At 36.9% G+C, this 461,373-nt stretch carries 427 protein-coding genes, 2 tRNA genes, 1 pseudogene and 1 riboswitch (1 of these 431 only partly in view); of the genes and pseudogenes, 213 read left to right on the top strand and 217 right to left on the bottom strand.

All coding sequences use genetic code 11. The features are described 5' to 3' along the window. Positions 1-417: 417 nt before the first annotated feature. Positions 418-750: a hypothetical protein gene (locus ABMA70_RS02635; RefSeq protein WP_103217424.1), complete on the bottom strand. Its 333-nt coding sequence runs from the start codon at positions 748-750 to the stop codon at positions 418-420. Positions 751-995: 245 nt separating this feature from the next. Here ABMA70_RS02635 and ABMA70_RS02640 point away from each other — a divergent pair, with 245 nt between their 5' ends. From ABMA70_RS02640 to ABMA70_RS02650, 3 genes are all read left to right on the top strand, one after another. After that, entirely contained in the window at positions 996-1,214 is a 219-nt protein-coding gene (locus ABMA70_RS02640) for a hypothetical protein (RefSeq protein ID WP_199177525.1), read from the top strand. A gap of 104 nt (positions 1,215-1,318) precedes the next feature. After that, complete coding sequence (locus tag ABMA70_RS02645; RefSeq protein ID WP_392991704.1) at positions 1,319-1,858, top strand: hypothetical protein; 540 nt, start codon at positions 1,319-1,321, stop codon at positions 1,856-1,858. A gap of 14 nt (positions 1,859-1,872) precedes the next feature. Beyond that, complete coding sequence (locus tag ABMA70_RS02650) at positions 1,873-2,550, top strand: Fic family protein (protein ID WP_103217427.1); 678 nt, start codon at positions 1,873-1,875, stop codon at positions 2,548-2,550. On the opposite strand, the gene mnmA is transcribed toward ABMA70_RS02650, so the two are convergent. Genes mnmA through ABMA70_RS02665 form a run of 3 tightly spaced genes read right to left on the bottom strand, consistent with a single transcriptional unit; the run spans position 2,539 to position 6,232 of the window. Continuing rightward, positions 2,539-3,684 carry a tRNA 2-thiouridine(34) synthase MnmA gene (gene mnmA / locus ABMA70_RS02655; protein WP_103217428.1) on the bottom strand — a complete coding sequence of 382 codons (1,146 nt, stop codon included), beginning with the start codon at positions 3,682-3,684 and terminating at the stop codon, positions 2,539-2,541. The two genes, ABMA70_RS02650 and mnmA, sit on opposite strands and share 12 nt — an antisense overlap. A gap of 25 nt (positions 3,685-3,709) precedes the next feature. Then, positions 3,710-4,858, bottom strand: coding sequence for a M28 family metallopeptidase (locus tag ABMA70_RS02660; protein ID WP_392991702.1), 1,149 nt, complete (start codon positions 4,856-4,858; stop codon positions 3,710-3,712). Further along, the gene (locus ABMA70_RS02665) at positions 4,859-6,232 is read right to left on the bottom strand and encodes a hypothetical protein (protein WP_392991701.1); all 1,374 of its coding nucleotides are present in this window, start codon (positions 6,230-6,232) and stop codon (positions 4,859-4,861) included. 161 nt (positions 6,233-6,393) lie between these two features. Here ABMA70_RS02665 and ABMA70_RS02670 point away from each other — a divergent pair, with 161 nt between their 5' ends. Next, positions 6,394-7,569 (top strand): DNA cytosine methyltransferase, encoded by a 1,176-nt coding sequence (locus tag ABMA70_RS02670; RefSeq protein WP_103217431.1) that lies wholly within the window; start codon positions 6,394-6,396, stop codon positions 7,567-7,569. Beyond that, positions 7,556-8,593, top strand: coding sequence for a Ppx/GppA phosphatase family protein (locus ABMA70_RS02675; protein ID WP_158246829.1), 1,038 nt, complete (start codon positions 7,556-7,558; stop codon positions 8,591-8,593). The genes ABMA70_RS02670 and ABMA70_RS02675 overlap by 14 nt, the downstream gene beginning before the upstream one ends. A gap of 2 nt (positions 8,594-8,595) precedes the next feature. Here the strand turns inward: ABMA70_RS02675 and ABMA70_RS02680 are convergent, their stop codons facing one another. The 3 genes from ABMA70_RS02680 to ABMA70_RS02690 all read right to left on the bottom strand — a co-directional run bounded on the left by ABMA70_RS02680 (position 8,596) and on the right by ABMA70_RS02690 (position 13,232). Further along, entirely contained in the window at positions 8,596-9,654 is a 1,059-nt protein-coding gene (locus ABMA70_RS02680; RefSeq protein ID WP_392991700.1) for a methyltransferase domain-containing protein, read from the bottom strand. Between the two features lie 96 nt (positions 9,655-9,750). Continuing rightward, positions 9,751-11,556 carry an ABC transporter ATP-binding protein gene (locus ABMA70_RS02685; protein WP_392991698.1) on the bottom strand — a complete coding sequence of 602 codons (1,806 nt, stop codon included), beginning with the start codon at positions 11,554-11,556 and terminating at the stop codon, positions 9,751-9,753. After that, entirely contained in the window at positions 11,556-13,232 is a 1,677-nt protein-coding gene (locus tag ABMA70_RS02690; RefSeq protein ID WP_392991696.1) for an ABC transporter ATP-binding protein, read from the bottom strand. The genes ABMA70_RS02685 and ABMA70_RS02690 overlap by 1 nt, the downstream gene beginning before the upstream one ends. Before the next feature lie 48 nt (positions 13,233-13,280). Here ABMA70_RS02690 and ABMA70_RS02695 point away from each other — a divergent pair, with 48 nt between their 5' ends. Beyond that, positions 13,281-13,709: a hypothetical protein gene (locus ABMA70_RS02695; RefSeq protein ID WP_103217436.1), complete on the top strand. Its 429-nt coding sequence runs from the start codon at positions 13,281-13,283 to the stop codon at positions 13,707-13,709. A 5-nt stretch (positions 13,710-13,714) separates the two neighbouring features. Here ABMA70_RS02695 and ABMA70_RS02700 read toward each other — a convergent pair whose 3' ends face one another. The 6 genes from ABMA70_RS02700 to ABMA70_RS02725 are packed head-to-tail and all read right to left on the bottom strand — an operon-like array spanning position 13,715 to position 19,472. Continuing rightward, a complete protein-coding gene (locus ABMA70_RS02700; RefSeq protein WP_392991694.1) occupies positions 13,715-14,869 on the bottom strand; it encodes a hypothetical protein in 1,155 nt (384 codons plus the stop codon). Positions 14,870-14,911: 42 nt separating this feature from the next. After that, positions 14,912-15,694, bottom strand: a complete 783-nt coding sequence (locus ABMA70_RS02705; protein ID WP_103217438.1) for an enoyl-ACP reductase — start codon at positions 15,692-15,694, stop codon at positions 14,912-14,914. Between the two features lie 9 nt (positions 15,695-15,703). Next, complete coding sequence (gene fabZ / locus ABMA70_RS02710; protein WP_392991693.1) at positions 15,704-16,114, bottom strand: 3-hydroxyacyl-ACP dehydratase FabZ; 411 nt, start codon at positions 16,112-16,114, stop codon at positions 15,704-15,706. Further along, positions 16,114-16,854 carry a 3-oxoacyl-ACP reductase FabG gene (gene fabG / locus ABMA70_RS02715; RefSeq protein WP_392991691.1) on the bottom strand — a complete coding sequence of 247 codons (741 nt, stop codon included), beginning with the start codon at positions 16,852-16,854 and terminating at the stop codon, positions 16,114-16,116. The genes fabZ and fabG overlap by 1 nt, the downstream gene beginning before the upstream one ends. A gap of 12 nt (positions 16,855-16,866) precedes the next feature. Then, the gene (locus ABMA70_RS02720) at positions 16,867-18,303 is read right to left on the bottom strand and encodes a phytoene desaturase family protein (RefSeq protein ID WP_392991689.1); all 1,437 of its coding nucleotides are present in this window, start codon (positions 18,301-18,303) and stop codon (positions 16,867-16,869) included. Positions 18,304-18,323: 20 nt separating this feature from the next. Beyond that, positions 18,324-19,472 carry a hypothetical protein gene (locus ABMA70_RS02725; protein WP_103217442.1) on the bottom strand — a complete coding sequence of 383 codons (1,149 nt, stop codon included), beginning with the start codon at positions 19,470-19,472 and terminating at the stop codon, positions 18,324-18,326. A 131-nt stretch (positions 19,473-19,603) separates the two neighbouring features. Between ABMA70_RS02725 and ABMA70_RS02730 the strand changes: the two genes are divergently transcribed. Then, a complete protein-coding gene (locus ABMA70_RS02730; protein WP_392991687.1) occupies positions 19,604-21,523 on the top strand; it encodes an ABC-F family ATP-binding cassette domain-containing protein in 1,920 nt (639 codons plus the stop codon). 185 nt (positions 21,524-21,708) lie between these two features. Continuing rightward, positions 21,709-28,533 (top strand): tandem-95 repeat protein, encoded by a 6,825-nt coding sequence (locus tag ABMA70_RS02735; protein WP_392991685.1) that lies wholly within the window; start codon positions 21,709-21,711, stop codon positions 28,531-28,533. On the opposite strand, the gene ABMA70_RS02740 is transcribed toward ABMA70_RS02735, so the two are convergent. Beyond that, positions 28,530-30,080, bottom strand: coding sequence for an NAD(P)/FAD-dependent oxidoreductase (locus ABMA70_RS02740; RefSeq protein WP_392991682.1), 1,551 nt, complete (start codon positions 30,078-30,080; stop codon positions 28,530-28,532). The genes ABMA70_RS02735 and ABMA70_RS02740 overlap by 4 nt on opposite strands. A 90-nt stretch (positions 30,081-30,170) precedes the next feature. On the opposite strand from ABMA70_RS02740, the gene ABMA70_RS02745 reads away from it, so the two are divergent. Further along, positions 30,171-31,412 (top strand): CinA family nicotinamide mononucleotide deamidase-related protein, encoded by a 1,242-nt coding sequence (locus ABMA70_RS02745; RefSeq protein ID WP_103217446.1) that lies wholly within the window; start codon positions 30,171-30,173, stop codon positions 31,410-31,412. Positions 31,413-31,428: 16 nt separating this feature from the next. On the opposite strand, the gene ABMA70_RS02750 is transcribed toward ABMA70_RS02745, so the two are convergent. From ABMA70_RS02750 to ABMA70_RS02765, 4 genes are all read right to left on the bottom strand, one after another. Further along, the gene (locus ABMA70_RS02750) at positions 31,429-32,043 is read right to left on the bottom strand and encodes a transposase (RefSeq protein ID WP_392991680.1); all 615 of its coding nucleotides are present in this window, start codon (positions 32,041-32,043) and stop codon (positions 31,429-31,431) included. 340 nt (positions 32,044-32,383) lie between these two features. Next, positions 32,384-32,848: a cyclic nucleotide-binding domain-containing protein gene (locus ABMA70_RS02755; RefSeq protein WP_103217448.1), complete on the bottom strand. Its 465-nt coding sequence runs from the start codon at positions 32,846-32,848 to the stop codon at positions 32,384-32,386. Positions 32,849-32,892: 44 nt separating this feature from the next. Then, positions 32,893-33,864 carry a hypothetical protein gene (locus ABMA70_RS02760; protein WP_103217449.1) on the bottom strand — a complete coding sequence of 324 codons (972 nt, stop codon included), beginning with the start codon at positions 33,862-33,864 and terminating at the stop codon, positions 32,893-32,895. 44 nt (positions 33,865-33,908) lie between these two features. Further along, positions 33,909-39,185, bottom strand: coding sequence for a hypothetical protein (locus ABMA70_RS02765; RefSeq protein WP_393022111.1), 5,277 nt, complete (start codon positions 39,183-39,185; stop codon positions 33,909-33,911). A gap of 368 nt (positions 39,186-39,553) precedes the next feature. On the opposite strand from ABMA70_RS02765, the gene ABMA70_RS02770 reads away from it, so the two are divergent. Then, a complete protein-coding gene (locus tag ABMA70_RS02770; RefSeq protein WP_392991678.1) occupies positions 39,554-44,440 on the top strand; it encodes a hypothetical protein in 4,887 nt (1,628 codons plus the stop codon). Here the strand turns inward: ABMA70_RS02770 and ABMA70_RS02775 are convergent. From ABMA70_RS02775 to ABMA70_RS02785, 3 genes are read right to left on the bottom strand one after another with little or no spacing between them, the layout of a single operon-like run. After that, entirely contained in the window at positions 44,427-45,443 is a 1,017-nt protein-coding gene (locus tag ABMA70_RS02775; protein ID WP_392991677.1) for a hypothetical protein, read from the bottom strand. The genes ABMA70_RS02770 and ABMA70_RS02775 overlap by 14 nt on opposite strands. Further along, the gene (locus ABMA70_RS02780) at positions 45,440-46,525 is read right to left on the bottom strand and encodes a hypothetical protein (RefSeq protein WP_103217453.1); all 1,086 of its coding nucleotides are present in this window, start codon (positions 46,523-46,525) and stop codon (positions 45,440-45,442) included. Before ABMA70_RS02780 ends, ABMA70_RS02775 begins: the two co-directional genes overlap by 4 nt. Before the next feature lie 23 nt (positions 46,526-46,548). After that, complete coding sequence (locus tag ABMA70_RS02785; protein WP_103217454.1) at positions 46,549-47,220, bottom strand: hypothetical protein; 672 nt, start codon at positions 47,218-47,220, stop codon at positions 46,549-46,551. A 334-nt stretch (positions 47,221-47,554) separates the two neighbouring features. Between ABMA70_RS02785 and ABMA70_RS02790 the strand changes: the two genes are divergently transcribed. After that, positions 47,555-49,333 (top strand): S41 family peptidase, encoded by a 1,779-nt coding sequence (locus tag ABMA70_RS02790; RefSeq protein WP_392991674.1) that lies wholly within the window; start codon positions 47,555-47,557, stop codon positions 49,331-49,333. 15 nt (positions 49,334-49,348) lie between these two features. Here ABMA70_RS02790 and ABMA70_RS02795 read toward each other — a convergent pair whose 3' ends face one another. Together ABMA70_RS02795 and ABMA70_RS02800 are read right to left on the bottom strand one after the other, a co-directional pair. Next, positions 49,349-50,176 carry an SAM-dependent methyltransferase gene (locus ABMA70_RS02795; RefSeq protein WP_103217456.1) on the bottom strand — a complete coding sequence of 276 codons (828 nt, stop codon included), beginning with the start codon at positions 50,174-50,176 and terminating at the stop codon, positions 49,349-49,351. 157 nt (positions 50,177-50,333) lie between these two features. Next, positions 50,334-52,412, bottom strand: coding sequence for a hypothetical protein (locus ABMA70_RS02800; protein ID WP_392991672.1), 2,079 nt, complete (start codon positions 52,410-52,412; stop codon positions 50,334-50,336). A gap of 353 nt (positions 52,413-52,765) precedes the next feature. Here ABMA70_RS02800 and ABMA70_RS02805 point away from each other — a divergent pair, with 353 nt between their 5' ends. Continuing rightward, a complete protein-coding gene (locus ABMA70_RS02805; protein WP_103217458.1) occupies positions 52,766-53,509 on the top strand; it encodes a glutathione peroxidase in 744 nt (247 codons plus the stop codon). Between the two features lie 36 nt (positions 53,510-53,545). On the opposite strand, the gene ABMA70_RS02810 is transcribed toward ABMA70_RS02805, so the two are convergent. Continuing rightward, positions 53,546-55,720, bottom strand: coding sequence for a glutamine synthetase III (locus ABMA70_RS02810; protein ID WP_392991670.1), 2,175 nt, complete (start codon positions 55,718-55,720; stop codon positions 53,546-53,548). A gap of 79 nt (positions 55,721-55,799) precedes the next feature. Further along, a complete protein-coding gene (locus ABMA70_RS02815) occupies positions 55,800-55,958 on the bottom strand; it encodes a hypothetical protein (protein WP_392991668.1) in 159 nt (52 codons plus the stop codon). Between the two features lie 51 nt (positions 55,959-56,009). On the opposite strand from ABMA70_RS02815, the gene ABMA70_RS02820 reads away from it, so the two are divergent. After that, complete coding sequence (locus ABMA70_RS02820) at positions 56,010-56,582, top strand: 4'-phosphopantetheinyl transferase family protein (RefSeq protein ID WP_392991666.1); 573 nt, start codon at positions 56,010-56,012, stop codon at positions 56,580-56,582. On the opposite strand, the gene ABMA70_RS02825 is transcribed toward ABMA70_RS02820, so the two are convergent. Continuing rightward, positions 56,579-58,321, bottom strand: a complete 1,743-nt coding sequence (locus tag ABMA70_RS02825; protein ID WP_392991664.1) for a M61 family metallopeptidase — start codon at positions 58,319-58,321, stop codon at positions 56,579-56,581. The genes ABMA70_RS02820 and ABMA70_RS02825 overlap by 4 nt on opposite strands. A 117-nt stretch (positions 58,322-58,438) precedes the next feature. Here ABMA70_RS02825 and ABMA70_RS02830 point away from each other — a divergent pair, with 117 nt between their 5' ends. Both ABMA70_RS02830 and ABMA70_RS02835 read left to right on the top strand, forming a co-directional pair. Next, positions 58,439-58,876: an iron-sulfur cluster assembly accessory protein gene (locus ABMA70_RS02830; RefSeq protein WP_103217462.1), complete on the top strand. Its 438-nt coding sequence runs from the start codon at positions 58,439-58,441 to the stop codon at positions 58,874-58,876. Positions 58,877-58,879: 3 nt separating this feature from the next. Beyond that, positions 58,880-59,680: a LysR family transcriptional regulator gene (locus tag ABMA70_RS02835; RefSeq protein ID WP_103217463.1), complete on the top strand. Its 801-nt coding sequence runs from the start codon at positions 58,880-58,882 to the stop codon at positions 59,678-59,680. Positions 59,681-59,709: 29 nt separating this feature from the next. Here ABMA70_RS02835 and ABMA70_RS02840 read toward each other — a convergent pair whose 3' ends face one another. Together ABMA70_RS02840 and ABMA70_RS02845 are read right to left on the bottom strand one after the other, a co-directional pair. After that, positions 59,710-60,207, bottom strand: coding sequence for a hypothetical protein (locus tag ABMA70_RS02840; protein ID WP_392991662.1), 498 nt, complete (start codon positions 60,205-60,207; stop codon positions 59,710-59,712). 128 nt (positions 60,208-60,335) lie between these two features. Continuing rightward, positions 60,336-62,063 carry a DUF6178 family protein gene (locus tag ABMA70_RS02845; RefSeq protein WP_392991660.1) on the bottom strand — a complete coding sequence of 576 codons (1,728 nt, stop codon included), beginning with the start codon at positions 62,061-62,063 and terminating at the stop codon, positions 60,336-60,338. A 228-nt stretch (positions 62,064-62,291) separates the two neighbouring features. Between ABMA70_RS02845 and ABMA70_RS02850 the strand changes: the two genes are divergently transcribed. The 9 genes from ABMA70_RS02850 to ABMA70_RS02890 are packed head-to-tail and all read left to right on the top strand — an operon-like array spanning position 62,292 to position 70,885. Then, the gene (locus ABMA70_RS02850) at positions 62,292-62,996 is read left to right on the top strand and encodes a Crp/Fnr family transcriptional regulator (RefSeq protein WP_103217466.1); all 705 of its coding nucleotides are present in this window, start codon (positions 62,292-62,294) and stop codon (positions 62,994-62,996) included. A 52-nt stretch (positions 62,997-63,048) separates the two neighbouring features. After that, positions 63,049-65,493 carry a heavy metal translocating P-type ATPase gene (locus ABMA70_RS02855; protein ID WP_392991658.1) on the top strand — a complete coding sequence of 815 codons (2,445 nt, stop codon included), beginning with the start codon at positions 63,049-63,051 and terminating at the stop codon, positions 65,491-65,493. Then, positions 65,493-65,669 carry a cbb3-type cytochrome oxidase assembly protein CcoS gene (ccoS, locus tag ABMA70_RS02860; protein WP_103217468.1) on the top strand — a complete coding sequence of 59 codons (177 nt, stop codon included), beginning with the start codon at positions 65,493-65,495 and terminating at the stop codon, positions 65,667-65,669. The genes ABMA70_RS02855 and ccoS overlap by 1 nt, the downstream gene beginning before the upstream one ends. 8 nt (positions 65,670-65,677) lie before the next feature. Then, positions 65,678-67,831 carry a cytochrome-c oxidase, cbb3-type subunit I gene (gene ccoN / locus ABMA70_RS02865; protein ID WP_103217575.1) on the top strand — a complete coding sequence of 718 codons (2,154 nt, stop codon included), beginning with the start codon at positions 65,678-65,680 and terminating at the stop codon, positions 67,829-67,831. A 2-nt stretch (positions 67,832-67,833) separates the two neighbouring features. After that, a complete protein-coding gene (locus ABMA70_RS02870; protein WP_021267131.1) occupies positions 67,834-68,034 on the top strand; it encodes a cbb3-type cytochrome c oxidase subunit 3 in 201 nt (66 codons plus the stop codon). Then, positions 68,027-68,638 carry a cbb3-type cytochrome c oxidase N-terminal domain-containing protein gene (locus ABMA70_RS02875; protein ID WP_158246832.1) on the top strand — a complete coding sequence of 204 codons (612 nt, stop codon included), beginning with the start codon at positions 68,027-68,029 and terminating at the stop codon, positions 68,636-68,638. Before ABMA70_RS02870 ends, ABMA70_RS02875 begins: the two co-directional genes overlap by 8 nt. Before the next feature lie 9 nt (positions 68,639-68,647). Beyond that, the gene (gene ccoG / locus ABMA70_RS02880) at positions 68,648-70,066 is read left to right on the top strand and encodes a cytochrome c oxidase accessory protein CcoG (protein ID WP_393022114.1); all 1,419 of its coding nucleotides are present in this window, start codon (positions 68,648-68,650) and stop codon (positions 70,064-70,066) included. Then, positions 70,050-70,763 carry a sulfite exporter TauE/SafE family protein gene (locus tag ABMA70_RS02885; protein WP_146037819.1) on the top strand — a complete coding sequence of 238 codons (714 nt, stop codon included), beginning with the start codon at positions 70,050-70,052 and terminating at the stop codon, positions 70,761-70,763. The genes ccoG and ABMA70_RS02885 overlap by 17 nt, the downstream gene beginning before the upstream one ends. Further along, the gene (locus tag ABMA70_RS02890) at positions 70,754-70,885 is read left to right on the top strand and encodes a hypothetical protein (RefSeq protein ID WP_255407611.1); all 132 of its coding nucleotides are present in this window, start codon (positions 70,754-70,756) and stop codon (positions 70,883-70,885) included. Before ABMA70_RS02885 ends, ABMA70_RS02890 begins: the two co-directional genes overlap by 10 nt. 22 nt (positions 70,886-70,907) lie before the next feature. On the opposite strand, the gene ABMA70_RS02895 is transcribed toward ABMA70_RS02890, so the two are convergent. Both ABMA70_RS02895 and ABMA70_RS02900 read right to left on the bottom strand, forming a co-directional pair. Then, a complete protein-coding gene (locus ABMA70_RS02895; RefSeq protein ID WP_392991654.1) occupies positions 70,908-78,527 on the bottom strand; it encodes a beta strand repeat-containing protein in 7,620 nt (2,539 codons plus the stop codon). Positions 78,528-78,755: 228 nt separating this feature from the next. Beyond that, positions 78,756-79,223 (bottom strand): hypothetical protein, encoded by a 468-nt coding sequence (locus ABMA70_RS02900; protein WP_103217473.1) that lies wholly within the window; start codon positions 79,221-79,223, stop codon positions 78,756-78,758. Positions 79,224-79,380: 157 nt separating this feature from the next. Here ABMA70_RS02900 and ABMA70_RS02905 point away from each other — a divergent pair, with 157 nt between their 5' ends. Further along, complete coding sequence (locus ABMA70_RS02905) at positions 79,381-80,706, top strand: cation:proton antiporter (RefSeq protein WP_392991652.1); 1,326 nt, start codon at positions 79,381-79,383, stop codon at positions 80,704-80,706. A gap of 37 nt (positions 80,707-80,743) precedes the next feature. Next, entirely contained in the window at positions 80,744-81,451 is a 708-nt protein-coding gene (locus ABMA70_RS02910) for a diacylglycerol/polyprenol kinase family protein (RefSeq protein WP_392991650.1), read from the top strand. Positions 81,452-81,482: 31 nt separating this feature from the next. On the opposite strand, the gene ABMA70_RS02915 is transcribed toward ABMA70_RS02910, so the two are convergent. Next, on the bottom strand, positions 81,483-81,770 hold the full coding sequence (locus ABMA70_RS02915) for a hypothetical protein (RefSeq protein ID WP_146037820.1): 288 nt from the start codon (positions 81,768-81,770) through the stop codon (positions 81,483-81,485). Between the two features lie 36 nt (positions 81,771-81,806). Here ABMA70_RS02915 and ABMA70_RS02920 point away from each other — a divergent pair, with 36 nt between their 5' ends. Then, positions 81,807-82,475: an acyl-CoA thioester hydrolase/BAAT C-terminal domain-containing protein gene (locus ABMA70_RS02920; protein ID WP_103217477.1), complete on the top strand. Its 669-nt coding sequence runs from the start codon at positions 81,807-81,809 to the stop codon at positions 82,473-82,475. On the opposite strand, the gene ABMA70_RS02925 is transcribed toward ABMA70_RS02920, so the two are convergent. Next, a complete protein-coding gene (locus ABMA70_RS02925; protein WP_392991647.1) occupies positions 82,461-83,522 on the bottom strand; it encodes a metal-dependent hydrolase in 1,062 nt (353 codons plus the stop codon). The two genes, ABMA70_RS02920 and ABMA70_RS02925, sit on opposite strands and share 15 nt — an antisense overlap. A 48-nt stretch (positions 83,523-83,570) precedes the next feature. Between ABMA70_RS02925 and ABMA70_RS02930 the strand changes: the two genes are divergently transcribed. The 3 genes from ABMA70_RS02930 to ABMA70_RS02940 all read left to right on the top strand — a co-directional run bounded on the left by ABMA70_RS02930 (position 83,571) and on the right by ABMA70_RS02940 (position 85,047). Then, entirely contained in the window at positions 83,571-84,308 is a 738-nt protein-coding gene (locus ABMA70_RS02930; protein ID WP_392991645.1) for an NAD-dependent deacylase, read from the top strand. Between the two features lie 88 nt (positions 84,309-84,396). Beyond that, a complete protein-coding gene (locus tag ABMA70_RS02935) occupies positions 84,397-84,753 on the top strand; it encodes a hypothetical protein (RefSeq protein ID WP_103217480.1) in 357 nt (118 codons plus the stop codon). 18 nt (positions 84,754-84,771) lie between these two features. Further along, positions 84,772-85,047 (top strand): hypothetical protein, encoded by a 276-nt coding sequence (locus ABMA70_RS02940; RefSeq protein ID WP_021266765.1) that lies wholly within the window; start codon positions 84,772-84,774, stop codon positions 85,045-85,047. A gap of 59 nt (positions 85,048-85,106) precedes the next feature. On the opposite strand, the gene ABMA70_RS02945 is transcribed toward ABMA70_RS02940, so the two are convergent. From ABMA70_RS02945 to ABMA70_RS02965, 5 genes are read right to left on the bottom strand one after another with little or no spacing between them, the layout of a single operon-like run. After that, positions 85,107-86,378, bottom strand: a complete 1,272-nt coding sequence (locus ABMA70_RS02945; protein ID WP_392991644.1) for an acetyl-CoA C-acetyltransferase — start codon at positions 86,376-86,378, stop codon at positions 85,107-85,109. 28 nt (positions 86,379-86,406) lie between these two features. Beyond that, positions 86,407-87,765 carry a hypothetical protein gene (locus ABMA70_RS02950; RefSeq protein WP_392991642.1) on the bottom strand — a complete coding sequence of 453 codons (1,359 nt, stop codon included), beginning with the start codon at positions 87,763-87,765 and terminating at the stop codon, positions 86,407-86,409. Then, the gene (locus tag ABMA70_RS02955) at positions 87,765-88,589 is read right to left on the bottom strand and encodes an ABC transporter permease subunit (protein WP_392991640.1); all 825 of its coding nucleotides are present in this window, start codon (positions 88,587-88,589) and stop codon (positions 87,765-87,767) included. Before ABMA70_RS02955 ends, ABMA70_RS02950 begins: the two co-directional genes overlap by 1 nt. Further along, positions 88,582-89,319 carry an ABC transporter ATP-binding protein gene (locus ABMA70_RS02960; protein ID WP_158246834.1) on the bottom strand — a complete coding sequence of 246 codons (738 nt, stop codon included), beginning with the start codon at positions 89,317-89,319 and terminating at the stop codon, positions 88,582-88,584. The genes ABMA70_RS02955 and ABMA70_RS02960 overlap by 8 nt, the downstream gene beginning before the upstream one ends. 10 nt (positions 89,320-89,329) lie before the next feature. Continuing rightward, positions 89,330-89,737 (bottom strand): acyl-CoA thioesterase, encoded by a 408-nt coding sequence (locus tag ABMA70_RS02965; RefSeq protein ID WP_393022116.1) that lies wholly within the window; start codon positions 89,735-89,737, stop codon positions 89,330-89,332. Positions 89,738-89,809: 72 nt separating this feature from the next. Between ABMA70_RS02965 and ABMA70_RS02970 the strand changes: the two genes are divergently transcribed. The 5 genes from ABMA70_RS02970 to ABMA70_RS02990 all read left to right on the top strand — a co-directional run bounded on the left by ABMA70_RS02970 (position 89,810) and on the right by ABMA70_RS02990 (position 94,442). Then, the gene (locus tag ABMA70_RS02970; RefSeq protein ID WP_103217487.1) at positions 89,810-90,565 is read left to right on the top strand and encodes a MotA/TolQ/ExbB proton channel family protein; all 756 of its coding nucleotides are present in this window, start codon (positions 89,810-89,812) and stop codon (positions 90,563-90,565) included. A gap of 11 nt (positions 90,566-90,576) precedes the next feature. Continuing rightward, positions 90,577-91,428 carry a vWA domain-containing protein gene (locus ABMA70_RS02975; RefSeq protein ID WP_103217488.1) on the top strand — a complete coding sequence of 284 codons (852 nt, stop codon included), beginning with the start codon at positions 90,577-90,579 and terminating at the stop codon, positions 91,426-91,428. Between the two features lie 127 nt (positions 91,429-91,555). After that, positions 91,556-92,773, top strand: a complete 1,218-nt coding sequence (locus ABMA70_RS02980; RefSeq protein ID WP_103217489.1) for a transglycosylase SLT domain-containing protein — start codon at positions 91,556-91,558, stop codon at positions 92,771-92,773. Then, positions 92,748-93,515 (top strand): PilZ domain-containing protein, encoded by a 768-nt coding sequence (locus ABMA70_RS02985; RefSeq protein ID WP_158246835.1) that lies wholly within the window; start codon positions 92,748-92,750, stop codon positions 93,513-93,515. The genes ABMA70_RS02980 and ABMA70_RS02985 overlap by 26 nt, the downstream gene beginning before the upstream one ends. A 186-nt stretch (positions 93,516-93,701) precedes the next feature. Continuing rightward, the gene (locus ABMA70_RS02990; protein ID WP_158246836.1) at positions 93,702-94,442 is read left to right on the top strand and encodes an endonuclease; all 741 of its coding nucleotides are present in this window, start codon (positions 93,702-93,704) and stop codon (positions 94,440-94,442) included. Positions 94,443-94,446: 4 nt separating this feature from the next. On the opposite strand, the gene ABMA70_RS02995 is transcribed toward ABMA70_RS02990, so the two are convergent. The 3 genes from ABMA70_RS02995 to ABMA70_RS03005 form a co-directional block, all read right to left on the bottom strand. Then, on the bottom strand, positions 94,447-95,277 hold the full coding sequence (locus ABMA70_RS02995; RefSeq protein WP_103217492.1) for a thioredoxin domain-containing protein: 831 nt from the start codon (positions 95,275-95,277) through the stop codon (positions 94,447-94,449). 138 nt (positions 95,278-95,415) lie between these two features. Next, the gene (locus ABMA70_RS03000) at positions 95,416-96,105 is read right to left on the bottom strand and encodes a response regulator transcription factor (protein WP_392991636.1); all 690 of its coding nucleotides are present in this window, start codon (positions 96,103-96,105) and stop codon (positions 95,416-95,418) included. 2 nt (positions 96,106-96,107) lie between these two features. After that, positions 96,108-97,676, bottom strand: a complete 1,569-nt coding sequence (locus ABMA70_RS03005) for a sensor histidine kinase KdpD (protein WP_103217494.1) — start codon at positions 97,674-97,676, stop codon at positions 96,108-96,110. A 120-nt stretch (positions 97,677-97,796) separates the two neighbouring features. Here ABMA70_RS03005 and ABMA70_RS03010 point away from each other — a divergent pair, with 120 nt between their 5' ends. Then, positions 97,797-98,567, top strand: a complete 771-nt coding sequence (locus ABMA70_RS03010; RefSeq protein ID WP_103217495.1) for a 3'-5' exonuclease — start codon at positions 97,797-97,799, stop codon at positions 98,565-98,567. A gap of 77 nt (positions 98,568-98,644) precedes the next feature. Further along, entirely contained in the window at positions 98,645-99,043 is a 399-nt protein-coding gene (locus ABMA70_RS03015) for a DUF309 domain-containing protein (protein WP_392991633.1), read from the top strand. Here ABMA70_RS03015 and ABMA70_RS03020 read toward each other — a convergent pair. Both ABMA70_RS03020 and ABMA70_RS03025 read right to left on the bottom strand, forming a co-directional pair. Next, positions 98,966-99,385, bottom strand: a complete 420-nt coding sequence (locus ABMA70_RS03020; protein ID WP_392991631.1) for a group II truncated hemoglobin — start codon at positions 99,383-99,385, stop codon at positions 98,966-98,968. The two genes, ABMA70_RS03015 and ABMA70_RS03020, sit on opposite strands and share 78 nt — an antisense overlap. Positions 99,386-99,434: 49 nt before the next feature. Then, a complete protein-coding gene (locus ABMA70_RS03025) occupies positions 99,435-100,700 on the bottom strand; it encodes a S8 family peptidase (protein WP_392991629.1) in 1,266 nt (421 codons plus the stop codon). 197 nt (positions 100,701-100,897) lie between these two features. Between ABMA70_RS03025 and ABMA70_RS03030 the strand changes: the two genes are divergently transcribed. From ABMA70_RS03030 to ABMA70_RS03045, 4 genes are all read left to right on the top strand, one after another. Beyond that, positions 100,898-101,605: a VC0807 family protein gene (locus tag ABMA70_RS03030; protein ID WP_392991627.1), complete on the top strand. Its 708-nt coding sequence runs from the start codon at positions 100,898-100,900 to the stop codon at positions 101,603-101,605. Between the two features lie 19 nt (positions 101,606-101,624). Then, a complete protein-coding gene (locus tag ABMA70_RS03035; protein WP_392991625.1) occupies positions 101,625-102,677 on the top strand; it encodes an aldo/keto reductase in 1,053 nt (350 codons plus the stop codon). An 89-nt stretch (positions 102,678-102,766) separates the two neighbouring features. Continuing rightward, a complete protein-coding gene (locus ABMA70_RS03040) occupies positions 102,767-103,375 on the top strand; it encodes a hypothetical protein (RefSeq protein WP_392991623.1) in 609 nt (202 codons plus the stop codon). A 95-nt stretch (positions 103,376-103,470) separates the two neighbouring features. Further along, positions 103,471-104,028, top strand: coding sequence for a hypothetical protein (locus ABMA70_RS03045; RefSeq protein WP_103217501.1), 558 nt, complete (start codon positions 103,471-103,473; stop codon positions 104,026-104,028). A gap of 149 nt (positions 104,029-104,177) precedes the next feature. Here ABMA70_RS03045 and ABMA70_RS03050 read toward each other — a convergent pair whose 3' ends face one another. From ABMA70_RS03050 to ABMA70_RS03085, 8 genes are all read right to left on the bottom strand, one after another. Beyond that, on the bottom strand, positions 104,178-104,396 hold the full coding sequence (locus ABMA70_RS03050; RefSeq protein ID WP_103217502.1) for a hypothetical protein: 219 nt from the start codon (positions 104,394-104,396) through the stop codon (positions 104,178-104,180). A 90-nt stretch (positions 104,397-104,486) separates the two neighbouring features. Next, a complete protein-coding gene (locus ABMA70_RS03055) occupies positions 104,487-104,792 on the bottom strand; it encodes a GIY-YIG nuclease family protein (RefSeq protein WP_103217503.1) in 306 nt (101 codons plus the stop codon). 81 nt (positions 104,793-104,873) lie between these two features. Further along, positions 104,874-105,326, bottom strand: a complete 453-nt coding sequence (locus ABMA70_RS03060; protein ID WP_392991621.1) for a hypothetical protein — start codon at positions 105,324-105,326, stop codon at positions 104,874-104,876. 120 nt (positions 105,327-105,446) lie between these two features. Further along, on the bottom strand, positions 105,447-106,061 hold the full coding sequence (locus ABMA70_RS03065; protein WP_392991619.1) for a hypothetical protein: 615 nt from the start codon (positions 106,059-106,061) through the stop codon (positions 105,447-105,449). A gap of 80 nt (positions 106,062-106,141) precedes the next feature. Further along, complete coding sequence (locus ABMA70_RS03070; protein ID WP_103217506.1) at positions 106,142-106,612, bottom strand: hypothetical protein; 471 nt, start codon at positions 106,610-106,612, stop codon at positions 106,142-106,144. Positions 106,613-107,051: 439 nt separating this feature from the next. Beyond that, positions 107,052-107,306, bottom strand: a complete 255-nt coding sequence (locus ABMA70_RS03075; protein ID WP_393022119.1) for a hypothetical protein — start codon at positions 107,304-107,306, stop codon at positions 107,052-107,054. A 2-nt stretch (positions 107,307-107,308) separates the two neighbouring features. Further along, positions 107,309-108,004 (bottom strand): RHS repeat-associated core domain-containing protein, encoded by a 696-nt coding sequence (locus ABMA70_RS03080; RefSeq protein ID WP_392992272.1) that lies wholly within the window; start codon positions 108,002-108,004, stop codon positions 107,309-107,311. Between the two features lie 207 nt (positions 108,005-108,211). Next, positions 108,212-109,231, bottom strand: a complete 1,020-nt coding sequence (locus ABMA70_RS03085) for a 3-oxoacyl-ACP synthase III family protein (RefSeq protein WP_392991615.1) — start codon at positions 109,229-109,231, stop codon at positions 108,212-108,214. 218 nt (positions 109,232-109,449) lie between these two features. Between ABMA70_RS03085 and ABMA70_RS03090 the strand changes: the two genes are divergently transcribed. Next, positions 109,450-110,346: an endonuclease I family protein gene (locus ABMA70_RS03090; RefSeq protein ID WP_103217508.1), complete on the top strand. Its 897-nt coding sequence runs from the start codon at positions 109,450-109,452 to the stop codon at positions 110,344-110,346. Next, on the top strand, positions 110,327-110,755 hold the full coding sequence (locus tag ABMA70_RS03095) for a hypothetical protein (RefSeq protein ID WP_103217509.1): 429 nt from the start codon (positions 110,327-110,329) through the stop codon (positions 110,753-110,755). Before ABMA70_RS03090 ends, ABMA70_RS03095 begins: the two co-directional genes overlap by 20 nt. Positions 110,756-110,901: 146 nt before the next feature. On the opposite strand, the gene ABMA70_RS03100 is transcribed toward ABMA70_RS03095, so the two are convergent. Beyond that, positions 110,902-111,063 (bottom strand): hypothetical protein, encoded by a 162-nt coding sequence (locus tag ABMA70_RS03100; protein ID WP_158246838.1) that lies wholly within the window; start codon positions 111,061-111,063, stop codon positions 110,902-110,904. Positions 111,064-111,259: 196 nt separating this feature from the next. On the opposite strand from ABMA70_RS03100, the gene ABMA70_RS03105 reads away from it, so the two are divergent. The 3 genes from ABMA70_RS03105 to ABMA70_RS03115 are packed head-to-tail and all read left to right on the top strand — an operon-like array spanning position 111,260 to position 113,032. Next, entirely contained in the window at positions 111,260-111,715 is a 456-nt protein-coding gene (locus ABMA70_RS03105) for a hypothetical protein (protein ID WP_103217510.1), read from the top strand. A gap of 3 nt (positions 111,716-111,718) precedes the next feature. Further along, entirely contained in the window at positions 111,719-112,306 is a 588-nt protein-coding gene (locus tag ABMA70_RS03110) for a tRNA-uridine aminocarboxypropyltransferase (RefSeq protein WP_392991612.1), read from the top strand. A gap of 15 nt (positions 112,307-112,321) precedes the next feature. Then, positions 112,322-113,032, top strand: a complete 711-nt coding sequence (locus ABMA70_RS03115) for an arginyltransferase (RefSeq protein ID WP_103217512.1) — start codon at positions 112,322-112,324, stop codon at positions 113,030-113,032. Here ABMA70_RS03115 and ABMA70_RS03120 read toward each other — a convergent pair. Both ABMA70_RS03120 and ABMA70_RS03125 read right to left on the bottom strand, forming a co-directional pair. Next, positions 113,029-113,643, bottom strand: coding sequence for an alpha-ketoglutarate-dependent dioxygenase AlkB family protein (locus tag ABMA70_RS03120; protein ID WP_392991610.1), 615 nt, complete (start codon positions 113,641-113,643; stop codon positions 113,029-113,031). The genes ABMA70_RS03115 and ABMA70_RS03120 overlap by 4 nt on opposite strands. A gap of 27 nt (positions 113,644-113,670) precedes the next feature. Then, complete coding sequence (locus ABMA70_RS03125) at positions 113,671-114,477, bottom strand: hypothetical protein (protein ID WP_392991608.1); 807 nt, start codon at positions 114,475-114,477, stop codon at positions 113,671-113,673. A gap of 288 nt (positions 114,478-114,765) precedes the next feature. Between ABMA70_RS03125 and ABMA70_RS03130 the strand changes: the two genes are divergently transcribed. Continuing rightward, positions 114,766-116,532, top strand: coding sequence for a hypothetical protein (locus tag ABMA70_RS03130; RefSeq protein ID WP_103217515.1), 1,767 nt, complete (start codon positions 114,766-114,768; stop codon positions 116,530-116,532). Positions 116,533-116,536: 4 nt separating this feature from the next. Here ABMA70_RS03130 and ABMA70_RS03135 read toward each other — a convergent pair whose 3' ends face one another. From ABMA70_RS03135 to trmFO, 4 genes are read right to left on the bottom strand one after another with little or no spacing between them, the layout of a single operon-like run. Then, positions 116,537-117,613, bottom strand: a complete 1,077-nt coding sequence (locus ABMA70_RS03135; RefSeq protein WP_392991606.1) for a hypothetical protein — start codon at positions 117,611-117,613, stop codon at positions 116,537-116,539. Positions 117,614-117,628: 15 nt separating this feature from the next. Then, positions 117,629-118,594, bottom strand: coding sequence for an NAD-dependent epimerase/dehydratase family protein (locus ABMA70_RS03140; protein WP_103217517.1), 966 nt, complete (start codon positions 118,592-118,594; stop codon positions 117,629-117,631). Positions 118,595-118,611: 17 nt separating this feature from the next. Beyond that, complete coding sequence (locus ABMA70_RS03145) at positions 118,612-119,538, bottom strand: DMT family transporter (RefSeq protein WP_103217518.1); 927 nt, start codon at positions 119,536-119,538, stop codon at positions 118,612-118,614. Continuing rightward, entirely contained in the window at positions 119,535-120,905 is a 1,371-nt protein-coding gene (gene trmFO / locus ABMA70_RS03150) for a methylenetetrahydrofolate--tRNA-(uracil(54)-C(5))-methyltransferase (FADH(2)-oxidizing) TrmFO (protein WP_199177528.1), read from the bottom strand. The genes ABMA70_RS03145 and trmFO overlap by 4 nt, the downstream gene beginning before the upstream one ends. Before the next feature lie 114 nt (positions 120,906-121,019). Between trmFO and ABMA70_RS03155 the strand changes: the two genes are divergently transcribed. The 4 genes from ABMA70_RS03155 to ABMA70_RS03170 all read left to right on the top strand — a co-directional run bounded on the left by ABMA70_RS03155 (position 121,020) and on the right by ABMA70_RS03170 (position 125,972). Then, entirely contained in the window at positions 121,020-122,774 is a 1,755-nt protein-coding gene (locus ABMA70_RS03155; RefSeq protein ID WP_392991603.1) for an NAD+ synthase, read from the top strand. Positions 122,775-122,797: 23 nt separating this feature from the next. Beyond that, a complete protein-coding gene (locus ABMA70_RS03160; protein ID WP_103217520.1) occupies positions 122,798-123,397 on the top strand; it encodes an outer membrane integrity protein in 600 nt (199 codons plus the stop codon). Positions 123,398-123,455: 58 nt separating this feature from the next. Continuing rightward, positions 123,456-123,725, top strand: a complete 270-nt coding sequence (locus ABMA70_RS03165; RefSeq protein WP_103217521.1) for a hypothetical protein — start codon at positions 123,456-123,458, stop codon at positions 123,723-123,725. A gap of 81 nt (positions 123,726-123,806) precedes the next feature. Beyond that, positions 123,807-125,972 (top strand): amino acid permease, encoded by a 2,166-nt coding sequence (locus tag ABMA70_RS03170; RefSeq protein ID WP_392991601.1) that lies wholly within the window; start codon positions 123,807-123,809, stop codon positions 125,970-125,972. On the opposite strand, the gene ABMA70_RS03175 is transcribed toward ABMA70_RS03170, so the two are convergent. From ABMA70_RS03175 to ABMA70_RS03190, 4 genes are all read right to left on the bottom strand, one after another. Beyond that, the gene (locus tag ABMA70_RS03175; protein WP_392991599.1) at positions 125,969-127,423 is read right to left on the bottom strand and encodes an ATP-binding protein; all 1,455 of its coding nucleotides are present in this window, start codon (positions 127,421-127,423) and stop codon (positions 125,969-125,971) included. The genes ABMA70_RS03170 and ABMA70_RS03175 overlap by 4 nt on opposite strands. A gap of 18 nt (positions 127,424-127,441) precedes the next feature. Beyond that, positions 127,442-128,707 carry a tyrosine--tRNA ligase gene (tyrS, locus tag ABMA70_RS03180; protein ID WP_392991597.1) on the bottom strand — a complete coding sequence of 422 codons (1,266 nt, stop codon included), beginning with the start codon at positions 128,705-128,707 and terminating at the stop codon, positions 127,442-127,444. Next, positions 128,707-130,143: a glutamate--tRNA ligase gene (gltX, locus tag ABMA70_RS03185; protein ID WP_392991595.1), complete on the bottom strand. Its 1,437-nt coding sequence runs from the start codon at positions 130,141-130,143 to the stop codon at positions 128,707-128,709. The genes tyrS and gltX overlap by 1 nt, the downstream gene beginning before the upstream one ends. Positions 130,144-130,261: 118 nt before the next feature. Further along, a complete protein-coding gene (locus tag ABMA70_RS03190) occupies positions 130,262-130,621 on the bottom strand; it encodes a hypothetical protein (protein WP_146037823.1) in 360 nt (119 codons plus the stop codon). 44 nt (positions 130,622-130,665) lie between these two features. Between ABMA70_RS03190 and ABMA70_RS03195 the strand changes: the two genes are divergently transcribed. After that, positions 130,666-130,944: a barstar family protein gene (locus ABMA70_RS03195; RefSeq protein WP_103217527.1), complete on the top strand. Its 279-nt coding sequence runs from the start codon at positions 130,666-130,668 to the stop codon at positions 130,942-130,944. Here ABMA70_RS03195 and ABMA70_RS03200 read toward each other — a convergent pair. The 3 genes from ABMA70_RS03200 to ABMA70_RS03210 form a co-directional block, all read right to left on the bottom strand. Next, on the bottom strand, positions 130,934-132,034 hold the full coding sequence (locus tag ABMA70_RS03200; RefSeq protein ID WP_392991592.1) for an esterase/lipase family protein: 1,101 nt from the start codon (positions 132,032-132,034) through the stop codon (positions 130,934-130,936). The genes ABMA70_RS03195 and ABMA70_RS03200 overlap by 11 nt on opposite strands. A 1-nt stretch (position 132,035) precedes the next feature. Beyond that, positions 132,036-133,151, bottom strand: a complete 1,116-nt coding sequence (locus ABMA70_RS03205; protein ID WP_392991591.1) for a hypothetical protein — start codon at positions 133,149-133,151, stop codon at positions 132,036-132,038. 165 nt (positions 133,152-133,316) lie between these two features. Then, positions 133,317-133,457 carry a hypothetical protein gene (locus ABMA70_RS03210; protein ID WP_158246840.1) on the bottom strand — a complete coding sequence of 47 codons (141 nt, stop codon included), beginning with the start codon at positions 133,455-133,457 and terminating at the stop codon, positions 133,317-133,319. Between the two features lie 161 nt (positions 133,458-133,618). Between ABMA70_RS03210 and fliL the strand changes: the two genes are divergently transcribed. Both fliL and ABMA70_RS03220 read left to right on the top strand, forming a co-directional pair. After that, positions 133,619-134,089, top strand: a complete 471-nt coding sequence (fliL, locus tag ABMA70_RS03215; protein WP_103217530.1) for a flagellar basal body-associated protein FliL — start codon at positions 133,619-133,621, stop codon at positions 134,087-134,089. 164 nt (positions 134,090-134,253) lie between these two features. Beyond that, positions 134,254-134,532: a hypothetical protein gene (locus ABMA70_RS03220; protein ID WP_103217531.1), complete on the top strand. Its 279-nt coding sequence runs from the start codon at positions 134,254-134,256 to the stop codon at positions 134,530-134,532. An 80-nt stretch (positions 134,533-134,612) separates the two neighbouring features. Here ABMA70_RS03220 and ABMA70_RS03225 read toward each other — a convergent pair whose 3' ends face one another. After that, positions 134,613-135,035 carry a hypothetical protein gene (locus ABMA70_RS03225; RefSeq protein WP_103217532.1) on the bottom strand — a complete coding sequence of 141 codons (423 nt, stop codon included), beginning with the start codon at positions 135,033-135,035 and terminating at the stop codon, positions 134,613-134,615. 157 nt (positions 135,036-135,192) lie between these two features. Here ABMA70_RS03225 and ABMA70_RS03230 point away from each other — a divergent pair, with 157 nt between their 5' ends. Then, positions 135,193-136,095, top strand: coding sequence for a LysR family transcriptional regulator (locus ABMA70_RS03230; RefSeq protein ID WP_103217533.1), 903 nt, complete (start codon positions 135,193-135,195; stop codon positions 136,093-136,095). A 53-nt stretch (positions 136,096-136,148) separates the two neighbouring features. Here ABMA70_RS03230 and ABMA70_RS03235 read toward each other — a convergent pair whose 3' ends face one another. The 6 genes from ABMA70_RS03235 to ABMA70_RS03260 form a co-directional block, all read right to left on the bottom strand. Beyond that, positions 136,149-136,325: a hypothetical protein gene (locus tag ABMA70_RS03235; protein WP_158246841.1), complete on the bottom strand. Its 177-nt coding sequence runs from the start codon at positions 136,323-136,325 to the stop codon at positions 136,149-136,151. A 110-nt stretch (positions 136,326-136,435) separates the two neighbouring features. Next, complete coding sequence (locus ABMA70_RS03240; protein ID WP_103217534.1) at positions 136,436-137,179, bottom strand: rhomboid family intramembrane serine protease; 744 nt, start codon at positions 137,177-137,179, stop codon at positions 136,436-136,438. 9 nt (positions 137,180-137,188) lie between these two features. Next, positions 137,189-137,599, bottom strand: coding sequence for a methylmalonyl-CoA epimerase (gene mce, locus ABMA70_RS03245; RefSeq protein WP_103217535.1), 411 nt, complete (start codon positions 137,597-137,599; stop codon positions 137,189-137,191). A gap of 87 nt (positions 137,600-137,686) precedes the next feature. After that, on the bottom strand, positions 137,687-139,567 hold the full coding sequence (locus ABMA70_RS03250; RefSeq protein ID WP_392991586.1) for a hypothetical protein: 1,881 nt from the start codon (positions 139,565-139,567) through the stop codon (positions 137,687-137,689). Positions 139,568-139,756: 189 nt separating this feature from the next. Further along, complete coding sequence (locus ABMA70_RS03255) at positions 139,757-140,425, bottom strand: hypothetical protein (protein WP_103217537.1); 669 nt, start codon at positions 140,423-140,425, stop codon at positions 139,757-139,759. A gap of 18 nt (positions 140,426-140,443) precedes the next feature. Next, on the bottom strand, positions 140,444-140,977 hold the full coding sequence (locus tag ABMA70_RS03260) for an asparaginase domain-containing protein (protein WP_392991584.1): 534 nt from the start codon (positions 140,975-140,977) through the stop codon (positions 140,444-140,446). A gap of 167 nt (positions 140,978-141,144) precedes the next feature. On the opposite strand from ABMA70_RS03260, the gene htpG reads away from it, so the two are divergent. From htpG to ABMA70_RS03275, 3 genes are all read left to right on the top strand, one after another. After that, positions 141,145-143,040 carry a molecular chaperone HtpG gene (gene htpG, locus ABMA70_RS03265; RefSeq protein ID WP_103217539.1) on the top strand — a complete coding sequence of 632 codons (1,896 nt, stop codon included), beginning with the start codon at positions 141,145-141,147 and terminating at the stop codon, positions 143,038-143,040. Positions 143,041-143,192: 152 nt separating this feature from the next. Next, positions 143,193-143,621, top strand: a complete 429-nt coding sequence (locus tag ABMA70_RS03270) for a hypothetical protein (protein WP_392991582.1) — start codon at positions 143,193-143,195, stop codon at positions 143,619-143,621. Between the two features lie 13 nt (positions 143,622-143,634). Beyond that, positions 143,635-144,027 carry a hypothetical protein gene (locus tag ABMA70_RS03275; RefSeq protein ID WP_392991580.1) on the top strand — a complete coding sequence of 131 codons (393 nt, stop codon included), beginning with the start codon at positions 143,635-143,637 and terminating at the stop codon, positions 144,025-144,027. Between the two features lie 70 nt (positions 144,028-144,097). Here ABMA70_RS03275 and ABMA70_RS03280 read toward each other — a convergent pair whose 3' ends face one another. The 5 genes from ABMA70_RS03280 to tatC form a co-directional block, all read right to left on the bottom strand. Then, entirely contained in the window at positions 144,098-144,601 is a 504-nt protein-coding gene (locus ABMA70_RS03280) for a TraR/DksA family transcriptional regulator (RefSeq protein ID WP_103217542.1), read from the bottom strand. A 245-nt stretch (positions 144,602-144,846) separates the two neighbouring features. Further along, on the bottom strand, positions 144,847-145,275 hold the full coding sequence (locus ABMA70_RS03285) for a FliG C-terminal domain-containing protein (RefSeq protein WP_392991578.1): 429 nt from the start codon (positions 145,273-145,275) through the stop codon (positions 144,847-144,849). Then, positions 145,259-146,245 carry an ADP-glyceromanno-heptose 6-epimerase gene (gene rfaD, locus ABMA70_RS03290; RefSeq protein ID WP_103217544.1) on the bottom strand — a complete coding sequence of 329 codons (987 nt, stop codon included), beginning with the start codon at positions 146,243-146,245 and terminating at the stop codon, positions 145,259-145,261. Before rfaD ends, ABMA70_RS03285 begins: the two co-directional genes overlap by 17 nt. Further along, complete coding sequence (locus ABMA70_RS03295; protein ID WP_392991576.1) at positions 146,242-146,754, bottom strand: DUF4149 domain-containing protein; 513 nt, start codon at positions 146,752-146,754, stop codon at positions 146,242-146,244. Before ABMA70_RS03295 ends, rfaD begins: the two co-directional genes overlap by 4 nt. A 16-nt stretch (positions 146,755-146,770) precedes the next feature. Beyond that, positions 146,771-147,502, bottom strand: coding sequence for a twin-arginine translocase subunit TatC (tatC, locus tag ABMA70_RS03300; RefSeq protein WP_233189707.1), 732 nt, complete (start codon positions 147,500-147,502; stop codon positions 146,771-146,773). Positions 147,503-147,584: 82 nt separating this feature from the next. Here tatC and ABMA70_RS03305 point away from each other — a divergent pair, with 82 nt between their 5' ends. After that, positions 147,585-148,184 carry a hypothetical protein gene (locus ABMA70_RS03305; protein WP_392991574.1) on the top strand — a complete coding sequence of 200 codons (600 nt, stop codon included), beginning with the start codon at positions 147,585-147,587 and terminating at the stop codon, positions 148,182-148,184. Here ABMA70_RS03305 and ABMA70_RS03310 read toward each other — a convergent pair. Next, entirely contained in the window at positions 148,177-148,875 is a 699-nt protein-coding gene (locus ABMA70_RS03310; RefSeq protein ID WP_392991572.1) for a (2Fe-2S)-binding protein, read from the bottom strand. The two genes, ABMA70_RS03305 and ABMA70_RS03310, sit on opposite strands and share 8 nt — an antisense overlap. A 2-nt stretch (positions 148,876-148,877) precedes the next feature. Beyond that, the gene (map, locus tag ABMA70_RS03315; protein ID WP_103217549.1) at positions 148,878-149,645 is read right to left on the bottom strand and encodes a type I methionyl aminopeptidase; all 768 of its coding nucleotides are present in this window, start codon (positions 149,643-149,645) and stop codon (positions 148,878-148,880) included. A gap of 162 nt (positions 149,646-149,807) precedes the next feature. On the opposite strand from map, the gene ABMA70_RS03320 reads away from it, so the two are divergent. The 4 genes from ABMA70_RS03320 to aat are packed head-to-tail and all read left to right on the top strand — an operon-like array spanning position 149,808 to position 154,227. Then, positions 149,808-151,436, top strand: a complete 1,629-nt coding sequence (locus ABMA70_RS03320; RefSeq protein ID WP_103217550.1) for a YiiX/YebB-like N1pC/P60 family cysteine hydrolase — start codon at positions 149,808-149,810, stop codon at positions 151,434-151,436. 32 nt (positions 151,437-151,468) lie between these two features. After that, entirely contained in the window at positions 151,469-152,422 is a 954-nt protein-coding gene (locus tag ABMA70_RS03325) for an NAD(P)-dependent oxidoreductase (protein WP_392991569.1), read from the top strand. 16 nt (positions 152,423-152,438) lie between these two features. Further along, positions 152,439-153,542, top strand: coding sequence for an arginase family protein (locus ABMA70_RS03330; RefSeq protein ID WP_392991567.1), 1,104 nt, complete (start codon positions 152,439-152,441; stop codon positions 153,540-153,542). Next, the gene (gene aat / locus ABMA70_RS03335) at positions 153,529-154,227 is read left to right on the top strand and encodes a leucyl/phenylalanyl-tRNA--protein transferase (protein ID WP_392991565.1); all 699 of its coding nucleotides are present in this window, start codon (positions 153,529-153,531) and stop codon (positions 154,225-154,227) included. Before ABMA70_RS03330 ends, aat begins: the two co-directional genes overlap by 14 nt. Positions 154,228-154,301: 74 nt before the next feature. On the opposite strand, the gene ABMA70_RS03340 is transcribed toward aat, so the two are convergent. Together ABMA70_RS03340 and ABMA70_RS03345 are read right to left on the bottom strand one after the other, a co-directional pair. Further along, the gene (locus ABMA70_RS03340) at positions 154,302-155,834 is read right to left on the bottom strand and encodes an NADH-quinone oxidoreductase subunit C (protein ID WP_103217554.1); all 1,533 of its coding nucleotides are present in this window, start codon (positions 155,832-155,834) and stop codon (positions 154,302-154,304) included. Positions 155,835-155,850: 16 nt separating this feature from the next. After that, positions 155,851-157,200 carry a hypothetical protein gene (locus ABMA70_RS03345; protein WP_103217555.1) on the bottom strand — a complete coding sequence of 450 codons (1,350 nt, stop codon included), beginning with the start codon at positions 157,198-157,200 and terminating at the stop codon, positions 155,851-155,853. Positions 157,201-157,232: 32 nt separating this feature from the next. Here ABMA70_RS03345 and ABMA70_RS03350 point away from each other — a divergent pair. After that, positions 157,233-157,319: transfer RNA gene (locus ABMA70_RS03350), tRNA-Leu, on the top strand. Between the two features lie 94 nt (positions 157,320-157,413). Here the strand turns inward: ABMA70_RS03350 and ABMA70_RS03355 are convergent. Continuing rightward, entirely contained in the window at positions 157,414-158,997 is a 1,584-nt protein-coding gene (locus ABMA70_RS03355) for a PilZ domain-containing protein (RefSeq protein WP_392991562.1), read from the bottom strand. Between the two features lie 166 nt (positions 158,998-159,163). Between ABMA70_RS03355 and ABMA70_RS03360 the strand changes: the two genes are divergently transcribed. Next, positions 159,164-160,078 carry a hypothetical protein gene (locus ABMA70_RS03360; RefSeq protein ID WP_392991560.1) on the top strand — a complete coding sequence of 305 codons (915 nt, stop codon included), beginning with the start codon at positions 159,164-159,166 and terminating at the stop codon, positions 160,076-160,078. Positions 160,079-160,098: 20 nt separating this feature from the next. Here the strand turns inward: ABMA70_RS03360 and lpdA are convergent, their stop codons facing one another. The 3 genes from lpdA to ABMA70_RS03375 are packed head-to-tail and all read right to left on the bottom strand — an operon-like array spanning position 160,099 to position 165,525. Beyond that, positions 160,099-161,502: a dihydrolipoyl dehydrogenase gene (gene lpdA, locus ABMA70_RS03365; RefSeq protein ID WP_392991558.1), complete on the bottom strand. Its 1,404-nt coding sequence runs from the start codon at positions 161,500-161,502 to the stop codon at positions 160,099-160,101. A 31-nt stretch (positions 161,503-161,533) separates the two neighbouring features. Continuing rightward, the gene (gene odhB / locus ABMA70_RS03370) at positions 161,534-162,766 is read right to left on the bottom strand and encodes a 2-oxoglutarate dehydrogenase complex dihydrolipoyllysine-residue succinyltransferase (RefSeq protein ID WP_103216933.1); all 1,233 of its coding nucleotides are present in this window, start codon (positions 162,764-162,766) and stop codon (positions 161,534-161,536) included. Positions 162,767-162,780: 14 nt separating this feature from the next. Then, positions 162,781-165,525, bottom strand: coding sequence for a 2-oxoglutarate dehydrogenase E1 component (locus ABMA70_RS03375; RefSeq protein WP_392991556.1), 2,745 nt, complete (start codon positions 165,523-165,525; stop codon positions 162,781-162,783). Positions 165,526-165,688: 163 nt separating this feature from the next. Here ABMA70_RS03375 and ABMA70_RS03380 point away from each other — a divergent pair, with 163 nt between their 5' ends. The 4 genes from ABMA70_RS03380 (at position 165,689) to ABMA70_RS03395 (ending at position 167,942) form a co-directional block, all read left to right on the top strand. Next, entirely contained in the window at positions 165,689-166,081 is a 393-nt protein-coding gene (locus ABMA70_RS03380; protein WP_103216932.1) for a nucleoside triphosphate pyrophosphohydrolase family protein, read from the top strand. After that, positions 166,081-167,100 (top strand): FAD:protein FMN transferase, encoded by a 1,020-nt coding sequence (locus tag ABMA70_RS03385; protein ID WP_392991554.1) that lies wholly within the window; start codon positions 166,081-166,083, stop codon positions 167,098-167,100. Before ABMA70_RS03380 ends, ABMA70_RS03385 begins: the two co-directional genes overlap by 1 nt. Before the next feature lie 32 nt (positions 167,101-167,132). Then, entirely contained in the window at positions 167,133-167,345 is a 213-nt protein-coding gene (gene nqrM / locus ABMA70_RS03390) for a (Na+)-NQR maturation NqrM (protein ID WP_103216930.1), read from the top strand. Positions 167,346-167,582: 237 nt separating this feature from the next. Continuing rightward, a complete protein-coding gene (locus ABMA70_RS03395; RefSeq protein ID WP_146037773.1) occupies positions 167,583-167,942 on the top strand; it encodes a hypothetical protein in 360 nt (119 codons plus the stop codon). A 25-nt stretch (positions 167,943-167,967) separates the two neighbouring features. On the opposite strand, the gene ABMA70_RS03400 is transcribed toward ABMA70_RS03395, so the two are convergent. Continuing rightward, positions 167,968-168,591 (bottom strand): class I SAM-dependent methyltransferase, encoded by a 624-nt coding sequence (locus ABMA70_RS03400; RefSeq protein ID WP_158246789.1) that lies wholly within the window; start codon positions 168,589-168,591, stop codon positions 167,968-167,970. A gap of 3 nt (positions 168,592-168,594) precedes the next feature. Then, positions 168,595-169,200, bottom strand: a complete 606-nt coding sequence (locus tag ABMA70_RS03405) for a YiiX/YebB-like N1pC/P60 family cysteine hydrolase (RefSeq protein ID WP_158246788.1) — start codon at positions 169,198-169,200, stop codon at positions 168,595-168,597. Between the two features lie 130 nt (positions 169,201-169,330). Between ABMA70_RS03405 and ABMA70_RS03410 the strand changes: the two genes are divergently transcribed. Next, positions 169,331-171,250: a hypothetical protein gene (locus tag ABMA70_RS03410; protein WP_103216926.1), complete on the top strand. Its 1,920-nt coding sequence runs from the start codon at positions 169,331-169,333 to the stop codon at positions 171,248-171,250. Positions 171,251-171,264: 14 nt separating this feature from the next. Then, complete coding sequence (locus tag ABMA70_RS03415; RefSeq protein WP_392991550.1) at positions 171,265-171,960, top strand: M15 family metallopeptidase; 696 nt, start codon at positions 171,265-171,267, stop codon at positions 171,958-171,960. On the opposite strand, the gene ABMA70_RS03420 is transcribed toward ABMA70_RS03415, so the two are convergent. Beyond that, positions 171,944-172,396: a thioesterase family protein gene (locus ABMA70_RS03420; RefSeq protein ID WP_103216924.1), complete on the bottom strand. Its 453-nt coding sequence runs from the start codon at positions 172,394-172,396 to the stop codon at positions 171,944-171,946. The genes ABMA70_RS03415 and ABMA70_RS03420 overlap by 17 nt on opposite strands. Positions 172,397-172,634: 238 nt before the next feature. Here ABMA70_RS03420 and ABMA70_RS03425 point away from each other — a divergent pair, with 238 nt between their 5' ends. The 3 genes from ABMA70_RS03425 (at position 172,635) to ABMA70_RS03435 (ending at position 176,955) form a co-directional block, all read left to right on the top strand. Continuing rightward, positions 172,635-174,722 carry a hypothetical protein gene (locus ABMA70_RS03425; RefSeq protein ID WP_392991548.1) on the top strand — a complete coding sequence of 696 codons (2,088 nt, stop codon included), beginning with the start codon at positions 172,635-172,637 and terminating at the stop codon, positions 174,720-174,722. A gap of 241 nt (positions 174,723-174,963) precedes the next feature. After that, entirely contained in the window at positions 174,964-176,163 is a 1,200-nt protein-coding gene (locus ABMA70_RS03430) for a tetratricopeptide repeat protein (RefSeq protein WP_392991546.1), read from the top strand. Between the two features lie 24 nt (positions 176,164-176,187). Then, positions 176,188-176,955 carry a Nif3-like dinuclear metal center hexameric protein gene (locus ABMA70_RS03435; RefSeq protein WP_103216921.1) on the top strand — a complete coding sequence of 256 codons (768 nt, stop codon included), beginning with the start codon at positions 176,188-176,190 and terminating at the stop codon, positions 176,953-176,955. Between the two features lie 121 nt (positions 176,956-177,076). Here the strand turns inward: ABMA70_RS03435 and ABMA70_RS03440 are convergent, their stop codons facing one another. From ABMA70_RS03440 to ABMA70_RS03450, 3 genes are read right to left on the bottom strand one after another with little or no spacing between them, the layout of a single operon-like run. After that, positions 177,077-177,568: a PaaI family thioesterase gene (locus ABMA70_RS03440; RefSeq protein ID WP_103216920.1), complete on the bottom strand. Its 492-nt coding sequence runs from the start codon at positions 177,566-177,568 to the stop codon at positions 177,077-177,079. Then, positions 177,568-178,374, bottom strand: coding sequence for a pyrroline-5-carboxylate reductase family protein (locus ABMA70_RS03445; RefSeq protein ID WP_392991544.1), 807 nt, complete (start codon positions 178,372-178,374; stop codon positions 177,568-177,570). The genes ABMA70_RS03440 and ABMA70_RS03445 overlap by 1 nt, the downstream gene beginning before the upstream one ends. Continuing rightward, positions 178,374-182,480, bottom strand: a complete 4,107-nt coding sequence (locus ABMA70_RS03450) for a proline dehydrogenase family protein (protein WP_392991542.1) — start codon at positions 182,478-182,480, stop codon at positions 178,374-178,376. The genes ABMA70_RS03445 and ABMA70_RS03450 overlap by 1 nt, the downstream gene beginning before the upstream one ends. Positions 182,481-182,660: 180 nt before the next feature. Here ABMA70_RS03450 and ABMA70_RS03455 point away from each other — a divergent pair, with 180 nt between their 5' ends. From ABMA70_RS03455 to ABMA70_RS03465, 3 genes are all read left to right on the top strand, one after another. Continuing rightward, entirely contained in the window at positions 182,661-183,020 is a 360-nt protein-coding gene (locus ABMA70_RS03455; RefSeq protein ID WP_103216917.1) for a response regulator, read from the top strand. Then, the gene (locus tag ABMA70_RS03460) at positions 183,021-184,148 is read left to right on the top strand and encodes a hypothetical protein (RefSeq protein ID WP_103216916.1); all 1,128 of its coding nucleotides are present in this window, start codon (positions 183,021-183,023) and stop codon (positions 184,146-184,148) included. 103 nt (positions 184,149-184,251) lie between these two features. Then, a complete protein-coding gene (locus ABMA70_RS03465) occupies positions 184,252-184,833 on the top strand; it encodes a hypothetical protein (RefSeq protein ID WP_103216915.1) in 582 nt (193 codons plus the stop codon). Between the two features lie 63 nt (positions 184,834-184,896). Here the strand turns inward: ABMA70_RS03465 and ABMA70_RS03470 are convergent, their stop codons facing one another. The 6 genes and pseudogenes from ABMA70_RS03470 to ABMA70_RS03495 all read right to left on the bottom strand — a co-directional run bounded on the left by ABMA70_RS03470 (position 184,897) and on the right by ABMA70_RS03495 (position 193,539). Further along, positions 184,897-187,035 carry a hypothetical protein gene (locus ABMA70_RS03470; RefSeq protein WP_392991539.1) on the bottom strand — a complete coding sequence of 713 codons (2,139 nt, stop codon included), beginning with the start codon at positions 187,033-187,035 and terminating at the stop codon, positions 184,897-184,899. A gap of 8 nt (positions 187,036-187,043) precedes the next feature. After that, the gene (locus ABMA70_RS03475; protein WP_103216912.1) at positions 187,044-187,757 is read right to left on the bottom strand and encodes a hypothetical protein; all 714 of its coding nucleotides are present in this window, start codon (positions 187,755-187,757) and stop codon (positions 187,044-187,046) included. A 249-nt stretch (positions 187,758-188,006) separates the two neighbouring features. Beyond that, positions 188,007-188,729 (bottom strand): hypothetical protein, encoded by a 723-nt coding sequence (locus tag ABMA70_RS03480; protein WP_392991537.1) that lies wholly within the window; start codon positions 188,727-188,729, stop codon positions 188,007-188,009. 99 nt (positions 188,730-188,828) lie between these two features. After that, entirely contained in the window at positions 188,829-190,760 is a 1,932-nt protein-coding gene (locus ABMA70_RS03485; protein ID WP_392991535.1) for an acetoacetate--CoA ligase, read from the bottom strand. A 31-nt stretch (positions 190,761-190,791) separates the two neighbouring features. Next, a pseudogene (locus tag ABMA70_RS03490) lies at positions 190,792-192,221 on the bottom strand (FumA C-terminus/TtdB family hydratase beta subunit). Between the two features lie 265 nt (positions 192,222-192,486). Then, on the bottom strand, positions 192,487-193,539 hold the full coding sequence (locus ABMA70_RS03495) for a C1 family peptidase (protein ID WP_103216910.1): 1,053 nt from the start codon (positions 193,537-193,539) through the stop codon (positions 192,487-192,489). Between the two features lie 172 nt (positions 193,540-193,711). Between ABMA70_RS03495 and ABMA70_RS03500 the strand changes: the two genes are divergently transcribed. Beyond that, positions 193,712-195,757 (top strand): ATP-dependent helicase, encoded by a 2,046-nt coding sequence (locus ABMA70_RS03500; RefSeq protein WP_103216909.1) that lies wholly within the window; start codon positions 193,712-193,714, stop codon positions 195,755-195,757. On the opposite strand, the gene ABMA70_RS03505 is transcribed toward ABMA70_RS03500, so the two are convergent. The 12 genes from ABMA70_RS03505 to ABMA70_RS03560 all read right to left on the bottom strand — a co-directional run bounded on the left by ABMA70_RS03505 (position 195,738) and on the right by ABMA70_RS03560 (position 214,270). Continuing rightward, positions 195,738-196,076 (bottom strand): hypothetical protein, encoded by a 339-nt coding sequence (locus ABMA70_RS03505; protein ID WP_392991531.1) that lies wholly within the window; start codon positions 196,074-196,076, stop codon positions 195,738-195,740. The two genes, ABMA70_RS03500 and ABMA70_RS03505, sit on opposite strands and share 20 nt — an antisense overlap. Then, positions 196,063-196,344 carry a hypothetical protein gene (locus ABMA70_RS03510; RefSeq protein ID WP_146037772.1) on the bottom strand — a complete coding sequence of 94 codons (282 nt, stop codon included), beginning with the start codon at positions 196,342-196,344 and terminating at the stop codon, positions 196,063-196,065. Before ABMA70_RS03510 ends, ABMA70_RS03505 begins: the two co-directional genes overlap by 14 nt. Before the next feature lie 85 nt (positions 196,345-196,429). Beyond that, positions 196,430-197,245: an enoyl-CoA hydratase-related protein gene (locus ABMA70_RS03515; protein WP_103216906.1), complete on the bottom strand. Its 816-nt coding sequence runs from the start codon at positions 197,243-197,245 to the stop codon at positions 196,430-196,432. Then, entirely contained in the window at positions 197,245-198,150 is a 906-nt protein-coding gene (locus ABMA70_RS03520; RefSeq protein ID WP_103216905.1) for a hydroxymethylglutaryl-CoA lyase, read from the bottom strand. Before ABMA70_RS03520 ends, ABMA70_RS03515 begins: the two co-directional genes overlap by 1 nt. Positions 198,151-198,162: 12 nt before the next feature. Next, the gene (locus ABMA70_RS03525) at positions 198,163-200,076 is read right to left on the bottom strand and encodes an acetyl/propionyl/methylcrotonyl-CoA carboxylase subunit alpha (protein ID WP_392991529.1); all 1,914 of its coding nucleotides are present in this window, start codon (positions 200,074-200,076) and stop codon (positions 198,163-198,165) included. Between the two features lie 7 nt (positions 200,077-200,083). Beyond that, positions 200,084-200,875, bottom strand: coding sequence for an enoyl-CoA hydratase-related protein (locus tag ABMA70_RS03530; protein ID WP_392991527.1), 792 nt, complete (start codon positions 200,873-200,875; stop codon positions 200,084-200,086). Positions 200,876-200,897: 22 nt separating this feature from the next. After that, complete coding sequence (locus tag ABMA70_RS03535; protein ID WP_392991525.1) at positions 200,898-202,517, bottom strand: carboxyl transferase domain-containing protein; 1,620 nt, start codon at positions 202,515-202,517, stop codon at positions 200,898-200,900. 113 nt (positions 202,518-202,630) lie between these two features. After that, positions 202,631-205,279, bottom strand: coding sequence for a hypothetical protein (locus ABMA70_RS03540; RefSeq protein WP_392991523.1), 2,649 nt, complete (start codon positions 205,277-205,279; stop codon positions 202,631-202,633). A gap of 338 nt (positions 205,280-205,617) precedes the next feature. Further along, on the bottom strand, positions 205,618-208,656 hold the full coding sequence (locus ABMA70_RS03545; protein WP_392991521.1) for a hypothetical protein: 3,039 nt from the start codon (positions 208,654-208,656) through the stop codon (positions 205,618-205,620). 256 nt (positions 208,657-208,912) lie between these two features. Then, positions 208,913-210,250, bottom strand: coding sequence for an NUDIX domain-containing protein (locus tag ABMA70_RS03550; protein ID WP_392991520.1), 1,338 nt, complete (start codon positions 210,248-210,250; stop codon positions 208,913-208,915). After that, positions 210,247-213,684 (bottom strand): thiamine pyrophosphate-dependent enzyme, encoded by a 3,438-nt coding sequence (locus ABMA70_RS03555; RefSeq protein ID WP_392991518.1) that lies wholly within the window; start codon positions 213,682-213,684, stop codon positions 210,247-210,249. The genes ABMA70_RS03550 and ABMA70_RS03555 overlap by 4 nt, the downstream gene beginning before the upstream one ends. 70 nt (positions 213,685-213,754) lie before the next feature. Further along, positions 213,755-214,270 (bottom strand): TonB family protein, encoded by a 516-nt coding sequence (locus ABMA70_RS03560; RefSeq protein ID WP_392991516.1) that lies wholly within the window; start codon positions 214,268-214,270, stop codon positions 213,755-213,757. A 93-nt stretch (positions 214,271-214,363) separates the two neighbouring features. Here ABMA70_RS03560 and hppD point away from each other — a divergent pair, with 93 nt between their 5' ends. Then, positions 214,364-215,437: a 4-hydroxyphenylpyruvate dioxygenase gene (hppD, locus tag ABMA70_RS03565; RefSeq protein ID WP_103216896.1), complete on the top strand. Its 1,074-nt coding sequence runs from the start codon at positions 214,364-214,366 to the stop codon at positions 215,435-215,437. Between the two features lie 7 nt (positions 215,438-215,444). On the opposite strand, the gene ABMA70_RS03570 is transcribed toward hppD, so the two are convergent. Next, entirely contained in the window at positions 215,445-215,804 is a 360-nt protein-coding gene (locus ABMA70_RS03570) for a hypothetical protein (RefSeq protein WP_103216895.1), read from the bottom strand. A gap of 273 nt (positions 215,805-216,077) precedes the next feature. Here ABMA70_RS03570 and ABMA70_RS03575 point away from each other — a divergent pair, with 273 nt between their 5' ends. Genes ABMA70_RS03575 through ABMA70_RS03610 form a run of 8 tightly spaced genes read left to right on the top strand, consistent with a single transcriptional unit; the run spans position 216,078 to position 223,025 of the window. Then, positions 216,078-216,392, top strand: coding sequence for an EthD family reductase (locus ABMA70_RS03575; RefSeq protein WP_392991513.1), 315 nt, complete (start codon positions 216,078-216,080; stop codon positions 216,390-216,392). A gap of 11 nt (positions 216,393-216,403) precedes the next feature. Next, the gene (locus ABMA70_RS03580) at positions 216,404-217,183 is read left to right on the top strand and encodes an enoyl-CoA hydratase-related protein (RefSeq protein ID WP_103216893.1); all 780 of its coding nucleotides are present in this window, start codon (positions 216,404-216,406) and stop codon (positions 217,181-217,183) included. Between the two features lies 1 nt (position 217,184). After that, on the top strand, positions 217,185-217,973 hold the full coding sequence (locus ABMA70_RS03585) for an enoyl-CoA hydratase/isomerase family protein (RefSeq protein WP_103216892.1): 789 nt from the start codon (positions 217,185-217,187) through the stop codon (positions 217,971-217,973). 12 nt (positions 217,974-217,985) lie between these two features. Then, positions 217,986-218,798, top strand: a complete 813-nt coding sequence (locus ABMA70_RS03590; protein WP_103216891.1) for a Phenylacetic acid catabolic protein — start codon at positions 217,986-217,988, stop codon at positions 218,796-218,798. Positions 218,799-218,802: 4 nt separating this feature from the next. Further along, positions 218,803-219,666, top strand: a complete 864-nt coding sequence (locus ABMA70_RS03595) for a 3-hydroxyacyl-CoA dehydrogenase NAD-binding domain-containing protein (RefSeq protein WP_103216890.1) — start codon at positions 218,803-218,805, stop codon at positions 219,664-219,666. Continuing rightward, positions 219,659-220,318 carry a 3-hydroxyacyl-CoA dehydrogenase family protein gene (locus tag ABMA70_RS03600; protein ID WP_158246785.1) on the top strand — a complete coding sequence of 220 codons (660 nt, stop codon included), beginning with the start codon at positions 219,659-219,661 and terminating at the stop codon, positions 220,316-220,318. The genes ABMA70_RS03595 and ABMA70_RS03600 overlap by 8 nt, the downstream gene beginning before the upstream one ends. After that, the gene (locus ABMA70_RS03605; RefSeq protein ID WP_392991511.1) at positions 220,315-221,526 is read left to right on the top strand and encodes a thiolase family protein; all 1,212 of its coding nucleotides are present in this window, start codon (positions 220,315-220,317) and stop codon (positions 221,524-221,526) included. Before ABMA70_RS03600 ends, ABMA70_RS03605 begins: the two co-directional genes overlap by 4 nt. Positions 221,527-221,534: 8 nt before the next feature. Then, a complete protein-coding gene (locus ABMA70_RS03610; protein ID WP_392991509.1) occupies positions 221,535-223,025 on the top strand; it encodes an aldehyde dehydrogenase family protein in 1,491 nt (496 codons plus the stop codon). 34 nt (positions 223,026-223,059) lie between these two features. Here the strand turns inward: ABMA70_RS03610 and ABMA70_RS03615 are convergent, their stop codons facing one another. Next, the gene (locus tag ABMA70_RS03615) at positions 223,060-224,244 is read right to left on the bottom strand and encodes a hypothetical protein (protein WP_392991507.1); all 1,185 of its coding nucleotides are present in this window, start codon (positions 224,242-224,244) and stop codon (positions 223,060-223,062) included. A 134-nt stretch (positions 224,245-224,378) separates the two neighbouring features. On the opposite strand from ABMA70_RS03615, the gene ABMA70_RS03620 reads away from it, so the two are divergent. Together ABMA70_RS03620 and ABMA70_RS03625 are read left to right on the top strand one after the other, a co-directional pair. Continuing rightward, the gene (locus ABMA70_RS03620; protein ID WP_103216885.1) at positions 224,379-224,786 is read left to right on the top strand and encodes a DUF523 domain-containing protein; all 408 of its coding nucleotides are present in this window, start codon (positions 224,379-224,381) and stop codon (positions 224,784-224,786) included. An 89-nt stretch (positions 224,787-224,875) separates the two neighbouring features. Next, a complete protein-coding gene (locus ABMA70_RS03625; protein WP_103216884.1) occupies positions 224,876-225,220 on the top strand; it encodes a hypothetical protein in 345 nt (114 codons plus the stop codon). Between the two features lie 237 nt (positions 225,221-225,457). Here ABMA70_RS03625 and ABMA70_RS03630 read toward each other — a convergent pair whose 3' ends face one another. Next, entirely contained in the window at positions 225,458-226,291 is an 834-nt protein-coding gene (locus ABMA70_RS03630) for a flagellin (RefSeq protein ID WP_103216883.1), read from the bottom strand. A 287-nt stretch (positions 226,292-226,578) separates the two neighbouring features. On the opposite strand from ABMA70_RS03630, the gene ABMA70_RS03635 reads away from it, so the two are divergent. Together ABMA70_RS03635 and ABMA70_RS03640 are read left to right on the top strand one after the other, a co-directional pair. Continuing rightward, positions 226,579-229,110 carry a cell envelope integrity protein TolA gene (locus ABMA70_RS03635; protein ID WP_392991504.1) on the top strand — a complete coding sequence of 844 codons (2,532 nt, stop codon included), beginning with the start codon at positions 226,579-226,581 and terminating at the stop codon, positions 229,108-229,110. Continuing rightward, complete coding sequence (locus tag ABMA70_RS03640; protein WP_392991502.1) at positions 229,107-230,120, top strand: HD domain-containing phosphohydrolase; 1,014 nt, start codon at positions 229,107-229,109, stop codon at positions 230,118-230,120. Before ABMA70_RS03635 ends, ABMA70_RS03640 begins: the two co-directional genes overlap by 4 nt. A 10-nt stretch (positions 230,121-230,130) precedes the next feature. Here ABMA70_RS03640 and ABMA70_RS03645 read toward each other — a convergent pair whose 3' ends face one another. Both ABMA70_RS03645 and ABMA70_RS03650 read right to left on the bottom strand, forming a co-directional pair. Continuing rightward, the gene (locus ABMA70_RS03645; protein WP_103216880.1) at positions 230,131-231,270 is read right to left on the bottom strand and encodes a metallophosphoesterase; all 1,140 of its coding nucleotides are present in this window, start codon (positions 231,268-231,270) and stop codon (positions 230,131-230,133) included. Next, positions 231,248-231,643 carry a hypothetical protein gene (locus ABMA70_RS03650; RefSeq protein ID WP_103216879.1) on the bottom strand — a complete coding sequence of 132 codons (396 nt, stop codon included), beginning with the start codon at positions 231,641-231,643 and terminating at the stop codon, positions 231,248-231,250. Before ABMA70_RS03650 ends, ABMA70_RS03645 begins: the two co-directional genes overlap by 23 nt. Positions 231,644-231,758: 115 nt before the next feature. Here ABMA70_RS03650 and ABMA70_RS03655 point away from each other — a divergent pair, with 115 nt between their 5' ends. Continuing rightward, complete coding sequence (locus tag ABMA70_RS03655) at positions 231,759-232,271, top strand: M48 family metalloprotease (protein WP_103216878.1); 513 nt, start codon at positions 231,759-231,761, stop codon at positions 232,269-232,271. Here the strand turns inward: ABMA70_RS03655 and uvrB are convergent. After that, on the bottom strand, positions 232,234-234,231 hold the full coding sequence (gene uvrB, locus ABMA70_RS03660; RefSeq protein WP_103216877.1) for an excinuclease ABC subunit UvrB: 1,998 nt from the start codon (positions 234,229-234,231) through the stop codon (positions 232,234-232,236). The two genes, ABMA70_RS03655 and uvrB, sit on opposite strands and share 38 nt — an antisense overlap. 134 nt (positions 234,232-234,365) lie before the next feature. Between uvrB and ABMA70_RS03665 the strand changes: the two genes are divergently transcribed. Both ABMA70_RS03665 and ABMA70_RS03670 read left to right on the top strand, forming a co-directional pair. Continuing rightward, positions 234,366-234,977: a TetR/AcrR family transcriptional regulator gene (locus ABMA70_RS03665; protein WP_392991499.1), complete on the top strand. Its 612-nt coding sequence runs from the start codon at positions 234,366-234,368 to the stop codon at positions 234,975-234,977. A 32-nt stretch (positions 234,978-235,009) separates the two neighbouring features. Beyond that, positions 235,010-236,488 (top strand): hypothetical protein, encoded by a 1,479-nt coding sequence (locus ABMA70_RS03670; protein WP_392991497.1) that lies wholly within the window; start codon positions 235,010-235,012, stop codon positions 236,486-236,488. A 96-nt stretch (positions 236,489-236,584) separates the two neighbouring features. On the opposite strand, the gene ABMA70_RS03675 is transcribed toward ABMA70_RS03670, so the two are convergent. The 8 genes from ABMA70_RS03675 to sucC all read right to left on the bottom strand — a co-directional run bounded on the left by ABMA70_RS03675 (position 236,585) and on the right by sucC (position 243,544). Continuing rightward, the gene (locus ABMA70_RS03675; protein WP_233189682.1) at positions 236,585-237,058 is read right to left on the bottom strand and encodes a CarD family transcriptional regulator; all 474 of its coding nucleotides are present in this window, start codon (positions 237,056-237,058) and stop codon (positions 236,585-236,587) included. A gap of 136 nt (positions 237,059-237,194) precedes the next feature. Further along, positions 237,195-238,568 (bottom strand): sensor histidine kinase, encoded by a 1,374-nt coding sequence (locus tag ABMA70_RS03680; protein ID WP_393022123.1) that lies wholly within the window; start codon positions 238,566-238,568, stop codon positions 237,195-237,197. After that, on the bottom strand, positions 238,561-239,040 hold the full coding sequence (locus ABMA70_RS03685; RefSeq protein ID WP_146037770.1) for a hypothetical protein: 480 nt from the start codon (positions 239,038-239,040) through the stop codon (positions 238,561-238,563). The genes ABMA70_RS03680 and ABMA70_RS03685 overlap by 8 nt, the downstream gene beginning before the upstream one ends. Before the next feature lie 60 nt (positions 239,041-239,100). Next, positions 239,101-240,474: a sensor histidine kinase gene (locus ABMA70_RS03690; protein ID WP_392991493.1), complete on the bottom strand. Its 1,374-nt coding sequence runs from the start codon at positions 240,472-240,474 to the stop codon at positions 239,101-239,103. Next, on the bottom strand, positions 240,449-240,928 hold the full coding sequence (locus tag ABMA70_RS03695; protein ID WP_392991491.1) for a hypothetical protein: 480 nt from the start codon (positions 240,926-240,928) through the stop codon (positions 240,449-240,451). Before ABMA70_RS03695 ends, ABMA70_RS03690 begins: the two co-directional genes overlap by 26 nt. A 97-nt stretch (positions 240,929-241,025) precedes the next feature. After that, on the bottom strand, positions 241,026-241,454 hold the full coding sequence (gene ndk / locus ABMA70_RS03700) for a nucleoside-diphosphate kinase (protein ID WP_103216869.1): 429 nt from the start codon (positions 241,452-241,454) through the stop codon (positions 241,026-241,028). Positions 241,455-241,496: 42 nt separating this feature from the next. Further along, positions 241,497-242,372, bottom strand: a complete 876-nt coding sequence (gene sucD, locus ABMA70_RS03705) for a succinate--CoA ligase subunit alpha (RefSeq protein WP_021266725.1) — start codon at positions 242,370-242,372, stop codon at positions 241,497-241,499. Beyond that, positions 242,372-243,544, bottom strand: a complete 1,173-nt coding sequence (sucC, locus tag ABMA70_RS03710) for an ADP-forming succinate--CoA ligase subunit beta (RefSeq protein ID WP_103216868.1) — start codon at positions 243,542-243,544, stop codon at positions 242,372-242,374. Before sucC ends, sucD begins: the two co-directional genes overlap by 1 nt. 205 nt (positions 243,545-243,749) lie before the next feature. Between sucC and ABMA70_RS03715 the strand changes: the two genes are divergently transcribed. Then, complete coding sequence (locus ABMA70_RS03715; protein ID WP_392991490.1) at positions 243,750-244,592, top strand: MBL fold metallo-hydrolase; 843 nt, start codon at positions 243,750-243,752, stop codon at positions 244,590-244,592. Here the strand turns inward: ABMA70_RS03715 and ABMA70_RS03720 are convergent. Then, the gene (locus ABMA70_RS03720; protein WP_392991488.1) at positions 244,584-245,927 is read right to left on the bottom strand and encodes a DUF4339 domain-containing protein; all 1,344 of its coding nucleotides are present in this window, start codon (positions 245,925-245,927) and stop codon (positions 244,584-244,586) included. The genes ABMA70_RS03715 and ABMA70_RS03720 overlap by 9 nt on opposite strands. A 23-nt stretch (positions 245,928-245,950) precedes the next feature. Here ABMA70_RS03720 and ABMA70_RS03725 point away from each other — a divergent pair, with 23 nt between their 5' ends. Beyond that, a complete protein-coding gene (locus ABMA70_RS03725; protein ID WP_103216865.1) occupies positions 245,951-246,826 on the top strand; it encodes an arginase family protein in 876 nt (291 codons plus the stop codon). On the opposite strand, the gene ABMA70_RS03730 is transcribed toward ABMA70_RS03725, so the two are convergent. The 4 genes from ABMA70_RS03730 to ABMA70_RS03745 all read right to left on the bottom strand — a co-directional run bounded on the left by ABMA70_RS03730 (position 246,818) and on the right by ABMA70_RS03745 (position 250,728). Then, positions 246,818-247,249: a hypothetical protein gene (locus ABMA70_RS03730; RefSeq protein ID WP_103216864.1), complete on the bottom strand. Its 432-nt coding sequence runs from the start codon at positions 247,247-247,249 to the stop codon at positions 246,818-246,820. The genes ABMA70_RS03725 and ABMA70_RS03730 overlap by 9 nt on opposite strands. Then, a complete protein-coding gene (locus ABMA70_RS03735; protein WP_103216863.1) occupies positions 247,249-248,526 on the bottom strand; it encodes a hypothetical protein in 1,278 nt (425 codons plus the stop codon). Before ABMA70_RS03735 ends, ABMA70_RS03730 begins: the two co-directional genes overlap by 1 nt. Before the next feature lie 109 nt (positions 248,527-248,635). Next, complete coding sequence (locus tag ABMA70_RS03740) at positions 248,636-249,949, bottom strand: cytochrome-c peroxidase (protein WP_392991485.1); 1,314 nt, start codon at positions 249,947-249,949, stop codon at positions 248,636-248,638. A 533-nt stretch (positions 249,950-250,482) separates the two neighbouring features. Beyond that, positions 250,483-250,728 carry a hypothetical protein gene (locus tag ABMA70_RS03745; protein WP_021266900.1) on the bottom strand — a complete coding sequence of 82 codons (246 nt, stop codon included), beginning with the start codon at positions 250,726-250,728 and terminating at the stop codon, positions 250,483-250,485. Between the two features lie 34 nt (positions 250,729-250,762). Here ABMA70_RS03745 and ABMA70_RS03750 point away from each other — a divergent pair, with 34 nt between their 5' ends. The 3 genes from ABMA70_RS03750 to ABMA70_RS03760 all read left to right on the top strand — a co-directional run bounded on the left by ABMA70_RS03750 (position 250,763) and on the right by ABMA70_RS03760 (position 253,209). Beyond that, the gene (locus tag ABMA70_RS03750) at positions 250,763-251,305 is read left to right on the top strand and encodes a YceI family protein (RefSeq protein WP_158246784.1); all 543 of its coding nucleotides are present in this window, start codon (positions 250,763-250,765) and stop codon (positions 251,303-251,305) included. Between the two features lie 133 nt (positions 251,306-251,438). Continuing rightward, positions 251,439-252,263, top strand: coding sequence for a hypothetical protein (locus ABMA70_RS03755; RefSeq protein WP_103216859.1), 825 nt, complete (start codon positions 251,439-251,441; stop codon positions 252,261-252,263). 475 nt (positions 252,264-252,738) lie between these two features. Further along, on the top strand, positions 252,739-253,209 hold the full coding sequence (locus ABMA70_RS03760) for a hypothetical protein (RefSeq protein ID WP_392991481.1): 471 nt from the start codon (positions 252,739-252,741) through the stop codon (positions 253,207-253,209). 367 nt (positions 253,210-253,576) lie between these two features. Here the strand turns inward: ABMA70_RS03760 and ffh are convergent, their stop codons facing one another. Next, positions 253,577-255,019 carry a signal recognition particle protein gene (ffh, locus tag ABMA70_RS03765; RefSeq protein WP_392991479.1) on the bottom strand — a complete coding sequence of 481 codons (1,443 nt, stop codon included), beginning with the start codon at positions 255,017-255,019 and terminating at the stop codon, positions 253,577-253,579. A gap of 11 nt (positions 255,020-255,030) precedes the next feature. Next, on the bottom strand, positions 255,031-255,699 hold the full coding sequence (locus ABMA70_RS03770) for an HAD family hydrolase (protein WP_103216856.1): 669 nt from the start codon (positions 255,697-255,699) through the stop codon (positions 255,031-255,033). A 64-nt stretch (positions 255,700-255,763) separates the two neighbouring features. Between ABMA70_RS03770 and ABMA70_RS03775 the strand changes: the two genes are divergently transcribed. The 9 genes from ABMA70_RS03775 to ABMA70_RS03815 all read left to right on the top strand — a co-directional run bounded on the left by ABMA70_RS03775 (position 255,764) and on the right by ABMA70_RS03815 (position 270,187). After that, the gene (locus ABMA70_RS03775) at positions 255,764-256,849 is read left to right on the top strand and encodes a tRNA dihydrouridine synthase (protein ID WP_392991477.1); all 1,086 of its coding nucleotides are present in this window, start codon (positions 255,764-255,766) and stop codon (positions 256,847-256,849) included. Positions 256,850-256,946: 97 nt separating this feature from the next. Further along, complete coding sequence (locus tag ABMA70_RS03780; protein ID WP_392991475.1) at positions 256,947-259,127, top strand: hypothetical protein; 2,181 nt, start codon at positions 256,947-256,949, stop codon at positions 259,125-259,127. A 191-nt stretch (positions 259,128-259,318) separates the two neighbouring features. Beyond that, positions 259,319-264,328, top strand: a complete 5,010-nt coding sequence (locus tag ABMA70_RS03785) for a hypothetical protein (RefSeq protein WP_392991473.1) — start codon at positions 259,319-259,321, stop codon at positions 264,326-264,328. A gap of 144 nt (positions 264,329-264,472) precedes the next feature. Then, positions 264,473-265,537 carry a hypothetical protein gene (locus tag ABMA70_RS03790; RefSeq protein ID WP_103216852.1) on the top strand — a complete coding sequence of 355 codons (1,065 nt, stop codon included), beginning with the start codon at positions 264,473-264,475 and terminating at the stop codon, positions 265,535-265,537. 85 nt (positions 265,538-265,622) lie between these two features. Then, complete coding sequence (locus ABMA70_RS03795) at positions 265,623-266,387, top strand: hypothetical protein (RefSeq protein WP_103216851.1); 765 nt, start codon at positions 265,623-265,625, stop codon at positions 266,385-266,387. Further along, positions 266,388-267,320: a hypothetical protein gene (locus tag ABMA70_RS03800; protein WP_392991471.1), complete on the top strand. Its 933-nt coding sequence runs from the start codon at positions 266,388-266,390 to the stop codon at positions 267,318-267,320. 67 nt (positions 267,321-267,387) lie between these two features. Beyond that, complete coding sequence (locus ABMA70_RS03805) at positions 267,388-268,671, top strand: S8 family serine peptidase (protein WP_392991469.1); 1,284 nt, start codon at positions 267,388-267,390, stop codon at positions 268,669-268,671. Between the two features lie 102 nt (positions 268,672-268,773). Further along, positions 268,774-269,538: a hypothetical protein gene (locus ABMA70_RS03810; protein ID WP_103216848.1), complete on the top strand. Its 765-nt coding sequence runs from the start codon at positions 268,774-268,776 to the stop codon at positions 269,536-269,538. Between the two features lie 67 nt (positions 269,539-269,605). Further along, complete coding sequence (locus ABMA70_RS03815) at positions 269,606-270,187, top strand: hypothetical protein (RefSeq protein WP_392991468.1); 582 nt, start codon at positions 269,606-269,608, stop codon at positions 270,185-270,187. Here the strand turns inward: ABMA70_RS03815 and ABMA70_RS03820 are convergent. Next, the gene (locus ABMA70_RS03820; protein ID WP_103216846.1) at positions 270,184-271,812 is read right to left on the bottom strand and encodes a PhoU domain-containing protein; all 1,629 of its coding nucleotides are present in this window, start codon (positions 271,810-271,812) and stop codon (positions 270,184-270,186) included. The two genes, ABMA70_RS03815 and ABMA70_RS03820, sit on opposite strands and share 4 nt — an antisense overlap. 29 nt (positions 271,813-271,841) lie before the next feature. Beyond that, the gene (locus ABMA70_RS03825; RefSeq protein WP_103216845.1) at positions 271,842-272,168 is read right to left on the bottom strand and encodes a hypothetical protein; all 327 of its coding nucleotides are present in this window, start codon (positions 272,166-272,168) and stop codon (positions 271,842-271,844) included. Positions 272,169-272,468: 300 nt separating this feature from the next. Between ABMA70_RS03825 and ABMA70_RS03830 the strand changes: the two genes are divergently transcribed. The 5 genes from ABMA70_RS03830 (at position 272,469) to ABMA70_RS03850 (ending at position 279,027) form a co-directional block, all read left to right on the top strand. Then, positions 272,469-273,365 (top strand): hypothetical protein, encoded by an 897-nt coding sequence (locus ABMA70_RS03830; protein WP_146037768.1) that lies wholly within the window; start codon positions 272,469-272,471, stop codon positions 273,363-273,365. A gap of 71 nt (positions 273,366-273,436) precedes the next feature. Continuing rightward, on the top strand, positions 273,437-275,083 hold the full coding sequence (locus ABMA70_RS03835; protein WP_392991466.1) for an ABC transporter transmembrane domain-containing protein: 1,647 nt from the start codon (positions 273,437-273,439) through the stop codon (positions 275,081-275,083). An 8-nt stretch (positions 275,084-275,091) separates the two neighbouring features. After that, positions 275,092-277,215: an ATP-binding cassette domain-containing protein gene (locus ABMA70_RS03840; protein ID WP_392991464.1), complete on the top strand. Its 2,124-nt coding sequence runs from the start codon at positions 275,092-275,094 to the stop codon at positions 277,213-277,215. A 22-nt stretch (positions 277,216-277,237) separates the two neighbouring features. Then, a complete protein-coding gene (locus ABMA70_RS03845; RefSeq protein WP_392991463.1) occupies positions 277,238-278,041 on the top strand; it encodes an HlyD family efflux transporter periplasmic adaptor subunit in 804 nt (267 codons plus the stop codon). A gap of 2 nt (positions 278,042-278,043) precedes the next feature. After that, positions 278,044-279,027, top strand: coding sequence for a hypothetical protein (locus ABMA70_RS03850; RefSeq protein ID WP_392991461.1), 984 nt, complete (start codon positions 278,044-278,046; stop codon positions 279,025-279,027). A 31-nt stretch (positions 279,028-279,058) separates the two neighbouring features. On the opposite strand, the gene ABMA70_RS03855 is transcribed toward ABMA70_RS03850, so the two are convergent. Beyond that, entirely contained in the window at positions 279,059-280,390 is a 1,332-nt protein-coding gene (locus tag ABMA70_RS03855) for a S8 family peptidase (protein ID WP_392991459.1), read from the bottom strand. Positions 280,391-280,613: 223 nt separating this feature from the next. Between ABMA70_RS03855 and hemC the strand changes: the two genes are divergently transcribed. The 6 genes from hemC (at position 280,614) to ABMA70_RS03885 (ending at position 287,416) form a co-directional block, all read left to right on the top strand. After that, positions 280,614-282,143, top strand: a complete 1,530-nt coding sequence (hemC, locus tag ABMA70_RS03860; protein ID WP_392991457.1) for a hydroxymethylbilane synthase — start codon at positions 280,614-280,616, stop codon at positions 282,141-282,143. 17 nt (positions 282,144-282,160) lie between these two features. Beyond that, entirely contained in the window at positions 282,161-283,432 is a 1,272-nt protein-coding gene (locus tag ABMA70_RS03865; RefSeq protein ID WP_233189681.1) for a glutamate-1-semialdehyde 2,1-aminomutase, read from the top strand. Then, positions 283,423-284,337, top strand: a complete 915-nt coding sequence (locus ABMA70_RS03870; RefSeq protein WP_103216837.1) for a sensor histidine kinase KdpD — start codon at positions 283,423-283,425, stop codon at positions 284,335-284,337. The genes ABMA70_RS03865 and ABMA70_RS03870 overlap by 10 nt, the downstream gene beginning before the upstream one ends. Further along, positions 284,330-285,028 carry a response regulator transcription factor gene (locus ABMA70_RS03875; protein ID WP_392991455.1) on the top strand — a complete coding sequence of 233 codons (699 nt, stop codon included), beginning with the start codon at positions 284,330-284,332 and terminating at the stop codon, positions 285,026-285,028. The genes ABMA70_RS03870 and ABMA70_RS03875 overlap by 8 nt, the downstream gene beginning before the upstream one ends. A gap of 2 nt (positions 285,029-285,030) precedes the next feature. Next, positions 285,031-286,068, top strand: a complete 1,038-nt coding sequence (locus ABMA70_RS03880) for a uroporphyrinogen decarboxylase family protein (RefSeq protein ID WP_103216835.1) — start codon at positions 285,031-285,033, stop codon at positions 286,066-286,068. Between the two features lie 148 nt (positions 286,069-286,216). After that, positions 286,217-287,416, top strand: coding sequence for a M20/M25/M40 family metallo-hydrolase (locus ABMA70_RS03885; protein WP_103216834.1), 1,200 nt, complete (start codon positions 286,217-286,219; stop codon positions 287,414-287,416). Positions 287,417-287,470: 54 nt separating this feature from the next. Here ABMA70_RS03885 and ABMA70_RS03890 read toward each other — a convergent pair whose 3' ends face one another. From ABMA70_RS03890 to ABMA70_RS03905, 4 genes are read right to left on the bottom strand one after another with little or no spacing between them, the layout of a single operon-like run. Continuing rightward, complete coding sequence (locus ABMA70_RS03890) at positions 287,471-288,247, bottom strand: exodeoxyribonuclease III (protein WP_392991453.1); 777 nt, start codon at positions 288,245-288,247, stop codon at positions 287,471-287,473. A gap of 2 nt (positions 288,248-288,249) precedes the next feature. Further along, positions 288,250-289,017 carry an enoyl-ACP reductase gene (locus ABMA70_RS03895; RefSeq protein ID WP_103216832.1) on the bottom strand — a complete coding sequence of 256 codons (768 nt, stop codon included), beginning with the start codon at positions 289,015-289,017 and terminating at the stop codon, positions 288,250-288,252. A 29-nt stretch (positions 289,018-289,046) separates the two neighbouring features. Beyond that, positions 289,047-289,724: a response regulator transcription factor gene (locus ABMA70_RS03900; RefSeq protein WP_392991451.1), complete on the bottom strand. Its 678-nt coding sequence runs from the start codon at positions 289,722-289,724 to the stop codon at positions 289,047-289,049. Then, positions 289,725-290,675, bottom strand: a complete 951-nt coding sequence (locus ABMA70_RS03905) for a sensor histidine kinase (RefSeq protein WP_392991450.1) — start codon at positions 290,673-290,675, stop codon at positions 289,725-289,727. 71 nt (positions 290,676-290,746) lie between these two features. On the opposite strand from ABMA70_RS03905, the gene deoC reads away from it, so the two are divergent. From deoC to ABMA70_RS03920, 3 genes are all read left to right on the top strand, one after another. Continuing rightward, complete coding sequence (gene deoC, locus ABMA70_RS03910; RefSeq protein WP_392991448.1) at positions 290,747-291,415, top strand: deoxyribose-phosphate aldolase; 669 nt, start codon at positions 290,747-290,749, stop codon at positions 291,413-291,415. A gap of 72 nt (positions 291,416-291,487) precedes the next feature. Then, on the top strand, positions 291,488-291,775 hold the full coding sequence (locus tag ABMA70_RS03915) for a hypothetical protein (protein ID WP_103216828.1): 288 nt from the start codon (positions 291,488-291,490) through the stop codon (positions 291,773-291,775). 91 nt (positions 291,776-291,866) lie between these two features. Next, positions 291,867-292,136, top strand: a complete 270-nt coding sequence (locus tag ABMA70_RS03920; protein WP_103216827.1) for a TIGR02530 family flagellar biosynthesis protein — start codon at positions 291,867-291,869, stop codon at positions 292,134-292,136. Here ABMA70_RS03920 and ABMA70_RS03925 read toward each other — a convergent pair. Next, positions 292,131-293,162, bottom strand: coding sequence for a CpaF family protein (locus ABMA70_RS03925; protein ID WP_103216826.1), 1,032 nt, complete (start codon positions 293,160-293,162; stop codon positions 292,131-292,133). The genes ABMA70_RS03920 and ABMA70_RS03925 overlap by 6 nt on opposite strands. A gap of 32 nt (positions 293,163-293,194) precedes the next feature. Beyond that, positions 293,195-293,872, bottom strand: a complete 678-nt coding sequence (locus tag ABMA70_RS03930; protein ID WP_103216825.1) for a hypothetical protein — start codon at positions 293,870-293,872, stop codon at positions 293,195-293,197. A 73-nt stretch (positions 293,873-293,945) separates the two neighbouring features. Here ABMA70_RS03930 and ABMA70_RS03935 point away from each other — a divergent pair, with 73 nt between their 5' ends. Genes ABMA70_RS03935 through ABMA70_RS03945 form a run of 3 tightly spaced genes read left to right on the top strand, consistent with a single transcriptional unit; the run spans position 293,946 to position 295,290 of the window. Further along, positions 293,946-294,443, top strand: a complete 498-nt coding sequence (locus ABMA70_RS03935) for a hypothetical protein (protein ID WP_103216824.1) — start codon at positions 293,946-293,948, stop codon at positions 294,441-294,443. Next, positions 294,433-294,777 (top strand): hypothetical protein, encoded by a 345-nt coding sequence (locus ABMA70_RS03940; protein WP_103216823.1) that lies wholly within the window; start codon positions 294,433-294,435, stop codon positions 294,775-294,777. The genes ABMA70_RS03935 and ABMA70_RS03940 overlap by 11 nt, the downstream gene beginning before the upstream one ends. 9 nt (positions 294,778-294,786) lie before the next feature. Then, a complete protein-coding gene (locus ABMA70_RS03945; protein WP_103216822.1) occupies positions 294,787-295,290 on the top strand; it encodes a YtfJ family protein in 504 nt (167 codons plus the stop codon). 18 nt (positions 295,291-295,308) lie between these two features. Here the strand turns inward: ABMA70_RS03945 and ABMA70_RS03950 are convergent, their stop codons facing one another. After that, positions 295,309-296,979 (bottom strand): CRTAC1 family protein, encoded by a 1,671-nt coding sequence (locus ABMA70_RS03950; RefSeq protein ID WP_392991446.1) that lies wholly within the window; start codon positions 296,977-296,979, stop codon positions 295,309-295,311. 74 nt (positions 296,980-297,053) lie between these two features. Beyond that, positions 297,054-298,820, bottom strand: coding sequence for an acyl-CoA dehydrogenase family protein (locus tag ABMA70_RS03955; RefSeq protein ID WP_158246782.1), 1,767 nt, complete (start codon positions 298,818-298,820; stop codon positions 297,054-297,056). 244 nt (positions 298,821-299,064) lie between these two features. Between ABMA70_RS03955 and ABMA70_RS03960 the strand changes: the two genes are divergently transcribed. Genes ABMA70_RS03960 through ABMA70_RS04020 form a run of 13 tightly spaced genes read left to right on the top strand, consistent with a single transcriptional unit; the run spans position 299,065 to position 314,075 of the window. After that, positions 299,065-300,528 carry a hypothetical protein gene (locus ABMA70_RS03960; protein ID WP_392991444.1) on the top strand — a complete coding sequence of 488 codons (1,464 nt, stop codon included), beginning with the start codon at positions 299,065-299,067 and terminating at the stop codon, positions 300,526-300,528. A 15-nt stretch (positions 300,529-300,543) separates the two neighbouring features. Continuing rightward, a complete protein-coding gene (gspD, locus tag ABMA70_RS03965; protein WP_103216817.1) occupies positions 300,544-302,910 on the top strand; it encodes a type II secretion system secretin GspD in 2,367 nt (788 codons plus the stop codon). 32 nt (positions 302,911-302,942) lie between these two features. Beyond that, positions 302,943-304,667 (top strand): GspE/PulE family protein, encoded by a 1,725-nt coding sequence (locus tag ABMA70_RS03970; RefSeq protein WP_233189680.1) that lies wholly within the window; start codon positions 302,943-302,945, stop codon positions 304,665-304,667. 26 nt (positions 304,668-304,693) lie between these two features. Then, entirely contained in the window at positions 304,694-305,902 is a 1,209-nt protein-coding gene (gene gspF / locus ABMA70_RS03975; RefSeq protein ID WP_103216815.1) for a type II secretion system inner membrane protein GspF, read from the top strand. Between the two features lie 45 nt (positions 305,903-305,947). Then, positions 305,948-306,403, top strand: a complete 456-nt coding sequence (gene gspG, locus ABMA70_RS03980) for a type II secretion system major pseudopilin GspG (RefSeq protein WP_392991441.1) — start codon at positions 305,948-305,950, stop codon at positions 306,401-306,403. A gap of 22 nt (positions 306,404-306,425) precedes the next feature. After that, a complete protein-coding gene (locus ABMA70_RS03985; protein WP_392991439.1) occupies positions 306,426-307,091 on the top strand; it encodes a prepilin-type N-terminal cleavage/methylation domain-containing protein in 666 nt (221 codons plus the stop codon). After that, positions 307,076-307,588 (top strand): prepilin-type N-terminal cleavage/methylation domain-containing protein, encoded by a 513-nt coding sequence (locus tag ABMA70_RS03990; protein ID WP_392991437.1) that lies wholly within the window; start codon positions 307,076-307,078, stop codon positions 307,586-307,588. Before ABMA70_RS03985 ends, ABMA70_RS03990 begins: the two co-directional genes overlap by 16 nt. Positions 307,589-307,591: 3 nt before the next feature. Beyond that, positions 307,592-308,506 carry a type II secretion system protein J gene (locus ABMA70_RS03995; RefSeq protein ID WP_103216811.1) on the top strand — a complete coding sequence of 305 codons (915 nt, stop codon included), beginning with the start codon at positions 307,592-307,594 and terminating at the stop codon, positions 308,504-308,506. Next, entirely contained in the window at positions 308,490-309,857 is a 1,368-nt protein-coding gene (locus ABMA70_RS04000) for a hypothetical protein (RefSeq protein WP_103216810.1), read from the top strand. Before ABMA70_RS03995 ends, ABMA70_RS04000 begins: the two co-directional genes overlap by 17 nt. Positions 309,858-309,917: 60 nt before the next feature. Beyond that, on the top strand, positions 309,918-311,495 hold the full coding sequence (pilM, locus tag ABMA70_RS04005) for a pilus assembly protein PilM (protein ID WP_103216809.1): 1,578 nt from the start codon (positions 309,918-309,920) through the stop codon (positions 311,493-311,495). Continuing rightward, positions 311,495-312,112 (top strand): hypothetical protein, encoded by a 618-nt coding sequence (locus ABMA70_RS04010; RefSeq protein ID WP_103216808.1) that lies wholly within the window; start codon positions 311,495-311,497, stop codon positions 312,110-312,112. The genes pilM and ABMA70_RS04010 overlap by 1 nt, the downstream gene beginning before the upstream one ends. Positions 312,113-312,141: 29 nt before the next feature. Next, a complete protein-coding gene (gene gspN, locus ABMA70_RS04015; protein WP_392991435.1) occupies positions 312,142-313,068 on the top strand; it encodes a type II secretion system protein GspN in 927 nt (308 codons plus the stop codon). A 35-nt stretch (positions 313,069-313,103) separates the two neighbouring features. Then, complete coding sequence (locus ABMA70_RS04020; protein ID WP_392991433.1) at positions 313,104-314,075, top strand: polyprenyl synthetase family protein; 972 nt, start codon at positions 313,104-313,106, stop codon at positions 314,073-314,075. Here the strand turns inward: ABMA70_RS04020 and ABMA70_RS04025 are convergent. The 4 genes from ABMA70_RS04025 to ABMA70_RS04040 all read right to left on the bottom strand — a co-directional run bounded on the left by ABMA70_RS04025 (position 314,034) and on the right by ABMA70_RS04040 (position 318,841). After that, positions 314,034-314,465 (bottom strand): MerR family transcriptional regulator, encoded by a 432-nt coding sequence (locus ABMA70_RS04025; RefSeq protein ID WP_103216805.1) that lies wholly within the window; start codon positions 314,463-314,465, stop codon positions 314,034-314,036. The two genes, ABMA70_RS04020 and ABMA70_RS04025, sit on opposite strands and share 42 nt — an antisense overlap. Further along, positions 314,466-314,870, bottom strand: coding sequence for an integration host factor subunit alpha (locus ABMA70_RS04030; protein ID WP_392858006.1), 405 nt, complete (start codon positions 314,868-314,870; stop codon positions 314,466-314,468). Positions 314,871-315,177: 307 nt separating this feature from the next. After that, positions 315,178-316,641 carry a DNA gyrase subunit A gene (locus ABMA70_RS04035; protein WP_103216804.1) on the bottom strand — a complete coding sequence of 488 codons (1,464 nt, stop codon included), beginning with the start codon at positions 316,639-316,641 and terminating at the stop codon, positions 315,178-315,180. Between the two features lie 25 nt (positions 316,642-316,666). Next, a complete protein-coding gene (locus tag ABMA70_RS04040) occupies positions 316,667-318,841 on the bottom strand; it encodes a toprim domain-containing protein (protein WP_392991431.1) in 2,175 nt (724 codons plus the stop codon). Between the two features lie 73 nt (positions 318,842-318,914). On the opposite strand from ABMA70_RS04040, the gene ABMA70_RS04045 reads away from it, so the two are divergent. Beyond that, positions 318,915-319,523, top strand: coding sequence for a hypothetical protein (locus tag ABMA70_RS04045; RefSeq protein ID WP_392991429.1), 609 nt, complete (start codon positions 318,915-318,917; stop codon positions 319,521-319,523). On the opposite strand, the gene ABMA70_RS04050 is transcribed toward ABMA70_RS04045, so the two are convergent. Together ABMA70_RS04050 and ABMA70_RS04055 are read right to left on the bottom strand one after the other, a co-directional pair. Next, positions 319,497-321,254 (bottom strand): DEAD/DEAH box helicase family protein, encoded by a 1,758-nt coding sequence (locus tag ABMA70_RS04050; RefSeq protein ID WP_392991427.1) that lies wholly within the window; start codon positions 321,252-321,254, stop codon positions 319,497-319,499. The genes ABMA70_RS04045 and ABMA70_RS04050 overlap by 27 nt on opposite strands. Positions 321,255-321,378: 124 nt before the next feature. After that, complete coding sequence (locus tag ABMA70_RS04055; protein ID WP_392991425.1) at positions 321,379-322,752, bottom strand: sensor histidine kinase; 1,374 nt, start codon at positions 322,750-322,752, stop codon at positions 321,379-321,381. Between the two features lie 171 nt (positions 322,753-322,923). On the opposite strand from ABMA70_RS04055, the gene ABMA70_RS04060 reads away from it, so the two are divergent. Both ABMA70_RS04060 and ABMA70_RS04065 read left to right on the top strand, forming a co-directional pair. Beyond that, positions 322,924-323,616, top strand: a complete 693-nt coding sequence (locus ABMA70_RS04060) for a hypothetical protein (protein WP_392991423.1) — start codon at positions 322,924-322,926, stop codon at positions 323,614-323,616. Further along, positions 323,591-324,214: an iron-containing redox enzyme family protein gene (locus ABMA70_RS04065; protein WP_158246779.1), complete on the top strand. Its 624-nt coding sequence runs from the start codon at positions 323,591-323,593 to the stop codon at positions 324,212-324,214. The genes ABMA70_RS04060 and ABMA70_RS04065 overlap by 26 nt, the downstream gene beginning before the upstream one ends. Positions 324,215-324,261: 47 nt before the next feature. Here ABMA70_RS04065 and ABMA70_RS04070 read toward each other — a convergent pair whose 3' ends face one another. The 16 genes from ABMA70_RS04070 to ABMA70_RS04145 all read right to left on the bottom strand — a co-directional run bounded on the left by ABMA70_RS04070 (position 324,262) and on the right by ABMA70_RS04145 (position 339,390). Further along, positions 324,262-325,107 (bottom strand): hypothetical protein, encoded by an 846-nt coding sequence (locus ABMA70_RS04070; protein ID WP_103216797.1) that lies wholly within the window; start codon positions 325,105-325,107, stop codon positions 324,262-324,264. 9 nt (positions 325,108-325,116) lie between these two features. Continuing rightward, the gene (locus ABMA70_RS04075; protein WP_392991420.1) at positions 325,117-325,941 is read right to left on the bottom strand and encodes a ThiF family adenylyltransferase; all 825 of its coding nucleotides are present in this window, start codon (positions 325,939-325,941) and stop codon (positions 325,117-325,119) included. A gap of 139 nt (positions 325,942-326,080) precedes the next feature. Then, entirely contained in the window at positions 326,081-327,490 is a 1,410-nt protein-coding gene (locus ABMA70_RS04080) for a sensor histidine kinase (protein WP_392991418.1), read from the bottom strand. A gap of 188 nt (positions 327,491-327,678) precedes the next feature. Beyond that, a complete protein-coding gene (locus tag ABMA70_RS04085) occupies positions 327,679-328,533 on the bottom strand; it encodes a hypothetical protein (protein WP_392991416.1) in 855 nt (284 codons plus the stop codon). Positions 328,534-328,593: 60 nt separating this feature from the next. Further along, complete coding sequence (locus ABMA70_RS04090) at positions 328,594-329,934, bottom strand: sensor histidine kinase (protein ID WP_392991414.1); 1,341 nt, start codon at positions 329,932-329,934, stop codon at positions 328,594-328,596. 141 nt (positions 329,935-330,075) lie between these two features. Beyond that, positions 330,076-331,302, bottom strand: a complete 1,227-nt coding sequence (gene nqrF / locus ABMA70_RS04095) for an NADH:ubiquinone reductase (Na(+)-transporting) subunit F (RefSeq protein ID WP_103216792.1) — start codon at positions 331,300-331,302, stop codon at positions 330,076-330,078. A gap of 28 nt (positions 331,303-331,330) precedes the next feature. Continuing rightward, positions 331,331-331,942: an NADH:ubiquinone reductase (Na(+)-transporting) subunit E gene (nqrE, locus tag ABMA70_RS04100; RefSeq protein WP_103216791.1), complete on the bottom strand. Its 612-nt coding sequence runs from the start codon at positions 331,940-331,942 to the stop codon at positions 331,331-331,333. A 13-nt stretch (positions 331,943-331,955) separates the two neighbouring features. After that, the gene (locus ABMA70_RS04105; protein WP_103216790.1) at positions 331,956-332,573 is read right to left on the bottom strand and encodes an NADH:ubiquinone reductase (Na(+)-transporting) subunit D; all 618 of its coding nucleotides are present in this window, start codon (positions 332,571-332,573) and stop codon (positions 331,956-331,958) included. Next, positions 332,573-333,346 (bottom strand): Na(+)-translocating NADH-quinone reductase subunit C, encoded by a 774-nt coding sequence (locus tag ABMA70_RS04110; protein ID WP_199177507.1) that lies wholly within the window; start codon positions 333,344-333,346, stop codon positions 332,573-332,575. The genes ABMA70_RS04105 and ABMA70_RS04110 overlap by 1 nt, the downstream gene beginning before the upstream one ends. Positions 333,347-333,356: 10 nt before the next feature. Then, positions 333,357-334,562 carry an NADH:ubiquinone reductase (Na(+)-transporting) subunit B gene (locus ABMA70_RS04115; protein WP_103216788.1) on the bottom strand — a complete coding sequence of 402 codons (1,206 nt, stop codon included), beginning with the start codon at positions 334,560-334,562 and terminating at the stop codon, positions 333,357-333,359. After that, positions 334,562-335,905 carry a Na(+)-translocating NADH-quinone reductase subunit A gene (locus ABMA70_RS04120; protein ID WP_103216787.1) on the bottom strand — a complete coding sequence of 448 codons (1,344 nt, stop codon included), beginning with the start codon at positions 335,903-335,905 and terminating at the stop codon, positions 334,562-334,564. Before ABMA70_RS04120 ends, ABMA70_RS04115 begins: the two co-directional genes overlap by 1 nt. Positions 335,906-336,065: 160 nt before the next feature. Continuing rightward, positions 336,066-336,536 (bottom strand): YchJ family protein, encoded by a 471-nt coding sequence (locus ABMA70_RS04125; protein WP_199177506.1) that lies wholly within the window; start codon positions 336,534-336,536, stop codon positions 336,066-336,068. A gap of 12 nt (positions 336,537-336,548) precedes the next feature. Beyond that, complete coding sequence (locus ABMA70_RS04130) at positions 336,549-337,211, bottom strand: class I SAM-dependent methyltransferase (RefSeq protein ID WP_103216785.1); 663 nt, start codon at positions 337,209-337,211, stop codon at positions 336,549-336,551. 1 nt (position 337,212) lies between these two features. Continuing rightward, complete coding sequence (locus tag ABMA70_RS04135) at positions 337,213-338,517, bottom strand: MATE family efflux transporter (protein ID WP_392991410.1); 1,305 nt, start codon at positions 338,515-338,517, stop codon at positions 337,213-337,215. Between the two features lie 19 nt (positions 338,518-338,536). Beyond that, on the bottom strand, positions 338,537-338,890 hold the full coding sequence (locus tag ABMA70_RS04140; protein ID WP_103216783.1) for a SirB2 family protein: 354 nt from the start codon (positions 338,888-338,890) through the stop codon (positions 338,537-338,539). After that, positions 338,887-339,390: a potassium channel family protein gene (locus ABMA70_RS04145; RefSeq protein ID WP_392991408.1), complete on the bottom strand. Its 504-nt coding sequence runs from the start codon at positions 339,388-339,390 to the stop codon at positions 338,887-338,889. Before ABMA70_RS04145 ends, ABMA70_RS04140 begins: the two co-directional genes overlap by 4 nt. Positions 339,391-339,436: 46 nt before the next feature. On the opposite strand from ABMA70_RS04145, the gene ABMA70_RS04150 reads away from it, so the two are divergent. Genes ABMA70_RS04150 through ABMA70_RS04165 form a run of 4 tightly spaced genes read left to right on the top strand, consistent with a single transcriptional unit; the run spans position 339,437 to position 342,690 of the window. Beyond that, positions 339,437-340,177: a hypothetical protein gene (locus tag ABMA70_RS04150; RefSeq protein ID WP_392991406.1), complete on the top strand. Its 741-nt coding sequence runs from the start codon at positions 339,437-339,439 to the stop codon at positions 340,175-340,177. A gap of 2 nt (positions 340,178-340,179) precedes the next feature. Further along, entirely contained in the window at positions 340,180-341,370 is a 1,191-nt protein-coding gene (locus ABMA70_RS04155) for a DUF4056 domain-containing protein (RefSeq protein ID WP_392991404.1), read from the top strand. Between the two features lie 28 nt (positions 341,371-341,398). Next, entirely contained in the window at positions 341,399-341,893 is a 495-nt protein-coding gene (locus tag ABMA70_RS04160; protein ID WP_392991402.1) for a hypothetical protein, read from the top strand. Next, positions 341,893-342,690: a hypothetical protein gene (locus ABMA70_RS04165; RefSeq protein ID WP_392991400.1), complete on the top strand. Its 798-nt coding sequence runs from the start codon at positions 341,893-341,895 to the stop codon at positions 342,688-342,690. Before ABMA70_RS04160 ends, ABMA70_RS04165 begins: the two co-directional genes overlap by 1 nt. Positions 342,691-342,693: 3 nt before the next feature. On the opposite strand, the gene ABMA70_RS04170 is transcribed toward ABMA70_RS04165, so the two are convergent. Continuing rightward, on the bottom strand, positions 342,694-345,603 hold the full coding sequence (locus ABMA70_RS04170) for a helicase C-terminal domain-containing protein (RefSeq protein WP_392991398.1): 2,910 nt from the start codon (positions 345,601-345,603) through the stop codon (positions 342,694-342,696). A 130-nt stretch (positions 345,604-345,733) separates the two neighbouring features. On the opposite strand from ABMA70_RS04170, the gene ABMA70_RS04175 reads away from it, so the two are divergent. Both ABMA70_RS04175 and ABMA70_RS04180 read left to right on the top strand, forming a co-directional pair. Further along, the gene (locus ABMA70_RS04175) at positions 345,734-346,129 is read left to right on the top strand and encodes a hypothetical protein (RefSeq protein WP_103216776.1); all 396 of its coding nucleotides are present in this window, start codon (positions 345,734-345,736) and stop codon (positions 346,127-346,129) included. Between the two features lie 30 nt (positions 346,130-346,159). After that, positions 346,160-346,411: a BolA/IbaG family iron-sulfur metabolism protein gene (locus ABMA70_RS04180; RefSeq protein WP_392991396.1), complete on the top strand. Its 252-nt coding sequence runs from the start codon at positions 346,160-346,162 to the stop codon at positions 346,409-346,411. A 203-nt stretch (positions 346,412-346,614) separates the two neighbouring features. On the opposite strand, the gene ABMA70_RS04185 is transcribed toward ABMA70_RS04180, so the two are convergent. Beyond that, positions 346,615-347,820, bottom strand: a complete 1,206-nt coding sequence (locus ABMA70_RS04185) for a DNA recombination protein RmuC (protein WP_103216774.1) — start codon at positions 347,818-347,820, stop codon at positions 346,615-346,617. Continuing rightward, entirely contained in the window at positions 347,820-348,776 is a 957-nt protein-coding gene (locus ABMA70_RS04190) for a M23 family metallopeptidase (protein ID WP_103216773.1), read from the bottom strand. The genes ABMA70_RS04185 and ABMA70_RS04190 overlap by 1 nt, the downstream gene beginning before the upstream one ends. A 104-nt stretch (positions 348,777-348,880) precedes the next feature. On the opposite strand from ABMA70_RS04190, the gene hisS reads away from it, so the two are divergent. Continuing rightward, the gene (hisS, locus tag ABMA70_RS04195; RefSeq protein WP_392991394.1) at positions 348,881-350,221 is read left to right on the top strand and encodes a histidine--tRNA ligase; all 1,341 of its coding nucleotides are present in this window, start codon (positions 348,881-348,883) and stop codon (positions 350,219-350,221) included. 88 nt (positions 350,222-350,309) lie between these two features. Here the strand turns inward: hisS and ABMA70_RS04200 are convergent, their stop codons facing one another. Next, on the bottom strand, positions 350,310-350,594 hold the full coding sequence (locus tag ABMA70_RS04200) for a hypothetical protein (RefSeq protein WP_103216771.1): 285 nt from the start codon (positions 350,592-350,594) through the stop codon (positions 350,310-350,312). 192 nt (positions 350,595-350,786) lie between these two features. On the opposite strand from ABMA70_RS04200, the gene ABMA70_RS04205 reads away from it, so the two are divergent. From ABMA70_RS04205 to ABMA70_RS04260, 12 genes are all read left to right on the top strand, one after another. Next, complete coding sequence (locus ABMA70_RS04205) at positions 350,787-351,221, top strand: hypothetical protein (RefSeq protein WP_103216770.1); 435 nt, start codon at positions 350,787-350,789, stop codon at positions 351,219-351,221. Positions 351,222-351,251: 30 nt separating this feature from the next. Next, on the top strand, positions 351,252-352,580 hold the full coding sequence (locus ABMA70_RS04210; RefSeq protein ID WP_392991392.1) for a tetratricopeptide repeat protein: 1,329 nt from the start codon (positions 351,252-351,254) through the stop codon (positions 352,578-352,580). 95 nt (positions 352,581-352,675) lie between these two features. Then, complete coding sequence (locus tag ABMA70_RS04215; protein WP_392991390.1) at positions 352,676-353,287, top strand: hypothetical protein; 612 nt, start codon at positions 352,676-352,678, stop codon at positions 353,285-353,287. A gap of 64 nt (positions 353,288-353,351) precedes the next feature. Continuing rightward, positions 353,352-355,553 carry a hypothetical protein gene (locus tag ABMA70_RS04220; RefSeq protein WP_392991388.1) on the top strand — a complete coding sequence of 734 codons (2,202 nt, stop codon included), beginning with the start codon at positions 353,352-353,354 and terminating at the stop codon, positions 355,551-355,553. A gap of 55 nt (positions 355,554-355,608) precedes the next feature. After that, positions 355,609-355,684 (top strand) — tRNA-Ala (locus ABMA70_RS04225). 299 nt (positions 355,685-355,983) lie between these two features. Continuing rightward, positions 355,984-356,553 (top strand): TetR/AcrR family transcriptional regulator, encoded by a 570-nt coding sequence (locus tag ABMA70_RS04230; RefSeq protein WP_392991386.1) that lies wholly within the window; start codon positions 355,984-355,986, stop codon positions 356,551-356,553. Between the two features lie 14 nt (positions 356,554-356,567). After that, on the top strand, positions 356,568-356,855 hold the full coding sequence (locus ABMA70_RS04235) for a YciI family protein (RefSeq protein ID WP_392991384.1): 288 nt from the start codon (positions 356,568-356,570) through the stop codon (positions 356,853-356,855). Positions 356,856-356,872: 17 nt separating this feature from the next. Beyond that, on the top strand, positions 356,873-357,493 hold the full coding sequence (locus tag ABMA70_RS04240; RefSeq protein ID WP_392991382.1) for a DNA-3-methyladenine glycosylase I: 621 nt from the start codon (positions 356,873-356,875) through the stop codon (positions 357,491-357,493). A gap of 477 nt (positions 357,494-357,970) precedes the next feature. Continuing rightward, positions 357,971-358,285 (top strand): VF530 family DNA-binding protein, encoded by a 315-nt coding sequence (locus tag ABMA70_RS04245; RefSeq protein WP_103216766.1) that lies wholly within the window; start codon positions 357,971-357,973, stop codon positions 358,283-358,285. 113 nt (positions 358,286-358,398) lie between these two features. Then, positions 358,399-358,899: a hypothetical protein gene (locus ABMA70_RS04250; RefSeq protein WP_103216765.1), complete on the top strand. Its 501-nt coding sequence runs from the start codon at positions 358,399-358,401 to the stop codon at positions 358,897-358,899. A gap of 8 nt (positions 358,900-358,907) precedes the next feature. Beyond that, positions 358,908-359,111, top strand: a complete 204-nt coding sequence (locus ABMA70_RS04255) for a DUF5522 domain-containing protein (protein ID WP_392991380.1) — start codon at positions 358,908-358,910, stop codon at positions 359,109-359,111. Between the two features lie 88 nt (positions 359,112-359,199). After that, a complete protein-coding gene (locus ABMA70_RS04260; protein ID WP_392991378.1) occupies positions 359,200-359,691 on the top strand; it encodes an RrF2 family transcriptional regulator in 492 nt (163 codons plus the stop codon). Here the strand turns inward: ABMA70_RS04260 and ABMA70_RS04265 are convergent. Beyond that, on the bottom strand, positions 359,688-360,104 hold the full coding sequence (locus ABMA70_RS04265; RefSeq protein WP_392991376.1) for a hypothetical protein: 417 nt from the start codon (positions 360,102-360,104) through the stop codon (positions 359,688-359,690). The two genes, ABMA70_RS04260 and ABMA70_RS04265, sit on opposite strands and share 4 nt — an antisense overlap. Before the next feature lie 75 nt (positions 360,105-360,179). Between ABMA70_RS04265 and ABMA70_RS04270 the strand changes: the two genes are divergently transcribed. Continuing rightward, the gene (locus ABMA70_RS04270) at positions 360,180-360,605 is read left to right on the top strand and encodes a hypothetical protein (RefSeq protein WP_392991374.1); all 426 of its coding nucleotides are present in this window, start codon (positions 360,180-360,182) and stop codon (positions 360,603-360,605) included. Between the two features lie 139 nt (positions 360,606-360,744). On the opposite strand, the gene ABMA70_RS04275 is transcribed toward ABMA70_RS04270, so the two are convergent. Continuing rightward, a complete protein-coding gene (locus ABMA70_RS04275) occupies positions 360,745-361,548 on the bottom strand; it encodes a TIGR02147 family protein (protein ID WP_103216763.1) in 804 nt (267 codons plus the stop codon). A 138-nt stretch (positions 361,549-361,686) separates the two neighbouring features. Here ABMA70_RS04275 and ABMA70_RS04280 point away from each other — a divergent pair, with 138 nt between their 5' ends. The 3 genes from ABMA70_RS04280 (at position 361,687) to ABMA70_RS04290 (ending at position 364,309) form a co-directional block, all read left to right on the top strand. After that, a complete protein-coding gene (locus tag ABMA70_RS04280) occupies positions 361,687-362,223 on the top strand; it encodes a hypothetical protein (protein ID WP_392991372.1) in 537 nt (178 codons plus the stop codon). A 160-nt stretch (positions 362,224-362,383) separates the two neighbouring features. Continuing rightward, positions 362,384-363,106, top strand: coding sequence for a helix-turn-helix domain-containing protein (locus tag ABMA70_RS04285; RefSeq protein WP_392991370.1), 723 nt, complete (start codon positions 362,384-362,386; stop codon positions 363,104-363,106). Positions 363,107-363,238: 132 nt separating this feature from the next. Next, positions 363,239-364,309: a hypothetical protein gene (locus ABMA70_RS04290; protein ID WP_392991368.1), complete on the top strand. Its 1,071-nt coding sequence runs from the start codon at positions 363,239-363,241 to the stop codon at positions 364,307-364,309. Here the strand turns inward: ABMA70_RS04290 and ABMA70_RS04295 are convergent. The 3 genes from ABMA70_RS04295 to ABMA70_RS04305 form a co-directional block, all read right to left on the bottom strand. After that, positions 364,306-365,652, bottom strand: coding sequence for an ATP-binding protein (locus ABMA70_RS04295; RefSeq protein WP_392991366.1), 1,347 nt, complete (start codon positions 365,650-365,652; stop codon positions 364,306-364,308). The two genes, ABMA70_RS04290 and ABMA70_RS04295, sit on opposite strands and share 4 nt — an antisense overlap. 12 nt (positions 365,653-365,664) lie before the next feature. Continuing rightward, positions 365,665-367,098, bottom strand: coding sequence for an MBL fold metallo-hydrolase RNA specificity domain-containing protein (locus ABMA70_RS04300; protein WP_392991364.1), 1,434 nt, complete (start codon positions 367,096-367,098; stop codon positions 365,665-365,667). Between the two features lie 306 nt (positions 367,099-367,404). Beyond that, complete coding sequence (locus ABMA70_RS04305; protein ID WP_103216758.1) at positions 367,405-368,028, bottom strand: FMN-binding negative transcriptional regulator; 624 nt, start codon at positions 368,026-368,028, stop codon at positions 367,405-367,407. Positions 368,029-368,090: 62 nt separating this feature from the next. Here ABMA70_RS04305 and ABMA70_RS04310 point away from each other — a divergent pair, with 62 nt between their 5' ends. Beyond that, entirely contained in the window at positions 368,091-368,795 is a 705-nt protein-coding gene (locus tag ABMA70_RS04310; protein ID WP_392991362.1) for a cyclase family protein, read from the top strand. Here the strand turns inward: ABMA70_RS04310 and ABMA70_RS04315 are convergent. Beyond that, on the bottom strand, positions 368,785-369,204 hold the full coding sequence (locus ABMA70_RS04315; RefSeq protein WP_103216756.1) for a CBS domain-containing protein: 420 nt from the start codon (positions 369,202-369,204) through the stop codon (positions 368,785-368,787). The two genes, ABMA70_RS04310 and ABMA70_RS04315, sit on opposite strands and share 11 nt — an antisense overlap. 264 nt (positions 369,205-369,468) lie before the next feature. Between ABMA70_RS04315 and ABMA70_RS04320 the strand changes: the two genes are divergently transcribed. Next, the gene (locus ABMA70_RS04320; RefSeq protein ID WP_103216755.1) at positions 369,469-369,852 is read left to right on the top strand and encodes a response regulator; all 384 of its coding nucleotides are present in this window, start codon (positions 369,469-369,471) and stop codon (positions 369,850-369,852) included. Here ABMA70_RS04320 and ABMA70_RS04325 read toward each other — a convergent pair. Further along, positions 369,849-371,177 carry an MATE family efflux transporter gene (locus ABMA70_RS04325; RefSeq protein ID WP_392991359.1) on the bottom strand — a complete coding sequence of 443 codons (1,329 nt, stop codon included), beginning with the start codon at positions 371,175-371,177 and terminating at the stop codon, positions 369,849-369,851. The genes ABMA70_RS04320 and ABMA70_RS04325 overlap by 4 nt on opposite strands. 113 nt (positions 371,178-371,290) lie before the next feature. Between ABMA70_RS04325 and ABMA70_RS04330 the strand changes: the two genes are divergently transcribed. Next, positions 371,291-372,565, top strand: coding sequence for an acetyl-CoA hydrolase/transferase family protein (locus tag ABMA70_RS04330; protein WP_392991357.1), 1,275 nt, complete (start codon positions 371,291-371,293; stop codon positions 372,563-372,565). Position 372,566: 1 nt separating this feature from the next. On the opposite strand, the gene ABMA70_RS04335 is transcribed toward ABMA70_RS04330, so the two are convergent. Further along, the gene (locus ABMA70_RS04335; protein ID WP_392991355.1) at positions 372,567-373,088 is read right to left on the bottom strand and encodes a TetR/AcrR family transcriptional regulator; all 522 of its coding nucleotides are present in this window, start codon (positions 373,086-373,088) and stop codon (positions 372,567-372,569) included. A 108-nt stretch (positions 373,089-373,196) separates the two neighbouring features. Between ABMA70_RS04335 and ABMA70_RS04340 the strand changes: the two genes are divergently transcribed. From ABMA70_RS04340 to ABMA70_RS04360, 5 genes are all read left to right on the top strand, one after another. Then, a complete protein-coding gene (locus ABMA70_RS04340) occupies positions 373,197-373,649 on the top strand; it encodes a MarR family winged helix-turn-helix transcriptional regulator (RefSeq protein WP_392991354.1) in 453 nt (150 codons plus the stop codon). A 57-nt stretch (positions 373,650-373,706) separates the two neighbouring features. Then, a complete protein-coding gene (locus tag ABMA70_RS04345; RefSeq protein WP_392991352.1) occupies positions 373,707-375,002 on the top strand; it encodes a TolC family protein in 1,296 nt (431 codons plus the stop codon). A 2-nt stretch (positions 375,003-375,004) separates the two neighbouring features. Then, positions 375,005-375,673 (top strand): efflux RND transporter periplasmic adaptor subunit, encoded by a 669-nt coding sequence (locus tag ABMA70_RS04350; protein WP_392991350.1) that lies wholly within the window; start codon positions 375,005-375,007, stop codon positions 375,671-375,673. 11 nt (positions 375,674-375,684) lie between these two features. After that, positions 375,685-378,726 carry an efflux RND transporter permease subunit gene (locus ABMA70_RS04355; protein ID WP_392991348.1) on the top strand — a complete coding sequence of 1,014 codons (3,042 nt, stop codon included), beginning with the start codon at positions 375,685-375,687 and terminating at the stop codon, positions 378,724-378,726. 144 nt (positions 378,727-378,870) lie between these two features. Further along, a complete protein-coding gene (locus ABMA70_RS04360; protein WP_392991346.1) occupies positions 378,871-379,461 on the top strand; it encodes a hypothetical protein in 591 nt (196 codons plus the stop codon). Positions 379,462-379,499: 38 nt separating this feature from the next. Here the strand turns inward: ABMA70_RS04360 and ABMA70_RS04365 are convergent, their stop codons facing one another. Then, a complete protein-coding gene (locus ABMA70_RS04365; protein ID WP_158246778.1) occupies positions 379,500-379,865 on the bottom strand; it encodes a c-type cytochrome in 366 nt (121 codons plus the stop codon). A 156-nt stretch (positions 379,866-380,021) separates the two neighbouring features. On the opposite strand from ABMA70_RS04365, the gene ABMA70_RS04370 reads away from it, so the two are divergent. From ABMA70_RS04370 to ABMA70_RS04400, 7 genes are all read left to right on the top strand, one after another. Then, the gene (locus tag ABMA70_RS04370; RefSeq protein ID WP_103216745.1) at positions 380,022-380,924 is read left to right on the top strand and encodes a DMT family transporter; all 903 of its coding nucleotides are present in this window, start codon (positions 380,022-380,024) and stop codon (positions 380,922-380,924) included. A gap of 77 nt (positions 380,925-381,001) precedes the next feature. Next, positions 381,002-383,320: a fatty acid cis/trans isomerase gene (locus ABMA70_RS04375; RefSeq protein ID WP_392991344.1), complete on the top strand. Its 2,319-nt coding sequence runs from the start codon at positions 381,002-381,004 to the stop codon at positions 383,318-383,320. 51 nt (positions 383,321-383,371) lie between these two features. After that, a complete protein-coding gene (locus ABMA70_RS04380; protein ID WP_392991342.1) occupies positions 383,372-384,133 on the top strand; it encodes a glutathione S-transferase C-terminal domain-containing protein in 762 nt (253 codons plus the stop codon). Between the two features lie 66 nt (positions 384,134-384,199). Beyond that, positions 384,200-384,901, top strand: coding sequence for a 5'-methylthioadenosine nucleosidase (locus tag ABMA70_RS04385; RefSeq protein WP_392991340.1), 702 nt, complete (start codon positions 384,200-384,202; stop codon positions 384,899-384,901). Positions 384,902-384,911: 10 nt separating this feature from the next. Continuing rightward, complete coding sequence (locus ABMA70_RS04390) at positions 384,912-385,328, top strand: hypothetical protein (protein WP_392991338.1); 417 nt, start codon at positions 384,912-384,914, stop codon at positions 385,326-385,328. Positions 385,329-385,336: 8 nt separating this feature from the next. After that, a complete protein-coding gene (locus ABMA70_RS04395; protein WP_392991336.1) occupies positions 385,337-387,283 on the top strand; it encodes a bifunctional 2',3'-cyclic-nucleotide 2'-phosphodiesterase/3'-nucleotidase in 1,947 nt (648 codons plus the stop codon). 140 nt (positions 387,284-387,423) lie between these two features. After that, complete coding sequence (locus ABMA70_RS04400) at positions 387,424-388,800, top strand: HAD-IG family 5'-nucleotidase (protein WP_392991334.1); 1,377 nt, start codon at positions 387,424-387,426, stop codon at positions 388,798-388,800. Here the strand turns inward: ABMA70_RS04400 and ABMA70_RS04405 are convergent. Then, positions 388,790-389,758 (bottom strand): histone deacetylase, encoded by a 969-nt coding sequence (locus ABMA70_RS04405; protein ID WP_392991332.1) that lies wholly within the window; start codon positions 389,756-389,758, stop codon positions 388,790-388,792. The two genes, ABMA70_RS04400 and ABMA70_RS04405, sit on opposite strands and share 11 nt — an antisense overlap. Positions 389,759-389,929: 171 nt before the next feature. Here ABMA70_RS04405 and ABMA70_RS04410 point away from each other — a divergent pair, with 171 nt between their 5' ends. Further along, the gene (locus ABMA70_RS04410) at positions 389,930-391,051 is read left to right on the top strand and encodes a saccharopine dehydrogenase (protein WP_392991331.1); all 1,122 of its coding nucleotides are present in this window, start codon (positions 389,930-389,932) and stop codon (positions 391,049-391,051) included. On the opposite strand, the gene ABMA70_RS04415 is transcribed toward ABMA70_RS04410, so the two are convergent. Both ABMA70_RS04415 and ABMA70_RS04420 read right to left on the bottom strand, forming a co-directional pair. Further along, positions 391,036-391,857, bottom strand: a complete 822-nt coding sequence (locus ABMA70_RS04415) for a glycosyltransferase family 2 protein (protein WP_392991330.1) — start codon at positions 391,855-391,857, stop codon at positions 391,036-391,038. The two genes, ABMA70_RS04410 and ABMA70_RS04415, sit on opposite strands and share 16 nt — an antisense overlap. Beyond that, the gene (locus tag ABMA70_RS04420) at positions 391,847-392,770 is read right to left on the bottom strand and encodes an aldo/keto reductase (RefSeq protein ID WP_392991328.1); all 924 of its coding nucleotides are present in this window, start codon (positions 392,768-392,770) and stop codon (positions 391,847-391,849) included. The genes ABMA70_RS04415 and ABMA70_RS04420 overlap by 11 nt, the downstream gene beginning before the upstream one ends. A gap of 74 nt (positions 392,771-392,844) precedes the next feature. On the opposite strand from ABMA70_RS04420, the gene ABMA70_RS04425 reads away from it, so the two are divergent. Together ABMA70_RS04425 and ABMA70_RS04430 are read left to right on the top strand one after the other, a co-directional pair. Continuing rightward, positions 392,845-393,879: a hypothetical protein gene (locus tag ABMA70_RS04425; RefSeq protein ID WP_392991327.1), complete on the top strand. Its 1,035-nt coding sequence runs from the start codon at positions 392,845-392,847 to the stop codon at positions 393,877-393,879. Beyond that, positions 393,876-394,877 (top strand): radical SAM protein, encoded by a 1,002-nt coding sequence (locus ABMA70_RS04430; RefSeq protein ID WP_392991326.1) that lies wholly within the window; start codon positions 393,876-393,878, stop codon positions 394,875-394,877. Before ABMA70_RS04425 ends, ABMA70_RS04430 begins: the two co-directional genes overlap by 4 nt. Here ABMA70_RS04430 and ABMA70_RS04435 read toward each other — a convergent pair whose 3' ends face one another. After that, on the bottom strand, positions 394,878-395,810 hold the full coding sequence (locus ABMA70_RS04435) for a hypothetical protein (RefSeq protein WP_146037761.1): 933 nt from the start codon (positions 395,808-395,810) through the stop codon (positions 394,878-394,880). Positions 395,811-396,068: 258 nt separating this feature from the next. On the opposite strand from ABMA70_RS04435, the gene rpmB reads away from it, so the two are divergent. Continuing rightward, positions 396,069-396,305, top strand: a complete 237-nt coding sequence (gene rpmB / locus ABMA70_RS04440) for a 50S ribosomal protein L28 (protein WP_103216731.1) — start codon at positions 396,069-396,071, stop codon at positions 396,303-396,305. Between the two features lie 82 nt (positions 396,306-396,387). Here the strand turns inward: rpmB and ABMA70_RS04445 are convergent, their stop codons facing one another. Further along, positions 396,388-398,082 carry a S8 family serine peptidase gene (locus ABMA70_RS04445; protein ID WP_103216730.1) on the bottom strand — a complete coding sequence of 565 codons (1,695 nt, stop codon included), beginning with the start codon at positions 398,080-398,082 and terminating at the stop codon, positions 396,388-396,390. 148 nt (positions 398,083-398,230) lie between these two features. On the opposite strand from ABMA70_RS04445, the gene ABMA70_RS04450 reads away from it, so the two are divergent. Both ABMA70_RS04450 and ABMA70_RS04455 read left to right on the top strand, forming a co-directional pair. Further along, entirely contained in the window at positions 398,231-398,908 is a 678-nt protein-coding gene (locus tag ABMA70_RS04450) for a hypothetical protein (RefSeq protein ID WP_103216729.1), read from the top strand. Between the two features lie 17 nt (positions 398,909-398,925). Beyond that, a complete protein-coding gene (locus tag ABMA70_RS04455) occupies positions 398,926-399,933 on the top strand; it encodes a DUF4340 domain-containing protein (protein WP_103216728.1) in 1,008 nt (335 codons plus the stop codon). Here ABMA70_RS04455 and ABMA70_RS04460 read toward each other — a convergent pair. Then, positions 399,930-400,823 (bottom strand): hypothetical protein, encoded by an 894-nt coding sequence (locus ABMA70_RS04460; protein ID WP_146037760.1) that lies wholly within the window; start codon positions 400,821-400,823, stop codon positions 399,930-399,932. The genes ABMA70_RS04455 and ABMA70_RS04460 overlap by 4 nt on opposite strands. Before the next feature lie 223 nt (positions 400,824-401,046). On the opposite strand from ABMA70_RS04460, the gene ABMA70_RS04465 reads away from it, so the two are divergent. From ABMA70_RS04465 to ABMA70_RS04505, 9 genes are all read left to right on the top strand, one after another. Beyond that, positions 401,047-402,057 carry an HD-GYP domain-containing protein gene (locus tag ABMA70_RS04465; protein ID WP_146037759.1) on the top strand — a complete coding sequence of 337 codons (1,011 nt, stop codon included), beginning with the start codon at positions 401,047-401,049 and terminating at the stop codon, positions 402,055-402,057. A gap of 124 nt (positions 402,058-402,181) precedes the next feature. Next, on the top strand, positions 402,182-402,397 hold the full coding sequence (locus ABMA70_RS04470) for a hypothetical protein (protein WP_103216725.1): 216 nt from the start codon (positions 402,182-402,184) through the stop codon (positions 402,395-402,397). A gap of 104 nt (positions 402,398-402,501) precedes the next feature. Then, complete coding sequence (gene pstS, locus ABMA70_RS04475) at positions 402,502-403,497, top strand: phosphate ABC transporter substrate-binding protein PstS (protein ID WP_103216724.1); 996 nt, start codon at positions 402,502-402,504, stop codon at positions 403,495-403,497. Continuing rightward, positions 403,497-404,438, top strand: a complete 942-nt coding sequence (gene pstC / locus ABMA70_RS04480) for a phosphate ABC transporter permease subunit PstC (RefSeq protein ID WP_103216723.1) — start codon at positions 403,497-403,499, stop codon at positions 404,436-404,438. The genes pstS and pstC overlap by 1 nt, the downstream gene beginning before the upstream one ends. Further along, positions 404,435-405,295, top strand: a complete 861-nt coding sequence (pstA, locus tag ABMA70_RS04485) for a phosphate ABC transporter permease PstA (protein ID WP_392991320.1) — start codon at positions 404,435-404,437, stop codon at positions 405,293-405,295. The genes pstC and pstA overlap by 4 nt, the downstream gene beginning before the upstream one ends. Further along, positions 405,295-406,062, top strand: coding sequence for a phosphate ABC transporter ATP-binding protein PstB (pstB, locus tag ABMA70_RS04490; protein WP_103216721.1), 768 nt, complete (start codon positions 405,295-405,297; stop codon positions 406,060-406,062). The genes pstA and pstB overlap by 1 nt, the downstream gene beginning before the upstream one ends. Positions 406,063-406,072: 10 nt before the next feature. Continuing rightward, the gene (phoU, locus tag ABMA70_RS04495; RefSeq protein WP_392991318.1) at positions 406,073-406,690 is read left to right on the top strand and encodes a phosphate signaling complex protein PhoU; all 618 of its coding nucleotides are present in this window, start codon (positions 406,073-406,075) and stop codon (positions 406,688-406,690) included. Positions 406,691-406,698: 8 nt separating this feature from the next. Further along, positions 406,699-407,394, top strand: a complete 696-nt coding sequence (locus ABMA70_RS04500) for a response regulator transcription factor (protein WP_103216719.1) — start codon at positions 406,699-406,701, stop codon at positions 407,392-407,394. After that, positions 407,384-409,057 (top strand): ATP-binding protein, encoded by a 1,674-nt coding sequence (locus ABMA70_RS04505; RefSeq protein ID WP_392991316.1) that lies wholly within the window; start codon positions 407,384-407,386, stop codon positions 409,055-409,057. The genes ABMA70_RS04500 and ABMA70_RS04505 overlap by 11 nt, the downstream gene beginning before the upstream one ends. On the opposite strand, the gene ABMA70_RS04510 is transcribed toward ABMA70_RS04505, so the two are convergent. Genes ABMA70_RS04510 through ABMA70_RS04535 form a run of 6 tightly spaced genes read right to left on the bottom strand, consistent with a single transcriptional unit; the run spans position 409,054 to position 414,097 of the window. Continuing rightward, positions 409,054-410,100: an NAD(P)H-dependent glycerol-3-phosphate dehydrogenase gene (locus ABMA70_RS04510; protein WP_103216717.1), complete on the bottom strand. Its 1,047-nt coding sequence runs from the start codon at positions 410,098-410,100 to the stop codon at positions 409,054-409,056. The two genes, ABMA70_RS04505 and ABMA70_RS04510, sit on opposite strands and share 4 nt — an antisense overlap. After that, a complete protein-coding gene (locus tag ABMA70_RS04515) occupies positions 410,097-410,351 on the bottom strand; it encodes a DUF493 family protein (RefSeq protein WP_233189678.1) in 255 nt (84 codons plus the stop codon). Before ABMA70_RS04515 ends, ABMA70_RS04510 begins: the two co-directional genes overlap by 4 nt. A 12-nt stretch (positions 410,352-410,363) precedes the next feature. Next, complete coding sequence (locus tag ABMA70_RS04520) at positions 410,364-410,939, bottom strand: HAD family hydrolase (protein ID WP_103216715.1); 576 nt, start codon at positions 410,937-410,939, stop codon at positions 410,364-410,366. A gap of 3 nt (positions 410,940-410,942) precedes the next feature. Then, entirely contained in the window at positions 410,943-411,749 is an 807-nt protein-coding gene (gene kdsA, locus ABMA70_RS04525; protein WP_392991313.1) for a 3-deoxy-8-phosphooctulonate synthase, read from the bottom strand. Further along, positions 411,739-413,343 (bottom strand): CTP synthase, encoded by a 1,605-nt coding sequence (locus ABMA70_RS04530; RefSeq protein ID WP_103216713.1) that lies wholly within the window; start codon positions 413,341-413,343, stop codon positions 411,739-411,741. Before ABMA70_RS04530 ends, kdsA begins: the two co-directional genes overlap by 11 nt. After that, positions 413,333-414,097, bottom strand: a complete 765-nt coding sequence (locus ABMA70_RS04535; protein ID WP_103216712.1) for a 3-deoxy-manno-octulosonate cytidylyltransferase — start codon at positions 414,095-414,097, stop codon at positions 413,333-413,335. Before ABMA70_RS04535 ends, ABMA70_RS04530 begins: the two co-directional genes overlap by 11 nt. Before the next feature lie 70 nt (positions 414,098-414,167). Here ABMA70_RS04535 and ABMA70_RS04540 point away from each other — a divergent pair, with 70 nt between their 5' ends. The 4 genes from ABMA70_RS04540 to purB all read left to right on the top strand — a co-directional run bounded on the left by ABMA70_RS04540 (position 414,168) and on the right by purB (position 418,006). After that, positions 414,168-414,527 carry a hypothetical protein gene (locus ABMA70_RS04540; RefSeq protein ID WP_103216711.1) on the top strand — a complete coding sequence of 120 codons (360 nt, stop codon included), beginning with the start codon at positions 414,168-414,170 and terminating at the stop codon, positions 414,525-414,527. Between the two features lie 90 nt (positions 414,528-414,617). Beyond that, a complete protein-coding gene (locus ABMA70_RS04545; protein ID WP_392991311.1) occupies positions 414,618-416,060 on the top strand; it encodes a TolC family protein in 1,443 nt (480 codons plus the stop codon). Next, positions 416,060-416,704 (top strand): hypothetical protein, encoded by a 645-nt coding sequence (locus ABMA70_RS04550; protein ID WP_392991309.1) that lies wholly within the window; start codon positions 416,060-416,062, stop codon positions 416,702-416,704. The genes ABMA70_RS04545 and ABMA70_RS04550 overlap by 1 nt, the downstream gene beginning before the upstream one ends. Before the next feature lie 15 nt (positions 416,705-416,719). Then, positions 416,720-418,006 (top strand): adenylosuccinate lyase, encoded by a 1,287-nt coding sequence (purB, locus tag ABMA70_RS04555; RefSeq protein WP_392991307.1) that lies wholly within the window; start codon positions 416,720-416,722, stop codon positions 418,004-418,006. A 2-nt stretch (positions 418,007-418,008) separates the two neighbouring features. Here purB and cdd read toward each other — a convergent pair whose 3' ends face one another. Next, entirely contained in the window at positions 418,009-418,431 is a 423-nt protein-coding gene (gene cdd / locus ABMA70_RS04560; protein ID WP_103216946.1) for a cytidine deaminase, read from the bottom strand. A gap of 112 nt (positions 418,432-418,543) precedes the next feature. Continuing rightward, on the bottom strand, positions 418,544-419,524 hold the full coding sequence (locus tag ABMA70_RS04565; protein WP_392991305.1) for an alcohol dehydrogenase catalytic domain-containing protein: 981 nt from the start codon (positions 419,522-419,524) through the stop codon (positions 418,544-418,546). Between the two features lie 211 nt (positions 419,525-419,735). Here ABMA70_RS04565 and ABMA70_RS04570 point away from each other — a divergent pair, with 211 nt between their 5' ends. Together ABMA70_RS04570 and ABMA70_RS04575 are read left to right on the top strand one after the other, a co-directional pair. After that, on the top strand, positions 419,736-421,394 hold the full coding sequence (locus ABMA70_RS04570) for a SulP family inorganic anion transporter (protein ID WP_103216706.1): 1,659 nt from the start codon (positions 419,736-419,738) through the stop codon (positions 421,392-421,394). A gap of 69 nt (positions 421,395-421,463) precedes the next feature. Beyond that, entirely contained in the window at positions 421,464-421,793 is a 330-nt protein-coding gene (locus ABMA70_RS04575; protein ID WP_103216705.1) for an SWIB/MDM2 domain-containing protein, read from the top strand. 28 nt (positions 421,794-421,821) lie between these two features. Here ABMA70_RS04575 and ABMA70_RS04580 read toward each other — a convergent pair whose 3' ends face one another. After that, positions 421,822-422,949 carry a DEAD/DEAH box helicase gene (locus tag ABMA70_RS04580; protein WP_392991302.1) on the bottom strand — a complete coding sequence of 376 codons (1,128 nt, stop codon included), beginning with the start codon at positions 422,947-422,949 and terminating at the stop codon, positions 421,822-421,824. 60 nt (positions 422,950-423,009) lie between these two features. Here ABMA70_RS04580 and ABMA70_RS04585 point away from each other — a divergent pair, with 60 nt between their 5' ends. Continuing rightward, positions 423,010-423,228, top strand: a complete 219-nt coding sequence (locus tag ABMA70_RS04585; RefSeq protein WP_103216703.1) for a DUF3820 family protein — start codon at positions 423,010-423,012, stop codon at positions 423,226-423,228. Here ABMA70_RS04585 and ABMA70_RS04590 read toward each other — a convergent pair. The 3 genes from ABMA70_RS04590 to ABMA70_RS04600 all read right to left on the bottom strand — a co-directional run bounded on the left by ABMA70_RS04590 (position 423,225) and on the right by ABMA70_RS04600 (position 427,237). Then, positions 423,225-423,668, bottom strand: coding sequence for a hypothetical protein (locus tag ABMA70_RS04590; protein ID WP_392991300.1), 444 nt, complete (start codon positions 423,666-423,668; stop codon positions 423,225-423,227). The genes ABMA70_RS04585 and ABMA70_RS04590 overlap by 4 nt on opposite strands. A gap of 73 nt (positions 423,669-423,741) precedes the next feature. Beyond that, positions 423,742-424,221 carry a hypothetical protein gene (locus ABMA70_RS04595; protein WP_146037758.1) on the bottom strand — a complete coding sequence of 160 codons (480 nt, stop codon included), beginning with the start codon at positions 424,219-424,221 and terminating at the stop codon, positions 423,742-423,744. Continuing rightward, positions 424,211-427,237, bottom strand: a complete 3,027-nt coding sequence (locus ABMA70_RS04600) for a hypothetical protein (protein ID WP_392991298.1) — start codon at positions 427,235-427,237, stop codon at positions 424,211-424,213. Before ABMA70_RS04600 ends, ABMA70_RS04595 begins: the two co-directional genes overlap by 11 nt. A 249-nt stretch (positions 427,238-427,486) precedes the next feature. Between ABMA70_RS04600 and ABMA70_RS04605 the strand changes: the two genes are divergently transcribed. Further along, complete coding sequence (locus tag ABMA70_RS04605; RefSeq protein ID WP_392991296.1) at positions 427,487-428,155, top strand: hypothetical protein; 669 nt, start codon at positions 427,487-427,489, stop codon at positions 428,153-428,155. Here ABMA70_RS04605 and ABMA70_RS04610 read toward each other — a convergent pair. The 5 genes from ABMA70_RS04610 to ABMA70_RS04630 all read right to left on the bottom strand — a co-directional run bounded on the left by ABMA70_RS04610 (position 428,152) and on the right by ABMA70_RS04630 (position 432,962). Next, complete coding sequence (locus ABMA70_RS04610; protein ID WP_103216698.1) at positions 428,152-428,898, bottom strand: Bax inhibitor-1/YccA family protein; 747 nt, start codon at positions 428,896-428,898, stop codon at positions 428,152-428,154. The genes ABMA70_RS04605 and ABMA70_RS04610 overlap by 4 nt on opposite strands. Before the next feature lie 55 nt (positions 428,899-428,953). Further along, on the bottom strand, positions 428,954-430,276 hold the full coding sequence (locus ABMA70_RS04615) for a sensor histidine kinase (RefSeq protein WP_392991294.1): 1,323 nt from the start codon (positions 430,274-430,276) through the stop codon (positions 428,954-428,956). A 163-nt stretch (positions 430,277-430,439) separates the two neighbouring features. Then, a complete protein-coding gene (locus tag ABMA70_RS04620; protein ID WP_392991292.1) occupies positions 430,440-431,930 on the bottom strand; it encodes a hypothetical protein in 1,491 nt (496 codons plus the stop codon). A gap of 25 nt (positions 431,931-431,955) precedes the next feature. Further along, the gene (locus ABMA70_RS04625) at positions 431,956-432,522 is read right to left on the bottom strand and encodes a pentapeptide repeat-containing protein (RefSeq protein WP_392991290.1); all 567 of its coding nucleotides are present in this window, start codon (positions 432,520-432,522) and stop codon (positions 431,956-431,958) included. Between the two features lie 44 nt (positions 432,523-432,566). Continuing rightward, positions 432,567-432,962: an acyl-CoA thioesterase gene (locus tag ABMA70_RS04630; RefSeq protein ID WP_392856563.1), complete on the bottom strand. Its 396-nt coding sequence runs from the start codon at positions 432,960-432,962 to the stop codon at positions 432,567-432,569. A gap of 17 nt (positions 432,963-432,979) precedes the next feature. Beyond that, positions 432,980-433,084: riboswitch (cobalamin riboswitch) on the bottom strand. Positions 433,085-433,169: 85 nt separating this feature from the next. Here ABMA70_RS04630 and ABMA70_RS04635 point away from each other — a divergent pair. Continuing rightward, positions 433,170-433,802, top strand: a complete 633-nt coding sequence (locus tag ABMA70_RS04635; protein ID WP_392991288.1) for a hypothetical protein — start codon at positions 433,170-433,172, stop codon at positions 433,800-433,802. 30 nt (positions 433,803-433,832) lie between these two features. Here the strand turns inward: ABMA70_RS04635 and ABMA70_RS04640 are convergent, their stop codons facing one another. From ABMA70_RS04640 to ABMA70_RS04655, 4 genes are all read right to left on the bottom strand, one after another. Then, positions 433,833-434,234 carry a hypothetical protein gene (locus tag ABMA70_RS04640; RefSeq protein ID WP_103216692.1) on the bottom strand — a complete coding sequence of 134 codons (402 nt, stop codon included), beginning with the start codon at positions 434,232-434,234 and terminating at the stop codon, positions 433,833-433,835. 99 nt (positions 434,235-434,333) lie between these two features. Then, on the bottom strand, positions 434,334-435,836 hold the full coding sequence (locus ABMA70_RS04645; RefSeq protein WP_392991286.1) for a hypothetical protein: 1,503 nt from the start codon (positions 435,834-435,836) through the stop codon (positions 434,334-434,336). Between the two features lie 89 nt (positions 435,837-435,925). Next, a complete protein-coding gene (locus tag ABMA70_RS04650) occupies positions 435,926-436,267 on the bottom strand; it encodes a hypothetical protein (protein WP_103216690.1) in 342 nt (113 codons plus the stop codon). Positions 436,268-436,336: 69 nt separating this feature from the next. Next, positions 436,337-437,242: a MerR family transcriptional regulator gene (locus tag ABMA70_RS04655; protein ID WP_103216689.1), complete on the bottom strand. Its 906-nt coding sequence runs from the start codon at positions 437,240-437,242 to the stop codon at positions 436,337-436,339. An 82-nt stretch (positions 437,243-437,324) separates the two neighbouring features. Here ABMA70_RS04655 and ABMA70_RS04660 point away from each other — a divergent pair, with 82 nt between their 5' ends. The 4 genes from ABMA70_RS04660 to ABMA70_RS04675 are packed head-to-tail and all read left to right on the top strand — an operon-like array spanning position 437,325 to position 441,549. Then, the gene (locus tag ABMA70_RS04660) at positions 437,325-438,710 is read left to right on the top strand and encodes a TIGR01777 family oxidoreductase (protein ID WP_103216688.1); all 1,386 of its coding nucleotides are present in this window, start codon (positions 437,325-437,327) and stop codon (positions 438,708-438,710) included. Between the two features lie 18 nt (positions 438,711-438,728). Then, positions 438,729-439,262, top strand: a complete 534-nt coding sequence (locus ABMA70_RS04665; RefSeq protein ID WP_103216687.1) for a lipocalin family protein — start codon at positions 438,729-438,731, stop codon at positions 439,260-439,262. 21 nt (positions 439,263-439,283) lie between these two features. Beyond that, a complete protein-coding gene (locus ABMA70_RS04670; RefSeq protein WP_392991283.1) occupies positions 439,284-440,240 on the top strand; it encodes a YbgA family protein in 957 nt (318 codons plus the stop codon). Between the two features lies 1 nt (position 440,241). Then, on the top strand, positions 440,242-441,549 hold the full coding sequence (locus ABMA70_RS04675; RefSeq protein ID WP_103216685.1) for a deoxyribodipyrimidine photo-lyase: 1,308 nt from the start codon (positions 440,242-440,244) through the stop codon (positions 441,547-441,549). Positions 441,550-441,556: 7 nt separating this feature from the next. Here ABMA70_RS04675 and ABMA70_RS04680 read toward each other — a convergent pair whose 3' ends face one another. From ABMA70_RS04680 to ABMA70_RS04710, 7 genes are all read right to left on the bottom strand, one after another. Continuing rightward, positions 441,557-441,961 carry a hypothetical protein gene (locus tag ABMA70_RS04680; RefSeq protein ID WP_392991281.1) on the bottom strand — a complete coding sequence of 135 codons (405 nt, stop codon included), beginning with the start codon at positions 441,959-441,961 and terminating at the stop codon, positions 441,557-441,559. An 86-nt stretch (positions 441,962-442,047) separates the two neighbouring features. Next, complete coding sequence (locus tag ABMA70_RS04685) at positions 442,048-443,442, bottom strand: sensor histidine kinase (RefSeq protein ID WP_392991280.1); 1,395 nt, start codon at positions 443,440-443,442, stop codon at positions 442,048-442,050. Between the two features lie 61 nt (positions 443,443-443,503). Further along, on the bottom strand, positions 443,504-445,024 hold the full coding sequence (locus tag ABMA70_RS04690; protein WP_392991278.1) for a S8 family serine peptidase: 1,521 nt from the start codon (positions 445,022-445,024) through the stop codon (positions 443,504-443,506). A gap of 79 nt (positions 445,025-445,103) precedes the next feature. Next, positions 445,104-445,556, bottom strand: a complete 453-nt coding sequence (locus ABMA70_RS04695) for a hypothetical protein (RefSeq protein WP_392991276.1) — start codon at positions 445,554-445,556, stop codon at positions 445,104-445,106. Between the two features lie 90 nt (positions 445,557-445,646). After that, positions 445,647-447,050, bottom strand: a complete 1,404-nt coding sequence (locus tag ABMA70_RS04700; protein ID WP_392991274.1) for a sensor histidine kinase — start codon at positions 447,048-447,050, stop codon at positions 445,647-445,649. A 190-nt stretch (positions 447,051-447,240) separates the two neighbouring features. After that, positions 447,241-447,843: a DUF899 family protein gene (locus ABMA70_RS04705; protein WP_392991273.1), complete on the bottom strand. Its 603-nt coding sequence runs from the start codon at positions 447,841-447,843 to the stop codon at positions 447,241-447,243. A gap of 78 nt (positions 447,844-447,921) precedes the next feature. Next, on the bottom strand, positions 447,922-448,758 hold the full coding sequence (locus ABMA70_RS04710; protein ID WP_103216677.1) for a LysR family transcriptional regulator: 837 nt from the start codon (positions 448,756-448,758) through the stop codon (positions 447,922-447,924). A 101-nt stretch (positions 448,759-448,859) separates the two neighbouring features. Here ABMA70_RS04710 and ABMA70_RS04715 point away from each other — a divergent pair, with 101 nt between their 5' ends. After that, complete coding sequence (locus tag ABMA70_RS04715; protein ID WP_103216676.1) at positions 448,860-449,633, top strand: hypothetical protein; 774 nt, start codon at positions 448,860-448,862, stop codon at positions 449,631-449,633. A 36-nt stretch (positions 449,634-449,669) separates the two neighbouring features. Here the strand turns inward: ABMA70_RS04715 and ABMA70_RS04720 are convergent, their stop codons facing one another. After that, positions 449,670-449,996: a hypothetical protein gene (locus ABMA70_RS04720; protein WP_103216675.1), complete on the bottom strand. Its 327-nt coding sequence runs from the start codon at positions 449,994-449,996 to the stop codon at positions 449,670-449,672. Between the two features lie 184 nt (positions 449,997-450,180). Here ABMA70_RS04720 and ABMA70_RS04725 point away from each other — a divergent pair, with 184 nt between their 5' ends. Then, positions 450,181-451,335 carry a phosphatase PAP2 family protein gene (locus ABMA70_RS04725; RefSeq protein ID WP_392991271.1) on the top strand — a complete coding sequence of 385 codons (1,155 nt, stop codon included), beginning with the start codon at positions 450,181-450,183 and terminating at the stop codon, positions 451,333-451,335. A gap of 99 nt (positions 451,336-451,434) precedes the next feature. After that, entirely contained in the window at positions 451,435-452,382 is a 948-nt protein-coding gene (locus ABMA70_RS04730; RefSeq protein ID WP_103216673.1) for a hypothetical protein, read from the top strand. Here ABMA70_RS04730 and ABMA70_RS04735 read toward each other — a convergent pair. From ABMA70_RS04735 to ABMA70_RS04745, 3 genes are all read right to left on the bottom strand, one after another. Then, the gene (locus ABMA70_RS04735) at positions 452,379-452,945 is read right to left on the bottom strand and encodes a GNAT family N-acetyltransferase (RefSeq protein ID WP_392991269.1); all 567 of its coding nucleotides are present in this window, start codon (positions 452,943-452,945) and stop codon (positions 452,379-452,381) included. The two genes, ABMA70_RS04730 and ABMA70_RS04735, sit on opposite strands and share 4 nt — an antisense overlap. A gap of 93 nt (positions 452,946-453,038) precedes the next feature. Further along, positions 453,039-453,632, bottom strand: a complete 594-nt coding sequence (locus ABMA70_RS04740) for an OmpW family protein (RefSeq protein WP_392991267.1) — start codon at positions 453,630-453,632, stop codon at positions 453,039-453,041. 129 nt (positions 453,633-453,761) lie between these two features. Beyond that, on the bottom strand, positions 453,762-454,217 hold the full coding sequence (locus tag ABMA70_RS04745; protein ID WP_103216671.1) for a hypothetical protein: 456 nt from the start codon (positions 454,215-454,217) through the stop codon (positions 453,762-453,764). A 185-nt stretch (positions 454,218-454,402) separates the two neighbouring features. Between ABMA70_RS04745 and ABMA70_RS04750 the strand changes: the two genes are divergently transcribed. Together ABMA70_RS04750 and ABMA70_RS04755 are read left to right on the top strand one after the other, a co-directional pair. Continuing rightward, the gene (locus ABMA70_RS04750) at positions 454,403-456,577 is read left to right on the top strand and encodes an OsmC domain/YcaO domain-containing protein (protein WP_392991265.1); all 2,175 of its coding nucleotides are present in this window, start codon (positions 454,403-454,405) and stop codon (positions 456,575-456,577) included. A 46-nt stretch (positions 456,578-456,623) separates the two neighbouring features. After that, positions 456,624-457,169, top strand: a complete 546-nt coding sequence (locus ABMA70_RS04755) for a glutathione peroxidase (RefSeq protein WP_103216669.1) — start codon at positions 456,624-456,626, stop codon at positions 457,167-457,169. Between the two features lie 12 nt (positions 457,170-457,181). Here ABMA70_RS04755 and ABMA70_RS04760 read toward each other — a convergent pair whose 3' ends face one another. From ABMA70_RS04760 to ABMA70_RS04775, 4 genes are all read right to left on the bottom strand, one after another. Continuing rightward, positions 457,182-457,874: a transglutaminase family protein gene (locus ABMA70_RS04760; protein WP_392991263.1), complete on the bottom strand. Its 693-nt coding sequence runs from the start codon at positions 457,872-457,874 to the stop codon at positions 457,182-457,184. A 38-nt stretch (positions 457,875-457,912) separates the two neighbouring features. Next, positions 457,913-458,599: a helix-turn-helix domain-containing protein gene (locus tag ABMA70_RS04765; protein ID WP_392991261.1), complete on the bottom strand. Its 687-nt coding sequence runs from the start codon at positions 458,597-458,599 to the stop codon at positions 457,913-457,915. A gap of 40 nt (positions 458,600-458,639) precedes the next feature. Beyond that, positions 458,640-460,217, bottom strand: coding sequence for a methyl-accepting chemotaxis protein (locus ABMA70_RS04770; protein ID WP_392991259.1), 1,578 nt, complete (start codon positions 460,215-460,217; stop codon positions 458,640-458,642). Positions 460,218-460,315: 98 nt separating this feature from the next. After that, the gene (locus ABMA70_RS04775) at positions 460,316-460,729 is read right to left on the bottom strand and encodes a hypothetical protein (RefSeq protein ID WP_392991257.1); all 414 of its coding nucleotides are present in this window, start codon (positions 460,727-460,729) and stop codon (positions 460,316-460,318) included. Positions 460,730-460,811: 82 nt separating this feature from the next. Between ABMA70_RS04775 and ABMA70_RS04780 the strand changes: the two genes are divergently transcribed. Then, positions 460,812-461,373: the 5' portion of a LysR family transcriptional regulator gene (locus ABMA70_RS04780; protein ID WP_103216664.1), read on the top strand. The gene runs 329 nt beyond the window's last position; the window shows 562 of its 891 coding nt (coding positions 1-562); its start codon is at positions 460,812-460,814; its stop codon lies beyond the right edge, outside the window.

Consider the following 461,373-nt stretch of genomic DNA (forward strand, 5'->3'; position numbering starts at 1 on the left):
GGCAAATTGATGCCGAACAAATTCGAGGGGTCAGGAGACCCCGAAGAACAAGGCCAGTGCATACCACAAAGAGAGCTACAGAAGCAGGAGCCGAGAGTCGGCCAAGTCCAGCGCGTACTTGCCAACTAACCGAAAGCCGCGCCTTAGGCTCGCTTTCTTGAGTCACATACATCTGTTCGCCAAAGCTTGCCTTTGGGCAACCTTTGTTCGCACGATGTTAAAAGCAAGCGTAGCTTGATGGTTTTGGAGGCGTCAATTGCCACGATGGCAAATTGATGCCGAACAAATTCGAGGGGTCAGGAGACCCCGAAGAACAAGGCCAGTGCATACCACAAAGAGAGCTACAAAGGCAGGAGCCGAGAGTCGGCCAAGTCCAGCGCGTACTTGCCAACTAACCGAAAGCCGCGCCTTCTCTATTTAAACTTTTCTTTTAGCAGTCCCAATATCTTCAAGATAGAACTTTAGTCTTTGCTCAATTTCCTCAAGGGCAGCAAGGCGAATTTCAATGGCCGTATTACATGAGCGGCGAGTTTTGATAGATTCAATCCCCTCCTTAGATGGGATATTCATAACTGGTCTTTTTTCCTGTTCTTTTTGTAAAGCGACCTGTTCTTCGAACTCTTCGATAAGCTTATTTAGAGGCGTTGGTGCTTTAGCTGTGCGCTCCTCTTCTACTGGAAAATTTTTAGCAGCAGGGAACATCACTAGAACATCGTTTTCTGATTGTGGATTTGTATCAATTAGTTTCATTAAATTTAATTCCTCATAATAAGCATTTATAGCGTTCAATTGCCGTCGCTATTTATAAAGCATAACCTAGGCCAAGAATAATTGGGATAAGCTATGTAAATTTGGAAGGTTACAAAAAATGAACGTCAATTATTTGGTCAGGCAAGGTGTTCATTAGACAAATTTCTCTCGCAATATCAAACACTTAGTCGTATTTTATTTAGTCCCCAACTTGCGAGATATCATGAGCGTGGTACAATATTGGAGTGAAAAGAATCAACTGTATGCAATGCAAATATTATTTTAGTACTTGGGACAAGGACGCTCCTCGTGGATGTCGTAAATTTAATATGAAATCCACAAATATGCCTTACATCCTCGTTCGCCAATCAAGTGGCTCGGATTGCAGCTTCTTTGAACAAAAAGAACACTTGAAGAAGAAAAAGAGTAAATTAGACGATCTTAATGACCCAAGCCTGTGGTAATCGACATATATCAAATTAGTATAACAACTATTCCATAATATTATTTCTAATATAAATAAAAACATCATATATAAGCCTCATCAATCAAGTATGTGAGGTGCAAAATGAAAAAAGAGATCCTATTAACGTCATTAATTATGATGAACCCTGTAGCAAACCTACAAGCAAAAGAGATTACTGAAGTCAGAACACAAATGCTTTCAAGTTATGAAACCCTGGCCAATTTATCATTTGAATCTAATAAGTCTTTCGACGGTCATTATTGGACATATAACGATGAACTAAACGATGCCACTAAACACTATCGTAAATTTAAATGGGCAATCGAAATTAGAGACAATAGCGATGAGACGATGACTCATACTGAAGATGAATTAAAAATGGAGTATTTTTTAGTTCTCCATCAAGTATTTGAAGATGGATATATCCTGAGCTCTGAAAATGACTACCGTGTTGATCGTTTAACAAGTAAAAGGTTCAAGCTATATAACTGTGACTCATCACTTAATTGTCAAAGTGATTACGCCAATACAGAAATGATTCTTGAGAATATCGGCGGTGAGAAAGTTCTTCTCATTAAGAATCTTAAGAATGTATTTTCACAAAATAATTATGAAGACGTTTTCTTCGTTCAAACTAAGTAAGTAGAAAGAAATTTGTGAATTCAAAAGAAGTTCTAGAATATTTGTTAACTCCCCTTGATCAATCTCAAGGGGATGTCTTTAAAGAAGTTATTTGTGAGATCGAGCAATTAGAGATTCGTTTAATTGCATCGATGAATCCTAATTGGGCCAAGCTTGCTAAATCTCGTCTGCTCTCTTCAAACACTGCTTCAAGAGCAATTGATAATAGCTTAGCAAGATGGGATGAGGCCAATCGTTACATCAGCGAATGTATACAAGATGAAAAGACGCTTAGCTTTGAGATCATCACGAAAATTAACTCCATCTACAATGCTAAGAATTCACAAATCAGAGAAACTCCTATCTACGGGGGTGGTATCGAGTTTATAAGGCCACAGTATCTAGAGGAAGCAAAAGTGCTCCTTACTGATAACCTGTTAAATGATGTCGATATGTGCTTTTATGAGAAGGCCTTTCACCTGTATCAATGGATCGTAAGTCTTCATTTCTTTGATAACGGAAATGGCCGAACTTCAAGGCTATGCGCTGATTACATACTCATGCAAAACGGAAAGCTTCCTATATGCTTCCAGTCGAGTGTCCGCTCTCATGTGGCCCAAATGCTTGAGGATAGGAAGGTGAACAAAGAAGATAAATTTCTTAGTTTCTTAAAAGCAATAAAGCGAAGCTATGAAATTGTCTTAGAGATTTGAGTCTGGCAGCTCAATACCTTGCTCATAATAAGTTGGCCCGGCCTCTTGAATCATTCCACCGCCAAGACACACTTCCTCACCTTCTAAATTCGTATAAAAGACAATTGATTGGCGTTTGGCAATAGCACGCTGAGGAGTATCAAAGTCAACTCTAACAAAGTCTTCAGAAACTTCAGTGATCGTACACTCTTGATCTTTTTGACGATAGCGAATCTTGGCCTTAAGCTTCATTCCAACTTCAGGCATAAATTCCTCATCAACCCAAGATAGATCTGTGGCAGTAAGATAGTCAGCATAAAGTGCACCGTGTTTTTCGCCGCGTTCAACGATAACGACATTGCGCTCAGTATCTTTACCAACAACAAACCAAGGCTCACCTGGCCCACCAAGGCCTAGGCCCTTTCTCTGGCCAATTGTATAAAAGGCGCTACCACTGTGGCGGCCAACTTTAGTTCCATCAAGAAGTTCGAAGTCGCCTTCTTTGATATGGATATAATTTGAAAGGAAGTTTTTAAAATTTCTCTCACCGATAAAACAGATTCCTGTTGAATCTTTCTTATCATGAGTAATAAGGTCATACTTCTTTGCAATCTCTCTTACCTGTGGCTTTTCAATGGCACCAACTGGGAAAAGAACCTTATCTAGAACTTTTGATTTGATTGTGTAGAGAAAGTAAGTTTGATCTTTGTTATTATCAAGGCCTTTAATAAGTTTAGACTTACCGTCAATCTTCTTTGTCTGGCAGTAGTGCCCAGTTGCAAGAAAATCTGCACCAAGCTCCATGGCCTTATTGAAGAAAACTTTGAATTTAATCTCACGGTTACAAAGAATATCAGGATTAGGTGTAAAGCCCTGTTCATATTCCTCAAGAAAGTTTGCAAATACGTTGTCACGATACTCTTTTACAAAGTCCACAGAGTAGTATGGAATATCAAGCTTTTCACAAACGGCAACAACATCTTCAAACTCTAGAGATGCTTTACAATTTCCGTTTTCGTCCTGCTCTTCCCAATTTTTCATGAACATGCCAATGACGTTATAGCCTTGCTCTTTTAACAAAGCTGCACATACAGAAGAATCGACTCCTCCGCTCATTCCGACAATGACTGTTTTACCGTTACCTACATTTTCCATGTGCCTTATTTAGCACATTTAGGGGTTATAGGTCTAGTGCCCATGAAGCAATGGCCATAGCAATATTGTTAGTGGCGTGATGTAAAGTCTTAATATTGAGTGCGTTCACATGATCTGCCGGAGTATGGATGCGAGAAGCATTTGAATCACTCTCCCAATTTTGGGTAAAGACCACACTTGGGATATTAAACTTTTGAAATGACGTATTATCACCGTAGACGAAATCATATGGCGTGATGCTAAAATCCACACGAAATGTCCCCTCGGAAGACTTCGTATAGAATCTTTGAGCAATAGACTTTTCGGCCTTATGAAGACCAGAGCTAGCAGGAGAATAATAGAGTCTCATATTCCCAAGCTTCTGCTCTTTATCTTGAGTGAGAGTATCGTAACCAAGCATAACCAATTCGACATAAGAATAGACCCTGATGCCCTTTTCAAGATTTAGGTTTTTTACATAGTCATATGAACCTAAGAATCCATTTTCACCATAATCGAAGAAAACCACTCGAACTGTTTTTTCAAGATCGAGCTCGGCAAGAATATTGATTAAACTCAAGGCCGCAACAACTCCAGAAGCATTATTATCAGCACCTGGTTGACGTCCTTTATTTACAACTGCAAAGTTTTTTAGATCATAAGCGGCCGTATCGTAATGGGCCCCGATGACAATAACATCTTGAGGATTTTTTAGCCCCTTCTTTTCCCAAACAATATTGTATCCATTAACAGACTTAAGGCCATCCACCTGCTGAACTCTTTCATTCGTAAGCTTTTGCCACTTTCGTAAATCTTTTGGACTAAGCTTATCTTTTGTGGCCTCTAAATCCTTTTTAAATAGGGTTTTTGCATATTCAACATCTGGAACAAATTTAATTGTCTTAAGAGATGTATTTGTTTTTCGAACATTAGTTTCAATATAGCTAATAATATAATCCTGTGCCGTTTTATGACCACTAGTTCCCACAAAACGATTAGGTCTTGTCTCTTTAACAAAGCTATTAATTAGGGTATCGATATCTTTTTCTGAATTTTTAGATACGGCGTAATAAAGAGAGCGTAATTTCTTAGGAGACCTTTTACTTTTAGAAAGTTTATACGTGTCTTTAAAATTTTTAAATTCTTTTGCTGTCACAGAAAGTGACATCGATAATGCAATAATAAAATACTTCATTTAAAACCCTAGTTCTCTTTTTTTCGGACGAGATTGCGCTTCTTCAAGCTCTTCTTTTTGCTTCTTATTTAGCGGTAGACGGTAGAATTCACCATCGATGAATTGTCCAGTTTGAAAAATTTTTGCGTGACCAATTACCTTAGCACTTGGTCCATTTTTTGTTAAAAAGATAAAATGATCTCCTCTAAACAATATGCCTTCTGACTTGTCATCGAGATCAAAATATATATTTCCATTATTTAAAATATAGAGATTTCCTTTATATCCTTTACCTGTCGAGCTAATTCGACAATAACATTCCACAGGCCTAGATGTGTCAACGACTTCATAATTAACAAAGTGATTGCCAACGATACGCTCAAACGTTAATTCCTTTGCCTTTGCAACGTAAATAAAACCACGAGACATATTGATAGAAACAATTTTACTATCTGGAAGCTTTGGTTTGTTATCAAAAGTTTTATACTGTGTTTGTCCAAGATAATATTGATGCTGGCCTTTATGCTCACCAACAACACTATCGTCATCGTGAAGATAGATAGTGTTCTCTTTGATAAAACTTCGAGCAATATAACGATCAGTTAACTCGATAATTTCTTCATTTGAATAAGCTTGTGAGCGAAGTACTGCTCTTTTTTCAAGTTCAACTCGTGAAATTGTTTTTGAATCCACAAGTTGGCCAATCTTATCAACCTCTGCAGTCTTTAGATCTGCCAAAGGAAGTTTCAAATGAGACATTACCTCATTACTAACCTGAGTTAAGAGATGACAGTCATTTTTGACAATATCGTTTGGTGCACTTAGCACAAATCGATTTTGAACAGGGATTACCTTACTAAAATGTCCTGTCGCAATCTTTGTGGCCTTAAGAACAGATAATTTTGAATAGAGAGTCTCAAGAACGAGAGTTGCTTTATCAATTGTTGGATTACACCAAATACCTGCAACACGACTCTCTAACAATTTAGAAATAACGCGCTCTTCAAAGGCTCCAGAAGCACTCGTAACATAAAAAGGAATTCCTATTAGTCGACAGATATCCCTGATTTTCTCTTCTGATTCACTTGCCCAAGGACTAAAAATTCTATTGATCTTCTTATTCCACGAAATTTTCTCATATTGTCTAAAGGCCTCTAACTGTTCCTCATCGCCCCTTAGCTCTTCTAGCAATTGCCCTTCAGGAGTAAGCTTTGTTTTAAACTGCTCCAGTAAAGCTTCATCTTCACTAGTGATTTTTTCAAAAAAAGAAATATTGACTCCAATACACTCATGCCCCTGCTTTTTTAAAAGCAGCGCAGTAACGGCCGAGTCAATACCGCCATCCATCCCGACGATAATCCTCTCTTTTTTCATATCTTTCTTAGCAAATTGCATAATTAAATTATAAGTGATTTTAGAAATTTAAACAGGGTAAATTTAAATTTATCAAAAACTTTATCCCACCAAAAGGCTCATATATTCATTGACATAACTCAACGCAAAATCAGATAATATTCATTCACGACGCAATAACACACGAGGACACAACACAAATTATGAAAACGAGTAAGGGTAATAGTAAAAGAAGCAAGAAGCTAAAATTTATTGATATCTTTTCAGGCGCAGGAGGATTTTCTTGTGGACTTGAAATGGCAGGTTTTGAGTGTGTCATGGGAATTGACTTCAACAAACACGCCATGGATACATTTGCGCATAATCACAAAAAGGCCTATCCATATTGCGGCGACATTTCAAAACTAAGTAACAAAAAAATTAAAGAAGTTCTTGGTGACACTGAAGTTAATCTTGTTGTTGGTGGACCTCCATGCCAAGGTTTTTCAACTGTTGGCCCAGGAAACCCAGACGATATTAGAAATAAACTTTTTCTTGAATTCGTAAGAGTTGTGAAACTAACTAATCCAGAATTCGTTGTTATTGAAAATGTGACAGGACTACTTGCTAAGAAGAATGAATCAACATTAAAGGCAATCTTTAAGAAATTCAATTCCCTTGGATACAACCTAGACGTTAAGGTTATGAGTTCTCAAAACTATGGTGTACCTGAAAAAAGACGCCGTACAATCTTTATTGGAAGTCGAGTTAACGAGAAAGTAGAATTTCCAAAAATTACACACGATACAATTGTAGCAAAAACATATCGCCCACCAGTTACTGTTGGTGAGGCCCTAAGCGATATTGAAACGAAAGCTGGCCATGTTTTAAATCATGACCTAGATAGTGCTAAGATCAAATCTAAACTAGATTTAAAGCGCATCAAACGTATTCCAGAAGGTAAAGGAATTCGTTACGAAAAAGACGAAAAAATGTATCTTACTCCATCGCTAAAACTTGGTGTTGATTGGAAAACAATGCGCGAGGGGCGATTTAGACAAACAAAGTACCAGAGACTTGATTCGAGAAGTGTATCTCCAACAATCATGACTCATCGTCATAGTTATTACCACCCTACAGAGCATCGCTACCTAACTCAAAGAGAAGCGGCAAAAATTCAAAGTTTTCCAAATGACTTTGAATTTTGTGGGCCAATCTCTGCTCAGTGGAGACAGATTGGAAATGCTGTTCCTCCGTTAATGGGTAAAGCAATTGGTACGGCAATCAAGAAGATGCACAATGCTCACCTTAAATCGACAGAAGATGGAAAAGTAAAAAAGAAAACAAAAGTAAAATCAATTATTGAAGATGTTCGAGGAGGAGCATTTGTCTATCGCTAGAATCTCGACACTACTTTTAATTCTACTAACCATATCATGTGCGACAAGCAATGATTCAACAAAAGTAGGCCAATCTAATTGCCACGTCAAAAGGGCCGCAATTGATCTTGGCTCAGGTTCGACAAAACTAGTTGTAGGACTCGTGGATACTTGTCGAGCGATGGTAGAAGGGATTCTCTTTGAAGCACAAAGAGCAGTACCTCTTAAGGATCAACTACAATCTTCAAAAGACAATAAGTTTAATGAAGAGATGCAAAATCGTCTAAGAGATGTTTTTGATGAGTTTAAATATCTAGCAAAAAATGAAGGCGCCGAAGATATTAGAGCTGTTGCGACTTCAGCATTTCGAACATCAGCAAACGGTGATGATGTTGCAGATCAATTAAAAGAACAAACAGGTGTAGACTTAGAGATTATCTCTCAAGAAGATGAGGCCAAGTTTGCTTACTCTGCAGCTCTTTCAAAACTTAAGTCAATGAATGTTTCACAAAATCCTCCGATTGCCATCTGGGACATTGGTGGTGGAAGCATGCAAATCACAAAGCCAATTGATAAAAAAGGTGAACAAACACAGGTGGCCCTTTTAAAAGTTGCATCTGTTACTTTTAAAAATCTTGTTTTAAAAGAGTTTTATCCAAAAGGGACTAAGACGCCAAACCCACTAAAAGAAGAGCGCGCTCTTAAAGCGATGGATCTGGCCAGAGTAACAGCAAAAGAACAATTATCTGACTTTGGAAACCTAAAAGACTATCAGGTTTATGGAGTTGGTGGTGTTCACTACTTCAGCATTGGTGGCCAATTTAAGAAAGCGAATCGCGTCTATAACCAGTCAACTCTCCTGGCCAAACTTCTGGAAAGAGCAAAGCTTACTGATAAAGAGATAGACAGCAAGTATGCATCGACAGACGTGACAAATATGGCGCTAGTTCTAGGTTTTATGCAGACTCTAAAAGTTGATGAAGTAAAGCCTATCAAAGTAAACATGGCCCATGGACTTCTAATCAACCCTACTTTCTGGGAATAACTCTAATAACGATTTGTAAAAATACATAGATTGCCTTCATCGATAATAATCGGCGAAGGCCATTGCTGCTCCTTAGCAATATCCATCAACCATTTATTTGCATTACCTTTTGTGACAATTGTAATTTTTTTCTCGTAACTAATTTCTAAGATTTGATTTAATACATAGTCATAAGTTTCTTTAGAGAAAGGATCGTACAGATAGTAAATATCTGCTTTCGGTATAGAAAAAGACTTTAAAGACAAATCTTGAACTTTAAAGGTTAGGCTCTCATCTAAACCTAAATTTTGGCAGGCATTATTTGAAACCTCTACTCTGTGATCTACATACTCATAGCCAACAAATTCAAGATCAGGTCTAAGAAGAGAACAAACAAGCCCTACTCGTCCATAGCCTGAACCAAGATCAACAACAGTATCTCCAGCACTAGCATCAATTCCCTCGAGTGCTAAGAGTATTGTAGAATAGCCCGATTGAACTCCTACTCCGGCCCTTTGATATAGACGTTCTTTCGTGGTTGAATCATAGGTCATTTCTTGATCCAATTGATAATTAAGTTCAAAAATGTCATCGAGATTATCAAAAGTACGATATAAATTAGGACCTTGATGGCCCATCTGCTGTATTCGGCCTTCCTGATCTTTTTCTTCTTTAATAAAGTGTGTACTCATTGTATTCAAAGATTGAATCAGAAATTCTTTTTGTTCATGGCCTCTTTTATCAATGATTGATTCGATTACGTGTGCTTCAATCGACTTAGAGCGCTTCTTAATTTCTTTTATTTTCTCAGCTCCACTCTCAACAAGAAATTCTCTTAAAAAAGAAACTGCCTCCAGTTCATCTTCAAATAATGGAGAGATAAAATCTTTATAAGAAGTCTTTTGTCCATTTCGCTTATCTTCTTGTTTCTTGAGCCAGAGCTCATCTTTAAGAAAGTCCATAATGGTGACTAAGAGTGCCGAATTAGTGTAGAGGCCAGCTAATTGAGTTGGCGTAAAATCACTCGTATCACCTTTCTTGCCTTTTAATAAATGTAAGAACATTAACTGAGAAACTCTCATGTTGCCTCCAATGTGTTTAACTGAAACGATCATGGTTGCAAAGCATGAGCTAATTAAATTAGTTTAATGATAACTTTATAATGGCCCTAAGTAAAATTAGTGGCCATTACTAGAGTTTGTCGCTTGTGTGAGATTGTAGAATATACCCCTTTGAAGTATTAAATTTTCAGGAGTATCAAATTCAGCAAGTTTAGCATCTTTGAAAACAAGAATTCTATCACACTCTTTAATTGTATCGAGCCTGTGAGCGATAAAGAAAGACGTTTTACCTTCCATTACATTGTGAATTCCATCGTGTAGAATCTTTTCAAAGTAAGGATCAACATGGGCCGTGGCCTCATCAAGAATAAGAATATTTGGATTCTGTAGGCATACACGAGTTAACGAAATAACCTGTTTCTCACCCGCTGATAAATTCGATCCACCATCTTTTAAGACACTATCAAGAGAAAGCTTCGAGTAATCCATAACCTTACTCATTCCTGTTTTATCACAAATTGAAAGAATGTCTTTATCTGTCAAATCAGGGTTTACCGAAAGATTTTCTCTAAGAGTCCCATCGAAGATAATGACATCTTGAGAAACAATTCCAATCTGATCACGGTAGTGATCGATATCTAAATCTTTAAGATTTTGACCATCAATTAAAACATCACCTTTTTGATAGTCATAAAGGCGAGAAAGGACTGCAACCGCCGTCGTTTTCCCTGAGCCAGTTGGCCCAACAATTCCAATTTTTTCACCTTTATTGATCTTGAATGAAACATCATTTAGGGCCGTACTAATATCATTATAGCCCATCGTCACGTTCTTAAATTCTACTTCACCGTTTATTGTATGATGTCTATCGTTTCGTTGATCAAAGACCTCTCTCTCTGTTTCAACATCAATAAAGTTTGCCACACGATTAACACTTGTAAACGCTGTAATAATATTTGCCATTTCTCTAAAAAGAGAAAGAACAGGCCAAAAGAAGCGCTCACAATAACGTAAAAGAGCAATAAACAGGGCAAGAGAAAGCGTTCCATCTAAGTAAGCGCTTCCACCAAACCAAACAAGAATAAGAAGTGGTAGTCCACATAAGAATGATAGCATCGGCATTGTAAGAGCATAGTATGTATTGGCACTTAGCTGAACTACTTGCTGTTCATTTACTGCTGATTTGAAATTGTCATAAGACCAGTCCTCGACACCAAACGATCGAATCACGTGAATACCATCAATATACTCAGAAAGCTTTGAGTTAATATTTGAAGAGTACTTACTGATGGCCCTATTTAGAGAGCCAATTTTATCTCGCGTAACAATTAGAAAAATAACTGCAGGAATCATTCCTGAAATAACCATTAAACCGATTTTGAAGTCAGTGATAAGCATCGCTGTTGCCGATGAAATAATCATTAAGATCGAGATGGCCAGGCGCCCTAGAGAGCTTGTAAAAAACTTCTCAATCCCTTCCACATCATGAGTCATTCTCGTTACAATTCTTCCCTGAGGCCAAGAATCAAAAAATTTAAGTGGTAAGTGAGAAAGCTTTTGAAATAGTCGATCTCTAATCTTTAAAATAACATAACTTGTTTGCACGATTAGATAACGACGGCCAATATAGTGAATAAGGACACCACCTAGCTCAAGTGCTAAAACATAAAGGGCCCACTTTTTTGCAAGTTCCCACTTTGATTTTGCTAGACCTTCACCAACAAGCACCCCTAGTGCATGACCAGAGAGCATTGATATAACAGTAAACATAATTAGCATCAGTATTGAGACAAAGATCTTAAGACGATAACCTTTTGCAAATCTGAAAAGAAATGCTGTCGTCTTTAAGGCCGAATGTCCTTGTTCCTTATGCTTAGCTTCATCTTGATCATCTTGTGCTAAAAATTGTTTTGCATCACTCATTATTTAGTCCCTGCTTCTGCACGATCTAAGTTAATCACCTTCTCGCAATATTTGAGAGTCGATTCTCTATGGGCAACCCATACGAGAGTTGATTCAGGCAGGTATTTATTAATATTTGATAGAATAGTTTCTTCGGTAACTGTATCAACCGCAGAAAGACAATCATCCAAAAGAAGTATCTCAGGCTTTCTAACAAGTGCTCGAGCAAGAGTTAGTCTTTGCTTTTGACCACCTGAAAGATTTACACCCCACTCTCCAAGTTGTGTATCTAGTCCATCATCGAAGTTTTCAATATCACTTTTTAAACCTGCAATTTCTAAAACTTGCCATAAAATTTCGTCATCAAAATTTTGATCCATTAAAATATTATTACGAATAGAGTCCGCAAAAAGGAATGACTTCTGATGAACCATTGTAATATGTGATCTTAGAAATTTATGGCCATACTCAGTAAAAGGACGTCCAAAAAAGGCGACATCTCCCCTTACATCTCTCTCTAGTCCACTAAGTATATTGAGCAGAGTTGTCTTTCCTGTCCCAATCTGGCCAATAATTCCAATACGCATTCCACGCTTAACTTCAAGATTAATATTAGAAAGGATGTCATTTCCTTCTTCATATCTAAAGCTTAGATTCTTTAAACTAAATACCGTATCACCAGTAAGTTCAGGCTCAACTTTCTTATCAAGTAAATACTCTTCTTTAAAGTGAGTATAAATCTCTGCAAGACGTCTTAGAGAAGTAAAAGACTTTCTCCAATCAGATATAATGTAGCCAAGCTCCATCAATGGCTCTTGTAAAAGATGAACAAGTCCTTGGATTGCAACGAACTCTCCTACTGTGATCTCGCCTTTCATAAGAATAGTAAAACCATAAGTAAAAAGAATAACGTATGTTGCCAACGAGGCCATTCCCGAAGAAGGAATATAGAGCATTGAAGTGTTATTGGCATCGAGCCTCATTTTTCGATACTTTTGTGCACCAGCAAATAATCTTTTATACCAAAAGAAGGCCGTATTCCCTAGCTTCTGTAGTCTTACAGTAGAGATGGCCTTTGATGTTTCATCATTAAAATATGAAAGGTAATCTTGTGCAACATCGTAGCGCTCCATTTCGATAGTCGAAATGTAGCGAACAAGAATTGGAACGATTAATAGTGCTAAGAAAGAGATAATCGTGATTTGTACATTAATTAAAAATAACGAGATAATTGTAAATACACCTAAAAAGAGCACATCTGCAGCTCCCACAAGTGTAAACCCAAAAACAAAGCGCGCTTGACCAACATCACTATTGGCGGCACTCATTAGAATTCCTTTTGGGTATTTATTAACAAGAGTATCCATTGAAAAATATTGAGCATTTTGCCAAATATCGTCTTTTAGAAAACCACCTGCATGATGAGTCTGGCGACCTAAAAAAATACGCCAACCAACACGGCCAAAGTAGAGCATAATTCTAGAAAATAGAACAACTGTAAAAATAAAAAAGAATTTATGCTTTAGATCGTCACCTGTAATGAAGTAATCAATTGTCCAAGAAGGCATGGTTTTATGGGTGAAGAAATCCACCACATCCCCCATGGCACGTGAGTAAAATACCTGACAAAAGTTACAGACTACTATCGAAATAATCCCTAGGAAGTAAACTGATTTTTTGCGGCGTAAATAATTCAACCAAATTTTATAATGCATAGTCATTGCAAAGTATTATATGATTTATACATGAGATTTCATATTCTTTTATTTTTAATATTTTCTGTCACAGCAAACACTTATGCCGAACTCGCAGAATTCGACTCTGGCCCAGGTAACGCTAAAATATTTAGAATTGATGCTCTTGAAAATTACGTTAAAAAGATTAGAGAAGAAATCACTCGCATTGAAAGTGGCATGGATGACAAAATGGGCAAGGAGCTAAAGTCTCTTAAGGCCCAGATCGAAGAACTCAAAAATAAAGAAACTAATTTGGATGGGCTTAAAGTTATTGAAGAGCGTCTAAATAAACTTGAATTAAAACATGCTGACGATGTAAAGAAGATGCAGGCAGACTTTAGAAATCTGCAGCAGAATATTGATCAGTCACTCTTAGATCTATCAAACAAAATTCTTCAACGTATTCAGGTTTTTGAAAAGTACCTTCAAAAGCCTTAGAAAAACTAGTGAGAACAATGACGGTATTCATTCTCTATTATCTTCAACTTCTTAGCAATTGTAGGTTGAGTTAAATAAATTGAGGTTAATCTTCTTTCGTTAGAAATATAGGAAGATCCTTTTCTTAATTCTTTATCTAAACATAATTCACTTCTTAAACTATCAACGTCAATACCACTATGGGCCACCACTTCTGCACTAAACCAATCTGCGAATACTTCATCAAGTTGATCTCGCTGTTTTCCAGGCAAAGGGTAAAGAGATCGATTGCATGTAGGGTTTGCCAAGAGATTGTCTCCAACTTCTTTTGTTAGAACCTTATTTTGTACTAAGAAATTTAATTGAGAATCATCTCTAAACAGCGCTCCTGCACTCGTTGAATTTCTTAAGCATTTCTGAATCGAATCAAAAGGATTTTTACTCTTATAAAAACCAGAGAAACGACAGCTATCAAAAGAATGAGCAATCTCGTGTGCCATTAAACTCACTAAGCTTGCACGATACTTGGGAAAAGCAAAATTTAAGCCTTCAAGGCCGATATTAATTTCATTACTCTTTGGATCATAGGCAAATCCCCACTCTAAAAAATCGCGAGGAGCTTGGGCAACTTTAGTGCCAAGGACTTTTTTGGGAATGAAAATATTAATCTTTTCCACTTTCTCTTTTATTTCTTTGAATGCCTTAGTATCACCCAATTGAATTTTCAAAACAGAAAGTGCACTCTTTTTAGCTCTTCTAAAGCTATCTTCTAAAAGGAGAATTTTCTTCTTTGTATAAAGCTGTGAAAAGACATCAGTTAACTCTTTATCCAAAAGATCTTGAATGGCCTTTGGCCTTTCATTAAATGTTCCAGAAGATAGAACAATATTTTCGATATAATAAAGACGCCACTGTTTCGCGACATTTACAGGATCGTTAATATCGAGTTTTCGACGTTTGATCCAACTTGTAACAACAGGACTCTTCTTAGCAATTAAACTACCGAGGGCCTCATCTGCAACTGCTGCTATTGGCCTTGAATTAGCAAGATCAACTTTAAGTTTTGCGATTTCATTATAAATAGATTCATCTTTTTCAAAGCTAACCTTCTTACAATATGATTTGAAGGTTGGGTTAGCATATAAACTTACAGCAATAAAAAAGGGGAATAAAAACTTCATTCCCCTATTATAACTTAAAAAAATTAAATCGATTGTATGGACTTATTTACCGGAAACCACTGATTGATCAAAGTGATTAGAGCGCATTCCACAGTCGACTAAAATCCCTGCTGCATTAATTCCACTTGATACATTAGATAGTAAGAAAACAACTGTATTTGCTACTTCTTGAGTCTTAAGTGCTTCCTTTCTCATCGTTAGCTTTTCAGCAAAGATATAATTATCAATATAGCCTGGAATCCCTGCGGAAGCAGAAGTCTTTAATGGGCCTGAACAGACGCTATTAAATCGTACACGCGAAAATTCACTAAAGCTCTTAGCTAAATATGAACAAGTTGTTTCAAGCATTGACTTGATTGGTCCCATGTATCCATATGAAGTCGCTTTTGTGTCAGAAATCGAGATTGTTACCACCGATGCATCTTGCTCAAAAAGAGCAGAGAGTTCATTTGCTAGTTGCACTAGTGAAAAAGAAGAAATCTGTGTTGCCTGTGCAAAGTCTTCCCATGAAGTTTCATGAAATGGCCTTGGCTCAGTAAGATTTGCAAAAGCAATTGAGTGAAGCATTCCATCTAGTTTTACTTCATCATTTTTTAAGTTAATTGCTAATTCTTTGATTTGAGCTTTATCAGTCACATCAACAATATAGCTTTTTGAATCAGGAAAAAGCTTTGTAAGCTTTGCTTGATGCTCTTCACTTTGAACAGTGAATACGCAACTTCCTCCATTATCAATTATTGTCTTAGCACTGAAATAAGCAACACTTTTCTTATTTGCAACACCAGTTATTAGAAATAATTTATTTTCAAAATTTAAAAAACTCACTTTATACCTTTATACTTTTGCACATGTAAATTCGATTGAAAGAACGGCCTTACCAGCAACCTTAGTCTTTCCCTTGAAATAGAAAGCGTTAGAGATTTGTTCAATAAGCTCAACTTCCATCACTAGCTCATCACCAGGACGAACCATATTTTTGAATTTTGCATTTGAAACTTTAGCAACAACACCTAGCCCACCATCAGCACCAGCGGCCATTAAACATGCACCTGATTGAAAAATTGCCTCTTGTAAAAGGACACCTGGCATAATTGGATTCCCAGGGAAGTGACCTTTAAAAAAGTCCTCTTCACCAGTCACCTGATAACTTGTTACGATCTTATTGCCTTCTTTTTCGATAATCTTATCAACAAAAAGAAAAGGTTCTCTTTGAGGGATTAAGTCCTTAACATTTAAATCACTCATTAAAGTCCACCCGTTACTTCTAGAGAAGCGCCAGTGATATAGGCAGCTTCACGTGAAGCTAAAAATTGAACTGCATGTGCGACTTCAGAGACTTTTCCAAATCTCTTTAAAGGCACTTGTTTCTTATACTCTTTAACTTGTTCAGCAGGAAGGTCAGCAATAAGCTCAGTTTCGATAAAACCAGGACATACGTTATTAATTGTAATCCCCTTCTTACCAACCTCTTTTGAGATTGATTTACTCATTGCAATCTGCCCCGCTTTCGATGCAGCGTAATTGGCCTGTCCAGGAAGACCAAGACTACCACCAACAGAGCTCATATTAATGATTCGCCCGTATCTCTTAGATAAGAAATGGTTAACTGCTCTCTTTGTCATTAAGAAAGTTCCAGTTAAGTTTATATCAAGTACTCTTGCCCAATCTTCATCAGGCATAATTGGAGAAAGGTTATCTTTCCTAATACCAGAGTTATTAACAAGAATATGGATTTGCTCGAATTGCTCGTTCATGCGGTTCCAGAAAGCTTCAACATCAGTAGCATTAGATACATCAAACGCTTCAAGAAAAAGGTTTTCTCCTAACTCTCCAAGCTCTGCTTTGAAGTTATTTGCAGCATCATGATTTCCAGCATAAGTAGCAACAACACGTGCCCCACTTTTTAAGAAAGCTTCAGTGATCCCACGGCCAATTCCGCGTGTTCCACCAGTAACAATTGCAACCTGATCTTTAAAATCAAACATATAATTCCCTTTTTATTCTTTTGAACTATCTAAATAAGTATTTAAGTCATGTCCTACGATAACACCGTAGTTCGCGGCCCCAAGCCAACCAGACATGATAATTCCAACTGAACCTGCATGAAATAGGCCCTTTATTTCATTTGGAAGTTCTTTAGAAACAGCAAGTCCTTCAAACTTTGTTCCAAACGAAGACCCAAAGTGATGATGTGTATACTTCTCTACAGTACGCGGAGAAGAAACATTCACATGCTCTATCTTATCTTTAAAACCTGGGACTAATTTGTCCATTGTATTAATAGCATTTTGAGCAAGATATTCTTTGCGTTCTTTATATTCATCATCTGTTAAATACATCCAATCTTCATATCGAGCATTGATACTTGATACAACCGCATACTTCTGCTTCATATGTTTTCTCATATCTGGATAATAGATAGAGAAAGTCTGAGAGTAAGCTTTAGGAGACAACAGAAGATCAGTGTCAAATTTGTCAGAGCTTGAATAGAAAATCAGCTCACCAATATTTGGGATCGACTCTCCTTCTTTTAGTCCCATAAAGACCTGGCAAGAAGATGAGTTAACTCTTACGGCCTTCGCGTCCTTTGCAAACTTTTCTGAGTATTTAGCATTTGGAGTCATCTTGAAGATCGTATTATAAAGGGCCGAGTTAGATAGAACGGATCTTGAAAGAACGCTCTCCTCACCGATACGAACACCTTTTGCAATATTGTCTTCGACTAGGATTTCGTCAACTTTTGCATGAAGTTTAATATCCACTCCATTGGCAAGAAGTTCATCTTTCATCATACCGATAAGCTTATCAGTACCACCTCTAAAGATATATGCACCTTTATTCATGAAATTTGAAAATACAATCCCGAATGTAATGGCCTCATCTTCAAGAGTCGAACCATTCGCGTATGCAATGGGCTCAAGCAGGAAGCGAACAACATCATTTCTTCCCGGAAAGTATTTTTCAAATAACTGGCCGTTTGTCATGGCCTCATCATCATAGAAATTCATTGCACGAAGCTCATCAAAGAATCCTACTACGTACTCACGATCAAGATTGAATTTCTCAACCATGATGTTGATATAGTCTTCTTTCGTGAAATCTGTATCAATTTCAAATTGTGGATTGATAAAACGAATTTTATCAACACGCTCAATACAATCGGCGATATCTTTTGACCAATAACGACGACAAGTCTTAATCATTCCAACAGGAAATCCGTGAAGAGAAATATCAAAAATATGCCTTTCACCTTCATTCGTTGGTCGTCTAAACCAAGTAGCAAAACCACCTAGTTTGTTATGGGCCTCAAGAAGAAGAACTTTTCTTCCATCCTTGGCCAGTTTATTAGCTGCCGTCATCCCCGCAAGCCCTGAGCCCACGATGATGACGTCATAAAATTTTGTAATCGGATCTTTCTTTTTCAGTAATGCCATTTTAACTTTCTTTTAATAAATTATTTTTTTAGTACCATTGTTGATAATTTTTTTGTTTTTGGATTTATTACATAAACAATAAATGCGATAGTTCCATTATCATTGATACGTGGAGCATGAACAAATGGAGATGTTGTTGCATCAACAACTTCGTAATCAACACCATTGATAGAAAGAGCATCTCCTTCTCCAATAAGCTTAGACCACTGTCCATTTACATATTTAAAGATTGCAGCAACACCTGCTTTATCATATCCACGAATAACGATGTCACCATTAGAGTTCATTGCTGGTGCAAATCCGTCAAATTTAGAAATCATCTCACCTAGAGATAGAATTGATTTAATGATTCCATTAGTAGAAGCAAATAGTTTTACACCTTCATTTGTTTGCGCCCATACAGCAATGTCACCTTTCTTATTAACTGTGTATTGGTTTTGAATCGCTTTAATTTTTGAAGAAGGTTGTCCATCTCTATCTTGCATAACAATTTGACGACTACCTTTTTTGATATTGTATAAGTAAAGGCGATCTGGTTGAGACTCAGCAGTAGACTTCCCCATTCTAACTTTTGTTAAAACATAATTGCCAGCTGTTACAGGAGAGAAGATATACCCCATATCATTTGTAAAACTTGTAAACACATCTTTTTGCTCATCTAAAGTTTTAATCACAACTTTTGCTTTACTTGTCCCAAAAGAATGACGGTAGATAAGTGTGTCTTCACTATTCATTGCGACACCAGAGACACCAGTAAACATTCCTTCAAAGTTTTCGTGCTCAAGTCTTTTACCTGTTTCAAGGTTAATCGTATAAATTCCAGTGTGCTCATAACCATTATTAGGTGCAAACACGACATGATCTTGACCAGAAGCTGCATCATTGAAAAGATAAAATTCGCTAATGGCCTCATCACCATTTCCTGCAAATAATTTTACATTGTCACTATTGTCACCACATAGAATTCCATATTTTGAAATTCCATTATCCGCACCACTTAGAGAGAAACAAACCTTGCCTGAATTCTCTAGTCTTAGTGAAGTACTAATCCAAAATGTTTGATCAGGTAGGTTAAGATTTAACTCACCACTACTTGCTAGTAATTGATAATTCGCTTGTGCACTGAACATTCCAAATGCGGCCAATGCTATTTTAAATAAATTCTTCATAATATTTACCCCGAGATATGTGAAAGTGTGTGTTATTAAAGGCATTATCATACCTAAGAGGCCACATTTCGGCTAGAAAATGGGCGAGAATTTTTTGGGCCAAATGACTAAAAATAGGTTAGATTTGACACATGTCGATCCTTTGTAACTTAAAAAACATCAATCTTGCCTTTGGGCAGAAAGTCATTTTCAATAACGCACAATTCTATATTGAGCATGGTGATAAAATAGGTCTTATTGGCCTAAACGGAATGGGAAAATCTTCATTGCTAAAGATTATCAATGAAGAGCTTGCACCGGATTCGTGCACTCCACCCTTCACATTTGAAAAAGCAACACAGGCACAAGGGCCGACCTTAGAATTTAATGTTTTCAAAGTCGATCAAAACTTCACAATTCCAAGTGATGATATCACTATTGCTGATTATTTTTATTTTCAATATCGTGATCTAAAAAAACTAAATGATGACTTAGTCTCTCTCGACTTAGCTACTGAAGAAGGACTAGCGAAGCAAAACAAAATAATGGAAGAGCTTGAGCATAGGAACTACTGGGAGCTTAAGAATAATTTTGAAAGTTATATCAAGGCCTTTGGCCTAACAGATCTGCATGCCAAAGTGAAAGGTCTCTCAGGTGGAGAGCAAAAAAAGATTCAGCTTAGTCTAGGCTTAACAGCAAAAGAGAACCTCATTCTTTGGGATGAGCCCACAAACCACTTAGATTTTGAAACAATCGAACAATTTGAAGATGAAATCATGAAGTCAAATAAGACTCACGTTATCATCTCCCACGATAGGTACTTACTTTCAAAAGTAACAACAAAAATTTTCCATATTCACGCTGGAATCGTTTCTCCATTTAAAGGAACATATGCTCAATATCTCGAGTTCACAGCGGCCCAGGAAGAGTTGAGAGTCAACTCTTTAACAAAGTTAAAAAATTCTCTTAGGCGTGAGACTGCGTGGATGCGCCAAGGAATCAAGGCCCGTGGTACTCGTTCAAAAAAGCGTGTCGAAAATTTTAACGACCTATCAAAAGCAGTACAAAAATTAAAAGATCAGGCACGTAGTCAACTTGATCTTGCAATGAATGATAGTAATCGAAAAACGAAACAACTCGTCCAATTCAAAGATGTCTCTTTTGGTTTTGAAAATCATGAACCACTCTTTAAAGACGTAAACCTATCTATTTTTAAAGGTGATAAAGTTGGTGTCCTTGGAGAAAATGGAGTTGGGAAATCGACTCTCATGAAGCTTGTTGCTGATCGCTTAACAAATACTTCAGGTACAATCAAAAGAGCTGATGATTTGAAAGTTTGTCTTTTTTCACAAAAAAGAGATGAATTTGATTTAACGAAATCACCATTTGATCTACTTGGTGAAGGTGAAGACTTTATTCATTTCAAAAGTGGCCGCTCAATCCACGTCGCAAGTTATTTTCAAAACTTCCTTTTTGATCGTGGAGAGCTGTATCGCCCACTTTCAAGCTTTTCAGGTGGTGAGCTGAATCGTCTTCAACTCGCGCTAAATCTAAAAAATGAAGCCGATATTTGGATTTTTGATGAGCCAACAAATGACTTAGATATTGAATCAATTGAAATTCTCGAGCAAAAACTTTCTGAATTTCAAGGTACTGTAATTATCATATCTCACGATAGATCTTTCTTAGAAAATATCACTAATCGAGTGTGGTTAATTGAAAATCAATCAGTGACTAAATTTTCAAGCGGATTTACATTTGTTCGTCCTTATCTTGAGGCACGAGAAATTGAGAGAAATCTTGAAAAACAACAACAAGAAGAAACAAGGCCTAAGGCCAACCAGGTAATTGAAACACAAGTTATCAGTGAAATAAAACCAAATGTTGATACTGATAAAATTGAAAGCGAAATTATGGATATTGAGGAGCAAATTGCTAAAATTGATGAGCTTCTTTCTCGTTTTGATTACTCTAATATGGATGATGAGAAGAACCAACTAATTGCAGGCCTTAACCAAAAAAAGAGTGTTCTCAATGAAAAAATTGAAGAGCTATTTGAGCTATTGTCTTAGATATTAATCCACTGCCTTACAAGCTTGGCTATTTTCTATAGGAAGTGGCCAAAAGAGCTACCTAACCTACTGAATTCTTTATGATTTAATTGATCTGCTATGATCAAAAAGTACTAAAAAAGTATGTAAATTAACCGATAAGAACTTGGCTAATAAAGCGGAACGTAAACAGGATAGGAACAAGTTTGAGACTAAAGGCAATTTCGGCCATCGTCATATTAACGTTGGTCTTAATATTAACAAATAAGAATTCCAAAGACGAAGGTCTTATTAGCTCAAACAACCCGACATCAACAAATAAAATCGTAAATGATCAAGAAAAGAATTCAAAACGCACATTAGCATCCACTAGCTCAAAAGTTTCAAATACAGGGCAAATTAAGAATATTGAATCAGCTAAGGTAAAATTACCAAACACACCTGAATATGTAAGTGAAGAAGCAGAAATCGCTTACATCAACAATCGCCCTCAGGACCAAACAAATACTTCTGTTGGTTATACAGCGCTTAATTCAGAATCAGTTAAAAGCTCTCCATCAAAGAGCACTGGTACATATGACTCGAATTCTTTTGACTCTAGTCCATCTTATGACAATACAACCAAACAAGAAGAAAATGAAAATGACTCTGGTACAGTAAGCTTTTACAACCAAGTATCTACTATGGCCCAAAGCGAAGATACAGAGACAAAGGCAAGCTCTAGCTCGTCGTCTTCTAGTAAATCGAAATCGAATCCATATATTCCACCAACTCCAAGACTACAAGGACTAGTTCCACCACTTAATGGAGTCATTACTCATACGACCTTCTTTACACGACAATTTAGTGCGTATGCAGCAACAACATGTACGGATCCAAAGGTTGCAATATTTGATACGGTAACGATGTCAATTCTAGAAGATAATCCAATTGATCTAGAGACAATATCAACTTCGACTCAATTTGAATTTAATATAAGTGAACTAGAGTTAGACCTGACTGCTCCTGCTCGTTATAAGATCAAACTACTAGGGTGTGATATTGAGCTAGAAAAGATTGTAACAAGTTTCTATAAGAATCAAAATATTACTGCTGCTACAACAATTTTGGCACAACTACCTGCAACGAGTATCAACTATTCAACTGATGCAAGCTTTACTAAGAAACTAGAAGCAGCGGAAGAGGCCCTATCAAATACGCTTGCTGATAATCTTACTAATTTGGAAGATGCCTACTCACAGATTGAAAGTGATACTGAAATACAGTCGACTTTTAACGAGTTAACAGAGGGTGAAAACTTAGATATTTTAAAAAGCTCTAAGCCTAAAATAAAGAGTATTTTATATGCAACATTAATGGATGAAGGCCTTTCTTCTGAATTTTCGGCCCTTGCTGAACACTGGGATTCGACTTATCAAATTGCTTACGAATGGTTTGTTGACGGCGTTTCAAGTGGAACAGGAAACGTATGGAATTACACTCCTCCATCAAATACACTTCCTAAAGCAATTATTACGTTAAAAGTTGGAAAGAAACAAAGTGGTAACGATCGCGTTGATACAACTCTACCATTCCATGAGAAAAGTTACGAGATCGACATAAATCAAGTTAATGATGCGCCAACTTTAGCAACGCCTCAAACAATTAATACGACAGAAGATTCAGGCCTCGATTTTAGTCTAACTGAAGCTGTTGATCCTGATTCGTTCTCGCTAACTTATACAATTGTGTCACAGCCAACAAACGGAACTCTTACTTGTGATCCAGGCACAACAAGTTGTACATATACTCCTAATTTGAATTTCACTGGCATAGATAGCTTTACTTATAAGGCCAATGATTCCGAACTTGACTCAAATATTGCGACAGTTAATCTGAATGTTGCCAATGTTAATGATAGGCCATCAATTGCTGCAAATGAAATTTTTACTGCAATAGAAGACACTGCTTTAAATTTCACATTAAGTGATTCAACTGATATCGACAACACAAGTGCACAACTAAGTTATAAATTAATCACACCACCAAGTAATGGTACCCTTTCAAACTGCTTCACAACGGGCAGCTATACTGCAGACTTAACTTGTACATATACACCAAATGCAGATTTCAATGGTAGCGATACATTTACTTATATTGTCAATGACGGTCAATACGACTCTGTTGGACAAGCAACCGTTACAATTAATACAACTCCTGTAAATGATGCTCCAACACTTGTGTCAACTCAATCTCTAACAACGGCAGAAGATACTTTATTGGCCTTCACATTAAATACAGGTAGCGATATTGAAGCTGACAATCTCAGTTACAGTGTTGTCTCGACAACATCAAATGGTGTTTTGACTTGTACTGGTGGTACTTCAAGAGATTGCCAGTATATGCCCGCATCTAATTTCAATGGTGTTGATTCTTTCACATATAAAGTAAATGACGGAAATCTTGATTCAAATATAGCAACCGCTACAATCACAATATCATCGGAAAACGATGCTCCACTTATAGGTAATGATCAAACGATTTCAACTAATGAAGACACACTTGTAAGCTTCACACTAAACAATGCTACTGACATTGATATGCCTACACAGACTCTACAGTACAAACTTATTACAGGACCAACAAATGGAACTCTTTCAAATTGCTTAACGACTGGAAGCTATACAACAGATATAACTTGCGATTATACACCAAACTTAAACTTTAATGGTACTGACACATTTACATATCGAGCAAACGATACATTAGTTGACTCACCTACAGAGGCAACAATTACAATTAATATAACTGCTGTTAATGATGCTCCGGTGTTATTGGCAACTCAAAGCGTTTTAACAAATGAAGACACACCAATTAGCTTTGATCTAAATGCAGCTACAGATATTGAAAACGATGCTCTTACCTATACAATCGTTTCAACGACTGCCAGCGGAAGTCTTGTTTGCGACCAAGGAAGTTCAAGATCATGTACTTATACACCAAGTACAAACTTCAATGGCCAAACGACATTCACTTATAAAGCAAGTGATGCCACTGCTGATTCAAATACTTCAACAGTAACAATTGATGTGAATTCAATCAATGATGCTCCAGTGATGGCGGCCAACCAGAGCTATTCAACAGATGACAACACTCCACTTAGTATTACTTTATCGAATGCGACAGATGTGGATGGTGATAGCTTAACTTATAAGATTGTCTCTCTCCCTACAAATGGAGTACTTTCGGATTGTATTACGACAGGAAGTTATGGAACTGATCTGACTTGTACATATACATCTAATGTGAATTTCAATGGTACAGATTCATTCACATTCATTGCAAATGACTCAACTACGGATGCTCTAAGTACTGCAACTGTATCAATTACAGTTTCAGATAAAACACCTTCAGCGCCACCTTCAATAGCACTAAGCTCGGCCCTTTATACTTCTTCTACAAGTAATAATCTAACAGTAAGCTCATGTAGTGATATTAACTTTGTCCTAATAAATGAAGGAACTCAGCCTACTGAAGCAGATAGTGCTTGGCAGTCTTGTACGACGACGGCCTCAGCAATTACATACACACTGGCCAATACGAACCAAGGTCTACACACACTTAAGGCATGGTCAAAAGATGTGAATGGTAATGTATCAACGACATCAACTGATATCTCTGTTTTTTATGATACACAGGCCCCAGCGATCTCAATTGCGACAATAGCGAATCAAGCTGGATCAAATAGCGTAACACTTTCTTGGGATGTAACTGAGGATAATATCTCTGCGGCCCAAACTCATACAATCGACTATTGGAATGGAAGTAATTGGGTGAATATCACTTCATCACTAAATGCAAGTGTAGGCCCACTTACAAATACAACATTCACTCAAGCATGGAGTGTTCCAAACCTAAATATTGAAGATGCTAAAGTAAGAGTTTCTCTAAGTGACCTAGCGGGTAATACGAATACAGTCGAATCTAATATCTTTTGGATTGACTCAACGGCTCCACAGATTGCGCATGACTCATTTACATCGTATGGACAAAATTCAACAAAAACATTCACATGGACACTCACTGAAAAGCATATTGATTCTGTTGCAAATAATTTTTCACTAAGATTCTACGACGGTAGTGCTTGGCAAAACCTTTCAGCTGTAGCGGCCGCTACAACAGAGAATATATCAAAGAGCTACTCTACTGATGTAACTTTAGGCTCAGAGGTCAATAACGCAATCTTTGAAGTTAGTTTTACAGATGCGGCCGGACATAGCACAACAGTTCAAAAGAATTTTGTTATTGATGGGAGCGCTCCTACAATCTCTTCAATATCATTAAATGGTGGTGCCACAACAACAGGAAATAATAATATACAAGTCGATCTCGTTGCTACTGATACTGCATCAGATATTACATATATTTGCCTTAAATATGATGATACAACTGCACCATCAACTATCAGCGATGAATGTTTCACAACACTTCCTGAAGCAAAAAGAGCTCAAAATGTAACGATTACTAGTGCAGATAATTTATATGTGAGAATCGGTTTTGTTACAAATAATTATAATGTTTATGCATGGGCCGCTGATGCAGCAGGAAATATCTCAACAAATACACAAGTGACAAGTGTTGATACTGATTCAATCAATTATCTCCCTGGAACACCTCCAGAGATTTTTAATATTATAGCGACGAATACAAATACACCTAGCTCACCTGCAAGCTTATCTCAACTTCAGGCCCCTAAAGATAGTGATATTTATGTAAAATGGAAGGCCATCGATAATGAAGGACTAGCAACTAACCCTATCAGTATCTACTACTCTTATCTTGATGGAACAGAAGAAAAGTACCAGCTTCTTATGGACAATATTGCAAATATTCAAGGAAGTGGTTGTACAATTACGGCCCAAGAAACAGGTTGTATTAGACTTACAGGACTTTCTCCTACCGACTCTGTTTATAAGATCAGAGTTGTTGCCCTTGATAGCGATGGTAGTGAAACCTTTATGACATCTGCACCTCTAAATGAATCTAATTTTAGAATCATTGCGGGAAGTACAGAAAAAGGTATTGGCGGAAGTGGGCGTTCTGTTATTTTTAAAGATGGAAATTCAACATATGAGATTGATCTATTCTCAACGGTAGTCACTGATCGTGGAGATATTTTCTATCGTGACCTTGATGCAGGCCTATTATGGGTAGATCCTGCCACAGGAATTATTAAAGAATTATTACCAACAACAGGTACACCAAGTGGAGATGGCGGATCAATTGAGAATGCCACAATTGGCTTTGCAAGTGCCATTACTCTTGACTATAACAATGGGCTTCTCATTGTCGATAAGGGCAGTATTAGACGAATTGATATGAATACGACTCCTTGGCAAATATCGACTCTAGTAGGTGGAGGATCGAACTCTAATCCAGGAACAAGTTTTGCACCAAGTGCTATCGACATTGCAAGCTTTCATCGCTTTCTAGGTACTCTAGTTCCTCTACCAAATGGCGACCTCTATTTTAGAAGTACTTCAAGTAATACTGATCGCAATTGGTTTCACTTTGATGCAAGCGAAAATATAGTCAATCGTATCCAAATCGATGGTGTCGGTATCTACAATGAGGACACTTATAGTTGGTCAGGAAAAAGTGTGACGAATATGGCCATCGCCTATAATGCGGTAAACTCGGCTCTTGAGCATATGCATGTAAGTGTTCATAAGCCTGTCACAGGAAATACGCATTACCGTGTCGCTAGACTAGACTACGCATCGGGTACACCAACAACGACATATAATGCCACAGCACCTTATGATATCTATACAGGTTATCGCTCAATTTACAAAACAGGCCTTGATGGAAAAATCTATTTTGATTACAACCATGGCCGCAACCTAATGCTCTATGATCATGTAACAAATACGTATACGAGAGTTCTTGGTACTGATTCAACATCGAGCACACCATGTGCAGATGGAACGGCAGCGACTTCATGTCCAATAGACCTTCAAGGTTACTTTGTTAACCAACAAGGTAAAATCTATTTTAATGATCACGGGCTAATTAGAACATTAGATGACAGTGGTAATATCGTTACCCTAGCAGGTCAATTTTCTTCTTCAGGTGATGGTGAAAGTGCTCTATCAGCTCGTATTTCGGCTTCTTGGCAAATTGATTGGGGTAAGGATAATGGCCTAGATAATACAATAGTTGTCGGTGATTACGTTTCAGGAACATACAGAGAATTTACAATTGGTGGAAACATCGAAACTATTGTTGGTGGCTACTCAGCGAGATCTTATAGCTTCTCAGTTGATCGAACAACAGGAGATATTTTTGATGATGTTGGTTCAGGTGTAAATCGCTACAGCAGAACTACATTAACCAATACTCGAGTTATTGGAAGCGGTGCCACTTGGTACTTTGATGCTGCATCTGATGGACTAGTCGGAACAGATATTAAATTTGACTGGTATAATGAGCAAATTCTTGGGGTGGCAAATGGCGAGCTTATGCTTCACAAGTCACGTTATAACGGATCAACGACTTCTGATGCATTTATAAAGCTATACGATATGAATGATAGCTACCGTCAATCTCATTTTGCAGGTATGCCAGATACGGAACGTGGAAATTTCTATAGTGCAGCTACTCCTCTAGCAAGCTCTCGAGTACCAACATATGGTGGTATGGTAAACTCACATTATGACTCAACTCTTGGTTGGATGTTTAAGCAAACAAGTTCTGCTCGAGTTATGATAAAAGGTGGTGACGGAAATATCGTTGACTACACGATGTTACCAAGAACAACTAATGGTTTCACACACGTTCGCTATAATTCAAAAGAATACTACTATTACTGTGCAAGTAATAAAATGTGGCAATATAATTTTACGGATGATATCGAAACTGAATTAAGTTGGGATGCGCAAGTTGATTGCTATACATCACAGAGAAAAATTCTCTACAACCCAACTAATCATTCTGTACACTTCTTAGTCGTTCAAAATGGATTATTTGCAGTTGCAGAGTATTTTCTTTAGATATTTTTTTCTTTACGAATCATTGCCATTGCAACTTTAACACCATCAACGGCAGCAGATGTAATACCACCTGCATAACCAGCGCCTTCGCCACAAGGGTATAAACCTTTATGAGAATCTGATTCAAAAGTCGCGCGACTTCTTTTTATAGTTACAGGTGCTGAAGTACGAGTCTCCGGTGCCAATAAAAGGGCATCATTATTTACAAACCCCTTCATTTTCTTATCAAAAGACTCTAGTCCTTCACGAAGACCTTGAGCAATAAACTCTGGAAGAATAGTTGTTAAGTTATGTGAAAAGATTCCTGACGGACAAGATGTCTTTGGAAGATCTTTAGAAACACGGCCATCAAGAAAGTCTTGTACTCTTTGTGATGGAATCTCTTTTCCAGATGCATTAGCAAGCGAAGCTTCATAGGCTTTCTTTTCAATTTCACGTTGAAAATAATGACCATTTAATACATCATCAAGACCAAAATCTTTTCCTGCATTTACAGAAACAACAAGTGCAGAGTTTGACCAAGGCGAGTTTCTTGCAAAGTTACTCATTCCGTTTACAACAATCCCATCAGCATCAGTTCCAGAAGATAAAACGTAGCCACCTGGACACATACAAAAAGAGTATGTTCCTTTATCAACGTTCTTGTTGTGGTATGTAAGTTTATAGCGAGCGGCACCAAGATCTTCTTGAACAAAGCGTCCATATTGAAGAAAATCAACTTGCGAGCGGCGATGCTCAATACGCACACCAACAGCAAAGTCCTTGGCCTCCATCGCAACTTCTTTTTCTTTTAAATGATAATAAATTTCTTTAGCAGAGTGACCTGTAGCTAGAACAACGTTATTACTCTCAAGTGTTCTTCCATCACTCAGCTTAACACCGGCAACTTTCTTATCGTCCTCAAAAAGTATTTCATCCACCTTCACATTATAGTGAATCTCACATCCTTTTTCTTTAAGATGATCAGTGATTTGTTTGATTAGCCCACGAATCTTATTAGATCCTAAGTGCGGGTTAGATACATAGGCCGTCTCAGGAGGCGCACCAAAATCAACAAAACGATTCATGACATATTGTACGTAAGGTGACTTAATACGCGTGATTAATTTCCCATCAGAGAAAAGTCCCGCTCCACCTTCACCAAAACAAACATTATTATCATCGTCAAATTCATTGTATCGCCAAAAACGAGCAATATGCTTCATACGATTATGAGCACGATCTCCTCTTTCAATAATGATCGATTTAATTCCATATTCCGCTAAGCGTAGTGCACAAAATAGGCCAGCAGGTCCTGCACCAATAATAATTGGTGTCTTGGAAAAGTTATCAAGAAAGTTAAACTGCTCTCGATACGCAGCAAATTCTTCACCAGGATAAATAATTTCAACTTTAAAATTATAGATTGGTTTTTTACCGCGATTAGCTCCACGAGCATCAAGGGCCTTGTTATGGATTCGATAATCAGCGAAACCAGGAAAGTTTTTGTTTAGATAAAACTCTAGGTCTTGATCGTAGTCTAATTTAAAATTCGTAATTTTACTCATTCGTACTCTTTCTTTCTCTATATGATAAAGTTATGTGTTAAAATAATCAGCGTATATTATAACCTATCTTGCCCAAATTAAAGGATTAACATGGCCAAAATTTCCCAAATAATCATTGGTGACGAGCTGCTAAATGCAAAAATTAATGATCTTAACCTGCAAATACTTGCAAAAGAGATCGCTCCTCTAGGCTTTGACTTCAATAAGTGCACAATCCTAGGTGACAAATTTGATCAAGTAACTCAAGAAATTAAGAAACAGGCCGCTGAGAATGACTTTCTTATCATCACAGGTGGGCTTGGGCCAACAAAAGATGACTTAACAAAATCCATTGTGGCAAATGTACTAGGTGTTGAACTCGTTGAAAACCTCGAAGCAGAAAAGATAGCAATTAGGCAATACGAAACATTTGGCAGAACGTTTTCACGTGAAGTGAGCAACTATCATATGCTGCCAAAAGATACCTCTCCTATTTATAATCCATCTGGCCTTGCTCCAGGAATTCATGCAAAGTTAGGAAAATGTGAGATTTTTTGTACACCGGGTGTTCCTCGCGAATGTCAAACGATGGTTAGAGATAGTATTGTTCCACTTCTAAAAAACCGAGCTGAAAGTGGTCACGAACTTTTTGTGTGCCGTACTCACAGCATTCCAGAAGAGACAATCTTCTTTAAGCTATGCCCTACACTTTGGGAAGATTTGGAAGAATTTGGAAAAGTTAGCTCACTTCCAATCGTCTCAGGAGTTGATATTACAATTAATCTTAGGCCACAATTTCAAAATGAAGAATCACGTCAAAGAATTAGAGATATCATTGAAGCAACAGAGTTAAAGAATAATATTTGGACTTATGGCCTTCGTACAATCGAAGAAGTTATTGTTGAAGAAGCAAAAGCGAAAGGACTCACAATTGGCTTTGCAGAAAGCTGCACAGGTGGACTGGCCAGTTCAACAATCACAAATGTATCAGGGTCATCGTCTGTCTTTTTAGGTGGAGTCGTAAGTTACGCTAATTCAGTAAAAGAAAATATTATTCACGTTAAAAATGAAACACTAAAAAATCATGGTGCCGTTAGTAACGAAACAGCAACGGAGATGGCCGCTGGTTCTCGCAAGGCCCTAGGTGTTGACATTGCAATTTCGTATACTGGAATTGCCGGCCCAGGTGGTGCGACTCCTGGCAAACCTGTTGGAACAGTATGTATCGGCGTTGCCACAAAAGATGGTGTATCAGCACAAAGATATGAGTTTCGCGGAGATCGAACTCGTTTGAAAAATAAATTCTGTCAGCAAGGTTTGATCCTACTACTTGCAAAGGTACGCGACCTTTAAGGTACGCGCCACCTTTTCAGGATTTCAACATCTTGCGATCATGAGTACTTACACTAAGTGGGATTTCAAAAACACTCCTTTTTAAAGAAGTGCTAATAATATTAGTTAAATTACTTGAAAACCTTTGTTCATAAAAAGACACCTCATCTGCATACATAAAGTGTGGCCTATAGTTTAACAAGCGAGCTTCAAAACTTGTAAAGTGTAGAGAACTATATGGATAATCAATACATCTTTCTACAATATTTACTCGAAGAGGATTTTGATAAATATAACGATATACATTTTGTAAATAGTCCTGATTGGAGACGATAGTCCACTTATAGCGATTACTGAATTTATGATTTATTACCTTAGCATTTCGACTAATTAGCTTTGAGAGTTTGAGATTAAAATACATCATAAACCTATCAATATTCTCATTAGGAGTTGTAACGAGTAAGTGATAATGATTATTCATTAAAACGAAACAATTTATTTCAACATTAACATTTTTCCGAGCATAAATTAATGCCTGCTTAGCTAAATCCCAAACATGATACATTGGTAGAGGAAAAGGAACCTTATTATTAGTTCGAGATGTTACGTGATAAGGAAACTCATTTTGTCTTATTAATTTAGGTCTAGGCATTCAAACGTTCTGACGTAACAGACATGACAAATAAATAAAAACGACAACATTTTATTTTTTAATTCAATTACGAAACTTGGTACGCGCCACCTTTTCGAGATTCTAGAAAGTTATCTATTAAAAAGGAGAAATCTTCGTCAAAAATCTCACAAGAATAAAAATTACTAATATAAAAAGATTCATTCAATAATGAATACTAATTAAAAGCAACGAAATATAAAGTTTAGGGTTAAGTATAGAAGAAATTAGAAACTAAGTGATTAAAATCTCGAAAAGGTGGCGCGTACCAAAAAGGGGGGCAGCTCAGTGAACTGCCCCTCCCCCCATCTCAGCGCTAGCTTTAGGCAGCTTTCTTAATTTCTTCCATTTCCATGATTAGGGTTGAAATTCGTTTACCTGCGCCCTGTAAACGTCCGGCCAGTAATCTTGATAGATTGAGTATCAAGAGTGAAAAGATTCGAGGATTGGTTTTGTACAGGCCGAATATGTCCGAGTAGTTCATGACGAGAACATCTGTATAATTATCTGATTGAACAGTTCCATAACGTTTATTTTCTTTAAGAAGTACCATCTCACCGAAGAGGTCTCCCTTTTTACAACGAGCAATTTCTTTATCGTCAGCATTAAAAACTTTTGCTGAACCATTTAAGATAAGGAACAACTCCTCACCACTATCGCCATGTTTAAAAACATAGTCGCCAGGTTTTAGCGTAAGCACCTTACAGTGCTCACATATTGTCATAATTTCGTTGTCATATAGGTCAAAGAATAGCGGACAACCTTTAACGATTGATAAAACACTCATTTCTCTTCTCCAAATTTAAAGTCAGCTTAAAATTCTTAGCTTTATTAAGCTACATTCTTCTTATCAGAATCAACTTTCTTAATAGGAGCGTCTTCACGCATGTATCTCTCGATACTTTGAAGAACTTTTAGTACACCTTGCATTGTACTCTGCTCCTTAGCATTACCACGTTGAAGGTGATACCAAAGGTTCTGCATTGAAGTTTCAACTTTCTTAAAAATCTTGTAACGCTTTTCCGGTAGTGGAAAAAGAGTGTTTAGGAAAGTTAAAATTAGAGAAAAGAAAATCCCCGCAATCGATGTCTTCATCGAGAAGGCAACGTTGATAACGAAACGAGTAAGGTTATCTGAAGATTTTTCAATATTATTAAAGTCAATGGCCGCAATCTCAGGAAGGGCCATGGCAATACCAATGAACGTCCCGAAAACCCCAAATACAATAAAAAGGTTTGGAAGAATATCGATCATACGTGAAGCACCATCAATAGGGATCTGTCCGTAAAGCTTAGTCCAATTTCTATCATCACTCATGATACGGTCAGTAAGCTCAGTATAATTAGGAGGAACTGTTGATTTAAAAACCGAACTCTCCCCATGAATTGAAGCAATTAGACCGTGCTTAGAACCAATATACTGGTTAAGCGAAATACTTGAACCTTCAGAGCTATCGATCTCTTTATCGATTTCTCTTTGCTGTTGTTGCATGGCCTCTTTTCCATCATAGTGACGATTTTGAATATTGGCATTATTACTGAAACGAAGAGCGTTATCAGGAAGGGCCGCATTTACTCGCCCTAGAAGATTCGACATATAAGAGTCGATATCATCAATTGGTATATTTTTTTGCTTATCATCATCAATGGCCGCATCAAGCTCGCGAGTAAAACGAGAGTAATAAGCATCATCGTCCTTACTGTGGCGATAAGCTAAGTAGCGGAATACTAGGGCACAAACTAAAAGCCCCATCATAAATTCGATAAGATATGTACCGAAAAACCCTAAAACTATCTCAATCATACGTACCTCTTTGTTAGGTCTACCAATCCTCGACTATTGGTATTCTATTTTAGTTCTGGAGACAATTGTAATAACCTCTCCATCGCTTTTGGATCATCTTTAAGTGTAAAGCTCAGCTCAACACGTTGTGACTGTTTACAACTATAGTCACCACACTTCATGTCTTCGTTTGCAAGTGGAATTGCGTAGCTTGCAGGTTTTCTCTCTTCGACGATGAAACCTTTTGGCTCAATAAGTTCAGCTGCAATCGACTCACGTTGTCTCTCAATAACCGTATCTAATAGAACTGGTCTTGAGAAACCATAACCAATCGACTTCGTCACATTTCTCATATAGAACTTATATGGATAGCTCATTCCATCACTATAGATATAGTTAGAAATTGCTAGTGCACGTCGTGACGACAGGTTTAAGTTATAGTTATACGAATAAGCTTCTGCCATCATAGGATCTAGTGCCTTACCAGCAAATAGTGGTGAAGCGTGACCTTCTACGTTGAAACTATCAAGCTGCTCTCTAACTGTATCATCAGCAAATAAAACTTCTGAGTACAGTGGGATTAGATCTTTTAGCTTCTTCTTCGCATGAACACTCAGTCTTGAAGAACCAGTTTCAAATAGTAGGTTCTTATCCATTAGAAGTGTTACGTTACCAGTTTTAGGATCAACCGCTGCATCAATATTATTATTTCTAAATTTATCAGCTAGGTTTCTCGCAATATTTGCACGTAGATTCTTCTTCTGATCTTCAACTTTCTTCGCAATTTTCTTAACTTGCTTCATGAAGTCTTTCTTATCGTTAACTTCAGCAAGACATGAGTTAAGTTTCTTATTAGCACCATCAAGCCCGTTACCAAGTTCAGTAACCTTCTTATTAAGCGCACTTGAGCCAGTCTCACAAGCATTTAGGTCTTCACCAAGAGATGCGATTTTACGGCCAAGATTTCCATTTTCATCATTCTTATTAGCAAGTGCATTTTGTAGATCACTAACTTCTTTTCCAAGTCCTGCAACCTTCCCTTTTAAGTCTTTATTTTCGTTATTAAGTCCAGCAAGCTCACCTTTTGCTTTACCAAGGGCCTCTTTAAGTCCACCGTTCTCTTTTCCAAGACCTGCAAGTTTACCTTGGGCCTTACCAAGAGCTTCTTTTAGGCCACCGTTCTCTTTTCCAAGACCAGCAAGCTCTCCCTTAGCTTTTCCAAGAGCGTCTTTTAGACCACCGATCTCTTTACCCATACCAGCAAGTTTTCCTTGTGCCTGACCAAGAGCTTCTTTTAGACCACCGTTCTCTTTTCCAAGACCAGCAAGTTCACCCTTGGCTTTTCCAAGAGCGTCTTTAAGTCCACCATTCTCTTTACCAAGACCAGCAAGTTCACCCTTAGCTTTTCCAAGAGCTTCTTTAAGTCCACCGATCTCTTTCCCCATACCAGCAAGTTTTCCTTGTGCCTGGCCAAGAGCTTCTTTTAGGCCACCGTTCTCTTTTCCAAGACCAGCAAGCTCACCCTTAGCTTTTCCAAGAGCGTCTTTAAGTCCACCGATCTCTTTACCCATACCAGCAAGTTTTCCTTGTGCCTGGCCAAGAGCTTCTTTTAGGCCACCGTTCTCTTTTCCAAGACCAGCAAGCTCACCCTTAGCTTTCCCAAGAGCTTCTTTAAGTCCACCGATCTCTTTACCCATACCGGCCATCTTACCTTTAGCTTGACCTAGGGCCTCTTTTAAACCACCGTTTTCTTTACCAAGACCAGCAAGCTCACCCTTAGCTTTTCCAAGAGCGTCTTTAAGTCCACCGATCTCTTTACCCATACCGGCCATCTTACCTTTGGCCTGTCCAAGTGCTTCTTTAAGACCACCGATTTCCTTACCCATACCAGCAAGCTTACCTTGAGCTTGTCCAAGGGCCTTCTTAAGTCCACCGATTTCTTCACCCATGCCTTTCATCTTACCTTTTGCCTGACCTAGAGCTTTCTTAAGCCCTCCATTTTCCTCAGACATACCAGCAAGCTTACCTTCAGCTTGGCCAAGTGCTTTCTTAAGGCCACCAATTTGTTCGCCCATTCCTTTCATCTTACCTTTGGCCTCACCAAGAGCTTTCTTAAGCCCTCCGTTTTCTTCTGCCATACCAGCAAGTTTACCTTGAGCTTGTCCTAGTGCTTTCTTAAGTCCACCATTCTCTTCAGACATTCCCTTAAGTTGACCCTCGGCCTGCCCTAGAGCATCTTTAAGTCCACCATTTTGTGCCATAAGAGATTTATTATCACCTTCAAGTTTACCAACCATCGCCTTAAGACGATCAACTTCACCAGCAAGACCCTTATTCTTAGCGTCCCCTTGTGCAAGTTTTGATTGAAGGTTTTTGATATCACCTTTTAATCCTTGATTGTTCTGCTGAGAACGAGCAAGGTTTGATTTAAGTCCATTAACATCATCGTTAAGACCTGCGATTTTTCCATCACGAGCGGCAACATCAGCATTAAGTTTTTTGATTTGAGAATCTTTTTGTGCTGTAAGTGAATCCATCGCTTGCGCATGCTTACCTTTTAGATCTTTAATTTGATTGTCATATGCAAGCTTCTGATCTGACTTACTTTTTTCAAATTGTTTTGTAAGATCAGTAAGTTCACGTTTGTGATCAGCGTTAAGCTTTGCAATCTGTGACTGCGCATCTTTTTTAACACCTGCTAATTGCTTTTCTTTTGACTCCAGCTCCGATTGGAACTTCTTGTTTAAATCAGCAATTTTAGACTCATATCCAGCTTTTTGTTTGGCTTCAGATTTCTTATGCATTTTCTCTAGATCAGTAATTTTCTTAGCATGATCTGAGTTAAGCTTTGCAATTGTCTCTTGTGACTTCTTGATTGTTCCAGCAAGTTGAGCTTCTTTAGTATCAAGTTCTGACTGATGCTTTTTATTAAGATTTGCAATCTGAGACTCATAACCCATTTTTGTGTCTTGTTGTTGCTTCTGGTGAGACTTTGTTAAGTCATCAACCTTCTTAGCATGATCCGAGTTAAGCTTCGCAATTGTCTCTTGTGATTTCTTGATTGTACCAGCAAGTTGAGCTTCTTTAGTATCAAGCTCAGATTGGTACTTCTTATTAAGATTTGCGATTTGAGTCTCATAACCCATTTTCGTATCTTGTTCTTTCTTCTCATAAGCTTTCGTTATATCTGTAACTTTCTTTGCGTGATCTGCATTAAGCTTTGCAATTGTCTCTTGCGACTGTTTCTTTTGTCCTGCTAATTGTTGATCTTTAGAAGTAAGCTCTGATTGGTATTTCTTATTTAGGTTAGCGATCTGGGTTTCGTAACCCATTTTTGTATCTTGTTGCTTCTTTTCATACGACTTAGTAATCGTATCTACTTTTTTAGCGTGATCAGAATTAAGCTTAGCAATCGTATCTTTTGATTGTTTAATCTGACCATCTAACTGTTGTTGTTTAGATGTAAGCTCTGATTGATGTTTCTTATTAAGATTTGCAATTTGAGTTTCATAACCCATTTGCGTATCTTGTTGCTTCTTTTCATAAGATTTAGTTAAGTCATTAACAGTCTTTGCATGATCAGAATTTAGCTTTGCAATCGTCTCTTGCGACTCTTTCTTTTGACCTGCTAATTGTTTTTCCTTAACATCAAGTTCACCTTGATATTTCTTATTAAGATTAGCAATCTGAGTTTCATAACCCATTTTAGTGTTTTGCTGCTGCTTTTCATAAGTCTTAGTAAGGTCAGCAACTTTTTTCTGGTGATCCGAGTTTAGACGAGCAATCGTCTCTTGAGAGTCTTTTTTCTGACCCGCAAGTTGCTTATCCTTTGTATCAAGTTCTGATTGAAACTTTCTATTCATATCAGCAACTTGTTTCTCATAACCTGCTTTTTGTTGCTGTTTTTGTTGCTCATAAGACTTTGTTAAGTCCGCAACCTTATTCTGGTGATCAGCATTAAGAGTTTTAATTTCATGCTCTTTTGTTGAGATGATATTTGCATACTTCTTATTTAGGTTATCAACCTTAAGCGTGTGATCTTGATTAAGCTTTTGAACTTCTTGTTGCTGTTGCTTTTTCTGTTCAACAATTTCTTTCTCTAGCTTTTCTTGGGCAATAATACGCCCTTCAATCTCACGATTGGCCTTAGCAATTGCTTCTTCATTTTTGCGCTTAACTTGTTGAAGCTCTTGAATTTTCTTTGTATCTTCTGTTACTTTTTGAAGAGTATTTGCTAGTTTTGATCTTACTTTTACAATCTCATTATTAACAAGTTTGTTTTCAGCTTGTTGCTCCTGAACTTTCTTTTGTTCAACTTCTAGCTTTGTTTCAAGCTTTGACTTAACTTGAGTAATCTTCTTAATATCTTCAGTTTGCTTAGTAATCTCTTGTTCAAGCTCTTTAAGTTTCTTTTCTTGTTGAGTTTTAACTTGCTCTACACTTGAAAGAGTTTCTTCGATTTTCTTTTTCTGCTCTTCAACTTGTTTCTTTTTCTTATCTAACTCACCAACTTTTGAGTAAAGAATATTATTCTTATCTTTTGCTTTTGCAAGCATCGAATCGCGTTCTTTAATTTGTTCTTCAAGATCAACTAATGATTTTTCTTTGAACTCTAAAACAGTTTTAATTCTCTTTTGCTCTTCTTCTTGCTCTTTAATCTTCTCTTTTGTTTGCTCAAGATTCTTAGAAAGCTTTTCATTCTCTTGAGACTTCTGCTTCATCTCTTTAACGATTTGCTGAATTTTCTTCTCAAGCTCTTTTTCTTCCTTCTTTTGACGCTCCATCATTTTTGATAGCTTATCAAGTTGGGCCTCTTTAGAACGTAGATCATCTTGATTCTTACGAATTTCCTCAAGACGCTTCTTCATTTCTTTTGCTTTTTCGTTGATTTCTTTCTTTAATTCAGTATTTTCACGAGAGATCTTTTTTGACTTATACTTTTCTTTATCAAGTTGTTGTCCAACTTTTTCAACAATTGACTCTTTCTTTGTTTGGTTCTCAACCATTTCTTCCATGATCTTTTTATTCTTTTCAAGTTTCTCAACAAACTTAGAAAGCTCGACCATTTTTTGATTGATCACGTTCTTATAATCAGTAACCTCAGTGATTGATTGCTCAATCTCATTCTTGGCCTTCATTTCTTTGATTTTTTGCTCTTTGGAAACCATTCCTTCAAGTTGTTCTTCGTGTTTCTTCTTCTCTTGCGCTTGCTGCAAAGATTTAACACCAACTTTAATCATGGCGAAAACGAACATAACTAGGAATACAACCGCAACGGTTGTAAACATATCTGAGTATGAACTCCAGATTGACCCGTCGTCTTTTCTTTCTTCTCTTTTCATAATCCTACCCTCGAACAGCTATTAGAATAGCGATTTCTAAAGTTTATTAAAGAGAATGGCCTCTAAGCCGTTTAAATTTCTGTCTATCTTAAATATTTACACGAACTTAGCTTAGTCTATGAGCATTTTTGGGGCCAAAAACCAACTTGCAAGATGAACACCAAAAGTGACAAGTATTGTGGCCAACATAAATAATTTTGGCCATTGCCAAGTATCTGAGTCAAATGCTCGGATGGATTTTAGAGATTTTCAGCTCTAACCTCCTAATAACTCATTTTATTATGATTTTACTGCGGCATATTTTAACCTTACTTTATATTAATCTTAAGTAGTTACGTGATTGAGACGATAACTATTTGGGATAGTAAATGAAGAAATACACGGAACAGTTTAAATTCATTCTGATGTTTACGCTAATGCTTATGATGGCAAGTTCATGCGTACCTCAGGCAGCTAATAATCGCTCTACATCTAGCAGTGAAAACGATGGTGTGGAAACAGAGATCAACGATCCAACGTTCGCTGATTCAAGGGCCTATATTCAATATGCAGGTAATGTCTATGATGGCGTATTTGAATTGGATAATTACTTTGATGATAAGCTGACATTAAGGGGCCGTGGAATTCATAATTATGTGAAAGTAAATCTTAATAAGACTTACTGTGCTGTCGTTAACTTCCCAGGTATTGAGAGTGGTACACCACTAGTGGCAGTTGGTTTTCCACAATACACAATTAACGTTTCAGAGAATTCAAAAGAATACTTCTTAAGATTTACTTATCGCTCAATTGATAAGTCTATTACTCAGAGCTATTGTGACAATATTGATGTTCAGTCATTTATTGTAGGTAAGGCCCTAAATTCAACGAAAGTAAAATACGATATTGATGAAATTTGTCCAACTTGTTCAAATATAACAACAACGTCAAGTTCACTTCTACTAACAACAAGTTCAGGGGATGACCTTACAACGGCCCTTGGAAATAATATTTCTTTCAAACTATTCTTCACTTATATAGGAACACCTGACACAGGAAATTTGTGTTCACAAGATTCACAATGTAGTGGAAATGGTAGTGACTACTGTTGTCTTAATGGACAATGTGTTCAGGATTTATCGGAAAAAACACAGAATATTCCAAGTACTGTTTTAAATGAGATTGATCTTAACCCATCTGCTATCTATAACTATCCAAATTACTATAATATCTGTACGACAGGTTCTGTACCTGGAACTGACCCAGATGAGGATTATACGCCAGATGAAGAAGCGGCCATACGCTTTAATCGCCTAAAGCAACTATTTCAATGTACCACTCCATTTGATGGTGAGCGAGGTATCTGTACAACAATTTATGAAGGTGCTCGTACTGATCTAGAAGAAAACTACGAGACAAATATTGATGATACAAATTTTGCTTCTACATATAAAGGAACAAAGCCTTTTGCAAACTCTGTTCATGAAGTACGTTATCAAAATGGAATCATCTATAAAGAAGGTGCTGCTATTGTTCCAGGAACAGTGACAATATCAGGAGAGAATGACAACTTAACAGATACAACAAAACTTAAAATTACAACTCCATATAGTGAGACGAATAAGTACAAGAACTTAGAGATTGATGCCTATACTGATGTTTCATGTAAACGAATCAATAACTTCCAAGCACAATGTTATAAAGTATATAAGCAGGGACAAAATGAAGGGATGGCAACAGACCACTACCCTGGTACACAACGATTCCAAATTCCTTATTATGCAAATTTAGGAAATAAGCTAGTTGTTCAAGTTGATGAAGTCACAAGAACACAGAATTCTTCATGGACACTTTCAATTGGATCAATCAATGAAGTTGTCTTTGGAGACAATTATATTGTTCAGGACTCACAGACTGTTAAGATTACATTTTATGTAGACCTTAGCACTTATCCTACCATTCTAACTTCAAAAGAAGCTGCTCAACAAGAGATTGCGACATACTGTAAATGTTCACTTTCTCAATGTGCACTAGAAGAAGTAAGAGATACAAATGACGTGGTTGTAAACTACCAATGTTACCTAGTTTCAAATCAACCACAAGCTCCTTTACAACAATCATTCTATCTCTCTGCAAAGACGGCTCCGCAAAGGTATTTTGACAGCAATGGTGTTTCTAAAAAAGACCTAACGCTTACTGATGTTATTCTTGAACCAAACCTTGCTCAAGAAGGAACAGCATTTGCCTATGCTAACGGTGATAAGTCAAAGCCAAACAATCTAACGGATTACGTTGGTTTTAGTGAGATTTATGGAAGCTTTGATCTGACAAGTACAGCTGCCAAAGCAGCAAAAGAAATCCAAGTAAATGAAGGTATAACTTATGATATCTTCGTTTCAGGTGGAAACTACTCTAGTTGTTCATCATGTGGAAATGATTACTACGCTTCAAGTTTAAAGTATCTTTCAAATGAATTTATAAATGGCCCAGCAGGATATCAACCGGACCTAACAACATCATCGCGTACGAAAACAACAAAATATCGCTCTGATGACTTTTTATTTGGACGTGCCTGTTTTGTACCAGCAACAATGCTTGCTTGGACTCATCAGCCATATGAAGATCAACAAGATCAAAGATTAAATCGCATGAAGGCACAGCACTTTATGGTTGCTAATGGCTATGATCGCGACTGGTATGGATTCAACTACGGATCTGTTATTGGATCATTTGATGGAGTCAAGTGGTTCGCAGTTGGTTCAAAAAGAAGAATTAAGGCCACAAGTAATAAACTATTCTTAGCAATTAATGCTAAGTTTGCAGATCAAACTGTTGAAAACAGCTACTCTGTAACAGTACAGGATTCAGTTATTAATGGTAGTTCAAATATTCCAACTACTGACTATGCAACAGATGGTGCAACTTGCCAGCAGGTTCATGCCTGTAACACAGATAATGAATGTGTCTCAGCTCTAGGTTGGGATTACGCTTGTGAAAATATATCAACTCTATCGTCACCTTTTCCAAATTTTGACGTTAACGGAAATGAAATCCCACAAGAAAGTGATATTGATCGTCTACTATCTTTAAGTGGAACTTTTTCTGGTGGAGTTAAAAGATGTGTATACAGAGGACGTGGAGCAGCTTGTCTACCAGAATATAATAATGTGAACAACTCGTCTCAATCTTACACGACAGTCGGTTCGAAGAGACTTCACGGTTGTTCATTCAACAATCATTGTCAGCCACTAGAAGGTGCCAATAATGAAAAGTTCAACAATCGTCTTTCTCGTAAGGCAACTTCCCTAGCATTTCAAAATGGTCAAGTTGATTCAGATGAAGATCTTGTTTCAACAGTAGGTCTTGAAGCACCAGCACTTGGCCGTCCATTTAACTATATTGGTAATGAAGCACCTAATTCTAATGCAAAGAAGAATCTACTTCTTAATAATGTTCAGGGACTATGCCTTCCTGGACGTGATGCAAATCTAGAAGATGTTGTCGTTTCAATGGATCGCGAATCAGTTCTAGTACCAGACTTTATTGGGAATATGGGGAACACTGTTACAGATCTACAAAATAATGTGAATCTTAATACTTACCTAAGCTGTCCAACTTTCGATACGACAGGAGACTATGTTGCCTTTGACCGCATTAATAATGTAAGTACAAGAACATCTGACTTACAACTTCTTTCTCGTTCTCAAAACCTGAGTACTTACTTCTTAGAGATTTTTAATGGACTGACAAATAATAATTTACTGAAAGATCTTGAAGATGAAGATGCACCATATGTTGACTCACAGGCACTACCTGTTAATGCATGTCTAAGAGCACCAGGTTCAACTTGTTTTACAGATTTAGATTGTTCAGCTTCTAAATTTGTAACAGATAATACAAAAGGTGTATCAATCGATGATCTAATCACGGCCACAAGTCAGTATGAACTTTCTTTCTGGCAAACAGAACAAGTATGCTCACAACCAGCACGTGTTGGTGATGATGACTATGACATAAGAAATAATCGTTGCTGTACTCAAATGGGAAATACATTTAAAGTCCCTACTCTTGATATCTTTGGAAGACCAATTTCAAATGATTCAACAATCACAAATAGTGATGGTGTTGATCTTACAAGAGTACCTGGAGCAGAAATTGGAGCAAAAACTTCGACACGCTTCTCAGGAAATGTTCTAACAGAGTATGAGAGAGAAACAGACGGGCTAAACACAATGACGATGGCCACAAAGGATGCAGGAATTCCAGAAGCTAGTGCCTACTCACAATTTAAAGCACTTTCAACATATGGAAAGAAAATGTGCTGTAGCGAAAACTGGGTTCGTAGTTTCAATAAAGAAGTTAATGGTGGTGGCCATGAGTGGGGACCAAATAAAATGCAAGCACACGGCCAGGACTCACTTGAAGATTTCAAATGTTACAACTACGCTGATCAGTCAAAGCAAAACTGTAGTGCAACTCAAGCGCAAAATACATCAAGTTGTTCTTTAGTAGATATTCCAGACGCAATCGGTGAAGATATCACAAAGTGGCTTGGATATTTCGAACTAACAGGTATTCCAAATATTGTTATTAAAGATCATATCTCAGGTGTAGTTGATATGAGTGATAACAAGTGTAGTAAACCTATTTACCGCGATGATACAGCAGCTCCTGAATATGGTGTTGACGGTTATATGATTGCAGATACTCTTGACTACGAGCCACTATCAAAAGCTAACGAATTTAAGCCAGTATTTGAAAGTGATGAGTTTGCTTGTTGTATGCCAGCGGGAACACAGATGCAGGCCGGTGATGATGCAAATCTATGTTGTACAGGTTATATCAATCCGCAAAATAACAAGTGTCAGCTTAAGAATTATTCGAACGTATCAGCATATACAAATCGTTTTGTATCAAGTGAGCTTCAAAATCTACCAGACTCAGATTTTGAACCACTAACAGGACATATGAAAGATCGTGAAAAGTTAGCAATCGTTGCATGTCAGCAGAGCATGTGTGCTGATGGATATGTTGGTTTTGGTCTTGCTCATGGGCAGTATGGACTTCCAGAAGAGACACTGGCAGATGCAGATGCCGCTGGTGTTGGTAACGTTAAGCGATTCATGCAAAACACAGACAATGATAATGAATTAGGTCGAGTGGATTATTTCCTAGAAGGTCTAAAGTGGAATGCACACGTGTATTGTCTTCCGGCCAACGTGGCTGCTGAGCTACAAGGCTCAACACCAGCTGTTCAAGTTCTTAACTGTAATTAAATTTAATATCAGCAATAATCTTAGCGAGGAGTGCCTTGGCCGCTCCTCTATTATCTTTTGCTATATAAGGATGAATTTTTAAGCTGAGACTTAATTGGCCATTAAACTCCATTGCAACAATTCCTACTGGAAAATTTTTAGATCCAGGAGTCGTTGCAAACCACACTTCATCTTGACCAAGAGATTTATAACTTTCATCACTAACATCCCAGGCGCCAATATTAGAGAATGTTCCAAGCCAGAAATTTTTAGTCGCTGAGTTTCGTGAAAGTTTTGCCATGTAATTACGGCCAAATAAAACACCAATATGATGAACCCACCATAGGCCAATGTGATTTAGAGTTTTTACTTTTTGCGAAAAGCCATTTCTAATTTCGTTATAATCAGAGTTCGAATTTAAGCGTAGTTGAACAAAAGAAGTATGATTCTCGTAAGGACTCTTCTTATTTACAATCCCTCTAATATTAATTGGCAGAAGCCATGAGTATCTTAACTCTTGTGCATCATCTTTTATGAGAGAAAAAACGTGGTGATTAATTAATTCTAGAAGAACAACATTTTGCGAAAGTTTCTTCTCCTTTAAGAAATCATTAAAGGCCTTAGTTTCCCCATGGTTAAGAACGCCTACCTCAAATTCATAATTATCCTTAGGCCTATTATCATTTTTCTCCTTCCACTCAGGAGCACTTGCAGGTGAAATATCCTTTGCTTTTAAAGCAAGCATCAGATGTTTCCAAAAAGATATTTTCTTATGATAATTAGAATAGACTGGAGTTCTCTTTGCTCCAAGCTGAGTTAAATAATAAGGAATTGAGGCACTTCCATCCATCAGAGAATGAGAGTATTCAAAGTACTCAGGTGAAAGAAGATTACCGTCATGCCACTTAGCACGGCCAATCACACATTGATCGTTCTCTCCCCTTTCTTTTAATAATTCATACCAAACACCTACCCAGTCACGGCCAAAGTAACGTTTAGAAATAATATTAAAAGGCCATATCACAGAAGACTTCCTTCAAAACGAAAAGATCTCTTAGGCCATAGGCCCTGATTCTCATCACTGTGAATTTCAAACATATGTCCTGTGCTTTCCACAACAACGCCGTCAATTAGTGGCGAGAAGTGAATCTCATCCTGTCCCGTATATAAGTTACAGATATGATAATGACTCAACAGATGTGAATCTTTTAAATATTTAATCATAGCTGATATGATATCTTTTTTTGTATCGTTACTCATAGCAGACTTAAAACAGAGGTATTGAACCTCTAAGGTTTTTAAAATACCATTATCAACTTTGGGCCTTCCCATCATTTCAACAATATTAGTTAAAAACTTCTTTGCAAACTTTAAGTTATATAGCTTGTAAGATCGTCCAAGATCGCGATTGGCAATCATAAAGATTGAGACTAAATCACTGCCATCAAATACACCGTAATAGGCATTACCTTCTTGATCATCGAGTTCCTCCATAAGGTCTAACTCATGGGCCTCTTGTGTATAGAAAGTTGAAAAATCAGAAAAAGGGATTTCTCTTACATCAAAAAACGTTGGATTAAAGACTGCAGGAATCACAACAGAATAGACGTGATAATTATTGATATAGCGGTAGTTATAACCTCGCCCTCCCTTTGTTAAGGAAGCTATGGCCTTTTCATTATCCGATAAGATCGCGGTGTAGGCCATTTCACATCGAAGATCTTCGGCCAATTTAGGAAGAGCAGCAATGACATCAGCAAAACATTTGCGCCACTGTACCTTTGCTCTTCTTCCTCCTTGAGGAGAAACTCGTAAATCACAAAAATATGCAACAGGTCGATAGTCACCATCGATAAATCGTAAGTGTCTTACAATTGTACCAACACCACAAATACTTAAGTCTTCATTTAGAAATAAGAAGGTCCAGAAATGGTTTCCTTTTCTTTCGTAAAACTTGAAGAAGTCACTGCCACGATCAAATGACAATGCTTCATCACCAGTTTCCATATGAATATCTTTATAAAAGTTTAAGATCCCTTCGTTATCTTCTTTAGTCGCCAGCCTAATATGTGAGTAAGGGGCAACGACCTCTTCCAAGGTCAACATACAAACGCTCCTTGCTAGCCAGACTAGCTATAAGATTTAACTTTTTTAATTGAGCGAGCTTTTAGTAGTCTCTTTAAAAGGAACATTACGATGCGACCAAATGATAAGTGGACATTCATCATTGTTCCATACTCAATAACTTCATCATCAGGCTCACTCATACCAGGTAGCATTTTAGTATAGCCTTTATAAAGTCTAAACGGGCGTATTGTATTATAGATCTCACCAAGTTTTGGCTTGGCACTTGAGTATGCATAAATATAAAAGTTACGTCCCATGCGTGATGCTTCAATATACATCATAAGCCAGAAGTAAACTCCTAGCAGTCGACAACGTTGATAGCGTGACATCCAAAGTGCTGTGGCTTCGAATAAATCATTTTCAAAATCTGGAACATCTTTTTTTAATTTTGCTAGGGCATCATCAGGTAAACTTTTTACGACACGAGAATCACTACCTAGTGCGAAAGTAAAACCACCACACATTAGCCCGTGTTTATTAAACAGAGCAAATGTCTTATTTCTAGCAAGAAAATCTAAAGGAAATTTAACACCAATTCTTTGGTAAGCGAGTTGTTGAAACTCTTGTAATTCATCAAGTTCGTTAATGCATCTTAGTTCCGAGCGATAAATACGCTTAACTCGGCGCCCCGTTCCAACAATAACACCTGGCAAAACAGCTAATTGTCTAATCATTACTCTCTCCTGTTAGAGTTGATGGGGACATCTTAGGAATAAGCTTAAGCATCAGTAAAATCTCAAAAGATTATTAAAATTTCCCCAATTTCATCCTGCGCACTAATAATACCTATAAAATTGCGCGCTTAGAAAGGGCCAAGAGAAATCTTATTCAATTTCTAACAACATTTTTGGCCATTTCCGTCAAAAAAATATTATTTGCAATAATTATTAGTGTCATAGTGCTACCTTTCGAATTTGTACAAGTGTGAATAATTTCAATAATTAATGCCAAGTACCATGACTTGCGCAGGCCTCATTGCTATTTTTCTCCATTCACAAAAGGAGCCCAATGAAGACAATAATGTCCCTACTACTATTAAGTTTCATGGCCGTTTCAAGCTATGGAATGCAAATTAATAAATCTGCTTTTTCTGGCAAGAATTTCTGGTACATCGATCAAATCGATCGAGTTGAGATTATTACAGATCTATACAAGCAAACAAAAGCTGAATACGCCCTGTGGGAAGTGAAGAAGAAGCGCATCGGTGTTGACGGAGATAAGATATTTAAAGAAGCAATTGAAGCTGAACAAACAATTGCTGACGTTGATGATGCTGTTTCACAAGCAAGAAGTAATATGGAGTTCTACGATCGTGCAAGAAAGTTAATTGCTAACTTTCAAGATACACACTTTGGACTAAGTACTCATATTGCAGCTCCATGGATTGTATCAGGTTTTAATACAAAGTTAGTTGAAGCTAGCGGAAAAGTAATCATTGCCTCAAAATACGGTAAGGTTATTGAAAAATCAGTTATTGAAACACAAAACTACTACATTAATAAGATCGAATTAGGTGATGAGCTAATCAGTGTTGACGGTGTAAAAGTAAGTGATGCAATTGATGCACTTATGCCTTACATTGACGCATCAAGTCCTGCCTTTGCAAGATCAAGAGCTGCTGCAATGTTAATTGAGCGCTACTTTCTATTTCCAACAAGGCCATATTTTGACATTGAATTTAGAAGTGCAAAAACACAGGAAACTCACAAGGTTCGCCTACCTCTATACTACTCTGGTGATACTAGTATCGTAAGAAAGAAAGATATTTCATTCTACCTTGATCAAAAAGGTTTCTTAAAATTAAAAGAGCTTCGTTTTAAATGGGATAATCAACAGAGAACTTTTGTAAAAGACACAAGTCTAAAAGTCGATACTTTACCAGAAGGCCTTCCAAAAGGTGCTATTGAATTAGAAAACTGGACATCAGCAAATGGTGGTGGAAGCCCTATCGTTCACTCTGCTCTAATTCTTAAAGATGCAAAAGCATATGCTTATATGCAGGTAAACTCTTTTTCAGTATCAACAGTATACTTTAAAGGTGAGCAGCTTTCTTTTATCGAAGCACTTAGAAAAAATATTAAATTCTTTAAAGCACAAAACTTAGACCTTATTTTAGATATTAGAAATAATGGTGGTGGTAATGGTGGCTACCCTGCTCAACTTCTTTCTATGCTAACAGAAGCAGATAAAACATACCCAAATGCTACTTGGGCCTCAGCAGTTACTCGTTATATGAGACAACTAATTGAGTACTACGGTGTTGAAGAAATCTTTAAAGACATTGATGGAAGTGATTGGACAATGCAATCTGATGCATTCTTTGAAGCTGCAAGTGAAGGAAGAATGCTTTCTCGTGCAACTCAGAATATTGATATTACAGCTGACCCACAAGTAGGTGGATATGATGGAAAGATCGTTGCTCTAGTTTCACCAAATTGTATTTCAGCGTGTGATATTACAAGTATTCTACTGCAAGGCTCGAAAAGAGCGAAATTAATAGGTACTCATGCAAACGGTACTGGTGCAGGATACCGCTCAAATGACGTGTATAACACGCAATTTAAGGACCGCTATAACGTGTTTTCAACACAGATCCCAAATATGCTATTTGGATACGGTGTTGAAGGTCACCAATTTGGTAATCTCTTAGGAATTGACTCTGCTTATGAGTTAAATTCTGAAAACGTTCCAGTTCAGGCCGATATTAATTATGTTGAGACAAAGAAAGACTTAACTAATTACATGTCAGGTTGGATTGAAAAAGCAATTGAAGTTTTAAACCAATAAAAAACATAGGCCACGCTATTTGCGTGGCCTTATAAACATTCCGATTTCTCTTCGATGCGAAGGAAGATGACAGACAGAGACTTCATACTTCTTATCAGCAGTAAATACCTTTATCCAATCATCAACCTTTTTAAGATCATTAATTACAGGTGTCTTAATAGTTAAGAAAGCACCTTTAATATTCTTATAAAAGTCCATTATACGACGCGACTGATTCGTATTTAAATCTCCATTCAAGTTTAAATCTGAAATGAGCCAGTCACAGTGCTTTGGTAGCTGTGCCCTAGTCACATCAAAGACACTCTTTTTAATATGTGAGAATTGATCTCCAAATTTTTCTGAAATAATTGGATCCATAAGCGCCGGATCAACTGAGACAAGCTTGGCCCCTTTTTCGAGGACATAGTATGAGATTCCACCTGGAGCACTTCCTATTTCCACAATCTGATCTTGCGCACTAATCTCTTCTTTATAAAGCCTGAATGCTTGGCACGCCTTATGATAGGCCCTAGCAGGAACCTCATCAGAAATTTCACTCTCCGTTAAAGAGAAGGTATCGACAGGAGTGATAATAGTATCAAAGTGCCAAAATTGATTTTCCCCCACTCGGATATACTCACCATCAAGAGGGATCTCATTATATTTATCGATAAAAGTCGCCTGTCTACGTGCAAAGGCAACAGGCTTTTTAATAAGCTGTGTTTCGTAATTATCTGGCCCCTTCATGCTAACAAACTCTTTGTTAGAAAAGCTTAGGTGAAGCTTGGGGTGCTTTAGCTTAATTTCTTCTAAAAGAAGATCTTTAAGTTTTGGATGATAGAAGAATAAGTAAAATGTGTTCATAAAAGCTATAGTAGCATGAATAGATAGCTTGGGATAGAACAACTGGCTTCTTAATAGAATTCTAATAAATAGGCATCTTCTCGATTTTTAAAAATGTGGCATAAAATGCCAAGAAATTGGGACGCCCAAAACAAGGGCGTCCACAACGTTATACATCTTATAAGGATGCTGGTGATCTTAGATTTTCTTTAATTTGAAACTGCGTAAAAATATTCTCTTTATTAACACCTTCAGAGTAGAAGTTTTGATAAGGAATATTCCCATTTAAATTTGCACTTACACTACCTTTATTAGGATGTGATCCAAATAGACGTGTCAAAAGATGATCATTTTTAATCTGATTATTTACATTATATGCAATATCTTTAAAACGCCACAGCGGTAGTTCATGCTTATATTTTGCAAATAACTGTTTAGAACCAATTTCCATACATGCTGCAATCATTGACCTTCTCTTAGATGGCCTAAAAATATATTTCCAACGATACTTCTTCTCACACTTCTTTTTAATCTCAGAAGTGTAATTGCCAGTCGACCACTCCTTTAAAAAGTCTGCATACGAGTCATATAATTTATGACGACAGCTACTAAATAGTGAGCGAAGCTTCACGAAAATATTTTTCGATTTTCCTCCACACGCTTCTTTGAAGACATTGTAGATTTCATCTGAATTACGATTTAAAAAATTAGCTATATTTGAATTATCCATCGTAATAGTTGATGTAAATTCCGCCGGAGCTCGGACTTGATAATTATCAAACATCGAGACAAAGTTTCCATAGCTATTTGTACGGGCCCTAACAAGATCCCTAATTTTATCTTCTGTCTTTGACACTGCCCAACTAAAGTCCTTATTAACCTTACTTTGCTGATCAAAAGTCATCGTAAATACGTTACTGCTGAAGATATCAAAGTCTCGTCTAGCATGAATCAGTTCTTCTTCTGACTGATAATTTATATTCACTTTCTTCGATTCAACACGGTCATTAGAAACTAATTGATCGTAACCAATAAGCTTACCTAAGACGGCCCCAAGTAATTTAGAGAAAATATTTTGAGTATAAGATAGTCTTTCATAACGATGAGAGAAGAATTTATAAACTCTCCCATCCTTAACAACCTCAGTTGACTCAGTTTGAGAGTTCTTTACTCCACCAATGATGAAAGCAAGATACTTCGATTCTTTTAATTCCTTCTTACGGTTTTCATAAGAAGTAATATTACTCGCAAGTGTTGAGTAATTAAATTTACCAAAACGCACAACGCCTTTAAGCTCATTTAATTTCTCACTATTGTTTAAATCATCAACATATAAAGACATATATGCTTTATATGACTTCTCAAAGCTATAATTAAAGTCATAACGAAATAAAGTAAGTCTAATTAGATTTAAGAAATCGGCCATTAAAGTAATATTGGCACCTGCAGAGATTAACTTTGAATCCTCAGCGCTTAATCGAATCATCTCATTGGCCTTAGCATTATCAGCTGGCCCTAGACGTTGAATCTCAACAGTTGATTTTCTTTCGTACTTTGCAAGAGCACCAGCAGCGACACCAATTCCTTGATAAGAAGCAGTGGCGGCTGCACCAGCAGCAAATGTAAGCGCATCTTCCTTTTTGATAAAATCATAATCACCAAGTTTAGAAAAATTCTCCGGCCTTAAATACTTATACATAAAGAAAAGTCGATCAAATTTTGTTTGGAGTGCATCTTCAACATTGTCAGCAAAGTGATTAAATCTCATTGTTCTCTTTAGGGAAAGATTACTATAAGACTTTAAGACAGATGGAGATATATTAATGATCCCCTTTTGTTGTAGTGCACTTAAGAAGTTTCTAGCTGAAATTTCAATAACCATCTCATCATTAACGAGGTAGCGATCTTCATCAAATAAGGAAGGTGCCGCACTTCGGTTAAAGAGAACTTTAAAACCATGAAAATCTCCAGCATGTCGCCAACCGACAAGATTAACTCCACCAAAGAAGCCATTGGCATCATGACTTAGACGATCACCTATTGCCTGATAATTGGCCTGGTAATTATCATAGATTTGTCGGTAAATTGGCGAGATATCGGCCAAGTCCGTACTTGAAAATTCTGTTTCTAATTTATGATTATCAACCGAAAAATTAGAAAAAGTAACAGGTTCAACGACATCATCTTGCGCAAGAGCAATCGACGTCTTTGTATTAAATAAAAATGTGAAAATTAAGAGAATAAGTGTTTTCTTCACTCTGTCCTCTGTATTACTTTTTAAGTTCACCACGTCCCCCTTTAGTGATTACCCAATACCCAAGGCTCACTAGCGGAAAAGAAACGGGAACGAACGTGCAATACAGATTCTTTTAGCCTAAAAGGGATTCTACGTTCATTATTCGACACGATGCAAGAAATTCTTATTATTTATTGTCATTCATCAAGTTTTGAATAGTTACCCAGAATTTTTAATAGATTTTGCTTATCTTAAGTTAATTTTAATTTAATAGAATTATTAGGAGATAGTGCCGATAATAAAGACAAGACAAAAGTGATGACCTATTGTTATGGTCAACTTAAGTAAACTAAACAAAAACAAGGAGAATTATAATGGCATTTGAAAGTATTGATGGAAAGCAGGTTCCAAAGACTTCTTTTAAAATTTTTAAAGATGGTGGCCTAGTTGACCTAACATATGATGAAGTATTTAAAGGTAAGCGAGTTGTGGTTTTTTCACTACCTGGTGCATATACACCAACGTGTTCATCAACTCACCTTCCTCGTTACAATGAGCTTGCTGGTGCAATAAAAAAAGAAGGTGTTGATGCTATCTACGTCCTATCTGTAAATGATGCATTTGTTATGGATGCTTGGATACAAGATCAACATGCAGATGAAATTGGTGTCTTACCAGATGGAAATGGTGAGTTCTCTAAAGGAATCGGACTATTAGTAGATAAGTCTGATATTGGATTTGGGGCAAGAACTTGGCGCTACTCGATGGTGGTAAATGATGGTGTTGTTGAAAAATCATTTATTGAACCTGATAAACCAGGTGACCCGTTTGAAGTGTCAGATGCTGATACAATGCTTAAGTACTTAAACCCAGAAGCGAAAGCACCAGAGGCAATTGCTATTATCACACGTCCAGGTTGTCCACACTGTCACCGCGCTAAAGAGCTTCTAACAGAAAAAGGGCATAAGTATAACGAGATCATACTTGGGCAACATACTTCTAACCAGTCACTATTTGCTATCACTGGGCAAACGAAGGTTCCACAAATCTTTATCAATGGAGAAAGAATTGGTGGACGAGATAAATTAGAAGAATTAAATGAGCAAGGAAAGCTTTAAATAACAAAGGCCGCCTATTGGCGGCCTTCTACATTATTAAATCAAAAATAACATTTCAAAATAAGTTGGCACTGGCCATAAATCATCCGGAATAATACTTTCAAGACGTCCACAGTGATCAGCAATCATCTCACTAATAGGCATTAGCTCATAAGCTAATGAATGGGCCACTTTTTCTTCATCATGTACTTCACTTAAACCTGCCAAAGCATTCTTAAGATTTCTATTTTGCTCAAAAACAGCTTCTAAAGAGAATTGTAGATCTTTTAGAATTTCTGTTTCTACTGACGCTTCGACTTTAATGGCCTTTGAAGCAGCAATTGATGCGGTTAACTTGGCCTTGTAATTAAGTGCCGCAGGGATAACTAATTGGTTAACCATATTTGAAAGAGTACCAAATTCGATATTACGTTTCGTGATATATGTTTCCAGAAGTACATTGTAGCGAGTATCGAGTTCTGATTCACGATAAATACCATGCTTCGTTAGAAATGCTGTCTCTTGTCTATCGACAAGAACATTTAAGCTATCAGCTGTTGTTTTTAAATTAGGAAGTCCTCTTTTTTGGGCTTCTTCAAGCCACGCTTGAGAGTAGCCATCACCGTTAAAAATAACATCCCAAGACTCATTGATAAATGTGTGACAAATATCAAGGAGTGCTTGATCGATAGAAACACCATCACGAATCTTTGCTTCTAGAAGATTATTTGCTTCTTCTAAAACTGCAGTTACGGCACCGTTTAGAATTGTCAGAGGAAAACCAATTGATTGGTCTGAACCACAGGCACGGAATTCAAATTTATTTCCAGTAAATGCAAATGGTGAAGTACGGTTTCTATCAGTGTTATCCTTTGGAAGCTTAGCAAGTGCACCTGCACCTAGATCAAGAATCGTTTGTGACTCAGGAGAGAATTCCTCACCTTCTTTAATTGCTTTAAAGATTCTTTCAATTGTTGAGCCAGTAAAGACAGAAATAATTGAAGGAGGGGCCTCATTAGCACCTAGGCGGTGATCATTACTGTGAGAAGCAATTGCGGCCCTTAAAAGTTTAGCATGGCGATGTACTGCTGCAATAACAACAGAAGTAAAAGCCAAGAAACGATAGTTTTGATGTGGTTCACTTCCTGGGTCAAGAAGATTAATTCCCGTATCACTTGCTAGTGACCAGTTAAGGTGCTTTCCTGAACCATTGATACCGGCAAACGGCTTTTCATGTAAAAGCGCAACAAAGCCATGACGAATGGCCACATTTTCAATCATGGCCATTACCATGTGATTATTATCAGCTGAAACGTTAGCATCTCTAAAGATTTGAGCAAGCTCAAATTGTCCTGGTGCAACTTCATTATGACGAGTTTTTGCAGGAATTCCTAGTTTATGAAGTTCATAATCTAGCTCTTCCATAAAAGCGAGCACACGCTCATTGATGGCCCCAAAATAGTGATCATCTAATTGTTGATTCTTTGTTGAAGGAGCTCCAAAAAGAGTACGTCCTGTCATCACAAGATCTTCTCTTAAATTATAGTAATTCTTATCAATTAAAAAATATTCTTGTTCTGCACCACAAGTTGCAATGACTCGTTTAACATTCGTTTCACCTGATAGGTGAAAGAATCTCTTTGCAGTTTCACCCAGGGCCGAAACTGAACGAAGAAGTGGTGTCTTCATATCAAGGGCCTCGCCGTGATAAGAAACAAAGGCAGTTGGGATACAAAGAGTTTTTGATTCACCTGTACCAATTAAAAACATTGGAGATGTTAAGTCCCAAGCAGTATAGCCACGAGCTTCGAAAGTAGAGCGAGATCCACCATTTGGAAAAGAAGATGCATCTGGCTCACCTTGAGTTAGCTGAGACGCTGATAACTTTTCAATAGGTCTTCCAGTTGAGTAGTCAAAATCTAAGAAAGCGTCGTGCTTTTCAGCAGTTGATCCAGTTAAAGGTTGAAACCAGTGACAAAAGTGAGTTGCACCTTTATCAAGGGCCCACTTTGTAACGGCCTTTGCAACAATCTCGGCCTGGGCCTTAGAGATATGAGAGTTTGAATGTATCGCCTCGTTAATTTCTTCTTTAATTGAATCAGGAATTTCCTCTGCCGTTTGAATATCAAACGTATTTTCACCATAGTAGTCTGTTACTTTTTGGTGCTTACCTGATTTGTCTCTGGGACGTAGAAAATTTAAACCTTGAATTAGATTACTTGGGACACTCATTTACTTCCTCTCCGTGGCAGTATAGATGGATAACTCCCTATATTATAAGGACTAAAGAGGATTTGTGTCCAATGAAAATTTATTTCTTGATTGTGATTGCTTGAGAGTAAACTTGCGTTTTAAACGCCTGATTATGATCAATTTCGGCCGCCTTGATTTTGGACATACAAAGTACACATCCTGCCATTAAAACAAAGATCATTTTTACGATTGCTTCATATGCATCCGGTGGTAACATTGCTAACTCCAAAAGTTTAGGCTAATTTAATTGACTTAATATTAGAGCATAATGGCAAAAGAAATGCTGATGAGCAACAAAAAATTCATGCGAAGTACATTTTTATACCTTGGCCAAGAGGAGCTACCAGAAGGCTTCATGGCCGACAAGCGCAATGACTTTAGACTGAGTCGTTATTGTTTATCTTCATTAACTGGCCTTAAAGATATATCTATTATCAATCACTTACATTTAGATAATCATGAGAATATGCTAGTCTCAATTAGTCACACGAAAGAGCTTGCGGCTTGTGCGCTATGCACAAATAAAGATGTTAAGTCAGTCGGTATTGATATTGAGTGGTCTGATCGAAAAATGCGTGAAGGAACTTTTAAGTATTTTGTCTCACATGAAAGAGAACTAAATATACACTCTCCTCTTGAGATCTGGTGTATTAAGGAAGCGGCCTTCAAGGCCTACTCACCTTTTCATGATGATGAAAATGAGAAGATATTGGTCTTAACTGACTTTGAGATTTTAGAAAAGGGAGTTCTTAAAGGGCCCAAGGACAATAAGCTTGTCTATGAAATCATCGAAGAGAAATATCAGGGCAGGCCCTTTAAGCTTGCCCTGAGTGAATATTAAAATAAAAAGCTTTCTAATTTCTTTTCATCTTCGATATTAATTTCTTTAATCTCTCTAAGACCGTTTCCAAGAGTAACTCTTAAAGTCATCAACTTCCCTGTGCGAGCAATTAAGAAATCAACTTGATCATTTTCTTTATACATCTCGGCCATTGTATCGTAGGCCTTCTTATCAAGTCTTAATGAGTTAAGAGCAATAAGTTCATCACCTGCATTTAGTCCTGCTTTATATCCACAACTTTCTTGGCGAATTGACTTGATGATAAGCTTTCCACCTTCTTCGGCCACTGTTGCACCAATATCTAGCTTAGGAGTTGTCCACTCAACACTAGCACCCATGCGCTTTAAGTAATCTTCAAAATCAATTTCTTCAACACCTTCAACAAGAAGTCTAAATTCATCGCTAATATTTTTAGAAACAAGTCCTTCTAGGATTTCGAAGAAGCCTTCTTTTGTAATTCCCACAGCAGGTCTTTCTTTATAATCCGCCCATAGAGCACGAACTAGATCGTTGATTCCCTTTCCTTCATTCTTCATCAGTGTATTAAGAATAAAGAAAACGAGCCCACCTTTTAGGTAATAGCTAACAGATGAGTTTTTAAAGTTTTCACCAGCACGGTAAAGTTTAATCCAGGCATTGAATGATGAATCTTCAAGAGAGTGATAACCACGCCCAGGAGTGCCAAGGTAATTGTTAATATTCTTCTTCATACACTCTAAGTATTCTTTTAGAGAATAGAAGCCACTGCGATAAGTGATAAGCTGATCAACAAAGCTAGTCATCCCTTCCGTTAACCAGTGCATACGAGTGTAGTTTTCATTTTTATAATCAAATGGCCCAAGCTCAACTGGACGAATTCTTTTTACGTTCCAAAGGTGAAAGTATTCGTGAGCAACAAGTTCCATATACTCTTTATAGCCTTTCTCTTTTGCTAAATGGAATGGACAAAATTGTAGTACCGTCGAGTCAAAGTGCTCAAGTCCACCAAAGCCACTTGGACTTAAGTGAGTGATAAAATAATAGTGATCGTAAGGAAGCTCGTCCCCTACTATCTTTGCAGTCTCTTCAACAATCGTCTTAATATCATCATTAAGCTTATCCATCACTTCTTGTGAAGATTGAGCATGAGCAAAATCTCCATAGAAAGCAATATGATGTTCTTTATTTTGGTGCATGAAACCATAAGTCTCATGGCATCCAATTTCAATTGGGGTATCAAGAAGCTCATCAAAGTCTTGCGCTTCATAGATAAAATGATCTCTTTTTTCAGAAATATCTTTTAAGGCCGTTGTTACTTTTGACCAAAGTGGATTAATTTTAATTTCTACATGTGACTTACCACTTTGCCCCTCAATGCCAAGAAAAACACTTGGCCCATGTAAGAAGGCATGTGTGTTATCAACATGAGAAGTACGCACAGTTAATTCATGACAATAGATACTATAGGCAATTCTTATTTTTCCATCTTCACCAAATGAAGTCGATTTAAAACTTGGGTGAGTAAGATCAACTCTCCACTCATTCTTTGAAACTTGTTCATGGAAAAGACGTTGTCCTTTCGAATCTTCAACCTTGATTTCTTTAATATGACGAGAGTACTCTCTCATTAAATAAGAGCCTGGCGACCAAGAAGGCATAAAGAAGCGAACTTCATTTGAATTTGTATCCAGCACTGCATCTAAAGAAATATTAACTAAGTGAGTGTGGGGATTTGGAATATCGATTATATATTTAAGCATTTATCGCTCCTTTCATAAGCTTTCGTATTCTACCAATTTATTTCAAGAAAAACCTCTTGAAAAGGATTCGTTTAATTGCTAAAAGCCCTCTAACAACACAATTTAATGGAAAATCTAATGGAAAATCAATCTGACAACGCACAGCAGTCTGAGCATTATAATATTGACCGCTCACAAGTTGTACTACCACAACTTACTTTTACTCAAGTAGCACAAGATCAACTCAATCTTATGCTTGAAAATGATTTCACACTACAAGGAAAGTACTTAAGAATCCTTATTAGTGGTAAAGGTTGTGAGGGATTTAAGTATTCAATTGGGTTCCATAACTTAAATGACGATGATTTTCTAATTCCTGTCCCTTGTATGGATATCGAAGTTATTATTGATCCATTTACGGCATTTTATCTTGGTGAAACTTTAATTGATTACCAATTTAATTATATCAATGACGAAGAAGGTTTTGTTGTAACTAATAAGCAACAAGAAGAATTCCAAGGCAAGTTCTGGCGTAAAGATAAGACAAAGATTCCTCCTAAGGCAGAGGCCCTGTAAGCAATGGACTATCGTTACCTAAAGGCGTTTACTCTTACGGCAAAATACTTAAGCTTTTCAAAAGCTGCCGCAGAGTTGAAGATTGCTCAATCAGCAGTTTCAAGACAAGTAAAACTCCTTGAAGAATCGATGAATGAAGAGCTTATTATTCGCTCAAGTAAGAAAGTTATTTTAACAAAGAAGGCCAAGCAACTTCTAAAGTCTATCGACCAATTTGAAGATAGCCTTGGTAATATCTTTGAAACCACTCAAGAGCGTCCTGTACATATCGGGATTCTAGATGGACTACTAGTTAACTGGTTTAACCCTATCCTTGCAAAGTATGCAAAGAATTATAAAAGAGATATTTTCATTCACGTTGCCGATAGCCCAGCACTTAGACGTGGGATTGAGGATGGTATATACGATATTATCTTCTCAACAGATAATTTCCAATCAGATCTCACATCTTCTTTAAAATTATTTGAAGAAAAATTTGTGATCATCTCAAATGAAGTAATCAATAAGAGGAAGCTTCACGAGTATACGTGGATTGTTTTTAGTGAACTTGACCACCTTCATAAATTATCAACAAAGGCGCCACCAAAGAAGATCGTTGTGGACTCTCTAGAGAGTATCAAGGCTCTTGTAAAGCATGGTGTGGGGATTGCTGTTGTACCAGATCACACATTATCGAAGCACGATAATTTTACGACAGAGCAAGTAAGTGGACTAAAGAATATGAATATCTATATGACTACTTTAAGCTACAAGAATCAACCGGCATTTCTAAAAGAATTTATTAAGATTTTAAATACGAAATAAAAAAGGCGAACATTTAGTTCGCCTTTTTTTTATTTTCTTTTGATGTCTTTGATTCCAACAACACCAATTAGGAATACTTTGTTTGAGATGAAATGAAGATTTTTAGTTCTTCTATTTTCAAAATTAAAGAGCCAATCTTCACCAACTCTTTCTACAGATGCAGAATACTTTTTACGACTATCATTTACTCCACTATAAAGAGTATCAATTTCGATATCACCACCATCAGAAGGATTTAAGTTACTAACAGTGATTTTAACAACATCGCGATCGCTTCTTCTTACAAGAACAACACCTTTCATCACTTGTTCGAGAGAATATGTTTCATTTCCAATGATTTTTCCCTTATCAGAGAATTCTTTTTTATAGACTGATGTCACCTCTCCCATTTCTTCATCAACGTTAACACCTAGATGATAGAAGCTCTGATCCTCGTCATTTGTGATATGAACAAGCTTAACCTGAGCGGCCATTAGTGATGTTGTTGTGACAACTGTTAAAAGAAGTAATTTCATCAATGATTTCATATTCATCTCCCTCTCAAATTGATACGGCATATTGCCATTAATCACTTGTTAATGGGAGAGAAAATTTTACAACTATGTAAGAAAGACAATTCTTCAAACATTAGCCATAACTAATAACATGTATTAGACTAACTTAAGGTGTTAAAAATAATAGGCCCACCAACGTGCTTAAACTCATCATCACGAAGATTTTCAAATTCATAACCCGTTAAATGGTCGTGTAATATTTTCAGGATATACTCATTAATATTCTCAATTTGATCAAGTCCAAAGGTTTGAGCAAAGCCTGCAACCTTTTGGGTAATGTAATCATTTTGAAAAATACCTGAGCTAAGGTTAGATTTCTTAGAAAATTCTCTAAACTCTTCAATTGAAACACCCATTTTGCGAGAGTCATCTTTGTCAAACTTATCAAGACTGTAGTTAATAAGAGTTGAGAGGATGATGGCCTCAAAATCAATTGAGTTAATATCGTAGTTTAAATAGAAGTTATCAGAAAGCATGCCATCGTCTTTAAGAGATAAATAAGTTTCTTTAAGTGTTTTAATAAAAGGCATCAACTCAATTAGAAGCTTACACTTGCTTTGTAACTTTCTCCAGACTTCAACATTGTTAACAACAACAATCTTATTGTCATTGTCACGATACTTCACAAGATCACTAAAGAAATCATCTAGAAATAAATCAAAAGAAGCACCTAAAAAATTCTCTTCAGTATCTTCAAAGAGATGATTTCTTAGCGCCTTTTTCACATCCTTTTGCAGAATGCGAATGAGCGAATTTCCAATCTTATAAATATCAGTAAAATCAAAGTACTCAAAAATACTTTCATCAGCAAAGTTTCGGATATCTTTAATATAAGACATTCCAAGAAGGATTAATTCTCGGTTCTGATTCCCAATACGAGTCATAGCAACAGGGCCATCTTTTAAAACCCCATAGTACTCCATACTTGCATTAAGCATGCGAATAAAGTTGAAATGTAGGTAGCTAAAACGCTTCTCATCTTGAACCTTATTCAGCTCCTCATGAATACTTGCAGCATTCTTTTCAAAGGCAATAATCGAATTTTGGTGAAGTGTTTGAAGTTTACCTTTTGTCGAAATATTACCAGTTAGAGGCTGTTTTTTGTTAATGAATAAATCAATATGGCCAACAGAAGGAAATGGGTTAACCACTTGTAGGGCCTCGAAATAATCAACGAAGCCAAAGTCTCTTAGCCTTTCTTTCTTATCTTGATACTGATTCTCATTGTAGATCATATAGTCTTCAGAAATCATTTTAAAAAGATGCTGGTAAGCAGCTTCCACTCCAACTTCAGTATAAAGGTCTTTGATAAGTTGGCGTACTTCATCGACAACTTCATTATCTTCATCAAATTCGAATAAAAGAAGATTATCTTCAGTTAGAAAGTAGTTGTCGTGATCATCTGGATAGAGAGGATCTTCAACATCGAAAGTCCAAACATTGAAGCGTCCCTTAAGAAATAAAATGAACTGATCTGATTTTACAAATTCATAACGAATTTCTTCATCAGGACACTTAGCAACTGTACTTACCCATGATGTGAATTCATTGATATCAAGTTCATCTTTTGTCCAAAGGTCGATATCATAGAAAGTTTCTCTTTGCTCTTTAGACAGAAGCTTAAGAGCGTGAGATTTGACTTCAACAGGCAGGGCCTTAATTGAGACATAAAGTGGCTGAACAGGTAGCTTTTCAAGGCTTTCTCCTTTAGAGATGTAGCTATTAACTAACTCCATCGAAGTATAGGCCTTAGACTCTTTAAGAATTAAAGAAATAACGTCAGTAGTCGCTAAATTATTATTCTTATTGTCTTTCTTATTGTCGCTCATTTTGTCCACCAATATTGTCAAATAAGCCTTTAATTTAAGCTATTTAACTTAAGTTGTTAACCTAAATCTAAAGTTTGTACTGCGATACAGTAAATTACTAAAAATATTAAGAAGAAAAACACCTTCTAACACGAAAACATGATATTCGTCATATTATTTCCCCTATAACTTATTTAATTTAGATATATGAAGTGATAAGATTGGTTTAACCAAGAAAAGGTATAAATTATGGAAAAGAGACAGTGTGTAGATTGCCCATCAAGAGAGTTAGGGATTTTCTGTGGGTTATCAAATGAAGAAGCCGCTAAAGTATCACTTACTGCATCTTCATTAAGGTTTAAACGTGGTGAAAAGCTGTTTTCGCAAGGAAACCGCCCAGCAGGTATCTACTGTGTACAATCAGGAAATATCAAGCTGACAAAAACAGGCTCCGATGGAAAAGAGACAATTGTGAGAATTGCTCAACATGGAGATGTTATTGGCCACAGATCACTATTTACTGCTCAAGACTTCAATGGAACAGCAACGGCCATTGATAATGTTTCCGTATGTTTTATTGATAAACCAAGTTTATTAAAACTAATCAATGATAAACCAGCAATTGCGCTAGAACTAATTAATAAGTTAAGCCGCGACATGGGAATTGCAGAAGAGCGCTCAAGTGCTTTCCATCAAAAAAATGTTCGCGAGAGAATAGCTCAACTTCTACTCGATCTTGCTAAGACTCATGGTAACGTGCTTATCAATGGTGAAATTCAAATCGAACTAAAGCTTACAAGAGAAGAGATGGCCACAATGATTGGAACGGCCAATGAAACTCTAATTCGTATTATTTCTGAATACAGAAAAGACGGTCTTATTGATCAAAATGGTAAGTTAATCATTATCAAGGATGCCGCTGAATTAGAGAAGAGAGCTGAAGGCGTTTATTAAAGTTTTACTATTTTAAGTTTATAAAAAAAAGATAACTAACAAGAATGTAGAGATGGATATCCAAAGTATCACAAGCAAGAGACAGGCTTGCGAGGCACAAGTGTGCCTTCACTGCTCTGAAGAAATTGCCCCTGGTGAGCTCATCACTAATGAAAGAGATGGCAAATTAGAAAAGTTTTGTTGCTATGGGTGCATGAGTGTCCACTCTCTTCTTCTTAGTAATAACCTTGAAGATTTCTATCGCTATCAAAATGAGCAAGGCTCTCAGGCCAATAGCCTAAAAGAGCGCCCTACGACATCTGCCAATAAATTTGAATACATGGATAGCGAAGCTTTTATTCGCGAATACATTACAATTGAAGGAGATAAGCTTAAAGTTCACTTTCTACTTGAAGGTGTCCACTGCTTTGCTTGTATCTGGTTAATTGAAAGAATCTCAAAACTTGAAAACTCAGTTATTGAAGCCCAGGTTAATATTGGAAATAATTTAGGTAGTTTCACAATTGATACAAAAAGACCGTATTCAATTGCAAAGCTTGCTGCAACTCTTGCGCAACTTGGCTACACTCCTCACCCGTTTAATATTGAAAAAGATCAAGAAAAGAAATTAAGTGATCGTCGCGATATTCTTCAAATTGGAGTTGCAGCTTCGGCCATGAGTAATATCATGATCTACGCTGTTTCAAATTATGCCGGGGCAACTGGAGATTACGTAAAATTATTCGATGGAATAAGCTTTGCATTTTGTCTTCCAGTGATTCTTTATAGTGCTAAGCCAATCTTAGTTAATAGTGTCAGTGCTATTAGACTTAGAAGTACTAATGTCGATATCCCACTAGCAATGGCAATTGTCTTTGGCTTCATACTGTCGGCAATTAATTTCTTTAGAGAATCTGGACCTGTATACTTTGATTCAATCACAACACTTATATTTCTGATTTTACTGTCACGCTACTTTGTAAAGATGTTGACTCAAAAATCAATGTCGACAAAAGGCATCTCCTCTCTATTTCTAAACACTGGAGTTAAGAAGATTGTTGGCGATACAATTAAACATGTCTTCTCTAATGAAGTTGAGGTTGGTGATCAAATTCTTTTTGAAGAAGACGAAAGAATTATCTACGACGGAAAGCTTGCAAGTGAAAAAGCACTAATTCTAAACTCAATTAATACAGGAGAGAGCCGCCCACTTGTTGTTAATAAGGGAGACTTCATAGCAGCAGGTGCTGTAAGTTTGAGCAATGACCTCAAACTTGAAATTAGTGCAATTGGAACGCAAACAAAACTAGGTAAGAACCTATCAGCAATTGAGAATAATACAATCGTAAAAAACCCTGCCAATGTATGGGCACAAAAAATTTCACGCTACTTCACAATTGGAATTATCGTTCTGAGTATCGTGGCACTTATTCAAGGTCTTTATACTGGAGACGTTTCAAAATCATTTGAAGTCATCCTAGCAATTTTAATAGTTGGATGTCCCTGTGCCTTTGCTATGGCCACACCAATTGTTGTTGCGACTAGAATTAATAAGCTTAAGTCGTATGGTATCTATGTTAAAAACGAGCTAAGCCTAGAAGAGTTAAATAATGCAAAGAATATTATCTTTGATAAGACTGGTACTCTTACAAAAGGAAAGTTTGCAGTAAGTAGTTTTACAAATCAATCTGATCTAAGTGATGAAGAAATCCTTGCTTTAACATTTACTCTTGAAAGAGCGGCCCAACACCCTATTGCTTTTGCACTAAAGAAATATTCAAAACAAAAACTATCGAATACTGATCTATCTAAGTACGAAAATATAGTTGCTGAGGTGATTACAGGAAAAGGTGTTAAGGCACAAATCGAAGACACAACTTACTTTATTGGCAAGGGCATACTTGATGCAGAGATTGCCCTTTTTGCTGATGAAGTGATTATTGCCACTTTTAAAATTGAAGACAGCATCAGACCTGAATCAAAAGAGCTTGTGAACTTCTTGCAACAAAGAAATATTGATATTCACCTATCAACTGGTGATGCTTCAGAGATGGCAAAAAAGATAGCGAGAGAAGCTGGCATCAATGAGGCAAGTCTTTATATTGAACAAAGCCCGGAGCAGAAGCTAGAGCTTGCTAACAGACTCGAAAATGTTGTCTTTGTGGGTGATGGTGACAACGATGCTCTTGCCATGATTAAGTCTAATGTATCAATTGCAATTGGTGCACAAGCAGACATTGCCCTTAGAAGCTGTGACATTTATATGCCACAAGAAGACTTAAACCTCATAAAGGTCTTATTTAAAGTTGCACGTAATGTGAAAGGTACTTTACGCCGTAATATTATGTTTGCAGTTACTTATAATATCGCAGGAATAACATTGGCGCTAATGCATATCATTACTCCACTGCATGCGGCGATTTTAATGCCAATCAGTTCATTAACAGTTCTTCTTTCAAGTACACTTCCGTTAATTGGATTTGATAAGAGAATGTTAAAAAATAAAGGAAAAAGCTGATGGAAGTCATTATCGTTCTACTACCGATTGCAATATTCTTAGCAGTAGGATTTCTGTTGTTTTTTATTTGGGCGACTAAAACGGGTCAATATGATGACTTAGATACGCCTTCTATTAGAGTTTTATTTGAAGAAGAGAAAAATAATATTGTTCACAACCAAAAAAAGGAAGAATGATTATGAGCATGAGTACAAATGCCAATCTAGAAGAGTTCTCGTATAACGATAAGATATCGAAAGCTTTTCTTATGGCGACAGTTTTCTGGGGGGCGATTGCACTATTTATGGGTGTCTTTATTGCTTTCCAATTGGCCTATTGGAAACTTAACCTAGGTATAGAATGGACAACTTTTGGCCGTCTAAGACCACTTCACACAAATGCTGCGATTTTTGCATTTGTTGGAAACGGGATGTTTCTGGGAGTTTACTATTCAACTCAAAGATTATGTAAGGCAAGAATCTTTTCAGATTTCTTATCTTGGGTACACTTTTGGGGATGGCAGCTGATTATTGTTTCAGCAGCTTTAACTCTACCTCTAGGGATTACAACAGGGAAAGAGTATGCCGAGCTAGAATGGCCAATTGATATTGCCATTGCAGTTATTTGGGTAGTCTTTGCTGTTAACTTCATTGGTACGCTAGTTAAAAGACGTGAACGTCATATGTATGTGGCCCTTTGGTTCTACATAGCAACAATTGTAACAATTGCTGTTCTTCACATCTTCAACTCTCTTTCTGTTCCAGTAAGTTTTTTAAAGTCTTATCCAATTTATGCTGGTGTACAAGATGCGATTGTTCAATGGTGGTATGGGCACAACGCTGTTGCCTTCTTCCTAACAACTCCGTTCTTAGGGATCATTTACTACTTCTTACCAAAAACTGCTAATCGTCCAATCTATTCATATAGACTTTCGATTATTCACTACTGGTCTCTAGTATTTATTTATATTTGGGCAGGTCCTCACCACCTTCTTTACTCTTCTGTTCCAGATTGGGTTCAAACACTTGGTATGACTTTCTCAATTATCCTATGGATGCCTTCATGGGGTGGGATGATCAACTTCCTTCTAACACTAAGAGGTGTTTGGGATAGAGTTAGAACTGAGCCAATCTTAAAGTATTTTGCTACGGCCGTTACTTTCTACGGTATGGCAACTTTTGAAGGTCCACTACTTTCAATTAAATCGGTTAACTACATCGGTCACTTCACTGACTGGGTTGTTGGTCACGTGCACGCTGGTACAATTGGTTGGAACTACATGCTAATTGTTGGTGTTCTATACTACTGTGTTGAAAAACTATGGAAGACAGAATTATATTCTAAGAAAATTGCTAACGCTCAATTTTGGTTAGCAACAATTGGTCTTCTACTTTATATGATGTCAATGTGGGTAGCTGGTATTACTCAAGGATTAATGTGGCGTGCAGTTGATGCTACAGGGAAACTTGTTTACCCTAACTTCATTGAAACTGTAATCAAAGTTATTCCAATGTACTGGGTACGTGCATTTGGTGGTGTATTCGTTCTACTAGGTTTCTTCTTAATGATCTTCAACCTATGGATGACTTATAAGAAATCAAAGTATGTAAACAAAGACAAAGAAGAATCAGAAGAAGTATTTAAAGCGGCACCTATTTCAGCTCACCCTGAAGATGCAAATGCTGAAACTCACAGAAAGCTTGAAGGGCTTCCTGTTACTTTTACTGTTCTAACTTTAGTTGCAATCCTTGTTGGTGGAGCAATTGAAATTATTCCTTCAATGCTTTCAAACAAATTTGTCGAAGTAGACCCTAGAGTAAAACCATACACTCCACTAGAGCTTCTTGGTCGAGATATCTTTGTTAAAGAAGGATGTTACGTTTGTCACTCTCAACAAATTCGTCCAACTGTTTCTGAAAAGCTACGTTATGGAAATCCTTCAACTGCAGCAGAATCTGTATACGATAGACCATTCCAATGGGGATCACGTCGTATCGGTCCAGATCTTGCACGTGTAGGTGGAAAATATAATGATATGTGGCACTACCGTCACATGATTAATCCACGTGAAGTGACAGCAGGCTCAATCATGCCTAACTACGACTGGCTAACTAAGAAGAAAGTTAACTTCAAAATGCTTCCAAAGAAAATGGATGTTATGGTTGCACTAGGAACTCCATATAGTGAAGACGAAGTTTCGAATGCTATTGATCTTGCAATGGAGCAAGCAACTCAAATCACTAAGGGATTAAATGAGTTTGGTGTACCAATGAAGATGCAAGATAAAGAAATCATCGCACTTATTGCGTATCTACAAAGACTTGGAATTGACACAAAAGAAACTAAGTCAGAGGAATAGAGATGAAATCTGAAGTAATGCAAAATATGCCGTGGGAATGGATGCCAGCAGTGTCGCTATTCATTTTTGCGGCCATCTTCTTAGGGGCCTTCTTCTGGTCAATGAGACCGGGCTCAAAAGAGCTTTATGAAGAAGTTGCCAACAATGCACTTTCTGACGGCGAAGCAGTCGTTAATGAAAACAAAGGAAGCAACAATGACTAACGAAAATAATAAATCGAAACAGGAAAATATCGTACTTGAGGATGAGAAAGATCTTGTTATGGATCATGAGTACGATGGTATTCAAGAGCTCAACCACCCGCTTCCAAGTTGGTGGACTGGGGTTTGGGCCCTATCATTCATTTTCTCGATACCTTACTTTATGTACTACGTACTAATGGATGGACCAACACTGTTGGATACATACAAGGTAGAGATGGCTGAAATGCAAAAGATCATCGATGCAGAAGCAGCAAACACTGCCAACTTCGATATTCAAGCATACGACAGCTACGTGGCCACACCTGCTGCAAAAGAGCTTGGTAACACTGTTTTTATTGAAAACTGTGCTGCCTGCCACTTAGATGATGGTGGTGGGGACATCGGTCCAAACTTAACAGATAAACATTGGATTAATATTACTAAACTTGATCCAGAACAAATCTATAAGTTTGTTGTTCATGGTAATGAAGATAAAGGGATGCCTGCTTGGGGAGATATCTTAAGCAAGGAAGACATCATGGCCGTTACTGACCACGTATTAGCACTGCAAGGAACTACTCCTGCAAAAGCGAAAGAGCCACAAGGTGAGCTACTTAGCGAATAAAATTAGAATTTGAAAGAGAAAGAAATGGCAAAGAAATCACAATTTGAATTACACGAATCAAGACTTGGTACAACTGACGACAGTGGACACAGAGTCTTCCTGTTCCCTGAAGAAGTTAAAGGGATCTGGAAAACCAGGCGTGAGATATTCTATTGGTTTCTTATTTTTGTCTATCTAGTCTTGCCGTGGATATATATTCAAGGAGAACAAATGATTCTCCTTAATATCCCGGCCAGAGAATTTTCATTCTTTACATACAAATTTTATGCCCACAATGCGCCTATTTTAATATTTGTGATACTCGGTTTTCTTTTCTTTATCGGGTTTATCACAAGTATTTTTGGGCGCGTTTGGTGTGGTTGGGCATGTCCACAAACAGTCTTCATTTCATCAATTTTCCTCAAGCTCGAGGCCCTAATTGAAGGAAAGCCAAGAGCGAGAAAGAAACTTGCAGAAGGCCCTTGGACAAAAGAGAAACTTATTAAAAAATCTCTTAAGTGGATTGCTTTTCTTGCAGTCTCACTACATATCTCACATACATTTTTGGGATATTTCGTAGGTACTCATCACCTACTATCAATAAGTTTTCAAAACCCAGCTGAGAACTTCACACTATTTACGATCATGCTTCTCATCACAACAATTGTCCTTCTAGACTTTGGTTGGTTTAGAGAGCAATTTTGTATTATCGCTTGTCCATATGGAAGAATGCAGTCTGTAATTATGGATGAGAACTCACTAGCAATTCTTTACGATGAAAGACGTGGAGAACCAAGACGTCAGCCAGGAATGAAACCTGAAGAGCATGGTGATTGTATCAACTGCTATGCTTGTGTCAAGGCCTGTCCAACAGGAATTGATATCAGACGAGGTGTTCAACTAGAATGTATCGCTTGTACAAACTGTATTGATGCATGTGACGACATCATGTTAAAAACGAATCGCCCGACAGGACTCATTCGTTACGACACTCAAAGTAATATTGAAGGAAAAGGGCGCCATATTTTCTCAATTCGAAATATTAGCTACCTAGTTGTTCTAATTGGTCTACTAATTGGATTTGTTTATAGTGTTTCAATGTCACAAGGAATCACAACAACAGTCCTTAGAGGTCCAGGAACACCATTTACAGTAAGTTCACCAACGACAACAAGAAACCACTTTCATATTGTAATTGAACAAAGTGGTGAGATTGTTGAAAGAAATATTGAAATTGCAGTTGAAGGGATTAAAGAAGGCTCTTACGAAATGAAGATGCCCAGAAATCCATTCATCTTCAAATCAAACCACGAAAGAAAAATTGTCTTCATTGTTTTCAACAATGATGTACTAACTAACGGAAGCTTAAAGTTTAATTTCATTATAAAAGATCTCGACACAAATGAAGAGATCAAAAAAGAGGCGGTTTTAGTTGGACCAACTAAGTAGTCTGCAGGGAATTTCACCTTACGTAATCATAAGCGCAGGTCTTACAATGGGACTTGTTGCAAATTTCCACTGTGTGGGAATGTGTGGTGGAATTACCATGGCCGTCTCTAAGTCCTTTAGTCAAAATATGTCCTACCAAGTAGGCAGACTATTGGGCTACATGGCCACAGCACTGGTTATTCCGGTGCTTGGCTTTACAATCCTTGATATAAAATCAAATCCATACCTCATGCTCTTTTCAGGGCTAAGTATTGGATTGATCTTAATCTGGATGGGACTTAAAAGACTTTTTAAATTTTCAAATTTCAAATTAGCTCAAATAGTCTCTCAAAAATTACACAATCTAAATGCAAGGCTTTGGCCAAAGATATCAAAGAAAGTAGGAAATAAACCTCACCTCTTTAATTTTTCAATTGGAGGTATTAGTGTTCTACTTCCATGTGGGCTATTATGGGCGATGTTAGCACTTGCAATAAGTGCGGCCTCTCCAACACTTGCGGCACTCTTTGTGTTCTTCTTTTGGCTAGGAACACTACCAGGACTTCTCCTTGGGCCAAGTGCGATTAGGAAAATAAAATTTCCAACTCGTATTCAAGCTGGAGTCCCTTACTTATTTTTAATTATTGGAACTGCCACAATTGTCTATCGTGTGTATATGATGTGGAGTCCAGCGGCAGGAGCGCCAACATGTCACTAAAAAAAATGATCACAAAATTCTTTCAAGACCCAGAATACTATGCATTTAACTTTCTGATCTTTACAGTCATCATCTTATTTCCATGTCTACTAGTTGCTTTAACTATTAAATACTGGTCTTAGTAAACGTATCCAATACATATATTTATGGAATGACTGTATAGTCAATGCTACCGACTCCACCATTACGACTAGCATCGGCACCAAGACCACCTGATGCGTCAGCTAAACCGAGCCAATTATTCGTTCCACAATTTACATGGATGCGACCACCACCGCCACCTGAACCGCGGAAGCCAGTCGTATTTGATCCACCAATTGTTGATATATTTCCACTACCATCACAAGTAAGGCCCTTTACATAAACCGAACCACCAGCACCAGAGCCACCTGTTGCACCAGAGAGATTTCCGTTAACACCATTTGAATCGACTGCAGCGGAGATATTTACATTAGCATCTGAAACTAACCAGATGACACCACCACCAGCACCACCACTGTAATCTCCCGAGTCATCACTTCCACCACCAGAGCCCGGAGTATTTGGCTCAGTTGCACTACCATATGTAATTCCACTATTGGTACAATAACCATCACCACCGGCACCAGCGTGTCCTCCCGCTCCGGCCGGATTATTTCCACTAGAACAGGCAAGTCCACCTGCCACTCCATATCCATTATGACCAATTCGGCCAGGAAGCTCCCCTTTACCAAGAGAAGAAATAGAAGCATTCACATTAATATCACCAACAGCGTAGACATCAGGAAGACCAGCTTCAACAGCTCCATCAAAAGTGACAACACCACCTGAATGGATTTGAGAAATATCCTTACTTGCAGAAATTAAACTAGAAGTTGCTGTTGAGAAATTCCCACTAATATCAAAACCTACATCAGTATTATTTCCATAAACTCTAAGAGTCATCGCTGTATCAAGAATAAAGTTTCCGGCACCAGTAAAGCTTTGTACACCACCTAGAGTTAGGTCGTTACTAACGGTACAAGTTGAGGCAAAGTCACCTGTTGTACAAATTGAGTCCTGATCCATTAATGATACATAGAATGAACCTTCATCAATTCCACGATCATTATTTTTCATATCAATTGTTCCACCATATTGATAGACACCACTAATGTCTGTCATCGTAATAGCAATTCGACCCGCGCCACCATGTCCACTTGAAGATCCACTTGCAGAACCACCTTGAGCGGCCATTGATCCATTTCCAGTAATTGAACCAGTGTTGATCCAAATTGAACCACCAGAACCACCTGAACCATAGTTTCCTGATATATAAGTACCATTTCCACCATTAGATAAAATAGCGCCCGTAAAATTTGTTAGGTTTGAAATAGAAAACTTAACGGCACCACCACCGTCACCACCGGCAGCATGAGCATGACGTCCACCACCAGAACCGAAATCAGTTGGTGCAGTTTCATCTCCATAAAGATTACCCCAAGTGTTGGCACTATAACCTTGGCCACCAATACTTCCGTAACTAGCAGCACCGCCATGATTATTTCCACCACTAGAGTCTTTACCTCCACCAGGTCCAGATGTACTCGTATAACCTCTTTGTGAAACATCAACTGTTCCTGCAAGATCGAGATTTGTTGCAATAAAATCTGCAAGGTTAACCTTCATCGTGGCACCGGCTTCAATCGTTGCATTTCCAGAAATATCAAAAGTGTACTTGTCACGATTTTGAGATTGAATCGTTGCACCAGATTTTACAAGCAGATCTCCAGTAACGTTAATATTTGTAGCGCTATCATAGAGATAAATATCATTATTTATAGTTAAGTTACCTGCAAAGAGATCACTCGGTAGCCATTTGGCATTGTTAATTTCACAAGTCGTTCCACTTGTTCCAACATCACAGAATTGGTCTAATGTTGTATAAGCTAAATATAAAGTTCCAAAATCACCTGGATGAGTTGAAGTACCAGGCCCATAGTTGAATATTCCAGAAAATGTATTACTTGAAGTAGTGATATCAACTGATAAGCGACCACCTGATCCTGAACCAGCACCACGTCCACCAGAGTTACCACCTTTGGCCTGAATATCTCCTGTACCAGTAAAGCTTGTGTTAGCAGTAATCCAAACGGAACCACCCGCACCACCACCACCAGCGTAAATACTTGCACCTGCACCAGCATTTCCGTCGGCCTTAATCTCACCATCGACATTAACTGTATCAGCAATAATTTTGATGGCACCACCACCATTACCACCTCGGTAATTTCCAGATGAACCACCACCTGAACCAAAAGTGATTGGAGCAGTTAAGCTACCATATGGACTATTACCACCAGCAGTCGATGTTGCGTTTTCACCATTACCACCATTTCCACCGTGCGCCCCGCCCCCAGCTTCATCATTACTATTTGTGAGTCCAGGCGATGGCCCAAAACCTTCTTCAAGGCGATTTCTAGAACCATAGTAACCGAGTCCAACAGCACTTATTAGGCCACCAGATTGAAGATCAAAAGCAGATGTTTCAAGAAGAGATAGGTTCGCATTAATTGATGATCCATTCGCAATTGTTATGGCCGTGTCGGCCGCAATTGAAATCGATCGAAGATATTCTGTATAAGAAATACTTGAGCCAGCTTGAAGGCTTAGACTTCCAGTTAAATCGATTGAGAAATTTCCATTATGGCCTTGAATTGCAAGCCCTGCACTTGGAGATAGAATAAGATTCGCACCAGTAAGAGAAATATTATTTCCTAATGGCTTAGTTGCAGCAATTGTACAAGTAGTTGCAAAATTACCACTATCACAAATAGCATCATTAGTTGAAAGTCCTAAGTGAAATGTTCCAGGGCCTCCGTGCTTACTACTAGAGCCACCATTAGTATTAACAACACCTGTTAGGTTATAGTTGCTACCTGCAAGTTCAATTGAAAGCCTTCCACCAGAACCACTACCACTTCCGTAGTAATACAATTTACCTTCACCACCAGAAACAAGAATATTTCCACTACCAATAATTGAATTGGCCGCTTGAATCCAAACAGAACCTCCGGCACCACCACCTGAAGCATAAATAGAAGTAGTTGCTCCGTCATTTCCTTGTGCCAGGATATTACCATTTAGAATAATATCGTTGGCCACAATCTTAATGGCCCCACCACCATTACCACCAGAAATATTCTTAGAAGCTCCACCACCTGAACCATAGTCAACAGGATTAGTTTCACTACCATATGGAGATTGTCCACCTAGCGTTGCTGCGCCTTCTCCGTTTCCACCAACAGAGGCGTGAGCACCACCACCAGCTTCATCTGTATTATTTGAAAGTCCAGGAGAGATCCCAAATCCTTCTTGATAGCCAAGACCGGCACCACGATAACCAAGCCCTTTTGCATTGAGGCTTGATCCTGCTTGAAGTTCAAGTGTTTGGGCCTCAAGATTTGTGAGATTAGCTAGAACCATTGCATTTGCTTCTAATGTCACATTTCCATCTGCAAGCAGTTCAATACCACGAGCATTGGCAATATATGTAATACGAGAATTTGGCTTAAGAGTTAAGTTACCAGTTAGATCAACTGCGATACCAGGGTTAAGGCCATCAACAGAAAGCGAGACACTATCTGCGATCTCTAAGTTATTTGCAGTAATCGTATAGTTTGCACCAATCGTCTTATTTTCATTTATATAACAAGTTGAAACCAGATCACCACTATCACAAATTGAAGAAGGATTTCCTAGAGCTAAATAAAATGTTCCATCTCCGGCCCTTTTCTTTCCAATACCACCTGACGTAAAAACATTTCCAGAGAAGTCATAAGAAGAACCATTATACTCAATGGCAATTCGGCCACCAGAACCACTTCCTGCACCAAAGCTATAAACCTTACCAGCACCACCAGCAGCAGTAATCATCCCCGATCCAGTAAAAGAATTGCTTACTTGAAGCCAGATTGAACCACCAGCTCCACCACCTGCCGCATAGATTGAGCCAGAAGCACCGTCTGTACCATTGGCCGTTAATGAGCCATTAACCGTTAGATTATCTGTAATAATTTTAATGGCACCACCACCATCTCCACCATCGTAACCATTTGATGCCCCAGCACTAGAACCATATTCAATTGGAGCACTAGCTACACCGTAGATAACGCTACCACCAGCTGTTGAAGCATTCTCTCCGTTTTCTCCAACAGAAGCGTGGCCTCCACCACCTGATTCGTCAGTACCATTGCCTAAACCTGCAGATGGCCCCTTCCCATCAGCACCGCCATCACGTCCACCAGTGTATCCTCGACCATCTAGATTAATCGCACCACCAGTTTGGATATCAATAGATGTGGCCGTAAGTTCTGTTATGTTGGCCGCAAGTGTTGCGCCAGATTCAATCACAAGATTACTTCCAATATTAAGTTCAATACTTGTAGCATCAGGAGTTTGAACAAGAGCACCACTTTGAAGAGTTAAATTTCCTAAAATCGTATAAGTTACATTGGCCATGAGTGTTTGAGTATCATTGATATAACACGTTGTTAGAACATCACCGCCACCACTACAATTTGGATAAATATTTGGAATATTTACATAGGCCGTTCCCTCTGCAACTCCACGTCCAGCAAGGTGGCTAACATTTGCATTAACAGTTGCCTGATTTGCAATAATTGAAATTCGTCCTCCAGCACCATTGGCAGCGGAGTTGGTATGACCAGAAGTTCCACCAGTAGCCGTTAGTGTTGCAGCTAAAATTAATTTATCAGCAGTTAGCCAAATTGAACCACCAGCACCACCACCTGAGATATCACTATTTTCTTGGCCATTGCCACCATTAGCAGAAATTGTTCCAGAAATTTCTAAAGTATTTGTAACGCTTAACTTAACGGCACCACCACCGCTTCCACCAATACGTGAACCACCAGCACCTCCACCTGAACCATAATCGACAGGAGCACTAATTGAACCATATGCAGGAGCACCGGCCGTCCCTGCGTTACCATTGAAACCATCTGTAGCATGACCACCGCCACCACCATTATCATCTGTTCCAATACCGCCAGCAGGTCCTCCACCATTGCCCATAGCACGACCACCAAAGTAGCCTTTACTATTTACATTAATGGTACCAGTGATCGTTGCATTAGAAATAGTTGATTCTGAAATATTAGCGTTTAGCGTTCCGGCCATATTAAAATTATTAGCAACAATATTACTAATGGCCGTCATTGCATCCATTGATAAAAGCCCACCAGTAGCAATTGTGAAATCTCCGCCAGCATTATTAAAAGTGAAGTCAGAGTCAAGGCCCTTAACACTTACGTTTCCGGTTGTATCAATTGTTAAATTTCCGCTTGTGAGATTTATGTCACCACCGATAACTTTAGAAGTATTGATAATACATGTTGAAGAAAAATTTCCACTATCACAAAGTTGATCATTGCTTGTAAGACCTAAATAGAAGCTACCATCTGATGCGCGAGTACCGACACTTCCGCCAGAAACACCAATGGTTCCATTAAATGTATAAACACCAGTGTTTTGATAAATTGCTAATCGTCCAGCTGCTCCAGCACCTGTCCCTTGTGCACCATCAATTGCACCAGCAGATCCACCATTAACAGAAACACTACCGCCACCAGTAATTGTATTTTGAGAAATAATCCATAGTGACCCACCAGAGCCACCAGCTCCTTGGTCACAACAAGTTTGAACACCTGCTCCACCTTGAGCAAGTATATTTCCATCAATATTTAAGTTTGTTGTTATTATTTTTACGACACCACCACCGGCACCACCTGATTGATCATCACCAGCACCACCGCCAGAACCGAAATCAACAGGCTCAGTTCTTGAACCATAAACAGTTGTCCCACCACTTGAGCGGCCATCCCCACCAGCTCCAGCGTGTCCAGCACCACCTGGATCAGCACTTGTATTTGAATGTCCTAGACCACCTGAAGGCCCACTTCCATTTGCAGCACCACTTGCTCCACCAGCATAACCTTTGCTTGAAACATCAATACTTGCACCTGCCTGGATATCAAGAGTAGTTGTACTTAGAAGAGTTAGGTTTGCAGAAATTTTTCCACCAGATTCAATTGTGACATTTCCATCAACTTGCATAATTATTTTTTCAAGAGCATTTGAAGAGATGTCTCCTCCACTTTGAATAACGAGATTTCCTGGAATATAAATGACTGTTGAATCCGCCATTGTTTGTAGATCATTTACATAACAAGTTGTGTTTACATCTCCTCCACCTGAACAAACAAGGCCAGTTCCAGATGAAGCGATTGCTGCTGTTGTGAATGTCTGGGCCTGCTGCCCGATCGTATTATTTGAAGTATCAATATAACAAACCGTTAAACTATATTGAGTCGAAGGATTAAGTGACGATATATTTTGAGTTAAGTTTGTATTACCAAAGTCAATTCCTGCAGAACAATCACTAGGGGCAATTGCTCCCGTCACAAGGTGATACTTATATGTTTGTAGATTTGTTGTATTGATAACAGCGTAGCTTAAAGCAATATCATAACTATTAATTGTATCGAGATTTAGTGAGTGTAAGTAGCTGGAAGTTTTTGAGAAGTTTTTAGATTCAGCACTTGAGGTATTTCCAGCACTATCAGTAACTGTTGCACTTACGGTTACAGCTCCATCTGCTTGAGAGCTAAAATCAAAGGTATCGCTCCAATTGCCTCCTGTACATGCAGTTGACTTGGTTACGACATTTCCACTTAAAGTCACGCTACCATCTTCTGTACACGTTCCTGATAATGTAGCACTTGGGCCAAAGACTTCACCTGCTGTGTTTGTAATAGTCACACTTGGAATTGAAGTATCATAATTTATTGTCGCACTAATGGGATTATCATTAATATACTCACCAGTTGTAGCGGTCCAAATATAAACAGTTCTTGATCCATCTGCTCCTGCTGAAAAGGTAAAATCAGTAGGCTCAGTCGTCACCCAACTACCGCCACTACAAGTAGAAGTATCCGCTGGCTTTGTAGACTGTGATTCAGATAAACACCACATCGTTGCATAAGTATCATTACCAATGCTAAGGCCTACTGTTAAATCATTTGAGTCACTCGTTGCCATCGTGATTGTAGGATCTGGCATCGAAACATTTTTTGTCAGAGTAATCGTTTCTTGAGCAGAGGAGTTTCCAGCGCTATCAGTATAGACAACATCAAAATCCAGACTGCCATTAGGGATTGCTGATGTATCGACATCAACGCTCCAACTCCCACCAGAACAAGTAGTTGTTGCTGTTATTGCATTTGATAAATGAACTTCACCACCATCTTCACTACAAGTTCCCGCTAAAGTAAAATTCGTTTGATTCGTTTCATCAATAACAGTAGCGGGAGGAGTTGTGATTGCAGTAGATGGTGCTACGGTATCAACTTCAATGGTTCCAATAATAGGATCTTCTGAAACTTCATCACCACTATTTGCTGTCCAAACATACAGGTCGCGACTACCTTCTCCAGGAGAAAATGTATAAGTCGCAGGAGGGGCAGGTGTCCACGCTCCTCCGTTACAAGTTAGTGTATCTGTAGGCTGAGTTGTCTGAGATTCTGAAACACAATACTTTGTAGCGCCACTTGTGTTGGTGATATTAAGCCCAACAGTTAAGTCATTACTAATTTCGGGGCTACTAGAGTCTGAATCCAATAAAGAAACTGTCGGAATTGTGATAGCTCCATCACCAACGATAGAGTACTTAATTTTCGAACAGGAGCTAAAAGCTATTGCTAATAGAAGGAGAAAAACGTGCATCGATATCAAACCTGTTAAATAATTTTACTTACTCAAACAAGTTTATCGACATAAAGTTAATTTTCTTAACAATTTTTAGTATTTAGCAGAATAAACTCAAGAAGCCATTCATAAAGTCCTGTAATATTAAGCTCTTACAAAACTACTCTATTGAGAAGTGAAATTCTTGCCATGGCCCTGATTTGACATGGCGTAATTCCAAACTGCCAACTTCGAAGGCCAGCTAAACTACTTACACTCTCGCATGCGCTGAAGTAGTTCACTATCCTGTTCTTGAATTCGAGGTCTTAAATACTCAACAATTGAAGAGTTTTCTTGAAGGATACGAACTAAGCGACATAGAAAGACATTATCTTCTGGGCTCTCAACTATTGACCAGCCATCAACGACATTATTTGTTTCATAGAAAAATTTAAAAAAGAGTTCTTTGTACTCAAGTTTTACATTCTTTCCGGCCTGAGCAATTAATTGTTCGCCAAGCGCTTTATCATGAACAGAAAATCCCCACGTCAGTCGATCACCACTTCCAAGATCTAGCGTTCCTTCATAAGTTTTAAAGAAGACACCTTTCTTTGTGATTCGCACTAATTTACCCGAGCGAGTCCCATCAGACTTTGGATAATTTAAAATTCCCCAACCTAGAAGACCTGCAATAATTGCGAGAATAAAAAGTGTGAAATAGATTTTCTTCTTCAAATGAACAACCTCGTTAAATAATTGATAGCTCTATTGTAGCCATTTACATCCTTAGTTGTAAAAAACTTAATATTATTAACGCATCTTTATACCTCTTAAGTTTGATCTAGCGTCTGTGTGCGTTAAATTTCAACAAAGCCAATGAGCGAGGTTAAATGTGTTCGACTTCATCGATTTAACAGATACCCAGGCCGTTATTCCAATTCTAGGCCTGTGCCTTCTGCTATGTCTTGTGGTAGCACGTTTTACTAAATTTATAGGAATCCCTAAGGTCAGTGGTTTTATTATGCTAGGGATTATTCTAGGGCCATATGTCACAGGGCTAATTACTCACGAATTTCTTGAAAAAACTAATTATCTTTCAGACCTTGCACTAGGACTTATTCTCTTTAATATTGGCGGGGAATTTAACAAGTATCTCTTAAGGCGCTTAAGCAATGAAATAATTAAAGAAACTCACCTTAAAGTTTTTCTGATGTTCTCGATTAGCAGTGTTCTCTTTGCCACTTGTCTTGCCATCTTTACCGGACTCTCCTTTACAAATATTTTTATAATATCCTCAATGCTTGGAATTATAAGTATCGAAGCGGCTCCCCCTACAACAGTACTAGTAATGAAAGAATACAACACACATGGCCCAATTACTGATGCTATCATGATTCACTTGGCCGTAGTCACTGGACTAACAATTGTTGGGAGTTTATTTTTAACTTCAATTTTTGAAGCAACAGACCTGTGGCCTTCCTCTGCCTCTGCTTATCAGTCACTACTTTCCATGGCCAAAGAAGTGATCGGATCAATTGCAATAGGAGTTGTACTGGGACTTCTTCTTACTTGGCTTGAAAATTTTGAGAATAAGATTGGTAACTTTCTCTTTTCCATCATAACAATGATTCTCTTTGCTCAAACACTCGCTTATTTCTTAAAGTTGAATGTACTCTTGATATCGTTAGTTTTAGGTTTTACTGTCACCCAAGCTTCTTCAAAAGGTCGCCTCATTCATACGACAGTTAGAGATATTGGAAGTTCACTCTATGCCATTTTCTTTGTCTTTGCTGGCACCCATATCAATATTGCAGGGCTTATATCTGATGACGCACTCTTTGTGATCATGTACATCGTCATTCGAACACTATCTATTTTTGTGGCCCATCGCTTCTTTGCAAAGCGAGTAAAAAGCAATGATTACAGTATGTTAGGTCATTGCCTCTATTCACATGCTGGTACGGCCATAGCTATTGCCATGACCATTCAAAAAATCCCCCATATCACAAGTGGTATAATCTTTCAGACCATCATTTCCAGTATATTCATCTTTGAAATTGCAGGGCCACTTATCCTCAAAGAGGCCCTTAAACGCAGTGGAGAGGTCTCTTTAGAGTCCCTGAGTGATGGGCAGTATAGTTATGGACAGGATCGCCGATCAATCTTCAAAATCACCAAAGACTTTATCTCGAACAGTCTGTCAGGACTAAAAAAATAGTTTTGTCAGGATTAACAACCTGAGTTAAGATGCACATATGGATACGACAATTGCAAATAATGAAAAAAACGATGTGGAAACATCGACTAAGAATATTACAGAACAAGTTTCATCAGAAACAAAAGAAGAGATTACGAAAACAAGAAAAGACCTACATATGCCACGTAGGATTTTCCACTTCTCGATGGGCCTTATTGCGGGAATGATCTATAAGCATTTTCTTACTCACGCCCAAGCTGTTCACATCCTTGGTATTGCTACATGTGTATTCTATATTCTTGAACAGATAAGAATTAACTATCCAGAAAATAAATTAATGAAGCTAGGTAGCCGCTACCTTTTACGTGCAGAGGAACAACTTAAAGAGTCAGCTTCCATGCCGTATCTTATGGGCCTACTTCTTACAATCTTAACTTTTCCAAAAACGATTTCACTAGTGGCCGTCTTCACTCTTGCTGTTTGTGACCCATTAAGCGCAATCATTGGAATTCGTTTTGGTAAAACTAAATTAAAAGCGAATCGCTCCCTTGAGGGAACTTTGGCCTTCTTAATTGCCACACTTGCCATTCACCTAATGGTACTTATAAATGTCCATGAGTTTAATATAAAGATAGCACTCGTTTCAATCTTCAGCTCCCTTGTGGTAACAGCAGTAGACTTTATGGATTTTAAAATTGATGACAACCTAACGATTCCACTTTCAACAGCTGGAGCGCTTTGGTTATTTATGGCAATTTTTCTTTAGAAAGATAAATAGAAAGATAAGTAGAAAGCTACTAGAAGAACTTTAAAAATTTCTTCTTCTTTATTTGCACGCGACGATAGAAAGCTTCATTCTTAGCCTCATGCTTCACTTCCACTAGTCCTTCTCTAATAAACTCATTGAGATAGGCTTCGAGGACTTCCATATTTACATCATCAAGAAGGCTTAGATCTTCACTCTTTATTGAAATGAGAAGATTTTCCATATTCATCCATTCAAAGAATGATATATTCTCCAGAATAATCTCTTTTGCTAAATCGATTTCATCGTCCTTGAATGTATGCTGCATTTTAGAATTCACTTTTAAATTCTCCTCGCTCCATCTATTATAAAACATATGGAAAATAATACTAGTCGAACAAATGTTGGTACAAATCTCCCGATTGATTCTATTGAAGTCGGCAATCCTAAAGCGCAAAAAACTCTTTTAGTCCTACATGGTTTTGCCCAAAACAATGAACAAATAAAAGAAAATATTGTCGATAAATTTTCATCAGAGATTATACAGAACTTTCGTATTCTTATTCCAAATGGGATTTTTCCAATTCCTAAGATTAGACCTAAAGAAATTACTTATCGCTATAGTTGGTATTTCTACGACCACACAAGACAGAAATATTATATTGATATGAGTACACCAATCCAGGCCCTTGGAAACTATCTTAAGGCCAATGCAATTGACTTTAAGGATGTCATAATTATTGGATACTCTCAGGGAGGCTACCTTGCGCCAATTATGGCAAGCTACCTACCCGGAATAAATGCTTCAATTGCAATTAATGCAAATACAAGAGTTGATAAGCTTGGAGAAAACTTAAGCTTTAATCATCTTTCAGTACATAATGAAGGTGACCCCGTTGTTGAATTTCAAAACTCTCATAATAGCTTTATTGAACTTAAAAAGAAGATCTCTAATGCTCAATATGTAAGCTTTAAAATTAACTCTCACGAAATTGCGCCTGAGAATATTAGTGCTATTGAGACCTTCTTATTAGAAATCAAATAGTAACTTTAAGAACTCTTTTCGTGAATTAATATCAACGGCACGAGATGTATTGAAGACAACGTGCCCTTCTCCCTTATGAAATTTAATATCCCACATGGCCTGTGATGAATATGGAAGAATGCTGTAGCGTGAATCCACAATTGTATTATCTTGGCCCCAATGCAGATAACCGCTAGTGAAGCTTCTAAACCTCTCATAGTCATAAGGAAACTTCTGAGACTTATAGTGCTTTAAAAGGTTTTTAATTTCATTTTCTTTAACAATCGATGCACTCTCACTTTTTGGATAAAGCTTAATCTTACCAAAAGGAATACTTTTAACAGCATAAAACTTTGCTTGATCTTGATCGACGACAATTCCTCGCCATATGACATTATTAAAAATTGTCGGCTTAATCATCTGCCTTTGTGTTTGTTCATTAATAAGGCCCTTAGACGTTAGGAAATTAGTAACTCGCTCACGTTGATAAAAACCAAGTGACATAAAAGCAATGACATAAATAATGGCGGCATCATTAAATTTTAAATTCTTTGTTCGAAGGCAAAGAATAACAAGAATAACGAGCGGGATAGTACAAAGTGGATCAATGACAGCAACGGTATTTAGCGCCACTCTTGTTGAAGAAAGTGGCCAAAAAAGCTGAGTTCCATAATTTGTGAATGAATCAAGAAGCCCATGAGTTGCATAGGCACAAAACGTATAAAGATAACTTCTTTTCACAGGCACACGAAATAGTTTAAGAAATAAACTAACGATTAAGGCCCCTATTGGTATAAAGAAGAGAGAGTGAGTGAAATGCCTGTGAAACTGAACATGAAATAGAGGATCAGAGGATGAACGAATTAAGACATCTAGGTCAGCGGCCATCCCAGCAAGAGCACCCCATAGAGCTATCACCTTTAAACTAGGCGTTTCTTTAGATTCATTAGAGTCATTAGAGTCATTAGAGTCACTACTATCTTTTGTTTTTTGACGCATTTTTGCTTTAACTTTGGCCGCTCCAAGAGATGCCATCGAACCGAGCACTGCCTGTGATAATGGGTCCACTAAAATCCTCACTTTATGTATTCACCAAGAGTATGTTACCATAAATTAATGAAATTTTTAAAAGACCAAGCACTCCTTGCTGGCATAAAAAATATTTGTATACTAACAGGCGCTGGCATCTCTAAGGAGTCGGGATTAAAGACTTTTCGTGACCAAAATGGGCTCTGGGAAAACCACGACATCTACGAGGTAGCCTCCCCCTTGGCCTTTAACAATAACCCAAATTTAGTTCACGAATTCTACAACCAAAGAAGACGACAGTTACAGTCAGGTGAAGTTCACCCAAATGATGCTCACATAGCACTTGCGGAACTTGAAAAGACAGGAAGTTTTCATACAACGGTTATCACTCAAAACGTCGACAATCTTCATGAAAGGGCCGGCTCAAAGAATATCTTTCATATGCATGGCCAACTTCTAAAAATTCGCTGCAAGAAAACCAAGAAAATCTATGAATGGACTAAAGACCTTACCATCGAAGATCGCTGCCAATGTTGTCATACCAAAGGAAATCTTAGGCCACATATCGTTTGGTTTGGTGAAGTCCCGCTTTTCTTAGATGAAATTCAACAGGCACTACTCAATTGCGATCTATTTGTCTCAATAGGTACTTCAGGGCTTGTCTACCCGGCCGCAAACTTTGTTGCTATTGCAAAAAGCGCTGGTGCTCATTGTTTAGAGATTAATCCACATCCGACAAATAATGCTGAGCTCTTTGATGAAACAATCGCAGAAGTTGCAACGCAGGGCGTACGTCACTTCGTGGAATCCATGCTTGCCATCTAGCATGCAGAAATTACATATCTCATAAAATCACTTTAATTTTCGTTTTCCCTTGGCTATAAGTGGGCACTCAATGCTATTGGAGAGATAAATGAAATCAGTGATTTTAACACTAGCGATGCTGTTTGCAGTTACATCAAACACACAAGCTTCAAGTAATATTAGAGAAATTTGCGAAAATGCTTACTATGCCACTGGCTATACTAAGCTTCATCAATATAATCTCATCGTCAACTGGGCCCGTATTTCGGATCACGCCCTAGTTGATCTTGAGAATATTATCTACTCAGACTACTTCAAAGTTCTAGCTGAGAAAGATCTAGGTAATAACAAATCAAAATATACTTTAAAAGAAAATGGAAAACTAAATTCATATCAATATGAAGCGGCCCTTAGTGAACTTGCAAAGATCACAGGAAATAAAGCTTCATGTGTTTATGATCTTTAATCATTAGAGGGAAAAAATATGAAAAAACTATTACTAGCAGCGACTCTTTTTATTTCAGTAAATGCAAGCGCAAACCAAATCAAAATTTGTGCAATGGAAGCTCAAGAAACTTGTAAAGAGTTAACAAACAAAGAAGACTTCTACACATGTTTCAATTCAGTACGTGACTACTGTATTGATAACTACATGTACCAATCAGGTAACAAGTCAATGCCATGGTGTTTTGATGAGTGTGCTCTTGTTCAAGACGAAGCTCAAAGAAACCTTTGCTACGAAACTTGTACTGAAAAATAATTCATACAATAAAGTATAAATAAAGAAGGCACCCAATGGGTGCCTTTTTTTATTCAATTTTATCTTTCAACGATAGCAACAACGCCCATCCCACCTGCTGTACAGATTGAGATTAGTCCACGTCCGCCGCCTTTTTCTTGAAGCATTTTAGCAAGGCCTGCAACAATTCTTGCACCAGTTGCACCAAATGGGTGTCCAAGAGCAAGAGAGCCACCTTTAACGTTTAGCTTTGAGCGGTCAATTGACCCAAGCGCTGCATCTAGGCCAAGCTTTGTTTTACAGAACTCTTCATCTTCCCAAGCTTTCAGTGTACAAAGAACTTGAGCAGCAAAGGCTTCATGAATTTCATAGAAATCAAAATCTTGAAGAGTAAGTCCTGCACGCTTTAAGAGCTTAGGAACTGCATAAACAGGGGCCATTAAAAGACCTTCTTCTTCGATGAAATCAACTGCTGCCGACTGACAAGTAGTAAAGTATGCTGAAACCTCAAGGTTATGCTCTTTTGCATATTCTTCTGAACATAGGAATACACAAGAAGCACCGTCTGTTAAAGGAGTAGAGTTGGCCGCAGTAAGAGTTGCCTTCTCAGACTTTTCAAATGCAGTCCTAAGAGATCCCATCTTTTCGACAGTAGTGTTAGCTCTAAGAATTCCATCGCGCTCTAGGCCTTTAAAAGGCACTACAAGATCATTATAGAAACCTTCATTGTATGCACGCTCAGCATTTTGATGAGACTCCCACGCAAGTTGGTCTTGGTCCTTACGAGCAATATGCCAACGCTGGGCCATAAGCTCACAACTTTGTCCCATTGAAAGACCTGTGCGAGGCTCCTTAACCGCAGGGAAAGATGGTTTTAGATCGGCCGGGCGAATACTTAGTAAAGCCTTCACGCGCTCACCTGTTGAGCGAGCATAATTTGCACGGCTCATAGCATCTGAGAAATTTTTTGAAAACTCAACGGGGATATCACTATTCGTATCAACACCACCAGCAATTCCACACTCAATTTGTCCTGTAGCAATTTTCATTGCAATAATATTTGATGCCTCAAGTGATAGGCCACACGCTTTTTGAATATCAGTTGCAGGAGTGTGAAAAGAAAGTCCTGACTCAATTGTACACTCACGTGCAAGAGAGAAATCATAAGCATGCTTACTAACAGCTCCAAGAACGACCTCACCTACTTCTTGGCCTTTTAGGTTCATCTTATCTACTAAACCTTTAAGAGCAGCTGTCATAAGTTCTTTGTTAGATACACCTTGATATGTCGTTCCAGACCTTGCAAATGGAATACGTGATCCCGTGATAATACAAACTTTTCTTTGTTCCATTAGTTTTCCTTTTTATAAATTTGCCTTTTCAATTTATTAGGCTTTTTAGTTCGAAGATTATTTTACGATAACTGCTCAAATGAAAAAATTCATCAAGCTCTAGGAGTATCGAATTCAATTTAAGTTTTTCTTTTGCCTCAATAGACTTGAGTATCTCAACAACATATTTTTCAATGACTATAAAACATATCGCTAGAGGAGATAAATTTGATGTGTATACATCTGGAAATCCTACACCATTTAGAGAACCATGGTGCTGGCGAACAATAACATCAATTCCAGTTGGAATCCCTGAAATCTCCTGCAAGAGAGTTGTCGTCATATTAGCGTGCTCTAACACAAGCTTCTTTTCTTCATTTGTTAAATCCACGAAGGCCATATCATCAAGAGAGTGGATCTTTAAAAGCTTCTCTTCACGTAGAAGGATGTCGTGGAAAAAACAAATATAACAAACTTTATCCATCGTTTGCTTTAGTTGTTCTCCTCGCCCCCATCCTAGATTTGGAATGATTTGATAAAAGAACAAACTAGTTAGATAGTTTCTTTTAAACGCATAAGTCGTTTCATTCTCTAAAAGAGAGCGAAGAAGTGTTGAAAGTTTCTTAGAGCCGCTTACAGTCTTTGTCATAGCTACAATAGAAGTCTTAGCAAGCTTTACTGTTTGTGGAGTGATTCCAATTTCATTTAGAAGGTTTTGTGAAATTTCAAAAGTATCACTACTAATTTCCATGATTTTCTTATCTTCTTTAAAGGCCTTCACAACCTTTGTTAAAGACTGAGATAAGATTTGTCCCATTAATTTCTCGAAATCTTCTTTTTGTACAAAGAAGTGCGAAAGATTATTATTTTCATAACGTCTTACGATATCTTTATCAAGAACGTCATTGGCATAGATTCTTTTAACAAAATGATCCACACCTGTCTTTGTCATTTTAATATAGATATCACAGCATGGATTTGAGAGCTGATAGAAATTTGCAATTTCAACACTAACAAAATCAGGCATCTTTAAATGTCTTAACTCCTCATCTGTAATATTTAAACTCTTAATTAGTTGAAGACTAATATCTCTGAGAGAAAATCTCGATGGTAGAGAGACAAAGCTCCCATAATCAATTTCCATCTCACCTAAGATAACAACAGGCTTTTTTATCGAGTGATCAATGATAAAATTTATCAAATTTTGACCGCCAACAATATTACGTCCTTCGCTATCGACATAGCGATTCTCACAAATGATCCCATCATAAGTTGCTAATTCATCCGCATTCGTAATTAGTGATGAGTTAGCAAGACAATCAATTTCAAAAGAGTACTCATTTGTTAAGTACTCTCTCACACTTGATTGGATGCGCTCATCTGAATGGATAATTAGCAATTTTCTCATTAAAATGATCTTCTTTTAAAAATAAAGTTAAAGATTAGTCCCCAAATCCCAAGAGTTGCCACTAAGTGAACAAAACCAAAGACAAAGCTTTTTACAATTTCTAAATTAAGTTCGGCCCCAAGCGATAGCATATCTGCAAGGCCTGAGATTTCACCAATTCTTGGAAGCATCCAATAAAAGATAAAACCGAATATTGAAGAAAGGTTTAGCCCCGAAAGAGCTGGATTTCCCGCCTTGATATAAGTATAAACACCAACAGATGCCAGAACATAAAAACAAGTTAGTAGAAGTGTTCCAATTTTATTAAAGAATAAACTGAAGAAACAACTCACAAACATAATAATCAAAATCTGTAAGAAGTGAGGAATTAGTGAAGCAACCATCTTCACCATTGAGAAATCCACACCCTTTGGCACAAGATCATTTGATAGAAGAATAATAACCCCAATTATCAAAATGAAGATCAGATAAAGGAAACTTAAAACGGCTCCACCAAGCATACGATTGATAACATATGAAGAGCGCTTAATTGGCAGTGCTAAGATTTGAGAAATTACTCCACTTTCTAAATCACTACGAAAGATATTTGCCGAAATAAGAGCTGCGACAAGCTTTGCACTAAGACTGATAATCCAAATAACAACTGTCATACTTGCGGTTGCTAGATATGTACTAAAACCAGATTCTTGAATTTCAATTTGAAGGGTATTACTTAGCACTCCTCCTAGATACATTACAATAACAGTCATAATGAATAGAAAGATTACTGATTTATTTCGAACTTCTTTTTCAATTGTATTTTTAATAAGCGTTAAATTAAACATGAACTTCCCCACTTTCCTCTTTAGTCCCTTTAATAAGAGTATAAAAACGATCCTCTAGAGACATACCACCACGTACTTCATCAATAGGCCCCTGGGCCTTAACTTGACCGTGATTTAAGATAATCACCTTCTTTGCAAATTTCTCAACTTCAGAAAGGATATGAGAGTTAATTAAGATCGTCTTACCTTTGCTCGAAAGCTCAAGGCAGATATCCTTCACATCTTTGATACCGATTGGATCAAGCCCAGAGAATGGCTCGTCTAAGATAATCAAATCTTTATCAGCAACAATAGCAATACATAAGCCTACTCGCTGCATTTGGCCTTTTGATAATTCACTAAGCTTCTTCTTTCCTAACTCTCCAATTGATAGTTTTCCTAAAGCTTCTTGAATTCTTTCTTTTACAAGAGACTTTTCAACTTGGTGAAACTCAGCAAAGAACTTAAGAGTTTCTTCAACAGTGAAGTAGCTATAGAAAGTAAATTTTTCAGGTAAGTAAACCAGGCGAGATCGAGACATAGGATCATTTGAATCAATATCATAAATCGAAATATTGCCACTATCTGCACTTATAAGATTTAGCATACACTTTACAAAAGTTGTTTTTCCAGCACCATTTGGCCCTAAAAGAGCAACGACATCTCCATGTTCTACAGTAAGAGAGAAGTCCGATAATGCCTTTTGGTCTCTATAACTTTTAGAGACATTCTCAACGTTAATTACGCTCATATAGAAATCCTTATTTTTCGAGAATTGTTTTTGAGTTAATACTTCTTGGCCTTTTATTTTCATCAATGGCCACGTATGTGAAAATTCCATCCGTCACTCTAACTCTTTCTGTTTCAAACTTGCGAATAACCCAAGCTTCAACTTTAACAGCAAGAGATGTGTTTCCTTCTCTTACAGTTGAGCAGTAACAGCATAAGATATCCCCAACTCCTACTGGTTGGATGAATTTCATTGCTTCAATTGCGATAGTTGCCGTACGGCCATTACAGCGCTTTCCAGAATAGATTGCACCGGCGATATCCATTTGCGAAAGAACCCAACCTCCAAAGATATCACCATTGTGATTTGTATCACAAGGCATCGTTAGCGTGCGAACACATAGTTCTCCTACTGGTTCATTTTCACTATTTTTTCCCACCATTTATATCCTTTTAAAGTCAGTTATAATAATTAAATATATATCTATAATTTTAGAGTAAAAGGTCATTCAATGCTAGAAAAGAAAGAATTGCAACTCATTGGACAAGCTGTTGTTATAAGCAGTGTTATTGTGGCGGTATTAAACGGAGCGTATCTGTCTGGTATTTTCCCACAAGATGGAATGGTTTCAAGATTGCTAATTCTCTTAGGCGGAAATTTCATCAAAGGTGGCTACATTCAGTGGCTAACTTACATGGCATTCTTCTGGTCAATTTCAGAAATAAAAGAACTAAAGGCCCAAATTAAAGCTGAAAAGTCTTATTTTAAGGCCAATCTCCTTCCTACTGATGAAAAACATTTACTCATGTCTGACGATGTCATTCAAATAGGACAAAAAGTTAAGGACTTTGAAAAGAAGTATTCGAAAACTTTACTCACACAGCTCATTAAAAATTCTTGTGCTAAGTTTCGATCAACGAAAAATATTTCCGAAGTTCTAGAGGTCATTAATATTATAACTGACCTACATCGAGACAACTCAGAAACTGAACAGTCTAATATTCGCTATCTCCTATGGGCCATTCCTTCTCTTGGCTTTATTGGTACTGTACTTGGTATCTCAAGTGCTTTAATGCTAGCAAACTCCAAAGACATGCAACTGATTACTTCAACTCTTGGTGTTGCCTTTGATACAACACTTGTTGCACTAATCCTAAGTATCATTCTTATGTGGCTCTTTCACGATTTGCAAAAAGCAACTGATCAATTTCATATGAAAACAAAAGAATATGTAATTGAAAACTTAGTTAATAAGATTGAGATGTAGGAAAGCAAATAATGCGCCAAAGAAAGTCCATAGACGTTTTTAATATTTCATTTCTTGATTTACTTTCAGGAGCACTTGGAGCGGTGATTATCCTCTTCATCGTTGTTCCAAAGAATGAAGCACCTACAACAGTAGAAACTCCAAAAGAAGTTTGCGTTGATAATTCACAAGCACTTTCTCAATGTGAAAAGCTTGCTCAGGATCAAAAGAAAGTGATTAAAGAGCTAACAGCTCAAATTACCCCACCGCAGGCCAAGCCAGAACCAAAACCAGAACCAAAACCGACTCCAGCTCCAACGGTTAAGAATGCTGATGTAGGTTTTAATTTCAAAGGCAAGAGAGTGGCCTTTCTCATTGATGTTTCAGGATCAATGGCAACAGATGATCGTATTGGCCAAGTTAAGGCAGGCCTTAAGATGCTTATTGCTTCAATGGGAAAGGACTACTACGTCGATATCATCTACTTTCCTGGAAAGAATCGCAGTTCTCAATATGCCCTATGGGGAGTTCTCCAAGATCTTAGAGATTTAAAAATCAAAGAAGAAGTCTATGAATTTCTAGCAGGACTTAGGCCACTTGGCGCTACCCCGACAAGAGCGGCCCTAAAATATGTTATCGACCAATATCCACAACTTACAGATATTGTCTTATTAAGTGATGGCTCTCCAACAAAGTCAGGCCGAACAACTTCACCTGATAGTATTGAAGATATTGTTAGGGATATCACCGACAAAAATAGACTTCGAAAAGTCCAAATTAACGCTATTGGTGTGGGGGCCACTAACTTCAGTAAGTCCTCAAATTTATATAAATTCTTAAAGAATTTAACAGATGCCAATAACGGTTTTTTCTATGGCTTCTAAAGTTGGCAAAAATTGCTAATTTTGCTAACCATAGATTTTATCGGATTTTTTAGCTAAGTAGTTGATATAAAAAGATTAACTACCTAGCAACTTCAGCTACTTACCCAAAATTGTCATAATAGTGTCAATGAACATGGCACTTAAACCAACATTTCGTCAGCACATTGTCAGAGTCTTGTTAAGAGCAAGCTTTTCGGCACTCTTTTTTGGAGCGACTCTCCTGTTCACTTCATGTGCTGGGCCAATGAACCCATTCGGAAGTGACACTCTTTCAATAATTAATGATGGGGATACATTCGAAAATCTCGAGGCCTTTACTAATATCTTAGATAACCATTTAAATTTTGATAATGTTGGAACAAGTACAATTGGAATTGAGTTCTTTCCTAAAAAACAAAATCGTCATGCTGTTTATGATCTTTATATTAAGATAAATTCTACTCGTGGAAAATTGAATCCAGAAAATATCGTTATCTTTTGGAATGGAAGAAATATTACTTCAAGCTTTAAAAATAATAATAAAGTTATCTATGAAGACGATCAAAATATCATCTATAAAATCAATCGCCTGAGTCTTCCAGCAAGACTTGAAACCGATATTAAAATTGGTTACCAATATCGTGGAGAAATTCGCTCTCTATACCGTTATGAAGAACCATCATGTAAGCAATTTACAACAGCAAATAACAACACAACAATTACAACAACAGATCCATTCAATGTTAAGGATAGCTTCATTGATCTTGTAAAAAATGAAGCTAAAAAAGTTCATACAAACCCTTCAATGCTACTTGGAATTATTGCCCAAGAATCAGGGTTTAACTATCGTTCAGTAAGTTCTGCAAAAGCAATTGGGCTTACACAAGTAACAGATGCAGCAAGCCAGCACGTTGTTAAGAAATACGATAAGTGGAAGGTTGATAAGAGAATTGAAAAGCTTCCATATGGACTTGTAAAATTCATGGTTAGGTCAGGAAAGATTAATCAAAGAAATGACTGGCGACTTAATCGTAAGAAGTCAGTTATTGGTGGCCTTGAGTATATTGAATATTTAAAGAAGTACTGGCGTGGAAATATCGATCTTGTACAAAAGTCATATCCAAAAATCAAAGACCTTAAATCATTTGAGAAAAGCCAACTTTTCACAGACCTAATTCTTGCCAGCTATAACTCTGGCCCATTTAGAGTTAAGTCACAACTAATCAAATTAGAAACAAATTGGCGTAACTCTGATCGCCTACAAGAAGCAAAGAATTATATTAATCGCGTAAATAGTTATTGTTATCACTTTACTCAAAATGACACACAAGGAGTCATCAATGAAGATCAAGCCATTAATCTTTAATATTTATGCATTTGTATTTATTGCAATTGCAGTTAGTATCCCAATTCAGGTCATGTTCCTTTATGGTCATGGTGCAACTGATATTGGTGCCATCTGGTCGAAAATGACAGTCTTTAACTTTATGGTTATGGCCTCTTGTTTTCTAAATGCGTACTTTTCATTTACAGCGCAAGATGACATCAAGTGGAGCTTTCCATTATCGATTGGCTTTGTTTGTTTAAATAACTCGATTGTCCTAGTTTATGGAAATGACTTTGAAGCAGCTTCAGTTATTCTATCAACTTTTGCATATATCCTAATGACTTCATATTTTATTCTTAGTCATGAAACGAATGTTATTAATTCTCCTGCTGCTCAGTGGTGGAAAACAGCAATTCGTTACCAAGCACCACTACCAACAAAGGTATCATCAACTGATATTCCAATTAATCTTGGAGAAACTTTTGATATCTCAAGAACAGGTGCTTATATTTCGTATAATACGCCAACTCAAAAAGATATCTTCAATTGTGGAGACACTTTTACTTTTAATATCGGAACAGATTTAGAACTAAAGGCCAAGGTCGTTAGAAAATCGAATGCTGTTGGACGCTACCCAGAAGGAATGGGGGTACAATTTGTTGAGCTTGGAGTTAGCGAAAGACTTCAATTAGAGAAGCTTTTAACAAGCCTTAGACAAAGTGTAGATGAAGAAAATATGGATAGTGATAACGATTACGAAGAGTATAATAAGGCCGCTTAGTCGTCCCCTAAGTAGCTAAAATAACGAGCTTGATTTTTAAATTGGCAGGACCTCACCGAGGTCCTGTTTTTTTATTGGGACTATATTTCGGGTAAATTCTACAATCTCCTACCATCTGTTCATAAATTACCGTAAAAGCTAATTATGTTACGTACCACTCTAATAATTTTAGCAACATCACTCACTATGGCCCAGGCAATAAACCTCAAAGGCCACGGTGATACGAAAACACAAATCGATCAAGCAAAATTCAGAAAGCGTCTTTCTGATTTGATGAAAAAAGGAAAGAGAACTCTTTATTATAAAGAAGCACGTCTTTACCTTTTTAATAATATCTACGCCTATAATAAATCTGGATCCGATAATAAGTTTCTAAAAGACCTTTACTGCGGAAATGAGTACGAAAATAATGTCGATATTCAATTAGACTCTGAAAACCTACCTGATGGTAATATCATCAACACTGAGCATACATGGCCGAAGTCTCGATTCTTTGACTATGGTGAAACTGTTGAACACGGTAAGAACGAATACGATGATATGGTTGCGGATATGCACCACCTTTTCCCAACAGACTCTTTTGTTAATAGTATGAGGGCCTCATATCACTACGGTGAAGTTGACGACAATAAACTTCAAGACTGTGGTGAATCTAAATTTGGAAAGAATAAGAAGTATCCAAATATGCCGCTTTTTGAACCACCTAATGAAGTAAAGGGTGATATCGCTCGTGGGCTATTCTACTTTGCAGTAATGTATGAGCTTCCAATTGATGATCGTGAAGAAGCATTCTTGAGAGCTTGGGACAAGTTAGATCCTATCGATGAATTTGAGAAGTTTAGAAATGATGAAGTTGAGAAGTATCAGGGCAACCGAAATCCATTTATCGATTACCCTGAATTAATTGAACTACTGACGGACATTTAATTTCTTACTTGATCTTCGCTGCCATCTCGCTAGCAGGATCCTTAGAGTTTCCATTTAAACGACGATCTAAGATCATTTTGAAATGAGAATATGGGTATGCGCCTTTAACAGGGACACCGGCCACAACAAAACCAGGAGTGCCACTAAAGCCCAATTTATTTGCACTTGCTACGTCCGCAGCAATCTTATTCTCGACACGTTTTGAGTTTACTAATTCCTTAATTTTCCCAATATCTAATTTCATTTCTTTAATTAAACTAAGGAAATATTTTTCACCATGACGAATCTTATTTTGATTCTTTAAAATTGTTTCATGAAAGTCGAAGGCCTTTTGGCCATATTCAATTCTAATTGCTTCATAGTATTTTGCGGCCAATCTTGCATTTGGATGAATTGAATCAATTGGCAGGTGGCGATAGACAAAGGCCACATCATCTTTATACTCATCAAGAACTTGTTTTACTGTCTCAAGGGCACGATAACAGAATGGACACTGAAAATCAGAGTATTCATAAATAACCACTTTCGCATTAGGATTACCAATGATTAAATCTTCACTATGCTTTTCGACTTCAATAGGGTCTTTAAATGCGGCCTCTAAGATTTCCTGTTCTTTCTTATTGCGATCTTCAAGGGCCTTCTCTCTCATTTGAGATGCCATCTTCTGAAGTGTTTCCATAAACAATTGCGGGTTCTTCTTCATCACTTCAGTTAAAATCTGCGGATTTTCCTCAAGAGTTTTTTGCAGATCGCTCGCCGATTGCTTCGACTGACATGACGCTAAAAAAAGTGCCACGCAGGCAAAGAGAAGTGGAATGGTTATACGCTTAGACATAATGGCCCCTTAGTAGTTGTTCATATTAACTAACCTTTCGTTATATTATGGCCAAGCTTTATTCAATCTTCGTTAGAGTTATGTCAATTCTTTGAAAAAAAAAGGGCCTTTGAAAGGCCCTTAAATCATTTTTTATTCTTATTGAGCAAATTGTGGACGCAGCTTATAGCCGATACCTCGAACCGTTTCAATTAAATTTTCATTAAATTTCTGACGTAATTGAAGAACGTGTGTATCTACGGTACGAGTTGATGGATAACACTCATAACCCCAAACCTTATTTAAAATCTCATCACGAGATAGAGCGCGATTTGGATTTTCCACAAGAAGCTTTAGGAAATCAAACTCCATTTTAGTTAGTTCGACTAAGTTTTCATCCCAAGTAACTTCTCTTGTATCATTATCAATCTTAAGTTTTCCAAGAGTTAAAACACCTTTAGTATCAAGATCCTTAGCTGTAGCTCCTTGATCTCCAATACGAAGTTGCACACGAATACGAGCAAGTAGTTCACGAGACTCAAATGGTTTAGTCATATAGTCGTTTGCCCCTGACTCAAGGCCAACAACTTTATCAATCAGATCAGTCTTAGCAGTAAGAATAATCATAGGTGTATTATTATTGTTAGAACGAATCTCTTTTAGAAAATCAATCCCCTGGCCATCTGGAAGCATCCAATCTTGGATAATAAGATTAAAACCTTTTAAATCAATCTTTCTTGCTTCTTCTAAAGTTTGTGCCCACGTCGTATCAAAGCCTTCCATTTTAAGAAAATCAAGAATTCCCTTACCTAGTGAAACATCATCTTCAACTAATAGAATCTTATCCATAATTACTTCCTTTTAGGTAGCGTGATAATAAACTTCGTCGGCTTCTTAACCAACTCAATTTTTCCACCCCATTCATCAACTATATTTTTAATAATATTTAAACCTAAGCCTGTACCTGAACTTTTAGAACCTTTAACAAACTCACTTGTTAGAGTATCAAGGTCTCTTGTAATCTCTCCACCATCACCGACTTCAACAACAAAGAATTTATCTTTTTCATAAATCTTTAAATAGTGCTCTGGCGCACCATGAATAAAAGAGTTCTCAACGAGATTTTTAATGAGAATTTGAAACCAATAATAATCGACAAAGATCGTATCTTTCACATCAATCGATAATTCTATTTCCTTATCATAAGTTTCCTTAATAGGAATAATTGTATCATAGATAAGATCTTCTAAGTGCTCTAGCTTTTCATAACTAAAAGTTAACATCCCTGAGGCATTAGAGCCTTGCAGGTAGTGCTTAGACTTTTCTGTTAGACGTTGAAGGCGATATACTTCTCCAGCAATTCGAAGAAGATCTTCTTGCTGTTCTTCATCCAATTTATCAATAGAGCGGTTCATCTTCTCAACAATTAAAAGAAGAGAACTAACAGGAGTTCTAAACTCGTGTGTCAAAACTTGAAGTGCCATTTTCTTACGACTCTCCTCAACCTTATCATCCTTGATCTTACTGAATAGTAGCCAAAGAATAATGAAGAAGATAACCATGATCCCGGTAAATGATGTCAAAGTCGAAGTAGAGACAGTCTGTAAGAGATGTCTTGTGTTCTGTCGCCAACAAATTGGACCGTCGTTGTAGACACACCACTTACCTGCACGTGCTCTTGATATTTGATAAGGCGTTTGATCGAGAAATCTTTCAATGGAATCATTTGAGTAAAAGCGATACTCGAGAACATTGTATTGGCGTGGATACTTTATTCGTGCCAATAAAAAGTTCTTTGCTAGAATAGTTCCTTCCTCATTAATAATATCTTGTAGAGTTTCCTGAGAAAGACTTGCAAGTAGACCGTAGATTCCACCAAGTGGCCCGATTTCACGTTGAAGTTGTGCAAGTTCTGAAACATGGAAGTAAGAAAGTCTACGCCTTACCCATGACGTCTGTGACGCCTGGCCTGTGGCCAATTGATATTGAAACAAGAGGTATGCGTAACTAACACCAGATTCATGAATATAAGGTGGAGATTTCACAAACCAGTTAGGAATATTTCGAATTCTTCCACAGCGGATTTGTTCCCAGACACCTTTTTTACGTGTTCCCGTAAGCTGAGATTGAAGAATCTCGATATTTGAACAACCTTTTGAACTTGAAAGTAGAGATGCATCAAATTCTTCAATAGCAAGTGAAGGATTAAGTAGCTGGAACTGCTCATCTGAGTAATACAATGATGAGAAGTTAACGATGGCGTATGGTGTAATTGTAGTTTGCATCTTAACTTTTAGCTCATTGATCTCATCAATTTGATACTGACTAGCAAATCGAGGAGCGAAAGTTTTTAAAACAAAACTTCCTGAAAAGAAGGCAACAATTAACGCCGTGAATATAAGTACAATATAAGGTTTCATTAAATCTAAGTAATCCCAGCATTTACAATATTAAACGTATCGTTAATAATTGTCCTAAATAAGTCAGAATATTGTCAATTAATCTTATGGCACACAGCAAGACCAACAAAAGGACGTCAAATGCTCATTCTTGGAGTTGATTTAGAAGGTATTAACGAAAATCTAACGCAAAAAGGTGTAAACCTTGAAGTTGACCGCGTTACGGAAATTGGAGCAGTCCTTTGGGATACACGCATCAACTCTCCAGTAAGAATTTTCTCAGAACTAATTGACGAGAAAGACCGTCTAAAGCTTACAGAAGAAGTCATTGAGCTAACTGGCATTGATGAGCAATTACTTGCTGAATGGGGCCGCAAGGGTGATGAAATCAAGATGGCCCTTGAAAGAATCGCACTTCTGATGAAGAAGGCCGACTATATGATGGCCCATAATGGTGCTAAGTATGACAAGCCAATGCTTACGGCCATGTTTAAAAGACATGGTATTGAGATGCCAAATAAAGTTTGGATTGATACTCAAGAAGACGTTGAGTACCCAAGAAAAATTACTCATAAATCAATGGCGCTTCTTGAGCACTCACATGGATTTATTAATCCATTCCCTCACCGCGCCGTAACTGATGTTCTAGCGATGCTAAAGATTGCTTCTCACTACGATTATGCACGTATGGCAAAGCTTGCTAGTGCACCTAAAGTTAGAATCGTAGCGGAACTTAAGGCGCCGAATTGGAAGAATCGTCAAGAAGTTGAAAAATTCAATACGATCAAGCACAAGGTTGCTCGTGCAAGATTCCAGTGGGATCCAAATGAAAAAGTTTGGTCAAAGATAGTTTCTCAAGTTCATATTGATGAAGGAAAACTTCTGTACGACTTTGATTGGAGACTTTCATAAGATATTCCACTCGAGCACTACCACCATATAAATTTCGACCGGGAGTGAATCCACATCCCTTGAAGTCTGGTGGCCATATGGAAGAAAGCGGCGAGCCTCAAACAGCTCGCCTAAAATCTAGTGAAGCTTTTAAAGATAGTGAAGATTATCTGTATGCCATTGATTTGGTAAACCAAGGATATTTCTGGGAGGCCCATGCCTACTTAGAATCCTTATGGAATGAGCATAATCGAACTGATGACTTTGCCATTTTATTTAAGGCCATCATTAAAATAGCAGCAGGGCTATTAAAATTAGAAATGAAGCAAGAAAGTGCATTTAAAACTCACTTTGAGCGCTGCCTTGAGCTACTTAATGAATTAAATTACGAAGTTTTTTGCGGAATAGAAATCGAAGATCTAAAAGTCTTGGTTTCTCATATGCTCGGCGAATCTTTCGAAAGCACCCCAGAGTTCTTTATCAAACTCAGGCTTTAAATTCTTATGATCCATGGCCTTTCTCATGCAATAGAGCCACTCATCTCGCTCAGCAAAACCAATCTTAAATGGAAAATGACGCTTTCTCATACGAGGATGGCCGTACTTTTCAATATAAAGACTAGGGCCACCTAACCAGCCAGATAGAAACATAAAAAGTTTCTTATTAGCACTTTCAAGTGAGCTTGCGTGAATAGCGCGACACTTGGAAGCCTTTGGGTCAGTATCCATGATCTCATAGAAGTTATTAACAAGTTCTTGAACGCCCTCGGCGCCACCTAATTTATGATAAGGAGTCATTTTTAATTTTCGAATAAGGAATTCTGGTAGTTTGATTTTCATAAATAAAAAAGGGAGTCGCTAATACGACGACTCCCCTCTTTATATATCACTAGTTTTGGATATTGTTAAGTAGGCGATAAGCTTCAATACGTCCAGACTTAGCTTTTGTGATAAGTCCTGCATTTGGTACTGAAGTTGAATAAATTCTTTCTTTAATTTGAGAGAAAGTTAGCCCTTCTTCTTTTGATAGTAGAAGTCCAAGTACCCCAGAAACCATTGGCGTTGCCATTGAAGTTCCAGACATCTTCTTATAACGATCACCTGGTACAGTTGAAAGAATATTTGAACCTGGTGCAAATACGTGAACTGTATCTTGTCCGTAGTTAGAAAAAGATGAGCGGTTACCTTTACCATCCATTGCACCAACAGTGATTACGTTTTCAACATCGTAATTTGCTGGGTAAGTTGGTCTTGCATCGTTGTCAGCTGAAGAGTTACCAGCAGCAGCTACGAAAAGAACACCTTTATCACGTGCATTTTGAATCGACTCTTTAAGTGCTTCAGAGTACTCTCCTCCACCCCAAGAGTTTGAAAGAATTTTTGCACCATTTGCAACAGCGTAGTCAATTGAAGAGATTGCATCAATTGTTTCCCCTGAACCACTGTCACTTAGGAATTTAATCGACATAATTTTAACATTTGCCATAACACCCATGATACCAGTTCCATTGTGACGAGCACCAATTACACCAGCACAGTGAGTACCATGAGAGTGACCGTCCATTGGATCACCGTCTTTATTTGCAAAATCGTATCCATAAACATCATCAACAAATCCGTTTCCATCATCATCAATTCCGTTTCCAGCGATTTCACCTTCATTCTTCCAAGTGTTAGCTTTTAGATCAGCGTGAGTATAATCAACACCTGTATCAATAACTGCAACAACTAGATCGCGATCACCTGTTTCAACATTCCATGCAGCAGTTGCATTGATGTCTTCACCAGCTTTTCCTCTTGAGAACCAACCACTAGAGTTGCGTCCGTCATTCATTAATCCCCATTGCTTAGAAAATTGCTCATCGCGATTTTCTGTTAATGAAGCATCATCATGTTGAGGAGCTGAAAAATCATTTAAGTTAATGATCCAGTTCTTCTCAACATACTCAACTGCTGGGTCTTGAACAAGGCCTTCAAAATTTTGCTTAACAACAGCAAAAGTACCAAAGCTTAGTTTTCTAACCTGAGCATCTGCCATATTCGTGTTAACAAGAGACTCGAAACCTGGCTTTAGTTTTACAATGTAACCATTGAAGTTTTGAGCTGAAGCGCTCAGCGCACATGTCATACCAAGTGCAAGAAATAATTTTTTCATGAGTTATCCTTATGTTCATCCGTGATCAAAAGTAATTCGGTAAAAAAAATGATTTCATTTTAATTTTCTTAAGACAAGTTCAGATTACAGGGTGTAAGAAGTTGTTACAATACCCGACTTTTCACATTGGTCTTTTAAACCTTTTCCTACTTTATTGATTTAGGTATTATGAAGGGCAAATTATAAAAGGATTATAAATGTCAGATTCGACTGAAACGAATAACGTTCAAAATAAAAATGAAAACCCGTTCATCAACATTCTCTGTAATGTTGTTATTCCATCGGTGATACTTACAAAATTTTCAGGGCCTGAAAAACTAGGCCAAGTAAATGCTCTTATCATCGCCCTTGCCTTTCCTCTTTTATATGGAGCATGGGACTTTATCTCTAAAAGAAAGTTTAACTGGATTGCGGCCATTGGTCTTGTGAGTGTTCTCCTAACAGGAGGAATCGGTTTATTGGAATTAGATCGCACATGGATGATTGTAAAAGAAACTGCTGTTCCACTTGTAATTGGTCTTTTTGTACTTGCTTCTCAATTCACAAAGAAGCCACTTATTAGAACTTTATTTGAACAAATTTTTGATATGGAAAAAATCCACATGGCCTTTGAAGCAAGAGGATTACACGACGACTTCAAACAAAAGATTCACATTGCAGGATTCTACTTTTCTTCAACATTCTTTCTGTCAGCATTTTTAAATTATGTTCTTGCGGCCATCGTCCTTAAAGGAGCACCAGGTACAGTTGAGTTTAATGAAAGCTTGGGAAGAATGACAGCTCTTAGCTTTCCAGTAATCTCTGTGCCAACTTTAATAGTAACAGTCATTATTATTTTTACTCTAGTAAATTACATCAAGAAACAAACACAGCTTCCATTAGAAGAAATGGTAAAGCAGCAATAATAAATATAAATGAGGGATTATGAAATTTAATCAACTTGGAAATACAGATATAAAAGTTAGTGAGATTTGTCTTGGAACAATGACATGGGGTGAACAAAATACCATTGAAGAGGCCCATGAACAACTTGATCTAGCGCTCGACTATGGAGTTAACTTTATTGATACAGCAGAAATGTATCCAGTTCCTGGTCAACAAAGTACATACACAAAGACAGAACAATTCATTGGCAAATGGGATAAGATGCAAACTCACAGAGACAAGTTTATTCTTGCTTCTAAAGTTGCTGGCCCTGGATCAATGGATAGCTACATTAGAAATAGTGACATTAGAAAGATCGCCTTTTCAAAAAGTGATATTAAAACAGCTTGCGAGGCCTCTCTAAAAAGACTTAATACAGAATATCTAGACCTCTACCAAATTCACTGGCCATCGCGTGTGACAAATTTCTTTGGCCGTCTAAATTACGAGCATATCACTCCTGAGATTGAAGTGAGCTTCAATGAAAGAGTCGAGGCCATGGATGAGCTTATCAAAGAAGGAAAGATTCTTCACTGGGGATTATCAAATGAATCACCATGGGGAGTTATGAAGTATCTTGAAGCGGCCAAAGAAACAAATATTGCACGCCCAGTTTCAATTCAAAATCCATACTCTCTACTTAATCGCTCATTTGAAGTTGGTCTTGCAGAAATGGCAATTCGTGAGAAGGTTGGATTACTTGCTTATTCACCTCTTGCTTTTGGCGCGCTCTCTGGAAAGTATCTAGATGGAAAGAGACCTGCAAACTCTCGCCTAACTAAATACGGTGAATACTTCACTCGCTACTCTTCAGAACATGCACAAAATGCAATCAGAGCTTATGTCGAACTTGCTAACGATGTTGGACTCTCACCTGCAACTCTTGCACTAGCTTTTGTGAACAAGCGTGAATTTAATACATCAAATATCATCGGTGCTACGACAATGGAGCAATTAAGAGAGAACCTTGCCACAAGTGAAGTGACTCTTGATAGCGACACTCTGAATCGCATTGAGGAAATACACAAGGTGTTTACTATACCTTGCCCATAAGACTGGCACTTTCTGCCACTCACTCCACTAAGTTCTTGATTTAATTTAATTTGATAAAATCTAGAACAAGAACTTATGTGGAGGCGTTCATGTTTTCAAAATTTAAGCAAAAGAGTGAATTCGATCTTGGCAAACAGGAGCTTGCAAAAATCTTCTTTGAATTAGAAGAGTTTGAAGATGCACCTCTTAAGATGGCCCTTGCTAGTTATGAAAACTTAAAAGCAGGAACAAAATCTACAGAAGACTTCTTCTACTACCTAATTGAAGACTCAATTTTTACTTCCCTATACGCTACATTCTATGAACGCATTTTCATGGCCATCAATCAGTATCCGGAACGTGCACTTGAATTAGTTGAGAGCTTTAGTGCAGACGCAGATGAGAGGGAGCAAGTTATTGCAACTCAAACTCAGCAGCACCTGGCCTTTGTTGAAAACTACGGAATGTGTAGCGGATGCGGTTCATGTGAATACCACCAAGACGTTGCAGAGCTTATCGCCTATTATCAAAAGGGTGATATCGACTTCTTTACTGAGTTATATATCGGTATGCAAACAATCCAATTTGCCATGGAATACTTTCTTTACGATTATATTCCAAGTGATCCTAAACTTGTTAAGCTTACGGCCCCTGCCCTAATGCAAAACTGGCGTGAATTGATCTACAATTACGCTAAACTTAAAGCGCGTGAGCTTTAGGCCATAAACTTACAAGTTCTATCTTTAAGCTAGATAAAATTGCATAAACTAAAACTCCTTAATATCATTAATAGGATTATAAAAAGGAGTTTATAATGAAAGTACTAATTAGTTTACTAATGCTTCTGCCTGCTTTCGGTGCAGGACTTCAAATTGGAAATGATCTAGCTTCCAACCCTGTTGAAGGGAGTATCCGCTTAACATGTAATGACAGAAATCAGCACCAAATTCGCTACGTTAATTGTAGTGCAAATTACTTAAGCCCATCTGAGTTTTCAAGCTTTGTTCTAGACGAAGGTGAAAGAGTTGATGCAGATGAAGTAACTCTATACTACAAGGACCACAAGGGACGCAAAAAATCGAAGTCATCTTCATTTGATGCTGAAAAAGGTGAAAGTTCAAAGAAGTTCAATCTTTGGATCTACACTCTACTTCAAAGGCCACTACTTAACTACTACGGTGAAAATGAAATCGAGTACAAGCTAGAAAAAAATGGACGCGAAGTTGCTACTGGAAAGTTCATTGTTAATGTTGAAAAACAAGACACAAAGTACTGTCAAAGCGCAAGCTACTGGTCAAGCAATATGGATGACTGTCGCTTCCCACAAAACTTCTGTGCTCGCTACTTCCGCGATTACAACTACTGCCAATAACCAAGCAAAATACAAAGCCTCCAGTCCGGAGGCTTTTTTTATACTCGAAATATTTTGATTTTGGTTCCAGGTCACTTTTCGTTGACCGAACGTAAAGGAAAAGCGCCAGGAACGCTTATTGCTCCCTCCGGCCAACGATGGCTGACAATCTATTTATTAAATGGAAACCAGCCGTTTCTTTTTAAAACTTTTATGGCAACAAAAATATAACCCCAACTAAAACCTTCAATAAGAAATAAGACCCAAAACGGAGAATCTGAGGTATTTCTATAAATATAAGCCCATAAAAACATCACTGACGTAGCAAAAGCTGCTACGATACCTAGAGGTATCATGAGCTTTGTAAAGACTTCTCTCTGGTCATTCATTTCTAATTACCACCACATTAGATTTTGGTTCCAGGTCACTTTTCGTTGACCAAGCGTAAAGGAAAAGCACTAGGAACTCTTATTGTAGATTTATTTATCACCACAGGGAGGGTTATATTTGTCTCTTATTTGGCTTTCAAATCCCCTTATTTGTTCATCAGTGTAACCTGTCATGTCACGATAGCAAATTCTTAAGACGCCACTACAATTCTTATCCCAACAATCCCTTCTGTCGTGGTCACTAATTCTTTCATTTATATTTGAGGACATCCCAACATCTTTTACATAATGCTTATTATCTTTTGTACAAATAATTGTATAAACTCCAGCTACATCAGGAAGTTGATCGGCCTCATCTAAGTTTATACAAATAAATTGTTCTTCTAGTATTTTCATTCAAACTCCTTGTAGTTTTGCCAATGGGAAACTGCCAAGAAAAGCAATTTCTTAGAATACAGATGTATTTTTTGGCAAATATTAGGCAATTTTAGATTTCTCCCATGCTTTGGTTATCGCTAGAAATCTATTTGTTGGCTGCGGATATTTTATAGCTTCAATGAAATTCCAATCATTAGAAAATGTTATAGTCTTAATTGAATTATCATCCTTGTATTTTAGATTAATTCTAAGGTGCAAGAGAGGCTTAATTTCAATTACCTTATCCCAATTAATTTTCCTCCCATCTATGACAATGCCGTTCTCTGAAACTTCAACTTTTTTGTAATAAAACAAGGCCCTTGCAAACACGAAAAGGCAAAAGAGTTCGATCACAATCCCAATAATAATAAAACCAAAGAGATCTTTTAAACGTTCCTCTTTTAACCCAAAATAGACTGCAACCAGTACCATACCTAAAGGAGCCAAAGTAAATAAAATGGGGAATAGAAAACGATCTCTAAAATATTCAATTTTTGTGGTCTTGTATATCATTACCTTCCCCCACCAAGAGCAGTACATACACCACCATCTTTATGATGATTTTGGTTCCAGGTCACTTTTCGTTGACCAAGCGTAAAGGAAAAGCACCAGGAACTCATATACCATGTACGCTTATACTGAATCATCTTTAACTTCATCTAACCCCTTAGGAATAATTCGATAAATCATATGTGCAACAAAACCACTACACATAATTAAAGCTGAAATAACTTTAGACAGACAAGGTACAGTGAAAAGATATATTCCTAAGCCCAGTAACAAAAACGCAACAATCAATAAAGCTCTATCAAGTCTAACAGGAACCATCCCCTTATACTTCTTCTCACACACACCACAAGTTTGAGGCTCTTTAATCGCATGTATCCAAGAGATAGTTCTTGTCTTACAATTTGGACACGCAAGAATCGAGAAATCTTTAAATCGTGGCTCCTTAACAAGCCTTAAATCACCATCAAACTCAGTTGGTATGACCCACTTCTCATACTGTCGGGAAACTATATAAATAAAGATAAACAAGAGAGCTAAGGCCAAATAAATTATCAGAATTGTGTATATTCCCTTCTTTGTATCAAGTAACAAGAAGCTAAATATAAAGCAGCATAAGAGATAAGCAATAAGAAGTGTATTCTTATCCCTCTCTTTTTTATCAGTTATTTTGTTTGAGTATTTTGAAATTAGCTTAATTGCATAATTTACAAAGATAGAGATAAACAGATTTATTATCAAAAGTATAAGTAGATCATGATGTAAAAACTCAGGTGTGAATTGTTTTATTAATTCAATGAAGCTTTCGAAAAAATTAAATATCATAGATATTTAGCTACAACTTTTGCCAAAACAGTTATGAATGAATCTCTTTCATCAATTTGATAATAGTTATTAAACTCATAACTATCTAACTCCATCTTTTGATTCTGAGATTCAATATCCTTAAGATTTAAATCACCCAAGATAATACTCTCAATATCCTTAAATACCTTTTTCTCATTATCACAAAAATTATTATCTAAATGTCCAATTGTACGAACCATGTGTAAAACAAAAGACTTTCTGGCAGGAGTTTTAATTAAATCAAGCGCCTCAATATAGTTACCAATAGGCTGACTAAAGCTTTGTCTTAAAACTTCAATGTCTTCCTCAGTCGCATTTAAAAGCTTATGAGAGTTTAATTCATCTATTTTTTTCTTAAACCACTTCTCTTCTGATGAAGAGACGACGCCATCCATATGTATAAGACTTAAGACTAACTTCCATACTTCTAGTAGTTCTTTATCCATCTAGCTTCCTCACAATATTATTATGAATGGATATCGGTATAAATAAGTACAAAAGTGAACAAAATTACGAGCTTCAGAAAAGCAACAGAAAACTAAAACAAATGACTGAAATTATGAAAATACAAAGCCTCCAGTTCGGAGGCTTTATTATTCTATGATTTCAATATCATTTCTAAAACTTTATTTCAAAAACAGAATATGCTTTGCACAAAGAAAAAGCACCTGGATTAATTCACAAGTTGGCAACGTGACAGGATTTACAGTAAACGATGGTATGCATTGTAAAGTAAAACACCTAAAAGAAGGACACCAACAATAAAACTGAAAAGAAATAAATAATATTCTGATTGCTTTCCTTCCAGCTTCTTTTTCATCATTGACTTGAAACCGATAGGAAGGGCAATCAAGCAAAAAACAATTAGAATTATTAACGAATAATTCATCTTAAATAGCTTTGAATTGATGCTTTACAAGCATCGGAACAAGCAAACTTGTAATAGCCAGAAAATCCAATTAAGGCCAAAAGGCATACAAGAATTACAGCTTTTCCCTTTCCAGATGGCTTTTTTTCATCACTTTCAATCTTAGGCTTGTATAATCCAAGTTTATACAAAACAAAGCCTATGACCCACATAAGAGTCACCAGAAGAGGCACGTAAAAGAAGACTGTAACTAACTTATCCATTATTTCCATATTTACTGTCCCAGCGAACAGCCATTTGCTACACCAATTTTATTGTCGCTTATTCCTGTGTCTGCTGCAAGGCCTAATAATGCACCTGCTGTAAAGCCAGCCGATTCACTAACAACAGGAAAGAACACTTTCCCGAGTGCTTTTGCAGTCAACTGTCCAGCACCACCTGCTAGACCAGTTATACCACCTGCAATAGCTGCTTTACCAAAATCAACATCACCAGTGAAAATGATTTGATTTGAACTATTATTTGCGAATCCGGCCAAGGCTGCTAGTCCAAATCCACCAAAACCAGCAGCAGCCCCAGTAACCCCACCGACAATACCAGAAAGTATTACTTGCTGTGGTGTAACGTTCTTAGATTGAAGTGCTTGGTAAACATTTATTCCAGCACCTACAAGTGCACCAGCAATGGCTAATGGGTTTTCACCCTTTGGATCAATAAAGTTCACAGGATCGTTATTTACATACCTGTAAAGGTTCGTATCTCCACCAGCAAACCCAATCGGATCTTTCTGCATCCACCTTCCCGTGACAGGATTGTAATCCCTCGCTCCAAAGCGAGTTAAACCAGTATGAATATCATAAAGTCCACCAGCGTATGCAAAAGGCTGAAACCCTGGATTTGAATCTGATGTAATTTCACCAAATGTATTATAAGTTAAGTTTTGCGCAACTGTACCTGTTGCAATATCCACGACCTTCAAGACACTTCCTAAATTATCACTTATTACACGATATAGTTTACCACCTTTTGTGATAAATGCAGGGATTATGGTTCCAGATCACTTTTCGTTGACCAAGCGTAAAGGAAAAGCACCTGGAACTCTTATAATGAAAATACAAAGCCTCCAGTCCGGAGGCTTTTTTATAAACGAAATATTTAAAATTAATTAGACTCGATACTAAACTCTATAAAGAGAAGCGGCCCAAGTAAACCCAGCACCGAATGCAGCACTTGCCACAAGCATCCCTGGCTTTAGAACACCTTCTTTCATTGCATCGTGCATTCCTAGTGGAATTGTCGCAGCAGTTGTATTTCCATATTTTTGAATTGTATTGAAAACTTTCTCTTCAGGAATTCCCATCACCTCTGCAACTTTAGAATTGATTCTTAAGTTTGCTTGATGGAATAAGAAAACATCAACATCATCAACTGTTACACCATTCTTGGCCATAAGTTTTGAAAGTGCTTCTGTCATTCTTTTTACAGCGTGAACAAAAACTGTCTTTCCATTCATTTGTGGATAATGAAGTTTTTCATCAAGCATTTCTTGAGAAAGTCTTTCTGTTGAATCAAAACCAGTTCCTGCAGCAGGAAGCCAAAGCTCTTTTGCGTACTTTCCTTCACTGTGAAGAGAAGCATCGATAAAGCAAGGCTCAGTCTTCTTATCATTAACTTCTGTTGCACTCATAACAATTGCACCAGCACCATCACCAAAAAGAACAGAAACATTGCGTCCATCTGGAGTTTGGTCTAGACCTTTTGAATGCACTTCTGCACCAACAACAAGAATATTCTTATTTGATCCACTAACGATAAATTTATCAGCAACAGTCATGGCATAAAGAAAGCCAGAACACTGTTGACGAATATCGATCGCAGGAATTTCTGAAAGACCAAGCTTGTCTTGTAGAAAACAACCTGTTCCTGGAAAGTCAAAGTCAGGAGATAAAGTTGCTAAAATGATCATGTCGATATCTTCTTTTTTGATGCCAGCATTTGCGATAGCCTCTTCACTTGCCTTAAGTGCAAGATCCGAAGTTGAAGTCTTTGCATCAACCCAGTGACGCTGCTCAATTCCTGTTCGCTGAACGATCCATTCATTTGAAGTATTCATCATCTCTTCGATATCTGAATTTTTAAAAACTTGTGGTGGTACGTAAGAACCCACTCCAATAATTTTACTTGCCAATACAGCCATAGTATTTCCTTTTCATAAATTTTCTTACATCTGAACTGGTGAATGATATCTTTTCAATTTAACACAAGATTCGCATATGCGATAGAGAGCAGACTTACAATTTTATTTTTCTTAAATTGCCCCGATACAATTTTTATGGGCCAATTCTTGCTCGGTTTTTTTATTGGCCAAGATATGTTTTCTTGTTAACATAGAACTATTCCAAGGAAGGAATTAAAATGACTAAGCTTAGTCACCTTATGGTGTTTATTTACATTCAAATGAGTTTTAGCGCATCTGCTGCATACAACTCAACCCAACTGACGAATCACTCTTACTACCCAGAGGATACAGCGCAGTTCATCTCTAATACTCTTAAAAAAGCCAACAAGAACAGTTTAAATACTTCTCTTAAGATAAAAGAAAAGCTTAGAGAAATATTGGTTTCTGCTCATATTAGAACACCAAATAAAAATGACTTACTTGCAGCTGATTGCTCAGGTAAGAAAAATTGTTATCTTCAAAGAACGCCAAGAAATTACAAAGAAGCTAGAAAGTATCTTTTTGGTGATATCTATTTACAGACTTCATCAAGAGGTCTCTATGTAAAAGATGTTTACTGTAACCAAGATGTCACAGAAAGAGATGGTGTTGGAAAAATGCAAATTCCAAATCATCAAGTAATCAACTGTGAACACAGCTGGCCACAATCAAGATTTAATCCAAGAGAAGATAAGAATACGCAAAGAAATGATTTGCACCACCTTTTTCCAGCAAACTCACGTGCTAACTCTTCTCGCAGCAATCACCCATTCGGTGAAGTAATTGGTAGAGTTGTTAATTCAAATTGCCAGGATTCTCACATTGGAGAAGTAAACTACGAGAATGAGACAACGACTTCATTTGAACCACCAGAAGAAATCAGAGGTAATATTGCAAGAGCACTATTCTACTTCTCAACTCGCTATAATCTTCCAATTGATGAGGCCCAAGAATTCTATTTAAGAAAATGGCACAAGGAAGACCCTGTTGATACTTTTGAAGAAAGTATTAATAACAGAATCTATGAAATTCAAAATAGTCGCAATCCATTTATTGACGACGAAAACCTAGTTGATGCTATTAAAGATTTTTAAATTTTCCATTATCGCATTAGTACTCACTTCATGTGCTACGAAGCAAAAACCAGTGAAGCCTCTCACTCAAAGAGAGAGGCAGCTACTCTATTATAAGAAACTTCGTGCGGCAAAATGGGAAGAAATCACTAAAAAGCGCAAACAGCAAGAGCGCAGCTATCACAGAGACACTAAAATCACGATTAAAACGAAAAGGCAGAAACCTGCTCCTAAAAAAGTTTCACCAGTAATTCCTGTTGATCCTAATGAGCAGAGAATCGAGATTGAACAACTAATTTCATTCCATTGTATTAAAGAGAGAATGGATAATTGTGATGAATTATCGACTAAAATTTATGAGAATTGCCTCCAAGAGTTTAACCCTGGAGACAAGAGACTTACATACTGTGTAACAAAAGCACTAAAGTAGAGATTAGTTACCTACCTTCTTATCAGAATTATCTCCAGACTTTTCAAATTCTTCTAACTCTTTTTCTGCTTTCTTTCTAAGTTCTTCTTGTTTTTTCTTTAAGGCCTCTTTCTGCTTACGTCTCTCCGCGAGATCACGAACTACATTTACTCGTTCAGCACTAGGCCCACCTGCTTTCCCAGCTTTTCCTCATCATCCTCATTTGTCTTTTCTGTTTTCTTTGGCTTTGGCCTTGAAAAATGCCAATAAGCCTTCACAAGCTCCTTGGCCTCTTTTTCTTCTAGCTTTAGTCTTTCTTTTAAATTCATTATTACTCCTTGCCAAAATATTTTGGTAGTCATCAGTACTTATATTTGGCCATATGAATCAATTCACATCAACTTAAGTTAGTTATAGATTTCCAAACTCAGTTAAAATTAACTTTGTGTTAAGTTTTTCAATTATTTTTAAACATTAGAGTCTGCTTATTGAGTAAAATAAAGATCAGATGTATAATTCTAGAACATGAAGAGTTTAGTTATAAATACCATTGTAAATGCGAGTGTCGATGAAATTTTGAATAATTTCAATGCAGATACTATGCAAGAAGCAACACCTCCATTTATCAATTTGGAAGTTCCACGCTTTGATGGTAATTCAGTTTCTGATCAGACTCATCTAATTACTTCGATCCTTGGCCACTACCAATCTTGGGTAATCGAAGTCACTCAAAAGAAAGAAACTTCTGATGGGATCATTATTCGAACAGAGGCCATCGAAACTCCATTTCCTTTCACAATGTGGATTCATACTTATCATATTCGCGATATTGGAAATGGGAAAACTAAGATCACTGATAATATCAAATATAAAACAGAAAATTTTGCATTTGATTTACTCATTTACCCAATTATCTATTTCATTATGTACTACAGAAAGCCAATCTTAATGGATAAGTACAATAAAGAACTAAATATTTAAACTATGGCCAAGAGAAATCATTGTCAAAAATGTCAACGTCCACAAGGGCTGTGTCTATGTCACACAATTGAAAATGTGACATTAAAAAATAAATTGATTATTTTCCAAGATGAAAAAGAGGCCCTTCATCCGTTCAATACAGCGAGGTTGGCCAAGCTAGTTGCACCTGATATTGAACTTGTCTCAAGTGAAAATATCACAGAAGAACGAATCCAAGAAATAAGAGAGACAAGGCCATTTCTACTTTTTAAAAATGAAAATTCAATCCCATTAAATGCTGAAAATATTCACTTACTTCAGAGCAAGAATATCGTCGTTCTTGACGGTACGTGGAAGAAGGCCAGAAAAATCTATCATACTTGGCCGGCCCTAAGTGAGCTACCATGCTATCACCTCGAGCTAGATGACCAGAAAACAATCTATCAAAGTATTCGAAAGTCATGTGGTGAAACTCACCTCTCTACACTTGAGGCCATCGCTGTAACTCTTGAAGTCCTTGGTGAAATAAATGAAGTACAAGTTAAACAATTTTTAGCGCCATTAAAAGAGCTTATAAAACAGCAAGAAGCCTTCCATCAAAGACCTAATTAATGCTATCATGATTCAATGAAAATGATTCTAAGCCCTCGAATTAGCGATCTTGATCAATGTCCATATTTAAAAGAAGAGATGGAACAACATGAGTTCTTCTTTAGTTCAGAGTTAAGTGATACCGAACTAGACTTTCTACTTGAGCGCGGCTGGCGTAAATTTGGTCAATTCATCTTTAGACCTTTATGCCCAAATTGTCAGAAATGTATTCCAATACGAGTCGAGTTAAAAAAATTTTCCCTCTCAAAAAACCAGTCAAAATTTTTAAAGAGAAATCATAACAAAGGTTTACAGGTTAAGTTTTCGCCGCTGCTATATAGACAAAAGCATTTTGAAATCTATCGTCTGCATGGACAAAACCGCTTTGTCGACAGTATTGATGCTACAATTATTGATAACGAGCTACTATTTAAGGAAACGTTTTATCGCTTTACAGGAACTCAACTTCTTAGCGAAATATTTTTCGAAAATAAACTCATCGCTTTTGGAATTTTGGAGCAATCCCAAAATGCTTTAAGTAGCGTTTACTTTTGTTACGATCCGAGTTTTGAAAAAATGAGTCTTGGGCATCTAGGCGCCCTTGCTGAAATTATCCATGCAAAGAATATGGGACTTGAATATTACTATCTCGGTTACTGGATTGAAGAAAACGAATTTATGAAATACAAGTCTCGATACATGCCTTATCAGCTCTATGACTGGAGTTCGAAAAGTTGGGAGAGCTAATCGACGATATAGCGAAAAGTTAAGTTTATTCTTTCATCAACTTGCTTTGCCGTTTTATTAAGTTGATGTTTCCAATTATGTTGAAGTGCTCCTTTCATAATCAAAAGACTTTTATCTTCCAAATTAATTTCAACTTTTTCTACAGACTTATCAAAACGATGCTTTAAAACAAACTTACGAGACTCTCCGAAAGATGCCGATGCAATCACTGGATTTCTTCCAAGGCTTGCCTCATCGTCACTGTGCCAAGCTGCATAGTCGGATCCATCTCGATAAAGATTACAAAGACACCCATTGAATTGATGCTTCGTTATCTTTTCGATCTCTTCTTTCAAAACACTAAGTTTGTCATTCCAGTCGATACGGGGAAGTTTTACACCAGAATAACTATATTCCTTATCATCACTATACCAAGCATGGAGTCTTGGTATTGTATGTGTTTTTCCATATAGTGTGATTTCACCTTCTTGCCATTTAATTGAATTTCTCAAGTCATCAAATTCAATCTTAGTCTTTGCAAAGAAATTAGGATAGTAAATCGCAGTACCACCTTTTAGATCGTAAACGACTTCTTCATTTTCATTTGTACCAAAGAGATCAAATTGATTCATCTATTTCCTAAAATTCACTAGAACTCACTAGAACTCAAAGTTAAGCAACCCTAAGTACGCCGTGGCCGCATCAAACTTATACCCATCAATATTATATAAAGAATACCCTAATGTTAAGTATGGGTTCCATGCTGCAATCTTAAAATCCATTCTCACACCAAGATCACTAATTGTTGTATCTAAATTATAGCATTGGCCACCATCACAAAAATCAGTCTCTCCATAGTTAAACGAAGAATAAGCACCAAGACCAAACCCACGAGTAAGCATATATGTATAAGATAAATTCACTCCTGCACCCGAATATTCAATCTCATTTAAAATATCATAATCAAAACCATCTTCTAATGTAATAGAATCTGCTTCCATTGTACGGATTGAAAGGCCAATACGAAATTTATGATTATTTATTTTTTTAACGCCACTAACAGCAAGCTCACTACCAACTAAGTGTAAATCTGCGCCATAATAATCAACAGTCGAAGAAATAGCACTGATTCCTAGTTGAACCTTTAGGTTATCTTTACTGCTTTCAAGCTCAGGGGCAATCATCACTTTAGTACTATTAATATCATTATGTAGCTGTTGAGTTGTTGCATCTAACTCCTGCTTTGGTGCTTCGACAACTACTTCTTGTACCTGCACTTCCTCTTTTTTAGGACTGAGTGATTTTGCGATTTCCTTTGCAAGCTCTTGCTTTACAAGCGAACGCATCTGTTCATCTTTGATTGTCGCATTGATTTTTTCAACTTGAGTATTATACTCTTCTAAAGATAGGCCAAATGTTTGAGTAGATAATGCCAAAATAAATATTAAAGATAAAACTCTCTTCACTTCTTCCCCCATGCTCTTATTTCCATATATATAAGCAACCTAGAGGCCAAAAAATTTCATACAATTCTAGCAACTTAGAAATAAGCATTGCACATTTTCTAAACAAAAAGACTAATCTTAGAACAATTTTAAATATTGAGAGCGAAAAGATTCTAAACGCCACGAAAAAGACACGGCCAAAAAAGCGTAAAAGATGCCTAAGTATCTAAAATTGCAATAAATCTTATATAATACTAAGGGTATGAACTTAATTTCGATAAAATACTCTTATAAGCTGAGGAGATCGCTATGAAAATGGCAAGCGGACATTTTATAACTATAAAGAAGTTAATTATAACTCTTGTATCATGGTCGATGCTTTTGACTCCGATGGCCTATGCGCAAGAACAAACTGAAGTAAACACACAGGCCCAGTCACAAGAACAAGTCCAAACTCAAACTGAACAAGAAGACGGCCGCACAGAAGTTCAAAAAAAATCTGACCCGAATTACTGTTATCACGATGGTACAAATCAGAAGTGTGATGGAGGTAATGTTTATAATTGTCACCTTGAACAATGTGTAAGCGCTAATGATAATAAAAACTACAATATGGAATACCAAAATTGTGGGATCGATGAAAAATGTCAGGAAGATCTAAAAGCTGATGCAAAGCTTTTTACAAATCATAAGACAAGTGGACCAAAAGGAGCATCTGATACGATGAGCTACCTTGCTGCCGCTGCACAAGTAGGTCAAGGATGTGTTCTGCTTTTTGGTGGAATGTGCCAGTCAGATGGAATTGGGGCCATGCTTTCAGGTGCAATAATTCTTGCGGTAGCTCTCATGTCGGCCATGGGTGATGGTTATAAGAAAAAATTTAAAAGTTATAAAGATGCTCTTGCTAAACTTGATGAGAACGATGAAAAAGCATGGAACCACCAAACACAAAGAGTTGCTCTAGAAACAGAAGTTCAACTTTTAAAAGATATGGAAAAGGCGGCCCAGGATAAAATGAAGCATCATAAGAGAATTATGATGATGATTACAATCTCTACTGCTATTGCGGCCATTTGTGCTGCACTTACAATTTTTGGCTGTCCAGCTTCAAATCCGTGTACCTACTGGGTACTAGGGCTAGGAGCAGTGGCCCTAATGCTAGAAAACCAGGCCCTATCGACAGCAAAGAAGGCCCACAAAAGTGCAAAGAGCGCCAGAGAAAAGACAGAGGTTGTTCTTAAGAAACTTATGGCCCGCTATAATAACCAATACAACCCTGCTTCAAGTCAGAAGACATCAGTTGCTAGTGCTATGGCCACACCAGGTGCTCAAGGACTTGGAATGAATAATAACCAAGAAACATTTGATGTTGATGAAGTGAAGTCAGAAAAACTTAAAACAATTCCAAAGCTTGATATTAAAATGGGATCTCTTGGAACGACTGGTGAAACTTTTGCAAATACAATTGGACTTAGTGAAGTACAAGGCGGATACAACAAAACAAAGAAGACTGGAAATTCTAAATATGTAAATGAGGCCCTTGATAATAATGCCGCTAAAATTAATAAAGCAGCTAATCGCGTCCTAAAAGCACTGGCAAAATCAGACAAGACAAACGATAAGGCCAAGAAGGCAATCAACGCGATTCTTAATCCAGCAGCGAATAAAAGATATCTTGCCGATACTCTTGCTGGACACGTATCCCCTGTTCAAATGGCACTGAATTACAGAAGGGCCGGTGGGACAAATGCATCAAGAGATATTGCAAAGAACTCTCAAGAGCTTGAAAAAGGAACAGGAGAAGGACTTGCTGTAGCTTATGACCCAGCCTCTAAAGACTATCTAAATAAACTTAAAAATCAATTAAATGGTTTTGAGAACTTACTTGATAGTGATGATGGTGTTATGGCGCTTTCTAATTATGACCCTACAGTAAATGAAGACGCTGTTGAACAATTAAATGACGACGAGATCATTGAAGATAAAGGAACAATCCACAAGGACTCAAAGCTGTCCCTGTGGAAAATTATTTCAAATCGTTACAATGTAATTAAATTAAAAAAGACACTAGAATAATTGATTAGGCTTCACAGCAGCTGTCATCTCTTAGAGACTGTTGTGAAGCTTTACTAGCTTCTATCTCATCACTTATCCTCTTAAATTCCTTTAAAAAGATATGCTTAAATTTTACCATTTCGTAATTAGCTGAAACCCCATGGCGCTTCTTAGGATCTTCATCAGGAATCCCTACTTGTACAGGGTATCTAAGTGATAAGTAATCAGCAGGAAGCTCATGAACTCCTACCCCAAATGGTAAAAACTTATTTCCATTTGTAAGAACAGGTCTTCCACAACTTAACGCTTTCAAAGAGAAGTGAGGAAATTTATCTGTTGTATCGATCAGATACTTAGTACCTGCTAAAAGAGGAGCTAACTCACCTGAACAACGATCTCCAAAGAAAAGCTCCGGATGCTTTTGCGCATACATCCCTAAGTGATCATGCTTTCCGATAAACTTAAACTTCTTATCACCGTAAATATCGATGATCTTATAAACTTCAGAGCTCGTCAGAGGCTCACAGTTAATTAGAAAGTAGTCTCGATTAAACATTCCTTCAGGAAGGATCTTGTAATCTTTTAATGCAATTGCCGGTGTAACCTGAGTAGCATTTGGAAACTCTTCTAAAATAGCTTCTTCATTAGACCAAAGAGTATTGGCCCTTTTTAAATACTTTCTCTGCTTAGTACGAGTGAAGGCCTTAAAGAAGAATTCCTTGAATGAAGACTTCTTTTTAATTGAATTGATATCTTCAACAAAATAAGTGAATAAATAAGTGTCATCACACATTTTGATTTCTTGAGAAAACCCACGAGAAAGATTAACGACTAGATCAACACTACATGGAATAAAAAGACCTCTTGCAGCACCGTGAACAAGGTGAGATTTATCAACTAAATCTTCCCAAGACTTAACAAAGCGATTTAAGAATGTTGAATGAATCTTTCTTTGTTCAACAGGTCCTAGAACTTGACCTTGTCTATGAACAAGAGTGTAGAGCTCAACGTTATCACCGATAACACCCATGATGGTTTCTAGACACTCAATATAATAATCTCTTTCAATGACAGCATCACAGCTAACAACAACTTTTAACATATATTTTCTCTATACCTATTTTTTAATATCTCTAAAGTATTTTGCAGTTTCTTCAATCCCTTGCGCAAAAGTAACTTTTGGCAAGTATCCTAGTTTCATAACACGATTAATATCTGGTCTTCTACGTTTTGGATCATCTTTTGGTAATTCTTGATAAGTAAGTTTTGAAGAAGACTCAAGTGCATCAACGATTAACTCTCCAGTTTCCTTAATTGTATACTCATCAGGGTTTCCAATATTATATGGCATGTGATCCCCAAGCATTAGAACGTGATCGATTGCATTTGCAAGATCAGTTACATAACAGAAAGAGCGAGTTTGACTTCCATCACCATAAACAGTGATATCTTCTCCTTCAAGCGCTTGGTTAATAAAGTTTGGAATAACACGTCCATCATCTGGGCGCATACGAGGTCCATATGTGTTAAAGATACGAATGATTCGAGTATCGACTTCGTACTTTCTGTAATAAGTCATAGTTAAGGCTTCAGCGTAGCGTTTTGCTTCATCATAACAGCTTCTTGGCCCAATTGGATTAACATGACCAACATAGTCTTCAACTTGTGGGTGAATCTCAGGATCACCGTAGACTTCAGAAGTTGACGCTTCAAGAAATCTTGCACCATGATCCTTAGCTAGCTCTAGCAAATGCTGAGTTCCAATAGAGTTTACCATCATGATTTCAAGAGGAATGACCTTGAAGTCAATTGGAGAAGCAGGAGAAGCCAGAGATAGGATATAATCAAATTTCACATCACCAAAGTCAGGAAGACCCTTGATAATATCGCATTCTGTGAAGTGAAAGTTTTCATACTTAGATAGAAGCTCAATATTTGATTTTGAACCAGTAATAAAATTATCTAACCCATAAACAGTTGCACCTTTTTCAAGATAAAGCTGAGCGACAGTTGAAGGAACAAAGCCAGCAGCACCTGCGATTAAAAAATTCTTCCCCTTATGGTCCATTGGTAATTGGTTCATCTAAACTCCTGATATATTTAATTTACTTGTACATTTAATTCGTGTTTTCTATTGGCCAATTGTAGCATCGTCGATCCGAGCAGTAAAAATGCTCCACCCAAAAGCTGAACGACAGTAAGTCTTTGATCAAGGGCTACCCAGTTGATTATGACTGCAAAAAATGGAAATGACATCTCTGCAATTGTACAAACCTTAGCTGAAACTTGGCCAAGCCCTTTGTAGTAGAAATACATTCCAAAGATCCCCGAGATCAGGGCCAAGATACTAACTTTTCCCCATAGCTCAATTGGAAAATTAAGCCCTGTGCCACTTGCTATCATAAAAGGAATAATTGCCATTAATCCTACGACAAAGCGCAAAGACATAACTTCTTTTTCAATCCAATTGCTCTTCATAAGATACTTGCCAAAGACAGTCGCACTCCCCCAACTAATAACAGAGACGAGGGCAAGACAAAGTCCATACAGAGACGAGCGATCAAAACTAACCTGGCCAGCTTTAATTAAATTAATGGCACTATTAATGTCTTGATAACTAATAAGTATCGCACCAAATAAAGAGACAGCTGCCCATAATAGAAAACGCTTTGTGATGCGCTCTTTTAAAATAAGATAAGCAAGACTTATCGCTATAAATGGTTGAAGTTTTTGTAATAAAATAACAAGCGATGGATTTAAAAGAGCAAATGACTTTGTAAAAGTTAGTGTTGCGATTGCCGAGCCCATGGCACCAATCATAAAAAAGCAAAGCATTTCAAATGGCTTCATTTTCATGATCTTCTTTCTGGCCATATAAAGAGTTGGCAAGAAGAGGATTGTTAAGAAAAGGTGCTCACCAAATACAATGATCTCACTACTATTGTACTTATAAAGCAGTGGATAACGAATAAGCGTATCCAGCGCCCAAATAAAGCAAGCAATGAGAATAAAAACTAAACCTTTCACTTCGTAAAGTACCCACTCATGAATTCATCAAAAACTAATTTTGCGCGATCTGCGGCCAATTGCTTCTTAACTTTCTTGCGGTTTTTTCGATCACGTCTTTGTTCCTTTGTTAAAGTAACAGGAGGAAGAAGTCCAAAGTTAATATTTGAAGGCGTAGGTTTTGGTACAGTCATAATATAATTAACTAAGGCACCTAATCCAGTCTCAACAGGAAATTGTTTAACTTCCTCACCTCTTAACTTCTTTAGTAATTGAAGTGCCACATACTGTCCCATTGATGCAGATTCAGTATAGCCCTCAACACCAGTGATTTGACCAGCAAAGTAGATATTTGGGATTTTCTTAACACTTAAATCAAAATCAAGCAGCGTTCTTGAGTTGATAAATGAATTTCTATGAACAGAACCTAGGTGCAGGAAACTTGCATTTTCAAAACCAGGAATCTTTCTAAATACTCTTGTTTGCTCAGGGTATTTTAGACGAGTTTGGAATCCAACCATATTAAAGGCCGATCCAAGAAGATTCTCACGTCTAAGCTGAACACATGCATATGGAAGAGATCCATCTGGAAGCTCAAGTCCAATAGGCTTCATACATGAGAAGCGTGCTGTATCAACTCCACGCTCTGCCATAATATCAACAGGCAGGCATGATTCGAAGAATTTATAATCTTCAAAATTTTGGGCAGGAACTTTTTCAGCAGCAACAAGCTCAGCAACGAATGCTTCGTACTGCTCTTTATTCATTGGTGCGTTTAAGTAATCAGCTTCCTCTCCTTCTTCCTCACTAACCGGCTTGTGGCGGTCTTTGTAGTAAAGTTTTGAATAATCGAGACTGTCTCCGTCAACAACAGGTGCAATAGCATCGTAGAAGTAGAAATCATCATTTGAAATATTCTTTACAATCCAATTAGAAAGACCTTCTGTTGTCAGAGGTCCTGAAGCGATGATACACGCATCAGCTTGATATTCGGCCATAAGGGCCTGTGGATCAGAAGCATCTTGAGCCACAATAGTGATTTTCTCATTTGCGTGAAGACGCTCAGTTACTTCGGCCGAAAAACCTTCACGATCTACAGCAAGAGCATCTCCAGCAGGCACGGCGTGTTTTCTTGCAGAATCAAGAATAATTGAACCAAGGGCATCCATTTCATATTTTAGAAGTCCATGACCTGAAGCTGGACTCATTGATTTAAGTGAGTTTGTACAAACTAATTCAGCAAAAGAATCAATTTTTTGTGCTGGGTTTTTCTGGATCGTCTTGTTTTCAACAAGAATAACTTCAACCCCATGACTAGCTAAAAAGTTAGCAGATTCACTACCTGCCATACCCGCACCAATAACAATTACTTTATGTGAATTAGACAATTTCAACCTCTTTAATATACTTAAATGATGATATAGACCTTATATATGCAAACATGCTATAAAGTCCATTAATTACCAGTATTTAACTAATATTATTAACATAGAGACGACGCAATGCAAATAGTCATTCATCAAACTGATCACACCATTGGCAACTTTACACAAATTTACAAATACATAGAGAATCTCGTTCATTCTCAGGACTTTCAAAACAAAATTCACATCTTCCCAGAAACGTATTTAACAGGCTATCCGCTTCAAGATTTAGTTCTACAAAAAACATTTATTCGCGAATATCACGAATTACTTGATGCCCTTAAGCAATTATTTTCTAAGATCAAATTTGAGGATCAAACAGCTCTTCTAATTGGCGGAATTCGCTATGACTTTGATGAAAAAACACAGATCCCTTCACATATCTACAATGTGATATTTGAGGTCACAAAAGATGCCAACCTGAATGATATTTATAAGAAATGTCTTCTGCCGGCGTACGATATTTTTGACGAAACAAAATACTATACACCTGGAGACTCTGCGACAATTTGGAGTCTTGGTGACTATAACTTTGGTCTATTAATCTGTGAGGATATGTGGCACTCGAAACAGTATTCGATAGACCCACTTCAACTCCTTATGGATAAAGCTCAAGGTAAATTTCTAAATGGTGTTATCAACTTAAGTGCTTCACCTTGGAATATTGATAAGGAGCAAAAGCGCCTAAAGCGTGCAAGCGAGATATCGAAAGTCTTCAATGTGCCTTTTTACTATGTCAATAAAGTTGGAGCAGAAGATGAGATCATCTTTGATGGTGCTAGTTTTGTTGTTAATGAAACGACTGTTGTGGCCAAGGCAAAGTCTTTTGTTTCGGATGTGATGGAAGTTGAAGTAGGGCCAGCAGTAGAAATGAAAAATCTTGGAGATGCACCTCAAGGTGCCCACTCTTGGGAGTCTCTATTTGGTCCTCAGATAGAAGAAACTGTAAATGGAGCAAGGCTAAGACCTCTTACAGAAGAAAATTTAGATGCTATTTTAGGAGCAATTAATTTAGGTCTTCAGGACTATGCCAGAAAGTGTGGTATGAATAAATTCCTAGTGGCCCTTTCTGGAGGGATTGACTCTGCACTTGTTCTAACACTAGTGAAATTATTCCTTCGCCCAGGTCAAGAAGTTGAGGCCATTTACATGCCTTCTAAGTTCTCAGCAGGACTTAGCTGGGAAATCAGTGAGGAGCTATGTAAGAATCTTGGTGTGAAGCTTCACAATGTACCAATCAAGTTTCTTCACTCATCAGTGCAAAACTTATTCCAAGACTCTCTAGACCCTTTAACAGGGCTAGCTGATGAAAATATACAGTCTCGCTTAAGAGGGGCACTACTCTATGCTCGCTCAAATCAGACAGGAGCAATGGTAATCAATACTTCTAATAAATCAGAAATTGCTGTTGGCTACTCGACTCTATATGGTGACTCAGTAGGTGCCTTAAGCATTCTTGGGGATCTGTATAAAAGTGAAGTATTTGCTCTTTCAAGACATATTAATAAAAACTTTAATAATATCATTCCAACGGCAGTAATCGAACGCCCTCCAAGTGCGGAGCTTAGGGAAGAACAAAAAGATGAAGATTCTTTACCTCCATACGATACCCTCGATATGATATTGGAATCATACCTTTCTTATCGCTACGATATGGAAGATCTTCTTAAGCTTGGGTTAAACAAAACTGAAGTTGAAAGAGTCATCAAACTAATATTAAATAGTGAGTATAAAAGGCAGCAGTTCTGTCCTATTTTGAAACTTAAAGATAAAAGCTTTGGTTTTGGGAGACGCGTGCCGATATGTAAGAAGGTTGATTTTAATTTAGTCTAATAGGTTTAGGGAGATAAGAGAAAATGAATAAGACTTTTGAAAAGGTAATGAGTTCTTTCGACGATGTAAAAGCAATGGTTGATAATGTTATTACAAATAAATCGGTAAAAGAAGTGGAAAAAAATGTGATGAACTTTATTGGTCAAGTTGAGAAAGAAGCTCGCAACGTTGTTGATAAAGACGTCAGAAAAGTTGTTCTCACACTTCAGAAAGAAAAGAAAAAAGTTGAAAAATTTGTGGACACAACAATTCAAAAAGAAGTTAAGGCCGCAAAGAAATATCTCGATGGACACATCAAAGATGTTCAAAAGCTTCAAAAGAGCCTTGATAAATATCTAAAAGATGAAATGAAAAAGGCCAAGAAGACGGCAACTAAAAAAGTGAAAGAAGCCGAGGCAACAATTAAGAAGAAGGCCAAAACGGCCAAGAAAGTAGTTAAGAAAAATGTTGCTGCTAAAACAGCGGCGGCAAAGAAAGCTACAACAAAAAAGGCAACGACAAAGAAAGCTGCTCCTAAGAAAGCCGCTGCAAAAAAAGCTGCCCCAAAGAAAGCCGCTCCTAAAAAAGCAGCTGCAAAAAAAGCGGCCCCAAAGAAAACGGCCAAGAAAGCTACACGTAAATAGCACTCGACACATATGAGGGAGCCTAATGCTCCCTCACATAGCCCACAAGGTGGATGTCATGGAAAAGAGTCTCAATTCTCATATTCAAAAACTACTTCCGAAGTTTAAGGCATCTAAAAAAACTGAAATTGACTACCTCTTGCCAAAAATTGCAACGATGCAAGAAAATGAACTCCGTCAGGTCCTTCACAAGATGGCCGGAAGCTTCTCTTGCTATAATTTCCTTAAAATTGGTGCTTCTTTAAAGGCTTTTGAGCTAGACCAAGATCTTGACTCAAAGCGCGACCTTGTAAAGAAAGCTCTTGAAGAGATCCTAGCTGAACTATAGTCCAAATACCTATTTTTATTAACAATCCCTTTCTTTTTTGTGATAATGCCCAAATACTAAAATTTGAATAAGGGAATTTAATTGAAGAAACTTGAAAGAAACTTAGGACTCTCGTCAGTTATCTCTATCAGTATTGCCTCAATGCTTGGATCAGGGATCTTTGTTCTTCCAGGACTCGCATTTGAAGTAACAGGCCCATATGTTTGGATCTCATACTTACTAGCTGGACTTTGCGTTCTTCCGGCCGCTCTATCTAAGTCTGAACTTGCCACGGCCATGCCAGCTTCAGGTGGTACATATATCTATATAGAAAGAACATTTGGCCCTATGGCCGGAACAATTGCAGGGCTTGGCCTTTGGATCTCTCTGCTTCTTAAAGCAGCTTTCGCATTAATGGGTTTTGGTGCCTATCTAGGGGCCATTAGCTCAGGGTTTGACTTAAAAAACTTTGCCCTTATTCTAACGGCCATCATCACACTCCTTAATATTGTTGGTGTTGGTAAAGTCAGTGGATTACTGATTGCCGTCGTCATTCTTTCGACAATAGGCTTAACAGTTTTAAATATTGGAACCCTTTCAACGGCCCAGGTTATTACAGGGATTCCATTTTCGTTTACACATATTGATACGATCTTAGCAGCAGCTGGTCTTGTTTTCATTTCATACGCGGGTGTAACTAAAGTTGCAGCAATTGCGGAAGAGATAAAGACACCAGAAAAGAATCTCCCTAGAGGTATTCTTCTGTCACTTTTAATTGTGACACTTCTTTACTGTGTTACAACACTTGCCCTAGCTAAATACTTACCACTAGAGCAACTCAAAAATAATTTAAGACCAATCTATACCCTAGCATATGAATTTGGTGGGAAAAATTTCGGTCTGGTTATGGCGATTTTGGCCATTCTAACGATGACTTCAATGGCAAACGCAGGCCTTTTAGCAGCTTCTCGTTTCCCTTTTGCCATGAGCCGTGATCACCTTATCCCAAGGCTATTTGGACATCTTCATCGAAAATTTCTTACACCAGTATGGAGTATTTTGGCCTCAGGACTTGTCATCGCCTGTGCCATCTACTTTTTAAATATTGCTAAGATCGCAAAGCTTGCTTCAGCATTCATTCTAACAATTTACATGATTGAAAATATTGCTGTTATCGCTCTAAGAGAAACACATATCCAGTGGTATAAACCGACTTACAAATCACCACTATATCCGTACGTCCAAATTTTCGGAATTCTTTCAACTCTATACTTACTTGTAATGATGAAAGACTTGGCCGTGATTGGGCTGGTTTCAATTTCAGTTCCAGGAATTTTGATTTATCTCTTCTACGCTAAAGGACGTGTTAACCGAAAAGGAGTTCTTGGTATAAGAGGAAAGAGAACGGACCTAGTAAATGAGGCCCAATTTCCTGCTCCAGCAATGTCGGAAAAATTAAGTCTTGATCAAGACGCTAATGTTGTCGTGGCCCTCATTGGAAATGAGCGATCACCAGAGATGCTCATTGATATGGGGACATCACTTGCGGGTGGAGAAAATATTGAAGTTGCTCACCTGACAGAGGCACCTGAGCAAACTGATCTTAATGACTTTACTGATGAAGATCCAAAACTTAGGTCTTTAAGACGTCGAGTTATTGCCATGGCCATTGAGAAGACAACACCAATTAACTTTGATCCAATTGTTACCCACGATCTATCAAAATCAATCTTTGAAATTGGCCAAAGACTACACTGTAATTGGCTATTCATGGAGTGGAAAGGACGCCTACGTGATACATTCACAACACAAAGTCCCGTAGCATGGCTAAGGTCTCATTTAAATTGTCACCTAGTTATCTTTAGAGACAATGGTGTGAGGTATATGAGAAAGATTATGGTTTTAATTGACCAAAACTCAAATGATGTCACACTAATTCAGGCGGCCCAACAAATTGCAGAGGCCCATAAAGCAGAGATCACATTTATCTACTTAACCGACAAAGACCTTACAATTGAAGAGACCTCACAAGTTGAGAAGTATATTCGCCTTATTAGTGGTGATATGAATGTTAGAACAACTGGACACATTATAAAGTATCACGACAAAGTCGATACTCTAGAAACGATTACAGTTGAATATGACCTGCTCGTTTTCAACTCAAATAAGAAGCATCGTTGGTTTCATGTCTTTGGTACAGAAGATGACCAAATTATGGCAAAGGCTTCATGTTCAGTTCTTGGGATTCATACAGGAAACGCGAATTAAAGTAGCTCAGACTTTGGAAGGCTTATAGAGAAAGTCGTATATTCAGAGTCTGGGTCATACGTTAAACTTCCACCGTGATCCATAATAATTTCACGGCTAATATTTAGGCCAAGACCTGTTCCCTTTTCTTTACTTTTAGTTGTATAGAAACGATTAAAGATTTTTTGAGCTATATCTTTTTCAATCCCTTGCCCACTATCTAATACCTCAAGGATAACGTGTTGAGCATCATCTAGAAGATTAATTTCAATCCATTGCTCTTTAAGTCCAGCAATCGCATCGTGAGAGTTGTTAAACAAGTTGATTAAAACTTGAATAATCTCTGATGAGTTAATATTCACGAGATCCGAATCAGCATCATTTGAAAAAACGATGCGAAGACTTTCGTCAACAAGCCCTGTTTTAAATAATGCAATAGAGTCATGAACAATCGAAGACAAGCTTGTCATCTCACGCATTGAGCGATCATCTTGAGAATAAATATTGAGAGAGCTAACAATATTTGCAATTCGATTTTTTTGCTCACCAATTGAGCGAATTTTCTCTAATAATTGCTCTGAACTAATCGTTTCACCACGTCGCTCAATGGCCTGAACCTGCAGTTCGATGATTGCTAAAGGATTATTCACTTCATGAGCTATATTGGCGGCCATTTGTCCAAGGGCCGTCCACTTACTCATTTTATCAATTGTTGCTTTTTGAGAATCAATTTCGCGATTACGACGGAAGCGTTCCGTAACATCGGCCGTACGATCAAGAAAGTAGTGACCTAGCTGATTGAAGTCATGATACTCCATTGAGCATTCAAAAACTGACTCCTCATCATCTCCCATTTCCATAAAAACAGTATCAGTGATAATTTCACCGACAGATTCTTTTGCTCGATCAGCACGTTGATAGAATTTCTTAAGATTTTTTCCACTTACAACATCTTTAATATTTAGCCCAACGAGAGGCTTTCCATTCCAAGTAGCATCCGCTTTTGAAACGTAGACAAAGTTATAATCCTTATCAAAGACAGTGAAAATATCAGAACTTTGCTCAACCATTTCTCTAATAAAGAAATTTGTCGAGCTAGTAGTAAGATTAACTTCATGCGGGCGAATCTTAGATAAAACTCTCTTATTGCCTTCATCGTCAATAAAAGGATTAAATTCGACATCCCAAGTAATAGCATCTCGATTAAGTCGATTCGTAAGTATAATCTGCTCTCGGCCAAACTCTCCGTTTAGCGCTCTTGCAAAACAATTCTTAACTTTTAAAACTTCAGATTCGCTTAAGTGACCTTTGTTGTAATCATAAACACTCATTCCAAGATAATCTTCAGAGAATCCAAAAAGAGTTGTTGAAACAAAGAGGAAACAAGCATTTTCATCAAACACAGCAACTCGAACATTTTGCTCTTCAAAATTTCCAAGCTTTAATAAATCGATCAGTTGCTGTGTGTTCATATAGTTTCTGTTTGTTTTCTAAACGAATTTTACCACACAATAATTCTTCTTCCCCTTCTTTAGAATTAAGCAAGACTCACTTGCCAAATCTGAGGTAGTTATCACGTGATCAACATTAGCATTCTTAATGTTATTGATGGCAACACCGTTTTGAGTGACCATTTTTCTTGCCTCTCCCTTTGATTTAAACAAAGGAGTTGCAGCAAGCATATCTAAGTAAGTAATTTCACCTAATTGCGATTTTTCAAGCTCAATCGAAGGAACATCATCAAAAATACCCGCTAATTCTGCATCAGTCGTATTTTCAATAACCTTACCAAAGAAGAAGTCTGTTGCTTTCTGTGCCGCTTCGATCCCTTCTTTACCGTGAACTAAGCTTACGATCTCTTCGGCCAGTCTTTTTTGTGCTGCTCTTAAATGAGGCTCTGTTTCAACTAACTTCTCGTATTCAGCAATTTCTTCTAAAGTTAAAAACGTTAAAGTTTTTAGATATCTAATTACTGAAGAATCATCTGAATTAAGTAGGAATTGGTACATCTTGTATGGAGATGTCATTGTTGGGTCAAGATAGATTGCTCCACCTTCAGACTTACCAAACTTCTTTCCATTGGAGTCAGTTAGAAGTGGAATTGTCATACAAAATGCGGGCTTCTGGTGCATCTTACGAGTAAGATCCATTCCTGCAGTCATATTCCCCCACTGATCTGCTCCACCAATTTGTAAGCTTACATCATATTCTTTATTCAGGTGAGCAAAGTCATAACCTTGAATAACTTGGTATGTGAACTCAGTATAGCTAATTCCAGCTTCTGAGCTAATTCTCGACTTTACAGAGTCCTTTGCAAGCATTTCACCAACACGAAATCTCTTACCAACATCTCTTAGAAACTCTAGGAATGAAAACTTTCCAATCCAGTCAATATTGTTAACCATTGTGGCCGCATTCTCACCTTCAAAATCTAATAGCTTTTGAAGCTGTGCCTTTTGACCTTCAAGGTTTTGAAGAACTTGATCTTCTGATTGAAGATTTCTCTCATCACTTTTCCCAGAAGGATCACCAATCATTCCTGTTGCACCACCAACTAGAACGTAAGGCTTGTGACCTTGTCTTTGAAGACGCATCATTGTAACAACTGCAAACAAATTCCCTAATTGAAGAGATCTTGCCGTTGGATCGTAACCACAATAGAATGAAATTTTCTTATCATTTAAAATTTCTTTCAACTCTTCGTGTGAGTATTGATTAACAATTCCTCTTGCTTCTAATTCTTCAAAAAAATTCATTACGCTAGTCTCTCTTTAATAATTGATACTGGAGTAAGTGCCACAACAGTCTTTAAATCTGGCCCATGTGCGCGTCCAGTAAGACATACACGTGTACCCATAAATAGTGGCTTCCCTTTTATTTTTAATTCTTTCTTTAAATAGTCCATCCACTCACCAACTTGATCTTCAGTAACATTAGTTGTCTGATCAGCTAGTTGTGTTTTTAGGTATTCTTTAATTTGTGAAGTAGTTTCCCAGCCAATCGCTTCTTTATACTGATCATCTTGAAGTCCCTTTGGATCCACACCAGCATCAAAGAAGATCGGTAGATGTTCGTTAATATTACTAAATAATTGAACCTTCTCTTTCATTAGTGCTGCAAACTTAATCTTCCAAGCTTCATCTTGCTTGTGATATTCACTTCCTGCAGGAACAAAGCGATCAAATCCAGCTGCAATATCTTTGTCATCTAATTTTCTAAGCCACTGCTCGTTAAAGAAGTTTAGCTTTTGAATGTCATACATTGCTGAAGACTTAGAAAATCTTTCGTAACCAAATTTATTACCAAGTTCATTTACATCAAAAATATCTGTCTCTTCAGGATGTGACCAACCAAGTAGACATAGATAGTTTGCAAGTGCTGCTGGAAGATAACCTTGATCCTTATACTGAGTAACCGAAGTTGCCCCATGGCGCTTCGAAAGCTTTTGACGATCGTGACCAATAAGTAGTGAGACGTGACCAAACTGAGGAGGTGTCACACCCATTGCATCGTAGATCATAAGCTGGCGACATGTATTGTTTAAGTGCTCTTCTGCACGGAATACGTGAGTCATCTCCATCTTTGCATCATCAACAACACAACAGAAGTTATAAACAGGCATTCCATTCGCTCTTAAGATAACGAAGTCCCCTACCATATTTTCTGGAAATTTAACGTGACCCTTTACAAGATCAGTGAACTCCCAAGTTTTTCCAGGGTTCTTAAAACGAATTACATATTCTTCACCCGCATCAATTCTCGCCTTAGCTTGGGCCGGGTCAAGATCACGATATTGTCCGTGATAAGCATGTGGGTCTTTATTTTCACTTGCTGCTTTTTCAGTTAATCGCTCTAATTCAATACTTGTTAAGAAACATGGATAAGCTAATCCACGATTAATAAAGTCCCAAGCAATGTCTTTATAAATATCAAGTCTTTCAGACTGACGGTATGGACCAAAGTCTCCACCCTTATCAGGACCTTCATCATGCTCGATTCCCATCCATTTAAGGTCAGCAATTTGCGCTTCTTCATACTCACGCTTTGATCTTTCAAGGTCAGTATCTTCAATTCTTAAGATATATTTTCCACCATTTGCCTTAGCAAAAAGGTAGCTGTAAAGAGCAGTACGAGCGCCACCGATGTGAAGATAGCCAGTTGGAGAAGGTGCAAAACGAACACGAACAGTCATGTAAATTCCTTTGGGTAATTAAATGTATTTTAAATTAATGTAGTTGAGCGATATTATAGCTTTTTAAATAGGAAAAGACACTTTCAAAGTCGCACTTTTTGGGGAAAAACACTTGATATTATAGACTATTTAGAATCGAGTCCACGTGGTCAACATTCTTTAAACGCTTGGACATGGAACGTGACACGATGCAATTCTCGCCATAACAAGTATTCGTAATATTTTTGAAGCAAGAACTAAGTAGTTGAAAGTAACGTGGCGTTCCAACAACAATACGGCCAGAGCCATCTTCCTTGGAAACGATTTTATCCGCATGAAGCTTAAGACACTCATCGACACCGAAAGTTGTATACTCAAGCAAATATTGTTTACGTGCCTTTAGGTATTTATTCGCAAGCTCAACTTTGGGATGTGAAGCATAGGAGCTTAGTCCAAAGAGCAATTGACAGGATACGAATAAACTCATTAACTTAGTCATAAATTGATTCTAACAATATATTTTCCTTTAGCAATGAGAAATAAATGCGCAGAGAAATTGAATTAAATTCCAACGGACTTGATACACTTGATGACTACTTAGTTGAGTGCGGCCGCTTATTTGATTTCCCAAGTTTCTATACGAATAATATCGACGAACTCTACGAATTTATCCAAACTTATACTGATAAAAACTTAAGTTTATATTGGTCAAATACAAAAGATGCGCAAAATAAATTAGGCCAAGATTTCTATCGTTTAAAAGAAGTTTTTGACTTGATTAGTTCACAATATAGCGAATTTCGATTTTATGTTAATGAGTAAGATAACTCGTTTGTCCTGAATTAACTTCTATCACTGAAGTCCTATTTCCATGTGAAACAATAAGCTCAGCGCTTGTATCACCATCTATTAAATACCCTTTATAAAAGTATAGGTCATCTCTAATATGGATAAAGCTCAAACGTAAACCACGCTGAATATTATTTGAATGAACCCAAAAAGGGCCTTTTTCTTTAGTTCTTAAATAAACTGCAAACGTATTAATATCTTTTGCATAATTAATTTTTACTTTCTGATTACCTAGAAATTCTTTTTCAAAAATCGCCAAACTTGAGTTTTCACAACGAGCAGGTGAAATAAGACAGTACTTTGATACAAGGGTTGTAGCAGGTGTTCCAAAAAGGCGAAATCTTAAATGAACACCGTCGATATTATAATGAGTCGAAACCTCTTGTTCATTTTTTATATTTGGATTTGAACTAAAAGGGGCCACGGCAAAATCCCCTTCAATATCAAATATACTCGGTGCCAGCGTCGCTGAAATCGTGACAAAGTTTTTATCAGAAATAATATCCTTAAAATGAGAACTCTTGAAGAACTCCAATGTTTCAACAACTTTCTTAGAGCCAATTTTCATATTTTTTAATTCTTTCTTACCAAGAATTGGCAACACAAATGTCCCTAAGGAATAGCCTAGGTTTGCTATAATCGCTCCATAATAAGGTGTCGCCATTGTCATGATATTCTTTACTCGATGACGAATCGGATCTTGGGCCTCATCCATACTCTTAAGCCAAAACATCGTAATAAGGCCACCTTGGGAGTGGGCAACGATTGTAATTTTTGAATTACTATGTTCAAAATTCTTATGCATGTAGGAATCAAAACTTTGGATAAAGTCTTCAAGATTTAATTTATTATTTCCTGTGTCGTATTCAAAAAAATGAGAGTTGATACACTCATTGGGCTGATATTTTTTTAAGTACTCGGCCCAATGGCCAAAAGCACCCTTATTGCTTGCTATCCCATGGATAAAGACCACATCGTGACTTTTATGAGAGTCACTAGTGCTACAAGTAGCACTAGCATTAATTGAAAATAGAAATAAAAAAGATAATACTAAAAATCTCAATTTACTCCATACCTTCTGGGTAGATCTGAATTGCATGATTTAGAGTCGTTTGTACCCAAGCATATTCTCTTGCAATAAGTGGTGCATTTAAGAAATCTTCTTCACCTTCTTTCACAAGATCATAGTCATATTTTGGCATATTTTCATTTGGATAAATTGAATCACGAACGTAGAATACACCTTTTGAAGCGCATCCAACTTCCTCGTAACGTTTTTGAACAGCATCACCTTTTTCCATCACTTTTTCAGCATTGGCCAAGTACTTAGCACGCCAAGAATCAGATTTTGTTTTCTCGGCCTTATCTAACCAGTAGTCACGCTTCTCTTCCATAAAAGGTTTAAAAGATGAAACAAATGGACATCCCTTTGTATCAGCATTGTCATTGTAGCCAAAAATATAATTAGCGTGCCAGAAACCCTTATGGTTATAAATGACAAGAACTGGAGCATTTCTTTTATGAAGAGCTTTTTTAATTCTTTCAACAATATCTGCTGGAGCTTTTGCAACAGACCACTGGTCTTTATCAGCATCAACATGAAGGACTTCTCTTTTAAACTTTGGAAGCTTGTACTCAACAGCATTTTTCCCAATAGTATCTGTTAAATCAATCCAATTAAATTGTGTCCCATAAGATCCATCTTCATCATTTGCATCTGTTACAACACGCTTGCCATCAACTTTCTTAAAGTTACCTTTTGTAAAACGGTAATCCTTATTTGAGAACATCACAGAACTTTTATTAATTCTTCTGATATTATCCGTTCTCCAGTTATCAATTTCGTCTTGATTAGTTTTATTAGTCTTTAAAGACATATAGTAACGTTCAGCAAAATCAACTTTATTATCACCTTCAAGATTATTTAGGCGGTTGTACCACCACTCAACAACACCAGTATGTGACATATATAGACATGAGCCAGCATCCTCTTGTGAAGGTGCAGCAACAACATATTTCATTAATTCGTTAAAACCACCAGCAGTCACTTCATCTCCAATGAAAGAATTAGGATTAATTGTACCTACATAATCCTTTGGAAGTGATTGATAAGTTGAGATTTCGGCCTGAGCTGACAATGTAGAAATGGCCGCAGCAATTGCGAGTAAAGTTTTAAACATATTCCCTCTTTTAAATTTAACTTTTTTCATGTGTGAAGAGTGAAATGCTAGCAAACTTGAATCATAATCACAAAAATTAAGACAAAATGAAGCGATGCGCATGCATTAGCTGCGCATCAAGTATTGAATATTTTGTTTTAATATTTTTTATTCGCTTGCTTGCTTCTATGAAAGATAAATGACAACGGATGCACCAATAGCAGTGACCGCTATAAGAATCCAAGTGTTCATAGCAGAGCTTCTCTTCACTTCTTTACGATTCGTTACATACTTCTTATTGCGTTTATTCTTATTAGACTTACCCATTACATCCTCCATAAATAATCACAGGCAAAGTATTTTATACAAATTTTATAGCGTTAGCATAGACCGAGTGCTCCACTCGGAGAACAACACTTTAAAAAAGTATTTTCTACCTAGCGACAAAGCGAGTTAAATCACCAAAATAACTATGATATTATAGTTCTATGACGGGAAGAAAATTACTTGATCAACTTATTATTGCATTCTTGCTACTGACAACGATGGCCACAGTTGGCGTCTTCGTTTACACCAATGTTATCTACAAAAAAGAACTACCAAATAGTGCTACAGAAATGCAGGCGCTTAAAGATGACTTCAAACAAATCAATTTCCCAACAACTTATGTTCTAGATAAGATTACAGTCAACCTAGACTCGGCAACTCGCCGTCTTAGATTTCTTGATGTACAAATCAACCTTGTCCTCTTCACTCAAGACGACTCTCAAATACTCGATACGATCAAACCACAAATTTATGACATCATTATTGATGTCGCAGCATCAATTGAACCTGATGAGCTAAACTCTCTTTCAGGGAAATTAATCTTTGAAGGACGAATCAAAAAACGTATCAATCAATTAGCAAAAAAGAGCGTCGTTAAAGAAGTATTTTATTCAAAATTCGTTGTTCAATAACCACGAATTATATTTCTATGCTATAGTGTAAAAATCATGAATCTATAATCACTTAGAAATCCATTTCTTTATTTCAATCTATTAACCGAGGTGATTATCGTGAACACTTCTCACATTTAAAATTCATTTTTTTCATTCACAAAATTTTAAATTGAGAGGTCTCCATGCGATCTTATCTACTACTATTCTACCTAGGATTAGGACTTCCTGCATTTGAAGTACGATTTCTAGCGAGAAGAAAAAGTATCGAAAATGTTTCAACAGAATATGACTTAGCTGAACGTAAGCAAAAACTTAAAAAGAAAACACGACTTTATAAGAAAGGTAAACGTCGAAATAAACAACACTACCGTCAAAAGCATTTTGCGCTTAAAGGCAGCCATTCGAAGGATGCACGTTATAGTAATGGAAATAAATTAAGAAGAATGTTTATTAATATGTAGCTCTAAAATGTTATAAGGCCCGCGAGGGAAGCGGGCCTTAAGACAACAACACATGGGAATTTAAAAAAGGAATTTTTAAATTACTCGCAACGGCCTTCATTTACATAAATGGCCTTTGCACGATATAGTTCACACGAATTTGGAAAGCTAATAAACGCATCACCGTCGATACCGCTAATGGCACCACAAACAGGAGCAAAGATTTCAGGGCATACGTTAAGCTGTCTAGGCTCATCTACCCAATTCTTACAGTTAAGAACTGCTTCAAGCTTGTATTTACCTAGTCCAGCTTGCTTAAGAGCAAATTGTCCATCTTCACAGCTTTGAGCTTCAAAGTACTCATTTACTAATTCGATTTCTTCATTTTGCTCAGTGATAATAACTTTGAAGATTCTTCCTCTAAATGATTGAGAATCAATAAGATCACCATTAAGAATAATTTCTTTTGCACTTACATTCATTGCTAATACTGCAAGAAAAATAATTGAAACTAATTTACTCATAATCCTACTCCCTAAACCTTCTAAAAAAATTCAAAGTCTTATCTTGTGAAAGGAGTTATAGAACAAAGAATAAATTAGTAGAAATTATATATAATAATCATTATCCATAATTATATGTTATACTTGATCCTATAGAACCACCTAAGGTACTGAAATTATGAACATAGACTATATTTCTATTCCTACACTGCGTGTTTTCATCGAAGTTTATGAGACAATGAATATGTCTCAAACAGCAAAAAATCTTGCGATGACCCAACCTGGGGTGTCTCAGCACATCAAATCCCTTGAGGGACTACTGCAAATCTCCCTTTTTGATCGTATCAATAAGAAGGTCTTACCAACGGAGCAGGCCCACAGGCTCTATACGGAGTGTCGCCAAATTCTTGAGAATCTTGAAAGCGCCCTCGCAGACGTTTCGGCCAAAAAGAATGTTTTAAAAGGTACTTTACATATTGGGATGCCAATTGAGTTTGGTAATAATAGACTTATTCCAATCATTGCTGAATGGCTTAAATTGCATCCTGAAGTCTCCTTGCAAATTAACTATGATCACGCCGCTAGACAAAGCCAGCTTCTTTTAAATGGTGGCCTAGACTTTGCGATCACAGACAGTTTCAACTTTCCAAAACAAATTGCGACACGAAACCTATCAAGTGAAAGACTTATTCTTTGCTGCTCAAAAGAGTATGCGAGCTCTCACGGCCTAAGCGAGAATACGAAATTTAAAAAGGCAGATGAATTAGACTTTATTGCTTACCTAGAAGGCTCACCTGTTATCACAAGCTGGTTTAAATACCACCTTAACAAGAACTTTAACAAACATCCAAAAGCGCAATTAATGGACGTTCAAGGTGTTCTGCGCCTAACTCTTGCGGGAGTAGGAATTTCCGTTCTTCCCCTACACGTTATTGAACGCTCAGATAATAAATCAAAGCTCATGCTCTTTAAGGGAACAAAAGATCACATGATTAACGAGCTAAACCTTGCCTTTTTAAATGCTAGAAAATTAGGGCCAGTGGCCTCAAGTTTGTTTGAATTCTTAACGGAGAATATTTAGGAATAAAAAAGGCCGCTAAAAAGCGGCCTTGATATAAAAAATTTTGGTTTGAATTATTGATTCATTCCTGGAGCTGTAGACTCGTCAGTAGTCGTAACGTTTGACTCTTCGTCTTTTAATCCATTTAGGTATTCTTCAACCTGAGCCTTAGTTACTTTACCCTCAGCGATAAGCTTATCTCTTAATCTTAGGTCTAAAATTTTCTCTTGTAACGCTCTTGAAAGTCTCATTGAATTTCCTTATTTAAAAAATTAACGATTGATATATTTATAATAATGTAGCTTTATATCATGTGTTATTTGCTTTGGAAACCCCTAAAAATATCAGGGACTTAAAAAGCTTATTGCCAAAACCTTGGTTCATCTGGATTTGGACGCTCCTCATCATCAACTAATCTTAGGTGACTTTTCTTTTTCTTGCTTGTCGATTTCCCACCTTGCTTAGTTGCAATACGAGAGCCTTGAGAGCGTACGTAATGACCTAGGGCCCTAAAACCTAAAACAAATACAGCACCGAAAATCATAGAAGCAATATTTGCAAAGGCCTGTGCACCACCTGGAGTGAAAAAGCCTTGGTACACATTCATCCCCGCAAGGATTAAACAGAAGTACTTGGCCTTTACCGGAATGATCATAAAGAATTGAAAAATACGATCAGGGTAAATACAGGCGTAACTCACACACATTGCTGATGATAAGAATGCCATTCCATGAAATGGATAATTTATCGTTGCACCACCCATAAAGAGTGCAAAAATAGTGTATGCAAAAGCGTTAACAAGAGCAGCAATCACAAGATACTGTAGGTACCTCTTTGCTCCCCAACGCATCTCAAGATCACTTCCAAGAAACCAAAATAGAAGCCCTGTAAAGACAACATTAAAAAGACCTGTATTCACAAAAGGATATGTAAATAACTTATAAATGAGACCGGCCTTTAGCGCTGAAACGTTGAGCCCTAAAGTATTAACTAATGAGATATTAAGAAATTGTGCAAAGACTGCGCTTATAAGAAAGGATGCGACAATGATCCCGATGAGATACTTGTTTACCTTTGTTAATGGCGGCAGATAAATATTTTGCATTCTTTCTCCTTACATTTTTTGAGCAATCTCGATGAGAACTCCACCAGTTGATTTTGGATGAATAAAGTTCACTAAACAATTATTCGCTCCAGGGCGTGGCGCTTCATAGAGAAGATTATAACCTAAGTCCCTAAGCTCTTGTGACTTTTTTGCAACATCAGGAACGCGGTAACACATATGGTGAATCCCTGGACCTTTTTTCTCAAGATACTTGGCAATTGGGCCTTGACCATCAATCGGCTCAAGTAATTCAATATGAGCATTTTCATCAATATGAGCAAAAGAAGTCGTCACTTGCTGATCTTCAACCACTTCTCGGTGGTTAAATTCTAAACCTAAGTCACGATAAATTTTTTCGGCATTATCTAGATTCTCAACTGCGATCGCAATGTGATCTAGGAAACAATCTTTATTAAACATGATTTCTCCACTTTTCTTACTTAGTAATTTTCAAGCATTATAGAAAAGTCCGAAGGCTTGAGCAACCTTACAAGTTACTATTAATAACTAAAGATCGCTCAAATTAAATGGTGGTGAATCCAGAACATCCTCACCTGAACAGTCTGCAGGAGTCGTTGGAGTAGCTGGCTCTTGAGGTGTAATTGGTGGCTTACAAAGACCCTTTACACAATCACCAAAAGTTGGAACTGAATAACATCTCTTCTCACAAGAAAGAGCATTATTCGGGTCGTTGACACGAATGAGGTAACACTGTCTAACGTATTCGATACGACAGAACTCTTTCGAGACACAACTTTGATTTGGAACCTTTGAACAAAGAACTTGTTCAAAGTCATTATTAATATGATCACGACATGTATTAGTCGTTCCATCACAACAAAGTGACGCACAATCAAAATCTGAATTACAACTATTTCCAGTAGGAAGATTTCCAGTTGAATCAAAATCATCACTACACTGCCCTACAATTGAGCGAGAAAAACAACGATTATTAAAACAACACTCTCCTGAACCACATTCACGATTTGCACTACATGACTTTAGAGAATTAAAATCATAACCATCTTTAGCACCAAGGCCTGTCTTTAGTAATTGAAGCTTAATCTCTTTTGTTTCAGCAATTTGAACTTCAAAACCATCTTCCATTGTAAACAGCTCAATTGTCCCTGTTACGTTACAACTTGAAACCGTCTCACCTGTTGATGCGTTATAATTCTTAGCTCTAATATTACAACCATCCATATAGTACGTATCACCAGCAGCATTTAGAGTTTGAACAGAACGGTTAGAAAATGGAGATTGAGAACCTAAGTATTGAATCCCAGTTGTTTGATAATTAATCTTTCCTGCACGTGGGAAGAGGTATGCCTGAGTTCCTGAAGCAATATTCGTAAAATCTGCAGCACCAGAAAGAGGTGCTTTAAAAATTGCACTTGGAGTCGTTCCCGACTGATAAACAGCTGCACCTTTAATTTCCCATTCATCTTCGTTATGAATACGATATGGGCCACGGTAATCATAAGCTCCCCCACCTAAAGCAAGAGCAGTGCCTACGGCCGCAGGATGATTCACACCAAAAAGGCTTTGAAACATCGCTGAGTCTTTCTTATCAGGAAGACACTTATATAAATTAGTCTCTAAAGATTCATTTGCAAGAAGATTACCTTCAATATCAATTTGCTCAAATACAGGTGTATTTGTTTTAGAAACTGTTTCAGCATTTACGATTTCATCGTACCAAAGAGTTTGATCCTTAATTTTTGCATATGAGTAAAGGCACACATCCCCTGCTTGATTACAGTAAGGATGACTAATAGAAGATGTAAAAGTTGGATCGTCTTCTAAACGTAGACCACGACAGTAAAGACCTGCATTAGTTGCATCACCTTCAACATCTTCGGCCGTATCATTATCATAATCATTGTAGTCAAATAGATCATAAAGAAGTCTGATGTCATTAAACTTCTTATCTGCTAAATCAAATGTAATAACATTAATAGTTGAAAACTCAGTAATCCCTGAACCAGGAACTTGACCAACAACACCATCTAAAACAATTGGTGTTCTCTCTCGTCCAAAATAGAAGCGTCCTTTCACAACACGATTCTTAAGGGATGAAATATTTAAACCAGTAAGGTGGAGCTTCCCTCTAAAATCTTTAGGAATTGAAACTTTCTTTTTAAAAGATCCAGTATTTGGGTCAATGATTTGAGTAATTTCAACGGCAGTTGTATTAGGAATACTTGTGATAGTCTCATTATCTCCATCTGTTGCATTATTTCCACCAGATGATCCACCACTTCCGTTATCTCCACTTCCAACTTCTTCAGATGGATTCTCTACAATGTCACGCACAGAACGTGGCTGCTCCATACAAGAAACAAAAAGTGAAAGTGTGAATAGGTAGACTAAGACATTCTTCATCATTAATTTGGCCTTAAGTTAATAATCTTCACTCTACTTATCGAAATCAGAGAAAATTAAGTTAACCCTAAGTAAATATTAACCTCGAACTTGAAAAATCTGCCGATAAAGCGCTAAGGAGCTGAATTTACGAATAAACTCGTAAATCAGCTGCCTTAAATATGTGCAATTTGGAATTAGATAATGAAGAATCTAGGCTTTTCTAAACAAGGAAACAAGAACCCCTGTTAGCACGTCTTGAATCAGAGTTAATAACAGACAAATTATATAAATTAATTCAATCGCTATCCCCGTCCCTGGCGCGTAATTAGTAACGACTTGAGCAATCCCTGCAATGATAAATGAAATCACCAGAAACCCTAAATAAGTGCCGCCAAGAGTTGAAACTTTCTTTTTTGTGATAGCAAAATTCGATTCACCTTCTTTATCAAAAAGAATCGATGTCATGGCAACAAAACTATAGAAATAGGCTACATAAAAAAATGGGATCACAAAAAAAGCGACTCCAAGAATCATTAGTAGCGAAGTAAGAAAGCCGTAGAACATATACGTAGGAATATCCCACAGAACTTTTGAAACTCGATAAGGTAATTTTTCGAAAGCAAAGAAGAAGAAATTAAGAATAAAAACCGACTGAATAATTGTACCAAAAACATTTACCGCGGCCACCGTAATTACCGTCATGTCATCTTGAGCATTAAAATATGCTAGGCCATAGGCCTTTAATGCGAATGATAAAAAGAATAGTGGTAAATAATGAGGAAGATTCCCCTTCATTGCGCTTACTGCTTCATACATTGAATCAATAAAAGAAAGGTCCTTACTATCTTCGTTAGTGACTTCTTCATGATGCATATCCATTTGCATCCTCCCTATAAGTTAGTCTTGAATATATTCAAACGTACGCTTTGCATGATTCTTTCTCACACCAGGAACTTTAAAAAGTTGCCCGTGGAAAGAAATATACACACCTGCTTCTACTATTTTAGCAGCATATAGACTTTCTGTAACATTTTGAAAGGCATCACTATCAACAAAGCCCATAGGCTTCATCGCTCCAGTGAAAATGATTGGAACTTGCAAGTCTTTTGCGCCGTCAAGAGCGTCATAAACAAACTGTGCAGACTTTGCCATGGTATCAGTTCCATGCAACACGATTAGAGGAATATTTTTCTCCAACTGCGCCTTTATTGTCTTAAGCAAAACCTGACGATCATAATCAGTGAAATACAGCGAGTCTTTATTGATAATATTCATTATGTGAAGCTTCGTATAAGGAAGCCTTAGACGGTCAATGATAGTCTGGCGAATAAAAGAATCTCGATTCTTTAATGAACCATCGCTCTCGCTATAGGACTTCTCTATTGTTCCACCTGTTGAAATTAATTGAATATCTTGAACATGGTTTTCCATGTACTTCCCTCGCTATAAAAATGAATTCCTATCTTATACCTAATTTTTTCAATGATTTTAAGAATTTAAGTAATTTTTTTACTCTTAACCCTTGACGCTCATCATTTTGCTCCCATCTTTGGGTCGTAAGAACAATTATCTACTTGATTATATATGAAGGAGTATCAATGACTAATCGCACAGGACAAATCTCTGTTGCAACAAGCGACATTTTTCCAATTATTAAGAAATGGCTTTATTCAGAACACGATATCTTCATCCGCGAGCTGATTGCCAACGCAAGTGATGCCATCACAAAGCGCGCCACACTTGCACGTCAAACGGGAGATGAGCTTCCTACTGGAAGAATTTCTGTAAAAGTAAATAAAGACGCTAAAACAATCACGGTTACTGATAACGGGATTGGAATGAGCGAAGAAGAAGTTGAAAAATACATTGCTCAACTGGCTTTTTCTGGAGCTGAAGAGTTCGTAAAAAAAATGGAAGAAGTTGGCGGCGAATCAGATAATGATATTATCGGTAAATTCGGACTTGGTTTCTATTCAGCATTTATGGTTGCAAAAAAAGTTGAAGTTGACTCTCTTTCAATGACTAAAGGCTCAACAGCAACAAAATGGTCTTGCGAAGGTGATACAGAATACACTTTCTCTGACTCTGATAAAAAAGAAGTTGGTACAACGATTACACTTCACATTGCTGAAGACTCTGAAGAGTTTCTAAACAAGTGGAAACTAAATGAGACTCTATCTAACCACTGTGATTTTATGCCATATGAAATTGCATTATTAGATGAAGCAAATAAAGAAGATACTGAAACAATTGTAAATGACACAAAACCTATCTGGAAGCGTGACCCTAAGGAATTAACTGATGAGGACTACAAAGGTCTCTATCGTAAATTATTTCCAATGGACGGAGAGCCCCTATTTTGGATTCACCTAAATGTTGATCACCCATTTACATTAAACGGGATTTTATTCTTCCCAAAATACAACCCAATGAAGCCAGTTGGTGATAAGAATATTCGTCTATACTGTCGCCAAGTATTCGTTTCTGATAACGTAAAAAATATTATTCCAGAGTTCTTAGGACTTCTTAAAGGTGCTATTGACTCTCATGACATCCCACTTAACGTATCAAGATCATCTCTACAAGGTGATCCAAATATTAGAAAGATTTCAAATTATATTGTTAAGAAAGTTGCAGAGGCCCTAAAACTTCTTAATAAGAAAGATAGAGCAAAGTATGAAAGCATCTGGAATGATATTGGGCTATTCGTAAAATATGGTTGTGTATCAGATGAGAAATTTGATGATTTAATGCGTGAGCGAGTACTATTTAAAACTAATGAAGGACAATTTGTTACACTAAACGAATACCTTGAATCAGTACCTGCAGACTACGCAGAGAAGATGGCCGGAAAAATTCTCTACTTTGAAAAAGATGCGGCCAACCAATCTCTTCTCGCTCAACTTAAAGAAGCTGGAATTAAGGCCTTAGAGACAGATAATCATATCGATCCACACTTCATCCAACACTCGGAAATGAAGAAATTCAAAAAGGGTGAAGAAGAAGTTGAAATCAAATTTGTAAGTGTTGATTCTGAAATAGAAAACCTACTTGCAAGTGAAGCAACTTCTGAAAACGACATTAAAGTCAAAGAGATGTTTGCGAAATTCCTTGGTATTAAACTAGAAGAAAAAGAAGGTGAAGCACCGGCAAGTAAGGGACTTGAGATTGGCCGCATGGCAAATGCTCAAACTCCTGCATATTTTAAAGTTGATGAGTCGATGAAACGCTTTGCTCAAATGACTCAGTCAATGGGTGGCGATCACCAATTCCCTATTAAGAAAACACTTGTCGTTAATACGACAAATCCACTAGTTCAAAGTGCATTCAAGATCCACACAAGTGGTAAGAATGAAGACCTAGCAAAGAAACTTTGTCAGCATGTTGAAGACCTAGCGGGTATCTCAAGTGAAGGACTAAAACCAGAAGAGCGCGATCTATTCGTAAAGCGTTCTCAAGATCTTATTAGCGAATTATCAAATCACATAAACTAAAAGTACACGCCACCTTTTCGAGATATTAAGAAGTTAAGAGCTTAATATTTAGAAAAGGTGGCCTTTCGCTCTATATAATTTTCAAAACTTGCCCTATCCAGACTCTTTTCGTTTATAGTCGGCCAGACAAAATAATAAAAGAGGATGACGAAATGAAGAGATTACTTCTTACAACGATCACTTTTGCAACAATTGTAAATAGTGCTCAAGCAATGCCAAGTCTAATGAATGAAGATATGCCATCAACATCTGTTGCGACAGCTTTCACAGTGGCGCCAATCGGACTAGCAATTCAAGCAGTAGGTTCAGTAACTCATGCTACATTTTTAGCATCACTTGCGGTTTTTAATCCGTCAGAAGCAGTACAAATGACTAAAGAATCTTTAGGAATTTATAACAGAGAAGAAATCGAGCGTGCTATTGAAAGAAATGACCTTGATATCATCGACTCTTTGAGAGAGATGGTAAGAGAGGACCTAAAAGCTGGTGGACAAATTGAAAGCCTTGATCAACTTTCAGATAGAGATGTTGATCAACTTATTAATGTAGCACTATATATACCAAACGAAACTGAAGAATAATTTGAGGAAAGCAATGAAGAAACTAACTTTATCAATTCTAATGGCATTAACAATCTCTAATCCGGCCAATGCCCTGGAAACAACAAGAGATTTTCTAGACACAAGCTCAATGGTAACAACTGGTTGGGTTTATGCAGCAGGTTTATATACTGAAATGACTGCGACATTAGGTTTTCAAACTTCTTTTGCAGTAAGTGTATCTTCGCTACAGGTTACAGCAAGAGCGATTAATAATCTTAATCGTGAAGAAGTTGAAAGAGCAATTGAAAGAGATGATCAAGATACTCTTGATTCAATTAGAGATCTAATTAGATATGAACTAGAAGAAGCTGGTGAAATCTCTTCTGGAGATGAACTAAGTAATGAAGAAGCAGACATTCTTCTTTATGTTGTTTTAACAAAATAAAATTTCAAATAAAAAAAGGCCAGTTCAAAACTGGCCTTTTTTCTATCTATCCTCTGCTTTAAGTTATCTTTTAAAATGCTGCATTCTTCTCATCAAAGCTTCTTGCAAAAGTTTCAATTGAAACAACATTTGTACTTTCATCCATACCGTCTGCATGTTTAAATGCAACGTTCTTATTATGTGCACTCATTGCATTTCCGTTTGTATGTGATCTCTTTTCATATGTACGAGAATTTTCTTCTCTTTCAAGCTCTTCTTTACAAGAGATACAACAAGTAGCGATTGGTCTAGCATGTAGTCTTTTGATAGAGATTTCTTCTCCACACTCTTCACACTCTCCAAAAGTACCGCTTGCAATTTTTTCTAGAGCACGATTAACTTTGTTAAGTAGAAATTTATCTCTTCCCATAAGCTTTAGCTTTAGTTGAGCATCTCTCTCATTAGAAGTTTGGTCGATAATGTCACCGCTAGTCTCGTTAGTTAATACTTGCTCGACACTTCCTGTAGTACTGACCAGCTGATTTTTAAGATTAATGAATAAGTTTTTGAAGTGTTCTTTTTGTTCAATGTTCATAGTATCTCCATTCAATCTAAAAATAAGTAGTCCATTACGTCTTACCTAAAGTTTTCTTCCTGATAACTTTAGAGAGATTCCTTTCTCTGCTTATTATAAAGCAATGAGCGTGCCAATTTTGAAGGCCTTAATTCGGATAAATTTTATGGAATTCGTGGTGTAAAAATGAATTTTGGGGCCAGACTGACTTTTTAAGGCCAGTATTGGCACCGTCAGAACGCACCAGTCCTCAATTTTAGTTGAGTTTAAACGAGTTTATCGTCTCGAGAGATAATCAAGCGTTCATCATCGATCATCTTTGAATAGATTAACATGACTTCCTGGTGTGCTTCTAGGGCCTGAGACTTTGGAACTTTTTTCTGGATAAAGAAAAGAATATCTTCTCGAATGCTTTTAGGAAGTTTTGCAAGAATCCCCTGTCGGTCTTCTTCCCTTTCTAGCTTTAAGGCATTTCCTAAGCTTTCAACTTTTACTTCTCTTAAGAACTCGCTCATCATCTGTGGTGTGATAAATTGCAGATCTTTTAAACGATACATACTCGCACGTAATTTATCTGCTAATTCAAAGTCCATCTTTGTGATATTAGAAATAAGAGTTTCCTTCTCTTCTTTATTCATTAAAGAGATGGCCTCAAGAATTGCTTCAAAGCCCGACTCTTTAGAACCTTTCGACATATGGATTATCCTTCATTAAATGATTCTTTACATAGTCGGCTACACCATCATCTACGATACGAAATTCGAAGTTTGGAAGTATTCTTCTAAACTTATCCATATCTGCTTGAGTGTAGTATTGATATTGATTACGAAGATGCATAGGCATATCGATAAATTCAACGTTTGGCTCACGTCCCATTGCAATGAACGTTTGATTCACGAGATTAAGAAAGCTATCGGCTCGACCTGTTCCAATATTATAAATACCAGAGTGCTTCGCCATCTCCTTCTCAGATAGCTCAATCATGGCATTAACAACATCTTTAACATAAACAAAGTCACGAAGCTGCTTACCATCCTCATACCCTTCTTTGTGCGACTTAAAGAGCTTAACCTTTCCAACTTCATTTATCTGTTCGTATGCTTTATGGACAAGAGAGCGCATCTCTTCCTTATGATACTCATTAGGGCCATAGACATTAAAAAATTTAAGGCCAAACCAATGTTTTGGACGATCAGTTTGATTTAGAACCCACTCATCAAATAATTGCTTAGAGTAACCATAAGGATTTAGAGGGCGAAGCTTTCCAAGCTCCTCCTCTTTGTCTTCATAACCAAGCTCACCGTCACCATAAGTGGCCGCAGAAGATGCATAGATATATGGAATATTTAAATCACATGCCAGGTCAAAATAGAACTTTGAATGACCAACATTATTAGTCATCAGATAATCCATATCCATCTCAGTTGTGGATGAGCAAGCACCCATGTGATAGATACAAGAAATCTGCTTATGAACTTCTTCTAATTGAATGTCGATAAACTCATCAGCATGAAAATATTCAGCATATTTAACGCCTTTTAAATTCTTCCACTTCTGATCATGATCAAAGCGGTCGACAATAATGATATCATCACGTCCGAGCTCGTTAAGCTTTGCAACAAGAACACTTCCAATAAATCCAGCGCCTCCTGTAACTAAGATCACGCCTCACCTTCTTTGCTCTCTAAACGCATTAGACTCGTTAGTGAAATTCCGCACATTGTAAGAAGAGCTAGAAGTTTATAACTATCAAGTCGTACATAGAGTTTATGATAACCTCTAAGCTTCTCTTCAAACACCTGATACTCTTCATCAGTGTGAGTGTAATTTGATTTTGCAATCTGAGAGTCGCGAATACCTGGTGATAGTTTAGTTGTATAAACGATGGCCAAGACAAGTGTTGTTAGGGCAATAAACTTCATCACCATTGAAGCCTTCCCTTTTTTCTTATAAAGAAAAGCTGCGATGATCAAAAGAATAGCAAAAATCATTTCAATAATATTGAACGATGTGAAGATAATTCCACCAAGAGTTCCTGCTTCTTTTAGAGAGCTAACATTTCTAAAAATACTTGGAGCTGCAATGAAGTCGATAAAGACGGTTGCAAAAAACCATGAAAGGCAGACGCCAAAAATTAAACTTAATAATACGTGTTTCTTTAGTAGTGATTTCATAAAGAAATCATACCGTCTATTTCATGTGATGACGAGAAAGATATGGGTGAACAATTAACGCAACAGCTAAAATACCCAGTTCAAAAAGTACGACTAACGGCAGCCAAAGTCCCATCATTGTAATGACATCAGGAGGAGTTAACATAGCAGAAACGACAGCGAAGCCAACATAAACATAACGTCTCATATTAGCTAGGGACTGCTTTGTTACTAGGCCCATAAAGCCTAAAATAAGAAGTACATTTGGTAGTTGAAAAATAAGGCCAAGGAAAACAAGAACCTTACTTGAAAGAACGAGGTAATCTTTTAGACCGATTGTTGCTTCAACATTTTGTACACCAAAGCCCATGAGGGTTTGAAATGTTAGTGGAAAAACGATGAAGTAGCCAAAGCTTACGCCTATAGCAAACAGGAAGAGCCCAATAATAAGAAATGGCCTAACGGCCTTTTTTTCATGATCATAGAGACCTGGAGAGATAAATTTCCAAACCTGATAAAACCAAAGAGGACAAGAAAGAATAACACTTGAGTAAAATGCTACTTGAAATTGAGAAAGAACCTTATCAAGTAGTCCAAGATAGACAACCTTTCCCCCTCCAAAATCACCAAGAGCATCTCGCAGAGGCTTCAAAAGAACTTCCTGGATGAGGTCACCATAGGCGTAGCAGGCCACGAAAGATATCAAAATTATGATTAATATCTTTATAAGTGCAGAGCGTAACTCTTCTAAATGGTCAATTAAACCCATCTCTTTCAAAACTTACCCTAGTTTTCCATCCATACTTAAAGTAAAATAAATTAATACTAATAATTTAACACAGTTAGAACGAATGAAATACCCATTATTAATTTTTATTGTTAATTTTATGATAGCTCTTCCAACACAGGCAAAGACGATCTTGCTCTGTCTTGGACAAGAAGAAAGTTACTATGCCAAAAGGTTTGAGACAGGGCCCCGCTATCACTTAAATCAAATTATGATTAATGAGATTTCATCAGTTGGTAATCCGCAATTTTCTAAAGGTTACTACAATAAGTTTTGTTCTGATCCGAGTAAATCACCGACGCTTAAATTACTTAAGGCCATGACAACTGGCCAAAGAAATATTTTCGACTTCAAAGAAGAAGACGGTGGAATTGGTGTTAAGTATTCGATGTCGACTTATAATGAGTTTCGTCTAAAGTCGATTAAGATCCTAATGGATTATCTCGCAAAGATTCAAATCCAAGCAAGTAGTGCCGATTGCCTTGAGTCTAATATTCCTGGCCTAAAAGAGTTCTATGCTCGCTATCGCTATCTTGAAGGAGAAGTAAGCTTAGAGACTTTAAAAGGATCTAAAGAATCTCTTTTAAAGATTTATGATGCTTTAGAGAATGTCGATGCTATCTTAAAGAAATGCCAAAAACCTAAGCAAGCTCAAACTAAATAAAGAATACACTAAGCTGAGAATCTAGCGAAGAGACTTTACTAATGAAATCTTGCGCCTCAGGAGTTTGTTCATCACCAATGACATAGAGGTGGTGACCAATTAGGCCTTCAACAGATATCTTTCCGAGTTTTTCAACCATTGGATAAATATCCTCTAAAAGAAATTGATATGGTCTTTTTCCAGCAATCTTATCTTTTTTGAAACCATTAAAGGTAACTGCAGGAATAACCTTTTCCTCACGATTTGATTTAAACATCGGAACAATATCGGCCAGGCACGAACCACAGCCACCAGCGGCCTTTGACAGGTTTGTAATCGTAAGAGGATCACTTGCTCCCCTTTCAATTAAAGCTGCGACTTCTTGGCGACTAACACCAAAACAGCGACAAAGTGTATTTGTCGTATCAATGGCCATAAGTTGATTAGGAGAGAAATAATTTAAAACTTCTTTGAAGAAGCTAAATAGCTCAAGAGAATGACTCGAATTTTCACTTAGAGCTTTTTCGATTTCAAGTATTAGTTGTGACTTTGAATTCTTCGTCTTTTCAAGAATCGTCATGATGGCATCTTTTAGTGCACTATCATCACTTTCAACAAAGTACTCTCTTACTTCATTGAGCTTAGAAAACCTAAGCTCAACTCGACAAGGATCATTAATTTTTAAATCTGGTGCAATTAGGCTTGTATTCACAATTAAGGATGAACCTCGTAACTTCTAAGAGTAAGAATCTCAAAGCCACCTTCAGTAACTAAGATTGTATGTTCAAATTGGGCAGACCATTTCTTATCTCTAGTCAGAACTGTCCAACCATCTTTAAGAACTTTACAGTCCTTTGTTCCAAGGTTGATCATTGGCTCAATTGTAAAAGTCATACCAGGCTTCATTTCTGCGCCCTTACCTCTTTTTCCAACGTGAACAACTTGTGGATCTTCATGGAATTCTCGTCCAATACCGTGTCCACAATAATCTTCAACAATACCGTATCCGTGATCGTGTGCGATCTCCATAATTGAAGCACCGATATCACCAATATGGCCACCTGGACGAACTTGCTTAATTCCTTCCATCATACATTGGTAAGTTACATCAACAAGTTTCTTCACTTCATCAGAAACATTACCAACTAAGAAAGTCTTATTAGTATCACCGTGGAATTTATTTAAGTATGTTGTCACGTCGATATTTAATATATCACCGTCTTTTAAAACATCTTTTGTACTTGGAATTCCGTGGCAAACGACTTCATTAAGTGAAGTACATACCGACTTTGGAAAACCGTGATAATTTAATGGCGAAGGATACGCACCATTTTTAATAATATACTCGTGACAAAGATTATTAAGCTCTTCAGTGCTTACACCTGGCTTTACGAATGGTTCAATATACTCAAGAGTAGAAGCCGCTAATTTCGACGTTGCTCTCATTAATTCAATTTCGCGTTTCGACTTGATCGATATCATGGTTTTTCCTTTCGCTTATTCTAAGTACTTAAATATACATTCCTTTTAACATAGTTTGACCCACTAAAGAATAGACAAAGTTAAAAATTTTACAATTTACAACACGCTAAGTACCTAAAATGGCATAATGACGCGAAAGAATTCAGAAATTAGGACTAATAAATGAAACAAATTATCGCCATTTTCCTCTTAACTGTGAACGTATTCTACGCTCATGCCCAGAGCAAAGAAGACAATAGGTTGTTCCATTCTACAATGACTCAAATCAATGAGATTCAAGAAAGAATAAACGATACTGACTATGACCCACAAAAGCTTGGGTACAATATTCGTGAACTAGAAAAATTAATCAATGCAAGTAGTGATCTCGTAAATGTGACTATCGACTATAGCAAACTCATTTATCGTCAATCAATTGATCATAAGCCAATAAAAGGTTCTGATTTATCAATCATTGGTAATCTAATGAATACAGTCGCACTCATTATGGAGAAATCGAGTCTTTATACTGTAAAAGACCTTTCTAATAAACGCTCGTATTCTGAACTTGAGTATGCACAAATCAAGGTGACAAACCTACTTGCAAAACTAAACTACGTGAACCTCTACTTAGTAACTCACAATATTTTTTATGAAATCAAAACAATCAAAAAAGTTACAAAAGAGATTATTAAGATTCTCGACAATGAAAAACAAGTTGAGATTCTTAAGCAATTTACAAAAATTGCAAAGAGTGAGAAATTCCATGAGGAGTTACAAGAAGACCTTAGAAACTTTCTTGATTATCACTACTACTATCTAAAGCTTTTAAATCCTGACCTTACAAGAGGAGTTGTTCTTGTAGAGAAGTTTGAGATCGAAAAACATTTACTTGGAAAGAGACTACCTGCAATTGAATTTAGCAGTATTGGCGATTGGTTTATTGAAATCTTTAATCGTACGACAAACTTTATCTCAGGGCTATTTGGTAACCTTGTTGGAAAACTGCGTTTTCGCCATGGTCATATGTATGCTAACGAACGAGCACTTGATTACCTAGAGACGGTACTAAAGCCGCTAGATATTATTGCAGAAAAAACACCTTTTGCTGCAACAGACTTTTTTATCCCAGGACACTTTGGTCATATTGCCATTTATCTTGGTACAGAACAAAAGCTTAAACTAGCAGGACTATGGAATACACCATTTATTAAAAAGTATCATAATGATATTCGCAAAGGAAAAACAATTGTTGAGTCGATTCGACCAGGAAGTCGCCTTGTTTCCCTTGAAGACTTTTTAGAAATTGATGAAATCACAATTATTCGTGAAAAGGGAATTCTAGAAAATAAGTGGGCAAGAGAGATGGTGTCAAAGGTTGCACTAGAGCAACTTAATAAGAAGTATGATTTTAATTTCGATGTCACAACACTTGATAAGGTAGTATGCTCAGAGGTTCCATACCATGCTTATGGACACAAGAGATGGCCAACAAGTTATATCTTAGGAAGAAATACTATTTCTCCAGATGAAATTATCGAAAATGCTTATCGTAAAGGATCGGGTATTGAATTTGTTGCCTCAATTAAGGCCAATAAGAAACATCAGCTATTTAGCATTACTAAAAAAGAAATGGGAGATAATCTTGGTTTTATCTACGATGAATCAAGAGATATGTTCAGAAAGAAGATAAAGTCATGTCAGTTAATTAAAGTTGTTGATCATGATCAGCGCTCAACGATAAATGGCCGTTATCGCACTTATAAGAAGTGTAAAACGATCAAGAAAGACTTAATTTACAGCGGATTCTAGCAAAGCAAAGAAAAAGTTGATAGATTAAGGGTATGAACTATTACTTTTATCGACCAGAAATTTCGAGCTATCAAGGTGAGGCCTTTCGCGTTAAAGAAAGGCAGTCACTAGGCCAACTTGGTATCAAGTGCGTGGACACACCTATTGAGATCCCAGAGGGCGAAAGCGTCATTGTTATCTCAACGAGCTATACGAATAATGAGAGTATTGTTAAATCACTAGAGCACGCCAATATTGTCCTCTGGATTCATCCAAACTCGGGCTATGATAACTTCTCACTTGAGTTTGTGAAAAGAGCAAAATTCCCAATTGTTTTAGGAAATGAGATTAGAGCAAATGCAGTAGCGCAATTCTACCTTCAAGCATTACTCAATCATCAAGGACAAATTCCTTACAGACGCCAATGGGATGAAGCACGAAGCTATAATCGAGAGCTCTTGCACACAAAGAAAACTCTAATCATCGGACGTGGACCAATTGGTGCAAGACTTGGCAATGCTCTTGAAACATTGAATGTAAAAGTTAGCTATTACGATCCATACCAAAATAAGCAGCAAAATAACAAATACCTAAAAGAAGAACTGACAAAGTCAGATATCATCATCATGGCATGTTCATTGAATAAGACTTCTTACCATATTCTTAATGAAGAGATGTTTGCTTTATTAAAAAAAGACACTCTCATTATGAATGCGGCCAGAGGAAAATTAATTGAGCAACAGGCCTTAATAAACTTTCTAAGCAATAATAAAGATGCTCATGCAATTATCGACGTCTTTGAGAAAGAGCCAATAGACTTTAATCAATTTAAGCAACTTTCTAATATAACTCTAAGTTCCCATATTGCAGGAGTGTACAAGGGAATTAACGATGCTATTATAAAGTTTGAAAAGCGTGTGATTCGTGATTACCTACACGATCAAGGCCTTGACCTTTACAAGACAGCACTACTAAGCTCTCGTGTTAAAGGCGATTTTTTAATTTAAATTTAAGGGAATATATATGAGTGACAAGAATGAAACATTATTAAATGACTACCTTTGCCCTCCAGGCTTTGGTGTATTCACAGTTAACACAGCAAAAGAGAGAAAAGATAAGCTAACTCAAGTGCTTTATAAAACGACTGAAGATGCCGCAATCAGATCGGCATGGAGTAATGAACTTAACAAACTTTCTAACGTAAAAGGTTGTGCAATTCTTGGTGTCGCATCCGACTGTGGAGGAGGGATCCAAAGAGGTGCAAACTGGGGACCTTTATTCTTAAGAAACACATTAATCGAAGACCATTTAGATACTTATAAGCAATGTTTTGACCTAGGTGATATCAGAGTTATTCCTCACCTTCTTCATGACAAGTACTTAAATGATGAAACAATAAAGAGTGCACAAAATGCATTGTACGGTGGAAAGAACTTAAGTGTCTCTCCACTAAGTATTGCCAAAGCAAGTGTTGATGAAGTCTTTAAACATAATAAGGATTTAAAAATCTTCAGTATCGGTGGAGATCACTCAGTAAGTTTTCCACTAGTAAAATCATGGATCAACAATAGAAGATCACTTGGAAAGAAAGTAGGCCTTATTCACTTTGATGCGCATACTGACCTGTTAAGAGAAAGACTTGGTATTGATTATTGTTTTGGTTCTTGGCTAACTCATGTTCTGGATGATCTTGAAACACCAAAACATTGCTATCAATTTGGTATTCGTTCAACTGGAAAATCAAAAGAACACTGGGAAAGTGAATTTGGACTCAATCAGTATTGGGCAAAAGACGTTAAGGAAATAGGAGCAAAAGAATTAGCACTTAAAACAGTAGCAGAACTTAAGGCCCAAGGAATTGAAGAAATTTATATTAGCTTTGATATTGATGCCCTCGATGAAAGTGTTGCCAGCGCAACAGGCACACCTGAACCAGAGGGACTGATGCCACATGAATGTGCTATAATGATAAAAGAGTTTACTAATGCCTTTAACCTAACTGGTGCAGACATGGTTGAGATTGCTCCACTTGTAGGCTTAAGCGAAGAAGGCTCTCGAACAACACTTGAAGTAGGGGCCGCAATGAGTGCTCTTATGATGGAGGCCATGATTAGTGCCAATAATTGAATTCCCACCAGTCGAAGTCGCAGATGAGCAAGGCCTACTAGCTATTGGTGGAGATCTCCACCATGACTCCCTTTTATTGGCGTATCAAAATGGAATCTTTCCATGGCCAATATCTCAAGAGTATCCCCTAGCTTGGTTTTCCCCTCCACAAAGAGGAGTTATTCGCCTTGAAGACATTCAAATAAATCGTTCTCTTATTAAGTTTATAAAAAAGTGTGACTGGACTGTTACCTTTAACAAAGACTTTCTATCTGTGATCAGAAACTGTCAGCAGATTCACTCAGACTCCATTGAAGGAACTTGGATTACTGATGAAATCGTCGAAGGCTACTTTAATCTTTTTCATCAAAACCTTGCTTATAGTGTCGAGGTATGGAATCAAGAAAAAGACCTAATTGGAGGACTCTACGGCGTAAGCATGGGACACTTCTTAAGTGGGGAATCAATGTTCTACAAGGAATCAAATGCTTCAAAGATCGCATTATTAGCAATTCTTCATGTCGTCAAACAATACACTATTCCATTCTTAGATACGCAAATGGTGACTCCAATTACAAAGTCCTTTGGTGCAATCGAACAAGACCGAAGTCTATTTATCAATCAAATAGCTCCGCTATTTGCACAAACACCACTTGTCTTTTCAGAAAATGAAATTTTAGTACGTGATCTACTGAAGTCTTTTTAACTTTATATACAGAGCAACTCTTTTGATAAAAATTGCAAGGCGCCATCTATTTCTATAAATATTTTTTGAAAGAATCATTTTATAATTTCCTCTTCACTAATTCCTAAAGCATTCCACTCACAAGCAATTTGTGAAAGTGCAAATTTCTTTAATCTTTTAGAGAAGTATTTTAAGTTTGCCATTGTTGGTGACATTAAGTGAAATCGATCTAACATACCATCTTCTTTAATATACGATAGGATTGAAACTTCACCAGATGAAACCTGAGTTGTAGCAAGAAAAATTCCAGATTTAGTTATATTTGTATCAGTATCTCTTTCATTTCTAATAATAGGATACTCTTCACAAATTTTTATAATATTTGAATATGTATTTTTTAGTTCTTTTAATCGAATTAAAAGTAATTCGTAAGTTGTTCCCTTTAGGGCCAAGAATTCCGCTTTTGCCAGATCATTGTACTCATAGAAAGGCTCATACTTTTTGATATTGTATTGATAACCATAACTTTGTAGTGGCATAGACTTGAGAGAGAAGCCTAAAGCAGCAAGATTAGAATTAAAATAATTATCTAAATTGAGAAAGAATTTATTCCCCTCAACTGTCGCTAAAATATCAGTAACAACGTCTTGATAGTCATGAATACGATCTCTAACATCATAAACCCATTTGCGATCTTCAGTATTAATAAGTTTTACAAGATCATCTTTTGTTTTAATATCAGTTATATTAATTAAGCCTGAAAGAGTTTCAACTTGATGATTTAGGATCTGATAAACTTCATTGAAAGAAGATCGATTAAATACTCTTTCTAAACATTTTAAGTTTTCAAGTGCACAAAAAATTTCATAAATAAACATGCGATGAATTTTCACAGCACTACTATTAACTTTGCTTGTAATGTACTCGCTGAGTTCGAGAGCAAGAAGAGATGTAATATTCTTTAGAGGAAGATCAGATTCTAATAAAAGCGAAATAGCCTCATCAACTCCCTTACCTTCGATATTCTTTTCTATTGATTTTGATTTATTAAAATCAAAGTCAAACGCAACATCATCGATATGATCTTCATCTATATTAAAACGAATTTTAGAATCTGAAATTGACGAGTCAAATTTTCGAATAGGAACTTCAATTTCTTCCCCTGTAACACTTAAAGGCGCAAAGTAATCAGAGCAAAGTTCGACCTGAGATTCATCTAGAAGATGATTATCCTTCTCTAAATAGTACTTTGCTTTAGGAGAGACAATCTCATATTGTATGCGATCTGTTTTGCGATAAAAATGTACACCATAGTTACGACTAACTTCTGCTTCAAACCAAGTCATTGACTCAAATAAGTGTCCAAAAGATTGTGCCGTTTGCCCATAACTTAAAGCTAGTGCATAAAAAATTCGTTTATGATCATTTAGATTTTGAAATTGATAAATCAATAAGAAACGAGAATTTAAAAGATTATATTTATCCTTTAAGTCGTTAGCATTTAGAAGATCAATACAAGATAGGCCAGTAAAGACAATATGCTGATCATCAAAGTGTGCCAGCATTAACATTGAAAGCTCGGCCTTTGACTTAACTTGAACTATATCTGTTACTTCAAAAATATTCATCTATTTAGTTTTCCAATTACTCTAAAGTGAATCTTACATCATAAGGAAAAATCGGCGCTGAATTCTCTTCTTTAGGAGCACAGCTTTGTTTCTTTCCATTTGACCACACCCAATTATATATCTTTTGATTGAATGTGTCTGCCCCACTATCATATTCAATATAACGATAGTATGGTGCTCCTGAATTGGATGCACTAGATAATAATGTTATCGCTGCAGGAAATGAAGCAGCAATTTCATTATCTCGACAACCTCCAATTAATTTTCTTTGATCCACAACGAATTTACCTTTACTATTTCTCACGTTGCGAACCCATGTCTTTAAGCGACAATCAAAATAGTAACCTGTATGAACAGCATTTTCAAAAGCAGTTAAGAATTCAAGTTTCCAATGCTTATCTTTCTCTTTTTGTATATTGAAAGGTCGAACATATTTACGACATAGACTGAATCGATCAAGGTGATTACGATAAAAGTCGATAAAGCGTTTCGAAAGCCCTTCTTCTTTTTGAAAAATATCAAGAGCATCATCATAAACTTTTCGGCAAGATGTTTTTAGTGTTTGAAGTTCATCATTAGAAAATAGATGACCAGAGTTTATAACATACTTCAGCGCGCGATTTGGAAGAATTGGAGATTCAAGACGATAAGCACCCTTTAATTTTCGGCCGACATCATTTCTTCCCATTGAGTTTTCAATAAATGCTTTGGCATATCCCCAATCCACATATTTTTTTAGAGTATTTAGGCCCTGTACTTCTTGAAGAGACTCATCAAGCATACTTTTTGCAACAAGAATAACTTCAGACTCCCAGTCATCATTTAGGTCGCATAGTCCTGTTAAACAAGACTTCAAGATATACCCTCCGATTATTTGTACCTGAACAGTTTCTTCTCGTGGAAAACTTCCATCAACAAGGTATTTTAGATCACCAAAAACAGCTACACGTTGAGGTTTTCCATTACGCCCAAGAAGTCTTGGAATCACGGCCCAAGAAAAATTTGGAGTATGAACTTTAGAAGTATAATCATTCCAGATGTCTTTTTCTTTACATAATTTTCTTTCTTTAAAAATTCGTCCACTAACTAAATCGAGCTCAAAGTTAACTTCACTATCACGGGGCGTCGTAATAAAAACGTCTACAAGTTTAGTACGCATATCCATACGAGGTGCAAAGTCGAAGAATAAGTGAGGAACAACTCTACCTTCATAAGTTAGATAATTAAAATTCCCCTCTCCTGCAAACCAAGTAGGCTTAACTTGCGATGTGGGAAGGACAATTTTTTTTGTTGCACAACCTACAATAAAAATTGCAAGTAAAAGAAAAATGAATTTAGTAGTTTTTTTGAATTGACAAATATACACGTTATAGTCCAAAATCGTTAAACACAAATAGCGGTTCGGTGTTGGAATTGGTAGACAATCTGGATTTAAAATCCAGTGGGGGCAACCCCGTGCGGGTTCAAGTCCCGCCCGAACCACCATTTCCTTTTCTTAATTATCAACGGATACATTTATTTTTTCAAGAACTTAGACTGATCTAGTCTGTTTTTTTAATGTGCATTGCGAAATAGTTGATTAAGCTGCTTTTTTTGCTTCTTCATTATCGTTGAGAATATCAATCATACACTCTCCGATAACTTCCATAATTGCGTCTGAAACAGACTCAAAACGAAGACCAAAGCCTCTTGGACGATTCTTAGATGCCCTCATGATTGTGAAGTCAATAGCGACAGCACGGCCAAAAATCCCCTCTGAGATATAAATCGTTCCACGAGTATTTTTGTCAAATTCTTTCTCAAACTTAGTCACTTCAACAAAGCCACCACTTAGTGATAAGTTAGTAAGGTATCCCTTATACTCTTTTTGAACACCAACAAGCGAGAATGAAACTAGTTCTTGTAATTCGACACGATACTCAGTTCTTTCGATTTGATACTTATTATTTTCAGGATTTTCTTTATCTTCAAATATTAGTTGTGCTTGTGTATTAAGCTCAAGACAGTCTTTTGCTGCAACCCAAGGTGCACCTGCCTTCTTTTTAACAAGAGTGGAAGACGTAACAATCTTCTTTTCAAAATCAACAAGCATTTCATCAAAACGTAAAGGACCGACAACGCCAGCTCCTGTATCGTATTGCCATGTTTTCTTATTTGAAATTTCAAACGACTTACCGTTCTTAAGGCCTTCTATATTCAAGCGATCAAGTTCTTCATCATCAGCTTGTGCACGTGTTGCAATTTCAAGCCCTCCACTAGAGATATCAAACTCACCAGTGGCCTCTTCACTAAGATCAATTTCAACCGTACGATCTTCGTCTTCTAGTACAAGAGAGTCACGAGGAATGAGGTTAATCCTTGGAGTACTTGGAGTGTTATCTTCGCTAACAACTTCTTCAATTTCAACTGAATCATTTACGGCCGAAATTCCAATCTTGCTATCTGTGTATGATTTAAAATTTGCTAACTCTTGTTCAGCGACTTCTAACTTAGCATTTAAGGCCTTGGCCTTAGCAATAACCTTTGAAAGATTCTTTCTTGCTAATTTATTTTCAACTGCAAGATTTTTATATTTTATTTTAAGAGCATTAAACTTTGATTGATATTCTTGAGTATTAGTATTTCCATCCTCAAGTTCACGCGTTGTTGATAGAACTTTTGTAATCTTACGATTTACATCGCTAATTAAACTTGTTTCATCTAACACAGACTCTAATTTTGTAAGAATGGCCTCACTACGATCACCACTCGAAGAGCCAACAAGTTGCGTGATATCACCGATTCTCTCTTCTACAGAGGAAATTTTCTCACTAAACTCTTCTCGAAGTTGTACACCAATTGCAGAAACTTCTTCTTTTACAATTTTTGAAATTGCATCTAATAGATCATTATTATGATTATTCTTAATTTCTAATTCTTCCAATTTAATACTGTATCCATTTGGTGCCGAAGCTGGTTTTTCAAATGTCTCAGGAGCTTGCTTAAGAGCATCTGTAATTACACGAGGTAAACTCATCTTAGACAACTCAACCCATTGAGACTTTTTAACGTCAAAACCAAATTGGTTTGAAAAAACGATTCCAGAAAGCGCTTCAATATAGAGATCATTAAGATCGATCTCTCTAAAAGTTGTGAATGTGTCTGCAATGAAAAGTTTCTTCAATACTTCCTCTACTATTCTTTCTAGTATATCGGTAAGATTTAAACTAAAATTTAATAATATTAGCTATTTACTCTGTTTTTGTTTACAAACTTCTATTTGAAACCAAATAAGGTATTGATTTTTGGATAATTACAATAAAAACCACTTACAAAAAAAAGAAGAAAAATTGGCCGATTTAATAGGCTTTCAAACAGAAGTTATTGAAATCACCGAAGAGCTTTTAAATAAGAATAATTTAAAATCTTCCGAAGAACTCTACCTATGTGGCCTAAAAGAAGAGGCCATTAATACCTCACTCTTAGACTTTTATGAAATTCTACAAAAGCTAAATGAATTAGAGAATTATAAAGAATTCACAGTATGTGATATTGGCGCATCCTATGCAAAGATGGCATTCGTGGCCAATCACTTCTTTCCAAATATTAAAGTCATTAGTATTGAACCAGTCAAAGAGCGCATCGAATATGGCCTCGACAAACTCAAAGACACAAAACATATTTTTATCAACGATGTCTTTAAAGAGGAATTAATTAAAAACCATAAAATTGATTACTTCTTTCTCTATTTTCCAGTTGGTAAAATTCTTGATGATATCATCACCCAACTTAATGCTCCTGTCGTTGCTATTGAGTCGCATGGCGAACTTCTAAACCGTTTAGGACATAGCTTTTCTCAAAAAGAAGTCCTAACAAAACTAAACTTTACCCGTCACAATCCTCATAGCTATCTTTTTACAAGGCCATCAGAATCAAGCTTATATAAGGCATTTAAAGCGTTTCAAAAAAAAGAAGATGAAGTTATCATCGTCAACGATCAAAGGCCATGGTTAGCAGACTCAGAAGGCCTGGCCCACTACTTTGATGAGAAAGATAAAATTACCCTTGAACTTAAGTGTCCACCTCGAACAATTTTCTTTAATGAAGATTTAGAGACGGCCAACTCTTGTAACTTCTCAAAACCGATACAACTTCTCATTCAAAAGCGTCGAGCAAATGAAAAAGTTGATGGTTATTTAATTCGAAAAATATTTTTGGATGGGAGTTTTGAGCTGTCTTCAGGTGAAATAAAAAAGGCACCCTAAGGTGCCTTTTAAATATTTGCTTAGATGTTCAAAGGTTTTTTATCAAAAGCATCAAGAGCAGCTTCTTTGAATGCTTCAGAGTAAGTTGGGTGCGCATGACAAATGCGTCCAATATCCTCAGCAGCAGCTCTAAATTCCATTGCCACAACTGCTTCTGCAATTAAGTCAGCAGCACGAGGACCGACAATGTGTACTCCTAAAATCTCATCTGTTTCTTTACAAGCAAGTACTTTTACAAAACCAGCTGATTCGTTTGAAGCACGAGCACGTCCACTTGCTTTAAATGGAAACTTCCCTGCTTTATATGGAGTCTTATTAGCTTTTAGCTCTTGTTCTGTTACACCAACTGAAGCAACCTCTGGCCAAGTATAAACAACACCAGGAATTAGATTGTAGTTAATATGTGGTTTTTGACCAGCAATGATTTCAGCACAAACAACACCTTCTTCCTCAGCTTTGTGAGCAAGCATAGCACCTGTTGTAACATCACCAATTGCATAGATATGAGAAACGTTAGTTCTTAAATGATCGTCAGTGATAACACGCCCACGCTCATCAAGATTTACACCAGCATTTTCAAGACCAAGATTGTCAGTATATGGACGACGTCCAACTGCCATTAGACAGTAGTCACCGTCTAATTTGATTTCTTCATCGTTCTTCTTATTCTTAGCTTTTACGATTACCTTCTCGCCCTTTCTAACAACTTCAGTTACACCGTGACCAGTATAGAATTCCATACCTTGTTTCTTAAGAACTTTAGTCATCTCTTTTGCACAGTCTTTATCCATTGTCGCAAGAATTGAATCTGCATACTCGACAACAGAAACTTTAGAACCAAGTCTTAAAAATACTGAACCAAGCTCTAGACCAATAACACCACCACCAATTACGATGAAGTGCTTAGGAAGTGTTTCAAGCTTTAGGGCCTCAGTTGAAGTGATAATTCTTTCTTTATCAATTTCAATCCCAGGAATTGTCGCTGGCTTTGAACCAGTTGCAATAATGAAGTGTTTGGCCTTAAGAGTTTCCTCTTTCTCACCTGAAACTTTAAGAGTGTGAGCATCAACGAAAGATCCAACCCCATGGAAAGTCTCAACTTTATTCTTACCCATTAAGTAAGTAATACCACCAGAAGTATCTGCAACAACACCAGCTACACGCTCTGCCATCTTCTTAATATCGGCCTTTACTTTACCTGTTGTGATTCCGTGTGCTTCAAATTCATGAGTTGCTTCATGAAATTTCTCACTTGAATCAAGCCATGCTTTCGATGGAATACATCCAACGTTTAAGCATGTTCCACCAAGTGTATTATATTTTTCTACGATTGCTGTCTTCATACCAAGTTGCGCGCAACGTACGGCACTGATATATCCACCAGGGCCTGAACCAATAACAACAACATCAAATTCTTTACTCATATATAATCCTTAATCTTCTTTAATATACTTATTAGATGTCCAGTAGCATTCTGGCCGGATCCTCAATCATCTCTTTAACCATCTTAAGGAATGTTACTGATTCCTTACCATCGATGATTCTGTGGTCATAAGAAAGTGCTAAGTACATTACAGGGTGAATAACAACCTGACCGTTTACAGCTACTGGTCTTTCAACAATATTGTGCATTCCTAGAATCGCTGATTGTGGAACGTTAATAATTGGAGTTGAAAGCATTGAACCGAAAACACCACCATTTGTGATAGTGAATGTACCACCAGTCATTTCATCTACTGTAAGCTTTCCATCACGCCCTTTAAGAGCAAGTCTTCTTACTTCTTTTTCAATTTGAGCAAGGCTTAAGCTTTCCGCGTTTCTAATTACTGGAACAACAAGACCTTTTGGAGTTGATACCGCGATACCAACATCTGCATAGTCGTGATAGATGATATTTTCACCATCAATTTGTGCATTAACACCTTTGATTTCCATAAGTGCTTTTGTACATGCTTTTGTGAAGAAAGACATGAAACCTAGTCCGATGTCGTGCTTGTCTTTGAAAGCATCTTTATATTTCTTACGAAGCTCCATTACATTGAACATATCAACTTCGTTAAATGTCGTAAGCATTGCAGTCGTATTCTTTGCTTCCACAAGACGCTTAGCAATTGTCTTACGAATACGCTTCATTTTTACTTCTTCTTTTGCTCTACTTGCACCACCCATTGGAGCTTGAACAGCAATTTCCTGTGCAGGAGCAGGCTTTGCAGCGGCAGCAGGAGCAGCTTTTGGAGCAGCACTTGCGTTCATTGCATCAGCCTTAGTGATACGGCCATCTTTACCTGAACCAGCAACTGAACCAGCACTAACGCCTTTTTCTGCAAGAATTTTAGCAGCAGCTGGAGATGGATAATTCTTATCCCCACCCGAAACTGGAGCACTTGCCGGTGTATTTGGAGTTTCAACTGTTGTAGGAGCATCATCACTTGAAGCTTGTGTCGGAGCTGCAGATGTATCTAACTCAGCTACAACAGCACCAATTTCAAGTTCAGCACCTTCTTCTGCGATAATTCTAATGATACCACTTTCTTCCGCAGGAAGAGGAAGTGTTGCTTTATCTGATTCAACTTCAACTAGTTCATCACCTTCACTAACATAGTCACCGTCAGCTACTAGCCACTCACCTAGAGCAACTTCTGTAATTGATTCACCAATTGGTGGAATAGTAATTTTTACGATTGCCATTTTCTTTTCCTTATTTATTTAAATGCATTCTCTACAATTGTTTCTTGTTCTTTCATGTGTACTGAAGCGTATCCTGTCGCAGGAGATGCCGAAGCTTTTCTTGAGATACAATCAATATCTCTAAAAGTATCGCGCCAGCGATTTAAGTGCATCCATGCTCCCATATTTGAAGGCTCTTCTTGTACCCAACGATGAGTTGCGTTTGGATACTTATCAAGGATCGCCTTAATTTTTTCAGTTGGAAGAGGATATAATTGTTCAAGACGAACAACTGCAACATCTTTACGATCATTTTCTTGTTGGTACTTAAGTAGATCGTAGTAAATCTTACCTGTACAAAGAACGACCTTCTTAACGTCTTTTGGGTTCACCCAAGTATCATCAAATACTTCTTCAAACTTACCAGTTGTGAAGTCTTCAACTTTTGACTGGCATAGAGGATGTCTTAAAAGTGACTTCGGAGTGAAAACAACAAGAGGCTTTCTAAACTCCCACTTAAGCTGACGTCTAAGAGCATGGAACATATTTGCTGGAGTTGTAATATTACAAACAACCATATTCTCTTCAGCACATTGCTGTAAGAACCTTTCTGGACGACAAGAAGAGTGTTCAGGTCCTGCTCCTTCATAACCGTGAGGCAGAAGCATTACTAAGTTACACATTCTTCTCCACTTACTTTCTGCTGCTGAAATGAACTGATCTATTACGATTTGAGCACCGTTAGTGAAGTCACCAAATTGTGCTTCCCAGATATTAAGAGCGTGAGGTGTTGCTTGCGAGTAACCATATTCAAATGCAAGTACCGCATACTCAGAAAGAAGTGAGTTATAGATATAGAAGTTTCCTTGACCTGTCGTAAGGTGCTCAAGGCCACAGTATGCTTTATTTGTTTTCTCATCAAAAACTTTTGCGTGACGGTGTGAGAATGTCCCACGAATAACGTCTTCTCCCGAGAAACGTACATCGTTACCTTCAGTTAGGATCGAGCCGTACGCAAATAACTCAGCAAGTGCCCAATCAATTTGACCATTTTCAAAAGAAGCCTTTCTTTGATCAAGAAGCTTTTGTGCTTTTCTTAGAGTTTTAAATCCTTCAGGAGTCTGCGTGATTGATGAAATAATATTCTCAAGTGTCTTCTTATCAACACTTGTATCAGGTGAATTAGTAAAATCCTCTAGAGTTGAAAAACGAACGTTCTTCCACTGCTGGTGAGGCCCTGGAACTTTCTTAGGAATTACATTTTGCTTAACATTGTTAAAACGATCCGAAAGAAGGTTTTTGTATTCTTCTTGCATTTCTTTTGCCACGGCCTTATCAACTGCACCGTGACTAGCAAGCTCTTCAATATACATTTCACGAGGATTCTTATGCTTTGAAATCATCCCGTATAATTCTGGTTGAGTATACTTCGGCTCATCACCTTCGTTGTGTCCGTGCTTACGGTAACAAACCATATCAACGAAAACATCGCGCTTAAATTTTTGTCTAAACTTAACTGCAAGCTCACATGCGTAAACAACGTCTTCTGGACAATCACCATTTACGTGAATAACTGGAATATTTAGCATCTTAGCAACAGATGTTGAGTAGTGTGATGAACGAGCATCTGTAAAGTCAGTAGTAAAACCAATTTGGTTATTAATAACAAAGTGAAGAGATCCACCAGTGCGGTAACCTGGAAGCTCAGACATTTGAAGTGTTTCGTAAACAATCCCTTGTCCCGCAACGGCCGCATCACCGTGAATAACAATTGGGATAATCTTGCTCTCATCTCCATCGTAAGCAATATCAATTTGAGCACGAGCATAACCAGTTGCTACTGGTGAAACTGTTTCTAAGTGTGATGGGTTTGGAAGAAGCTTTAAGTAAACTTCGCTATTATCTTCAGTCTTAGTTACTGAAGTAAATCCCATGTGATACTTAACATCACCATCACCTTGACCAGCAAGTTGCTCAAGAGAGTTTCCTTCAAATTCAGAAAAGATATACTCATAAGTTTTCCCTAGAGTATTAGCTAGAACGTTTAGACGTCCACGGTGTGCCATACCGATAATAAATTCTTTAGCACCTAGTCTTGCACCTTCGTTAATAAATGCATCAAGACCTGGGATTGTCGACTCTCCACCTTCAAGTGAAAATCTTTTTTGACCCGTATATTTTGTTTGAAGAAAGTTTTCAAAAACATTTGCTTCATTCAATTTGTGTAGGATTCTTTTTTTCTTATCAACATCGAAATTTTTGTTCAGGTAAGTTGTTTCAAACTCTTCTCTAAACCAACGTCTCATCTCAGTATCAGTTGAGTGCATATACTCAACACCGATCTTTCCACAGTAAAGCTTCATCATGTGGTCCATGATATTTTTTAGAGTCGTAGCACCAAGGCCAACAAACTCACCACAAGTGAATACTTCGTTTAAATCAGCATCTGTTAGATCATAGTCTTGAAGAGAGATACGTGCATGACGATCTAGTCTTGGACGAATTGGATTTGTATCCGAAAGAAGATGTCCTCTTGATCTAAAAGATTGAATTAGTCTGAATACGTTGAATTCTTTACGTAACTTCTCATCACTTACTTCACCACCGGCACTTGTGCTACCTTTACCGGCACCGAATTCAAAACCTAGAAAAAAGTTGCGCCAACTTTCTTCTACTTCCATCGGGTTTGATTCGTATTGTTCGTAGAGAGAGTCAATGTAAGAAATGTCTGAACTTGATAGTGTTGAAAAGTCGAATTTATCCATTTGATTTAAATCCATTTTACCGCTTTGCGGCTATTACAAAATTAATAATTTAGGCACGTTAATATACCTTATATCTTAACAGTTCGTGAAGTTTTCTTTTTGCACAGGCAAGCTTTGACTAGATAAAAATCAAAGTGATAAAGTTCGATCAACTACCCAACTTTTCACAGGAGAAATTATGGACTCACAAAAATATATGAGTGATGCAATTAGAACAGAATCAAGAGATTTTGATGCGATGAACACACGTCTAAATGACGATGGAATTAAGAGACTTCTTCACGCTGGAATTGGTCTTTCGACGGAAGCTGGAGAATTCCTCGATGCTCTAAAGAAGCATATATTCTATGGTAAGGAGCTTGACCGAGTAAATCTAGCAGAAGAACTTGGTGATCTTTTCTGGTACATGGCCATCGTTGGTGATGAACTTGGGATTAAATTTGAAGATGTAATGGAGCGCAATATCACAAAGCTTAAGGCGCGCTACGGCGAAAAATTTAGTGAAGAAAAGGCCGACAATAGAGACCTAGATAGCGAAAGAAAAATTCTTGAGGAACAGGCGTTTAATTAATGAGAATTAACAAAATCTTTATATTTGGAATGGGCCTTTTATTAGGCCTGTTAACTTCATGTCAAAGTGAAAAACTGCAAATTTATAGTGCCACTGGCCCGACCATGGGTACGACATACCATATCAAGTATCTTGCACCTAATGGATTCGACGAGGATTCGGTAAAAAAAGATATTGAGATAAGATTAGATGAAGTCAACAAGGCCATGAGTACTTACATCAATGACTCAGAAATTTCACTCTTTAATAAAATGGTCAAGAGTGAAAAATTCTATCCAGGCCCAGATTTTAGCAGAACTCTAAAGCACGCCCTAGACGTTGCAAAGAAGACTGATGGTACATTTGATCCAACAATCGGAACGCTTGTAAACCTTTGGGGATTTGGTCCAACTGGAAAACGCAAGATTCCTTCAAAAGAAGATATTGAAGAGGCCAAGAAGAAAGTTGGTTACGAAAAGATAATCTTTAAAGATGGCGTCTTAACAAAAAGTATTGATGGTGTGTATCTTGATTTATCTGCTTCGGCCAAGGGTTACGGTGTTGATGCACTTGTTGAACTTCTACAGGCCAAAGGAATTAAGAATGCTCTTGTCGAAGTTGGCGGTGAAGTTAGAACAATGGGCGAATCTCTAACACGCCCGTGGCGTATTGGTGTTGAGTCCCCTAGTAATAAAGATGGTAATCCAGTTGTGAAGGTTGTGAAAATCAAGAATGTTGCCTTAGCAACATCTGGCGACTATCGAAATTTTTTCAAAGAAGGTGGCAAGCGCTACCAGCATACAATAAATTTCAAATCAGGTTCACCTGTTGAATCTCAACTTGCTTCGGTTAGTGTTATCTCTGAGACTTGTATGGATGCGGATGCTTGGGCAACGGCCCTTATGGCCATGGGTGCAAAGAAGGCAATTGCTTACGCTAAAGAAAATAACTTGAAGGCGTTCTTCATCTATCGTTCTGACGATGGTTCAGCAAAGTATTTAGAGACATCAACGCCAGGATTTGATAAAGTGACAGAGTAATCTAATCGGATATTTTTCTATTGGAGAATTTTATGGATGCTAACATTAAACTATTCCTAATTACTTTCGCTGTTCTTGCTCTATCAATTACAGGAATGGCCGTTGGTGTAATTATTTCTAACCGTAAGCTACAAGGCTCATGTGGTGGACTTGGAAAGCTGATTGGTGAAGATTGCCAATTCTGCGACAAGAAGGATGAGTGTACAGAAAATCCAGAGCAGGCCGAAGACTGTCTAAAAGCTTAATCTAAAATACAAATCAAATATGCATAAAGGCCCCATTTTGGGGCCTTTGTTGTTCATAGATAGGGCCAAAAAGCGCCCCTTTCCCATTCGACACCACCCATAAATCTCTAAGTAGCTGATTGTACGTGTTCAATTTTTGGCACAGTTCATGCTTTTACTATAGCAACAAAGCTCTTAAACAGGATGTTTAAAGCTGAAGGCTTCAGGAAGAACGAACTTAGCGGAAAAGAGGCCATTATGAAAAGTACATTAAGGAGAGCACTTTACATCACTTTAGGATTAGTTATGTTATCGATAACAATCCAAGAGAAAGTTCACGCAAGAACTATGAAGAGAATCACGCCAGAACAGATCCAAAAACTAGATCGCGCTATGGCAATTGAGACCTTCAATGGTGAATTCCTCGACATCACAAGTGTTGCAAAAATTAAAAAGACTTTTGGGAATCTAGAAGGATTTAAAGATGGTGCACAAATCCAACTAGCAAATGGAGATGTACTAACTGCAAGAGATATTCGTTTTCTATATGTAGAAAGACTCAAGCAACAAAAGGAGAAAAGATTAGAAGTGGGGCGTACTCCACACGACGAAGAATAGTCGGAAATATTTTGGGAATCTGTAACTAATTTGCTACGTCTTCCTTAGTAGCAATGACCAGTAAGACATCCGGGTCGCTCGAAAGAGCGGCCCTTCTTTTTTTATCTGCAATAATTTTACGCCCATTTGGCAGCATCAAATAGATAATGCGAAACCCTGCTTCAGTCACGATCTTCTCATATTCAAGGTAGTCGAGAACTGTAACTGATAGGTCAGTAAGAAGCATCTCTTTGCTCTTAACCATCGCTTCAAAACAAAAAACTCCCCCACTATTCAAACGCTTAAAGACATTTCTTATATACTGAGAAATTTCATCTTTAGATTGTAAGTAATGAATTTGGTGAGCATCTAAAATAAGATCAAATGAGCGCTCGATCTGATCTAACTTGAGACTAGATAAACACTGAAATTCGAAATTGTTAAAATTTTGGCGGGCCTTATAAATGGCCTCTTCAGAAATATCGATGCCTAATAATTGAGAGAAATTGAAATTGGCCAAATTTAGACCTTGCCCACATCCAACCTCAAGGACTTCAATTTTATCGCTCTCAAACTTTACAAGAGTGAGGGCCTTTTGAACTAAGTCAATAAGAGTCTGAGATTTGAGAAAGTGATCGCTTTCTTTATGGGCCTGATTAAATTGATTCACAATTTAATATAGCGGCCCCATGTCTTTAAAGTCACCATCAAAACCAGTTGAGAAAAAGAAATCATTAGGAGAAAGCCCTAACTTTCCACTAGGAGGAAGTTTTCCACCGAAATAGATTTGCCATCCCTTAGGATTCTTATCATAGGTCATTGGAGCTGGTTTAAACTTCTCAATAGCATAAACGCTTTTAAGAAGCTTGTAGATGAACTCCGAACAATAAAGCTTATCATCATCCCAAAGATAATCGTGATCAAAGTCCATTCCAAGAAAGATTGACTTGTAATTTTCAATTAATTTTCTTTTCTTTGAGAAATTAATATGCTTTGGACGAATAACGTGTGGGACCTTATTCGAGTATGCTAGAAATGATTTTAGTGGCAGGTGGTGAACGCTTCCAAGAGATTGAGCAACATAAACTTGAGAACCTAGTTTTAGAACAATTCCTGAGTGAGAAAATGGGCCACCAGTTTCATTTTCGATCAGCTCACAACTGAAACAGTCCATATCTAACAAGATCACATCACCTGTTTGCAGATCACTTAATGGCAGTGCCACAGTTTTAAGGCTTACAAAAATAGAAATTAACACCAACAAACGTCTAAAATTCACAACCAAACCCCTGTAATAACAGAAACTTAAACGATAAAACAGCAATTGCCCTACTATTAAAAACTTAGGCTTTGCTGTTATACTAAGTAAGTAACTAGATTGATAGCCTAAAAAAGCAGGAAAAGTAAAAATGAAAGGCATTATTTTAACACTCATATTTTTAAGTTTTGCACTTGGACACTTCGAAGTCTTTGCGACGACAAACTGCCCGACAGGACAGGTTTTCAACGCTAGTTTGAATCGTTGTATGTATACAGAAGGTTCAATAAAGAATCGAGATGAGTATCAGGATTGTGACTCTAAATCGAGTGAGAGTGAACGCAATGCTTGTATGAAAGCAGCGGCCGATGCCAGACAACAAAAAACAATTAATGAGCTAAATGCTGGACGAGTTTCCGATAGTGATGTTGAAAGTAAAGGTAAGGGTAATTTAATAACTGGCTTTGCAGAAGCTTGGGGGATCGTTACAGGAGTTACGGCCCTAGTAGTTCCTAAGTTCTTTAACGGAGAAGATGCTGCCAAATCAACAACAAATGAGTCGGCTCCAGTAGACCCAAAGCAACAGCAATCAAATGCCCCTGATACTAATACATCAGAAGTATCAAAAGATGAAAACCGTTCAAGCTGTAAGTCTTGTATGCTGGTTGGTGCGATCTCGGCCTATAGCTTCTATCAAACTAAAATCAACAAAGAAGACGTAAAGAAGAAAACAAAAGAATTCAAAGAAGAATACGAGGAGATCTCAAAAGACCCTGAAACAATGAAGAATGCTCAAATTGCGGCATTTGATATGCTAGAAAAAGAACAAGAATATTTAGCAGATGTTTCTTCAAAACAGGCAAAACAATATAAAACACTGGCCCTAGGATATACAGCGGCAGCAGCTGTTGCAGTTTATGAGACATTTTCATCATTTGGGACAAGCTGTATGAACCAATCCCCAGGTGAAGCTGGTGGCGCTTCGAAGTGGAATTTCAGCGATATGGCAAATGGCTTTCGCTCGATCACTAATAATCCATGTACAGTTATTGTGGCCTCAGCAGTAACAGTCCCTGCGGCACTTACTGTTTCAAATCAAGCAAAGAAGAATAATAAAGATGCCAAATCGAATGTTGAGCAGATTAAGATTTTAAAAGAGAAGTATGTAAAGAGTGTTGCTTCATTTTGTCCAGATGGAAGAGATAGCTTAAGCAACCCTGCTTGTTACTGTTATACAGCACAAGGAAATAAGAATCCTAACCGCGAGAAATCTAAGACATGTCAGGACTACTGGAATAAGTATTCTGGATCATATGTAGCATCAGCTGACTCATCACGAGCAGCTCAAAGTACGAATCCACAAGGCTGTTTCTATGTTGATGGAAAGTTTGATCGCGAGTGTAATTGTCGTAAGCTAAAAAATAATAAGGGAGAAAATGCTTGTAAGAAGATTACGGTATCCCCTACTGCTTTAAGTTCACTTGGTGGACTTGATGTTACGGAAGCAATCAAAGCGGCCAATGCAACAACTCAGGGTAATGGTGGAACTTACAATGCTTCAACGACTGATGCACAAGCTGCCATGGCGGCCAAGGCGATGGATGCAATCAAAAAGAAGCTAGAAAATCCATTTAAGAAAAGTACAGGACTTGGACTTAGTAAGATTAGTGATGAGCTTGCAAAACAAGCGGGCCGCTATGGTGATAACAACAATGTATCAATCTTTAATGGTAACGGTGCAAGTGAAGCATTCGCTCGCTTAAGACCAACAGAGCCTTCATTTCAAGACGCAGTTGAAAATGTCTCGGCCAAGCTTCCTGCCAAGGGACTTGCAGCACCAGCAAAGAAAACTGTTAGAAAAACAACAAATAATAATACTAATCGATGGAAGTTCGATGACAACTCTAGCTCACAAGTTTTAAGTTTTGGAGCGGGAGCTGGTAATGGAGAATCGAACAAAAAATATGACTATGGTGATAACGATATTATCAAAGATAAGTCTGTTTCAATCTTTAAAGTTATCTCACATCGCTATGTTCAGTCAGGACTAAAGAAATTATTCTCTGAATAATAATTGGAAAATATATGAGCAAGGTAGACAAGGAAGTCTTATTCGGAATGACAAAAGATCATCTCATTTATGATGAGAGCATCAATCGCTACTTCCACAAAGATTCATTTGAAGACTTTAAACGTTTCAAAGAAGATGCGCTAAAAGATGGTGTCGATTTCTATGTCACAAGCTCTTTTCGATCTTTCGATGACCAACTCAGAATCTGGAATGAAAAGTGCGCCGGCAAACGCCCAATCTATGATCGCACGGGAAATGAACTAGATCACACAAAACTCTCCCCTTCAGAAATTGTAAGCGCTATTATCAACTGGTCGGCACTTCCAGGAACTTCTCGTCATCACTGGGGAACAGAGCTTGATGTTGTGGATGGCAATAGCTGGCCAGAAGGTTATCACATTCAATTAATTCCAGAAGAGTTTACACAGGGTGGACCATTTGCTGATTTTAGTAAGTGGCTAAATACAAAAATTGAAAATAACGAGAGTTATTCTTATTATAGGCCATATGTAGAAGATCTTGGTGGAGTTGCTCCAGAGGCATGGCATATAAGCTACAGTAAGGTTTCATCCGAGTATCATCAAGAATACACTTACGAGCTATTTTGCGAATTATTAGAGCATGAAAAAATGAAAGAGCTTACTTTCTTAGATGAAGTAAAAGCAAGCTCTGAAAAAATTTATCATCATTTCTTTAAGCTTTTAAACTAAGCCCTACCGCTTTTAACCAATCAGGATCATGGCCCATAAGTTTTCTTTCTTTTAGATCAAACAGCCCTGCGGTCATTTTAAATTTTGTATACACCTTACCTGTATCATCAAACATCTCTTGCTCGAAAGTTAGAACCTTACTATTAACAAAGCTTGTGGCCTTTGAGCGAATCTTTACATTTTGTCTTAGACGAAGTTCAGACTTAAAAGTGATGTTGATATCTAAAACGACAGGACCTCTTTTTTCACGCATAATGCGATCCATACCCCATCCATTCTTTGTAATCATGTCCCAACGGGCCTGCTCAAAGATAGTCAAATAGGTTGCATTATTCATATGACCAAAAGTATCGAGATGCGTCTCTTGTACTTGAAATTCGTAAATTCCCTCTTCGATATTAAAGTCTTCGATTGTATGTGCTCGTTGTGAAGTCATTTATTACACCCCTTATATACTGCTAAGTTGTTAATTTCTTTTCAATGGCCACAATCATGGGCGATCGTAAAATATGATTTTACATGGCCGGCCCCTAAAAATGAACATATTTTTAAGCACTTATCTTGTGCAACACCCCTCAAATCCCTAAATCATGCTTAAATACTCAACTTTTCGAAGAATTTAACCGATTAGAACTTATAATTTAAGTAAGGCAAACCTAACTTTCGAGTCACTTATGAGCAAGAAAACAACTATTTTAAATACTTTTACCTTAACTCTTCTAGCGGCTGCGCCACTTAATATGAGCTACGCAGGCACTGTGAATGTTGATTGTCCTGATCCAAGCACTGGTCAAATGGTGCCATTTGATATGCCATCGGATGGACGACAAGAGATACCACAGGAAGAGATTGATAACTTTTGTGGCCAAAAGCTAGCAGAGTTTCAAAAAGATAAAGAACTTGCAAATGGTTTGGCCAATGACGGTTCTGAACCAAATCAGCCAACTTCTCCTCCACAAGATGAAGGTGACGTAGCAAGTGATAGCGCAAAACATAAAGACTGGAATGGCTGTTTACAAGAAATGATGGCCAAAGAAAATAAATCTAAGATCGAGGCTTTCAAAGCTTGTTCTAAATCTGTAACAACTCTTGATTTTAAAAATGTTGAACCTGACTTTATTGGTAGTAGTGGTGCAATTAAGTGTCAAAGGGCCTTTAAGGTTTCAGGAACAAATGGAAATGCGAATTGGCAAGATGTTGCTCAAGAGGTTTACCGAAGTGGTAAAGCAAATTCAATTGACTATACAAAGGCCGTAGCTGTTTTCATCTATGCTAATAATTCACCTGAGGTTGATGGCAATGTTATTTCTGCCGCAGTTAAAAATGTTACAGCATGTAACCAAATTGCCGCTGCATTTGGAGAGAACCTTGAAGAGGATCGTCAATCAGAAGATCAATACTCAAATCCAGAGAAACTTACTTCAATTGATGGACGTATCACTTGTCGCCTATCAGGACTTGAAACCATTGACTATGACGAGTGTTCTAACTTAGTTCTTGCTCATAATGCTGCACAACTTGGAAAGACTGCAAATGCAACTTTCCAACAATTTCAAGCGCAAGACTTTAGTACAAAACAGCAAAATAAACTAATGAATATGGATGCGTCGGAAAACGTGACGACAACTGCCCTTAAGTCACAAAAAGATGGTCTGGCCAAGCAACAAACAATGGCCGAAACACGTCGTACAATTGAAGTTGCAAGACTAGGAACGATCTTAACGATGACTTCTAGTATTCCGACTAGTGAAACATATTTTGAAACAAATGAACTTTGTAAGAGACCAGTTGAACAGGCACTTTCAGGAATTGCAGAATATATAATTAATGACGGTGGTGCAGGATCAATGGGCTCACCAGAACAGATTTGTAAGCTAAACTTTGGTAGTAAGAAGTTTTCAATTCTAAGAAACGGTGAAGCGAAAAGAGCTGGTAACCAAATCGCAGCTGAAGCTGGGGTTGATGTGGCGAAAGAACAAATGGCCGTAAGTCAGCTTGGTAAACAACAAAAAATGATTTCAAGTGCTATTGGTAAAATTGAAGGAATGGAGACAATGGAGCTTCCAGAGGACTTCTTTGAAAACCAAGATGTCTATATGGAGTTTTGTCAGGCCAACCCTGCACATGCACAATGTCAGTCAGGTTGGGCAAATACAGTAAATGTCCCATCATTTGGTGACTACTCGGTAGGTGGATTTGGTACAAATCAGGCATACCAACACACAGAACAAGATCAAGCGGTAGCTGCAACTGCCGCAAGTACAGATGACCCAACATCAGCAGGTGTGGATACATCAACTGTTGTGAATAAAGCGAAAACAGGCGGAGGACTAAAAGGTAATTTTGGGCCTGTTGCAACCGTATCAGAAGGTGGTCAAATCGCTCAAGGTGCCGGTGGTGGAGGTAGTTCACCAGGCGGTGGAGGCGGTGGCGGAGGTTCATCTGCTGGAGGTGCTGCGCAACCAGAAGCTCTATCTGGAGCTGGCGGAAGCGGGCTTAAAGGTATCAGCTATGTTGGAGGTCGTGGACCAAGCTTTGTTGGTGGAAGAGGAACGGCTTCAGTTAAGAAAAAGAATAATGGTAATCCATTTAGTAATATGTTTAAGAAGAACCAAGACCGTAATCTAAGTTCACTAAACTTTAAAGGTAAGTCGGCAATTGGTGCAAAGACAGATGATATCTTCCAGAGAATTTCGACGGCATACGACAAGGCCAACGACGCTGGAAATCTTCTGAAGTATGAAACAAAAACTCTTGAATAAAGAACACTTAGAAAACTCATAAAGTTACATATTCTAGACACTGGGGCCAATTTTTTGGCCCCATCTTATTTTCCTCTATTAGATTTCAGTCATTTAGAAACAATAAATTTGGCACGAAATGTGTATATGTATAAAGTAACCGGTCGACGAGATGTTGATGCGTCACAACGTAGACAAGATGAATTATAGAGTGCATATTTCAGGGACGAGATATGATTATTCAAGGGAAGAAACCACTAAAATGAATACAATTCAAGAAATTCTATTAAGCGAACTTACTCAATCAAGAAGCTACTTAGAAAGGATTCTACATGCTGTATGTGAATTGAGTGAAACACACCTCGATGCTAAGGCACGCCTTATTATTGAAGAGTTTAGTACTGAATACGATAAATTAGTAAGCGAATTACTGATTCCATCTCACTTTGGAGACCTTAGTCTTCTCCACCAGAATAATTTTCGCCAAGGTCGAGAAAACCTAAGGCTTATGAATAATTTGATCGAAAGCTTCATTGCTCTCGCTCCAAAAAATGACGATGAAGTTGTTGGTGTGATCACTCGCCTAATCAATCTTTCATATAAGTACACTAGAGAACTACACCTTATCTTAATTGAGCGCTCGTCACTTGATGTCGCCACACCTCGTATGGGGCTTTTAAAAGCAATTGATATAAAAGAGAAGAAAGAAATCATTGTTGCAAAAGAGATTATTAAAAAAGGTCCTTTCACACTTATTGAAGGTGGAAGAATCGATGAAGATGAAGATGAAATGGAGCTTGAAGAAGACTTCACTCCACCACTATACTTTCTAGAATCACTTGAGATTCTAAATCTTGCCCACTCTAAAACTGCACCAATTCTTGGAATGAATGCTAAAAGAGAAGAGAAATACGAACAGTATATTACTGAAGCACATGTATTAGTTTCTAAAAAAGATCTCGCTGGTGCTCTTGAGTTATTCGATAAGGCCCGTGGTCACAAAGAAACTGCGGAAGTACTGACTCTTATGGGTTGGGTAACTTCTCAAATGGGAAATATTGAAGATGCGAAATCACTTTGTCTAAAAGCAATTGAAATCGATCCAGAATATGGTGCTCCTTATAACGATCTAGGTACACTTCTATTAAATGAAGGTCATATCAATGAATCAATCAAATGGTATGAACTAGCAAAAAAAGCACCAAAGTACACTAATCGCGAATATCCATATATCAATGCAGGGCGCGCTTACATGCAGCTAAATAACTTTGATAAAGCAATGGAAGAATTCGAGGTTGCTCTAAAGCTAGTTCCAGAAAATCAGGAACTGCGTCATACAGTAAGCAAAATTCGCTCTAGTGTAACGAAACAAGAAAATGTCGAAAAGAGTCACGGTTTTGAAAAGTTCAAAGTTGATTTCTCTGGCCGCCAAGGGGATAATGATAACCAACCAACACAATAATTTTTAACGGTATGGATATCACTTATGGCAACAGTTTCAGCAAAAGAGCTTGGAAAATTCTTAGCAAAACACCTTAATACTTATGAGTATAACGACTATGGCCCAAATGGCCTACAAATCGAAGGTCGCTCAGAGATTTCCAAAATAGCATTTGCTGTTTCGGCCCAAAGAGATTCAATTGCAAAGGCCTGTGAATTTGGTGCAGATGCAATGATTGTTCACCATGGGTTATTTTGGAAATTTCATGGCGTCAGAACTATTACAGGAAGTTTCGCAAAAAGAGTAAAGCCTCTTATTCAAAACGATATCAATCTATTTGGCTACCACTTACCTCTTGATGCTCATCTCGAAGATGGAAATGCAGCAGGTATCGCCAAAGCAATCGGACTTAAAGACTTAGGTCCATACGGTGACTACAAAGGCATGCCTACAGGTGTTCAAGGTAAATTCGAAAAACCATTAAAACCAAACGAACTAAAAGAACTATTAAAGAAAGTTCTTAATCACGATATCATTCACAGTGAGCCTAATGATGAAGAGATTTCATCAATGGGAATAATTACAGGTGGAGCAAACTCTGACTGGCGCTACTGCGTGCGCGAAGGGCTTGATGCTTATCTTACAGGTGAGATGAGCGAGCACGACTGGCACGAGTCACGTGAAGAAGGAATTCACTTCTTCGCTGGAGGCCATAATGCGACAGAAAGATTTGGTGTAATTGCTCTTAAGAAATTAATTGAAGAAACATATGGGCTAGAGTGTATCTTTATTGACTCCCCTAACCCTGCTTAAGCATCCGCGAAATTGTTTGCCCAAAGGCAAACTATAGTTCGCGGTGCTAGCTCCCCACTCTTTAGCTGAAAAACTAATCGAGAGCGAGGGTCCACGCCCGAGCGGTTCGCCTCAGGAGCAATTATTTTCTCTTTAAACTTAAAGTAATCGTAAACTTTGCAACTGGCTCATCACCTGAAACATCAGGACAAGTTGCAATAATATCTAGTGGTAGATTGTGACGCTCTTCACTTGCTAATACTTTTTCAACAAAAGCATCAATTTCTTTTCCCTGAGAACAAGTAAAGACCGTATCCCCTTCTGCTCTTTTTAAGAACTCTGCATGGAACTCTTTGAAAGCAAGTGACACTCTCTTTCCCTTATCCATCGTCTTCTTCATTGCTGCAAAACCGCCAGCAAGGTCTGCCCCACAAGCAAGGGCACCAAAGTACATACTATTTAAATGATTCTTAGAGCGACGAGAAAGAGGAATCTTGATAGCTGTAACTTCATCACTAAGCTCAAGTACTGTTGGTCTTAGCCAAAAAATCATTGGTACTTTTGTTAAACCAAAGAGTCTAACAAATGCAGTATTTCTTAAACCTTCAGGTAATTTATCTAAAACCTTTTTCATTACTTATTTCCTTTTAATTCAAGTGTTCTCTGGTAAGCACGCTCTATTGCACGATTAAACATCTCCTCCATTCCCGATTCTTTAAAAGATTCAAGGGCCTCATAAGTCACACCATTTTTTGATGTGACATTATTGCGAAGAGTTTGCGCATCATTGTTTTGTGAAAGCATTCGACCAGCACCTTCTATTGTACCCGCAATCATTCTATGTGCAAGCTCGCCGTCAATTCCACGTGCCTTCATATCCTCAATTAAGATACGTGCAATTTCAAAGAAGTATGCAGGGCCAGAGCCAGAAAAAGGAGTAATCGTATCGATATCGTCTTCATTGTCGAAAACGGTGTTAATCCCACTTGAGTTAAAGGCCTGCCAGAAAGCATTCCACTTATCTTGATGAACACTCTTTGACTTATAAAGTGCATTTACCCCAAGACCCACTTGGGCAGGAGTATTTGGCATAATTCGAATAATTTGATCAGATAACAAATTTTCAGTTAGGGCCTGAGAATCACTTCCCGCTAGGAGTGAGACAATCGTTAGATACGGATGTGTTAAGAAGTCAATTTCAAGGGCCACTTGCTTAAGTTGTTGAGGCTTAAAACAGGCCCAAAGATAATCAATATGAGTATTTCGTAACTCCTCTAGGTCTTTTACCCAAGTAGCACCAAAATCCAGTGCAAAGCTCTTTGCCTTATCACCACTTGGTGTAAAAACAAGGAATTCACAATCATCAGAATTCTCGATGAAACCAGGGATTAGAGCGCGGGCCATATTACCCGCTCCTAAAATTAAGTGACGATACTTCATTACGAGTCTAACTCCATCGGTGCTCCATGCCTCATGATATTTACAGCGTAGCTTCTTTCACATGAGAATAGATGGAAAAGATCAAAATATGATCCATTAACATAATCCTCAAGTGGTGAAATAAAAGATGTCATAACAAATTGACCATTTTTTTCACCAACAGCAGAGTTAAACTCTTTAATTGATTCAAGATCACCGTCACAAATAACAACATCAAAATTTTCATTTAGAAGAGTGTGCATCTTTTCTTTGCTAACGTGATAACAATCAATATTCTTTTTAGAGAAACGATTCTTCTTAAGAATATCTATTAGATAATTCCACCAACGATAAGCTTCAGCATTTGAACAAAGAATTGTTACACCTGTACCAGTTGTTAAAGACATAAGAACAGCAAAGAATGTTTGCATATTAATTTCTTCATTTAAACTCAAATAAAGTGCACGGTCTTTATTACAATCAAATACAGAGTAATTGATTTGTCCTGGAATATAACGGTTATCGCGTCCCTTATTTAAGAAATCAAGATAGTCAACTTCAAGCCATTTCTTAAGATCTTTAAGAGCATGTCTCTGTTCTCCAAACGTCCCAGGAAATAATGGACCAAAATTACTAATGATTTCGTCTAGTGCTGAAAGCATTTTTTCACGTCTAACAAAGTGGTCAGAAGAAGAGCTACGAGATACAACTGGTTCGTAATCACTTCCGTTATCAAAAGTAGAAGTCTTAAGTTCTTCAGAGTTACTTCTTACAAAAAGACTTCTTAGGTAATCAACACCACCGGCCTTTGGCCCTGTCCCCGACATCTTGAAACCACCAAAAGGCTCAATAGCAACGCGAGCACCTGTAATAGGTCTATTAATATAGTTATTTCCGATAAGCATTCGCTTTGTTAGGAAATCAATATCATCTTGTGATTGAGAGAAAACACCACCTGTTAGGCCATACTCAACACTATTAAAGATATTTAACGCGTCTTCGTAATCATCGTATGCAACGACATGGATAACTGGAGCAAATAATTCACGAGAAGCAAAACTATCTTTTTCTAAAGCACGTGACTTTGGAAGTTCGATAATTGTTGGGCCTACACAGTAACCTGGAAGATTTTCTTCTGAGCGGTTAACGTGGACAACTCCACCGTATTTATTTGCCTCTTCACTTGCTTCTTTGACTTGAGCAATGAGACGATCTTTTTCTTCTTGGCTCACTAGTGGATTAATGAAACTTGCAAAGTCCGTTGCTGGCCCAACGTAAATATCGTTAGCAGCTTGCTTAAGTCGAGCAACTAATTTGTCTTTTACTTCTTTATGAACAAGAACACGTGAAGCAGCAGAACATTTCTGACCAGCGTGCGCAAAGGCAGAATAAAGAATACCAGATACTGTCTCATCGAGTTCAGCATTATTTGTTACAATAACAGCGTTCTTACCACCCATTTCAGTGATAACACGAACTGGATAGCTCTTGCCTGTGTTGCGATTCTCATAAAGTCTTTTTGCACAAGTCTTTGCAATATGAACACCGACAGGTTTTGAACCAGTAAAGATAACACCTGCAATACGCTTATCCTCAATTAGTTTTTGACCAACAGTCTCACCAACTCCAGGAAGATGAATTAGGGCATCTTTAGGAACACCCGCTTCATGAAATAGTGCCACAAGCTCACAAGTGATAAGAGGAGTTTGCTCTGCTGGTTTTAGGATAACAGTTGATCCAGTTAGCAAGGCCGAAGCTGTCATCCCGCACGGAATTGCTAGAGGGAAGTTCCATGGAGCAATAATGGCAAATGGGCCACGGGCCTTAAACTCTTCATTATCTCCTACTTCAGCTAGCCTTCTAATATAGAAGTTTAAAAAGTCGATTGCTTCATCGACGTCAGCTAATGCTTCACCGATGGCCTTACCTGATTCATGCATAATTAGTGCAGAATAGTAATTGCGACGCAGATACATCATCTCTGCAGCTCTTGCCATAACGGCCGCTCTTTCTTGCCAAGAGGCCTTTGACCACTCACCTTCGTAGAAAGAATTATCAATTGTATCGATTGCTCTTTCAGTATCGTCTAAATTGGCAAAAGTAATTTTACCAACGACACTCTTTCCATCAGATGGAGAAAGAACAGATTCAGACTCTCCACTTAGAGCAAAGTCTGTTGCATAGTCTTTACCTAGTTCAAACTTTTCAAATTCACTTCTAAAATACTTCAGTTCTTTTTCAAGGTAAGTTTTTAGAGGTGGACAGTTACTAAATTGCCCATGAACCTGAGTTAGAGTTGAGTCTAAATTTAGAAGACCTTCATTCTGGTGCTTTTTAAAGATATCATTTGGCGCCATAAGCTTTGCATTCTTCTTATGACTTCTCATGATTGTTAAAACTCCTACTTGTGAAGAGTTTTCCATAATACGACGAACAAGGTAGGCCATCCCTACGATAAGTGAACCAATTGGAACATAATTTCTTACGGCCCATCCCATCTTTGCCATAGCTGTCGAAAGTGCTTCATAAGTCATGTGAAGACATTGGTGCTCAATTTCATCAATTTCTTTAAACTTAATTTCTCTTAAAGCTTCAGCGTATGAGTGATCCGCAAAGTTGTGAGAAGCAATACAAAGCTTGATATGTGGGAAAGCTTTGTAAATCTCATAAATCATCTGTCTAAAATTAATATCTGTTTCTTCTTTGTTTAAGAACTCTGGAGCATTATGTCCATGGGCCTCGGCCTCTACAGTTTCAGCATCCCAGTATGCACCCTTAACAAGGCGAATTGGCATAATCATGCCACGCTCTTTTGCAAGCTCAACAACGTCTTGAAGATGGTCATAACAATCACGAAGATACGCTTGAACAACAATTCCTGTATCTGCATAATCTTTAAGCTCTTCAGTCTCTAGGAGAGCTTTCTTATAAATTTCAAAAACGATATCACGATAGTGATAATGTTCAGCATCGATATTAATAAATACCTGTTGCTCTTTAGCCGTCTTTAAAATTTTAATAAGCCTTGGGGCAACTAAGTTATAAGTGTAATCAAAAGCTTCAGGTTTGAAGTCTGAGCAAAGGGCAGAAACCTTAATTGAAACGTGTGCTCTTAAGATACCTGCTTTATTGCGACTACCTGGAGTAATGTGCATGCTAAAACCATTAACAAGATTTAAAACCTCATTCATATAGTTATCAGCTTCTGATTCAGAAACAACTAACTCTCCGAGTTGGTCTAGAGTTACATCTCTTCCCGTATTAAAGATTGCTGCAAAATTCTTTTGTGCGCTTTCAATCGTTTCACCAGCAATAAATCTCTTTGCCATAAAGCGAACTTTGAAACGTACAATATTGGCCAGCGCCTTGGCCGGAAAAATGCGAACGGCCAGAAGAACAAAATAAAATAGAACCACTAACTGTGGAGGAAGAGGTTGGCGATCCCCCTTCAAGTCTAATCTTTTTGCTTTCTTAGAATCAAGAATAAGTCTTCTCAGAGACTCTCTTAGAATTCGCTTTACCTCTTTTCCTTCTTTATCATGATCTAGAGAAGGAAGAATTGCTAAGAACTTAAGCAAGTGAATTCTAAGAAGTGCATAATTTGCAGTAAGACCAAGAGCGAAGTCAGAAATCTTTTCAAAGAAAACGGGTTTGTAATCATTAAGAAAAGAAAGAAGCTTCTTAGTGATCGTATCTGACATTTCAGAAACAGGCTTATCTTCAATTTCACTTAGTTTAGTTAGTCCATAACGGTGAGTTATAATATTACTTACACCTGGAAAATCAGCAATTTTAACACTCATCACTTTTGTAACGTGTGCTTTAAACTTTTTATACTCCTCACTCTCTTCACCAACAAAGTTATCGAGTAAAAATATCTCATTTGCTAATTTAATATTACATAGACGAAGTACTTTTTCGTCCTTATCAATTCCCAATAAGAATTGAACTCCTTCAAGACCAATTTGAAACTTGAATGAAGAATCAAACTCTGTCCAAAATAGTAAATCTTTCTTAATCGATTCTTTGATTTGTTGGCCATCCAGTATAAGAGGCCCAAAATGATCATAATAGTCTAAGCGAAATGTATCATTTAATTGTGTGCTTTTAACCACAGGTAGCTTCACATTAACTCCAAATTAAAGTGTGTTTCTTAACGAAAAGTTGATTTCTTTTGTCATTTAATTATCAGCGGGTATAATAAACTAAAGTAAAGGTTTAAAAAACAAAATTCACACATTTAACCCATAGCAATAAATTACTAAAAATTACTTTTGAAATGACCTTAAATTTGGGAAAATAAATATATGAATGAAGAGATCTTATTTATCGATGACGATGAGAATATTGCTGAGCTCTTTGCTCTTACCCTAAGCCAAGGTGGCCATGAAACTTTAGCACTAAGCGGCGAAGTTGACGTAGAGCACTACTTTGAAAATATTAGCGACAATCTTAAAATCGTCATTGCAGACAAGAATATGCCAGTAATTAATGGTGCAGAAGTTGTGCGTCGTTTTGAAAGCAGTCCGAAGGCCGGTACTTTAAAGTATATTATCATCTCTGGTGATGAAGAACTGGATAATGACGAGCTTCAAGGTAAGGTTCACTTCATTAAAAAGCCCTTTAAAAAAGAAACTCTATTCTCAGTAATCGAGGACATTATTTAAATGCGCAATTTGATTTGTTTATTAATCACACTTCTTTCTGTAAAGGTATCTGCCGTCACTTATACGATGGATGACCTACGTGTGCTTTATAAAGACAAGTCTCACCGTGAATACATGAAGCACTTCTTAGACGTAAGGCCGTCTCAAAGAGATTTTGAGTGGAAGAAGATGACACGTGAAATGGCAACTTCTTACGTTGAAGACTTAATAACAAAGAATGAAGTTAATAGTACTCAGTTCAAAATTATTACTAAATATATCGAGAATAAAAACTTAAAGGCCTATGCCTTTTTCACTCTGGCCTATTCAAAGTATGCCAGACTTTATTTTCAAAAGTGTAATGACTGCCAAAAGGATTTAGATACATATATATCTCACTCTGCACGTTATCCTGATATTGATTTTGATATCTATAAAACACTCTCAAACTCTTTACAGAGTAAATACGATAACCTCGTTAAGGCACCCTTAAAAAGTAACGATTCAATTTATTACTGTCGAGAGGAGCAAGGTCAAAAGGCATTCTTACAAATTATTGTTAAAGAGATTTCACGAACAGATACAAAGGCTTCAATTATTGAGAAGGCAAAGGATATCTTTAATCCGGACTGCTTGAATGGATTCGCAAAGAGTGATTTAGAATCTCTACTTAAACCTAGTGACTACAATAGTGAAATCATATTTCTTACATTCAATGCATTCGACAAAATTGATGAGCAGCTAAAATCTGTTTTTCTAACAAACTATCTTCTAACAAATCCAATTCCTGGCCCGGTGATGAATATGGCCTGGAACAAAATGGAAGAGCTATCGGCCAATTACGACAGCAGAAAGAAGGTTTTAACAGATCTTCTAAAATACCACCCCCTAAGAGGTGAAATTTTTCATCGCAGAAATGGGAAGGCCAGCACCAAAACGAAAGTTATCATCAAGAGATTCGCAAAGAATTTTCCAGAGTACATTGAAAACTATGCTCAGATCTGCCTCAGTTTTTACGACGGTAAAAAGAAATTTCCTCGTGGAAATCCTGCTAGATACTGTGATGACTTCATGAATGAGGACGTTGCAGGCCAGTGGCTAAGCGATGAAGTCCGACTTCAATACTCTGGTGCGAAGAAAATCAAGTAGTTATATCCAGTACATTCTACAACTCGCCGCACAAAGGCTTGCCTGATAAGGCCAATTATGGGAGGATGCCCATATCAACAAATAATATTAGGGAATTAGGGAAATGAAAAAAACAATACTAGCACTACTACTTGCATTGCCGATATTTGCAAATACTGGTGAGCAAGACCAACAACCTGCTCCTCAGCCATGCCTTGAGTTAACTCAAGAAAAGCTTATTGGGCTAGAGAGTAAGCCAGGAAATGAACTAGTGTTTATCTCTAATAAATGTTCATATGCAGACTTCTCAAAAGAGCTAAAAGAGAAGCTACAAAGTGCTATTGTTGGTGATAGTGAAACTAGACTTCAACTTCTTTTAAAAGACGAAAAAATCAATATCATCATGGACACACTTGCCACAGATCATGTTGGTTCAACTCGTTTCTCATATGAAGACACAAAGAAGATCGAAGATTTCTATTCTTCGACAAAAGCTGACTCATTAAAGCAGTCTGGAAATCTAGAATCTTTTAGAGAAGAACAATCTGACGACTTTTACTTAGTGTTATTTTTTAATGCCGAAAAAGATCGCCTAATTGTTATCTACAAGAGACTAACAGAAGCTCCTGTTAAGCCAGGGCCGACTGAGCCTTCTGAACCAAATGATGGTTCATCAGATGATCTTCCTTCTGAAGAAGTTCAATAAATCAAAAGGCCCTTGAAGTCATTTTCAAGGGCGCAAAATTTCATAATATAAATTTAAATAGAATTATAGAATTAAAAATTTCTTGGCATAGAGACTTGCGGCCAAGTCTGCATTATTACGATTTCGATTTTCAACTCGGTAGCCGATAAAGACACGCTTCCCAGCTTGAAAGCGATAAGCTGGAGTAAGCCTTACAAACTTATCCATATCACCTTTGTAGACAATAAATTCTTCACCAGGCTTTAGATCCTTGGCATTGATAAGAAGTGATCCGAGATCGATACTCTCAGCACCCCAAGAAACCTTGATCTTTTTAACCTCACCTTTTTCACTTGCAATACTTCTACCCTTTTCATCTTTCTCATAGGCAAGGCCATTGAACATTTTTGAAATCTCAGATGCATCAGGGTGATTTGTAATCGAAGCCGGCAGAGTTGCTCCAGAACTTTGAAGATTATTTAAATCAATATTAGGCGCTGAACGTCCAGTGATATCAACAACTGTTGCTTTTGCTTCAGGTTGTGTAAAAGTAGAACTACCTGTTGAAGAAGTTCCTGCGCCACCTGTGGCAAAGTTTGATCCACCACCAGATCCGGCACTTGCAACATTTGCGATCGGATAATTAGCTGCTCCGTTTGTACCTCTTCCTCTTCTACTTCTTTCAATTGGCTCTAGAGTTTCAGCATCATAACGTTGGTACTTATCTTGATTTTCACGCGCTATCTTTTCTCTCTCTCTTTTTAGTCTTTTCTTTTGTGCTTCTAGAGCACTTGCAAGAGAGCTCCCCGCTTCTCTTAACGCCTTAACTGAAGCAACGATATCTTTTGTTGCCTTTGAAGCATTATTAGACTTTCCACGACGTCCAAAAGTAAGAGCACGATTTTGACTCGGCCCTATGGGCTGAGTTGAGCTATTCATGGCCGCCTGTTGTTCAGGTACGGCATCCATCATTTGTTGTTGAATTTGCTGCACTGACTGCTCTTGTGGAGCAGCTGTAGGTTGAGCAGGAGCTGTTTTTGACTTGTCATTAGAGGCAAGACTTGTTGACACAGCTTCAGATTTTTCCGTTGCAAAGAATTGAGAAACTAGTGAGTCTTGTTGATTCACAGATGCCTGATTTCTTCCCGTTTTTACAATTTGAACGATATTATTGTAATCATCGTCATCAAGATTTTTCTTAAAATACGCTAGATCATCGTCATTGATTTTACCTTCAATAACATCATTGGAAACTTGGTTTCCAATAATTTCTTTTAAAAAAGTTATTTCCTCATTATTAACATTTTCACTAGCGATCAATCTTTTAAGGGCCACAATCGCTTTTTGAGTATCAACTTGGCAGCCTCTAACAGAGTATGGTGCTTCATCAATACAGACTTCTTTACATAAAGGAGACACTTCTTCGTCTTTCTTCTCATATGCTAAGAATAGATTTGATAATGTATTATTATCGGTATTGATATCTTTTATTGGACGATCTTTTATTTTACAAAAGTAATTAAAAGAATCGACATTTTCTAATGTTGGTAAATCGAAATCAAAATTATCATATTCAACACCAGTTAATGATTCATTTTGACATAGGCCAATAACTTGGCTCGTAAACTGTTCACACGATTTATCTAGTTCGGCCTGAACACTTGCTGTATTACCTTCAATTGAGCTCTTTCGAACAAAAGTAGACGAACATGAATTTGAGCGGAAGTGATCAATTGTTTTCTTTCCGCCACCTGAGTTTGTATTAAAGATTTCTAAATAATCTGCAAACATTTCTTGTGAAAAATTTGTTCCCTCATATTCAGGAAACATTTCACTAATCATTTGCGCATCACAATTATTGACTAAGGTGTCATGAAGTTTACAATTAAGAGTAAGATCTGGATTATCATTTACCGCGATAGTTTCAGCAAGATCAAAAATAATACTTTTTAAAGCTTTCCCATTTTTTTGGCGAAACATCTTACGACTAACATCAAAGTCAGTGTCTTGATTTTTTGAAATACATTCACAATACGAATCAGAGTTTAATTCTAATCCAATTGAGCTCTTACAAGACTCACCTACCTTTGCCTTCACTCCGCCAATGCTTTGTGAAATTTCCTCAATAGTGCTTGATTTAAAAATTGCGACAATTCCACTTCTACACTCACTGTGAGCATTAAGAGTAAATAAGAATATTAAAAGAATTCTAAATATTTTCAATGTCTAAATCACCTTATTGATATCGGCATATTTGGTTCTTCTTTCTTTATCTGATTAAGTGATTTAACTGGATATAATTGATAGCGAGAAGACTTTAGTCTTTTCATTGCAGCTATATATTCATTCGAAGACTCAGATTTATTTTTATAATTCTTCTCTAAATATTCATAAACATGATACATTGGCCCCTCAAAAACTCGACCTTCTCTTTCAATTCGAATAAATGCATTTGGATCAAGCCCACCATATGGAGACTTCATAATATTTCCCATCGCATGACCAACATTTCCACCTTTAATCATATAGGCGAAGAAGTTCTCACGAAATGGCCAACAGTTCATAGATAAAACGTATCTAAAAAAGAAATCTTTATGATCACCATCTTTATAAGTCTTATCAATATGTTTCATAACTGAACGATACGATGGATCGATTTCGTTCGGAACTGCATAGGCATCGCAAACCGTTCGTTTATCAGGCTTTAAAATTTCATCGATATTATCAGGGAATATAGGATAATTAGGATTTGCTCCATGACTTCTTACATTTTGTAATTCGACAATTTGTTCAATATTATTCGTATTTTTAGAATCAAGAGTATTTGGAATAGCATTCTCTAAACAATCAGGTGTTGCCTCACTTGCAGAGTCCTTTCCACTTGCAGCAAATATACTTAACTGCGTTGAAAGTGCTAAAATAGAAAATAAAATCAACTTCCTCATAAACTAATCCTTTGTGAACTAATCGGAAGCAAAATATTTGACTTTAGGGTTTAGTTCACAAAATCTTGCATAATTTCAATAACTTACTTGAGTGAACCTATTCACTAAGTAATTGAAAACACGTCATTACTAGAGATAACGCCTCAGCTATTATTATAAATGAACTAGAAATTAAGAACAAAGAGAGGGCCTAAGCACTTGATTGCTCATAAATTGGGCCCCAATAAAATTTGGCAACTCGATTAGCTTCTACGGCATTGGTAATGTTATTGGCATATCAGGTTCTTCCTTTTTAATTTGCTCTAGAGATTTTTTCGGAAAATTTGCAATATACCTAGGGTGTTTAAGTCGTTTCACAATTGGCAGATATTCAATTTTAAAACGCTCAGATTTTGAATAATTTTTTAGAAGATGATCATAGACAATATACATTGGCCCTTCAAACATCTTACCCTCACGCCAGATACGTATAAAAGTATTTGGATCAGCTCCACCAAATAATGGATGCATCATATCACCAAACAAGAGTCCGATACCTGCCCTAGTATTAGCTTCATTACCAGACGTAAAGTAATCAAACATATTCTTAGAATAGTGCCAGCAAGGTAGAACTAAAAGATACTTAAAGAAGAAATCAGTATCATCACCATCTTTATATTTCTTTGTAATATTGTCACGAATGTCTTGAAAAAATGGATCCGTAGGATTGGCCTTAGCATAGAAATCGCAAACAGTTCTTAAGTCAGGACTTAAAATCTCTTTTATATTTTTAGGTAGCTTTGGATAGTTATAATCATAATTGATAATAGACCCAATCGATTGAGAATTTGATGAGGCAAGCTTTCGTACATTCTTAACATTTAGAGCATCAAGTGTTTCGAAACTTCCACCTAAGCATTCAATTGAATTTGGACTTTCAGCTTGAATGATTGCGCAATTAAGCGCAAGAAATAGATAGATAAAATTTCGCATGATATGTCCCCTCTTTGTACTATCTATACTTATCGGGTGTTATGCCTATGGCCAAAGAGGAAATCTACAAAATCAAATAAAATCAATTGCCTAGAAAACTTAGAGATTTGTGAAAAAATCCAAAGTCTCAGGATTTGCCACGGCCTGAACATTATCAAGAGCACGGCCATTGATAAGACGACTTACGGCCATCTCCATCTTCTTTCCAGAGCGAGTATATGGAATTCCCTTTACTTGGATTACACGTCTTGGCATATGCCTCGGTGTTGTATTTTCTCGTATGCGAGTTTTAATAAATTTACAGTCTTCTTTAGTTAGTTCATGGCCATCTTTCGTTACGACAAAGAGCCATACCTCAACATCGCCGTCGACATTCTTTCCAACACAAACTGAATCTTCAATAAAGTCAATCGTCTCCGTTTGACGGTAAATCTCAGCAGTACCAATGCGGACACCTCCTGGATTAAGAGTCGCATCAGAGCGGCCAAGAACCATCGCACCACCACCCTCAGTGATCTTAATAAAGTCACCGTGATGCCACACTCCCTTAAACTCCGAGAAGTATGCTTTGTTGATACGCTGACCATCATCATCGTTTAGGAAGTAGATTGGGCGTGAAGGAAAACTTTGTAGACAAACTAACTCACCTTCTTCACCAGCAGGGACTTCCTTTCCGCGACTATCAAAACAAGTAACATCCATTCCTAGGCCAGCACATTGTAGCTCCCCTCTAAAGACAGGAAGGATTGGGTTTCCTAAGAAGAAACAGCCAATAATATCTGTACCACCAGAAATACTTGAAAGTTGAATGTCTTTTTTAAACTTCGTATAAACATAATCGAATTGTTCAGGAAGAAGTGGTGCACCTGTAGAAAGAATCGTTTCAAGAGATGACATATCATATTGTGAAAGATCAATTCCAGTATCTTCAAGGGCCTTTAAGAATTTTGGGCTTGTTCCAAAAATATTTAGCTGCTCTTTTTCAATAATTGAAATAAAATCACCAAAAGTTGGATATCCCGGCGAGCCTTCATAAAGAACAACAGTAGATCCAAAGTAAAGAGAAGAAACAAGCCAGTTCCACATCATCCAACCACAAGTGGTGAAGAAGAAAATTGATTTGTCTTCCTTAAGATCCGAGTGAAGGCCAAGCTCCTTAATATGATTAACGAGAGTTCCACCGACACTATGAACGATACACTTAGGCTTACCTGTAGTCCCAGAAGAGTACATAATATAGAGAGGGTCGGAAAAGTCACACTCAGTATACTCTATCTCTTCTTCAATTGGTCTAACCACATCAGACCAGCTAACGCCTTTGTGTATTGAGCTTGCATCAAGGCCTTTCCCCTTGAAGTCAACAACGATTACTTTTTCAATTGAGTCGACAGCTTTAACAACAGCATTAATCTTATCTGTTAAGTCAAAATACTTTCCACCATATTCGTAACCATTAACAGTAACAAGAACTTTTGGTTTTGATTGTCCGAAGCGGTCAATCACACCTTCAACACCAAAGTCACATGAAGTCGATGTAAAAACACCACCCAGTGAAGTCGTCGTAAGCATTGAAACAACAGTTTCTGCAATATTTGGCATATAGCAGGCCAAGACATCACCTTTTGCAATATGTGGTTTAATCACATCTTGCAAACCCGCCACTGTATTTTTTAAATCTTTATAAGAAGTTTTTTGAGTTTGGCCGCTTTCTCTCACACTACTTAGAGCAATTGAAATATCACGGCCATTTTTTAAAAGATTTTTAGCGAAGTTAAGTTTAACTTTTGGAAACCAACCGTAACTTTCGAAACTCAAATCAGTACATACTGGTTCGAGATCTCCCGTATAGTCGATATCAAAAAACTTAACGAGTTCTTTCCAAAAACTCTTTGGGTTTTCGACAGAATATTTGTGAAGTGAGTAATAAGACTTACAGTCCAAGCCTTGGGACTTATTAATTTGTCTAATAAACTCCATCATATTTGATGATTGGATACGTTCACTACTTGGCGTATATAAAATCTTATTCACTTCTTAAAACCTCAAAAAGTTTTTAAATAAACTAAACTAGTCCCTTAAGGATTTCAGCACTCTCTGCTTCAACTTTTGCGTGTAGAGAATTACCGTGAGCATCCATTGTTACAACAACAGGAAACTCTTCTACTGTTAATTCCCAAATCGCTTCAGGAGAACCAAGGTCACGCCAGTAAACATTGTCTACTGATTTGATTTTTTCAGCTAAAACCTGTGCTGCTCCACCAATACCATGGAAGTATACACATCCGTACTCGCGACAACCGTCAAGAGTCTTCTGCCCCATTCCACCTTTACCGATAACACCAAGGATTCCGTGGTCACGCATTACTTCCCACTGGTATGGTTCCTCACGGATTGAAGTCGTTGGTCCTGCGGCCTTAACTTCATATGTACCATCTTTGTTTTCTAGTACAACTGGACCACAGTGATAGATAATTTGGTTATTTAAATCTACTGGTGGTTTTGTTCCTTCGTGAAGACGTTTGTGAACAGCATCGCGTCCAGTAAACATCTTCCCTGAGATTAAAACCATATCTCCAACTTTAAGTTCTCTAATTTGTTCTTTTGTAAATGGATAGTCTAAACGTTTCATGTTCTAACCTCTTCCTAGTATAACCATTTATTGATTGTATTATTTGCTTTAAGCGAAACGCCCTGTCTTCTAAATGCCCAGCACATATAAGAAACTGAAACAAAGAATGAAGCAGGAAGACGGTTAAGGTCTGTTACTTTACATCCTAGAAGAGTTGTTTTTCCACCAAATCCCATTGGCCCAATACCAAGTTTATTTGCTGTTTCAACGATGTCTGCTTCAAGTGCAGCAAGCTCAGGCTTAGAGTTTTTATCATCTAGCTTTCTTAGGAATTGATCCTTAGCGGCCACATGTCCAGTTCCTCTATCACCACCGATACATACACCTAGAACACCTGGTCCACATCCCTTACCTTGTGCTTTTTGAACACAATCAAGGATTGCTTTTCTTACACCATCAAGATCACGGCCTGCATTTAATTCAGTATTTGGAAGTGAGTATTGTGCACCAACGTTCTCACAACCCCCACCTTTAAGCATAAGCTTAACGTCAAGATTCTTTGACTTGTGTTGCTCAAACTTAATTACTGGGTGTCCACCACCAACATTCATACAATCGTTCTTACCAGTTAGTGAATCAACTGAGTTTTGTCTTAGGTATCCAATCTTAGTTGCTTCAAGAACGGCTTTTTCACATACCTTTCTGAATGCATCCTGATCAAAGTCTCTTGGATGATAAACTTTGAATACAATTGTTCCAGTATCTTGGCATAGTGGCTGAGATTTTTGCTCTGCCATTTTAATATTTGCTTGAATGATATTCATTGCATATTCGGCCGTAGTATTCTTTTCTTCTCTATGAAGAGCATCAAGAACAACACGTTGAATGTCGTCAGGAAGAACAGTTGAAGTAACTCTAATCAGTTCAAGTAGTGAGTTAAAAAGGTCCTTAGTTGGGTTTGCTTTTTTTGCTACTTTCTTAGTCGCTTTCTTTGCTACTTTCTTAGTCGCTTTCTTTGCTACTTTCTTAGTTGCTTTTTTCTTTGCGACTTTCTTAGTTGCTTTCTTTGCTACTTTCTTAGCTGCTTTTTTCTTTGCTACTTTCTTAGTTGCTTTCTTTGCTACTTTCTTAGTTGCTTTTTTAGCAACTTTCTTCTTTGCTACTTTCTTCTTGGCCATGGCCATCTCCTTAATCTATATAGAAAAAATTTCCAAAATCATGTGCATATTTTTGAGTAATCATTCCATAACCTGGATAGTTTACTTCATCTAACTTAAACTTCTTCCCAAAGCCTTTAACTCCCCAAGAATTCTTAAAGTAATAAACACCCTTATATTCGAATTCCTGCCAAGAGCCATCTTCCATCTGCATTCTAGTCTTCACAACAACATCATCGTCATAACCAACAAGAATCATCGAATGGCCCCCGCCTTTTTCTCCCGAAATTCGACGATCACGTGTTCCAACTTCAGGATAGCCAACAATGCCTGCATACCATTTGCTCTTATCACGTTCTTGAATCTCAAGAGTCTGAGTCTTTTTTGCATTCCAAGACCCATAGTACAACTTAGTTCCTAGAATAACTGACTTTCCTTGACTTAACCATTTCTTAATTTTGGATAAGTCTTTCGACATGTAAGACTTCTTTCTTGAATAAAGATCATCCACTAAAGTGTCTCTTAAATAAATTGCCTCTTTTCTAATTGGAATAAAATCAGGATCAATTTGAGCAATATCATAATCAGTCATTTCAAATAAACGAGGATCACGCTGCCCAAGTAAACAAGACTGTAGATACTTTGGAAGCTCTACTAAATGGCCACAAGTTTGTTTGGCCATAGTGATTTCAGGATAGTCATCTTCAAGAGATGGCCATTTCTTGCGAGAGTAAGGCCAAGTTTTTTCGTAAACAACTCCCCAATCAAGAATGGCACGCATATTTTTAGATGTTGTTGAACCTTCCCAACTCTTATCCTTCATTATGAGATATTCCATCCACTGCTCAGACAAATCGAGCTCAACCGGTAGAACCCCATGCTTACGAATTAGTAAGTGCTCAACAATTCCAATTGCACTAAACATAGTGCATGTACCACGGGAGCCTTGAGACTTAACAGAAGTCTGTTGGCCAATTAATGCATGGATATCACTTCGCGATGGAAGCTCAGATGCTTGGGTGTATAGTGCACCAAGTAGAATTATTAAATTCAATAAAATCGATCTAAGGTGTGTTGTGTTCATGTATGAAATTCTGACTCTTTAGCTCGGCTTTATCAAGATGCAATGCAAGGTTCCTGGATACTTTTCGGGGTGCGTGGCATGAAGTAATTATGCTAAGCATCCCGAAAAGTATCCAGGAACCCATACCAACAAACAGATTGCCTAATCGCCTTTCTAAAGGCACATTATACGCATGATTTCATTGGCAGGATTAAACGACAAACAACGCGCGGCGGCTGAGACCATCGAAGGCCCAGTACTGATTTTAGCAGGTGCTGGAAGTGGTAAAACACGTACAATCACCTACCGAATTGCGCATATGGTTGATAACCTGCATATTCCTGGAAAACAGATTCTGGCCGTTTCATTTACAAATAAGGCCGCAAAGGAAATGAAAGAAAGAGTTCACGGCCTGCTTGGAAAGAATAAATCTAAAGGAATGACTTTAGCGACTTTTCACTCACTAGGTCTGAAAATTCTTAAGAAAGAAATTACTCATTTGGGTTACCATAAGAACTTCTCGATCTACGACCAAACAGATCAAATGAGTATCATACGTGAAGGTCTTAGACTTTATCACGATAACAAGGGCTCATTTAAGAAAGAAGTTATTCAGTCTAAGATTGGAAAGCTTAAAAACGAAGGGATTAAGCCTGAGGACTTTGCTGATTCGCCATTCTTTGATGGAGAAGATCCTTATGATCACGCAGTTAATTTTCTCTACGAATTTTATCAAGAGAAGCTTAAATTTTATAATGCCATCGACTTTGATGATATTCTTCTTCTAACAGTTAGGCTCTTTGATGAGAATCCCGAAATCGCTTTAGAGTATTCAAATGGATTTAAGTACATCATGGTAGATGAGTACCAAGATACAAATCCACTTCAATTTAGACTTATTCGCCACTTAACTTGTGCCCACGATAATCTGTGTGTTGTTGGTGACGATGATCAAGCAATCTATTCGTTTCGAGGTGCCGATATTTCAAATATCATTGGCTTTGAAAGAGATTACTCTCGTGCAAAAGTTATCAAGCTAGAGCAGAATTATCGCTCAATCTCACCGATCCTAAAACTTGCTAACGCTGTTATTCAAGAAAATACAGATCGTCGAGACAAGACACTGTGGTCAGATAAACCAAGTGATCACAGGCCTATCCTTTGGGAGCTTGAAGATACTGAACATGAGGCGGAAATCATTGTTGAAGATATTATCTCTCACCAATCTAAAGGTGGGCATTTAGGTGACATCGCAATTCTTTACCGTTCAAATACTCAAGCAGCACCAATTGAAGAGCAGCTAAGACTTTCTCAGGTTCCCTATACAATTATCGGTGGCCAAAAATTTTACGAGAAAAAAGAAGTAAAAGATATCATGGCCTATCTTTCGGTCATTAAAAATCCTGCCGATCAAATGGCGCTTCGAAGAATTCTAAATGTTCCAAATCGTGGAATCGGAATGAAGACTTTAGAGAAATTTCTAGAAGAAAGTGAGGCCCATCAGATCGATCTGTTTAGTGCAATGAAAAATGCACCTGAACTTGCGGGTACACGAGCGGATAAGATTACAACATTTATTAATTTTATTGAAAGTGCAAAAGAGTATTTTGGAAGACTACCTCTTAGTCAGGCAATCACAAGTCTTACGGATGATCTAAAGTATTTTGAATATATCGACAAATGCTATGACCAAGTTAAGCAGGCTTCACGTAAAAAAGACGATATTCACTTCTTCATTGAATCAGCGGCGCGTTTTACAGAGAATTTTAAGGAACAAGCTACCCTAGATAAATTCATGGAAAAGCTTATGCTTCAAGATTCTCAGGATACAAAAGATGAAGACGAAGATGATGATGTAAGAAAGAATGAAGTTACGATGATGACTCTTCACTCATCAAAGGGGCTTGAGTTTAAACAAGTTTATATGGTTGGAGTCGAAGAAGAAATCCTTCCGCACAAGAAAACAATTGTTAATGGCGAAGGAGACGCAGAAGAGCGTAGACTTTGTTATGTAGGGATTACTCGCGCTCAAGAAAAGCTTATCATGACAGTGTGTAAGCAAAGAAAAATATACGGCAATATGCTAACACGCCATCACTCACGCTTTCTATGCACTGATGATGCAAAAAAATACTTTGTTAAACAAGACCGTCAAAACTTCGGTCACCTTGAAACTCAAGAAGAAGTCGACGCCTATAAGAAAGATTTCTTTTCAGGACTTATGAATCTTCTAGATTAAAATCAATGATAACAGTATTGGAAGAGTAACCTGGGATAAGGCTAAGTAGTGTTTCAAAAAATCCCTGCTTAACCGTCACACGCATCTTACTTACCTTGCGACAATCATAACTTCTTTGCTTAAAAATATCTCTAATTCTACGCTCTTCAATACCAAAGCCAGAAATATTTTTTGAAACACGATAATCAAGCTTATCGTCTGCTTTTGCCCAAATACCATTTGGAGAAGCACAAAATTGACTATTGAGCTTAACTCCACTTGATGCACAAGAAGTAATGAACAGTATAAAAGGGAGAATGACAAATCTAGTAAACTTCATACTCATTCTCTCCAATATCAGTGGCCGCCTTAACTTCAATTTGCTTTTTGGAAAAAAGGCCAAAACTTAAAAATTTTATAAATTGATCAAGTGGAGATTCAATCTCTTGAATTTCAACACGTGAAACATACTCACTTCGACGACGAAAGAAATCATTACCTAGTTTTATATGATGCTGTTTCGGAAGTGATCCATAAAACATATTTTGAATTTCGTGATTTGCTTTTAACGTAATGGCCTCTCGATTTGCATGTTTTGAAATATGCAAAAGCCTCTCACCATCTCCACTATAGAGGGTGCTAGAGCAAGACGAAAGAAAGAAGGCAAAAAGGCCCATTACGATTATATTAATATTAATTTCCCTTGAAGTCTGGGTTTCTCTTCTCTTTTAGAGCTGAAAGTCCCTCAAAGTGATCATTCGTTCTTTGCGCAATTCCTTGGTATGCACTCATTAAATTGAGATGAGACTCAAGATCATCGTGCGCAGCACGCTTCATTGCTGTCTTTGTCAATTGTACTGCAACTGGAGCATTAGCAGCTATTTCATTTGCAAAAGCAGATACAGCAAGCTCAAGGTCCTCACCTGTTACGATATTATTAACAAGGCCCATTTGCATGGCCTCTTTAGCAGTATAAATACGGCCCGTTAAGTACATCTCCATTGCTTTTGTGTAACCAACTTTTCGAGTTAAAAAGAATGGCCCACCATCTCCAGGAACGAGAGAGAGCTTACAGAAAGTCTCACCAAATTTCGCATCATCGCTTGCGACGGCAAGATCACACATCGCTACAAGATCACATCCAGCTCCAATTGCACCACCGTGAACCATTGCTATAATTGGTTTTTGAAGTCTTTCGATAACTCGAGGAATATTTTGAATTCCACGAGAGTAACGATTTCTTAGCTCAAAAGATTCACCTGCAAACATTCCTTTGCGAGCAATCATTGCTTTAATATCACCACCGGCACAGAAGTTGTCGCCTTCGCCTCTAAGAACGATCACGCGAATATCTGGATCACCATCAGCGAATGTTAAAACTTCAGTAAGAGAAGCAATCATTTTATTAGTGATAGCATTTGCCATCTTAGTATTATCAAGACTTACCCAAAGGGTTGCGTCTTTCTTTTCAATTTTTAAGTGTTCAAATTCGTAGCCGTAAATAGACATTACTTCCTTCCTTTATAAGCTTGAAAAAACTTAGACGGTGCAGTGTGACCGATTTTAGAAATAATAAAAGAGCTAGCATCATGGAGTTTATCCATATCCACGCCTGTATCAAAACCAAGTTTATGTAAGAGATTAACAACGTCATCTGTTGCCACATTCCCACTTGCACCTTTTGCATATGGACAACCGCCAAGACCTGCTGCAGATGAATCAAAAACCTCAATCCCCTCTTCTAAAGAAGCGTAGATATTAGCGAGGGCCATCCCCTCTGTATCGTGAAAGTGCATTGCCATCTGTTTTAAACCAAAGTGATCTTTAATTAGTTTTGTAATTCTTCGCACTTGGTTAGGGTTAGCGACACCAATAGTATCCCCTAATGATATTTCGTAACATCCTAGATCTAATAATCTTTGGATTCCATCAACGATTGATTTATCTTTTATTTCTTTTTCATAAGGGCAACCAAAAACTGTTGAAAGATAGCCTCTAACTTTCATTCCTTCATCAAGAGCGGCCTTTGCCACTTCAATCTGTCTTGCATGGGCCTCTTCAATAGTTGCATTGATATTCTTCTGGTTGAAAGTATTCGATGTTGCAGTAAACATACTAATCTCTTTCACCCCAAGACTCTTTGCAAGCTCTAGTCCCTTTAAGTTGGGTACTAAACAAGGAGTCGCAATCCCCTTATCTTCAGTGATTTTTAATACCTGAGGATACAGCTCTGCTGCATCCTGCATTTGAGGAATCTTATCAGGACGAACAAAGCTTGTTACTTCAATTGTTGAAAGTCCTGTCTCACTTAAAAGCTTGATAAACTCGAGCTTATCTTCTGTGGCGACAAAACTTTTTTCATTTTGTAATCCGTCGCGAGGTCCAACTTCAACAATCTTAATTTTTTTAGTCATAGTTAATCCGAATTAGTTTAATTCTACGAGGTCAACTCCACCATCAATTGTTTGGCCTTCTTGAACTAGTATAGCATCAATCTTACCATCACGAGATGCCTTTACAGTATGTTCCATTTTCATGGCCTCCATAACAACTAGAGCATCACCAATTTTAACTTCTTGCCCTGCTTGAACAAGAACCTTAAGAATTTTCCCAGGCATTGGCGAGCTCATTTCATGGGCCTCACCTGTAGCAGCCCCAGAGCGCTTCGCAACACTTCGTGAAAGTTCAACACGCTTACTATTTACAATATAGGCATTCTTTTGCGTTAAGATATGGAATGGAACTTCGTTAATCCAAAGAGCATCTTCTTCAATATCAACAGTACAAGTAAAGCCTTCAAAACGTACAACAAGAGTACTCACACCTGAGAACTTGAAGAAAGCTTCGAAAGTATTTTCTCCAAAGTCATAAATTCTCTTTTCACCTTGGTCACCGCTCATTCTAAAAGAATCAAACATGATATCATCTTTTAAGAAATCGTGAGCAAGAGCAGCAGCAATCTCTTCTGCATAAACTTCAGCAGGTGCAAGATCTGCTTCATAAGTTTTTACAAAGTGAGTATAAGTGTTACCAGCAAGGAATGCCTCATGCTTTAAAATTCTTACAAGATAGTCATTATTTGTTGTTAAACCTTCAAATGGAAGGTGATTAAGACCTGCAATCATTGTTCCTACAGCTTCATTTCTTTCAGCTCCCCAAGTAATAACTTTTGCAATCATTGGGTCAAAGTTAACAGTGATTGAGTTTCCATTCTTATAACCAGTGTCTAGACGAATCCCCTCAATTGCATCCCCAATATATTCAAGGCGACCAATTGCTGGCATAAAGTCATTATCAGGATCTTCTGCATAGATACGACATTCAATAGCGTGCCCGACTTGCTTAATATCATCTTGAGTAAACTCAAATCTCTCACCACTTGCTGCCATAAGCTGTAATTCGACAAGATCATATCCTGTTACCATTTCAGTGACAGGGTGCTCAACCTGTAATCTTGTATTCATTTCAAGAAAATAGAAGTTTTCACCGTCAAGAATTAATTCAACAGTACCAGCACCATGATAATCGATGGCCGTTGTAATCTTAACAGCTGCATCAGTCATCTTTTTACGAAGCTCATCACTTAGGGCCATAGAAGGAGACTCTTCAATAATTTTTTGGTGACGTCTTTGAATTGAACATTCTCTTTCAAAAAAGTGAAAGTGATTCCCGTGAGTATCACTCATTACTTGAATTTCAATATGGCGTGGACTTGTTATGAATTTTTCAATCAAGACAATATCGGAACCAAATGAGCTTAGGGCCTCTCGCTTACAACTTTCAAGTTCAGCAAGAAAGTCTTTCGAGTCATTAACAACCCTCATCCCTTTTCCACCACCACCGGCAGATGCTTTAATCAGTACAGGATAGCCCATTTTATCAGCTTCAGACTTTAAGAATTCAGGTTCTTGATTTTCACCATTGTATCCTGGAATAACAGGAACACCAATTTCAATCATCTTGTCTTTAGACCCTTTCTTATCTCCCATAAGAACAATATGCTCAGGAGTTGGTCCAATAAACACAAGACCTGCATCAGTTACTTTCTGAGCAAATATTGCGTTTTCAGATAAGAAACCATAACCAGGGTGAATTGCATCACATCCACTATCTTTTGCAATTTGAATGATCTTATCCATATTCAGATATGTTTCACTAAGAAGTTTTCCTTCTAAGTAATAAGTCTCATCTGCAAATTCTCTTTGAGGAAGATTTCTTTCTTCAAAAGTGTAAAGAGTTACTGTTTTAATTCCAAGAGTGCGACAAGTTTTGATAACTCTTAGTGCAATCTCAGCGCGGTTGGCGATTAATACTTTCTCAATTTTCTTTATAGTTGCCATATATAACTTACTTCCAGTTTGGTTTTCTTTTTTCAAGTAATGCTGTCATACCTTCCTGACCTTCATCAGAAATTCTCTGCTTAGCAATAACTTCACAAGTGAAATTCATTGTTGCTTCATCATTTCCAAGACGCTCTTTAACACCAAAAATTAACTTCTTTGCAACTCTCTGTGCATTTGGTGCAACTTTAATGAGTTCTTTTGCCATATTGACGATATCTGCATCATAGTAGCGATCAAGAGAAACTCTATGAATAAGGCCAATTTGTAGAGCACGTTCTCCATCAAATCTCTCACCAGTAAGAAATAGGTGGCGAGCATTTGACTCTCCAATTTTTGCCATAACAAATGGAGAAATTACCGCAGGAACAAGTCCAAGATTAACTTCCGTAAGACCAAATTTTGCACTCTCACTTGCGATGACAAAGTCACAACAAGCAACAAGACCAACTCCACCACCAAGGGCAGCTCCATTTACTCGGCCAATGACTGGCTTAGAAAGATTGTTAATGGCATGAAATAGTCCCGCTAACTTTTTAGAGTCCGCAATATTTTCTTCCATTGAATAGTCTTTCATTTTTTTCATCCAATTTAGATCAGCTCCTGCGCAAAACGATTTTCCGGCACCAGTAAGAACAACAACGCGGACGCTATCATCATTTTCAAGTGCTAGGAACTCTTCCGTAAGTGCTGCAATCATCTCATCATTGAATGCATTATGTACTTCTGGGCGATTTAGTGTGATGAAACAAATCCCACTTTCTTCACCTGTTTTTATCTCTTTTGTATATCCTGTCATAAAAAATCCTTCTTCTATTTCACTACATTCTAAAGACACCAAACTTAGTCTCTTCAATTGGAGCCTGTTTGCTTGCTTTAATTGCCGCACCTAAGATATCACGAGTTTTATGAGGTTCAATCACACCATCATCCCACAGTCTTGCTGTTGAATAATATGCGCTTCCTTCATTTTCGTATTTATCTAAGATAGGTTGTTTAAACTTCGCTTCTTCTTCGGCCGTCATCGGCTTTTCACCTTTTGCAACAAGCCCGTCTTGACGAACAGTTGCAAGTACTCCTGCTGCTTGCTCACCACCCATTACTGAGATACGAGCATTAGGCCACATCCATAAGAAACGAGGAGAATAAGCACGACCACACATACCGTAGTTACCAGCACCAAAAGATCCACCAATCACAACCGTAAACTTTGGAACATTAACAGTTGAAACGGCCGTAACCATTTTAGCACCATGCTTTGCAATTCCTTCAGCTTCATATTTAGAACCAACCATGAAACCAGTAATATTTTGTAGGAAAACTAATGGAATATTTCTTTGTCCGCAAAGCTGAATAAAGTGAGAACCTTTAATTGCCGATTCAGAAAAGAGAATACCGTTATTAGCTACGATCCCTACTCTTTCTCCACAAATCTTTGCGAAACCACAAACCAGTGCTGGCCCGTATTTCTCTTTAAACTCATGAAAGCGTGAACCATCAACAAGGCAAGCAATGATCTCTCTAATATCAAATGGCTTCTTCGTATCACGAGGAAGAATTCCGTAAATATCTTCGGCATCATACTTTGGCATTTCAAAATTGAAGTCGTCTTCGTTTTGCTCAAAGTTTATATTTTCAAGAATTGATCTTGTAATTGCAAGAGCGTCGTCTTCGTCTTCAGCGAAGTGGTCAGCAACACCAGACTCACTAGTGTGAACCTTTGCCCCACCAAGAGTTTGAGCATCAACTTCTTCACCTGTTGCAGCTTTTACTAGAGGAGGTCCTCCTAAAAAGATCGTCCCATTATCTTTTACAATAATTGATTCATCCGCCATCGCAGGAACGTAAGCTCCACCAGCAGTACATGAACCAAGAACAACAGCAATTTGTGGAATCCCTTGGGCAGACATTTGGGCCTGATTAAAAAAGATTCTTCCAAAGTGTTCTTTATCTGGAAATACTTCATCTTGCATTGGTAAGAATGCTCCACCAGAGTCCACAAGATAAACACATGGAAGGCGATTTTCCCTTGCCACTTCTTGCGCTCTTAAGTGTTTCTTAACTGTCATTGGAAAATAAGTTCCACCCTTAACAGTTGCATCATTGGCCACGAACATACACCAAACACCGTGTACTTTACCAATACCTGTTACGATACCAGCACTTGGAATATCCATTCCATACATGCCGTTTGCAGCAAGAGATGATAATTCGATAAATGGAGATCCTGCATCGAGGATTTTATCAATACGCTCACGTGGTAATAATTTTCCACGAGAGTGGTGACGAGAAACAGATTTTTCTCCTCCACCCATATGAGCATGTTTAACTTTGTTTCTTAATTCTTCTACATTTGAAAAATGAAAATTGAAATTCTCTCTAAAGTCATCACTTGATCGATCGACCTTAGAAACGATAGGTAGCGTCCCTGAAATTGTCATAGAAATTGCCTCTAACTTTTGTAATAAAAACTGAGCAATTTTATCTATTTATGAGGGATTTTGACAAGGCAAGGCACGTTATAACGCGCCTTGCATCGGCTTATTCTAAGAAATTATTCTGATATTTCTGCTGCATTGAGAAATTGAGAGTAGATACTATCCTCAGAACTTACTTCTGAAGCCTCCGAGGCAATTGAGCGGCCTGCGTTATCCAGTTTTTTAATCTGATCTGCTTCTAACTGGGGCCCCTCTAATTCAGGAAGCATTGCTACCTCAAATAGAGCATCTTTTGATTGTGAAAGGATGACGTTCCCATCATCATCATGGCCAATGAAGTATGTCTGGCCATCTGCTAGGACAACGCGATTACTACCTTTTGAAATTGCATCAGCAACTAACTTACGATCTTGCTTTCCTATTCGATTATCTGATACCGACAGTACATCTGATCGTGTATTACTAGATAAACTAAGTCCTGATACCATATCTGCTGCGCCAAGGGCAGCTGAGATTGAAGATGCTGATCCAGAAGCCCCAGCACCTGCTATCGATGCTCCACCACCACGGCCAGAAGTTGTACCAACAGAGGCCCCTCCTCTTACACTAGATGGAGCTGCACCAGAGTGAGAATATGCAGAAGAACTATTACCAAAGTGACCTAATGCTCGCTCATCAGCAAAATTTTGCTCACTAGCAATACTTCTTTCTTTTCTCTTTGCGCTTTCTTCATTAACTGCAAGTGCATTTTTTGCAACATTGGCCAGTTGTTCTTTTAACTCTTTAAGTTGCTTTCTAAGCTCTTGCGCTTCTTGATCGTCATTAACACTTGATGCAAGTTGATTTTCTATTTTCTCAACTTGATTTTCGATCTCTCTCTCGACTCTTTCATGTTTTGTTTCATTTACTTGAGAAGCAGTATTTGTTTGCACCTGAGCAACTTGGGCCTGTCCCATCGTAGTCATTTGCGAGCTTTGTGCCATCCCAGTATTTTGTGTATTTGTATACTTCTTATTTAGGTACTCTGCCGTTTGAGAAAAGGCTCCATCATCGATAGCATCTGCAGATACATTTTCTATATTCGAATTTGATTTAGAATTATTAAACGCATTTGCTAGGCCACCCTTCTCATAGGACTCTCTAACTGAAGCAATTTGCTGTCCGTGACTTCCACGAACTTCATCAAAAACGAGTGCAGGGTCATAAGTTGAAGTAAAGTTACCATACCCACCCGCAATAGTTTGTGGGATCTCTCCTTTATTAAAAGCTGAACAATAGAACTCTGCTGTTTCAATATCATTTCCACCAAATGACTCATTCGCCTCAGTAAATTCAACTGCAGATACACTTTTCATTACATCATCAAAATTTGAAGGATCACAAGTATACTCAAGTTCTTCAATACGACTCTCACACTCACTAATTACTTCTTCTTTCAAATCTGTTAAGTGATTCATAAGAGAATCAAAGATAAAGCTCTTAGTATCAACACCTTGATTTTTAATTTCTTTTAAGGCCTTAGTTACTTGCTCAAAATCATCTGCGTCACGAACCATTGATTTCATAAATTTTGAACCAAAGAAGGATACGTATTGAATTAGAAATTGATCCTCTTCTTCTGCAGTAAAGACTTGATTAGCATAATCAAGGCGACCTTCTTTACCATCAGTTTGATAATAAAGAGAGCGACTTAACTTATCTGACTTTGCAATTTCTCTTTCTCTAAAACTATAAAATTCACGACTAAATATTTTGTTATTATAAACATAAGCTTTAAGATCATCTTTATAATACTTCGAATATCCTTCACCACTAATTCTTTGTTCATTGAATCTTACAATGAAAAGATCAATGAATCGGTTTCTTTTACTACCGCCATTACCATCGAGGGCAACATTCTCAGCAGCGATTTTATCATCAAAATAATCATCGATTTCTGTATTAGATTTTGTGAAAACATGATTTAGGCGCTGCTTTGCCTCTCCTTCGGTACTTGTTTTGATAAGATTATCCAAATTATAACCAAGCTTCTTATCTACTGCATTTCTAACTTGAGGGCTTAAACAAGACTCAATTTTTTGACTAATCTTATCAATATCACTTTTTGTACAAGTAAATCGATCAAAGTTCTTATCTCTAATAGCTAGTTTGTGACGATAACGTTCTAATCGTCCAGCATTGTCTCTAATTAGATCAAAAAGATTATAAACTCGGCTGGCCACAATCGCAGAGTGAAACTTACTCTTATATGCTTCATCTGAATTAGGTACTAATGCCTGTTCTTGAGTTACAGAAGCTGTAACGTTACTTACACAACCACAGTATTGTTCAACATTAATTTTCTCTTTAGCACCTTCTTGAAGGTCAACACTATATAAAGTGTCTCGACATGCATTACCATAACGAGACATACTGATTTCCATTTTTGTCACTTGATCAATTTGATTATCAGCTGGAGATGAACTCTTACGATCACCAACACAGCCAGACTTTGCAAGAGACTTCTCCATTTCAACAAATGGATCACTTGTACCAAGGATACGATTCTTTCTAATCTCATTGAATGTATTTTCGTTGTGATCAACCTGTTCAAGAAGATAGATACCAGCATCAGCAATAACCGTATCGACTTCACTTAACATTAGTAAGTTTTGTTGAAGTGGTGTAGAAAACGAACCTCCAGCGACTCCTAGGATAGCGGCTGCTTGAGTAGTGTTCTGTAGTGTAAACAATGTCGTAGTAATAAATATTTTAATTAATTTCATTTCCGTCCCGGATACCTGATCCAATTTGTCTATCGGTGGCATTAAGAATTCTCTTAAGTGACCAAAATTTATTGTGCCCCTTCCTTTCTTCAATATATTATGGACGCTAAAAATATATTTTCTAAACACACTACAAATAACTTAATTATGAGGTGAGCAAACTCACTGAATTCACGTGTACAACTGTTTAAAAATAAATAAATAGCGACTAAACAACAAAATCTCCTTGCGCCAATAATAGTCGTCGTTTCAACACTTTCTATTTTCAAAAAAAAGTAAAAAAAATAAAAAAGACCAGCTATTGCTGGTCTTTTCTATATGTGAATTTATTGATAATTCTATTCGTTGATTTCTGCGGCATTTAAGAACTTAGTATAAATACTATCCTCGCCAGGAACTTTTACTTCTTCACCTTCAGAAGCAATTTCACGCTTAGGACCGTCTTCGGCCTTAGGAGTAGGAAGTTGAGGTCCTTCTTGTTCAGGACTCGTCACACCAGCTAATACTTCTTCTGCTGTTTCAGAAAGAATCACATTTCCATCTTCATCATGACCAATATAATAGACACGGCCATCGGCAAGAACAACACTGTTATTCCCTTCAGCGATAGCTTTTGCAACTAAGCGTTGATCACTTTTAGCAATATTATCACCTGCTACTGCTCCTGAAGAAGCACGTGAAGAAGAGCCTGCTGTAAGTCCTAGTCCACCAGTTGCACCTAGTCGATTGATCGCACTAATTCCTGTACCGGCCGATGAAGAACTGCCTCCAGCTCCAGCAGAAAGATTTGAAGGAATACTCGATCCACTAGATGCCTGCTGTACAGCTCTAGTATTTCCTGCAGGTGCCGCATCTCGACGACCTCCACCAAAACCACTACTTGCAGCTATATTAGACATTACTTTATTTCTTTGAGCTGCAATACGCTTTTCTCTTTCAGGATCATCTTCATCAATAGGTTTTTCAGACTTTGCAGTTATAGCAGTATTAAGCTCTGCTATTTGTGCTTTAAGTGCAGCAAGCTCAGCTCTAAGCTCCGCACTCTGACTCGCTTCATCAGTAGAAACAGCTGTAGAGTTTCGGTTCTCTTCAAGCTCTTTCGCAATTGCCTCGGCTTCATCCTCAACTCTTGTTTTCACATCTTCAAGAGACTTAACAGATGTTGACGGATTTTGAATCATTGATTGCAGAGAGTTGTTATCAATAACATTCGAACTTGCAAAACTATTAGATGGTAATGAAGAGTTTGAACTATTATAGCTTTCTAAAAATTGAGCCGCTTCATCAAAGTTATACTCACTTGAGCTACCATCGCCTGCAACTCCTGAAGCATCCTGTTGTCCATTACTGATAATTTGTCCTGCTGTATTTGCTCTTTCAGTAAAGCCACCAAGTGCACCATTTGCAACATTATTTTCATCATTACTTTTTCTTTTTGAAGCAATATCACTTGATGGATCATAGACAGACCTAATTTCATCAACAACTGACTGCGATGCTACCTCAACGCTTAAAACCGTTCTTTCAGAGTCTTTAAATAACCCCTTATTCATAGCGACACAGTATTTTTTAGCGTTTATCGAAACATCTTCAGAATTAACACCATCAACACTATCATTAATAGCAATAAATTCCTCAGTAGATACAGAAGACATTACCTCTTGAGCATTGTCCTCATTACAAGATTCCTCTAAGAACATAATTTGATCACGACATGAAAGCCTAAGCTCTTGTTCATGTTGTTCTTTCATTACGCTATAGATATCCCCCATTGCCTTAACACCTTCTTCATTACCCATTTCAAGATCATTAAATGCCTTAGAAATTTGTGCAATAGTTGCCTTAGAAGAACCGTCAATAAGACGAGGTAGTGTTTTAGAAAAGATTGATGTTGCAAATTGAAGCTGTAGCATATCTTCTTGAACTTGAGAAAGATACTGCTGATCTAATCTCACATAGCTATTGATAGCTCTTCTATTTTCATCACTGGCCTTAGCTTTAAGAATACTATCCATAACTTCAAGCTCATTCTTTTTGAAGTCTAGGTATGCACCAAGCATAACAGGGTCACTTTGAATATAGGCATTTAACTCATCAACATAAGAGCGAGGAAAACCAAGTATATCCTTACTATGCTTTTCATATTGTAAAATAAAGATCTCAGCAAATTCCTTAACTTTTTGGTCTTCACCCTTTTCGTAAGCTGGCTTAGATATCGTTTTCTCATTAACCTTTGAGAAAAGCTGGGCCATACGATCTTTTGATCGTCCTAATTTACCAGACTCTCCTAAAGGAATAAGGCTGGAGAAGAAACCTCTTGAATCTTTTGTCCCATCAAGTTCTAACGCTTTATCAATTGCGCTTGCAGCACTTCCACCAAAACATCCCTTTAACTTTTTACTAAGGGCCTCAACGTTCTTGCTAGAACAGCTATATGAGTCGACTGAATCTTTACCTTTTTCAAATTCATCAAAACGACCTTTTGAACGCTCTAAAAACTCTGCAAAGTTCTTCATTCGGTGAGCAAGAAGCTTTCCATAGAGCTTATCAGCAAAGTCATCGAGAACATCTTTATTTTCAATCTGTTCTTCAACATTATCTTCATGTGAAATTTCGCTAGCACACTTACAAAATTTCTTAGTATCAATCATTGGCTTTAAATTATAGCCATCATCAACAACTGTTAAATACTCATCAGAGCACCCCATAAAACGAGTATCAAGTTTATACATAAAGCTTTCTAAGAATTGAGCACTATCGCCTAGTCCATCAGTTAAGGCCTTATTTCCAGGGCATGGTTTATAGCTTTGATAAAAATCATAGCTTGAAGAACCCCATCCTTCACTGACGGGAGTACTCCAGCCACTATTAAAAAGGGACGCTCTTGGAGATGAATATAAATAGCTCGTCGATACATAATTTCCAATTTTAAAATTTAAAGTAGCGGATGGCTGTTTATTTGTGTCTTCCCCTACTAAGCTAATTGCATCTCCTTCGGGATCAAAGTCACTCATTTGTGAATCACCATCTAGTAGAATAGGACTCATAAATCCCGAAGTAATAAAATTTGCATCATATCTAATAGGTGCAACTCTATTAGAAAACTTATCTGGGTTTTCGAAGAATTGAAGACGTTTACGGCGTAGTGACTGTTCGATATCAACACTCTTTTTCGCATAGTCACTAACTTGTTCAACTAATCCCATCGATATATTATCAATGCCAACACCAGCGCCTGTTCCCATCACCATACCATTGCCGATCAATACTGCACCGTCTGGTAACAATGGATCATTTTGCAATAAACCAATATTGCCATTGGCATAAGTTGAGTTAATCGTGAATAATAGGATAATCGATGATTTAACAACTTTCATTTCTTCCTCACATAGATTAATCTTCTTAATTTATCGGTTAATAAGTTTTATTTCTTTACTTTGCCGACAATAAAGTTGACCACTCCCCTAGCTTATTTTCACTTGAGAAAGGATATGAGTGAATAATTTTAATGAATTATACTAAAGATAATTTTGAACCATGGATTAACCTATTAATATTAAAGAATAAATCTTAGCTGTAAAAATCCTAATCACTAAATTTTGAGCAATTAATTGTGCCAATAAATTTTGCTTTTTAGCAAAGTCCTGGCCCATACTTAGTTAATTTATCTAAGTGGGAATCAATCGTAGCATAGGCGTACTTATGTAATCTTTCAGGAAGATCTGGGTATATTGATTGAAAAATCTCTTCACGACTCTTGCCTTCTTCCAAGCAAGCACGGATTTGGTTTTCTCTTTCTATGCGATGATCAAGAGTTTGCTTAATTTTATTTGTTCCACCAAGACAAATTCCATGTGAAGGCATTACAACTTGTGGATCTAGATTGATTACATTAGTAAGAGAGTGAAAATATTCTCGCATATCAGAGCCTCGGCCACTTATTGTAACTGTTCCAATCGTTTGGATTAGATCTGAAACAATCATCCATGCCCCGTCAGCTCTTAGAAGAGAGCTCTGACCAAAAGCATGGCCACCAGTCGTAACTAGCTTTACTTCATGGCCACATGACGTTGTCACAATATCGCCATCATCATAGAACTTTACTTCATGGCCATCAAAATAATCCTGCCCAAAGTCTCCTAAAAGATGTTCATAAGTACCTTCGGACATAGAAAAAGGTAGTTTTAATATCTTTGCTAATTCACGACTAAACTCGTGATGATCAGGATGGTGATGAGTAAGAAATATCTCACTAAGATCATGTTCCTTTAGGCCATAAATTAGCTTTTCTAGTTCTTCTTCATTCTTAGGAGATGGATCGATAACAATTTTCTTTCCATTATCATCTCCAATGACAAAACAATTCGTACGATTTGCTGGAGGAAAAGTATGTGAAAGAGGCATGTATTGACGTAGGCCAAATAAAGGCTCAATCATTGGAACCTGCAAATCTCCATCATACTTCAAGTTAGCATCAAGGAAATCAAGAGAATTAATATCACGATCAAGGTCTTTAAGAATTGTAATCATAGGAGGAACAACCAAGAGATGTCCTTTCTTATATTCAGTAAAGGCCTCGTGACAATTCATCCACGTTGCCTTGGCAATTTCTCCCTCGTCAAAGTGAAAATTAATTTCTTCAAGAGCACTCTTATCTTTAATAAAAACCTTGAAGTAATAATTCTCAAATCGATGTGGATTAAAGTCCGGTGTTACTGCTAATGCATATTGTTTCACATCGCTAATATGTTCAGACTTTAATAGCTCATCAATATTTATATGAAGCTCTTCTTGAATTTCTCTTTTAAGAGCAAATAGAAGATAGTCATCTCCACCATTGAGCACATCCTCTTCATCAATTTTTCCTCCAGGAAAAGAAGAGTAGCCAGGAAATGCTCTCAGATAGTTTTGTCTCTTCATAATAAGGACTTGGTCCTCACAGATAAATATTGCTGAAACTGATTGCTTCAATTGATCTCCAACTCTTTAAATACTCTTTGCGCATTAGTGTAGCGAACTTCCCTGTAACCTTTAATATTATCGAGAAGCTTAAGGGCGTGATATTGACTATTCTTCGCTTCAATTTTTTGGATACCGTTAAATAAGTAATTTCTTACCTTAGAACCAATCTCTCTTTCTTTTGCATGCCAAGCAGGCAGCACAGAACGTAAGATTCTAAAGTGTCTCATAATTTTTAATTGCCAATCTTTTGGCGAAATATCAAATTCAATCTTCTTTCCAAAGATATCAAATGAAGGACGGTTAATTCTCTCTTTAGTATAAGACTTTCCAAGGAAGCTATAGATGCTCTCTTCCATTTGCTTTAAAAAAGGAGAAAGCATTAAGTGAGCAACCATGACTTCATCTTTAACGATAAATGTCTTAGCAAGAACACGTGTAGCAAGAACTTTATTTTCTTCATCAACAATAGTTCCCACTGCTCTTGCCCCAGAAATAAACTCTGTCGTCTCTTTACCGCGATTATAAATATACTGATCGTGAATGATCTGAATTAAGTCCTTGCGACTCATCCAGTTAATATCAACAATTGCTTGATCAAGATGTTGTCTAAATTTATTAATAATATAAGTAGAATTATGCCAAGGAAGTAGTGACTCCCTTACGGACTCGATTGCTAAATCGAGAGGGTCCTTGTTCTTTACGACAAGATTCTTATACTTAGCTTCAAAAGCTTCAGTTCCAAGAGACGCCATTTCTCGTCCAAGCTTAAACGAAGCGATATTATTTTCAATTTCAGCAGGCTTCATCGACTTCTTTAAGGCCCCAAGAAGATCATCTTCACCAAATGGAACAAGACCTAATTGAAATGCATAACCGAGAATCATACTTGAAGCATAGACCGCTTTACCAAAGAAGAGATCACACCACTTCTTAAGAGGAACCAGAATAATTCTGTCATCACCTTTACTTCTAACTTTTTCAATAAGCTTAGCTCTAGTTAAACTTTCTTCACTCTCCCCCTTATCAAGAAGAATTGAAAGAGGCACTTGATACGAATCATCAAAAATTGCAACAGCATTCTCAGTCTTTAAAAATCCCAGTTGTCCAATACCATCTAAAAGGTCAGGACTTAAAAGTACATCAGAACCACCACGAGGAGTTACGGCCCCCATCGATTTTTCTTTATGACAAATCGACATATGTCCCGTTACATTTCCATTTCTTTGAGCAAGGCCCTTTTGATCCATAAATTTAAAATCCAGATCATCACGGCCGGCCATTTCAACACATGCATTTGCAATAATTTTAGAGATCGTTGTAATCCCCGATCCACCGACACCAGTTACAACCATTCGCCAAGTGTCACCACTAGCAATTGCATCAAATGTTTTCTTCGTTTCAAATTCTTTCAGATCATATGTTAAGTGAGAAAGATCACTGTCACGATACATTGTTGGGTGATAACCTTTGACTACAACTTTTTCAAAACTTGGACACGCCTTCATTTTTGTACAATAACTATCGGCCACACAAATAGTAGGATCAATTGCCATCTTAGTACCATATGCATCCATAACCTGAGTTAGGCCAGGACAACCTGTCTCTTCAATACAAATACGGCAGTCTTCACAGGCCGAAGTATTAATTTGATAAAAAGTCTTTTGCGCTAGCACACCCTTATCTTTAATTTGTCCCCTCTCTTTAGCTCTTACCTTTGCTTGGTAAGTAAGAGAACATTCTTTATTTGAAATAATAACCTTAACGCCTTTTTGTACAACAAATTCACGCATAAGGTTTTGGTAAAAGTAGCGATCAGAAGGGTTAACTTCCTTGGCCACCTTAACACCAAGATTTTGCACGATGTTTAGCATATCTTGCTTAGGTCTCTTACTTCCCTCAACATTAATCTGTGATGCAGGAGTCATCTGATGTCCTGTCATGGCCGTATTATCATTATCTAAAAGAATGTAAGTAATATCGTGATCAGCTTGAACTGAGTTTGAAATATCAGTTAGGCCAGAGTGAAAGAAAGTTGAGTCACCCATCAAGACAACAGAAGGGTTCTTTGTGAAAAGATCCATCCCCGCACCAAGAGCACCACCTTGCCCCATTGCTGATAAATTATGCATTTCTCCAAATGGCGGTAAAAATGAAAGTGAATAGCAACCAACGTCACCATGAGTGATAAGGTCAATATCTTGGGCCTTAAGCCAGCGACGAAGGTCTTTTAAAAGAGAAAGAGTCTCACGGTGAGGACAACCTGGACAAAAAGTAGGAAGTCTCTTTGGAAGAATCTCTCCGAAATTCCTTTCTTCGAATGCCAATGATTTACATTGGCCAACTTCAAGATAGTCTTTCAGTATTTCAAGTTTTTCACTGATGATTTCATAGCTAAGCCCACCAAATGCAGGAAAGCCATCACCATCTTTAAAGTCCTTTCCTACGATATCAAGAATAAGTCCATGTTTCTGACAAAGAGAGCGAATCTCCCCCTCTAAGAAACCTCGCTTTTCTTCAACCACAACAAGCTTCTTCAAGCCCTTTAAGTAAGGTACTAAGATGTCATCAACAAGTGGAAATGAAGAAGCAACTTTATATAAAGAGAAGTGATCAAGATACTCACCTTCTTCTAGGCATTGCTTAAGGGTTTCGAAAATTACACCGCTTGAGATAAAACCAATATCAGCGTTAATATTTCCAAAAACTTGATCAAGGGCCATCTCTTTAAGTACACTTTGAAGTTTTGGAAAGCGCTCTTTAATCATACTCACATCAGCAAGTAGAGAATTTGGTGGAACCATTACATTTTTTTGAAGATCAAAAGTTGAAGGATCGATATCGATTAAATTGCCATCAATCGGGGCCTCGTCAAAGCACTCAACTCTTCCACCACCTTCAGCAAGAAAAGTCGTTAGAAGTAATCCTTGATATAAACTTGTTTTAGAAGAAATTTCTTTTGCCTTAGCAATCCAGTCTTTTAACTCTTTAGGATTTGAAGGTTCTAGAAAAGACATATGAAGATGCTTAAAAAGATATCTTGAATCAGCTGCAGTTGAAGTGGACATCGACCAAGGGTCATCGCCAACACAAATAACAGTAGCAGGATAAACTTCCTTTCCATCGACTATCTTAGGTCTCGCAGGATTGGCAAAGTTACCAACGGATAAAGCATCACTTGCAACATGAAGTCCCATTGATTTCATGGCAACAATACAGTCACGTCCCGCTTGTTTTACTCCACTGGCCATGGCCGCTGCATTGGCCTCCGAGTTTGCAATAACAACACGGATACCTTTTTCGTGAAACTCTTTTTTCTTGCTATATAAGATATTAAAATAATCTGCTAACGGTGATCCTGGATATCCAGTATAAAGATTAAAACCAGCTTCAAGAGCACCTTGAATGATTAGCTCATTCCCATTGAGAATTCTATATTGACTCATAATTCCTCTAAATTTAATTGAGGTGCAAGTATAGAATTTTTATTATGTTTTTTGACGAACCAAAGCGTCATTACTCAATAGTAAACACGATTTTTTTAGTATATGTATTTTGAATCTTCTGAGGCTTGAATTGCCATTGTTTTGCAACACTTAGTACTGCTTCATTGAAAGCTGTGTAATCAGCAGGTTTTAAAATTTTGACATCCACAACTTTCCCGTCAACACCAACAATAAGGGAGATAGTCACCGAGCCACCAATCGCAGCTCTCCTGGCAGATCGCGGATAAATAGGGGCCTCGAAATGAACTATTTGGTTCTCAAAAGTATTATTTGTAACAACCTGTTGCTGCTCAGACTTAGAGGACTCCTCTTTGGCCAGAACACTTTTTCGTGGCTTTTGTTCAATCTTTTCAACTTCTTTTTTATTTTGCTTTTCTTGTTTTATAGCATGGGCCTTAATCTGGACATCAATACCAATGCGCTCACGCCTCATCTGCTGCTCACCTTTTCTTATATTTGAAAAGAATATAACAGCATGAGTCACTAGACTTAGTGCAAAAAAGAAAAACCATAAACGATGCTTCATGCACATATCATAATGCATCTTGCTCCATTTGGGAAAAATCGTTAGTATCTTTCATACACAAATCAAACAGCTAATATAAAGAAGGAAGTTTTTATGAACTCAAAAATTTCTCCAGAAAACCCTCTTGGGGTCCTGGCCATTGATCATCTCGAATTCACATGTGATTCACTTGATACGGCCACAAAAGATTTATTCTACACATTTGGTTTTTCTAAAACATATGAAAAGCAAAGTGAAAGCAAAGAGCTATTCACTCAGGGACAAGTTAGATTTCTTTTAACGGCACAAAAAGGTGGCCATGCGCAAGATTACTTCAAGGCTCACGGTGAAGGTGTTTCAACAATCTCATTCTTAGTTGAAGATTGTGAGCATGCTTATAAGACAGCAATTGAGCGTGGTGCTGAGTCACTTCAAGAAGTTGTTATCACTGAAAATGAGCATGGTATCTACAAAAGTGCTCGCATTAAAGGCTTTGGTGATGTTGCCAATGAGTTCATTGAAAGACCTCGCACATTCTTTCGTCCAGGGTTTACGAAACTTGAAGAAGATCCAAAAGCGCGCCCTCTAGGTTCACGTGTTGCTCGCATTGACCACTTAACGAATAACGTTCCAAAAGGTGAAATGAAGAAATGGGTTGAGTTCTATGACCGTGTTTATGGTTTCAAAGTAACTCGCTACTTCGATATTAAAGGTTCAAAAACTGGACTTAACTCAGAAGTTGTTCAACTTCCAAAAGGTGAAGTCATTATTCCAATTAATGAGCCAAAAGAAGCTGGTGGAAAGGATCAAATTCAAGAGTTTCTTGATCGTCACAACGGTGCCGGAGTTCAGCACATTGCTTTAACTTGCGGTGATATTCTTACAACTGTTAAAGATTTAAGAGAAAGAGATATTAAATTTCTTGATATCCCTCATTCATACTACGAAGGTATTGCTGGGCGTGGAATTAATGTTACAGAAGATCTAGTAGAGCTCGAAGATCGTCAACTGCTTGTTGATGGTGATGAAGAAGGCTACCTAATCCAAAACTTTACTGACACTTATGTTGGTCCACTATTTTTTGAATTTATTCAAAGAAAAAATCACAACGGTTTTGGTGAAGGAAATTTCCAGGCCCTCTTTGATGCTATTGAAAGGGACCAAATCGCAAGAGGATACCTGGATTAGAATTTAATTACTTAATACAATTGAAGATGCTTTGTTTCTCATAAGACTTCGAGGCAAAGCATCTTTTATCAATTGTCATATCTGACCAAGCTTTATAAGCACGATCGCGAATTGAGTTAATCACATCTACAAATCCTTGAAGGACTTCATACTCTGACTTATCAGAGCACTCGAATAAGAAGTTTGAACAAATAACTTCTTTAGAAATGATAATATCTTCTCGCTCTGTATTGATTACAATATGGGCCTCATGAAAAGGGCGAAAAGATTCAATTACGTGCGCACGCACATCTCTTGGTGAAACTTCTAGAGCAAATGACACTTGCAGCGCCATTAATACTAGAATTACTTTTGTTAATATTTTCATTTTCCACTCCGGGATTAAATTTTTAAGATGCGGCAATATAGACGAAAAGCTAAAGGCAATGTTTATTATTGAAAGTATTTCACATAGCGTCATTGGAAACTGATATTTTCCATTAGATTAAACTAATATATTGATTTCCTTTATCTAAACTACTGATAATACGTCAAAAAATGACTCAACTAGCCTATTCAAAGGGCCCCTCATATCCCTACAATATTGGTTTAATTAACTAAAATTTAAACAACACGACACAACTTCAAAGAAAGGATACTTATGTACAAGTTAATCGCCATTTATAAAATTCCAAACGATATCGATGCATGGGAAAAGCACTATGCGCAAGTTCATACTCCACTTGTAAAGAAAGTTCCAAGTATGAAAGAGCTTCGCTTAAATCGCATCACAGGGACTCCTCGTGGAGCAAGTGATCTACATGTAATCGCAGAGATGGTTTTTGAAAATAAAGATGACTTTAAAGTAGGAATGAGTTCTGAAGAAAATATGGCGTGTGGAAAAGATCTATTTAATTTCGCTAAAGAGATTGTTTCAATTCACTTCGCTAAAGAAGAAGTAATCACTCTTCAATAAGGAAAGCTTTAATGAGTAATATACTTTGTGAATTTCCATATAACGACCACGAGCATATCGCCCTAGTTAAGCTTAATCGCCCAAAGGTTTTAAATGCTCTTTCAACAGACCTAATGCGAGAGTTAGTTGATAAGCTTTTCGAACTTGATGATAACCCACAAGTTCGTGTCATCATCCTTACTGGTGATGAACGCGCATTTGCTGCTGGTGCAGATATTGCACAAATGGTTGAAGCGACTCCAATTGATCAAATCAATGACAACCGCTTCCGCTCATGGCAACAACTCGCTCAAATAACAAAGCCAATCATTGCGGCCGTAAATGGTTACGCTCTAGGTGGTGGATGTGAGTTAGCAATGCACTGTGATTTCATTATTGCTGGAGATAGCGCAAAATTTGGCCAACCAGAAATTAGCATTGGGACAACTCCTGGTGCAGGTGGAACACAACGCCTAACACGAGCTCTAGGAAAGTCGAAGGCAATGATGCTTTGTATGACAGGTGAAATGTTTGGTGCAAACCAAGCACTTGACTGGGGCCTAGTTGCAAAGGTTGTCCCTAGCACGACTCTACTTCAAGAAACTTTTGAAACGGCAAAAGAAATCGCAAATAAGGCACCAGTTGCAATTAAGTTAATCAAAGAATCTGTAAACAAGGCCTTTGAAATGTCACTTAGTGATGGTGTTGATTTTGAAAGACGCAATTTCTATTTAACTTTTGCAAGTAGTGACCAGAAAGAAGGTATGCGTGCCTTCTTAGAAAAGCGCTCACCAGAGTACAAAGGAAATTAGAATGTCTGAATTTAAGAATATTATTATCGAAAAAGAAGCCTTCACAGGTATGATCACAATTAACCGTGAAGAAGTTTACGGCGCACTTTCTCGTGAAGCAAAACTTGAAATCATCAAGGCCATCAGAGATCTAAACCGCGACAGTGAAGTTGGCTGTATTATTCTTGCTTCAAAAGGCAAAGGATTTTGTACTGGACAAGACTTAAATGATCGCACAGTGCAAGCTGGAGAAAAACCAGTTGATCTTGGAGTAACACTTGAAACTGAGTGGAACCCACTGGTTAATGCAATTAAGTCATCTAAGAAACTAGTTATCGCAGCAGTTGAAGGTGTCGTTGCAGGAGCCGGTGTTTCCGTAGCACTTGCATGCGACTTAATCGTAGCAAAACCAGGGATCAAGTTTGTTTCAGGTTTTTCAAAACTAGGTCTTTGCCCAGATGCTGGATCAACTCATATGTTCACTCAAGCACTTGGCCCTAAAAAAGCAATGGAATACTTCCTTTTTAACGCTCCTTTAACAAGTGAGCAATTAGAGAGTGCAGGACTTATTAATAAAGTAAGTGAAGAAGCATTAACAGATGCAAAAGCATGGGCCGGGCAAATTAATGCCATGGCACCTCTTTCAGTAAAAGCGATAAAAGAGAATATCAATGTTGCAATTGATAGCACTTCAAAAGAATCGATGGAGCGCGAAACAGCTTACCAAAGATTCTTGGGAAATAGTGAAGATTATAAAGAAGGCCTAACGGCGTTCTTTGAAAAGAGACAAGCAAAATTTTTAGGAAAATAAGAAGGAGGCCATATGGCAGCAAGAGAATACACTCAAGAAGAACTACAATTATTTGAAGACATTCAAAATGGTAAGAAATTTGATAAGGGAGATGAGCTTCCTCCACTATACAAGAAGGCCCTAAGAAACCTTCTATGGATGCAACACGATTCAGAATATTCTGGGGCGCTTGGATATGCACCATGGATTGAAAAGGCACCAACGATGCAAGAAAAAGTTGTTGTTGCTCAAATCGTTAAAGATGAAATGAGACATGCTTCAGTTTGTTACAGACTTCTAAAAGGTCTTGGTGAAGATGTTGACTCACATATCGAAAAGTCAGAACTTGGATTCAAAATGCCAGAAGACGAAGCACAAATTGGATTCCAAAGATTAAAAGATGACTACCGTGTAAATATCTTCTACTACGGTATCAATTTCTGGGAAGACTTTATTCTATTTAACTTCCTAATGGATAGAGCTGCTGGCCACCAACTAGAAGACACTCTTGATTCAAGCTACCTTCCTTGGAAAAAAGGAATCGAAGGAATCTATAAAGAAGAAATCATGCACCTTGCTCACGGTGACAAATGGATCAAAATCCTTGCCGAAGGTGACAACAAAGAATTCCTACAAGAAAGACTAAATATCTGGTGGCCAAGAGTTATGAACGTATTTGGTTCAACAAAAGGTCGCTCAAATGACCTATATGTTAAGTTAGGACTTAAGAAGAGAACAAATGCTGTTGTTCGCGATGTTTTCGTAAAAGAAGTAGAAGAGCTTTGTGAACAAGCGGGCCTAGTTCTTCCTATCTACGACGAAGATGCACAACCACAAAGGCAATAATTGAATGAATATAAATAGTGTACTAGTTATTGGTGCAGGAACTATGGGGCGAGGAATCGCCCAATGGTTTTGCCAACACGGTGTGAAGGTTGAATTAGTAGACCAGCACCTTGAAATGGCCCAAGCAAGTGGTGATCTTATCACCTCTTCGTGGGACAAACTTGAAAGCAAAGGTAAATTTGACTCCGCTGAAATCACGGCTTTTAAAAAGAATTTAAATATCGTTGAGATGAATGAGCACCAAATCGATCACGACCTTGTGATTGAGGCCATTGTTGAAAACTTAGATATTAAGAAAAAAGTTTTTGCTCGTCTTGATGAGATCATGAGTGAAAAAACGATCTTTGCATCTAATACTTCATCTATTCCAATTACTAAAATGGCAAAAGACTTATCAAAACCTCGTAAAGAAAAATTCTTAGGTCTACACTTCTTCAATCCAGCAACTTTGATGAAGTTAGTTGAAATTATTGAAACACCATGGAGTAGTAAAGATCAGGCCCATGCCCTTTATGACTGGTTTGAGCGCTATGGAAAAAAGCCTGCTTTATGCAAGGATTCTCCTGGTTTTATCGTTAATCGTGTTGCCAGAAATTTTTACGGCGAAAGCTTTCACCGCCTAGAAAACTATAATCAAGAGCAGGTCGCAGAAATTGATCGTGTCATGAAAAATGTAGGTGGATTTAGAATGGGCCCATTTGAGTTAATGGATCTTATCGGAATTGATGTCAACTATGATGTCACTCAATCTGTGTGGGCGTCATACTATTATGAACCACGTTTTAGGCCACACAAGATTCAACGTGAAATGGTTGATAGTGGCCGTATTGGACGCAAAGTTAAAGAGGGGTTCTATCGTTATGAATAAAACTATTTTAGTAAGTGATAACCACCCTCTGTACAAAAATGTTCTTGGAAGTGAATATCCTTCAATTGTTGTTGATCCGTATAGCATCAACACACTAGATGGTGTTGACTTTGATGAGACTGATTTAATTGTTGATCTTACTTGTTTTGATCGCAACTCAAAGATGGACCTATACGAACACTTAGATATTGTCTTTGATGGCCCAATCGTTTCAGATCTAACGGTCAACTGGGGCGAGTATTTAATTGGTCAATACGAAAATGTACTTGGCGCTGTAGCAGCGGCCTTCTACTCTCCAAAAAGCTGTTTTGAATTCTATATGAAAGATGATTCTATTGAAGAAGCTGCGTTTGATGTCTTCAAAAAACTCGGTTTTGATCTTGAAATCGTCAATCACATTGGAATTGGATTCACATACCCTAGAGTTATTTCACAAATTATTAATGAAGCATACTTTGCTAAAGAAGAAGCCTTGGCTTCAAATTCGGATATTGATAAGGCAATGAAGTTTGGTGTGAACTATCCCCTAGGTCCATTTGAATGGGCCGATAAAATTGGAATTGAAAAAATCTTAATTCTGCTAGAAGAATTACGTGAAATCACAGGAGATGCACGTTATCGTCCGTCTCGCCTACTTAGGATGAATTTATGACACTTAAATATAGAGATGCGTATCTTGTCTACGCAAAAAGAACACCTATTGGAAAACTTGGTGGAAGCCTTTCTCATCTAAGAGTTGATGATATGCTAGCGACACTTTTTCGTGACTTCTCTCAAAGCTTTGATTTTGACATGAAGGAAATAGACGATGTTATCGTTGGCTGTGCAAATCAGGCCGGTGAAGACAACAGAAACCTTGCTCGTATGTCTGCTCTCTTAGGAGGCCTTCCTTACGAAGTTCCAGGTGTAACACTTAACCGTCTTTGTGCATCATCACTCGATGCAATTATTGATGGTTGGTCGCGCATTAATTTAGGAATGGCCGATTGCCTTCTTATTGGTGGTGCTGAGAGTATGACAAGAGCACCTCTTGTTATCTCTAAAGGATCAACTCCATTTGGGCGTGATTCTCAAATGTTTGATACAACATTTGGTTGGCGATTTCCAAATAAGAAGATGAAGGAGATGTTTCCTTTACTTGGCATGGGAGAGACAGCTGAAGAAGTTGTGGCGAAAATTGGAATTTCTCGTGAAGACCAAGATAAATTCGCACTTGCATCCCACCAAAAAGCTTGTAAAGCATGGGAGAATGGAGAATTTAACGATGAAGTTCTTCCTGTTGAAATAGCGATGAGAAAAGAAACAATTACTGTTTCAAAAGATGAAGGTCCTCGTCCATCAACAACTCTAGAGGCCCTAGCAGGACTTAGAGCAGTATTTAAAAAGGATGGTTCAGTAACGGCCGGAAACTCTTCAATGATGAATGATGGTGCAGCATGTGTGGCACTTGTTAGTGAAGAGTTCTTAAAACGCCACAACTTAACTCCTCTAGTGAAATTAACAGGAGCAGGTGTTCGCGGAATCCACCCAAATATCATGGGCCTTGGCCCTGTCGCTTCAACTCAAAGATTAATGGAAAAATTTGGAAAGAAAATTTCTGACTTTGATGTTGTAGAACTAAATGAGGCCTTCGCTTCTCAATCACTTGGTTGTATTCGCGAGCTTGGCCTTGATGAATCAAAAATAAATTTACGTGGTGGAGCAATCTCTCTAGGACACCCTCTTGGATGTTCTGGTGCTAGAATTGTGACAACACTTACTCATATCATGAAAGACAATGCAAATCTTAAGCAAGGTCTAGCTTCAATGTGTGTTGGTGTTGGTCAAGGTGTCTCTCTAAGCGTGGAAAATTGTAAATAGGAGTAAATATGAATGAAGTAAAGTTATATATCAATGGAGAAATCCGCCCTTCATCATCGGGTGAAATGGTTGATTCAATCGACCCATCAAATGGTGAATTTGTAGCGAAGGTTCACATTCCTTCGACACAGGATCTTGAAGATGCAGTACAAGCAGCAAAGAGCGCCTTCTATAATAAAGAATGGCGTGAAATGACTGCGGCCCAAAGAGGAGAAATCCTACTTAAAGTTTCAGAGCTTCTAAAAGAAAGAAAGCGTGAGTTCATTGAACAAGAAATCAAAGACAGTGGTTCAACTTTTAGAAAAGCTGCCGCTGATCTTCACAACACAGCAAGTTTCTTTAAGGTAATGAGTAAGGTTGCGACAAATTTTAAGTTTGAACAATTAGATGAAAAAGCAACAAGAGCGGGCTTTTCTAAAAATACTCGTCGCTATGAGCCTGTTGGTGTTTGTGCACAAATTATTCCATGGAACTTCCCTCTTGTTATGGCCGGTTGGAAAATTGGTCCAATCTTAGCGACAGGATGTACGACAGTTCTAAAATCAGCAGTTGAAACTCCAGTGACAGCGATGATGCTAGCAGAAGTTCTAATTGAAGCAGGCGTGCCTAAAGGTGTTGTCAATATCGTTACGGGTGGAGCAAAAGAAGGACAATATCTTGTTAATCACAAGGATATCGCAAAAGTAGCATTTACAGGATCAACGACCGTTGGGCGTGAAATCTTAAAGCAAAGTGCAAGTGAAATTAAGAATACGACAATGGAGCTTGGTGGAAAATCGGCAAATATCGTTTTAGACGATGCTGATCTTGATATCGCTGTTGATGGCGCTCTTTACGCATTCCTATATCACTCAGGTCAAGCTTGTGACTCGGGAACTCGCCTACTTGTTCAAGATGGAATCTATGATGAGTTCATGACAAAGTTCAAAGAAAGAATTGCAAAAGTAGCAATTGGTGCAACTCCAGAGAAGACAACAGGATTTGGACCTGTGGTTTCAGAGAAACAATTTAACACAATCATGGGTTATATTAATAAGACAAAAGAAGAAGGTGCAAAGCTGATCTATGGCGGTGAGCGTATTACTGAAGGTGACTTTGCCAAAGGTTACTATATTCAGCCGACAGCTTTTGAAATCACACCAGACAATACAATTTGGCATGAAGAGATCTTTGGGCCAGTTGTAGGTATTACTAAATTCAGCACGGAAGAAGAAGCGATCAAGCTAGCAAATAACTCAATCTATGGACTTGCAGGAGCTGTATGGTCAAAGAATGAAGAGCGTGCGCTTAATATTGCCAAAGAAATTGAAGCCGGTACAGTTTGGATAAATGAGTATCACTTATTAAATCCAGGAATGCCATTTGGTGGATTTAAACAATCTGGTGTTGGACGAGAAATGGGTGAAGAGGGAATCAAGGCCTACCTTGAAGTTAAACACCTATGGGAATCTGATTGTAATACACGCGAAGGTAAAATGTGGTTTGATGCCCTATTTTAGATAAAGAAAAGGCCTTCATAACGAAGGCCTTTTTTTATTTATATAAAACTTTTAGTGCAATATCTCCAAAGTCATCGTAAATCGAGAATGATTTTTCAAAGTGACTTTCTTTAAACACAATATCCAAATTAGAATCAATACATGTTGTGATAAAATCACGTCCGTAGATTTCGTAACTACGATTTAAGAAAGGTTGAAATTCACAAATTCTCACCCTTGGGTATTGATAAGGAACACTTTCATAACTTAAAGCAAAGTACTCACGATACTTAAGAAAGTCCTCTCCTATTCCAGCTAACCTCGTAAAGACATAGCTAATATTGCGATTATTAAATCTAAAAAGTTGAGATAATTTTTGAGAGTGCTGTGCCGTTCCTGGGCGAAAGACTGGTTCATCACAATATTGAGTGTCCTCAGAGTTGTAATTTGCGATATTAAATTTCTTAATAACACACTTAATTGGTGTTGCGATCGTAAGGGTTGATCCCTTTCTACCATGCATGAAGCGCCTAAATGTTTTATCCTCATTAACTGATCCGTGCACAAGGCCAAGAACATCACCAGTTCTCGTATCAACGACACCGGCCCCCATTGAATCATCACGAATATTACAATTTTTCATCGCAACGGCAGAAGATTCTTTGTTATTATTTGGGAATAAAACATTATTATTTGTTTTACGGCAGTTGTATCTCATACGGTTAAGTTCATAACCTGTATTATCAAGCTTCTTTTTAACGAACCAAAGTTGATAATAGCTAAAATCACTCATCTTATTTTCAGAAACAGCCGCATAGTCTCCAGGAATGGCCTCCTTGAGTCTAATAGTTGTAAAGTTTCCGTTGTAAGTATTTTGTTCGTTGAATTGAGATTGATCTTCTAGAATTTCACCACATTGATAGACGCGGCCGTTTGTTGTTTTTGCTGCAATTGAACTACAGCTTGCATCGGTCACACAATGAGAAGGAACAACCATGTGCTGCTCATCGGCCATATAGCCAGTACAATACTTAGGAAACTCACTTGAACTATTAATAAATAGCACAAATGAGTCAGTACACTGACCCTCTTCGAAACAGTCGAATTTAACCTTTGTTGAGGTCTCTAATTTCGAGGTCTGTCTCGTAACATTCTTTTTAGCACCATCTTCTCCACCTGGAGTTCCACATGAACACAGAACAAGTAGTGAGATGATTGAAAGTGTTATTGCCTTAAGCAAAGTTCGTCTCCAAAAACTTCATTTAGTCCGATTTTTTACCATAAATAGGATACCCAAATATGATATTGTAAATTATTCAAGAATCCTCGACACACAGTGGCAAAATCGACGATTTTAACGTATTCTTGTTAAATATGATGATCGTAAGCGCGTGCTTGGCCGGCAAGAAATGTCGATATGACGGAGAGCACAAAAAACAACAACTTATAAGTGACCTCGTTGCTCAAGGCAAGGCCATTGCTGTCTGTCCTGAAGAACTAGGAGGCCTTCCTACTCCAAGGCCACCCGCTGAGAATGTCGATGGAAAGCTCATCACAATCGATGGAAATGATGTCAGCATCAACTACGAGCTTGGGGCCCAGAGATCTCTAGAAATTGCACTAGAAAATTCATGCACAAAGGCACTGCTAAAATCAAAATCACCAATGTGTGGTGCTGGACTTGTTTACGATGGGAATTTTTCAGGAAACCTAATTGAAGGTGATGGCGAATTTACCAAGAAGCTAAAAGAGAACGGTATTCAAGTTGAGGCCATCGACTAATCCAAAGTTTTCACACATCTAACAAAGCTGTAACATCTCAATTAATAAATCAATTAAGATAGACCTACTAGAACACTAGGAGGGTCTAGATGAATGAATTAGAACTAAAGAAATTTCAAGCAAGAAATTTACAAGGTCGAATGAAGCACCTTAGTCATCAGCTTGAATACTTAAAAGTGAATCCAGAAGACTGGGATAACTTTCAATCAATCATTAATATGAAATTTAATCATCTCATCAATGATTCAATTTCTCTTGGAAGTATTGAAGCGGCAAATTATCTTGCCCTATTACAAAATCATTTAAATGAAAATTTTAATAATGAGACTATTACTATCGTAAAAGACCAATTTGATGAAGTTCTCGATGCTCTAGATGGCCTAGGTGTTGAGCTTTTAATCAATACTGAAATGCAATCTGAGTTTACGCATTAGTTAAACTGTGGTTTGTTCTTCTGCGGATGCACGCAAACTCGTCGGCTTCGGCTCCTGAGTTTTATACGAAAATTATCATTCAATTAGTGGGACTTCTTTTTGCTAAGACCGTACCCGAAGGCTCCCATCGTGGTCGCCTCTGGGTTGAATTGCGTCATCCGCTCCTGCGGATGCACGCAAACAAAAAAGCCCCGCATTCGCGGGGCAATCCTTTTGCAGTAATTATAGTGGTTTTAATTAACCAATTAGTTTTAGAGCTGCAGCACCTTGAGAGTTAGACTGAGCAAGTACTGAAGAACCAGCGTTAACAAGAATATCATTCTTAGCTTTCTTCGCTGTCTCAGCTGCATAGTCAGTGTCTCTGATACGAGAGTTAGCAGCACTTAAGTTTTCTGAACTGATCTGTAGGTTGTTAATTGTAGAATTTAATCTATTTTGCTTAGCACCTAGCTCAGCTCTTTGTCCTGCAATACTTTCGATTGCAGAGTCTAGGTTTGCAAGAGCAGATTGAGCACCCTCTTTCGAGCCAACTTCAAGGTCTGCTACACCTAGGTTTTCCAGAGAAGAGTTCAGAACATTCGTATCGAATTGAATTCTATCTTGGAAATCATCATTATTAATACCGATTTGGATATCAAACTTATCACCAGCACCAGTTAGAAGTTTCTTTCCGTTAAACTCAGTAACTTCTGAAATTCTTTGGATCTCTTGCTTAAGGTTTTGATACTCAAGATCAGTAAATTGTCTCTCAGTGTCACCTACTGTGTCCGATGCTGATTGAACAGATAGTTCTCTTAGTCTTACTAAGATGTTTGATACTTCATTCAGACCACCTTCTGCGATTTGAATCATTGAAATACCGTCATTCGCGTTTCTTTCAGCTTGATTAGTTGATCTAATTTGCCCTTTTAATTTCTCAGAAATCGCAAGACCTGCAGCATCGTCAGCTGAACGTACAATTCTTGTACCAGATGAAAGTTTTTCTAAAGATTTTGATTGAGCGTTGTTGCTTAGACCTAATGATCTTTGTGCAGCTAAAGACGTTACATTTGTGTTAATACGCATACCCATTGTGATACCTCCGTGATCTATTTCCCCCCCGTACTCAGGGTTGTCCCGACCATTGGAACAATGAGCATACTGCTCTTGTGAATTTTATTAACTTTTTAATTAAGTCTTCTGACCTAACATGAATCTTCTCGGAGGTGAAAATGAAAGCTTTAGGAAAATATTAAATTATTTTAGATTTTTTTTTACATTTTCTAAAATTAAGGAAAGTCTCGAAAATCATTAATTTTTTTGGACTCTATAATGATAAGTACATAAATAAATTAAATGATTTACCGATAATAAGCTATATGGAAGAAGGGAAACCGCTCATTTTTCTTGAGCCTCTTACTGAAGCAGTAAAGAAGCTAAAAGAGTCTATTGAGGCATCTGCAGAAGCAGAGGGTATCGAAATATATGAAGTTGAAAGTCCCGAGGAATATAATCAACTAATCCCAACTATCGGCCAGTCTTTAACGATTGCCTGTAGTCCTAAAAAGACAGCTCAATGTATTCAACCGCTAAGAAAATTCATTCATAAAAATAATGTAAAAGTACTTCTGATTAACTCGAAAGCTGTGCCTCCTAAAACTCTAGAAAAATTTAGAAAGATTGGATTAACAGAGTATATACAAGAACCTGTTCCTGCAAAAACGTTAGAGTATAAAGTAAATCTTATATTAAGATCTTTAAAGAAGGCCGAAGAAACAGCAGAAATGGAGTTTCGAAGTGGTGAAGATAAAGCAGCACTCGAAGAAAGAAATTATGAAGATAAGAAAGAGGCCGAAAGAAATAATAATGGTGGGCACTTAAAGGGAAATGTTTCAAAGACAGCTCCTCAAAAAGCTAATAAGGATGTCTTTGATGATAGTACATATGCAGATTATAGTGATGATGACGAAATTAAAGAACAAGGAATGTCATTAAAAGACTTAAGTGCACACCAAAAGCAAAATAATCAAGAAGGTGGCCATCTTAAAGGCTCATTAGAAAAGAATAATAAGGCCGACAACACTCCTGAGATAAATTTTGAAGAGGATCTCTTTAAAAGCCTTGAACAGCAATCAAGTAAATCAAATAAGGATCTAGGAGGAAGTCTAAAAGGTCAAGTATCCCCTACTTTAGATGACTATGATGAAGATAAAGACGACTTTGATGAAGACCTTTTTAAAAGTCTTGATAGTGTAAAAAAGAGTTCACAAAACTCAGGCCAACAAAGTGGACAACTTAAGGGGAGTTTATCTCCAACATTAGATGACATTGAAGACGATGATTTCGAAGACGATGATTTCGAAGACGATCTCTTCAAGAGTCTTGATACTGTCAAAAAATCAGCAAATAAAGCCGATGACCTTGGTGGAAGCCTTCAAGGTAAGCTATCTCCTACTCTTGATGACATAGAAGACGAAAAAGATACTGACGAAGACCTCTTTGCAAGTCTCGATAAAGTAAAAAATGCGACAAATAAATCGAATGAGAAAGATGGTTCACTTAAAGGTAGCATCTCCGTAACATTAGATAATGTAGAAAATGAAAAAGATACCGACGAAGACCTCTTTGCAAGTCTTGATAATATAAAAAAATCAAACTTAAATGATAGCAAAACGAGTAGACCAAATCTTAGTGGAAAGCTTACTCCTACACAAAGCGATACTGATTATAGTGATGACGATTTTGATGATGACTTATTGAAAACATTAGAAGAGCTACAGTCAAATAAGACCACTTCTAAGGGAAGAGATCAACAAGGAATACAGTCTTCATCTAATGATGAACTTATTGATAACGAGAAAGGTCTCCAAGGTAAATCGAAAGACAGTGCCGATCTGGCAATGAGTAAGAATAATGGTTCTCGTGATAATCAGACAAATAATAGAGACAATGAAGATCTATTTGCTTCTCTCGATGCGCACTCTAAAGAGAAAAATAAAAAGTATGATAATGTACATAATTTAGATCTTAATTTAGATAACAAGGCCGAAAACGAAGAAGTAACAAGACCTCCTGGACCAACTATTGAATACGAAAAGAAGGGTGATCTTGGCGAGCAAACTATTGATTACTCAAACCTTGATAAACAACCTGAATACGAAGGTGGTTCGAAAGAAGAATTAGAAATAAAATTCTCCGAATCTCAGGATGTGCTTGCTGCTAAAAAAAGAGAAGAAGCAAATCGTCTAGCAGAACAATTAAAGATTCAGCAACAACAAGAAGATGCAAGAAAAAAGCAGGAAGAAGAAAGAAAAAGAGCACTTGAAGCACAACAAGCAAAGGCACTGGCCGATGCTGAAGCAGAGAGGCTAAAAAATGAACAAGAAATTGAAGATGCCCTAGGCGCAATCTTTATTCCAGATCCAAAAGATATGAACTTTTTTATCGAGGCGATGAATTTTGTTATTGATGGTGACGCAGTAAAAAGCTTCACAAATGAATATATAAATACTTTTTGCATTGGAACAGTCGTCATTTATAATATTCAAAATGAGTGTATTCTAGGTAATGAAGATGTTGATGATCGCTTCGAGGCCATAAAGAATGTTTTAAAAGCAAAGAGAAAACCTAGTTGGAATGATACAACATTTCAAAGTGAGCTGCTCTACTATCACATACCAATCATAGAAAATGGAAAATACCATAACTTCATTCTATTTCTGACTTCCAAGGGTGAAATTGCAAGATCAAATGAAAATCCAAAAAGAGTCGAACAATGTCTACAAGTAATCAAGGGAAGCTACCTTAGTGGAGAAGATCGAGCATCTAAGAAGATTGAATCAAAAAAGAGCTCATCCATTACAGAATCTGTTAGTGGTCTCTTTAAAGGAATCTTTGGAGGTAAGAAATGAGGGCATATTTCTTTATCAAATTAAGTTCACTAAAAGACATTAAAACTTTTCCTTTTTCACTCTATGTCTACAACTTGAAAGATAAAACATATAATTTATCACTAAAGGCCAATACTCCATTAACAAATGATAGTTATGAACTACTACGTTATATTGAAGATAGTAATAAAGGTAAGATCGCAGTAAAGCTTTCCCAGAGAATGACTTATTTGGCCACAGTTGGAGAACTCGATAAGATTGAACCAAGAGCTATTGAAGAAACAAAGCAGAAGATTGAAATTTTAAAAGAGTACGAAGACATTATTGAGGAACAAAGGATAAGCGAACATATCGCACTTCCCCCTCTTCGCAGTATGGTCTCAAAAGCAATCGATAAGGATGACTTTCTACCTATCATACTTAGGGCCCAAAAAGAAATCATGCTTTTTTCAATTGATATAAGCCACACTGTATCTCTTGCACGTCACTTTGCAGGTGTGCATATGAATAAAGATAATCTGACAAATAGAATCGTCGCTCTCAGTTATTTCTTTGCGAAGAAAATGATGATTGATAGCCCACAAGATCTTGCAGACCTAGTATGTGCTTCATTCCTAGCAAATATTGGCCTTACTCAAATATCGCCTAATATCATTCATGGCAATCAAACTGAAATCACTCACGATCAAAGAGAGCAATATTACAAACATGTTAAATTTAGTCGTATGTTTATTGATCAAAGCGGTATTAAGTTAAGTGAAGAGTGTAAGAAAATCATTGATACTCATCATGAAAAATATGATGGTTCAGGAATGCCCGATCAAATATCACAAGCAGGCCTTGGCCTAAGCAGTGAGATCCTTGAGTTTGTCTCTCACATCATGGAATTTAGCTACGGACTGATTACCGGAGAAAAAACATCTCTAAGTAGTGTTGTTTATATGATTGATGCTGGAGCAGGAGTTAGTGGACTCAATGTCAATTACAGCGGACGTATAAAGCCTCATGTAACAAGCATACTATCTCTTTAATTATTAGTTATTAATTAAATGTTCCGTACGGAAGTGTATTTCTTCCCATCCAAGTGTGAAGATTCGCCTGAATACTCGTTTCATTATCATTTTTATTATCCATAACTTCAATCTTAGCGAAAGTTAACTGAGTCGTTCCAGTTCCCTTTCCAAAATCGAGATTATACATACGAGTCCATGTTCCAGTATTTATAAATGTCTTACCATTAGAATAGGTACGACAAATCGGCTCATGCGTATGACCAACAATTAGCACATCTGTATCTTCTGCTTGCTGTAGATAATCGAAAGTCAGAGATTCGTAATCTTGAAAGAGTGCTAATTCCTTAAAGAATAGTTTTAACCAATCACCAAAATTATCACTTATCTTAAAAAGATAAATTGAACGAACCATGATGAAATAGATAACGTTTGCGAGCATAAAGCGCAGCGTGAAGAATGTATCGTAAATAAGTCCATTAATTAAGAACTTATTGATAGGTCTTACAGCATTTACGTGATCTCGCTCCTCTTTAAACTTATTGATTACTCTTGTGACGTAATAAGATCCCCACGGAGGATTAAAATAGCGCTTACCAGACTCATCTTCGATAATACAATGCTCTTCATCAAAGGTATGAGCAATCTCATACTCGTGGCCATGCTTAAGAACAACTCGATCAGCAGGACGATACTCATCATTTAGGTGACGTATTTCAAATTTTGATCGTATATTTTCGTCAAAGTAAGATAAAACAAGCTCCTGTAGTGATTTAAAAACAAGCTCCGCATCGTGATTACCTATAATGAAAGTAATTTTCTTATTCTTTGTTTTCAAAAAATCATTAAGGGCCAGCATAACTTCTTTATGCGCCTCAAGAATCATTTTTAATTTTTTTAATGAAGACTCTTCAGACCAAAATTCGTCATCATATACCTTGATATAAGGAACGGCCAAAAGATCAAAGAAGTCTCCATTAATAATTAATTCAACTTCTTTATTTGAATATTCTTCTTTACTAAAATATTCGAGAAAATCCACTAGTTCTTCATCGTAGTGAAAATCTTCAAGATAGTTTCTTACACCATCAACATACTCGCCTGCTCCGAGATGAACATCAGAGATTACAATAATGGTTTTCTTTGAATTATTTTTGCGAAGGAATCTCATATGCCGATTTACCTATATTCAAGACGATTTTTTGAAAAGCAGGATCTAGTGGAACGAAGAAAAATCTTTTCTTGGTATTGAAGTCAAATTCAACACTTACTTCCATGTCTGACTTTACTGTAATAAATTTTAAATTCTTATCAAACTCATCAACAAACTTGCCGCGAATCGGAGTAAGGGTTTTATTTTGAACAATAACTGCAACTCTCCCATTTCTCATTTTTGCAGGGGAAATTACTTTGTAATAACTAGGCATGGCCGTAACTATAAATGCCTCGGCCCTCTCCATTCTCTGTTGTGCAAATACTTCTTTTGTTAAAAAGAAGCTAAAAAAAATTGAGAAAAGAAAGAAGCTTAATCGTTTATTATTCATATTTATATTGTAACTATTTAATATTTTATAGATTATAGCTGGCAAAGCTTACCTAGTAATCATCATTTACACGCTGAAATTGATGTCATTTAAGATTCATACCGATGAATCTTGTATGATAAACGCAATAAAGAAAACATTTACAAAGAATACTGAAGAACAAAACCTACCATTAGTGGACTTTTCTGATCCAGCACACCACTGGATCGTTTCAAATCCACATATTTTTAGATTCTTTCAAGATATACTTGGACAACTCGATGAAGAAGAATGTGAGAGCTTGGCCTCATATGGACAATTAGTTTTTCTCGAAAGCCAAGGAATGTACTCAAGTGTTATTCCTTCACATGGAGATAAAACATTTGTTCTTATTTACCCTCAATTACTAAAATTGATTCGTTCAGCAGATAACGAAATGGCCCAAGCAGTTATCTTCCATGAATTAGGTCACCTCTACTATCGTCATTTTACGATGAGGTCACAAATTGGAGAGATGACAAAACAAATTGAAGCAGATGAGTTCTCTATTCGTCATGGCCATGCTCTTGGACTATTTAATTTCTTAAAGGGTATGCCAATTACAACGGAAGTTAGCCAAAGACTAGAAATGATTCGTTTAAGAACTTAATTTCATCTCTTATTTTAGCTGCATCTTCAAATCGAAGATCCTTTGAAGCTTCTTTCATCTCTAGCTTAAGCTCAGCGATACGCTTCTTAATTTCTTCAGGAGACATCGAGACTTCTTTAGGTCCACTCTTCTTACCTTTCTTCTTATTTCCTCGAAGAGTCTCGATAACACCACCAGATACCTCTTTCAAAATAGTTTGAGGAGTGATTCCATTGGCCTCATTATACTCCATCTGAATAGCACGACGCCTTTTCGTTTCACCTATTGCTCGCTCCATCGATTTTGTCGTTTGATACGCATACATAAGAACCTTACCATCACTATTTCGAGCGGCACGTCCAATTGTCTGAACGAGTGATCTCTCAGATCTTAAGAAGCCCTCCTTGTCTGCATCTAAAATTGCGACAAGAGAAACCTCAGGTATATCAAGTCCTTCCCTTAATAAGTTAATACCAACAAGAACATCAAATTCCCCAAGTCTAAGATCGCGAATGATTTCAACTCGCTCAATTGTATCGATATCACTATGAAGATACTTCACTTTAATTCCACTACCATGATAGAAATTAGTTAGCTCTTCAGCTAACTTCTTCGTTAGTGTTGTGATTAAAACTCTTTGACCTTTTTCTATGATTTTTCTTACTTCAACAAGGAGGTCATCAACCTGATTGGTAGCATCCCTAACTTCGATAATTGGATCGAGAAGGCCAGTTGGTCTAATGATTTGTTCAACAAACTCACCATGAGTTCTCTCTAACTCATAATTTCCAGGAGTCGCTGAGACATAAAGAATATCGTCTAACTTTGTCTTAAATTCTTCAAAGTTTAAAGGACGGTTATCAAGTGCTGATGGAAGTCTAAAGCCATAATCCACAAGATTTAACTTCCTTGCTCTATCTCCCCTATACATCCCTCCAACCTGAGGAACAGTAATATGGGACTCATCAATAATCATAAGAAAGTCTTTTCTAAAAAAATCAATGAGAGTCGGAGGTGGATCACCAGGCTCACTTCCTGTCATATGGCGCGAGTAGTTTTCAATACCAGAACAAAAGCCCATCTCTTCAAGCATTTCGATATCAAGAAGTGTTCTTTGTTCAAGTCTTTGCTTTTCTACCAGTTTATTTTGTTTTTCTAATTCCTGTAGTCTTTCACGAAGCTCAACTTTAATAGTCTCTAAAGCATGCTCCATTCTCTCCTCACCAACAACATAGTGAGACTTTGGATAGATTGTCACCTTCTGTAGTGCTTGTATCTTTGTTCCTCTTAAAGGATCAACAATTGTAATACTCTCAATCTCATCATCGAAGAACTCAACTCGAACAACATTTGAATCCTCGTGGGCCGGAAAGATTTCAACGATATCACCACGAACGCGAAAGCATCCACGAACAAAGTCGATATCATTTCTTTCATATTGAATTGCAACAAGTGACTTTAAAAATTCGTCGCGATCTTTTTCATCTCCAACAAAGAGAGTCTCTCTCATATTCGCATACTCATCAGGGGAACCAATCCCGTAAATACAACTAACAGATGAGATGATAATCACATCATCTCTTTCCAGTAGTGAACGAGTTGCCGAGTGGCGAAGTTTATCGATCTCATCATTTACTGATGAGTCTTTTTCAATATAAGTGTCACTTCCAGGAACATAGGCTTCTGGTTGGTAATAGTCATAATATGAAACAAAGTATTCAACAGCATTATCGGGAAAGAATTCACGAAACTCTGCATAGAGTTGAGCAGCAAGAGTCTTGTTATGGGCGAGAATAAGAGTTTTCTTTCCTAGCTTTTGGATAACGTTGGCCATGGTAAAAGTTTTTCCAGAACCTGTTACACCAAGAAGTGTTTGTTCCTTAGTGCCGCTTGTAAGCTTCTCTACAATTGTTTTAATCGCCTCAGGCTGATCTCCACAAGGCTTAAACTTCGATTTTAAATTAAATACATTTTCACTCATATGCCTATTTTATCTTATTATCATAGTTTAAAACAGCGAAATTGAGTTATCATTAATATAACCAAGTTAGTTTTTGTAAACTCGATAGAAAGTTTATATGATAGTAAAAATTCGAATTGTTATTAGGGTTTATTATGAGTGTAGGTGAAACACCTAAAGGTGAAAAAAGAAAGATCGCGATCATTGAGACAGCAATCGATCAGATGGCGCACAAAGGTATTGATGGTGCATCTTTTCAAAAGATTGCAAATACACTTGGAGTTAGCCAGTCTGCAGTTTTTCACTACTTTAAAAATAAGTCTCAACTCTTTCTTGGAGTTCTCGACTTTATCGTTACAAAGAACCACGCTAGAGTCATAAGCACAATTTGCGAAGAAGATACTTCTTTAACTAAACTAAAAAAGCATTGTCTTGCTAATTTCCAATGGCTCATTGACCGTCCCAATGAGGCAAAAACGATTCTCTATCTTTACTATCGCGCTTCTATCGACAAGAAGGTTTCACAAACTGCTGCCAACCTCATTCACACCGGTAGACAGAGGATAATCGACCTCGTTCGTAGCGCTCAAAAAGATGGGCAGCTCGCAAAAGACCTAAACCCTGAGCTTGCTGGTCAGGCCATTCATGAATTTCTAACAGGTGCTATCATCCAGATATTAAGCCTTTATAATGTAATTGATCCAAAAGAAGAGGTTGAAGCCTACACAAAAAGGCTTGAGACGTTAATTAACCGACTAAACAACTAAAGAATCACCGTAGAATTTCCGAATAGCTATTGGTGAAGATTCTAATATCTTGTGTATTTTCCATTCTAGTAATTCTTAGCTTTATTCTTAGTAAAGACGAGGTTGCACGCCGCTCAATTGCAAGTGTAAATAGGCCAAATTCCTGTCTCGAGGCCATTTCTGAATTTGTTAATTTTGGAGCGGATCCTAAGTATGACACAAAGGTTGCACAAATCATGACTTATCTGAAAGATAAGTATAAGGGGATCAACCTTTCTTATATTCATCGTTCAGGACTAGATCGTAAGATAGAAGATGGCCACTTAGTTTTCACTACTTTAAGAGGGAATTTAAAAGTTCCTCTTAATCAGCAGCATCTTATTAAGGCCGATAAAGTAAAGGCGGTAACTCCCCTTTCACAACTGAGCGACTATCATCAAAAGCAATATGAGAATAATATTTCAAAACTTTATAAGTATCAAAATGATATCAGCACTATTATTTATGAAGCTCATAAGAAAGATGAAAAAGAAATAACAGATTATCTTCTAGGTGAATATCAACGAATCAATACTCTTATCAAATTCTACCGTGGAGAATTAGATTACGTCCCATATGCACAACTTGGAGATAACCCTTATAAGTTACACGAGCCAGTTCATGTAGACTCTCAAGGAAGAACAAGAACTCTTGTACATTTTGATAACTCGAGCTCAACGAGCAACTCTATCTTTAATATTTCTGCAAATGAGAGTGAAGAGATAAGTTACCAAACGATGTTTGCGAACTTTTTAAATAGCTTAAACTACAATCAAAACTTTTTCTCACCTCAAAGAAGGATCAAAAAGATTCAAAGCTTTACCTATATGGATGATAATGAAGTGAAGGCATCCTTTCATATGATTGATGCTATCAGAGACTATGAATCACGTCCTGAACTAGTCAGTACCGTGAGAGACTTTCTTTTTAATGAATACAAGAATCGTCTAAATATCGAAGACCAAGACTTAGATAAGCTTAAAGAAATAACGGAGCAATTAGAAAGTCGTACAATCGTTCTTGCAGCAGCTCGAAACTCTCAGATAAAATATTCATTTAAAGGTCATGATGAATCTGGTATTCGCTACCTATCTAGAGAAAAAGATTCGATCGATATTTCGGGAACAATTTCAATTACTCTTTCAAAAGAAGTAAATCAGAAGCTTCCTCTTGAGATCTTTACTGGCCATGAGGTAGAAAGACAAAGAGGTGAAATAATAGCCGAAATTGGACGTTTTGCAGTGGATGGGAATGATTCCATTTTCAATGCAAATGACTTAATAGCGGCCGTTACATTTGCGGCACAGAAAGTAGAGGGCCTTGATCGCATTGTCATAGAAGCGGATAAAATTAGGGCCCGTTCATTTAAGCGCTGGGGCTTTAAACCAATTCACGAGCGAATCAATTACGAAGGAAATACTGAGTACATTATGGAAGTTACACCAAAAGAGTTACTCGAAAATGTTGAAAAAAGATATTTTGAAAGTCTTTGAAAAAAATAAAGCGCTTGCAAGTTACCCCACAAACGCTTATTTCACACACACAACACAAGAGAATAAGTTCAAAAGAACCTTGAACTTATAAAGCTATTAATTAAAACAGCTCTCAATTTGATTTTTTACTTCAGTTTTCTCTGCCCCGTTCTTGATTGAAATCTCTTGAACAATTAGGTCTCTACACTGCTCAAGCATTTTCTTTTCACCGAACGAAAGATTCTTCTTATTCTTTAATAAGAAAAGTGATCTAAGGACATCAGCAATCTCAATAAGTGAACCAGTCTTCACTTTTTCCATATAGTCTCTGTAACGACGGTTCCAAGTTGAATTATCAACTGTTACATCATGATCATTAAGAAGCTCGTAAACTTCACTGATCTCTTTTTCGTCGACGAGTACTCTAATTCCATCTTTGGAATTCGTAGGAACCATTACAGTCATTCCATTAGCTACAACTTTAATGATGTAGAATGAAAGACTTTGTCCTCCTACCTCGCGATCTTCGATGTCCACAATTTGTCCCACACCGTGGCCAGGGCAAACTGCGTAATCTCCAATGTTAAACATTTCTACCTCCAAGGGTATTTTCTCTCCCATTGAATATACTACGACGCAGCATCAGCCTCAATGAGCCTTGTAAGATTTACATATGATCTTTGAATTTTAGACAGTTCGTTGTAGAGAAACGACCCAATAATTTCAACTACTTATATTTAGCTGAGTTACGATAAAGAGGAAGCATGATCTCAAAAGTCGTATTCTCCTCTTTATTAAGATATTTAATGTGGCCATTCATCGACTCAACGATCTGAGTACTAAGGGCCAAACCAATGCCCATACCGGCTTCTGGCTTAGTTGTATACATATATGCAAAGAGCTTCTTCTGATCCTTAAGATCAATCCCTTTACCTGTATCAACAATATGTATGATCAATTGGTTTTCACTATTAGATTTATAGCGAATCGTAATTCGCCCTCTTTCCATCTCTTCAATTGCATCAACAGAATTGGAAACAAAATTTGTGAGCACCTGAAGAATCTGAACTTCCTTTCCCCAAATCTGACAACCATTACAGTCACCTTCAATATTCAAAGCAATATTATTTGCACTACATTTATGAATAACAAGCTCTTGTAGCTGATCAAAGAGCTTATCTACATTAATTGCACTATTGTTTAGATGATTAGAGTTCTTAGATAAAAGCTTGATCCCTTTAATAATTTGATCAATCCTTTGGGCCTGATTCTTAATCATATTAAACTTTTTCTTCTCTTCTTCATCAGCAGTGTTCTTCTCTAGTCTTTTCACACTCCACAGAAGTACCGTAAGAGGATTATTAATTTCATGAGCGACATTGGCCGCAAACTCACCTAGATTTGCCAGACGATAATTATTAACAAGCTCAACATTCTTTTCTTCAAGCCTCTCATCACTTCGAATTTTTAAAACAAGGATGACGAGGAAACCAATAAGGCAGATAGTTAAACCGGTAAGAGAAGCTAAGTAAACAGCACGCTTAAAGTCAAAAGAGTTGGTGATATCGCCATAGACATAGGCAGAGATTTGCCAAAACTCACTTTCAAGCTCTAAGTTCAAGTCACTGAGTCGCTCTAGAATTAGAATTGAGCGAGCAATCTCCTTAAAGTCATTTTCCGTAAATTGATAGCCATCTACACTCTCGGCCCTCGTAAGAACTGTCTCAATAATACCACGAGCAGACGTGAGGATTTCATTTGCAACCTTCAGGTAGTCTTGAAATGATTTCGTTTCATACTCATCTAAAATAAAAGCTTCACTCTTTAGTGCACTAATTTGTCCAAAGCTAGCATCAATTCTTAAATAGGCATCTTCGAGATTATCAATTGTTGGTGAATCTTTAAATTTTATAAGTTTTTTATGAGTGTCATGAATAGCGTAGGCCACATGAAAATAAAGTCTAGCAACAACTCTTGAGTTAAAAAGTCTGTGCTCTTCCTTATCAAAAATTCGAAGCCCTGCTCCAAATCCAGCAGAAAGCATCAAAACGAGAATAATTAAGAAACTATAGAATAAATGCTTATTAGAAAGCTTACTCATAGACGAATTCGATCTCATTTATCATCCAAATCCAGTCAGCTCCTTCTTCAGTAATCTTATCTTTTGAAATGACCCCTAAGTCTTTTCTAATAATTCTCATAGGGCCAAGCTCTGAATTTTCGAGCCACTTCCCATCCTGCTTATACATAATATAAGTCGTTTTAGAACGTTCAACATTTCTTTTAATATGAACTTTATAAAGATTAATGGCCTTAAGTTTCACGGACGTAGCTGTAGGCGCAAAATAAACAAACAGACTCTCAAGAGAGAAAGCAGTTACCTTTATCTTCTTGTGCTGTTGATATGGATCAAAAAAATCAAACTCAACACTTGGGATTTTAGTGAAGTAATCAACCTTCACAACCTTGTCTTCCGTATGAAGCTTTTGATTTAAGATTGCAATTTTTTGTCTAGGTACTTTAGCAATCACGCTAATACTAAAAAACGTAGCGATTAGTAGCAAAATTTTCATAAATAATTTTTATCACGATTAAGTCGATTTGACCAAGTATAAAAGAAATATAGAAACTAATTAGCGATAAAGGGGCAACATGATTTCAAAAGTCGTATTTTCCTCATTATTTAGGTATTTGATATGGCCGTTAAGAGACTCAATGATCTGTGAACTAAGGGCAAGTCCGATTCCCATACCTGTACCAGGCTTACTCGTGTACATATAAGCAAAAAGCTTCTTCTGATCTTTAAGATCAATCCCCCTACCGGTATCGATAATATGAATAAGTAACTGATCTTCAAGATTAGTTTTATACTTAATCGAAATTTTCTTATTATTCATTCCCTCCATTGCATCAATAGAGTTAACAATAAAGTTTGTGAAAACTTGAAGAAGTTGAACCTCTTTCCCCCAGACCTTACTTCCTGAGCAACTCCCTTCAATATTCAAAACAATATTATTAGCGACACATTTATGAATAATAATCTCTCGCAGGTGTTCAAAGAGTTCTTCAATATCTATTGGGCTATTATTTAAGTGATTAGAATTTTGAGAAAGAAGCTTTATCCCCTTAATGATCTGATCAATCCTCTCGGCCTGACCTCTAATCATCGCCAAGCTTTTCATTTCCCCATCGCTGTTATTAACTTTTTCAATTCTTTTTACGCTCCACAATAAAACAGTGAGTGGATTATTGATCTCATGAGCAACATTAGCGGCAAACTCACCTAGGTTTGCGAGTCGATAATTATTAAGCAGCTCAACATTTTTTTCTTTTAGCTCTTCATCACTCCTACTCTTTAAAATAAGCATGATCAGAAAGCCGGTCAGACAAATAAATAGACCAATTAAAGAAGTGAGAAAAACAATTCGATTAAATTCAAATGAACCTGCAGCATCCCCAAATACATTTGCAGACAACAGCCATGACTCACTCTCTAGCTTTAATGTTAGATTATTCAAGCGCTCTAAGATGATTAGAACTTCATCAATTTTATTCAAGTCACTAGCAACATAAGAATATCCCACATTTGACTCAACCTTAAAAAGGAGTGCTTCAATCTTTTGTCTAGCAGTATTAAAGCTACGGTCGACTTCAGAGAGATATTTTAGAAACGACTCTGTATCATATTCAGCAAGAGAGTAGATTTCACTCCTATAGGCCATTGTATGACCAAGGATTGCATCGGCCCTAAGAAAAGCGGACTCAAGGGCTTCAGAACTTGGACTCTTTTTAAATTCTTCAAGGTTCTGGGAAGTGGCATGAATACTTGCGACCACTTGAAAATACAATCTCGAAATAACACGAGCATTAAACAGCTTAGGCTCATCTTTATCAAAGATACGAAGACCGGCCCCTACTCCTGCAGCGATAACAAATATAAAAATTACGATGAAACTGTAAAATAAGTGTTTATTCGAAAATTTATTCATAGATGAAAGAAATCTCATTAATCATCCAAATCCAATCTATTCCTTCTTTGGTAATTTTATCATTCGGAATTATACCTAAACCTTTTCTGATAACCCTTAAAGGACCTAAGTCAGAGTTTTCCATCCAATTTCCATCTTGCTTATACATGACGTAAGTTTTTTTGGCCCTCTCAGTATTTCTTTGGATAATAACTTGATAAAGATTAATGGCCGTTAGCTTTACTGACTTTGCATCTGGAGCAAAGTGCTTGAAAAGATTCTCAAGAGAGAATGCCAACGCTTTATTCTTTTTATTCTTTTGATAGGGATCGACGAAGTAGAATTCTTCACTTGGAATATTTGTAAAATAATCAACTTTTGCAACTTTAAGCTCTTTATGAAGTCGTTGATTCATTATTTTAATTTTTTGTCTTGGGATCTGAGCAAATGCCGAAATCCCGAATAATGCTAAAGACAGTACAAGAGTTTTCATACGTAAACTTAACACGACAAATTCTCTTTATAAACATAAAAAAGGCCTTGTCATAGACAAGGCCTTCTCTCATTATACTTTTAAGATAAAAAGATAATTAGAAACGTGGACAAATTTCATCTTTTTCGAAGAAATAAGCAAGTTCTCTTTCTGCAGAAGCTAGAGAGTCAGAACCGTGAACAGCGTTTTCACCGATTGACTTAGCATATAGCTTTCTTAGAGTATTTTCAGCAGCTTCAGCTGGGTTAGTAGCACCCATGATTTCTCTGTTTCTTTCAACTGCGTTTTCACCTTCTAGGCACATAAGTACAACTGGCGCAGAAGTCATGAAAGCAACAAGCTCACCAAAGAATGGTCTATCTTTGTGCTCAATATAGAAACCTTCAGCTTTCTCTTTTGAAAGGTGAGTAAGTTTAAGAGCAGCGATTCTTAGACCTTCTTCTTCAAATCTCTTAATGATGTTACCGATGTTGTTATCAAGAAGCGCGTTTGGCTTAACGATACTAAAAGTTCTTTCCATTTTAATCTCCTTAAAATTATCTTGCGGAAAATTTCCTAAATTCTTTAATTAAAGGTTCTTTAAAACCTTCTCCATTGTCTCACCAAGTTCAGCTGGAGAACGTGATACAGTTACACCACACTCTTCAAGAATTCTAAACTTAGCTTCAGCAGTGTCATCACCACCAGAGATGATTGCACCTGCGTGCCCCATTCTCTTACCTGGAGGCGCTGAAGCACCAGCGATGAAAGAAACAACTGGCTTACTCATGTTCTTTTGAATCCAACGACCTGCATCTGTTTCTGCAGAACCACCGATCTCACCGATCATGATAACAGCATCTGTATCTGGATCTTTTTCGAAAAGCTCTAGTACGTCGATGAAGTTAGTTCCGTTTACTGGGTCACCACCGATACCAACACAAGTTGATTGTCCGATATCTCTTTGAGTTAATTGGTAAACAGCTTCATAAGTAAGAGTTCCTGAACGAGAGATAACACCAACACGACCTGGCATGTGGATGTGACCTGGCATAATCCCGATCTTACACTCACCTGGAGTGATAACACCTGGACAGTTAGGACCAATTAGTCTTGATTTTGAACCTTTAAGAGCTGCTTTTACCTTAACCATATCTAGGATAGGAATCCCTTCAGTGATAGCAATGATAAGTGGCATTTCTGCATCGATTGCTTCAAGGATTGAGTCAGCTGCGAACGGAGGTGGAACCATAATCATGGCCGCATTCGCTTCCGTCTTATTCATAGCTTCTTTGATTGTATTGAAAACAGGGAAACCTTCGTGAACTGTTCCACCTTTACCTGGAGTTACACCACCAACAAAGTTAGTACCGTAATCTCTTGATTGTAGTGAATGGAAAGTACCTTGCTTACCTGTAAAACCAACAGTGATTAGTTTTGTATCACGATTAATAAGAATGGCCATTACGCCTCCCCTTTTGCTGCTTCAACTGCTTTCTTTGCAGCATCAGCTAGATCTTCAGCAGCGATAATTGCAAGATCTGATTCATTTAATATTTTCTTACCTAGAGCAACGTTTGTTCCTTCTAGACGTACTACTAATGGAACTGTAAGTTCTAGTTCTTTTGCAGCTGCAACAACACCTTCAGCGATAATGTCACATTTCATGATCCCACCAAAGATATTAACTAGAATTGCTTTTACGTTCTCATCTTGAAGAATTAGAGAGAATGCTTTTTGAACAGTTTCTTTTGTTGCTGATCCACCAACGTCAAGGAAGTTAGCTGGCTCACCACCGTGTAGCTTAATGATGTCCATTGTACCCATTGCAAGACCTGCACCGTTTACTAGACAACCAATATTTCCATCAAGCTCAATATATGCTGCACCAAATTCACTTGCTGCAAGTTCTTTATCACTTTCTTCAGTTGGATCTCTTAGTTCTTGAACCTCTGGATGCTTGAAAAGAGCGTTTGAATCAAAGTTTAACTTTGCGTCTAGTGCTAAGATATCACCTTGCTTAGTTTTTACTAATGGGTTGATCTCTGCAATTGAACAGTCATACTTCATGTATAGATCGTAAAGACCTTTAAAGAAAATTGAAGCTTCCTTCACTTCTTCTTTTGTCTTAAGACCAATTCCGTATGCAAGCTTTCTAGCAACAAATGGAGTGAACCCAGCTGCTGGATCGATTGCTACTTTAATAATTTTCTCTGGAGTATTGTGAGCAACTTCTTCAATTTCAACTCCACCTTCTTCAGAGGCCATCATTGTAACTTTACCAGTTGCACGGTCTAGAACAACACCAGCATAGTACTCATGCTCGATGTCACATCCTTCTTCGATGAATAGTGTGTGTACTTTCTTTCCTTCTGGACCAGTTTGGTGAGTAACAAGAGTCTTACCTAGAATATCGTCAGCGTGTAAGCGAACTTCTTCGATTGACTTTGCAAGCTTAACACCACCTGCTTTACCACGCCCACCTGCGTGAATTTGAGCCTTAACAACCCAAATATTTCCACCTAATTTTTCTGCAGCAGCAACTGCTTCATCAACAGTCTTCGCTACTTCACCTCTAAGAACCTTCAGGCCCATATCTCTCATTAAACCCTTGGCCTGGTACTCATGTACGTTCATTAAAACTCCTAAGTTTTTTGTCTATGAAATATTCATGATTTTACTGGCTTATAATAGAGGGCAAGACCATATCTTTCTAGGTGAGTCGTGTCATTTTCCCCAAGTTTTTTGTGCATTAAATGATTAAGATTTAGAACTGAAGATTTATTCACAATATAACGCTTACAGTCTTGTAGCAATTTCTAAACTTTCGCACAATTATGACATGGAAAACATACTTATTAGCCCTGGTAAATTTAGATTAGACGGTGGTGCCATGTTCGGCATTATTCCAAAACCATTATGGAACAAGGTTCATCCTGCGGATAATGACAACCGCATTGACCTCGACCTAAGACTTTGGATCATCAAGGACCAAGATCGCATCATTATAACAGATACGGGAATTGGCGATTATCACGGTGAAAAGTTTGATGAGCAATTCGATGTTCGCCAAGAACACTCTCCTTTAAAGAAGGCACTTGCCGACAAGGGAATTGATTGTGCAGATGTGACAGACCTTGTGATCTCTCACCTACACTTCGACCATGTTGGTGGGATGGTATATAAAGATGAAAATGGTGAATTTACACCGGTCTTTCCAAACGCCACGATTCACCTTCACAAAGACCACTGGGAATATGCACTTAATCCAACGTTAAGAGATAGTGGCTCTTTTCATAAGCAATACTTTAAAGAAACAATTGAAAGGTTTGATAAAGCTGGACGTGTTCACTGGCTCACTGGAAAAGAAGGTGAAATTTTAAAATTAAGTAATGATAGCCTTCGTTTTAAGTGCTCTTATGGCCATACTCCTCACCTTATACACCCATATACAAATGAATATATCTATCTTGCCGATCTAATCCCAACATCAAATCACGTTCACGTGCCTTGGGTTATGGGCTATGATATTGCTCCTGGGCAGACGACTGTTGATAAGATTGAATTTCTAAAGATGATTGTAGAAAAAGATCTTCGCGTAATTTTTGAACATGACCCTAAATATGCCAGTGCAAAGATTACGCAAAATGAGCGCGGAAAGTATATTCCAGTAGACTTAGAGTAGCTTTTGAATTTCTGCTTGAATATCATTCTTTGAAGACTGAAAAATCACGCGGTCATCATCCATAAACTTTCTTAGGTAGAGACGCTTTTTCTTATTTAGCATTCCATAGCGAGACAGCTTATCAGTAAGCTTCACACTCCAAGCACTTATATCTTTACCCAAAGAGTGTATTTCATTTTCAAGTTTCCTCTCTTCACTAGAAAGTCTTGCATCATTAAGATCATAATTCGATAAAATAATACTCTGTAACAAAGGTGCAATATTCTTTGCATATCGTTGCTTAAATTCTTTATGGGCCAACCATCCACTAACCTGACTAAGAGAAAGACGATAGTGAATAGACATCGAAGAAATGAGGGCCTCTAGTGTTCTAAGCTTTTCATTAATTGCAGCAATATTCTTTTTTGAAGCAACAGTCTTCTTTTTCTCAACTTTTGTAATTTGTGCAATATATTTTTCACGTGTTTCAGGAACAAGGAATACTTTCTTTTCTAAAACTTCACGGTTTGAACCAGTCCCAAATTTACTCTTAATATTATCCAATAGTCCAAGATAATCGTAAATGAAAGTTACTGCATAAGAACCAGGTATGAAGTTTTGTCCTTCCTCTAATGTTAGATCCTTAAACTCAATAATTCCGCCTTCTCCAATATTATGGGCCTTTACAAGAACATCCCCACGATGTAGCTCATCTGGTTTTCGATGAAGAATGAGCTCAACACTTACTCTCCTTTTAAATGGAAGCTTTATATAAAGAGCAGACATATCCTTATTAACAATTAAATGTACATCATTTGCACTAACAGGCTTCTTAAATTCATTTAGTGCACTAATAGAGATATTTTTTAACTCAACTTCTTTCACTTTAGGGCCTGCGGCCATGTAGAAACTGATAACCACAACAACTGTGATGATAAAACTTGCAATAACTGTTGTATAAATTGGAAACTTACTAGGTAACTTAATGTCTGCTGCGACATCAAGTTTCTCGCTACTATCTTCTAACTCACGTTCAAAATCGTCCTCATCTTCAATATCTTCCTCTAAAGGAGGTGGAGTATCATCCTCATTGTAGTCATCAAAGAACTTCGCTTCGTGTATAGGAATCTCAGGAAGATCATGATCTTCATCTAAAACCTTAGACTCATAATAAGATTGGGCCTCATTACGGGCAACTTGAATGACTGCAAAGACAGGCTTCCAATTCTTGGCCCCTTTGCGCCAGCAAAGTTGATAGGATTTAATTAGACCTTTATCATAAAAGTCGATAATATCTTGAGCGTTGAATGGTCCCTTATTTTTGCCGGACTGATTAATATACCAATTTTTTTGCATAGTTATACTTTAAAGGAAGTTACATGGGCTGGAAAGAAATAGATGACAATCTTAACAAAAGAAAATCACAATCTATTGCCACTCGCTTTAAAATTGATGACTTTAATTCACAGCAAGCTCTTCTACTAAGTGAGAACGACCTTGGTGTTGTGAGAAACGGTGGCCGCCGCGGCGCCTCTCACGGGCCAAAAGTAATCCTTTCTCAGCTAAAAAAATTTGCCGATCATAATAGCCTCAGTGAGCTTGGAATAATAAGTATCGCCAACCAAGGACAGTTGGACTTTGATAAAATGCAGGCCCAATCAATCGAGAAAATAAAGAAGATAAAAGCAAAGAAATTAGTTCACCTTGGTGGAGGCCATGACCATGTCTATCCTCTTGCCATGGGTGTTGCACTAAAGAATCCACTTCTAATCAATATTGATGCCCACCTTGATACAAGAAGTGATGATGTCTATCATTCAGGGACTCCATTTCGCCAAGTGGCCAATCAGAAAGAAGTCAAAATTTTGCAAATTGGAATTCATCAATATGCAAACGTGCCTCAAAATTATGAAGGTATGAAGATGGATATTATCGATACGAAAAAGCTCAAAGAGTTATCTCTTACTTTTAGCGACACTAGCTTTATGAAAGAGATCTATGAAAAACATGATGGTGATATTCTCTTTAGTATCGATGCAGACGCTATTGCAGCTAGTGATATGCAAAGTGTGAGCGCTGTAAATCACGACGGAATCCCTCTTGAGTTTTTAAGAAAGCTTGTTTCTCAATATAAAGAGTATACAGCGAGTAAAAAACAGATTTTAGGAATTTACGAATACAATCCGTTATTTGACGAGTTATCGGCAAAGGACGCACGCGCCCTCGCCTCACTCATTTATGATTTCTTAGTTTGATCTTAATTGGATAGTTTTCTTCAAGTCAGTTTGTGGGTCATTAATTTTAATGACCTTCTTTGAAATATCCCATTTTGGATTATCAACTTTCTTAGATCCCTCTTGAGCTTTATATTCCCAAGGGTAGTCTCCAATAAATTGATTTTTCTTCTTATCAAAGATGACAGCGTAGTAAATATCTATTAACTGGAAAGTACCCGCTGAACCTGCGTAATAAATTATCAATTCATAATTATCACCAACAGACTTAGTCTCAGTAACTTTACTTTTTCCAGTACGTTTTGTGATTTTTGCCTTAAGTGTTTTCGAATCTTTTTTCTTAAGCCAGAAGTCACCTTTAATATTTACAATTGACCAGTCACTAACACCAGCGCTAACAATTGTTTGAAATAGAAATGTTGTAATTAATAGTATCTTTTTCATTATGACCTAAACGGTTTCTTTACAGTCCAATGCCAATCGTCGCCATCAACGATCTTTCCATCTGTATCGATTGGTTTATAAAAAATATGGCGTTGTCTTTTCCAACTTTTCGCAATCTTCTTACGATCACTTGCATTGTTTTCATTATACATTGGGTTTGGCTGTCTTAGAAGATTTCCATCAACTTGAACATTTAACTCCCAATTATCTTGATTTGCTCTAAAGTTATCTCCCCAAGCATCATTCGTTGGAAGCATCCAGTTTGCATGGTAATGGTAAACATGATCAACATCTGGCTTTGGCTTAAAATTGGCCGTTCCAAATTTCATATAAGCATCAATGGCCGTATCAAACTCTTGATTTCGACCAGGAAGCATCATTTGTCTCCAATTATCTTCATTATGGTTATACATCGAGAATTGCCATGGATCTAAAGCAATATCGAGAGCAGTCGTACTACCTTCTTTACCAGCACGAGATGCATCTTCATTCGAGTTACGAACACGATTATCAATAACCTTCATGATCATCATCATTTCTTCAGGGTGTCTTTCACCACCATTGATATCACGAACAAGGATTCCAGCTTCACCTTGAGCAGTAAAGATCATAGCGGCAAAGTGCTGCTCTTCCGGTCTTAAATAACGGTAGAGGTTTTTAAATATTTGCCCACGATTTTTTAAAGAACCCTGACGTGTAATTGAGTTTTGGATACTCCTAATACATTGTCCAAGCTTTGACTTAGTATTGCTATCACTTGAAGTTAATGAATTACGGTTTTCTAAGACCTCGCAACCGGCCTTCCACTTTTGATTACTTGTAATGATATTCTTAGGCTCTTCAAAAATTTCGCCAACATAAACAGGACGGTTTTCAGATAAAATATCACTACCTTCACAAGGCTCAATTGGAGGATTCCCTACTTCATCAATAGTACGGTTTAAGCGGATATAGTTGTAGGCCGTTGCCATATCAAGGGCCTCTTTAAGATATCGTTTCGTTACATGATAAGTCTTATCTTGCTCAACTCCGTCGACTTCAAGTTTAATTCGATAGGCCCAATTATTTTGACCAACAATACGAACCTTTATACTCTTATCACTTCCTCTCTTTGGGGCATCAATTCGGTGGGAGTAACCTGTTTCAGGATCAAGAATATCAAATGAACGGACAACATCGAATTGAACATCCGTCACTCCTTCGTAATTCTCATCTGTTACAAGAGCATAAGTGCTTGAAATTGCGACTATGCTTAAAAATAAAATCAACTTTTTCATCAACTTCCCCATAAGTTTAACGCGACAATAGTTATTGTAACACGTTGCGAAGATATTAATGAAATATGGGCGAAATCTGCTTGTTTATACAAATTTCGCTACCAATTTTTTAAGGCATAATTTTCTGGAGATCTTTCTTATCAGTTAATCCGTACTTCAAAAAGTAGACTAAATCGCTTTTTTGCGAGTCATTGATACGAATCAATTGATCTTTAAGGATCATGTCTGCTGCATCTTTCTTTTTAAAGAGCATATATTGATTTGTTTCAACAAAGAGATTCTTTCCAAAATTCTTCTTAAAAGTGCTTAGTAACCAAGAGCTGTCATACTGATCAATTGCCGTAACACCTGTTCGGTAATGTTCAACAACTTCCTCAAGGCTCCCATATGCGCCCGAATGAAAGTAAGGAGCGGTTAATGCAATATTTCTTAAAGGTGGAACTCTAAATTTATAGCGATCACTTTCTCGCTTGGTTACAAGAAATCGCCCTTCATCATTTCTTCTCGGATCATTCTTACCTGGCCCTATCTGCGGCGAAGCTACTGCTGCAAACATATTCGCACCAAGAAGTGTCCCTGTATGACATCCGATACAGCTTCCAGTTTCAAAGAATACAACTGCACCACGCTTGGCCTTTTGATTAAGAGCAAAGCGGTTGCCATTTAAGTACTCATCCCACGCCGTTTCATATACTGCAAATTCATGTGTTTCAAAATGAGCAATGGCCTGACCAAAGTGGCCAATATTAAGTTCAGCTTTTGGAGTCCTTGGATAGGCTTCTTTGAACAACTTTTGATACTTAGGCATCTTTAAAAGTCTTCCCATAACGATCTTCCAAACTGCTTCTTCGTTTACGGCGTTGGCAATGTCATTGCTTCCCTTAACGCCTCTCATTTCTTCATGAGAAGTAATTGGAAAAAGAGCTTGCGCAGCAAGGGCACTTCCAAGATTTTCAGTAATATCCCATCGTTCAGGATAATCACCATTTAAGGCTTCAACTGGAGTTGTGTAAACATCCCAATCTTTACGATAGTGAACTCTTCCATCCCAGAAAAGAAAATCAATATTCTTATCACCTAAGTTATAAAGAGGTTGTGAATTTCGTGGAATAGCATGGCCTTTAGCAATTAAGCGCTCACCTGCTTGCCACTTTCCACCTTCACCAATTCCAACAGGAAGCTTATCACCACTGCCAAATTCAGGCATATGGCAATCGGCACAGCTAATATTGCGATTTCCAGAAATCTCTTTCTCATTAAAGAGCTCTTTTCCTAATTTAAAAATTTGTGGATTCTTTCCCGTTGGCTTCTCAACGGCCTTCATTGAAAAGCGCTCAATATAGCGCTTTAGCTTAATATCAAGTTGGTCGGCCTGAACTGCAAAAGCGCTCAGTGCCAATGTGAGGATAAATAAATTTTTCATTTTGTGTGTGTCCCAATTGTGTTTGAAAGATAGTAGGAAGCTTTGTTTGCCTCGTCAAACTGTTTCTAAGTTAGTTGAGAAAAGAGAGCCTAAGGGAGTATGCTTAAAATGAGCGCTAACTTCACTTCGTGAAGTGTCGCTGGTTTGAAATCTGTAATTTGAAAGTCGCTAACTTCACTTCGTGAAGTGTCGCTGGTTGGGTGGTAATTTGGTAAGGGTGTTTTCTAGATTGCATAGTTGGTTCACCTGACCTCCCATACTGGTCGGTCGGCGTTGTTCAGCGTCATTTTGCCATCGTGGCAAATGCCGCTTCCAAAAAAAAAGCCGGATCACTGATCCGGCTTCTTAAAGAGAGACATTTTTGACGGAGTGAAAAAATCCTTTCTTCTGCTCCAACACACACACGTTTATATATAAGCAAGGCCCGTGCCAACTTTTCAAAACCACTGACGCAGCGAAAAGGCATTAATAGTACGTAGTTTCATAAAATGGCGATGTCATATTTATGACTGACACACATTGTCTTTGTGTTATTAAATTGACTTCACTGACTTCAAGAAACGAGACAATTTCATCATCCCAATATCACAAGCTTCAGTTTCATCTTCTGCGTTAAAAACTTGATCCACGTGTTTGAAAATCTTTTTTGTTTCTTTATAGACGATTGCAATATCTGCATTGAATCCACGAGATGTTTTATTAACTTCAATTTGACCAATGAGATTGTCATTATTTTGTAAAGTTACATAAAAATCTTTCGGATAATCATTTTGTTTCATATACTTGATGTATCTAATTCAAAGGAGAAAGACAATGAAATTTATTATTGCTGGGCTCCTCTTTTCTAGTATGACATTTGCAAACTGTTTCGAAGTTAGTAACGCAAATACGAAGATAAAGTGGGAAGCATACAAGACTGCAAAAAAAGTTGGTGTAAAAGGTGAATTTAAAAAATTCGACATCAAGACTACGAAGAAACAAGGTTCTATTGAGGATCTAATTCGTGGTGCACGTTTTACAATTGACGTAAACTCTGTTCACACAAAAGATGCTTCTCGTGATGCAAAGATTGAGAAATTCTTTTTTCAAGATATGAAAATCTCAGGTGTTGTTAATAAAGTTGATAGCAACTACCTTTATGTAGATATGACTTTAGGTGGAAAAACAATCAAGGTTCCAATGAAATACGATATCGAAGATGGTGAGCTAGAGGCAGAAGGAACAATTGATGTTCTTGATTTTGCTCTAGGAAAAAACCTATCTGCTATCAATAAAGCATGTCTTGCCCTTCACGAAGGGAAAACTTGGAACGATGTTCAAGTTTCTATTGAATCTAAGTTCTCAAAGTGTAAATAATATACTCAATTGTGGGTAAAGAAAGTGAACCTTCACTAACTTCACCCACATCTTTTTGTGATTAATTCAATTAACTATCATACTCCCTCTAAGTTCAGGGTCGAACCCTATTTAAGTAAGCTTGGAGGCATATTTGAAAAAGATAGCAACATTACTACTTTCATTGGTCATTAATATAACCTATGCGCAGGTCAATGAAATCTCAATCGAAGAAGCTTCTTTTCTTGATTCCCTATCAAAGAATTTTAAACTTCTTTATTTAAACTCTACATACGCAGAGATCAATTCAAAAGATAGAGATGGTATTACAATGGATCACCTCTTCTACTTTCGTTTAAACCTATCAAAGAATCAGAATATTCGTTGGGTTCCTGTCTACACTCAATATATAGGACAAGAAGGAAAGAAAACACTTCAAGGAGAATACGCTTACTCATCATTAAGATGGTACGTAAACAATATCCTAACTGAAGATAAGCACGGAATTAACTTAAACTTTCAAAACCGAAATTATATTTTTGATGGTGAAGATCGCAACAGTGGATACGACTCATATCATAGGGCCTATTTCCTATCATCAAAAACAGTCGCTAACGGAAAGCTAACTTTAGAAGCGAATACTTACTTGCAGGTTTACAATAAGAATGGAAGGAATCCTAATGCAAATGCATGGCGTACAATGTTTGGAACTTTTGCTTTTTACAACTTTAATGACAACTGGTCTCTTGGCTTTGGTGGCGAGTGGTATACTGACCACAGAGATGGTGACAGAAAAGCTGGTGACGATCGTTTCGTCGCTTGGCTACCTTATTTAAGATATGCCAAGGGTGATGGATTTGTTGAACTTTATGCAACTTACACTGCGGCCCAATCAGGTGACAATGACCATGCTCTTATCATTGACGACTTTCACAAGCGTGGAACAGTTACATTGGATATCGGTTATTACTTCTTTTAAATCTTAACAGAATCTCAACTTTGCAAGTGGAGTTGTTATTGTTATTTTCATTGAGAACACAAGAACAATATCCTCTCCACTTAATTACAATTGCATAGAGTAATCAGGTCTAGAGAACACACTTCGCGGCAAGGCCCCTGAATCTTGCCGCGATTCCAAAATAAATTTTCTTCTTTTCATTCGGTCAATTAATTGTTACTACAAATAAAATTTAGATATATCTGTAGGGGGATATTGAAATTGATTTGCTAGAACATTCGCTTCTGGTGTGTCGCTATATCTTTTATCCAACTACTATATATAACTTTTCATAGAATCAGGTACGCGAGCCTGACTTCTATTTCTCTAAGTATCTGGCGTGGCACTTGTGCCACGTCTTTTCTTTTCCTAATGTTCAAATCTTAACAGAAACCAAACTTTTCTTTTGAGTCTTTGGTTGGTACTTAACCAGCATAAATAAAACTCGGAGATTATTATGAAACTTGTTATCGCACTTTTTGTTACACTTACTGCATTTGCTAATACTTACCAACTTTCAGACACTGTAGCTTCTGAAGCTAGCTATGACTACAAAGCTCTAGAAACAATTACACTTACAGATGTTGAGCACCTAAACTCAGACATCTTTGCTAGAACTGTTACTTTTAGAGCAGTACTTAACGGTGAACTAAAGTCATTCACTGGAAAGATCGTTGAGCGCGAAGTTGTTGGTTCAGATTACCTATACAAAGTTCAAGGATCTCTAGACAGAGACGTTGTTGCTAATGGTTACCAATGTGACGAATTTGAAGCATTCAACTATGTTTTCGATGCGCAGCTTGAAGTTAACTTTGAAGCAAAATACAGAGAAGTAAAAATCACAAAAGTTTCACTACTTAGAGAGTACAGCTACGACATCTGTCACGACAGAAAAGAGTCGACAATTACTCCATACATCCTAAAGTAATTCAATACTTCTAAGCGACACTCCGGTGTCGCTTTTTTTTTTGCGATGGGCGCAAGCCCTAGCAACAGCGATGGACGAAGTCCTAGCAACAGCGATGGACGAAGTCCTAGCAGCGACGAGCGAAGCTCTAGCAAAAGCGATGGGCGCAGCCCGAGCCACAGCGATGGACGAAGTCCCAGCAGCGACGAGCGAAGCTCTAGCAAAAGCGATGGGCGCAGCCCGAGCCACCGGCGAAGCCGCAAAACAAATTTTGAAATGATATTTAATTCTTTAAGGCTTGCTTCGGATGCTAGCGTAAGACGAGGGAAGGCGTAGTTTGCTACGCCGACCGAAGTCAGGCGCAGCAGACGGAGTGAGACCTAAAGAATTAAAAGAAGCCACCGCCCCAAGGGCCGCCCTTCTTGCGAGGCTTTTTCTTCTTGCCACCAAACCCAGGAAGATTAGGCATTCCACCTCCCCCCATTCCTGGCATACCAGGCATCCCCGGCATTGCTCCACCTTTCATCATTTGAGAAAGGCCACCCATCATCTGCTCCATCTGCTTAAACTTAGCGATAAAGTCACGAACCTGTGCTTCTGTATTTCCAGAACCACGAGCAATACGCTTGATGTGAGAATCCTTCATTATCTTATAATTGTCGCGTTCCTTTTTTGTCATCGAGTTGATGATAACGCGCATTCTTTTCATTTCATTTTCAGCAGGTGTTAAATCCCCTACTTGCTTAAGCATGCCCCCCATTCCAGGGATCATCTTCATGATTGATGCCATTGAACCTAAGTTCTTCATCATATCCATTTGTTTCATGAAGTCGTTTACAGAGAACTTTCCTTTCTCTAAACGTTTCATCATGCCTTCAGCATCATCTTTGTCTATTGCAGCTTCTGCTTTTTCAACAAGAGTTAGAACATCTCCCATATCAAGAATTCGTCCAGCCAGACGATCCGGATGAAAGAGTTCAAGGTCTTTCATTTTCTCACCTGTAGAGATGAACTTGATTGGAACTCCAGTTACGTGCTTGATTGAAAGTGCGGCACCACCACGAGCATCAGAGTCCATTTTTGAAAGAACGACACCAGTAAGCCCTACAGCTTCGTGGAAGCTCTTAGCAACGTTTACGGCCTCTTGACCAGTCATTGCATCTGCAACCATAAGAACTTCAGGATTAAGTCCCTCAAGGCTTTGACGAACTTCTTTGATTTGTCCCATTAGCTCTTCATCAACGTGAAGACGTCCGGCCGTATCAATGATAACAATTTCTTTACCGTGCTCTTTTGCATAGGCCATTGCCTCTGCTGCAATATCTTTCGGATGCTTTCCTAGATCAGAATCGAACCAGTCCATATTCATTGACTTAGCAAGAGTAATTAGCTGATCTTTAGCGGCAGGTCTGAAAGTATCGGCAGGAACAAGAAGAACGTTCTTCTTTTCTTTCTTTGTTAGGAAAAGTGAAAGCTTACCAGAGAATGTTGTCTTACCTTGACCATTTAGACCAACAACTAGAATTGGAGTAATACCGCCTTCAACAAAGTTAAGCTCAGTATTTGTGTCTCCCATCGTTTTTGCAAGTTCATCGTGAACGATTTTAATGAACTGTTCTTCAGGATTAACACCTTTGATAACTTTCTCACCAAGAGCTTCTTCTTTAACGTTGTTAATGAAATTCTTTACAACCTTAAAGTTAACATCAGCTTCTAGCAGTGCAGTCTTTACAAGTTTTAGAGTATCCTCAATATTGCTTTCAGTAATCTTTCCCTTACCCGAGATATTCTTAAACGCTTCTGAAAACTTATCACTTAAATTATCAAACATTCTTGTCGTCCTTATTTTATTTTATTCAAAATTATATCTAAACATTCACTTGGGTGCGTGGCCCAGTAGTCAGCACTATGCTCACCAAAGCCATCTTTAGTTATCCCACTCTCCCATAGAGCGCCAATTGATTCAACCCCAAAACCCTTTGCTCCTTGAGTATCCGTGTAGCTATCACCAATCATAAGAATCTTATTCTTTGGCATATCTTCAAGCATCTCACTTAACCCCTGCGGGTGTGGCTTAGGAGTCGTATCATCAAGACATCGTAACTCTAAAAAATGCTGAAGGACATTTTGGTCGTCTAAAATTCTTAACGTTGATCTGCGATCACGTGCCGTCCAAACATAGAGTTGAAATTCGTGATCAAGAAGATCTAAAATTAGTCTCTTCATTCCATCAAAGAGTTTGTAGTTATTGCTCTGCTTTGCCGTCACTTCTTTCCAAGTCGTCATGAGCTTGTTTCTTTGTAGTTCAGAGTTCACAGGATCAAGACCAAACTGATTTGCTGTGTAAACTAGATCTGGCCCATATTTTGAACGGGCCTCTTCGATCGTGACATCACGATTTAAAATAATCGTCATCATCTCGGCCACAGCGCAGATTACGGCCTCTTTAGATGAAACTAAAGTACCGTCGCAATCAAAAACAATATATCCTCTTGGATTTTCAAAAAACATTAGTAATTATTTCCAAATTATTGAAATATGTTGACCTAATTCTAGCTACTTGCTAAATAAACGCATGGCCAATAATCGCACTTTTTCACCATCTCTTCAAGCTAAGATTGACACTCTAATGGCACGTCGCCCAAAGGTCAAACTTGGTAATATTTCATTTGATTCACCACTTCTACTTGCTCCAATGAGTAGCATTTGCACAGCTCCATATCGTTTATTGATGGAAGAGCTAGGATGTGGTGGGACAGTAAGTGAATTGGTGAGCTGTCACGGGATTAACTACAAGAATGAAAAGACGGTGAAAATGCTTGAGATTCACCCACGAGAGAAGAATATTGGTCTGCAGCTATTTGGTGAAGATGGAACGGCCATGGCCGAAGCCGCAAAAGTGGCCGAAGAAAGACAACCGAAATTTATCGATATCAATATGGGTTGTCCTGTTCGTAAAGTTGTCACAAAAGGCGGAGGATCTGCTCTTTTAAAAGATACTTCTAAGCTTGGAAAATTCTTCAACCAAATGAAGAATGCAATCGAAGTACCTTTAACAATTAAGATTAGAACTGGTTGGGATGAGAATTCAATTAATGCTGGGGAAGTTATTCATATTGCAAAAGAAGAAGGTGTTGAATTCGTTGCTATCCACGGTAGAACAAGAACTCAGGCCTATAAAGGATTAGCAAATTGGGATCTTTTAGAGAGTATTGCTGAAACATCTCCCCTGCCAATTATTGGAAACGGAGATCTTCACTCGGCCCCTATGACAAAGCAGCGCCTAATGGCAACTCGCTGTCAGGCACTGATGCTTGGACGTGGACCTCTTAGAAATCCATTTATTTTTCTCGAGAGCTTCTTAAACGAAGATGATGATATTACATTCACACCAAGTGACTATCTTGAAGTTATCGAAAGATTCCGTGAATACATGGAAGAGTACACTGATCGAGAAAGAACTGTTCTTATCACACTTAGAAAGAATATCGTTTGGATGGCCGCAGGCTTTCCAAATGTAACTCACTTTAGAAATGTCATGTTCCAAACACCTGATATCGAAGAAACGATGAAGGTAACTCGCGAATATTTCGATGCCATAAAAAATGATCACAAGAAATTGGATCTAACTCAAGCCTTCATGGCCGGCGGACACGGCTAAGACTCCGAAATCACTTCTCATACTAAAGTTTTCCACTTGAAATGTCGAAGAGGCGTTAGTGGAGATAGTGTAAATTACTTTATACTTAAGTTAAGAGATGAAGAGACTTTTTAAAAATATTTTCAATACAGTGCTTATCGGTACATTGGCCTTCAATGCGATGGCCTCTGATATGTGTACAGACCTTGAAAATGAAATCTCTGCCATCCATGAAAAACAAGATCAAATGAAAAAAGATGATAAGGCGGACTCTCCAACACTTATCGAACTCAAAAAAATTCGCGATGCTCAAATGGCACAAGTCGTGGCCTTGAGATCATTAAAGAAAATTCGTAATGAATACCTAAGCTTTAAAAAAGAAGCCGAGGTACTTGATGTCGCTAAACTCTTTGATACTGATACTGCACAGGCGCTAAAAGAGCTTGAAACCCACACTCAAGCTGTGACAAAGTATGCAGTCATTCACTCGACTGTATCGGCCTTAGCAAAGAAGCAAGCTGCAAGTATCGCTGAGAATAACAAAGAAGAAAATGCTTTCGTAAAACTCTTTAATCATCTTAAAGATGGAAATGGGAAGGATCTCTACTCTTATGTTAAATCTGCGTGTCGTGGCAGAGATGCAAGCGTACAAAAAGAATGCGAGGTCTTCAATGATTTCACAGGAAACTTTGAGATGGATCAAGGCTATGAAGATATGGCCAAGGATACAATCAATAACTATGGTGTAATCTTACAAAAAATTTATGCTGGAAGTGCAACAGAAAATGATGCAAACAATTTCCTAGAAGCTCACCTAGAGGCCCTAAAGGACGATACTGTTAATGTTGCATTAACAACGACAAAAGAAGGAACTCCTTCTATAAAAATCAACACTTCGGGCAATAGCTTAAATTTACTTTCGCACAACGATCAATTAAAGCATTACTACGAAAATACAATTTTAAAATTATACGAAGACACTTTTGATCATAACGAAGATCCAAATATCTTTAATACTGAAAAAGGTTCTTATGCTTCCTTCTACTTAGATAGTGGTATCTCTGATCAGTCATTTAGTGACTTATCTTCAGCACTGAAAAGTCTAAAGAGCTGTCGAGTGAAAATTAAAGAGTGTGACGCGAGCAAAGACTTAGAAAAAATAAAAACTGCTATCAATGACTCTAGAGCGGCCATTGGTAATTACAATACACTTGATAGCATTTCACTCTACCCTAGCGAGGAAGAGAAGAAGGCCGACGAAAAAAGAAGAGATGATCTTAAGAATAAAATTCATTCATTCTTAAAAGATGCTAATGATAAAGTATCTGCCTTAAACAAAACAAGTAAGAGTAATCATAACTTTGGTGAAATTTTAGCAGATAATCTCGCAGAGCTTTGCCCTGGAACTCCGGGTGGTTCGACGACAGATATTTTATATGGCTGTGTTGAAAGTGAATTAAATGACGAAGCTTTAAGTCAAAAGATAAAAGAGCGTGAAGAAGCGCTAGGTGACGTTGAGAAGCAGATTGCAGCAGTTTTCACAACAAGACCAATGAAGGACTTAGAAGTTCTAAAGGCCCTTAACTTAAAAACTTATAAGCTAAACTGTAGTGGCTTTAAAGAAGCTAATATCTCTTGTATGCCAGCTCTTGAAACGGGTAATGAAGGTATTTCGATTCTCACAAAACTAAGTGATGGTATCGATGATAAGATTATTACAGAGGATTACTCTCGCTACTTTTATGGTGAGCAAGAGCCTAATGATTTTCGCATGACTGATCGCTACCTACTAGATTACTGCCATGAAAAGAAAAACAAGCGCTGTAATGGAGCTGTTGTCGAAAATGGCGCAAGTGGAAATGATGAGGATAGCCGTGGCGACGAGTTTGATTATGCCTGTCGAGCTCTTCATGTTCGAACGTGTAACTTAAAAACAAAATCATTTGCCGATAGTAGTGTTGAACTTAAAAGTAATGAGTACTTCGACTGGGACCCTGTCTCAGAACGAATGGTCAAGCGCCAGCACAGAAAGAGCTTCTGGCCTCAAGTTGCGATGTATGCTGCTCAGAATTCGTATGCCTTCATTGGGCCAATGATCTCTACTCAGCAATTAAGGGCCCAACTTCCTGGATACATTTACACGGGCCGAGTTCAACAGCAACAACTCGCCTATCAACAACAGTACTATGATTGGTACATGGAAAAGCTTGATCTCTCTAATCAGAGAATGTTTAGTGGAAGCTATAATCCTTTCTATAGCTCTTACGACTTCTACGCCAATTATGGCTATGGATTTTAGAATCTGCTAAAACACACAAAAATTTGTCGTCTCATTCAGTTCGCTCCCTTACCAAAGTGCTAAAAATGCTCCTTATTTCAACAAGTTATCGATAAGTAGGTATTTCTTACCTTTTCTTTAATATCAACAGGTTAATATAAAGAAAGGCATCGAATTTCACGAAAAGTAAATGGGTAGGAAAATGTAAACCAATGAAATTTAAAGTAAGTTTACTCACATTCATAAGCACATTGATGCTCCTTACTTCATGTATGGAAGCGGCCAACAATCGCCGCTCTAATCTAGATTCAAACGACTCAGAACAAGAGTCATCAGATTATATTATCGAAAATCCTACGAATCCTTCTTGGTACGCCAAAGGTCAGTATGTCGATGGTGCTCTAACACTAAATTCCAGCGACACAGGAAGTATTTATCTTGTTGGTGGCATTGTTAATAATTACATTGTTTCACAAGAAAAAAAGAATTCAGTGTTCTGTTTAGTTGGTTCTATTAATACTGCTAGCTCTACAGGAGTGGATAAGAAGTCACAAGTTAGATTAATGGCCACGCCAATTAAATCAAGTAAATCACAAGAAACAAGCTTAAGAATTAATGTTGCCAATGCTGGTGATAATGCTGCTTTTTGTGGTGGAGATAATATCGTAAGCTACACAAGCTCTGGATCTTCAGTGCTAGTTGACGCAAACGAGGCCGCTTACAGCCTTGCTACAATTTGTCCAGAATGTTCAACAAGTTTTACAACTATTGCACTCACTCTTCATGAGTCGGTAGCAGGTGTTCTAAAGCACTCACCTGTTCCAAGTACTTCAGTTAGCCTGTCGAATCTTTCTGTCACAATCAATGTTAATGGCTCATCAACAACACCTGGTGGTAGTTGTACAAATACTTCATGTCAGCAACAAGGCTATAACTGTTGTCTAAACGGACAATGTGTAATCGACGGTGAAGTTAGACCTGAAACAGATCAAAATAGTTCAGAATATAAAACAGCTCTTGCTGAAATCTTAGAAGATGCAAATAGTTTTAAAAATTATCCAGAACTCTTCTATGTCTGTCCTATCAACGTTAATCCGGGAGAGGATGACGATGATTCAAACGATGGCGATCCAATTGATGATGCAAATCAACAGCTATTAAAAGATATCGAAGATTACAAGTGTCTACTTGGTCAGCTCGATAGCTGTGATCCAAATCTTGATAGTGTGCGTGTGAAAGTATGGCAAAAATGTGGTTGTTCATTTGAGCCAACGTATATTGGTGGAGAACTTCAACTAGACTCTCGCTGTATTGACTACGGCCTAAAAGCTGAAAAGGACGCCAATGGTAATATTTTAAATATTCAATGTGATATTCCAGTAATTGAAAATGAAGACAGGCCATTTCAAAACCTATCAGTTTTAGTTTCTGGAAAGAGTGCTCCTCACCGCTTCTTCTCTCTAGCGGGAACTCCTTATGATGATTTATCAGAGATTCCAGAGGGAACAAATCAAGAAGGCGATACATTCTACTATCTTGATGATGCAAACAAGGCAGGCCCTTTAGAAACGTCATATAATATGAACGCTGTTATTGGTCAGATGACACTTGATCTTCAACAAGCACAACCGGCCAAGGCCTTAGATGTCGAAGTTGATAAAGTTTATATTGTCTCAGTAACAAGTGGTTACGCTACTCCTTGCCCTTACTGTCAACAAGATGCTTGGCAAAAGGTATTTAGTTCACAGCCAGAGACAGCAAAAGGCTATGGGTTAACTTGGCGAGGGTATACAACTGATCGTGCCCAAATCGGCAGTAATACAACTTACGGAAATTATGAAGATACAATTTTTGGACGTGCTTGTTGGGTCCCTCCGACAATGCTACCGAGTTCACATATAAGCTATGCAGATGCAGGTGTGCAAAGAAGAAACCGTCTAGAAACTCAAGCGGCAATGTATGTAAACGGTTACCAAAGAGATTGGTATGGTTTTAATCAAGGTGCCCTTATTGGTTCATTTGATGGAGTATCTTGGTTCTCTGTTGGAGCAGGAAGACGTGTACGTTCGACAACGCAAAAACTATTCTTAGCAATTAATGCTCCTTTTGCGGATCTTGCTCAAAACACAAATTATACAGTTTCTGTTGTCGAAGATCTTGGTGGTCAAACGGCAGCAGATTATGACTGGGACTTCTCAAAAGATCCTTCGGCCGCAGGTCAAGGGTACGGGGCAAGTTGCCAGTATATGCATGCTTGTAATGTTGATAGCGATTGTGTTGCAAAACTTGGATGGGAATATGCCTGTGCTCAGGTAACAGATGTGAAAACCAATTGGCCAAAATTTGATATTGATGCATTTGAAAGAAATAACTATTCAAGAGAAGGAGTTTCACTCTCTTCTATTTTAAATACAAATATTAGTAGTGGTCAAAATAAGAGATGTGTTTACCGCGGGGCCGGCTCACTATGTAAATTAAGCCCGACAACAAATGTTAAAAAGACAACACACTCAAAACTTTTAACTTGTGCTCCAAACTTCTACTGTGCGGCCCTGGACTCTGCAAGTTTTTCAAAAGAACTAATTCGCTCACCTAATGAGCCGACAGCAATCCTTTACGGACAAGCTGCAAGTATTCTTGGACGACCAATCTCTTATAGTAACCGCGGCGAAGAGCTGCCGACAAATATTCAACAAGCAATTGCTGCAAACCTTTCAATATATGCAGCTACTGGTACCTATGGGCCAGGAGATGTGGGCCTTTGTGTTCCAGGGCGCTCAACAGATACAACTAATGGATTTGAAAGTCGTCACGAGTCTGAAGATAATAAGAATCGTACTGATTATATTTCTCAAATAGCTTCTTGTAATGAAGATGCTACAGGCTTTAATCGTACCCGTTCATGTCCAGTATTCGACACAGACGGAAACTATGTGACTGTAGAAGATGCTACAATCAATGTTCCATCAGTATTACAAAATATGTGTTCAGCGGCTTCTGTTGATACAGATGAAACATCATCTTTCAAATCAATTGAAGCTGGTTTAATTAAAGATATCCTTCAGCTTCAAACGGAAACACTCGCGGCCAACGCCTGTATTAGAAGAGCGGGAGCTGTTTGTCATACTAACTTAGACTGTGGTCCAAACCGCCTTCATGCTGATGTGGCAAGAGGACTCTCTCCTTCTAGCTTTGGTGATACAATCGCTGAACAAAAGTACTGGGAAGAAGAACTCGTTTGTGGCCAAAGTCAACAAGAGCCTCTTTTAAATACGATTCTTGCGGGTAGTTACTATAACTATGATATGGGTCAAAACCGTTGTTGTCGTGAAATTTCAAAAGACTTCACGATGTACACACAAGTCGAGACAAATACATCATTTCCTGGTTATGACTCACAAAATGAGGTTCTTAATACGAGAACAACATCAAATGTATCTCCTGATGCAACAGGACGCTACTCTCGTTACTCAGCATCTGAGACATTTAATACAAGCTCAATTGAGATGAAAGTAGAACCGGGAGTTCTTCCAGATAATGGTCAGGCCCTTATTATTAATGAAACAGGACGCTCAAATTGCTGTGGTGGTGGTTTCATTAGAAAGTTTGAAGATGGAACAAATAACTGGACAGCTGGTGGACGCCTAAACCTTTCACCAACAAAGCTAGCGTGCCTTAACTATTCAATGAAGTCATGGCGTGAAGAGCTTCAACCTCTTTACCGTAATAACTGGCTAATGGAATACTCTTTCATGAGTGCTATTGGTGGTTACCGTACTTATAATGGAGAAGTAGGACAACCATTTGTTTGGCTAAGACCAGGTGATCCTATTGGAAGTATTCAGGCAAATATTAATGCTGACTCTGCGGCAGTACCTGAAAATATTAATACAACTTCACCTATTGATGGCCGTATTAGCTTCTACCCTGCCGATGAAGAAGGAACTCTATTTAATACGAAAATAGCATTTGGACTTTACCAGAATACTGGTTTTAATGACACATTCAATGCCCCGTATTCGCCAGTGGTTGTAAAACCGGCAGGATTCAATAACCCTATTGCCCCTGCACTTGGAGCTGATGATCTTGAGCAACAAACGCTTGCGATTTACATCCCTGACTATGTTAATGGCGCATCGATTAACGATGTTATCCTTAACTATATTACTGATCCAGATGCGACGGACTTTTCAGACCTTTCAACACACGATGAAGCAGCAATGACTGAAGTTGTCTGCCCAAGTGTAGCAGGTGCCGAACTAGCACTGGCCTCAATTAGTCAGCCGGCATACTGTACTGTTACTGAAAATAACTTAAGATACATGTTCTTTAGAATTAATAATGATCTTCTGTCTGCTCCGACACCAATGCAAATTGGATGGGTATCATTTAGATACAATTTCCCTGCGAGTGCTTTTGGGACAATTCCAGGTGGACAAAAATACTACGAAAGTATCTTCGAAAGATATGAGTTACTAGGTGTTCCACAAGTTACTTATGAGGCCATTCGTTGTAATGATGAGAAGGCCAACCCTGCGGCCCACACTTCAAATGAAGGACGACTAGTTGAAGGTATTTATAATGAAGTAAGTGATCCGTTCTTTACTGATCCAGATAGAATTCCTGCAACAGATCCAAATATTGGAACAGCTGATGCAATTGATAATCAAGTATATTACAAAACAGATGGTTCAACGATTGCCCTACCTCAGATTTTTGCGGCCAACGACTTTAAGTGTTGTTCAAAGCTAGGGACAAACGTTACAGACCCAGGCTCAATGTGTTGTTCAGGCTTTGGTGTCTTAAATGAAGATAATACTTATGAGTGTCGTCTACCTAGTGGGACAAATATCAACACTTATCTAAACTTATTTATCTCATCTGAAGGTATCGTAACAGAAAGTGCGGATATGTCACTTGATCCAGAAAAGCATTATGATCTAAGAACAGGATTTCCACTTGTTGAAGGTGCCAATGCTGATCAAGTAAAATCTAAACTAAATCAAATAGGTAACCGCTTCTGTCAACTTGGAAAAGTAAGAACAGGTAGCGCCTTTGATAATTACTATCCTCAACCGGCGGCCGGCTACTTTACTGAAGACACTCAGTTAAAAGGTTATAACTCGATTGTCGACTCAATGGATGACTTAACTGCTGATGACGCTAACTACTCAAGCTTTATTAAAGGTTTCCGTTGGAATCATCACTTCTATTGTGAATAAGTTTCATACACTGTTCATTTAATAGACAGTAGTTTCTTCAAACACAACGAAAATTCAATATCTTGCCCCTTCTTTTTTTTGGCACACCTATTGCTTTATACATAGTATCTAAACTTAAGAAATGAAAAACCAAATGGGGAAACTATGAAAAAGCAAAATCTATCAACACTGATTAAAGTTGCCATCTTCACTGGATTAATTCCACTTTCTGCTTATGCAAATATTTGTACTATTGTAGAAAGGAAGTTTGAAAGAAAAGGTTTTGAGAAGATTAGTGACTTCGATAAAGACTTTCAAGAAAGATACAATAAATACAAGGATAGATGTGATCTAGAAAAATATAAGATTGCTGAAGAGAAGTTTCAAAAGAAACAAACAAATATCGAAAAAGATGAAAAGAAGCATGCTGACTTCATTAAAGACCGTGAGTCAATTGAGCTTTCAACAGAAGATCTTAGAGACTACTATGATAACTCACCTATTATCGCATACCGTGCATCACTGAAATATAAAGTATTCGAAGGTAATAAAGAAATCTATCTTCAAAAAGTTTCTGATGCTGATGCCATTTGCCAGAATATTCTTGGTGACAAGAAAGCTAAAGCAAAAAGTGCACTTGTTTCTATCGCTGAAAAAGAGCATATGGGTCAAGTTCAAACACCTCAGGATGTAAGTGATCAGCTAGAATCAAGATTTGATGGCGCTGGCTCATCTGCCGCATTTAAGATCACAAAAAGAGGTATCTTTGATCTTGGAGACAATGTTGAATCAGGAACAGTTACAGAAGATTTTGAAACATCAAGAAAAGAGCGTATGGAGTTCAATGCTGATCTAAGAGTTCTACAGGCCAATGGAAGCATCTCAACATTTGCAAGTGATATTAGAGCACTAGAGTTTACTAAAATTGAGTGTGTTAATAATCCTGTAAACGACAAAGATACTTTAGAAGATATTAAGACAAAGACGACAATTGAAACAAGAGTAAACTCTGCAAAAGTTGATAGCGATGAAGATGAGCAAAAAGTAGTTGTAAAATTTGAAGCACAAGAAAAACAAAACTTTATGGCCCAAAAAGGTAATAGTGATCGTGTTAATCCAAATCAACCAACGATCAACGATATCAGAAGAGGCGAAACTACAGAAAAGTATACAGTAGATGATCAGATTGACTTTATCCTAGGTGGATCAGTTAACTCAAGATCACAATAATAAATACCCCTCCCCCCTTTAAAGGCCCGCATCATGCGGGCTTTTTTGTTTTGAGAAATATTCCAATTCCATATACAATTTAGATATGAAAAATTATTACAAAGTGCTTCTTGTTGCCACAATCAGTCATTTCTCATTGGCCCTAAGCCCTCCGCCTCCTCAGGCGCAAGTTATTGAAGAAGTAAAGTTTGAGCCGCATATGGTGGAGCATCTTATAAAAGGCTGTCCAGAAAACTCTGAATGTAATTCACAAATGGGAAAAGTATCAGAAGACTTTAAGCAAACTTTTTTAAAGGATAGCTTGATCAAGAAGAAAGAATTCGCAAACAAATATGGTCTGCCTTTCACTTTCTGGACAACTCTCCCTAAAGATAAAAATACAATTACCTATCAATCAAAGTGTAGTTTTCATCATCCTCAGAAAGATAAATTTGGAAAAATTGTAAATGACAGGCAGCCTATTTATGAAGGAATTAGATTTCTAAAGAGCACGAAGGAGCTTTCAAACAATCAAGATATCCTACCTAATATCATGTTAAGGCAAGGGCAAGATAAACCAACGATCATCCCACGCCACTCTATTCCATTTTATACAAATGGAGCGGCCATTTACTTTCAACAAGAGTATCGCGGGGTTGATTTTAAGTTTAAAATAGAAAATGAAAAGGTCTCCCTCTTCACAGATAAACTTCAAAACTATGAGATACAAAGTGGAGCTTGCAGCGAAGAGCTCTTAACTAAGTTTAAGGAAATTAATAGTCAAAAGCTCTATCAAAGTGCATATTGTAAGCTTATCTATGATGCAAAGGCGAAGAAGTATTTTCGCTATATTTTTGGATGGAGCTGTTAATTGCAACAGAAACAATTAGAAGAAATTGAGCTTTGTGTTTACAACCTAGAAAATCTATTTATAAAGGATGCCTTTGATCATCCTCCAAACCTAAACTACTTTAAATCACCACTAAATCTCAATCAATTGCGTACAGTTTTTAGTGAAATAAATGCTGATATTTATGCTCTAACGGAGATTGGCTATATTGAAAGTCTTCATTACTTTAATGAAAAATACCTTTCAAATGAGTACGAAATTTATCACAACCAAGGAAATAGTGATCGAGGAATTGAAAACGCCTTCTTAGTTAGAAAGGGCCTGCCTTTCTATTTTGAGCATCTCTCTCACACTGATAAAGAGATTGATTTTATCTTACACGATGAAGATGAAACAAATTACTTTCTATCACGTGACTTCTCTCACTTAAGAGTATTTAGCGATAAAGAGAAAACAAAACATATAATGAGTCTTTTGAATGTTCACTTAAAGTCCCAACGAGATGATTCCGGCCATGACTTTAGATCAGTTAGAAGAAGAAAGGCCGAGCTTGAGTTACTTGTTCACGTCTATAAACAAGAATCTTCACTCTTTAAAGAAACCCCTGTCATTTTATGTGGAGACTTTAACGGTAATGCTTCGAATGAAAAAACAGATGAAGAATTTTTATCACTATACTCAGAAACAAATCTTAAGGATGTACTTGGAATTTTTGAATTACCACTAGAGTACCGAACAACATTCTATCAATTCGTTGGCCAAGCGGCCCACCCTCTTCAACTTGATTACCTCTTTATTGATGAAAGATTTAAAAATCAAATTGCAGATGCTGCTGTCTATCGCTACCGCAACTCAGTGGGAAAGGTTCTAGGCCCGCCGCGCAAACGATCGGATATATGGAATAATCCCTCTGACCACTACCCAGTGTACGCAATTTATAAACTATTGAAATAAGATTCGAGAATTGATGATTTACGCGATGCAATTGCAAGGATGAAAAAGATCATTTAATTAATTCTCTATGCATCAAATTAAACAACACATCTTAATCTGGCTTTTTGCGTTACCTACTTTTGCAGCTTCTGTTGTTGCCATCAGTGATAACCAAATTGATATCAATCATATTGATCTTAAGGATCATCTTTTTTCTAATCGCCAAGAAATCGAAAATGGTAAAGATAGCGACGCTAATGGAAAGATTGATGATATTAATGGTTGGAATTATATCCAAAACTCAGGAAAGGTTTTTGATGACGGCCTTATTGGAACTTTCGATCCAAGAGTTTTTGAATACTATGAAATTAGAAAGAAGAAGACACTAAAGACGGCAACTGAAAGTGAACTTAAATGGTACACGGAAATTAGAAAAGACGACGAGTTTATGGAAAGCAGAGATGAGTTCTCTTCATATACACACGGCTCTCATGTTGCATGTCTTGCAATGAACACAAAAACTTTGCCGTACGAGTTAAAGTCAGGAGATCTCCAGTATCTTCCAATTCGCTACTTAGGAGATGATCCGAAAGGTCTATTTGCTAAGAAGGAATTTATTCCTAGTAAATATAGTAAGTCGTATCTAAAGATTAGAAATATCGAAAGATACTTAATGTACTATGAAAACTGGATGATTTCTAAAATGAGAGAAACTGTTAAGTACTCGTCTAAGTTTTCAAATATCTACCACGCATCTTGGGGGCAAAGCTGGGAGCCGGCCTATGATATGATCAACGGGCTCTTCCAAGATGAATTTAATTTAAAAGAAAAAGAAGTTAATGATAAATATGAAAAGTTAATCACTCAAATGCGTGATAGCTATATGAAAGGACTGATGGACAAAGGTCTAGAAGTGGTAAAAGCATATCCTAAAATGCTTTTCGTATTTTCTGCTGGAAATAAGAAAGACGATACGGACTCTTTATTGCATTATCCATCTTCAATTATTGCAGAAAACGTTATTTCTGTTGCCGCAATTGATGAACACAATAAGGATAAGGCCTATTTTTCTAATTTCGGAAAAAAGACTGTGACAATCTTTGCACCAGGAGTGGCAATCAATTCATGCTCACCAGGCGATAACTATGTTCCAATAAATGGAACTTCTCAAGCAGCTCCACAAGTAACAAACACGGCCGCAATGATTTATGCCATGGCGGACTTTTACAATAAAGATATTAATGGATCTTTTGTAAAAGACATACTGGAAGACTCGGCCAAAAAGCTGAGTACTTTAAGCAATCTTTGCACAAGTGGTGGACTACTCGATCAACAAAGCGCTCTAAGCCTTGCACGTTACTATTTAAAGTAAAACCTATGCTAAATTTTTAGCTGAAATTTCATACGGAATGAGCATATTTTGCCTAAACCTCTTATCTATTTTGACGATAAGAATAGATAAGAGGTGGATCATATGAACAAATTAGCAACTTTAATCTTACTATCTTCATTAATGAGCTGTGCGAGTAGTACGCACCAAACTGAATCAATTGAAAGCAAAATTGCAGGCTTTGAAGATCGCTCAGATAGTGAAGTTAATCCAATCCCTTCTTATAAAATTAGAAGCTTTAAAAAGAAGAGTCGTGGCCCAGCGAGTGTTGGTCAAGAACTGACTAAAGATATCTCTAAGCTTGATAATAAGAAAGTCTACTTTCTTTCGCTTTATGAACAATACTTAACATTCTCTGATCTCTACCCTAGTTTTAAAAAAGACGTTAAAACATGTGCTTACTTTCATCAAGAGTTTAGCTCATATAATGACAAACCAAAGACTTGGAGTTATCAGCTAAGAGAAGATATTGATGACAATATTGAAAATGTGGTTTGGCACCTTCCATATGATGGAGAGAGAGCAACAAAAGCAACTCTTCCTCTTGCAATGAAAGAACATATGGATCGTACATATTACGAAATATCAAAACTATGTGACAATGGTTTCTCTGATAATTACTACGTTTTCGAAAACTATATTTCGTTAGCAAAAAGTAATAAAGTTTATGCAGGAACAAGTGAAGGTGCAAACTCACTAGTTAAAACAAGTCTTGTTTTTAACAAATTACTAATCGACAATCTTTCAACAAAGAAGAAAGTTAATATCGGTCGTGGACTAGCTTCAAAATCAGAAGATATTGAGTATACGGAAATTTCTTTTAGAAGAATGCAAGCACTTTGGTTTTAGGAATCTTTAACTAAATTAGGCCTTACCGACCTTTTAATTAACTTTAAGTAGAACCTATGATGTTCATATGAAAGTTCTACTTTTAATTCCCCTATTCATTATTGCATTGCTATCTTGCAATCAAGATCACCCCAAGCAGGGCCGCTTATCAGAGATAACAAGAAACTTTTACGAAATCCCTTCATTCTTTGATATCGAGATTGTCTCAATAGATATACAAAGTGAAGTCTTAGATCAAAATTACAATTGCTACGAATATAAACTTGATATCAACCTTAAGGCAAAAGAAGACCTACTAACCCTAAGACCGAATCGTCCATTTGGAAAGTATCGAATCAGAACAACAAAGGGTGAAGAGTTCATTCCCATCACAAATACAAAAGTTGAATTAGAAAAAGAAATTAGATACTACGAAGAGCAAATAGATCAGGTAGCTCTTATCAGCCAATGTGTACGAATGCGAGGTAAGAAATGTATTCGCTACAGAAAGGTTAAGGCCTCTCGTCGCCATAAAGAAAGTATGATTGATCGAAAAATAGCATCAACGAAGAAGTTCTTTCCTTTCGCAATAAATAAGAATCAGAACACTATTGTAAAAGAGCTACCCATTGTTGTTTGTAAGAATGAATTAACTAATAAGTGGAATTAGATAACACCAGTTAAGAGTAAATAAACCTCTCTAACATTAGCACGAACCACAGATATTGATGTCATCATATCCGAATAATAGATATGCTTTCTTCCATCTTCATTGTGATGAACTTTCGCAAAATCTTCTCTTTCAGTCATAAGGTGCCTCTTGAGTTCACGAGTACTAACAATGACCTCATTAATTTCATCTTCAGTTGCAATCTGTCCTTTATAGACTGAAATACTTCTTTGATAGAGAGATTCAACTTCTGAAAAGTAATTTAAAAGACGATCGGTTTCATCTGCTGATAGCTTCCAATTTTCGTAATACTTTGTAAGCATAGTTGTAAGCTTATCTAAGCTATCTGCTAATTGTTCGAGGTCAGAGGCGATCTGCATAAGCTTTATAGCATTGCGACTCTCAACTTCCTCTGCACCATTCGCAATTACTTTTGAAATAAAATCATTAATTTCAAGTTGAATATTATCAATAATTTTTTCGTAATCTTTAATTTTTGCCAGAGCACGGGCCCCCTTAGTAGGACTTTCAATATACTCGTGGCACTTCTCAAACATTCTTGAAACAATATCTAAAAGCTTACCAATTTCAAGTTCGACTAAAACATATGCCATTGTCGAAGAAATATGTCTTCTTTCGCCAAGGAATTTTAACTTTGGACGATCCTTAAATTTCGCATCCGGATACATTCCCTGAATAAGTTCCGCCACAATATTCTTAAAGAAGAAGTAATTAAGGATTGCCAGTGAAATAACAAAGAATTGCCCTATGACAACAAGACTAACCGTTCCAACTGTTGTTTCAACATTATGATCAATGATCACAATTAATAAGAAACTAGCAAATGTGGCCACTAAGTAATGGACTAATGGATGGAGGGATAAACGAATTGCAAGAGGTCTTGCAACTTTTCTTGCCGTATTAAAATTTATAAAAAATGAACTTAGTGTTGAGGCGCAAATAATTGAAAAGCAAATACTAACAGGAAAAACTTTTGTGAAGATCATGACCACTGCGATGGCCAATGTCATCGTTTGGCTTCTTAAGATGAACGATACTACTGTTCCAAAAACAAATCCAATTAGAAGGTTTGTAAATAAAGAATAATCAACAAATCGAACAACAATATCTTGAACAAGATCCCAAGTTAAAAGAGAGACAAGACTCTCATGCATTACCGATACACCAAGAAAAAGAAATGCTAGTCCAAATAGGAGCTTTGTTAGCTTTCTCACAAAGCGTTGTGTAAATACCAGACCAAGAATAAGAGCAAAGGCCATAAGATTCAGACCTATCTCCTGTCTTGAAAGCATTAGAATAAGAAAGATCGTAACGGCGCCAATGACAGAGCCAAAAAGCATAGGAATTACTCGATTCTTTTTAATCAAGTTGGCATTAACAAGACCTACCGTCACGATATTGGCCATTGTTGGTGAGAATGCTAGTAGACTCAGCCTTGCACCATTCCAGAAATTGACGACAAAGTTCTTTCCATCAATATCAGAAGCAATATGTTTGATAGCACCAGAACCCAGACTCTGAATACCTGCAGAGATAATTCGTTGTCCGTAATAAAATATAGCGAGTCCTGAGATAAAAAATAAAACCGTTTGCAAGTATTCCATGACTTATTAAATATAAATCCTTGTAAGATTTAAGAAGTGGCCTTGGCCACCCAGATAGGGATAATAATGTAGAGTATTGTATCTCGGATCAGATAAAATAGGAAAAAATAAATAAAAGCTTTTGGGCCTTTATTCCATAATCCTTCAATCCCCAAGTATTGAATCTTCTTAGACATTGCCACCATAAATTTTGTTTTACCATAGTGGGTAATGAAGAATGAAATAGCACCATCGACCTTGCGATCAAATGCCAGGAAAGGAGCCTTTAGTCGCTCCAGTAAGGACTTTAGAACAGTTTTCTGCTCTGATTGCTTATTCTTATCTACTTCGTTTGCATTATTAGTAACTGAGCTCATGATAAGCACAAATTAGCAGAGAAAAACAGTGGTGAAAAGGATTTTAGGAATCTTTGAACAACTATTAATGACACCATATAGAATTTCTATTGGCCCCGAATAAAGATATATAAGATAGTAATATTATGGAAGAAAATATTGACTAATACACTCAGACAATACAAATTAGCTCAATATCTCACAAAAAGAATTAAGACGAATAAAGAAAAACAAGGTCTACAATTCCATGACACTTTTGGGTACCGATTTGGGTAATCTAAGTCACAGGGATTTTAGACGACACAGTGCAAGGAAGATTTTTTGCTACAAAAAATACACCTATTAAACATTCAAACTAAGAGTGAAAATATACCTACTCACCTGCTAAAAATGCCAGGTGCGTTTGTTCTTATTACATGTCAAAGAACAATCATCCTAACAACTACTGAATTCAGTGATGAAGACAGACAACTAGGACAATACTACTTTGGAAAGAAGGCCTATCACTTTCTACTAGAAACTATTTGTGGCCTACAAAGTAAGCTTAAGGGTGAGAGCGAGATCGTTGCCCAATTCAAAGAAGCATTCTCAAATTATTTAAAAGAAGATATTCGCTCTTCTCTAATTCTTAGAGTCCTTGAAAAACTATTTAAGGATGCTAAAGAAGTAAGAAAAGAGCACTTAATTAAGATTGGTCAACAATCTTATGCAGGTATTACAAGAAGAATCATTCAATCAAAATATGACTCTGGAGATGTTCTAATTTTAGGATCAGGACAATTAGCAAGAGATTCTATTAAGCACCTAATGAAAAAGTATAATGTTTATATTAGTGCTAGAAACCCAGAGAAAGTACAAGATATCATTAATGATTTTCCAAATATCAATATCACTGCTGTTGGCTGGAAGGATTATAACGAATACTTCAAGTTTAATAGCTATGTGAACACTATCGGATGCTCAGGAAAGATCTTTGCTGAAGAGTTCTTTGCTGGCCACTGTCCAAATAACTCAATCTTTGTCGACCTTGGCTCACCTTCTGTAATTGACACAGAATTTGACAAGAAACAGGGTGTTTATCGTTTAGGAGATATTCTTAATCACGGTAAAATGCTAGATGAAGAAAAGATTGAGAAACTAGACCAAGCGAAGATGGCCATTGAATCTCTTGTTGAGAAGAGAGCTAAGCACTTAGCTACAGTACGCGCAAATCTTTAGTATTAATTAACTCAAAAGCACCGTTATCTAAGTCGATCTGTTATCTACAGTAATTTACTGTAGGAGACGACATGGAGATTAATAGCTCAAATCGAATCGGACATATACCGCTTAGTACACTTAAGTGGATTCGAAAAAACTCAATTGTATTCGATAAAGAATTTATTTCTTTAAGAATGCTATTGCTACTTAGTCTACTCATCAATATTACATCCTTTGCACTTCCAATTGTTGTAATGCAAATCTATGATCGAATGATACCAAATCATCGAACAGCAACAGCGATTATTTTATTACTTGGACTAACTCTATTCCTAATGGCCGAAGCAGCTCTAAGATACTTGCGCTACTATATTATTACCTTTGCAGGTGCCCGATTTGAAAGTAAACACTCACAAGAGCTGATTAAGAAAACAATTACAGATTCAGATTTTTATAATGTTGGTGTATTTCAGTATTCCTTAAAAGAGATTCAAAGAAATAAGTCATTCTTTGCAGGACAAGGGATAATTACATTAACAGAGCTACCATTCTTATGCCTCTATTTTGGATTCCTTTTTTATATAAATCCGTTTATGGCATTAATTCCATTTTTTACACTGTCAGTTTATATGATGACCTCACTCTATTCTTTAAAGAGGATAACTAGAATAATCCAACTCAAGCACATAACTGATATTGATCAAAATAACCTACTTTATAAAATTCTCGATAATCTTACTGTGATTAGAAAGTTTGGTAGAATTAAACTATTTAACAATCAATTTAAAAAGAAACAGGCAAGAGTTGCTAAAAATAATTATCAGCTTAATTGCTATGAGCAACAGTTAATTAACCTCGGTCAATTAACAACACAAATTACATCTGTTGCCGTTCTAGCATTAGGAGTTTATCTAGTAAGAACAGGACAAATAGGAATTGGATCACTTGTTGCTTCACTTATTCTGGCCAATCGATGTGTAGCACCAGTCACAAAAATATTTCAAGTATTAAAGAAAGTACATGAGGCTAAAGTCATGTCTGATGTAATTATTCATCCAACAAGTTCAGCTCAAGCAAAAGAAAAACAAAAGCTAGAAAGTGTTTATTCGATGGTTATCCCTATTTATATAAGAGGTAAAAAGCACGAAATTCCATTCATGAAGGGCGATACTATTTCATTAAAATATCAAGACAAAGATACAAAGGAATTCTTATATGCACCTAATTTGAAGGCCATCACAAAAAAAGTTTATATAAATGACTATAAGTTATCAGATGTTGATGACTTAAGTCTTTACAAGAAAATTGCAATCATAAACGCAAGGCCAAATATATGGAACGGCACAATTAGAGAGAACATCACTTCTTTTGGTCTAGTCGATGAAAAAAAGGCCCAAAAATTCATTAACATTTTGGGGCTTGGTGAAATAATTCAAAATCTTCCAAACGGACTTGATACAAAGCTGACATCAGAAGTTGAAGATAATATTTCTGATGAAGTAAAATCATTAATCTATATAACCAGACAGCTTGCACTGACACCAGAGATTATTGTTTTAAACGAATTTGAAGCAGGAGTAGATAGAGAAAACTATATTAAGGTATTCGAATATATTGCAAATATTAGAGAGTCACGAATTATATTTATCAATACCAGAGATCAAAACTTACTTAAGTTATGTAATCGAGATCTTTTGAATAATCGCATTGGCGAAATAGATACTTACTTGGCCTAGGGAGAATTATGTCGAATATAAAAATGATATTTCATAATTTAATGGAGCTTAAGTATCAAGATAATTACAGCGAAGACGTCAATGAAATTTTGATGTCTTATCGGCATATGAGAGAAGTTGATCTTATTAACTCACTAGCATCGATTGGATTAAAAACTGAAAAGCTAAAAATCAATCTTAAAAATATTGAAAATAGTGCGCTTCCATGTTTACTAGTTGCGGACCAATATATTGAAAACTTTTGCAACAACGGAGATCATCTTATACTTAGCTATGACATCCACCTAGAACAACATTATCTAATTAATGATCATGACTTAAAGAGACAAGTAGACATCGAAAATTTCTCTATTAAGTATGCTCTATTTATTAAACAAATTAACCATAACGAACTCGACAACGAAGTAATTTTTAGAAATACAGAAAAGAGTTTCCCAAAATGGATCAAGGCTTTACTTCTTCGTTTTAAGAAGGAATTCATTACTGTAATTTCTATTTCACTACTTAATACAATAACAACAATAGCATTAGCGCTCTACGCAATCATTATATATGACATAATGATTGATGTAAGAGACATGTCATTTTTCATACCGGCAACAACAGGTATTATGCTACTACTTGCAATAAACTTCACTGCTCGAAATATTCGATCAAATATAATAACCTGGTGTGTTCAGCGACTAGATTATATTCTCGAAGTTGCCATACTTGAGAAAGTATCAAATATGTCAGATCATCAAAGGGAGTTAGAGAAGATTGACTTTCAAAACAATCGATTTGAAGAGATTAGAAACTCAGTAGAGTTTTTATCATCCGAAAACTTTTTAAAGTTAATTGATATATTATGTAATACCCTACTCATCTTTCCAATTATCTTTCTTTCTTGGCAAGTTGCTTTACCTACTCTAATTTTAGCTCCTCTCTACATTTTTATTTATCTATACAATATTTCAAATATCAGATTGAAGCAGAAAGAGTTTGATAGTTTAAATGAGAACAAGAACAATCTCGTTGATGAACTTAAAAGAACTTCAGAAGAAATATACCTTGAGAATCTCTTTCCAGTCTTTAGCACTCGCCTATCCTCACTTAGTTCCAACTCATGTTACAGAGAACATAAAACTAAAATGCATTCACAGAAAACATACCTCTTCTCATATTGTTTTATGGTTGGTGTTGCAATTATCTCAATAGCAATTGGTCTTAATTTAATTTGGAATCAAGGCCTAGAAGTAGGAAGTTTCTTTGGGTTAATGTTCTTACTATGGCATCTCTTAACACCAGCTCAGAAACTCTTAGAACTGCTACAAAAAACAGATACCGTTAACTCTTCATTTAAAAAGCTACATTATCTCCTATGCTCAAAAAGTGAAACGAGGACATACCGATCAATTGAAGATCTCTACACTAAAAATTTTGAGATTCAATTCAAATCTGTATCATTTCAATATCCTGACACTCTAGAAAATATCTTTGAAGATGTGAACCTTACAATAAAGCCAAATGAAATCTATGGTATTCATGCAGGCATAAACTCAGGAAAAAATGCTTTTATAAAACTACTTAATAAAACATATCTACCAAAATCAGGTTCAATACGAATAGGAGGAATTGATCACCGCCAATTTGATACTCTCTATTTGAGACAATATATCCTGACTTTAAATCTCAAAAAGTCCTTGTTGAAGGACATGAGTATTTACGAAAATATAAAATACATTAACCCGCTTATTTCACGTGAAGATATTATGATACACCTAGGTATCTTCGGTGTTGGTGAGTTACTTGAAGAAAATGGACTGACAATAGATACTCCTCTTAGCGGTTCAATGAAATTGAAATTATCAAACGAGCTCTATTCGACTATTGTTCTAGCGATACCATTTTGCACTCAAGCAAAAGTAGTTCTTATCGAAGATATCCCTTCAAATATGATTAACGAACAATTTAAATTATTAAAGAAATTCTTGAAACTTTCTAAAGGTAATTTCTCTGTTATTTTCTGTAGTGAACATAAAGAGATACTAAAAGAAACAGATAATATAATTTATATGGCACCTGGCTCAAAACTTTCGTCTGGAAAAAAAGAAGAACTTCTAAATATCCTCGAAGAAAGTGCACTTGTGTAGAAAGATGTAAGGAATGAGATTTATGAAAAAACAAAAAAAAATATCTCTTAAAAATATCTCGGATTATGAAAAGCAATCCGACTATATTGGACAAGACATTCTGCTAGAAGAAGCAAGGGTACCACTAGCGACAAAATCGATGATCCTACTCTCTTGCTTTACTCTTATTGCTTTTTTTGCATGGATATCGTTTTCGACGGTAAATGAACTTGTAAGTGGTAATGGAATCATCGAATCAACTCGAAATATTATCACTATTCAACATAATAAGTCAGGAATACTTAATGCACTCTATGTTATGGAGGGACAGTATGTAGAGGAAGGAGAACTCCTTTATACACTTGTTGATGATAAAACAAAGAAGAAGGATAACACTCATTATATACGTTCAAACACAAGAGGAATCATAAGAAGCGTTATGATACAGGCCATTGGACAAAGAATTTCAACAAGACAAAGTATAATGAGACTAGAGCCTATCGCTGACAGTGTCACAGCATCTATTGAAATCACTCCCGATGATATTAACTCTATTCAAAATGGAATGCCTGTTCAGCTAAAGTTTAAAGTTGGCAACAGGTATGAAACAATCCTAGGAGAGATTACATCGATCTCTTCTAATACATTTTATTCTAACAATGGTAAGGCCTACTACCAGGCCAAAGCACTTCTCTTTAAAAATCACCTTGGAAGAGACCCTAATAAGAATTTAATTTTACCAGGTGTCAAAACAAGAGCGGATATCTTTATAACGGAAAGAAGTATTCTGTCTTATTTAACAAAACCTCTAGAGTCCTCACTTAACTATGCATTAACAGAGAGATAATTATGTTTAAAAAACTACAGCAGGCCATTCAGGACAACATGTCAGAAGCAAGTAGCAGTGATAAGTCTCACATGCCAGAACATGAGACGAAAAAACCTAAGATACTTATCATAAGCAATAATAAATATATCACTGAACGCTTGATGCAAGTATTGGACGACACTTATGATATTATACAGCGAGATAAAGTTGAAATGATCATTCAAATCTTTGCAGATGTAAAAAAAAATGACGTTGATCTTATTCTCTTCTATGACTCAAGCTTAAGTAAAGACTTATCAATCTTTTCAATGCTAAAAAAGTACCCCAGATTCTCAAGTGTTCCAATAATAGTCTTGGCACAAGAAATTACAGAAAAGAGAAAGTCACACTATTTAAGCAATGACTTAAATGATTTCATTGATCTTCAAAGTTTCTCTAACATTAAACAGTTAATTAACTCAAAAATAAAACTTCAAGCTAAGATAAAATCTATTATTAATTACTCTCTTAACCACAATAGTGGGCTTGATATCGTATCAAACGCACAAATGCACATAAGAACACTAGCTGATGTTGCCGGATGTGCAAGAACATTAAAGCTATTTACAAATTCATCAATTACTCAAGAAAGGGCATTTTTTGAAATTATTCTAAACTCTCTTGAGCACGGTCAACTTAAGATTGATAAACTCGAGCGAGAGAAAATAAAGGCCAATGGGGACTATGAAAGTTATCTTGATATCCTATGCAATAGAAATAAAGAGCCTGTTATTGTGACATATGAAAAGCTAGAAGAGTCCTATCGTATCTCTGTCATAGATGGAGGAGATGGTTTTGAGTTCAAAAAATACCTAAAGGCCAACCTTAGTAACTCAATCAAAGAATCTGAAAAAGGAATTGCTATTGCCAATAGTACTAAAGGAATCGAGTTAAATTATATTGTTCCAGGAAATATTGTTGAAATTAATATTCCACATCAGGAAAAGTTCAAACTTTGGCACTAAAAAAAAGGCCCGTTATTAACGGGCCATTATTTTAAAGATTTTCTAAAGCAGAAAATAAATCGACAACCCCGCCCGTTAGGATATCTCCATCCATCGAAGACTTGGCCGTTACACTATTCATTAAAACATTTTTTAATTCAACTGCTGTTAAGTAAGGGTGTCTTGAAAGTACTTCTGCGGCTACACCTGTTGTATTAGGAGAGGCCATTGAAGTCCCTGACATATTTCCGTAGCGATTTCCAGGAGTCGTTGAATAAATTGATGATCCCGGGGCCGCAACATCAACACTTTTAACACCATAGTTTGAAAAATAAGAAAAGCGACCATAGCGAGTTGATGAAGCTACAACTAACATCCCTTCACTTTCATAAGAAGCAGGATAAGTTAATTTTGTATCAATATTTTGTGAGCTATTACCAGCACTAACAACAACAAGAGTGTTATATGTTTTTGCGATATAATCAATTGTCTCCTTTACCAGCATTCCACCTTCATTATGTGACTTACCAAAAGAGCAGTTAATTACTTTTGCACCATTCTTTGCCGCATAAAGAAAGCTTTCCGCAATATCGACATCTGTTTCATCACCATAGCTTGGAACTGAACGAAGTCCCATAATGCGAACATTTGATGCGACACCTGCAATACCAACTCCATTATTTTGTGTTGCTGCTATTGTTCCTGAAACGTGAGTTCCATGTGAATGGCCATCCATCATATCCCCTGTTGCATTCCCTTCACTATCACGCTCAAGTGTATTGATTCCGTGAACATCATCGATATAACCATTACCGTCGTCATCAATTCCATTGCCAGGTATTTCATTAGCATTGACCCACATTACATCTTTAAGATCCTCGTGGTTATAATCAACACCTGTATCAACAACTGCGACAATAATTGGAGCATTAGATTGTGACAATCCACTATCCTCATAAACTCTATTAACACTCATGCCATGCTTGTCAGCATCTTTAAATGCCCATAACTTTGAAAGTTTTGGATCATTTAAAACAGAGCTATAAATCTCATCTCCTTCTTCAATTGATTCTGACTCAAAAGATTCAACTGGCATTGGAAGAGGCTCACGTTTTGAGAAAGTATCAAATTGTGCATCAAGAATATTTTGATGCGCTCTTAATTTATTTAAAAGTGACTCATCCCCATTTGTATAAAGAACATATGTGGATTCAAAAAAGTAAACTGATTTATTTATTCCCTTAAACGCCGGAATATCTTTACCATTCTTTAACTTTACAATAATGCGTTTTGGGTTGATGTTAAGAGACGATGCCTTAGCTGTGATGTTAAGGAAAAAACCTAATAAAATTAGGACTGTTCCTATTAAGATCGATCGATTCATTTGCAATTCCTTTTGCTAATAAAATTTCAATGACTTAAGTGTATATATAAAAAAACGATATAAAAAATGTCTTTTTCTTACATTTTCACTCGGAGATGGGACCAGTTTAGTTAAAAATCAAAGAATAGACTCATCGCGCATGCTTGGTTTTAATGACAATTTCATGACAAAAAAGTAAGTTATCTAATGTATTTTACGTTCACACCATAAACAAGGATTTATTTTGAAATACATCATCGGAACACGTGGCTCACTATTGGCCCTGACTCAATGTAATCAAGTAAAAGATCAACTTGAAGAACTAACTGGTGACGAGTTTGAATTAAAGGTAATTAAGACTCAAGGTGACCAGATTGTTGATAAGCCACTTTGGCAACTCGAAGGGAAAGACTTTTTCACTAAAGAATTAGATGCGGCCCTACTACAAGGTGAAATCGACTTAGTCGTACACTCATATAAAGATCTTGGAAGTGATAGACCGGAAGGAATAAAGCTAGCAGCAATATCGAAACGTGACTATGCTTACGATATTCTCCTAATTAAGGAAGAGACTGTTAGTAAGTTAATGGCCAAAGAACTAACAGAATTTGTTGTTGGAACTTCTTCTCCACGTCGAATTGTTAATATTGAAAGCTCTTTATCGGAGTTCTTACCTTATGGAGACAATGTAAAAGTATCAACAAAGATGCTTCGTGGAAATGTAAACTCACGTATTCAAAAACTTAGAGATGACAACTACGATGCGATCGTTCTAGCAATGCCTGGTATCGAAAGACTTGCTATTACAGAAAGCTCAAGAAAAGAGCTTGAGGTTCTACTTTCGGGAATGACTTATGCTGTTCTACCTCACAGTCAATTTCCAGCTGCCGCTTCTCAAGGAGCTCTTGGAATTGAATGTTTAGAAAACCGTGATGACAACGGAGTACTAGAAGAAAAACTTTTTAAGCTTCAAGACAAAGATACAGTAAGTGAAGTAAGCCGTGAGCGTAAAGCATTTGCAAGCTATGGAGGCGGTTGTCACCTTGCAGTTGGTATCAATGTCACAAAAAAAGGTGATTATTATATTCATACGCATAAGGGAAAGGTTGATGACAAGGTAATCTATGAAAGACACCTTGAAGGAAGCTTCCCTGCACCAGCCTCTAAGGCAAAGGCATTCATTGGCCTTCCGCATGCTGACCACAGAGAACAAGAATATATCTATTGTGAGTTAATCCACAAAGAGGCCCTAAAGAATGCTCGCGTTCCAAATAACGACGTTCTTCTTTCTGCGCGCTATGGTGTAAGCCTTCTAAAGAATCACGGTAAAGCTGTTTATACTGCTGGTACTTCAACTTGGAAGCTACTTGCTCAAAATGGCCAGTGGGTTCATGGATCATGTGATGGCCTAGGAGAAGACACACTAGACAAGATTCGCAGCTCAAAAGCCATTGAAGTTTTAAATGGCCCTAAACAAGAGCTAACAATCTTAACACATAAAGACTCTTACTCTGACTATGGACAAGTGTTTGAATCATATGAAAAGAGCAATAAAGAAATTCGTGAAACATTCTTAGATGAGCTTAGACAGTGCGATGTATTCTTTTGGACTAGTTACTCACAATACCAAACTTATGTTGAACACCTTCCAGAGTTAAAAGACAAATTTCATGCTTGTGGGCTTGGTAAAACATTTGAACAACTTTCAAAAGAAGGCGTTACTGTTCGTCCATTCGCGAGTATGGAAGAATTTAAAGCTTGGCTAAAAAAATAAATATAAAAGGATTACATATGAGCAATATGCACACAGAAATTTTTGAAAAAAGTAAGAAGATGGTTCCAGGTGGAGTTCACTCACCTGTTCGTTCATTCAAAGGAATGACATCAACACCAAAATTCTTTAAAAGCGCTAAAGGTGCTTACTTTACAGATATCGAAGGTAAAGAATATATCGACTTTTGCATGAGCTTTGGGCCACTCGTTCTTGGACACCAAAACGAAACTGTAAAAGAAAAACTAACTGAGGCCTTAGGTCGTGGCTGGAGTTATGGTGCTTGTGAACCATATTCAGTTGATCTAGCTGAATACCTACTTTCTCGTCTTACACATGTTGATCAAATCAGATTTGTAAACTCGGGAACAGAAGCAGTTATGACAGCACTTCGTCTTGCACGTGGTGTGACAGGAAGAAATAAAATTATTAAGTTTAATGGTTGCTACCACGGTCACGTTGATGCCATGCTAATTAAAGCGGGATCAGGACTTGCTGGTGCTGCTGAGTCTTCTTCTCTTGGTGTTCCAAAAGGTGTTGCAGATGACACTCTAATTCTAGAGCTTGAAGATCTTGAGGGTGTAAAGAAATGCTTTGAAGATCACAAAGATGAAATCGCTGCAATCATTGTTGAGCCACTTCCGGCAAATAATGGTCTCTTAATTCAAGACCAAGCATTCCTTGAAGGATTAAGAGAGATCACAAAAGCAAATGATGCACTTCTAATTTTTGATGAAGTAATTTCAGGCTTCCGTGTTGCTTTTGGTGGTATGGCAGAACTGACTGGAATCACTCCAGATATCGTTACTTACGGTAAAGTAATTGGTGGTGGTCTTCCAGTTGGAGCAATTGCGGCCAAGAAAGAAATTATGGAACACCTTGCTCCTGTTGGTGGTGTTTACCAAGCTGGAACTCTAAGTGCAAACCCACTTGCAATGGTTGGTGGACTTGAGACACTTAAACAAATGACAAAAGAGAGCTACCAAGAGCTTGAAGATAATACTCTAAGAATTGTAAATATCTTTAAGAAGTGGCTTGCTGAATATAACGATGGTCAATTTTCAAACTACAATGTAATTCACCACTCTTCTCTATTTTGGATCGTTCCAGGAGATAAGATAAAGTCAGTTGGAAATATTCCAGGCAATATTGGTGAAGACTTTGTTCCACTATTTGAACTTCTTCTTGAAAAGGGAATTTACCTGTCTCCAAATGCATATGAAGTTGGATTTGGTTCACTTGCACATAACGAAGAAGTTGCGAAGGATTTAGAGAACAGACTTTGGAACTAAAGAAAGCTTCTTCTCCATTCTTTTTAATCTCAACGATTACGACGGGACTAATTGGGCTCTTTGGCCTGTGGTGGCTCTTTTTAATTTTTAAAATGAGTGACCGCTTGGCAAAACTTAATATCACAGAGGGCCCAGACATAGGCTCACTAATTAAATGGGAAGGAATTACGTTTCTGGTCCTTATTCTCATTCTAGTGAGCTCTCACACTCTCCTCTTTATCAGAGACCAGAGAAAGAATCGCTCGATTGCAGCTTTCTTTGCAGGGCTTACGCATGAGCTTAAGACTCCCCTTGCAAGCATAAAACTTCAATCTGAAGTCATTAAAGATGAAGTTGAAAAAGACTCAAACCAAAGACTTCAAAAACTTACGACTCGCTTAATTGACGATACGATTCGACTAGAGAATCAAATGGATAAAATCCTACAGCTCTCACGTATAGAGCGAGGTGGAAACTTAAATTGTACAGATATTGAAGTAGGTCATTTCCTAGAAAATATTATTGAGAGTGGCTACCAAAATAAATTGAATGTTACGGTAACTAAGGAAGTAAAAAACATTAGCCTTCAAGCTGACGAGTTTGCTCTAAGTATCATTTTCAAAAACCTTTTAGAAAATACTATTTCACATACTGATTCGAATGAAGTTGAAATTACGATCAGTACTAAAGGACAGGCCGTAAATATCAGATATCATGATCGCGGCAGTTTTAGTGGTGATGTCAAAAAGCTTGGAAAGCTTTTCTACAAGCACCAATCGACGAAAGGCTCAGGCATAGGCTTATACCTTTCGAAGAAATTAATTGAAACGATGAAAGGTCAATTTAATATAACTTTAGATAAAGGCTTAATCTTCGATATTCAATTACCACTATCAGAACAAAGTGACGGAGGTAAAGATGAATAACTTCGGAAAGATTCTTGTCGTTGAAGATGATAACAATCTAGGTGATACACTAAGCGAATACTTAGGCGACATCGGTCACGAATGCCGACTTGCAAAGAATGTTAAAGACGCTCGTTACTATTTCGAAGACTTCAAACCAAATATCATTCTAATGGATATTGGACTTCCAGACGGAAATGGGATTGATCTTGCTAAAGACTTTAGAAAGCTTAGAAAAGACTTCATTCTTCTTTTCTTATCTGCTCTAAATGATCCTCAAACAAAAGTTGAAGGGTTTGAAGCAGGTGGCGAAGATTATATTACAAAGCCATTTGCTCTAAAAGAGCTAACGATAAGACTGGATCGACTACTAAGCTTTAAGACTAATATCGACTCCCTTGAGGAAGAAATTCTTATTGGTGATTTAAAAATTTGGCCAAAGCGATTTGAAGTACAAGATGGCGACGGCAGGATACTAAATCTAACACAAAAAGAGTGTGCCATTCTAGAAATCTTACTAAAGAAAAAGAATGAAGCTGTTGAAAGAGATTTTATTATTGACGAAGTATGGGGTGAAGATAAATTTCCATCACAACGTACTGTAGATAACTATATTGTTAAACTTAGAAAATGGGCCGAGAGTGACTCAAAGAACTCACTTGAGATTCAAAGTGTTCGCGGAATTGGCTACAAGCTTATTATAAAGGAATAAAAATGGGATTATTTAACGATCGCAAAAGTGAAAATGGAAAAGAATTTGTACCTGTATGGTTTATGAGACAAGCTGGGCGCTACCACGACCACTACCAAGGTATGAAAAAAGATCATACATTCATGGAGCTATGTAAAAAACCAGAGCTTGCATGTGAAGTAACAATGGGCCCAATCAATGACTTTAAATTTGATGCGGCCATTCTATTCTCAGATCTACTCTTCCCTCTAGAGCAAATGGGAATGGGCCTAGAGTATGCTCCAGGACCAAAGCTTGAAAAAACTCTAGAAACTGTTGCAGATGTAAAAGCACTTAAATTCTTAGATAGCGCAGAGAACTTTTATAAATTCCAAGGAGAAGCATGTACTCTTCTTAAAGATGCTCTACCAAGTAACAAGACACTTCTAGGTTTCGTAGGTGCTCCTTTCACTCTTTATACATATGCAGTTGAAGGATCTCATGCTGGTGCCTTATACAGCTCAAAAATTGGTCTATATGACGGACGTTGGGATGCATTTGTCGATCTACTTCTTCCAGAACTACTAGGAGAAATGAGAGCTCAGGCCATTGGTGGCGCAGACGCAATGTGTCTTTTTGATACAGCAGCCGGTGAGCTTAATTTTGAAGATTACACTCAAAAAGTACTACCAGTACTTAAGAAAGTAACTGCTGAATTCAAAAAAGAATTCCCAAATAAGAAAGTAATTTACTACTCAAAAATGACTCACCTTAGATACCTACAGGCGATTGAAGATGACAATATTGATGTACTAGGTATCGATTGGCGTCATGACCTTGGTCATGTTTTAAATACTCTAGGAAATGACTATTATATTCAAGGAAACCTTGAACCAGCTTATCTAGGACTTCCATGGGAGACTCTTGAGAAGAAGTGGATGGACCTATATGAGTCAGTGCAAAATGCTAATGCGCCGATGAATAAATGGATTTGCGGTCTTGGACACGGGTGCCTTCAGTGGATCGATCAAGAAAATGTACGTAAAAGTGTTGATTTAATTCAAACAAAATTTCAATATTAATTATTTGGGCGCGAAGCGCCCAAACTCCCTTCCTAGACGCCTTCTCCAACATCTGTGTAAGAAGATAACAGAATCTATCTCTATTTTAATTATCTGATTGGCCCTAAAATAATTTAGTTACAGTTATAAAATAACCAAGGAAGGTTAGATGAAAATTACACGCAAGATTTGTGTTCAGTTACTAGCAGGACTCTCACTACTTACAATTAATACTCATGCGTTTGAGCACAACTACATCGTGACAGGAAAGGACTTATTCCAGTCAACGCAAAGTCTACACTCGAATCTGCAAATTGATATTATTAAGGTTGAAAAAGACCTTGTTATTGCTAAGACAAAAATTATGAGCGAGCAAGCTGAGATCTCTCACCTTGCACACGAAGAGCATCAAAGATGTGGTGGTTTCTTTGCGTTTCAAACGAAAGAAGAAGCACTTCAATTCGTAAAAGAACAAAAAGAAAACTCAAATATTAATGCATTCTTAGCTGATTACACAATCAACCAAGAAGATCTTGTTAGATCGGCCATTGCAAATGCAAAAGAAAGCTCAATAAGAAGTGTTATTGAAAAGCTTTCTAGCTACAATAACAGATATTATAAATCTGAAACAGGTGTTGATTCTCAACAGTGGCTTAAAGATCACTGGACAAGCCTAACATCACACCGTTCTGATATTAGTGTTGATTTCTTTAACCACTCTTCATACCCACAACCATCAGTTATTGCGACAATCAAAGGTAAGAGTGATGATGTTATTGTAATCGGTGGTCACGGTGACTCAATCGCAGGTTGGTGGGGACGCACAAACGCTCACGCACCAGGTGCCGATGATAACGCTTCAGGTGTGGCAACGGTTACTGAAGTTTTAAAAACACTAGCTCAAAGTGGTTACCAACCAGAAAAAACAATTATGTTCATGTCTTATGCTGCCGAAGAAGTTGGTCTTCTAGGTTCTAAAGAAATTGCACAAACTTTTAAAAGACAAGGTAAGAACGTTGTTGGTGTTATGCAACTTGATATGACAAACTTCAATGGTTCAAACGATGACATCACAATCATCACAGATTATACAAACGAAGCACAAAATAACTTCCTAGGTTCTCTATTAGATAAGTATCTTCCAGAACTATCTTGGGGACGTGATACTTGTGGTTATGCTTGTTCAGATCATGCTTCATGGACTGCTCAAGGCTTCCCTGCTTCAACACCATTTGAAACTCGCAAACGTGAAATGAATGGAAAAATCCACTCATCTCGTGACACTCTAGATAATATGGGTGGAACAGCTGATCACGCTCTAAAGTTTGCGAAACTAGCACTAGCATTCACAATCGAACTTGATAGATAGGATATCTCTCGACTTTGATCAAATAAAAAAAGCCAGCTTATGCTGGCTTTTTTTTTATTTAAATTCAATCGATAGTGGACAGTGATCACTTCCCATAACATCTGGCTGATGCCAGCAGTTTTTCACACGAGAAACAAACTCATCAGTTGACCAGAAGTAATCAATACGCCAGCCTACATTCCTTGCACGACAATCTCCGCGGTAAGTCCACCAAGTGTAGTGGCCATTCTCTTCAGCAGAAGTGTACTCGCGAAACAAATCAGTAAAGCCCTGGGCCTTAAACTCATCCATCCATTCGCGCTCAATAGGAAGAAAACCAGTCGTCTTTGTATTTGTCTTTGGATTTGCAAGATCATTTGCCGTATGCGCAGTATTATAATCTCCACAAATCACAACTTCTTTTTTCGTCTTCTTCTTTAGAGCTAATGCTTTATCAGCAACAGCACGACAAAAGTTTAACTTATATGGAACTCGAGCGTGATCTCTTTGTCCATTTGGAAAGTAACAATTAAAAAGAATATAATCATCAAATTCAGAAATGATCGTTCTGCCTTCACAATCGAACTCAGGAATTCCAAGCCCTATCGTGTGCTTAACATTGATCCCCTTTCGAACCCAAGTAGCAACACCTGAATAGCCCTTCTTTTCAGCAGGAGCAATTAGCACTTCGTGGTTATCAGGATTATTTAAGCGATCACTTAATTGTTCAGGTAATGCCTTCGTTTCTTGAAGACAGATTACATCTGAATTATCTTCTAAATACCAATCGTAAAAACCTTTTTTTTCGCAGGCCCTAAGACCTGCGACGTTCCAACTAGAAATTTTAGTCAAAACTAAGCTCCTAAGATCGAGATACCAGAGTCAACGTAAAGAACTTGTCCAGTAACACCGTTAGCAAGACGAGAACCTAAGAATACCGCTGCTCCACCAACATCTTCTTGAGTAACATTGCGACGAAGTGGCGACTTCTCTTCAACATCATTTAGGAAACCTTTAAGCCCTGGAACACCAGAAGCAGCAAGAGTTCTAATTGGACCTGCTGAAATACAGTTTACGCGAATTCCTTCTGGACCTAGATCATCTGCAAGGTATCTCATTGTTGATTCAAGAGATGCTTTGGCAACACCCATTACATTGTAACCATTAAGAACCTTAACTGATCCGTGGTAAGTAAGAGCGATAACTGAACAATCTTTTGCCATAATAGGCTTTAGAACATTACACACACCTAGTAGTGAGTATGCTGAAATATCTTGTGCCATCTTGAAACCTTCACGGCTTGTTTTATGGAAACGATCTTTAAGATCAGTTTTATCTGCAAATGCTAGAGAGTGAACGATTACATCAACCTCTCCCCATTTTTCTTTTACGATTTCCGCCATCTGAGTCATATGATCTTCATTTTGAACGTCTAGTTCAAATGTAAACTCTCCACCGATTTGTTCACTTAGTGGCTCAACTCTTTTTTGAAGTGCTTCATTAAGATATGAAAACGCAAGACGTGCACCTTGTTCTTTCATTTGTGTTGCAATTCCCCATGCAATTGACTTGTCATTTGCAAGTCCTAGGACAAGAACTTTCTTTCCTTCTAAAATTCCCATTTATTACTCCATTTCTATTTAGTTATTTATTATTTAATAAATTTGTATCCGACAGATCGGATACTTATTATATGTTTTGGTTCCTTAGGGTTCTCTTCAAAGTATTTTCTAAAACGTACAATGAAGTTGTCAATGGTACGAGTATTTGAATCCTTTTTGTAGCCTAATAATTCAAGTAACTCACCGCGCGTAACCACTTCACCCTCATTTTGCGTTAAAAGTGTCAAAATCTTCACTTCCTGCTCTGTTAGAGTATATTCCTCTCCCTGGCAGAGTGCTTTAAAGTCAGAAAAGTGTATTTCATTGGCCCCAAATTTATATATAGTGACTTCCTTTTTTGTCCAACTAGAACGCTTTAAAAGACGTTTTACTCGCAAGATGAACTCATCTAAGTTAAAAGGCTTCGATAAGTAATCATCAGTACCTAAATTAAAACAGCGCACTTTTGATTTCGAGCTATCCTTTGCAGAAAGAACAAGAACTGGTGTTTTCTCATTAATCTCTCGTATTTGCACAAGAATATCTTCACCACTTATTACCGGAAGCATGAGATCCAAGACAACTAAATCAAACTCTTGATCCTTATATAATTTTATTCCCAAATCTCCTCGATTTGCATGAACGACTTCATAGCCTTCTAGTTCGAGGTTTAAGATAATACCTTTCGCAATATTTTGCTCATCTTCAATAAGTAAAATACGACTCATTTAACTAACCCTATTTTTAAATAATAACTTTAATGTCATCCCCTGATCGACACCTTCACTTTCGGCGCTAATGCGTCCTCCATGAATTTTCATAATTTGAGTGGCCATATAAAGTCCGACACCACTTCCCTTTGATGACTTTCCAACTTGGTAGAATTTTTTAAAAATATTTTTCAAATCTTTTTCTTCTACACCATCACCATTATCAACAAAGAAGAGTTCACTAAAACGTTTCCCTTTTTGAAAGATGATCTCCATTGTCTTCACTTCTTTGCTATTGTAGCGAATTGCATTAGTCAAAATATTCATTAATAGAATATCAAAAAGCTTGCTATCAAATTCGATTGATTCTTCATTATCAAGATGTACAAACGATATATCAAGCTCAGAGAAATTATGACGATTACGATGAACAAACTCTTCGATTGTCTGGCGGATATTGATTTGTCTTAAATCAGGCTCGACTTTCTTTTCTTCGAGACGCCCAAGTTGAAGGATTTGCTCAATATTATCACCAAGTCTTTCAGTATCATGTCTCATAATATCGAGATATTCCAACTGCTTTTCTCTCTCAAAGCTATGGCGTTTTAAAGTATCAATAAAGATTGCAATCGAAGCAACGGGAGTCTTTAGTTCGTGAGTAAATCCATTAATAAAGTTTTGCTGCATACGATAGAGCTGGCGAAGTTTTTGGTAATAATAAAAAACCATACTAAAGCCAACGATAATAAGTGAAACTAAAATAGACAGAATTAAGATCATTACCCATGTTTCAGTTTGTTGGAACTGAACAAGAGGAATATTCGACTTCTTAACAAAGTCCGTTAACTTGGCATTAACCTCTAAGTAAGAAGAAATATAGAGATATAAAGAAATACCTAAGGCCACCAAGCTCGATATAAAGATAAAGAGCGGGTGAATAAAAAATGGACCGCGTTTAATAAGTGACATATTGCAAATATTAGCAATTATTGGCACTATTAGTTAAGAAAATAATAAAAGAATTTCTATCGAGGACAACTATGCAAGACATCGCTCAATTTATTGACCACACTTTATTAAAGCCTGAAGCAAGTAGCCTACAAATTAAAAAGCTATGCCAAGAAGCTAATGAGTATGGCTTTAAATCAGTTTGTATAAATCCAAGTAATATCCTCGAAGCAAGGAAGTATATTGACCCAAGTAAGTCACTTATTTGTACAGTTATTGGTTTTCCACTTGGCGCCATGACGACAGAAACAAAGGTTTTTGAAACTAAAGATGCCATCGAAAAAGGTGCAGATGAAATTGATATGGTTTTAAATATCGGAAGGCTAAAAGAAGGTAATCTTGAGTACGTTGAACAAGATATCGCCGCAGTGGTTAAGGCGGCAAACGGAAAAGTTGTTAAAGTTATCTTTGAAACATGTCTTTTAAATGAAAAAGAAATTCGTTTAGCGGCCAAAGCATCCATAAGTGCTGGTGCTAGCTTCATAAAAACATCAACTGGATTCTCAAGTGAAGGAGCTAATCCTGAAGTCGTCTCAATAATGATTGATGAGGCTCAAGGAAAATGTGAAGTAAAAGCCTCTGGTGGGGTTAGAAGTCTTGAGGATGCACGTAAATATCTAGAAATGGGTGTAAAAAGACTAGGAACGAGTTCTGGTGTCGCGATCATGGAAGGTGAAAAAAATATCACAACTTCTTACTAATGTGTAAGTTTGCATCTTAGTATGCTATTGATAGAAGTAGATGAGAGAGAGGGACTCACACAAGGAGTTTTCATGAAGTCTATTTTGCTATCAGCAACTGTAACTTTAGTTTCAATCAAGGCGTACGCAAGTCTGCCATGTGAGCAACTCGACCAAAACCTGGCTTATGAAAACACTCGCGAATTCATAAGTATCAAAAAGAAAATCACAGAAAATTCTCAAGTAAATGACGACATTCGAAATCGAATTAAATCACTTATTAAGAACACGAGAAATTACTACTTCAAATCAGGATGCCAAAACCTAAGACATCAGCAGCTTGGGATTTTATTAGAGCTTAATGAACTGAAGAAGTTATAAGATTTTCTTTACCCTTGCCTACCTACTATTGCGCCAAGCAAAGTGCCACAATGACTTTAGAGTCATTTAGGCCAAGGCCAGGAAGGGTTATATGGAGAGAGTCACACACCAATTAACAATTTCAAAACATGCAAAAAAGCGCCTGCTTGAGCGCCAAATTCACTTTAGCGAAAATGATTATAGCCGCTTAAATGAAGCTGCTCATAAATTGAAGTTAAAAGGCGTAAAGGAATCCTTAGTTATTACTGACGATGCAGCCTTTATTCTCGATATCGATCGCTACTGTTTAATAACAGCAGTAAATAAAGACGAACTTAGTGATAATATTTTCACTAAGATTGATGCAACAATGATCTTATAGCTCATTCCAATAATTTGTTGGTAATTCACCTTTTCGAGCTAACTCACTTGCAAGGTTTGGAACCGCACCGCCAAATACTAGCTCACCATTTTCAATTTCAAGAACTGAAGTCGTAAGGATATTATTTCCTTCCATATTGTTGACTTCCAGCACTTGCGTAACTTTTCTACGGCCGTCATCAGTACGTCCTAATTGAATAATGAAGTCGACTGCTGTTGAAATATACTTTCTAACAACATGATAAGGAAGATCAAAGCCTGCCATTAAAAAGAGGGCCTCTACTCTTTGTAAACATTCCACAGGAGAATTGGCGTGAATCGAAGTCATACTTCCATCATGTCCAGTGTTCATTGCCTGAATCATATCAAAAACTTCAGCTCCCCTTACCTCACCAATAAAGATACGATCTGGTCTCATACGAAGTGTATTCTTAACAAGTTGGCTCATCGAAAGCCCTTCTTGTCCACTTGTTAGCCCGGCCTCTAGCCTTACACAATTTGTATTAGGAACAACTAACTCGAGAGTATCTTCGATTGTAATGATTCTCTCATCAGGAGAAACTTCCTTAAGAAGCATATTCATAAATGTCGTCTTACCTGAACCAGTTCCACCAGAAATAAGAATATTTTTCTTGGCCTTAATAAGTGATTTGAAGAAAGGAATATATTTTTCATTAATTCCAAAAAGCTGAGAGTGCTTATCGAGTTGGAAATTATTTGAAAGATATTTTCTAATAGTGATTGAAGTACCTTGAGATGCATATGGTTCACTAATAATATTGATACGTGAACCATCTGGAAGTCTTCCATCTAAGATAGGATTTTCGTTTGAAAATTTCTTCTTATTAAATAGTGCCACTTCATTTGAGAAATCGAGAATATCTTTCTTATTAAGAGGTACGTTAAGTCCAATAAACTCTCCTCCTCTTTCAACAAAAACATTCTTTGTTCCATTGATTACAATTTCAGAAATCCCCTTCTTCGTTGAAAGGTCTTCTAACATTTTCCATACACTATTTTCTGCCATACTCTTCCTTCTTCATACTGAACAAAACTGACTTACACAGTCTTAGATGCAATTAAATCAGTATCTCCAATACTTAAGGCGTAATTAATTATATTTTTTTGTAATTGATACTTTTGATCAGTAGCAAGCATCGACTCTATTGTATCAAAGCTTTGTTTCGCTCTAATTAATCCAAAGAGCTTCTCCTCTCCTAAATATTTTAGAAAGTGAACAAGCATAAGGATAAGGATATCAATGCGGATATTACGATTTTTTGAAAGAGATAAAAGCTGATCAATTCTTCTATCCGGAAAGTATGGATGATCTTCAATCTTTTCAATATCAGACTCATAACAAGATACTTTTAAATACATTCCAAGTGAAATTAGGCGCGAATACCCACTTACTGTTTTGTCACGAAAACGAGATTCTATTTTTTTAATATCTTCGATCTCTTCAATAACGACAGCATGCGGATGATTACTATTATAGAGAAAGTTCATATAGTAGGCCAAGAGACGATCACGAATACCGTGCCAGCCATACTTCTTCACAAGAGAAGTTAAATCTGTTTCTTCACCGCCATTTAAAATACGATAAAGAATCCTGCCCATAGCAGGAGATTCAAAAATAAATCTTTGCAAATCGACAGATGTGTTACTTGAACTTGAAACATCACTTATTAGTAACTGACAAAATCTATCGGGAAGCTCTACATAATCTAATTCCATAAAACTATGATAAATGAGATTTAGATGAGATTCCAGCTTTATATTAGCAACGAGCTCCTGTTATAATGGATCTATGAAAACACCTATTTTAGAAGAATTCAAACTCAAGGCAATTGATAAGGAAGAAATTAAGACGGCACTTAAAACGTACCGAGTTGGTCATCAGCCTCTCTATCTCGATGCATCGAAATTACAGAGGGATCGACTAATAAAGCTTCTTGGGCTTTTATCAAATGTTTTGGAGGAACAAAATCTTTCACCTAAATTCCCTTATCCTTTCTATGTGATAACGGATGTTGAAGATATTTGGACGCGCTTTCCAATCTTTAAATCTCTTGAAGATCTACCAAAGTACTATCAATTTGAAGCGGCAAGGCCAACTAATAAAGAGCAAAAAGTCTTAGACTTCATTGATATCTCAGCTTCAAATATAAGAAATGAAGATGTACAGTTATGTCTTGATGAGTTTGGACGTACAATTGCATCACAAAGGATAATAAAAGCACTTGCAAAAGAAGGTGCAAAACTTGAGAAATTAATTTCAATCTTGGAAGACGAAAATGTCAGATAACGATAACAACGACTTAAAGAAAATTGACCAACATATCAAAAAGGTCTTAGGTGATGAATTTGCACCAATTCCTAAAAAGCAATCTTCTGGAAGTGAAGAACATAAACTGACGAATTTTCTCGATATTGAAAAGAATCGCATAAAGCAGCTAAAGGACTTCTTTCAAACGAGAGTTCCAAATGTGATTGAATTGAATCAATTTGATGAGCTCATGCAAGAATTGGTTGAATATAATGACCAACTTCGTGCAAAAGTGTTAAAAAAGACAGTTCTAAAAGACTCAAAGTTTAGTCTAAACTTAAAGCAAATATTTAATAAAACTTTTATCGAATAGGAGAAGTGAATGAAGAAGTTTTTTATGATGGCGCTTATTTGTGCATCAACACTGGCAATGAAACCAGCTACAGTTGAAATTTCGGGTGAAAATGGTGGCCGTTTAAATGGTAAAGCGTGGTCGTCAACTGAATTAAAAGACAAAGTTCACGTACTCTTTTATGTTGATCCTGATGAAAAAGATTTAAATAACCATGCTTCAGAAGCACTAGCTCGTGAAAAGTTTGACCGCACTAAATATGCCTCAGTTGCAGTAATTAATATGGATGCGACTTGGCTTCCAAACTCAATCCTAGAAGGAGCTTTAGAAGATAAGCAAAAGAAATACCCTGATACAATTTACGTAAAAGATCTTGAAAAAGTAATCGTAAAAAAATGGAAAGGAATCGTAAAAGATGACGATTCGAATATCCTTGTCTTTGATAAGAAAGGTAGCTTAGTTTACAAGATCAATGGCAAAGCAAGCGAAGCTCAAGTGAAAGAGATGATTACAATTATCAAAAAGAATATGTAGTGGTAGGTGCGAAAGCACCTACTCTTTTATAACTGTCGTGGAGTTCATCAAGACAGGATAAGTTTTTCTAAGTTTCTTCCCATTTTTTAACAGATAAGGCCACTCAACAACAACTTCACTTACCTTCTCGTCACCAAGGCCAATATGTATATAAGATGTACTCTGAGGTTGGAATTGGCCAAATGATGGATAATGCTGACGAGTATATGTATTACCTTTATTCGTATCAGCTATGATTTTAGCTCCATAAGCTTCTCTATTTGAATTCTTTCCTACTAATTTTAACTTTATAAAGTTCTTCTGTGGTAGTCGATTTTCAAAAAGATATACTCTAGGCTGAATTCTAAAATCACGAGTATTTGTCTGAATCGTTAAGATATCCATTCGTCCATCATCATTAAAATCAAACACTACTGTTGAGCTAGGGTTAACAATATCAATACCAAGGTCCGGGCCTCGGTTAACTAACTCATGATCTCTTTCTTGCACAAAAGACACAAGCCTTGAGTGAGGAGGAAACCCTGAATTATCAACGAGTAGATCAATAAGGCCATCATTATTCAGATCAGTCCAAAGTCCTCTCATATCACCTTGGTTCCAATTCGCCTTCGCCTCATCATTTGTATACTCTGTACGAATAAATGAAATACTCTTAAGCCCTTTATTAGTTAAAATACTTGAGCGATCACGAGACTCTAAGTCCAGAGAGTGCGAGATTTCTCCCATGGCAATATCATAATAGCCATCATTATTATAATCGCCACAAATTGCAAAAGTTGAATTTCCGCCATTAAAGCGGCCACCACTTGTGATAGCATCCATACTATATCCGGAACTCACTCCTGCATCAGTATAGACGATACTCTTTCCACGCTTTGTGGAAAGCCACAACTTATTTGGATGGCCTGCAGAATTACTTGTTAAAATGTCTGCGAAACCATCATTATTAATATCGCAAATACTTGAAGAAAATGTAGGGGCCACATTAATATAAGTATTGCCTCTTTCTTCTAATTCACTCGTTAGTGCTCCCGAGATTTCAGAAATTTTTCCATTCTTATAAGTAAAAAGTCTATTTTCAATTGTTTTGCCCTCTTCGTTGCGATCAAACCAATTGGCCACAAAGAAGTCTAAAAAACCATCATTGTCATAATCAAAGATATTTACGTTAGAGATTGGCGCTATAAAATCAAAACTAGTTTCACTAAATTTTCTAAAAACAATTCCATTATTTCGCGATGGACTACCTTTGTAAGAAACAAGTGGCTTTTTCGTCAGTGCTGACTTTTGATTATGAATTCCCGTAATTACATCTACAATGCCGTCCTTATCGAGGTCTACAAATTGCATGAATGTAACCTGAACATCATCTTCAAAGTAAATATTCTTAGCTTTTACAAATCCATCGTCTGTCGCAAGATAAAATTGAGGAACAGAATAATTCCCATTTAAAAAGACAAGATCTTCTCTTCCATCACCATTTATATCGTAAACATAAACACGTGATGCCTTAATACCATCAAGACCAAGCTTTTGAGTTACATCGACAAATTTCGAACTTGCCTTTGTTGGCCCATAGTTAACTTTGACTTGTTTTGCTTTCGATTTTTTTTCTTTCTTTTTAAAGACCTTACTTGAACATGAAGTAGCAATTAGGGCCGAAGAAAGTAGGAGTAAAGAATATTTCATATGAATATTCTAATAGGCCCTAGCATTTTTTACTAGGGCCTAAGAGATTATTTTTTAATTGTAATGAGAAATAATTAGAAATTAATGATATCTAGGCCGTATCCATCATTTGCACAAACTTGATCAGAAGTTTCTTTAACAACTTTGTCATCGTGTGAAGTCATTGCCTTAAGATTTGTCACAACGACTGCTCTTGCATCTTTTAGTGCAACACGAGCAAGGTTAAGAGCATAGTCTTTCTTATCTTGTTCGATCTTATCACTATTAAGAATTGAAGTTGTACGAGAAATTACAGCAAGCATTACATAAAGATTCATTGCCATTTCAGCAATTCTCTTTTGTGGAAGCTCGTTACCGATAATATTCTTACCATACTTCATAAGAGTGTTTTCAACTTGAATCGCGAATTGACCAAGAAGAGAGTTAAACTTCCCTGCTTCTTTATCAAGTTTTGCGTGATGCTTAGTAATTAGTCGCTGACCAATCATCTTTGATAGACGACCTTTAGCAAAGTTAGTTAAAACACCTACAGACTTAATTGGATCTTGAAGAGCTTTTGATACATCAGCTGCTTTTCCAAGAGCTTTCATACTTTCAGATGGGTTTCTAATACCAGAAAGAGCAAGGAAGATTCTTAAAATTTCGTTTGTTCCTTCAAAGATCATATTAATACGAGAGTCTCTCATAATTCTTTCATATGGATACTCTTTCATATAACCGTTACCAGCAGCAATCTGCATTCCTTGGTCAACAACTTCCCAAAGAGATTCAGAACCATAGATCTTACATACAGCAGTCTCAAGGTAGTAGTCGTTAAGACCTTTACACATATTACCAGTTGTCATGTATACGATTGACTCTGTTGCATAAATTCTTGCTGCCATAAGAGCAAGTTTATCTTGGATAAGACCAAACTCAGCAATTGGTGCACCAAATTGCTTACGACCTTTAGCATGCTCAGTAGCAAGCTTTAGGATTGTCTTCATTCCACCTACACATCCAGCACCAAGTGAAAGACGTCCAGAGTTAAGAACGTTCATGGCGATCTTGAAACCTTTTCCAAGCTCACCTAGAATATTTTCTTTTGGAACGATTACTTTATCGAAGTATACTGCACGTGTTTCAGATGCACGGATCCCCATTTTGTTTTCTTTTTCACCAAATGAAAGACCTTCCATTCCTTTTTCAACGACGAAACAAGAAATTTTTTCTTTAATTTCACCGTCTACCTCATGATCTGTCTTACAGAACACAGAATAGAACTCTGCAGTACCTGCGTTAGTAATCCAAAGCTTTTGCCCTGTAATTGTATAAGTGCCGTCACCGTTATCAACGGCCTTTGTCTTAATTGAATAAGCGTCAGAACCTGATCCTGGCTCAGTTAAACAAAATGCTGCTAACTTTTCACCTGAAGCGAGTTGTGGAAGCCACTTTGCTTTCTGCTCCTCAGTCCCCTCGTTTAAAAGTGCACGGTAACCAATAGATTGGTGAGCACCGATCATCGTTGCAACTGCGCCATCAAAAGAAGCAACTTCAGCGAAAACGCGACTATAAAGAGTGTAGTCAAGACCAAGACCACCAAGATCTTCATGAACACCCATCCCAAAAAGCCCAAGCTCAGCTAAACCTTGCATTACTTCTGGTGGGATCACACCTTCATGATCCATCTTCTCACCGTCTAAAGTCCCCTCACAGAACTTGTTTACAGCGTTTACCATCTCACGACCAAAGTCTTGCTGCTCATCAGTAAAACCTGGGTATGGAAATACATTGTCTTCTTTAACTTCACCAAAGAATAGATCTCCAACAATGGAGTCCATCATTTGCTTTTCTTCACTCATCATTAAGTCCTTTTTTAAAATCCATCTATGTGGGTAGAAAATTGATTGACTGGAATTCCCTGACATTTTAGCACGACATTCGTCAAATAATCAAAGCAAACACTTACTTAAGTTTAACCGACATTTTAACTCGGTCAAAAAGCAAGAAAATTCTTACCGAATATATCAATGGTTGATGCTTTGGGTAAACAACCTTAAAATACTATAAGGTATTAAAATATAAAAACTTTCAAGAAGAAACTTAATGACGAAAAAGAAAGGATTCTTTTCTAAAATTAAATCAAAATTATCCAAAGATCAGGATGATGGGGAATTTATTGAGCATGAAGAAAATCTTCATGACGGTGAAGAGTATGAGTACGAGGAAGAGTACGAAGAAGAGTACGAAGAAGAGGACAACGGCGAAGTCTACGAAGAAGACGTCGACATTCCCCTACCTCCCGCACCAACCCCAGACGCAGACCAGGTCTTAGAAGACCCCACTCTAGAAGTTTATATTGACGATCTAGAAGCTCACTCCGAAGAAGATGCCGGTTTTCTTTCTAAGCTAAAAAGTAAGTTAACTAACAAATCAACTAACGAAGCTGATGAAGAAGCTGACTCTGAAGATAGTGACGAAGAAGACGAAACTGAAGGATCAGAAAATAAATACAATGTCATGCAACGCATGCTTGATAAAATCAAATCAAAGACAGAAGACTTTGACTTATCAAGAGTTGGAAGTGGTCTAGGAAAAAGAGCAAAAGGTCAACCAACTGGAGCACAATACTTTCTTCCTAACCTATTAAGTAATGAATCGCGCCCTAAGATTCATCATTATTTTTTAATTCTTTTAACTTGTGCCTTCTTATATCAAATTGGTAAATTTGCGGCCCTTTTCTTAAATGGCAAAGACGGTGGCGCAAAATTTCAAACAGATTTTAGTCGCCCTAATACTTACGATCACAATGCATCAATTGCTAATATTAGAAACTATAACCCATTCAATATTCAAGAAGATGAAAATGAAAAAACTGAAACAAAAGTTAAACGTCCAAAGAATGTTGTAAAGATCTGTCTTGCTGCTGATCAAGAATCAAGACTTGGTTTCAAACTCTTAAATACAATTGTTCTTCAAAACAGTGCCAAGTCTGTTGCAAGTGTTTCTAACCGTGGAAAAGTAGAAAATGTTCGTGTTGGTGGAAAGATCAATAATATAGCAGAGATTGGAAGTATCACACGCCAAAAAGTTATCTTTAAAAACTTAAGAACTGGTGAATGTGAATTCATTGCAAACGTTGACGAGAAGGCCAAGCGCTTTGCTCGCAAGGCCAACACTAAAATTCTTCCACCAAGTAGCGCCAAAGACGTAATGCCTGAATTTAACAAGGATATTAAAGTTGAAGGAAATAACTTCAAAATAAAGAAGGAACTACGTGACTCTCTTTTAAGTAATATTGGAGATGTTCTAACGCAGGCCAAGGCCATTACAATTAAGAATCCAGATGGGTCCCTATGCTTTAAAATGACAGAAGTAAAGCCAGGATCAATCTATTCATATCTAAATGTTCAAAACGATGACATAATCTGTGAAATCAACGGTGCAAAAATCGAAAATATGAATCAAATTATGGGAATGTTTGGAAAAATTAAGTCTACGGACTATTACGAACTCGGTATTAAGAGAAACGGAGTTCAACAAAGCTACAACTACAATTTTGTCGAATAATTATAGGGATCATGGATGAAGAAACTATTTTTAAATCTCTCAGCGCTATCTTTACTTTGTCTTGCAGCAGACCCTGCTCAAGCACAGTTTAGACAATTCAAATCAAAAACCAAGGTTAATCGCGATGCGAATCCTTCGGCAGCTAGCCTACTCGATAGCAGCAATGCAGAGTCAGGAAGTGATGCATTTGGAAGAACTGCAACTCAGCCTAAGAAAACTGATGATGCTTACGTTAACTTAAATCCAGAGACTGCTTTTGGTCCAGAGATTGTTACAAGTTTTGACTTCGAAGACACTTCTCTTCAAGACCTAACTAAGCACATGCAAAAACTTACAGGTTTAAATCTGATTATCGACAAAGACCTAAAAGGAAAGATTTCTATTTCTGCACCAACACCTATTACTGTTGGTGATGCATGGAAAGCATATTTAGCAGCACTGAATATGAATGGCCTAACGATGGTTAAATCTGGTGCATTCTACAAAATTGTACAAGCTAGAGATATTCGCTACATCCCTACTAAAATCTACACAGGTAACTATGTTCCAGAAACAGAAAACTACCTAATGAAGATTATTGCCCTTAAAAATATTGATTCGACAGAAGTTTCACGCTCGTTTAGACCATTTATGTCTCGTTACGGACGAATCATTGAAATCAAACAAACAAATACTATTATTATTCAAGATACTGGTTCTAACATTAATCGTTTAATGAGTTTAATTAAATTCATCGATGTTCCTGGCCACGAAGAAACACTACAGATCATCCCTGTTAAGAATACTTCGGCATCAGAAATTGCAAAGCTACTTGATAAGATTTTAAAAGATGATACTTCTAAGAAAACTGCCTCAAGAAGAAGCTCTGATGGTGGTGGACAGATCATCTCAAAATTAACGGCAGAGCCACGTACAAACTCGATTATTGCCATGGCAAACTCAAGTGGAGCAAAGAGACTTAAGGAACTAATCAATAAGCTAGATGTTGAATTAGTTGCTTCTAATAACGAACAAATTCATGTTTACTACCTCTACCACGGAGATGCTGAAGATATGTCTAAGACACTATCTGAGCTAGTAAGTGGATCAAAATCGAATTCTTCAAGCTCAAGAAGAACTTCTCGTTTTTCTAGAACAGCAACTGAAGATAATAACGAATTATTTAATGCAGAAGTTAGAATTACTGCAGACAAGTCTAATAATGCTCTTGTTGTAACTGCCTCTCCTACTGACTGGCTTACACTTGAAAAAGTTATTAAGAAACTAGATCAACCAAAAGACCAAGTATTTATCGAAGGTCTAGTGATGGAAACAAATATCTCTAAATCACGTGATCTTGGTGTCTCTATCGTTGGTGCATACGGATCAGGTGCTGCAGACCGTGCTGGTTCAATTCACGGAACTTCAGGTTCTGTTCTGACACAACTTATTTCTGGAACTTGGACATCAATTGGTGGTCTATTTGCCGGTGTTGGTCTAGGAAATGAAATTGAAACAGAGATCAATGGTCAAACAGTGAAAATTGATTCAGTAAACGCACTTATTTCTGCAATTGCAAGTAACGGAGACACAAACGTACTCTCTACTCCTCAATTATTAGTTCTAGATAATACAGAAGGTATTTTTGAAGTTGGTGAAAAGATTCCTGTACCTAAAGAGAGCCAGGCATCTAATGGTTCAACAACGACTTCACTAGACACACAAAATGTTACTTTAAAGATGAAGATAACTCCTCAAATTAACAAGGTAACAAGATATATCAAACTAAAAATTGACCAAAACTTTGAAGATTTCTCAAGTAGGGCCCTTCCTTCTGGTGTAGCATCAGTTGGTGTTGGTACAGTCGTAAGAAGTGCTGTAACAACTGTAACTGTTCGTGATCGCGACACAATTGCAATGGGAGGTATGATGAGAGACAAGACAACTGATTCAGTAAGTAAAGTTCCTCTACTTGGTGATATTCCAGTTCTTGGTTGGCTATTTAAGAATACGACGACACAAACTGAGAAACTAAATATGCTAATGTTCTTAACGCCAAAAATTCTTGATAACTATCAAGAAGATATTGCGAGTACAGTTAAAGAAAGCTTAAATCGTCGTGCTTCTCACCTAAAAGAGTTCCACGGTGAAAAAGATCCATTTAAGTCGACTGCTAAAGGTCTTTACAACAAGGCCCAAAAACAAGAGCAAGGTCCGCTTTATGATGAGCAACGTAACAAGTACTACAAGCAACAAAACCAAGATAGCGTGATGAATGACTCTGTTATTGAGCCTGGCTACAATGATGTCGTTCAGAAAGTAAATGCGAAGAAATCAGCTCCTAAGAAGGCCCCTGCTATAAAAGTAAAGTCTTCAGATAAAGAAGTTGTGATTAAGAAGTAATTTAAAAAGGCTTGATGTAAATGAGAAACCAAATGCTAGAAACATTTGAACACGGTAAAGAAAAGATTGGTGAGCTTTTAATTAAGCACACCTCTCTTACACGTGAGCAGTTAGATGAAGCACTAGAGATTCAACAAGAATCTGGAATGCTTATTGGTGAAATCTTACTTAAAAAGAACTATATTCACCCTCACGATATTACAAAAGTAATTTGTCACCAAATTGAAATACCATACGAGTCTGAAATTGATGTGGATACAATTGATCCTGAATTAATTACGAATATTCCAATTAATTATGCAAAGACGCAGGAGCTTATCCCAGTAATGGAAACTCCCCGCTTTGTTTCAGTAATTATTACGGATCCATTTAATTTTGATGCCATCAATGACCTAAGAGAAATTTTTAAAAAAGATATCCATATCTCAGTTGCCCAACCATTGAAAGTTAATGACGCAATCAATCGCGTGTATGAAAAAGCAAATAAGAATATGGTTCAGTCTCTTGAAGACGAATTTGATGAATCACTAGATCTTGACGGTCCGATTGATATCCTAGATGCTGGTGCGGATGAAGCCCCTGTTATTCGTTTTGTTAACTCGATTATTTTTAGAGCAGTAAAAGAGCGTGCAACAGATATTCATATTGAGCCGTATGAAAAAGAATCAATTTATCGTTTTCGTATCAATCGAGTTATGACGGAAGTCTTAAGACAACCGCTTAAAACACACTCTGCTGTAGCTTCACGTATTAAAGTTATGGCAAAACTTGATATTGCAGAAAAACGTCTTCCTCAAGATGGCCGTATTCCAATTAAGATGGCCGGTAAAGATATCGATATCCGTCTTTCAACGGTACCAGTTCAAAATGGTGAGCGTATCGTTATGAGGATTCTTGAAAAAGACAATAATATCCTTCAACTAGACCACCTTGGTTTCCACGGTAAGGTTCTTGATGATCTCGATGCCCTATCGCAAAGAAAAGATGGAATTGTTTATGTATCAGGTCCAACTGGTCACGGTAAATCGACAACTCTATTTGCGATGCTAAGTCGAATCAATACACCAGATCGAATGATTATTACAGTTGAAGATCCGGTGGAATACGAAGTACCTGGTATTTCTCAAATCCAGGTAAACCATAAGATTGAACTTTCATTTGCTAAAGCACTTCGTGCCATTCTTCGTCAAAACCCTGATGTTATCATGGTTGGGGAAACAAGGGATTACGAAACTGCAGAGATGGCGATACAAGCTTCAATTACTGGTCACTTTGTACTATCAACGATTCACACTAACGATGCATCGTCAGTACCAAACCGTCTGATTGATATGGGAGTGCAACCATTCATGATTGCCTCTTCTCTTTCTGGTGCTCTTGCGCAAAGACTTATTCGAACACTATGTAAGGAGTGTAAGAAGCCAAAAGATATTACTGACTTTGACCTAGAAGTACTAGGAATAGATAAAATACCTGAAGGTGCAACTGTGTATGAGTCCGTAGGTTGTCCAAGTTGTGACAATAAAGGCTACTCAGGTATGACTGTTGTCGCAGAACTTTTAATGATTAACGATGAAATTCGCTCACTTATTATTAACTCTGCTCCATCAGGGCAGATTAAAAAAGTTGCACAGAAATACGGGATGAAAACTCTTAGAGATGATGCCATTGAGAAAGTTATAATGGGAATCACTTCAATTGCAGAAATGAACCGTGCAATCAATATTGAAGGCGAAGACGAGAGTCAGGAACAATAAAGAAAAAGTAAAAAGAGTAAGAAGACATGGCCATATTTGATTACAAAGGTATCGATCGTACCGGAACTGAAAAGAAAGGTAATATCACAGCTGAAAACGAACAGGCGGCCAAGGCCAAAATTCGTGCTAAAGGTATTATGCTTACTGCGATAAAAGAACATAAGTCTTCTAGTAAGTCTTCTTTTGAGCTAAATTTCGGAAGTACCGTTTCAATCAACGACCTTTCACTTATGACAAGACAATTGGCCACTCTTGTAAAAGCAAAGATTCAAATTGTTGAAGCCTTCAATGCACTTATTGAACAGTGTGAGAACCCAAAATTAAAAGTTGTTCTCTCTGAGATTCGTCAAAAAGTAAATGAAGGTAGCTCCCTTGCCTCTGCATTCTCAGACTATCCAAAAATCTTTGACCATATTTATGTCAACATGGTTGAAGCCGGTGAACAGTCAGGTACATTAGATATTGTTCTACTTCGTCTTGCAGAATTTACAGAAGCGCAAGTTAAATTAAAAAATAAAGTTAAAGGTGCCATGATGTATCCAATCATCATGTTACTAGTTGGAGCCCTTGTTATGGGTGTAATTCTAGTTTTAGTTATTCCTAAGATTACAAAGATTTTTGTTTCGATGAAAAAAGAGTTACCTCTGCCGACAAAAATTTCAATTTGGCTATCAGGGTTTTTACAACAATATTGGTGGGCCGTAATAATTGGCGCCTTTGGTCTTTATTGGCTATTTAATCGCTATATTAATACAAAGAATGGCCGCGCAAAATGGGACTACGTGACTCTAAAGCTTCCAGTATTTGGTTCACTTATTACAATGGTGAACGTTTCACGCTTTGCTTCAACTCTTGCAACACTTTTAAATTCAGGTGTACCAATTCTTGCTTCAATGAAGATTGTTAAAAACCTAATTGGTAATGTCCATATGCAAGAAGCAATTGAAAGCGCTCGTATTAATATATCGGAAGGTTCTTCCATGGCAGCGCCCCTTGCACAATCAGGATACTTCCCTATCATGGTTACACATATGATAAGCTTAGGTGAAAAATCAGGTGAACTCGAACCAATGCTTAACATCATTGCGGAAAACTACGAGGATCAGGTAGAATCTAAATTAAGTGGGTTAACATCTGTACTCGAACCTATTATGATGGTCGGCATGGGTGGAGCTGTTGCTTTCATTGTAATGTCAGTTGTCGTTCCAATGATGGAGCTAAACTCAATCAATTAAGCTTTTTAGAGGATATAGAAAAGAAGACATTTAAGGAGATTTTAAATGAAGTACAATTTTTTTAAACACCAAGTAATGAAGAGTCAGGCCGGTATGACATTAATTGAAATCCTAATTGCCCTTACTCTAATTTCACTTATGGGGACATTTATTGCAGGTAAAGTTTTCGACTCACTAGAAGAAGGTCGTGTAAAGTCTGCTAACATTCAAATGAAATCACTAGAGTCACTACTGAAAGACTTTAGAAGAAAGTGTAACTTCTACCCAACAACAGAAATGGGATTAGACTCACTTATCAACAAACCGTCTGGCGGACGCGAGTGTAAGAATTATCCACCAAATGGATTTATCGATGCGGATGAAATCCCATTAGATCCATGGGATATGGAGTATGTTTATACTTCAGATGGAAAAACTTACAACATCATGTCTTATGGTAATGATAACGAAGAAGGCGGAGAAGGTTTCGCTGCCGATATCTACTTAAGAGACAATAAGTAATCTAAAATAAATTAGGGAAACTATGCATAAGGCACATGGACAATCAGGTTTTACATTAATTGAAATTCTGGTATCCATGGCCTTAGCTTCCCTACTTCTTTACATGGTTGCAGGATCAACCTTTTCCTCACGCCGCAACCTAGATGATACGATTGAAAATGTTGAACGAGTTATTCGCTTCTCAAGTGATGAAGCGAGCTTAACAAATAAATTTCTACGCGTTGGTTTTGATTTAGAAGATATCGACCAAAAACTCTCTTTAGAAATGGCACAAAGTAATGACTTTGTAATTGATATGGATTCAACAAAGAATTACGATGACATGACTGATGAAGAGAAAAAAGAAGCAAATAAGAAAGGTCGCTTCATGCCTCTACCGGACTTTGATGCTAATGACTTCCGTCCAACGGGCGGTGTTCGCATTGTTGCAGTTGGCAGCACACTAACACAAAAATTACACATAACTGGCAAACCATATGTCTACTTTTACCCCACAGGTGAGAAAGATTCTGTTATAATTATTCTTGCAACTGAAGATGAAATGGTCGCACTATCAACAGAGCCATACAGTCAAGTAATCAATCGTGAGTACGTGGCCTTGGAAGATGTTAACTTCTCTAGTGACGACTTTATTGAAAAACTAACAACAAAAGCAGAAGAACTTTATAACGAATGGTTAAGCAATTAAAAAATAATTCTGGATTTACCCTCATAGAGGTTCTTATTGCACTTGCAATATTCGCTGTCTTTATTACTTCATATATCACTGCTCAAGGCCTAAATATTACAGATTCGATGGAGATGCGAACGGAGATAACTCTTCGTGAATATGGAATTGAAAAAATGAATGAGATTCTGGCCTACCCACCGGAGCTAAAAGATAGTATTACGATGAAGCCTGAAGTAGGGAAATTTGAAAGTAATGAAAATATTAGCTATAGCGTTGAATGGAAGAATTTCACGGTACCAGACTTCGAAAAGATAACGGGCTCTGAAACACCAGATGATGGTGACGATAGCAATAACTCAATTCAAAAACAAATCTTTGGTGTTGTTAAAAAGAACCTTGAAAAACTTATTTGGCAAGTTAGTGTCACTGTTAAAGATGATACTACTGAAGAAACGTTTACAATAAGTACGTGGCTTTCAAATGATAAATATAAAGTAGAGATAAACGGACTCTAGAAGATGAGAAGTTTTAAAACCGATCATATTCACAAAAATGAAAAGGGCTTCACATTAATTGAAGTTCTTATCGCTATTGCTATTTTATCAGTACTCATGACGGCCATTTATACAATCGTCGACAGCAGTGTTAACACGAACGATCGTGTTACTAAAGAAGACCGCGAGAGACTACAGTTAGAAATTGGAATGATGAGAATTGAAAGAGATATCGAACTCATCAACTCTCCCCTTTATTACGAATCGTCTAAAGCAGAAGATAACAAAGCTTTTGCAAAAATCTACAATGCCTCACAGTCACAATCTCAATCGGGATCAAGGCTTGGAGGATCGTCTCAACAGCAACAGCAGCAACAACAATCAAGTAAATATGTGATGACTTCTCATATATATCAGAATAAGAATTTTGATAACTTATCGTCAGGAAATGTTCCAATTCCAATTTTACAAAATGAAGAGAAAGGTTCACTAGTTTTTCTATCTTCAGCAAACAGAAGACTTATAAAGAATATGAAGCAATCTAACTTAATGTGGGTACGCTACCGAGTGGTAACGACATCGACAGAGGGGCAAGAGGAAGAAGAAAAAAATACAGAAGCTCCATATTCCCTAACGAGAACAATCATTCCAGTTGATATTTATAATACTGAATTAGATTGGGAAAAAGCAAAAGAATATCCAGTAATAGAAAACTTAAGAGACTTTTCTTTCGAATTCTATAGTCCAGAAAAAGAAAAGTTTGTTTCATCACTTAGAGAATTGAATAAATTAAGAAATACTCCACGTCTTATTCGTATGAATATCGATTACGTCTCAAAGAATGGAGATGAAATACAAATTAATCGAACAATTAGAGTAATGTGGCCAGAATTTGATGCAGCAGCAGACTTAAAGGAAAAGTATGACTTTAAAAAATAAGAAGACATTACTTAAGAATGAGTCTGGTATCGCCATTATTATGGTTACGACGGCCGTTGCAATTCTAACTGTTCTACTTGCTCAATTTACGTATGAGACAAAACTAAACAAAATCAGAATTGAAGGTCAAATCGATAAAGTACAAGCTAAGCTAAATGCTGAAGCAGGACTTCATTACGCCCTGTCTGTCTTAAAGGTATATAGAGAAGCGTGGAACAAACTTGAAGATAACACTTCCCTTCAATCGACAATTTCTAAAAGTGATATTGAAGCTATTGCCACACAACCATTCGTTGTGCCAATTCCGGTTACGACTGAATTAAGTGCTCTTCAAAAAAATGCTATTGCAGAGTTTGAAAAAGAATCACTAATACAAGGATCAATTTCAGTTAGTCTTAAGCCTATAACAGGATTTCTTAATCCTAATACCCTAAGAGTAATCAAACCAATGAATGGAAGCTCTTCACAATCTTCGTCTGAGGCAAGTGGCCAACAGAGCTCGACAATAACACCTCATCAATTCATGGAGAAAACTTTTACAGAAATGCTTGAAACAACATTTAGAAATGAGATCGAAAATAATGAAGACTTCGCTCTTCACTACTCTAATCTTGATCCGAAACTACTTGTTAAAGAATTAAAGTACTTTGTTTCTGGTAAAGAAGATTATGATGAGCCAGAAAAAGCAGATATCCAGAGAACTTATCAAAACCTTGGCGTTGAAGCCAAACATGCCGCTTTTGAAACAGCAGAAGAGCTTTACTCTCTTGCGGGCTGGGATGATGAGATCGTAAATCTTATAAAGGATCGAATTTCAATTCATAATGTTTCCGTAATTAATGTTAACGAAATTACAATCAATCAACTCAAAGTTTTATTTCCTGAAATGTCTGACGTTGCTCTGGAAGAATTCTTTAAGTACCGTGATGGTGATGAGGAAAATGGAACTTCACCAAGTTCATTTAAAAGTGACAAGGACTTCAAAGAACTTATTACGAATCGTCTCGGAGCTGTCGAAGCATCAGACTTTGATAAAAGAATTAAAGAATTTGCTGACGCAGATATTATCATTGGTACAGGTGGTAAGCTTTTCAAATTAGAATCCATCGGTATGTATGCCGACACAACATATAAGTTGACTGCTTTTATCGACTTACCAATCAAACCTCAGGCACCAACAACGACATCACAAGGACAATCTGGTCAACAAGCAGGTGGTTCACAGAATCCAGATGATGATGACGACCAAGGTAGTGGACAACAACAATCAAGTACAGGTCAACAAGGGCAACAGTCTTCAAGTAAGTACTATCTCCTGCGTCCAAGAGTTGTTGAGATACGCACCTACTAATGGCAAATTTTTCATTCAAAAAAAAACAGCAAAGTTATTGAAATTTGGTAAAATAAATTTATGAGTATTTTAGTAATAGACTGTGGTGCCTACAGTATTAAATTTGTTGAAGGCCGAGTACACAAAAAAAGATTCATTATTGATGATATTGAAGAAGTTCTACTCGAAGATGTTCGTGGGCCAAGTGACCAAGAAGTATCGATTCATGAACTTCAACAAAGAATCATCTCAGGCTTTCTAAAAGACCAGCACTACAATGGTCGAATCATTACTCAACTACCAAATGAATTCTTAACGAATCGCTATCTTGATCTTCCTGCTAAGAGCAAGAAGGATGCGGAACTAATGATTCCTTTTCAACTTGAAGAGGACCTACCATTTAATATCGCCGATACTCACTACATTGTTAATCTTTATAAAAAGATCAATAGTCAATTTTCAGCAATTGTTCAAATTGCAGAAAAGAGTGTCTTTGCGACTTATCGTAATTTTCTACAAGCCTACCATACTGTTCCATCAAACTTAACGTCGGAACTTAGTGTTTATCAGAGCTTTGTTGAAGAAAAGAAATTAGAATCAAATGTATGTATTTTAGATATTGGTCATCAGACAACGAAGGCCTACCTAATTTATAACGGTATTATCTACACTCACCACATTTCGTATGTTGCTGGCGCGGCCATTGATGAGGCCATTTCAAAGACTTACAATATTGGGGCAGCAGAAGCACGTATTTTTAAACACGAAAACAGCTTCTTTCTAACGAAGTCACAGCTTGATAGTGTAACAAAAGAGCAGCAAGATTTTGCTCTTATGATGCATCATACTTTTAAAGACCTACTTTCTCAAATCGACCGATGGCTACTTGGACATAGAGTAAAAACAGGTCAAAGTATCGAACATATCTACTTAACTGGTGGTTGTGCCAATATCAAAAATATTGATAACTATATTACAGAAAGACTTCACGTAAGTGTTTCACAATTTATGACACCAGGTCTTGAGAGAATGGTTTCTGCACAAGAATACAACTCTCTAACACTCGCCTACACAATGGGTGCTTCAAATACATACAGAGAGCCTGCAAAAAACTTTTTTACGAAAGAATTTGCTTCTGCACTTAAAGATGGAATTAAACTAGAAAATACAATCTTTACTTTCTATCGTCTTGCTATAGTTTGCTTAGTTTTATGTGCAGGATTCTTAGTGGAATCACTCTACTTCGTAAATCAAGAAATCAAGTCAACAGATCGTGAGATCAAAAAGCTAATTAAATCGAGTAACTTGAATATTACGCAAAAACAGGAAAGATATCTTAGAAAAACTCCTGAGAAGCTAACAAAGATTATCAAACAAAAAAATAAAGCAATTGATGTTGATTTAAAAGTTTTAGCAAAAGTTCCAAAGACTAGTGCTCTTGCTAACCTACACACAATTACGAGTGCGATAAAAAGAAACGAAGAAGTATCATTAACTAAGTACAAAGGTGATCTAAACTCAGGTTTTGCACAATTTCAAAGTAAGAGTGATCGAGATACAAAACAATTATTAAAAGTCCTTAAAGGACTAAATGTTGACGATGCCAATATTGATGAATCTAATAAAGATAAGATTACTATTAGTTTTAAAGGTAAATAATGACACAAAAGAGCATGTTTAAAGAAATTGATGTCGCTATTGATAAGCAAATAGAAGAAGCTAGAAATTCTGGTGTATTTCAATCATTTGCAGACCAACTACGCTCTTTCTCTGAAACTGAGCAAAAAATTATTAATCAGTTCTTATCTGGACTAGTTGTTATTATTCCTGTCATAGCTCTACTTGGTGTCTTTATCTTTAGGACAATGAAAGTCAGTGATCTGAACACAAGAAAAGAATTAGAGAGCGCTATTGTGAGCTTTAAAGAAGGCAACGTAAAACTTAAGGCCCAAGAAGGCCCTATTGTAATAAATGATGCAATCTACGAAAAATCTGATTTCGTAAATAAATTAACGGATGCGACTTCGAGATTAAACTTAAAAGCAAATCAAATTAATGTTGATGGCTTTCAAAAAGAAAACTTAGGTGGTTCAATCAATCGTATTGAAACAAGTATTATGATTGATAAATTTACTAATAAGGCTTTCGTTGGCTTACTAAACGAACTACACCGAAAGTTTAAAGTTATCATAACAGAAATCGATCTTGAAAAAACAGCTGATGGTAAATTTGTTTCAGGCAAATTTCTTGTCGAATTTTATGCAAAAGTTAACTAATACATAATATGGGTATCCAGAAGAATAATATGAGTGAAGAAGCAGTACAAACAGACGTATACAAGATAAATAAGAAAACAATTTTTCTAATGACGATCCTTGCATTCTTATCTCTCTTTCTTGGATTCATTTTCAATTTTTCAGTTGAAGATAAAGTAATGAGTCTCGTTTATGATGGACTTAGAAAGAATCGAAGCTGCCCTATTTATTATCAGAACGCCTCTCTTAGCTATTTTCTTCCAGGTATTAACTTAAAAGAAATCGATATCTCATCTCGATGTTTAAATGCTCCATCAGGACTAACTATTTCAGAGGCCGATATTTCTTTAGGACTTCCAAGCTTTGCACCAATGGGTCTTACATTTAATACAGAAATAAGTAAGATTTCGGGATTAAATAATAATATCAATATTAAATCGATTCACAATTTTTCAACTCAATACATTAAGATAGAAAATTCTGTAATCAGCTTTGAGGCCCTTGGCCCGCTAATGAATGCATTTAAAATAGATGGAACGATCAATCTAAACGCACTTGTTAGTACAGATTTAAAAGCAATAAAAGATCTCGATATTTATTTAACATCAAAAGATTTTACGATTCCGGCCCAAGTCATTCAAAGTTTTGAATTACCTACTCTAGCAATAAAAAATCTTTCATTTAAAGCACATGCTGAAGATGGAGGGGCCGTTGAAATCCAAGAGTTAATCATTGGAGATAGCAACTCACCTATTCGTGCCAATGCAAGTGGAACAATTTCTCTAGATAAAAGAAATATTAGAAATTCAAAAATCGATCTCGAAGCACAGGTTAAATTTACACCAGAATTTATCGAAAATTTTGCGATTATTAATCTTCTTCTAGGCAATGGTACTCCTGACGAACAAGGTTTCTACCATATGAAAATTGATGGGACTCTTGGACGTCCAAACACGCCGAAAATGATTAAGCGCTAGTTGACTAAAGGCCAACTTTAAAGCATCTTAATTCAATGCAAAATCAATCACTACTTAAGCCAAAAGAAGCAAGGCAGCAAATTGAAGCTGACCTAAAGTTATTTATCGATCAAAATAATTATCACAATTTCTTCAGTGAGATATATGATTATTCGTTATTACCTGCAGGAAAGTTATTTCGCCCTCTGCTCGCTTATGCCACTGCAAAAGACTTTGGTATAGACTTTAGTAATCAAAAGCTTGAGAAGTCAATTAAGAGCTTCTCATGTGCATTAGAAATTCATCATACATATACACTTATTCATGATGATATGCCTTGTATGGATGATGATGAATATCGTCGTGGCAGACTTTCAACTCATGCAAAATTTGGCCAATGGCAAGCACTACTGGCCGGAGATGCACTACAATCTCTAAGCTTTAATTTAATAAACAAAATACAAGTTAGGAATAAATACGAAATTCTAAATTATGCTCATTGGTGTTTAGGCGCCAAAGGACTAATTCTTGGCCAGGCCCTCGATTTAGGCCACCATATGACAGAGAGTTTTAAGAATTTAATTCTTACTCATAAGCTTAAGACAGCACGTCTTATTCAACTCTCAATTGTTGGGCCATACCTATTTAATGACGATGCGGATTTAAAAACAGCAAAGGCACTACACCGCCTTGGACATCACATGGGAATAGCATTTCAACTTCTTGATGATCTTTGCGAATTAGAAGATGAAGTTTTAAGTGAACATGAGGAAGCTGTAAATCCTTGGAAGACACGATCGCAAGAATGTTTCAATGAATTACAATCTAATTTAGAATATATGAAAGTATTTTTTGAAAAGTACGCGTGCGAAAATATCCGTTTAGTGTACGGAGAATATCTTGGAAAGATACTTAGTATTATTGAACCAAATCAAAGAACAATAACTGGTCACTTAGATGTAGAGACAGGCGCTAGGCCCGCCTCTTTAGATCCAATTATTTCTTTGTTGAATACTTTGACTCTTTAGGTTCAATTGATTCAGGATGCTCTTCGCTTGCTCTAGTTTATCTAAATCAATATTGTAATTTACAACTTTTGATTTAGAAGACTTTGCAGGCTTAGTATTTAACTTCTTCTTTGCAACAGCACTGTCTTTAGAAAGATCTAATTGACCTCTTAAAACTAGCTTAGCTTTTTCAATAGTCATCTTTTCTTCAAATAGAAGGCCTTTGATTTTTGCCAGCATTTGAATGTCTTTTTGTTCAAAAAGTTTTTGACCAGTAGAAGAAACGAGAGGTGAAATTTCATCAAATTCACTTTCCCAAAATCTTAATACGTATGGCTTTACACCAACGATTGAGCAAACTTCATCAAGTTTAAATAACGATTTTTGTGGAATCGATAATGTTTCTAGCATTTAAAATCCGTTTTCACTCTCGTAGTCATCATCAGTATCATTTCTGAATGATGTTAATGCTTTCGGTGTTCCTTCCTTAGGAGCAATTGAAGTGTCTTCCTTACCTTTATCATCGATACGGTGAACGTAGCGTCCAGTAATATCTTCTTTTAGCACCTGTGAAGGTTTAAAAGTAAGAACACGTCTTGCTGAAATTTCCATCGCCTCACCTGTTTGTGGGTTACGGCCAACTCTTGATGCTTTATCGCGAATTGAGAAGTTTCCAAAACCAGAAATTTTTACTTTTTCCCCGCGGGCCAAAGTATCTTTAATTACCTTAAAAACTAAGTCAACAAGATCAGAAGCTTCCTTTTTAGAAAACCCTGCTTCCTTATAAACTCGTTCGACAATATCAGCTTTAGTCAAGCTCATTGCATTCCTCCATGAATCAAAAGAACCTTTATATATTAATAGGTTAGCAGAATTATGAATATTTCACAAAAAAAATTTTGTGGGAAATATATTTCATTTTAATAACTTAGCCTTTTTCGGCGTAAAGATGTCAATTAAGCTAGTTTTAAGAAAACATTAAGTTGAGTAGCTAAATAAATACCATGTATTATGTTTATATCAACTTCTTCTTGTCAAATTGGCGTATTGACATGAACAATCCCCAGCACAAGTTTTGCACTTCTGCTGGGGATTTTTTTATCAGACTATTTCACTTAGATTATTAAGACTTCTTTTTAACTGCTTTCTTCTTGGCCTTTTTCTTTCCAAGTTTCTCTTGATCTTTAGCAATCTTTTTTAGGAGCTTTTGCTTTTCCGCATCTTTCTTCTTAAGCCAGTCAGTTAATTTAGTATCAACATCATTTAGCTCTTCAATTAGCTTCTTGGCAACAAGCTTAGGTGACTTCGCAATTTTTGTATACTCATTAAGTTTTTTCGTTTCATCCTGAATAAGTAACTTGCGTTTTTCAACTTCATCTTTTGTCATACGATAAATTGGCATATCTGCTAGATAATCAGCATAAACGTACTTCTTTTTATCAAGATACTCTACGAAAGACTTTCTGTTTTTCGACTTTGTCGCCTTTTCGTATTCTTTATTTTTGATGAATTTGATAATTTCATTATTCTTTGTAATTGAATCTTTCAGATCAAGGCAAAGAAGTTCATAACGACGAGTAACAACCTTTAACCTTTCACCAGTGAAGATTTCAATAATCTCTTCAGCTTGATCAAAAATCTTTACCCCTCTTTCTGAAATTAGAGTGTAATTTGGAGAAAGAGTTGAAGTTGCACCAATTGTATCTTGAATTTCTTTAAGTGTTGCTTCTTGGCCCTTCTTTAAAAGAAGTTCAATATTGATTTCATTATCCACAGAAGCATCAACGAAATCTTTGATATAACCGCTATCAATGAATTTTGTCAGGTGACGATAAATCTTCTTAGCATCGTAACCACGAGGAAGTTCAGTAATAAAGAACTTTCCACCTTTTTCTTCAATCGACATTTCAAACGTAAGTTTTCCAGTCTTCTTATCAACATGAATTGGTAGAGAATAATTATGAACGTAAGGTTTTAACTTCTTCACCTTACCAGTTTCAATAAATGAAATCATCGACTTAATAATATCTTTGTGATGAAAACTTGGAATCGTCGAAGAGAAACCTGTACCAATCCCCTCAGCTCCGTTTAATAACATAAGAGGAAGCTTTGGAAGAAGCCCTACTGGCTCCATCGAACGTTCATCATAATTTGGAACCATTTCAACTTGGTTCATATCATCAAATAGTAAGAGATCAGATACCTTACCTAGCTTACATTCGATATACCTTCCAGCGGCCGGATCAGTTTCCATCCTCTCTCCGAAGTATCCTTTCTTATCAATAAGAGGATAGTTATTAGAGAAAGTATAATCTTGGGCCATATTTACAATGGCCGATTCAATCGAAGCTGGTCCGTGCGGGTGAAGAGTTAAAACGAGACCAGTGGCAGCTGAAACTTTTAAAAGTCCTTTCGACTGATTTTTCCAAAGCGTATAAAGAATACGTCTTTGACCCGGTTTAAGGCCATCTTGAAGATAAGGGATCGCACGATCCATTAATGTATAGATCTGATACGTGCGGTATTCATCTCTTACGATATCTTCTAAGTTTACTGATTCTAGTGAATGAAGATAAGTTTCTTGCATTATTTATTTCCTTCCAATTTCTTTTTTAATCAAGGTAATCAATCATGTCGGCCAGACCACCAGTTGCAGCTTTTTTTGCAACGGCCTTCTTTGCCTTTTTCTTAGCAGCTTTCTTAGCGACTTTTTTTGCTGGTTTTTTCGCCGTTTTCTCAGTTTTTTTCGCAGCTTTTTTAGCTACTTTCTTAGCTGGTTTAGGCTTAGTTACAACTTTATCTTCAGAAATTGCCTCTGACATAATCTCAGACTGCTCTTCATCAAGTAATAAATCTTTTCTAAGATTCGTATCTTTACCAAAGCAGATATTTAACATCTCTTTAGCTTTTGATTTTTGATCAACGATAATTTTTGTATATTCATCTTTTGATAAAACATACTTCCAGGCTTCCGGTGACATCTCACCAAGCCCTTTGTTTCGATGAATTTCTTTTATTCTTACTTCTCCAGAATTTCTAAACTCTTCTAGTTCTTTATCTGATTCGAAATACAGAGTTTTCTTATCTGTCACGACTTCAAAAAGTGGCGCTTTTGCAATTTGAATAGCACCCATTTCAAATAATTCTGGCCAAAATTGGTAGAAGAAATTTGTTAGAAGCGTATTGATGTGCCCACCGTCAACATCCGAGTCGGCAAGGAATACGATATTAGAATAACGAAGCTTCTTCTCATCAACCTCTTGTCCAAGAACAAGACCGATTGATGCCATGATATCTGAAAATTCCTGATTATTTAAAATGTCTTTGATACCTGCTTGGGCAACGTTCATAGGTTTACCACGAAGAGCAATCCCACCTTGGTACAGTTTATTACGAGCAGATCTTAGACCACCAATGGCCGAATCCCCTTCACAAATAAAGAGTGTACATAAATCACGTTTTTTTCTTTCGTTGGCATCAAGAAGTTTTTCAACTCTTTGTCTTTTTTGCTTACGGCCCTTAGATGCCGCTTCTTTAAGAACTTGATATTTGTGACGAGACTTAGCTCTTTCAATAACAACTTCAAGATAGTCTTTGTTTTTTCTCATGAATTTATCAATAGACTTTGCCATTAATTCTTCAAGGGCCTTTTCAAGATGTGCATCACGAACTAACTTACGTTTAGTTTGCGATTCAAATCTTGGATTTGGCATTGTCACACCAAGAACAAAAGTAAGACCAGAAAGAATATCATTATCAACTAACTTAATTTTCTCTTTCTTTGCCTGACGTTCTAACTTGTCTTTAATCGCATTAATGAAAATTCTTCTTACGCGATCGTGGTGGAAACCACCATCATAAGTAGGAGTAGAGTTAACAAAAGAAATAAATTTCTCTCTTTCTTCACTTCCCTTATCAATAGTTAGAGAAAGAGACATATCAATCTTTCCCTTAACCTTTTTCTTCTTAGTATTTACTGTTTCGTAGATATAGGCTGCTTCACCAAAATCATGCGCATTCTCTTCATCAATTCTTTGAGCTAGTTGGAAGAGACCTTTTTGATAGTGATACTTCTCACCATTAAAGTAGAAAGCTAGCCCTGGATTATTGTAAGCAAGGTCAATAATTCTCTTTCTCAGAAGGTTTTCATCAATCTTATTATCTTTGTATACTTCTTTTGACAGAGTTACTTGGATTGATACACCAGATGCACCTTTGAAGGCTTTTGGTTTTGATTGAGTAATCTTTAGGGCCCCGTCGATAAACTTCGTCGTCTGCTCTTTCTTAGAGTTATAGTGTTTAATTGTAACAATAAACTCATCTGCAGTAAGACAAGTTGCAGCAGCACCAAGTCCGTTCTGTCCTAAAGTTCTGTGTAAGAAGCCTTTCTCGTCTGTTTCTTCATCCTTAAACTTAGAACCAGTTCTAAACTCAGAATAAACCTGCTTGACTTTATTTAATGGGAAACCAATACCATTGTCGGCAACAACAACAGTTTTCCCATCTTCACTAAGAGAAGTGTGAATTTCTGTAACGTGCCCGCGGTAATACTCATCAATACAGTTATCTAAAAGCTCTTCAATGGCCTTTGATTTTGCCTGATGAAATTTAACGGTTTTGAAATCTACTGACTTATCTTCGTAGACATATGTTTCTAAATCTTCAATATCATTAGAACCAAAGACGAGCGTAATACGGTTTCGACAGTGCCACCTTTGATCTTTACTCTCAATGACGGCGTCTTTCGTCTTACCTTTACGATTAACTTTTTCAATGCTGCGTCCCATGCTTAAATTTTCCCCTATCTTAGCTTCGTGCTATAATGAATTTACTATAAAGAATAAGGGAAACTTAAAGGCCTTGAAAGTTACAACGCGTCAACCATTGATAATTACAGCAGTTTTTTACTTGATTTTGGTATTTTCAAATCTTGCTATCGCCTCTGATTTCAAGGGGATTGATGCTGATATCAAAGAAATTTTAGTTGATAAAAAAAGAATTTATCGAAAGGCCATTGTTGAGACCCAAGAAAACAAACAAAGTTTAGATTACCAAATATATGGAATCCATCCAAATAAATGCAAAGTCGCTTTAAGAAAATTGTCGCGCTACGAAAAATTTAATGAATATATCGACCTAGTAAAACTATCAGGTTATTCAGAAAAGAAAAAAGAGATCTATCTGTATCTCGACCATACTCTCATGCCCTTTCCGATGTCGCTAAATTTTAAAATTCCCCGCATCACAAAACCGGGTGCCTATCCATTTACATTTGATAAGGGATTCTTAAAAGGACTAAGGGGAGAAATCAATGTGAGACAACTTTCGGATGGTAGATGCCTCTTCTTTTCAAAAAGTTATTGGAAGGGTGAAAAATCTTCGATACCAGACACTCTCTTTGAGATGTTTTCAGAAACCCTTGGAGAGCTTGCGATGGAAAAGTTATTTCGTGTATCTCGCCGACTTTAGTTCTTCTATAAAAATTTTCTCTCTTATTTGCCAGAAACGCTGTTTCTTTCGCGCAATCACAAATTTCGGTTCTCTAAAATACTTTCGATCCTTTAAGATTTTATCAAGATCATCAATATAATACTTAAGCTCAGGTGTTTTTAAGTGTTTCTTCACAAAAGCATGATAGAAGGCCATCTGTTGCGACTTACTATTTAGCTGATAATATTCTTTTAAAGACTCTCCGTTCACATCAAAGTAGCTGACTTCAAGAGAGCGTCCCTTCTTACCTTGATGTTCACTAAAGATCATCTCTTCCACACGCATAATATGGGCATCTTTAAGTTGCATTGCCTCTTTTAATTTCTTATCAGCGTCACGTAATTCATGTGAACAATGTACACATTCATGAGCACTAATATCATTACTTTGTCCGCAATTATCACAGCTTTTAAATCGAAAAAGAAAGCCACACTCTTGGACAGTCATATTACTTTCGTCAATATGGATACCTTGGCACTTTCGGCCATAGTGTTCAGTGATACAACCTTCACTATCAACCTTGCCCCAAAAGATATTAGCATGCCCACAATCAGGACACATCACCTGCACTTCTTGAGTTTCTCCATGAGGTCGGATTTCACCGACTTCAGGTTTAAAAATATCGTGGTCAAGTCCAGTATAATCGAGAATTAAACAGTCTTCTTTTCCTTCAAAAAGTCTTAGACCTCGTCCAACAATCTGTTGATAAAGACTAATGGACTCTGTTGGACGAAGGATTGCAATCAAGTCCACATGAGGAGCATCAAACCCAGTTGTTAAAACAGAGACGTTTACTAAGAATTTTATTTTTTGATTCTTAAAATCATCGATGATTTGGTCGCGAACTTTTTGATCAGTTTCACCTGTTACAATGGCACTAGAGTCTTCAGGTAAAAAACTCAAGACTTCATTGGCATGCTTTACTGTAGAAGTAAAAAGCATAACCCCATTTCTCTCTTTTGCCTCTTGGACGATATGCTTAACAATCCCTGGTGTAACACGAGCGCTATCGTTCAAAATTTTCTCAATTTCTTGAGTTAAAAATCGTCCAGAATTCTCATTAACTTCAAGTTTTGAAAAGTCATAGCAAGCAACAGGAGAATCAATTTTAATTGGCCTAGTTAAATAACCATTTTTAATCATATAACTAAGTGGCAACTCATAAATACAATGCTTAAAAAAGCGCTCTTCTTTTGTCCTTAGAATTTCATGATAGTGATAGTTATAAATCCATCCCATTCCAAGGCGATATGGTGTTGCCGTAAGGCCAAGAAAGAAAACCTTTTGGTTTACTTCTTTTAGTTTGTCAAAAACCTGTTGGTATTGAGACTCTTCTTCTAGCGAAATTCGATGGCACTCATCAATGATAACAAGAGAAAAATCTTTGAAGAAATCATCAGCAGCACGGGCAATAGATTGAATCGAGCCGAAAATAACCTTTTCGTCCTTATCCTTTCTATTCATAGAGGCAGAAAAGATTCCCGCTTTTAAATCATAGGACTCATACTTAGCATGATTTTGTTCTACTAACTCTTTTACATGGGCCATCACAAGAACACGCCCACGTGCAATACGCGCAAGTTCAGCAATGACTAAACTTTTTCCAGCACCTGTTGGGAGAACAATAAGAGAAGGATCAGCACATTTTCTAAAGTGAGAGACCACTCTCTCAACAGCTTCAACTTGATAATCCCTGAGTTTAAATTTCATTGATGTATTGTATACAAGAATATTTGAAATGGAAAAAAAGTGGCCTATTGATTTTAATCAACATCAAACATTTAAAGAGCATCTCCACTCGATGACTCGCGAAGTCGAAAACTTATTATTTAATTTAAAGTGTAAAATGATTACTGTTTGATGTTGTTGAAAGTGACTTAGGAATACTTATTGAAACACTAGTCCCAACACCTTGTTTACTAGATACAACGACATCACCATACATTTTGGCCAATAAATTTCTTGCAATTATCATTCCCTGACCACGTCCAGTTTCCCCTTCAGTACCCAATACCTGCTTAGACATGCTAACATTCATCCCCTTTCCTTCATCAATGATTTTAAACACGAAAAAATCATTGATCTCTGAAATAGAGATGATGATCCTTCCGTATGGAAATGAGTATTTAATTGCGTTATAAAAATAATTTGCAAGAATATTATATGTAAAGATTGGTCTATTAATATAAAAGTCACTACTCTGAGTACTTACTTCAGTAATAACATCTAGATTCTTTCGTAAAATTTTATCTTTGAAACTATCAACTAAATCATCAACGACACTAGATACATTCTCAATTGAGTAATTATTAACAATATGGTCTTCATCTATTTCATTTTGAAGTGCATTATTAGCGATAAGATTTATGATTTCGATGTGTTTCGATATTGTTGTTGCAACCTTAAGATCTTTTTCATCCTCTAAAGTTCGTAACAACCTTTCACATGAAAGTTTGATTGTGACGATTGAATTATTAATGTCATGGCCTAAAGCACGAACTAACACACTCTTTTGTTTTAGCGACTGATCAAGTTGTTCATTTAACTTTTTAAGTTCGTAATTTTGTTGATCTGATTCTTCTCTAAGCTCATTAATTAGATTTATATACATTGATTTTGCGGCCAAATGTGCAAATCTCGTTTTAAGAAAAAGACCAATTGTAGAAACAATATTCAGCTTTTGACTTGGTGATATCTCCATTGTCATTGAAGAGTTTTCAATCCTTAAGCTAACAACTTTGGCAGGTTCTCGACCAATTATCATTGGAAAGTTCCTATAAACTTCTGCATAAATCTTGAAAAATAACGAATGCACTTTCGGTGCCGAAGCTTCTTGGACAAGTCTAATATTTTTACCACGTGTCGATACATTCAAAGTAACGCCTTTGAATAAATATGTTAAAACCAATTTAGATTGAATGTTATAAAGGCTTTTAAGAGATAAAATACTAAAAACTAAGTTTTTAAATACACTTAGTTTTTCTGAATTTAGGCCATCATTGGCAACAACTCGAATAACTTCATCCTCATCAACTTTTTGTAGAAGAAGATCTGCATAGTCATTTAAAAACTTATAAGAAATATACTTATCACAAGTATTTTCATACTTAGAATATAATTCATTGAATGGAGCTTTATCGACACCAAGCTTTGTGACTGAATCTATAATCAGACGGGCCATTAGCTTGGAGCATTTAAATTCGTACATGAAAGTTAAGTACCAAAACTATTCAACAAATTCACTCCATAAATAAATTTTACACAGTTTATTGGCTTATAAATAAATAATGCCTACATTAGCTAACCCCATAAGTCACTGAAATAATAAGATATATTAATTTACAGTATAGATCCTCTCTAGTCGTACTACAATTCTCAAATGGAAATTCAACTAAAAATTATTCACAAGCAAGAAATGTTTAGTAGAGCTAACAAGGCACTGCTTCAAAAGGCCTTTCAAATGTATCAAGAAACATGGGCCGAAATCTTTAAAATTCAAGATAACTTTTGCTCAGATACATTTCTAAGGCAAGAGCTTCATATTCTGCTTTTAGACGCTGATAATAATGTATGTGCTTACTGTGCAATGAGTAAGCATGACTTCTCTATTCCTTTATTTAAACAGCAATCATACTTTAGTGAAATTCCAATGGAAGGCATCAGGGCAATAAAAGAGCTGGCCATAAGTAACGTCTACAGTATTGAGTTACTAACAATTTCTCCGAGTTATCGTAAGAAAAGACACCACTTAGACTTCTACAGTATCTTGCGACAAATTCTAGTGAATATTACAAGAGATATTCAAGCAAAACATGTTATTGCACCAACTGTAAAAACTAATAGCGCAAGTAAGGAAGGTCAAAAGCATGGAGATATTATCTGCGCCAATATTATTTACAAGGGACTCTTATGTAATCTTCTATATTTTAACGAAAAAACAGCTGTCGATATAAATGATGAAATTCTTAAAAGAAAAGTTAACAAACTCTATGATGAATATAGAGATTCAGTTCTATTTTTAAAGTTTCCAGATGAGGAGGAAAATTATGAATCATTTAGAAAGTTTGCTTAATGAATGTGTTACTCAAATAATCGAAGAAGTAAGAGCAATAAAGTTTGAAGATGAAAATGTATACGCCAATTGGCTAGCGCAAACTTACTATTATACCTCTGTCTCTGAAAGTATTTTGAGAACGAGTGCAAAGCATTGCAAGTCCGAGGAATTATCAAAGCGATGGTTAGAACATGCTGATGAAGAGTCTGGACATGAGAACCTGGCCCTTAGTGACTTAAAGAGTTTAGGTTATAATATTTGTGATTTTCAGGAGTATGAAGAAACAAAGATCTTCTACCAGTCACAGTTTTACTATGCCAATACATATGGAGGTGAAAGTGTTTTTGGTTGGGTCTTAGCACTAGAGGCATTCGCAGCAAATCTTCCTCAAATAATTGTTAATAACTTAATTCAAAAGTATGGAAAATCAGCGACAAGATTTATGAAAGTACATACAGATGAAGATATAGAACATATCAAAAAGGCATTAGAAGCAGTTAATCAACTACCAAACAAAGATATCATTATAAATAATATGAAAGAAACAACTAAACGTTATATCAGGTTATTACAAGCATGTGAAAGTAGTGCTCAGACTCTTAGCAAAGCATCTTAACAAATAGGCCCTACTACAATTTAATGAAGTAGGGCCTCTTTTATAAACTAAGCAATTTTACTTAAATCATTCTCATCACCTATCGTTGCCTCTTCCTCATAAAAGCGAGGTGGTTTTTTAAAGACAAGATATAGGTTGGTCAACAAGTAGGTTTTTATCAATTCAAGGTAACCTGACGTAGAAACCTGTACTAGGTCCTCTTCATTTTCGTAATCGATTAAACTATTGCAAAAATTTTGGTACTCAATATTATTTGCCCGACTCATTTGAAACATATTTGTTTTAAATCCCATCTTCTTGCATGGAGACTTAAGAACAAAGCGATACGGGTCAATATTGCACTCTGTAGGGTCCTGAAACCATTTTTTGATGTAGAACTCTTCAAGAAGTTTTACAACGTTAATATAGTCCTTTGGTGGTTTCTTGATCTGACTCTTTGGAGATGGCCAAACTTTACGACTTATCTTATCAAAGGCTTCAATTGCAGCAGGAGTCGCTGATATATTAGTCGTATAAAAACATTTATGCTGCTTAAAATACTCCAACTTATTAAAGCATGCCATCATGGCCATCGCTTCATTACCAGTATAAGAATTTGCAATCATAATTCCGACATGAAGAATATTTACATCACCATCTTCAATAATATAATTCATTAAAAATGAAATATCTTTTCCACGTGTATGAACTATAGAAACAATAATATGACTCAAAAAACTTTTAATCTCATCGATATCTTCTAGCTGAAGGTATCTAATATTTACTTTTTTCTTAGAAGTATTATTAATTTCTATAATTGAACGATACAAACGTTTTAAATTAAAATCATCCAAATACAGGCCTGGCCTGAAATATGTTTTGAAGGAGTAGCTCCCCCACTTTACCTCATTCATAAGTGCTCCCTAGGCAACTTTCTTTACTTGTTTTCCTTTCTTACTCTTTGAACCAGCATTCGTTAGTTGAAATTCATACTGGTCAAAAAACACCCCTAAATGATCCGTATGTGGTAGGCCACAGATAACTTTATAAGCTTCGTTGGCCATGAGAACTCCAGATAACCAAACGACAGGCGTAAAACTAGGCCTTGTTGCTTCCTTAGTTACAATCTTATCAACGAGATCTTTAGAAATATATTTGTATGGAGAAAAATGACTGAAGGTAAAATCAACCTCTTCTCTAACTGCCTGGTTACATAGTTCAGGCGTTAGATCCTCAACTGCAGTATTCTTGGTACATAAATCGAGATACTCTTCCCAGTGGGGAGAATCCGGAGTCATTACAAAGACTGATGCAAATGGAGTGATCCAAGCATCAACGATTGTGATATTTTTTCTGCGCGCTGCTCTTTCTAGAATTAATGAGTAAAACATTTCATCCATTCCATTGATAACAATATCAACGTCATCTAAAAGATCTTCGATATTATCTTTTGTAACACCTTCGTTAAATGATTCGATTTTTAAATTTGGATTTATACTTCTGAATTCTTCTTCTAAGACATCGACTTTATAGCGATCATAGTTCTTTGCATTACAATGTATTTGACGATTTGAATTATGGGGCTCGTAACGATCAAAGTCAGCAATTTTAATTTTTCCTATTCCCATACGAACAAGAACTTCACTAGCGACACCTCCCATGCCACCAACTCCACAAACTAAAACTGATGCTCCTTGTAATTTATCTTGATCCTCTTGAGTAATTAAACCAATATTTCTTGAAAACATCTCTACCCTCCAGTTAACGTGAGAGTATAAGTTAAAATGATTTTTTTGGAGAATCTGGGGAGTTACAAATGGGTCATTTTCTGAGCTCAGCAAAAATACTTGGCACACAATAGTAATAATTAATACTTATGAGACTGATTTACGACTTTGTATTTTGACCGTCTAGGAAAAGAACGTTTGTAAAATCTGTTTCTTCTTGAGAAATATTTTTTATTAACTCAATTGATGTTCCATTTCCTAAACTCGATGAAATATTAACCTTGAAGCCTAGTGCGTTGGCAGTATCCATAATGATACTCATTCCATGTCCAGAACCCTTCTCACCATTAGTCCCCTTAGTTGAACCAATTAGACCAACATTTCTTTTGATAAGCTTAAGTTTTTCTTCTGGAATACCTACACCGAAATCAACAATTCTGAGACAAAGATTCTCATCACAAACAGAAGCTGAGAAAACAATACTTTCATTCTTATGTGAGAATTTGATCGCATTATACATAATATTAGAAATCAGGTTATTTTGTAGTGCGATTTTATTTGTATATAAAGTTAGGTTTTGATCAATTTTAAAGTCGTGAATAATTCGAACACCTTTTTGGATAGCAATGTCGTCATACTCTGTCACTGCTTCAATTAAAAGGTCATATAAATTATTTTCTTGAAGCTCAAAAAGTTCACCATCAACATGTGTCGTAACAATTGAGTTTTGAATAATTCCCTTAACTGAGTTTGAGAATTGATTGATCTTATTAACCGCTTGCTCATAATCACCATTCTCAATTCTTTTCTTAGCTACTTCAAGACTAAGAAGTTTATTAGCAACATCATGGTGTAAGGTACGATTACTTAAATTCAATTCTGTATTTAATAGCTCAAGGTTCTTTCGATACTCTTCAAGCTCTAAATTTTGCTTCTCAAGTAGATTCGAATACTCCACATTTTTTAGAATAACTTCGTGAAGTTTTTTCTTTGTGAAGAAGAAATTGTAAAGCAAGTTCGGAATGCTGACCTTAGCGAAGGCCGCATTACTAACAGAGTATACAACTCGGTCATCTACGACAAGATATTTCACTCTTGAATATGTACGACACCCGATGAAATTAACTGGAATCGTTTTGAAAAGTTCAACATACATATTTATGAATTCGTGAAAGATCTGAGATGAATCTGAAAACTCAAAGATAATTTGAAAAGAATCTGAACTAAGTTTCTTTGTATCAATTTTGATATTGGTGTAAAGCATCTTAAAAGATAGCTTTAAAAAGAACTCATAGAGTAAGCTATAACTAATTACATATGTAATGATGTCAAAAAATGGTTTAATGATTCTGTTTGAAACACCGGTATTACTAATAATTTCAGTATAGTTCGGGTACTTTTCAGAGAAGAAGACTGTGATATCTTTAAATTCTTGCCAGCTTATACGCGACTTTACATCTAAAAGATCTTTGTCTTTAACTGGAAGCTCGGCAATAAAATCTTCAACGGAATCCCCCATCGACTTTACACCATCAAAATATGCGACTAATGCCTTATTACTAACTTCCAACCAATTACACCTTATAAAACAATAAATACTGATTATCACTACAAGAATTAAAATGGCAACTTAAGTTATTTCTTTAACTTCACACCACAATATATATTGTAACCTTTGGCCAAGATTCTTAATAGCGAAGCAGAAGTTGCCGAGAACCTAAACTATTTGAAAGTATTTCTATTTAGATTGGATTAGAATTATATACCTTCGAAGCATTTTTGTAATAATTCACCATACTCTCTCGTAGCGATCTCAAGTAAATCACTTGAATTCTTAGGAGCATGGTAATTGTCCACAAAGTGTTGATAGACATCTTTGCGATAAGAGTCAGGGAAGTTCTTATCTTTGATATTAAAATCTTTTCCTTTTACAAAGATTGTATTGGGCGTAAATACACTCGCAAAGCTTGAAATTTTTAACGTGTCTTTAAAATGAATATCGCCATCAGGAAAAAGGCGATCCTTAATTCTCTTAAGGCCCTTCTTTCCAAAGCACGTATTTTTATAGCTATTAATCCCATGGGCCATATAGATATCTTGAAGCTTACTCTTAATTCCCAAGATGAGATCCGAAGCGGTATAACCAAAGAATTCATGGGCAGCAATATGAGCATTAACTCCAGGAATATTTTGAGAGAACCAGCGCTGAGTATTCTTAAGTGCAATATCAGAACGTGTATGACTCCCCTTTATTAAAACATCAAAGTCCGCATGCATTAACTCATGAAAAATAGTCGATGCTAAGATAGTGAACTGATACTCTTGTCCAGTTGGAAAATCAGACGAGCTAACAATTCGATCTCCACGCCAATTCTTTTGTCGTAAAACAATCGTGTTCGTTTTGTCGTTATATGTGGCCTCTGCACCACTTTTATTCATTAACCATTTCTCAAAAACATTTGGTTTTCTGATTCTAATCTTTCTTACAACATCATCTAAGCGTGAAAGCTTCAATCCTAATTCATTTTCTAGTGAGTTAGAAAAATCAGATATTGCTACCGGAGAAGAGGCCAAGACATAAGTTGAAAGTAATAAAGTGAGTATCGATTTCATATCCATAATTAGACCCAATAAGCCTTAATAAGACTAGTTATGTAAGAAAAGATAAGAGTTTTAAGCGTGTGATATTACGTTGCTACCGTGGCCATCACGTTTATTATCTAAATGTTCTGATACTTGGTTAACAAAAGGGATCTTTACAATTACCTTTGTTCCACTCTTCATACTCATGAAGCTAATTTCACCGTCAATTCGTTTGATGATGTAGCAAAGTATGCTAAGGCCCATTCCACTGCCCAGTTCGTTACGAGTACCACTACTCGATCTCACTTTTGAGAAATTCGTTACTGATGAAATAATGTCGTCAGAAATACCGCCCCCTGAATCAATAACACTAAAGTACACATGAGTTTTATCGTGAATCATTGAGAGGTAGACTTTTGAACGTGGCTCAGAGAACTTCAAGGCATTAGAAACAAGATTACCTAAAATCGAGTTAACTAAACTCTCCTTACTAATGGGTAGCGAAGCTTCGATATTTTGATGGGGATAAGTGACAACCAACTGAACTCGCTTCTTGTTAAAGTCGTCTTGGTAGTGAGAGACAACAGACTTTACTATTGACGAAAGCTCCACATCATATGAAAGATTATCTTTATTAAATTGCTTACGAATCTCTGCTTTAAATTTGATGAGCTCACTTAATCGATCATAGGCTAACTTTACATAGGTCAAGTTCTCATCTTTTAACGCCCTTGAAAGACTTAAAGACAAAAAATTTAAGTCATTTGAAGTATCATGAATAACGGCCTTATAAACTGCATTAATAAGCTTTAACTCTTCTTGTAATTTATAATCCCCATCAACTTTCTTTTCTAAGATCTTAACCAGAAGCCCTAACATGATTGCAATATAAGTGATGACGCCCGCACTCCAGCCCCAAATCCCAGAGCCCTTTATTTCAAAGGTAAATGGATAGGTAAATGTGACTATTCCTGCGATAGCAAAAATAGTAAAATAGAAAAAATTCACAACATACTTTATTCGTTTACCAAAGTAGGCCAATGCATAGATACCAGGAGTGAAACTTCCGATGGCCACAGTAAGGGAATAATATTCAGACTCAACCCCAGCTAAATACAATAAAAAGCCAGCAATGCCACTTAAAACAAAAAGACTCATCAACTCAACTCGATACTGGCTTAATCGATTATTTAGAAAGAAATTACATATCAAATAAAGTGGAATGAATTTTAAGCCAAAGAATATGACGTCTAGTTCCACCCACTGAGCACAATAAAAACGTGTAGCATAGAGGAAGAAATTAAAAATTAGGGCCATTTTAAATTGCTGGTAGTCACTTTCTTTATCCACCATTGCAACAACATAAGTACTGACAACGCACAGAAGTAGAAATGATAAGAGTACGATATATAGGGCCGTCATATTATCCATACATCAAAACTAACATAGTGGAATATATGAACAATTGAAGAAAGGATAACTTAGCTTAACTTTTATTCGAAATTAGCTAATAAAAAAGGCCAGCTATAAAGCTGGCCTCTTCTATATGTAAATTTATTACTTTAATCCTAGTTACCCACCAAAATCGTCAAGCATGATATCGTCGCGCTCAACCCCTAGGTCAAGAAGCATATCGATTACACACTTGTTCATGATAGGAGGACCACATAGGTAGTACTCACAATCTTCTGGAGCTGGGTGCTTAGCAAGATACTCATCGTGAAGTACTTGGTGAATGAACCCAGTGTAACCTGTCCAATTATCTTCCGGTAGTGCATCTGAAAGAGCAACGTGCCAAGTGAAGTTATCATTTTCGGCCTGTAGACCGTCGAAGTCTTCAACATAGAACATTTCTCTAACTGAACGAGCACCGTACCAGAAAGTCATCTTACGTTTAGAGTGTAGTCTCTTTAGTTGGTCAAAGATGTGTGAACGCATTGGCGCCATACCAGCTCCACCACCAACGAATACCATTTCTTTATCAGTGTCACGAGCAAAGAACTCTCCGAATGGACCAGAGATTGTAACTTTGTCACCTGGCTTACAGCTAAAGATATAAGAAGACATTTTCCCTGGAGGAGTTCCCTTAGGAGCTCTTGGAGGAGGAGAAGCAATACGCACGTTAAGCATAATGATTCCCTTTTCTTCCGGGTAGTTTGCCATCGAGTAAGCTCTGATAGTTTCTTCGTTTACAGTTGAATTATACTGCCAAAGATTGAAGTGATCCCAATCTCCACGGTATTCTTCTTGTACGTCGAAGTCTTTGTAATCAATTGAAAGCCCTGCTGGTCTTTCGATTTGAATATAACCACCAGCTCTAAAAGGTACAGACTCACCTTCTGGAAGCTTAAGCTTAAATTCTTTAATGAAAGTCGCAACGTTATCATTTGAGATAACCTCACATTCCCATTTCTTAACACCAAAGACAGACTCTTCAACTTCAACTTCCATATCAGTTTTGATACCAACCTGACATGCAAGTCTTAAGCCTTCACGAGCTTCTTTCTTTGAGATATGTGATAATTCAGTTTCAAGAATTTCACCACCACCTGCGTGAACGTGAACTTTACACTGACCACATGTACCCCCACCACCACAGGCAGAAGATACGAATAGTTTTTGATCGGCAAGAGCGTTAAGTAGTTTACCACCAGCTGGGATATGAACCACTTTCTCACCATTGATCGTTAGCTTAACGTCACCACTTGATACTAGCTTTGATTTAGCAAAAAGAATTACTAAAACAAGAGCAAGAACCACAACGGTAAACATTAAAACACCAAGAATAATTGCATTCATAATATTTCCTTTTTATTACTTACCGTTACTAAAGTTGGATTCCTGAAAAACTTAGGAAACCAAGTGCCATTAGACCTACAGTGATAAAAGTGATCCCAAGACCTTTTAGTCCATCTGGAACATCACTGTACTTCATTTTTTCTCTAATACCTGCAAGAGCAGCAATCGCTAGGGCCCAACCGAAACCAGAACCGATACCGAAAACAACAGACTCTCCAAAAGTATAATCTCTTTCTACCATAAATAGTGATCCACCCATGATGGCACAGTTAACAGTAATAAGAGGTAGGAAAATCCCAAGAGCGTTATAAAGAGCTGGCATAAATTTATCTAGGAACATTTCTAGGATTTGAACCATCGCCGCGATAACACCGATGTAACAAATTAGACCTAGGAATGAAAGATCTGTACCAGAGATCCCTGCCCACTCAAGAGCATTTTCTTTTAGTAAGTAGTTATAAAGTAGGTTGTTAATAGGGATTGTAATTGTTTGTACAACAACAACCGCTACACCAAGACCAATAGAAGTCTTAACCTTTTTCGAAACTGCTAGGAATGTACACATACCTAGGAAGAATGCTAAGGCTAAGTTTTCAATGAATACTGCTTTAATAAATAAACTTAAATAATGTTCAAACATATTTCACCTACCCTTACATTTCTTCTACTTGATCTTTCTTCCAAGTACGTAGTCCCCAGATGAAAAAACCAATTAAGAAGAATGCAGATGGTGCAAGAAGTGCCATACCATTAGTTTGGTACCAACCACCTTCTCCAGTTGTTGCTAAAACAGATACTCCAAATAGCTTTCCTGAACCAAGAAGCTCTCTAAAGAATCCAACAAATACAAGTACGATTGAATAACCGATTCCGTTACCAACACCATCAAAGAATGACATGATTGGAGGGTTCTTCATCGCATATGCTTCCGCACGTCCCATAACGATACAGTTTGTAATGATTAGACCAATATAAACTGACATCGATTTAGCAACGTCATAAACGTAAGCCTTAAGAACTTGATCTGTCACGATAACTAGTGAAGCAATAATCGTCATCATTACGATAATACGAATTGCACTAGGAACGTGATTTCTAATAAGTGATACGAATAAGTTAGAGAAAGCTGTAACAACTGTTACCGCTAAACACATAACTGCTACTGACTCCATTTTTGTCGTAACCGCTAGAGCAGAACAAATACCTAGGATTTGAAGTGCAATTGGGTTGTTCTCAAATAATGGAGAAACTACTGTTTCTTTAAAATTCATTATTCACCCCCACCTTGTGTGAATTTGTCAATGAATGGTCCAAATGCATCGTCACCCATCCAATAGCGAACAGTTCCTGTTACACCATTAGCTGTAAGAGTTGCACCTGAAAGTCCATCAATATCAAAGCTGCTTGCTTTATTAGCTTCACCTTTAATAACTTGAATTTGAGGTTTACCTGCATCACCAAAGATTTTCTTTCCTGGCCATACTGATCTCCAGTGTGGGTTATCAATTTCACCACCAAGACCTGGAGTTTCACCGTGAGAGTAGAAACCAATACCTTTAACAGTATTAAGATCTGTCTCAAGAACTAGGAAACCGTACATTGTTGACCAAAGACCTTTACCGTGAATTGGGAAAACAACAGACTTAGTTGTCTCACCATCTTTTACGAAGAATACTTTAGAGTATTTCGCACGGAACTTGATTTTTCCTTTGTCCTCAGATGCAGGAATTGCGTAGTTCATTTTTGGATCTTTAGCAGCTTTAACAGCATCAAATTTAGTAACATCCATATCAGTTACGTAGTCACCAGTTTTAAGATCAACTAGTTTCTCTTCGATTTGCTTATAAGCTTCTAAAATTTCTTCTTTAGTAGCAGTCGCCTTTACAAGACCTGCAGTCATAAGAAGGTTTTTCTTAACGTCTAAAACTTTATTCTCATCTTGAAGTGGCTTTAGTGAAACCGCTGACCAAGATACGACAACTGAACAAACAACACATAGGATTGTTGCTACGATCAGAGTTTTTGCAGTACTATCATTACTCATCACTGCCCCCTTAAGCCGTTTTGTATCCGTTTGCACGTTTTTTGATATTTCCTTGAATTACAAAGTAGTCAATTAAAGGTGCAAAACAGTTTCCGAAAAGGATTGCAAGCATAGTACCTTCAGGGAAAGCTGGGTTAATAACACGAACAAGGATAACCATGAAACCGATTAGAGCACCATAGAACCAGTGTCCTTTGTGTGTCATAGAAGCTGATACTGGATCAGTTGCCATAAACACTGTACCAAAAGCAAAACCACCGATCACTAAGTGCCAAAGTGGAGTTACTGAGAACATCATATTTGTATCAGAACCGATAGCATTTAAGATTGCTGAAGTAACAACTGCTCCAAGAACCATTGAAAGCATAATTCTCCAAGAACCGATACCTGAGATGATTAGAACTGCTGCTCCGATTAAACAAGCAAGAGCTGAAGTCTCACCCATTGAACCTGGCATAAATCCTAAGAAAGCATCTTGCATTGAAGTTGTGATTGCACCAACACCACCAAGAGCTGCCTGAGAAAGAGCTGTTGCTCCAGTGAAACCATCTACTGCAGTCCATACTGCGTCCCCTGAAATTTGTGCAGGATATGCAAAGAAAAGGAATGCACGAGCAGTAAGTGCTGGGTTAAGGAAGTTTTTCCCTGTACCACCGAAAACCTCTTTACCGATTAAAACACCGAAAGAGATACCTACAGCAACTTGCCATAGAGGAATTGTTGGAGGAAGAGTTAATGGAAATAGCATCCCTGTTACAAGGAAACCTTCGTTAATCTCGTGACCTCTAACGATTGCAAATAGTGCTTCCCAGAAACCACCAGCGATTTGAGTCACTAGGAAAATTGGGAAGAAGTATAAGAAACCGTGAAGTAGGTTTGCAACTAAGCTTTCTGGAGAGAAACCTGCACCAAGCGCCATGATGATATCAGCACGCCAACCTTCAGGAGTCATACCAGCCGCTGCAAGAGCAGAGTTAGCCTGGAAACCAGTATTGTACATTGCCATAAACATTGCTGGAATAAGAGCAATAGCAACTGTGATCATTAATCTTTTTAAGTCAAGTGCATCTCTAACATGAACTGAACCTTTCGCTACTCCACCTGGAGTATAAAGGAAAGTATCGATCATTTCATAAACAGCATAAAACTTTTCGAATTTCCCGCCTTTAGCGAAATTATCATGTTGAGAATCTAGAAGTTTGCGCAACATTGTAATTATCCTTCTTTCTCAATAGTAGTTAAACTTTCTCTTAGAGCTGGACCGAAATCAACTTTACCAGGACTTACGAAAGTACATAGTGCTAAATCTTCTTCATCTAGCTCTAAACAACCAAGCTCTACAGCGTAGTCATTGTCTTTTGTAACAAGTGCTCTTAAAAGTTGAGTTGGTAGCATATCAAGAGGCATTACCTTTTCGTATGACCCTACTGGAACCATTGCTCTATCAGAACCATGAGTAGCAGTTGTGAAATCGAAAATTTGCCCTGGCTTTAACCAGTGTAGGAAAGTACGCTTAACAGAGAATTTATTAAGACCTGGCTTGTGCCATCCTAAGAACTCTCTTTCACGACCTTCAGTAAGTAGAGAAATTTGGTTGTGGAAACGACCTAGGTAAGAAAAACTTCCAACCATTGCGCGACCGTTGAAAACCGAACCAGAAACAACTCTCACCTCACCTTGTCCAACTTTTCCTGAAGTAACTTCACCTAAATGAGCACCTGGAACTGTTTTAACAAGAGTTGGGTTTACAGATGCAGGACCTGCAATTGAGATAATTCTTTCAGTTGAAAGTTCACCTGAAGTGAAAAGCTTACCGATTGCGATTACATCTTGGTAACCAATCGACCAAACAATCTTCTTAGCGTTTACAGGATCAACAAAGTGAATGTGAGTTCCTGCGTTACCTGCTGGGTGAACACCAGCAAATTCCTTCACTTCAACTTTAGTCGTTGAAGGCTTTGGAATATTAACTCCAGCTGCTTTACAAACAAAAGTTCTTCCATCAGTTAGTTTTGAGATAATCTCAACACCATTCGTGAAATCTTCGCTTGCTTCAGCAATTACTACTGCTGGATCAGCTGCAAGAGGATTAGTATCCATTGCAGTTACGAAAATAGAGTGTGGCTCAGAACCTAAAGCTGGTGCCTTAGAAAATGGCCTTGTTCTGAAAGCTGGCCATAGACCTGACTCAACTAAAAGAGCTTGAACAGCTTCTTTCGTTAAATCTTTTACTCCCGTCCCTTTAAAGTTTTCAAATGTAACTTGCTCGTTACCTGAAACTTCAATTACTAAAGTTTCAAACGCTCTTCTTGCACCACGGTTAATTTCAATAACCTTACCGCTGATAGGTGCTGTATAAAGAACACCTTCAACTTTCTTACAAGAAAATAACGCCTGACCTTTTTTAACCTCGTCACCTACTTGAACAAGCATAGTTGGCTTCATTCCAACATAGTCTGGCCCAGTAAGAGCGACTTTAGTCACTTGAGGTCCTACCTCAATCTTTTGTGATGGCTTCCCACTGATAGGAAGATCCAATCCTCTCTTAATGTGAATCATAGCGACAAATCCCGTTATCTTGGTTTGTTAACAATAAAATATTTATGAAATTATTAGTTTTTTAACAGAAATACATAAAGTTGTAACCCTAATTTTAACTAATCACACCACCGCATTTAGCGACCATGACGCGTTAAAACAAAGGCTATTTAGTCGACAATTATCGACCACAACACTTCTTAAATTTCTTGCCTGAACCACAAGGACATTGGTCATTGCGTCCAACTTTAGCACCATCTCTCTTAACCTGCGCTACGATTGGCTCACCGTCAACGAAGAACCAGTCTCCATCAACCTTAACAAATTCAGAACGCTCATAATGCACATGGTCTTGGCCACCTAAACCAAAAGTCGCCTTAAACTCAACCATTCCCCAGTCATCTCTCTCAGTTCCTTCTGCAGTGTCAACGATCTCAAGACCCTTCCACTCAGATTGTGATGACCACGCCTTGATTTCATTTACATCCATATCATCTCTGTGATCAGGGTGAGTTGAATCAACGATGAAATCAATATTGCCGATTGTATAAGCAAAGTAACGTGCGCTCATAAGTTGAGCTGCAGTTTGGGCCTTGGCTTCACCCTTAACAATTGCTTCACATGTCTTTGTATCAAGACCAGAATTACTCATAATAAACTCCATTTAATATCGATATAATAAGTCGGTAAAATTTGTGTTTGTTTCATCAAAATATACCTTGCTTTCTAGTAGTCGACTAGAAATAAATGTAAAATGCTCTCTAAGCATTTTCTGGTATTTTGTACGACTTCGACGAATGGCATATTCATCTTTAAACTCAAGATCTTCGATCTGGCGATCGAGTTCTTTATCCGTTGGAACTGTTAGATAAAAATACTTTAACTTGGATGCAAGAATTGGCAGACAATACTCTAATTCCTCATCTGTGAGATATTGAAACACACTTGTGCAAACACCAAGATCAAAAGATTTCTTACTCTTCTCATTCTTGCGACACCAGCTAACAATATCCATTCTCTCTAACTTAAACTGAGTTGATTCAATTTTGTTTATTTCACGCTCTTTTACAATTTTGTAAGCGTATTCACTGGGCTCAATTCCATGGGCCTTATATGGCTTAAACTCGTCTAAAAGTGCCTCAAATAAATGACCAAGGCCAAAGCCTAAATCAATAATAGAATTGATATCAATATACTCTAATCCAAATAAATTTTTAATATAGCCAACGTGCTGCTCGACATTGCCTATTCCATCCATTTGATCAGCTTCTTCATAATTTACATCCCAATAGTCCTGGGAAAAACCAAGAGAACCTTTTTCTTTCATTTTATTTAACCTTTAGTGTCTTTCCGATTAAGTATGCATTCGAAATAAATCGGTAGATACCCACAGAGAAAATTGCCCCCCAAAGAAGCAAGAAGGATTGATTTTGATAGCTCAAATACGCCAGTGGCACAAAGCAAGTGAAGAAGGCTATCACCATGTGACGACCTAAGAAATCAAAGCGATTGATTCCAAAGACTAGCCCATCATAGACATATGCAATTGAAACAGGAACTTGAGCAATGGCCAAGAAATAAATAATGCCTTTAATCGTTTCATGAATACTTTCATCGTACGTAAAAAGTGAGATTAATGGGCCATTGGCAAAAGTGAAAATGAAACAAAAGATAATTCCAATAATCCCCCCCATAAAAAGAAGCTTATGAAAGATATCTTTTAAGTGCTCATGGCCTTCATTTTTGAAAAGTGTCCCACCAATAATATTTCCAGAAGTCGCGACTCCATCAGTAAAGAAAGATGCAAATAACCATAGGTTGAGAATAACCTGATGAGCAGCAAGGGCCTTTAAAGAGATTGAGCTCGCAACTTTTGTGGCCAAGAAAAAACTTAGAGTTAAAAAAGCCGAGCGCATAAAAACATTGATAGAACTTTTTCCAATATGAAAGGCATCCGCTAACATGATTTTTTGTTTTAAAAACAAATGACGAATTTTTTCGTGAGTCAGAATAAAGTATAAACTTATTAGAAAGCCTACAGCATTAGCAAAAATCGTAGCGGCCGCAACGCTTGAAAGCCCCATATTAAGTTGATAGAGCCCTAGGTAAGACAATACAATATTAATCGAAGTTGCTACCCCAATGATTCCTAAAACGATATTTACTTTCGCCATTCCTCTTAGAACTGATAAGGCCGACATAAATAAAAGAATAAATACATGGCCATATAGTCTGGTTAAAAAATAGTCATCACATAAAGAATAAAGATCCTTCGTGACACTCAAAAATTCGTAAACATAGTGGCGTGCGGGAACAAAAATGAGAACGAGAAAAAGTCCAATCGAAAAAGCGATTAGGAAAGTCACCTTAATAAGCGAGACTACATTTTCATACTCACCTTTAGCTAGTTTTTGAGAGATTGCTTGGATTGGTGCATGGACCAAGAAGTTAAACATCCAGGTAATAGATGAAATAACCGAAACACCAATGGCCATCGCGGCCAGCATTTTTGTATCAAAATTTCCAACAAGTGCAGTATCAACAATTGAGCTTAGTGGCTCAAGCATTGATGCGAGTATGGAAGGGATAGAAAGGGCCCAAAGGCCCTTGTATGTTAACCAGTTGCGGTCCAAAATTTTTACTTTGTAAATTTTAGTATTTAGTTACTGCAGAGAAGATTGCAATAAAGATTAACGCAAGGATTAAACCAAGACCTGCTAGACGGTTTGATTTCATACGTTTTGCAAGGATTGGCCCAAGCGCAGAAACTGCAACCCATAGTCCAACTTTTACTTTTACCCATACTGGCCAACCAGCACCGTGACTAACACCGATACGAGCAAGAAGCCCCATACCACCTACGAAAAGTAGGAAACTTGCAATACCAGAAGTAATTTTAAAAAGCTTTCTGTTTTGCGCTTCAGTACTTACAAATTGTGGTGCAAATGCAGCAACCATAAGAACAACCATAAACACGTGAAGTACTTTGTAAAATTCATAACTCATTTCTTTTCTCCAATTCTCTCTTCAAGACTCGTCATTCTATCATTTAATATTGTTAAAGTTTTATTAACTTTTGCTAGCTCTCTTTCTAGCATTAAATCTTCTCTATGTAGACTTGATTGCATTCCTTCTACATTTCTTTTTAAGACTTGTACACGTCTTCCGATCGTAAGAAATTGTCGACCGAGCATGACATTTGCAAAAATAGCGGTATAAGTGGCAAATAGCCCTGTACCAAAGATCATAAGAACGACAGCAATAATACGCCCAGCAAATGTGACAGGAGTAATATCACCATAACCAACAGTTGTTATTGTCGTAAACGCCCACCAAACAGCATCCCCAAGTTCAATAACTTTTGGGTTATGCCCTTTTTCAAGATGTAGAAAGACGAAGGCGAAGATAATAACGCCAAGGTTCCCCATGATTGTAATAAACCAGAAAGCAACAGTTTTGAATAAATAAATAAAGCGTTCAACAAATACGCGAAAGCCTGTGCGCAAAACTAACCTCTTCTACAAAATTTTAATTTAATATATAATATTTAATATGAGCTATTTTGGAAACAGCAATAAAGGAGAAAAGATCCTACGCGGTGCATACAACTATTACCGCAAGGATAGTCTCTATGCTGAAGAAACATTTGAAGTTTACCGCAGACCAAAACTCCATCAAATCTACTTTGAAGGAGAAATGCTGGCGCGTGTAATGACTGGTGAGCTCTTAAAAATCAATGTCGCCTACACCGTTGATAAAGAGTACACACCTGTTAAAGTTCAAATTATTAAAAGCCTCGGGGAACAAATCTCAAAAGAGATTTTCTTATTTGATCATTCAACAAGTGAACTCAAGTACCAATTTGATTGCGATGGTGAAGTTAAGCTAGAATCTATTACGACTTCTCCAAAATTCTATGTCACAACACCGCTGAGCTGCTGTAGTATGCTTTTTCTTTGGTCAAAGAAATTTGATTCCGTTGGAAAGAATTACTATTCGTTCTTTTCTACTAATAATCAGTGGAAATACGAAGGCCCAATCATTAATAACAATATTGTTGTTGAAAGAGCTGCACAAACTTCAGAGTCCATTAAAATTGCAGGGGCCACTGTGACAGCTGTTCAGTACAAATTATTTGAGAAATTAGATTCTGATGATGCCAAAGATATGAAAGTTGATCCTGAATTCTTAAGCATCTGGTTATCCCAACACCAAACAATTCCTTATATTATTAAAGACAAGCAAGGAACTAATATAACGATAAAGTATCTTAACAACCTCGATCGAGGCTAAGAATGAAAAGGCTGTGGACAGGATTATTTCTAATCGTTTTGACATCTTCTTGCGCAGGTAAAATTTGGTTAGAAAGCACTAAGCCTGACTCGAAAGCTATCAATAGCATCCTGTCTAAAGAAAATGGTGAAAGTTCAAATTTAAATTTGAAACTTAATCACTCCGACAAAGTAGAATTCACTCAAAACTTTAGGCCTTGTTGTGCTTTTGGTACTAATTTCACAGTGGCCCTCTTATCAATACCTATCCCCTTTTTTAAAGAGACAAATACGGTCAATTACGATTCTCTTGGAACCCATATATACAATATGGAAAAATTTTCAGCAGAAGAGATGGCCTCAATCGGTAAAAGAACGCCAGAGGTAAATGGCCTAATTTATACAAGAAGAGGTGGTTTAATCGATACTGCACATATCAGAGATACTGCCGATGTCACGCTTACACTCTTCTATAAAATTTATCCTAGGCTTGGAACAAATTTTGAAATTGAGTTACCTCGAGAAATTGGTAAACGATCAATTCTTTTCAATGCTTTTGATACAAGTAAAATGGAAGGAAAAGACAGAATCTTCCTAAGCTCTGCACTAGCGGCAAAACTTGCTTACGAGATGGCAGTTTCACACGAATTTGCCCAGTGGCATGGTTATAGGAATGTCTCAATATTTCCAGAGGAGCAATCAGCTTACTCACCAGAAGATCTCTATTCAAATATACTTGGTGCAAAACTTGCTTCGGCCCTAATCAACGAACAGCTCATCTTTTCAAGTATTCAGTATAATTTGAATATGACTTCTTGGCTTGAGCAAACTTTAAAAGAGTTAGGGCCTGTCGATAAAGAAGAAACTCAAAGACTTCTAATGACGACGAACAAAATATGGTGGGATCAAGATATTAGATTACCTGATAAGTTCATGCTGAGAAAAAGGGATTATAGCTTATCGTTAAGGCTCTCTCCTCTTGAAATTCCGACTTCTCCGCTAAAAGATCCAGCGACACTTGAAATTAAAGAATTTTTTAGAAATTACAACTTAGATAAAATTGCAATTCTTAAGCTTGAAATTGATCCTTCATTCGAAGATAAATTTAATCATGTTCCAAAACATATTTGGAATAAGAAGCTAACGATTAAAGACCTTAGAAAGATTGCTCAATACGATAAAGAATTTGACGACAATTACCTTAAGAATAATTAACTTCAAAAAACGTATATAATATAGATCTATGAAGAATAATCTACTTTCACCTATTCTCGCTTTACTCTTGTTGGCAACTTCATGCGCAAAACTTCCGGCCAGCAGAAGTGAAATTAAAAAGAATAATAATACACATATTTCAAAACAATTATCACCATTCATGTCTGATGGTTGCTCAAAGTGGCCAGACGGAACAATTTCAAAACCAAATGCATGGCTGAAATGTTGCTTTGTTCACGATCAACACTATTGGCTTGGTGGAACGGAAGCACAGCGATTTAATGCAGATCAACAACTAAAGGCATGTGTAAAAGAAGAGTTTACTGATTGGATGTCGATAGTCATGTACCTTGGAGTGCGTATTGGAGGAGGCCCTCAATACCAGACCTCTTATCGTTGGGGCTACGGTTGGAACTACGACAGAGGCTATATTCCTTTAACACAAGAAGAAAGCGATTATGCAAAAACAGTCGCTCCAAAAGAGTTCGAAGATATTAACAAATATATAAGGAGAACAAATTAATGAAGCTCATCATCTCTCTAATAATTCTCCTAAGCTCTTTAATGAGCTTGGCCCAAGAAATGCCAGTTAATAAAGTAAGTGAAGAAAAACCTCGCTATTTTCCAATCTGGGGAGAAGAAGCAAAGAAGATGGGCTACACACTTCCTCGAGCTTATGGAATCAATATTTCAAGAATTGAGCACGATGAAAAATTTGGTGTAAAAAAAGCAACTCTAAATGATGAAAATTTATTTGATGCACTCCCTGTCACAGGAGATGTAAAAGTCGATACTGAAACAAAAATAAATATGATTCGTACAGACTTCTGGCTTTTACCATTCTTTAACTTATATCTTGGGATTGGTCAGATTCATTCTGATGTACAACTTGAGTTTAAAACTCAATTGCCAATCGTTGGTGCCCAACAACATAAAATTCCATTTAAAGCAACTGGGACTGTTGCAAACCTTGGAGGAGTTCTTGTCGCTGGTTACAATAATTGGTTTGTAATGACTAATGTTAACTTAACTGACGTTATCATTGAAGATGAGTTAGATGTGAGTCTTTATAGTATTGCTTTCCGAGGTGGATACAACGCTGGTAAACTTCAAATTTTTACGGGCGCTATGTATATTGATAGTGATATTAAAATCACTGGCTCACGCCAAGATATTGTCCTCAACGTAAGCCTTTCTTCATATGGATGGCACGGACTTGCGGGCCTCAATTACGAAATCAATCGTGAATTCGGATTAACCACAGAACTTAGCTTTGGCGATCGTTACATGTATCTTCTAGAATTTGGCTACCGTTTCTAAGTCCTAATCAAGGGTATTAACAAAATCTTTAGAAGCTTCAAGAGCATCCTTAAAATTTGTGCGATGAATTTGATATGGCTCCATTTGCTTTGTTAGCTTGGACATAGTCGAATTCTTCCACTTCTTAATACGAGAATCAATAACAACAACTGCTCCTGCATCAGACTCAGTTCTTAAAAGTCTTCCAAGCTTTTGGTGAAGGTTTCTTGTTCTGTGTGCAAGATAGTAATCTTCAAATTCATTACCGATATTAGTTTCATAGTACTCTCGACGAAGACGAATAACTTGCTCCATTGAAAGATCAGGGATTTTATCAATGAAAACAAATCTCAGAGCATCACCTGGAACATCAATCCCCTCTCCAAACGACTCCATTCCGATGAGAATACCATTACCACTTTCTTTGAATTCTTCCACAACATTGGCACCCATTCCTTGAACGAAAACAGGTAGCTTGCCCTCAAATTTATCCAGCATATATTCCACGGCCTTTTCAAAACGAGCGCGTGCAGAGAATAGTAAAAGGGTTCTACCATCAATATCCTCAATGAATGGTGTTAGACGATCACAAATAGTCTTTACAAAATCTTTGTCGTAAAGCGATGGTGTATCGTCACACAAGAAAACTTTTGTACGATTCTTATAATCATATACTGAAGGTAGATAGAGCCCTGTTCTAAAGCGTCTTTCAGGCTCACTATAGAGGTAGCCCGTCGACCATTCCATGCCACGACTTCCCTGATCTCCATGCTCATTGCCAAGAGTAGCAGAAGTATAGACAACAGATGATGAGGTCTGCAGAAGCTGGTCATGTAAGATGCGCCCAGTGTTGATTGGGCCTGCAGTTAGTAAGAAGCCTTGTTGTTCATGATACTTCATTGATAAAGAATGAGGCTGCGATGAGCTTTCAATCTTTAATAAGACAGCTAGAGCATTCATCACATCTTCAAGCTGACCGACAAATGCTTCAAAACGAGTCCAAGCAGTAATTTCACCTTGGCCTTGCATATCACTTGCCTGCCAGCGAATTGTATACGGATATAATCTTTCATAAACTGATTTTAGAAGATAGAAAATACTCTCCAGATGGTGGAAGACACTTAAGCGAAGTCCTTCTTTTTCTGTCGGCATAATCATTGGAAGTTCATTCCAAAATTTATCTGTATAGCGAGGCATCTTTTTAAAAATCATCTCAAACTTTTCTGGAAGCTCAAATAAGTGATCTCTAAGCATAGAGGCCGTATCAATTGATAACATTCGAAGAGATGAAATCTCTTCCTCTTGATTTTCTTCAATCATTGTATTGATTAAGTAGAAAAGAGAACCTAAACCTTGTAGGTTTTGAAATTGTTTGTGAAGACTTTCAAGATCACTTTGTGCCACTTCTGCAGAAAAAGCCTTTGTCGCCTCACCTTCAATTTTATGGGCCTCGTCCACAACCACGTAAGCAGGTCTAGGAAAAGACTTTGTCCAAGAAAACATCAAAGCGTGGTTTCCGATAATAATATCAGCTTCCTTAGCGTCTTTTAAACCTCGAATATAAGTACAGTTGGCGTAGAATGGGCACTGCTTATTTGAGCAAGCGCGGTAATCTACGGCCAAGTCTTTTTGAGCTTGCGTAAAGTTTTCAAGCTTCATACGAAGAACAAATGGTAGATCATCTTTAGAGATCATATGTTCAAGCGCACTATTTGAATTGTGATAGAAAAGAGATTCAAAATAGATATCTGCAAACTTATCTTTTATGTCATTACTTTGAGAAAAAAGGTCTTCCTCATTTTGTCTTTGCGTAAATAGAAGTTCGCAAAAGTGGTTACTTGAACCAATGAGCTGGCGAATCTTCAGATCTTTTGGTGAAACTCCTAAAAGTTTATGAAGTGCCGGAACATCTTTATTCATGGCCTGGGCCTGAAGAGTCTTAGTTCCCGTTGCCACAAGAACTTGCTTCTGTTCACTTAATGCAAATAGTGCACTTGGCACTAAGTAGCCAAGAGTTTTCCCCGTTCCAGTTGGCGCTTGCACCATGGCGTGAATATGATTCTTAAAAGATTGGCCAACTTTAAGGGCCAGATCCTCTTGTGACTTACGATAGCGATAGCCATTGAATAATGACGAAACCTTCTCTTCATTGCTAAAGATATTTTTTACGTTTTGCCCGTTAAAAGTTATATCGAAATTTTGCTCATACACCTGCTTATCTTCAAGTGTTTTAGGATATGCCCACTCTAGGGCCATCTCAATATGAGCTGCTGGATCAAAATCTATCTGCTCAGAGATTTCAAATAGCTCTTCTTCATAAAGACATAAAAACCTAAAGAACCAATAATCATGAAGTGAGTACTTATGCATTAGTGACATCATGAAGTTATATTTACCGGCATCTTTCTTTGTCATAAGTGTTGCGACAATTACAACTTTTAAAAGATCAACAGAGTCTTGAAAGCCTCGGTGCAATTCTTTTTCAGCTAATCCAAAACCAACAATAAAGTTTTCAAGTTTAAGTGAAGACATATGAGGGAAAAGGAGTGAAAGAAAATAAAGAGAATCTTGCCAGCGGTGACCTTCTCTAAAATCGAGTGTTTCAAAGTGATGGTCTAAGAAGCCGGCCTCAAAATCTGCGTTATGAGCGAGAATGTCGTGGCCATCTAACTCAAGGACTTCTCCAATAACATCATCAAGAAGCGGAGCACGCTTTAGCATTTTGTTATCAATACCTGTGAGCTTTTGAATGAACTTTGAAATTTCAAAACTAGGACGACATAGTGATTCATATTTATGAACAAGTTTAGTTCCTTCAAACTGAAGAAAACCAACATCAATTATTTCATCAACACTACAGTCTGCACCTGTTGTCTCGATATCAAGAAGTGCCCATTTGCCTAGTGTGTTATTTTCTGTATTCATCGTATCCATGCTTCTTTACTGCTCCCATAGGCCTTCGCCTTTATTTAACTTAACATTGTTAAATCGTATTGATAATCACCTTTTTATGCCTTATTCTAGGCTACATATTATTAATAATTTCATTACGTAAGGGTGCGCCATGTCTTCAGCGACATTTTTTCAAATTCAATCATTTTTGATCCTATCTTTAATGATTTATGGAGTAACCCAGAGCAAAAAACGCCAGAAGCACGTTAAGATAATGTCTGGAGCGATGATTTGGGATGTTATTTTAATTCTACAAATTGAATTAAGCCGCAGTGCAATTGATAAAGCAATGGAAGTATTCCAATCGCAAACAGCTCTAAAGATTCACCTATTCTTTGCGGTATCAAGCGTACTTCTTTACATCGCAATGGTAATCTCTGGCCGTATGATTCTAAAAGGTAATTCTAGCTTTATTAAAAAACACCGTTACCTAGGTATTACTACTCTAGCGTTTAGAATTTTAACTTTTATCACAAGCTTCTATGCAGCTTCTAAAGTTGTACTATAAGAAAACGCAAAATAAAGAAAGCGAGTTTATATGTTATTTGAACAAGTAAAAACAATCATCGAAGAAAATATCAAAGATTCACAAGTAATGATCTACGACCTAACTGGTGGAGGCGATCATCTTGGTATTACAATCGTGAGTGATGAATTTAAAGGTAAAATGCTTTTAGCTCAGCACAGAATGGTTATGGATATTTTAAAGCAAAAGTTAAGTGAAGACTTACATGCGGTACAGCTAAAAACTCTAACTGTTGAACAGGCAAAAAATCAGGGACTAATCTAGTCCCTGTTCATATTTTTTAAATAAAAATCAAATTGATTATTTCTTAGTGGTGATCATCCATCATCGCATCATCAAAATCTTTACATGCAATTGCAAGAGACGCTGGAAGAAGGGCCCAGAAACCAACTAAACATAGTGCTACGAATACTTCTAAACTCATATATTATTCCTTTTAATTAAATTTCTTTGAAATCTAATGACCATTATAGGTCATTTAGGCTTTCCTGACTAGAAAATTCGACTTCTGGGGTTTGACCCTTATCGATTTCAACTTCCATAATCCTCTGAAATCTCTTAGAAATCTTTCCAGTTGTTATATTAATATTATTTACATCTTTAGTAACCGTCGCTAAGTGCTTAGTTAGATCGCCCCATCTCTTCTCATAGAGGCCAAAATCAACTCCTAGCTTATTAATCTCTTCGTGAAGAATCGACATATACTTAGATCGCTCCATATTCATCAGAACTGACTGAACTGTTGTTAATGTGGCCATAAAAGTTGTCGGTGAAGCGATCCAAACATTCTTCTTTTGTGAGTAAGCAATAATATCTTCGTGATAAGCATGGATCTCTGCAAAGATTGCTTCAGCAGGAAGAAATAGAACGGCCTGCTCAGAAGTTTCTCCCTTAATAATATACTTAGAAGAAATATCATCAATATGCTTTTTAACGTTCTTCACAAATTCACGACGAGCAACAGTCTTTTCCTCAACCGATCCCTCAAACATTCTCTTAAAATTCTCTAACGGAAATTTCGAGTCCACACAAAGTCTTCCAATTGGCTCAGGAAGATCAAGCATGGCATCCACAAGCTTGTCATTAGATAGCTTAAACTGAAGCTTGTAGTACTTATCACCTTCTCCAAAGACAGACTTAAGAAGAGAAGTTAATTGAACCTCACCAAAAATCCCACGTGACTTCTTATCTGTTAATACCTCTTGTAGACTTACAACATTCGTTGAAAGAGATTCAATTTTCTTTTGGGCCTCATCAATTTTAGCAAGACGAGCAATGATTCCAGTAAAAGTTTCGTTAGTTTTTTTGAAACCTTCATTTAAGTTTTCTTGAACCTTATTATTAATCTTTTCAAGCTTTTCTTGAATAGCATGATTAGTCTTATCAAATTTCTTTTCAAGATCTTGAGTTAGCTGATCCTTAAAACTAAACATGTCTTTATTAAGTGCGCCCTTTGTCTCCATTAAGCGCTCTACAACGATCTCTCTAAGATTTGAAAAATTCTCCGCAAGCTGATTATTATTTCTAAAAAGCGTCTCTGTCATATCGTCTTTTTGAGAGCGGATAAGATTTGTTACTTCATCAAAATTAACCGTGTGCTCTTTCTTAAAAATTAGAAATAAGAAAGCTAAGATTACAACTTGCAAAACGATGACAATAATTATTGGAGTCATTAATTCTTCCCTTCAACTTTTGGCGTAACATATTTTTGGGCCTTTTGCTCTCGCCCTTTCTCTTTAATGAACTGTAGTCCATCAATCCACTTGCCTTGCACACGAACACCCCAGTGTAAGTGTGGAGCACTAGAACGACCAGTATTACCACTTAAAGCGATGACTTGACCACGCTTAACTGTTTCACCTTGCTTAACTTTGAATTTTGACAAGTGGCAATACATCGTGATGACACCTGCACCGTGGTCAATAAAGACGGCATTTCCATTAAAAAAGAGATCTTTAACAAGAATAACTTTACCATCATTCGAAGCTTTTACAGGAGTTGGCCTTCTGGCACGCATATCTGTTCCTGAGTGCCAGCTATTTTTCTTATCATTAAAGACACGACGGTTTCCATAATAGGCAGTAATTTTTGAGTTTAGTGGCTTAATAAATTCTTTATCAGTTAATGACTTTTCAAGTTCAGCAGTTGCATAGGCTTCTTTTTGTAACTTCACCTCTTCCTGCCAACGCTTAACATCCTCAGGAGCTAAATCCACGTGTTTTTTAGAAACCTTAATATAAGACTTCTTATACTCAAATGGCTTAACTTCAAAAGTTGCAATATGGTATTGAACCTCTTGTCCGTATACTTCAGACTTTAGGTAACAGTGAACCGAAGTTGGTGCGTTTGTCTCTTCACCGTCTTTTGTTTCAAAATACCAATACTGCGGTGCCCAGACTGTTTCAAGCGTATTCCCTTTCACATTGTGGCCAAGTGTCTCTTCGCCACATAGAACGCGAAATTTTTCGCCAATACTTGGCAATTGCAAGACGATTTTATTGACCTTACCAGGATAGGCCACACGCTGCTCAACTTCATAAGTTCCAAGCTTAGGTAATGGCTTAATTCCAGCACATGAATAAATAAATAGAATAAAGAAAAATAGTAATAGCTTTGTGTGTTGTCTCATAAGAAAATTATGGCAAAGAAGTCACGTTTTTTAAACGCCTATTGCTTTAAAAGTACTAAAAATCAGGGTATAAACAAATATATTTATTTCGAAGGGGTAATTTAATGGCGATTATTAAGCCGCAAAATGCAAAAGGTACAAGAGATTTTGGTCCAATTGAGTCATCAAGAAGAAATCATATTTTTGAAACAATTAAAAAGAGGTTCCAATCTCACGGTTTTATGCCACTTGAAACGCCGGCCGTTGAAAACCTGAACGTACTTACGGGAAAATATGGAGAGGAAGGAGATAAACTTCTTTTTCGTGTTCTGAACTCAGGAGACTTTTTAAAGAAAGTAAAACCAGAAGATTTAGAAGAAAAGAATCTATCAGCTGTTTCGAGCAAAATGTGTGATCGTGGCCTTCGCTACGACCTAACAATTCCATTTGCTCGTTATGTATGTGCAAATCTTAATGAGCTGGCCCTGCCATTTAAACGCTACCAAATTCAGCCTGTATGGAGAGCTGATCGCCCTCAAAAAGGTCGCTATAGAGAGTTCTATCAATGTGATGGAGATATCATCGGAACGGAATCACTACTAAGTGAAGTTTCTTTAGTTGAGGTTTATCACGATGTATTTAAAGATCTAAAAATCGACGGTGTTGAAATCGTTATAAATAACAGAAAGATTCTTCAGGGTATCGCAAGTGTTCTTGGAGTTAGTGACAAACTAACAGATATGACAGTTGCCATTGATAAGCTTGATAAGATTGGTGCTAACAAAGTTGGTGAAGAGCTACTTGGCCGCGGATTCAATGAAGATCAAGTAAGTCGCCTCTCTACTCTACTAACACTTGAAGGTGACTCAGATAAGAAGCTTTCAACAATTAGAGAGTTCCTTGGTGCTGATGAAATTGGTAAGCTTGGCCTAGAAGAGCTAGAATTTGTTCTTTCAAACGTAAGAGAGCTTGGTATTGAAAACCTAGTATTTGACCCTACTCTGGCCAGAGGACTTGATTACTACACTGGCTGTATCTTCGAAGTTAAGCTAGTTGATGGTTCAATGGGAAGCATCGGAGGCGGTGGACGCTACGATGACTTAACAAGTATGTTTGGTCAAAAAGAGAAGCTCTCAGGTGTTGGTATCTCATTTGGAGCAGAAAGAATTTATGATGTGATGCTTGATCGCGGATTATTCGAAGAGATTAGTGCAAGCGTTGATTATATGATCATCAACATGAGTGATGAAGACCAAAAAGAATACCTACAAATTGCTCGTAAATTTAGAGTAGAAGGCCACTCGATTGAAATCTACCCTACTTCAGCAAAAATGAAGAAACAAATGACTTACGCTAACAAGCGTGGAGTTAAGAATGTAATCTTCTATGGTGATGCTGAGAAGGAAAGAGGCGTGCTACAAGTGAAGCATATGGAATCTGGAGAACAATCAGAAATTAAACTTTAAATAGTCGACATACCATCCATCTTGGACATAAAAAAAAAGCCACTCTAAGAGTGGCCTTTTTATTTCTAACGAAATTGATTCGTGTCGATTATCCTAGGATATCGTATGGACGAATTGTCTTTCTACCGTTAGCTGTACATCTCTTTTGAGCTTGATCAACTAGCCAGTATACGTACTCGTTCATTGCTTCAAGAGCGTCTGAAGATACGTTGTATCCTTTACCCTTAAGTGCTTCTTTAGTTTTTGAACCAACTAGAAGCATTTCTCTTTTAGATGCTTTCTTAGCTGTTTTCTTAGCTGCTTTTTTTGGAGCTGCTTTCTTTGCTGCTGCCTTCTTTGGAGCTGCTTTTTTCGTAGCTTTTTTCTTTGCCATTTTAAACCTCGTGTTTAGTGTTTTTAATGAAAAATTTGTAATAATGTAATTTTAAGTACCTGGCCTAAACTACGTCAATAAAAAAAACGGAATGCCTCTTTAATTTGTCGATAAATAGCACTAATCTCAACTAAATAAGTGGGTAAAATGGTCACCTTTGCACCGATTCCAAGCTTAAGCTAATCTTTAGTGATGGATAAACAAGCTATTAAAATTGCTTCAGAAAAAAGCAATAAATTTATATTAGCGTTTGAGAATATTACAAGTAATACAAACGTCTACGATACAGAAAAAAACCAAATACTGATGTTGGAATCACCTAATAGTATTTGTGCAATTATTCCAAAGAAAACATGTGCTAGTGGGCACAAAATTAATCTCTACATCATTCAAAGCTCGCAGGTCCCAAAAGGTCAGCTAAGCGATATTACGAAACTTAGCAATGTCATAAAGCTTTCGAGTGAAGTCGTGGAGATTGAAGAGTATGGCCCTGAAGAAAATAAAGTTGTTTTTCGTTTACTAGAGGACAACATGAAGGAGCACAAGAAAATTGAAGCAGTGATCTTAGAAAGACAAGAGCGCTTCAATGAACTTTTAAATCAATATAGAAACACACACGAAGAATAAAAAATAAGAGACAGTTACGGAATTGAAGAAATGAATAGAGAAGCATTTTTTAACGACATGGAAGTTTTAGTAGTCGAGTCCATAGGAAACGCACGCGTGGCCTATGAGAATGCATTTAAAACTCTGGGGGTCCAGAGAAAGAATGTTCGATTTGCTAAAACTTTTGAAGATGCACTTAAAGAGATGAAAAGCTTTAAGCCTACTCTTGTATTCTCTTATGAAGTTCTAGCGGAAGGACGCTATAACCAAGTTCTTAAAGAGCACTTAAAAATACTTCCAAATCGTACAAAGAATAGTTTTATTCTCTTAACACAAAATGACTCTATTGATGCCATTTCAAGAATCGCGCAACAACAAGTCGATCTTGTTCTTCCGATTCCTTTTACAGTCGATAGCATCAAAGCACTTATGGAAGAACTTTACAAAATGAAGTCTTCCCCTAGTGAGTATAGACAATTAATCAATGAAGCCTACGAGTATGTTGGTTCAAAGCATGAAAAGGTTTTTGAGATCACGCAAAAAGCCCGTGAACTATCAAAAAATCCATTTGAAACACACTACCTTGAAGGTCTTTGCCAGTTTAAAGAAGAAAAGTATGATGAGGCGATAAAGTCACTTGAACAAGCCTATGCTCTAAATTCAACAGACTTCAATACATTAAAGTTATTCTTTAAAGCATATAAGCACCAAAAAAATTATTATATGGCACTTCAGTATTCATTAAAACTTCATGCTGCCTACCCTATTTCTCCAGATATGCTAAGAGATCTATCGATGGTTGCAGTTGCAGCGAGAAAGCATGAGCTTATCTTAAACTACTATGAAGCGTATAAGAAAGTGAATGAACCATCTGATGATATTAAAGATGCCATTGCTGCAGCTCTTGTTATCTATGTTCAATGTGAATTGGATAAGATTGATTTCGATAATACTTCGATTCAAGAACTTCTAAGAGACAAGAAATATAAGGATTCATTAAAACTCTTAGAAGAAGCTTCAATTATCTGTACGACAAAGCCTGCAATTTTAGAGCGTATGCTAGTGGTTCTGGCCCATACGCCAGACAATAAAACGACTAAATTTATTCAAGTAAAACAAAAAGAGAAGTTTCCAAAATATGAGAATGCACCGTTGATGGATGCCCTTGTATGTGACAAAGATTCAACTGCTTCTCAATCATTAAAGATGGCCATTGATACACTAAACAGCGGCTATAAATCAGAAATCCTTTATGAAATCATCATTAAGCGCTCTATTGAGATGAACCGAAAGAAGGAAAGCACCCAAGAGTGGTATGAGCAGGCCATTAAAATCTTTCCAAATATGAAGGTCAGGCTCGATAAATTTTATAATGCTTAATGTAATTTCGAACACTTCGCTCCGCGCCGTACTATAAAGCCCTTTGCATAGGCCCACCAAAATTATATAAGAATAGGAAATTTTTGGGGGTATTTATGTTTAGAGCAGTAATCTTGCTAGCTGCTATTGTTTACTTAACTAGTACAATGGCGCAATTTCAAGCACCACAAATTCCATCTCATACACAAGCTCAATGTGTTGAGAAATTATGTGCAAATAATCCAGGTGAGTGTAGTTCAAGAACAGAGCATCGTATGATCTTTGATGCATGTTCAAGACAACTAGACTTAGGATGTATTGATTTATCAATGAAGCTTATTTCAAGCTATGAGCAAAATGAAATTGAAGAGATGGTTTCAATTGCTCGCTCTTGTCAGTATGTATCTGGATATGCTCATCAAACAGCAATGAAGAATATTTACCGTTATGATCGTGATGAATTCTCAGAGATCACTTTTATTAACTCGAGACTTTGGCTTGTTCAAAACTCTTGTTTAGCAAGTGCTCTTTCAAGACTTCACCCAAGAGACTTTGATAGTCTTGAAGACTTAAAAGCGATTACAAACCAATGTACAGGGACTTTTGATGTAGCCTGTTTTGAAAAGCAGTGTAAGTCAAAATATTCATGTAACGATCAAGAAGAGGTTGTTGATGCACTTAGAAGCTGTATCTCAGGACCAAGTAAAGTTGATCGTCGCAGACTATAAAATTTAAAGATTAAAAAATTAAAAAAATAAATACACACAAGAACACAACACACAGGTTTTTTTAATGATTAAAATTATAATTAAAATAGTGGCCATCACGATGGTGGCCACGTTTTCTAAGGCTCAATTTAACAGCTCAATCCTTTTTAGCGGGCGTCTTGCAAACTCATGTCAATTCGTAAGTGACCAAGCAGTCCTTGAAGTTGTCGACTCACTAATCACGGCCATCAAAGATATCAATGATGAGCGCTACCGTTGTCAGTCAATTTATGCCAACTCAAAGGCCTTCCTCGCCTCTTTAAATGAACAATACCGATCAAGCTCTAGTGAGCTTTCAATTATTGACTCAAACCTTGAGACGATTTCGAGTGAAGTCTATAAGCTTGTTACAGCTAGCTCATATACGGGACAATTTGATCAAGAAATTCTAAGTCTTCAGCGCAGACGACAAGAACTACTTGATGCGGATAATAACCGTAATAATGGAATTGTTGATTCGCTTAGTATGGCCACAACGATTCTTGATGATCTTAGAGCGGCACCAGAGTGTGATGAGGATCTTGGCACAAAAATGATTCGTCCAACGATCATGCTTATGGGTCAAGTTGCAGGCGCACTTTATCCTGGATCGAACCTATTTACAGCAGCGGCTTCAACAGGTCTTGCCAATATGGTGGACAGTCTTGTTTCATACGTTCAATTTAAAGGTAATGATGCTAACCAAGCTTTAGAAGATCTCTATAATAATCGTAACTACTACGTCTCTTACAAGTGTGCTTATAAGAATATCAATGCAATGACTTGTAACCTTCGTCGCAAAAATGCAACAAGAGAAGAAGCAAAGTGGCTGTACAATTATATTAAGGAGCTTGATACTCCAACAAAAGATTTTGAAAGAGTAAAAGACTTAAGAAAGCACTACCCTCGTCTTCAACGAATCCTTAGTGAACTTCGTGATATTTACGAGACAGCAAACCAACAGGATACAATTGTAACGATTGCCACTCTACAAAAAGAGCAAGCAAAACTTAGGCTCTATCAACCAAATCCTTACGAGATTGAAGAGTGGAATGATAGCTATCAAAACATTCGCCCATGGTCAGAGTGGGCCCATATGCTGACTTGGTATACAAATATCAACTCTAAACTAAAAGTTTATTGTCGAGAGTTCCAAGATGGTAAGTACTGGGTAAAAGAAAATAGTGACTGTCAGGAAGCTGCTATTGCACGTGATGAAGATCGTACGCAATATATCCAAGAAGTAATTAAGCCGGCCTTAGCTGACCTTGGTGCCGATAAGGAAAGACTTTCTGAAAAACTTAGAAACTCAGTAAACGTTGAAAGACTTTATAAAGTAATCGAAGCCGAAGATAATTGGCGCGACAACAAGAAGGACTTCTCGATTTCTGAAGTTATTCAAATCTTTGAAGAAGACCTAGAAAACACGACAACAAGGCCAGAGGCAACGTCACTGTTTTCAATTAGAATTAAGAAAGCACTAAAGGCCCTTAAGGCACTCGTTAATTTTGAAAATGTTGTGACAGACACACAAGGACTAACGCCAGAAGATTGTGATATCGACAATCCAACATGCCAGTGTGACAGCTTCAAGGACCTTTCTCAAGCTGCTTATACGTATCTTGCAAATAACCTATCTGATGGTGATGTACTTTCAGTTGAAACAATTGATGCAAGTTTTTACAACTATATCAGGACAGTTGAAGAATTCTTCTTATATGGCCTTCCATATGCTGAATCTCCTGAGCTTACATACCAAGATAGCTTAAACTACTCGAAGTATATTTTCTTAGTTCCAATTTATCGTGGAATGCAAGAAAGCCTTCTTCGTGGAGATAATGTGGGAGCAAGTAATATCCCACTAATGAATACAGCACGTAAAAACTTTGAAAAGGTTTTCGCAAAAGAGATCATCAAGGTTCTAAACAAGAATGTAAAAGTGGCCCTTGATAAAGGAAGCCGTGACGATATCTACCGTGACACTCTCCACTCTTGTGCCATCTACTACCCGATGATTAAACAAAAAGGTATGGGCCTAAGAGCAAAGTATGTTCTTAAAAGGTGTAAGGAGCTACTGGATAAAAGTGGCGGAATCCCATACCTCATCCAAGGTACAGAGCGCTTTTCAACAAAGAATGAAGCTTACAAAAACCAGTGTTTCTATCGTGATTACGAAGAGGCCGTAAGCACAAAGAAAGCAGAAATCGCTCGTGAACTTGATCAAAGTGGTGATTTACCAGAATTATAATATTGCCAACCCCACCAGGGTTGGCTATTATCTTTCTACAAAATATCTCAATTGAGGGCCTTTAGCTCAGCTGGGAGAGCGCTTCGCTGGCAGCGAAGAGGTCAGCGGTTCGATCCCGCTAAGGTCCACCAAAACAAAAAAGCCCACTCTTGCGAGTGGGCTTTTTTGTTTTTGTTGATATTAGTATCAGATCTAATTGCTTTTGGCGGTCGATGGCATGGATGCCATCGTGTCGACGACGCAGGAGCTAAAGTCGACTCCCCTGCAAACTAGCTCACTATTTAAAAAAGAACATTTCGTGCAAGATCACTTTACGTTGGCTCTGCATAAAGAAAAAGCAACTGGAAAACTAATCCTTCGCTTGCACTAGGACAATTGTCCTAGTACTATACCAATTAGGACACTAGTCCTAAATAAGTAAGAGGTAAAAATGTCAGACTTATCCACTAGAGACGAAATCATAAAAAATGCTGATAGACTTTTTTATGAACAAGGCTTTGAGAAGACTTCCTTTACAGATATTGCAAGAGAGGTTCAAATCTCTAGAGGTAATTTCTATCATCACTTTAAATCTAAAGATGAAATTTTAAGTGCAGTAATTCAATACCGCCTCAAGAAGACTGAAAAGCTATTAGAAACATGGCAGTTAAAAGGCAAAGACCCTCAAAAAAGAATTCAACTTTTCATTCATATTCTAATTGCAAATTTGACTAAAATTAAGCTTTATGGGTGCCCCGTCGGAACGCTTACTACTGAGTTGAATAAATTAGAGCACGTTTCACGAAGTGAAGCTAATGAAATATTTAACCTATTTCGTGACTGGCTTAGGCAGCAATTTGTTGATTTAGGATTTAAAAAAAATGCTAACAAATATGCAATGCATGTATTAGCAAGAAGTCAAGGAATTGCAACGCTGGCAAATGCCTATAGAGATGAATCGTTTGTTAATTATGAAGTTAAAGTTTTGATTGATTGGGTAAAGGGTTTAAATAATAAATAATTTAGGAGATTAAAATGTTTGTAGTGTTTTTAAAGTTTTCAGAAAATAAAAATCTAGCTGCGGACTTTATGGATGCCCATAAAAAATGGATAAAAAAAGGAATTGATGATGATGTATTTATGGTTGTTGGCTCACTGCAGCCAAACCTAGGTGGAGGTATCATTGCTTCATGTTCATCTTATTCAGATTTAGAAGAAAGAGTAAAGAATGATCCATTTGTTGAAAAAAATATTGTTAAGTATGAAATTCATGAAATATCGCCTTCGATGGCCCATGATAAGTTTAAATTATTAATGAAGTAGAAAAGTATGTGTGAGCAATGAAAAATACAATTAAAGGTACTGACGGAAAATTAAGATGTAAATGGTGTGGCGTTTCCCCTGAATTTATTGAATACCACGATAAGGAATGGGGATTTCCCGTCAAAGATGACTATAGATTATTTGAAAAAATTTGCTTGGAAGCGTTTCAGTCCGGTTTAAGCTGGAGAACAATTCTTTCTAAAAGAGAAAATTTCAGAAAGGCCTTTAAAGATTTTAATTTTGATAAAGTCTCTAGATTTAACGAAAAAGATATTAATCGCCTACTTCAAAATGAAGGAATTGTTAGACATCGTGGAAAAATAGAGGCAACAATTAACAACGCTAAAATGGCAAAAAAAATAGTAAAAGAGTTTGGTTCTTTAGCTACCTATATTTGGAGCTTTGAGCCGAATAGTAAAAAACCAATAAAACCGCAAACTGTCTCTGTGACTCCTGAATCAACTTTACTGTCTAAGGACTTAAAGAAGCGAGGTTGGAAATTTGTTGGCCCAACAACTATTTTTGCTTTCATGCAGGCGATGGGGTTAGTTAACGACCACGTTTCTAAATGTGCCATCCAAAAGAATGTTGAAAAGTCTCGAAAAAAATTTAAAAAACCTAAAATAGAAAAAATATAAGGTTCCAGGTCACTTTCCGTTGACCGTGCGTAAAGAAAGAGCACCTGGAACTACAGTTTCTATATACCACACAAAAACGAACGGACAATAACTTAAAAGCCACACAGTATCCAAACAGTCATAATAATAATTATCGATATTACAGCTTTTACAGCTAAAGATATCTTTCGTGCTTTTACACATCTATAATCATCACATTCCTTTATAAATTCAAACATATTAGATGACTTTGAAACATCATAGTCCTTTTTCAATCTAATAAAGAGCATAGAATTATATGTAGACAATACGCCGAGTACAAAAAATAAAAATGCATAAATGCTAATAAATACTATATTCATATATCACCCCTTTTAAGAACAAAAAACAGCAGAATATCTGGCTCCTTGCCAACTTAACCAAGCAATAAAGTGTAGATGGATGTATAACACTTTATAAGTTACCATATCTTAAACAATATAAAACTAGGTAAAAAAAATGAATGATCAAACAAATCGCAAGAAAGACCCCTTAGAGGGTGTAACTTTAAAGATGATGTTAACAGATGTTATCAATCTCTTTGGCTGTAAAGAAATCTATGCAATGACAGAGATCAATAGTTTCAATGATGAGCCTCCCATGTTTAATAAAATTTTAAAATTTATTAGAAAAAATCCATGGGCCATTCAAAAGATAGAGAAGATGTATCGTGGGAATTTAGAAACGATAGAAAAAATGAAACGCGATGGAACGGTATCAAAAAAAGACCTTGCACTTGGAAGTGGTACTGGTGGGCGTAAGACAAAATACTGAGAGGCATAATAAGAATAATCACTAGGAAGTGTTTCTAATATCTAAAACCACATCAATTAAAGATTTTCGCCCGCTAAGCCGACTATTGAACGTTAATAAAGTGAGGAGAAAGCGTGGCTTCAACAGTTAAATCAAAAGTTATTGGATATGGCTCATCTAAGGTAAAGGGAAAAACTAGAGAGTACACATTTCTTGAATTTGAAGATGGTACCAAACTTAAGAATGTCATCACAACTACATATATCGCTGACCATATTTATGTAGGTGAAGAAATTGAAATTTCTTATATGAATGTTAAAAAGTTTCAATTTATCATTGGTGCAAGATCTAGAAGAGGTGAATTAATGTTGGCCTCAGATGACTCCATGATTATTACGGCCGTTGCATTTTATTGTATTCGCGACAGCTTCCTCATCTCAACCTTTGTAGGTTACTGGATTGGAAAGCTTTCTTTAATACAATACGAAAATATTCAAATAGCGATTAGGCACTTTGCTTACTTTGCCATTGCTGTTTGCTCAATCTACTTATATAAGTTTATTAAGTTCACAAAAGATTATAAAAGTGGAGTTGCTGCATTAGAGGAAAGTTCCAAACAAGTACAGGCGGCATAACTTAATATATGTCTAGAAATAAGAATAAAAAGAATAACCTAAAACAACAGTACCGCATTCTACATGACGAGGCCGTCAAAAATGGTGAAGACTATTATAAGGACCCTGTTACAGGCGGTATTGTTTCAACAGAAGTACGCCTAAAGCGTATGAGAAAATGCTGTAAGTATGGCTGCCGCCATTGCCCTTGGGGCTTCAAGAAAAGAAGCTAAATTAAAAAGTAAGTGGATCACTGCTCTAAACAATGTAGAGATATCATGCTATAATTTTGACGTTAATGACAAATACAGGTGAACAACTTTGAAATTAAGAAATCAAATCGAATGGGCAATACATTGCATGGAATTTTTAGCGAGAGTTCCAGAAGGTGTATTTATCCCAACAAAAGTTCTCGCCAAATTCCATGGAATCCCTAAGGAATACCTATCTAAGGCCTTACAACTCTTGGCCTCAAATGGATTGATTGAAGGGACCTTAGGTCCTAAAGGTGGCTATCAATTAGCAAAAGACCCTTCCCAAATTAGTCTTTTAGAAATTGTTGAGGCCATTGAAGGAAAGAAAAGAACATTTAATTGTCAGGAAATTCGATTTAACAACCCTTGCCTAAAGAAAAAAGACAAAGATAAAAGTGTAAAGTGCACAATTGCAATTGCAATGCTTGAGGCCGATGAAGCTTGGAGAAATGTTCTTAGAGAAAAGAAATTATCTGACATTGTTTCAGGAATAAACGCGCAAGTTCCAGCAGAAATCTTCGACTTATCAGAACAGTGGGTAAATAAAGAGATGTCCTAAACTGCGCCTCTTTTAAGTCTCCAAAACATGTATCCATTTAATAAGGCCAATATAACAGTAAAAATAATAAAGTCATAAGCCTGTTCAAACCCTACTGAAAAAATCATACTGAAAGTAAAAGTTACTAAGAGTATAAAACTTGCTAAGAAAGTTTCTTTTAACCTTACATTAAAAATAAAAAAGACAGCTAATAAGACTTCAACGATAGTGACAATATACCCAAAAAAGTATGACACTTTTTTAGGAAACCATGGGTTTAGGCTTGCTGTGTAGCTCAAAAAAGTATCAAAATCACCCCAAACAACTCCCATATTTCCAGCAGGCCCTAGTAGGCTTAATCGATCAGCTACAACCCACAAATACGTGATTGCGAGAAGATACCTAGATATTAAAAGAGCTTTTTTGAAACACATACTTTTCTCCTTGAGCCAATTAAGGATATAATATATCCTTAATAATACCTTTGCAATATAAAAAAAAGGATAGATATGAGTCAGGAAAAAAGATGGAAATTATTTTTCTTCTTATTATTTCTAGGAAATCTTATAAGCGCTTTGTGGATGCTAGTAGGCCCTGTACATTGGTATAAAAACTTTCCAGGAAGAATTCCTGACTTTGGACCTTTAAATGAGCATTTTGTTCGTGATCTAGGATGTATTTTTTTAGTATTAAGTGTGATCTCATTTAAATCAATTATCGATAGTTCATGGAGAAAGAATACACTCTTCATCTTACAGGCTTGGTTTACGGCCCATGCCATAGTTCATCTCTTCGATACACTTAGAGGGCTGGTTGCAATGGAGCATTTATTCATGGATATACCTTTATGCTACATGCCTCCTCTACTAGTTGGTTTCATGCAGTTTTATTACCATAAGGAACAGAGTTCAATGAAAGGGGGGAAGCTTGTTTAAAGATTTATTTTTCCTCTTGGTTGGAATCTATTTAGGACTCTCCCCTTTTTTAACATATTACTTTACCCATGGACCGGCTTGCCCATGTCACGCACTAATAAATGAAAGTGAAGTACCTTAAAGAGCTATCCTATTTTAATTAAGTTTCAAATAAATCAATATTCAGGCCACAAACAACTTCTGTTCCAGATTCCTTAATGTCATCTTGAGTGGATTGAATTAGCTTTAAAATTTTCTCCTTCAGAGGTAAGAAATCTTTTTCATCAATCGTAAATGTAGAAGAATAATGAATATTATTAGGCTCTTCTTTGGCAATGATGTCTAACACTTGTATTCTCTTTGCCATCTGATGAGGTGTGTTTAGCCAAGACTCAAATGGAAGGTGTATAGACTTTCCGCTAAAGATGTAGTTTTGATCATGTTTTTCAACTAGGCCAAGCTTTTCTAAGTAGATAAGAGTTGATCTAACTTTTTTCTCACTTAGTGCAAAGTGATTGGCCAGATTAGGAATTGTTTGTAACTTGGGACAACTAGTCGCGATGTGTATCGCAGACGGTATCCATGAGATAAAATAGTCTTTATATTGCTCATTTTCATCGTCAATAACCATTGAATTGACTCTAGAAGCTAGATTACCTGCTTCCTCAGCAATTTTCTCGCCCTTGTACTTCAAGTAACTTTTAAGTTCGTGAGTTGAGGCCCTAGCGTAGCGAATTAGATTTAAGAAATATTCTGTTTCAATTTTGGAGAAGTTAAAAAATACACTTAATTTATACGCTTGATCTTCACTTAGATCGGCCTTTTCCTTCAATACCTGCGATAGATATGCAGCTTGGCAACCAATTGCCTTTGATAACTTTGCCTGAAGTCCCCTTTGTGCATAAGCCTCGAGAATCAAGTAACGAAGAAATTTATGATAATTTTTAAACTCGAATATTTCCATTTACGAAGAATAGTATATTAAAAATAAACATTCAAGGGACAAAATGTATATAAAAAATATATACACATATTTTATTGCTTGTTAAATCTACTCCTGTTCAATATCAATTGAAACTATTTTTCTAAAGGGAGTACTTATATGAAACTAAAAATTGAAATCATCGCTTTTATCTTAATGGCATTACATCTAATTAACCCAGTATTTGCAGGCCCTATCGTTAGTGCTGGCCCAATGGCCCACCCAGCGATAAGCACAATGCATATTGATAACTCTGTAGCAGGTATCGACTTTCCAACTGATGCACCGGCTCCTCAATACGATTACGTTCTATCACTTTATAATGGAGTTAGAATTCCAGTTTATACTGACCATGCCGAGTTAGTTCGCGCAGAAGCAGGTACAGATTATCCGACAGATATCCAAGCACCATATTGGACGAAATTTCAAAGAGTCCTAGTATTAGAAAGTAAATTTCGCTACCCTGTTAGACTTACTTTTGATGTTAATGACAACCTATTATGGAAGCTAACAAGCGGTGAAGTTATTAATGTATCTGAAGTTGTAAAAATTGTGAAAGCAGAAGCTGGTATTGATTACCCTACTGATGTTCCATACTTCTTCAATCGTGACTTCTATGTTGCAGTTATGATTGATAGCACTAGAATCAAACTTTAAAGATATATCAATTGGCCGAGAAGAGCTCCTTTTCGGCTTAATTCAACAACACATATTAAAACATAAAAAATAGTACCCATTTACGGTACTTTTATTGTAATTTCCCCATATTTTGCCTATTCTCAGTTCAGTGGTAATTTCACGCCCACTGGAGGAAATTATGAATACAAATGTAGATCAAATTATCAAAGCAACTAAGGCCATCTTATCTGAGTCTAAGATTCGTTACGCACAGGTAGCGCATGCCTTAGGAATGAGCGAGAGTGGCGTGAAGAAGATGTTTACAAGTGAAGATATCTCACTATCCAAACTTCTATCTATTTTAGACATTCTAGATATAACGCTGGAAGATGTCTTAAGAAAATCACTAGAATTTAGACCAATAGAAAAGCTTAAAAAGCAACAAATTGATGCATTTCTTGAGGAGCCAAAGTTATTCTTTTTCTTTATGAAACTAAGAGAATTTAAATACAAACCAGCACTTTTAAAGAAGGAATACTCTCTTACAAAATTAGAGATGGAATCGTATCTTTCGAAACTTGTTAAAATTGATATCATTGAGAGAGACTCGAAAGAGGTGACTTCTTATCTTCAAGGAGTCAGCATCAATATTGATAAATCTCTTACTGAACTTCAGCTTCATTATTTTGAAAATAATTTCATGTCCTTACTAAAGAAGAAGAGACAAAAGAACTTCAAAGGTATCTATGCCCATGGATCATTAAATCTGAGTGAACAAAACTTAGCAAGTTTCAGGCTAGATTATTTCAATCTCTTGAATAAGTACTACGACCTAGAAGAAAAAAATGAGGATAATACTGAGCATGCCTACCTATTTGCCTGTGTGGAAGCAAAAGGGCAAGAAATTTACCCATTAAAATAGTTATTGAAAAGGCCAGTTTACTGGCTTTTTTATTAGCTCCCCAAGACAAAAAGCATGTAATATCAGAATCTTAGTAACTTCCCATTACATATTTAAAAGTAATTTTTTTTACTTTTATACCGAAAAGAAATCATGTTCTATTTTATAAGCCTTCTTATATTTGCCATCTCCTTACCTACTCATGCAGGTGATCTCGATACCTATTACGAATTAGAGTTAGAAATTAATCGACTTCATTCTCAGTTTAATAAGAATCAAGAAGAGGTATCAAAGAAGAACACCCTCTATCATCGCATGCTCAAACCCCAAGAAACGGCAGCAGAAATAGCAAGACTACAAAAAGAGAATAAAGATATTATAGAAAGATTAAGGCCATTAAAAGAAGAGTTTCAGGCATTAGAGAGTAAGCTCGTCGTTAGATCAGTAACGGGTGAACTTAAAAATATAAATGCTGTGAAGGATAAGAATCTTTGCCTAAATAGTGAACTCCTCTACTTTTCAACTGATCGAGAATTTGAAGGGTGGAATTTAAAGTATGGTAGCAGCGAAAGAAGAATCTCATACTATGCTAATAAGAGCACTTATATTAAAAGCTGTCTGGAAAATCGACCTGAAGACTCGGTAGTCGAGGTCGATTATAAATCGCAATCACTTTGTGATAAAAATAGCGACCTCTTTAAGTATGTTGGAACAAAGACAAAGTATAAAACCTACATTAAAGAAGGTCTTGTTAATGTCGATGTCTCACTCTACCTAAAGTTTGACGGTAATGAGAAAGACAAAGAAGAATCAATGGCACTTGTAAGAAACTCAATGCCTTGTGTGAAAGATTTTTACGCAAGACACGGGCTAAAGCTTAATGTCGATTTAAAAGAAGAGACTGGCATCATGGATCGATTCAAATGCGATCACACGGTTACGATCTCTAAGGAACACAAAAGGCCTACGGCCAAAGAATGGGCAACTCATAAATTTGCAAACGTTGCAAATATTAATGATCAAAAAAGATGTAAGCTTTATATCCATGAACTCGCCCATAATTTGGGATTAGCTGATGCATATAAAGATAGAAGATGTCCTGATCGAAAAATCATTTTAGATGATAAGAATATTATGGGTGATGGACCAAGTGGTTACTCACCATATCAAGCCGAGTTAAATGGTAGCCAACTTAGAACGATCTTATCCCCACTTTGTGATTAAAGAGGAATTTCAATTCTAAAAGTTGTTCCACCCCCAGAATTAGAATCAATGGTAATTGAACCACCATGCTCCTTGATGAAATTATGAGATAGAGATAAACCTAATCCACTTCCTTTTCCATACTCCTTAGTTGTAAAGTATGGTTCAAAAATTTTTCGTTTATTCTCTTCACTAATCCCTGCACCACTATCAGAAACTTCAATAACGGCCTTATCGTCACAACTAGTGAGAGTTACTTTGATCTGCTTTACCTCACTCTGCTCAAGAGCATCTCTAGCATTGGTAAGTAAATTCATCACAACTTGTTGTATCTTCCCAGGACTTCCTTTCACCTGTAACTCACCTAAAGAATTTTCAAATGACACGCTAATCCCATAGTGTTCATATATCTCTTCAATCATAAGGATACAGTCATTTAAGACTGCAGATAGATCAAATAAAACTAATCCTTGTCCATCCTTGCGAGAAAAATTCCTTAATCCTTTAACAATATTTTCAATCTGTGTTGCTGACGATTCTATTTTCTCTAATGACTTTACGATATAATCTTCATGCTCATTAGATTTGAAGTTCTCTTTTTTTAGTCGGGCAAGGTATCCCTTTATAATTGTTAGTGGCCCATTAATCTCATGGCCAACACCAGCGGCTAGTTCCCCAATGGCCGCAAGCTTTGAACTGTGAGTAATCACTTGATCTTTTTGTTGTAGTTCTTTTAATTGACTAACAAGCTTTCTTTTAATAGGAATAAGAATTTTAAAAAATTCGTAAATTAATAGAAGAATGATTAATGAGAATAAAAGCAGCTCTATTTTACTTAAATTTAATATTTTCGTTTTAGAATAATCTGCAGACTCAAAAACTATCTTATTCATATTTTTTAAAAATAAATCTGTATCTTTGACAATCTCTTCAAGGCTTTTCTTTTGATTCTCACACAAGTTTACGATACAGTTAATATTCCTATCAATACTACTTAAAATGGGATCGAGATCTTTATACTGCTGCTTAATATTTGGCGAAAATGCAGGAGCTATTCCCTTATCTTCACTACCATTTTTCAAATCCTCATGAGTAGAAAACAGTAATTCTTTTGTGACAAGGATCTCTTTACTTACTTCACTCCTTGGCTCAACACTAGTATTAAAAGAATAAATTAAAGACTGCTTAGCAAGTCTTTGACTTAGCATACGTTGGCGACCAGCTAAGTTAATAACCTGGGAGTAACTTTCCTGTTGAAGAATGAGAAATTGCATTAAAGCTTGAGCAATTATAGTGAATAAGACAATCGATACGAAAGCAATAAGATACTTATATGTAATTCCTCTTTCATAATCAATCTTCATTAACCTCTTACCTCACGCTGCTAACTTACTTGCGACCTTTGTTTGATTATCATAAATATTTTCTAAGTCAAATTCCTCCCCTAAGGTTGCAATCGTTGTCCTAAGACTTAACTGAGATTCGAGAAGAGTTTTAAAATGATTTGATGCCTTTTCTTCACCATGATTTAAAATAACAAGCTTAGGTGAAATACGTGATTCATTTAGCCATCCGATAAGATCTAAGTAATCACCATGCGCTGATAATGAATCGATATAAAATATACTAGCTCGAACTGGAAGTCTCTGTTTATGCATATGGAATTCTTTTTCACCATCAATTAGAATACGACCTTTCGTTCCTTCAGGTTGGAAGCCAACTAAAATTATTCCACTATCTTCATCCACAATATGCTTCATTACATGATACACAACTCTCCCACCATCAATCATCCCTGAAGCACTAACGATAATACGAGGTCCAGACTTTTCCATAAGGGCCTTTGAATCTTCAACATCTTCGATTTCTTCAAATGTATCAGGATAAATATCGATATCCTCTGTTACATTATCTTTGACATGACCCTTTCGAAAACAATCATTAAATATACGGTTAGCTTTCTTAGAAAGTGGGCTATCTAAATGAACAGCTACACTAGGGATGGCCTCTTCATTCATCAATTCTTTAATAAGATAGAGAATATCTTGTGTACGACCAACTGAGAATGCGGGTATAACCGCAACTCCACCGCGCTTTAAAATTGTATTTAGATACATTCCTAAAACTTCTTTTGCAGGAATACGGGCATGTAGCCTATCTCCATATGTAGACTCTAAAACAAGATAATCAGTTTCACAGATAACTTGAGGTTCGTTTAAAAGGATATTTCTCTTATGCCCAACATCTCCAGAAAAAACGATTGTTTTAACTTCTCCACTAGCTGCTTTATAGCGGACTCGAATAAAGCTTGCTCCAAGAATATGGCCGGCCCAGAAAAAAGTAATGGCAATATTTTTAGAAACTGTCAGCTCTTGTTCGAAATCCACAACTTCAAAGTGTTCAAGAACAGCTTGAGCTTCCTGCGTTGTATATAAAGGAAGGGCCGGCTTGTGTCTTGAAATTTTTTTTCGATTTGCATATTTAGCATCTTCTTCATGAATACGGGCCGAATCCATTAATAAGATCTGACAAAGCCTAAATGTTTCCCTTGTACAATAAACCTTACCTCGAAAACCATCCCGATATAGACGAGGTAAAAGGCCGGAATGATCAATATGTGCATGAGTTAAAAAAACTGCACTTAGCTTACTGGCACCATGATACGACATCCAATTGCGTTCACGATTTTCCTTGGCCCCTTGATAGAGTCCATAGTCAACAAGATACTGCTCTTTATAATCCTTCCCAACTTTTAACAAAGTTTTAGATCCAGTAACACCACCAGCTGCTCCAAGAAAAGTAATTCTCATCGATACATCCTTTTTATAATTAAATTTCGTGTACTACCTATCGACGTTTTAATAGTTAAGAATGTTTAATATTGATAAAAGAAAGGTTATCATAGTTGAGTATTCAATACGACTAACAAAAAACTCACAATCACTTTGCAGAAATTAGACTCGAAACAAACTTAAAAATTCTTTTTGAGACATATACTTAATTCATAGGAAATCAACTCAAGGAGAATTATATGAGAAATGCCAAAAAAATTAATCTATCAACAAAAGGGTCAGTTTAATACTGACCTTTTTTTATATCGTCAGACAATGATAGATTTATAATTTCATTCTTTGAGCGACTTCCCTTTGATAAGGATCATCTGAGGAACTAAGAGCAGAGATCACTCCTTGTCTATTTTCAACTGGTTGGTTTTGGCTAAGTTTCCACTGCCCTTCAAGAGAGGTTACTTCAATTTTAATTCCAATAATTGCGGCCAGAAGCTTTTGTGTATAATCACGAGGAGCATCTTCAACCTTCCAAGGATTGTGGCCTCCTTCTTCCTGTTCATTAGTAAGCATCTCAATCGAATTAAGAATCCACTCCTTATCTTCAATAAATGAAATTTTTCCACGAGCATGAACAACAATATAGTTCCATGTTGGAACAGCTTTACCAGTCTCTTTCTTAGTTGGGTAATGATTAGGAGAAATGTAACAATGAGGGCCATTGAAGGTAGTTACAACCTCACTGTTATCAAGTGTGGATTTCCAAAGAGAATTTGCTCTTGCAATATGTCCAAATAAGAATAGCTTCCCCTCTTCTTCGACAACGCAAAGTGGAAGATGATTAACCTCAATCCCTTCAGTTCCGTTTGATATCAGATTCGCAAATGTCGTCTCCTTCATCTGCTTTATTAACTCGGTCCTATCTTCCTGCTTGAATAGCTTTGGTATATGCATTCTACTACCTCTAATTCATTTATTAATGCTACAATGATAACTCAATAAACACTGGAGTTAAAATGCCTTATATCCTAAGTCCAATTATTACAGAATCAATGCCTGGAATGTGGTTTGAAGGTCAAGGCTATAAGCGAGAGAATATTTACTCGATGAATGATCCAAAAGGTCCTCCAGTAAATTATGATGCTCATACTTTAAAACCACATAGTCTCACTCATATGGAAGCACAATCTCACATTATGAAAAATGGGATGAGCGTCGATGACTATTTTAAGAAGCAAATAAATTCATTTTTTGGGCCAGTAGTTGTCGTAAAACTAAAAGGAAAAAACTGGAAACCTGTAGAAGGCCTTGATGGTATTTACCATTGGGAAGTCTCACTAAGTGAGCTTAAGTCCGAGCTTGGAGATGAGATTCCATGCAAGTTGATTTTGTCAGTCGAAGAAATGCCAATAAACAAATCACAACTGCACGACCCTAATTATGTCTTAACACTTTCACAAGAAAGTGCTGACTACTTATTACAAAACCCTAACTTTGATATGTATGGTACTTCTTGGAAGTCTTCTGACTTTTGTCCAGGGAGCAGAAATAGGCCGATTCATAATACACTTTTTAAGCAAGCTGCCATTTTTGAAAATTTAAAACTAGACGACGTGCCTGCTGGAAAGTACTTCTTTTCAGGCTTTCCACTCCCACTACACTTAGCTTCAGAGTCACCGGTATGTCCGGTTCTCTTCAAGAAGGATGAAATTAATTTCTAAGATCACTTCTCTTATAAGCGTCATCGACAAAAACTTCGACTAAAGCATTTAGTGCATCTGTAACAGTAAAAATACCGTACACACGATTTCTATTATTAAGTACAATTGCTGAGCCAACTTTATTACTTGATAGCTGATAAGCTACTTCACCTAAGCTATCGTCCTTGTTAACAGCAAGAACAGATTCATTCATGAAGTCTTTAACTAAAACTCCATCACACCAGCTCTTTCCATAAATTGACATAACATCTCTTTCTGAAATGATTCCCACAATTTGATTCCCGTCACTTACAGGAAGATGCCTAATTCCATTATCTTTCATAATCTTAAAAGCGATATCGATACTGGCATTTTGATCAACAACGTGAACTGCGGGAGTAGTAAATTCTTCGACTGATATATGCTTCATACATGCCTCCTAAATTAAATTTAGATTAGCACAATGGACTAATTGGTAACTGACAAGTGTCAGTTTTTACGAAAAAAAATCTTAATTTTTGCCTTAACCTCAAGAGAGTTCTCGTCAATTTTGGCAAAAAATGGGCATTAAAATCAAAAAAATTTGCCATTGGTTAATTCACGTAACTATCTAGAATAACTGTATTATGTGATTTAAAACACAGTTTTTATTTATACGTTTGCCTTAGGTAGAAAGATTAAATACAATTTTTATATGTTAGCTAAGAAGAGGGTCTTGGTCGCCGAAGATGAACCGACATTAAATGATATCTACGTGGAAACCTTTGAGTCATTTGGTTATGAAACCATAGGTGTCAAAAATGGTGAGTTGGCCCTAGACTATGCAAAACATAATCCTGTCGACTTTGTCATCACTGATCTAAAAATGCCAAAAATGGATGGCCTAAAACTTTTGGAAGAAATTGGAAAGCTTAATGCTCCAACACCTCCAGTTTTAATTATTACAGGCTTCATTGACGAATTAAATGCACAAAGAGCAAAGGAGCTAGGTGCTGTTGATCTTATGACGAAGCCATTCGACTTCGACAAAGTCATTCTCTATATTGAAGAAAAACTAAAGCAGCAATCAGAATCCTAAACGCCCCATTCCTTAGAAAGTTCACCAATTCTCTTTTTAAATAAAAGCGAGAGAATCATTGAAACGATAGTAAGTCCTATTGCAAGTCCCGCCCATAAACCAGCTGCTTCCATTCCGTGTTGATAGCTTAAATAAATCCCAACAGGAATTGCAATTAGCCAATAACCACAAAACGAATAGAGCATTGGTTGCTTACTCATACCAAGCCCTCTTAAGACTCCCCACATTGCGACTTGTAGTCCATCAGGTATTTGAAATAAAGCAACATATAAGAATAGTCCTGATCCATAAAGAACAACGGCCTGATCAGTCGTGAAGAGTCCCATTAAGAATTCATGAAAGAAGAAATAGCATATTGCCGTTATGACCATATAAGATACGGCCATAAAGATACACCCATAGGCATAATTCCTAATCATCTCCATATCTTTTCTACCAAGAGCGTAGCCGACCTTAACCCCTGCCGCGCCATTGATGGCAAGAGGAACCATAAAAGTTAGTCCCGCAATTGTTAGAACAATATTGTGAGACGCTGATGCTACAAGACTCATGCGTCCAACTAAGACAGTAACAGTTGAGAACATTAATACTTCAATAAAAGTTCCAAGACCAACTGGTATTCCAAGTTTTATCAATTCCTTAAAAGACTTTTTACTAAAATGCGTTTCAATTGGAAGTACTCGATAAGCATAAACATAAATAATTAAAGCTAGAATAAAGCGAGTTACAACAGTTGCAATTGCCGCACCTTTTATTCCCATTTCAGGAATAGGTCCAATCCCAAACATTAAACAGTAGTTCATAATGAGGTTAACGACATTCATAAAAATGATAAGAGCATTGGCAAAAATTGTTTTATCAAAAGCTTGAAGATATTCCTTAATCATTTGAAAAATAAGTGCAGGAATAATAGAGATATTTACCCAATAAAGATAAGTCTTAACAAGAGGTACGATCTCTTTATTCAAACCGATATAGTCAACAAAGTAAGTAAAGATATAAAGGGCCGTACAAATAACACTTCCTAAAAGAAGTGCTAAAGTCATTCCACTTCCCCATACGCCATTCTCGTGTGGATTCGTATCAGCTCCACGCATTCTTGCCGTAACTGCACTGACAGAAAATAACGTTGAAATTCCAATCATTATAAAAGGAGACAACATACCTGCTGCAACACCAATAGATGCTACTGCTGATGTTGAATAGCGTCCGGCAACAAAAATATCACCGACGTTAAAAAGCATCTGCCCAACCTGGCCAATTACAAGTGGAATAGTAAAATAAATAAGTTCTTTGAGTCTCTTACTCGTTGTTGCAACTACCATAATAGTTAGAGGTTATACCTTAATTTTTTAATAGATGGCATATAAAAATTGTAACCAAATATACTTTAAATCTCGGCCAAATCTTCGTAAAATATGAACACAAAGGAGTGCTTGTGAAAATTGTTTCAAATGCAGCGGAAGCTTTATCGATAGTATATTCTAATTCAAATATTTTTATTCATGGTGGTGATTCTACGCCACAGGCCCTAATTGACGGGTTACTTGAAAATGCTCATAAATTAAAAGATGTCACACTTACTCACCTACATACTCACGGTGATGCGAAATATGCAAATGAAGAATATTGTGAAAACTTTAAAATTCTCAATCTCTTTGTTGGCGGAAATGTGAGAAAACATATCGACTACCAAAGAGTTGATTATCTTCCATGCTTTCTATCTGAAATTCCAAACTTATTTCGAAGCGGTAGAATTCCTCTAGACTTTGCACTTATTCACGTCAGTCCTCCTGATCAACATGGGCACTGCACTCTAGGTACATCTGTTGATATTGCAAAGGCTGCAGTAAGTAGTGCAAAAGTTGTAATTGCTCAAATTAATCCACATATGCCTCGTGTTCATGGTGATGGCTTTATTCATATTAATGATATTGATTATGCGATTGAAATTGATCACGAAATTGTTGGCCATCAAGAAGTTTGCTTGAGTGAAGAGGATTTAAAGATAGGACAACTCACTTCATCTCTTATTGAAGATGGCTCAACTCTTCAAATGGGAATTGGATCAATTCCTGATGCAGTTCTGGCTAGTTTAAAGAACCACAAGAACCTAGGGATTCATACAGAGATGTGGTCAAATGGTGCGCTTGATTTAATTAAAAGTGGCGCCGTAAATAATTCATGTAAGAATGTTCACCGTGGAAAAACAGTTAGTGCCTTTATTGTTGGAGGCAAAGATGTACATGATTTTATCAATGACAACCCAAGCGTTATTCAACTTGAAGCAGACTATGTAAATAACCCAAGTATCATTAGAAGAAACCCAAAAGTATGTGCGATCAATAGTGCCGTTGAAATTGATCTTACAGGACAGGTCTGTGCAGACTCAATCGGCCATCGTATTATCTCTGGAGTTGGTGGCCAGATGGACTTTATGAGAGGCGCCTCACTTTCTGAAGGAGGTAAGCCTATTATTGTTATCAACTCACGAAGTGTAAAAGGTTACCCTAAGATTGTTCCAACATTAAGGTCAGGAGCAGGTGTCGTAACAACTCGATCACATATGCACTATGTTGTTACAGAGTATGGTATTGCTGATTTATACGGAAAGAGTCTTAATCAAAGAGCACAAGAGTTGATTAGAATTGCTCATCCTGATGATCGTGAGAATCTTGAAAAGATGTGGCATGAAACGCACTGTAGAAAATAATCTACAGTGCACTCACTGGGGATTGGCATAATAATTCTACCATACCACTCCCCTCATATTTTTCTTTTGCTACTTTTAGATCAACTCTCTTAAAGATCATATAAGAAATAAATGATCTAAGATTTAATAAGAATGGATTCTCTTGTCCATGAACAGATACATATGCATCCGAGACATAATTTTCATAAATTTCTCTAAAGCCAGGTGAGTCGATAACAAGAAGCATGACACAAATTGCGATAGCTTCCTTACCCTGTTCCACACCTTGATTGATCACTTGGTTTAGCTCATCAACAGTATCAAAGGTATGTTTTGAAATTTCTTTAATCTGCTCAGCGAGTAAGTTGATACAGTGTTCACCACATGTCGTAATAAATTCTTCTTTTGAACCAAAGTGATAAAGAACTGAAGAGACATTAATCTCGGCCTTCTTCGCTATATCTCTTAAACTTACGCCGTAGACACCATTTTTTGCCATTAAAGGAATCGCAACATCAATCAAATTCTGTTTAGTATTATTCATCTAGCTACTACCTTTTGTTAACTTACCGTCAATTTGAATAAAATTCTTGATTCAACTTAGTTAACATGTTAACTATATAGTTAACACATTAACAAACTTGGAGTAACAATGTCAATAATAAAGAGTGAATATGTACAGGAAAGTATTATCGGACGCATGATTCGCACAACTCGAATCCTCGATAAAATGATCTCTGAAGAAGTTTCGCATTTTAAACTTACAAAGCCTCAATTTGATGTCCTTGTCATCCTACACTTAACAGATCAAGAATCAGTTACGACAACAGAGTTAGCAGAAGAGCTTCTAGTATCGAAGGCCAATATCACGGGAATCGTTAAAAGACTTGAAACAGCCAATCTAGTCAAGAAGGCCATTGACGAAAACGATACTAGGTCAAAGAAAATTACACTTACTGAAGAGGGCCTTGAATTAATCAATAAAGTACTTCCTCGCTACTTCAGCATGGGGCATGAACTAGTTTCAAGATTTTCTCAAGATGAGAAAAGTAAACTTTTATGTCAGTTGGGAATGATTGAAGAGTTTTATCAGTCAAAAAGATAAAATAAAAAAATCTTAAAGAGAATCTAAAGAGACAGAATATACAGGAGAACCACACTCATGAGAAGGATCAAGACTTATATTGTCTTGTTTGGACTTGCTAGTAGCGTAAGCGCTGCTCAATACAGTTTAAACGAACAATCAGTAGTTGAACTTGCAGTCAAAAGAAATGAAAATGTTGGTATTGCAAGACAAGAATTAGAACAGGCCAAAGAAACACTAAGTAGTGCAACATCTAATCTATTTCCAGTCCTTTCAATATCTGCAGGCTTAACGAAAAATGATGGTAAAGGTAATATCATGCCTCACGGTTATGACTGGAATCACAATGCAAGAGTTCAGCTCACACAACCTTTATACACTTTTGGAAAAATCTCTAGTGGTGTCGATATTGCAGAATCTGCAAATAAGATCGGAAAGTTGAGAACAGTTGTAACAAAGGCTGAAGTTGAGAATGCTGCAAGACAATTATACTACAGAGTTTTATTCAACCAAGAGCTTGTACGAATAACTGAAGACTCATATAAAAATGCTGTTAAAAATAAAAATGCGCTTGAAGAACGTGTTTCTTACGGACGTATCTCACGAAATGATAATATCAAAATGCAAGCTGACCTTGCCAGTAGAAAACCAAATTGGATTATTGCAAAGAAAAACCTTAAAAATGCAATCTTAGACATCAAAAACTTTCTGGCTCTACAACCAGAAGATGACGTAAAGGTAGTTGCTGATAACTTTAATGCTAAAGATAAAATTGCAACGATACCCTCAAACTTACAAAAGCTTGATGAAACAGTTGATGTAAAGATTCTGAAAGAAAGCATTCAACTATCAGACTTCTCTGTTGAGCTTGCCAAGAGCCAACGTCTTCCCGACCTTGGATTATTTGTTGCCTACTCTCCTCTTACTTATCGAGTTGATAAACCATTCTCAGGAGATATCTCACATAACCAAAATGATATTTCATTTGGTTTACAGTTTACGTTTGACTGGGATCTTGGAGGAAGTAAGAACTCAGAAGTAGCTATAAAAAGAAGTGATGCGAATATCGCGCGCTTGAAGTTTAATCAACTAAGAAGAGAAATTAGAACTCAATACTTAAAACTTGAACAAGACTACGAAGGCCTTCAAGAAAGATTTGATGCGGAAGCTGAAGCTGTAAAACTAGCCTCTTCATCTTATAAAGTAGCTCTTAGCTCTTTTAAGTCTGGTGGAGTATCACAACTTCAGCTCAATGATAGTGAAATTCAACTAACTCAACACCGTCTAAATCTTGCTCAAACGAAATTACAACTAAAGGTAACTCGTGCTGAGATGGATCGACTTCTTACGACTACAGGAAAGGGAGATAAATAATTATGAAGCAAATAATCTTCGTTTTAATAGTTGGTCTTGTTTACGCAGGTAGCTTATTTGTTAAAGATTTAGACCTACAAAGAAAGAAAGGTAAAGAAACTGCGACTATGTATACAATTCGTGCTGTTTCAGGAACTCCAGTTAATACAACAAAGGTTACGAGAAGGGCCTTCTCAAACTTTGTCATTGTAACAGGTAGTAATATTGGTCCAAGAATTCATGCATCAGTTGCACCAAAAGTGGCAAATCTAATAAAGCCTGGAGCACTTGTTAGTATTCGCGTAAAAGATAAGAAAGTATACGGAAATGTAGTTTCGGTTGATGCCAAAGCTGATTATCTTTCGGGTCTGCATAAAATCGTTGTATCTTTTGCAAATAAAAAGATTCCAACAAATCTCTATATTATGAATATCGAAACACACAAATTAGAAAATGCTTTAACGATTAAAAGAGAAGCTGTTTCAGAAAGAGGTGGTTCGCATAACGTATTCATCGTTAATGATAAGAATATCGTTACAAAACGCAATATTGAAGTAAGTGATAGTAACGAAGACTTCTATGTTGTGAAAAGCGGACTAACTGAAGGAGACACTGTTGTGCTAAGTGACCAACGTTATCTTAATGATGGCGAAAAAGTAAATATCATCAAAGCACTAGTGGATCAGGATTAAGGAGTTAGAAGATGATCGAAATATTTGTTAAACGCCCTGCCACAACAATCATCTTTATTGCCATCTTTATGGTAATGGGACTGGTTTCAATTGGTAACTTAATTATTGAACCGACACCTAAGGTTGAGCTTCCACTTATTACAGTACAAACGGTCTATGCTGGTGCATCACCTGAAGAAATCGAATCACAAATCTTAAAGAAGATTGAGGACGAAATTTCGGAAGTCTCTCAAATTAAGAAAATCAAATCAGATGCACGTGACAGTTTTGGTATTGTTATCATTGAATTTGATATTGAAGCAGACGCTAACATCAAATCAATTGAAGTAAAAGATAAGGTTGAAGCAATCTTAAACGATTTTCCAGATGGAGCAGATCGTCCAATCATTGCAAAGTTTGACCCATTAATTCAGCCAATTGCAACTCTTGCTCTTTCAAGTACAAAGCATGACCTGACTCAAGTATATGAGTATGCTGATAAAAAACTTAAGTCTCGCCTATCATCTATCAATGGTGTTGCCTCTGTTGACATTTTTGGTGGACGAGAAAGAGAGATCAATATTGAGTTAGATAATAACCTTCTTATTCAAAATTATCTTTCAATTGAGGATGTTCTTGCGGCCATCTCTAGAAAGAACCTAAATATCCCAGGTGGATCAATAAATACGACAGACTCTAAGATTAGTGTTCGCTTCGTTGGGGAGTTTGCCAACGTTGACGAGATCAGAAATCTAGAAGTTGTTTCCCGAGAGGGACAAGTTTTTAAGCTTCAAGAAATTGGAAATGTTTCAGATAGCTTTAAAGAAGTTGAAACGATGGCACGCTTCAATGAAAAGGAAGTAGTCGGTCTATCAGTACTAAAGCTTTCTGATGGTGATGCTATTAAGATCGTTGAAAATTTAAAGAGTTCTCTTGAGAAAGTACAAAATGAGCTACCTGATGGGATGCAACTTGAACTAGTCGTTGATACAACTCGAATTACATTAGATGATACAAAAGGTACAATTAACTCGATCTTCATTGGTATTGGTTTAACAATTGCGATTCTTTTAACATTCCTGGGAGACTGGCGTGGTGCCCTTATTGCAAGTATCGTAATTCCGACTTCAATTATCTCAACACTTTTCCTTATGGATATGTCATCGTTTTCAATTAACGTTATGACACTTCTTGCATTCGGTACATGTCTAGGTACCCTCATTGCAAACGCTCTTATCATTATCGAAAACGTTTACAAGCATCTAAAAATGGGAAAAGACTCTCAGTCGGCAGCCATTGATGGGACGAAAGAAGTTTTACTTGCTGTAATGGCCTCTTCAGGAACAAACCTAGTTGTATTTACTCCACTGGCCTTCATGGGTGGTGTCGTTGGTAAATTCATGCTTCAATTTGGTATGACTGTTGTATTTGCAACGATCTTCTCGATTCTAGCATCTGTTACGTTAACACCAATGCTTTGTGCCTTACTTCTAAAAGACCCTGATACTTTAAAAGGACCTTTCCCTAAGCTCGCAGGTCTTGTCGATCGCTTACTTGCTTGGGCAACAAAACAGTATCGTTGGTTCTTTGATAAATTTATGAATTGGCCTATTACTTCAATTATTGTCCTAATGGCGCTTTTCTTTACAATTGTTTATCCGGCAAAACGTGTTGGTAATGAGTTCCTTCCAAAGTCTGACCGTGATGAATTTAAGGCATTTATTCTTATGCCAGATGGTTCACCAATTGAAAAAACAGCTCAGATCACTCAACAGGTTGATGAGATTATAAGAAAGTACCCAGAGGTTGTTTCAACTCTTTCAGATATTGGTTATGACGGTGAAGAAAGATCACGTATTACCGTCAACTTAACTTCAGCAACAAAGAGAAAAAGAGACTATAAAGAAATCATGGATGATCTACTTCCAAAGGTATCTAATATTCCTGAAGCAGAAATCACTCTAACAGGTGGTAGTCGAAACGCTAGTAATGATGGTGATATTACAATAAACGTCACAGGAGATAATTTCGATAATATGATTATTGCATCAGAAAAAATGCAAAAGATCATGAAGGACTCAGGATACTTTAGTTCAATTGAAAGCTCTTACAGAATTCCAAAAATGGAGATTCAGTTTATTTCTGAACCTCAAAAAGTAATTCGTCAAAACCTTTCAAGCTCGCGTCTTGGGGGTACAATCCGTGCACTTGTAAATGGTAATGATGATGCCGTTTATAAAGAAGGTGGTGAAGAATACGATATAAACGTAACTCTTGCGCCAGAATTTAAAAGAAATATCTCTGACTTTGATAAATTTCTGATTCATGGAAAGGATGGACTTATCCCAATCTCAAGCCTTGGTAAGGTTCAAGTTGTCGAAGCATCTTCGCCACTTAAAAGACGTGACAAAGAAAGAATCATTCAGATCAAGGCCTTTGTTGTAAAAGGTGTTGTTGGTGCCATCATGGGAGATCTGGGCCAGCAATTCAATAAGGCAGAACTGCCACAAGGAACAAAATTTATGTTCGCAGGCCAAGCAGAAAGTCAGAAAGAATCTCAACAAGAGATGGGAAAAGCCTTCATGCTAGCAGTAATCTTAACTTATATGCTACTTGTTGCGATCCTAAACTCATTTGTATTCCCAGTGTCAATTGGTTCAGCGATTCTAACATCTTTCCTAGGATCTTTTTTAATGATGTTCTACACGGAGCAGACGATTAATATTGGTTCCATGATGGCCATTGTAATGGTTGTAGGACTTGCCGTTAACAACGCCATTCTTATGATTGAATATACTCAGCAAAAGCTTGATGAAGGTGTTGAGATTAAGGAAGCATTATGGTTAGGGGCCGAGGAAAAACTGAAGCCTATTCTAATGACTTCTATTGCCATTATCGCTGGTACAATGCCACAGCTCTTTATGATCGACAAAATGAAGTCGGCCATGGGTGCGGTTTTGATTGGTGGTATGCTAGGTTCAATCTTCTTTACATACACACTCGTTCCAACGATTCACTTAGTGCTATATCGAGTGAAAGAATGGCTCTCTAAGCTATTGAAATCAAATGCATAATTTGAAAAAAGGCCTCTTAATTAGAGGCCTTTTTTACGTCTAAACTTAAGACATCTCCTGTAAATCTTCCCATCTTGAACAAACTCATCCTTAAAAGTGCTATAAATGTTCATTATTTTATTTAGCAACAAGCGAGAATTAAAGATGAGATCAATAATCCTTACCTCAGTTCTATGTTCAGGAATTTGCCAAGCTATGCCATCACAGGGTGTCGTTAAAGTATCTGACGGTGCAAGGGCAAATTGTAATGAGAAGAAGGACCTCTATCGAAATAAGCTTCAAGCATATAAAGTTAAAAATTATAGTTCCAAGCAAATTGGAGATAATATTGAACTGACATTGAACATTCAAATGCTCCAATGTAGTCAAACAGATAAAAGCATTGCCTTTAAAGAAAAGAACATCTTTGATCTATTCACTTATAAAACATTTCGCAATATCGAAATGGAAGTAAGAACAAAGAGTGCTAATATTCTTTTCTATCAAGATGGTATTTATAAGAAACTTTCACAAGTTGATATCATAGATAACCAAGACCTTTCTAAAATTACTGCGAGCTTTAACGTTAAAGACCTCTTAACGAAAGAGAAGTATGAGAAATACTTAAATGGAGAAAAGGTTATCACTAGCCTAGACTTCAGTTTAAAAAGGTTGATTGAAGTTTCAGGTAATGACTTCAATGGAATTTACGATCAGAATTACGGTGGTTTTAGAGTGTTTTTTGAAATTAAATAATAAAAAAAGGGCCTCATAAGAGGCCCTTTCTATTTGTCTTATTTTTGATTCATACCTTTGTACTTATCTTTTGACATAGTCGTTACGTAGGCCGCAACATCTTTAATGTCTTGAGCTGAAAGACCACGAACCTTTGTCCACATCATAGAAGTATTCTTAGTTTTTCTCTTCTTTGATTGAATCGCAGTAACTTGCTCAGCAACGTAAGCAGCATCTAGACCAGCAATTCTTGGACCTTTAACAATTGCAATTTTACTAACATCTGCAGCTTTCCCCATACCATCAGCATTGTGGCAAAGAGCACAGTTAACTTTCTTGTAAATTGCTTTACCTTTAGCAGCATCTCCAGCGTAAGCACTTACACTTAGTAGAGCGGCAACAACAGTGATTTTGAATAAATTCACAATATATCTCCTTTATATTTATAGCGTAGCTATACTTTATGCAATTATCGTCAAATCGTCAGTAAATTTAAAAGAAAATATACCCTTGGGGCCATTTGTTGAGCTATACTCTCTTGCACACAGTGGCAAGTTAAAGAAACTTAAAAGAGAGTAAAAATGAACACAAGTGTCATAAGCCTAATTTTAGGAACAATATGCATCGGATTAGCACCTATTTTTGTTAAAAATCTCAGTGGTGACCTTTCTCCGAGCATGATTGGCGCTCTTCGTTGTTCAATTGCAGGTTCAATTCTTCTTATTTACCAACTTCTTATTAAGAAAAATTATATCAAGGACAAACGCTTCTATACTATGACGGCCGTCATAGGTTTCTGCTTTGCTATGGACTTATTTGTTTGGCATCGATCAGTTCACTTAATTGGTGCTGGCATGTCTACAATTTTAGGCAATACCCAAGTTTTCTACTTACTTGTTTTTGGCCTTATCCTTTATAAAGAAAAAATAACACTCAAAAAGCTACTAGTATTTCTCTTTGCTTTCTTTGGAGTATTTCTCATTCTAAAAGGCCAAGTTCAATTCTATCAGTCAGAGGAATTCTTTTGGGGAGTACTCTTTGGTCTGACAACAGGGTTGTGCTACTCACTTTATACAACTTCAATTAAGAAAACGTCCCTTATGACATTTAAGACGAAAATCACTGCACTAGAGATTATCACCTACTCTTCTCTTGTGACTGGAGCGATTCTCTTTATTACCGCTCAATTTGAGCACGGCCACAAAAGCCTAGCTCTTGAGCATCTGCCTTCTGTATTTGGGCTTGCTATTCTTTGTCAGGTCATTGGCTGGTCATTAATTAGCTATGGCCTTAAAAGTGCCCCACTTTCTGTTTCAGGACTTATTATTTTATTACAACCAGTGATTGCTAAGACTCTAAGTATATTCCTTTTTAATGAGCCATTCTCTTCACTTGAAATAATTGGAGCTGCAATTCTCTTAACGTGTATTTACCTAGGAACTCACCTTTCGCGTCCAAAGAAAACGAAATCAAATGACAATTGAGGCCAATCTTTATAACATTTCATAAATAATTTTGATTAGGTATGGTTTAAATGAAGGTGATCTCTTTACTTGCTCTAGTGAGCATTTTTCTTATTAGTTGTTCAAATAATAACGAGACAGATCTCCTTGTCCCAAAGGATAAAGAAATTCACCAAGAGGCAACTAAAAAGGCCATTAAAGAGATTGAAAATAATAGTGTTGTCTTCTCCCAACAACAAGCAAACCATTGGAATGGGAAGAAGAAAGTTGATTTCAACAAAGATATTAAACCAATATTTGATAATCGCTGTGTTGTTTGTCACAGTTGCTATGATTCACCTTGCCAACTAAAACTAACTTCCCGAGAAGCCGTTGAAAGAGGTGCCTCTAAAGATAAGGTCTATATGGGAGAGCGCTTAATCGTTGCTTCGCCAAGCCGACTTTATATCGATGCAAACTCAACTAAGCAGTGGAGAGAAAAAGGTTTTTTCTCAGTTTCACATAAAAATCTTAATAAAAACGTCATAGCAAAGATGATAAAGTTAAAAGAGGTTGTGCCTCTTCCGGAGACAAAGATTCTTCCGACAAGCTTAGACTTCAGTCTAGAAAATGATCGTTTTTGTCCAAAAGAAGACGAATTTGAAAACTACGCGAAGTCTTCTCCTTTTGGAGGTATGCCATATGGCCTTCCAGCACTAACAAATAAAGAGAGTGAGCTAATTACAACTTGGATAGCCCAAGGCTCAAACTTCAACAAAGAAGCTCCCCTTTCAAGAGAAGAACTAAAAAAAATAAAAGATTGGGAACTTTTCTTAAACAAGAAAAGTAAAAAACATCAACTTATGGCGCGCTACCTTTATGAGCACCTTTACCTAGCAAATCTATATTTTAGTGAGAAAAATGAAACGAATTTTTATAAATTAGTAAGATCTAAAACACCAACTGGTAAACCAATCAAAGTCATTGCCTCTCGAAGGCCATTTGATGATCCAAAGGTTAAGAGAGTCTACTATCGACTAGTGAAACAGAAAGAGACAATTGTCGATAAAACGCATATGCCTTACCTCTTTAATAAAGAGAGAATGAATTGGTATAAGAAATTATTTATAACACCAAAGTATCAGGTAAAAGAACTTCCTAGCTACCGAGCCCTAGAAGCAGCAAACCCATTTTTAACTTTTAAAGATTTACCTGTTGAATCACGTTATGAATTTCTTCTTAAAGAGTCTCAATACACGATTTCTAACTTTATAAAAGGTCCTGTTTGCCGCGGTCAAATTGCCCTTAATGTAATTCAGGATCACTTTTGGACTTTCTTTGTAAACCCTAAGCTTTATAAAAACCGCAATAATTTTCCACTTACAAATGAGCTAGAGCGCATGAGTCTTCCTGCACAGTTTGCAAATGTGGGTGGTGTTCAATGGTTCAAGTATAAAAATGAAGAAGAAAAATATCTTAAAAAGAAGTCAGAATTTATCGATCAAAACTCCTCTATCCTAAATCTAAATTCTATTTGGAATGGCGATGGAAACAATCAGAATGCAGCATTAACTATTTTTAGACATTTTGATAGTGCGACAGTTCTGAAAGGACTTGTTGGTCAAAATCCAAAAACAGCTTGGGTCATTGATTATCCACTCTTAGAAAGAATTCACTACCTCCTGGTTGCTGGCTTTGATGTATATGGGAATTTATCTCATCAACTCAACACTAGACTTTACATGGATTTTTTAAGACTTGAAGGTGAATTCAACTTTCTAACATTACTACCTTCAAAACAAAGATTGGAAGAAAGAGAGCTATGGTACGAAAGAGCTTCTGATAGAGTTAAAGAACATATCGTAGGACGCTATGCTTGGATAAAGAAAGAGCCCGCAATCTCATATAAAACTAGAGACGCAAAGAGTGAACTATTTGAACTTTTAAAAAATAGACTCGCTCCTGCTTTAAATAAGAGGTTTGAAGTTAAAGATGATAATCTCAAAAGCTTAATGAATAACGAAGAAATGAAGAAGACTGCAGTTAATCTCTTTTCACAAGTATCTTTTATCTTGATTGAGGATACTAATGAAACATATACATTAATTCACAACAATGCTCACTACAATATCTCTCACCTCTTGAAAGAAGGAAGTCAGAGAATTACTGAAGAAGATAACTTCACTGTAACAAAAGGAACTGTAGGGAGTTATCCGAATACTATTTATAAACTTAAAAAATCTCAACTACCGAATTTTGTAAATGCAATTAAGAATACTACTTCACAGGCAGCTCATAGCAGGCTTCTTGATAAGTATGGTGTGAGAAGAAGTGATAAAAGATTTTGGCCAACACTAGATAAAATTCATGAAATAGCCTTTAAAACAAATCCTATTGAATTTGGTCTTTATGATTTAAATCGATTGGAAAATCGCTAAAGACATCAAAATTTAGTTAATTTTTTAAAGTAACTCTCCGACAGTTATGCCATGGATAAAGTATTAATTTCTTGGGCAGGAAACGATGAAGTCGAATCCTTCTCTCCGTACTGTGCAACTGTAAATAGAATTTTTTCATTTTTAAATATCGACTTTAAGTTAAAAACAGTCCATGTGAACTCTCAAATTCAGGGTGTGCCAGCTAAGATGAGCAGTCTTCCTGCTATTATTGATGGCGATAAGAAATACTTAGGCATTAGAAATTGTATCAACTACTTCAAAGACTTGCGTGGAGAATCTGAGCTTTTTCTTTTAAACAATGAAGAAGCGATGCAGGCCCAACTCTTACAAGATTGGTGTATAAATTCATTATGGGCAAGTATCGTTTACTTCTCATACAAAGATACAAAAGGACTTAGCGCTATGAAGAAAAAATTCGCTAAGCAGGCCAAGTATGTTCAAGATATAGATGAATCACCAGAAGATGTTATTTCGTCAGTAAAAGAAATTATAGTAAAGCGTATCTCAGAGTATGAAATCTTTCATAAAGATCAAGCATGTGCACTTGATTATTTTGAATCACAGATTACTCATATTAACGAAATACTGGGAACGAAGAATTTTATTTTTGGCAACGATATCAAGTATATCGATATATTACTCTATTGCCATCTGAATCGTATTCTCATTACTGGACTACCTCCTGCAGATCTAATTAAGCAGAAGTACCACCGTATCATCAGGTGGCTCCAACGAGTGGCCGCCCAAACACGTTCAAAAGATAATATCTACCCTACCCATCTAGAAAGTTAGCTGCAATATTTCAAATTATGCTCTTTTTCTATTAAACTTAGATAAAAGATTTTAAATGGAGACATTATGAAAAATATTGCCATCATCATGGCCATGGACTCAGAAGCAGCACCGCTTTTAGAGAAACTAGCTATCACAGATCAAGACAAAAAATTAGACCCAAATCTACCAATGAAATTATATCAATGTGAATATCACGGGCATAAGATTTCAGTTATTATAAGTGGTGAATGTAAGCACCATAAAGTGCAAAACGTAGGAACGTCTCCTGCGGTTGTCTCTACTCTTCTTGCGATCAGAGAACTTGGTGCAGAAATGATTATCAACGCGGGAACTGCCGGTGGCTTTAGAAAGCGTGGTGCAGAAGTTGGAGACGTCTACACGGCCGACACAACAGTTTTTCATGATCGCAGAATTCCTATTCCAGGATATGAAAACTACGGAATCTATAAGACAGCACATCCTATTGCTCAAGAATATGGAAAGCTTCTAAACCTAAAGACAGCAATTATTTCAACAGGAAACTCTCTTGATATGAGTGCTGAAGATGAAAAGTTAATTGAAACAAATCAAGCAGTTCTTAAAGATATGGAAGCTGGAGCTATTGGCTGGGTAGTTGATCAATTCAGTATTCCAACACTCTTTTTAAAGTCAGTTACTGACATTGTTGACGGAGAGCATCCAACAGAGGAAGAGTTCTTTGCCAATTTGAGATTAGCATCGGATAATTTAGGTAAGAAATTAATTGAGCTAATCGAAAAAATCTAAGGAGTGATTTATGAAATTACTAGCTGCTATGCTTTTTATCCTTCCAGCTTTAGCTGCACCATGTGCAGGACAAGAAGGTGAATATTGGATCAACAATGATGGAACACAAGGTGGATTCGTTGCTGATACAGCTTATGTATCAAAGAATGTTTATATTGGTGAGAATGCACAAGTTTGTGACAAGGCCCAAGTAACAGGATTTGCAAAAATCACAGGTAGTGCAATTATTTCAGACTACGCTAAAGTTTGGGGTAATGCTCACGTGTATGAGAATGCAAGAGTTTATGATGAAGCGTCAGTTTGGGATAATGCTGAAGCTTTTGGCGAAGCTCAAATTTATGGCTTTGCAGGACTTAAGGGTAACGTAAAAGTTTACGGTAAAGCTCGTATGTTTGATGCTACTTACTCTTCAGGACGTTATTACTAGGAATATATATGAGAAAAATCTTTTTATTTTCACTGTCTCTTTTTCTAATTGTAGGCTGTAAGGAACAAACACAAGTTAAACTTCGTGTAATTGAAACCACTGACCTACACGGTTACTACAAAGACTACGATTATTATAAGAACGAAGAAAGTAAAAGATTTGGACTTGTTAAAACGGCTACACTTATTAAAAAGTATGCCGCACAAGCAGATAATTATACGCTCATCGATAATGGTGATCTCCTTCAGGGGAATCCTATGGCCGACTTTGTGGCCACTCACGGAAAAGAAGGAGTTCACCCTGCTTTTAAACTCATGAATCATCTAAAGTATGACGTGGGTAATATTGGAAATCATGAATTTAATTACGGCCTAGAGTTTCTTGAGGCCTCTCTTAAAGATGCAAAATTTCCTTATATCAATGCTAACGTTTACAAAGACGAAAATGGTAAGCCAGCATCGCCTTACTTTAAGCAATATGTAATTTTAGAGAAAAAAGTTAAGGACACAAAAGGTCTGCCACATAAGCTCAAAATTGGATACATTGGTTTTGTTCCGCCACAGATCATGGTCTGGGATAAGAATAATCTTGAAGGGAAAGTCGTGGCCCGCGATATTATTGAAGTCGCAAAAGAGCTTACGGCGAAAATGAAAAATGAAGGCGCTGATGTCATCATCGCAATTCCACATTCAGGAATTAGTACAGATGAATACAAGCTTTATGCAGAGGACTCAGTTTACTACCTAAGTCGCGTTCCTTATATCGATGCCATTGCCTTTGGTCACACTCATGCTCTATTTCCTTCAAAAGAATATGAAGGAATTCAAGGTATTGATGCGAAGAAAGGAACAATTAATGGAGTCGCTGCCGTTATGCCTGGGAAATGGGGATCACACGTTGGAATCATTGATTTAAAATTAAACTTTGATGGAAGTAAGTGGCATGTGATCGATGGACAATCCTCAGTCTACTCGATTTATGATAAAGAATCAGATTCAAGTGTAAAACCTGATCTTGAACTTGCAGAAATCATTGAAGATGATCACCAACGAACAATTAAGCTCGCAGGTGAAAAAGTTGGTTTCTCTAAGGAGGAATTTTATAGCTTCCTCTCACTAATCCAAGATGATGCGGCAACACAGATTGTCTCTAATGCTCAAATTGATTATGTGAAAAGAGCAATACAAGGCGATGCTAATTTAAGTGGGCTCCCAGTATTATCTGCAGTTGCACCTTTTAAAACAGGTGGCAGAAAGAATGATCCAAATGGATACACAACTGTTGAAAAGGGAAATCTGACATTGAGAAATGCAGCTGATCTCTACCTCTACCCTAATATGCTCTACGCTCTAAAGCTCACAGGAAAAGAAGTTAAATTGTGGCTAGAGTGCTCTGCGGGGATGTTTGCTCATATTGATCCAAACTACAGCAAGGACCAACCTCTTCTAAACTGGGGAAGCTTTCGTTCATACAACTTTGATATGATTGACGGTCTAACTTACGAGATCAATATCACAAAGAGAAGACACTACGATGAAAATTGTAAGGTTTTAAATAAGGATTCATTCAGAATTGAAAACTTAAAGTATCAAGGAAAGGCCGTTACTGATGAGCAAGAGTTTATTCTTGCAACAAATAGCTTTCGTGCAACCGGTGGTAAATTTCCAGGTGCAGTAAAAGCCAATGTCGTCTTTAGTGCTCCAGATAGCAATCGCCAAGTTCTAATCAACTACATTAGAAAAGAAACGAAAGAAAAAGGTTTTGTCGATGCTCGTCCAAATGAGAACTGGAAGATCAAGCCAATAGCTAATGCAGACAAACTTAAGGTTTACTTTGAAACTTCTCCATCAGATAAAGCGACAAAGTATATTAAGAAGAAGTCAAAATTTAAGCTTAACCGTATTAAAGGCCTTGATGATGAAGGCTTTGCAAAATACTATATCATTCTTAAATAGACACACCGCTCTTAAAAATCACCAAGGCGTAAGTTATTGAATTTACGCCTTAACGTATTAATAATATGACATTTAAATCAAGATTAGATAAAATCTAAGGTCCGGGGATTATATTCTCAAACGATTTAAAAGGATTTTATATGTCAGTATACGTCAATAGAACATTAAATATGAAGAAGATCAAGGCCATTGGTTTTGATATGGACTACACTCTAGTTCGCTATAAAACAGAAGCTTTCGAAAAATTTGTTTTCGAACTTGTGCTTCAAAAATTAGTAGATGTAAAAAATTATCCAAAAGAAGTAACAGATTTAAAATTTGATTTTAACCAAGTTATTCAAGGTTTAATTATCGATCGTCTTCGTGGAAATATTTTACAAACAAACCGCTACGGAAAAGTAAAGATCGCAAAGCATGGTACAAAGCCAATGGACTTTCATGATCAGAATGAAATCTATGGGAATAGTATCATTGACCTAAACTCAGAACAGTATCAATCACTAGATACAAACTTCTCGATTTCAAATGGTGCAATGTTTGCAAACCTTGTTGATCTAAAAGACCAAGGCTTAAAACTTCCTGATTACGAAACACTATCTCACGATATCAAAGAAGTTATCGATATCGCTCACTCTGACAATTCTCTTAAAGGGTATGTCGAAGAGCATCTTGAAGACTTCATTATCAAAGACCCAGAAGTGGCAAAGCTGCTAGAAAGGTTTAAACGCTTTGGAAAGAAGTTAATTCTTATCACAAATAGTGAATGGTCTTGGACAAAAAGACTTATGGAATACACGATTAATCCATTCTTAAAAGAGCATGAGAACTGGACAGACCTATTTGATATTTCAATCTGTCTTGCATGTAAGCCAAGATTCTTTAACGTAAGCAATATGTTTCTAGAAATTCAAACGGATACTGGACTAATGACAAATGCAGAAGGTCCTCTAGAGCAAAACAAGGTGTACCAAGGTGGATGGGCCGGAAAATTACAAAAAGACCTAGGCCTTGAAGGTGAAGAGATTCTTTATCTTGGTGACCATATCTATGGTGATGTTCTTACATTAAAGAAAACTTTCAACTGGAGAACAGCTCTTATCCTAGATCCTCTTGAAGCAGAGATTGAAGCGATTAGACAGTCAACACCAACACAAGCTCTTATCGATGCTGAAATGGAACAAAAAGAAAAGCTAGAACATGAGCTAAATAAGCTAGAGCTTTTAAAGCACGAAGATCCAGAAAAATATAATAAAGAAGATATTGGAAAGATCTTTAGCGAAATTGATAAGATCAACTCAAAAATCTCTCTGCACTTAGATGCTTATCGCCAATTCTTTAACCCACACTGGGGAGAAATGATGAGAGCAGGGCTGGAGGAATCACGTTTTGCTGATCAAGTTGAAAAGTATGCATGTTTCTACATGGCAAAGATTACAGATCTTCTAGAGTACACTCCACGTACTTACTTTAGGCCAAAGAAAAGAATCTTGGCCCACGAAGATTCAACTATGCTTTAAATTTATATTGAACAAATTGTTGAAAGACACGGTAAACTTCATCACCGTATCCCCCGGCCATAACCCATGCTTGGGGGATACCTTTCGACTCTAATAATTCATTCATATACTTATCTCTTTCAAGACATTCTTCTAAACTTAGCTGAATTCCTTTAGCACTTTCCAAAATGTCTTTTTCATAAACATCTGCACCTTGAACTACAATACAAAGATCGTAATCTTCTTTGATAAAGTCCCCTACTTCTTTGAGTTTTACAAGATAGTCATCATCGGGAGTAACTGGGATATCAAGAGTGCTAGGAATATAACTTGAGTTAGTTTTATCAGGATTATCAAGTGGCCAACCATCCTTCATATGAATTGAAACACAATCAATCGACTCATCGTTGGCAACAATTTGTGCAGTTCCATCACCTTTATGAGCATCCATATCTACAACGAGACACTTACCAAGACCTTTTTCCTTTTGTAATTTTCTAATTGCGATAACGATATCGTTAAACATACAAAAGCCACCTGGCCCATCACTCTTTGCATGATGCATTCCTCCTCCTAAATGATAAGAGAAGCCCGATTCTAGAGCATTACAGGCAGCAAGGTATGTTCCTTCGCAATGAGAAAGAGCACGATTAATAAAATCACTTAAAGGTTTTACTGCAGCAGAAGGCTCGTAACGATGATAGCTTCCATCGTCATTAATAAGTTCGTAAGCTTCAAGAACAAGTCCAGTAGGATCAAGTTTAGTACGAGCACAAAAGTCGCGATCATGGGCAAGGGCCAAGTCACTTAAAAAGAAATGTGTTGATTTTCTTCTTTCAAGAAATGGAGAATTTTTGAATTCTTCGAGGATTTTGGTTACTCTCTCGTCTTTTAAAGGAACGCCAATACCATAGTCAGTATAACTTCCAAGGGAGTCTTCCATGTAATAGAGTCGACTTTTTTCTGGATGGTATTTCATATTCATTCCTTTATTAACGAAACTTAGCTTGCTTGATTATCCTAATATTATATAGTTATACATTAAAATGGCCTGTAAATCTTACAAATTTAAGAATGTGACAAGGCCCTTTGCTATAGTAATCTATTAGCTTTGCTATAAGTATACGATTTTTTTGGGAGATTAAATTTCATGACAAATAGGACAATCTGGCTTCGCCATGAAACAAAACCATTTGAGGAGCGTAGTGCACTTACGCCCCAAGCTGCCCTAATGCTAAAGGAGCTTGGTCATGAAGTAATTATTGAACGCTCACCTAGTCGTATTTTTAAAGATGATGAATTCGAAGCACTTGGCCTTAAGATGATGCCTACAAATTCATGGATAAACTTTGCACCGGCAAATGCTTTTATCCTTGGTTTAAAAGAATTAGATGTTCACACTTTTCCATTAACTCACAGACATATACACTTTGCTCATGTTTACAAAAATCAAACAGGTTCAAAAGAAATGCTTGATCGTTTTATTCAAGGAGATGGAAAATTATATGACCTTGAATACCTAACAGACCCTAAAGGAAAAAGAATTGCAGCATTTGGGAAGTGGGCAGGATTTGTGGGAGCGGCCCTAGGGCTTAAGAACTGGATTTGCCAACAAAGAGGAAAAGACTTTAATGATTGTGGCCCATTGAACTCATATTCATCTCAGCATGAGTTAATTAATGAGATATCAAAGGAGCTAGATGAGCTTGGTTCAAGGCCAAGAGTTCTTGTCATTGGAAACCGTGGACGTTGTGGCCGAGGAGCAAAAGAGCTACTTGAAGCTGTCGGTGTTGAAATGACTGGTTGGGGAAGGGCCGATACACAAGTGGCCAGACCAATTAAGCAAATTCTCGATTACGATATTCTAGTCAATTGTACTTTAAATAAAAAACCGGCCGAGCCATTTCTCAATTTAGAAATTCTACAAAATGAAAGAAATCTTTCTGTAATTTCTGATGTTAGTTGTGATCCTACAGGTCCTTGTAACCCTCTTCCGATATATCCTGATATTACAACAATTGATATTCCAACGTTTAGAGTTCAAGAGTTAGATCAGCTCTTAGAAGTTACTGCAATTGATCACCTTCCATCTCTTCTTCCAAGAGAAAGTACTGAAGAATATGTGGAGCAATTACTTCCTCATTTAATCAATTTACTTAATGGCGATATTGAAGATTCTCCGTGGGAAAACGCACTTGAGATTTTCTATCAAAAAACGATTGAGCTAGGCCTAGAGAAAAAGTTAGTCGAAGAGCCTCAGCTATTGATGTAATTTTCGATAGCTCTTACTTCATCGTAATTTTCAAAATTTTCGTATTTTTCATAGCCCTTAATAAGGTATTGGCACTTTTTTAAACAAAGCTGAGTTAACACTTCAATTCTCTCAGTTGAAAGCTGGCGATTTTCTTTGGCCCAGGCCATGGCCTTAACTCTCCAGTAATCCATTGCAAAGAACTTGAAGGATAATTGATCATCATGACCTGCATGCTTAATTACCAGAGGCTCATCTAAGAAGTCGATTTCATACAAAGAAGTTATCTTAAGCCATAGATCATAATCTTCGCACACAATAAAGCTTTCATTAAAACCATTCATCTCTTCAAATAATGTTCTTTCAAGTAAAACGCTTGAAGGTGAAATGACACAATTTTTTAAAGAGCGAATAAACATATCCCCTCCGACTTTTTGATGAGCTTTTTTTTGTTTTACAACTTCACCATCTCTTAGCCAAAGCTCCCCTGTATGGCAGAGGCGATGTTTTGAGCTATCTAGTAAGCTTAATTGTTTTTCAAGCTTGTCTTCTTTCCACTCATCATCAGAGTCAAGAAATGCGATATATTTCCCTGAAGATTTTTTTACACCTAGATTTCGAGCAGCTGAAACTCCTCTATTTTCTTGATAAGAATATTTTATGCGAGAATCCGAGTAGGACTCAACAGTTTGCTTTGAATTATCAGTTGAACCATCATCAATAACAATTAATTCAAAATCTTGAAAACTTTGTCCTAAAACAGAGTCAATTGCACGGGCCAAGAACTTGGCCCGATTGTATGTGGGAATGACGACACTAACTAACACTATTAATAATATCTTCTAGTACTTCTTTCGTAACTTTCTTCTCAAGAGAGTTTAGGACTCCATCTAATTGGTTATGATTTCTAGCACCACAAAGAACAGTGCTTAGTTCATCATGAGAAAGATTAAAGTGAATTGCAAAGTCTAAACCAGTAAGTCCGTGCTTTTCTAGTGTCGGTTGCATTCTTGCAACAATATCATAGCGACTTTCTTTATCCATGGCCTTCCACCATGGTGCCCATGAGCGGCAGTCACTTTTGTCAAATTTTCGATCCTTCGTCACTCGTCCAGTTAGGATTCCTTTATCAAGAGTTCCCCAGCTCATAAAACTCAAGTCATTTTCATTTACGATTGGGAAAATATCTTTTTTAACGTCTTGTTCAAAAAAGTTAAATTGTGATTGGATCACCTCAACTCGATCGACTTGTGACGCTAATTTAAACTCTTCGGCCGTTGTATTACAAAGTCCGATATGCTTAACTTTTCCTTCATGCTTGGCCTTTGCAATAACCTCAAGAGTTTTTCTGATATCCACTCTTTCATCAGGCCAGTGAACCATATAGAGATCAATATAATCTGAATTTAGATCTCTTAGTGATTGTTCAATCATTTTTTGAGTGACAACTGGATCATTAGTCATATCCACTCGTTTATTCTCGTGCCAAGTCACACCTGACTTAGAAACAATAAAAACTTTTTCACGATTATTTTTAAATGCTTCGCCAATTCTCTTCTCACTCTCACCAAAGCCATAAATCGGTGCCGTATCAAAGATCTTCACTCCACGATCAAAGGCGTATTGTAAAAGACTAATCGAATCTTCTTTACTAATATCACCAAATCCATAACCCGCGCCCTCTCCAGAGATACTGGCGCCACCAAAAGCAAATTGTCCAAATTGATCTAATATTTTCATAAGTCATGAATATCTATTTCGCCTAAATGCGTAAAGACTTGACGCACCGACAAGATAAACGTTATTTCCTAGTTATGGATTTACTTGTATTTGCCCACCGCGGCGAAGCTCAAACATTTTTAAAAGAGATGGATTTTAAATCACATCCAGACTTTAATGACCTCTACTTATGTGCAGATAAGAGCTACGGCTTAATTCTGACTGGAGAAGGCCCACAGAACGTTCTCATGGCCCTCACATATGCTATGGGTGTCCTTAAAAACCAGGCAATTCAAATAGGTCAAATCATCAATCTTGGAATATGTGCTTCATTTAATGCTGATCTTAAGCAGGGTGAGATTTTTGAAATCAGAACAATCTACGGGCAAGAGGAATTCAAAAGTTTTCAATGCCAACAAAGCTCATCTAAGCTAGATCTTATCACTGCAAATGAAAGAGTTCTTGATAGCGAATTAGCAAAATCACTTTCACACTTTGCCCCTTTGGCCGATCGCGAAGCATGGGCCATCGGTCTTGCTGCAAAAAAATTTCAAACACCACTTAGAGTTTTTAAATTGATTTCGGATCACGTCACTGATGCACCTATTTGTGAATATATAAAAGAGCATGCCCAGGATTATTCCCAAGAGCTTTACCGCTACTTTATTGAGTCTTTTACAAGTGAAGAAAAATTACAAAGTGACGATCTTGCTCTACTAAATGATGATGCATTTTACTTTACACTCTCACTTGAGCGCGAAGTAAAAAATCTCGTACAACAAATTCTTATTAAGTATGATATGAGTTTAAGTGATCTTTTAAACTTAAGCACATTTAAAGATATTCAAGCATTAGAGACAACCCCAAAGAAGAAGGCCCTCGAGCTTAGAGACTTCTTAAAAGAGAAACTCTATCCGACTCGTACTAAGATTATTAGACAACTAGATAACTTTATCAAAGGAACAGGACTTGATAAAAATGAATTATCTTATGACCCTTCTCTTGAAAAGGTTGTGCTAAACCTTAGAACTAAAATCAATTCTGAAAAAGAAGTCCTTGATCTACAAAAGAAGCTTTCAAAGATTGATTGGCAAAAATTCAACGCCCTTATGAATGGAGAAGAGCTTTGAAGATCGAGAAAATCTTTATCGAAGATTCAATTAAAAATTCTCTGATCTCAAATCAGCTTCCACTTAAGTTTCCAAAGGCTACAGTCCAAATAATCGAAAATTACGCTGATATTTGGGGCAGAGTTAAAAAGCCCTACTTACAAAAGAGAGATTCTCTAAATCTCTTTATTGCAAGAAAGCAAGGCCAACTTGTTAAAGAGGCTCCCAATGCCTACGGTATCTCAGGAGAGCCTCACTACTACTTTATCCACGCTTACAACTGTATCTATGAGTGCGACTACTGCTACCTTCAAGGTTATTTCAATACTCCTGACCTTGTTCTCTTTGTGAATCACGAAGAGATTATAAGTGAGATGCAAAAAATTGCTGAACAATCTGATGAGAATATGTGGTTTCACGCAGGCGAGTTTAGTGACTCTCTTGCCCTAACTCACCTAACTGGAGAGCTAAATTACTACCACAAATTTACAAAGAAAAATCCTCACTGCTACATTGAACTTAGAACCAAATCAGCAAATATAAAAGAGCTTCTAAAACTAGAGCCTCTGCCAAACTTCATCACTTCTTTTTCTCTTTCGCCAAAGAATAAGATTAAGTCTCACGACCTAAAGACACCAAGTCTTGCGGCCCGCCTAAAGGCCATTAAAAGCCTTTATGAAGCAGGTCACCCCATCGGTATTCACTTTGATCCTGTGATACACAGTGAAAGTTTTGAAAGTGAATATGAAGAGCTAATTAGTGAACTAAGCAGTGTGATTCCCTTAAGTAAAGTTGAGTATATTTCCATTGGTGTTGTACGCTTTACGAAAGATGTCTATTCACAGGTCAAGAAGAACTATCCACAAACAACATACTTCCATTCAGAACTTACTAAAGGTGAAGATGGAAAGATTCGCTATCCAAGACCAATGAGAATGTGGATATTAGGAAAGATTAAAGATCTTTGTCTTAAAGCAGGTGCCTCTAAAAAAAGTACCTATCTTTGCATGGAAGAGTAATTAATCATTTAGATATTCAGGATAACTAATATATAGAATTTCAATTACAGACGAAGAAAAGCCTCGTTGTCTTTCGCGGTAATTACGATAGATCTCTCCAGGATTAACAACCTTTGCCTTCTTATCTGAATCTTTCATTATCCCAACTTGCGTCGCGGCCATCTCATCATAAATCGACTCAAGTTCAGAAAAGTATTCGTCATTCTTGCTTGATAAACTTCCAAGGGCCTTTAATAGAGTAAGTGACATTAAGATATTATCTTGTAAGCTATCACTTTCAAGACTTACAACTAATTTATTAACCATACTGCCCACAATCTCGGCCCTTTGGTTGTCAGAAATTTTACCTTCACTAGACATTTCAATTAGTGTTTCAAATAGAACTGTAATATTTGATTGGCGACAAACAAGTGGAGCGCGCATAATCTTTGCCATATCATCTTCACTTATCTCATCAACACTATCCAAAGCCTCTTGAGCAAGTTCAGGAAAGCGTTTTGCAATAGCTCTACCTTCGATATTTATTAATAAATCCATCGCACGATTAAGGAGACTCAAAACATTGCCGTCTTCTTTTGCGTAAAAGCCAGAATTTGGATCTATGATTTGAGCAGGAGGCATATAATCATTATAAGTCTGTTCACAATCAATATTGGCCTTTCTAAGCTCTTCTATTGAACCACTCAGCTCAGAGAAAACACCATTGTCCATACCGAGCCCAACCAACGCAACGACCTCATCGTCAGATCTTTTATAATCACTCTTTTCATGAAATTGCTTTCGCGGGACAAACTTTTTCTTTGGTAATTCACGGTTAGTGAAGGCCACCGGAGCATTCTGTGAATACTGCTCTCTTAGGGCCTCAGGATGGTATTCGTCATTGTAGTAAGTATAGAAATAGTAACCGAGGGCCATTAAGACCAAGACTGACAAAAACAATAATATTCGTTTTTTCAAATCTCTTTCCTCGAAAAAAGTTCTAACTATCTAGAATTACATTTAATAATAATTATATGATAACGATATTTCGCTGCTATGTCCAAACAACTTTGATTTTTTGCAGTAAAAACCATGGGATATTACGCAATTTGTACAAAAGTAGTTGCACTTTTACGACGTTATGTTTATATTCTACAACCTAATAACCCATATATTAATGTAGAGTTTATATAAATAAATAAGGATGAAGTGATGGCACGTACATGTGATTTAACTGGAAAAAGAAGACTTGTTGGTAACAAAGTTTCTCACGCTAAAAATAGAACAAAAATGACTCAAAAACCAAATCTACAAACGAAGAGAGTTTTTGATCCTGTAACTGGTGAAACAATTAAGCTTAAGCTTTCAACTAGAGCAATCAGAACTCTAGATAAAGTTGGTTCACTTTCTAAGTTCCTAAAGAAGTACAAGCACCTTTGGAACGCTTAATTAGATTTAACTTAAAAGTTATATAGATAAAGAAAAGGCCAGCATTAGCTGGCCTTTTTATTTGTGTGAATTTTAAAAATTCTTAGTATTGAACATCTACTTGATCAATAACAAATCCCCACTTCTGAACTGAACGGTCAGACTTGAAGATAAGCTTTAAAGTATCACCTTCAGCGAAGAAAGAAGTATAGTTCTCACCTGCTCCAGTAATTTTCTCAACTAGAACTCCTCTTGCATCTCTAACTTCAATAAAGTCATAACGATTCTCAAGATCAAATTTACGAACTCTAACTCTCATAAACTTTGCACCTTCAACTGTGTAAGTTGTTTCAAGAGTTTGGTTTTCAGTATATGGATGTTCTGATTCAAAAGATGCAACATCTACAGTTTGCCAATCTTCTGGATTTGGTTCGTTTCTTTCAGGAATAGTATCTGTAAGAAGGTTGTAAGCATTGATACGTCCAGCGTTGATTGTCTTACCTCTAAGAGCAGCAACAGGATCAGAAGTTACCATAACTTTATTTCTTACTTGTAGTGGAGTTAGTCCTTTATTTTCTGAAAGGAAAAGTCCGATTACACCTGAAACGTGTGGAGTTGCCATTGAAGTTCCTGAGTAAGAAGCATATTTACCGTTGATAACAGTTGATAGAATCTCGTGTCCAGGAGCACCAATATGAACTGTCGAACGTCCATAACAAGAAAAGCTTGCTAGTTCATCAGCAGCAGTTGTAGCTGCAACAGAAATTACGTTATCAACATTGTAGTTTGATGGGTAGTGTGGACGTGAATCATTATCTGTAGAAGAGTTACCAGCAGCAGCTGTGAATACGATACCTGCAGCATTTGCTCTTTCAATTGCTTCTTTAAGAGCTTCTGAGCGGCCACCGCCTCCCCAAGAGTTAGACATAATATCAACACCGATTTTTGTTGCATAATCAATCGACTTGATTGCCGCTTCAGTTGAACCTGAACCGCTATCTGTTAGGAATTTAATCCCAACAAATTGAACATCTCTCATTACACCAGCAACACCAATTGCGTTATGTGAAGCACCGATTGTACCAGCACAGTGTGTTCCGTGAGAGTGTCCGTCCATTGGATCACCATCGTTATTTGCGAAGTCGTATCCGTGAACATCATCAATATATCCGTTTCCATCATCATCAATTCCGTTACCTGGAATCTCACCTTCGTTTGTCCACATTTGATCTTTTAGATCTGGGTGGTTGTAATCAATCCCTGTATCGATAACTGCGATTTTAATTGCACGATCACCTTGAGTGATTTCCCAAGCTCTTAGTGCATCAACGTCAGCACCTTCTACACCTGAAACACCTCTTGGAGCATTAGAACCTGTATTTTTTAGACCCCAAAGTTGTCCAAATTTTTCATCTGCTGGCGTGTAGTAAACACCTTCATCTGAAGTTGTGTTATAGCTTAAGATTTCTTCTAATACATTTGTGTTTACGATTGGCTTAACGATTTTGTAGATAAAGTTTGGCTCTGCATATTCTACTTCTGCTCTTTCATTCATCTGCTTTGCAATTGAATCAATTGATACAAGAGACTCGTTAAATTTAACAACATAAAGATCCCCTGACGTAAGCTCGATACGACGGTCAAGTGAACTTCCATGTAATGATTGTCCAAAGAAACTTTCAACTGAAACATCTTTCTTTAGCTTAACAATTAGTTCACCTGGAACGTAATCAGCAGCTAGTGGAGAAAGTGCCATCGCTGAAACAACAGCTGGTGCTAAAAATGCGTTTAATCTCATTAGATCCTCCTAATCTTTTTATCTCCCTTCCATGGGAGACCCTATGCTAAGACTTTTAAATAATTGTCTATCAAGTAGTTTAGCACCCTTTCAGAGGCAAAAATTTCAAAAGATACAAAATATTGAAAATGTGAGAAAATGTTAGTTAATGATACACGGTAAAAGTAGCGACCCAGTCCTAATTAAAAGAATCAAAGTTAACGTTTGGACACTTCGAGATGAAGTAGAAGCAGCGGTAAAACTAAGGTACAAGAATGGTGAAAAGCCTAATATTGATGACCTTATTGAGACTTATAAAGATAAAGGTGAACTTCCAATCAATGATAGTATTGAAAGTGAAGAAGCAGCACTTGATCCACAAGCTTTGGCAGATGCTGCCATGTCTGGAGACAATGTTACTCCGATAAAAGAAACGAAAATCATCAAGCAATTTATTCCTGATTTACCTCCAGAAAAGGTCTACGTCGGCAATATTCTCCTATCTGAACTTTATATGGATGGGATGTATTTCTTTTGCGAAAGACAATTTACTCAGGGCCAATCAATTGTCGTTGATATTCAAATTCCAAATCGTATCATCCTAAATGGTGTGGTTGTCTTTTCTCGTAGCTACAACATGAAAAGTCGCATTATCTCTCAAACGAGTATGCCATTTAGAACAGGGATAAAGTTCACTTTTCTTAAAGAGGGTGAACGCACACTTCTTAGAAATTTCATCAAATCTATTGAGCCAGAAGTTAGAGAAGAGCCGGCGGCAGTAGCGGCCAGCAAAGAAAGTAGCTCAGGTGGCGATGACGACTTCGATCTCTTTGACGATCTCGAATAAGAATTCTAGAATTTCTTATGCAAAATATAAAACGTAATTACTTTTCAGCTAGTCTTGTCTCAATACTCTTTATTACTCTCCTATTTGGAGCAGTTATTAGTGAGTTTTTTCAAGCACCGGTTATTACATCTAAAGAACTTTCTAATCTCCAATTTCTTTTCACAAGTGATCAGATTGATAAGGTTGAGGATATTTCACTTCAATCAAACCTTGGACGATTTAGTCTTGCTAAAAATAAAAACCAATGGATTATTACGAAGCCTAGAAGAATCAATGCTAATGAAGCAATCATTAATAAACTTTTAGACTCACTAAAAAATGTAAAGATTAAAAAGATCTTTCCAAAAGATCCAATCAACCTTTCAAACTTCTCCCTAGATAATCCAACTTCAATTGTTACATTAAAGGGTGAAAATGGAGAAGATGAAACGATCTCATTTGGACTTATCAATCCTATCGATAACTCTACATATGTTGTAAGCGATAAAGACAATGCGATCTACCACGTTAATGCCGTTAAGTTTTCACTTGAGAAAATCGACCTTCCATCACTTATTGACTCACGAGTCTTTAGTTATGCTCCAAGCGATATTAGAGGTGTTAAAGTTATAAACTCAGGCAAACTACGTTTTGAATTTAGTCGTAATGATAAAGACATCTGGGTATCAGGAAATAAGGCCCTTGATGATGAAGCAGTCCAAGAGTTCCTAGTTAAGCTAACGAGTTTTAAATCAAATTCAATCCTTGATAAGCGTACTGAAAAGATGGACAGTGCAATTGAGCGCTATCTTGCTAAGCCATATTATAAAGTTATTGTAAAAATTAAAACTGGTGAAGAGATTGAATATGATCTTTCTTGGGTATTAACTAGTCTTCCAGATCTTAATATTGAGAAAAAAGAGAACTTTATTATACGAGCTTCAAATAGAGAGCACCCTTTCTTAGTAAGCAAAGAGTATCTAAATGTATTATACAAAAGGCTTAAATCTTTTAGACCAAGCCCTTTGAATAATATTATTTACTAGTCGATTAAATTGTTAAGAATTTGAGAAGCTGCACCTTCAACTTCATCAATGACGTGTTGGATAGCTTTTCCAATGCGGTGGTGCTTGATTGGAAACTTAGCAAAAGGAATGAACATATAATATGTCTCCCCTTTACATGTCTCAAGAGCATTTAAGTCCTTAAAGATATTCTCATCGAAATCAATTTTAACTGTTTTTGCTCTTGTACAATTTCCAATAACTTCATCAAATTCTTCAAATTTTTTCCCTGTAGCGCTGAGGAGTCCCCCAACCTCAGCACTAAGAGATATTTGGTCGGACTGCGATAGACTTAAGAAGTTCTTATGACCTTCAATTGATACAAGGATTCCCTTGCGACTCAACTGAACAATCTGTCCATCAACAGGTTTTAATATTGAATTCCAAAATGAAAATTTTGCTTTTAAATTTGTGTTCATTCTAAAGTCGCGATGACTTAGAGAAAGATTATTTAATAGACGGTCATATACAAATAATTTGTAGATATCGTAATCAACCCATCTCATTGAATGGAGATGCATGAATGGACCGGCCTTATGCTTAAGAGAAATAAGAGTTTGCTTATTAACATCAAACCATAAGTGCTTAAGCCTTGGGTCTATATAGAAGTTATAAAGATCAAATAGAGTCGTCTCCATCTCACCTTTCTTATTAACAAGCCAAACAGGAATTTCTTTGAAAGTTTCAAGCTCTTCCTTCACTTCTTCAATACTCATTGAAGAATCACCATTGATATGACGCTCTTTCATTGCACAAATTAATTTCGACCAATTCGACCAGTGTAAACTGTACGAACTATCATCAAATAGTTGAATTGATTCAAATAATTTCGGATCAGCAATGTAATCTTCTAGATTCTTAAGCGCACTCATGGCCTTCTCTCTTGTCAAAATTAGCTCAACATTCGTTGTATTCAACCAATATAGCAACTTAGTTAATAAATTCGAGCCTTATTAAAATTAGCCTTTATATTCTATTGATTTCGGGCTCTTAACTTAGAAAGTTAGGCTTTTTCCAAGAAATTACAAAATTGCGAAATATTGCCTATTATTCTTGGTATTTAATGATTTTAGCGACTTAAGCTATAATATGAACATGAGAGCAGAGGATATATTCCGTAAATCACATTTGGCACTAAACTTGACCCCTTTTACGATTAGGGAGCTTTTTAATATTCCGACAACACCTTGTGATGTTTATATCTTCGAAGATGGTAAGTTTAAGCACAACCTCTACCGTGGAACATATGTTTCTAATGACACTCTTAAAGAGATGATTGAAAGAGGTCACACGATTGTTTTTGCAAGCAAAGAACAAAGGCAAGAACTGAAAGAGCTGCAACAAGATTGCCTCAGGCAAGTAACTCGCTCTTTTTCAATGGGTGATACTTATCAAAATTGTAAAAATCAACTTAATCTTATTACCATAAACCTTCGATATCTCTTTGAAGATCCTACTGATGATAATGCCCTTAATCTTCAGTATCAAAGCTTAAAAGTACTGGCATCTTTCTTGATTAAGAATCCAAAAATGCACGAAGCGCTCTATCGTTTTTTTGCGGCCCAAGGTCATCATTATATTTTTGCACAACCCCTACTTTCATCAATTTTTCTAGTAGGGATATTAAAGACATCTCAACTTTATAATGACAAAGATATTGAGAACTTTTTTATCACGAGTTATTTTAAAGATATTGGAATGTCTGCCATTCCAATTGATAAATATGACAAAGAGAACCTATCAGAGATGGATAAGGTACTACTTGCAAAACATCCAATAATTTCAGCGAGAATTTTACAAGGTCGTATTCAACTAAGCCCTGCTCACATGAAAGTAATAGAAAACCATCACACGTTCAGTATTCTAGATAAGTATGATTCAGATAATCAGTATCTAAAAAACTTAACAGTGACAGGTTTTGAAACAATCATGGTTAATATTTGTGATATCGTAGCGGCGATGATCTCTCCACGCCCATATAGAGAGGCTTTAACAATTTTTGATGCTCTAGAAAAAGTGCGCACACATATTAGTAAAGACTACCCTCACGAGTTTAAAATTATCATTAACTATTTCAGGAATTTCTTTACAAGTTCAGTCAAGTAAAAAAAACTTTTCATTACGTTTCAAATATTTCAAAATAATAATTAACCAAGGAACCGGTTAATATATTTTTAATTACATATATTTAAATAAAACTATAGATTGCTAAATGATCCAGGGAGGGAACATGGCCAACGAAGTAAGCCCAGTTACGGGAATTATCGCAGAAGAAAACGTCTTTATCGATTTTGGTGAGCACGAAGGAAAATCAATCCTTGAAATTCAGGACACTCTACCTGATTATTACGAGTATCTCGTAAACAAAAGAGAAGAAGGAATCTGTACGATTCGTCGTAATCAAGATAAGTCCTTCAGACTTTACGTATCAAATACATTACAATAATCACGCAGGGCGACAATGTCGCCCTTTTTTTTTAACAAAATCTTAATAAACACCATATTTACCATGTGCTAAATTCAAGAAAACACTGAATTTAGGAGACACACATGATTAAGAGAATAATTGCACTTTGCCTACTGCTGGCGAGTTCAAGTACTTTCGCTTTAAAGATCAACGCAGCTGGAGCATCATTTCCATATGCTATTTACTCAAAATGGTTTTCTGAATACTCGAAAATTCATCCAGAAATTCAATTCAATTACCAACCAATTGGTTCAGGTGGTGGTATACGCCAACTTTTAAAAGAGACTGTTGATTTTGGTGCATCAGACGCACCAATGAAAGAAAAAGATAAGAAGAAAGCAAAATGGCCAGTTCTACACGTTCCGATGGTTCTTGGCGCCGTTGCCATTGCTTATAATCACCCACAAATTCCAGATGAGCTTAAGCTTGATGGTGCAACTCTTGCAGATATCTACTTAGGTAAAATTACAAAGTGGAATGCTGAGCAAATTGCAGCTCTTAACCCTGGTGTAACTCTACCATCTGATGACATTCTTGTTGTTCGTCGTGCAGACGGATCAGGTACAACGAAGAACTTTGCAGACTACCTTGTGGAAGTCAGCACAGAGTGGAAGCAAAGAGTTGGTACGGGTAAATCACTTCGTTGGCCAACTGGAGTTGGAGCAAAAGGAAATGATGGTGTAACTTCAATTGTAAGCAACACTAAGGGTTCAATCACATATATGGATCTTGCTCACGCTAGAAAGAATAATATTAAGACAGTGGCCCTTAAGAATAAGTCTGGTATCTTTATCAATCCAACTGTTGAGGCCGTATCAGCTTCAGCTAAAGAGTTTAAAACAACTGGAAAAGAGTTAACAGGTTCACTTATTAACAGCAGCGCTAAAGACTCATATCCTATCAGTGCTCTGACGTATATCCTTCTACCAATGGTAGAAAAAGACCAGAAAAGAGTTGAGATTTACAAATTCGTTGAATGGGCAATCAGTAAAGGCCAAAGTTATGCTAAAGAACTTTACTACGCTCCCCTACCAACTGAACTTTCCAAAAAGGTATTAGAAAGGGTAAAATCTCTTTAATGAACCTACTTAAAAAATTAGGGCCAATTTCTCCTTCAAAACAGGATAAGTTGGCCTATATAACACTTCGCTTTTTTTCACTTATTGTCATTATTCTACTGATACTTATGATTGGTCAGCTTTTCTATGCCAGTCGTGAAGCATTTAGTGAGTTTGGATTTAAATTTATTTTCGATGATTTCTGGAATCCAATTGATGACGAGTTTGGGGCACTTCCATTTATCTTTGGTACTGTTGTTACTTCACTTCTTGCCCTTCTAATTGCAGGTCCTGTTAGTATTGCAGTGGCCCTCTTTATTACAGAATATTTACCTAAATCAATTTCAAGTATTCTAGGAACTTTTGTTGAACTTATTGCGGCCGTTCCAAGTATCATTTTTGGTTTATGGGGCCTTTACTACTTAGCTCCTTTTGTTAAAGACCTTCTAACTCCTGCCCTAAAGGCAGTATTTGGATTTTTACCTTTTTTCCAAGGCCCAAGCTTTGGGATTGGTATTCTTACGGCCTCAATTATTTTGGCCATTATGATTATCCCAACTATCACATCTGTTGCACGAGAGGTATTTCGTTCAGTTAATATACTCCACAAAGAAGCTGCCCTAGGGCTTGGGGCCACAAAATTTGAGATGATTAAAATTGCAGTTTTAAGGCCAAGCTTTTCAGGAATGGTAGGAGCACTAGTTCTAGGTTTAGGACGCGCCCTTGGAGAGACAATGGCCGTGGCCATGGTTATTGGTAACACTCCTCAAATCACTAAATCAATCTTTGCTCCAGCTTCAACAATGGCCTCAGTTATGGCAAATGAATATGCAGAAGCAGAAAGTGATCTACACTTATCCGCTCTATGCCTCGTTGGACTTCTCTTATTTGTCGTTACTTTTGTAGTTAACTTAGTAGCACGTACAATTGTATGGAAGCAAACAAAGGGAGCATCAAAGTGAAACTCTCAAAAAGTCGTGTCATAAAGAATCTAATTTTTAAGGGACTGTTAGTTCTTTCTGCTTTATTAGTGATTCTACCGTTAATTTTAGTTTTTATTTTCCTTCTTCAAAAAGGTTCAACTTCAATAAGTTTAGACTTCTTTTTAAATGATCCTAAACCAGTTGGAGAAATCGGTGGTGGTATGAGACATGCCATCCTAGGTACTCTTATTATGGTATCAATAGGTTCACTAATTGCGGTTCCAGTTGGAACACTATGTGGTGTCTACTTAAGTGAATACGGGAAAAGTAAAATTGCAACGGCCCTTAGATTTACAATCGATCTTTTAACAGGCGTGCCTTCAATTGTAATTGGTATCTTTTCTTATCTAATATTTGTTGTAAGCTTTAAATCATTTTCAGCACTGGCCGGAGCATTTGCTCTAAGTATTATTATTCTTCCAATTGTGACTAGAACAACGGAGGAAATCTTAAAGCTAATCCCTAGACATGTTAGAGAAGCAGGACTTGCTCTTGGACTTCCAAGATGGCGAGTTATCTTCAATATTATTCTTAAAGGCTCAAGAAACTCTCTCATGACAGGTGTAATTCTAGCAATATCACGTGCGGCCGGAGAAACAGCCCCCCTATTATTTACGGCATTTGGAAGCATGTACATGAGCTACAATGTAACAGGTCCAATGGCCTCACTTCCGGTACAAATTTATAACTACGCAATCAGTCCATATAAAGAATGGCAACAACAAGCTTGGGCCGGTTCATTCACCCTAATTATTATTGTTCTTGGACTGAACTTAAGTGCAAAATTCTTATTCAATTCAAAGAAGCTTAAGAAATTCTTTGTGAGGAAATCATAATGGCAAATAGCGATATCATATTAGATGTAAAAAATATTCAAGCATGGTTTGGAGACTTTCACGCTGTAAAAGGTATTGATCTTAAGTACCATAAGAATACTGTCAATGCGATTATTGGCCCTTCAGGTTGTGGTAAATCAACTTATATTAGAACCCTAAATCGTATTCATGAAGAAGTCGAAGGTGCACGTGTTTCAGGAGAGGTTATTCTTGAAGGAAATGACATCTACGCTCCATCTGCCGATCCTGTTGAAATTCGCAGAAAAATTGGAATGGTTTTTCAAAAGCCTAACCCATTTGCGGCCATGAGTATCTATGACAATGTTGTCATCGGGCCAAGACTTTGGGGAAAGAAGAAAAAAAGTGAACTCGATGAAATCGCCTATAATTGTCTAACGAAAGCGGCCTTATGGAATGAAGTAAAAGATAAACTTCATCAAGAAGGAACTTCACTATCAGGTGGTCAGCAACAGAGACTCTGTATTGCTAGAACACTAGCGACAAACCCGCCAATCGTATTAATGGATGAGCCGACATCGGCCCTTGATCCAATTGCGACAGGAAAGATCGAAGATCTTATGAGTGAACTAAAGAAAGACTATACGGTAATCGTTGTTACACACAATATGCAGCAGGCAGCACGTATTGCAGACTATACAAGTTTCTTTATCCTTGGAGAGCTTATTGAGCATGGACTAAGTAGTGATGTCTTTACCAACCCAAAAGAAAAGAAAACTGAAGATTATATCACTGGCCGTTTTGGCTAAGGAGCATTCAATGGAATTGACTGTTGAAACACTAAGAAAAGATATTACAGAAATGGCCGCAATTGTAGAAAAGATTCTACATGTTGCTGTTGATGAAAAATCAACAATGGAAAATCTCTATGAGCTTGAAAATGAAATCAATGAATTTCATAAGCTTGTGGATGATCATGTATTTAAATTTATCGCTCTTAAGTCGCCTACTGCAATTGATCTAAGAACGGCATTGGCCATCATGAAGATCAACTCTGAACTTGAAAGACTCGGAGATGAAGCAGTTAACTTAAAGCGCTACTTAATGCGAATTTCAAATAGAGAAAAACATTGCAGCATCATTCAAGCAGAAGTTTTTGAGATGGTAAGAAAGAGTTTAATTGCCTTTGCTTCTAACAATATTCAAATGGCAACAGATGTAATCAAGGCCGATCACGAAGTTAACTCTCTTCATAGAGATCTAGTGAAGAAGTTTTATCAACTTCTTAAAGATGGAAAGGCAGAAGTTGATGAAGGTTTTGCTGTCATTCGTGTTTCGAAAATATTTGAAAGATGTGGTGATCACGCAACAAATATTTGTGAAGATATAATCTTCTTAGAGTCAGGTAAAGACGTAAGACATACAGAGGATCAATAAGGCAAATAATGAAAGCACTAATTGTAGAGGACGAACAATCAATCGCAAAACTAATTGGGGTAAACCTTAAGGCCATAGGCATTGATTATGACATGGCAAATACAGGTAATGATGCCATCACTGCTATTGAGAATAATCAGTACGAGCTTTTTGTTTTGGATCGCATGCTGCCGGACCTTAGTGGTGTACAAATTTGTCAGTATATTCGAAATACTAAGAAGCTTAAGAATGTAGGAATTCTTTTTGTTACTGCCTTAACTTCTAGCGAATCCATTATTGAAGGACTTGATGCCGGTGCTGATGACTATATTACGAAGCCTTTTGATATTGGAATCCTAAAGGCAAGAGTAAGCAGTCTAAAACGACGAGTTGAAAGTCATCACACAAGCTCTCCAATCAACAACAAGAACACATATAACCATATGGGAATAAAAGTTGATGTCGATGGAGTAAAAACTATTATTGATGAAAAAGAAATTAAGCTGACAGTTTCTGAATTTAAAATTCTTTGTGTCCTAATCTCTTCTCCAGGTAAGGTTTTTACACGTAAACAAATCGTTGATCTTATCAAAGGTGAAAATATTTATGTTACAGACCGCACTGTTGACACTCATGTTTTCGCTCTTCGTAAGAAGCTTGGAAGTAAATCAAAAGTTGTTGAAACAGTTCGCGGGATAGGATATCGAGTAAAGAGTGAAGAATAACATTTTTAACTTCCTTAAAATAAAGTTTCTAAATGATATCATCTTTTATCAAACGCTAATCTTTTGTTTATCCCTACTCTTTCTGGGCACATTCTTTATCATAAACTTTAAAGATAACTTTATTCACTCGATCGTAGATCAGGAATTACAGTCGCTACGCCAAGATGGTATTGCGAAAATGTGTGACAAACAAACAAAGAGAACACAATTTTATATTCTAAATGCAAATCGTACGATTAGATGTGCGGCCCCAAGCTTTAAGATTGAGGATTTTAAAAATATTATTATTGGCGAATATGATAGTGATGATCGATATATCTATCATCACCGTGTACTTCACTCAAAAGGAAAGAGCTATACTCTCTTTTTAAGGATTGAGTCTGATGCACTAAAACTAATTTCATCAGAAGTCTTTTCCAAACTCTTTATGGCGATGGGAATCTTAGGAATTCTCTTTATTGCAGGACAATTCTTTCTCTTTCGTCACTATTTTACTCCTCTATACGACCTCTTTCATATTTTTAGAATGAAAGGAGTTATTGATACTACTGATAGTCGTGATTACTGGGATTATATTGAGTCTAAGTCTATTAAGAACTTCAATAAGAGACGAAAGCTTCAAAGAGATCTCTTTAATACAAAACAGTATTATTCAGTCATTATTAACTCAATAGATGACCCTGTCGTTGTAACTGATAGTAAGGGCAGAGTTATTTTCTGTAATAATGCATTTAAGAAATCTTTTGCACCTTTTAATGGACGATATCGAGGCGTAGAACTTATTAGTATAATTAGAGACTATGACTTTATTAATCTTATAAGAAAGAATGGTTACCAGGCCAATCTGATCCATAATACTCAAATCGCCTTAACAAAAGTTAGTGGGAAAACGAACTCATTCCAGTTAAAGATTAGCGATATTGAATCTAAGAATAAAGACAAAGAGATTCTTTTCTACTTTAGTGATATTACAAAACTTCAAGATGTAAATAATATGAGACGTGACTTCTTTGAAAATGTTTCACATGAGATTAAGACACCTCTGACATCGATTAAAGGCTATACTCAAACTCTAAAGTCCATTAATACGGACGAAGATCAACAAGAGATTATGGATATCGTTATTCAAAATGTTGATCGCCTTGATGAGTTAATCAATGGAATTCTTTCACTATCAAAGATTGAAAATGAAGGAAAAATTGAAGTAGAAGAAATTAATCTTCCTTCGTTTATTAATGCTCTCATTAATGATCAACAGCTCAAAATAAATGCAAAGAATATGAGTGTAAATTACTCAAATACGGGAGCTGATACAATCGTTGCTAATGGAAAGCTACTATATCACTGTATTTCGAACCTCGTATCAAATGCGATTAAGTACTCGCGAGAAAATACTCAAATTACTATTGAAAGTGGTCAAAGAGAAAATCATCGTTATATTGCAATTACTGATGAAGGTGTTGGTATACCAAATGATAAAATCGCAAGAATCTTTGAACGCTTCTATCGTGTTGATCAATCTCGTAGTATCAATACTGGTGGAACAGGCCTAGGACTTGCCATTGCAAAGCACTCTGCACAAAAAATGAAGGCATCAATCGAAGTTGATAGTATGGTAGATAAGGGAACAACTTTTACAGTGCTCTTTCCAATTAAATCTTAATCGATTTCAAACTTAATAGGTGCCTGCATTAGTTGACTTAGAACTTCTTCAACGTTTGCATCATTGTATAGAACTTCATAAAGTCCTTTAAAAATTCGTGCGCGAATTTCATATTTCTCAGCTAGTAAGAAAGCCGCTTTTGTCGTCTTATAACCTTCAACAACTGTACGTTGTGAATTGATAATATCAAGAGGCTTTCTCCCCTTAGCGATCTCAAGTCCAAAAGTTTTGTTACGAGACAGTCCACCTGTTGTTGTTAGAATGAGATCCCCCATTCCACTTAGGCCATAAAATGTTTCAGGACGAGCGTTAAATACCTTACCAAAGCGTAGCATTTCGACGATTCCACGAGTAATCATAGCGGCACGCGTATTGTGATTGTAGCCTAGGCCTTCAACGATACCACCAGCAATGGCCAAAACGTTTTTAAGAGCACCACCTAGAAGGACACCTTTTATATCGTAATTTGGCAGGGCCTTAAAATATGGAGTTTCTAATTTAGTGGCAACATCCATTAACACTTTTTTAGATCGACCTGCGATTGTGACAAGAGTAATCTGTTTTTCCATAATTTCTTTTGCGAAACTTGGGCCAGATAAGAATGTGATATTGTCACGATAATGCGGAAAGAAATCATTTAGTAGATCATCACTTAACTCAAGAGTATCAGGATCAATCCCTTTTGAAAGACTAATTAAAGGAATGCCTTTACCAAGGTAGCTATTAAAGCGAACAAGGTTTTCACTAAAGAAAGTTCTAATTCCGTGAGTAGGTAACCCTGAAACAATAAGCTCTAAACTATCTTCTTCACTAGGATCTAGCTCACTCCAATCAAGGATTGCCTTAATATTAGCGTCAAGCTTAATACCAGGAAGATAGACAGAATTGATACGGTCCTCATTAATATCTTTATAGATATCTTCTGAGCGTACCTTTAAAATTACATTTTCAAATTTATTTGCCAGAATTGATGCAATCGAAGTTCCGAAAGCACCAGCTCCAACAACTAGAGCTGTTTTATATTCAAAGTTATCTTTTGTCATAGTGCTAGTATACCATGTAGGCGCCCGACTCTTTCATAAATCGTTAACACTTCATCAGAACTATTGCACTTTACATTGAATGTGAAAGAGATGTACTTGCCTGTTTTAGATGGTTTTTCATGGTGAGGCTTTTCTCCTACGGCCATGATTAACTCATCACGATTTGTCTCATTTCCAATAAACTTAAAATTATAGACTGCTGGCCACTCATATTGGTCATCCAATAAGGCCTTTAGTTTTGTTAAATCCATACTAATCAACTCCTACTTTGGCCATGTATCCTTAAAATCAATAGGACTTCCGTCAAAGTCTAAAACTTCAGGAACGATGCCATGGACATAGCGGAAGATATCAATAACTTCTCTAACAGCACCGTGTCCACCTTCTCTTTGCGTTACATAGTCACAATACATTTGAATCTCGTGAGATGCATGTGGCGTAGTTGCAGCAAATCCTGCTGCTTTTAGTAGAGGAACATCAAAGAATTCATCACCCATAAAAAGTACTTCTTCTTGTTTGAATCCAAGATCTAAGACTTTTTTAAATGCGACTCTTTTATCCTCGTCACCCAAGAAGGCAAAATCAAGTTTTAAGTTATTCACAAAACGCTCTTGAACACCTTTTGATGCACCTCCAGAAATAACACCAACTTTAAATCCTGCTTTCATAAGTAGTTTTAAAGCATAGCCATCCGAAGTATGTGATGAGCGATTAAAGCCCATTTCATCATCTTGGTACCAAACATGACCTGGAGTTAGAACTCCATCAATATCAAAAGCGAGTACTTTAATATCTTTTAATTTTTCTTTATATTTTTGAGCTTTTGTAAATAAATCCATTAATTATTCCATAATAGCGTTTCTAATTCTTAATAGTCTTTGGATAATAACACCCGCTTGGTCTAGAGGCAGGCTTGTGGCCGCATCAGACTTAGCTTCACTTGGATTCGGATGTACTTCCATAAAGATTCCGTCTGCACCTGCTGCCACGGCCGCTTGAGCAAGAGTTAGAATTTGCTCACGCTTTCCACCAGTTGAAGTCCCTAGACCTCCAGGTCTTTGAACACAATGAGTAGCGTCGTGAATTGCACGAACACCAAAAGACTTCATGATTTGGAAACTTGCCATATCTACAATAAGATTATTGTAACCAAAAGATGTTCCCCTCTCAGTTAAGAGGATCTTATCCTTTGAAATAAACTCTTCGGCCTTCTTAACGATATTTCCAGTCTCTTCAGGAGATAGGAATTGTCCTTTTTTAATCTTAAGTTGAGCGTCGTATTTCTTACAAGCTTCAGCACCTGCTAAGATCATATCTGTTTGACGACATAGAAATGCAGGGATTTGAATTGTATCAACAACACTTGCAACAGCATCGGCTTGTTCAGCAGTGTGAAAGTCTGTGATTAATTGCACACCATATTGCTTCTTCACTTTTTCAAGAATTTGAAGACCTTTTTCAAGTCCAGGACCTCTGAAAGAATCGATTGATGAGCGGTTTGCCTTATCAAAACTCCCTTTATAAGAAAAGTTGATTTCATCCTTTACAGGCTCAAGCATTTCCAAAAGACGTCCACAAACATCCATACACATTTGTTCAGACTCGATTACACAAGTCCCCATGAATAGATCAAATTTTTTATTTTCCATATTTATCTGCCTCTTTAATAAATTCACTAAATACTGGGTGGGCCGCATATGGCCTCGATTTAAACTCTGGGTGGTACTGACACGCAAAGAAGAAAGGATGATCCTTAATCTCAATTGTTTCAACGAGGTTAAGTTCAGGATTCTTTCCACTAATAACAAGACCACACTCTTTTAATTGTTCAACATAGAAGTTGTTAACTTCTAGACGATGGCGGTGTCTTTCATGAATTAGTTTTTCACCATACATCTGTCTTGCGCGACTTCCATCAAGAAGCTCACACTCATAGCTACCAAGGCGCATACTTCCACCTTTAGCACCATCGCGAGTTTGACCTTCCATATAGTGAACTAAAAGATCTCCACCAGCATTAAATTCTTCTGATGTAGCATCTGTTAATCCACAAATATTTCTAGCATATTCAATAATTGCAAGCTGCATTCCTAGACATATTCCAAAGAATGGAACTTTATTTTCACGAGCAAAACGAATGGCCGAAATTTTCCCTTCCGTACCACGCTCTCCAAAACCACCTGGTACAAGAATACCTTGTACATCTTTAAGAAGCTTATCTGCTCCTTCTTTTTCAATATCTTCCGAGTCAACATATACAGGAACAAGCTTTAGCTGATGAGCAAGTGCCCCGTGTCTTAAGGCCTCATCCAGAGACTTGTACGACTCTACTAATTCCGTATACTTTCCAACAACACCAATCTTAACCTCTCTTAGTGGATGATCGAAGTTATATGCAACCTTTTCAAGGTCATCAATCTTTGGCGATGAAGACCAAATCCCTAAGATCTTTGTGATCTTTTCATCTAGCCCTTGAGAATGGAAGTTAAGTGGTACTTTATAAATTGAATCCAAGTCTAAAGATTGGAATACATTGTCTTTTGGTACGTTACAAAATAGTGAGATTTTATCCATAATCGACTGATCAATCTCACGATCACTGCGACAAATAATAATATGTGGGAATAGACCTTGTGAACGAAGCTCTTTAACTGAGTGTTGAGCTGGTTTGGACTTTAACTCTCCCGCTGCAGATAAATAAGGAATTAAAACAAGGTGAACGAATAAAACATTCTCTTGTCCAACGTCATGAGCAAATTGTCTAATTGATTCAACATATGGAAGAGATTCAATATCTCCAATAGTTCCACCGATTTCTCCGATTAGAATATCTGCATCCTCTGCTGCAATATGAATACGACGTTTAATTTCATCCGTGATGTGAGGAACAACTTGAACCGTCTTACCAAGATACTTCCCTTCTCTTTCTTTCTCAATTACCTCTAGGTAAACTTGACCTGTCGTAAAGTTTGATTGTTTTGAAAGTGTTAAAGAAGTGAATCTTTCATAGTGTCCAAGGTCTAGATCTGTTTCAGCACCATCGTCCGTTACAAAAACTTCTCCGTGTTGAGTCGGACTCATTGTCCCTGGGTCAACATTGATATACGGATCCATCTTAAGCATATTAATGCGAATTCCACGTCTTTCTAGTAAAGATGCAATTGAAGCAGCTGCTAAGCCTTTTCCAAGAGAACTTGTAACTCCACCAGTAATGAAAATATACTTCTTTTGGCTATTTGCCATTTATCACTCCCTCCACGAATGGAATATCTTCCGGAGTATCAACTCCACATAATGTCATATCTGTAATTGCGGCACCAATTGTGTAGCCGTTATCAAGTAGTCTTAATTGCTCTAAACATTCAATCTTCTCATTAGTCGACTCACCTAGAGAGCAGAAATTCTTAAGGACTTCTGGTTTGAATGAATAGATACCAATATGTAAATACCAGTTTAGCCCCGGTGTCTTTTGACGATTGAATGGATGAGGGCTTCTTGTAAAGTAATGGCAAATATTTTTCTCTTTTGAAAAGACGGCCTTCACCTTATTTGGATTTAAGTAATCCTCATGATCATTATCAATCGACATCTCTTTTATAACAGTCGCTACATCAAAATTTTGAGAATTATGAATTCGCAATAGTTCAGTTAGTAAGTCAGCTTTAATCAATGGCTCATCACCTTGCACATTGATAACGAAGTCATACTTTTCATCTTTAAAAAAACGATCGTAGGCCAAGAAGATTCTTTCACTTCCCGACGGAACATCATCATCGACTCGAACCACATTGCGGCCAGACTCATTTAACATTTTTTCAATTTCATCATTATCCGTAACGACACAAACTTTTGAACCAGGAAAATTTTCAACAATACCAGCACATCCATCATAAACATGAGAGACCATTGCCTTGCCGGCGATATTTGCTAGAGGTTTTCCGGGGAAACGAGTCGAGGCGAATCTTGATGGTATTAATACCAAAGCTTTTAAGTTCATTATTTACCTTTTTGACAGTAAATAATAACAAATACCTGTGATACTTGCAAAGTGTGATATCATAAATCTCATGAAATACTTCGCCTTAACACTCAGTGCCATTGTTTTTATTTATACGGCCTCAATTGAGAATAGACTTAATGCGCAAACTATTTCCGATTCAATTATTACTGACCCAAGTATTTCTCGTCGTTGCGACTCACTAATGAACCAAAGACAAGAAAAAGTTGAACACCGTCAAAGACTGCTTTTTCTCTTAGATCGAAACAAGAATCTTCTAAAGACGACACCTGATAATAAAAAGTCGATTTCCTCAAAGCTAAGAGACAATCAATACCGCGTCATCCAAGAATTAAAGATTACGAACTTGAAAGTTATTAAGCTCGAAGAACAAATTGTTCGCCGTGGATGTCCAGGATTGACTCTCTAGCGAGCAAGTGTTGCCATCTCATATCACGCAAGTCATAATTTTAGCAGACGCACAAAATTAGCAATTAGCTAAATGAGAGGGACTTCACTTATGACTAAAACAATAGGCTTTGTTTGCGCCTACCTATTTCTATCAAGCTTTTCTTATGCATTAGAACAATCTCCTGAAATCTTTATCCAAGAGGCCAGTGAAGATAAAGTTGATGAAAATGCTTATCGTCCACTCGATATTGGAACAGTAATCGAGCAAGGAATGAGAAGCTACCAAGACAATGTTATCCGTCGCAAAAATATTGAGATTCTAAAAAATAGATTAAAGGATACAAAAGAAGAGTTCTGGACGCCTAATCCAAAAATTAACTTGCAACTAAACCCACAGCGAATTGGAACACTTAAGAGTGGAAGTAATGACCTAACTCGCCTACCTCGTACAGCGAGTGGAAGTGTTGGACTGGAGCTTGGAGAATATACGCTTTTCAATTGGGGTAAGGACTACCTTAATTATAAGAATGAAAAAGAATCACTTGAGCGTCAAATTGACCGCGACAAAGAAACACTTCGTGAGTTTAAACAGGAACTTGTTCGTGAATATGTAAGACTGATTCACGCTAAAGACTTGAAGATCATTGCTCGCCAATACCTTCAACGCGCTACTCTTGTTTACCGTATGAACCGAGAAAAAGTATTACAAAAGAAAATTACAAAACACGAGTACTACCAATCTCGTTCTGAGTACTTAAGAGCTCAAGAAGCCTATACTGACGCTAAGACAAATGAAAATATCGCTTCAGAAGATATGGCCAAACGTTTAAATGATCCTCCAGGAACACTTTATTTCATCAAAGACGATTATCAATACGAAAAGTCGACTTATAGCAGAGACAATGCCATCGCTACAGCCAGAAAAGTTTCACCATTTATTCTTGATAAGAAAGTCGAAAGAAATATTAAAAACCGCGAGTATGAAATTGCAGTAAGAGACAATCTTCCTCTTCCAAAAATTACAGTAAATTTTGGAACTTACTCTCAAATTTTTGACGGCAGCTCTGTAACAAATGACTACTACACGACATCAGTTGGTAATTCAAATATTGATCTTGTGGCCAGCTTAAACGCAAGTTGGACAATCTTTGGGGACGGTGGACTTTTTAATCGTAGAAAACTTGCAAATGCAAGACTAGAAAAAGAAAAGGCCATGTATGATTTAAGTCTTACAAGAAGAAAGGTTGAAGAGGCCATTGTTAATATCTTCAACTTTTTAAACTCTGCAGTTGAGCATCTAAATATTATTAAATCCCGTAATGACTCGTTAAAAAAGAGAATGGAGACAGCTCTTTATCAATATACAAATCGTAAGACACGCTATCTTGAGTACCAATTAGCGATGCAGGACTACTTTGACTCACTAACGAGAGAGTCGATTATTAAATTTCAATACCTGGCCAAGAGAGTTGAACTGGCCCAAATTGTAGGTCTAGAAAATCTTCCTGACCAAGCCTTTGATAAGGCCATTATTAAGGGAGGAGGACAATAATGAAAAAATTAAGTTTTATCTCTACTCTACTTTTATTAACACTAGCCTCAACTAGTTTTGCACAAGACTTAACAAGTTTTGAAGATATCAATATCACTGATGAAGATTATGGCTATGAACTTTCACGCTATAATATCAAAGATGATAATTTCTCACTTGAATTTAATTATGGTGGAATTACAAACTTAAGTGAATTTGCTTCGACAAATACAATCAGTGGTACAATTACATTTTACAGCGAAAGGTATTCACTAAACCTCTACGGCGCTCTTAATACACTTGATGTTGCGAGTGTAACACAATTTGATAACCTTGATGCAAGCCTAAGTGTTTACTCAGTCGGAGCAGGGCTAAGTAGACGCTCAATCCTAATCAACGACTTCATCAATATTAAGTCTATTTACGATGAAATTCAGGCACATCTTACTTATAATATAAGTGACTCAGAGGCTTTCGGTACTGAATTATCAGGGTTTGGCTTTAATGCTAGCTATGGCCTAATTTATCGAGTAAGTAGTGGCCTACACTTCTCTGCACGATTTATTTATAACCTAATGGCATTAGAAAGCTCGGATGAAACAATTACGACTGAAGCATCAGCGAGTTGGGTAAGTGCTCAGCTTGGAGTTGGATTTATATTTTAATTAACTGGAAGACTTATGATTGAAAGATACGAAAAGAAAGAGATTAGTGAAATTTGGAGCGAGCAATTTAAATTTGAAAAATTTCTTGAAGTCGAAATTGCACTGACAAAGGCCCTTGAGAATGCCGGAATTATAAAAGAAGCATTTTCAAATAAGTTAAATCTTGTGACTGTTAATCCTGAGCGAATCAAGGAGATCGAACGTGAAACAAGACATGATGTTATTGCCTTTTGTACTTCAATTACTGAGCAACTAGAGACTAATGAAGGAAAGTATTTTCACTTTGGAGTCACTTCATCCGACATCATTGATACAGCTCTAACACTTCAAATAAAAGAAACACTTAATCGTATTCTACCAGCTTTTGAAATGCTTATTAAAACACTCGATGAAAAATCAAATGAGCATATGGAAACAATCTGCATTGGACGCTCTCACGGTATCTTTGCAGAGCCAATGAGTTTTGGCCAAAAACTGAGAGGACATCTTTGTGAGTTCAAAAGACGCTACAGTGATCTCAAAGATTTTTATGACAACGAACTGACAGGCCAAATCTCAGGTGCAGTTGGAAATTACACTATTTTAACTCCGGCAATTGAAGCTGAAGTTTTAAACTTTCTTGGACTAAAAGTTGAACCTGTTTCAACACAAGTCATTCCTCGCGATCGCATTGCAAAGCTAACGACAATTATCTCACTATTTGGCTGCGCCTTAGAAAGACTATGTGTCGAGATTCGCCATCTTCAACACTCTGATGTTGCAGAAGTTTTTGAAGGCTTTAAAAAAGGTCAAAAAGGTTCATCGACAATGCCACACAAGAAAAATCCTATCTCAAGTGAGAACCTTACAGGAATGGCAAGAATGCTTAGAACATATAACCAAGTAGCAATGGATAACTGCCTGCTTTGGCATGAAAGAGATATCAGCCACTCAAGTGCTGAAAGGTTCTTTCTACCTGATATGTTTGGAATCCTACTCTATTCAATTGAGCGTATGAATAGCACTGTAGAAGATCTCGTCATTGATAAAGAAGCAATGAAATCTAAAGTTACTCAAAACTTTAAACACCTTTCTAGCTTCGTTTTACATAAATTAATTGAAGTTTCTAATAATACAAGAGAAGACCTATACCGCGTGGTTCAAAAGGCTTCATTTGAAGCAAGTGATCGCCAGTCTTTTTTTACGATTTTAGAAAACGATCTTCCAGATAGTGACGACAAGAAGCTTATTGGGCAACTAAAAGATCTCAATGATCTCGAAATCTATAGTGCCCATACAAAAAGTGTTTTTTCTCGAAGCTAAAACTAAACAGTAAATTCAGTAAATGGATGCGGAAGAAGTTCTTTAAATAGAACTTTTTTCGTAATTCCTTTTAGATTTCCTAGATAAACAGGAAAGTCTGCCTTTACAAATTCAGACATGACTTGAAGGCAAAAAGCACAAGGAACTGCTGGCTCTTCTTGGTCTGTCACAACTACGATAAATTCGAAATCCTTCTTACCAAATTGTGCAACACTTGATAGAACACTTCCCCTTTCCGCACAAATTGTTCCACCGTAGCTAGCATTTTCAACATTACAACCAGGGATTGGATCATCAATACCGTTTAGTTTTAAGGCCGAACCTACTTGAAATTTTGAATACGGGGCATGTGCATTTGAGCGCGCTTTAATTGCAATGTCATATGCCTGCTTAACTTTGTCTGATACATCAATTTTATTTTCCATAGAGATCATTATAAATGAAATCACATCGAAGTCTATTTGAAAAAAACCGGCCTCCTTTTAATAAAATTGAAGAGTAGAGGCCGGACAAAACCTGGAGGAGTTTTGATGAGGCTTAAAAACTTAAACTTATATTTCCAAGAACATCTCGTTGATTAATCAGCCCATGTCCTTTCTCTAGTGTTTCAGTAGAGATCTCACCTAAGTCCATTGCAACAAGAGGCTTAAGCGCCCCAGCTTCAACTAAATGAGTCACTTCTCTTAAGTAATTTCCGTATTCTTCATGATCAACTATTCCGCTTGAAGAAACTAAAACAAACTCTTGCTCAACTTCTGGTAAAGCGCTCACAAAATCGTTAGGTAAAAATTCATCTCGAGTCGAAAAAAGAGATACCATACGAGTTTTCTTACTTACTATTGCCCTTAGCCTACGAATGTATTGATTCGGAGAGCTAGCACAAAGAATATAGTCAACTTTATCAATTCCCATTCGCTTTAATTGTGTAGCAATTGGAAGGGAGCTATTAATGGTCAAGTCTGCTCCCATCTTCTTTGAAAACTCCTTCGTTTCCATATCATCAGCAGTCGTAATAATTGTTAAATTCGTTATTTTGCTGGCCAGTTGCGTGGCCATGGCACCAATACTATTGCCTCCATCGATAATTAAAATTGTTTGCCCACGACTACGTTCGGGATCAACTTGTAATTTATCAAATAGACTATCAAAGGCCATAATTGATGCTAAAGGAAGCGTTGCCGCTTGTGCAAAGTTTAGATTACTTGGCTTATGTGAAACAAGTCTCTCATCCACAATTTGAAATTCTGAATTAGTACCACTTCTTTTCATATCACTAGTGTAATAAACTTCATCACCAACTTTAAAATCTTGAACGCCTTCACCAACTTCTGCCACAATACCTGAAGCATCAAAGCCCAATGTCTTTCCCATATGTGTTGGTCTCATTTCATTATCATATGAGCCAAGTGAGACAGACTTAACCTCAATAAGGAGATCTCGTCCCTTTGCTTTTGGACGGTCCACCTCTATTTGAGAGAAGCTCATTGGATTGATTTCGTTCACAATAAAAGTTTTCATAAATAAGTCTCCATGTAGTAGTTGTGTGATAACCACATGCCTATTATGGAATTTTGTAGCGTAAAGTTTGTGGAGAATTGGTCAATTCGCCGTGAATAATAATTTTTATTGTGATTTTAACGAAAAGATAATTTGATTTAATGAACAAAACCTTTAAATGTTGCGTCAAATACTATAGTATTTAGCCTTACACTTAAATAGGAAGAGAGACATGTCAGCTGATAAAATCAAGCATAGTGAAGATGTGAGTGCTTCGCTTAAAAATCGTTTTATCGATTTAACAATCAAGAAACCAGAGAACTTAAAAAATGATTTTCTTTCAGGACTAACAGTTGCTTTAGCACTTGTTCCTGAGGCCATCGCATTTGCTTTCGTAGCAGGTGTTCATCCAAAGGTTGGTCTTTATGCGGCCTTTATGATGGGACTTATCACAGCAATTTTTGGCGGACGTCCAGGAATGATTTCTGGTGCGACAGGTGCCGTTGCAGTTATTTTTGCTCCCCTTGTTTATAAAGTAATGGAAATGAGCAAAGATAGTGGAATGACTTTTGATGCGGCAATGGAAAATGCATTAAGCTATCTTTTTGCGGCCGTAATTATAATGGGACTAATCCAAATTATTTTTGGATTACTAAAACTTGGAAAATTTATTCGTCTCGTTCCTCATCCAGTAATGCTTGGATTTGTTAATGGTCTTGCTATCATTATCTTTCGTGCTCAATTTTCTCAATTTACGGTTGGTGGAGAACTTCTTGCTTCAACTCAACTTCTGGTAATGTGTGGATTGATCGCTTTAACAATGGGGATCAGTGTTTTCCTACCAAAACTAACAAAGGCCGTACCGGCAACACTCGTTGGTATCGTCGCGTCTACTGTTATTGGCTACTTCTTAAATGAAGCAAATCCAGGCCTTGTTAGAACTGTACTTGATTTTGTTCAAGACCAAGATAAGACAATCACAACAATTGCAGCAGGTCTTCCAACATTTAAAATTCCATACGTTGAATTAACAATGGATAATCTAAAGCTAATTCTTCCATATGCATTCCTTGCAGCAGCAGTTGGTCTAATTGAATCACTAATGACACTACAATTAGTTGATGAACTTACAGATACTAGAGGTCAAGGTAACCGTGAATCAGTTGGTCAAGGTCTTGCCAACTTAGTAAACGGATTCTTTGGTGGAATGGGTGGTTGTGCCATGATCGGTCAATCAATGATTAATATCCGTGGTGGAGGTCGAGGTCGCTTCTCAGGTATCACGGCGGCAATCTTACTACTAGGATTTGTACTTTTTGGTGCACCTTTGATTGAGATGATTCCCCTTGGAGCACTTGTTGGTGTAATGTTTATGGTTGTTATTGGAACATTTGAATGGTCAAGCTTACGTCTATTTAAGAAAGTTCCACTTTCAGACTTCTTAGTTATTATTCTTGTTTCTGTCGTGACAATCTTAGCGGACCTAGCTGTTGCAGTACTAGTTGGTATTATTGTTTCTGCTCTTGTATTTGCTTGGGAGCACGGAAAGACAATGCATGCAAAGAAAAGAGATGAAGACGACAAGACAATCTATGAATTAGATGGCCCACTATTTTTTGGTTCAGTAACATCATTTAAAGATCTTTTTGATTTTAAAGATGACAAAGAGCATGTGTATATTGATTTTGACAACTCACGTGTTTGGGATCACTCTGGTATTGAGGCCCTACAGAATATTACTGAGCGCTACGCACAGCAAGGTAAGAAGCTACACCTTCTTAATTTAAGTAAAGACTGTCTTATTCTATTGGATAAGGCATCAAATATAGTTGAATTATCTGTTATTGAGGATTTAAATACTCATATCGCAGATGATAGACTTGATGGGTAATTGATTTTTCTGTACAAAGAAAGTCTTTTCCTAAACAATTATTAGAGACACTAATTAAAGGATTAAATTATGAGTGAAGAAAAAGGATTAAAAAAACCAGTAAAACTAAAATCAGACTTAGCAGCAATGCTTGGTGAGACAGAACTGCCAAGAACTGAAATCACTAAAAGACTGTGGGATTATATTAAAGAAAAAGGTCTTCAAACTAAGACTGAAAATGGAAAGCCAGAGAACGCAGGTAAGTTCATCGTAGCTGATGCAACTCTTCTTTCAATCTTTAAGCACACACACTCGACTTCAAAGTCTGGTAAAGTAACTGACCTTCGTAATATGAAGGAAGGTGAAACGATCAACATGATGCAAATGGCAGCTGTTGTTGGTGCAAATATCGAAAAATAATTTTCATAAAATTGCATAAAAAAAGGGCCTACTTAGTAGGCCCTTTTATATGGATATCAAGTCCAAGTTCTTTTTGAATTCTTTTAAAATATTTTTCTTCACTTGGTGAGATATAAGAGATAGCAATACCTCTTCTTCCCCCACGTCCAGTGCGCCCTATTCTGTGAGTGTAATTTTCAACTTGTTGTGGAAGACTAAAGTTTAATACATATCCTACGCCATCGATATCAAGCCCTCTTGCCGCAATATCTGTAGCAACAAGAACATGCATATTACCTTTTTGAAATTCTTTTAAGTTATAGATTCTCTGGCGCTGGTCTCGATCACCATGAATGGCACATGCTTTTATTTGATTTGCTTTTAAATGCCTCTCAAGCTTATTGGCATCTGACTTTGTTTTTACAAAGACAATGATACTTTTTACTTGGCGATCTTTTAAAAACTTTAATAGGAAGTCAGCTTTTCTTTCTTCTTCGACGAGATAGGCCATCTGACGAATCCCCTCATGCCTTGCTTTAACAGGTGCAATTTCAATTTTATGAGGATTCTGTAAAAGTTTATTTGCAATAGCTTCTACTTCTTTGGCCATCGTAGCAGAAAAGAAAAGGCACTGCTTACTTCCAGGAAGTCTCTTTAATACAAATTCAAGATCATCCTTAAAGCCCATATCTAACATACGATCTGCTTCATCAAGAACTAAGTGCGTTACTTCATCTAAAAAGATTTTTTCATCTCTTATAAGATCAACTAAGCGTCCTGGAGTTGCAACGAGGATCTGAATCCCCTTCGCAAGCTTTTGAACTTGTAACTTTTTTGCACTTCCACCATAAACAGCAAGAGTTGAAAGAGCTAGGCCCTTACCATACTCCTTAAAACTTTCTTCGACCTGCATCGCTAGTTCGCGAGTTGGTGCAATAATAAGTGATCTAATATGAAATGGTTTAAGTTTTGACTTACTCTTTGAGATTAAATCAAGAATAGGCGTCGAAAATGCGGCAGTCTTCCCACTTCCAGTCTGAGAGATCGCAAGAAGATCTTTGCCTTCTAATACAGCTGGGATTCCTTCAGCTTGAATCTGAGTTGGTTTTGTATAGCCCTTCTTTAAAAGAGCTTCTTCAATAGTTTGGGATAGCCCCAATTGCGTAAATTCTGCCATTCGTCATTTTTAGCAGAGTTTATAGGGGCCAGTCAATGTGTATTCCATTATACTAAGGATATGGAAGTTGCATTTAATAAAGAACATCTCTTAAAATTCGTCCAGACCACGATGCCATTTGGAAAGTACAGGGGCCGACTTCTTATTGATCTTCCTGATGAGTACCTCGTGTGGTTTTCGCAAAAGGGCTTCCCACAAGGAGAGCTCGGCAGACTCCTAGAAGAGCTTGCCGAGATCAAATTAAATGGACTTGAATTTCTATTCAAAGACCTTCGTTAGAAACAATCCTCACCAACTCTATTTGGCATTTGATGACTTAGAGTGTGTGTAAACTTAAATCCACGAATATTTGCGTTAATATTTTCTTGAAGAGACACACGACATTGACCTTGCGCATCTTTAGAAAAGAACTTTGTCAGAGTTATTTCAAAATCAATATCTTCGACGCCAGGGTTGTTGCCAATAACATCTTCAAGGTGTTGTGTATCGTACGTGAACATACATGGTCCATCTTCACCTACGTTACGGTGATTCATAATCGTCTCACCAGCAAGCTCCGGAACAATAACTTTAACAAAGAAAGTTTCACCATAACCAAGGCTCGTCCACTTAAGTTTGGCCGTACTAATATCAACTGGTAGTGTAACAGTACGCTTTGATAAAACTTTTTGATTAGCAAATGTCATAAATGAAAATAATAAGACAAATAGGACCTTCATTTCTCCTCCTCGATTCCTTTTGATGAAGAGATAATGGCCTTCCTATTAAGATAAATAAAATAACAATTACAAACTACTGTGATAAGTAATATTTATTATAAAGCATGGTACTCCAAAATGCGAGACCGATGACATTGAGAATAATTATTTGTGTGATACGAAAGAATTTTAATTTTTCTTTGTGCTTAATTCCTAATCCGAATTTATAAAGAGATAAAAGATTCAGAACGACAGGAACAAATATCATACCAAAGATAGCAAGTCTTAATGAGTCGTGCATATAATCCACTTCTTTTTGTGACTTACTTTCTTCAAGGTTTAAAACTTCGATGCCGTTTTTCTCTAAGATATACTTAGCATCGATATAATATAATTCTTCAACAGAAATCAAATACTCTTGGGCAGCTGCAGAGTTTAAGTAAATATGCTGATTCAAGTGGCCACTAGAAGAATGTACTTTGATACCAGCGCTCTCTAACATTTCCCTTACATGCTTTGCATCTTCTAAGATTAATGTCGTATAAATTTGCTTAAGCTTCATTTTAATTTGCAATTAATTTTCTAATTGCCTCCACACAATTTGTCTTACGTGAAAACTGCTTTCCACCATAGAAGTTAGGATCAAGTGTCGCACGATTAATCTCACCTTGTTTAGCCGATTCCACGCGAAGCTCTTGAAACTCTAAAGCTTCGGGATAAATCGGCCCAGTATACGCCTTTCCTTCCGAAGCTATTGCAGAGTTCTTCCCTCTTGGCCTAACAGCTTTTTCCCAACCATCAAAAACAGGATTATTCACAAGCTGATCTTTAAGTGGACGATAAAACCTCATATTTGTGTACTGCTCTACATTTGCAAGACCTTCACCAATAATTGGACGATATTCTCGCATTTCAAGTCCTAAGTCATCTGTCATTCTCTTAAGATCTTCAATAAGCCTTGCTGGATTCTTAAGATATTCTTCATGACTTACATTTTGTAACTCCCCTGAAATCTCATCTGTTGTATTTAAGGCCTTATTTAAGATGGCCCTGAATAACTTCATTTGTAGAGCACTCTCATAAGCATCACGAGGAGCATTCATTAAACGAACCTCGGCCTTTCTGATTTTCGGATTAACTCTAAAAGCAGGACGCCATGGAACTTTTGGATTAGATATATCGAAATCATCACTAATAAATTTTTCAGGGATAACATCTTGGAAATATGCCGAAACATCTAAGTGAGTGTAACGGGCCTTACGTCCAACACGTTTATTAAAATAGCCTTCATTATAAAGTGCTTTTTTTAGTTCAGTTTCTGTCCCATTCCAATTAGCAAGTTTTTGTGCAAACTCATCTGAGATAGCAACTGGCTCCGCACTCTTAACTCGATTTAAATCTTGAAACATAAATGCAATCACAGAACGATACTCATTGAAGACTGCAAGAAAGCGAGCAAACTCATGTGGCTTACCATCAAAGACTGTTAAATCAATATTTAAGTGACCACCACCGGCCTTAATATATGGAAGTGCATTATTCTTTTGAAAAGTATCAAATACCGCCTGCATCTCATCCATATTTGGTTCAAATTTAGGTGTGACAACTTCAATAGATCCAGCTCGAACCGAGTCAATAATGACATCACCTGCTGGAGTATAATTTCGGCCAATACCATCCCACTCAACTCTCCATGATCGATCTTTAGAGTCACGGATTTTAAAAGCAATATCAAGACCGTGGCCATGCCCATCTTCATACAGTCTTTCAACTTCCCCTTCTCCACCTAAACGATCACGAAGATCAGTTGCAAGTTTTTCAAGGTATGCTTCTTTTTCATCAGGTGACATATCCACACGAGTTTGAAGCCATGACATTTTACCGTCCATAAGCCTTTGGCGATTATAACCGCCATCTTCATTTTCAATCATAGCAAAATCACCCTGATACTTAAGGGGAAATTTTGCAGAATACTCAATACCAAGATCAACTTTATTTACGTCTATTGGCATATTCGTACCTGGTTTGAATTTATGAAAGTTTTCTGTGTCAGAAAAACTTCTCTGCGGCATCATGTACTTTCTGATGTCTTCTGTGATATTTGAAGAAGCAACCCATTCTCTTTGTAAAGAGATGATGGCCTTTTTCAAGTTCTCTCGATTAGTATGTCTTAAGCTTCCAACATCAATGAGATAATCCCTTGTTAAATTTTTAAGAATCGTCTTCTTAGTTTTCCCAAGAATCGGACATTCATTATACCAATTCCAAAGGACGACATTATAGCCTTCAAGGGATGCTTGATTAAGTTTATCGGCGGCCCTCTTCGCTTGCTCCATAGTTAGACCAAAGCGATGCTTTAAATCGGAAGCTTCTGCATAATGTATCGTCTCTTCATCAATGAGAGTCCAAGAGCGAATCTTTTCAATTCCAGAAAAGTCATTACGAGAAAAACGTGAAGCAAGTGAGGCTTGAATAAAACGTGCGACTCTTGCATTCTTTGTTCCAGAGCGAAATTCAATTGAAATCGAATCATTTACAAAACGACCTTCATAATCAACTCTTAAAGGTCCTCTATTGGTTTCTTCTCCATCGATAATTCCATTTGATATTTCCCAATCATCAAGAATTTCTTTATAGTCTGCCGTTTCGATTCCTGAGCGCCCGGCAATTCCCTCAAGAACAATAAGGGCCTGAGCGACTTTAGTAAGTTCTGCAGCTTTTTGACGATTAAATTTTTTCCCAACTGGAACGACCATACGTTGATGTCCAGGGGCCTGAAACAACTCTCCATTTCTTCCCATTGTCTTTTTAAACCACGCAATCATCTCTTGAAATTCACCATATGATTTTTGAGGTTTAAATAGAATTTCCCAACCAACCGAAGTTGGCTCGATATCATCTATATATTTTTGAAAAATACCGATATTTGGAACCATACGGTAGTAAGGTTTCAATTCTGTTTCGATATGTGGAAACTCACCTTTAAAGAATTGCCTTCTCGTTAGAGGCGAAAGATAACTAAATGGACTGTTATTTGTTTTACTTCCCCACTCATTCCACATTTCCTCAAGTTCATCCAAAGACGCTTCTTCTGGATTAAAACCATTCAGAAAGGAAATATCCATGGCCTTACTTCGCCCTTTTTCATCGAAGAGCTCTTGTGCAGGATCGTAGCGAGTTCCGTTTTCATCTACCCATACACGACTTGATTGACCCGGGGTATTGTTCATCCATTTTGTGAAGAATTCTTTTAAAAATTTGCGACGCTTCGACTCTTCAGTTGGAAGAATATCCATAAATGCTCTAACATCTGGACCTAGAATTCTAGTTACATACGAAGAGGAGCCTTCTTTCTCCGCCCCCCATGTAATAGAGCGTCGGCCAGAGCCTTTGACACCTATTGCTTTAGCATTATAGCCAACAGATGCTTCCATCATCTCTCCCCAAATCTCATAAGCGCTACTTTGTGTTGAAGCGGGTGTTCGCCAATCAATTTCAGGTAGATTATTTTTTACAAAATAGACCTGAGGAAAAACACCTAATAGAAGTGAAAAGATTAAGATAAAAGAAGGGTTCTTAATAAACTTCATGAACGTCCTTAATAAAGATTAATTATTCATTCACTTTTCGGAAATTCAACGCCCATACTTGATCAAAAGACTATTTTAAAAATAATTCCAATAACTTACAAGCTTGCCTAAGTCTAATGAGATACATATAATCGCGCCCATGAAAAATAAAAAACCACTAAATTACTGGCGTATCAGTTTTAAACTAGTCTTACTTGTTCTAAGTATTTACATCTGGTTTGCGCTCTACCAAGGAATGACTGGTAAGTAATGAAGGCCGCAGTCATTGGAATACTTTCACTAAATATCTTAGCGGCCATCCCAAGTCCCGGATTTTGTCTTGCGGACTATGCTACGAAGAAGTATATCCAAAATGATTTTTCGGCTCCCTATCCAAAGGAAGTCATTTTTAGTTGTCAGTATGATTGTCGCGATATGGAAAGTGAATCCATTGAAAAGATCACTGGTATTTCAAAGGTAAGTGTCTCAAATATTTCTGATGATGCTTTAAAAGTTGTTTGCCAGGGTGTTATTGTAAAAAAATCAAAATGGGGATACGACTACGATCGCACACTTGAGTTCTATGCTCATCAAACAAATATAAAAGAAGTAAAGAGCTGGGCAAATCACACTATTCCAACAGAGAATAAATATACGACAAAGCTTCTCACTGATTTCAAAAATCATCTTAATAAAGTCTATCCTAGCTATAAGATCGCAGGAGAATCGAAAACTGAAGTAGCAAAAGAATTTGCACAAGCAGCTTATGTTTTAGAAGAGATGGCAAAGCAATTACCTGAGAATAGAAATCTATTTGATGAATACCGACTAATGCTTGAGCAAAGAAATGGAGAAACGGGAAGTGAGCTAACGGCCAACAAGTTAGTCATGGACCAAATACTCTTTGGAGCAAGTTGGTCCATGAATATAAAAAATTAATCGCGTCGATTTAATTTTGAAAGAAGTCTTAATACTTCAATATATAGCCACACAAGAGTAACCATTAAAGAGAAGCCCGCATACCACTCAAGATATTTTGGTGCTCCCTGATCAACACTTTTTTCAATAAAGTCGAAATCTAGAATTAAACTAAATGCAGCAACACCTACTACAATAAGGCTAAATCCAATTCCCACTGGGCCATTTCCGTGAATCATTGGGATCGTTGTTCCAAAGAAAGACATAATGAAACTTACGAGATAAACACCCATGATTGCAAACATCGCCGTCATGATTACCTTTCTAAACATCCCTGTTGCTCTTACAAGGCCCCAACGATAAAGAAAGAATAAAGTAATGAAGGCAGAAAAAGTAATCGTTACAGCATTAAAGACAATCCCTTGAAATTGAAATTCATAGATTGCAGAAATTGACCCAAGAAGAAGGCCTTCACATAGAGCATAAACAGGAGCTGTAAACATGGCCAACTTTGGTTTAAAGATCGTAATAAGAGCGAAAATAAAACCGCCAATACCACCAATCAACGGATACATACCCATTTGTGGTTGCATTGAATTCTCCAGAGTACCTAGAGTTACATTCCATGTATAAATAAATGTCATAAGCATTAGAGCAAAGAGAATCATCCCTTTATTAAATACTCCAGAAAAAGACATTCTTTCATCTGATAAAGTTCCCGCCTTAAAGACGTCATTTCTTAGTGTCGGGTTTGTCGACCTCATAATTCCTCTTTTGTTATAATTTTAATTTATTATATCAAAAGCACAGAGGTTTGGTCTAAGAAAACAGAGTCTTTTTAAATAACAGAGAGAATTGTGTACCGTGATTGTCAGGTGATACTGCTTTTGTTTTTGAGTGCACAGAAATACTGCCATGACTAAGTTCTACAAAGGTCTTAACTATGGACATTCCAAATCCTGTTCCTTTTTCTCCACTTGTTCCAATTTTAGAAGGAATCGCATTATTTTCAAATAATACTTCTAATAACTCTTCCTCAATTCCTACACCCTTATCAATTAGATTAACTTGAACTCCATCATTTCTTTCAGTAACGGATATTTCAATTTCTTGGCCTGTTTCTGAAAATTTAATCGCATTTGATAATAGATTTCCAAAAATTTGATATTTTAATGCTGTGGAATTCCCCATGAAGTAAACATTCTGGTTTGCATTATAATCATACTTTAAGGTGATATTCTTATCATGTAATTTTGATTCAAAAACTCGATAGAGATATTCAATGATATGATTCAGATATACTTTCTCAAATTTTAACTCAACCTTACCTTGCTTAATTGATTGTAGATCACGAATCTGAGTTAAAATATTGCTTATTCCCGAAGTACATGAATTAATACGAGTTAAGCACTTTTGAATATCGGCATCATCATTAGTGGCCAATAACTTACTAAGCCTTTTAGCAGAGAGATTAACAACAGTAAGAGGGTTACTGATATCATGTCCTACTAATGTTAAGAGAGTATCAATCTGTTCCTTTTTTTCAACAATCGCTTGGTAGAAGCGATCTCGATCAATCATGTAAACAAACATAAAAAGAGAGTTCAAAAGAATAAAGCCAATCATGATCAGAACTTGACCTAAAACTTCTCCTGTTTCATTCAAGTAACTATGTAAAACAACACCATTTAGGTGCAAGATGAATAAATAAGTTGCGGCCAGAATAGATAAAATAAACCATAAGAGTAAATCTCTCCTGGTTCCAATCAAACCTGCAATCATAGGTAAAACTGCAAACCAGATAGGAGAAACACTAAAAAATCCTCCCGTTAAAATCGACCAAGAGAACTCATGAATAAAGCCTGCTAAAATTGTAATATTAAGAGCTAGTGATAAAGAACCAAAAAAGTAATAAAAAACGGGACTAAAAAAATGTATTAAACATGTTCCGATTCCAATTTGATAAAGAAGAGGGTTGTCACAAAAGAAGTATGAAATAACCAAATGCCCCCACATCAAGGGCGCAGTTAAGAAAACTGTATAAATATACAGGCTCAATTGTGAAAGATCTCTTACAGATAGATCAGGCTCCCTAAGGGCCAAGAATCTAATGATCTTATTAATAGGGTTTACTGGATTCATAACCATTTATTAATACCACGAACACAAGTTTTGTTTAGATAATTAAGATATTAATAGTAGATAAGCGCTTAAAAATAAAGATAAATTTAAGCGCTCAGTGCTATTTGTAATTTTCCTTAAAAAAGCTGTGCAACAAAAAATATTGCCAACGATCTATGGCAAGTTAGAATTGAATACTTGCTGATATTTTCTTTAATGGCATGTACTCTATCCCCTCTATTTTTAAAGATTTATCCAAATTTTTAAGCTCCTTCTTGAAGTTTTCAGCAATTTTTCTTTGCCTTGGATCTTTAAACTTATAGCGAGCATTAATTAGCTTTGTCACAGTAGTCGGTGAAAAGAATAGATTATCGGCCATTGAGTATTTCATCTGATCGATAGCATTGACCAGCTTTGATCTCTTGATCATCTTTGTATCTTTTGTCGGTGCTGCTTGTCTTAGTCGCAGTGGAACTTTTCTTTTATCAAGGATTCCGTAATTATAGTGATCCGTAGCGTGTGCAACAGTAACGGTAAAAAGATAAGTCGTGACCGCTCGAACTAATTTATCATCTTCGAAAATTTCTTTACTCGAAGGAAATTCATTTACATGCTGATTACAGTAATCGGCCCACTTACTAATCCAAAAGTCATCGGTACTCACATCAGCTAAAATATCTCTTACGAAATTATAAAATACTTCGTAGTAGCGTTTTAAGTAAATGCCATACTTACCCTCTACACTTGGCGATTTTAGTGAATAAGAAAATGGCGGGTATGAAAGATTACCTTTAATACCTTTATATCCTTCAACTAGTAAATCTCTTAAACCTTCAGGTCCTCCTGGGTAAGGAGCATAAGTCATCCACCACTTTTCTTGTAGAAGTGAACTCTTATAATTCAAGACTGCATTCTCTAGAGGAAGAGTAAATCTGAAGTGTGGAGATAATAATCTAAAAAGAATATGATCTTTTGGAAGAGATGTTTTTGAGATGGCGTTAATTGAATCAAAAGGAAAATGTAAAAGAGGATGAACAACAAGGGTTGCACATAGAGCACCACCTTGAAGAACAAAGTATTTCGCCAACTCCCAAGCATCACAAGGATTGGAAATATCAAATACTGTCTCTGTCTTTTGAACGTAAATTGCTTGAACTTTGAAACGTTTCCCTTCTTTGTAAAGAAGTGTTTTTGTAGCGCTCACATGAATACCTTCTAAAGGCTTAACAACACGAACTGCATCAAGGTCAACGACAAACCAGTTCTTTTCGTCTTTATTATATTCACTAAAACACTTCCAATCTTCATCATCCAATTTATCTGTTAGAAATTTACTCATCATGGAATAGTTTAGAAGATCTTCGAATTCTTTATTTGTTACTTCTTTAAGGCCAGGAAAGATTAGACCCTTTATAAAGTAGTATGGAGAGAGAGCTAGAGTGGCCACATAACGAGAGCCAATAAACATCCACCAATCAAGAGTTTCTCTAAGTGGTACATGAATAACCGCAGGAGACTCTCCCCAAGGGTGTACAGGAGAAGGTTGAGGCCATGGCCCCTTTCTCTCATACATGAAATCCTTTTGAGAATAGAGGTGCTTTGGAGAAGTTGCACTGTTGATCTGAGAGCGGATTTTATCCTTAACTCGACTTGAGAACTTGCCTTGATTTTTCATTTTGCCTTCCTAGCTTAAAAAAATATTATTCGATTTCAATACCAAAAGGACTCAAAAGGTTGAGGACTTCAGGCATTGAAAACTTACAGTTTTTTAAATTTGTATTTGCAATATCGATATAAAAATTTCGTGCATTAAGAAATTTAGAGCCTTTTAAATTGGCCCTTGAGAAATTAGTTCCCTGAAGATCGCTTTCAGAGAAATCACTCCCCTCAAATGTCCCTTGAGAAAAGTCTGTCTCTCTAAGAGATGAGCAAGTAAATTGCGCCCCATGAATTGTACAGTCCTGAAAAGATGCATAATCTAGAATACAATTTTTAAACTTAAGTTCGAAAAGAGTATTACAGTCTGCGAAGTTTAAACCAATACATTTAGAATCATTGAATGTAACATCACGAAATGTGGCACCTAGCAACTTCAAGTTACTTAAGTTTGAACCTTTGAAAGAACATTCGATGAACTTGGCCCCAGATACATCTATCTCACTTATATCAAGGCCGTTGAACTCACAGCAGATAAATTCACTACCCTTGAACTCACTAACCTCGCTAATATTATCAGTATCAAAAACTTCATCTTCAAAATATGGCATGAGAGCATTTTAAACTAAATTTATTAACGAGGCTATTTTAAATTTTATGAGAAAATAGGTACAGGTTTGCGATCATCATTAATAGCAACAAGAGTGAAACTCCCCTTTACTGCTTCAACTTGTCCCTCTTCGTACATACCTTCAAGCATTAGTCTTACTTCAACAACAAGACTGCTATTGCCAACCTTCGTAATCTCTCCTACAAGCTCGGCAAAATGCCCACCTGGAATAGGCATATTGAAGTCAACTCGGTCACTTGAGACAGTTACAAATTTCTTGCGGCCAAATCGAGTTGCAGTGATAAAGGCTACCTCATCCATCCACTTAAGCGTGTTACCACCAAATAATGTATCGTAGTGATTTGTACTATTAGGGAAGACGGCCCTAACTACCGTAGTTTTCGCGCGTGCAATAGCTTCGCTTAATTGCGCTTCATTCATAGATTCCTCCTCGGGATTAAAATTTTGCTAGCTTGGGATCGGACTTTACCGTTGCGGGACAGTGTTGGAATTACACCAACTTCACCTCCTAGCGCTAACTATCCTAAATCTCGATAAACTTAAAGGCAATAAGAATTACAATTAAGCTGGCTAATTAATGTGGCCGTGGTATTGAGAATCAACAATTATTAATTAAGGACACATATTATGAAGAAATTACTATCAATTGCGGCCTTATTTATTAGCTTCAATGCTGCCGCAGTTCAAACTACAGCAAGGCCATTTAGCTTTGATCTATATGCACCTACTAATGAGCTAAATTTTAAAGTTACTCTTGAGCAATGGTGCCGCTATGAAATTCCAGTTTGGGGAGATAGCGCGAAATTTGAAACAAAACATAAATCAACTGCTCTAGTTGAAAAGAAGTCTAATCAATCAAGTGGGTTAACTCGCTATACTTTTTCACTAAAGCAAGCTCAAAGCTTAGATATGACTGGATTTTTTAAGTACGGCAAAGAGTGTACAAGTGGAATTAAAATTCTGGTTCAAAGTGCAAAGTATGCGCTTGGTTGGGCAAATCAATATGGCCGTCCAATTGAGTTTAGCTTCTTAGATGAAATGTATGCTTATAAAGAATATGACACAGTATTTGAGCCAAGTGATGATAAGAATATTAAGCTATTTGAAGGTAATGAGATCTCGTTCGTATACGATTCTCTACCAAAGGCCAATCAGGTAAATGTAACGATTTTATCAAATGGTAAGAAAATACCGAGCGCTTTTACTAAAGGTGTTCTAAAAAATCCAGAAACTGGCTTACCTTACAAGTTAAAGAAATAAAAAAGGCCTCTTAAAGAGGCCTTTTATTTTTTAGTATCCTAATTTATCGTAAACAACTTCTTCTTGTTCAGTCACACAATCAGTAACTGCAAAGTAAAAATCTTGATTAAGTCTTGGCCAACCATTACGAGATACTTCAATCATTTGATCGTACTTTGTATATCCCTTGATTTCACATGTTGCTGCATATTCTGTTGCTGTGTAAGAATCATCATTTCCCCAAACTTCATCAAGAATAACAAAGTCTAAAACACAAGAGTTAGTTTCTGCATTACACTTAAGAGTATCAAATCTAAAATTAAAATCACCTTCACACCAAGTATCACCACAGATATTATCAATCTCAGTAACAACTTTACTTTCTTCTTGCTTAGTTAGAGTGTTTGCAAAAACAGACGATGCAAAAAATGCTAGAATTATAATTTTTTTCATGAGTAATCTCCCAAATAATGATTTTTCGGGAATATAGGCTGAGCAGAAGTGTATGTAAATCCGATTAATAATATTTACATGATACAATAATTAGATAGATTAAAAGAGCTCTTCGATCATCTCGATTCCTCTAGCAAGCTTGGCCGAGGCATCTGAATCCCTTTCATTTCGATCTGCAATATCTCTTAAATCTTGCGATTTTATCTTCTTAGAGAGCTTAAACTTTGCTGAGAAGGCTTTTTTATCAACATAAGCAGTAATTATAGCTGTAGCGTATGCTTTATTCACTTCAGCAATGAAGTTATTAACTGGTCGATAATTATTCGCTTCTTTAACTAGCTTCTTAATTCGGCCACTATCTTGAGACACTTTAAGACCTCGATCTTTCATTTGCTTCATAAACTCTTGCATTACACCAGCACCACGTGTGGCCAGTCCAAGAAAAATAGAATCAATATTTTTTTGATTCACAGGAATTCGACTAATATTCTTATAAATAAAGAGTTCTGCACTTACTAATCCTGTTTCACTTGATAGCGTTGCCATATCTCTTAAATAGTTTGGATCAATCTCATTTTTTGGATCATAACCCCCAAGACAGATATTACAGGCCGCTACTTTTGCAGATTTCTTATCAGAGAAACAACAAACTTCACAACCATAACTCACATCAATTCCATGGCCATGTCGATATCCTAAATTATGTAGAAGCTCATGAAATACAATTCCTTCAAGCTCATCTCTAGGTGGACCATTTTTAATTGAGTTTAAAAACCCTGACTTCATTTTTGGATTAAGTGAGACATATGGGCCATCCACCCCTAAGTTTTTCAATTTGTTGTTACCAACAGATGCGTTAGCAATTGTTCCTTGCCAAGAATAATCATTTTGATGACATATAACTGATGTCGGCTTTACTTTACCACTTAATTGAATATTTAAGAGATTGATAATATTGGCGATCTCAGCTTTTGCTCCAGTCTCTTTATTATTTGTTCCAAGCTCTGACAGACAACTCATTCCTTTATCAAGAGAGTTTCTCATAAGAGTTTCAAAATTATCATCACCAAAGTTTTCTAGACAGCTCTTATGTATTTGTACTCCGGGTGTAAATTCATAAAAGCCATTATTAAGCTTTTGTAGAATTGGATCAAAATCAGAAATCAAATCATCAAGCGAGTTGATGGATTTTAAAAAGCTCTCATATGAGCACGTATTTATCGCTTCGCTATGCTGAATATTTTGAATTCTTTTTTCAATAACCAAAAGACGCTTATCGTTTTCAATACGGTAAAGTTTATAAATCGATTCTTTCTCGAGTTTCTCAATGATTTCAATTCGATCAAATTTTAAATCGAAGTTATTATCAGATTCAATCGTCGTTAGATTTCCAACAACTTTCATCTGATAATCAAATTTTCCATCGTAATTACGATCATTCAGATGCTCAACAAGTCGCTGACTTTGGTAGCGAAAAATATTATCAATCTTTCCATCTTTATTATCATCAAACTCAAAGACTTGTTTTTCTTCGGCCTTGGCCAGAAGACTAAAGAAGGCCAAGATTATAATTGAAAGTATTTTAGAATGCGATTTCATCATGATATTTATTTATCGGAAGAATCATGAAAAAAATGACAAAAAAGGCCCACAATCGTGGGCCTTAAATATATGAAAATATATAGTCTAGATTACCAAGTATTGTAACAACGCTGACGACTTAACTTCTTTTGAGTTTGGTTATAGTAGATAGTACAGCTATGGTATTCATAGTGTAGCATTAACTTAACATGGTGATCCTCTTCCTCACCTACTGGCCAGAAATTAGGTGCATGACTAACCTCTAAATCCCATAGACGATCAGCTGTACAAAAAGCTTCTACAGAATCGTAATTTAAAAGATCAGCAGTGAATTGAATTGCTTCAACCTTAACAGCATCATTTTCAAATCTTAGACATTCATTTGATCCATTAATTGCGAATACTTGTGTGCTAATAAATAGCGCCACTAGCATCATAAGTGCGTTTTTCATAATTCCCCCTTATAAAAGTGAGGAAGTTTTACCTATCAAACAATAATATGACAAAACATATTGCGTTAATTAGGCCACTTTTGCGAGGAAAGTATTATCAAAAGTCTCGAAATCACCAATAATCTCGACAAGCTGAATATTTTTGAATTCAGGAAGCTCTATTGGATAGCCTCCACCAATAACGACTTCAATCTGACGCTCAAGTCTGTCGTCAATTTTTTGAAGATATGGAATAATACTCTTAAAGTAATCCCAGCTATCAGATGAAACAGCACCTAGGATGAGCCCCTTGCAGTTTAGGGCATTGATTGCTTCAGCAAGACACTCTGCTGGATTTGCGGCACCTAGATAGTAAGTTCCAACCCTTCTTGTTCGACATAGAATATCTGCAATCATAATTGAAAGCTCATGCAAATTTCCTTCCGGAGTTGCAAGAACATAACGTCCATTTAGATCATTATTAGGAAGACGTATCTGGCTCATTTGATCGCGTATAATCGTCGAAATAATATGTTCTTGAGTAACACTGTAACTTCCTTCAAAGACAAGTCTTCCAATTTTTTGCATAACTGGTAGAACTACTGAGAAGATAAAGTCTTGGGCACTAAGACTTAACCTTAGAAACTCTATTTCATTTCTCACACTTTCAATTTCGTATATAGCTAATGCTGAAAAGAGCTTATCAATTGATTGAGCAACCTTATCTTCTTCAGAGAGACTTGATTCACTAATAGCAATACTAAGTTCTTTAAGCTCGTCTAAAGACAGCCTCGCTACTTTGGAGATGGTTTGCCCAGACTTAATGAGTGAAGCAATCATCTTGGCGCGGGCCAAGTCTTCTGGGCCATACAAACGTTGACCGCCCTCATCGCGAATTGGGCTAAAAGCATTGTATCTCTTCTCCCACATGCGAATTGTGTGAGGCTGAACATTACAAATACCTGATATTATTCGAATTGCTACATTTTGCTTCATTTTTAACCTCAATATCTTACAATTAGGTGTTTAACTGTTGTATATTATATTATATATACAAGACCTATACAAGGAGTAATTAATGGGAATTATAATTACTGGTGCAACAGGGCTTATCGGCCGTGAATTAATTCATGAATTGGCCATTCATGGCCATGAAGATATTCGAGTACTGAGTCGAAATCCTGAGAAGGCACAGGCTTCTTTTAATATTCCAATCAAATGCTTTTACTGGGATCCACAAAAAGGTGAAGTCGATAAAGACGCATTTAATTCTGTAGATACTATCATTCATCTTGCTGGTGAAAATATTGGTGCAAGAAGATGGTCTAAAAAACAGAAAGAAGAAATCGTAAACTCTCGAGTGTTATCAACTCGACTACTCGTCAACACTATAAACGAAAATAAAACTTCGATTAAAAAATTTATTAGCGCAAGTGCGATAGGAATCTATGGCAATCGAAGTGGAGATCAAGTCTTAGATGAGCAAGCAGGCTTTGGAAGTGACTTTCTCGCTAAGACTTGTATTGCATGGGAAAAAGAAACAGAGAGACTCACTAATAAGGATATCTTGGTTAATCATGTAAGAACAGGGATAGTGCTCGCAAGCAATGGCGGTGCTCTTGAAAAGATGCTCATCCCATTTAAGCTAGGAGTCGCAGGAAAGCTTGGTAGTGGGAAACAGATGATGAGCTGGATTCATCTCGCAGATATGGTGGCCATCTATCGCTTTCTTGTTGAAAATGACTTCGAAGAAAGTGCATTTAATGCGGTTGCTCCAAAAGCCTATTCAAATTCTAATTTTACAAGAGTAATGGGAAAAGTTTTAAAACGACCAACAATCCTTCCTGCTCCAGGTTTTGCTTTAAAGATAGCACTTGGAGAAATGTCGACATTAGTGTTAGACGGACAAAACGTTTACCCAAAGAATCTCTTAGATAAAGGCTATTCATTCAAATTTGAAAATCTGGAAGATGCGCTACAAAATCTGGTGGGTTTAGAAAAAGAATTTAAACAAGTTCAATGGGTAGAAAGGCCACTAGATGAGGTTTTCGGCTTCTTTAGTGACGAGAAAAATCTTGAAACAATAACGCCAGATTCTTTAAGTTTTAAAGTCCTAGGAAAAAGTACTCCACAAATAGAAGCAGGAACAATTATTGATTATCAACTAAGTCTTTATGGCCTGCCATTTAAGTGGAAAACAGAAATATCAAGTTATGATCAAAATAATGAATTTACTGATACTCAGTTAAAAGGCCCTTATAAAAAATGGGTTCATACCCATGGATTTAAGGTATACGCAAACGGTACTTTAATGACAGATAATGTTTCCTACATGGTTCCCATGGGACAACTAGGTAGTATGGTCGCAGGTGCCTTTGTCAAAAAAGATATTAATAAAATTTTTAACTATCGTAGCCAAAAATTATACAAAATTTTTGGTGAGACTAATAACCATGCTGAATAAAATTTAAGAGGAGAAGAAATGAAGAAGCTCATGTTACTTATTGCCATTTTATCAAGTTCACTAACTTTCTCTGGATCGTCACTTCCACTAGATACTGTCGATTATGTTGATCTACAAAGCTATCTTGGTAAGTGGTATGAAATTGCTCGCTTTGAACAGAGTTTTCAAAAAGGCTGTGCTGCAGTTACAGCAAATTACAGTCTACGTTCTGATGGTGATATCGAAGTTTTAAATACGTGTCGCCAAGGTTCACCAACAGGAGAATTAAAAACTGCCAAGGCCCGTGCTTGGGTTGTTGATAAAGAAACTAATGCTAAGTTAAAGGTACAATTCTTTCTACGTGGAATTAAGCTGCCAATCTTTGCAGGAAATTATTGGATCTTAGATCTAGGCGAAAATTACGAATACGCTATGGTTGGAGATAGTTCAAGAAAGTATCTGTGGATTCTTTCAAGAACAAAAGAACTTGATGAGAAAATCTACCTTGAGCTTATTGCCAAGGCGAAAGATCTTCACTTTGATGTTTCTAAACTAATTAAAACAAAGCACTAATTGCTAAATAAGGAGAACCCAATGTCTTTGCGTCCTAAAATTGCCATAAGCTCTTGTCTGCTCGGTGAGAATATTCGCTATAATGGTGGTCATTGTCGTGAAGACTGGGTCTACTCTGAACTATCAAAATTTGTAGACTTTGTACCAGTATGCCCTGAGTTTGAAATGGGCCTAGGAGTTCCACGGGAAGAAGTACATTTGTTCAAAGTTGATAAACAATCTAATGAAGTACGCTTAAGATCAAAGTTTACTAAAAAAGACCTTACGGAAGAAGCAAATCAGGTTTATCAAAATATTCATGCACGTATAGCTAACGAGGAAATAAATGGTCATATTTTTACAAGAAAGTCCCCTACTTGTGGAACTGACAACGTAAAAACAATTACCCTTAGTGATGAAAACTACGTTACGAAATCAACAGGACTATATGCTCAATATATTATGGATACGATGCCAACTCTCCCATTTATTGACAGTGGTAGAATTAAAAATCTGGAGCTACGAGAAAACTTTGTAAAAAAAATATTCTCTCATTTAAGATTTCAACAACTCGATGGATCGATAAGAGAGCTACAACTATTTCATCAAATGTATAAGTACTCTATTATGGAACATAATCAGAACAACTTAAGACTCCTAGGTGGAATAGCTGCCAATCATGAAAAACTTGAAGTTAGTGAAGTCTATTCAAAATACTTTAAGCTCTTCATGGAAACACTCGATATTCTCCCTACAAGAAAGAATCGACTAAATGCGTGTTTTCATGTTTTTGGCTATTTCAAGAAAGATCTCACAGCGCATGAGAAAGATATTCTCATAAAAATGATGGAAGACTATAAGAATGGAATATCTAACTATTTAACAGTTAATTCCTTTTTGAACATACTAACGAATACACACAAGAAAACTTACCTTCAAGATCAATACATTTTTGGGCCTTATCCAAAAGACTTGAAGCTTCTAAAAAATATTGCATAGAATGAGAAAGAAAGAAGAAGTTAATATATTTTGGTTTAGAAGAGACTTAAGACTTAGAGATAATCGTGGTTTACTCTATGCCCTTCAGTCTAATAAACCAGTTATACCGATCTTTATCTTTGATAAAAATATTCTTTCCAAGTTAAAAGATGAAGATGACCTAAGAGTAAGCTTCATTCACGATGCAATTCAAGAACTCAAGGAAGAACTAATTGAACTAGGAAGTGATATTCTTGTATATCACTCAACTCCAGAAGAAGCATACAAAGATTTATGTGAAACCTATACTATTGAGGAAGTTTTTACAAATGAGGACTATGAGCCTTATGCGATAAAAAGAGATAACAAAGTTGAGAAGATTCTAAAAAGTGAAGATATAAAATTCTCACGCTACAAAGACCACTGTATCTTTGCAAAAAATGATATTTTAAAAGAAGATGGTAAACCTTATGTTGTCTACACACCTTTTAAAAATAAGTGGCTTAGTACACTTGCACCAAAAGATATTGCAACAATTGAGACTCATAAATTCTTTAATAACTTTCACAAGTTTAAAGCGAAAGGCTTTCCAAGTTTAAATGAGCTAGGTTTTACTTACAATGAGAAGGCCAAGGATCAAGTGAAGACGATTAAAGGTAAGATCATCGATAGCTACGATCAAAACCGTGATATCCCAGCACTAGATGCAACCTCAAAGCTTGGTATACATCTACGCTTTGGAACAGTCTCTCCTCGAAAGTGTGCCCAAGTGGGCTTTAAGAGAAATCAAGTCTGGCTTAGTGAGCTAATTTGGCGAGAATTTTTCATTCAAATCATGTATCACTTCCCTCACGTGATCGATGGGCCATTTAGAGAAAAGTACGGCCAGATTAAGTGGAATAATGACAAGAATCTATTTAAAAAATGGTGTGAAGGAAAAACCGGTTATCCAATCGTTGATGCAGGAATGAGAGAGCTTAATGAGACAGGCCACATGCATAATCGCGTGCGAATGATTGCTGCCTCTTTTCTCGTGAAAGACCTTCTCATTGACTGGCGTTGGGGGGAGGAGTACTTTGCACGTAAATTGAATGACTTTGAGCTGGCCTCTAATAATGGTAATTGGCAATGGGTTGCAGGAACAGGGTGTGATGCCGCTCCATATTTTAGAATTTTTAATCCCTATACACAGCAAAAGAAATTTGATCCTGACTTTAAATATATAAAGAAATGGGTACCCGAGTACGGAACTTCAGAGTACCCTAATGAAATTATTGATCACAAAATTGCTTATCATGAAACACTAAAAGCCTATAAGGCCTGTGAGTAAGAAACAATTAAATTGTTACACAATCAGTAATTGAACGCACTACTTTAAAATCTGAACCATAATCATCACTTAGATTATATTCAACAGTGATTTCATCATTTGAGTATTCGTCTGTCGCGAAATCTTCTTCACAGCTAAGAATCTCAATACGATCGTGTGACCCTTGATAATAGCGCCCATTCATATCCTGTGCTGCTTGATGAATTTGACTGCATACTTGTGATGCATCACCTACAAAACAAAATTGGCGTGCTCTAACAGCATCACTAACTTCATAATTAAAACTTGAATCACTAAAACCAATGATAGCACCAAGCTTTGAATCCGAAGTGATGATAAATGTTGAATTTGAAGAATGTGCAAACGCACTGACTGCACTCATCATAATGAGTGACTTAAAAATTGTTTTCATATTGAGCTCCCTAATACTAAATATGTTTTCCAACTTCTAGCATGATGATCTCAATAAATAAAACACTAATAGAATCTTAACGAAATCTAAAAATTAATGACAAAGGTAGTGTTTTCACTATCATTATCGATAAATAGCTTATATCCCGAGCGCTCAATAATCTGCTTAGTAATTGCAAGGCCGACTCCATGTCCGTTTCCGCACTTCTTCTTCGAGTGTCCTAACTCAAAGATACCTTCTTGAACCTTGGCCGGTATCCCCTTTCCACTATCGATAACTTTAATAAAGCGCTGAGTTGAAGATGCTACGACCTTAATCCATGGAGAATCCGTAGTTTTAATCTCATCTAAAGAGTTTTTAATGAGATTAACTAAGCAAAGACTAAGTTCCGTTTCATTTCCCTCAATTGCAAAATCATCCATCTCTATTTCAACTCTAACACTATGACGTGCAATCTTATCACTAACTAGTTCAAGAGCATCTTGTGTTATTTGGGAAACAGAGATCTTTTCTTTCGATGATGAATAATTCTTTTTAAAAATATTCATATAAAGGTCAGTTACTTCAAGGATCTTTCCAATATGACGACGCAGCTTTTGCGTATAGGGAGAGAGTTCCTTATCTACCATTTTATCAAGTCTATCGTTAGTCGTACCTAAGACAAAGAGATGATTTCTTATGTCATGAGCAATACTTGCAGAAGCAAAACCAAATTGAGCAACTTTAGAGAGCTTAACCATATCTTTTTCAAGGTTGTACATTTTAGTAAAGGCCAAGTCTTGATAGTACATATTAAAGCGCATTGATTCAAAGACATAACCTAGGTAATAGATCGGCACTAGATATCCAATTGTTTCAGTACCAATTAATGTATCCCAACAAGATACAAATAAAGTAAGAAGAATACCTGCTTTAAAAAGATACTCCTTGCCCTTTCTCTTATTTAACTCACTCCAAATCACAACCGTCGTATAAAGAATTGTTATAATTCCAAAAAATCCGACAACAACAACTAAAACGCTTGGATATATAGTTAAGTTTAATGCTTGAGTAAAAAGAGTTGATGGAGGAGTTGTGCGAGGAATAAACATGAGGTCGATATCTGTTAGCAGGTAAAGGAAACCTCCTATAACTTGGAAAATAGAATGACCTATACAAAAAATCTTGGCCGGCTTTAATAACTTTATATCCTGACCAAGAAAGCCTTCAATTGCCTTTATATAACAATAGTAAGTGAAATATGCGAAGAACCAGTAAGTGAGTAGAAGAAAATTTGAAAGCTTAATATCTGAAACGTGAGTATTGACGGCAATTAGGATGGCGTATGAGCCTGCTCCCAAACACATTGCGATATGCCAGAAGACCTTACGACTAAGCAACTTTCTAGAGGTATAAACCCCTATAGAAGCTTGGTATAAGAAAAACGCAAATGCGAAGGTCGTTACATATCTAGTAAGTACCTTATATTCTTCGATGCTCATACATTAAATATACTATATTTAAAATAATTAAAACACCTAAAAACATTCGAATTTATTAAAATTATCTCAAGCTAGTTGGTAAAGGTCTTATGACTCCAAATTTTGACTCAATTGAGTTCTTCTTAATACTCTGTTCCTTCATTAACTCAACGATTTCTAATGCACTCATATTAGGGTTTTGTTCCATAAGATGGGCCGCCATATTAAGGGCCATTGGCGAGGCCATCGATGTTCCCGAGTGACGTATTTTCATATCACCAAGAAGGGCCGCCTCAACTTTTGTTCCTGGAGCAAAAAAGTCAACAAAGCTAGAACTATAGTTTGAATAATCTGCCATTTCATAATTTTCATCATTTCGCCAATCACTATCTGTTGTTGCACCAATAGTCACAACATTAGGATAAGTATAGCAAGCTGGGTACATACAATCACGGCTTCCATTCAGAAAGCGCCCATCATTTCCAGCGGCCACAAAGAAGACAACCTCAGGATTGTTCAAGAATAGGTTTTGCATACTTCGATATGTTTTACGATCAACTAGCCCTAGTGACTGGTGCGGAAATGAAAAACTCATATTTACGAAATCAACTTCTGATTTCTGTAGCTTTGCTGAAATCATATCGAGATATTTCGACTCTCCAAAATCTCCAGCAAAGGCCAGAAGAGATGCCGACTTTAAACCACGTAATGCAATTGAAGAAACATGCGTTCCATGCGATGTAATTGGACCAGTTGTTCCCTTAGCCTTAATCGTTTCAAATGGGATTCCGTAAACTGCAGCTTTTTGAACAGAAGGAGCACCCGTTCGAGGTAAGAATCCTGAAAATGGATTCATAAACTTGATATCGCTATCACCATCAAAATGGACGCCCAAAATATTATCAATAAATCCATCACCATCATTATCTTCTTTATTAAAAGATTCATTTGAATTGATTAGGATATGATCTTGAATATCGACATGGTTATGATCAAAGCCAGAATCAATAACAGCAATTTTCACAGTGGCATCTTTAGGCCCACCGTTAACCTCACCTACTTCATTTTGAATATAGTCACCGATTTTGACGTCATCATTATTGAAAACATCAAATCCGATAATGCGATCAGCATCGTAGATAAACTTATATTTAAAATCTTCACCGTCTGTATTAATAACTTTTCTCTCGACAATAGTACCTTCAGATATAGTGTCAATACTTTCTAAAACATGGGTTCTCTTATCAAAACCATATTCTTTTAAAATAACTTCTTGATTATTTATCTTTTGTACTAATACCTTTGACTGTACATGGTTCCCCTGAGTATTAAATACTGTTTTAAAGAATAATGAATCACTTTGATAATCAAAGGTAATACTTGAAATCTGTTCTCCCTCGATTGTATAGAAGTTCTGCTTTACTAATCTATTATCTAAATAGAACTCTTGGGAAGAAAGGCCATTAGTCTTTTCAAAATACTTTGAAATACTTTTCTTAGTACCTTCAATGCATGTTTTGACATTGCCATCAAGAGTACAAGTCTGCGCAGCAAAAATATTAGTGATAGAAACTAGGGAAATAAAAAAAGGGATTATTTTCATAATCCCTTTATATCTTAATTTTGAATTTTATATTTGTTCTTTGAAAAAACTATGTCCAAGATTAAACTTTAGACACTTCTTAGTTTAACTCACAAGTGTAGTTAATTTTATTTTTCTTGAATAGAAAACAACGGTAGCTAACATTAATTGATACAGAGTTTTCGTCAATTGAAATTGTCTCTTTATAGTTAGAAGCACCACCAAAATCACCACAAGCATCTCCACCTGGACGATTAGAGTTTGTTGAAACAAGAAGAGTATCTGCATCTGTTAATTCTGCACTATCAAGAAGTGCAACTGAAACAGGATTTGCATATAGTTCAGGAGTATCAAACTCAACTCTTACAGCATCACTATCCTTCTCAACAAGAACAGTACAATTTCCTCTTTCTTCACCATTCATGATTACCTTACCAGACTTACCGTCAAAGCTTTTTAGGTCAGATACAAAGCTATTAATATCAGAGTTTGCTGATACATTCGCTCCAAATGCTGAAAGCGCAATTAAGATTGCTAAAGAAATTGATTTCATATGATTCTCCTTATTTTTAATGTCTTATAGAGAACCTTATACCTAAGAAATAAAATTTAATCAGCTTAACATGTAATTTTAACCTACCTGTCAAAAATCAATCACAAACGTCGTATTTAGCTCATCGCGATCTAAGTCGAGCCTAAAACCGGCCCGTCCTAGTAATTCCTTAGTGATGGCAAGACCTATTCCATGCCCCCCAGCACTTCCCTTGGTCGTATAGCCGAGACTAAAAAGCTCCTCTTTACTCACAGTAATCACCCCATGCCCACAATCTATAATCGACAACTTACGGGTGTCTGCATCCGTCTTAATTTTGACCCAAGGAGCATCGTACTTCCCCTCTTGAGAGACCTCCTCAAGAGCATTTTTTAAGATATTAACTAAGCAAATCGTTACCTCTGTTTGATTGCAACATAAGTCAAAGTTTGCGATATCCACTTCTAATTTAACGCCTGCCTCTCTAAATTTTGCAGCAACGAGCTCTAAGGCTTCTTCAATGACAAATTTAATCGTCGTATCAGATTTAATATTATTAGTATTCTTCTTGAAGACATCCATATAGAGATTAGTGATTTCAGTTATCTTATCTGTATGTTTATCAATTGAAAGATACGTCTCTTCAGGGTTTGTTGATCGCCCCCTAATTAAGCGCTCAATAGAAATTTTAATAATAAAAATATGATTCCTAATATCATGAGCAATACTTGCAGCAGCGAAGCCAAATTGTGCAATTTTAGAAAGTCTAATAACCTCTGTTTCTAGGTTATACATTTTTCGATAACTTAAATTACGGTAGTAAATATTAAATCTAACTGCTTCAAATGCGTTCCCAAAATAATACAGAGGTAGAATAGCTCCAGTTACTTCAAGTCCAAGAAGTGAATCATTTAATACGACTAAAAAACTTATTATAATTCCTAACCGTAAGAGGCGCTCCTTCTTCTTTAATCGATTTAATTCTAACCAGACCATTGTGCATGAATAAAAGACCACAAGGGCACCGATACCCCCAAGTGCCTTCCCCATCAGATTTGGAGAAACATTAAAATTCATTGTTCTAGCGAAGAGACTATCTTTTACATAATTATGCTTATCAAAGAGAAAGTTAAAATCAAAAGCAAGTGTAGTGAAGGAACAAATAAGCTGAGTAACAACGAAGAACAGACAAAATGTCTTAGCAAATGAAAGACCTTTAACTTTATGCCCGAAATAAATCTCAACCGTTCTTAGGTAACAATAGAATGATGAGTAGGCACATATCCAAAATACAATAAGAATAAAATCAGATAACTTCTGATTAATAAAATGCGTATTAAAAGCAAAAACAAAACAGTAGCATGCAGTTGAAATACACATGGCCGCTGGCCAAAGAATATTACGATCACGTATCTGATAATAATTCGCAAGGCTAGCAAAGAACTGATAAACGAAGAATGAAAAAACAAAAGTCGTTAAATATCTTGTAAATGAAATATATAAGTCAAGCTCCACAAACGTTCCTCTAAGTAAATGACTTAGCGATTAGTATAATAGAGATTAAACTCCATTTAATTAGACCAACCAAATTATCTTGATATTCTCTAATTATATCAATCGGTTACCCTTTAAACCTCAATGAAGGTGAATGGCAAGAGTTGTATTCGAAAGATTTTCATATAGCCAAGAATTAAAGTCGAGTCGACTAGATAAGATTCTCTCCTCCATCATCTAATTGCTCAGGACGACTCCAATAACTATACTGCGGCGTCCAGTCACTGGATGATACACCGGCCAAAGATAGAATATTCCACATAGAGCAAAATTCATCTCCAGGACCGAATGCCGCAGAATTTTTTCGATACACCTTAGTGCCAACTTTTTGGTAACAGACAATTCCAGGCATATTCTCCTCACCTGCAACGACGCTTTGATCCTTAATATATTCTCCTCCCCCATGAGATAACATATTAAAACGCCACCCTCTCTCATTTGCAAAACGACGTTGTACGTCTGGCCTGTCTTTTGATACCAAAACGAGTGAACACACGCTCTCAATATGAGAAACAAAACCGTTAATTCCATCTCCCCACAATGTACAATAACGGCATCCTTGTCCCATATTGTGTATTATAATGAGCTGATCCTTATCCCCAAAAAGATCATATAAATTCACTGCACCTGCAGTGCTTCGAAATGTATAATTTTTAACTTCTTGCGAGGCTTGATCTCTACGTAGAGCCGCAACCTTTTGAGTTAACTCAAAAAGCTCCTTTTCCGCATCTCTTAGTGCTGAAACATTTTCCATATAATCTCCAAATGAATGAATTTATATTCAAGTGCACACTAGAAGCTGTCAATTTAGGAAAGGTAAAGAATAGAAAAGCTATTTTAAACAATTGATTAATTCTTCAATAAGCCTTTTTGTATCTCTATTTTCAAGAAAGTTTTGTCGTACACAGATATATATTCCGTGACTACTGTCTTTCTTCTTATAAATTTTTAATCCACCAGAATTATTGAAACTTGATTCAGGTACGACACAAAAATGGCCACCAGCTTCACAAAGAGAAAGCATTGCCTTATGTGAGTTTACACAACCTATGATTTCAAATTTAGATCTCCAATTTTTACCTAAAGTTTTGTGTAAGAATTCTTCTGTATAAAGGTCTTCATTACGATATGTGACGAGCTTTCTTTTGCGCTTACCATCCTCTTTCTTAGGGCCAACGAGGTAGGTGCCGTCACGAAAAACTTCAAAAAAGCTCAAGCTCTTTTGAGCAGGAATAATATGAGTCATAATGATATCTAACTCTCCTGCTTGTAATTTATCGATAAGATTAATGGCCGAATCGAACTGGAGATCAAAGTGACCAATTCTTTCATTTTCATGTAAGTCATTTAGGGCCGATAAGAGATATTTTTCACCTGCCTCAAAGATACTCCCAACTTTCAGATCAATTTTCTGTTCTTTATTATGAATGGCGCCACTAATTGTATTAAAACTAGGCAGGACTTGATCAAGAAACGCCTGTCCTTTTAGAGTTAATGATGTTGTTTTGTTTGAGCGAACAAAAAGCTCATAACCTAATTCATCTTCTAGAAGTTTTATCTTTCTTGAGATCGCAGGTTGAGATGTATTTAGCTCCCTCGCTGTCTGAGAAAAATTTAAGTTCTGTCCAAGATGACAAAATACTTCAATATAATTGAGATTTATATTCATAGCTTTTAGCTACCATACAATTTTGATATACACAAAATACTTTTATATTATTTCAATATATAAATATTTCTTGTTATCAATGGCCAACAAGGAGAAATTGTATGAAAACTGTGTGTAAAAATCTTATTTCTATTTTTTGTATTACTCTTACTGCCAATACAACTATGGCAACTCAAATTAACTATAATACATTCACGAAACTATTTTGTAGTGATGATGTTTCAGGTCACACTTATAGCGTATCACTTCTAGACTATAAGCCTAATACGACATATATCCTGGAAAATAGCGGTAATAGATCATACAAAGGTCACGGCGCAGTTAGATCGATAGAAGACGGCGAAATGGTGATTTATTCAGAGGAATCAGATTTTGGAATCGCATATCCTATCAATGACTTAAGTGGTGCCTACTATTTCGATGGTGGGGACAGCCGTGCTATTGAATGTAACTTCTTTGATGAAAGAAATATAAAAAGAATGAAGCTACCAAAGAAGCTTAAATTTCTAAAAAAACATCGAAATGTCGATGCTTATATTACTGATCTAAAAGTTGGCGGCCTAGAGATCATTCAAGAAATTTTTGAACATAAAGTTGTTAATATGGGCGATTGGTATCCAGTTAAAGTCGATAAAGAACAGCAAAAGAAGGTACTTTATACACTTGATAAGCATATTCCAAAATTTAGTAAGCTAGTCGATGATATCAACAATTCAGGTATTCAATTTGTAGGCCTTTTATTCGGAAGAGATTGGTATTACGCCAATGGTGAAATTGCTTTCATTCTAAGACATGAAAATAAACTATTTCTTGCTCATTTCGAATTTGATAGTGATATAAGATTTGGAGATAAAGATCTTGATTATATTTATTAAAAGCAAAAGGGAGCATGAAGCTCCCTTTTTATATTCTTAGTAACAATAAGCATTTTGAGTAAGTAGAACTTTCTTAGTATCTACTAAATAAACCATTTCCTGCTCACATTCTGTTTTTACAGGAACATAAATTTGCTCACCTTCATCGTAAAAAACATCTGTCGTTTCTTCAGTCCAAAGCACGTTAAAGAAAACCTCTTTATCTTCTGCACTACTATTTGAGTAGTAAACATAAGCTTTTGGTCCAAAATATGATTTTGCAGTTTCTTCTACTGCCTTCTTTGCCTTAGCAATAACAGAGTTAGAAACAGGTGATGCAACTGCAGATAGAGATAGCATTGCTACCAGTAATAATTTTTTCATCGAATTCTCCTCATAAGTTTTTGTCTAAATAGCAAGCTTTCTATTTAGTCGTCCATGAGTTTTCTAAGGTATGTAATTTATTCTTCTAAATATTTTAATAACTTACTAGTGTCTATTTTTTAGTCTGCCCTATGATTAATTACACTTATGAAGCTTTTTTTACAGTTTCAGCTATATTGGCCTCATGAAAAATATAAAGAAAATAATTACAAATGGTCTAATCCTATCAACTCTCGTATCGAGTGCTATGGCACAAGAGAATCTCTACTTCTGGGAACAGAAGTCATTCAATCCACTACAGGAGAACTGCGAGTGGCGTTATGAAGGCTGTGTCTCAGTAGACGAAAATCAAATTGATATGCGCTCTCAAGCAAAGCGAATGCTTGATGAAATCTACAGCTGTAAAAATACAATTCAAGGCTGTAGTGAAGAAGAGCAAAGAAATATCGATGAAATGGAAGGAATTAAAGGAAGAATTGGAAACGAAACTATTCGTGGCGGGATGAATCCTAAAGAGTTCTCTGAATTCCTAAGAAAATACGACCCTAGTGATAACAAGAAGGGCTACTTCATACCACTTGGTCTAAGTGACAAAGAAGCACTTATGTTAGCAGCATCAACATCACTGGGCCTTGTAATGTTTGCATCAGATGAAGAAACGATGGACTTCATTCAAGACCACAAAAATGGATTTACTGAAAAGTTAGTATACCCAACAAATAACCACGAACGCCTGATCATGGGCGGAGCTGCCGCAGGTTCTTACTTTATGGGTGTAGTGCTTGAAGATGGAAAGTTAAAGAAAGCAGGACTTTATGTTGTAACGTCACAAATTGCGACACAAATTGTAACGGAGGGCTTTAAGAAAACTTTCGGTCGTCAAAGACCTAATAAAGACCTTGGTGCCTATGAATTTGGAACTGAAGGGAAATCATTCATCTCTGGACACTCCTCAGGTGCATGGTCATTTGCGACAGTATTTGCAGAAATCTACAAAGATAATAAAGTTGTGCCATACCTTGCTTATGGTGTTGCGGCGCTAACATCTTACGGCCGTCTACACGATCGAAAGCACTGGCTATCAGATGTATTTGCAGGGGCCATCGCAGGTCATCTCATTACAAAGCTTGTTATCAGAATGCATGAAAGTGATGATAGCCAAGGTGGACTAATGGTTTTTCCAAGCTGGAATGCTGAATCAGGAACATTCATGGTTAATTTTGAATGGACTCCTAAGAGAAAAAATTCACAGGGTGAATTCAAATGTAAAAAGATGCCTGAAGGAAAAGAAAAAATCCGCGCATGTATCTATGAAGCTTACTTAAGATCACAAAACTAAATCTGAGGCCAGCATAGCTGGCCTTTATACGTATAAATTTTATCGAGTAACTATGATAAATTTTGATATCCCCCTATAATCAGGCGAATTGGAGATATTATGAAAAAGTTGAAATCCCTAGCTCTACTAGCTCTTATTGGAATTAGTGCACAAGCTCAAGCGGCCCGTATCTGGTCATCAATCCCTTTTGTAAGAGGAGCGGATCTGTGTGCTTATAAGCAAGCCTACTCACAAACTCGAACTGAGTATATGAGTGAGATGACTGGCCTTGCCTCAGAGCTTATGCAATCTGGAGCAAAAGGTAGTGAAGCGCTACAGATGCTTGTTACTTTCGATGCTTTATATGACAAGAACGTAAGACTAGCGACTCAACATAAGTATCTTGATGTAACTCTTGAAAATACACTAAAGGCTTACTTTGATGGTTACTACCGTGATTTTCCAGTAGTTGATAGAAAACTAGAATTCGTCCAAATGAATAATATTCGATATATTTTTAATTCAATCAACAATGGTCAAAGGCCTGGTTGGATTCCTGATAATGCTGGTGCACTTGTTGATTACATGGCCTATGGATCATACTCTTTTGCTCCAAACTGTCGCGGAAATATTCAAGTAACTCTTACTCTTGTAGGCTCAGATGGTTCTACTAAAAACTATCAAGGAATTGGGCAACCTTCTGTTGTGATGTCTCAAATTGCTTCACGTATGTTTGAAGATTTCCAAAGAACAAAATTCCCTTCTACTCTAAGAGTAAATGGTAGAAAACTGACAATCATTGGAACGCATAATGGCTCAATCGGAAGAGTAAACTCACTAAGACAAGCAGAACAAGCTTGTGACAATATGTATGCAAGACTTCCTAATGGATCAGAGCTTGAGGCCATTGATGCCTACGGAGACTGGAACGGAGGTATTTCTATCCACCAAAATATTTGGGCCCTACGTGGCGGAAAGGTTTATCATCCAGGACTAATGAATCCGTCACCAGTGCGTGATCCATGGTCAGTAAATGCAAAAGTAATGAATTACTATTGTGTACGTTAAATTTTAAATAGTTTTTTAATATCAGTGTCGGGTTTAATTTGCCCGGCACGATAATCCATAACTCTCTTTCTCTTCTCATTGAAATAGTGATGAAGATGAATGAGAACACCAAATTTATCATCTAGTTCCATTTTAGAAATAAGAAATCCGGCCTTAAGCTTTGGAATAATAACGGCATTATTAGTAGCGCAGTGGCGAGAGTAGACCATCTGAAATCCTTCTGCTTCAAGGATTGCGAGAGTCTTATCAAGCATGGCACCGTACACACCGTGTCGTCGATACTCAGGAAGAACTGCAGAGTTACACATATAGTAAGTGGTACTATTTTCTTGAAATCCCCAACTCCAGCCGATGAAATTCTCATCTTTATCGAATGCCGCAAGACAAAGTTGATATGGACTCCCCATATTCTCTTTTAGTCTTTTGATATTAGTTAATTCTTCCTCTGAGAGAATATCCCAAAGAACATAACTATGGTCTTCTTCAAAGACTGCTTCTTTGTGTGCCTGATAATACTTATCAAATTCTTTGCCTTCTAAGATTCTAATTTCAAATTCCATCATAGAAAAATGATACAGGAAATATTAACGGGTGCAAATCATTTGAGAGAATTTAAAGAGGAGGCTACGCCACATAGCCTCCCCCATTTTAGAGTTTTAGAATCTAAAACCAATACCGATACCAACAAGGAGAGGATCGATATCAACTTCAGCATTCACAACTCCAGCCCCAGTATCAACTGTTGCATCTGTTTGTAAGTAAAGTTTTTTTACGTCAAAGTTTAGATACATATTTTGTGCAACCTTGATATCTGTACCAAGCTGTAATGCATATCCAAATGAATCATCGTACTTTGTTGAGGCCATGTCTCCAGGAACTTCTCCATAAAAGATTGTGTAGTTGATCCCTGCTCCTACATATGGTTTAAACATACCCAAATCCATATGGTACTGAGCAAGTAATGTTGGAGGTAGAAGAGAAACACTTCCAAGGCTTCCTGTTCCGTTAAGATTTACATCATGAGTTGCTGTTGCAAGAATTAATTCAACAGCAAAGTTTGGATGGAAGAAGTAAGAGAAATCGACTTCAGGTACTGATTCGTTATTAATTGCAATATTACCACCGATATTATCACTAACATCAGGGCTTACACCTAGCGCTCTAACACGCACCATCGCGTTTTCCTGCGCGAATGAAAAAGAATTGAACATTAAGAAAAATAGAATTGAAATGATTGATGTTTTTTTCACAAAAACTCCTTGTGTATTTTTTTTATAATAAAAAAGTAACAAAAGAGTTTTTAATTTTTTATGAGACAGATCAGAGATAAAAATAAAAATAAAAAAAAGCCTACTTTTGTAGGCTTTATTTTCTGTTTATTAGTAATAGATTCCCCATAGTTTCATGAATGCATGATCTGAATCATCAAACAGTGGCCACCAACCTTGTGAGCCTAATTCTTCACCTGTTTCATAATCGATTGTATGGTTGATCCAACCTGTTGGCTCAGGTCCAACAAAACGACGAAGAACAATTCTTCCATCAACAATATAATCAGAACGATGATACGTTACTGTAAAAACTGATCCATCTGCTTTTTTTCTAAAGAAACGAATAACTTCACGATCAGTTATGTCGTCACCTAAATTCCACATAATCGTAGTGTCACCAAAATCTTTGGCCTTATACCAATCACCTACTAAGTAATCATGCTTCAATAGCAAAACGATTGAACGGAAATCTTGATATTCAGTCATTAGAGTTTTAGCATCTGGGTGGTTATAACCAAAAACAAGGCAAGGCAGCATTGCCAGCATTAGAATGATAGATTTCATTAACTTCTCCTTTAAATTGCACGGCCATTTTTGCAATAAAGTCCACAAAATGGCAACAATTGGCAACTTAAGAAAGTTAAATTTATTTATTTTCACATACTTACAATGAGATAAATAGCAGTAATTCTTATACGGTTAAAGAAGGATAGGGCCATAACATACTTATTTATGGTAGTTATAGCGCCATGCAAGTAAACGTAAAATACCTCGACAATCTAAAAATCGAAGCAAGCTTCGACGACTTTAAAATCATCTCAGACCAGCCTGTTCGCTACAAAGGTGACGGGACAGCTCCTGGCCCATATGACTATTTCCTCGCATCCTCTGCCATGTGTGCAGCCTACTTTGCGAAGGTCTATTGTAATAGTCGTGATATTCCAACTGATGATATTCGTATCAGTCAGCAAAATATTGTGGATCCTGACAATCGCTATAAGCAATCATTTGTCATTCATGCAGAACTTCCCGCTACGATTTCTGAAAAAGATAAGAAAGGGATTCTAGCATCAATGGAGCGCTGTACAGTTAAGCGAGTCATCCAAAATGAAATCGATTTTAAAATAGAAGCAAAAGAAGTTTTAGGAAACGATGTTAAGCTTGAATATGAAGTTGAAAACACTAAAACGATGATTCCAGGCAAAGATTGTTCTCTTGAAGAGACAATCGCTAATATGACTGAACTTCTTGCAGGACTAGGGATTAAAATTGAAATCGCTTCTTGGCGTAACCAAGTCCCACACGTTTGGTCTGTCCATATTAGAGACGCAGACTCTCCAATGTGTTTTACAAATGGTAAGGGTGCCACAAAAGATGCGGCCCTTGCATCTGCTCTTGGGGAATACCTTGAGCGCATCAGTACAAATTATTTCTACAGTGATTACTATCTTGGTGAAGAAATCGCAAATGCAGACTTTGTTCACTACCCTAATGAGAAATGGTTTGAGATTCCAGAAGATGACTCTTTACCACTAGGGCTTATGGATGAAACACTTATCTGTGCCTATGATAACGATGGAGAGCTTTCAGCATCACATTTAGTTGATACGAACTCAGGAAATTATGAGCGCGGTATTTGTGCTCTTCCATATGAAAGGCAATCAGATGGAAAGACTGTTTATATACCGGCTAACCTTATTGCAAACCTTTTTGTAAGTAATGGGATGAGTGCTGGAAATACAAAATATGAAGCCCGCGTACAATGTCTTTCTGAAATTTTTGAAAGAGCTGTAAAAAAACAAATCATTGTTGATGAAATTACTCTTCCTGATGTACCCAAATCAGTATTAGAAAAATACCCAACGATTATGGAAGGTATAAACAAGCTTGAAGAAGCAGGTTTTCCAATCGTTGTTAAAGATGCTTCACTTGGTGGAAAATTTCCAGTTATGTGTGTCACTCTTATGAACCCTAGAAATGGTGGCGTCTTTGCTTCTTTTGGTGCGCACCCTCGTTTTGAGGTTGCTCTTGAGAGATCACTTACTGAACTTCTCCAAGGACGAAGTTTTGAAGGAATGAATGATACATTCCCTCCAACATTTAATGAATTTGCGATCAAAGAGCATAATAATATTGTTGATCACTTTATTGATTCAACAGGTATCATTTCTTGGCGTTTCTTTGCAGGAAAGCCGCAGTATGAATTTAATGAATGGAATTTTTCTGGAACAACTCAAGAAGAATATGACTACCTGATGGGGATTTTAAAAGAGCTCGAAAAAGAAGTATATATTGCTGACTACAATGAACTTGGAGCAGCGGCTTGTCGAATCTTGGTACCTAATTATTCTGAAATCTATCTTCCAGAAGACCTTATTTGGGATAACCACAATCAGGCACTAGACTACAGAGAAGCGATTTTAAACCTACACGCACTTGATGAAGAGGATTTGTCAGAGTTAGTTGGTCAACTTGAAGAAAGTTCTCTTGATAACTATATGCCTGTATCAGAACTAATTGGTGTGGCATTTGACGAAAGTACGGTTTGGGGACAATTAGTAATTGGCGAGTTAAAAGCACTTACATACCTTGCATTAAAACAATTTGATGATGCAAAAGAGCTAGTAGAAATGCTTGGTACGTTTAATGACAATACAATTGAGCGAAGACGTTTTTATCAAGTATTAAATATTGCACTTGATATTGAACTTGGCGACGATCTTGAGATGAAAGATTATATTGAAAACCTAACTCGTATGTACGGGCCAGATCTGATGAAGCGAGTGAATAAAACCATAACAGGTGAAAATCGTTTCGACGGATTAACTCCAACAAGTATGAATCTTGAAGGAATCGATAAGCATCTTAAGTTAATTGAAAGTTATAAAAAGCTTCAATTGGCACGCCACAACTTTCTTAAATAAATCTTTATGGTAACCTCTTATAGAAAATCTTTAGGAGGTTACCAATATGAGTACAAATCTAAATACAATTCAATTTAAAGATGCAAAAGGTCTTACAAAGACGATCCCTGACTTTAATGCAAAAGCATATCTCATCGTTAATGTTGCTTCAAAATGTGGCCTAACACCACAATATGAAGGATTACAGAAATTATATTCTGAATACAAAGACAAAGGACTTGAGATTCTGGCATTCCCAGCAAATGAATTCCTTGGACAAGAACCTGGAAGCAATGAAGAAATCCAGCAATTCTGTTCTCTTGAGTACAACGTGACATTTCCAGTAAATGAAAAGATCATTGTTAAAGGTGAAGGTCAACATCCTCTATACAAGGCCCTTACTGAAACAAAAAAAGATGCTGTAAGAAATGATAAGCCTGACTTTGAGCAACTTCTAACTAGTAAAGGACTTATCACAGGCCAAGAGCATGATATTCACTGGAACTTTGAAAAGTTTCTTCTAAATTCGAATGGTGAAATTGTAGAGCGCTACTTTCCTGATATTGCTCCAACTGATGAAAAAATCACTTCAAAGTTAAATGAAATTTTATAAGTAAGACCTGCGTTAAGCAGGTCTATTTCTTATGTCACTAACATTTTTATTCATCAAGAAGCGAATAAAATATTTATAGAAGAATTTTTTTATTCCTTTAGGGTTTGTTCCATATTTTTGATAAAACTCATCTGGAGTTTCATATAATCCCAAATCTCTTACGATCCCTTCCTTTTGAATATAAGTTGAGTTTCCACCTTTCCAATCGACTTCAGGATTCTGTAAATCTTTACAAGCAACTCCGTAGCCACAAAACGAACGAACATCCTTTCCGGCCATCTTTTGAATAGCTGTCAGATAGTCTATATCGAGGATAAAACCTTCAAGATTACACCATTTTCCTTGATACTTAACTTCGACCCAACTATGAAGAATTTCACGAGGAGCGATTGCATAAAAAAATCCTGTAACTGCTCCGTATTGTAGTTTTTTGTCAATCGTAAAACCATGAAGCCTATTCTCAATCCCACAGGAAGTCAGTAAACTCATCAGTAGTGTTGCCTTGGTATTGCACTGGCCGTAGCCGTCACGTAATACTTGAGATGCTGTAATATCATCACTTGAGTTATAGCCAAAATTAATCTCATCTCTAACATAACGGTAGCAAGCTCCTATGATTTGAGATTCGTCTCGAGAAAGCTCTAGAATTTCATCTTTCAATTTGATTATATCGGGGTGATTAAGATCGAGTAACTTTGATTTCATATATTCTCCTTAAGAAGATAATACGAATCTTGGATATTTTATTCTTGTATAAACTGGCTATTTTTAAAAATTTCTTTTGGTGAAAGACCAAAACTTTGTTTAAAAAACTTTGAGAAATGTGCAGAATCACTAAAGCCAGCAGCGATGGCAACATCCGTAATATTTCGACCTTCTGCTTGGGCATCAACCGCCCTCTTAAGCTTTTGCCAAAGAATATACTTTCTAAATGTTACACCAACCTCTTCTTTAAATAGATGTAAAAGGCGACTTTCCGAAAGTGCAAGCGAGTTTGCAAAATCCTTTAACTTTACTTCATCAAGGTTCTCATAATCTTTAATCATTTGAAATAACTTGATAATTCTCTCATCCAATTCTTTATTAGATATTAGGCCAAGTTGTTTAAGAAAGCTTTCAACACTCTTACGATTGATCGTTTCAAGTTTTAGAACTCTAGTATCAATATGTTCAACATCAAGTTTGAAGCTGGCTTCTTCATCAATTAGAATCGTTAAATTGTGGCAACTCTCACTTAGGAATCTGTGCTTTATTAAAGAAGGCAGGTAAATAAATCTCTTTTCAAACACGCCTTCTTCCGTCTCATATTTTAAAGCACAAGAATCTAGGGAGAAAGACAACTGTTGAGCAATATGAGAATGAAACTCAACATTTAGTGATTCGGATTCAATTACAGTGAAATAGTCAAAGAGATAAATTTTTCGATTCATGGCCCTATTATAAGGGCCATTTGAATCAATTACTAGCTTGTTATGCTGCGATTTTTTCTAATTTCTCAACTGCTGTTTTAATTTGTTCACTCTTCTTAACTAGATCTTCAACTTCACGAGCTGAAGACTCCTGTGAACTCTTTAGCTGCCATTGCGACTCATTTAGAGTATTAATCGAAGTATTAACATCTGCGATACCATTTTCTTGTTCAGAAAGAGCACCTAGGATTTCATTACACATACTTGAGGACTCCATTGACTGACCAACCAACTCTTCAAGAGCATCACGACAATCGGCCATTAACTTTTGCCCTTCGAGCAAATCTTTCTCTGTTACTTGAACGAGATTTTCAACAGTCTTTGTCGTCATATCAGTTAACTCTTTCACTCGACGAGTTGATTCATCAATAATTGTAGCGATCTCAATTGCTGACTCTCCACTAACCTTAGCAAGTCCCCCAATTTCTTCTGCCACAACACTAAATCCCTTTCCGTGCTCTCCAGCTCTTGCAGCCTCGACCGAAGCATTGAAAGATAAAAGCTTTGTTTGAAAAACGATATCACTAATAACTTCAGTCTTTTCTTGAATATCATTGATTGTATTCGAGATATCATTTAACTGAACACTATTGTCTCTAATGACTTGAATTACCTCTTCGTTATCTTTTTTGATGATATCAAAAGACTGCACAAGTCTTAGAATTTTTTCTTTAGACTCATTTGAAATATTTGCTGTATGTTTAGCAAGACCACTTGATCGATCAGCATTGTCTCTTGTTGAATCAACCATAGACTTTATTTCAGTGATGGCCGCAGCAACATTATCCACAGAGTCAGTTTGCTTACTTGAAACATCAAGAATTTGTCTCGAACTAGAGTTAATATTATTAGCGATTCTCTCTAGCTCTACATATTCTTGTTTAAGGTTTCTAATGACTGACTTAATTGGAGCAATGAAATTTGCATACATTGAGTGCGCATTCCATAAAGAAAGGCCAAGAGCAATAGCAACACAAATCATAAGTCCAATTAGAGAGCTCTTTTTAGCTTCAAAAACTGCGACATTAACATCATCTAGATAGACACCTGTTCCAATTACCCAACCCCATGGTTCGAAATATTTGATATAAGATGTTTTTTCAATTACATCACCTTCTTTCTTTCGAGCACGATAATAAGTTAGTTGGCCTTCCCCTTTTTCAAGACCAATCTTTAGAAATTCCTTATAAAGAAATGTTCCCTTACCGTCTTGATACTTGGCCATATTATTTCCAACTTTATATGGGTCTGCACCATGAGCAACAACATTAAGATTCTTATCACTTACAAAGAAATAATTCTTTCCATCAAAACGTAGCGCCTGAAGAAGGTTTTTAGCATGAAGCTTTGCTTGTGCTTCTGTAATCTTCCCCTCTTGTGATTCATCATAAAGATACTTAACCATACTATATGCATTATGTATCGCAACCTTTACGCTTTCATTCTTTCCAATGCGTGCTGTTGAGTTAATTGCCGGAAGTGTTACAGCAAATAATAGAACGACAAAAACTGCTGAAGACAAAACAGAATAAACTGACGCAGAAAAGAAGTACTTGATTCTCTCTCTTAGACTAACCATTAGATTTCCTCCTAAATACCTCTTACTCCTCGTCAGTTTACAAAACAAATTAATGAACCAAACTCAATTATTTTTATGATATTGGTCAGGATTTACCTTTAATATGAATGACAGTTTTCAAAGACGATCTGCTCTTCATCATAAAGTGATAACTCAACTCTTCTGCCCTCAATTACAACTCTTCCAATTTCTAACTCACCTTTATCTGTACTCGTATAAATGTGGGCTTCCTGTGAATTATAAAATTCGATCCTTCCCTTCGCTAATACTTGTGTACCGAAAGGAGGCCATCCACATCTTCCTCCTGAAGGCATGCCTAACTCTTTAGTGAAGCTAAACTGATTATTCTCGTAAAAAAAATTGAAAAAAGATGGCCAACATCCTACTGCCGCAGCAGAAGCACTCTTGCAAAATAGATTTTCTGGTGCCTCTTGGGCATTGGCCTTCATTCCAAATGTTGTCCCTATAGACATAAGAAGAGTTAGTTTTAATATCAATAATTTCAAATACATATATTCCTCCCTTTCTGATGAAGGCAATATACAAAAGTAATCTATTGAATAAAAGTGAATATTATTATATCTTTGGTAACTTATGGATACCAATAAAATTAGACATTTCAAATCGCTTGTACAGACCAAAAATATGAGAGAAGCCGCGCAAATTCTTGGGATATCTCATGCAGGGCTTTCAAAATCAATCAAAAGTTTGGAGCAAGAGCTTGGTGTTGATCTCATTACAAAAGACGGGCGTGGTATAAAAATCACACAGGCGGGATTGCGAATTGCCCAAGAGATTGATCGACTATTACTAGAGGAAGAAAGGCTTTTACAACTGGCCAATCAAGAACAAATTAAAGTTGAAACAATTTGTCGGATTGGTACCTTTGAAGTTTTTTCTACTTACTTAGCACCAGATATCATGACTCAACTTGGTGACGATATACAAGTTGAAATTCGTGAGTTAACACCTGGAAAAATTGAAGAAGCTATTATCAATGGTAATGTTGATTACGGACTGACTTATATTCCTGTACCTCATCATCAACTTGATCATTTAAATATAGGACATGTTCAAATGGGACTATATGGCACATCAAAATTCAACAAACAATATATAAGTGATAAAGTTGATTTTGATCTTTTACCTTTTGTCG

Origin of the sequence: Halobacteriovorax sp. XZX-3 (assembly GCF_043196495.1) — a bacterium.
Classification (GTDB): Bacteria; Bdellovibrionota; Bacteriovoracia; order Bacteriovoracales; family Bacteriovoracaceae; genus Halobacteriovorax_A.

Coding starts and splice junctions, on each gene's coding strand:
- kdsA (WP_392991313.1), bottom strand. CDS start 411,749: ATGGAAAATAAAAAATTTGATCTATTCATGGGGACTTGTGTAATCGAG.
- ABMA70_RS04675 (WP_103216685.1), top strand. CDS start 440,242: ATGAGAAAGAAAGAAGAAGTTAATATATTTTGGTTTAGAAGAGACTTA.
- ABMA70_RS03500 (WP_103216909.1), top strand. CDS start 193,712: ATGATTTCATTGGCAGGATTAAACGACAAACAACGCGCGGCGGCTGAG.
- ABMA70_RS04775 (WP_392991257.1), bottom strand. CDS start 460,729: ATGTATTTGAAATTATTGATATTAAAACTAACTCTTCTTATGTCTATA.
- ABMA70_RS04010 (WP_103216808.1), top strand. CDS start 311,495: ATGACACAAAAGAGCATGTTTAAAGAAATTGATGTCGCTATTGATAAG.
- ABMA70_RS03435 (WP_103216921.1), top strand. CDS start 176,188: ATGGCAACAGTTTCAGCAAAAGAGCTTGGAAAATTCTTAGCAAAACAC.
- ABMA70_RS03285 (WP_392991578.1), bottom strand. CDS start 145,275: ATGTCGAAAGGTTCTAAAGAGTCGGGCTTTGAAGCAATTCTTGAGGCC.
- ABMA70_RS03720 (WP_392991488.1), bottom strand. CDS start 245,927: ATGCAAAAAAATTGGTATATTAATCAGTCCGGCAAAAATAAGGGACCA.
- ABMA70_RS03155 (WP_392991603.1), top strand. CDS start 121,020: ATGCAAATAGTCATTCATCAAACTGATCACACCATTGGCAACTTTACA.
- ABMA70_RS04170 (WP_392991398.1), bottom strand. CDS start 345,603: ATGGATACGATGAATACAGAAAATAACACACTAGGCAAATGGGCACTT.
- ABMA70_RS03415 (WP_392991550.1), top strand. CDS start 171,265: ATGAGCAAGGTAGACAAGGAAGTCTTATTCGGAATGACAAAAGATCAT.
- ABMA70_RS04455 (WP_103216728.1), top strand. CDS start 398,926: ATGCAAAATATAAAACGTAATTACTTTTCAGCTAGTCTTGTCTCAATA.
- ABMA70_RS04570 (WP_103216706.1), top strand. CDS start 419,736: ATGTCAGCTGATAAAATCAAGCATAGTGAAGATGTGAGTGCTTCGCTT.
- ABMA70_RS04255 (WP_392991380.1), top strand. CDS start 358,908: ATGTCTAGAAATAAGAATAAAAAGAATAACCTAAAACAACAGTACCGC.
- ABMA70_RS03695 (WP_392991491.1), bottom strand. CDS start 240,928: ATGAAAACTCTTGTACTGTCTTTAGCATTATTCGGGATTTCGGCATTT.
- ABMA70_RS03625 (WP_103216884.1), top strand. CDS start 224,876: ATGAATGAATTAGAACTAAAGAAATTTCAAGCAAGAAATTTACAAGGT.
- gspD (WP_103216817.1), top strand. CDS start 300,544: ATGAAGAAACTATTTTTAAATCTCTCAGCGCTATCTTTACTTTGTCTT.
- ABMA70_RS04075 (WP_392991420.1), bottom strand. CDS start 325,941: ATGTTTTCAAGAAATATTGGTTTAATTACTCAAGAGGATCAAGATAAA.
- ABMA70_RS04685 (WP_392991280.1), bottom strand. CDS start 443,442: ATGAGCATCGAAGAATATAAGGTACTTACTAGATATGTAACGACCTTC.
- ABMA70_RS03580 (WP_103216893.1), top strand. CDS start 216,404: ATGAGTAATATACTTTGTGAATTTCCATATAACGACCACGAGCATATC.
- ABMA70_RS03865 (WP_233189681.1), top strand. CDS start 282,161: ATGAGCAATATGCACACAGAAATTTTTGAAAAAAGTAAGAAGATGGTT.
- ABMA70_RS02950 (WP_392991642.1), bottom strand. CDS start 87,765: ATGAGAAAATTGCTAATTATCCATTCAGATGAGCGCATCCAATCAAGT.
- ccoS (WP_103217468.1), top strand. CDS start 65,493: ATGGAAGTCATTATCGTTCTACTACCGATTGCAATATTCTTAGCAGTA.
- ABMA70_RS02770 (WP_392991678.1), top strand. CDS start 39,554: ATGAAGAAATACACGGAACAGTTTAAATTCATTCTGATGTTTACGCTA.
- ABMA70_RS03945 (WP_103216822.1), top strand. CDS start 294,787: ATGAAGAAGTTTTTTATGATGGCGCTTATTTGTGCATCAACACTGGCA.
- ABMA70_RS04470 (WP_103216725.1), top strand. CDS start 402,182: ATGGCCAACGAAGTAAGCCCAGTTACGGGAATTATCGCAGAAGAAAAC.
- ABMA70_RS02850 (WP_103217466.1), top strand. CDS start 62,292: ATGGAAAAGAGACAGTGTGTAGATTGCCCATCAAGAGAGTTAGGGATT.
- ABMA70_RS04090 (WP_392991414.1), bottom strand. CDS start 329,934: ATGGATAATATGACGGCCCTATATATCGTACTCTTATCATTTCTACTT.
- ABMA70_RS03600 (WP_158246785.1), top strand. CDS start 219,659: ATGAATAAAACTATTTTAGTAAGTGATAACCACCCTCTGTACAAAAAT.
- ABMA70_RS04630 (WP_392856563.1), bottom strand. CDS start 432,962: ATGAATGAAGCGCAATTAAGCGAAGCTATTGCACGCGCGAAAACTACG.
- ABMA70_RS03790 (WP_103216852.1), top strand. CDS start 264,473: ATGAAAAAGCAAAATCTATCAACACTGATTAAAGTTGCCATCTTCACT.
- ABMA70_RS03675 (WP_233189682.1), bottom strand. CDS start 237,058: ATGTTTAACATTGGAGATTACGCAGTTTGCCCTGGCCACGGTGTGGGA.
- ABMA70_RS04200 (WP_103216771.1), bottom strand. CDS start 350,594: ATGGCAAAGAAAAAAGCTACGAAAAAAGCAGCTCCAAAGAAGGCAGCA.
- ABMA70_RS02760 (WP_103217449.1), bottom strand. CDS start 33,864: ATGATTGAGATAGTTTTAGGGTTTTTCGGTACATATCTTATCGAATTT.
- ABMA70_RS03745 (WP_021266900.1), bottom strand. CDS start 250,728: ATGAAACAAAATGATTATCCGAAAGATTTTTATGTAACTTTACAAAAT.
- ABMA70_RS04550 (WP_392991309.1), top strand. CDS start 416,060: ATGAAAAAATTAAGTTTTATCTCTACTCTACTTTTATTAACACTAGCC.
- ABMA70_RS03270 (WP_392991582.1), top strand. CDS start 143,193: ATGAAGAGATTACTTCTTACAACGATCACTTTTGCAACAATTGTAAAT.
- ABMA70_RS04185 (WP_103216774.1), bottom strand. CDS start 347,820: ATGACTCCAATAATTATTGTCATCGTTTTGCAAGTTGTAATCTTAGCT.
- cdd (WP_103216946.1), bottom strand. CDS start 418,431: ATGGAAAATAAAATTGATGTATCAGACAAAGTTAAGCAGGCATATGAC.
- ABMA70_RS02635 (WP_103217424.1), bottom strand. CDS start 750: ATGAAACTAATTGATACAAATCCACAATCAGAAAACGATGTTCTAGTG.
- ABMA70_RS03250 (WP_392991586.1), bottom strand. CDS start 139,567: ATGATGAAGAATGTCTTAGTCTACCTATTCACACTTTCACTTTTTGTT.
- ABMA70_RS03950 (WP_392991446.1), bottom strand. CDS start 296,979: ATGAAATATTCTTTACTCCTACTTTCTTCGGCCCTAATTGCTACTTCA.
- ABMA70_RS04695 (WP_392991276.1), bottom strand. CDS start 445,556: ATGAAATCAATTTCTTTAGCAATCTTAATTGCGCTTTCAGCATTTGGA.
- ABMA70_RS02845 (WP_392991660.1), bottom strand. CDS start 62,063: ATGAGCGACAATAAGAAAGACAATAAGAATAATAATTTAGCGACTACT.
- ABMA70_RS04245 (WP_103216766.1), top strand. CDS start 357,971: ATGAATGATCAAACAAATCGCAAGAAAGACCCCTTAGAGGGTGTAACT.
- ABMA70_RS03770 (WP_103216856.1), bottom strand. CDS start 255,699: ATGTTTTTTGAAAATCCAAGAGGATATATTGTTTTTGATTGCGACGGT.
- ABMA70_RS03430 (WP_392991546.1), top strand. CDS start 174,964: ATGAATACAATTCAAGAAATTCTATTAAGCGAACTTACTCAATCAAGA.
- ABMA70_RS04240 (WP_392991382.1), top strand. CDS start 356,873: ATGAAAAATACAATTAAAGGTACTGACGGAAAATTAAGATGTAAATGG.
- ABMA70_RS03005 (WP_103217494.1), bottom strand. CDS start 97,676: ATGAAACCTTATATTGTACTTATATTCACGGCGTTAATTGTTGCCTTC.
- ABMA70_RS04370 (WP_103216745.1), top strand. CDS start 380,022: ATGAACACAAGTGTCATAAGCCTAATTTTAGGAACAATATGCATCGGA.
- ABMA70_RS04610 (WP_103216698.1), bottom strand. CDS start 428,898: ATGAGGTCGACAAACCCGACACTAAGAAATGACGTCTTTAAGGCGGGA.
- ABMA70_RS02750 (WP_392991680.1), bottom strand. CDS start 32,043: ATGCCTAGACCTAAATTAATAAGACAAAATGAGTTTCCTTATCACGTA.
- ABMA70_RS04510 (WP_103216717.1), bottom strand. CDS start 410,100: ATGACAAAAGATAACTTTGAATATAAAACAGCTCTAGTTGTTGGAGCT.
- ABMA70_RS04155 (WP_392991404.1), top strand. CDS start 340,180: ATGAAAAGGCTGTGGACAGGATTATTTCTAATCGTTTTGACATCTTCT.
- ABMA70_RS03525 (WP_392991529.1), bottom strand. CDS start 200,076: ATGGCAACTATAAAGAAAATTGAGAAAGTATTAATCGCCAACCGCGCT.
- ABMA70_RS04645 (WP_392991286.1), bottom strand. CDS start 435,836: ATGATGAAATCGCATTCTAAAATACTTTCAATTATAATCTTGGCCTTC.
- ABMA70_RS03590 (WP_103216891.1), top strand. CDS start 217,986: ATGGCAGCAAGAGAATACACTCAAGAAGAACTACAATTATTTGAAGAC.
- ABMA70_RS03955 (WP_158246782.1), bottom strand. CDS start 298,820: ATGAGTGAAGAAAAGCAAATGATGGACTCCATTGTTGGAGATCTATTC.
- ABMA70_RS03340 (WP_103217554.1), bottom strand. CDS start 155,834: ATGAATATTTTTGAAGTAACAGATATAGTTCAAGTTAAGTCAAAGGCC.
- ABMA70_RS04410 (WP_392991331.1), top strand. CDS start 389,930: ATGACAAATAGGACAATCTGGCTTCGCCATGAAACAAAACCATTTGAG.
- ABMA70_RS03735 (WP_103216863.1), bottom strand. CDS start 248,526: ATGAAAAAGTTGATTTTATTTTTAAGCATAGTCGCAATTTCAAGCACT.
- pstB (WP_103216721.1), top strand. CDS start 405,295: ATGGCAAATAGCGATATCATATTAGATGTAAAAAATATTCAAGCATGG.
- ABMA70_RS03275 (WP_392991580.1), top strand. CDS start 143,635: ATGAAGAAACTAACTTTATCAATTCTAATGGCATTAACAATCTCTAAT.
- ABMA70_RS02720 (WP_392991689.1), bottom strand. CDS start 18,303: ATGGCATTACTGAAAAAGAAAGATCCGATTACAAAATTTTATGACGTC.
- ABMA70_RS03100 (WP_158246838.1), bottom strand. CDS start 111,063: ATGAATTTAAAAGAAAGACTAAAGCTAGAAGAAAAAGAGGCCAAGGAG.
- ABMA70_RS04335 (WP_392991355.1), bottom strand. CDS start 373,088: ATGAATAATACTAAACAGAATTTGATTGATGTTGCGATTCCTTTAATG.
- ABMA70_RS03685 (WP_146037770.1), bottom strand. CDS start 239,040: ATGAAAATTTTGCTACTAATCGCTACGTTTTTTAGTATTAGCGTGATT.
- ABMA70_RS03740 (WP_392991485.1), bottom strand. CDS start 249,949: ATGAAAAATTTATTTATCCTCACATTGGCACTGAGCGCTTTTGCAGTT.
- nqrE (WP_103216791.1), bottom strand. CDS start 331,942: ATGTTTGAACATTATTTAAGTTTATTTATTAAAGCAGTATTCATTGAA.
- ABMA70_RS03650 (WP_103216879.1), bottom strand. CDS start 231,643: ATGAATAATAAACGATTAAGCTTCTTTCTTTTCTCAATTTTTTTTAGC.
- ABMA70_RS03530 (WP_392991527.1), bottom strand. CDS start 200,875: ATGACAGGATATACAAAAGAGATAAAAACAGGTGAAGAAAGTGGGATT.
- ABMA70_RS04110 (WP_199177507.1), bottom strand. CDS start 333,346: ATGAGTAATGATAGTACTGCAAAAACTCTGATCGTAGCAACAATCCTA.
- ABMA70_RS03940 (WP_103216823.1), top strand. CDS start 294,433: ATGTCAGATAACGATAACAACGACTTAAAGAAAATTGACCAACATATC.
- ABMA70_RS03455 (WP_103216917.1), top strand. CDS start 182,661: ATGAATGAAGAGATCTTATTTATCGATGACGATGAGAATATTGCTGAG.
- ABMA70_RS02920 (WP_103217477.1), top strand. CDS start 81,807: ATGGAAAATAATACTAGTCGAACAAATGTTGGTACAAATCTCCCGATT.
- ABMA70_RS04070 (WP_103216797.1), bottom strand. CDS start 325,107: ATGAATGAGGTAAAGTGGGGGAGCTACTCCTTCAAAACATATTTCAGG.
- ABMA70_RS04060 (WP_392991423.1), top strand. CDS start 322,924: ATGGAAATTCAACTAAAAATTATTCACAAGCAAGAAATGTTTAGTAGA.
- ABMA70_RS04725 (WP_392991271.1), top strand. CDS start 450,181: ATGAAAAATATAAAGAAAATAATTACAAATGGTCTAATCCTATCAACT.
- sucD (WP_021266725.1), bottom strand. CDS start 242,372: ATGGCCATTCTTATTAATCGTGATACAAAACTAATCACTGTTGGTTTT.
- ABMA70_RS02990 (WP_158246836.1), top strand. CDS start 93,702: ATGGCCCAGGCAATAAACCTCAAAGGCCACGGTGATACGAAAACACAA.
- ABMA70_RS03990 (WP_392991437.1), top strand. CDS start 307,076: ATGGTTAAGCAATTAAAAAATAATTCTGGATTTACCCTCATAGAGGTT.
- ABMA70_RS04715 (WP_103216676.1), top strand. CDS start 448,860: ATGAAAACTGTGTGTAAAAATCTTATTTCTATTTTTTGTATTACTCTT.
- ABMA70_RS03395 (WP_146037773.1), top strand. CDS start 167,583: ATGAAAAGTACATTAAGGAGAGCACTTTACATCACTTTAGGATTAGTT.
- ABMA70_RS03020 (WP_392991631.1), bottom strand. CDS start 99,385: ATGAAAATCAAACTACCAGAATTCCTTATTCGAAAATTAAAAATGACT.
- ABMA70_RS03025 (WP_392991629.1), bottom strand. CDS start 100,700: ATGAAAAAATTATTTCTTGCACTTGGTATGACATGTGCGCTGAGCGCT.
- tatC (WP_233189707.1), bottom strand. CDS start 147,502: ATGGGTTTAATTGACCATTTAGAAGAGTTACGCTCTGCACTTATAAAG.
- ABMA70_RS03085 (WP_392991615.1), bottom strand. CDS start 109,231: ATGGCTGTATTGGCAAGTAAAATTATTGGAGTGGGTTCTTACGTACCA.
- ABMA70_RS04340 (WP_392991354.1), top strand. CDS start 373,197: ATGTCAATAATAAAGAGTGAATATGTACAGGAAAGTATTATCGGACGC.
- ABMA70_RS02855 (WP_392991658.1), top strand. CDS start 63,049: ATGGATATCCAAAGTATCACAAGCAAGAGACAGGCTTGCGAGGCACAA.
- ABMA70_RS03465 (WP_103216915.1), top strand. CDS start 184,252: ATGAAAAAAACAATACTAGCACTACTACTTGCATTGCCGATATTTGCA.
- ABMA70_RS03225 (WP_103217532.1), bottom strand. CDS start 135,035: ATGAGTAAATTAGTTTCAATTATTTTTCTTGCAGTATTAGCAATGAAT.
- ABMA70_RS04750 (WP_392991265.1), top strand. CDS start 454,403: ATGCAAGTAAACGTAAAATACCTCGACAATCTAAAAATCGAAGCAAGC.
- ABMA70_RS03035 (WP_392991625.1), top strand. CDS start 101,625: ATGAAATTTAATCAACTTGGAAATACAGATATAAAAGTTAGTGAGATT.
- ABMA70_RS03815 (WP_392991468.1), top strand. CDS start 269,606: ATGAAAGTTCTACTTTTAATTCCCCTATTCATTATTGCATTGCTATCT.
- ABMA70_RS02970 (WP_103217487.1), top strand. CDS start 89,810: ATGCTAGAAAAGAAAGAATTGCAACTCATTGGACAAGCTGTTGTTATA.
- ABMA70_RS04405 (WP_392991332.1), bottom strand. CDS start 389,758: ATGAAATACCATCCAGAAAAAAGTCGACTCTATTACATGGAAGACTCC.
- ABMA70_RS02740 (WP_392991682.1), bottom strand. CDS start 30,080: ATGAGTAAAATTACGAATTTTAAATTAGACTACGATCAAGACCTAGAG.
- ABMA70_RS04230 (WP_392991386.1), top strand. CDS start 355,984: ATGTCAGACTTATCCACTAGAGACGAAATCATAAAAAATGCTGATAGA.
- ABMA70_RS04420 (WP_392991328.1), bottom strand. CDS start 392,770: ATGAAAATATTAGATCAATTTGGACAATTTGCTTTTGGTGGCGCCAGT.
- ABMA70_RS04425 (WP_392991327.1), top strand. CDS start 392,845: ATGGATTTACTTGTATTTGCCCACCGCGGCGAAGCTCAAACATTTTTA.
- ABMA70_RS03850 (WP_392991461.1), top strand. CDS start 278,044: ATGTTTAAAAAACTACAGCAGGCCATTCAGGACAACATGTCAGAAGCA.
- lpdA (WP_392991558.1), bottom strand. CDS start 161,502: ATGAGTAAAGAATTTGATGTTGTTGTTATTGGTTCAGGCCCTGGTGGA.
- ABMA70_RS04565 (WP_392991305.1), bottom strand. CDS start 419,524: ATGAAAACTTTTATTGTGAACGAAATCAATCCAATGAGCTTCTCTCAA.
- ABMA70_RS04325 (WP_392991359.1), bottom strand. CDS start 371,177: ATGGTAGTTGCAACAACGAGTAAGAGACTCAAAGAACTTATTTATTTT.
- ABMA70_RS03555 (WP_392991518.1), bottom strand. CDS start 213,684: ATGAGTCAATATAGAATTCTCAATGGGAATGAGCTAATCATTCAAGGT.
- ABMA70_RS04035 (WP_103216804.1), bottom strand. CDS start 316,641: ATGCAAGAAACTTATCTTCATTCACTAGAATCAGTAAACTTAGAAGAT.
- ABMA70_RS03605 (WP_392991511.1), top strand. CDS start 220,315: ATGACACTTAAATATAGAGATGCGTATCTTGTCTACGCAAAAAGAACA.
- mnmA (WP_103217428.1), bottom strand. CDS start 3,684: ATGGAAAATGTAGGTAACGGTAAAACAGTCATTGTCGGAATGAGCGGA.
- ABMA70_RS04380 (WP_392991342.1), top strand. CDS start 383,372: ATGGATAAAGTATTAATTTCTTGGGCAGGAAACGATGAAGTCGAATCC.
- ABMA70_RS04720 (WP_103216675.1), bottom strand. CDS start 449,996: ATGAAAAAATTATTACTGGTAGCAATGCTATCTCTATCTGCAGTTGCA.
- ABMA70_RS03545 (WP_392991521.1), bottom strand. CDS start 208,656: ATGAAAGTTGTTAAATCATCGATTATCCTATTATTCACGATTAACTCA.
- ABMA70_RS03070 (WP_103217506.1), bottom strand. CDS start 106,612: ATGGATAAAGAACTACTAGAAGTATGGAAGTTAGTCTTAAGTCTTATA.
- ABMA70_RS03420 (WP_103216924.1), bottom strand. CDS start 172,396: ATGACTTCACAACGAGCACATACAATCGAAGACTTTAATATCGAAGAG.
- ABMA70_RS03895 (WP_103216832.1), bottom strand. CDS start 289,017: ATGGGAATTTTAGAAGGAAAGAAAGTTCTTGTCCTAGGACTTGCAAAT.
- sucC (WP_103216868.1), bottom strand. CDS start 243,544: ATGAACGTACATGAGTACCAGGCCAAGGGTTTAATGAGAGATATGGGC.
- ABMA70_RS04575 (WP_103216705.1), top strand. CDS start 421,464: ATGAGTGAAGAAAAAGGATTAAAAAAACCAGTAAAACTAAAATCAGAC.
- ABMA70_RS04190 (WP_103216773.1), bottom strand. CDS start 348,776: ATGAGACAACACACAAAGCTATTACTATTTTTCTTTATTCTATTTATT.
- ABMA70_RS02955 (WP_392991640.1), bottom strand. CDS start 88,589: ATGTTTAATTTAACGCTTATTAAAAATACAATTGAAAAAGAAGTTCGA.
- ABMA70_RS03135 (WP_392991606.1), bottom strand. CDS start 117,613: ATGTTAAAAGTTGTTGTTAGCTGTGATGCTGTCATTGAAAGAGATTAT.
- ABMA70_RS03725 (WP_103216865.1), top strand. CDS start 245,951: ATGGGCTGGAAAGAAATAGATGACAATCTTAACAAAAGAAAATCACAA.
- ABMA70_RS04175 (WP_103216776.1), top strand. CDS start 345,734: ATGTCTTCAGCGACATTTTTTCAAATTCAATCATTTTTGATCCTATCT.
- ABMA70_RS04660 (WP_103216688.1), top strand. CDS start 437,325: ATGGGAATTATAATTACTGGTGCAACAGGGCTTATCGGCCGTGAATTA.
- ABMA70_RS02830 (WP_103217462.1), top strand. CDS start 58,439: ATGGAAAATCAATCTGACAACGCACAGCAGTCTGAGCATTATAATATT.
- ABMA70_RS03780 (WP_392991475.1), top strand. CDS start 256,947: ATGAAGAGACTTTTTAAAAATATTTTCAATACAGTGCTTATCGGTACA.
- ABMA70_RS04300 (WP_392991364.1), bottom strand. CDS start 367,098: ATGAGAATTACTTTTCTTGGAGCAGCTGGTGGTGTTACTGGATCTAAA.
- ABMA70_RS04360 (WP_392991346.1), top strand. CDS start 378,871: ATGAGATCAATAATCCTTACCTCAGTTCTATGTTCAGGAATTTGCCAA.
- ABMA70_RS04265 (WP_392991376.1), bottom strand. CDS start 360,104: ATGTGTTTCAAAAAAGCTCTTTTAATATCTAGGTATCTTCTCGCAATC.
- ABMA70_RS03630 (WP_103216883.1), bottom strand. CDS start 226,291: ATGGGTATGCGTATTAACACAAATGTAACGTCTTTAGCTGCACAAAGA.
- ABMA70_RS03160 (WP_103217520.1), top strand. CDS start 122,798: ATGAATAAGACTTTTGAAAAGGTAATGAGTTCTTTCGACGATGTAAAA.
- ABMA70_RS04580 (WP_392991302.1), bottom strand. CDS start 422,949: ATGGCAGAATTTACGCAATTGGGGCTATCCCAAACTATTGAAGAAGCT.
- ABMA70_RS03055 (WP_103217503.1), bottom strand. CDS start 104,792: ATGAAAATACTAGAAGAACAATTTATTTGTATAAACTTAGATGAGGCC.
- ABMA70_RS03635 (WP_392991504.1), top strand. CDS start 226,579: ATGGAAGAAGGGAAACCGCTCATTTTTCTTGAGCCTCTTACTGAAGCA.
- ABMA70_RS03680 (WP_393022123.1), bottom strand. CDS start 238,568: ATGAGTAAGCTTTCTAATAAGCATTTATTCTATAGTTTCTTAATTATT.
- rpmB (WP_103216731.1), top strand. CDS start 396,069: ATGGCACGTACATGTGATTTAACTGGAAAAAGAAGACTTGTTGGTAAC.
- ABMA70_RS04345 (WP_392991352.1), top strand. CDS start 373,707: ATGAGAAGGATCAAGACTTATATTGTCTTGTTTGGACTTGCTAGTAGC.
- ABMA70_RS03915 (WP_103216828.1), top strand. CDS start 291,488: ATGAAGTCTATTTTGCTATCAGCAACTGTAACTTTAGTTTCAATCAAG.
- ABMA70_RS04120 (WP_103216787.1), bottom strand. CDS start 335,905: ATGATTCACATTAAGAGAGGATTGGATCTTCCTATCAGTGGGAAGCCA.
- ABMA70_RS04320 (WP_103216755.1), top strand. CDS start 369,469: ATGTTAGCTAAGAAGAGGGTCTTGGTCGCCGAAGATGAACCGACATTA.
- deoC (WP_392991448.1), top strand. CDS start 290,747: ATGCAAGACATCGCTCAATTTATTGACCACACTTTATTAAAGCCTGAA.
- ABMA70_RS03855 (WP_392991459.1), bottom strand. CDS start 280,390: ATGAATCGATCGATCTTAATAGGAACAGTCCTAATTTTATTAGGTTTT.
- gspG (WP_392991441.1), top strand. CDS start 305,948: ATGAAGTACAATTTTTTTAAACACCAAGTAATGAAGAGTCAGGCCGGT.
- ABMA70_RS02695 (WP_103217436.1), top strand. CDS start 13,281: ATGAGATTTCATATTCTTTTATTTTTAATATTTTCTGTCACAGCAAAC.
- ABMA70_RS04760 (WP_392991263.1), bottom strand. CDS start 457,874: ATGAAATCAAAGTTACTCGATCTTAATCACCCCGATATAATCAAATTG.
- ABMA70_RS03665 (WP_392991499.1), top strand. CDS start 234,366: ATGAGTGTAGGTGAAACACCTAAAGGTGAAAAAAGAAAGATCGCGATC.
- ABMA70_RS03255 (WP_103217537.1), bottom strand. CDS start 140,425: ATGGATATGCATCATGAAGAAGTCACTAACGAAGATAGTAAGGACCTT.
- ABMA70_RS03785 (WP_392991473.1), top strand. CDS start 259,319: ATGAAATTTAAAGTAAGTTTACTCACATTCATAAGCACATTGATGCTC.
- ABMA70_RS04040 (WP_392991431.1), bottom strand. CDS start 318,841: ATGGGACGCAGCATTGAAAAAGTTAATCGTAAAGGTAAGACGAAAGAC.
- gspN (WP_392991435.1), top strand. CDS start 312,142: ATGAGTGAAGAAGCAGTACAAACAGACGTATACAAGATAAATAAGAAA.
- ABMA70_RS03330 (WP_392991567.1), top strand. CDS start 152,439: ATGAGTGACAAGAATGAAACATTATTAAATGACTACCTTTGCCCTCCA.
- ABMA70_RS03235 (WP_158246841.1), bottom strand. CDS start 136,325: ATGAGACTTTCAAGAGCGTTACAAGAGAAAATTTTAGACCTAAGATTA.
- ABMA70_RS03010 (WP_103217495.1), top strand. CDS start 97,797: ATGCTCATTCTTGGAGTTGATTTAGAAGGTATTAACGAAAATCTAACG.
- ABMA70_RS02645 (WP_392991704.1), top strand. CDS start 1,319: ATGAAAAAAGAGATCCTATTAACGTCATTAATTATGATGAACCCTGTA.
- ABMA70_RS04650 (WP_103216690.1), bottom strand. CDS start 436,267: ATGAAAAACGCACTTATGATGCTAGTGGCGCTATTTATTAGCACACAA.
- ABMA70_RS04730 (WP_103216673.1), top strand. CDS start 451,435: ATGAAAAAGTTGAAATCCCTAGCTCTACTAGCTCTTATTGGAATTAGT.
- ABMA70_RS03570 (WP_103216895.1), bottom strand. CDS start 215,804: ATGAAAATATTAACAAAAGTAATTCTAGTATTAATGGCGCTGCAAGTG.
- ABMA70_RS04160 (WP_392991402.1), top strand. CDS start 341,399: ATGAAGAATAATCTACTTTCACCTATTCTCGCTTTACTCTTGTTGGCA.
- ABMA70_RS04540 (WP_103216711.1), top strand. CDS start 414,168: ATGAAATACTTCGCCTTAACACTCAGTGCCATTGTTTTTATTTATACG.
- ABMA70_RS04220 (WP_392991388.1), top strand. CDS start 353,352: ATGATTAAAATTATAATTAAAATAGTGGCCATCACGATGGTGGCCACG.
- ABMA70_RS02820 (WP_392991666.1), top strand. CDS start 56,010: ATGGCAAAAGAAATGCTGATGAGCAACAAAAAATTCATGCGAAGTACA.
- ABMA70_RS03970 (WP_233189680.1), top strand. CDS start 302,943: ATGCTAGAAACATTTGAACACGGTAAAGAAAAGATTGGTGAGCTTTTA.
- ABMA70_RS03175 (WP_392991599.1), bottom strand. CDS start 127,423: ATGAACACACAGCAACTGATCGATTTATTAAAGCTTGGAAATTTTGAA.
- ABMA70_RS04450 (WP_103216729.1), top strand. CDS start 398,231: ATGATACACGGTAAAAGTAGCGACCCAGTCCTAATTAAAAGAATCAAA.
- ABMA70_RS02875 (WP_158246832.1), top strand. CDS start 68,027: ATGACTAACGAAAATAATAAATCGAAACAGGAAAATATCGTACTTGAG.
- ABMA70_RS02940 (WP_021266765.1), top strand. CDS start 84,772: ATGAAAAAACTATTACTAGCAGCGACTCTTTTTATTTCAGTAAATGCA.
- ABMA70_RS04590 (WP_392991300.1), bottom strand. CDS start 423,668: ATGAAGGTCCTATTTGTCTTATTATTTTCATTTATGACATTTGCTAAT.
- ABMA70_RS03575 (WP_392991513.1), top strand. CDS start 216,078: ATGTACAAGTTAATCGCCATTTATAAAATTCCAAACGATATCGATGCA.
- ABMA70_RS02825 (WP_392991664.1), bottom strand. CDS start 58,321: ATGCTTAAATATATAATCGATATTCCAAATCCCCACACTCACTTAGTT.
- ABMA70_RS02725 (WP_103217442.1), bottom strand. CDS start 19,472: ATGAAGAATTTATTTAAAATAGCATTGGCCGCATTTGGAATGTTCAGT.
- ABMA70_RS02945 (WP_392991644.1), bottom strand. CDS start 86,378: ATGGAACAAAGAAAAGTTTGTATTATCACGGGATCACGTATTCCATTT.
- ABMA70_RS04165 (WP_392991400.1), top strand. CDS start 341,893: ATGAAGCTCATCATCTCTCTAATAATTCTCCTAAGCTCTTTAATGAGC.
- ABMA70_RS03050 (WP_103217502.1), bottom strand. CDS start 104,396: ATGAATGACCAGAGAGAAGTCTTTACAAAGCTCATGATACCTCTAGGT.
- ABMA70_RS04625 (WP_392991290.1), bottom strand. CDS start 432,522: ATGCCATATTTTGAAGATGAAGTTTTTGATACTGATAATATTAGCGAG.
- mce (WP_103217535.1), bottom strand. CDS start 137,599: ATGTTTAATAAAGATTGTTTCCTAGATCACATTGCGATCGCAGTTGAG.
- ABMA70_RS02660 (WP_392991702.1), bottom strand. CDS start 4,858: ATGAAGTATTTTATTATTGCATTATCGATGTCACTTTCTGTGACAGCA.
- ABMA70_RS03240 (WP_103217534.1), bottom strand. CDS start 137,179: ATGCAAAATATTTATCTGCCGCCATTAACAAAGGTAAACAAGTATCTC.
- ABMA70_RS02960 (WP_158246834.1), bottom strand. CDS start 89,319: ATGAGCGTAATTAACGTTGAGAATGTCTCTAAAAGTTATAGAGACCAA.
- ABMA70_RS03075 (WP_393022119.1), bottom strand. CDS start 107,306: ATGGAAATAATGGATAAGTTAGTTACAGTCTTCTTTTACGTGCCTCTT.
- ABMA70_RS03840 (WP_392991464.1), top strand. CDS start 275,092: ATGTCGAATATAAAAATGATATTTCATAATTTAATGGAGCTTAAGTAT.
- ABMA70_RS04305 (WP_103216758.1), bottom strand. CDS start 368,028: ATGCATATACCAAAGCTATTCAAGCAGGAAGATAGGACCGAGTTAATA.
- ABMA70_RS04755 (WP_103216669.1), top strand. CDS start 456,624: ATGAGTACAAATCTAAATACAATTCAATTTAAAGATGCAAAAGGTCTT.
- ABMA70_RS02870 (WP_021267131.1), top strand. CDS start 67,834: ATGAAATCTGAAGTAATGCAAAATATGCCGTGGGAATGGATGCCAGCA.
- ABMA70_RS04140 (WP_103216783.1), bottom strand. CDS start 338,890: ATGAGTTATGAATTTTACAAAGTACTTCACGTGTTTATGGTTGTTCTT.
- ABMA70_RS02665 (WP_392991701.1), bottom strand. CDS start 6,232: ATGCAATTTGCTAAGAAAGATATGAAAAAAGAGAGGATTATCGTCGGG.
- ABMA70_RS03585 (WP_103216892.1), top strand. CDS start 217,185: ATGTCTGAATTTAAGAATATTATTATCGAAAAAGAAGCCTTCACAGGT.
- ABMA70_RS04515 (WP_233189678.1), bottom strand. CDS start 410,351: ATGGATTTAACAAAACTAAAGGCCTTATTGGATGACCAATATGAGTGG.
- ABMA70_RS03750 (WP_158246784.1), top strand. CDS start 250,763: ATGAAATTTATTATTGCTGGGCTCCTCTTTTCTAGTATGACATTTGCA.
- hppD (WP_103216896.1), top strand. CDS start 214,364: ATGAACTCAAAAATTTCTCCAGAAAACCCTCTTGGGGTCCTGGCCATT.
- ABMA70_RS04445 (WP_103216730.1), bottom strand. CDS start 398,082: ATGAGATTAAACGCATTTTTAGCACCAGCTGTTGTTTCAGCGATGGCA.
- ABMA70_RS04605 (WP_392991296.1), top strand. CDS start 427,487: ATGAAGGCCGCAGTCATTGGAATACTTTCACTAAATATCTTAGCGGCC.
- ABMA70_RS04130 (WP_103216785.1), bottom strand. CDS start 337,211: ATGAAAGAAAAAGGTTCTCTTGGTTTTTCCCAGGACTATTGGGATGTA.
- ABMA70_RS03425 (WP_392991548.1), top strand. CDS start 172,635: ATGAGCAAGAAAACAACTATTTTAAATACTTTTACCTTAACTCTTCTA.
- hisS (WP_392991394.1), top strand. CDS start 348,881: ATGGCGATTATTAAGCCGCAAAATGCAAAAGGTACAAGAGATTTTGGT.
- ABMA70_RS03820 (WP_103216846.1), bottom strand. CDS start 271,812: ATGGAATACTTGCAAACGGTTTTATTTTTTATCTCAGGACTCGCTATA.
- ABMA70_RS03715 (WP_392991490.1), top strand. CDS start 243,750: ATGGAAAACATACTTATTAGCCCTGGTAAATTTAGATTAGACGGTGGT.
- ABMA70_RS03875 (WP_392991455.1), top strand. CDS start 284,330: ATGAATAACTTCGGAAAGATTCTTGTCGTTGAAGATGATAACAATCTA.
- ABMA70_RS04025 (WP_103216805.1), bottom strand. CDS start 314,465: ATGCTAGAAACATTATCGATTCCACAAAAATCGTTATTTAAACTTGAT.
- ABMA70_RS04055 (WP_392991425.1), bottom strand. CDS start 322,752: ATGTACGAATTTAAATGCTCCAAGCTAATGGCCCGTCTGATTATAGAT.
- ABMA70_RS04585 (WP_103216703.1), top strand. CDS start 423,010: ATGGAAGTTGCATTTAATAAAGAACATCTCTTAAAATTCGTCCAGACC.
- ABMA70_RS03905 (WP_392991450.1), bottom strand. CDS start 290,675: ATGTCACTTATTAAACGCGGTCCATTTTTTATTCACCCGCTCTTTATC.
- ABMA70_RS03460 (WP_103216916.1), top strand. CDS start 183,021: ATGCGCAATTTGATTTGTTTATTAATCACACTTCTTTCTGTAAAGGTA.
- uvrB (WP_103216877.1), bottom strand. CDS start 234,231: ATGAGTGAAAATGTATTTAATTTAAAATCGAAGTTTAAGCCTTGTGGA.
- ABMA70_RS04460 (WP_146037760.1), bottom strand. CDS start 400,823: ATGAGTGCGCTTAAGAATCTAGAAGATTACATTGCTGATCCGAAATTA.
- ABMA70_RS04275 (WP_103216763.1), bottom strand. CDS start 361,548: ATGGAAATATTCGAGTTTAAAAATTATCATAAATTTCTTCGTTACTTG.
- ABMA70_RS03960 (WP_392991444.1), top strand. CDS start 299,065: ATGACGAAAAAGAAAGGATTCTTTTCTAAAATTAAATCAAAATTATCC.
- ABMA70_RS04310 (WP_392991362.1), top strand. CDS start 368,091: ATGCCTTATATCCTAAGTCCAATTATTACAGAATCAATGCCTGGAATG.
- ABMA70_RS03060 (WP_392991621.1), bottom strand. CDS start 105,326: ATGATATACAAGACCACAAAAATTGAATATTTTAGAGATCGTTTTCTA.
- ABMA70_RS03190 (WP_146037823.1), bottom strand. CDS start 130,621: ATGACTAAGTTAATGAGTTTATTCGTATCCTGTCAATTGCTCTTTGGA.
- ABMA70_RS03935 (WP_103216824.1), top strand. CDS start 293,946: ATGAAAACACCTATTTTAGAAGAATTCAAACTCAAGGCAATTGATAAG.
- ABMA70_RS04125 (WP_199177506.1), bottom strand. CDS start 336,536: ATGAGTAATTCTGGTCTTGATACAAAGACATGTGAAGCAATTGTTAAG.
- gspF (WP_103216815.1), top strand. CDS start 304,694: ATGGCCATATTTGATTACAAAGGTATCGATCGTACCGGAACTGAAAAG.
- ABMA70_RS04065 (WP_158246779.1), top strand. CDS start 323,591: ATGAATCATTTAGAAAGTTTGCTTAATGAATGTGTTACTCAAATAATC.
- ABMA70_RS02685 (WP_392991698.1), bottom strand. CDS start 11,556: ATGAGTGATGCAAAACAATTTTTAGCACAAGATGATCAAGATGAAGCT.
- ABMA70_RS02930 (WP_392991645.1), top strand. CDS start 83,571: ATGAAATTTTTAAAAGACCAAGCACTCCTTGCTGGCATAAAAAATATT.
- fabG (WP_392991691.1), bottom strand. CDS start 16,854: ATGTTTGATTTTAAAGATCAGGTTGCAATTGTTACTGGTGGAACACGC.
- ABMA70_RS03560 (WP_392991516.1), bottom strand. CDS start 214,270: ATGAAGCATCGTTTATGGTTTTTCTTTTTTGCACTAAGTCTAGTGACT.
- ABMA70_RS04635 (WP_392991288.1), top strand. CDS start 433,170: ATGAAGAAATTACTATCAATTGCGGCCTTATTTATTAGCTTCAATGCT.
- ABMA70_RS02980 (WP_103217489.1), top strand. CDS start 91,556: ATGAACATGGCACTTAAACCAACATTTCGTCAGCACATTGTCAGAGTC.
- ABMA70_RS04295 (WP_392991366.1), bottom strand. CDS start 365,652: ATGAAGATTGATTATGAAAGAGGAATTACATATAAGTATCTTATTGCT.
- ABMA70_RS04355 (WP_392991348.1), top strand. CDS start 375,685: ATGATCGAAATATTTGTTAAACGCCCTGCCACAACAATCATCTTTATT.
- ABMA70_RS04530 (WP_103216713.1), bottom strand. CDS start 413,343: ATGGCAAATAGCCAAAAGAAGTATATTTTCATTACTGGTGGAGTTACA.
- nqrM (WP_103216930.1), top strand. CDS start 167,133: ATGGATGCTAACATTAAACTATTCCTAATTACTTTCGCTGTTCTTGCT.
- ABMA70_RS04290 (WP_392991368.1), top strand. CDS start 363,239: ATGTTCTATTTTATAAGCCTTCTTATATTTGCCATCTCCTTACCTACT.
- ABMA70_RS02790 (WP_392991674.1), top strand. CDS start 47,555: ATGAAGACAATAATGTCCCTACTACTATTAAGTTTCATGGCCGTTTCA.
- ABMA70_RS03645 (WP_103216880.1), bottom strand. CDS start 231,270: ATGAGATTCCTTCGCAAAAATAATTCAAAGAAAACCATTATTGTAATC.
- ABMA70_RS03640 (WP_392991502.1), top strand. CDS start 229,107: ATGAGGGCATATTTCTTTATCAAATTAAGTTCACTAAAAGACATTAAA.
- ABMA70_RS03475 (WP_103216912.1), bottom strand. CDS start 187,757: ATGAGGAAGTTGATTTTATTTTCTATTTTAGCACTTTCAACGCAGTTA.
- ABMA70_RS04270 (WP_392991374.1), top strand. CDS start 360,180: ATGAGTCAGGAAAAAAGATGGAAATTATTTTTCTTCTTATTATTTCTA.
- ABMA70_RS03000 (WP_392991636.1), bottom strand. CDS start 96,105: ATGGATAAGATTCTATTAGTTGAAGATGATGTTTCACTAGGTAAGGGA.
- ABMA70_RS03090 (WP_103217508.1), top strand. CDS start 109,450: ATGACTAAGCTTAGTCACCTTATGGTGTTTATTTACATTCAAATGAGT.
- ABMA70_RS04400 (WP_392991334.1), top strand. CDS start 387,424: ATGTCAGTATACGTCAATAGAACATTAAATATGAAGAAGATCAAGGCC.
- ABMA70_RS02935 (WP_103217480.1), top strand. CDS start 84,397: ATGAAATCAGTGATTTTAACACTAGCGATGCTGTTTGCAGTTACATCA.
- ABMA70_RS02985 (WP_158246835.1), top strand. CDS start 92,748: ATGAAGATCAAGCCATTAATCTTTAATATTTATGCATTTGTATTTATT.
- ABMA70_RS04215 (WP_392991390.1), top strand. CDS start 352,676: ATGTTTAGAGCAGTAATCTTGCTAGCTGCTATTGTTTACTTAACTAGT.
- ABMA70_RS04350 (WP_392991350.1), top strand. CDS start 375,005: ATGAAGCAAATAATCTTCGTTTTAATAGTTGGTCTTGTTTACGCAGGT.
- ABMA70_RS03620 (WP_103216885.1), top strand. CDS start 224,379: ATGATGATCGTAAGCGCGTGCTTGGCCGGCAAGAAATGTCGATATGAC.
- ABMA70_RS03440 (WP_103216920.1), bottom strand. CDS start 177,568: ATGAAAAAGGTTTTAGATAAATTACCTGAAGGTTTAAGAAATACTGCA.
- ABMA70_RS02815 (WP_392991668.1), bottom strand. CDS start 55,958: ATGTTACCACCGGATGCATATGAAGCAATCGTAAAAATGATCTTTGTT.
- ABMA70_RS03220 (WP_103217531.1), top strand. CDS start 134,254: ATGCGATCTTATCTACTACTATTCTACCTAGGATTAGGACTTCCTGCA.
- ABMA70_RS03230 (WP_103217533.1), top strand. CDS start 135,193: ATGAACATAGACTATATTTCTATTCCTACACTGCGTGTTTTCATCGAA.
- ABMA70_RS04690 (WP_392991278.1), bottom strand. CDS start 445,024: ATGAAAATAATCCCTTTTTTTATTTCCCTAGTTTCTATCACTAATATT.
- ABMA70_RS03195 (WP_103217527.1), top strand. CDS start 130,666: ATGCGCAGAGAAATTGAATTAAATTCCAACGGACTTGATACACTTGAT.
- ABMA70_RS04500 (WP_103216719.1), top strand. CDS start 406,699: ATGAAAGCACTAATTGTAGAGGACGAACAATCAATCGCAAAACTAATT.
- ABMA70_RS04280 (WP_392991372.1), top strand. CDS start 361,687: ATGAAACTAAAAATTGAAATCATCGCTTTTATCTTAATGGCATTACAT.
- ABMA70_RS04735 (WP_392991269.1), bottom strand. CDS start 452,945: ATGATGGAATTTGAAATTAGAATCTTAGAAGGCAAAGAATTTGATAAG.
- fabZ (WP_392991693.1), bottom strand. CDS start 16,114: ATGAGTGATTTAAATGTTAAGGACTTAATCCCTCAAAGAGAACCTTTT.
- gltX (WP_392991595.1), bottom strand. CDS start 130,143: ATGACTGTTCGTGTTCGTTTTGCACCTTCTCCAACTGGCTATCTTCAC.
- ABMA70_RS04640 (WP_103216692.1), bottom strand. CDS start 434,234: ATGAAAAAAATTATAATTCTAGCATTTTTTGCATCGTCTGTTTTTGCA.
- ABMA70_RS04670 (WP_392991283.1), top strand. CDS start 439,284: ATGTCTTTGCGTCCTAAAATTGCCATAAGCTCTTGTCTGCTCGGTGAG.
- ABMA70_RS03320 (WP_103217550.1), top strand. CDS start 149,808: ATGAAACAAATTATCGCCATTTTCCTCTTAACTGTGAACGTATTCTAC.
- ABMA70_RS04545 (WP_392991311.1), top strand. CDS start 414,618: ATGACTAAAACAATAGGCTTTGTTTGCGCCTACCTATTTCTATCAAGC.
- ABMA70_RS02745 (WP_103217446.1), top strand. CDS start 30,171: ATGGCCAAAATTTCCCAAATAATCATTGGTGACGAGCTGCTAAATGCA.
- ABMA70_RS03690 (WP_392991493.1), bottom strand. CDS start 240,474: ATGAGATTTCTTTCATCTATGAATAAATTTTCGAATAAACACTTATTT.
- ABMA70_RS03505 (WP_392991531.1), bottom strand. CDS start 196,076: ATGAAGTTTACTAGATTTGTCATTCTCCCTTTTATACTGTTCATTACT.
- ABMA70_RS04520 (WP_103216715.1), bottom strand. CDS start 410,939: ATGGATTTATTTACAAAAGCTCAAAAATATAAAGAAAAATTAAAAGAT.
- ABMA70_RS04390 (WP_392991338.1), top strand. CDS start 384,912: ATGAAATTACTAGCTGCTATGCTTTTTATCCTTCCAGCTTTAGCTGCA.
- phoU (WP_392991318.1), top strand. CDS start 406,073: ATGGAATTGACTGTTGAAACACTAAGAAAAGATATTACAGAAATGGCC.
- ABMA70_RS03880 (WP_103216835.1), top strand. CDS start 285,031: ATGGGATTATTTAACGATCGCAAAAGTGAAAATGGAAAAGAATTTGTA.
- ABMA70_RS03105 (WP_103217510.1), top strand. CDS start 111,260: ATGAAGAGTTTAGTTATAAATACCATTGTAAATGCGAGTGTCGATGAA.
- ABMA70_RS04770 (WP_392991259.1), bottom strand. CDS start 460,217: ATGGTTAGTCTAAGAGAGAGAATCAAGTACTTCTTTTCTGCGTCAGTT.
- ABMA70_RS03305 (WP_392991574.1), top strand. CDS start 147,585: ATGAAATACCCATTATTAATTTTTATTGTTAATTTTATGATAGCTCTT.
- ABMA70_RS03260 (WP_392991584.1), bottom strand. CDS start 140,977: ATGGAAAACCATGTTCAAGATATTCAATTAATTTCAACAGGTGGAACA.
- ABMA70_RS03410 (WP_103216926.1), top strand. CDS start 169,331: ATGAAAGGCATTATTTTAACACTCATATTTTTAAGTTTTGCACTTGGA.
- ABMA70_RS04665 (WP_103216687.1), top strand. CDS start 438,729: ATGAAGAAGCTCATGTTACTTATTGCCATTTTATCAAGTTCACTAACT.
- ABMA70_RS04180 (WP_392991396.1), top strand. CDS start 346,160: ATGTTATTTGAACAAGTAAAAACAATCATCGAAGAAAATATCAAAGAT.
- odhB (WP_103216933.1), bottom strand. CDS start 162,766: ATGGCAATCGTAAAAATTACTATTCCACCAATTGGTGAATCAATTACA.
- ffh (WP_392991479.1), bottom strand. CDS start 255,019: ATGTTTGATAATTTAAGTGATAAGTTTTCAGAAGCGTTTAAGAATATC.
- ABMA70_RS03835 (WP_392991466.1), top strand. CDS start 273,437: ATGGAGATTAATAGCTCAAATCGAATCGGACATATACCGCTTAGTACA.
- ABMA70_RS02795 (WP_103217456.1), bottom strand. CDS start 50,176: ATGAACACATTTTACTTATTCTTCTATCATCCAAAACTTAAAGATCTT.
- ABMA70_RS04465 (WP_146037759.1), top strand. CDS start 401,047: ATGAGAGCAGAGGATATATTCCGTAAATCACATTTGGCACTAAACTTG.
- ABMA70_RS03140 (WP_103217517.1), bottom strand. CDS start 118,594: ATGAACCAATTACCAATGGACCATAAGGGGAAGAATTTTTTAATCGCA.
- ABMA70_RS04705 (WP_392991273.1), bottom strand. CDS start 447,843: ATGGAAAATGTTTCAGCACTAAGAGATGCGGAAAAGGAGCTTTTTGAG.
- ABMA70_RS02805 (WP_103217458.1), top strand. CDS start 52,766: ATGGCATTTGAAAGTATTGATGGAAAGCAGGTTCCAAAGACTTCTTTT.
- ABMA70_RS03040 (WP_392991623.1), top strand. CDS start 102,767: ATGTTTTCAAAATTTAAGCAAAAGAGTGAATTCGATCTTGGCAAACAG.
- ABMA70_RS03480 (WP_392991537.1), bottom strand. CDS start 188,729: ATGCGAAATTTTATCTATCTATTTCTTGCGCTTAATTGCGCAATCATT.
- tyrS (WP_392991597.1), bottom strand. CDS start 128,707: ATGAATTTTTTTGAAGAATTAGAAGCAAGAGGAATTGTTAATCAATAC.
- ABMA70_RS03900 (WP_392991451.1), bottom strand. CDS start 289,724: ATGAGTCGTATTTTACTTATTGAAGATGAGCAAAATATTGCGAAAGGT.
- ABMA70_RS04535 (WP_103216712.1), bottom strand. CDS start 414,097: ATGAACTTAAAAGCTTTGGTATTAATACCATCAAGATTCGCCTCGACT.
- ccoN (WP_103217575.1), top strand. CDS start 65,678: ATGAGTACAAATGCCAATCTAGAAGAGTTCTCGTATAACGATAAGATA.
- ABMA70_RS04710 (WP_103216677.1), bottom strand. CDS start 448,758: ATGAATATAAATCTCAATTATATTGAAGTATTTTGTCATCTTGGACAG.
- ABMA70_RS02810 (WP_392991670.1), bottom strand. CDS start 55,720: ATGAGTGTCCCAAGTAATCTAATTCAAGGTTTAAATTTTCTACGTCCC.
- pstC (WP_103216723.1), top strand. CDS start 403,497: ATGAACCTACTTAAAAAATTAGGGCCAATTTCTCCTTCAAAACAGGAT.
- fliL (WP_103217530.1), top strand. CDS start 133,619: ATGACGGGAAGAAAATTACTTGATCAACTTATTATTGCATTCTTGCTA.
- ABMA70_RS03825 (WP_103216845.1), bottom strand. CDS start 272,168: ATGAGCTCAGTTACTAATAATGCAAACGAAGTAGATAAGAATAAGCAA.
- pstS (WP_103216724.1), top strand. CDS start 402,502: ATGATTAAGAGAATAATTGCACTTTGCCTACTGCTGGCGAGTTCAAGT.
- ABMA70_RS03920 (WP_103216827.1), top strand. CDS start 291,867: ATGGAGAGAGTCACACACCAATTAACAATTTCAAAACATGCAAAAAAG.
- htpG (WP_103217539.1), top strand. CDS start 141,145: ATGACTAATCGCACAGGACAAATCTCTGTTGCAACAAGCGACATTTTT.
- nqrF (WP_103216792.1), bottom strand. CDS start 331,302: ATGAATGCAATTATTCTTGGTGTTTTAATGTTTACCGTTGTGGTTCTT.
- ABMA70_RS03535 (WP_392991525.1), bottom strand. CDS start 202,517: ATGACAATTTCAGGGACGCTACCTATCGTTTCTAAGGTCGATCGATCA.
- ABMA70_RS03445 (WP_392991544.1), bottom strand. CDS start 178,374: ATGAAGTATCGTCACTTAATTTTAGGAGCGGGTAATATGGCCCGCGCT.
- ABMA70_RS03110 (WP_392991612.1), top strand. CDS start 111,719: ATGGCCAAGAGAAATCATTGTCAAAAATGTCAACGTCCACAAGGGCTG.
- ABMA70_RS04150 (WP_392991406.1), top strand. CDS start 339,437: ATGAGCTATTTTGGAAACAGCAATAAAGGAGAAAAGATCCTACGCGGT.
- pilM (WP_103216809.1), top strand. CDS start 309,918: ATGAGTATTTTAGTAATAGACTGTGGTGCCTACAGTATTAAATTTGTT.
- ABMA70_RS02910 (WP_392991650.1), top strand. CDS start 80,744: ATGGATACGACAATTGCAAATAATGAAAAAAACGATGTGGAAACATCG.
- ABMA70_RS03930 (WP_103216825.1), bottom strand. CDS start 293,872: ATGGAATTAGATTATGTAGAGCTTCCCGATAGATTTTGTCAGTTACTA.
- ABMA70_RS04615 (WP_392991294.1), bottom strand. CDS start 430,276: ATGAATCCAGTAAACCCTATTAATAAGATCATTAGATTCTTGGCCCTT.
- ABMA70_RS03325 (WP_392991569.1), top strand. CDS start 151,469: ATGAACTATTACTTTTATCGACCAGAAATTTCGAGCTATCAAGGTGAG.
- ABMA70_RS03130 (WP_103217515.1), top strand. CDS start 114,766: ATGAAAATGGCAAGCGGACATTTTATAACTATAAAGAAGTTAATTATA.
- ABMA70_RS04235 (WP_392991384.1), top strand. CDS start 356,568: ATGTTTGTAGTGTTTTTAAAGTTTTCAGAAAATAAAAATCTAGCTGCG.
- ABMA70_RS04205 (WP_103216770.1), top strand. CDS start 350,787: ATGGATAAACAAGCTATTAAAATTGCTTCAGAAAAAAGCAATAAATTT.
- ABMA70_RS03375 (WP_392991556.1), bottom strand. CDS start 165,525: ATGGATTTAAATCAAATGGATAAATTCGACTTTTCAACACTATCAAGT.
- ABMA70_RS02730 (WP_392991687.1), top strand. CDS start 19,604: ATGTCGATCCTTTGTAACTTAAAAAACATCAATCTTGCCTTTGGGCAG.
- ABMA70_RS03030 (WP_392991627.1), top strand. CDS start 100,898: ATGTCAGATTCGACTGAAACGAATAACGTTCAAAATAAAAATGAAAAC.
- ABMA70_RS02700 (WP_392991694.1), bottom strand. CDS start 14,869: ATGAAGTTTTTATTCCCCTTTTTTATTGCTGTAAGTTTATATGCTAAC.
- ABMA70_RS02835 (WP_103217463.1), top strand. CDS start 58,880: ATGGACTATCGTTACCTAAAGGCGTTTACTCTTACGGCAAAATACTTA.
- ABMA70_RS02680 (WP_392991700.1), bottom strand. CDS start 9,654: ATGAGAGTTTCTCAGTTAATGTTCTTACATTTATTAAAAGGCAAGAAA.
- ABMA70_RS03885 (WP_103216834.1), top strand. CDS start 286,217: ATGAAAATTACACGCAAGATTTGTGTTCAGTTACTAGCAGGACTCTCA.
- ABMA70_RS03925 (WP_103216826.1), bottom strand. CDS start 293,162: ATGGCAGAAAATAGTGTATGGAAAATGTTAGAAGACCTTTCAACGAAG.
- ABMA70_RS04050 (WP_392991427.1), bottom strand. CDS start 321,254: ATGAAATTTAAACTCAGGGATTATCAAGTTGAAGCTGTTGAGAGAGTG.
- ABMA70_RS04620 (WP_392991292.1), bottom strand. CDS start 431,930: ATGAAAAATCAAGGCAAGTTCTCAAGTCGAGTTAAGGATAAAATCCGC.
- ABMA70_RS03810 (WP_103216848.1), top strand. CDS start 268,774: ATGAACAAATTAGCAACTTTAATCTTACTATCTTCATTAATGAGCTGT.
- ABMA70_RS02975 (WP_103217488.1), top strand. CDS start 90,577: ATGCGCCAAAGAAAGTCCATAGACGTTTTTAATATTTCATTTCTTGAT.
- ABMA70_RS03610 (WP_392991509.1), top strand. CDS start 221,535: ATGAATGAAGTAAAGTTATATATCAATGGAGAAATCCGCCCTTCATCA.
- ABMA70_RS02890 (WP_255407611.1), top strand. CDS start 70,754: ATGTCACTAAAAAAAATGATCACAAAATTCTTTCAAGACCCAGAATAC.
- ABMA70_RS03210 (WP_158246840.1), bottom strand. CDS start 133,457: ATGGGTAAGTCTAATAAGAATAAACGCAATAAGAAGTATGTAACGAAT.
- ABMA70_RS02995 (WP_103217492.1), bottom strand. CDS start 95,277: ATGTCTAAGCGTATAACCATTCCACTTCTCTTTGCCTGCGTGGCACTT.
- map (WP_103217549.1), bottom strand. CDS start 149,645: ATGATATCGATCAAGTCGAAACGCGAAATTGAATTAATGAGAGCAACG.
- ABMA70_RS04385 (WP_392991340.1), top strand. CDS start 384,200: ATGAAAAATATTGCCATCATCATGGCCATGGACTCAGAAGCAGCACCG.
- ABMA70_RS02840 (WP_392991662.1), bottom strand. CDS start 60,207: ATGAAATCATTGATGAAATTACTTCTTTTAACAGTTGTCACAACAACA.
- ABMA70_RS03385 (WP_392991554.1), top strand. CDS start 166,081: ATGAGAATTAACAAAATCTTTATATTTGGAATGGGCCTTTTATTAGGC.
- purB (WP_392991307.1), top strand. CDS start 416,720: ATGATTGAAAGATACGAAAAGAAAGAGATTAGTGAAATTTGGAGCGAG.
- ABMA70_RS03015 (WP_392991633.1), top strand. CDS start 98,645: ATGGAAGAAAGCGGCGAGCCTCAAACAGCTCGCCTAAAATCTAGTGAA.
- ABMA70_RS03495 (WP_103216910.1), bottom strand. CDS start 193,539: ATGAACACAACACACCTTAGATCGATTTTATTGAATTTAATAATTCTA.
- ABMA70_RS04765 (WP_392991261.1), bottom strand. CDS start 458,599: ATGAATCGAAAAATTTATCTCTTTGACTATTTCACTGTAATTGAATCC.
- ABMA70_RS02895 (WP_392991654.1), bottom strand. CDS start 78,527: ATGCACGTTTTTCTCCTTCTATTAGCAATAGCTTTTAGCTCCTGTTCG.
- ABMA70_RS03380 (WP_103216932.1), top strand. CDS start 165,689: ATGGACTCACAAAAATATATGAGTGATGCAATTAGAACAGAATCAAGA.
- ABMA70_RS03760 (WP_392991481.1), top strand. CDS start 252,739: ATGAAACTTGTTATCGCACTTTTTGTTACACTTACTGCATTTGCTAAT.
- ABMA70_RS03095 (WP_103217509.1), top strand. CDS start 110,327: ATGCTATTAAAGATTTTTAAATTTTCCATTATCGCATTAGTACTCACT.
- ABMA70_RS03995 (WP_103216811.1), top strand. CDS start 307,592: ATGAGAAGTTTTAAAACCGATCATATTCACAAAAATGAAAAGGGCTTC.
- ABMA70_RS03120 (WP_392991610.1), bottom strand. CDS start 113,643: ATGAATCAATTTGATCTCTTTGGTACAAATGAAAATGAAGAAGTCGTT.
- ABMA70_RS03655 (WP_103216878.1), top strand. CDS start 231,759: ATGATAAACGCAATAAAGAAAACATTTACAAAGAATACTGAAGAACAA.
- ABMA70_RS04000 (WP_103216810.1), top strand. CDS start 308,490: ATGACTTTAAAAAATAAGAAGACATTACTTAAGAATGAGTCTGGTATC.
- ABMA70_RS03730 (WP_103216864.1), bottom strand. CDS start 247,249: ATGAAAAAGATACTATTAATTACAACATTTCTATTTCAAACAATTGTT.
- ABMA70_RS03205 (WP_392991591.1), bottom strand. CDS start 133,151: ATGTTTAAAACTTTACTCGCAATTGCTGCGGCCATTTCTACATTGTCA.
- ABMA70_RS04745 (WP_103216671.1), bottom strand. CDS start 454,217: ATGAAATCTATCATTCTAATGCTGGCAATGCTGCCTTGCCTTGTTTTT.
- ABMA70_RS02785 (WP_103217454.1), bottom strand. CDS start 47,220: ATGATTAGACAATTAGCTGTTTTGCCAGGTGTTATTGTTGGAACGGGG.
- ABMA70_RS03985 (WP_392991439.1), top strand. CDS start 306,426: ATGCATAAGGCACATGGACAATCAGGTTTTACATTAATTGAAATTCTG.
- ABMA70_RS04020 (WP_392991433.1), top strand. CDS start 313,104: ATGCAAAATCAATCACTACTTAAGCCAAAAGAAGCAAGGCAGCAAATT.
- ABMA70_RS02780 (WP_103217453.1), bottom strand. CDS start 46,525: ATGTTGACCTTGGAAGAGGTCGTTGCCCCTTACTCACATATTAGGCTG.
- ABMA70_RS03115 (WP_103217512.1), top strand. CDS start 112,322: ATGAAAATGATTCTAAGCCCTCGAATTAGCGATCTTGATCAATGTCCA.
- ABMA70_RS03845 (WP_392991463.1), top strand. CDS start 277,238: ATGAAAAAACAAAAAAAAATATCTCTTAAAAATATCTCGGATTATGAA.
- ABMA70_RS04655 (WP_103216689.1), bottom strand. CDS start 437,242: ATGAAGCAAAATGTAGCAATTCGAATAATATCAGGTATTTGTAATGTT.
- ABMA70_RS03795 (WP_103216851.1), top strand. CDS start 265,623: ATGAAAAATTATTACAAAGTGCTTCTTGTTGCCACAATCAGTCATTTC.
- ABMA70_RS02755 (WP_103217448.1), bottom strand. CDS start 32,848: ATGAGTGTTTTATCAATCGTTAAAGGTTGTCCGCTATTCTTTGACCTA.
- ABMA70_RS03805 (WP_392991469.1), top strand. CDS start 267,388: ATGCATCAAATTAAACAACACATCTTAATCTGGCTTTTTGCGTTACCT.
- ABMA70_RS04285 (WP_392991370.1), top strand. CDS start 362,384: ATGAATACAAATGTAGATCAAATTATCAAAGCAACTAAGGCCATCTTA.
- ABMA70_RS03045 (WP_103217501.1), top strand. CDS start 103,471: ATGAAAGTACTAATTAGTTTACTAATGCTTCTGCCTGCTTTCGGTGCA.
- ABMA70_RS04085 (WP_392991416.1), bottom strand. CDS start 328,533: ATGAAATCGATACTCACTTTATTACTTTCAACTTATGTCTTGGCCTCT.
- ABMA70_RS04680 (WP_392991281.1), bottom strand. CDS start 441,961: ATGAAAACAATTTTTAAGTCACTCATTATGATGAGTGCAGTCAGTGCG.
- ABMA70_RS04395 (WP_392991336.1), top strand. CDS start 385,337: ATGAGAAAAATCTTTTTATTTTCACTGTCTCTTTTTCTAATTGTAGGC.
- ABMA70_RS04105 (WP_103216790.1), bottom strand. CDS start 332,573: ATGAATTTTAAAGAAACAGTAGTTTCTCCATTATTTGAGAACAACCCA.
- ABMA70_RS04600 (WP_392991298.1), bottom strand. CDS start 427,237: ATGAAGTTTATTAAGAACCCTTCTTTTATCTTAATCTTTTCACTTCTA.
- ABMA70_RS03515 (WP_103216906.1), bottom strand. CDS start 197,245: ATGTCTATTTACGGCTACGAATTTGAACACTTAAAAATTGAAAAGAAA.
- ABMA70_RS03295 (WP_392991576.1), bottom strand. CDS start 146,754: ATGAAATCACTACTAAAGAAACACGTATTATTAAGTTTAATTTTTGGC.
- ABMA70_RS03540 (WP_392991523.1), bottom strand. CDS start 205,279: ATGAAATTAATTAAAATATTTATTACTACGACATTGTTTACACTACAG.
- ABMA70_RS03595 (WP_103216890.1), top strand. CDS start 218,803: ATGAATATAAATAGTGTACTAGTTATTGGTGCAGGAACTATGGGGCGA.
- ABMA70_RS02670 (WP_103217431.1), top strand. CDS start 6,394: ATGAAAACGAGTAAGGGTAATAGTAAAAGAAGCAAGAAGCTAAAATTT.
- ABMA70_RS03520 (WP_103216905.1), bottom strand. CDS start 198,150: ATGACTAAAAAAATTAAGATTGTTGAAGTTGGACCTCGCGACGGATTA.
- ABMA70_RS03280 (WP_103217542.1), bottom strand. CDS start 144,601: ATGAACATTGAACAAAAAGAACACTTCAAAAACTTATTCATTAATCTT.
- ABMA70_RS04210 (WP_392991392.1), top strand. CDS start 351,252: ATGAATAGAGAAGCATTTTTTAACGACATGGAAGTTTTAGTAGTCGAG.
- ABMA70_RS04315 (WP_103216756.1), bottom strand. CDS start 369,204: ATGAAGCATATATCAGTCGAAGAATTTACTACTCCCGCAGTTCACGTT.
- ABMA70_RS02765 (WP_393022111.1), bottom strand. CDS start 39,185: ATGAAAAGAGAAGAAAGAAAAGACGACGGGTCAATCTGGAGTTCATAC.
- ABMA70_RS03165 (WP_103217521.1), top strand. CDS start 123,456: ATGGAAAAGAGTCTCAATTCTCATATTCAAAAACTACTTCCGAAGTTT.
- ABMA70_RS03775 (WP_392991477.1), top strand. CDS start 255,764: ATGGCCAATAATCGCACTTTTTCACCATCTCTTCAAGCTAAGATTGAC.